The organism is Vibrio sp. TAP-3B (assembly GCF_057784735.1).
Genome location: NZ_CM173496.1, coordinates 230408 through 691780 on the forward strand (window position 1 = coordinate 230408; position 461373 = coordinate 691780).

The 461373-nt window shown below is 44.0% G+C and carries 385 protein-coding genes, 2 tRNA genes and 28 pseudogenes (2 of these 415 only partly in view); 205 read left to right on the top strand and 210 right to left on the bottom strand.

Annotation, left to right across the window (positions count from 1 at the left end):
• A protein-coding gene (locus AC3D28_RS15490; protein ID WP_488536607.1) for a hypothetical protein crosses the window boundary here: on the bottom strand, positions 1 to 200 show its 5' portion. Its footprint begins 19 nt before the window's first position; only the first 200 of its 219 coding nucleotides appear in the window; it begins with the start codon at positions 198 to 200; its stop codon lies beyond the left edge, outside the window.
• A gap of 342 nt (positions 201 to 542) precedes the next feature.
• Between AC3D28_RS15490 and AC3D28_RS15495 the strand changes: the two are divergent.
• Positions 543 to 1198: pseudogene (locus AC3D28_RS15495) on the top strand (IS5 family transposase); the annotation flags it as partial.
• A gap of 197 nt (positions 1199 to 1395) precedes the next feature.
• On the opposite strand, the gene AC3D28_RS15500 reads toward AC3D28_RS15495, so the two are convergent.
• Entirely contained in the window at positions 1396 to 1941 is a 546-nt protein-coding gene (locus tag AC3D28_RS15500; protein WP_488536608.1) for a hypothetical protein, read from the bottom strand.
• A 1318-nt stretch (positions 1942 to 3259) separates the two neighbouring features.
• Between AC3D28_RS15500 and AC3D28_RS15505 the strand changes: the two genes are divergently transcribed.
• Entirely contained in the window at positions 3260 to 4804 is a 1545-nt protein-coding gene (locus AC3D28_RS15505; protein WP_488536609.1) for a helix-turn-helix transcriptional regulator, read from the top strand.
• A 147-nt stretch (positions 4805 to 4951) separates the two neighbouring features.
• Here the strand turns inward: AC3D28_RS15505 and tnpC are convergent, their stop codons facing one another.
• From tnpC to AC3D28_RS15545, 8 genes and pseudogenes are all read right to left on the bottom strand, one after another.
• A complete protein-coding gene (tnpC, locus tag AC3D28_RS15510; RefSeq protein ID WP_488536818.1) occupies positions 4952 to 6475 on the bottom strand; it encodes an IS66 family transposase in 1524 nt (507 codons plus the stop codon).
• A gap of 84 nt (positions 6476 to 6559) precedes the next feature.
• Positions 6560 to 6904 carry an IS66 family insertion sequence element accessory protein TnpB gene (tnpB, locus tag AC3D28_RS15515; RefSeq protein WP_488536610.1) on the bottom strand — a complete coding sequence of 115 codons (345 nt, stop codon included), beginning with the start codon at positions 6902 to 6904 and terminating at the stop codon, positions 6560 to 6562.
• Positions 6901 to 7200 (bottom strand): IS66 family insertion sequence element accessory protein TnpA, encoded by a 300-nt coding sequence (gene tnpA / locus AC3D28_RS15520; RefSeq protein ID WP_488536611.1) that lies wholly within the window; start codon positions 7198 to 7200, stop codon positions 6901 to 6903. Before tnpA (AC3D28_RS15520) ends, tnpB (AC3D28_RS15515) begins: the two co-directional genes overlap by 4 nt.
• Before the next feature lie 452 nt (positions 7201 to 7652).
• Positions 7653 to 7825: pseudogene (locus AC3D28_RS15525) on the bottom strand (transposase family protein); the annotation flags it as partial.
• Positions 7826 to 7939: 114 nt separating this feature from the next.
• A complete protein-coding gene (locus AC3D28_RS15530) occupies positions 7940 to 8170 on the bottom strand; it encodes a hypothetical protein (RefSeq protein WP_143699713.1) in 231 nt (76 codons plus the stop codon).
• 5 nt (positions 8171 to 8175) lie between these two features.
• Positions 8176 to 8853 (bottom strand): DeoR family transcriptional regulator, encoded by a 678-nt coding sequence (locus tag AC3D28_RS15535; RefSeq protein ID WP_488536612.1) that lies wholly within the window; start codon positions 8851 to 8853, stop codon positions 8176 to 8178.
• Between the two features lie 119 nt (positions 8854 to 8972).
• Positions 8973 to 10358 carry a carbohydrate porin gene (locus tag AC3D28_RS15540; protein WP_098416330.1) on the bottom strand — a complete coding sequence of 462 codons (1386 nt, stop codon included), beginning with the start codon at positions 10356 to 10358 and terminating at the stop codon, positions 8973 to 8975.
• 483 nt (positions 10359 to 10841) lie between these two features.
• Positions 10842 to 11336 (bottom strand): YgjV family protein, encoded by a 495-nt coding sequence (locus tag AC3D28_RS15545; RefSeq protein ID WP_306471569.1) that lies wholly within the window; start codon positions 11334 to 11336, stop codon positions 10842 to 10844.
• A gap of 200 nt (positions 11337 to 11536) precedes the next feature.
• Between AC3D28_RS15545 and AC3D28_RS15550 the strand changes: the two genes are divergently transcribed.
• Positions 11537 to 12397 carry a LysR family transcriptional regulator gene (locus AC3D28_RS15550; RefSeq protein WP_098416331.1) on the top strand — a complete coding sequence of 287 codons (861 nt, stop codon included), beginning with the start codon at positions 11537 to 11539 and terminating at the stop codon, positions 12395 to 12397.
• A 215-nt stretch (positions 12398 to 12612) separates the two neighbouring features.
• Here the strand turns inward: AC3D28_RS15550 and AC3D28_RS15555 are convergent.
• The 5 genes and pseudogenes from AC3D28_RS15555 to AC3D28_RS15575 form a co-directional block, all read right to left on the bottom strand.
• A pseudogene (locus tag AC3D28_RS15555) lies at positions 12613 to 12768 on the bottom strand (IS3 family transposase); the annotation flags it as partial.
• 41 nt (positions 12769 to 12809) lie between these two features.
• Positions 12810 to 13166: an IS66 family insertion sequence element accessory protein TnpB gene (tnpB, locus tag AC3D28_RS15560; RefSeq protein ID WP_143699714.1), complete on the bottom strand. Its 357-nt coding sequence runs from the start codon at positions 13164 to 13166 to the stop codon at positions 12810 to 12812.
• Positions 13163 to 13444 carry an IS66 family insertion sequence element accessory protein TnpA gene (gene tnpA, locus AC3D28_RS15565; RefSeq protein ID WP_098416332.1) on the bottom strand — a complete coding sequence of 94 codons (282 nt, stop codon included), beginning with the start codon at positions 13442 to 13444 and terminating at the stop codon, positions 13163 to 13165. Before tnpA (AC3D28_RS15565) ends, tnpB (AC3D28_RS15560) begins: the two co-directional genes overlap by 4 nt.
• A gap of 9 nt (positions 13445 to 13453) precedes the next feature.
• Positions 13454 to 13755 (bottom strand): annotated as a pseudogene (locus AC3D28_RS15570) (transposase); the annotation flags it as partial.
• A 71-nt stretch (positions 13756 to 13826) separates the two neighbouring features.
• A pseudogene (locus AC3D28_RS15575) lies at positions 13827 to 14869 on the bottom strand (IS481 family transposase).
• A gap of 250 nt (positions 14870 to 15119) precedes the next feature.
• Here AC3D28_RS15575 and AC3D28_RS15580 point away from each other — a divergent pair.
• Positions 15120 to 16646 (top strand): annotated as a pseudogene (locus AC3D28_RS15580) (ISNCY family transposase).
• 302 nt (positions 16647 to 16948) lie between these two features.
• Here AC3D28_RS15580 and AC3D28_RS15585 read toward each other — a convergent pair.
• From AC3D28_RS15585 to yihU, 10 genes and pseudogenes are all read right to left on the bottom strand, one after another.
• Entirely contained in the window at positions 16949 to 18442 is a 1494-nt protein-coding gene (locus tag AC3D28_RS15585; protein ID WP_098416333.1) for a methyl-accepting chemotaxis protein, read from the bottom strand.
• A 28-nt stretch (positions 18443 to 18470) separates the two neighbouring features.
• Positions 18471 to 19343: a transporter substrate-binding domain-containing protein gene (locus AC3D28_RS15590; protein WP_218925183.1), complete on the bottom strand. Its 873-nt coding sequence runs from the start codon at positions 19341 to 19343 to the stop codon at positions 18471 to 18473.
• 215 nt (positions 19344 to 19558) lie between these two features.
• Positions 19559 to 19919: pseudogene (locus tag AC3D28_RS15595) on the bottom strand (IS30 family transposase); the annotation flags it as partial.
• A 270-nt stretch (positions 19920 to 20189) separates the two neighbouring features.
• The gene (locus AC3D28_RS15600) at positions 20190 to 20276 is read right to left on the bottom strand and encodes a helix-turn-helix domain-containing protein (RefSeq protein WP_488536819.1); all 87 of its coding nucleotides are present in this window, start codon (positions 20274 to 20276) and stop codon (positions 20190 to 20192) included.
• A gap of 174 nt (positions 20277 to 20450) precedes the next feature.
• Positions 20451 to 21701 carry an AGE family epimerase/isomerase gene (locus AC3D28_RS15605; RefSeq protein ID WP_098416335.1) on the bottom strand — a complete coding sequence of 417 codons (1251 nt, stop codon included), beginning with the start codon at positions 21699 to 21701 and terminating at the stop codon, positions 20451 to 20453.
• A gap of 61 nt (positions 21702 to 21762) precedes the next feature.
• Complete coding sequence (locus AC3D28_RS15610) at positions 21763 to 22029, bottom strand: PTS sugar transporter subunit IIB (RefSeq protein ID WP_098416336.1); 267 nt, start codon at positions 22027 to 22029, stop codon at positions 21763 to 21765.
• A gap of 78 nt (positions 22030 to 22107) precedes the next feature.
• Positions 22108 to 23397: a TRAP transporter large permease gene (locus tag AC3D28_RS15615; RefSeq protein ID WP_098416337.1), complete on the bottom strand. Its 1290-nt coding sequence runs from the start codon at positions 23395 to 23397 to the stop codon at positions 22108 to 22110.
• Between the two features lie 12 nt (positions 23398 to 23409).
• Entirely contained in the window at positions 23410 to 24030 is a 621-nt protein-coding gene (locus AC3D28_RS15620) for a TRAP transporter small permease (RefSeq protein ID WP_098416338.1), read from the bottom strand.
• A gap of 74 nt (positions 24031 to 24104) precedes the next feature.
• On the bottom strand, positions 24105 to 24968 hold the full coding sequence (locus tag AC3D28_RS15625; protein ID WP_488536613.1) for a class II fructose-bisphosphate aldolase: 864 nt from the start codon (positions 24966 to 24968) through the stop codon (positions 24105 to 24107).
• A 514-nt stretch (positions 24969 to 25482) separates the two neighbouring features.
• Positions 25483 to 26376: a sulfolactaldehyde 3-reductase gene (gene yihU, locus AC3D28_RS15630; protein ID WP_098416340.1), complete on the bottom strand. Its 894-nt coding sequence runs from the start codon at positions 26374 to 26376 to the stop codon at positions 25483 to 25485.
• Between the two features lie 214 nt (positions 26377 to 26590).
• Between yihU and AC3D28_RS15635 the strand changes: the two genes are divergently transcribed.
• Positions 26591 to 27472 carry a PfkB family carbohydrate kinase gene (locus AC3D28_RS15635; protein WP_098416341.1) on the top strand — a complete coding sequence of 294 codons (882 nt, stop codon included), beginning with the start codon at positions 26591 to 26593 and terminating at the stop codon, positions 27470 to 27472.
• A 24-nt stretch (positions 27473 to 27496) separates the two neighbouring features.
• Entirely contained in the window at positions 27497 to 28255 is a 759-nt protein-coding gene (locus AC3D28_RS15640) for a DeoR/GlpR family DNA-binding transcription regulator (RefSeq protein WP_098416342.1), read from the top strand.
• An 82-nt stretch (positions 28256 to 28337) separates the two neighbouring features.
• On the opposite strand, the gene AC3D28_RS15645 is transcribed toward AC3D28_RS15640, so the two are convergent.
• From AC3D28_RS15645 to hpfG, 3 genes are all read right to left on the bottom strand, one after another.
• Positions 28338 to 29399: an aldose epimerase family protein gene (locus AC3D28_RS15645; protein WP_098416343.1), complete on the bottom strand. Its 1062-nt coding sequence runs from the start codon at positions 29397 to 29399 to the stop codon at positions 28338 to 28340.
• Positions 29396 to 30391: a (2S)-3-sulfopropanediol dehydratase activating enzyme gene (hpfH, locus tag AC3D28_RS15650; protein WP_257145764.1), complete on the bottom strand. Its 996-nt coding sequence runs from the start codon at positions 30389 to 30391 to the stop codon at positions 29396 to 29398. The genes AC3D28_RS15645 and hpfH overlap by 4 nt, the downstream gene beginning before the upstream one ends.
• Before the next feature lie 70 nt (positions 30392 to 30461).
• Complete coding sequence (gene hpfG, locus AC3D28_RS15655) at positions 30462 to 32993, bottom strand: (2S)-3-sulfopropanediol dehydratase (RefSeq protein WP_488536614.1); 2532 nt, start codon at positions 32991 to 32993, stop codon at positions 30462 to 30464.
• Positions 32994 to 33243: 250 nt separating this feature from the next.
• Here hpfG and AC3D28_RS15660 point away from each other — a divergent pair, with 250 nt between their 5' ends.
• Complete coding sequence (locus tag AC3D28_RS15660) at positions 33244 to 33984, top strand: sulfite exporter TauE/SafE family protein (RefSeq protein WP_488536615.1); 741 nt, start codon at positions 33244 to 33246, stop codon at positions 33982 to 33984.
• Between the two features lie 300 nt (positions 33985 to 34284).
• Complete coding sequence (locus AC3D28_RS15665) at positions 34285 to 35037, top strand: hypothetical protein (protein WP_488536616.1); 753 nt, start codon at positions 34285 to 34287, stop codon at positions 35035 to 35037.
• Between the two features lie 64 nt (positions 35038 to 35101).
• Here the strand turns inward: AC3D28_RS15665 and AC3D28_RS15670 are convergent, their stop codons facing one another.
• The 5 genes from AC3D28_RS15670 to AC3D28_RS15690 form a co-directional block, all read right to left on the bottom strand.
• Positions 35102 to 36187 (bottom strand): glycerol dehydrogenase, encoded by a 1086-nt coding sequence (locus AC3D28_RS15670; protein ID WP_098416348.1) that lies wholly within the window; start codon positions 36185 to 36187, stop codon positions 35102 to 35104.
• A 70-nt stretch (positions 36188 to 36257) separates the two neighbouring features.
• The gene (locus AC3D28_RS15675; protein ID WP_098416349.1) at positions 36258 to 37880 is read right to left on the bottom strand and encodes a dihydroxyacetone kinase subunit DhaK; all 1623 of its coding nucleotides are present in this window, start codon (positions 37878 to 37880) and stop codon (positions 36258 to 36260) included.
• Between the two features lie 93 nt (positions 37881 to 37973).
• Complete coding sequence (locus AC3D28_RS15680; RefSeq protein WP_488536617.1) at positions 37974 to 38432, bottom strand: hypothetical protein; 459 nt, start codon at positions 38430 to 38432, stop codon at positions 37974 to 37976.
• Complete coding sequence (locus tag AC3D28_RS15685; protein ID WP_488536618.1) at positions 38404 to 39981, bottom strand: alpha-glucosidase; 1578 nt, start codon at positions 39979 to 39981, stop codon at positions 38404 to 38406. The genes AC3D28_RS15680 and AC3D28_RS15685 overlap by 29 nt, the downstream gene beginning before the upstream one ends.
• A gap of 222 nt (positions 39982 to 40203) precedes the next feature.
• The gene (locus AC3D28_RS15690; protein WP_098416351.1) at positions 40204 to 41253 is read right to left on the bottom strand and encodes a TRAP transporter substrate-binding protein; all 1050 of its coding nucleotides are present in this window, start codon (positions 41251 to 41253) and stop codon (positions 40204 to 40206) included.
• A 566-nt stretch (positions 41254 to 41819) separates the two neighbouring features.
• Between AC3D28_RS15690 and AC3D28_RS15695 the strand changes: the two genes are divergently transcribed.
• On the top strand, positions 41820 to 42434 hold the full coding sequence (locus tag AC3D28_RS15695; RefSeq protein ID WP_488536619.1) for a LysR family substrate-binding domain-containing protein: 615 nt from the start codon (positions 41820 to 41822) through the stop codon (positions 42432 to 42434).
• 366 nt (positions 42435 to 42800) lie between these two features.
• Positions 42801 to 43930 (top strand): annotated as a pseudogene (locus AC3D28_RS15700) (IS3 family transposase).
• A 264-nt stretch (positions 43931 to 44194) separates the two neighbouring features.
• Here the strand turns inward: AC3D28_RS15700 and AC3D28_RS15705 are convergent.
• The 3 genes from AC3D28_RS15705 to AC3D28_RS15715 form a co-directional block, all read right to left on the bottom strand.
• Positions 44195 to 45223: an IS110 family RNA-guided transposase gene (locus tag AC3D28_RS15705; RefSeq protein ID WP_488536620.1), complete on the bottom strand. Its 1029-nt coding sequence runs from the start codon at positions 45221 to 45223 to the stop codon at positions 44195 to 44197.
• Between the two features lie 372 nt (positions 45224 to 45595).
• Positions 45596 to 45811 carry a hypothetical protein gene (locus tag AC3D28_RS15710; protein ID WP_098416354.1) on the bottom strand — a complete coding sequence of 72 codons (216 nt, stop codon included), beginning with the start codon at positions 45809 to 45811 and terminating at the stop codon, positions 45596 to 45598.
• A 144-nt stretch (positions 45812 to 45955) separates the two neighbouring features.
• Positions 45956 to 46132, bottom strand: a complete 177-nt coding sequence (locus tag AC3D28_RS15715) for an AlpA family transcriptional regulator (RefSeq protein ID WP_098416355.1) — start codon at positions 46130 to 46132, stop codon at positions 45956 to 45958.
• Positions 46133 to 46265: 133 nt separating this feature from the next.
• On the opposite strand from AC3D28_RS15715, the gene radC reads away from it, so the two are divergent.
• From radC to AC3D28_RS15740, 5 genes are all read left to right on the top strand, one after another.
• Positions 46266 to 46739: a RadC family protein gene (gene radC, locus AC3D28_RS15720; protein WP_098416356.1), complete on the top strand. Its 474-nt coding sequence runs from the start codon at positions 46266 to 46268 to the stop codon at positions 46737 to 46739.
• Positions 46736 to 47167 carry a DUF2787 family protein gene (locus AC3D28_RS15725; protein ID WP_488536621.1) on the top strand — a complete coding sequence of 144 codons (432 nt, stop codon included), beginning with the start codon at positions 46736 to 46738 and terminating at the stop codon, positions 47165 to 47167. The genes radC and AC3D28_RS15725 overlap by 4 nt, the downstream gene beginning before the upstream one ends.
• Positions 47168 to 47278: 111 nt before the next feature.
• Positions 47279 to 47548, top strand: coding sequence for a hypothetical protein (locus tag AC3D28_RS15730; protein ID WP_488536622.1), 270 nt, complete (start codon positions 47279 to 47281; stop codon positions 47546 to 47548).
• A gap of 2 nt (positions 47549 to 47550) precedes the next feature.
• The gene (locus tag AC3D28_RS15735) at positions 47551 to 48102 is read left to right on the top strand and encodes a WYL domain-containing transcriptional factor (protein ID WP_488536623.1); all 552 of its coding nucleotides are present in this window, start codon (positions 47551 to 47553) and stop codon (positions 48100 to 48102) included.
• Positions 48099 to 49262, top strand: a complete 1164-nt coding sequence (locus tag AC3D28_RS15740) for a hypothetical protein (protein WP_488536624.1) — start codon at positions 48099 to 48101, stop codon at positions 49260 to 49262. Before AC3D28_RS15735 ends, AC3D28_RS15740 begins: the two co-directional genes overlap by 4 nt.
• Before the next feature lie 377 nt (positions 49263 to 49639).
• Here the strand turns inward: AC3D28_RS15740 and AC3D28_RS15745 are convergent, their stop codons facing one another.
• Positions 49640 to 50296: an inovirus Gp2 family protein gene (locus tag AC3D28_RS15745; protein WP_488536625.1), complete on the bottom strand. Its 657-nt coding sequence runs from the start codon at positions 50294 to 50296 to the stop codon at positions 49640 to 49642.
• A 425-nt stretch (positions 50297 to 50721) separates the two neighbouring features.
• On the opposite strand from AC3D28_RS15745, the gene AC3D28_RS15750 reads away from it, so the two are divergent.
• Positions 50722 to 51705 (top strand): hypothetical protein, encoded by a 984-nt coding sequence (locus AC3D28_RS15750; RefSeq protein WP_488536626.1) that lies wholly within the window; start codon positions 50722 to 50724, stop codon positions 51703 to 51705.
• Between the two features lie 360 nt (positions 51706 to 52065).
• Here AC3D28_RS15750 and AC3D28_RS15755 read toward each other — a convergent pair.
• From AC3D28_RS15755 to AC3D28_RS15770, 4 genes and pseudogenes are all read right to left on the bottom strand, one after another.
• Positions 52066 to 52253, bottom strand: a pseudogene (locus AC3D28_RS15755) (IS3 family transposase); the annotation flags it as partial.
• 12 nt (positions 52254 to 52265) lie between these two features.
• Positions 52266 to 52757 carry a transposase gene (locus AC3D28_RS15760; RefSeq protein WP_488536627.1) on the bottom strand — a complete coding sequence of 164 codons (492 nt, stop codon included), beginning with the start codon at positions 52755 to 52757 and terminating at the stop codon, positions 52266 to 52268.
• Positions 52649 to 53308 (bottom strand): IS110 family transposase, encoded by a 660-nt coding sequence (locus tag AC3D28_RS15765; RefSeq protein ID WP_488536628.1) that lies wholly within the window; start codon positions 53306 to 53308, stop codon positions 52649 to 52651. Before AC3D28_RS15765 ends, AC3D28_RS15760 begins: the two co-directional genes overlap by 109 nt.
• A 190-nt stretch (positions 53309 to 53498) precedes the next feature.
• Positions 53499 to 54435 (bottom strand): annotated as a pseudogene (locus tag AC3D28_RS15770) (IS3 family transposase); the annotation flags it as partial.
• 278 nt (positions 54436 to 54713) lie between these two features.
• Here AC3D28_RS15770 and ylqF point away from each other — a divergent pair.
• Together ylqF and cqsA are read left to right on the top strand one after the other, a co-directional pair.
• Entirely contained in the window at positions 54714 to 55658 is a 945-nt protein-coding gene (gene ylqF, locus AC3D28_RS15775; protein ID WP_488536629.1) for a ribosome biogenesis GTPase YlqF, read from the top strand.
• 383 nt (positions 55659 to 56041) lie between these two features.
• Positions 56042 to 57223 carry an alpha-hydroxyketone-type quorum-sensing autoinducer synthase gene (gene cqsA, locus AC3D28_RS15780; protein WP_098414099.1) on the top strand — a complete coding sequence of 394 codons (1182 nt, stop codon included), beginning with the start codon at positions 56042 to 56044 and terminating at the stop codon, positions 57221 to 57223.
• A gap of 101 nt (positions 57224 to 57324) precedes the next feature.
• On the opposite strand, the gene AC3D28_RS15785 is transcribed toward cqsA, so the two are convergent.
• Positions 57325 to 59370: a response regulator gene (locus tag AC3D28_RS15785; RefSeq protein WP_098414100.1), complete on the bottom strand. Its 2046-nt coding sequence runs from the start codon at positions 59368 to 59370 to the stop codon at positions 57325 to 57327.
• Between the two features lie 406 nt (positions 59371 to 59776).
• Positions 59777 to 60325, bottom strand: a complete 549-nt coding sequence (locus AC3D28_RS15790; protein WP_488536630.1) for a GNAT family N-acetyltransferase — start codon at positions 60323 to 60325, stop codon at positions 59777 to 59779.
• A 270-nt stretch (positions 60326 to 60595) separates the two neighbouring features.
• On the opposite strand from AC3D28_RS15790, the gene AC3D28_RS15795 reads away from it, so the two are divergent.
• Positions 60596 to 61720, top strand: coding sequence for an acyl-CoA desaturase (locus AC3D28_RS15795; RefSeq protein WP_098414102.1), 1125 nt, complete (start codon positions 60596 to 60598; stop codon positions 61718 to 61720).
• Between the two features lie 354 nt (positions 61721 to 62074).
• Positions 62075 to 63442, top strand: a complete 1368-nt coding sequence (gene dcuC, locus AC3D28_RS15800) for an anaerobic C4-dicarboxylate transporter DcuC (protein WP_488536631.1) — start codon at positions 62075 to 62077, stop codon at positions 63440 to 63442.
• 132 nt (positions 63443 to 63574) lie between these two features.
• Here dcuC and AC3D28_RS15805 read toward each other — a convergent pair whose 3' ends face one another.
• Positions 63575 to 63931 (bottom strand): NADH:ubiquinone oxidoreductase, encoded by a 357-nt coding sequence (locus tag AC3D28_RS15805; protein WP_488536632.1) that lies wholly within the window; start codon positions 63929 to 63931, stop codon positions 63575 to 63577.
• Between the two features lie 571 nt (positions 63932 to 64502).
• On the opposite strand from AC3D28_RS15805, the gene AC3D28_RS15810 reads away from it, so the two are divergent.
• A complete protein-coding gene (locus AC3D28_RS15810; RefSeq protein WP_098414105.1) occupies positions 64503 to 65735 on the top strand; it encodes an L-lactate MFS transporter in 1233 nt (410 codons plus the stop codon).
• Between the two features lie 207 nt (positions 65736 to 65942).
• Here AC3D28_RS15810 and yegS read toward each other — a convergent pair whose 3' ends face one another.
• The 3 genes from yegS to fdhF form a co-directional block, all read right to left on the bottom strand.
• Entirely contained in the window at positions 65943 to 66842 is a 900-nt protein-coding gene (yegS, locus tag AC3D28_RS15815; protein ID WP_488536820.1) for a lipid kinase YegS, read from the bottom strand.
• A gap of 307 nt (positions 66843 to 67149) precedes the next feature.
• On the bottom strand, positions 67150 to 67521 hold the full coding sequence (locus AC3D28_RS15820; RefSeq protein WP_098414106.1) for a hypothetical protein: 372 nt from the start codon (positions 67519 to 67521) through the stop codon (positions 67150 to 67152).
• A 429-nt stretch (positions 67522 to 67950) separates the two neighbouring features.
• The gene (gene fdhF / locus AC3D28_RS15825) at positions 67951 to 72189 is read right to left on the bottom strand and encodes a formate dehydrogenase subunit alpha (protein ID WP_488536633.1); all 4239 of its coding nucleotides are present in this window, start codon (positions 72187 to 72189) and stop codon (positions 67951 to 67953) included.
• 938 nt (positions 72190 to 73127) lie between these two features.
• On the opposite strand from fdhF, the gene AC3D28_RS15830 reads away from it, so the two are divergent.
• From AC3D28_RS15830 to copI, 4 genes are all read left to right on the top strand, one after another.
• Positions 73128 to 74462, top strand: coding sequence for a TolC family protein (locus AC3D28_RS15830; RefSeq protein WP_488536821.1), 1335 nt, complete (start codon positions 73128 to 73130; stop codon positions 74460 to 74462).
• A 107-nt stretch (positions 74463 to 74569) separates the two neighbouring features.
• Positions 74570 to 76285: an efflux RND transporter periplasmic adaptor subunit gene (locus tag AC3D28_RS15835; protein ID WP_488536634.1), complete on the top strand. Its 1716-nt coding sequence runs from the start codon at positions 74570 to 74572 to the stop codon at positions 76283 to 76285.
• A 2-nt stretch (positions 76286 to 76287) separates the two neighbouring features.
• Positions 76288 to 79428, top strand: a complete 3141-nt coding sequence (locus tag AC3D28_RS15840; RefSeq protein ID WP_488536635.1) for an efflux RND transporter permease subunit — start codon at positions 76288 to 76290, stop codon at positions 79426 to 79428.
• Between the two features lie 64 nt (positions 79429 to 79492).
• Positions 79493 to 80179 carry a copper-resistant cuproprotein CopI gene (gene copI, locus AC3D28_RS15845; protein WP_488536636.1) on the top strand — a complete coding sequence of 229 codons (687 nt, stop codon included), beginning with the start codon at positions 79493 to 79495 and terminating at the stop codon, positions 80177 to 80179.
• Positions 80180 to 80270: 91 nt separating this feature from the next.
• On the opposite strand, the gene AC3D28_RS15850 is transcribed toward copI, so the two are convergent.
• Positions 80271 to 81605, bottom strand: a complete 1335-nt coding sequence (locus AC3D28_RS15850; protein ID WP_488536637.1) for a ferredoxin reductase family protein — start codon at positions 81603 to 81605, stop codon at positions 80271 to 80273.
• A 477-nt stretch (positions 81606 to 82082) separates the two neighbouring features.
• Positions 82083 to 82235 (bottom strand): hypothetical protein, encoded by a 153-nt coding sequence (locus tag AC3D28_RS15855; protein WP_098414113.1) that lies wholly within the window; start codon positions 82233 to 82235, stop codon positions 82083 to 82085.
• 249 nt (positions 82236 to 82484) lie between these two features.
• Between AC3D28_RS15855 and speG the strand changes: the two genes are divergently transcribed.
• Positions 82485 to 83024 carry a spermidine N1-acetyltransferase gene (gene speG, locus AC3D28_RS15860; protein WP_098414115.1) on the top strand — a complete coding sequence of 180 codons (540 nt, stop codon included), beginning with the start codon at positions 82485 to 82487 and terminating at the stop codon, positions 83022 to 83024.
• A 151-nt stretch (positions 83025 to 83175) separates the two neighbouring features.
• On the opposite strand, the gene AC3D28_RS15865 is transcribed toward speG, so the two are convergent.
• Both AC3D28_RS15865 and AC3D28_RS15870 read right to left on the bottom strand, forming a co-directional pair.
• A complete protein-coding gene (locus tag AC3D28_RS15865; protein ID WP_488536638.1) occupies positions 83176 to 84468 on the bottom strand; it encodes a DEAD/DEAH box helicase in 1293 nt (430 codons plus the stop codon).
• 192 nt (positions 84469 to 84660) lie between these two features.
• Positions 84661 to 85647, bottom strand: a complete 987-nt coding sequence (locus tag AC3D28_RS15870; protein WP_488536639.1) for a CobW family GTP-binding protein — start codon at positions 85645 to 85647, stop codon at positions 84661 to 84663.
• A gap of 288 nt (positions 85648 to 85935) precedes the next feature.
• On the opposite strand from AC3D28_RS15870, the gene AC3D28_RS15875 reads away from it, so the two are divergent.
• The 4 genes and pseudogenes from AC3D28_RS15875 to trpB all read left to right on the top strand — a co-directional run bounded on the left by AC3D28_RS15875 (position 85936) and on the right by trpB (position 90792).
• Complete coding sequence (locus tag AC3D28_RS15875; protein WP_098414118.1) at positions 85936 to 86184, top strand: hypothetical protein; 249 nt, start codon at positions 85936 to 85938, stop codon at positions 86182 to 86184.
• 306 nt (positions 86185 to 86490) lie between these two features.
• Positions 86491 to 86703 carry a cold-shock protein gene (locus AC3D28_RS15880; protein ID WP_488536640.1) on the top strand — a complete coding sequence of 71 codons (213 nt, stop codon included), beginning with the start codon at positions 86491 to 86493 and terminating at the stop codon, positions 86701 to 86703.
• 325 nt (positions 86704 to 87028) lie between these two features.
• A complete protein-coding gene (gene rnr / locus AC3D28_RS15885) occupies positions 87029 to 89275 on the top strand; it encodes a ribonuclease R (RefSeq protein WP_488536641.1) in 2247 nt (748 codons plus the stop codon).
• A 293-nt stretch (positions 89276 to 89568) separates the two neighbouring features.
• Positions 89569 to 90792: pseudogene (gene trpB, locus AC3D28_RS15890) on the top strand (tryptophan synthase subunit beta).
• A gap of 76 nt (positions 90793 to 90868) precedes the next feature.
• Here the strand turns inward: trpB and AC3D28_RS15895 are convergent.
• The 8 genes and pseudogenes from AC3D28_RS15895 to AC3D28_RS15930 form a co-directional block, all read right to left on the bottom strand.
• Positions 90869 to 90981, bottom strand: a pseudogene (locus AC3D28_RS15895) (putative quorum-sensing-regulated virulence factor); the annotation flags it as partial.
• A gap of 193 nt (positions 90982 to 91174) precedes the next feature.
• The gene (locus AC3D28_RS15900) at positions 91175 to 91837 is read right to left on the bottom strand and encodes an HAD family hydrolase (RefSeq protein WP_488536642.1); all 663 of its coding nucleotides are present in this window, start codon (positions 91835 to 91837) and stop codon (positions 91175 to 91177) included.
• Between the two features lie 30 nt (positions 91838 to 91867).
• Positions 91868 to 92072: pseudogene (locus tag AC3D28_RS15905) on the bottom strand (multidrug transporter); the annotation flags it as partial.
• Between the two features lie 67 nt (positions 92073 to 92139).
• Positions 92140 to 92844 carry a phosphonate utilization transcriptional regulator PhnR gene (phnR, locus tag AC3D28_RS15910; protein ID WP_098414123.1) on the bottom strand — a complete coding sequence of 235 codons (705 nt, stop codon included), beginning with the start codon at positions 92842 to 92844 and terminating at the stop codon, positions 92140 to 92142.
• A 9-nt stretch (positions 92845 to 92853) separates the two neighbouring features.
• On the bottom strand, positions 92854 to 94578 hold the full coding sequence (locus AC3D28_RS15915) for a putative 2-aminoethylphosphonate ABC transporter permease subunit (RefSeq protein ID WP_488536643.1): 1725 nt from the start codon (positions 94576 to 94578) through the stop codon (positions 92854 to 92856).
• A gap of 7 nt (positions 94579 to 94585) precedes the next feature.
• Positions 94586 to 95692 (bottom strand): putative 2-aminoethylphosphonate ABC transporter ATP-binding protein, encoded by a 1107-nt coding sequence (locus tag AC3D28_RS15920; RefSeq protein ID WP_488536644.1) that lies wholly within the window; start codon positions 95690 to 95692, stop codon positions 94586 to 94588.
• A 144-nt stretch (positions 95693 to 95836) separates the two neighbouring features.
• Positions 95837 to 97249, bottom strand: coding sequence for an FAD-dependent oxidoreductase (locus AC3D28_RS15925; RefSeq protein WP_488536645.1), 1413 nt, complete (start codon positions 97247 to 97249; stop codon positions 95837 to 95839).
• A 101-nt stretch (positions 97250 to 97350) separates the two neighbouring features.
• On the bottom strand, positions 97351 to 98361 hold the full coding sequence (locus AC3D28_RS15930) for a putative 2-aminoethylphosphonate ABC transporter substrate-binding protein (RefSeq protein WP_488536646.1): 1011 nt from the start codon (positions 98359 to 98361) through the stop codon (positions 97351 to 97353).
• Between the two features lie 265 nt (positions 98362 to 98626).
• On the opposite strand from AC3D28_RS15930, the gene phnW reads away from it, so the two are divergent.
• The 4 genes from phnW to AC3D28_RS15950 all read left to right on the top strand — a co-directional run bounded on the left by phnW (position 98627) and on the right by AC3D28_RS15950 (position 102655).
• Complete coding sequence (phnW, locus tag AC3D28_RS15935) at positions 98627 to 99751, top strand: 2-aminoethylphosphonate--pyruvate transaminase (RefSeq protein WP_488536647.1); 1125 nt, start codon at positions 98627 to 98629, stop codon at positions 99749 to 99751.
• An 11-nt stretch (positions 99752 to 99762) separates the two neighbouring features.
• Complete coding sequence (locus AC3D28_RS15940; protein WP_488536648.1) at positions 99763 to 101142, top strand: aspartate aminotransferase family protein; 1380 nt, start codon at positions 99763 to 99765, stop codon at positions 101140 to 101142.
• 66 nt (positions 101143 to 101208) lie between these two features.
• Complete coding sequence (phnX, locus tag AC3D28_RS15945) at positions 101209 to 102024, top strand: phosphonoacetaldehyde hydrolase (protein WP_488536649.1); 816 nt, start codon at positions 101209 to 101211, stop codon at positions 102022 to 102024.
• A gap of 292 nt (positions 102025 to 102316) precedes the next feature.
• The gene (locus AC3D28_RS15950) at positions 102317 to 102655 is read left to right on the top strand and encodes a cytosolic protein (RefSeq protein WP_488536650.1); all 339 of its coding nucleotides are present in this window, start codon (positions 102317 to 102319) and stop codon (positions 102653 to 102655) included.
• Between the two features lie 272 nt (positions 102656 to 102927).
• Here AC3D28_RS15950 and AC3D28_RS15955 read toward each other — a convergent pair whose 3' ends face one another.
• Positions 102928 to 103143 (bottom strand): DUF3820 family protein, encoded by a 216-nt coding sequence (locus tag AC3D28_RS15955; protein WP_098414145.1) that lies wholly within the window; start codon positions 103141 to 103143, stop codon positions 102928 to 102930.
• Between the two features lie 130 nt (positions 103144 to 103273).
• Here AC3D28_RS15955 and AC3D28_RS15960 point away from each other — a divergent pair, with 130 nt between their 5' ends.
• Positions 103274 to 103582, top strand: coding sequence for a cysteine-rich CWC family protein (locus AC3D28_RS15960; RefSeq protein ID WP_098414516.1), 309 nt, complete (start codon positions 103274 to 103276; stop codon positions 103580 to 103582).
• Between the two features lie 87 nt (positions 103583 to 103669).
• On the opposite strand, the gene AC3D28_RS15965 is transcribed toward AC3D28_RS15960, so the two are convergent.
• Both AC3D28_RS15965 and phhA read right to left on the bottom strand, forming a co-directional pair.
• The gene (locus AC3D28_RS15965; RefSeq protein WP_488536651.1) at positions 103670 to 103993 is read right to left on the bottom strand and encodes a 4a-hydroxytetrahydrobiopterin dehydratase; all 324 of its coding nucleotides are present in this window, start codon (positions 103991 to 103993) and stop codon (positions 103670 to 103672) included.
• Positions 103983 to 104777, bottom strand: coding sequence for a phenylalanine 4-monooxygenase (phhA, locus tag AC3D28_RS15970; protein WP_488536652.1), 795 nt, complete (start codon positions 104775 to 104777; stop codon positions 103983 to 103985). The genes AC3D28_RS15965 and phhA overlap by 11 nt, the downstream gene beginning before the upstream one ends.
• 220 nt (positions 104778 to 104997) lie before the next feature.
• On the opposite strand from phhA, the gene AC3D28_RS15975 reads away from it, so the two are divergent.
• Positions 104998 to 106977 carry an acetoacetate--CoA ligase gene (locus tag AC3D28_RS15975; RefSeq protein WP_488536653.1) on the top strand — a complete coding sequence of 660 codons (1980 nt, stop codon included), beginning with the start codon at positions 104998 to 105000 and terminating at the stop codon, positions 106975 to 106977.
• Here the strand turns inward: AC3D28_RS15975 and cyoE are convergent.
• The 4 genes and pseudogenes from cyoE to AC3D28_RS15995 form a co-directional block, all read right to left on the bottom strand.
• Complete coding sequence (gene cyoE, locus AC3D28_RS15980; RefSeq protein WP_488536654.1) at positions 106966 to 107874, bottom strand: heme o synthase; 909 nt, start codon at positions 107872 to 107874, stop codon at positions 106966 to 106968. The genes AC3D28_RS15975 and cyoE overlap by 12 nt on opposite strands.
• Positions 107867 to 108886 carry a COX15/CtaA family protein gene (locus AC3D28_RS15985; protein WP_488536655.1) on the bottom strand — a complete coding sequence of 340 codons (1020 nt, stop codon included), beginning with the start codon at positions 108884 to 108886 and terminating at the stop codon, positions 107867 to 107869. Before AC3D28_RS15985 ends, cyoE begins: the two co-directional genes overlap by 8 nt.
• 12 nt (positions 108887 to 108898) lie before the next feature.
• Positions 108899 to 109435 carry a cytochrome oxidase biogenesis cluster protein gene (locus AC3D28_RS15990; RefSeq protein ID WP_098414151.1) on the bottom strand — a complete coding sequence of 179 codons (537 nt, stop codon included), beginning with the start codon at positions 109433 to 109435 and terminating at the stop codon, positions 108899 to 108901.
• A pseudogene (locus AC3D28_RS15995) lies at positions 109432 to 110267 on the bottom strand (SURF1 family protein). The gene AC3D28_RS15990 and the pseudogene AC3D28_RS15995 overlap by 4 nt, the downstream one beginning before the upstream one ends.
• Between AC3D28_RS15995 and AC3D28_RS16000 the strand changes: the two are divergent.
• The gene (locus AC3D28_RS16000; RefSeq protein WP_179885589.1) at positions 110215 to 110451 is read left to right on the top strand and encodes a DUF2909 family protein; all 237 of its coding nucleotides are present in this window, start codon (positions 110215 to 110217) and stop codon (positions 110449 to 110451) included. The pseudogene AC3D28_RS15995 and the gene AC3D28_RS16000 sit on opposite strands and share 53 nt — an antisense overlap.
• A gap of 24 nt (positions 110452 to 110475) precedes the next feature.
• On the opposite strand, the gene AC3D28_RS16005 is transcribed toward AC3D28_RS16000, so the two are convergent.
• From AC3D28_RS16005 to coxB, 4 genes are read right to left on the bottom strand one after another with little or no spacing between them, the layout of a single operon-like run.
• Entirely contained in the window at positions 110476 to 111360 is an 885-nt protein-coding gene (locus tag AC3D28_RS16005; RefSeq protein WP_488536656.1) for a cytochrome c oxidase subunit 3, read from the bottom strand.
• A gap of 46 nt (positions 111361 to 111406) precedes the next feature.
• Positions 111407 to 111946: a cytochrome c oxidase assembly protein gene (locus tag AC3D28_RS16010; RefSeq protein WP_488536657.1), complete on the bottom strand. Its 540-nt coding sequence runs from the start codon at positions 111944 to 111946 to the stop codon at positions 111407 to 111409.
• Between the two features lie 20 nt (positions 111947 to 111966).
• Positions 111967 to 113604, bottom strand: a complete 1638-nt coding sequence (ctaD, locus tag AC3D28_RS16015; RefSeq protein WP_488536658.1) for a cytochrome c oxidase subunit I — start codon at positions 113602 to 113604, stop codon at positions 111967 to 111969.
• A complete protein-coding gene (coxB, locus tag AC3D28_RS16020) occupies positions 113601 to 114764 on the bottom strand; it encodes a cytochrome c oxidase subunit II (protein WP_488536659.1) in 1164 nt (387 codons plus the stop codon). Before coxB ends, ctaD begins: the two co-directional genes overlap by 4 nt.
• A gap of 328 nt (positions 114765 to 115092) precedes the next feature.
• Between coxB and AC3D28_RS16025 the strand changes: the two genes are divergently transcribed.
• Complete coding sequence (locus AC3D28_RS16025) at positions 115093 to 116787, top strand: phospho-sugar mutase (protein WP_488536660.1); 1695 nt, start codon at positions 115093 to 115095, stop codon at positions 116785 to 116787.
• A gap of 97 nt (positions 116788 to 116884) precedes the next feature.
• On the opposite strand, the gene AC3D28_RS16030 is transcribed toward AC3D28_RS16025, so the two are convergent.
• Both AC3D28_RS16030 and AC3D28_RS16035 read right to left on the bottom strand, forming a co-directional pair.
• Positions 116885 to 117307, bottom strand: coding sequence for a GNAT family N-acetyltransferase (locus AC3D28_RS16030; RefSeq protein WP_488536661.1), 423 nt, complete (start codon positions 117305 to 117307; stop codon positions 116885 to 116887).
• Between the two features lie 79 nt (positions 117308 to 117386).
• Positions 117387 to 118019: a LysE family translocator gene (locus tag AC3D28_RS16035; RefSeq protein WP_098414157.1), complete on the bottom strand. Its 633-nt coding sequence runs from the start codon at positions 118017 to 118019 to the stop codon at positions 117387 to 117389.
• Between the two features lie 229 nt (positions 118020 to 118248).
• On the opposite strand from AC3D28_RS16035, the gene AC3D28_RS16040 reads away from it, so the two are divergent.
• From AC3D28_RS16040 to AC3D28_RS16050, 3 genes are all read left to right on the top strand, one after another.
• Complete coding sequence (locus AC3D28_RS16040) at positions 118249 to 119076, top strand: AraC family transcriptional regulator (RefSeq protein WP_488536662.1); 828 nt, start codon at positions 118249 to 118251, stop codon at positions 119074 to 119076.
• Between the two features lie 78 nt (positions 119077 to 119154).
• A complete protein-coding gene (locus tag AC3D28_RS16045) occupies positions 119155 to 119865 on the top strand; it encodes an AzlC family ABC transporter permease (protein ID WP_488536663.1) in 711 nt (236 codons plus the stop codon).
• The gene (locus AC3D28_RS16050) at positions 119865 to 120176 is read left to right on the top strand and encodes an AzlD domain-containing protein (RefSeq protein ID WP_488536664.1); all 312 of its coding nucleotides are present in this window, start codon (positions 119865 to 119867) and stop codon (positions 120174 to 120176) included. Before AC3D28_RS16045 ends, AC3D28_RS16050 begins: the two co-directional genes overlap by 1 nt.
• Here AC3D28_RS16050 and AC3D28_RS16055 read toward each other — a convergent pair.
• The gene (locus tag AC3D28_RS16055) at positions 120173 to 120787 is read right to left on the bottom strand and encodes a fumarylacetoacetate hydrolase family protein (protein ID WP_488536665.1); all 615 of its coding nucleotides are present in this window, start codon (positions 120785 to 120787) and stop codon (positions 120173 to 120175) included. The two genes, AC3D28_RS16050 and AC3D28_RS16055, sit on opposite strands and share 4 nt — an antisense overlap.
• A 334-nt stretch (positions 120788 to 121121) precedes the next feature.
• Between AC3D28_RS16055 and AC3D28_RS16060 the strand changes: the two genes are divergently transcribed.
• Positions 121122 to 122093 (top strand): porin, encoded by a 972-nt coding sequence (locus AC3D28_RS16060; protein ID WP_488536666.1) that lies wholly within the window; start codon positions 121122 to 121124, stop codon positions 122091 to 122093.
• A gap of 401 nt (positions 122094 to 122494) precedes the next feature.
• On the opposite strand, the gene AC3D28_RS16065 is transcribed toward AC3D28_RS16060, so the two are convergent.
• Entirely contained in the window at positions 122495 to 124351 is a 1857-nt protein-coding gene (locus AC3D28_RS16065) for a DEAD/DEAH box helicase (RefSeq protein ID WP_488536667.1), read from the bottom strand.
• A 410-nt stretch (positions 124352 to 124761) separates the two neighbouring features.
• Between AC3D28_RS16065 and rnb the strand changes: the two genes are divergently transcribed.
• On the top strand, positions 124762 to 126741 hold the full coding sequence (gene rnb / locus AC3D28_RS16070; protein WP_488536668.1) for an exoribonuclease II: 1980 nt from the start codon (positions 124762 to 124764) through the stop codon (positions 126739 to 126741).
• Between the two features lie 94 nt (positions 126742 to 126835).
• On the top strand, positions 126836 to 127645 hold the full coding sequence (locus AC3D28_RS16075) for an AraC family transcriptional regulator (RefSeq protein ID WP_488536669.1): 810 nt from the start codon (positions 126836 to 126838) through the stop codon (positions 127643 to 127645).
• Between the two features lie 44 nt (positions 127646 to 127689).
• On the opposite strand, the gene AC3D28_RS16080 is transcribed toward AC3D28_RS16075, so the two are convergent.
• On the bottom strand, positions 127690 to 128043 hold the full coding sequence (locus tag AC3D28_RS16080) for a DUF3024 domain-containing protein (RefSeq protein WP_488536670.1): 354 nt from the start codon (positions 128041 to 128043) through the stop codon (positions 127690 to 127692).
• A 241-nt stretch (positions 128044 to 128284) separates the two neighbouring features.
• Here AC3D28_RS16080 and AC3D28_RS16085 point away from each other — a divergent pair, with 241 nt between their 5' ends.
• Complete coding sequence (locus tag AC3D28_RS16085) at positions 128285 to 129112, top strand: phosphate ABC transporter substrate-binding protein (RefSeq protein WP_488536671.1); 828 nt, start codon at positions 128285 to 128287, stop codon at positions 129110 to 129112.
• A gap of 62 nt (positions 129113 to 129174) precedes the next feature.
• Here AC3D28_RS16085 and AC3D28_RS16090 read toward each other — a convergent pair whose 3' ends face one another.
• Positions 129175 to 129855 (bottom strand): MaoC family dehydratase, encoded by a 681-nt coding sequence (locus tag AC3D28_RS16090; protein ID WP_098414167.1) that lies wholly within the window; start codon positions 129853 to 129855, stop codon positions 129175 to 129177.
• Positions 129856 to 130185: 330 nt separating this feature from the next.
• Here AC3D28_RS16090 and AC3D28_RS16095 point away from each other — a divergent pair.
• A tRNA-Ser gene (locus AC3D28_RS16095) sits at positions 130186 to 130276 on the top strand.
• A gap of 564 nt (positions 130277 to 130840) precedes the next feature.
• Here the strand turns inward: AC3D28_RS16095 and AC3D28_RS16100 are convergent.
• From AC3D28_RS16100 to AC3D28_RS16125, 6 genes are all read right to left on the bottom strand, one after another.
• Entirely contained in the window at positions 130841 to 131458 is a 618-nt protein-coding gene (locus AC3D28_RS16100) for a hypothetical protein (RefSeq protein ID WP_488536672.1), read from the bottom strand.
• A gap of 706 nt (positions 131459 to 132164) precedes the next feature.
• Complete coding sequence (locus AC3D28_RS16105; protein WP_098414169.1) at positions 132165 to 133208, bottom strand: GMP reductase; 1044 nt, start codon at positions 133206 to 133208, stop codon at positions 132165 to 132167.
• Positions 133209 to 133642: 434 nt separating this feature from the next.
• Positions 133643 to 135184 carry an NAD(P)H-hydrate dehydratase gene (locus AC3D28_RS16110; RefSeq protein WP_488536673.1) on the bottom strand — a complete coding sequence of 514 codons (1542 nt, stop codon included), beginning with the start codon at positions 135182 to 135184 and terminating at the stop codon, positions 133643 to 133645.
• 89 nt (positions 135185 to 135273) lie between these two features.
• Positions 135274 to 135711 carry a PAS domain-containing protein gene (locus tag AC3D28_RS16115; protein WP_098414171.1) on the bottom strand — a complete coding sequence of 146 codons (438 nt, stop codon included), beginning with the start codon at positions 135709 to 135711 and terminating at the stop codon, positions 135274 to 135276.
• Complete coding sequence (locus AC3D28_RS16120) at positions 135711 to 136715, bottom strand: response regulator (RefSeq protein WP_488536674.1); 1005 nt, start codon at positions 136713 to 136715, stop codon at positions 135711 to 135713. The genes AC3D28_RS16115 and AC3D28_RS16120 overlap by 1 nt, the downstream gene beginning before the upstream one ends.
• 176 nt (positions 136716 to 136891) lie before the next feature.
• Positions 136892 to 137800 carry an aldo/keto reductase gene (locus AC3D28_RS16125; RefSeq protein ID WP_488536675.1) on the bottom strand — a complete coding sequence of 303 codons (909 nt, stop codon included), beginning with the start codon at positions 137798 to 137800 and terminating at the stop codon, positions 136892 to 136894.
• A 94-nt stretch (positions 137801 to 137894) separates the two neighbouring features.
• On the opposite strand from AC3D28_RS16125, the gene AC3D28_RS16130 reads away from it, so the two are divergent.
• Positions 137895 to 138302, top strand: a complete 408-nt coding sequence (locus tag AC3D28_RS16130) for a helix-turn-helix transcriptional regulator (RefSeq protein WP_098414174.1) — start codon at positions 137895 to 137897, stop codon at positions 138300 to 138302.
• Here AC3D28_RS16130 and AC3D28_RS16135 read toward each other — a convergent pair.
• Positions 138289 to 138873, bottom strand: coding sequence for a hypothetical protein (locus AC3D28_RS16135; RefSeq protein WP_098414175.1), 585 nt, complete (start codon positions 138871 to 138873; stop codon positions 138289 to 138291). The genes AC3D28_RS16130 and AC3D28_RS16135 overlap by 14 nt on opposite strands.
• A gap of 492 nt (positions 138874 to 139365) precedes the next feature.
• Between AC3D28_RS16135 and clcA the strand changes: the two are divergent.
• Together clcA and AC3D28_RS16145 are read left to right on the top strand one after the other, a co-directional pair.
• A pseudogene (clcA, locus tag AC3D28_RS16140) lies at positions 139366 to 140769 on the top strand (H(+)/Cl(-) exchange transporter ClcA).
• Between the two features lie 251 nt (positions 140770 to 141020).
• Positions 141021 to 141986 (top strand): TDT family transporter, encoded by a 966-nt coding sequence (locus AC3D28_RS16145; protein WP_488536676.1) that lies wholly within the window; start codon positions 141021 to 141023, stop codon positions 141984 to 141986.
• A 48-nt stretch (positions 141987 to 142034) separates the two neighbouring features.
• Here AC3D28_RS16145 and AC3D28_RS16150 read toward each other — a convergent pair whose 3' ends face one another.
• On the bottom strand, positions 142035 to 143273 hold the full coding sequence (locus AC3D28_RS16150; protein ID WP_488536677.1) for an NRAMP family divalent metal transporter: 1239 nt from the start codon (positions 143271 to 143273) through the stop codon (positions 142035 to 142037).
• 267 nt (positions 143274 to 143540) lie between these two features.
• Positions 143541 to 144194 carry a GTP cyclohydrolase I FolE gene (gene folE, locus AC3D28_RS16155; RefSeq protein ID WP_098414179.1) on the bottom strand — a complete coding sequence of 218 codons (654 nt, stop codon included), beginning with the start codon at positions 144192 to 144194 and terminating at the stop codon, positions 143541 to 143543.
• A gap of 290 nt (positions 144195 to 144484) precedes the next feature.
• Here folE and moeA point away from each other — a divergent pair, with 290 nt between their 5' ends.
• The 10 genes from moeA (at position 144485) to AC3D28_RS16205 (ending at position 151002) form a co-directional block, all read left to right on the top strand.
• Positions 144485 to 145720 carry a molybdopterin molybdotransferase MoeA gene (gene moeA, locus AC3D28_RS16160; protein ID WP_488536678.1) on the top strand — a complete coding sequence of 412 codons (1236 nt, stop codon included), beginning with the start codon at positions 144485 to 144487 and terminating at the stop codon, positions 145718 to 145720.
• A gap of 9 nt (positions 145721 to 145729) precedes the next feature.
• Positions 145730 to 146479, top strand: coding sequence for a molybdopterin-synthase adenylyltransferase MoeB (gene moeB, locus AC3D28_RS16165; protein WP_488536679.1), 750 nt, complete (start codon positions 145730 to 145732; stop codon positions 146477 to 146479).
• Between the two features lie 292 nt (positions 146480 to 146771).
• A complete protein-coding gene (locus AC3D28_RS16170; RefSeq protein WP_488536680.1) occupies positions 146772 to 147386 on the top strand; it encodes a glutaredoxin in 615 nt (204 codons plus the stop codon).
• An 88-nt stretch (positions 147387 to 147474) separates the two neighbouring features.
• On the top strand, positions 147475 to 147981 hold the full coding sequence (locus AC3D28_RS16175; RefSeq protein ID WP_098414183.1) for a helix-turn-helix domain-containing protein: 507 nt from the start codon (positions 147475 to 147477) through the stop codon (positions 147979 to 147981).
• The gene (locus tag AC3D28_RS16180; RefSeq protein ID WP_488536822.1) at positions 147978 to 148577 is read left to right on the top strand and encodes an IS3 family transposase; all 600 of its coding nucleotides are present in this window, start codon (positions 147978 to 147980) and stop codon (positions 148575 to 148577) included. The genes AC3D28_RS16175 and AC3D28_RS16180 overlap by 4 nt, the downstream gene beginning before the upstream one ends.
• Positions 148541 to 148819, top strand: a complete 279-nt coding sequence (locus AC3D28_RS16185) for a transposase (protein ID WP_488536681.1) — start codon at positions 148541 to 148543, stop codon at positions 148817 to 148819. Before AC3D28_RS16180 ends, AC3D28_RS16185 begins: the two co-directional genes overlap by 37 nt.
• A 350-nt stretch (positions 148820 to 149169) precedes the next feature.
• Positions 149170 to 149379 (top strand): cold-shock protein, encoded by a 210-nt coding sequence (locus tag AC3D28_RS16190; protein ID WP_005375625.1) that lies wholly within the window; start codon positions 149170 to 149172, stop codon positions 149377 to 149379.
• Positions 149380 to 149457: 78 nt separating this feature from the next.
• A complete protein-coding gene (locus AC3D28_RS16195) occupies positions 149458 to 150003 on the top strand; it encodes a YaeQ family protein (protein WP_488536682.1) in 546 nt (181 codons plus the stop codon).
• A complete protein-coding gene (locus tag AC3D28_RS16200) occupies positions 149990 to 150532 on the top strand; it encodes a hypothetical protein (RefSeq protein ID WP_488536683.1) in 543 nt (180 codons plus the stop codon). The genes AC3D28_RS16195 and AC3D28_RS16200 overlap by 14 nt, the downstream gene beginning before the upstream one ends.
• A 110-nt stretch (positions 150533 to 150642) precedes the next feature.
• Positions 150643 to 151002 (top strand): glutaredoxin family protein, encoded by a 360-nt coding sequence (locus AC3D28_RS16205; RefSeq protein ID WP_488536684.1) that lies wholly within the window; start codon positions 150643 to 150645, stop codon positions 151000 to 151002.
• A gap of 75 nt (positions 151003 to 151077) precedes the next feature.
• Here the strand turns inward: AC3D28_RS16205 and AC3D28_RS16210 are convergent, their stop codons facing one another.
• Positions 151078 to 151704: an OmpA family protein gene (locus tag AC3D28_RS16210; protein ID WP_098414521.1), complete on the bottom strand. Its 627-nt coding sequence runs from the start codon at positions 151702 to 151704 to the stop codon at positions 151078 to 151080.
• Positions 151705 to 151981: 277 nt separating this feature from the next.
• Here AC3D28_RS16210 and AC3D28_RS16215 point away from each other — a divergent pair, with 277 nt between their 5' ends.
• Complete coding sequence (locus AC3D28_RS16215) at positions 151982 to 152614, top strand: thiol:disulfide interchange protein DsbA/DsbL (protein ID WP_488536685.1); 633 nt, start codon at positions 151982 to 151984, stop codon at positions 152612 to 152614.
• 13 nt (positions 152615 to 152627) lie between these two features.
• Entirely contained in the window at positions 152628 to 153101 is a 474-nt protein-coding gene (gene bamJ / locus AC3D28_RS16220) for a BamJ family beta-barrel-assembly machinery protein (protein ID WP_488536686.1), read from the top strand.
• A 311-nt stretch (positions 153102 to 153412) separates the two neighbouring features.
• On the opposite strand, the gene AC3D28_RS16225 is transcribed toward bamJ, so the two are convergent.
• Positions 153413 to 153988, bottom strand: a complete 576-nt coding sequence (locus AC3D28_RS16225; protein ID WP_488536687.1) for a class I SAM-dependent DNA methyltransferase — start codon at positions 153986 to 153988, stop codon at positions 153413 to 153415.
• Positions 153989 to 154159: 171 nt separating this feature from the next.
• Between AC3D28_RS16225 and AC3D28_RS16230 the strand changes: the two genes are divergently transcribed.
• Positions 154160 to 155038: a LysR family transcriptional regulator gene (locus AC3D28_RS16230; RefSeq protein ID WP_488536688.1), complete on the top strand. Its 879-nt coding sequence runs from the start codon at positions 154160 to 154162 to the stop codon at positions 155036 to 155038.
• A gap of 176 nt (positions 155039 to 155214) precedes the next feature.
• The gene (locus AC3D28_RS16235; RefSeq protein WP_488536689.1) at positions 155215 to 156111 is read left to right on the top strand and encodes a cation diffusion facilitator family transporter; all 897 of its coding nucleotides are present in this window, start codon (positions 155215 to 155217) and stop codon (positions 156109 to 156111) included.
• Positions 156112 to 156187: 76 nt separating this feature from the next.
• Here the strand turns inward: AC3D28_RS16235 and yddG are convergent, their stop codons facing one another.
• Positions 156188 to 157090: an aromatic amino acid DMT transporter YddG gene (yddG, locus tag AC3D28_RS16240; protein WP_488536690.1), complete on the bottom strand. Its 903-nt coding sequence runs from the start codon at positions 157088 to 157090 to the stop codon at positions 156188 to 156190.
• A gap of 283 nt (positions 157091 to 157373) precedes the next feature.
• Between yddG and elbB the strand changes: the two genes are divergently transcribed.
• The 3 genes from elbB to AC3D28_RS16255 all read left to right on the top strand — a co-directional run bounded on the left by elbB (position 157374) and on the right by AC3D28_RS16255 (position 160024).
• Positions 157374 to 158024 (top strand): isoprenoid biosynthesis glyoxalase ElbB, encoded by a 651-nt coding sequence (gene elbB / locus AC3D28_RS16245; protein WP_488536691.1) that lies wholly within the window; start codon positions 157374 to 157376, stop codon positions 158022 to 158024.
• A gap of 153 nt (positions 158025 to 158177) precedes the next feature.
• Positions 158178 to 159254 (top strand): PQQ-dependent sugar dehydrogenase, encoded by a 1077-nt coding sequence (locus AC3D28_RS16250; RefSeq protein WP_488536692.1) that lies wholly within the window; start codon positions 158178 to 158180, stop codon positions 159252 to 159254.
• Between the two features lie 149 nt (positions 159255 to 159403).
• Entirely contained in the window at positions 159404 to 160024 is a 621-nt protein-coding gene (locus tag AC3D28_RS16255) for an HAD family hydrolase (protein ID WP_488536693.1), read from the top strand.
• Positions 160025 to 160105: 81 nt separating this feature from the next.
• Here the strand turns inward: AC3D28_RS16255 and AC3D28_RS16260 are convergent, their stop codons facing one another.
• The 8 genes from AC3D28_RS16260 to aroG form a co-directional block, all read right to left on the bottom strand.
• Complete coding sequence (locus AC3D28_RS16260; protein WP_098414210.1) at positions 160106 to 160585, bottom strand: Dps family protein; 480 nt, start codon at positions 160583 to 160585, stop codon at positions 160106 to 160108.
• 312 nt (positions 160586 to 160897) lie between these two features.
• On the bottom strand, positions 160898 to 162106 hold the full coding sequence (locus AC3D28_RS16265; RefSeq protein ID WP_488536694.1) for a hypothetical protein: 1209 nt from the start codon (positions 162104 to 162106) through the stop codon (positions 160898 to 160900).
• Positions 162096 to 162812: an ABC transporter ATP-binding protein gene (locus AC3D28_RS16270; protein ID WP_488536695.1), complete on the bottom strand. Its 717-nt coding sequence runs from the start codon at positions 162810 to 162812 to the stop codon at positions 162096 to 162098. The genes AC3D28_RS16265 and AC3D28_RS16270 overlap by 11 nt, the downstream gene beginning before the upstream one ends.
• Complete coding sequence (locus AC3D28_RS16275; RefSeq protein ID WP_488536696.1) at positions 162812 to 164047, bottom strand: ABC transporter permease; 1236 nt, start codon at positions 164045 to 164047, stop codon at positions 162812 to 162814. Before AC3D28_RS16275 ends, AC3D28_RS16270 begins: the two co-directional genes overlap by 1 nt.
• Positions 164041 to 165267 carry an ABC transporter permease gene (locus tag AC3D28_RS16280; protein ID WP_488536697.1) on the bottom strand — a complete coding sequence of 409 codons (1227 nt, stop codon included), beginning with the start codon at positions 165265 to 165267 and terminating at the stop codon, positions 164041 to 164043. Before AC3D28_RS16280 ends, AC3D28_RS16275 begins: the two co-directional genes overlap by 7 nt.
• A 34-nt stretch (positions 165268 to 165301) precedes the next feature.
• Positions 165302 to 166048, bottom strand: coding sequence for an outer membrane lipoprotein-sorting protein (locus AC3D28_RS16285; protein WP_488536698.1), 747 nt, complete (start codon positions 166046 to 166048; stop codon positions 165302 to 165304).
• Between the two features lie 384 nt (positions 166049 to 166432).
• Positions 166433 to 168001, bottom strand: a complete 1569-nt coding sequence (locus AC3D28_RS16290; RefSeq protein ID WP_488536699.1) for a methyl-accepting chemotaxis protein — start codon at positions 167999 to 168001, stop codon at positions 166433 to 166435.
• 225 nt (positions 168002 to 168226) lie between these two features.
• Positions 168227 to 169279 (bottom strand): 3-deoxy-7-phosphoheptulonate synthase AroG, encoded by a 1053-nt coding sequence (gene aroG / locus AC3D28_RS16295; protein WP_488536700.1) that lies wholly within the window; start codon positions 169277 to 169279, stop codon positions 168227 to 168229.
• A gap of 454 nt (positions 169280 to 169733) precedes the next feature.
• Between aroG and AC3D28_RS16300 the strand changes: the two genes are divergently transcribed.
• On the top strand, positions 169734 to 170717 hold the full coding sequence (locus AC3D28_RS16300; protein WP_488536701.1) for an OmpA family protein: 984 nt from the start codon (positions 169734 to 169736) through the stop codon (positions 170715 to 170717).
• A gap of 194 nt (positions 170718 to 170911) precedes the next feature.
• On the opposite strand, the gene AC3D28_RS16305 is transcribed toward AC3D28_RS16300, so the two are convergent.
• On the bottom strand, positions 170912 to 171514 hold the full coding sequence (locus tag AC3D28_RS16305; RefSeq protein WP_488536702.1) for a beta-phosphoglucomutase family hydrolase: 603 nt from the start codon (positions 171512 to 171514) through the stop codon (positions 170912 to 170914).
• Positions 171515 to 171590: 76 nt separating this feature from the next.
• On the opposite strand from AC3D28_RS16305, the gene arfB reads away from it, so the two are divergent.
• The 4 genes from arfB to AC3D28_RS16325 all read left to right on the top strand — a co-directional run bounded on the left by arfB (position 171591) and on the right by AC3D28_RS16325 (position 175308).
• Complete coding sequence (arfB, locus tag AC3D28_RS16310) at positions 171591 to 172004, top strand: alternative ribosome rescue aminoacyl-tRNA hydrolase ArfB (protein ID WP_098414220.1); 414 nt, start codon at positions 171591 to 171593, stop codon at positions 172002 to 172004.
• Between the two features lie 102 nt (positions 172005 to 172106).
• Positions 172107 to 173876: a methyl-accepting chemotaxis protein gene (locus tag AC3D28_RS16315; protein ID WP_488536703.1), complete on the top strand. Its 1770-nt coding sequence runs from the start codon at positions 172107 to 172109 to the stop codon at positions 173874 to 173876.
• Positions 173877 to 173962: 86 nt separating this feature from the next.
• Complete coding sequence (locus AC3D28_RS16320; protein WP_098414183.1) at positions 173963 to 174469, top strand: helix-turn-helix domain-containing protein; 507 nt, start codon at positions 173963 to 173965, stop codon at positions 174467 to 174469.
• The gene (locus tag AC3D28_RS16325; RefSeq protein ID WP_488536032.1) at positions 174466 to 175308 is read left to right on the top strand and encodes an IS3 family transposase; all 843 of its coding nucleotides are present in this window, start codon (positions 174466 to 174468) and stop codon (positions 175306 to 175308) included. The genes AC3D28_RS16320 and AC3D28_RS16325 overlap by 4 nt, the downstream gene beginning before the upstream one ends.
• A 97-nt stretch (positions 175309 to 175405) precedes the next feature.
• Here AC3D28_RS16325 and vmeZ read toward each other — a convergent pair.
• Positions 175406 to 178558: pseudogene (gene vmeZ, locus AC3D28_RS16330) on the bottom strand (multidrug efflux RND transporter permease subunit VmeZ).
• Positions 178559 to 178566: 8 nt separating this feature from the next.
• Entirely contained in the window at positions 178567 to 179694 is a 1128-nt protein-coding gene (gene vmeY, locus AC3D28_RS16335) for a multidrug efflux RND transporter periplasmic adaptor subunit VmeY (protein WP_098414223.1), read from the bottom strand.
• 378 nt (positions 179695 to 180072) lie between these two features.
• On the opposite strand from vmeY, the gene AC3D28_RS16340 reads away from it, so the two are divergent.
• Positions 180073 to 180537, top strand: coding sequence for a dCMP deaminase family protein (locus AC3D28_RS16340; RefSeq protein ID WP_098414224.1), 465 nt, complete (start codon positions 180073 to 180075; stop codon positions 180535 to 180537).
• A gap of 394 nt (positions 180538 to 180931) precedes the next feature.
• Here AC3D28_RS16340 and AC3D28_RS16345 read toward each other — a convergent pair whose 3' ends face one another.
• Positions 180932 to 181792 (bottom strand): DUF6279 family lipoprotein, encoded by an 861-nt coding sequence (locus AC3D28_RS16345; protein ID WP_488536823.1) that lies wholly within the window; start codon positions 181790 to 181792, stop codon positions 180932 to 180934.
• Between the two features lie 261 nt (positions 181793 to 182053).
• Here AC3D28_RS16345 and AC3D28_RS16350 point away from each other — a divergent pair, with 261 nt between their 5' ends.
• Positions 182054 to 182227 carry an RNA helicase gene (locus tag AC3D28_RS16350; protein ID WP_098414226.1) on the top strand — a complete coding sequence of 58 codons (174 nt, stop codon included), beginning with the start codon at positions 182054 to 182056 and terminating at the stop codon, positions 182225 to 182227.
• 88 nt (positions 182228 to 182315) lie between these two features.
• On the opposite strand, the gene AC3D28_RS16355 is transcribed toward AC3D28_RS16350, so the two are convergent.
• Positions 182316 to 182948: a response regulator gene (locus AC3D28_RS16355; protein ID WP_488536704.1), complete on the bottom strand. Its 633-nt coding sequence runs from the start codon at positions 182946 to 182948 to the stop codon at positions 182316 to 182318.
• Complete coding sequence (narQ, locus tag AC3D28_RS16360; protein ID WP_488536705.1) at positions 182935 to 184671, bottom strand: nitrate/nitrite two-component system sensor histidine kinase NarQ; 1737 nt, start codon at positions 184669 to 184671, stop codon at positions 182935 to 182937. The genes AC3D28_RS16355 and narQ overlap by 14 nt, the downstream gene beginning before the upstream one ends.
• A gap of 245 nt (positions 184672 to 184916) precedes the next feature.
• Here narQ and napF point away from each other — a divergent pair, with 245 nt between their 5' ends.
• From napF to AC3D28_RS16390, 6 genes are all read left to right on the top strand, one after another.
• Positions 184917 to 185402, top strand: a complete 486-nt coding sequence (gene napF / locus AC3D28_RS16365) for a ferredoxin-type protein NapF (RefSeq protein ID WP_098414228.1) — start codon at positions 184917 to 184919, stop codon at positions 185400 to 185402.
• A gap of 41 nt (positions 185403 to 185443) precedes the next feature.
• On the top strand, positions 185444 to 185752 hold the full coding sequence (locus AC3D28_RS16370; RefSeq protein ID WP_098414229.1) for a chaperone NapD: 309 nt from the start codon (positions 185444 to 185446) through the stop codon (positions 185750 to 185752).
• Positions 185749 to 188238: a periplasmic nitrate reductase subunit alpha gene (gene napA, locus AC3D28_RS16375; protein WP_488536706.1), complete on the top strand. Its 2490-nt coding sequence runs from the start codon at positions 185749 to 185751 to the stop codon at positions 188236 to 188238. Before AC3D28_RS16370 ends, napA begins: the two co-directional genes overlap by 4 nt.
• An 82-nt stretch (positions 188239 to 188320) precedes the next feature.
• Positions 188321 to 188776 carry a nitrate reductase cytochrome c-type subunit gene (locus AC3D28_RS16380; protein WP_488536824.1) on the top strand — a complete coding sequence of 152 codons (456 nt, stop codon included), beginning with the start codon at positions 188321 to 188323 and terminating at the stop codon, positions 188774 to 188776.
• Positions 188777 to 188804: 28 nt separating this feature from the next.
• Positions 188805 to 189383 (top strand): NapC/NirT family cytochrome c, encoded by a 579-nt coding sequence (locus tag AC3D28_RS16385; RefSeq protein WP_488536707.1) that lies wholly within the window; start codon positions 188805 to 188807, stop codon positions 189381 to 189383.
• A gap of 14 nt (positions 189384 to 189397) precedes the next feature.
• Positions 189398 to 189532, top strand: a complete 135-nt coding sequence (locus AC3D28_RS16390) for a TIGR02808 family protein (protein WP_098414232.1) — start codon at positions 189398 to 189400, stop codon at positions 189530 to 189532.
• A gap of 245 nt (positions 189533 to 189777) precedes the next feature.
• On the opposite strand, the gene phaC is transcribed toward AC3D28_RS16390, so the two are convergent.
• The 9 genes from phaC to AC3D28_RS16435 form a co-directional block, all read right to left on the bottom strand.
• Positions 189778 to 191553, bottom strand: a complete 1776-nt coding sequence (phaC, locus tag AC3D28_RS16395) for a class I poly(R)-hydroxyalkanoic acid synthase (RefSeq protein ID WP_488536708.1) — start codon at positions 191551 to 191553, stop codon at positions 189778 to 189780.
• A gap of 65 nt (positions 191554 to 191618) precedes the next feature.
• Entirely contained in the window at positions 191619 to 191966 is a 348-nt protein-coding gene (locus AC3D28_RS16400; RefSeq protein ID WP_098414234.1) for a phasin family protein, read from the bottom strand.
• Positions 191967 to 192008: 42 nt separating this feature from the next.
• Complete coding sequence (locus AC3D28_RS16405) at positions 192009 to 193217, bottom strand: acetyl-CoA C-acetyltransferase (RefSeq protein WP_488536709.1); 1209 nt, start codon at positions 193215 to 193217, stop codon at positions 192009 to 192011.
• Between the two features lie 11 nt (positions 193218 to 193228).
• Complete coding sequence (locus AC3D28_RS16410; protein WP_098414236.1) at positions 193229 to 193969, bottom strand: SDR family oxidoreductase; 741 nt, start codon at positions 193967 to 193969, stop codon at positions 193229 to 193231.
• Positions 193970 to 195038: 1069 nt separating this feature from the next.
• Positions 195039 to 196070 carry an L-threonine 3-dehydrogenase gene (gene tdh, locus AC3D28_RS16415; protein ID WP_488536710.1) on the bottom strand — a complete coding sequence of 344 codons (1032 nt, stop codon included), beginning with the start codon at positions 196068 to 196070 and terminating at the stop codon, positions 195039 to 195041.
• Between the two features lie 44 nt (positions 196071 to 196114).
• Positions 196115 to 197308, bottom strand: coding sequence for a glycine C-acetyltransferase (locus tag AC3D28_RS16420; protein ID WP_488536711.1), 1194 nt, complete (start codon positions 197306 to 197308; stop codon positions 196115 to 196117).
• A gap of 212 nt (positions 197309 to 197520) precedes the next feature.
• Positions 197521 to 199845 (bottom strand): putative bifunctional diguanylate cyclase/phosphodiesterase, encoded by a 2325-nt coding sequence (locus AC3D28_RS16425; RefSeq protein WP_488536712.1) that lies wholly within the window; start codon positions 199843 to 199845, stop codon positions 197521 to 197523.
• Positions 199846 to 199863: 18 nt separating this feature from the next.
• Complete coding sequence (locus AC3D28_RS16430; protein ID WP_488536713.1) at positions 199864 to 200775, bottom strand: transporter substrate-binding domain-containing protein; 912 nt, start codon at positions 200773 to 200775, stop codon at positions 199864 to 199866.
• Positions 200776 to 200844: 69 nt separating this feature from the next.
• Positions 200845 to 202251, bottom strand: a complete 1407-nt coding sequence (locus AC3D28_RS16435; RefSeq protein ID WP_488536714.1) for an aminotransferase class V-fold PLP-dependent enzyme — start codon at positions 202249 to 202251, stop codon at positions 200845 to 200847.
• A gap of 504 nt (positions 202252 to 202755) precedes the next feature.
• On the opposite strand from AC3D28_RS16435, the gene AC3D28_RS16440 reads away from it, so the two are divergent.
• Together AC3D28_RS16440 and gloA2 are read left to right on the top strand one after the other, a co-directional pair.
• Positions 202756 to 203685: a LysR family transcriptional regulator gene (locus AC3D28_RS16440; RefSeq protein ID WP_098414242.1), complete on the top strand. Its 930-nt coding sequence runs from the start codon at positions 202756 to 202758 to the stop codon at positions 203683 to 203685.
• Positions 203678 to 204061 (top strand): SMU1112c/YaeR family gloxylase I-like metalloprotein, encoded by a 384-nt coding sequence (gloA2, locus tag AC3D28_RS16445; RefSeq protein ID WP_488536715.1) that lies wholly within the window; start codon positions 203678 to 203680, stop codon positions 204059 to 204061. Before AC3D28_RS16440 ends, gloA2 begins: the two co-directional genes overlap by 8 nt.
• A 113-nt stretch (positions 204062 to 204174) precedes the next feature.
• Here the strand turns inward: gloA2 and AC3D28_RS16450 are convergent, their stop codons facing one another.
• The gene (locus tag AC3D28_RS16450) at positions 204175 to 204564 is read right to left on the bottom strand and encodes a cytochrome b562 (RefSeq protein WP_488536716.1); all 390 of its coding nucleotides are present in this window, start codon (positions 204562 to 204564) and stop codon (positions 204175 to 204177) included.
• 154 nt (positions 204565 to 204718) lie between these two features.
• Positions 204719 to 205471: a PHP domain-containing protein gene (locus tag AC3D28_RS16455; protein WP_488536825.1), complete on the bottom strand. Its 753-nt coding sequence runs from the start codon at positions 205469 to 205471 to the stop codon at positions 204719 to 204721.
• Between the two features lie 301 nt (positions 205472 to 205772).
• Here AC3D28_RS16455 and AC3D28_RS16460 point away from each other — a divergent pair, with 301 nt between their 5' ends.
• Positions 205773 to 206816 carry a S1 family peptidase gene (locus AC3D28_RS16460; RefSeq protein WP_488536717.1) on the top strand — a complete coding sequence of 348 codons (1044 nt, stop codon included), beginning with the start codon at positions 205773 to 205775 and terminating at the stop codon, positions 206814 to 206816.
• Between the two features lie 26 nt (positions 206817 to 206842).
• Here AC3D28_RS16460 and fliJ read toward each other — a convergent pair whose 3' ends face one another.
• From fliJ to AC3D28_RS16500, 8 genes are read right to left on the bottom strand one after another with little or no spacing between them, the layout of a single operon-like run.
• On the bottom strand, positions 206843 to 207283 hold the full coding sequence (gene fliJ / locus AC3D28_RS16465; RefSeq protein ID WP_098414246.1) for a flagellar export protein FliJ: 441 nt from the start codon (positions 207281 to 207283) through the stop codon (positions 206843 to 206845).
• Positions 207284 to 207307: 24 nt separating this feature from the next.
• Positions 207308 to 208654, bottom strand: a complete 1347-nt coding sequence (gene fliI, locus AC3D28_RS16470) for a flagellar protein export ATPase FliI (protein ID WP_488536718.1) — start codon at positions 208652 to 208654, stop codon at positions 207308 to 207310.
• The gene (gene fliH, locus AC3D28_RS16475) at positions 208647 to 209402 is read right to left on the bottom strand and encodes a flagellar assembly protein FliH (RefSeq protein WP_488536719.1); all 756 of its coding nucleotides are present in this window, start codon (positions 209400 to 209402) and stop codon (positions 208647 to 208649) included. Before fliH ends, fliI begins: the two co-directional genes overlap by 8 nt.
• A gap of 4 nt (positions 209403 to 209406) precedes the next feature.
• Entirely contained in the window at positions 209407 to 210420 is a 1014-nt protein-coding gene (locus AC3D28_RS16480; RefSeq protein ID WP_488536720.1) for a flagellar motor switch protein FliG, read from the bottom strand.
• The gene (fliF, locus tag AC3D28_RS16485; RefSeq protein WP_488536721.1) at positions 210389 to 212134 is read right to left on the bottom strand and encodes a flagellar basal-body MS-ring/collar protein FliF; all 1746 of its coding nucleotides are present in this window, start codon (positions 212132 to 212134) and stop codon (positions 210389 to 210391) included. The genes AC3D28_RS16480 and fliF overlap by 32 nt, the downstream gene beginning before the upstream one ends.
• 3 nt (positions 212135 to 212137) lie before the next feature.
• The gene (gene fliE, locus AC3D28_RS16490) at positions 212138 to 212494 is read right to left on the bottom strand and encodes a flagellar hook-basal body complex protein FliE (RefSeq protein WP_488536722.1); all 357 of its coding nucleotides are present in this window, start codon (positions 212492 to 212494) and stop codon (positions 212138 to 212140) included.
• A gap of 15 nt (positions 212495 to 212509) precedes the next feature.
• Complete coding sequence (locus tag AC3D28_RS16495; protein ID WP_488536723.1) at positions 212510 to 213841, bottom strand: sigma 54-interacting transcriptional regulator; 1332 nt, start codon at positions 213839 to 213841, stop codon at positions 212510 to 212512.
• Positions 213841 to 214860 carry a MotY family protein gene (locus AC3D28_RS16500; protein ID WP_488536724.1) on the bottom strand — a complete coding sequence of 340 codons (1020 nt, stop codon included), beginning with the start codon at positions 214858 to 214860 and terminating at the stop codon, positions 213841 to 213843. Before AC3D28_RS16500 ends, AC3D28_RS16495 begins: the two co-directional genes overlap by 1 nt.
• 383 nt (positions 214861 to 215243) lie before the next feature.
• On the opposite strand from AC3D28_RS16500, the gene AC3D28_RS16505 reads away from it, so the two are divergent.
• The 20 genes from AC3D28_RS16505 (at position 215244) to AC3D28_RS16600 (ending at position 231987) form a co-directional block, all read left to right on the top strand.
• Complete coding sequence (locus tag AC3D28_RS16505) at positions 215244 to 216059, top strand: FliM/FliN family flagellar motor switch protein (protein ID WP_098414254.1); 816 nt, start codon at positions 215244 to 215246, stop codon at positions 216057 to 216059.
• On the top strand, positions 216059 to 216430 hold the full coding sequence (gene fliN / locus AC3D28_RS16510; protein WP_488536725.1) for a flagellar motor switch protein FliN: 372 nt from the start codon (positions 216059 to 216061) through the stop codon (positions 216428 to 216430). The genes AC3D28_RS16505 and fliN overlap by 1 nt, the downstream gene beginning before the upstream one ends.
• Before the next feature lie 18 nt (positions 216431 to 216448).
• Positions 216449 to 217207 carry a flagellar type III secretion system pore protein FliP gene (gene fliP / locus AC3D28_RS16515; protein WP_098414256.1) on the top strand — a complete coding sequence of 253 codons (759 nt, stop codon included), beginning with the start codon at positions 216449 to 216451 and terminating at the stop codon, positions 217205 to 217207.
• Positions 217208 to 217220: 13 nt separating this feature from the next.
• Entirely contained in the window at positions 217221 to 217490 is a 270-nt protein-coding gene (gene fliQ, locus AC3D28_RS16520; RefSeq protein ID WP_098414257.1) for a flagellar biosynthesis protein FliQ, read from the top strand.
• The gene (gene fliR / locus AC3D28_RS16525) at positions 217490 to 218266 is read left to right on the top strand and encodes a flagellar biosynthetic protein FliR (RefSeq protein ID WP_488536726.1); all 777 of its coding nucleotides are present in this window, start codon (positions 217490 to 217492) and stop codon (positions 218264 to 218266) included. Before fliQ ends, fliR begins: the two co-directional genes overlap by 1 nt.
• Positions 218263 to 219390, top strand: coding sequence for a flagellar biosynthesis protein FlhB (gene flhB, locus AC3D28_RS16530; protein ID WP_098414259.1), 1128 nt, complete (start codon positions 218263 to 218265; stop codon positions 219388 to 219390). The genes fliR and flhB overlap by 4 nt, the downstream gene beginning before the upstream one ends.
• Positions 219391 to 219421: 31 nt before the next feature.
• Positions 219422 to 221512, top strand: a complete 2091-nt coding sequence (gene flhA, locus AC3D28_RS16535; RefSeq protein WP_488536727.1) for a flagellar biosynthesis protein FlhA — start codon at positions 219422 to 219424, stop codon at positions 221510 to 221512.
• Complete coding sequence (locus tag AC3D28_RS16540; protein WP_488536728.1) at positions 221505 to 222302, top strand: diguanylate phosphodiesterase; 798 nt, start codon at positions 221505 to 221507, stop codon at positions 222300 to 222302. Before flhA ends, AC3D28_RS16540 begins: the two co-directional genes overlap by 8 nt.
• Positions 222303 to 222507: 205 nt before the next feature.
• Positions 222508 to 223353 (top strand): lateral flagellin LafA, encoded by an 846-nt coding sequence (lafA, locus tag AC3D28_RS16545; RefSeq protein ID WP_488536729.1) that lies wholly within the window; start codon positions 222508 to 222510, stop codon positions 223351 to 223353.
• A 57-nt stretch (positions 223354 to 223410) separates the two neighbouring features.
• On the top strand, positions 223411 to 224733 hold the full coding sequence (locus tag AC3D28_RS16550) for a 6-hydroxymethylpterin diphosphokinase MptE-like protein (RefSeq protein ID WP_488536730.1): 1323 nt from the start codon (positions 223411 to 223413) through the stop codon (positions 224731 to 224733).
• The gene (locus AC3D28_RS16555; RefSeq protein WP_488536731.1) at positions 224717 to 224983 is read left to right on the top strand and encodes a hypothetical protein; all 267 of its coding nucleotides are present in this window, start codon (positions 224717 to 224719) and stop codon (positions 224981 to 224983) included. The genes AC3D28_RS16550 and AC3D28_RS16555 overlap by 17 nt, the downstream gene beginning before the upstream one ends.
• Before the next feature lie 363 nt (positions 224984 to 225346).
• The gene (fliD, locus tag AC3D28_RS16560; RefSeq protein ID WP_488536732.1) at positions 225347 to 226684 is read left to right on the top strand and encodes a flagellar filament capping protein FliD; all 1338 of its coding nucleotides are present in this window, start codon (positions 225347 to 225349) and stop codon (positions 226682 to 226684) included.
• Between the two features lie 19 nt (positions 226685 to 226703).
• The gene (gene fliS, locus AC3D28_RS16565; RefSeq protein WP_098414266.1) at positions 226704 to 227090 is read left to right on the top strand and encodes a flagellar export chaperone FliS; all 387 of its coding nucleotides are present in this window, start codon (positions 226704 to 226706) and stop codon (positions 227088 to 227090) included.
• Positions 227074 to 227394 carry a LafD gene (locus AC3D28_RS16570; RefSeq protein ID WP_098414267.1) on the top strand — a complete coding sequence of 107 codons (321 nt, stop codon included), beginning with the start codon at positions 227074 to 227076 and terminating at the stop codon, positions 227392 to 227394. The genes fliS and AC3D28_RS16570 overlap by 17 nt, the downstream gene beginning before the upstream one ends.
• The gene (locus tag AC3D28_RS16575) at positions 227391 to 228494 is read left to right on the top strand and encodes a flagellar hook-length control protein FliK (RefSeq protein WP_488536733.1); all 1104 of its coding nucleotides are present in this window, start codon (positions 227391 to 227393) and stop codon (positions 228492 to 228494) included. The genes AC3D28_RS16570 and AC3D28_RS16575 overlap by 4 nt, the downstream gene beginning before the upstream one ends.
• Before the next feature lie 22 nt (positions 228495 to 228516).
• A complete protein-coding gene (locus AC3D28_RS16580) occupies positions 228517 to 229017 on the top strand; it encodes a flagellar basal body-associated FliL family protein (protein WP_488536734.1) in 501 nt (166 codons plus the stop codon).
• 12 nt (positions 229018 to 229029) lie between these two features.
• Positions 229030 to 229758 (top strand): FliA/WhiG family RNA polymerase sigma factor, encoded by a 729-nt coding sequence (locus AC3D28_RS16585; RefSeq protein WP_098414270.1) that lies wholly within the window; start codon positions 229030 to 229032, stop codon positions 229756 to 229758.
• Positions 229759 to 229768: 10 nt separating this feature from the next.
• Positions 229769 to 230626: a flagellar motor stator protein MotA gene (gene motA, locus AC3D28_RS16590; protein WP_098414271.1), complete on the top strand. Its 858-nt coding sequence runs from the start codon at positions 229769 to 229771 to the stop codon at positions 230624 to 230626.
• The gene (locus tag AC3D28_RS16595; protein ID WP_098414272.1) at positions 230626 to 231618 is read left to right on the top strand and encodes a flagellar motor protein MotB; all 993 of its coding nucleotides are present in this window, start codon (positions 230626 to 230628) and stop codon (positions 231616 to 231618) included. The genes motA and AC3D28_RS16595 overlap by 1 nt, the downstream gene beginning before the upstream one ends.
• An 81-nt stretch (positions 231619 to 231699) precedes the next feature.
• A complete protein-coding gene (locus tag AC3D28_RS16600) occupies positions 231700 to 231987 on the top strand; it encodes a hypothetical protein (protein ID WP_098414273.1) in 288 nt (95 codons plus the stop codon).
• A 193-nt stretch (positions 231988 to 232180) separates the two neighbouring features.
• Here AC3D28_RS16600 and AC3D28_RS16605 read toward each other — a convergent pair whose 3' ends face one another.
• Both AC3D28_RS16605 and AC3D28_RS16610 read right to left on the bottom strand, forming a co-directional pair.
• Positions 232181 to 232558 carry a PH domain-containing protein gene (locus AC3D28_RS16605; protein ID WP_098414274.1) on the bottom strand — a complete coding sequence of 126 codons (378 nt, stop codon included), beginning with the start codon at positions 232556 to 232558 and terminating at the stop codon, positions 232181 to 232183.
• Between the two features lie 118 nt (positions 232559 to 232676).
• Positions 232677 to 232892, bottom strand: a complete 216-nt coding sequence (locus tag AC3D28_RS16610) for a TIGR02450 family Trp-rich protein (protein WP_098414275.1) — start codon at positions 232890 to 232892, stop codon at positions 232677 to 232679.
• Positions 232893 to 233452: 560 nt separating this feature from the next.
• Here AC3D28_RS16610 and AC3D28_RS16615 point away from each other — a divergent pair.
• From AC3D28_RS16615 to AC3D28_RS16655, 9 genes are all read left to right on the top strand, one after another.
• Positions 233453 to 234643: an MdtL family multidrug efflux MFS transporter gene (locus tag AC3D28_RS16615; protein WP_488536735.1), complete on the top strand. Its 1191-nt coding sequence runs from the start codon at positions 233453 to 233455 to the stop codon at positions 234641 to 234643.
• Positions 234618 to 235586, top strand: coding sequence for an HTH-type transcriptional regulator YidZ (yidZ, locus tag AC3D28_RS16620; RefSeq protein WP_488536736.1), 969 nt, complete (start codon positions 234618 to 234620; stop codon positions 235584 to 235586). The genes AC3D28_RS16615 and yidZ overlap by 26 nt, the downstream gene beginning before the upstream one ends.
• A 359-nt stretch (positions 235587 to 235945) precedes the next feature.
• Complete coding sequence (locus tag AC3D28_RS16625) at positions 235946 to 238108, top strand: FUSC family protein (protein WP_488536737.1); 2163 nt, start codon at positions 235946 to 235948, stop codon at positions 238106 to 238108.
• Between the two features lie 10 nt (positions 238109 to 238118).
• Positions 238119 to 239762, top strand: coding sequence for a TolC family protein (locus AC3D28_RS16630; protein WP_488536738.1), 1644 nt, complete (start codon positions 238119 to 238121; stop codon positions 239760 to 239762).
• The gene (locus AC3D28_RS16635) at positions 239762 to 239965 is read left to right on the top strand and encodes a DUF1656 domain-containing protein (protein ID WP_098414280.1); all 204 of its coding nucleotides are present in this window, start codon (positions 239762 to 239764) and stop codon (positions 239963 to 239965) included. The genes AC3D28_RS16630 and AC3D28_RS16635 overlap by 1 nt, the downstream gene beginning before the upstream one ends.
• Before the next feature lie 12 nt (positions 239966 to 239977).
• Positions 239978 to 240865, top strand: coding sequence for an efflux RND transporter periplasmic adaptor subunit (locus AC3D28_RS16640; protein ID WP_488536739.1), 888 nt, complete (start codon positions 239978 to 239980; stop codon positions 240863 to 240865).
• Between the two features lie 19 nt (positions 240866 to 240884).
• Positions 240885 to 241571, top strand: coding sequence for a potassium channel family protein (locus AC3D28_RS16645; RefSeq protein WP_179885594.1), 687 nt, complete (start codon positions 240885 to 240887; stop codon positions 241569 to 241571).
• Positions 241564 to 242712 carry an AI-2E family transporter gene (locus AC3D28_RS16650; protein ID WP_488536740.1) on the top strand — a complete coding sequence of 383 codons (1149 nt, stop codon included), beginning with the start codon at positions 241564 to 241566 and terminating at the stop codon, positions 242710 to 242712. Before AC3D28_RS16645 ends, AC3D28_RS16650 begins: the two co-directional genes overlap by 8 nt.
• Positions 242713 to 242928: 216 nt before the next feature.
• On the top strand, positions 242929 to 243585 hold the full coding sequence (locus AC3D28_RS16655) for a DUF2057 domain-containing protein (RefSeq protein WP_488536741.1): 657 nt from the start codon (positions 242929 to 242931) through the stop codon (positions 243583 to 243585).
• Between the two features lie 73 nt (positions 243586 to 243658).
• On the opposite strand, the gene AC3D28_RS16660 is transcribed toward AC3D28_RS16655, so the two are convergent.
• Positions 243659 to 244423, bottom strand: coding sequence for a ferredoxin--NADP reductase (locus tag AC3D28_RS16660; RefSeq protein ID WP_488536742.1), 765 nt, complete (start codon positions 244421 to 244423; stop codon positions 243659 to 243661).
• Positions 244424 to 244627: 204 nt separating this feature from the next.
• Here AC3D28_RS16660 and AC3D28_RS16665 point away from each other — a divergent pair, with 204 nt between their 5' ends.
• From AC3D28_RS16665 to AC3D28_RS16685, 5 genes and pseudogenes are all read left to right on the top strand, one after another.
• Positions 244628 to 245080 carry an acyl-CoA thioesterase gene (locus tag AC3D28_RS16665; protein ID WP_488536743.1) on the top strand — a complete coding sequence of 151 codons (453 nt, stop codon included), beginning with the start codon at positions 244628 to 244630 and terminating at the stop codon, positions 245078 to 245080.
• Positions 245081 to 245321: 241 nt separating this feature from the next.
• On the top strand, positions 245322 to 246221 hold the full coding sequence (locus AC3D28_RS16670; RefSeq protein WP_488536744.1) for a GGDEF domain-containing protein: 900 nt from the start codon (positions 245322 to 245324) through the stop codon (positions 246219 to 246221).
• A 105-nt stretch (positions 246222 to 246326) separates the two neighbouring features.
• Positions 246327 to 246554 (top strand): annotated as a pseudogene (locus tag AC3D28_RS16675) (alkyl sulfatase C-terminal domain-containing protein); the annotation flags it as partial.
• Positions 246555 to 246999: 445 nt separating this feature from the next.
• Positions 247000 to 247083: transfer RNA gene (locus tag AC3D28_RS16680), tRNA-Leu, on the top strand.
• A gap of 32 nt (positions 247084 to 247115) precedes the next feature.
• The gene (locus AC3D28_RS16685; protein WP_098414289.1) at positions 247116 to 247748 is read left to right on the top strand and encodes a DUF2913 family protein; all 633 of its coding nucleotides are present in this window, start codon (positions 247116 to 247118) and stop codon (positions 247746 to 247748) included.
• Positions 247749 to 247776: 28 nt separating this feature from the next.
• On the opposite strand, the gene AC3D28_RS16690 is transcribed toward AC3D28_RS16685, so the two are convergent.
• Positions 247777 to 249021 carry an NADH:ubiquinone reductase (Na(+)-transporting) subunit B gene (locus tag AC3D28_RS16690; protein ID WP_488536745.1) on the bottom strand — a complete coding sequence of 415 codons (1245 nt, stop codon included), beginning with the start codon at positions 249019 to 249021 and terminating at the stop codon, positions 247777 to 247779.
• Between the two features lie 164 nt (positions 249022 to 249185).
• On the opposite strand from AC3D28_RS16690, the gene AC3D28_RS16695 reads away from it, so the two are divergent.
• The 4 genes from AC3D28_RS16695 to AC3D28_RS16710 all read left to right on the top strand — a co-directional run bounded on the left by AC3D28_RS16695 (position 249186) and on the right by AC3D28_RS16710 (position 252267).
• Positions 249186 to 250574 (top strand): cytochrome ubiquinol oxidase subunit I, encoded by a 1389-nt coding sequence (locus AC3D28_RS16695; protein ID WP_098414291.1) that lies wholly within the window; start codon positions 249186 to 249188, stop codon positions 250572 to 250574.
• A gap of 11 nt (positions 250575 to 250585) precedes the next feature.
• Complete coding sequence (gene cydB, locus AC3D28_RS16700) at positions 250586 to 251584, top strand: cytochrome d ubiquinol oxidase subunit II (RefSeq protein WP_488536746.1); 999 nt, start codon at positions 250586 to 250588, stop codon at positions 251582 to 251584.
• A 14-nt stretch (positions 251585 to 251598) separates the two neighbouring features.
• Positions 251599 to 251682, top strand: coding sequence for a hypothetical protein (locus AC3D28_RS16705; protein ID WP_373560824.1), 84 nt, complete (start codon positions 251599 to 251601; stop codon positions 251680 to 251682).
• A 177-nt stretch (positions 251683 to 251859) separates the two neighbouring features.
• Positions 251860 to 252267, top strand: coding sequence for a cystatin (locus AC3D28_RS16710; RefSeq protein WP_488536747.1), 408 nt, complete (start codon positions 251860 to 251862; stop codon positions 252265 to 252267).
• A gap of 46 nt (positions 252268 to 252313) precedes the next feature.
• Here AC3D28_RS16710 and lhgO read toward each other — a convergent pair whose 3' ends face one another.
• From lhgO to AC3D28_RS16725, 3 genes are all read right to left on the bottom strand, one after another.
• Positions 252314 to 253534, bottom strand: a complete 1221-nt coding sequence (gene lhgO, locus AC3D28_RS16715; RefSeq protein WP_488536748.1) for an L-2-hydroxyglutarate oxidase — start codon at positions 253532 to 253534, stop codon at positions 252314 to 252316.
• A gap of 8 nt (positions 253535 to 253542) precedes the next feature.
• Positions 253543 to 255666, bottom strand: a complete 2124-nt coding sequence (locus AC3D28_RS16720; RefSeq protein ID WP_488536749.1) for a TRAP transporter permease — start codon at positions 255664 to 255666, stop codon at positions 253543 to 253545.
• Between the two features lie 88 nt (positions 255667 to 255754).
• Positions 255755 to 256765 carry a TAXI family TRAP transporter solute-binding subunit gene (locus tag AC3D28_RS16725; RefSeq protein WP_488536750.1) on the bottom strand — a complete coding sequence of 337 codons (1011 nt, stop codon included), beginning with the start codon at positions 256763 to 256765 and terminating at the stop codon, positions 255755 to 255757.
• 633 nt (positions 256766 to 257398) lie between these two features.
• On the opposite strand from AC3D28_RS16725, the gene AC3D28_RS16730 reads away from it, so the two are divergent.
• Positions 257399 to 258607: a GGDEF domain-containing protein gene (locus tag AC3D28_RS16730; protein WP_488536751.1), complete on the top strand. Its 1209-nt coding sequence runs from the start codon at positions 257399 to 257401 to the stop codon at positions 258605 to 258607.
• 17 nt (positions 258608 to 258624) lie between these two features.
• Here AC3D28_RS16730 and AC3D28_RS16735 read toward each other — a convergent pair whose 3' ends face one another.
• Positions 258625 to 259974, bottom strand: coding sequence for a sigma-54-dependent transcriptional regulator (locus tag AC3D28_RS16735; protein WP_488536752.1), 1350 nt, complete (start codon positions 259972 to 259974; stop codon positions 258625 to 258627).
• A 169-nt stretch (positions 259975 to 260143) separates the two neighbouring features.
• On the opposite strand from AC3D28_RS16735, the gene AC3D28_RS16740 reads away from it, so the two are divergent.
• From AC3D28_RS16740 to AC3D28_RS16750, 3 genes are all read left to right on the top strand, one after another.
• Positions 260144 to 262219, top strand: coding sequence for an ATP-binding protein (locus AC3D28_RS16740; RefSeq protein WP_488536753.1), 2076 nt, complete (start codon positions 260144 to 260146; stop codon positions 262217 to 262219).
• A 185-nt stretch (positions 262220 to 262404) separates the two neighbouring features.
• Positions 262405 to 263532: a conjugal transfer protein TraF gene (locus tag AC3D28_RS16745; RefSeq protein ID WP_488536754.1), complete on the top strand. Its 1128-nt coding sequence runs from the start codon at positions 262405 to 262407 to the stop codon at positions 263530 to 263532.
• A gap of 181 nt (positions 263533 to 263713) precedes the next feature.
• On the top strand, positions 263714 to 265105 hold the full coding sequence (locus AC3D28_RS16750) for a glycoside hydrolase family 1 protein (protein WP_488536755.1): 1392 nt from the start codon (positions 263714 to 263716) through the stop codon (positions 265103 to 265105).
• Positions 265106 to 265189: 84 nt separating this feature from the next.
• On the opposite strand, the gene AC3D28_RS16755 is transcribed toward AC3D28_RS16750, so the two are convergent.
• Positions 265190 to 267226: a PhoX family protein gene (locus tag AC3D28_RS16755; RefSeq protein WP_488536756.1), complete on the bottom strand. Its 2037-nt coding sequence runs from the start codon at positions 267224 to 267226 to the stop codon at positions 265190 to 265192.
• Positions 267227 to 267501: 275 nt separating this feature from the next.
• On the opposite strand from AC3D28_RS16755, the gene AC3D28_RS16760 reads away from it, so the two are divergent.
• The 4 genes from AC3D28_RS16760 (at position 267502) to AC3D28_RS16775 (ending at position 271957) form a co-directional block, all read left to right on the top strand.
• Positions 267502 to 267840: a YggL 50S ribosome-binding family protein gene (locus AC3D28_RS16760; protein ID WP_488536757.1), complete on the top strand. Its 339-nt coding sequence runs from the start codon at positions 267502 to 267504 to the stop codon at positions 267838 to 267840.
• Positions 267841 to 269160: 1320 nt separating this feature from the next.
• Entirely contained in the window at positions 269161 to 270063 is a 903-nt protein-coding gene (locus tag AC3D28_RS16765) for a LysR family transcriptional regulator (RefSeq protein WP_488536758.1), read from the top strand.
• Positions 270064 to 270565: 502 nt separating this feature from the next.
• Complete coding sequence (gene rimK, locus AC3D28_RS16770) at positions 270566 to 271471, top strand: 30S ribosomal protein S6--L-glutamate ligase (RefSeq protein ID WP_488536759.1); 906 nt, start codon at positions 270566 to 270568, stop codon at positions 271469 to 271471.
• A 57-nt stretch (positions 271472 to 271528) separates the two neighbouring features.
• Positions 271529 to 271957 carry an ATP-dependent zinc protease family protein gene (locus tag AC3D28_RS16775; protein ID WP_098414308.1) on the top strand — a complete coding sequence of 143 codons (429 nt, stop codon included), beginning with the start codon at positions 271529 to 271531 and terminating at the stop codon, positions 271955 to 271957.
• A 57-nt stretch (positions 271958 to 272014) separates the two neighbouring features.
• Here the strand turns inward: AC3D28_RS16775 and AC3D28_RS16780 are convergent, their stop codons facing one another.
• Positions 272015 to 272764 carry an MBL fold metallo-hydrolase gene (locus AC3D28_RS16780; protein WP_488536826.1) on the bottom strand — a complete coding sequence of 250 codons (750 nt, stop codon included), beginning with the start codon at positions 272762 to 272764 and terminating at the stop codon, positions 272015 to 272017.
• A 324-nt stretch (positions 272765 to 273088) separates the two neighbouring features.
• Here AC3D28_RS16780 and speA point away from each other — a divergent pair, with 324 nt between their 5' ends.
• The 4 genes from speA to AC3D28_RS16800 all read left to right on the top strand — a co-directional run bounded on the left by speA (position 273089) and on the right by AC3D28_RS16800 (position 279948).
• Positions 273089 to 274999 (top strand): arginine decarboxylase, encoded by a 1911-nt coding sequence (speA, locus tag AC3D28_RS16785; protein WP_488536760.1) that lies wholly within the window; start codon positions 273089 to 273091, stop codon positions 274997 to 274999.
• 1 nt (position 275000) lies between these two features.
• Complete coding sequence (speB, locus tag AC3D28_RS16790) at positions 275001 to 275921, top strand: agmatinase (RefSeq protein ID WP_488536761.1); 921 nt, start codon at positions 275001 to 275003, stop codon at positions 275919 to 275921.
• 420 nt (positions 275922 to 276341) lie between these two features.
• Positions 276342 to 277547, top strand: a complete 1206-nt coding sequence (emrD, locus tag AC3D28_RS16795; RefSeq protein WP_488536762.1) for a multidrug efflux MFS transporter EmrD — start codon at positions 276342 to 276344, stop codon at positions 277545 to 277547.
• 235 nt (positions 277548 to 277782) lie between these two features.
• Positions 277783 to 279948, top strand: a complete 2166-nt coding sequence (locus tag AC3D28_RS16800; protein WP_488536763.1) for a S9 family peptidase — start codon at positions 277783 to 277785, stop codon at positions 279946 to 279948.
• A gap of 156 nt (positions 279949 to 280104) precedes the next feature.
• On the opposite strand, the pseudogene AC3D28_RS16805 reads toward AC3D28_RS16800, so the two are convergent.
• The 7 genes and pseudogenes from AC3D28_RS16805 to AC3D28_RS16835 all read right to left on the bottom strand — a co-directional run.
• A pseudogene (locus tag AC3D28_RS16805) lies at positions 280105 to 280410 on the bottom strand (UTRA domain-containing protein); the annotation flags it as partial.
• Between the two features lie 135 nt (positions 280411 to 280545).
• Entirely contained in the window at positions 280546 to 281220 is a 675-nt protein-coding gene (yjjG, locus tag AC3D28_RS16810) for a pyrimidine 5'-nucleotidase (protein ID WP_098414527.1), read from the bottom strand.
• 229 nt (positions 281221 to 281449) lie between these two features.
• Positions 281450 to 282004 (bottom strand): sugar O-acetyltransferase, encoded by a 555-nt coding sequence (locus AC3D28_RS16815; RefSeq protein ID WP_098414315.1) that lies wholly within the window; start codon positions 282002 to 282004, stop codon positions 281450 to 281452.
• Positions 282005 to 282120: 116 nt separating this feature from the next.
• On the bottom strand, positions 282121 to 282516 hold the full coding sequence (locus AC3D28_RS16820; protein WP_488536764.1) for an OsmC family protein: 396 nt from the start codon (positions 282514 to 282516) through the stop codon (positions 282121 to 282123).
• A gap of 494 nt (positions 282517 to 283010) precedes the next feature.
• Positions 283011 to 284270, bottom strand: coding sequence for a Y-family DNA polymerase (locus AC3D28_RS16825; protein ID WP_488536765.1), 1260 nt, complete (start codon positions 284268 to 284270; stop codon positions 283011 to 283013).
• A 3-nt stretch (positions 284271 to 284273) separates the two neighbouring features.
• The gene (locus AC3D28_RS16830) at positions 284274 to 284678 is read right to left on the bottom strand and encodes a LexA family protein (protein ID WP_029803474.1); all 405 of its coding nucleotides are present in this window, start codon (positions 284676 to 284678) and stop codon (positions 284274 to 284276) included.
• A gap of 146 nt (positions 284679 to 284824) precedes the next feature.
• Positions 284825 to 286540 carry an LA2681 family HEPN domain-containing protein gene (locus tag AC3D28_RS16835; RefSeq protein ID WP_488536766.1) on the bottom strand — a complete coding sequence of 572 codons (1716 nt, stop codon included), beginning with the start codon at positions 286538 to 286540 and terminating at the stop codon, positions 284825 to 284827.
• Positions 286541 to 286783: 243 nt separating this feature from the next.
• On the opposite strand from AC3D28_RS16835, the gene AC3D28_RS16840 reads away from it, so the two are divergent.
• Genes AC3D28_RS16840 through AC3D28_RS16850 form a run of 3 tightly spaced genes read left to right on the top strand, consistent with a single transcriptional unit; the run spans position 286784 to position 292283 of the window.
• Positions 286784 to 288733, top strand: coding sequence for a DNA methyltransferase (locus AC3D28_RS16840; protein ID WP_488536767.1), 1950 nt, complete (start codon positions 286784 to 286786; stop codon positions 288731 to 288733).
• A 1-nt stretch (position 288734) separates the two neighbouring features.
• Positions 288735 to 291647: a type III restriction-modification system endonuclease gene (locus AC3D28_RS16845; RefSeq protein WP_488536768.1), complete on the top strand. Its 2913-nt coding sequence runs from the start codon at positions 288735 to 288737 to the stop codon at positions 291645 to 291647.
• 60 nt (positions 291648 to 291707) lie between these two features.
• Complete coding sequence (locus AC3D28_RS16850; protein ID WP_488536769.1) at positions 291708 to 292283, top strand: DUF2913 family protein; 576 nt, start codon at positions 291708 to 291710, stop codon at positions 292281 to 292283.
• 245 nt (positions 292284 to 292528) lie between these two features.
• Here the strand turns inward: AC3D28_RS16850 and AC3D28_RS16855 are convergent, their stop codons facing one another.
• The 3 genes from AC3D28_RS16855 to AC3D28_RS16865 form a co-directional block, all read right to left on the bottom strand.
• A complete protein-coding gene (locus AC3D28_RS16855) occupies positions 292529 to 292936 on the bottom strand; it encodes a hypothetical protein (RefSeq protein WP_488536770.1) in 408 nt (135 codons plus the stop codon).
• A complete protein-coding gene (locus AC3D28_RS16860) occupies positions 292923 to 293684 on the bottom strand; it encodes a hypothetical protein (protein WP_276427402.1) in 762 nt (253 codons plus the stop codon). The genes AC3D28_RS16855 and AC3D28_RS16860 overlap by 14 nt, the downstream gene beginning before the upstream one ends.
• A gap of 643 nt (positions 293685 to 294327) precedes the next feature.
• Positions 294328 to 294585, bottom strand: coding sequence for a helix-turn-helix domain-containing protein (locus AC3D28_RS16865; RefSeq protein WP_488536771.1), 258 nt, complete (start codon positions 294583 to 294585; stop codon positions 294328 to 294330).
• A 578-nt stretch (positions 294586 to 295163) separates the two neighbouring features.
• Here AC3D28_RS16865 and AC3D28_RS16870 point away from each other — a divergent pair.
• Both AC3D28_RS16870 and AC3D28_RS16875 read left to right on the top strand, forming a co-directional pair.
• On the top strand, positions 295164 to 296132 hold the full coding sequence (locus tag AC3D28_RS16870; protein ID WP_238794130.1) for a hypothetical protein: 969 nt from the start codon (positions 295164 to 295166) through the stop codon (positions 296130 to 296132).
• Between the two features lie 20 nt (positions 296133 to 296152).
• Positions 296153 to 298294 carry a hypothetical protein gene (locus tag AC3D28_RS16875; protein ID WP_488536772.1) on the top strand — a complete coding sequence of 714 codons (2142 nt, stop codon included), beginning with the start codon at positions 296153 to 296155 and terminating at the stop codon, positions 298292 to 298294.
• Between the two features lie 84 nt (positions 298295 to 298378).
• On the opposite strand, the gene AC3D28_RS16880 is transcribed toward AC3D28_RS16875, so the two are convergent.
• The gene (locus AC3D28_RS16880; RefSeq protein WP_193295739.1) at positions 298379 to 299416 is read right to left on the bottom strand and encodes a hypothetical protein; all 1038 of its coding nucleotides are present in this window, start codon (positions 299414 to 299416) and stop codon (positions 298379 to 298381) included.
• 110 nt (positions 299417 to 299526) lie between these two features.
• Between AC3D28_RS16880 and AC3D28_RS16885 the strand changes: the two genes are divergently transcribed.
• The gene (locus tag AC3D28_RS16885; protein WP_104975195.1) at positions 299527 to 299898 is read left to right on the top strand and encodes a hypothetical protein; all 372 of its coding nucleotides are present in this window, start codon (positions 299527 to 299529) and stop codon (positions 299896 to 299898) included.
• Positions 299895 to 300617, top strand: a complete 723-nt coding sequence (locus AC3D28_RS16890; protein ID WP_140279564.1) for a hypothetical protein — start codon at positions 299895 to 299897, stop codon at positions 300615 to 300617. Before AC3D28_RS16885 ends, AC3D28_RS16890 begins: the two co-directional genes overlap by 4 nt.
• On the opposite strand, the gene AC3D28_RS16895 is transcribed toward AC3D28_RS16890, so the two are convergent.
• Positions 300614 to 301057, bottom strand: coding sequence for a hypothetical protein (locus tag AC3D28_RS16895; protein WP_104975193.1), 444 nt, complete (start codon positions 301055 to 301057; stop codon positions 300614 to 300616). The genes AC3D28_RS16890 and AC3D28_RS16895 overlap by 4 nt on opposite strands.
• Positions 301054 to 302232, bottom strand: a complete 1179-nt coding sequence (locus tag AC3D28_RS16900) for a hypothetical protein (protein ID WP_488536773.1) — start codon at positions 302230 to 302232, stop codon at positions 301054 to 301056. The genes AC3D28_RS16895 and AC3D28_RS16900 overlap by 4 nt, the downstream gene beginning before the upstream one ends.
• Before the next feature lie 196 nt (positions 302233 to 302428).
• Between AC3D28_RS16900 and AC3D28_RS16905 the strand changes: the two genes are divergently transcribed.
• Complete coding sequence (locus AC3D28_RS16905) at positions 302429 to 303811, top strand: zincin-like metallopeptidase domain-containing protein (RefSeq protein ID WP_140279568.1); 1383 nt, start codon at positions 302429 to 302431, stop codon at positions 303809 to 303811.
• Between the two features lie 82 nt (positions 303812 to 303893).
• On the opposite strand, the gene AC3D28_RS16910 is transcribed toward AC3D28_RS16905, so the two are convergent.
• From AC3D28_RS16910 to AC3D28_RS16940, 7 genes and pseudogenes are all read right to left on the bottom strand, one after another.
• Positions 303894 to 304622, bottom strand: coding sequence for a hypothetical protein (locus tag AC3D28_RS16910; protein WP_228084350.1), 729 nt, complete (start codon positions 304620 to 304622; stop codon positions 303894 to 303896).
• On the bottom strand, positions 304619 to 304969 hold the full coding sequence (locus AC3D28_RS16915; protein WP_140279572.1) for a hypothetical protein: 351 nt from the start codon (positions 304967 to 304969) through the stop codon (positions 304619 to 304621). The genes AC3D28_RS16910 and AC3D28_RS16915 overlap by 4 nt, the downstream gene beginning before the upstream one ends.
• A gap of 9 nt (positions 304970 to 304978) precedes the next feature.
• Complete coding sequence (locus AC3D28_RS16920; RefSeq protein ID WP_140279574.1) at positions 304979 to 305185, bottom strand: hypothetical protein; 207 nt, start codon at positions 305183 to 305185, stop codon at positions 304979 to 304981.
• A gap of 11 nt (positions 305186 to 305196) precedes the next feature.
• The gene (locus AC3D28_RS16925) at positions 305197 to 305895 is read right to left on the bottom strand and encodes a pentapeptide repeat-containing protein (protein ID WP_140279576.1); all 699 of its coding nucleotides are present in this window, start codon (positions 305893 to 305895) and stop codon (positions 305197 to 305199) included.
• Positions 305896 to 305977: 82 nt separating this feature from the next.
• Positions 305978 to 306901 carry a hypothetical protein gene (locus AC3D28_RS16930; protein ID WP_488536774.1) on the bottom strand — a complete coding sequence of 308 codons (924 nt, stop codon included), beginning with the start codon at positions 306899 to 306901 and terminating at the stop codon, positions 305978 to 305980.
• A 553-nt stretch (positions 306902 to 307454) separates the two neighbouring features.
• Entirely contained in the window at positions 307455 to 309422 is a 1968-nt protein-coding gene (locus AC3D28_RS16935) for a recombinase family protein (RefSeq protein ID WP_238777931.1), read from the bottom strand.
• 58 nt (positions 309423 to 309480) lie between these two features.
• Positions 309481 to 309600, bottom strand: a pseudogene (locus tag AC3D28_RS16940) (OsmC family protein); the annotation flags it as partial.
• Between the two features lie 193 nt (positions 309601 to 309793).
• On the opposite strand from AC3D28_RS16940, the gene msrB reads away from it, so the two are divergent.
• The gene (msrB, locus tag AC3D28_RS16945) at positions 309794 to 310936 is read left to right on the top strand and encodes a peptide-methionine (R)-S-oxide reductase MsrB (protein ID WP_488536775.1); all 1143 of its coding nucleotides are present in this window, start codon (positions 309794 to 309796) and stop codon (positions 310934 to 310936) included.
• 2 nt (positions 310937 to 310938) lie between these two features.
• On the top strand, positions 310939 to 311085 hold the full coding sequence (locus tag AC3D28_RS16950; RefSeq protein ID WP_098414318.1) for a DUF2256 domain-containing protein: 147 nt from the start codon (positions 310939 to 310941) through the stop codon (positions 311083 to 311085).
• Between the two features lie 17 nt (positions 311086 to 311102).
• Here the strand turns inward: AC3D28_RS16950 and AC3D28_RS16955 are convergent, their stop codons facing one another.
• From AC3D28_RS16955 to AC3D28_RS16965, 3 genes are read right to left on the bottom strand one after another with little or no spacing between them, the layout of a single operon-like run.
• On the bottom strand, positions 311103 to 311810 hold the full coding sequence (locus AC3D28_RS16955; RefSeq protein ID WP_098414319.1) for an SDR family oxidoreductase: 708 nt from the start codon (positions 311808 to 311810) through the stop codon (positions 311103 to 311105).
• Positions 311810 to 313354 (bottom strand): cryptochrome/photolyase family protein, encoded by a 1545-nt coding sequence (locus tag AC3D28_RS16960; protein WP_488536776.1) that lies wholly within the window; start codon positions 313352 to 313354, stop codon positions 311810 to 311812. Before AC3D28_RS16960 ends, AC3D28_RS16955 begins: the two co-directional genes overlap by 1 nt.
• On the bottom strand, positions 313354 to 314691 hold the full coding sequence (locus AC3D28_RS16965) for a DASH family cryptochrome (RefSeq protein ID WP_488536777.1): 1338 nt from the start codon (positions 314689 to 314691) through the stop codon (positions 313354 to 313356). The genes AC3D28_RS16960 and AC3D28_RS16965 overlap by 1 nt, the downstream gene beginning before the upstream one ends.
• Before the next feature lie 364 nt (positions 314692 to 315055).
• Here AC3D28_RS16965 and gefA point away from each other — a divergent pair.
• Positions 315056 to 316070, top strand: a pseudogene (gene gefA / locus AC3D28_RS16970) (diguanylate cyclase GefA).
• A gap of 95 nt (positions 316071 to 316165) precedes the next feature.
• Here gefA and AC3D28_RS16975 read toward each other — a convergent pair.
• Complete coding sequence (locus AC3D28_RS16975) at positions 316166 to 316741, bottom strand: aldolase/citrate lyase/malate synthase family protein (RefSeq protein WP_488536778.1); 576 nt, start codon at positions 316739 to 316741, stop codon at positions 316166 to 316168.
• A gap of 175 nt (positions 316742 to 316916) precedes the next feature.
• Between AC3D28_RS16975 and AC3D28_RS16980 the strand changes: the two genes are divergently transcribed.
• Positions 316917 to 318473 (top strand): DUF3612 domain-containing protein, encoded by a 1557-nt coding sequence (locus AC3D28_RS16980; protein ID WP_488536779.1) that lies wholly within the window; start codon positions 316917 to 316919, stop codon positions 318471 to 318473.
• Positions 318474 to 318878: 405 nt separating this feature from the next.
• Here the strand turns inward: AC3D28_RS16980 and AC3D28_RS16985 are convergent, their stop codons facing one another.
• Positions 318879 to 320237, bottom strand: coding sequence for a diguanylate cyclase (locus tag AC3D28_RS16985; RefSeq protein WP_488536780.1), 1359 nt, complete (start codon positions 320235 to 320237; stop codon positions 318879 to 318881).
• A 132-nt stretch (positions 320238 to 320369) separates the two neighbouring features.
• Here AC3D28_RS16985 and AC3D28_RS16990 point away from each other — a divergent pair, with 132 nt between their 5' ends.
• Entirely contained in the window at positions 320370 to 320978 is a 609-nt protein-coding gene (locus AC3D28_RS16990) for an alpha-ketoglutarate-dependent dioxygenase AlkB family protein (protein WP_488536827.1), read from the top strand.
• A gap of 15 nt (positions 320979 to 320993) precedes the next feature.
• Here AC3D28_RS16990 and AC3D28_RS16995 read toward each other — a convergent pair whose 3' ends face one another.
• From AC3D28_RS16995 to AC3D28_RS17005, 3 genes are all read right to left on the bottom strand, one after another.
• Positions 320994 to 321212 (bottom strand): VF530 family protein, encoded by a 219-nt coding sequence (locus tag AC3D28_RS16995; protein WP_098414327.1) that lies wholly within the window; start codon positions 321210 to 321212, stop codon positions 320994 to 320996.
• 80 nt (positions 321213 to 321292) lie between these two features.
• Positions 321293 to 321946 carry an oxygen-insensitive NAD(P)H nitroreductase gene (gene nfsB / locus AC3D28_RS17000; RefSeq protein WP_488536781.1) on the bottom strand — a complete coding sequence of 218 codons (654 nt, stop codon included), beginning with the start codon at positions 321944 to 321946 and terminating at the stop codon, positions 321293 to 321295.
• A 70-nt stretch (positions 321947 to 322016) separates the two neighbouring features.
• Positions 322017 to 323174 (bottom strand): D-alanyl-D-alanine carboxypeptidase family protein, encoded by a 1158-nt coding sequence (locus tag AC3D28_RS17005; RefSeq protein WP_488536782.1) that lies wholly within the window; start codon positions 323172 to 323174, stop codon positions 322017 to 322019.
• Positions 323175 to 323397: 223 nt separating this feature from the next.
• Here AC3D28_RS17005 and AC3D28_RS17010 point away from each other — a divergent pair, with 223 nt between their 5' ends.
• The 4 genes from AC3D28_RS17010 to AC3D28_RS17025 all read left to right on the top strand — a co-directional run bounded on the left by AC3D28_RS17010 (position 323398) and on the right by AC3D28_RS17025 (position 327585).
• Positions 323398 to 324693 (top strand): alpha/beta fold hydrolase, encoded by a 1296-nt coding sequence (locus tag AC3D28_RS17010; RefSeq protein WP_488536783.1) that lies wholly within the window; start codon positions 323398 to 323400, stop codon positions 324691 to 324693.
• Positions 324694 to 324986: 293 nt separating this feature from the next.
• A complete protein-coding gene (trhO, locus tag AC3D28_RS17015) occupies positions 324987 to 325967 on the top strand; it encodes an oxygen-dependent tRNA uridine(34) hydroxylase TrhO (RefSeq protein WP_488536784.1) in 981 nt (326 codons plus the stop codon).
• 368 nt (positions 325968 to 326335) lie between these two features.
• A complete protein-coding gene (locus AC3D28_RS17020; RefSeq protein WP_098414332.1) occupies positions 326336 to 326836 on the top strand; it encodes a fasciclin domain-containing protein in 501 nt (166 codons plus the stop codon).
• 59 nt (positions 326837 to 326895) lie between these two features.
• Positions 326896 to 327585: a flavin reductase family protein gene (locus AC3D28_RS17025; protein WP_488536785.1), complete on the top strand. Its 690-nt coding sequence runs from the start codon at positions 326896 to 326898 to the stop codon at positions 327583 to 327585.
• 24 nt (positions 327586 to 327609) lie between these two features.
• On the opposite strand, the gene AC3D28_RS17030 is transcribed toward AC3D28_RS17025, so the two are convergent.
• Together AC3D28_RS17030 and AC3D28_RS17035 are read right to left on the bottom strand one after the other, a co-directional pair.
• A complete protein-coding gene (locus tag AC3D28_RS17030) occupies positions 327610 to 328482 on the bottom strand; it encodes a patatin-like phospholipase family protein (RefSeq protein WP_098414334.1) in 873 nt (290 codons plus the stop codon).
• A gap of 182 nt (positions 328483 to 328664) precedes the next feature.
• Entirely contained in the window at positions 328665 to 329306 is a 642-nt protein-coding gene (locus AC3D28_RS17035) for a MarC family protein (protein ID WP_098414335.1), read from the bottom strand.
• 195 nt (positions 329307 to 329501) lie between these two features.
• Between AC3D28_RS17035 and nfsA the strand changes: the two genes are divergently transcribed.
• On the top strand, positions 329502 to 330224 hold the full coding sequence (nfsA, locus tag AC3D28_RS17040; protein ID WP_488536786.1) for an oxygen-insensitive NADPH nitroreductase: 723 nt from the start codon (positions 329502 to 329504) through the stop codon (positions 330222 to 330224).
• 288 nt (positions 330225 to 330512) lie between these two features.
• Here nfsA and AC3D28_RS17045 read toward each other — a convergent pair whose 3' ends face one another.
• Positions 330513 to 330818, bottom strand: coding sequence for a monooxygenase (locus tag AC3D28_RS17045; protein WP_488536787.1), 306 nt, complete (start codon positions 330816 to 330818; stop codon positions 330513 to 330515).
• Between the two features lie 109 nt (positions 330819 to 330927).
• Here AC3D28_RS17045 and AC3D28_RS17050 point away from each other — a divergent pair, with 109 nt between their 5' ends.
• The 4 genes from AC3D28_RS17050 (at position 330928) to AC3D28_RS17065 (ending at position 334992) form a co-directional block, all read left to right on the top strand.
• Complete coding sequence (locus AC3D28_RS17050; RefSeq protein ID WP_488536788.1) at positions 330928 to 331818, top strand: LysR family transcriptional regulator; 891 nt, start codon at positions 330928 to 330930, stop codon at positions 331816 to 331818.
• A 358-nt stretch (positions 331819 to 332176) separates the two neighbouring features.
• Positions 332177 to 333481 carry a dicarboxylate/amino acid:cation symporter gene (locus AC3D28_RS17055; RefSeq protein WP_098414339.1) on the top strand — a complete coding sequence of 435 codons (1305 nt, stop codon included), beginning with the start codon at positions 332177 to 332179 and terminating at the stop codon, positions 333479 to 333481.
• A gap of 399 nt (positions 333482 to 333880) precedes the next feature.
• On the top strand, positions 333881 to 334168 hold the full coding sequence (locus tag AC3D28_RS17060; RefSeq protein WP_488536828.1) for a hypothetical protein: 288 nt from the start codon (positions 333881 to 333883) through the stop codon (positions 334166 to 334168).
• A 107-nt stretch (positions 334169 to 334275) separates the two neighbouring features.
• Positions 334276 to 334992, top strand: coding sequence for a DsbA family protein (locus tag AC3D28_RS17065; RefSeq protein ID WP_098414341.1), 717 nt, complete (start codon positions 334276 to 334278; stop codon positions 334990 to 334992).
• A gap of 114 nt (positions 334993 to 335106) precedes the next feature.
• On the opposite strand, the gene glgB is transcribed toward AC3D28_RS17065, so the two are convergent.
• From glgB to AC3D28_RS17080, 3 genes are all read right to left on the bottom strand, one after another.
• Entirely contained in the window at positions 335107 to 337302 is a 2196-nt protein-coding gene (gene glgB, locus AC3D28_RS17070; protein ID WP_488536829.1) for a 1,4-alpha-glucan branching protein GlgB, read from the bottom strand.
• A gap of 275 nt (positions 337303 to 337577) precedes the next feature.
• Positions 337578 to 339758, bottom strand: a complete 2181-nt coding sequence (malQ, locus tag AC3D28_RS17075; protein ID WP_488536789.1) for a 4-alpha-glucanotransferase — start codon at positions 339756 to 339758, stop codon at positions 337578 to 337580.
• A 106-nt stretch (positions 339759 to 339864) separates the two neighbouring features.
• Positions 339865 to 342318 carry a glycogen/starch/alpha-glucan phosphorylase gene (locus tag AC3D28_RS17080; RefSeq protein WP_488536790.1) on the bottom strand — a complete coding sequence of 818 codons (2454 nt, stop codon included), beginning with the start codon at positions 342316 to 342318 and terminating at the stop codon, positions 339865 to 339867.
• Positions 342319 to 343044: 726 nt separating this feature from the next.
• Between AC3D28_RS17080 and malT the strand changes: the two genes are divergently transcribed.
• The 6 genes from malT to sstT all read left to right on the top strand — a co-directional run bounded on the left by malT (position 343045) and on the right by sstT (position 350485).
• Complete coding sequence (malT, locus tag AC3D28_RS17085; protein WP_488536791.1) at positions 343045 to 345753, top strand: HTH-type transcriptional regulator MalT; 2709 nt, start codon at positions 343045 to 343047, stop codon at positions 345751 to 345753.
• Between the two features lie 627 nt (positions 345754 to 346380).
• Positions 346381 to 347298, top strand: a complete 918-nt coding sequence (locus tag AC3D28_RS17090; protein ID WP_098414346.1) for a polyprenyl-phosphate transporter — start codon at positions 346381 to 346383, stop codon at positions 347296 to 347298.
• Between the two features lie 235 nt (positions 347299 to 347533).
• Positions 347534 to 347959, top strand: a complete 426-nt coding sequence (locus AC3D28_RS17095; protein ID WP_098414347.1) for a hypothetical protein — start codon at positions 347534 to 347536, stop codon at positions 347957 to 347959.
• Positions 347960 to 347968: 9 nt separating this feature from the next.
• Positions 347969 to 348583, top strand: coding sequence for an SCO family protein (locus tag AC3D28_RS17100; RefSeq protein WP_488536792.1), 615 nt, complete (start codon positions 347969 to 347971; stop codon positions 348581 to 348583).
• Positions 348573 to 348875 carry a PTS sugar transporter subunit IIB gene (locus AC3D28_RS17105; protein ID WP_098414349.1) on the top strand — a complete coding sequence of 101 codons (303 nt, stop codon included), beginning with the start codon at positions 348573 to 348575 and terminating at the stop codon, positions 348873 to 348875. Before AC3D28_RS17100 ends, AC3D28_RS17105 begins: the two co-directional genes overlap by 11 nt.
• Before the next feature lie 395 nt (positions 348876 to 349270).
• Positions 349271 to 350485 (top strand): serine/threonine transporter SstT, encoded by a 1215-nt coding sequence (sstT, locus tag AC3D28_RS17110; protein WP_098414350.1) that lies wholly within the window; start codon positions 349271 to 349273, stop codon positions 350483 to 350485.
• A gap of 62 nt (positions 350486 to 350547) precedes the next feature.
• On the opposite strand, the gene pdxY is transcribed toward sstT, so the two are convergent.
• From pdxY to AC3D28_RS17140, 6 genes are all read right to left on the bottom strand, one after another.
• Positions 350548 to 351417 carry a pyridoxal kinase PdxY gene (pdxY, locus tag AC3D28_RS17115; RefSeq protein ID WP_488536793.1) on the bottom strand — a complete coding sequence of 290 codons (870 nt, stop codon included), beginning with the start codon at positions 351415 to 351417 and terminating at the stop codon, positions 350548 to 350550.
• A gap of 101 nt (positions 351418 to 351518) precedes the next feature.
• Complete coding sequence (locus tag AC3D28_RS17120; protein WP_488536794.1) at positions 351519 to 351707, bottom strand: AbrB/MazE/SpoVT family DNA-binding domain-containing protein; 189 nt, start codon at positions 351705 to 351707, stop codon at positions 351519 to 351521.
• A 146-nt stretch (positions 351708 to 351853) separates the two neighbouring features.
• Positions 351854 to 353164 carry a putrescine-ornithine antiporter gene (gene potE, locus AC3D28_RS17125; RefSeq protein WP_488536795.1) on the bottom strand — a complete coding sequence of 437 codons (1311 nt, stop codon included), beginning with the start codon at positions 353162 to 353164 and terminating at the stop codon, positions 351854 to 351856.
• Positions 353165 to 353224: 60 nt separating this feature from the next.
• Positions 353225 to 355405 (bottom strand): ornithine decarboxylase SpeF, encoded by a 2181-nt coding sequence (gene speF / locus AC3D28_RS17130; protein WP_488536796.1) that lies wholly within the window; start codon positions 355403 to 355405, stop codon positions 353225 to 353227.
• Positions 355406 to 355814: 409 nt separating this feature from the next.
• Positions 355815 to 356261 carry a helix-turn-helix domain-containing protein gene (locus AC3D28_RS17135; RefSeq protein WP_031780583.1) on the bottom strand — a complete coding sequence of 149 codons (447 nt, stop codon included), beginning with the start codon at positions 356259 to 356261 and terminating at the stop codon, positions 355815 to 355817.
• 548 nt (positions 356262 to 356809) lie between these two features.
• The gene (locus AC3D28_RS17140) at positions 356810 to 358006 is read right to left on the bottom strand and encodes a tetratricopeptide repeat protein (protein ID WP_488536797.1); all 1197 of its coding nucleotides are present in this window, start codon (positions 358004 to 358006) and stop codon (positions 356810 to 356812) included.
• 546 nt (positions 358007 to 358552) lie between these two features.
• Here AC3D28_RS17140 and pulA point away from each other — a divergent pair.
• Positions 358553 to 362542 carry a pullulanase-type alpha-1,6-glucosidase gene (gene pulA, locus AC3D28_RS17145; RefSeq protein WP_488536798.1) on the top strand — a complete coding sequence of 1330 codons (3990 nt, stop codon included), beginning with the start codon at positions 358553 to 358555 and terminating at the stop codon, positions 362540 to 362542.
• Positions 362543 to 362992: 450 nt separating this feature from the next.
• Here pulA and AC3D28_RS17150 read toward each other — a convergent pair whose 3' ends face one another.
• From AC3D28_RS17150 to AC3D28_RS17165, 4 genes are all read right to left on the bottom strand, one after another.
• On the bottom strand, positions 362993 to 364600 hold the full coding sequence (locus AC3D28_RS17150; protein ID WP_488536799.1) for an alpha-amylase family glycosyl hydrolase: 1608 nt from the start codon (positions 364598 to 364600) through the stop codon (positions 362993 to 362995).
• A 117-nt stretch (positions 364601 to 364717) separates the two neighbouring features.
• The gene (locus AC3D28_RS17155; RefSeq protein ID WP_488536800.1) at positions 364718 to 365224 is read right to left on the bottom strand and encodes a glycosidase; all 507 of its coding nucleotides are present in this window, start codon (positions 365222 to 365224) and stop codon (positions 364718 to 364720) included.
• A gap of 318 nt (positions 365225 to 365542) precedes the next feature.
• On the bottom strand, positions 365543 to 366352 hold the full coding sequence (locus AC3D28_RS17160) for a MalM family protein (RefSeq protein ID WP_488536801.1): 810 nt from the start codon (positions 366350 to 366352) through the stop codon (positions 365543 to 365545).
• Positions 366353 to 366452: 100 nt separating this feature from the next.
• On the bottom strand, positions 366453 to 367724 hold the full coding sequence (locus AC3D28_RS17165; protein ID WP_488536802.1) for a maltoporin: 1272 nt from the start codon (positions 367722 to 367724) through the stop codon (positions 366453 to 366455).
• 447 nt (positions 367725 to 368171) lie between these two features.
• On the opposite strand from AC3D28_RS17165, the pseudogene glgX reads away from it, so the two are divergent.
• From glgX to AC3D28_RS17180, 3 genes and pseudogenes are all read left to right on the top strand, one after another.
• Positions 368172 to 370138 (top strand): annotated as a pseudogene (gene glgX / locus AC3D28_RS17170) (glycogen debranching protein GlgX).
• A gap of 305 nt (positions 370139 to 370443) precedes the next feature.
• Positions 370444 to 371088, top strand: coding sequence for a recombinase family protein (locus AC3D28_RS17175; RefSeq protein ID WP_488536103.1), 645 nt, complete (start codon positions 370444 to 370446; stop codon positions 371086 to 371088).
• On the top strand, positions 371085 to 372269 hold the full coding sequence (locus tag AC3D28_RS17180; protein ID WP_098414360.1) for a multidrug effflux MFS transporter: 1185 nt from the start codon (positions 371085 to 371087) through the stop codon (positions 372267 to 372269). Before AC3D28_RS17175 ends, AC3D28_RS17180 begins: the two co-directional genes overlap by 4 nt.
• 253 nt (positions 372270 to 372522) lie before the next feature.
• On the opposite strand, the gene AC3D28_RS17185 is transcribed toward AC3D28_RS17180, so the two are convergent.
• The 3 genes from AC3D28_RS17185 to AC3D28_RS17195 form a co-directional block, all read right to left on the bottom strand.
• Positions 372523 to 372732, bottom strand: coding sequence for a hypothetical protein (locus AC3D28_RS17185; protein ID WP_098414361.1), 210 nt, complete (start codon positions 372730 to 372732; stop codon positions 372523 to 372525).
• Between the two features lie 481 nt (positions 372733 to 373213).
• A complete protein-coding gene (gene cspE, locus AC3D28_RS17190; protein WP_098414362.1) occupies positions 373214 to 373426 on the bottom strand; it encodes a transcription antiterminator/RNA stability regulator CspE in 213 nt (70 codons plus the stop codon).
• 488 nt (positions 373427 to 373914) lie between these two features.
• Complete coding sequence (locus tag AC3D28_RS17195; protein ID WP_488536104.1) at positions 373915 to 374364, bottom strand: DUF302 domain-containing protein; 450 nt, start codon at positions 374362 to 374364, stop codon at positions 373915 to 373917.
• Positions 374365 to 374880: 516 nt separating this feature from the next.
• On the opposite strand from AC3D28_RS17195, the gene AC3D28_RS17200 reads away from it, so the two are divergent.
• The 8 genes from AC3D28_RS17200 (at position 374881) to AC3D28_RS17235 (ending at position 384526) form a co-directional block, all read left to right on the top strand.
• The gene (locus tag AC3D28_RS17200; RefSeq protein WP_098414364.1) at positions 374881 to 375126 is read left to right on the top strand and encodes a DUF3297 family protein; all 246 of its coding nucleotides are present in this window, start codon (positions 374881 to 374883) and stop codon (positions 375124 to 375126) included.
• Between the two features lie 211 nt (positions 375127 to 375337).
• A complete protein-coding gene (locus AC3D28_RS17205; protein ID WP_488536105.1) occupies positions 375338 to 376048 on the top strand; it encodes an ABC transporter ATP-binding protein in 711 nt (236 codons plus the stop codon).
• Positions 376035 to 378518: an ABC transporter permease gene (locus AC3D28_RS17210; RefSeq protein ID WP_488536106.1), complete on the top strand. Its 2484-nt coding sequence runs from the start codon at positions 376035 to 376037 to the stop codon at positions 378516 to 378518. Before AC3D28_RS17205 ends, AC3D28_RS17210 begins: the two co-directional genes overlap by 14 nt.
• A complete protein-coding gene (locus AC3D28_RS17215) occupies positions 378518 to 379633 on the top strand; it encodes a lipocalin-like domain-containing protein (RefSeq protein ID WP_488536107.1) in 1116 nt (371 codons plus the stop codon). Before AC3D28_RS17210 ends, AC3D28_RS17215 begins: the two co-directional genes overlap by 1 nt.
• Positions 379634 to 379802: 169 nt before the next feature.
• Positions 379803 to 380360, top strand: coding sequence for an alkyl hydroperoxide reductase subunit C (gene ahpC / locus AC3D28_RS17220; protein ID WP_488536108.1), 558 nt, complete (start codon positions 379803 to 379805; stop codon positions 380358 to 380360).
• Positions 380361 to 380508: 148 nt separating this feature from the next.
• Positions 380509 to 382077: an alkyl hydroperoxide reductase subunit F gene (gene ahpF, locus AC3D28_RS17225; protein ID WP_488536109.1), complete on the top strand. Its 1569-nt coding sequence runs from the start codon at positions 380509 to 380511 to the stop codon at positions 382075 to 382077.
• Positions 382078 to 382371: 294 nt separating this feature from the next.
• A complete protein-coding gene (locus AC3D28_RS17230; RefSeq protein ID WP_488536110.1) occupies positions 382372 to 382773 on the top strand; it encodes a hypothetical protein in 402 nt (133 codons plus the stop codon).
• Between the two features lie 73 nt (positions 382774 to 382846).
• Positions 382847 to 384526 (top strand): RluA family pseudouridine synthase, encoded by a 1680-nt coding sequence (locus AC3D28_RS17235; RefSeq protein ID WP_488536111.1) that lies wholly within the window; start codon positions 382847 to 382849, stop codon positions 384524 to 384526.
• Between the two features lie 85 nt (positions 384527 to 384611).
• Here the strand turns inward: AC3D28_RS17235 and AC3D28_RS17240 are convergent, their stop codons facing one another.
• The 4 genes and pseudogenes from AC3D28_RS17240 to AC3D28_RS17255 all read right to left on the bottom strand — a co-directional run bounded on the left by AC3D28_RS17240 (position 384612) and on the right by AC3D28_RS17255 (position 388832).
• Positions 384612 to 385952, bottom strand: coding sequence for an MATE family efflux transporter (locus AC3D28_RS17240; protein ID WP_488536112.1), 1341 nt, complete (start codon positions 385950 to 385952; stop codon positions 384612 to 384614).
• Between the two features lie 194 nt (positions 385953 to 386146).
• A pseudogene (locus AC3D28_RS17245) lies at positions 386147 to 387502 on the bottom strand (glycoside hydrolase family 3 protein); the annotation flags it as partial.
• 3 nt (positions 387503 to 387505) lie between these two features.
• Positions 387506 to 388313 (bottom strand): annotated as a pseudogene (locus AC3D28_RS17250) (DDE-type integrase/transposase/recombinase); the annotation flags it as partial.
• Between the two features lie 237 nt (positions 388314 to 388550).
• Positions 388551 to 388832: a hypothetical protein gene (locus tag AC3D28_RS17255; RefSeq protein ID WP_488536113.1), complete on the bottom strand. Its 282-nt coding sequence runs from the start codon at positions 388830 to 388832 to the stop codon at positions 388551 to 388553.
• A gap of 363 nt (positions 388833 to 389195) precedes the next feature.
• On the opposite strand from AC3D28_RS17255, the gene AC3D28_RS17260 reads away from it, so the two are divergent.
• Together AC3D28_RS17260 and AC3D28_RS17265 are read left to right on the top strand one after the other, a co-directional pair.
• Positions 389196 to 389699, top strand: coding sequence for a DUF2850 domain-containing protein (locus AC3D28_RS17260; protein ID WP_488536114.1), 504 nt, complete (start codon positions 389196 to 389198; stop codon positions 389697 to 389699).
• A gap of 512 nt (positions 389700 to 390211) precedes the next feature.
• Positions 390212 to 392761, top strand: coding sequence for a glycosyl hydrolase family 18 protein (locus AC3D28_RS17265; protein WP_488536115.1), 2550 nt, complete (start codon positions 390212 to 390214; stop codon positions 392759 to 392761).
• 90 nt (positions 392762 to 392851) lie between these two features.
• On the opposite strand, the gene AC3D28_RS17270 is transcribed toward AC3D28_RS17265, so the two are convergent.
• Positions 392852 to 393709, bottom strand: a complete 858-nt coding sequence (locus AC3D28_RS17270; RefSeq protein ID WP_488536116.1) for an alpha/beta hydrolase — start codon at positions 393707 to 393709, stop codon at positions 392852 to 392854.
• 105 nt (positions 393710 to 393814) lie between these two features.
• Positions 393815 to 394405 carry a TetR/AcrR family transcriptional regulator gene (locus AC3D28_RS17275; RefSeq protein ID WP_488536830.1) on the bottom strand — a complete coding sequence of 197 codons (591 nt, stop codon included), beginning with the start codon at positions 394403 to 394405 and terminating at the stop codon, positions 393815 to 393817.
• 250 nt (positions 394406 to 394655) lie between these two features.
• Between AC3D28_RS17275 and AC3D28_RS17280 the strand changes: the two genes are divergently transcribed.
• Both AC3D28_RS17280 and nhaD read left to right on the top strand, forming a co-directional pair.
• A complete protein-coding gene (locus AC3D28_RS17280) occupies positions 394656 to 395681 on the top strand; it encodes an acyltransferase (RefSeq protein ID WP_488536117.1) in 1026 nt (341 codons plus the stop codon).
• A 416-nt stretch (positions 395682 to 396097) separates the two neighbouring features.
• Positions 396098 to 397525: a sodium:proton antiporter NhaD gene (gene nhaD, locus AC3D28_RS17285; RefSeq protein ID WP_098414396.1), complete on the top strand. Its 1428-nt coding sequence runs from the start codon at positions 396098 to 396100 to the stop codon at positions 397523 to 397525.
• 97 nt (positions 397526 to 397622) lie between these two features.
• Here the strand turns inward: nhaD and AC3D28_RS17290 are convergent, their stop codons facing one another.
• Positions 397623 to 398105, bottom strand: coding sequence for a methylated-DNA--[protein]-cysteine S-methyltransferase (locus tag AC3D28_RS17290; RefSeq protein ID WP_488536118.1), 483 nt, complete (start codon positions 398103 to 398105; stop codon positions 397623 to 397625).
• Entirely contained in the window at positions 398102 to 399469 is a 1368-nt protein-coding gene (locus tag AC3D28_RS17295; RefSeq protein WP_488536119.1) for a DNA-3-methyladenine glycosylase 2 family protein, read from the bottom strand. Before AC3D28_RS17295 ends, AC3D28_RS17290 begins: the two co-directional genes overlap by 4 nt.
• A 241-nt stretch (positions 399470 to 399710) precedes the next feature.
• Here AC3D28_RS17295 and AC3D28_RS17300 point away from each other — a divergent pair, with 241 nt between their 5' ends.
• On the top strand, positions 399711 to 399914 hold the full coding sequence (locus tag AC3D28_RS17300) for a hypothetical protein (protein WP_488536120.1): 204 nt from the start codon (positions 399711 to 399713) through the stop codon (positions 399912 to 399914).
• A gap of 327 nt (positions 399915 to 400241) precedes the next feature.
• A complete protein-coding gene (locus AC3D28_RS17305; protein WP_488536121.1) occupies positions 400242 to 400685 on the top strand; it encodes a DoxX family protein in 444 nt (147 codons plus the stop codon).
• A gap of 124 nt (positions 400686 to 400809) precedes the next feature.
• Here the strand turns inward: AC3D28_RS17305 and AC3D28_RS17310 are convergent, their stop codons facing one another.
• Positions 400810 to 401703, bottom strand: coding sequence for a LysR family transcriptional regulator (locus AC3D28_RS17310; RefSeq protein ID WP_488536122.1), 894 nt, complete (start codon positions 401701 to 401703; stop codon positions 400810 to 400812).
• A 148-nt stretch (positions 401704 to 401851) separates the two neighbouring features.
• Here AC3D28_RS17310 and AC3D28_RS17315 point away from each other — a divergent pair, with 148 nt between their 5' ends.
• Positions 401852 to 402205, top strand: coding sequence for a MaoP family protein (locus AC3D28_RS17315; protein ID WP_488536123.1), 354 nt, complete (start codon positions 401852 to 401854; stop codon positions 402203 to 402205).
• A gap of 137 nt (positions 402206 to 402342) precedes the next feature.
• On the opposite strand, the gene AC3D28_RS17320 is transcribed toward AC3D28_RS17315, so the two are convergent.
• Positions 402343 to 402594 (bottom strand): DUF3081 domain-containing protein, encoded by a 252-nt coding sequence (locus AC3D28_RS17320; protein WP_098414533.1) that lies wholly within the window; start codon positions 402592 to 402594, stop codon positions 402343 to 402345.
• Positions 402595 to 402975: 381 nt separating this feature from the next.
• On the opposite strand from AC3D28_RS17320, the gene nagB reads away from it, so the two are divergent.
• Positions 402976 to 403776 carry a glucosamine-6-phosphate deaminase gene (gene nagB / locus AC3D28_RS17325; protein ID WP_098414402.1) on the top strand — a complete coding sequence of 267 codons (801 nt, stop codon included), beginning with the start codon at positions 402976 to 402978 and terminating at the stop codon, positions 403774 to 403776.
• Between the two features lie 101 nt (positions 403777 to 403877).
• Here nagB and AC3D28_RS17330 read toward each other — a convergent pair whose 3' ends face one another.
• On the bottom strand, positions 403878 to 404744 hold the full coding sequence (locus AC3D28_RS17330; protein ID WP_488536124.1) for a glycerol kinase: 867 nt from the start codon (positions 404742 to 404744) through the stop codon (positions 403878 to 403880).
• A gap of 129 nt (positions 404745 to 404873) precedes the next feature.
• Here AC3D28_RS17330 and AC3D28_RS17335 point away from each other — a divergent pair, with 129 nt between their 5' ends.
• Genes AC3D28_RS17335 through AC3D28_RS17345 form a run of 3 tightly spaced genes read left to right on the top strand, consistent with a single transcriptional unit; the run spans position 404874 to position 406929 of the window.
• A complete protein-coding gene (locus AC3D28_RS17335) occupies positions 404874 to 405245 on the top strand; it encodes a GntR family transcriptional regulator (protein ID WP_098414404.1) in 372 nt (123 codons plus the stop codon).
• A complete protein-coding gene (locus tag AC3D28_RS17340) occupies positions 405242 to 406099 on the top strand; it encodes an ABC transporter ATP-binding protein (protein WP_488536125.1) in 858 nt (285 codons plus the stop codon). Before AC3D28_RS17335 ends, AC3D28_RS17340 begins: the two co-directional genes overlap by 4 nt.
• Positions 406099 to 406929, top strand: a complete 831-nt coding sequence (locus AC3D28_RS17345; protein WP_488536126.1) for a hypothetical protein — start codon at positions 406099 to 406101, stop codon at positions 406927 to 406929. Before AC3D28_RS17340 ends, AC3D28_RS17345 begins: the two co-directional genes overlap by 1 nt.
• Positions 406930 to 407115: 186 nt before the next feature.
• On the opposite strand, the gene AC3D28_RS17350 is transcribed toward AC3D28_RS17345, so the two are convergent.
• From AC3D28_RS17350 to AC3D28_RS17360, 3 genes are all read right to left on the bottom strand, one after another.
• A complete protein-coding gene (locus tag AC3D28_RS17350) occupies positions 407116 to 407832 on the bottom strand; it encodes a YebC/PmpR family DNA-binding transcriptional regulator (RefSeq protein ID WP_098414406.1) in 717 nt (238 codons plus the stop codon).
• Between the two features lie 142 nt (positions 407833 to 407974).
• On the bottom strand, positions 407975 to 408184 hold the full coding sequence (locus AC3D28_RS17355) for a DUF3283 family protein (protein WP_098414407.1): 210 nt from the start codon (positions 408182 to 408184) through the stop codon (positions 407975 to 407977).
• 289 nt (positions 408185 to 408473) lie between these two features.
• On the bottom strand, positions 408474 to 408671 hold the full coding sequence (locus tag AC3D28_RS17360) for a PA3496 family putative envelope integrity protein (RefSeq protein WP_098414408.1): 198 nt from the start codon (positions 408669 to 408671) through the stop codon (positions 408474 to 408476).
• Between the two features lie 560 nt (positions 408672 to 409231).
• Here AC3D28_RS17360 and AC3D28_RS17365 point away from each other — a divergent pair.
• Positions 409232 to 409699: a transcriptional regulator gene (locus AC3D28_RS17365; protein ID WP_488536127.1), complete on the top strand. Its 468-nt coding sequence runs from the start codon at positions 409232 to 409234 to the stop codon at positions 409697 to 409699.
• 293 nt (positions 409700 to 409992) lie between these two features.
• Here the strand turns inward: AC3D28_RS17365 and AC3D28_RS17370 are convergent, their stop codons facing one another.
• Positions 409993 to 411963, bottom strand: a complete 1971-nt coding sequence (locus AC3D28_RS17370; RefSeq protein ID WP_098414411.1) for a replication initiator protein RctB domain-containing protein — start codon at positions 411961 to 411963, stop codon at positions 409993 to 409995.
• Positions 411964 to 413203: 1240 nt separating this feature from the next.
• On the opposite strand from AC3D28_RS17370, the gene AC3D28_RS17375 reads away from it, so the two are divergent.
• The 4 genes from AC3D28_RS17375 to AC3D28_RS17390 all read left to right on the top strand — a co-directional run bounded on the left by AC3D28_RS17375 (position 413204) and on the right by AC3D28_RS17390 (position 419585).
• Positions 413204 to 414421 (top strand): ParA family protein, encoded by a 1218-nt coding sequence (locus AC3D28_RS17375; protein ID WP_098414412.1) that lies wholly within the window; start codon positions 413204 to 413206, stop codon positions 414419 to 414421.
• Positions 414422 to 414428: 7 nt separating this feature from the next.
• Complete coding sequence (locus AC3D28_RS17380) at positions 414429 to 415403, top strand: ParB/RepB/Spo0J family partition protein (RefSeq protein WP_488536128.1); 975 nt, start codon at positions 414429 to 414431, stop codon at positions 415401 to 415403.
• Between the two features lie 120 nt (positions 415404 to 415523).
• Positions 415524 to 417533 carry a tRNA(Met) cytidine acetyltransferase TmcA gene (locus AC3D28_RS17385; protein ID WP_488536129.1) on the top strand — a complete coding sequence of 670 codons (2010 nt, stop codon included), beginning with the start codon at positions 415524 to 415526 and terminating at the stop codon, positions 417531 to 417533.
• A 378-nt stretch (positions 417534 to 417911) separates the two neighbouring features.
• Positions 417912 to 419585 (top strand): flagellar assembly protein A, encoded by a 1674-nt coding sequence (locus tag AC3D28_RS17390; RefSeq protein ID WP_488536831.1) that lies wholly within the window; start codon positions 417912 to 417914, stop codon positions 419583 to 419585.
• A 753-nt stretch (positions 419586 to 420338) separates the two neighbouring features.
• Here AC3D28_RS17390 and mpaA read toward each other — a convergent pair.
• Positions 420339 to 421052 carry a murein tripeptide amidase MpaA gene (gene mpaA, locus AC3D28_RS17395; RefSeq protein WP_488536130.1) on the bottom strand — a complete coding sequence of 238 codons (714 nt, stop codon included), beginning with the start codon at positions 421050 to 421052 and terminating at the stop codon, positions 420339 to 420341.
• Positions 421053 to 421177: 125 nt separating this feature from the next.
• Here mpaA and AC3D28_RS17400 point away from each other — a divergent pair, with 125 nt between their 5' ends.
• Positions 421178 to 422794 carry an ABC transporter substrate-binding protein gene (locus tag AC3D28_RS17400; protein WP_488536131.1) on the top strand — a complete coding sequence of 539 codons (1617 nt, stop codon included), beginning with the start codon at positions 421178 to 421180 and terminating at the stop codon, positions 422792 to 422794.
• 56 nt (positions 422795 to 422850) lie between these two features.
• On the opposite strand, the gene AC3D28_RS17405 is transcribed toward AC3D28_RS17400, so the two are convergent.
• From AC3D28_RS17405 to AC3D28_RS17435, 7 genes and pseudogenes are all read right to left on the bottom strand, one after another.
• Complete coding sequence (locus tag AC3D28_RS17405) at positions 422851 to 423444, bottom strand: mechanosensitive ion channel family protein (RefSeq protein ID WP_488536132.1); 594 nt, start codon at positions 423442 to 423444, stop codon at positions 422851 to 422853.
• Between the two features lie 280 nt (positions 423445 to 423724).
• Positions 423725 to 425842, bottom strand: coding sequence for a type I secretion system permease/ATPase (locus AC3D28_RS17410; protein WP_488536133.1), 2118 nt, complete (start codon positions 425840 to 425842; stop codon positions 423725 to 423727).
• 15 nt (positions 425843 to 425857) lie between these two features.
• Positions 425858 to 427771, bottom strand: a complete 1914-nt coding sequence (locus tag AC3D28_RS17415; protein ID WP_488536134.1) for a bifunctional diguanylate cyclase/phosphodiesterase — start codon at positions 427769 to 427771, stop codon at positions 425858 to 425860.
• Positions 427772 to 427776: 5 nt separating this feature from the next.
• Positions 427777 to 428460: a transglutaminase-like cysteine peptidase gene (locus AC3D28_RS17420; protein ID WP_488536135.1), complete on the bottom strand. Its 684-nt coding sequence runs from the start codon at positions 428458 to 428460 to the stop codon at positions 427777 to 427779.
• Positions 428461 to 428574: 114 nt separating this feature from the next.
• Positions 428575 to 429965 (bottom strand): annotated as a pseudogene (locus AC3D28_RS17425) (HlyD family type I secretion periplasmic adaptor subunit).
• Positions 429966 to 430116: 151 nt separating this feature from the next.
• The gene (locus tag AC3D28_RS17430; protein ID WP_488536136.1) at positions 430117 to 431343 is read right to left on the bottom strand and encodes a sigma-54-dependent transcriptional regulator; all 1227 of its coding nucleotides are present in this window, start codon (positions 431341 to 431343) and stop codon (positions 430117 to 430119) included.
• A complete protein-coding gene (locus AC3D28_RS17435) occupies positions 431336 to 433216 on the bottom strand; it encodes a sensor histidine kinase (RefSeq protein WP_488536137.1) in 1881 nt (626 codons plus the stop codon). The genes AC3D28_RS17430 and AC3D28_RS17435 overlap by 8 nt, the downstream gene beginning before the upstream one ends.
• A gap of 115 nt (positions 433217 to 433331) precedes the next feature.
• Here AC3D28_RS17435 and pdxH point away from each other — a divergent pair, with 115 nt between their 5' ends.
• Positions 433332 to 433967 carry a pyridoxamine 5'-phosphate oxidase gene (pdxH, locus tag AC3D28_RS17440; RefSeq protein WP_488536138.1) on the top strand — a complete coding sequence of 212 codons (636 nt, stop codon included), beginning with the start codon at positions 433332 to 433334 and terminating at the stop codon, positions 433965 to 433967.
• Positions 433968 to 434084: 117 nt separating this feature from the next.
• On the opposite strand, the gene AC3D28_RS17445 is transcribed toward pdxH, so the two are convergent.
• Positions 434085 to 434471: a thiol-disulfide oxidoreductase DCC family protein gene (locus AC3D28_RS17445; RefSeq protein ID WP_488536139.1), complete on the bottom strand. Its 387-nt coding sequence runs from the start codon at positions 434469 to 434471 to the stop codon at positions 434085 to 434087.
• A 716-nt stretch (positions 434472 to 435187) separates the two neighbouring features.
• On the opposite strand from AC3D28_RS17445, the gene gltS reads away from it, so the two are divergent.
• Positions 435188 to 436423 (top strand): sodium/glutamate symporter, encoded by a 1236-nt coding sequence (gene gltS, locus AC3D28_RS17450; RefSeq protein ID WP_488536140.1) that lies wholly within the window; start codon positions 435188 to 435190, stop codon positions 436421 to 436423.
• Positions 436424 to 436501: 78 nt separating this feature from the next.
• Here gltS and AC3D28_RS17455 read toward each other — a convergent pair whose 3' ends face one another.
• A complete protein-coding gene (locus tag AC3D28_RS17455; RefSeq protein WP_488536141.1) occupies positions 436502 to 437221 on the bottom strand; it encodes a helix-turn-helix transcriptional regulator in 720 nt (239 codons plus the stop codon).
• A 935-nt stretch (positions 437222 to 438156) separates the two neighbouring features.
• Here AC3D28_RS17455 and AC3D28_RS17460 point away from each other — a divergent pair.
• From AC3D28_RS17460 to putP, 4 genes are all read left to right on the top strand, one after another.
• Positions 438157 to 438969: a helix-turn-helix domain-containing protein gene (locus AC3D28_RS17460; protein WP_488536142.1), complete on the top strand. Its 813-nt coding sequence runs from the start codon at positions 438157 to 438159 to the stop codon at positions 438967 to 438969.
• 384 nt (positions 438970 to 439353) lie between these two features.
• Positions 439354 to 442485, top strand: coding sequence for a bifunctional proline dehydrogenase/L-glutamate gamma-semialdehyde dehydrogenase PutA (gene putA, locus AC3D28_RS17465; RefSeq protein WP_488536143.1), 3132 nt, complete (start codon positions 439354 to 439356; stop codon positions 442483 to 442485).
• An 11-nt stretch (positions 442486 to 442496) separates the two neighbouring features.
• On the top strand, positions 442497 to 443204 hold the full coding sequence (locus AC3D28_RS17470) for a 1-pyrroline-5-carboxylate dehydrogenase (protein ID WP_488536144.1): 708 nt from the start codon (positions 442497 to 442499) through the stop codon (positions 443202 to 443204).
• Positions 443205 to 443331: 127 nt separating this feature from the next.
• A complete protein-coding gene (gene putP, locus AC3D28_RS17475; RefSeq protein ID WP_098414430.1) occupies positions 443332 to 444825 on the top strand; it encodes a sodium/proline symporter PutP in 1494 nt (497 codons plus the stop codon).
• A 63-nt stretch (positions 444826 to 444888) separates the two neighbouring features.
• Here the strand turns inward: putP and AC3D28_RS17480 are convergent.
• Positions 444889 to 445025 (bottom strand): annotated as a pseudogene (locus AC3D28_RS17480) (GNAT family N-acetyltransferase); the annotation flags it as partial.
• Positions 445026 to 445172: 147 nt separating this feature from the next.
• Between AC3D28_RS17480 and AC3D28_RS17485 the strand changes: the two are divergent.
• From AC3D28_RS17485 to AC3D28_RS17495, 3 genes and pseudogenes are all read left to right on the top strand, one after another.
• Positions 445173 to 445412 carry an RNA recognition motif domain-containing protein gene (locus tag AC3D28_RS17485; protein ID WP_098414431.1) on the top strand — a complete coding sequence of 80 codons (240 nt, stop codon included), beginning with the start codon at positions 445173 to 445175 and terminating at the stop codon, positions 445410 to 445412.
• A gap of 448 nt (positions 445413 to 445860) precedes the next feature.
• On the top strand, positions 445861 to 446109 hold the full coding sequence (locus tag AC3D28_RS17490) for a hypothetical protein (RefSeq protein ID WP_488536145.1): 249 nt from the start codon (positions 445861 to 445863) through the stop codon (positions 446107 to 446109).
• A 314-nt stretch (positions 446110 to 446423) separates the two neighbouring features.
• Positions 446424 to 446703, top strand: a pseudogene (locus tag AC3D28_RS17495) (Lrp/AsnC family transcriptional regulator); the annotation flags it as partial.
• Positions 446704 to 446788: 85 nt separating this feature from the next.
• On the opposite strand, the gene AC3D28_RS17500 reads toward AC3D28_RS17495, so the two are convergent.
• Entirely contained in the window at positions 446789 to 447496 is a 708-nt protein-coding gene (locus tag AC3D28_RS17500) for a DUF445 domain-containing protein (RefSeq protein ID WP_488536146.1), read from the bottom strand.
• A 637-nt stretch (positions 447497 to 448133) separates the two neighbouring features.
• Entirely contained in the window at positions 448134 to 449984 is a 1851-nt protein-coding gene (locus AC3D28_RS17505) for an ABC transporter ATP-binding protein (protein ID WP_488536147.1), read from the bottom strand.
• A gap of 370 nt (positions 449985 to 450354) precedes the next feature.
• Between AC3D28_RS17505 and AC3D28_RS17510 the strand changes: the two genes are divergently transcribed.
• From AC3D28_RS17510 to AC3D28_RS17520, 3 genes and pseudogenes are all read left to right on the top strand, one after another.
• Complete coding sequence (locus tag AC3D28_RS17510; protein ID WP_488536148.1) at positions 450355 to 450543, top strand: hypothetical protein; 189 nt, start codon at positions 450355 to 450357, stop codon at positions 450541 to 450543.
• Between the two features lie 122 nt (positions 450544 to 450665).
• The gene (locus AC3D28_RS17515) at positions 450666 to 451361 is read left to right on the top strand and encodes a VC0807 family protein (RefSeq protein WP_488536832.1); all 696 of its coding nucleotides are present in this window, start codon (positions 450666 to 450668) and stop codon (positions 451359 to 451361) included.
• A 333-nt stretch (positions 451362 to 451694) separates the two neighbouring features.
• Positions 451695 to 452008 (top strand): annotated as a pseudogene (locus AC3D28_RS17520) (MOSC domain-containing protein); the annotation flags it as partial.
• Between the two features lie 87 nt (positions 452009 to 452095).
• On the opposite strand, the gene AC3D28_RS17525 reads toward AC3D28_RS17520, so the two are convergent.
• The 4 genes from AC3D28_RS17525 to AC3D28_RS17540 all read right to left on the bottom strand — a co-directional run bounded on the left by AC3D28_RS17525 (position 452096) and on the right by AC3D28_RS17540 (position 456739).
• The gene (locus tag AC3D28_RS17525) at positions 452096 to 453334 is read right to left on the bottom strand and encodes a DEAD/DEAH box helicase (RefSeq protein ID WP_488536149.1); all 1239 of its coding nucleotides are present in this window, start codon (positions 453332 to 453334) and stop codon (positions 452096 to 452098) included.
• Positions 453335 to 453541: 207 nt separating this feature from the next.
• A complete protein-coding gene (gene uxuA, locus AC3D28_RS17530) occupies positions 453542 to 454729 on the bottom strand; it encodes a mannonate dehydratase (RefSeq protein ID WP_098414437.1) in 1188 nt (395 codons plus the stop codon).
• 127 nt (positions 454730 to 454856) lie between these two features.
• On the bottom strand, positions 454857 to 455648 hold the full coding sequence (locus AC3D28_RS17535; protein ID WP_488536150.1) for an FCD domain-containing protein: 792 nt from the start codon (positions 455646 to 455648) through the stop codon (positions 454857 to 454859).
• A 107-nt stretch (positions 455649 to 455755) separates the two neighbouring features.
• On the bottom strand, positions 455756 to 456739 hold the full coding sequence (locus AC3D28_RS17540; protein ID WP_488536151.1) for a TRAP transporter substrate-binding protein: 984 nt from the start codon (positions 456737 to 456739) through the stop codon (positions 455756 to 455758).
• 323 nt (positions 456740 to 457062) lie between these two features.
• Between AC3D28_RS17540 and AC3D28_RS17545 the strand changes: the two genes are divergently transcribed.
• The 4 genes and pseudogenes from AC3D28_RS17545 to uxaC all read left to right on the top strand — a co-directional run.
• Positions 457063 to 457575, top strand: a complete 513-nt coding sequence (locus AC3D28_RS17545) for a TRAP transporter small permease (protein WP_488536152.1) — start codon at positions 457063 to 457065, stop codon at positions 457573 to 457575.
• Positions 457576 to 457589: 14 nt separating this feature from the next.
• Positions 457590 to 458890 (top strand): annotated as a pseudogene (locus AC3D28_RS17550) (TRAP transporter large permease).
• 51 nt (positions 458891 to 458941) lie between these two features.
• Entirely contained in the window at positions 458942 to 460405 is a 1464-nt protein-coding gene (locus AC3D28_RS17555) for a mannitol dehydrogenase family protein (RefSeq protein WP_098414442.1), read from the top strand.
• A gap of 12 nt (positions 460406 to 460417) precedes the next feature.
• Positions 460418 to 461373, top strand: the 5' portion of a protein-coding gene (gene uxaC / locus AC3D28_RS17560; protein ID WP_488536153.1) for a glucuronate isomerase. Its footprint extends 457 nt past the window's final position; the window shows 956 of its 1413 coding nt (coding positions 1-956); it begins with the start codon at positions 460418 to 460420; the stop codon falls past the right edge of the window.

Here is a 461373-nt window from a genome sequence, read left to right on the forward strand (position 1 = left end):
TGGTGAGGTTCACTTAAATCCTGAGAAAGAAGCTGCTTAATATGTAAGCGAATGATGACAGCTATCTTGAGAAACGCCGCTACTTTACGAATCCCCTCATAATTATTCGTAAAAAAATGAGGTAGACACACATCGCCGTCTTTGATCTCATGAATATCGCTAAACACATTTCGAGTAGGTAGACTAACGATGTGCGACATTCAGATTCTACAGCAAACCATACCGAACCAATGCCCCTTCATTCGCAAAAAACGATTAATTCTCTGATACTTGCTATGAAAAGTGCATTTCACAGCTCAGACTTAACGCTGACTAAACTAGGTCGGAAACTGGAAACCAATACCACGGTAAAGCATGCAATTAAACGCGTTGATAGACTGCTTGGAAATCATCAACTGCACCGTGAAAAAAGATCTTATTTATAAATGGCATGCCTACTTAATAACGGGCGCCAACACATGCCCTATAATCTTTGTTGATTGGTCTGATGTTCGTGAACAACTTCGTTATATAACGTTAAGAACATTCGTTGCACTTCATGGCCAAGCCATTTTGAAGGAATACTCTACCGAATGCGAACGGGCCATGGAGAAATTTGCCTCCAGAGTTTGGTGAATGGAGCTCTGTCTACAGGCGTTTTAATCTTTGGTCAAAGAAAGGTATTTTATCTAAACTTTTTAATGAGTTATCAAGCCTTGCTGATTTTGAGTGGATCTTCTTAGATGGTTCTATTGTTCGAGCATATCAACATAGCACAGGTGCCGCTACTGAAATCTCAGAGCAAATAGGAAAAGCAGTGGAGGTAACCCATTTGGCAGTAGATAGTGGTGGTTTACCAGTTTGCTTTGATTAATCAGAAGGCCAACGACACGACATAGTACATGCTGAAAGCTTAGTAGAGCAGCTAAATGAAGCTAATACCATTGTTTGTGATAAAGAGTATGACAGCAGATCTTTCCGTTGTTTTGTTTGGGCGCATAGTGGAGAAACTGTCATTACTAAACGCAATTACGGACAAGATATAGACAAAGAAAGTATGGATTGGTGCTTATATAAGTACCGTCACTTAGTCGAAAATGCTTTCGCTAGGGTTAAGCATTATCGATCTATTTGAAGCAGATATGAAAAGCTAGAAAGGAATTATGCCAGCAGGTTATCACTGGCATTCATGTTAATGTGGCTGCCGATGTATTGCTGAACATGAAACGTACAGCAAAGATCAACACGACCTAGACACGCCTATAGTTTAAATGAATTGTGATAAGTTGCCATGCTACCAGCACCAAGTAAAACTTTACTTCGGTGACACCTCGATGTCTCGATGAGTGAGTCAAATTTAAACTGGCGTTAATAGTGTCTTCTATTAGATTGAGAAATACAATTTTTGTTTGCAATTTAAAAATTAAATCTTGTCCCTATAGATGTAATCACTTCACTTCCAAATTCAAGATTACAACACGACGCAATACTTAGTTCGTTGGATGAGTACTCATAACCGAATTTACCATAAACATCCCAAGATTGATTAACAGGAATAGCCGATATCAAACCTATCTCATACCCTAAATCATGTCCACTATCTTCTATTAAATCAATAGTATTTAACTCATGTTCGTAATGTTTATAGGTAATACCTGCATACAAAGATGTGTCGATCGATAAGAAACTTTGCATTGACTTAATACCAAATGAATAGCCTGTCTGCTCAATATCAAAGCTATCATTTGAACTTTGGTGTTCATAATTAAATATAGAATACCCCCAACCTATATAGTACCTAAATGCCTTATAAAGAGTATTTTCGTATTGTACTTGAAAGCCTCGACTTATATTTATATTAGTATCGATCGCATTCCCCACTTTAGCCTCAAAGGAAATTCCGTGATCAGCTAAGACTGGATTACACACTAAACTGAAAAGTAATGTTAATATAACTCTCATATCACCTTCATAAATTATTTTAGTTCTTTAACGTAGACCAATCCTACATTCCTCCTTCAAAAGTGAAATAGTACAATTGTACCATTGTGAGATTCATTTTTATCAACATAAAGCTTGAGAATAGATCCTTTTTTTTTGATCAAGTGTAGATTTTTCGTAACCGTTCACCAACAGTTTCTTGACTAGGCGTTTGCGTAAAAACTAGTGTTGTTGAGATCGAACACATTGGGGTATGGTTGCTGTATGGTCATGGCAGTCACAATGGAGTAAGCGCCTCCAGCGAAGATATCTTCCTCTTTTTGCATGTTTCTATCAGCGAGCCATAAGCCACGTGAAGTTTGTCTATAACTAAGGAAAATCATCCAAGGTCACATAAATTATTATGGTGTATCAACGAACGCAAGATCACTCAATATGTTCGTTAAAGAAACCACCGATGCGTGGCTAAGCAACTTCGAAGACGAAGTCAAAGGCACACAATGACGTGGCAGAAATTCCAACGTTTGATAAAGTATTGGCTCCCTAAAATTCAAATTATGCATCCTTATCCCGAGCAACGTTTTGACGTTCGACCTAAGTTAGGAACCGTATGCGTTATTAGCGCACGTACGGATCTGTGCGGGGGCAGCGGGAAACCGTTATTCCTACCGTGACCACGGTACTTATCAACCATCTACCCTGGTACCTGCCAATTGGAGCGCCTCCCTAGCAGATGTGCACCTCGACAGGTTAATGTTCGATGCTCGCTGCACAAAACTGAAAGTGGAATCGAAGCGAAAAACTTAAGCCAAATTAGCTCCGCGGGATCAGTTATGTTAAAATTATTCTCTCATCCAATGTGATTGTAGAAGGTATTCCCCTATGAATGAAACCAGAATCACTACTCCCGCTCACAGGTATACGCAATCTCGTCAAACTTAAAAGTACTAAACACAATCTAGCCAGCATTAGTAAACGCCGGAAACTAATCTATTCGCCAGAAATATCAGGGATTATGAACGCTTTAAGGCTAAAATGAGCAATAATACAGACTTGGAACGGAGGGAAACATCCTAACTTAGTACCAAAGTACCATTGTAACGTTTGTTAGATAAGGTAACTTTCACAAACTTTGGATCAAAGGCACTTTGGTAGAAAATTGAAGGCTTAAACTACTGTCACACGCATAAAACAATACAAGCAGCGAAGTTAACAATTCATATACACCGTACTTTGTATCGACAATTTAAAATATGCAGCTAAATACACTACATATTTTAAATTGACAGGCATAGTTATTTTTTTCACCTATAACTATTGGACTTTTAAGGTTATTTCTTTGTCTATTAATATTTTTGAAGATGATTTAGTACTGTTTGTTAGACTTAATGGCAGTATTTCTTATTGTGAACTAAAGCACTTCGTTGCACAATATAAGACTTTTCCTGTTGACGTAAATTTGTTTACAGACCGTTGCTCTAAATTCATTAAGTCTGGAGGTTTTTTAACACTTTCAAATGTCCTTCCTATTGAAAAATACTCATCTACAGTAGACTCCTTGTTCACTAATAGGTTTTCTGTTCTAGAACACATTATCTCAATTCTGAACTCTAGCGGCTTTGAAGAACTATATAAATTATTGGTCAACAGCATTAATCTGCGCCATCATCTTGAGAAATTACTGCAACTATCGTTAGACATTAACGGAGGTTATGTTTCCTTACCAATTTTAGAGGACCTAGTTAAAAGACTACCGAAAATTAACACATCAACAACAATTGTTTTGATTAAGATATTCCTTGTTCTGGGTAAATTTGAACATGCTAAAATTTGTTATAATATATCCATCGGAGAGAAAGGTATTAATTATAACAGTTCTTATGGTGAAATATTTGTACACAATGCAATAGCAAGATTGGAAAAAAACATTACTCTTAATATAGAGAATGTCTATCCTTTATACATGGAACAAAAAATTGACTTCTCGAAAGATGGTTCAACTGACTTGGTTATGGGCTTGGCACATGAACTGTTTCTTGTTAGTAAATTTGATGATTGCTTACATGTGGTTAAAGATTTAGTCTCTATATGCCAAAAGAAAAGGTGTTGGGTCTCATTGTATTATGGGTATTTTTTGGAAATTCTTTGCTTAGGTATGAAAAATCGCTTTGAGTCGGCTTATGGAAGATATAGACTCTACTCAATGTTATCTTATACAACAAAAAATATGCAGCATATACTTGATGTGGCTATTGTTGTTGTTTCTATTTGGTGTTGTGCTCAAGATAGGATAGATCGCGAAGTTGTACAAAGAGTAGAAAATTTTAATTTTGATAATAATGATAATATTTTTCAGAGAGTATATACGATATATAGTAAAATGTTATTAGAAGCTAATAAAGAAGTTTTTTCCGTAAGAAAATTTATTAAACTTGAAAGAAAACTTATTTACGTTTACCAACACAATCAAGTTAGCGAGTCATGGAACATTCCTGATTTTTCTTCTGTTTACGAACTCGCTAACCTAAGAAGTAAAAACCTAAAAGTTCCTAGTCTTATTCAAGAAAGTTTTGTCAAGAGCTTTTATCAAGAATCAATTAGAAATTACATACATAATATTAATTCATTCACAACACTACCCATTTTTTTTGTCGGATTAAATAAAACAATAAATAATCACACGTCAAATGGCCTAACAAGTATCTATTTTTCAAAATTAACTAAAAAGGAATTAGAAGTTCTTGATTTATTAAGAAGAGGATACTCATACTCTGATGTTTGTACATTCTTAAGTATATCAATAAATACCGTTAAATCGCATGCTTATAGCATATATAAGAAACTAAAAATATCTGGAAGAAATGATTTAATAAGGTATTTTTAAATCACTTATACTAAACAGGCTTTGTTGCGTAATTAAGAGAGAAGACATGTCTGCCCAATTGTGCTTAATTCTTAATCGATACACTGAGTTTCAGGCATACCTAGCCCTGTAAGCTTATTCGTAAGCGGTTAATGAACCAGTGAAGCCTTACTCCGCTCCACTAATTTTTACGTTCCATGGCATAAGATCCGACACTTCATCTGTCGGGCTACGCTTTGGTAGCTCAGTAAACAGGTGCTGGAAGTAATAATACGGATTCATATCGTTAGCACGACAAGTCATCACCAGGCTATACAAGTTTGCACTGGCGTTTGCTCCGCCGACCGAAGTTGAGAACATCCAATTTTTTCGACCCGTTGTGAACGGTCTGATATCTCGCTCAGTCACGTTGTTGTCGATACTAATATCACCATCTTCTAGGTAAGTGAGTAGTTTAGGCCACTGGTTTTTAGTGTAGGTAATGGCTTTTCCGAGTAATCCTTTTGGTAGAACGTTTTGAGCTTCAAGCCACTGCTTGAACTCATCTAAAATGGGCTTGGCTTCTTCTTGTCGTAGTTTGTTACGAGACTCCGCATTGAGTCCTTTTGCCTTCTTTTCTATACCATATAATTTGCTAATAAAGTTAAGCGCCTTCTCGGGCTTACCCGCTTTTTTCGATGGTGAAGCTGTTTGGGCATCGGTAAACTTTCTGCGCACATGCGCCATACAAGCAGCTTGAGTAACGTTTTCGAGCTTGTCGTATGCGCTGTAGCCATCCGAGAGTAAATAACCAGAGTAATCGGCTAAAAAGTTTTGGACGCACTTCGCTTTGCGGCTTGGTTGGTAATCATAGATGACCATAGGGTTATCGACATATTCTCCACTGCGGTAGACCCACATGTACGATTTGGATTGTGCTTTTTTGTCTTCTTCACGCAGTACTTGAACCGTGGTTTCATCGGCGCAGATAAGCTTCTCCTTTAGAAGCTCTGTTTGCATCGCATCAATGATGATTTGCACTTTATTGCCCAGTTGAACGCACCAGTTGGCAAGTGTTGCACGGCTAATATCGATGCCTGAGCGGTTAAGGATATCAACTTGGCGGTATAGAGGAAGTGCATCGACATATTTGGCGGTCACTACAGCGGCAAACGCGTCAGCACTTCCTAGGCTTTTCGGGATCATACTTGCTGGTTTTGGTGCTGTGACGATCTTCGACTCAGTATGAGTTTTCTCACACTGTCGACAAGCGTACTTAGTTCGCTCATGGCGGATAACGTTCACTTTTTGAGGAATGATTTTCAGTTCTTCAGAGGTTTCAACGCCGCACTGGTGCAGTGGCTCGTTGCAGCACTCACAATATGGCGCGTTAAGCTCGTGTTTGTGTACTTCGCGCTCCAGCTCTTCTGGAAGTGGTTTTCGTCCTCGTTTTTTCTTTTGGCTTTCAGACTTTGAAACAGTGTTTTGTTGCTCTGCTTCGTTGAATGTACCTTTGGGTGTTTTTTCACTCTGAGAAGCAAAGCGTTTGGATTTGCTAAGATTAAGCTGCTCGACTAGAAGTTGAACTTTGGTTTTGAGCTCAGCGACCTCTTCTTGTTTTGCTTCCAGCAGCTTGTCTTTTGCTTTATTCTGTTGCTGAAGCTCAAGCAGCATCGCTTTTAGCTGGTCAATGTCATCAGGAAGGTCGGTCATATCTAGGCTCAAGTCATTTCAATGCCTTAAGTGTGACAGCGAAAAAGGATCGTTCAAGTCCAAGATAACGATCAGTATCAGCGGTCACACTTCTAGATTATAAAGTGGACGATGAGCTTTAGCATGGTCAAGAGTTAACCCAAAGAGAAGCCAACTCAGTTGTTGCTTACTAATATGGATAGCACCATCAGCGTTCGGCTTGGGCCACTTAAAGGTGCCTTTTTCCAAACGCCGATAGTAAAGCCAAAAGCCATTGGTATCCCAAAATAGAATTTTCAGTTTATCTCGGGCTCGGTTGCAGAAGATAAACCAGGACTCACTGAATGGATCCATCTCAAGTGTTTCAGCAACGATAAGCGAGAGTCCATCAATAGACTTACGCATGTCGGTGACGCCAGAGATTAAATAGACTTTACCTGACGGTGTCATTGCAGAGCTTCAACCCAATGCTTAATTTGTAGCGAATTTAGGTTTGTTGGCAGCTCAGCACGAACACCATTGTTGAACGTGAGCACTACGCAACTTGCACAGCTCTCTGCTAACTCTGTGACCACTATCGGTTGAACTTGGTTTTCAGGCTCTGGTTGATTGAGCTTTTTCGACCAGTAGTAAAATGTTTGATAGCTAATGTTGTTATTGATGCAAAACTGTTTGATGCTTAAACCACTTTGCTGCTGTTGCTCAAGAATATTAGCCCAATGTTCACGTTTATTTTGTTGATTCATAGTACCTCCAATGAAAAAGGTACTATGGCAAACGACGAGCTCGTTTAGTATGTGTGGTTGATTAACCGTTTACGATATATCGAGAACAAAATTACCGAAAACCAATATTATCGTCGACTCAGACGATTAAGAAAGAGCAGGCTTCATTGGCTCAAACTGGGCAGTTATCAATGTTCAAAACGATATCGAGGTCGGTGCCGTAATCTCATCACAGATGATGTTATGGTCTGGCACTTTATGAATGACTCCGAATGTCCGTTAACGAACAACGCAGCGGAACGAGTCGTAATTACATATTGATGAGAAAGTGCTGTTACGTAACTCGTTCATATCGAGGAGACCTGTTCCGTGAACGGATGTTTCACTTATCGAGACTGCGAAACTTCAACAGCACTCAGCTTATAACTAGCTGCGTGAAATCGTCGAACATCATATGCTCAAAACTGACTACCAAACCATTCGTAATGACCTAGAATGTACTCACGAATATCAAACCAACCTTTAGCTCCCGCGATAACAGCGCACAATGAGCCAAACAGGACTTCGAATAAGCAATACGTTACCTTTGCTGATTGACGCTGTCTGTAACGGCTTGGAAGTGTTCTTTGAACTGAACGATATGCATTATGGTTAGTCTCTCTCGCTCAAAGAGAGTATATGATCACAGCTAATTTCGATCGTCAAATCGATCAATCTAAACGGTCAAAAAACATTCGCGATCTCGCCCTGAAGTGAACGGTTACTCACCTCTTATATTTATATCTTTTAACTTGTTTATATATGCAGAAAGTTTTATTGCGAAATTTCCTGAAAAAATTAGTGCAAGAACATACGTACCACTGATAGCATCAAATTCCAACAACATGATTTTATTTATAATAAGAGATAGAAAAACTCCACAAATTACTGTCAATATCCAGTAATTTGCTCTAGCATGTTCTAACTCATGCTTTACTTTCTCATTTTCCAAAACCATTACTCCCCATCAAAGACATTATCGAAACTTTTTATTGAACAGGTTTTATATATACAATTCGTCGAATTACACTTTTTTTTGCTTTTAATAAGATAGCTGTATTCTGCTTTATCAATAGCAAGTCGATTTAATGTCGCTCTAGATAAATTTTCACTTAACATAAATCCGTCACTATCAATATACTCAGATTCGATAATGGCGATATCGATAGATTCAAAGATATCTTTATTAATGAATTCTGAAAAATTAATTCCTAAATCATCTCTTGAAGAGTGATTTCCAAAGAAAAACATCCGTATTCTATCTTTGTGTTTTATTACTTTATATACATTAATATCATTTGTAAGAACTTTGATATTTATATTGGGTAACAAGTCCGCTAAATACTCAGAAACACTAGAAGTTTCCATATAGATATTACATCCTTCAAATATAATAGAGATAATATCATCAACAAATTTTATTCCATCTTCAATTTTGTTTTTTTTAACTTTCTTTGCCCCTCCATGATAAATTTTTAAATTATTTTCAATTGAAATAGCATTAAGGTCACGTCTGATAGTGTGCGTACTGACATTAAAATATATTGCGATATCCTTTGTCCTTATATCCTCCGACTTTTCATACATTGCTAATATTTTTTTTCTTCGATTTAATTTTATATACTTTTTTATCATACTGCCCTTCATATAAACTACGTAGAATAGTTAAACTAATTAAAGGGGAAAAACCTTTCCCCTTTTTTATATCAATTAATATCGTGAAACTATATTTAAATTCTACCTAGAGGACGTATTTAGAACCAAATCTCAGCCTGTGCACCAAACGTAAAGCTATCATCCTCATTAGAACTGTACCCGTCTAAACTGCCCGCATTGTAATCACCAGTGTATTTCGCATATGTAGCATAAAAACGGATTTCAGGACGACTAAAGAATGCTTTTTTAAGCTTTAACGTTGGTGCGATAGTAAATGTAGCTAACCCTCCCTCTTCTTCTTCCGTATCACTTGAATAACTACTACCGTTGTAACCAGCTTCAAACTGCAACGCTAAATTTTGATTGAAGTAATAAGAAGTTCGCCCACCAATCGTCCACCATGTGTTGTCGTTACCCTCAAAATCTACGTCGTTCTTCTGCTGAAACAAGGCAATAGTATTAATGTCCCAGTTACCAAACGATGCCAAACCATCGACAAACACACGGTAGTTCTGGCCACCATCATTCGATTGGTTAGTATCACCATGACGACCTAAAAATGCAGCTGAAGTTCCAGTAGAATATTGCGCGACGTACTTCACTCGACCATCTGTCAATCCAAAATAGGTTGGCTGAGCGTAATTGACCATGATATGTGCACCGGTTTTGGCAGTTTCACCGACATAAGTATCTTCCACACCGTTGATTGTTTTTGTCACAGAGTAACTACTGTTCTCACTATTTGTTTGTACGCTACCAGTTAACCACCATGGACCAGTGCGATATTCTACACCAAGTGTATGTGTTCTTGGTCTTGCGTCATCTTCATAGATCACAGTTGTACCATTCTCATCAGTGTAGGTTTTATCTCCATCACTATCGTGGGAGGTTAAGAAAAGATCCAATTTCCCGTTACTTAATTCAACCCCTTTGATACCAATACCCGGAGAACGAATTTCATAATATTTTCGGTCCAAAATATGAATATCATCAGACCAGTTTACACGTCCAGCCCAAAATAAAGCCTCAGGAGAAAAATCTAAATTACCCATTTCTACGTAAGCCTTATCCATAAAAATGGTTTTATTCTGAGTATCAAAAACCCAACGTCTTGCATCACGATCTTCATATACTAGGCCAAAATAAGCTTTTGCCCATGCTCCACTGTCAGTATTGAATTTTCGACTAAAATTAGTAGCAGCGTAGTTACTCTCACCACCACCAAGACGATAGAAAGCTCCGGCATTTGGTGCTTGTATAGTTGAATTTCCGGCTCCCGATCCATTTTCGTTGGAAGTAAATCCAGCACGAAAATAACCGTGCCATTGCACTGCTTCTTCTTTTTGTTTATTGAGTTCAATTTTCATATCTTCAATCGCTTGAGAATTTTTTTGACTTATGTCTTCTGCGTTCGCATTTATAGAAGCTGCTGCTAAGCTAGCACAGATTAGATGTGGAATAGAAAAAGGAGTTATCTGTTTCATTTATATTATCCTGAATGTAAAGTTTAACATATGTTTGTTATATTTTAGATATGTAAACCTCTCCCTATTAAATAGAGAAAGGAAGAATTTAGTCCTAGATTTTTTAGGAAAGACTAGCTTGTATACCCGCGATATATTTTTTTGTAGAGGAGCATAAATGACCGGAAGGGTAGATATCTACTACTATCTGGCCATTCAATCGAGCGTTACTCTACATAGTTATTAAGTACGAGTAGCTACTGTTAGTAATAGCCGTCCGTTGTTGTCACATGAGGCACTGTTAACATGTACTCTGCTGCATTTGCAGTAGATGCGATGGTAAGATAGGCCGAAGTGAGGTTCAGTAGTGTTTTCTTCATATTTTTTCCTTCTGTATTATTGATTATTGGTTATTGGTTACGACTCTTCTTATTACTGTTTTATTAAAACGAAGAGAAGTTATTTTTAAATATAAGTAACTGGAAAGTAATTAATTGATTTTATCTAGAATTTTTTATTATTCAGTCTAAAAAAAGTATTGCGAATTATTATAAAATTGAATAAATTTTTAAAAAGTCCACTATATGAACTAACAAAAAAACAATTAGTTTCCCGGATAAGAGTAAAATTAAAGAAAGCTACTCTCATACGCATAACATGCGCACTGAATAAAGCGTAACAACTTATAACTGACGCTATAGTCGGAAGTGAATATCGAGGCCCAGAGTAATAATAACTACTAATTAAAACTTGGATTACAAAGAAAATGAAAAAGACTTTAATCCCCTTGAATTTAACAGAAGCTGATACACGAGAAAAATTCACAAACAGGTTAAAGCCAGTAACAACAGCACGAAGTAAGATGAACTGGATTGAGGAAATGAAACAAGACACACATATCAATGCTCTCATTCGGTTACCGTTAACCGATGAAGCGGCTAGTATATTAACGCCTAAAGCCACAAATCCTATTGATTGAATCAAAACTTCATTCATCATTTCATTTCCAAGAAGTAAACAAAGAGTAAAACTGTAACAAGGAGTTCCACATCACTATCAGTTAACCTATACAGATTGATCGTTTAGCTCAGTTATTGATTTATGTTAAACTATATTTCAGCCTTATCATGCTGATGACTATAAAAGATACATTCAATGATTTATAATGAATAAAATTCAGCTTTCGATTCCAAAACAGAATGGATATAGATTTACTTCGCACTTTTTGCCAGTTGGCTGACGATATGAACTTTCGTGTCGCTTCTGAACACCTTTACATAACTCAGTCAGCACTCACAAAAAAAGTAAAGCGTCTCGAAGAGCAGCTCAATGTAGTGCTATTTGATCGTGGTAGACATGGCGCAGAGTTAACCCCAATGGGTAAGGTCTTGTTACCAGAAGCAAAACGTGTTTTGAAAGGATTTGACTCGTTCAAAGCTTTATCAAAGTTTGTAGCAGAAGGAACATCAGGACATTTGAATATCGGATTTGGTATATCATCGTTTCACGAAGCCCCAAACTACATTGGCCGATTTAAACAAGATTTCCCTAATGTACATGTTACTTTAAACGATTACCCATCTCATAAACTAGTCGAAGAACTTCTGTTGGGTAATCTTCAATTGGGATTTGACCGACTTCCTATAGAATCACCATTAACAGCAATATCTTTATTCTCAGATCGTCTGGCAATAGCCGTCCATGAAAAAGAGATGATAGACATTAAAAATTTGTGGAGATCATTGAGTCACCTCAATTACCTTGCCTTAAGCCGTGATAAAAACCCGACAATGAACAAGCACATCACCACCTACCTGTGGGAAGCACAGCAGCAACCAACAATTGTTGAAGAAGCAGATGACATAATTACTGTATTAGCATTAGTCTCTGCTCGTTTGGGTTATACTATCATTCCAGCAAGTGTGGCACGTATCAGTCAACCTCATATACGCTTCATTCCATTAACCGGAGAACATGCTCTGTGGTCAGTAGGCTTATTGTGGAACTCTAATTTTTCAGACCCTGTGCGACATGCATTTATACAGAAAGTGAAAATCTAAAAAAGTCTCTTCACTTTTCTAGCCCTTAATATTTCATAAAGTTTGGTATTAGCTTCAAGGAGACACTCAACGTAAAGATTAGATCATATCGAATGATCTCCTGTATGATCAGTGTGAGCTCGTGAACGTTTTATAGTCAAAACAACGTTCGATTTGACGGTCACATTCAGCTGTGATCTGCTCCAGCCAGACTGGACACTGCATTAAGCGACATTTTACTGTTCAAAGTTAACTGAGCTTAGATACCCAAGAGCACTGTGCCTTCTCGCCCGGTTATAATCAACTTCAATGTACTCGAAGTCCGTTTGACGCATATCGTCTCTGGTCATGAACGGCTCATATTGGATCGCTTCAACTTTCATTATACTAAAATCGTGCTGTTAACGCTTGGTGAATAAGGCTTTATTCTCGATTAACTCATTGTAAAATCGTTTATTTCAACGGGTTCATGGCCGATAATTGTGAAGCCAGAAAGCAGTCTTTCAAGCTCAAATTTAGTGAGGGTAAACACCTCATTTTTCTCTTTTGAAAGCCACTTGTACTTGGCTTTTTCGAGGCGTTTATACCACAGGGCAGAGCCTGTTTTATCCCAATACAACACTTTGACTTTATCGCGTTGTTTATTGGTAAACAGGAACAATGCACCGCTGCCAAGAGGCAAGTTCGTATCATTTTCCTCGATAATCGCCGCAAGCCCGTTGATGGACTTTCTAAAATCAACGCTTTCACGATAGAGGTAAATCTTTGGAGCACTGAGCATACGTTTCATGACAACGCTCCAATGAGTTCAACAAGATAGGTCGCTGGCGTGCCTTGAGGGATACTCCGCTCTACATCATTGATGAGAAGTATCATATTCGCCGTTGCTATCTGGGCCTGATACTTTGTTGTATTTTCGACGATTTCGGCTCTAACAAATCCGATAGACTCAGATTGGTCTGTCGTTTGGAGTTGACGTCGCTTTGAAAAGAACGTGGATAAACTCAGTCTATGTTGTTCGCAAAAAGCGCGCTGAGTAATATTGCTGCTTTCATATTGTTCAAACAGTGCTTACCCTTTACCTCTTGCGACCGTTCCTTTAAATACTTTGTGCCTTCGGATGCGCAAATTATGGCAAACCTTAATACTGGTAGAGTCAATAAACTCAATACCTGTTAGATCTCCTTTTACATGAGTAAAAAAGGAGCTGAGGGGAACAAGCACAGAAGGCATTACTTCAAGAAAGCGTGTAACTAAGTAATGTCGGGACTTCATTTTTTTTGGTATCGGTGGATGATACCAAGATAGAAATTCTTGAAATCACGTTGATGTGACATATGAAAAGTAATAATGATGGTCATTATTTCACTTTCAGACATATAAAGCATGAGATGTACTAATTCAGACCTGAACTGACAGTTACCCACTTTTGGACTCGGTGTCTGTCAGATTATATCTGGGTTAGATTCTTTTCTGCCCAGATTGATTTCCCATCCTCTATTGTTTCTATTGGCGTTCTGCCGCAACACATTTTTCCTTGATGAGTATGATGATTGTTGTAGTAGTCTATCCATTCGTCCAGATCTTTCTGCAATTCGTCCATCGAACCATGCAGTTTCTTTCTGAATGTCACTTGGTAGAACTCATTCAATATGGTCTTGTGGAAGCGTTCACAGATACCATTTGTCTGCGGTGACATGACTTTTGTTTTCGTATGATCGATATCATTAATGGCTAGGTAAAGCTGGTAGTCATGCTGTTCAACTCGACCACAGTGTATTCGGTGCCACGATCGGTCAAGATTCAGAGCATCGGTAGCTTATGAGCCTCGAATAACGGTAAAACCTTGTCATTCAACATATCAGCTGCTGTGATCGGTGTTTCTGTTGTGTAGAGCTTAGCGAATGCGACTTTGCTATACGTATCAACGAAGGTTTGTTGATAGATCCGCCCAACGCCTTTCAAGTTACCAACATAAAACGTATCTTGAGAGCCGAGATAACCTGGGTGTGCAGTTTCAATCTCGCCACAGGCCTCATCGTCATGTTTCTTACGCTCAAGCGCAGCGACTTGCTCATCGGTTAAAATAATACCGTTCTCATTAACCTTTTTTTCTAAAGCAATGAGCCGTTTCTTGAAGTTTTCCAGATCATTGCGAAGCCAGATTGAACGGACGCCACTTGGTGAAATAAACACGCCAAGTTTACGCAGTTCATTGCTTGTTCTGACTTGTCCATGAGCAGGGAAATCGATGGCATACTTGAGAACGGCTTGCTCAATTTCACTATCGACACGATTCTTCAGGTTTGGTGTTCTGCGATTTTGATTAATCATCGCATCGATACCGCCAGTTTCAACCAGCTCTTGATAACGATAGAAAGTGTCTCTTGATACGCCCATAACCTTACAGACTCTAGAGACATTACCGAATTCTTATGCAAGACTGAGAAGGCCTGCTTTGTGTTTGATGATTGGATTGCTAGTATGAAGCATGAGAGTTACCTCTTTTGTCTTTGATTACAGATTCAGCACCTTTAATCAAAGCGGTAACTCTCTTCTTTTCAAATTGAAGTGTCAGATCTAGTCTGAACTAATACACATGAGAGTGTGAACACCAAACGACTTTGTCGTATCTTAATTACCAAGCGATTCTGTCGTAGTCGCTAATTACCAAGGGAAATTGACGGTGGTCTTTAACCGTGCTTTTTAAATGTTTACTTTGAACATTTGAGAGGTGCTAAAGATGACCACTATGAACTCCAAAGCTCAGTTGACCGTCGATGTCATTGCTAAAGTAGCCGAAGGTAAGTTAACCATTACCAATGCTACTAACTTCTCAGTAAATCCAGACGGACTGTTGAGCGTTACCTTCAACGGTATCGCAAGGTCAGTATTCAGTTCATCATTCACGGTAACACTGGTAAGGCTCCTGCTAATAAAACCCCTGATAAGCTTAAACAAGAGGTTCGGCGGCTTATCCGTGAAAAGTACTATGACTTAAACCTGCTTAATCTGGCTGACATGCTCGAAGCAAATGAGAACATCGTTGTTAAGCGTGAAACGCTGAGAAGGTGGGCGCATGATATCCACCATGTAAAACGGGCTAAACGCCGAAGAAGTCGAGTTCATAAGCATCGAGAACGGATGGGTGCCTCTGGCCTGATGCTGCAAATGGATGGCAGTCCACACCGTTGGTTTGGCAATAAAAAATCCTGTCTCATTGCCGCTATCGATGATGCCACCAGTGAGTTATTTGCCGAGTTCTTCCCCTCAGAAACAACTGCGGGCTGTTTCAAAGTATTGCGGACGATCATTGAAAAGCGTGGCCTTTTTAAAACGCTGTATGTTGACCGCGCAGGTATCTTTGGTGGCTCTAAGCGAAATAACTTCTCTCAAATGCAGCGGGCGTGCTAAGAGCTGGGTATTGAGATCATCTTCGCTAGCTCTCCTCAGGGCAAAGGTCGAATAAAACGCGCATTCGATACATTGCAAGACAGGCTGATACCTGAATTAAGGTTAAACAATATCAAGGATATGGCTGGTGCAAACAGCTATTTGCAGCATGTGTTTATCCCTCAGTACTGGCACAAGAAACTCACCGTTAAGTCAAAGGCATTGGCCTCGGAATATAAGCCTCTGCCAGCTCACATAAATCTAGATGATATCTGTGTGGCCAAAGTGCATCGTAAAATCCGTAATGATCATACCTTTAGTTATGGCAACAAACTTTACTTCATTGAGTCTCCAATCAAGCACTCGATTGCCCATCAAAAGATAGAAATACGGAATGTCTCCAACGGCAAATTTGACGCTTACTTCGCTGGGCGTCACTTACAAATTAGCGAAGTGGTTGAGCCTACAAAAGCCGCAATAGAAGACATCGAGATACAGAAAAAGCTGGACGTATTAGCGTTAGCGGACAAGCTGGGTAACGTTACCGAAGCCTCTCGCCTTACAGGCGTGTCCAGAGATACCATCTATCGTCATAGGCGATTCGATTGCTCAAAGAAGGAGGCATCGACGCACTAGACGTCAAGAAACACCTAACCTGCGACATAAAAACAGGCCAGACGCAGAGCTAGAAAGCCTTGTCATAGAGTTTAGCTTGCAAAATCCTCACTTGGGTCAGGTCCAAGTCTCACGGCAGTTAAAAGCCAAATACGATGTGGAAATCAGCCCGAATGGCGTCAGGTTGATCTGGTTGAGAGAAAACATGAATACAGCAGCATTGAGGCTGGCGAAATTAGAGCTACTTCCCAAGTCGGCTTGAGTTGCCAACTTGGGAAATCATTGCTAGTGTGACTACGACAAAATCGGTTGGTAGTTATACCGTCAGTCTCCCTTGGTAATCACACTAATACACATGAGAGTTACCCCTTGTTGTCTTTGATTACGGATTAAGCACCTTTAATCAAAGCGGATAACTCTCTTTTTCTCAAATTGAAGTATCAGATCTAGTCCGAACGAATACAAATAATACGTTTTCTTGCTTGTCATGGTTCACCTCGTTAATTATTGTACTCACTTAACTCGGTGTCCAAAATTGCTGGTGCGGAACTGGTTTAATCAACATTAATCGGTTTTAAACTTATTTAAGCCCAGCTTAATCTCTCCACTAAGCTTGTCTAGTTTCTCAGCCACCTCCCCCACGTGAAGCGCGTTCTGAGTGACTTCCTGCGTTGTTGTGTTAATGTTCTCTACTTTCTCGCTAACATCCGCTGCCACTGCGTTTTGCTCTTCAGTTGCCGTAGCCACTTGCGTATTCATGTCAGTGATTACTGAGATATGTTCTAAAATATCAGCTAACGCTTCTAAGGCTCTATCTGACTCTTCTAACGTATATGACAAACGCTCACTCGTTTTGCTCATCTGCTCACCCGCTTGAGTTGATGCAGTCTGTAACTCTCGAATGATTTCCTCTATTTCCTCTGTCGAGTTTTGAGTACGTTGTGCGAGTCCTCTAACTTCATCTGCAACAACCGCAAAGCCACGCCCTTGATCACCTGCTCTCGCGGCCTCGATTGCTGCGTTTAACGCCAGTAAGTTGGTTTGCTCTGCTATTTCTTTAATCACTTCTAATACGGTATTAATATCAGAGCTTTTCTCTCTTAAAGCACCTATCGTAAGTGATGTTTGCTCTATTTGTACACCGAGTTCTTTAACTTCCGACACTGTTTTACTTACTACTGCACTCCCTGAATTAGCCAACTCACTGCACTGTACTGTTTTTTCTGAGGTTTGTACCGCATTACCAGACACCTCTTCAGTCGCACTACTCATCTCATTCAACGCCGTCGCTACTTGTTCTACATCAGCGGACTGACTTTTCATGGATTGGGCATTGATGTGCGCACTTCGCTTTATATCACTTGAGCACACTCCTAAAGAGTTTGCAGAATGCACAATACTTTGAACTAAAGACTGTAGGTGTTCAACAAAACTGTCAAAACTCGTGGCTAAACGCCCAAACTCATCATTTGTTATGATATTGAGTCGCTTAGTCAGATCTCCCCCTCCCTCCGCAATTTCATGAAGCGCCTGTGCAACCTTCTCGACAGGCTTCACAACAAACAGTGAAAGAACTATCCAATTAGTCGCTAGAAGTGCTACTAATAGCGCTCCACCTAGCATTATCAACACGAACTTGAGAGCCTGCAGCAAGCTGTCATTGGCATCCAGACGATATTCTATGGATAGAGCTCCTACCTTTTTATCTTCTCCCCAAAAAACATCCACAATTTGAGAGTTAAGGACATGCTTTGCCGCTGCCTCGTCAGCATTAGCTGTTGCCAAGATTTTACCGCGATGATCGGCTACTTGAATACTTTCAATATGTGGATACACCACAAAAGAATCGATAATATTCGTAATGAGCGCTTGGTCATATGCAAAAACTGGCTCTTGAAGAACGATACTTAGTGTTTGGTTAGTGTCTATGATGTCACTTTGCAAAGATTTATCTAGATAGCCCTTCGCTACATAATATGTCGCCATAAATGCAACTATCATGACCACAAGCGTCACTAATGACAATAGTGCCATCGACTTCTGTTTAATAGAGTTCATTATTCTTTCCTGTTCTTGTTACGCATGCTTACAATTTAGAAACATCAAGCCAAAATTCCTTGCGTTCAAAAGGCGTTTTATCGTGCATGTATGGATTGGGAATACGAAAGACGGTTCTATCTTTTAAGTTAGCTTTCTCTAAGACTTCTTTAATCATTGGATGGTTAAAGAAAAGCTCATCGAAACTACCATCTTGAATTGCCATTTCGAAACCGTTATAAATATCATCATGCAGCGTCTGATTGTCAGGACTAACAAAAAAGTACATTGCGAATGGGTAGACCAACATCACATTCTTATCGATGGTAAGATTCAACTCTGGACGAGAGTCAACTTCACTCCATGGTTCATGGACTGCTCGAGGAAAATAGTCGAACCGCCCGCCTTCCAGCATAGGGAAGAGATTAGAATATTTAATAGTAGTGATGGTGGGGATTTGTGCGGCTTTTAACACTTTCGTATCCCCCCAGAATGTACCTTGACCTGCATCAAAAGCTTTGAGCTGACTCAACGTTTGAATAGATGCAAATTTTCCCTTATCTTCTTGATGGATAATAAATATTCGATGACCTAGAAGCCCTTTTAATATTGGAATGCGCACCGAGAGCATTTGTTCTTCTTTTTCAAGTGTGGCACCAGCCCACATTACGTCAATATTCCCAGCTATAACCTCTCCCATTAAGCGTGCTTCATTATAATATTGACTTGAAGTAATGAACTTCGAATCAGGGCGAGTTTTACTCAATGCCAATTTGAGGATATCGAAGACCATTTCCTCTTTTAACCCCTCCACTTTACGCACGTTTATTGTTTCGGCGTAAGCCAACGGACTAAATGGAACTGTTAATATCGGCAAGACGGAAATTAACATTATCCTTACAACACTAATCTTCAATTTCATACGTTATATTCCAAATAACATTATATTTTTTAACATGCTCTAGTACCTCATTAAACGACATTACCCTCCCATAGAAAATTAAACTTGTTTTCAATTGGAGTTACAACACTGTAAAGAAAACCAAAAATTCCCGAATTCAACTACGAAGTGCGACTTTCGCCAATATCAAGCAGCTAATGCCATTTCTTTAAAGGCAATCGCTGTTTACTTGAAGTCTAAACACTTTTCGGTCGATAATTTTTCCGCGATAAAGCGAATTTAATATCGCTGTCTGTTACCGTTGTTAGATCGGTTACTTTCTTCACATATTGCCTTAAAAGGCCGTTCGTATTCTCATTAAGTACACATAAACCTCCTGCTCCTTTGCGATTATTTCATAACCTGAAAATTCTCTCCCGCTATCTGCTGTGATGGTATGGACATGCTCCTTATGAGGCATGAGTACCTCTATTGTTGCTTTGGTGACATAATCCACTGACTTGAATGAGACTTTCTTTACCACGTAAATCGTGTTTTACGCTCTAAAATCGTCACCATAACGCTAGTGCCGTGCTTGCTTAATGCAGTGTCGATTTCTCAATCACAAGATCGCTTCTTGCCTCAGGTGGCGATATAACTTACCACCAAAGCGTCTATCCTACCCAATAAGTCGCTAGTTCCACTCATGGTTGACTGGCGCACCGACCTACGTTAATACATTGGGTATCTGCTCAGGATTCCATCCATTTCCAAAGGAGACGGATAAAGTCAACATGTTCCTGTGGGTGCGGTACTTACATGTAGATTTGCGATTTTGATTGATAACATCTGAGCTTCGTCTGGGCAGTAATGGCTCCATTTAAGCTCTCAATACACCGTAGAGCGATGGCAATGAACTGTTTTAGCTATTTCAGAAACCGAAATCCCCCGTTCCAGAAGATAAAAACCTAGCACCTTCTGCCCTCAGTCAACTGCTGATAATTAATGGTAGTACTGCTTGTTTCTTTTGCGAGAAGAGCATACAACTTTCAGTATTTGGCTTCCTCTCCTATACCGCCCCATGAATGTCGCATTTATTATCTGAAACCGAGGGCCAGCCTATAACACTATAAGTGACCCTATAAAAAACTATTTACATTGTGAATCCAACAATCCACTTGATAATGCAGGTGCTAAACCTGGAGTCAATGGCAATCGAGGAATCAATAAACAATGCATGAGGTGGTAGATATCTTGCTTTCCGTCCCAAACTACGCTTGTTCCCGCTTGGTTGTTGACATCGAGCTCTTGCCACCATGAACAGCCTTCGTAGTCGATTAGATAAGTACGACAGTAATCCCACCAAGTACGGTACCAATCCTCATATTTCTTGTCACCGGTGACGGTATAAAGTGCGTAAGCCGTACCAATAGCTTCAACAGGTGCCCAGCGAATACGTTCACGGACAACTGGGTTACCTTCCCAGCCAACAGAGTAAACAAAGCCTGGCGCTCCGTCCACATACCAAGCATCTCGCACTGTCGCATCAAATAACCCAATAGCGTCCTCTAGCAGCCAATCTGGGCAGTAATCACCTATCTCTTGCAACGTTGCGCGCAAATGACAGATCAGACGTCCCCACTCGATCCAGTGCCCAGGAGTACCACCGTATGCTCGAAAATGACTCGCCGGAGTTTCTTTATTGTAATCAGGCAGTGGGTTCCAATCCGAGTCAAAGTGCTCGTTTACTCTATAGTTCAGACTTTTCGCAGTTTTGTTGATCATAAACTCGGTGATATTCAATGCACGATCTAGCCACTTTTTGTCTTTGGTTACATCATAAACAATCAGAAACGCTTCAACCGAGTGCATCGCCATGTTGCCGCCACGATAGTCTTCGGTTTCAGTCCAAGCTTGATCCCAAGACTCGAAACACATCTGTTTTTCTTCTACCCAAAAATGGTTTTCGTAAACATTGATGGCTTCATCCAATAGAGCCTGTGCACGTGGGTGTCCTGTAGTGACCGCGCTTGCAGCACCCAACAGGACAAAAGCGTGTTGGTAGCCTTGCTTTGACGAGTCCATGATGCCACCTCCTTCGTTCTCGATAGTCGCGAACCAACCTCCGTGAGTTTTATCTTTCAAAGGCCCTTCAAGTGCAGCGATGCCATGTTCAACCAGATCGTAAGCACCTGGGCGTCCCATATGAGCGGCTAGCGCGTAGCAGTGAAGCATACGAGCCGTAATCCAAAGACGAGTCCCCATCTCTTCGCGAACATTACCGTTGTTGCCAATCCAGCCAAAGCCATTTGGTACAACCGAATTGCGTCCAAACTCAAAAATACGGTCGGTTTCAGTCTCTAACCAGAAAGCGTGAGAACGAGTGTTTATCCATTTCATTTCAACGTTACCTTTTGTCAATCTAATTTTATAATTTGAAGCTAGCGTGAAGCGTTGCTTCTCAACATTCCGCTTGATTTCTTAATTCATCAGCCAAGTTATGAACATCAAAGAATACCACTTGGATTTGGTTTTCAGGAAGGCGAATAAAACCTAGAGCTCCTTGGCGAAGAAGCATCTTTTCGTCTACCGCACCCATGTCTTTTACTTGAATTCGCAGACGTGTTGCACAGTTATCAATATTCCCTTCAGCGATGTTTGCGATGCCACCAAGCGCTCCCAATATCTTTTGTGCTTTCACTTGTAAATTACCTTTGTCATTAATCACTTAATTTCTCCTGATTCTTGAGTCGCGACACTTAAGTAGAAGTCAAGTACCACGCATAAAGGCTTGCTGTAAAACTAACTACATAATGCCCACTAGCTGCGGTAATCCGATAACCAGTTGTGGAAAACACGACACGATGAAAATCAACGCGATTTCGACCATTAGGAAAGGAATGATCTTGCGAGAGATTTCCGATACCGAAACTTTAGATACACCTGACGCTACAAACAGCACGAGTCCCATTGGAGGCGTTGCTAGACCAATAGATAGGTTTGCACACATCACCACACCAAAGTGAACCGGGTCGATACCAGCGTTAATCATGATTGGAGCGAAGATTGGAGCGAAAATAAGAATCGCGGGACCTGCATCCAAGAACATACCGATGATGAACAACAATACGTTGATAATCGCGAACAGAAGGTACGGGTTATCGGTGATTCCGTTCATGAAATCCGCAACCATATTCGAAACGCCAGACAGACTGATCAGTGATGCGAAGCCACTTGCTGCTGCAACAATGATAAGAATCGAAGCAGCATTCACTGCAACTTTGGCAAATAGCGCATAGGTCGCTTTAACATTCGTTACTTTGATAATGAACAGTGAAACTGCAATCGCATACGCTACCGCAACTGCTGCGGCTTCAGTTGGCGTAAAGATACCACCGTAAATACCGCCAAGAATAATAACTGGGGTAAGCAATGGAAGCATAGCAAGACGGAAAGCTTGCTTACGTTCCATAGCAGGCGCACGTTCCATCGGTTTTACATTTGGGTATTTACGAATCTGGTATCGGTTCATAATCATCAGACCGATACAAAAAATGATACCTGGAGTAACACCAGCCAAGAACATTGCCGCTACAGAGGTGTTCATAACAAATGCGTACAGCAGCATTATCCCTGATGGCGGAATGATGTTACCTAGCACTGTAGCTGCTGCAGTCAACGCCGCCGAGTAGCCAGTATCGTACTTATACTTCTTCATTTCAGGGATCAACATACCGCCAATCGCTGAGGTCGCTGCTACCGCCGAGCCAGTTAACGCTCCAAAAATGGTTGCAGCAAGGATAACTACGTGACCAAGACCGCCACGAAAGTGTTGTACCATAGTTTGCGCGAAAGCGATGATGCGCGGTGTGATACCACCAGCAGTCATACACTCACCTGCCAGCATAAAAAACGGCAGAGCTAGTAATAGGAAGCTGTCTAATCCCGAGTACAAACGCTGATAAAGCATGTTGGCAAACAGCATCTGATCACTTTGAAACAGAGTGATCATAGGTGATAGGCCCAGCGTAAACAAAACTGGAACACCAATGATCAATAGAATCATAAAGTAGAGTAAGAAAATTGGAGAAACCATTATAACACCCTCTTAAGCCGCAGTTTCTGGTTCAAATGACTGCTTTTGCTCTTGCGCTTGCTCCGGTGCTTCTTCAGCAGCAGGCGCTTCAAATAGTTCAGCTGTCTTAGCTGTATGAGACACGTCTTCGAAATCGCCCAATATACCTCGAATCGATGCGAGAGATTTTTGAAGAGCGTAAAGGATGGTCAACCCCATCATTACAGGTGGGATGATGTACACATAAAACATAGGAATAGGCAGACTATCCGCCATTACTGAACCTGTTTGGAAGAAATTCCAACCAAACTTGATCCACACAGCGAACACCAAAATTGCAGAAATATGCGCCAGTAAAGTGAGGAAGGAAAAGCACCTAGGCGCTTTTTTCTCTAAGATCTCGGTGACAAAAGTCATGGCGATATTTTTGTCTGTTAGATAAACAAACGGCAAACATAGATAAGTCATATAAATCATCAAAAATCTTGATGATTCATCAGTCCAGCTTAGTGGGATATTGAGTATGTAACGGAATAAGACTTGCGTCACGACTATTACTGTCATGACAAGCAGCAAAATACCGGCTACATGACGTAATACCTTAGATAACGGCGTTGTTATCGCGTTCAGTACATTTTCGATGGCTCTTAACATAGAATCACCATTATTGGATTAGAAAATAATTGGGTGCCGCTTATGCAGCACCAAAATCTGTGACTTTATTATGATTATTTTGCTTTACCGTTAGAGCCGAATAAACGGATCTTGTGTTGCACCACTTCTTTCATTGAATCAATACCTGTGTTCATAACATCTGCAAGAATGTAATCTGTTGCGTTTTCCTTCCAGTGAGCTTGAACACCGTTGAGAAAACCTTGGCGAAGTTCAGTATCTACATTGATCTTTGCTACTCCACGCTTAACCGCTTCAACAACTTGATCATCAGGCACGCCTGAACCACCATGAAGAACAATAGGCTTCTTCACCGCAGCTTTAATTTCAGATAAACGATCAAACTTCAGTTCAGGCGTTGTTTTGTATACACCATGGGCAGTACCAATAGATACAGCTAAGTAATCTACACCTGTGCGTTCAGAGAAATCGAGAGCCTCTTTAACAGTTGTGATCATGGCATCTTTCTCGTCTACAGTAATATCGTCTTCTGTGCCACCTATCTTACCAATCTCACCCTCTGCACCTAAACCAAGCGCATTTGCAACCTCTACCACAGCTTTAGTAATACGGATGTTGTCTTCAAATGACAGTGCTGAACCATCAAACATTAGTGACTGAAAATCACGAGTTGCAGCTTCCATACACTGCTCAAACTTACGGCTGTGATCCAGATGGATACAGATAGGTACCGTAATTTGGTGATGTTGAATCAACGAATCCACAGCATCACGCAGTGGCTTCATTCCCATCTCATTAATCGCTTTTTGACCAATCTGTATCATGATTGGAGACTGCTCTTCTTCCGCAGCCAATAGAACTGCTTTGATAGTTTCTAGGTTATGTGCTGTAAAAGCGCCAATAGCGTAACCGCTATTCCACGCTTCTTGAATCATTGTTTTACCTGATACGTAAGGCATTGTGCTTATCCCCTAAGGTTAAATGTGTCTAATCGACTATTGTTTCGTTTAATATAAAGTACCAATCTAACTTGTCTGTTTCTGTTAGCTAGATAACACTTAATGTCCACAAAACTACATAAATTACCATTAATGTACACGAGATCACAAAACACATAAAAAGTGTGGTTTATGCGTACTAGATTAATCGAGTGAATAAGATTCCACTGCTGTAAGTAGACACGAAAACCCTACTCAGCACTGATACAACCAACAGAGAGAATATGCAATAAGAATAAAAATCAGATACATAGAAAGAAACCACTATTACAATCCCAATACATTTATATAAGTAACCCTTTCCTATGACGTTTTCATTGGCGCATAAAAAAGACCCTACTTCAAAGAAAATGAAGTAGGGTTAACATAGAGTTTTGTAAAATCACTCCCTTCATAAGGTTAGGAGTGAAAAACGAAGTCCTGAATGTCAATTGTTGTTGAATAATCTCCATTCAAATGGCTGTGACATGGTGAATTACTTAATTTTTGACTCTAAACCAGACGTAACACGCAGTTGTTCCAGAACGGATGTCCAGTCTTGACGCCCACGACCAGCGGCACGCGTAATACTGTACAACTCACGTGAAGCTGCTCCACATGGCATTGGAACATTAACTTGGTTTGCGAGCTCAAGAGCAATGCCTAAATCTTTGTGCGCAAGGTCCACCATGAACACCGGAGACAAGTCACCAGCAAGAACTTTACCCGGCCAAGTTGTGGTGAAATGACCTTTGCCAGCTGGTGTTCCGCTCATGACTTTCATCGCCGTTTCCCATTCAAGACCAACCGCCTCAGCAAGGGTTGCAGCTTCTGCCGACAACGCATTAAGAGCAATGCTCATGTAGTTGTTGATGATTTTGACACGGATGCCTTTACCCGCTCCACCACAGTCAACCGTTTCATTCCCCATGCAATCAAATAACGGCTGTGATCGTTCAATTTGTTCTGGAGAACCACCCGCCATGATAAGTAACTCGCCTTTTACTGCGTGTTCGGAGGTGCGGCCCACTGGCGCCTCCATCATAGAAAAGCCTTTATCACTCACTTCCTTGATTAACGTATCCGTTTCAAGAGGGTGAATGGTCGACATATCGATTAATAGTGCATTTTTGTCTAGTGTAGAAAGGACACCTTCGTCATCGAGAATAACCTTCTTCACTAAAGCACCGTTCGGTAGCATAGTAACGACAAACTCTGAATCGATAGCTGCGTCCGCCGGTGATTTGCAAGCTGTCGCACCGTTCTCCACAAGCTGTTCAACTGCAGCTTTGTTGATGTCAAACACCTTCAAAGAATGACCACCTTTGATCAAATTTAGTACCATTGGTGTACCCATCTGACCTAAACCAATAAACCCAATCGTCGACATTTCAAATTCCTTCACATTAATGGTTAATTGGCGCCTAATATAAACACTAATCTCATCGACAACCGATACAAATGTCACATTTTGTTGTTTTATGTCCATTTTGTTTTTTTTGTGATTACAGTCCCAATCAAAAGTTCAAATTATCAATATACTGACCTGCATACTTTGCAGCTAAGCAGAATAACAACCTAGATTACAAACAAAGAGAAGAATCATGACAATCGCATGTGTAGGCATTACAGTACTCGACAGAATTCAACGTGTAGATAACTTACCCACAACAGGTGGTAAATATGTCGCTAAAGATTATTTCGAAGTTGGTGGAGGCCCTGCTGCTACAGCTGCGGTAGCCGTCGCTCGACTTGGTCATAGCGTCGACTTCATCGGCCGAGTTGGTCAAGATAGCGTTGCTGATACCTTACTCTCTGAGCTCAGTAGTTACGGCGTTAATGTCGATAAAATGGTACACATTCCTAACGCATCATCTGCGTTTTCAGCCGTTTTAGTTGATGACGAAGGTGAACGGATGATCATTAACTACCAAGACAAATCTCTCAGTCGTGACCCAAAATCGCTTCAGCATATCGACTTTTCTCAATACGAAACCATTTTAACCGACGTTCGCTGGCCTGAAGGTGCCAAATACGCACTAGAGCAATCAAAAAAATACAATATTTCTTCTGTCTTAGATGCAGACATTGCCCCCGACACGATTGACGACCTGGTTAAACTTGCTGATCATGTCGCTTTTTCAGCGCCAGGTTTAGAGAAATTCACGGGAACTAATGACCCAATTGAAGGTTTAAAACTTGCTCAAAAACAAACAGATGGTAAAATTTATGTTACTGTAGGCTCAAAAGGTTGCTATTGGTTAGAGGGCGATAAAATTTGCCACGAGCCAGTGATTAAGGTAAATGTCGTAGATACAACAGGTGCTGGTGATGTTTTCCATGGCGCTTTAGCGGTCGCGGTAGCAGAATCTAAACAAAGTCGTGACTCTATTGTTTTCTCCAATATGGTTGCCGCGTTAAAATGTACCAAAAGAGGTGGTCGAGAAGGAATCCCGACTAGGTTAGAAGTCGATCAAAAACTATAAAAATAAACAAAGCGAAAGATTGAAGTGACTAATCCCAGACAAGATAAGCTAATTAAGCTCGTTAACGACAAAGGCTATTACAGTGTAGAAGAACTTGCAGAACTGCTTGATGTTTCTACGCAGACCATTCGGCGCGATATCAAGAAACTCAACAATGACAGGCTGGTGATTCGTCATCATGGAGGCGCAAGTTCTCCTGCGACTAAGAACAACCTTGATTACGAAGTTCGCAAGGTATCTGACACCGAGCAAAAGCACGCTATTGGTAAAGCAATAGCTGACTTGATCCCCGATAATTCAACCGTGTTTATTACGATAGGTACAACCGCTGAAGTTATCGCAAGTCATTTGGCAAAAAAAAGTAATTTGCAAGTCATCACTAATAGCCTTCGTGTTGCCAGCGTTTTGCATACCAATAAGTCTATTGATGTTTTGATTCCAAGCGGAAAAATTAAAGCGTTCAACGGTGGCATTGTTAGCACTGAAGCAATGGACTTTATCTCGAACTTCCGCTTTGATTATCTAGTCACCAGCGCAGCTTCTGTTGATGTTGATGGTACTCTACTCGAATACGACCTTAATGAGACAATGATTACCCAAACGGTGATGAAGTCAGCACGCAACGTATTAGTCGCAATGGACTCTAGCAAGTTTATTCCGAAAGGTTCGATCACTTTGGCCAATATCAAAGATGTCACTTACTTCCTAACCGATAAAAAGCCAAGCCCTTCTATTGAAGCAGCGGCTAAACAAGGTGACACCAAGTTAGTCATTTGCACTTAACAATCCGAATACTCTATACTCTGATGTTTAAACGGCTTGTTATACAAGCCGTTTTTATTTTGCGTAAAACAAGCGGCACCGCTCACTTCACTGAAAATCGGTGTATAGTCTTCTCTTGGTACACATCGCCCGGATTCAAACGCGTCGAAGGAAAATGGCCTTTATTCGGGCTATCAGGAAAATGTTGGGTCTCTAGACACATGCCATGACAAGATTCATAGCGCTCACCGTGGCGACCAACCCAGTGCTTATTGGATAGCTTAAATCCATTGTAAAACTGGACACCAGGCTGGGTGGTTAATACCGTCATCATACGACCGCTATTAGGTTCATACAATTCAGCAGCATACTTGTACTCCCCTTCAACCTTAGAGCCATCGAGTACTAGATTGTGGTCAAAACCACCATTGGGCATGCTCGTTTTGTTGTCAGCTATGCGCCTCGTCTCGGTAAAGTCGAGGCCTGATCCAAGAACGCTACGTATTTCACCTGTAGGAATAGAGTTCTCATCAACAGGTGTGTAGAAGTTGGCATAGAGTCTTAAGTCATGACCATCGACGCTTCCTGAATCGTGCCCGCCTAAGTTGTAATAGCTGTGGTTACACAGGTTGACGACTGTAGGCGTATCAGTGGTCGCTTTGAAGTTGAAGTGAACTCGGTTGCTTTCATCCAAACCTACGGAATGCGTGACGACCAAATTGCCACCGTAACCAGATTCACCATCGGTCGACACTCGGCTAAAGTGGATGAAAATCGCGTCTTGTCGCTCTTCAATAGCGAAATCCCAAACGTACTTATCGAATCCATTGCTACCCCCGTGCAGGTGTTGCCCTGTTGGCAGCTCATTGGTTTCCAACTCAAATGACTCACCATCTAGCTTATAACATCCATTCTCAATGCGGTTCGCATAGCGACCGGCGACGGCACCAAAAAACGGATGGCCTTGCAGATATTTGTCTAGACTTTCATAACCAAGCACTACATCCGCTCTCTGGCCTTGCCGATCAGGAACCTCAAGAGAAGTTACAATACAACCATAGTTTGTGACTGCTAAGCTGAGTCCTTGACTGTTTTCGAGGGTAAAGAGTTGTACAGGTGTCGACTGCCCTGCGACCTCGCCCCAGTTCTGTTGTTTTAGTTTCACGTTATTGCCTCATAGTTATTATCTTTTTCCGTCTGTCGGGCTTCTTCTTGCTCCTTTGTCCCAACGACACAGCGAATTCCGCGTTGATTAAAATAGTCGGCAATGTTGCCAACTCGCTGTTGAAATTCATGGCGGTCGAAACTGAGATCGCGCATCTTGTACTCAAGTCCTAACGACTGGTATTTCTCCTCGCCTAAACGCATAAAGCTCAAGAGCTGTACTACCTTTACTCGACCATTCAGCTCACGCTCAATAAAGTCCGCGGTGGCTGATATGTTGGCGTCATCTTCGTTGATAGTCGGGATAACAGGGATTCTAAGTATTAGATCCTTATCGGCAGCCACGAGCAGTTTTAAGTTACGTAGTATTTTGCGGTTTTCGACGCCAGTGTGGCGTTTATGAGCTTGACCATCCATCAGCTTAATATCTGAAATAACTAAATCCGTGTAGGGAAGCACTTGTTCAATACGATTCCAGTTAGCATAGAAACTGGATTCCAAACAGGTATGAATATCCTCCTGCTTACAAGCCTTAAATAGTTCTCGCACAAAGCAGCTTTGTAGCAGAGGTTCTCCACCGGACATAGTTACGCCACCGCCAGAGCGGTCATAGAAGCCGCGATCTTTTCTAATCAGCGCCATGCAATCATCAACCGACATTAGCTGACCCCACTGCTTAATCGCCTCTGAAGGGCACTCTTCTACACAGTTCAAACACCCGTTACACAAATTGCGATCAACCTGAGATAAAGTAGCATCTGAGTAGATCAACATGTCACTGTTTGGGCAGACATCTTGGCAAGACCCACAGTGCTCGGTGGATATACATTTGTTTTGAAACACCCCAACCTCAATACGACGATTGAAGCTTTCGGGGTTTCCACACCAATCACAACGTAGCGGACAACCTTTTAGAAATATTTCGGTACGAATACCGGGGCCATCATGCAGCGTAAATCGTTGTATATTGAGAACCTTGGCTAGATCTGACACGTTTACCTCTAACTTGTTAAACATCCCTTCATGGCTTCAACACCCTGTGTGGAAGCCATGAAAAGCCTCATTAAAACCTAAGTTCGGTACGTTGAATCAAGTCATCCTGTAGTGGCTTACCCAGCTCGACGAAATAGGCACTATAGCCGGCCACACGTACTAGCATATCTTTGTAGAGCTCTGGGTTCTTTTGCGCCGCTCGCATCTTCTCTGAGCTCATGATGTTGAACTGGACATGCATCCCTTGTTTATTGATGTACTCATCGACAAAATTGACCAAGATATCGCGCCCCTCAACCCCAGATACCACATCTTCCGGGAAACGAAGGTTGAGCAGTGTTCCGTTAGTCGCCAAGCTGTGATCAACTTTTGTCACTGAGTTAATTACTGCTGTTGGACCTTGAGTATCATGCGATCCCCCCGCTGTATGCACTGGTCCCATGTTGTCTGAAATCGGCTCACCATTTTTACGACCATCGAGTGATGCGTTGGTGTATAACCCCATCCCCACATTGGCATTAACGGTATACACGCCAGGGCTAAATTTACCCCCACGCGGGTTTTTGCGCCCTTTGATGTGGCGGCAGTAGCACTCAAACATAAACGCAAACAGTTCATCTACTTCATCAATATCATTACCATAATGAGGAATTTTAGAACTATTCACCAATGCGTAAAGCTTTTGGTGACCATCCCAGTTATCTCTTATTGCGTCTAGCAATTGCTTACCCGTATACTTTCGGTCATCAAACATCAACTTCTTGATGGTTGCAAGTGAATCGGCACACGTTGCAATACCCGCAGCCTGTGGTGCAGTACCATTGTATTTCGCACCGCCAAACGTCATATCTTTACCTGACTCAATGCAGCCTTCGAAGAAGGCAGAAATGTAAGGTGTGGGCTTAATCATTCTATGCATTTTGTCCGTCACGTTTAGGCAACTACACAATTGATCGCACCAATAGGCAAACTGTTTATCAACGCTCTCTAGTACCTCTTCAAATGTTCGATAAGTTTCTAAACTACCGGTATCAGGACCCAACTGCATTCCCGCATTAGGACCGGATAAAACTCGCCCGCCGTTGATCACCATCTCCATCATCTTGGCAGTGTTTACATAACCAGCATCTAACCATCCATGTTCTTTTCCAGGGATGGTCGGCTCAACACAACCGACTACGGCATAATTGCGCGCTTCTTCAAGAGATACTCCTTTACTGAACATTGCCTTAATTGCTGGACCGTCATTAAACAGCTTAGGATGCCCATAGCCTGCACGAACACATTCGATGGTCTTTATTTTCAGTTCGTACGGGGTGTTTTCGTGCATGCGCAAGCACACCCAAGGGTTCATCATGCGGGTGTGAACAGACGCCTCCAACATCAGCATGGTGAGATCGTTAGTCGCATCGTTGCCCTGCTCATCAACACCACCGATAGTTAAACTCTCCCCTCCAAAGCCACGACCATTTCGGACTTTGACTGTGCCCTTATCTTTTAACTTAGTTGGGTTGTTCATCTTGACGTAAAGCACTTCGAGCACTTCTAGAACAAAGGCTTTAGAGACATTATTTTCGACTACATCTCGGGTATAAAATGGCAACATCCATTGATCCATACGCCCGTAGGAGATCGAGTGACCATTGCCTTCTATTTGGGTCATAGTTACAGCGAAGTTGAACAACTGAGCCGCTTGCCAGAAACTTTGAGGAGCTCCGCCTGCAATTTGATAACAGTTGGCAGAAATGGCTTGGAGTTCTTTTTTACGCATTTCATTTGTTTCAGAAAATGCCATATCTTCCGCAAGCAGTGCGTAACGTGTGATGTACTTGACCGCGGCTTCAAGGGTTATGATTGTCGCTTTGTAGTAATCACGTTTATCACTATAGTCAGGATCTTGTTTAGACAGTTGAGCGAACGCCTCTGTCGTTTGTTGTAACACTCCGTTATAACCAAGAGTCATTAGTTTTTCGAAGTCCATCGCAAAGTGACCAATGCCAGCAAAGTGATAGTTGTTAGTTTGAAAAACCTTTTCCCCAACATGTGACCCTTTCTTTTGGTCATCATTAAGGTGAGCAGTAATAAACTCATTGGCACTTTTTCCCTTCCAATATTTACACAACTCAAGAATTTCGGCTCGGTCTTGCTCACTACGAATGTAAAACTGGTCGTTAGCACGCTCTTCAAATGGTGAATTTAATATCTCATCAATAATCCAATCGACTGAAAACTCTGGGTAGATCGGTGACGCTTTAGCAGGAGCGGCTATCTCCCCCAAAATTAAGTCATCTGAGTAGACGTGCAAGGTGCTGTTGAGCAGGATGTTTTCAAATGCATAAGCACATTGTAGAATTTTCGGCATCGACTCACTATGCTTGTACGACTCAGTAACCAAGCGTAGCCTTTCAACATCAATTTCATACGGTCTATCAAGAAACGTTTGACGCAATCTATTCACGCGCGGGAATGGTGACCAGTCTTCATGACCAACTTCGTAACCAAGCCCATACACTTTATCGAACTCTTCGATTCCCCTTGCGTCTGTATGCAGCCTTGCGTTTAACCCATACAAGTTCTCTTTTTGTGCTTGGAAATTATCCATCACTAACCTCATCAAAATTTGAAATCAAAATGCCGATACGCAATCCATAAATTGACGCATTGGCATTCTGACCCGTCAACAAGCCTATTCATGAGTAGTTATTATACGAAAGAGATAAAACTCAACCGAGATGACGGTCACGAACCGAAACTAAAAATACAAAAAACAACAAAATGTGACACGCACAATGGCAATTAATTTCAATAAGTCTATAGTGAGCCTTCATTTAATTAGATCAGAAAATAGACGCATGGACACTACGATAATATTTATTTCGATGATCATAGCTTTAGCCGGGTTTACTCAAGGTTTGACTGGCTTTGGCTCTGCACTCGTCTCCGTACCACTGCTATCAATGATAGTGGAAGCTCAAACTGCGGTTCCTATTGCGGGGATTTTTGGTTGGCTAGTGACGTTGCCTGTAGTGTGGAAAATGCGACACTCTATCCAACGTCAAACAGGTTTGATCTTGTTTGCAGGTTCAATTCCAGCCTCTTTTGTCGGTGCAAAACTGCTTGCAACCATGCCGTCACAATACATTCTGTTGACAATGGGTATTGTACTTGTGCTATCGAGCCTACATTCGATGATATCTACTAAGCCTCTGTTTAAAAAGACCTCTGTACCTATCACGGTTGGAGCAGGTTTTACCTCAGGCGTGCTAGGAGCAAGTGTTGGCGAGTCGGGACCACCAGTAATTGCCTATACCTCAATGCAACCATGGACAGCGGATCAAACTAAATCAACACTCGCCTTCTTTTTTATGCTGCAAATGATCGGAGCGAACATCAGCTTCTGGAATGAAGGTTTGATCACCGACGCGGTCGTCTCGCATGTTATCTCCGCCCTACCTGCGTTTGCTGTAGGTTTAGCTGGCGGCATGATCGGCTACCACTACTTGCAGAAGTATAAAATTGACTATCACAAAATCGTCCACATCTTCTTGCTGTTCCTCGGCTGTATGCTGGCGTTCAAAAATGTCAGTTTTTAGACATTTAGAATAACATACGTACCTATAACTCTACCTCATAGCAGTTTATCCAACATAGTCACCGTCGCTCTGGAGCTTAATCTAAGGTCTATGCGCCAAAAAGGCAGTGTGAATCGACACTGCCTTTTTAAATCCTCACATATACCTTGGAAATTAAGTTAAGACTTAAATTGACTTCCTCAGCACAGTTGCACCTAATTCGTATTAACTATACATTCCAGTCAACTAAGTGAATGTTTTTAAGCAATTGATAAACATAACAATTAAACTATGAGAATTGAATTTGGAGAGTCAAAGTAAATGCAGGAGCTAATAAAAAAAGGGAAGAAAGCCATTGGCGTAATTGATCGCTATTGGAATATAATAACTGCTAAGTTTTGGAGATCGCCCCTCGGCTCAATCATTGCTTTCTTACCCTTTGTATGCGGCTTAGGACTTACCTCTATCGGCCTGTTCCGACTTTGGCAGGGCTTCGAAGTCATTGTCATTATCTGGTATTTGTCATTTACCTCTTTCTGTATCGCCTGGAAGTTAAGAAAGGTCACTGGTTTTATCCTAAAGCGACCGACTATAAAAGGTAAAATGATGAAGAAGGTCGTTGCCTGGATAATCAAGTTGCTTCCTGATTATCAACAACCGATAGCTGATAATGCAGTAAAGAAACACAACAAAATCAAGCGCAATTTAGGAGCGATCTCACTAATTACCGCCTTACTCTCAACTTTCTTTTGTCTTTTCGAAGCTCTCTACAACACTGATCCGAACGCCGCCATCAGAAAGTTCTTCTCACTCCCCTTTGTCCTCAACCTAGGGTCAGTACTCTATATTACCTTCATCGATGATATTGCTTTTTCATTCCTTATTGATGATTACTCTATCGACGCGACAATAAATAAAGATAGTTCCAACCTTGTACTAAAGGATGAAGACACGAGTATTAAGTTTTCTACAACCGAGTCAAAAACTTCAGGAACAGTATCTAACAGTGATGGAAGTAAAATCGAAATGACTGCAGATGAAGAAAAATTGAGGTCGACATTGAGGAATAGATAAAAAATAAAGCCCTACATAATCGTAGGGCTTTATTTTAGTTATGATTCCAGGTTGTTACTTACTTCTATTCAGAACCAAGCTTATGCGCGGTTAGGATAGCCGCGTAAACTGACTGAGCAGTTACCGGGAAAGGCATGTTATGAATGGTTTCGCCTTCAGCGCAAGAGGCTTCGGCCACTTCCATCAATTTCTCGTTGTTAAGCTCTTTAACACCCATTTGATGAAGGTTGGTTGGCAAGCCTACTGATCGACAGAAGTTAAGCACTTCGTCAATTTCTGCTTGAGGAGCATTTTCTAACACTAGCTGAGTTAACGTACCAAACGCCACTTTCTCGCCGTGTAATAGATGGTGACACTCTTCTAGCTTAGTAAGGCCATTGTGGATAGCATGTGCGGCTGCAAGACCTGAGCTTTCAAAGCCGATACCCGATAGATACGTGTTCGCTTCAATGATGTTATCAACCGCTTTGGTTGCGACACCATTTTCTGCTGCTGCTTTCGCTTTTACGCCATCAGCAATTAGAGTCTCGTAACACAGTTTTGCGAGTGCCTGCGCTGAACGCGTTGGCGCTCCACCAGCCATAGTCGCCTTACCTGATAAACCATTTGCGCGTGCTTCAAAGTAAGTTGATAGAGCGTCACCCATACCTGCAACAAGCGTGCGTACAGGTGCAGCTGCAATAATACCTGTATCCATGATGACCATGTTCGGGTTTGATGGGAACAGTAGGTACTCACTGAACTCACCTTCTGGTGTATAAATTACCGCAAGCGCAGAAGTGGGAGCATCAGTAGAAGCGATAGTTGGTACGATAACCACAGGCACTTTTGAGTAATAAGCGACAGCTTTTGCTGTATCAAGCGTCTTACCACCGCCAATACCAATAATGACATCATTACCCTGCTGCTTACTCACCTCGATTAGGCGGTCAATTTCAATGTGAGAACATTCGCCACCGAAAGTGTCAAAACTTGCTTGAAGACCTTCACCGACAATACTGGTCTCTGCTCGATCACGAACTAAGCCCATAACGAAATCATCAGCGATGGCTAACGGCTTTTTACCAAACACAGACACATATTTGCCAATGTTGTCTAGCGAACCTTCACCTTGAATGTATTTGCTTGGGGAAATAATAATGTTGTCCATAATGGAGTCCTTTTCTAACTCTGTTTCACGTAATGAGCCGGGCCACTACTAGGGTGACCCGTTAATTGGATTAAAATTGGCTAAACACGGTTTCTACAGCAAATGCACCTGGATCTTTGGTGCCTGTTAAGCTGTCACTGTTTAGGTAAGAAGAGCGCCCCGCCTTAGCACTGGTCATAGCGACGGTTGATTCCGCACCAGCCTTAGCCGCTTCGATAGCCGAGTTAAAGCCGTTGTCAGCCCAAGCCTGTAGCGCAGGATAGAGCGCATCGATCATGGTGCGATCACCTGGCTTAGCACCACCGTAAGCCATCATCTGACCTAAGCCAGTCTGCAGTGCTTTAGGCAGTGAACCATTCAGTTCAAAATCACGACCAGAGGCAGTGAACATAATCGACAGTAATACGCCTGATGAGCCACCCATAACCGACGTTAAACAGTCAGCAATGGTGGTCAGTAGCTTAGCTTTGTCTTGCAGAGGAAGTTGTTTCGCCTCTAGTTGAACCAAAATTTTACGAGCACCAGCAGCAAACGTAGAGCCAGTATCGCCATCACCTACAATCGAATCTAGGTGGTTTAGTTCAGCTTCAATATCGATGATTGACTGGCACACTTTGGTTAACACAAGTGCGGTTTCATCATCGTGCGAAGGTGTGAATGCTCTCTTAGCGATCTGGTTTTGGCACTGTGTGACTGGAACTTCGCGGCGAGCAACAACACCAGGCCAAGCCGCCGTTTCAACTGGAGAAACTAAAGCGTCACTAATGCTGTCTGTCAGTTGGATACTAGAGATTGAGAAGCCCTTCATATCAATCGCAGTCATCAGTGCGCCACTAACGATGAATTTCGCCTTTTTACCGAGCAATGATTCCATTACCTCTTTGGCGACAATATTCATCTCGATCGGTGACAAGCCCCCTAAGTTGTTGAGTAAAATAGCGTTATCATATGTTGGCTTGGCTTCTACTAGTTTACTAACCATGGTTGAGACGAGCTCTTTTGCCTTAGGCAAATCGATGGTCTCGATACCAGCTTCACCGTGAATGCCCAAGCCTAGCTCTGCTTTTCCTTGCGCGATACGGTCATTGCTTTCACCTGGAAGTGAGCAGCTAGTTAACGCGACACCAATTGACGCCGTCTTGTCATGAGCTTCAATCGCAGCTTGCTTCACTTCCTCCAGCGAACCACCGTTTTCAGCGACGAAACCCGCGACTTTTTGTACCAACAATGTACCCGCAATACCACGTGGCTGAGGGTTGCCGGGAATAGATATGTCATCACCAACAACAATAAGGTCTACCTTTTGACCCATCTCTTTGGCTTTCTCTACCGCTAAACCAAAGTTCAAACGATCGCCTGTGTAGTTCTTGATAATGACCAAACAGCCCGCATCACCAGTGACATGCAAAATAGCATTAAGCACAGCATCGACACTTGGTGCTGCAAACAGGTCACCACATACCGCAGCCGTTAACATACCCTTACCCACAAAGCCCGCATGAGCAGGTTCATGACCAGAACCGCCGCCACAGACAAGAGCGACTTTGTCCTTATTCCAGTCGCTTCGCGCCACCACTTTGATGTCATTATCAAAGTCGAGGAAGGTTAAGTTTTCACGCGTACTGGTGTAAAGCGTGCCTTCAATTGAGTCTATTACAAATGACTCTTTACTGTTTAGGATTAGATCAGACATAGTTATTCCAGATTTTGTTCAAACGAATTTGGGGAGTACCTCCATTTCTGGAGGCATTAAGTTATTGTTTTATTGGTAAGTTAGTTAAGTGGACTAGATGCTCTTAATCGCGGCCAATAGCTGTGCATCTTTTGACTGCTTGCGGTAGAACACCGGAGGCTGACCAATAGGCGCGTCGACTTTGATCCAACCGCCATTGAAGGTTTCACCACTCCATACGTGCACCCATTCATCTTCAGGCAGGTACAGCTCTTTAACCTGCTCATCTTGGTTGTATACCGGAGCTACCAATAGGTCGCGACCAAATAAGTATTGGTATTGAATTTGGTACGCTTCAGAGTCCTGCTCGTAGTGCATGAACAGCGGGCGCTGCACTGGGATACCTTTAGCTGCGTTCTCTTCCACTGCCGACTTGATATATGGCTTAAGGTGTTTGTAAATCTTCGTCATACGAGCAAGATGAGTCAGAGTCTCAATATCGGTATCAAACTGATGGTTATCATCAGGTCGGTTACCTTCATGACTACGCATAATAGGAGTAAATGCAGCCATTTCGAGCCCAGCGCTGGAACAACTCTTTCGATCGCGTATTACCGTGTAGTGTGGTGTATCCACCAATATCACTATGGCTGATACCGTTGCCCATTAAGCCTGCTGACAAAGCTGCTGGAATGACTGACGCTAGACCATCGTCCTTCTCCCAAATAACCGACTGGTCGCCAGCCCATAGTGCGTGACAGTATCGTTGCATACCCGTAGCACCTGCACGCATGAAGAACAAAATATCATCAGTTTTACCCGCCTCTGCAATCGCTTCATGTTGCACTTTCGCCCAACGATAAGGCCATTTGTTGTGCTCAATTTCAGCGCTGACGCCGTTGTGTAACGAGCAGTCTGTTGGCAGATACTCACCAAAGTCACCCATCCAGCCATCGAGGCCAAAGTCGATCATGTTGGTTTGAATTACGCCTTTGTACCATTCGCAGGCTTCAGGATTAGTGAAATCAACCACGCCACAGTAAAACTCACCAAAGTCGACCACGTATTTTGAGCCGTCTTCTTTTGTCGCTAGATAACCTTTTTCAAATGCTTCTTCATATAGAGGGAAGTCTTCTAAAACATACGGATTGATGTAACCGAGAAAACGGACACCATCCTCTTTCATTTGATGGATTTTCGTATCTAGCTCAGGGTAAAGATCAGCGCTCCAGTTCCAATCCCACTGCAAACGCTTACCGAACGAAGTCATCTTGATGCCTTGCCAGTCTTGACACCAAACACCTGAAACTTCTACACCCGCTTTACGCGCTGCAGCAACTTTGTCTAAGGTGATTTCAGTACCACCCTGAATGCCTAAAATAACGCCATTGTAGACCCACTCAGGCAATGCTGGCTGACGACCAAACACATCGGTTATGTTGGTCATTAATGCAGGGAATGATTCTTCGGCATCAAGCAGTAGGTACTCGGGAATGTTCCAACATTGCAACTCATGGTATTCAGAGTGTGTGAAATCGAAATCAGCGTACGCCGTTGTCTCTAGATGACAGAAATACTTCTTGTCTGACACAAACGTCGGCTGAGGGTAGTTAGTCGTGTAGTAATCACCACCAGCTTTATCTTTTACGTCTGCCTGCCAAGTAGTGTATGTGTTTTTGTTACGGCCAACGCCAGGTTCTGAACTCCATAGAGGGAAGTTCTTACCACGAAGGTTTAAGTAACTTAGCTGCTCACCACATCCGTAAACAGCTTCGCTTTCTGTCGCCGCTACACGGATCCAGAAACGGTTAAACTTATCATCAAGGGCTGTAAACTCGGCTTTTAGACGAGTTTCAGCGGTCTCAATCAGACGCATTTCTAATGCAGCATCGCCATCAACAGAAAAGATGACGACTACATCGTCTGAGTTTTCAGAAATTGAGAATTTCTTTAGCGGTAAACGCTCTGAAACATAATCGGTAATATCAAAGTTGCCGCGGTACATATCAAAGGTGCCTTGACCAATGCCTAGATACAACGCAGGGCTTTTTTCAGAGTGTTCAAATACTGTTCTGTTTTTATGGCTGATCGTAAAGCCATTTGGGGTTTGGACGAGTTTCATTAGGGCGACTTCCAAAATTTGGGCAAAAAGATACCAATCACATCGACGATGTGAGTCGCATTTAGGCAGAATCACGAAGAACTATGTTGAGGATTATGTTGCTTTGCCTTGTTTGATTAGACTTTTTGCTCAACGTTGGTCATGACGCCAAAGTGATTGGCTTGGGCGCACCTTAGGGAAGTGCGCCCTGATTTACTGCATATCAAAAAATGCGCTGGCAAATTAGTTAAGCTGAATATCGTAGTCAGCTTGAATGCTCGCTTCACACGTTTTGATTTCATTCTCAAAACGCTCAAGCCATTTCTGACCTTCAGCTCCAGCTGACTTCAAGAACGAATCTTTAACTGGTGCAGCTGCTGCCTTAAACGCTTCTTTTTCAGCTGCACTTGGGTTGTAGATTACGCCGTCTGCTTTCTTGAACTCTTCATAAGCAGAATATTCTTTATGCTTTGGATATGAACGTAGGTATTGGTTTTGCGCTGCGATACCATCAATAACGACTTTCTTTAGATCATCTGGGAATGATTTAAATTTACGGTCATTGAATACCCAAGCGCCCCCCATGTAACCATGACCATCGAGGAGCATGTAACCAAGGCTTTCGTGGAACTTGTTCATGATGATGTCTACAACACCGTTCTTAGTACCATCCACCATACCTGTAGAAAGCGCTGTATATACTTCAGGCCAAGCAATAGGCGTTGGTGCACCACCGAGCTCTGTCACTAGCTCTTGTTGCACTTTTGCAGGTACTGTACGCAATTTAAGACCTTTCACGTCTTTAGGGCTCTTAACCTGCTTGCTTGTCGTCGCAATGTTTCTCCAACCACCAGAGTTAGACACCGCCATCAAGCGAACATTTGGTGCTTTTTTCAGTAGTTCTCCACGAACATCGCCAATAAATTTCTCGTTGTCGTAAACACACTCTGCGACACGGTCATTTGGTAGCATATAAGGAAGGTCAAAGGCACCCACTGATTTCCAGAAGTTACCTAGTTCAGGAATGGTAGTTTGGAAGTAGTCAAACATGCCTGCTTGTACGCCCGCAATACACTCTTTCGCGTTCGAACAAAGCTGCCCTGATGGGTAGATATCTACCTCAATTTGGCCATTCGAGCGTGATTCAACAAAATTTTTGAACACTAGCAATGACTGGTGGTTGTAGCCATCAGTACTCGTAACATGAGGGACTGTTAACTTGTAATCAGCAGCATTGACCGCACCGGCAGCAAAAATAGACACGGTTGCTAGGCTCATTAGTGTTTTTTTCATAGTATTTCCTTCCACATTATTGGTTCCGACCTTCTTATAAAAGTATTGTTAGAGCAAAGATTCGAGGGGTTAGTCAGAGAACTCATCGTGAGTTATCTTGTTTAAATCTGTTTGTTAGATTTTATGTCGAACCTTTAATCGGTTTAACTTGGGGGACTCCATTTCTGCTAATGCTAACTCTCGAGTTCACAATCTAAAAAGCAACAAACACATATTGAGAGAGTTACCGAAGCTAAATCATGCTGCGTAGGTCTACTTGCCTATAATTTAGCCACCTTGCGGTATCTCACCCTTTGAGTGTCCGTATTTGCAATTGAATATAAAAGAGACAAATGATTAATTATAATGAAACAAATTCAATTTTTGATTCCAAACTGGAATGGATACAGATTTACTTCGCACTTTTTGCCAACTTGTCGATGACAAGAATTTCCGCGTAGCCTCGGAACACCCATACATCACGCAGTCTGCGCTAACGAAAAGATAAAACGCCTCGAAGAACCGCTAAATGTTGAATTATTTGATCGCGGTCGACATGGCGCAGAATTAACCCTATGGGGAAAATTTTGCTAAATGAAGCAAAGCGCATATTGAAAGGATTTGAGTCGTTTTTAACTTTGGCGGCGTTTGTTGCGGAAGGGACCTCCGGGCACCTAAATATCGGCTTTGGAATCTCGTCATTTCACGAAGCACCCAACTACATTGCTCAGTTCAAGCAAGACCACCCAAACGTACATGTGAGTTTGAACGATTACCCATCGCATAAATTGGTGGAAGAGCTCACTGTCGGTAATCTACAACTAGGATTTGATCGACTACCTGTCACGCCGCCGCTAACCGCAATCCCGCTGTTTGCTGATCGACTAGTAATCGCCATTCACGAAAAGGAAAACATCGATGAAGATAATTTGTGGGCATCACTAAGCCACCACAGCTACCTCGCATTGAGCCAAGGTAAGAATCCAACAATGAATAAGCACATCAGCGCTTACTTGTGGGAAGCCCAGCAGCGCCCAGTTGTGATTGAAGAGGCAGATGAGATTATCACTGTGCTTGCACTAGTATCTGCCCGTTTGGGTTACACCATCATTCCGGCGAGTGTTGCTCGTATCAGCCAGCCAGAGATCCGTTTTATCCCACTCTCTGGTGAAGACGCAGAGTGGTCTGTAGGATTATTGTAGAATTCTGAGTTTACAGATCCCGTTCGCCGAGCATTTATCGAAAAAGTCATCAGCGAGCTCAGCTAACTCAAATGCTCCCTCCATTCACCACGTCAGAATGTCATGCACTAAGTTCTTCAAACATTATGATTAAGCTGGTGTTGACTAGTGCGTTTAGTAAAAGCCGACAAAATGGATATCCTTAACAAACTCCTACTTTCACTAAGAAAGTTAAAACCATCAATGTTGCCATCGCCAATGTAAAAGTTACCCACTAACGCCGATTAAAGTTACCCAGCTATCCATACGTAATCTTGTAGTGGTACGGTGAATTTGGTCACTTAGTTAGAGGTGATATCATCACCTCATAAGTTAACAGGTGACACTATGACAAAACGTACAAGACGACTATTTAGCGCAGAATTTAAGTTAGAAGCAGCGCAGTTAGTCCTAGACCAGAACTACTCAGTGACTGAAGCAGCCCAAGCCATGAATGTGGGCAAGTCCACGATGGATAAGTGGGTTCGCCAGCTCAGAGAAGAGCGCCAAGGAAAAACACCCAAAGCTGCACCTATGACCCCTGAGCAAATAGAAATTCGGGAATTGAAAAAGAAGTTGGCTCGCCTTGAAGAGCATAATGAAATACTAAAAAAAGCCACGGCTCTGTTGATGTCGGACTCACTGAACAATTCTTGATAATCAAGAAACTCAAGCAGAGCTACAGCGTAAAAACATTGTGCGAAGTCTTCAATGTTCACCGAAGTAGTTATAACTATTGGTTTAAACGCCCAACGGTAATTAATGCTGAAACAGTAAAACTTCGCAGCTTGGTTAGCGAGGCTCACGCCGCAAGCAATGGCTCAGCGGGAGCGAGAACCATTGCAGATATAGTCACAAATCAGGGCGTAAAGCTGAGCCGATACCAAGCAAAAAAGCTTATGAAAACTCTTGGTTTAGTGAGTTGCCAAGAACCAAAGCATCGTTACAGAAAGGCTTCACAAGAACATATTGAAATTCCAAATCACTTAGGTCGTCAGTTTGCTGTTACCGCCCCAAATGAAGTCTGGGTTGGCGATGTTACGTATATTTGGACAGGTAATCGGTGGATGTATTTAGCGGTTGTTATCGATCTTTTTGCTCGCAAAGTGATTGGTTGGTCGATGTCTTTATCACCGGATACTCGGTTAACAGGTAAAGCTCTTTCGATGGCTTATGAGTAACGTGGTAAGCCTAAAGGTGTCATGTTCCATAGCGATCAAGGTCGTCACTATACAAGTCGTAAATACCGCCAATTACTGTGTCGTTTTCAAATAAAACAGAGTTTATCTCGCAGAGGAAATTGCTGGGATAATGCGCCAATGGAGCGCTTCTTTAGAAGTCTGAAGACGGAATGGGTGCCAACTGTGGGTTATCGTAGCTTCGCTGAGGCTCAACAAGAGATCAACCGCTACATTATCGGATATTACTGCCAACTCAGGCCACATCAGTATAACGGTGGCCTAACGCCCAATGAATGAGAACGATTATATTGGGAAAACTCTAAAACCGTGGCCAATTTTAGTTGACCATATATGGACGCCTCAGCTTTTACAACACTTTTGAATGATTGGTTCACTACCATATATTCGGCGTCGTTACAGGCTCTTTCGCCTGCGCCTTGATGTAAATCCGAAACCTATTGCCTAATCACTACATCGGCATTTAATGCCTTGGTCAACTCAGGTTACAATAGGTACGGTTAACCGTTTATTCATCAGTGTATGTAAACTTTCTTGAGGTTATTATGCAAAGGCTTTGTTTACGTCAAAGTCATGGCTTCCTGTTAATATTTTCCATGCTATACGAGCTAGTTTATTCGCAAGTGCGACCACAGCTTTATGTTTACCTTGTCTGACAGCTAAAGCGTTGAACCATTGCCCAAGTTTATCTTGCCGTTTGTTGGCAAAACGCCCTACAGCTCTCGCGCCATGAATAAGTAACACACGCAGATCGGCGCTGCCATTTTTTGTGATGCTCCCTAAGCGGATTTTACTACCAGAACTAGATTGAGTTGGTACTAATCCGCACCATGCAGATAACTGCCTGCCATTTTTGAATTGTAGACCTGAACCTATCTCACTAATAAAACTCGCTGTTACTAATGGCCCAAATCCAGGAATTGAAAGCAGTGCTTCGTAGCGAGGTTGATTTTGACAAAGAGCTTTAATATCACGCTCGATTTGCTCTATTCGATAATTTAAAGCGCATAAATCATCATATAGAGATTTAAGAAGGCTACGGAGAGTATACGAAAGATCGTTGCTTCCATCTTCTAAAGCATCTATCAGGGACGCTTGCAGTTTTATTCTTCCGACACTAAAAATAACGCCAGATTCACCTGCTAAACTGCGAATTTGGTTTACTGTCGCCGTTCTGTTTTGGACTAAGCGGGCCCGAACACAGCGTAATGATTTAATATCTTGTTGATCTACCGTTTTTATAGGCACTTTATGGATATTAGGTCGAAAAGCTGCTTCACATATAGCAAGAGCATCATTCGCATCGTTCTTTTGGCTTGAGACAAATGGCTTAACATGTTGGGCTGGAATTAGCTGAACATCGAAGCCTAACTCTTTGAACTTCCTCCCCCAATAGTGAGAGGTCCCACATGCTTCCATTGCAATTAAAGTTCCTTGAGGAAATTGCCTTACTTTATCGAGTAGCTTATTGCGTCTAACTTTTTGATTACTCTTAATTGAATGATCTACAAGACAAACACAAACCTGAAATACATTTTTGGCTAAATCAATTCCAACAACTTTTATATCCATAATGGCAGCCCTTTAGGTTTACTATCAGCATCAAGTTTGGCAGATACCGCGAAACTTGAGTGCTGAGGCGTCCATCACATCACTACAGTCAAACCACCTGTAAGTGATTCATGAGATTGAGCATCACTGGCATGGAAAGGGGCAAAATTTAGTTAACCAAAGACTCATTCACACAGAGACACATTAATATGACACAGCTAGTCTTTTCTTTAATGTATACGTTCAATATTGGACAAAAAATAAAGTGGTATTGAATAGTGAAAATATGCCAATCTCATGCTGTTTCAGCAGTAAGCTTTTTACTTCATAAGCATAAAAACCGTTACCTAAAAGATAACGGTATATTTTTAATAATGATGAGATGACTATTTCCTATTTTTGGGCTTTAGATGAAACCAAAGGCGTTTCTGACTTCGCTGGGTTTACAGCTTTATCTATTAAGGCTGCTGAAGCACCTACAATTGCTGACACGACGAAGCCTCCCGTCGTTATCGTACCTATTGAACCAAAAACCGGTGCGGCTTTAATTACAGTCACCATACTTACCGTTCCTGCAACGACTTTGCCCGTAGTTTGATACCATGACATCGCTTGTTTCCTCTTATGATAAAAGAATAAAGAAGACTGCCATTTAGCAGCCCCGAAAACACTACATGAGCTTCGCTCAGCCAAATCTGCTGAACTCAGTCACATTACGATGAAATATATTTGTAATCTTTTTAATTCATACCGTTAACGGGCTTGGAGCATTGACTCCATCCAGTCGTCAACTTCACTCTCTAACCATGCAACCGCTCTATCACCTAAGCTGATCGTTTGAGGAAAGTCACCATCGTTCATTTTTCGATAGATAGCAGAGCGACTAAGTGCAGTTTTATCCATTACTTCTTTCAGTTTCAAAAATCTCATGGGTTTATCCTCATTATTTATCCATGAGATTCATTCGTGAGTTAAAAAATACGTGCTCTCACCTTCGAAATGAGCAACTTTCAGATATATGTCTTCTTCTTGAAATACATCAACCATTTCAATTGGAGGACTTATGTCAACCCCACATACTGATTACCAAAAAGGTTTGAAATACAGAGAAAACAAGATTTTGGATCGCGCAGCTGCAATCCTCGCTAACCGCTACGTTCGAGGTAATGCCCTTTGTAACCCGGATGCAACCAAAGAGTATGTTAGATTCAAACTAGCCAGCGCGGAGCACGAGGTTTTCGCTCTGCTACTGCTTGATAACCAACACCGTGTCATTGAGTTTAAATCACTCTTTAAAGGCACCATTGATTCCGCCAGCATTTATCCGCGCGAGGTCATCAAAAGCGTCTTGGAAGTAAATGCAGCAGCGGTCATTCTGGCGCATAACCACCCTTCCGGTGACCCTTCTCCATCTCAAGCGGATAGGCGTATCACACGCAAGCTCATCGACGCTTTAGCGTTAGTGGATGTCAGGGTGCTTGACCATATCGTTGTAGGAGACAGCAGTGTCTCGTTCGCAGAAAGGGGGTGGCTATGATCAGTACGATTTGTGGTGACGTTTCTTTAGCGCCACAATTGCATCAACAATTGGAGAAGCTATTGAAAGGGCACTCTTTACCTGACAATGCCAAACAGTTACTCCTGACTTGCCGCCAATTAAGCTACTACCGTCATGGCCGAGGCATTCATCCTGTTGAAGTGCAGTTCAAACGCACTGCAAACTCCGAGCTCTGGCAGATTGTCTTCTTTGCCAGCTTTTCTTACCCATTTGAGAGCGCGCTCAACGTTCAGCCTGAACTGTACTTCCACCTTGTCAAGGGATGGTGTTATCAGTCCGATACAGGGGCGGTAAACCTTGAACATCCAGAAGTACTAGACCTTCTTCAGGTATGGATGAAAACGTTCGCTCGACATCTTTCAAGCATGGATTTTGACGAGATCGATTTATCCATCGTAGGAAAGTAAGCCTCTCCCCCCATCACGACACTTCATGACGCAGGTGTGACAAATTACGTCGTATCATTTTCTCTTAAGACATTGATACGACAAGCTTTGTCGCACCTTTTTGATATTGTCATGCCCAACAGAACGAACCTTGTTGAACTGACCATGACGCAACCTAACCAAACTCAGTATCACCTTGAGCTTATCTTGGCGATTTACAACCTTATTCCATACAATAAGAAAGTCACCGCTAGGCAAATTCAAGCTCAACTGTCCCCGCTTGGTTTAGAGCGTTCTCTACGCACTATCCAACGTAATCTGTCCGCTATCTGTGCCATGTTTCCCAATGTCATGGTGGATGATAGAGACAAACCCTTTGGCTACCAAAAAACGAAACTCTGAAGATGAGCACGACAGCTCACGAAGCGGTATTGCTCTACTGGCTTGTCGAGTCAACCAAGCATCACTTGCCTAGCAGCCTTGCTCCACTATTAGATGACTTCCTCTCGAACATTACCCCTGAAGACATCAATCACATTCGAAATCATTGGTCATCCAAAGTGCATGTTATTGGCGCTGTGATGAGAGAAAGTTCCCTACACACCAACGTTGGTGTATTCCAAATTGTTTGTTTGGCTGCTCTCCGGCAACGCCTTATCTCATTAAAGATAAGCGTAGGTGACGACACTCTACGCCTAACTAACGTTCAACCAATAAGTCTCGTACTCCATCACGGAAACCCTCATCTCGTTTGGCGTACACACACGCATACCAAGTTGAACATCTTACCTCTTAGCAACATCCAGGAGGCCGCCATGTCGAGCTTTCGCTTTGAACTTCAAACAGATGCAACTCTGCTCTCGTCTGAAGTTCAAGGATTGTTTGATATCGCTGGCTCTCATCTTGAATTCAACACAAGAGCACCCTCTAAAACTTACTATGGAGAAATAGAATGAACCTATCTAAAACCCTACTTACCATTGCTCTCTTTACAGCCCCTTTCGCCTTAATCGGGTGTGGCGGCTCTTCTGGCGGGAGCGACCATAACGACTACAGTCAGCCGTATCAATTTGGTGGTGCTGTACAGAAAGGTCCTCTACAACCTGGCTCAGTCGTCACCGCCTATGAACTTAACCAAGACTTAGAAAAGACCGATACCTCGTACACCACTCAAATCGAGGACTATGAAGGTAATTACAACATGAATGAGCGGTTCAATACGCCTTATGTCGAGCTCGTTGCACAGGGAGATTACTTTAATGAGCTCACAGGAAAAAGTGATGAGCAGATACGAATGAGCGTTTTTGTCGATATGAACGCGACGACACAAGTGAACTTCAATGTTGCTACAGCGGCCATGAAAGCAAGTATCATGGCAAAGGTACAAGCCGGACAGACCTTTGATGAGGCGGTGCATGAAACCACCTCTGAGCTGCTAAGCCTTTACAGTTATGACCCTGCGCAATGGGCAGATGGTATTAACTTCTATAACGTCAACCTTTCTAACGCTGGCGATACCAGCACTGTGCTGCTCGTTACCTCTGCAAGTACTTTAACCATGGCGACCGAAAACGGACTCACGTTAGAGCAACAAATCGAGAAAATTGGTCAGGTATTGTTAGATCCTAAGTCAGTTCAGTTTGAAGAGATGAAACAAGCACTAACCAAGTACAGCCTCGCGCTATACAAAACTGCAGCGTACGAAAACACTCAGAAGTACTACGCAGACAACGGTCTAGGCTTTGATATTCCACACGTGGATTACTTCATCGACATCGACGGTGACGGCGTGCTACCTAACAAAGACTTACCTGTATTTGCTTATACTTCAGGTGTATCAATTGCTGTAACTGAAGAGTCTGTCGGTCAGGTAGTACCTGTTGGCGCATGGGCTATCGACTACCAAGGTCGTCCTATGACATTCGAAGTGATTGGTGAATTCAAACACGGTGAAATTGCATCGATTGAATACACTGACACTGGCGTTAGTATTTGGTACCGTCTCACAGACGTGAACATCGACGCAACTATCGATGACTGCGTTACCATCAACACGGTAAAACCTGCACCTGCTAACGTCACATACGATGCATGTGTTACTCTAACCAAACCGTAATCTTCAGCAGTTCGTAAAAATAGGAAGCCTAGCTTCCTATTTTTGTCAGACTCACAATGTCATTGTGGAGCAGAACGAAGCGTATTCAGAAAGAATACATCAATAACTAAAAACGTGAGATGGCGTTTACATTTACACTGACACAGACGTAGGGTACTGAGGCCGAGTATCATTAACACTACTGATGTTATCGAAGTCAGTAAACCAGCAGTGTATGACCGTGCTACCGAATGCTGTGTTCTTATCTAGTATACTCCGAATGGCAGATTGAACCTAAGAGGCCATAACGCTCTTCCAGTTATCTCTACACTTATAATCAATCTACAGAGCAATCACATTTCGAAATACTAAACAGATGTGCACATTAATATTCGCTATCATCCCTGGCTAGTTCCAAAGCAACGTTTTCCTTCGCCATAATGCTTCGTTCTGTTTTTGGCAAAATAACTGAGTCTTGTAAAGAGGACCTGGTATTTATTCTCGAAGTCATATTTATTTTGGTCTAAGTAATGCGTACCTTTATAAACAAGTTGAACCAGCCTGTCTATATTATCAACATACTCTCCTAGTGCACTATTCCATGCATCCATAATGAGTCTTGCCAAACTCTCTTCATTATCTTTATAACCGCACTGCCAATATCTATCTTTATTAAAAAATAGGATAAGATGATAGTGGTCATTTGTAGATTTATTCCTTTCCTTACACCACACATATCGTAGTTGACATGGATATACCCTTTTCCCACTCACTTTCATTCTCTTTTCTTGCGCTTTTATTTTTGCCTTCAAGGATTCAAAGAATCGTTTAATGATATTTTTTTGATTAAATGTATTGTTCAAAAACTCATCTCTGCGAAGTATGTCTTTTTCACTATCAGAAACAGGAAGTCTCAAATCCAGTCTTAACGCATAAACTCTCTTATAGTCTTTTAATACTTTAGACATGGTCAATATAATCCGATCTAGATAGTGTGTATTGAGTTCACTGACCGGATAGATAACCTCTAAACCTTTGTAAGTATAAGTCATCATTCATTCTCTTCGGTATTCATCCAAAGATATGAATCACTGTGTTATTTAATACATGATATTTAAGGAGAACATACTAATTCTACTAAGGTAGTAGTGTATAGGATATGAGTACTTCGTTAAGTATGTATATTAACCATACCAACATCCTCTTATCTCTATATTCATTCGACAACGTCCCTATGCGTAGCAATGCCGAATGATTCTCCCGTAGAAGTTTACTCCGAAGTTAGAGAACATCTATTCTGGAAAAGTCGATTTCCTAACGTCACAGGAAACCTATATATTAAAGAAAACGCGCCATTTATATTGGTAGCATATTGATAAAAAAATGTGGTAAAACATAGGCAAAGATTGCTATAAAACAGCAACAACTCACCAAAATACCGCATGCGATATTTTTCATAGTTAACAATAGAGGATAAGTTATGCTACGAGGTGCAGAAAAAATAAAAGCCGAACACATAAGTTCATTCATCGACACCTTAAACATTAGTAAAATACGATATTTTGTTTTGTATTCAAAAGAAAGTAATGCTCTGAATCTAAATGGAGGAGTCTATAATGCGGTAAGGGAGATATTAGGAGAGGATTCATACCTTCCAGTAGACACAGATGGATGTAAGCTTGACAACTTATTAGATGAGGAAAATATAAGAGATTACAAATCAAAAATATTCGATGCATTGTTTGAAAGTTCAAACTTTAGTAAAATCACTGGTGATTTTAACGCATTCTATGAAAATCAAAAATTATCTTCAAAGTTTATCCATAAGTTTTCAATAAAAAAACCTCATTTAGAAGATGAAGCTAGACTGATCTATTGGCTTTGGGGTTACATAAAAAAAGAAAACCAAGAATTCTTTCACTCTTCCCCAACATTATTAGACAAATATAATGACATCATAAGTTACTTATCAGTAATAGATCACTCTCCAGGTTTTGCAATAAAGGAAGTAGAGAAAATCTATTTAATGTATAAAAATAATTTAAATGAAAAAACTGAGGCAATAAAATTTTTAAACAAAGAAAGAAAAAACACTGAGTTCTTGGAATTTAAGAGTGATTTTGTTATAAATGAACTATTTAAAATGGAATTAGAACAAATATCCGACATATTACATGTATTCTCAAATGAAATAAATAATAGATATTATATATGCATAGCTATATTTGATCTAATACACGATGATTTTTTAAGAGAAAATTTAATTTATAGATTAAGTCGTAAATGGTCAGATAAAAAACATAGAGAAAAAATGAAAGAGAAAAACATCATAAAAAAGCAAATCTCTCTAAATAAGGAAATATCTGAAAAGTTATTGAAAATTGAAGACAAATATAGATGTAACAGTAGTGAGACGATAGCTAGACTTATTGAAAATGAATATCATCATTTATTTGATCACTAAGTAAAAAATCAGCAACTGGAAACAATACCATAAAGCATTAGTCAACCGAGGCTAGGTAACCTTTTGAGTTTATGAGGCCGTAACACAAAGTTGGAACTGTAAACAGCACCATGGGAAACTAGAAAGATTCTTTACGTTTATCTGTGGTGCCATAGCGGCGGTACCAATGATTAAAGTTATTTCAAATGCAGCCTTCAAAGCTTCCCTGAGTCGATATTTGCCCTCTTGGATTCAAGTACGAAGTGCGACACCTCTGAACATAAAAACAGTAAGGTGCGATAATCATGAAGTATGCTCCCGCCAAGAAGTAAAAACATGAAATATTCGCACTGATCTGCTCCAGCTAGACTAGACACTTCATTAAGCGACATTTTGTTGTTCAAAGTTAACTGGGCTTAGATACTAAGAGCACTGTGCCTTCTCGTCCGATTATAATCAACCTCTATGTACTCGAAGACTGTTTGGCGCATCTCATCTCTGGTCATGATCGGTTCGTATTGAATGGCTTCCACTTTCATCGAATGGAAGAAGCTCTCAACACAAGCATTGACGCTCCTATGTCAAGCCAGTTTAGCTAAATCTTTTAGGATTAGCGGAAATAGCTCTCTCGCTATATAGCGCTTTAAGTTGCGAGTTATTTCTTTGGTTGATAATCCTTCAGCCGTTCTCCGTATAACATAGTCTTTCGTTCTGGGATCACTACGCATTCTTACCATCGCTACCGTCCAGAGAGCGTTATTTGCACTCCGACAGCCTCCTCGATTCAATCTATGACGAGTTGTTTTACCCGAAGATGCAGGAATCGGATTAACTCCACATAATGCAGCAAACGATGACTCCTTCCTTAATCGATTTGCGTTGTCTCCAGCTGCAACCAGAAGTGTAGCTGCTACATTTGCACCAACACCAAACCTTGATACAAGGCTTTGAGCTGTGTTTAAGGTTAGCTTTTTAACACCTTTTCGAGCGCTTTTATTTGTTCGTTTAGGAAGCTCCACCGCTGTGCCAGTAATACAAGAGAGATCATTAACGGTTCGCTGCTGTTTGAACATCGAGTTAAGCATGCCGTTGCGCACGATCCTGGTTTTGGAAGATAAAGGGATTGTTTTAGCTCGTCTGGGCCTGATACAAGAAGTGCTCGAATTTGATTCATTGCCTGAGTTCTTGCTTTGACAGCACTGTTGCGAGTCACGAGTAGGCTTCGCAGTGATTCAACGGGCCCTGTATGGCTTTTAGGAATAACTTTAGCCTCACCAGATAATACGCTTCTAGCCGCATTCTCTGAATCCAAACCGTCTGTTGTTTTGCCTTTTAGGCGTCTCTCCATCCGATTTGGCCGCATAACTTCATATACGTCAATACCGTTTTTGATCAGAAACTTTGTCAGTTCAGCGCCATAGCTGCCCGTACCTTCTATTCCTGATTTTTGAAGGAACCCATAAGATTTACACCATGCCAAGAGTTCACGATAACCTGAAAGATTAGCACTAAATGCTTTACTCTTAACAACTTGACCAAGCTCATTGATAAGTGTTGCAACATGAAGCTCTAGATGAGTATCTACGCCGAGATACAATTTATAGCGGGGATCGTCACTGTTCATCTAAACACTCTCCTGTGTGAATCGCCCAGCAGGACGGGACACTGGAGGTGCAGTACAAAGCTCCTATTAGGTCACAACTGAGTCGATAGAATTAAACAGACTCTTTGAACGACAGGTCAACACAAAGACATTTCAGTCAATCCCAGCACGGGTCAGTACAAACAGTCTGTATTTATATTCTAATCCCAGTGTCCCAGCAGTTGACTTTCCTACTCATACTTTGTTTTAGATTATAAGCTGTTATGCGGTCTCGATAATCTTTCGAGCAATACTGGCTACCACGATCACTATGAACAATAACTTCCTCTGAAAACCCCGACGGAACAGAGCCATTGATAATTCATCGCAGACCAGTGTTGCCGTCATCCTCGTATCCACCGATTACTTGTCGGAGTAAAGGTCAATGATCACTGCCAAATTCAGCCAGCCTTCGTTTGTGGCAAGATATGTGATATCTCCCGCCCATTTCTGATTCGGGGCCGTTGCATTAAAGTTCTGAGCTACAGGCATCTTATGCTTGCTGTCCGTTGTACACTTAAACTTGCGTGCCGCTTTCGGCGTTAAATCCTGACGCTTCATACTAGCTGCAATGGTTTTAACATTATGGCAATCACCGTTCTCAGCCAGTTCTTTCTGGATGCGTCTTGAACCATCTCGACCTTTACTGTTGTCAAAAGCGTCTTTGACCTTTGTATCAAGCTCTTGCCGAGTTATCTCGCACTGGATGCCCTTGTGGCGATGCTGAATCCAATAATAAAACCCACTTCGAGAAACCCTGAACACCTTAGCCATGCGGACAACACTGAAGCACAGCAAGTGTTCGAGCATAAATTCATAGCCATCTACTTTAGATTTTTCGCGAAGTAGGTGGCGGCCTTTTTTACGATATCTAGCTCTTCTGCTTGTTCTGCCAACTGCCTTTTGAGCTTGGCTACTTCAGCGGCTAGCTCTTGTTCTCGCTGACTGGTTGTGGTGTCTTTCTTTACAGCCTTACGCCAACCGTAGATCTGAGACTCATGTAAGGAGAGCTGTCTTGCTGCCGCGGCGACTCCCACTTTCTCAGCTAGCTTCAGAGCTTCGGCTTTAAATTCAGGAGAATGGATAATACGTTTCTTGTTGTTTGTCATGGTTCACCTCGTTAGTGATTGTACTCACTTAACTCAGTGTCCAAAACTGCTGGTGCGGATTAGTTCTCTGAAAAGCTATTTTCATTAGTTCAAATTTGACGAAAGTTACTTCGTATATATCCAGCACTTTTTAAGTGTTAAAATGATGAGATCAATGCTGCTGTGGCTACAGGTTGCCGGTGTTTTACCTTTGGGCCCCCCAAATCTAATTTAATCACTTGGTACCCCACCTGATACCCCACCAGCTTAACCATAAAACTAAAAGGTATATTTTTCATATGGTTAACAATAATATTCAATGGTTTCCGGGCCACATGCACAAAGCACGTAAAGAGATCGAAGAAGCGATTCCACAAGTGGATGTGATCATCGAAGTACTGGATGCTCGTATTCCTTTCAGTAGTGAAAACCCTTTGATTTCTCAAATTCGTGGCGATAAGCCTGTCGTTAAAGTGTTGAATAAGCGAGACTTAGCCGACCCAGAATTAACCCAACTCTGGATTGAACACTTAGAGCAAGAGCAAAACGTGAAAGCGATGGCGATCACCACTTCCGAGCCTCAAGAAGTTCATCGCATTATGGAACTTTGCCGAAAGCTCGCCCCACACCGTGAAGAAGTTGGTAAAAACATTCGCACCATGATCATGGGTATACCAAATGTGGGTAAATCCACGATCATCAATACGCTAGCGGGCCGAACCATTGCCGTAACCGGCAACCAGCCTGCTGTAACGCGTCGCCAGCAACGCATCAACCTACAAAACGGCATTGTACTGTCTGATACTCCAGGGATTTTGTGGCCAAAAGTGGAAAATCCACATAGTGGTTTCCGTCTCGCGGCGACCGGCGCAGTAAAAGATACTGCGATGGAGTATGACGAGGTTGCGTTCTACACCATTGAGTATCTCGCCGCTCACTATGCTGACAAACTCAAAGAACGTTACCAAATCGAAGAGCTACCAGAATCCGATATAGAGATCATGGAAGAAATTGGTCGCCGCCGCGGCGCATTGCGCTCAGGTGGACGTGTTGACCTACACAAAGTATCGGAGATTTTGTTACACGAGCTTCGACAAGGCACTCTGGGGCAAATCACACTAGAACGCCCAGAAATGATTACTCAAGAGTTGATTGAAGTTGAAATTGAAGCCGCTCGTAAAGAAGAAGAAAAAGCAAAACGCAAAGAAGACCGCCGCAAGCGATACCTTCGTAACAAGCGATAAACTAACGCTGTTACATTAAAATCGAACCACGGCAATGTATACTGGCTTCATCTTTGTGGTAATTTTGAATACTAAGGCGCGATTTTCGCGTCTTTTTTTCGCTCTCTCAAACTCAAATCTCCCCCCTTTTCAAACCGAATACTACTCATGACTCCATTGTGCATAAAACAAAGAAAGCACCTGAAACTCAACGTTGTTATTTAAATAACAACGCGTGTAGAGCCCGGCCCCTTAAGGAATTACAGCCCACATCCAACCCTCAAATTCTGAGTTTGCAAGGCCTCGCAAACTTGTGCAACTAGGTTAGTGCAACTCTCCTCAAAATCCGCAATATGAATATTCGTCAGCGCTGGCGTTTTTTCCATATGACGAAGAGATTTATTATGAGTGAAGCAACACAAACAAAACCACTTCCTTCCTTTATCGAAGAACGCCTAGATTTTCATATTCAAGATCTAATCGAACCAAATGAGAACCAAAAGCACCTTGTTCTTGGCAAACGTCCGCCCTGTAATGCCGTTGTAATGCAGAGCAACGACTACCTTGCACTATCACACAATAAAGAGATTCAAAATGCACATCGCAATGCCATTATTCAGCACGATGATAACGTAGTAATGTCTGCGATTTTCTTGCAAGATGATGAGTCAAAGCCGGAGTTTGAAACTCAACTTGCACGCTTCGTTGGCATGCCAAGCTGCTTACTTTCACAATCCGGCTGGGCAGCTAATGTCGGCTTGCTACAGACCATTTGTGCACCAAACATCCCGGTATACATTGACTTCTTCGCGCATATGTCTTTGTGGGAAGGTGCACGTATTGCGGGGGCGCAAATTCATCCTTTCATGCACAACAATACAAACCATTTACGAAAACAGATTAAGCGCCATGGCGCTGGTGTGATTGTCGTGGATTCGGTTTACAGCACCATCGGAACACTGGCTCCTTTACGTGATATTTGCGAAATAGCACAAGAGCTTGACTGCGGTTTAGTCGTGGATGAATCGCACTCTTTAGGTACGCACGGCCCACAAGGTGCAGGGCTGCTGAAATCACTCAACTTAACCCACATGGTGGACTTTGTTACCGTCAGTCTCGCGAAGACTTTTGCTTATCGTGCAGGTGCGATTTTAGGTCCAGAAAAATTAGCCAAGACACTTCCATTTATCGCGTATCCAGCGATTTTCAGCTCAACGGTACTACCTCAAGAAATCGTTCGTTTAGAAAAAACTCTAGACGTTATTAAAAAAGCCGATGATAAACGAAAGGTTCTGTTTAAACGTGCTAAAGCGCTGACCATTGGGTTAAAACGAATTGGATTCACCATCCGTAGTGAGTCTCAAATTGTCGCGCTGGAATGCGGGAATGAAAGAAATACTGAGCGAGTTCGTGACTTTCTAGAAGAAAAAGACGTGTTTGGCGCCGTTTTCTGTCGCCCAGCCACAGGCAAAAACAAAAATATCATTCGCTTTTCGATAAATGCCGATATGACCGAAGCGGATGTCGAACACGTACTGACCGTATGCCAACAAGCGTTTGTTCATCCTGACCTTGAGTTTGTTTGATTCATAGTCGGTGTTAACACGTAAATAAATAAGAGCTCAGGTATTTGCTGAGCTCTTATACCGCGCTAAATAACGGCAGGATAAATATGATGTAGCAACACTTAAATCCAGTTTGCAATCTTATCAAATAAACGATTTTTATCCGCAGGTTTAACAATAAAATCAGACATGCCAGAAGTCCCTATTTTATCTAATGTTACCTGTGAACTATCCCCGGTATGAGCGATAATTGGTATCGACGCATAATGCTTGCCTGAACTTCGGATCCGTTTTGATGCTTCAACACCATCCATAATTGGCATTTCTATATCCATCAGAATTAAGTCAATATTCTCTTGTTCTAATGTATCAAGCGCCTGCTGTCCATCTTCTCTCTGAACAACCTCAAAACCCTGCTTTTCGAGTAACAACGCGGTAAACTTACGAAGAGATTCATTATCATCCACAACCATAATGGTACGTTTGTTTGATGCGTCTAATGGCACTAACAACGTTGGCGTCGAGACATAATTTGAATTATACAGCAGGCGATCAATGGCAAGCTTAGTATTGAGCAGCCAAGCTTGAGTCTCCATCCAAATTGGTTCATAAGCCGCTTTACGAGCCCTTTGAACCGGGTGCTGTTGAAAGAGGTAGACAATACGAGCTTCAGTAAAAGATAAGAGAGACTCGATACGGTCCAAATGGTTTGCTCTCGCGTCTAAACTCTCTAAATCTATAAAAATCAGATCAAATTCGAACTCATACTCTTTCTTTTTGAGCATCTGGTTCAGATCTAAAATTGTCAGTTCAAATCCCATAAACCGGCTGGTATCTGTCATTTTTGACACGATAACATTTTGATTTGTAACAGTAAGAATGGTCTTGAATTTAGTCAGTTCATTTTTTATTTCCGTCACCACTTCTGAATGAATTGAAGGAAACGTCAAAGTAAACTGAGACCATTCGCCCTGCTGAGATTGGCATTCAATATTACCACCAAAAGAGCGCATTACTTTTTTACAAAATGGCAAACCGAGCCCATAGCTGCCTGATTTTCCGGTGGTGTAAAAGTCATGGAAAATACTACGCAATACAGCTGGCTCAATGCCCGCACCATTATCTGTCACAACAATTTGATTCGAACGTTTGTTACCGTTCATGGATACATGAATGTGAAACTCTTCAGAAGTACGATGATGAAAAGCGTTCTTGAAAAGGTTGTACATGACGTATTTCAACAGTGTATCGCTACCGAAGAAATCAAACTCATTTCTCGCATCAAGAGAGATGGAGGAACGATCTGTCGCGCGTTTGTAGCTAAAACTCTCTATCGCCTTTTCAACCACGGCTTGCGCCGAGTGTTTTTTAAAAGTCGAGCGAGATACGCGGTTTTCATCAATGGAAGTTAGCAGTAAATCTATGGTCTCATTTCCGGACTGGATGATTTTCATGGCATCTTCGCTGACTTCACGCAACAACGTAACGTCTTCCCAACTCATTTGGTACGGTTCTTTCTCTAACGCTTTCTTATTCGGCAAAATAGACTGGATGACATCAATCGAGGTGCAAAGACCACTCAGGGGGTTACGCATCTCATGGGCAATGCCGGCACCAAATGATTTAGCGAGTGAAACTTTCGCTTCATGCTCCACTTGGTTTCTAAAATAGAATAAATTGCCAAACACATAGATGAAAAAAAAGATGGGGACATGCGTCCAATCCATGGTTAAGTCAAGGTAAAACCCTTTCGAAACCCAAGCGAAAAACGTCGCCAGCCCAACCCCTACAAAAGTCTGAGCAAACATAACTCTAGTGACATGAACCAAAAGAATATGAAGAAAAATAGCAGACATGAATGACATCACCCAAACATTGGACCAATCATTCATCAGAAGCATATAGAAGAAAAAAAACGGTAAACAAGCCGTAATAGCAACTTGGTAATAAAGGTGGATATACTGTCGCCATCTTGCCGACAGACGGTTTCTCACAATGATCCCAAAGAACAATAACGAGCAAAACAATCTTAACGGCAAATTTTCATAAGCCTGTGGGAAGATAAACTCCCAAACAACATAGTAAAATGGAAAGCCAAGAAATCCCATCCAACCGACGAGCGTCAGGTTTGGTTCGGCATACTGGTAAACCTTACGTATCGCATCCATATTATTTATCTTGCCTACTCCACCTTAATGCTACAACCGTGTGATTTGCATTCATTCTTAGCATTTTATTATCTAGTAATGATGTCTTACTTACCCTCATGATCAGCGCGAAACTCATCAAATAATTCACGGTGCTTACCTTTTATTTCAACTATTTATGATTGATTAAATCGTTTAGGACTTACAATAATCTAGCATAGTTGCATATGCTTAGTGTCATTTTGCGAGTATCGCGTCGCATAAGAAAGCAGCGATGGGAGGTTACTCTCATTTGGCTTTGGAAGTGCTTACCTTCTAGCAGATTTAAAAATCTTTAGCTATAAGTTCAACTTGGCAAATGTATTCATTTGGCACAAAAAAGAGCAACGTTTACGCTGCTCTTGTCGTATTCACTCAATTCGATTGTCTACGAGTAAATAACGTTTTCTTCTATACCACTCACGAGCGATTGCGCATTTTTCCAGCGAAACACTTTTTCCAAGACTTCTGTTCCGCCAGGCGCGAGCCAAGTACGCTCTTGACACTCTTGGCCACCGATGCGTCGATAGAATTCGACAGCAGACATATTTTTCGACACGACTTCTAAGTATAGGCCGGTGTCCTGAAAGTACTGTTGTTGCCACTCTGCCACAGCAAGTAACAGTTGCTTTCCGATACCACGGCTACGATAGCTATCATCGACATGCAGCGCATCAATAAACGTCCCACGCTCAAAATCATGATTGCCAAACACACAAACCACCCCAATTAAAAGGTCGCCTTCTTCTGCAAGAACAATATGTTGATTGAACGGTGGATTGGTTAGGCGGGTTTGCCAAATCAGTAACTTATCACCAACCGCCTCGGTATCTAGATAGTTATCACTTAGGATACCTCGATAATGACGTTTCCAACTATCCGCATGTAGATGCGCAATACGCTCATAATCCTTATATTCCGCTAATCGTAAATCCATTACGTATTCCTATTTTCTTACATTTTTGCTGGTTTATAGATTCTCGGCATATTTCACTCTTATAAACCTTATTTATTGGCAGACTTTATACGCTTTACGCCAGAGATCATTTTTTAATACTACTCATTATTCAATTAAAAGCAAAATCTCCCATTAAGATTACCGATTCACTTCAATAAGAATTATCACATTTGTCTAACTTTAATTTGACTTACAACTGTACGCTGATATTCTAGCGTACAGTTGTAAGCCCAAAGTTAGGAACACATTGTGACTCCAAATAAACCACCTCTTATCTGGCTGAATGTATTGGTTTTTTCTGCCAGCTTCATTCTTGCACTCATCGTAACCCCTTGGTATGCCTATCATTACAGCTTGGGTTGGGAACACTTAGTCTGGGGCGTTATCGCCTTTAGTTTCACCAATCTATCGATTACTGCGGGGTATCATCGTCTCTGGAGTCACAAAACTTACGAAGCTCATCCAATGCTTCGTTATCTATTCGCGATTGGTGGGGCATTTTCACTGCAAAATAGTGCCTTACACTGGTCTTCGGATCATCGAGTACACCATAAGCATGTCGATAACAATCAGAAAGATCCCTATTCGGCTAAACGAGGCTTTTGGTATTCACATATAGGCTGGATGTTGCGTGACCACAACAACTCAAAAGAAAACGAATACACTAACTGCCGTGATCTTAAACGTGACAAAGTCGTAATGTGGCAACATAAATACTATGTGCCGCTCGCACTCGTAACGAACATCGGCTTTCCCGTCGCTCTTGGCTTTATATATGGTGATATCTGGGGAATGCTGTTAGTGGTTGGGGCCGCTCGCTTGTTTTTGAGTCACCATACAACTTTCTTCATAAACTCTCTGGCACATGTTTGGGGTAAACAGACTTTCACAGATAAGAACACGGCGCGAGACAACGGAATTTTAGCGTTTTTTACTTTTGGTGAGGGCTACCATAATTTCCACCACATTTTTGAGAATGATTATCGCAACGGCGTGTATTGGTGGCATTATGATCCTACAAAATGGTTAATCAAACTGTGCTCTTGGTTAGGGCTGGCCTGTAATCTCCGAACAACTCCTACGTTTAGAATCGAAAAAGCGCGTGCAGCGCAGCTGTTGAAAAAAGCAAAAGAGAAACTGGAGCGAAAACCAAATACTCAAACGATCCTCGATCAGCTTCAGCAAGAGTTTGATGCCTTGGTACATCACATGCAGGAGTATTATGAAGTGCGCAAAGAAGTATTAGGAGAAAAAACCGCAAGTGTGGTTAAAAGGTACGAATGTTCGATAACAAAATTGAAGTATCAACAGATAAAAACAGAGTTTGAACGACAACAACGCAGTTGGAACCTCATGATCCGCCGATACGCCTAGAACCAGATATTACCCAAAGATCCCGCTCCGCTTCGGTGGAGCTTTTTGTTTGACAAAGCGGTTCCTCCTCTTTCTTAACCGAATGAACACTTTTCCTTATTTTGAATAAATCTGCTTATTATTTACTCAAAATCGACTCGTATTTTCCTTCCATTAAACTGAATAAAACCAGCACATAACACTTACAAAACCAAATTCCAACAATACAATCTAACGAATTTTATTATTAAATCATTATTTGTCTTAGATCATGCTTGCCCTATATTTACCTCGTGCCACAGATGATAATTCTGTAAATTCCATGTCATAAACTGAAATCGTTTCTTTCTTTTTTTCATAACATCTGGAGCCCCTATGTTAGAACTCTTAATTGGCTTAGTAGTCACCATTGCGGTTGGTTATTTCATTGTCAAAGGCTATAAAGCGACTGGCGTGCTTTTGACTGCTGGTATTGGTTTGCTGCTTATGACGGGAGTGTTGGGACACGATATTCTGCCATCGAAAGTGGCCTCTACTGGTAATATGGTGACGGACTCGTTGGAATATGTGAAATATATGCTTCAATACCGAGGCGGCGGCTTGGGTATGCAGATCATGTTATTGTGTGGCTTCGCTTCTTACATGACTCATATTGGCGCCAACAATGTCGTGGTCAAACAGTTCTCTAAACCGCTGTCTGTTATCAAGTCTCCTTATGTCCTTTTGGTAGCGGCTTACATTGTGGCCTGTTTGATGTCTCTCGCAGTAAGTTCTGCGACGGGTCTTGGCGTTCTATTGATGGCGACGCTATTTCCAATGATGGTCGCGATGGGCATTTCTCGCCCAGCAGCAGTGGCAGTATGTGCATCTCCAGCAGCGATAATTCTCTCTCCAACATCCGGTGACGTGGTCATTGCGGCAGAAAAGTCTGGGCTTGCTCTTGACGTTTTTGCAGTACAAACCGTTTTACCCGTTTCTATTTCTGCGATCATAGTGATGGCGGTCGCAGCTTTCTTCTGGAACAAATACCTCGATAAAAAAGAAAATACACCAATGGAAAAAATCGACGTGTCAGAAATAAAAGCAGATGCCCCTGCGTTTTATGCCGCACTGCCATTTTTACCGATCATCGGTGTGTTCTTATTCAATGGCCGCACCATTCCTGGCCTAAGCCTAGATATCTATACGATCGTTGTAGGCTCAATATTTATTGGGGCGCTTATCCACTATGTGGTGAATAAATTTGATGGTAGAAAATCACTGGAAGACTTAGATTCATGCTATGCGGGTATGGCAGAAGCCTTTAAAGGCGTGGTCATGCTGTTGGTTGCAGCAGGCGTTTTCGCACAAGGTTTGATGTCAATCGGCGCTATTGATAACCTGCTTCACTTGGCAGACAATGCAGGCGCTGGCGGTATTGCATTGATGCTAATTCTTACAGCGTTAACCGTAGCAGCGGCTATCGCTACGGGCTCTGGTAATGCGCCATTCTACGCATTTGTTGAACTTGCGCCTTCTTTGGCCGCTAAAATGGGCCTTAACCCAGCGTTCTTAATCATTCCAATGCTTCAAGCATCCAACCTAGGCCGTACCATATCTCCTGTATCTGGTGTAATCGTGGCGACTTCTGGTATGGCAAAAATCAGCCCGTTTGAAGTCGTTAAGCGTACATCCGTTCCTGTGCTAGCCGGTCTTATCACTGTGATCATTGGTACTGTGATTCTTGTTCCGATGAGCGCATAGTCACCTCATTGTTAACTTCAAGCATCTGACTTCCTTGAAAGTTTCATGAGTATCTAAACGCCTGAACTTAGTGGCTATAAAGAAAAACGCCAGCATGAATGCTGGCGTTTTTTCTTTTGGGTTTTATTTGGCTTATGCCGACTTGAATTGCTCTGGAATCGATGTAATACGATCACGGTAGCTAAACCACAAATAAGTTACCACTAAGGAAAAAAACAAGTAAGAAAGCGCAAAAATGATTGGCGAAGTGATCAACTCAGCTGACATGCCCCACATCACACCAACGATGGTAATCGATAATTTAGATAACATGCCGCACATTAACAAGAACAAAGCAAGTTGAGGAAAACGCGAGCTACGAAACGTAAAGAAGTAACAGCTACCTACTGCTAACGAAGCAATAAATAGACCTAACATAAAGGAATGGATGTGCTCTGCAGATGCAACACCAGCAGAAACAGAAGCCATGAGTAATAGGAACAATTTCATCAGTCACCTCATAACAAATTTTGAAAGTATCCATTCATAAATGAAAACTCATTTTTCACTTCATTTTGCTCATCTGATTGACAATTACAAGCACATTCACCACTCACTTTGCGTACAAACCATTCACTTTAGACTAGCCATTACAAAAAGGTAACAAATCTAATTTTCTTGTCCCTTCACATCCGGCACTTACATGCAAGTTCAACTACCCAACTCATTTTGCTACAAAAAATTAACACCTCAATATTTTAAAACTTTTTATATAAAATGTGAGCATGCATCTAACTGCACTGACTTCGCTGTTTGTATTTCGTTTTTTAGGATCAGAAATAAAGAACATTACTTTGAGTTAGCATCTTATCTACATTTTAAACCATACCGTTACAACCACTTTAAATATTTCAAATTATTTTTATCCGTCGCGGTAAAAAGAGATTCCAATCACATATTTATTGGTTATAATCCGCGCCAATTACGTTATGCGTTGAAAAGTGCAAACTAATTTTGAGAAAACGTATCTTTAAACCAAACCTCTTTGCCTTTGAGCCAAGAGGCAACACTGAGAATAAAAATGAGCAAGATTGATAAAGCAATGCGCATCCTGCTTGCAGGGTTCTGCATCAACCTTTGTCTTGGCATCCTGTATGCTTGGAGTGTATTCAATAAGGCATTGGTAACTGAATCAGGCTGGAGTGCTGCAGAAGCTTCTGCACCTTACGCAACTGCAACCATCACTTTCTCTGTCTGTCTTCTTGTTGCAGGTATTCTTCAAGACCGTATGGGTCCACGTTTGATTCTTATCCTAGGCACGGTTTTAACAGGCTTAGGCATGATCGCGTCAGGCTTTGTTAACACACCAATGATGCTAAACATCACGTTTGGTGTAATGACGGGAGCAGGTATCGGTTTTGGTTACGCATGTCTATCACCTTCTGCAATGAAGTGGTTCCATACATCTAAGAAAGGCATGGTTAACGGCATCATCGCGGCTGGTTTTGGCCTAGCCGCTATCTATCTAGCCCCCGTGACGTCTTCGCTAATCGATAGCATGGGCATCCAGTCCAGTTTTATGGTTCTTGGTGTAGGTATCCTTGCGATTGCCGTACCTTTAGCAGCAACCATCAATAACCCACCAGCCGATTACACGCCAGCAGAACCTAAAGTAAAAGAAGGTCAAGCACCTAAAGCGTTGAAAAAATCTGACGATCTCACTTGGAAAGCAATGCTGAAAACGCCTCAGTTCTACTCGTTGTGGATCATGTACGCGTTTGCTGCCTCTGTAGGCCTAATGATCATCGGTAACATCACAACAATCGCTAGCGTTCAAGCTAATTTGCCAAACGCGGTTTACTTAGCGTCTATCCTTGCTGTATTCAACTCAGGCGGCCGTGTGGCGGCAGGTATGCTTGCAGACAAGATCGGCGGTGTTCGTACACTGCTCCTCGCTTTTGTTCTACAAGGCGTAAACATGGTGCTGTTCGCAACATTCGATTCGGAGTTCACGTTGATCATCGGTACAGCAATCGCAGCCGTTGGTTATGGCACACTTCTCGCGGTATTCCCGACTCTGACGGCTGAGTTCTACGGTCTGAAAAACTATGGAACTAACTATGGCGTGCTTTATACGGCATGGGGTATCGGTGGCGCAATCGGCGCCGCAGTGGTTGGTTTTTCAATGACGAGCGGCGAGGGTTATACCCTAGCTTACACTGTTTCAGCAGTTATGATGGCAGTATGTATCGTACTGGCTTTCGTCACTAAACCACTGACCGAAACGAAACTCGCACAGCTGAAAAACGCATAATTGCGAATTGATTTGACAACAAAAAGGCTTAATCTACGGGTTAAGCCTTTTTTGTTACGTCGTTTATGAAAAGCTCTATCGAACTCGCCCCAGATGACTATTTAAAGAACTTCTTCAAATTGCCCTGCCACGCAAATGCCGTGGTATCGCGTTCTGCTTACAGAAGAAGAGCATATTCTCTGGCTATAGTGGAAAACTCCCCTCGCTTTAGTGCGCGACGCATGGACAGTTTTCAGGCAGCACTAACCTCAAGCTCTTTGACTGTATTTCAAATCGTATTTTTCTTGAGTGATATGGTTCACCATCCAAGTTAAGAGGTAATGGACTCGGGAAATCAATCTCTAACCTGCTTGCACGGGTATGTTTTACAAATTCGCCCTTTTCGCTAGGGTTGTTGACCTCTTCAATAACTTTAGGTAATTCATGTGGCAAAAAAGGACGCACTAAAGTTACATCCATCATACCATCATCAATCATCGCTTGAGAGGCGAGCTCTTGCCCTCCCCCAGCTAAACGCCCGTTACAAAAAGCCCCAAGTAACATTTCACCCTGATAGGTTTCACCTTCAATCGTAATGGTTCCATCATAGGGTTTAAATCCGAGTGCTTTTACCACACCAGTAAGTGTATAAGCCCCGCCACCTAAAAAGTTTTTAAGTTCGACTGGCGTTTCTGCTGTAACTTCAGCCCCAAAACCTGCAGTCGCCACATTAATGAAATAACGATCATTCGCTTTGACACAATCCACTAAGACCGATTGTCCATTTACGGCTAGCGCTAAAGATTCCCCGATAGCAACAGGCACTCGATTCGCTGTTGCAAAGTCATTTGCCGTCCCAAGCGGAATAATGGCTAACTCTGGACGCTGATCTTCATCAACCCACATCAGTGCCGAAACCGCCTCATTGACCGTTCCATCCCCACCTGCAATCACGATACGCGTAATGCCTTCATTGACGGCTTCTTTTACCAAACGCGGCATGTCTTGAGGCTCCCAAGTCACTCGAACTTGCATGTCGACGCCTTGTTCTCTCATTTTCATGATTGCGTTTCTTAACTCCGGATTACCCGCTTTTTTACCGTTAAGAATTGCACGTATTGTCTTCACCATTGAGCTCCCTATTTGTTGGTGGCTTGTCTTGCTTAATTTTAGCTCGCGACTGCTAGGCGCTGTCGTTTGTAAAACTAAAATGACATATCGCTCAGAGTTGATATATTTTTCGACAAATGACATCAATAAAGATTTAACATGATAGAGGTTGCTGAACAAGTTGGTCATCGGATCAGGTTTAAGAAATCGCTCGATTAAACCAGCGATATTGGCCGATCAGAAACCCAAATAACCTCAAGGATGGACTATGTGGGTTTGGCAATTCAGATCTATTATTCACAGAGCTCTCTTGTTCAACCGCAACTTAATAATATTCACCATATGAACAATCGTGCAAATCGGAAATGCTGTAGTTTTTCAGTGAATTGATCTTAAAGTTAAACACCACTTCTTTGCATACCACCCCTTCACGGTTGGTATAGGTGATAAAACCTTCACTATAAGCGCGCTTTCCATCAGACGACTTAACGTCAGCAACAAGCTCCAAGTAGCCCTGGTGAGCCTCTACGCGATTCATCATCTCAAACACATCAACCCACTCTTCGCGATTTGCCATTTGTATCAACATGGATTTGGCTTGTGTTTCCAACTGCTTCGGGTAAACGTGATAACGGTTGTAAGCAAAATATGCGCACACCACTACTAACACCAGTACAAATGAGGTTGTTCTTGTCATGCAAGCGGCCTCTTCTTGTTATACAAAACTCTGCTTCGTTAATTTATTATAGGAAGCGGGCAAAGTTTAGGTTATGGGACTTACCCAAATAACAGAGGATCGTCAGAGAGCGTCAATTCTATGAAAAGCTCATCACAAATTTTAACCATGTAACAACATCGACCATACGCATGAGTTTAATCAGTACGGACCGCTACCTGTGTTGACCATTCGATGATCAGATCTGCCCCGCAAAGCGACGATTCACTATTCAGTCCGTTTTTTCTGAGAAGGGGTCAACCATGAGATAAAAATGTGGCGATGGCAAAACGATGACACTCATAACCCATTGGCAAACAATATAAAAGCCGAGTGAGTGCAAGATAGGGTAAACACAATAAGGGCGGAAATCGAAGTCAGATTTCCGCCCTTCAAATACAATCAAATTATCTAGCCAGCCGCCGTCGTCTCATTGATTTCAACTTTCACCGCTGCGACTTTGAACTCAGGAATTTTCGCATGAGGGTCCGTCGCTGTGGTCGTCAAGCGGTTTACTGGAGACTCTACAAAATGGAATGGGATGAACACCACCCCTTTTTGCATTCGTTTGGTCACAAACGCATCGATGTCGATACTGCCACGTCGGGTCGACACTTTCAGACGTTGACCATTACGGATACCAATCGCTTCCGCATCTTCAACACTGATCATCGCTCTTGGTCCTGCAAGGTTATCCAGCCCTTTTGTTTTACGCGTCATCGTGCCAGTGTGGAATTGCTCTAACACACGCCCGGTTGTGAGTACTAGCGGATATTCTTCATCTGGTAGCTCAGCCGCATAACGGAACGGAATGCCCACCATTTGCCCTTTGCCACGGGTAAATTGGGTTTGGTGCATGATACGCGTACCATTCGGATTATTCTTATTACTTGGCCACTGAACACCGTTTGGCGTAATCGCCCCCCAACGTAAACCAGCGTACTGAGGTGTTAAACGGGCAATCTCACTAGTGATGTCCGACACACCTTGGTAGCGCCAATCACTGCCCATTGCATTGGCGATTTCTTGGATGATCCACCAATCTTCCTTCGCCTCGCCCGGCGCAATAACCGCAGCATTGACACGTTGTACACGACGTTCAGTATTGGTGAAATGCCCTGATTTTTCTGCGAACGAACAAGAAGGTAGAACTACATCCGCATACTGAGCGGTCTCGGTAAGAAAGATATCTTGAACCACAAGGAAGTCCAATGCTTCTAACCCTTCGATGACATGCGCTTGGTTCGGATCGCTCAACACTGGGTTTTCCCCCATGATGTACATAGTGCGAACTTCGCGCTTGCACGCCGCATCTATGATCTCTGTCAGGGTAAGCCCTTGCTCAGAAGACAAATTCGGTGCATTCCACTCAATAGCAAACTTCTGACGAACCATCGGGTTATACACTTTTTGATAGCCCGGATAACAGTTTGGCAACGCGCCCATATCACACGCACCTTGTACGTTTGATTGGCCGCGTAACGGATTAATCCCGCCCCCTTCAATACCGATGTTGCCACACAGCAACTGAAGGTTCGCTATCGAACGCACGTTGTCGTGACCAGTGATATGCTGGGTAATCCCCATCGAGTAATACACCGCGGTCCGTTTCGCCGTGCCAATCATGCGCGCCATGGCGAAAATATCGTCCGCCTTAACCCCTGTGACGAGCTCGACTTTATCCAAGCTATATGCTGGCGACATGACCTCTTGAAGTAAGGTGTCAAAGCCGTCTACACGCTCTTCTATGTACTCTTGGTCATACCAACCGTTTTTGATGATCTGCTGCATTACACCGTTGAGCAACATGACATCCGTACCAGGGCGATGCGCTAAGTACAGTTCCGCATGCTCAGCCATATCGACACGTTTCGGATCAGCGACAATCAAGCGCGCGCCGTGGTGACGAATCGCTTGTTTGATATGAGAGGCGATGATCGGGTGCGCAGAAGTGGTGTCCGAGCCAATAATAAAGATCACATCCGAATGCTTGATGCTCGGAATGTCGTTGGTCATGGCGCCGCTACCCAGTGATGCCTCCAGCCCAGTGACACTTGAAGCGTGACACAAGCGTGCACAGTGGTCGACGTTGTTAGTGCCTAGCTCGCGACGTATAAATTTCTGGAACACGTAGTTATCTTCGTTGGTCGTTTTCGCTGAGGAGAACCCCGCCAACGCATTACTGCCAAAATCTTGTTTGGTAGCAATAAACTTCGAAGCGATCAATTGAATCGCTTCTTTCCAACTGGCAGGTTGTAGCCATCCGTCTTTGCGAATGAGTGGCGTGGTCAAACGCTCTTGACTGCCGACAAAATCAAAGCCAAAGCGGCCTTTCACACATAGCATGCCTTGGTTCACGGGCGAATCCGCACCTTTCACGTAACGGATTTCGTTCTCTTGTTCGTCGACAAACATGGTCAACTTACAGCCCACGCCACAGTACGTACAAATGGTGTCCACGGCTTTCAAATGCTCGATTCGACCTTGAGAACGGTCGCGGCTATCCACCATCGCACCAGTCGGACACGCTTGAACGCACGCCCCACACTGCACGCATTTTGAGTCACCCATCAAGGTTAAACCACGGTAGCTAGCGCCTTTCTCATCGGAGCGAAATCGAGGGCGATCATCGGGCCTTAACGCGGGACGGCCCTGTTTATCCGAGACAAAGCTCAACACCCCATGTACGGCTTGCTCGCGGCACGCTTGAATACACTGACCACAGCTGATGCAGCGGTTGGCATCAAACTCAATAAACTCGGAGCTGCGGTCTACTTCGTACTTATGGCGAAGATCTTTCGCTCGCCGATCAACCCAATCTTGATGGCCAATCACACTGGCTGAGGAGACTTCTAATGAAGAATCAAAATGTTGCTCTGCATGGTACTCCGTTGAGTAATCGCGCAAGGCGCAGTCCGTATTCGCTTGGCAGCCACACTCAAGGCAGCGCGCCGCCTCTTGCATCGCTTCTTCATTATCGAAGCCAAGTTCGACTTCGGCAAAGCTCTGCTCACGCTGCTCTGGCGTTAATTCTGGCATGATTGAACGAGCCACTTTCTGAATATTTTCAAAATGAAGTGGATCAACCTGAGCTAACTTCTTTTCTTTACGTGAATTGAACGCTGGTGTAGGCATATCCGCCATGTCGCCATTAAGGAACAAGTCGATCGCTTTTGCCGCCACTCGTCCATCACCCACCGCTTCTACCGCAGTCGCAGGGCCACGGCGAAAATCGCCAATACTGAAGATATTTCCCGTACCAGTATGCATGGTTTGAATATCGGATTCAGAGGTATTCCAACGTGTCAAAGGAATCGACAACTCATCACTTGCTAAAAAGCTCAAATCCGGCTTTTGTGATACCGCAGCTATCACGGTATCGAACGCTTGAGTAAAGAACTCACCCGTCGGTTGTGGGCGGCGGCGACCTGAAGCATCCGGTTCACCGAGAACCATACGTTCTAAACGAATCGCACTCACACGGCCGTTTTCATCGGCAATGTTTTCTGCCGGATTGGTTAAGAAATGGAATTTCACCCCTTCATGTTCAGCTTCGACGATTTCGTAATCTTCTGCTGGCATTTCATCTCTGGTTCGACGGTAAATCAGTGTGGTATCGGCTCCTGCACGGCGTGCGGTACGAGCACAGTCTATCGCGGTGTTGCCTCCCCCGATCACCGCCACTTTTTCACCTGTCACGTAGCTTTGTTCCGTGACGTAATCCTTTAAATAATCAACGCCAAGGTAGCAACGGGCTAAATCACTGCCCGGATAATTCATCTCCACCGCTTGCGAAGCACCGACAGCCAAACACACCGCATCGAAATCTTCACTAAGTTGAGAAAGCGTGAAATCAACCCCAAGCTTTTTGTTGGTTTCGATCTGCATGCCGTTGCGACACATCAATTCGATTTCTTTATCTAAAATGGCTTTTGGTAGGCGATACTCCGGAATGCCATAGCGCAACCAACCACCCGCTTTTGGCATCGACTCAAATACGCTAACCTCGTACCCTTCGTTCGATAAATAATAACCTGCCGTTAAGCCGCCAGGGCCACTACCAACGACGGCGACCTTACGATGCTTGGCCGGCTTTTGCTCTGGGACATACGCTTCATGCGCGGCTAAATCAGCGTCCGCAGCATGGCGTTTGAGTTGACGAATCGCAATCGGCTCATCCACCAAAGCACGGCGACACTCACTTTCACAAAATGCCGGACACACGCGCCCAATAGACAACGGCATTGGCAGCGTGCGCTTGATCACTTCAATGGCTTGTTGATGATCGTTTTGCGAGATATGGTAAAGATAGGATTGGATGTCCACCCCTGCAGGGCAAGCGATTTTGCACGGCGCTTCACAATCGGCGTAATGGTCTGTCATGATGCGGTTCAGCGCTTTTCGGCGGTGTTCGCTCAGTTGTTCTGATTGCGTCACCACGTTTAAACCGCGGTAAACTTTAAGTTCACAGGCCCGCTTTGTTACGCCGCTTTCGACTTCGACAGCGCACAAATCACACGGAATTTTCTCGTTACTTTTATTCATTCCGCACAGTGATGGGATTTCGACCCCACACACTTTGGCTGCTTCCAAAAGGGTCAGCCCCTCTTCTACAATTCTATATTTCCCATCGATGACAATTTCAATCATACAAACCCCGGAGCAGGCACACTATTCCTTACATTCTATAAGGATACCTCCTAGCATGGAAAGTTCGTGTGACAAAAAACTCAATAACGAAATTTTTATTGGCTAATATGCTTAAATACTTTGAGGTTACTTGGGTATATTAACCCTTGACTCTCCCCTAAGGGTAACCTTTATTATTAAAGGGTTACTTGACCTCTACACTCATTATTTAATGGAAACCGTATGCGCCTGAAACCATTGCATACAATTTGGCTAACGTTATGTACAACGCTGATACTGCTGGTATCTAGCGTGGTAAATAGCGCGCCTTTAATGAGCCTAAAAATGATGTCAGGCAACAACATAATGTCCAAACAGATGACCAGAATGACGAGCGGAAGCGAACACTGCGGCTCCCCTAGCATAAAGGTGGAGGTGCCTGTATCTTCAGAGTCACACTCCGCTGAAATGAGTATGGCTTGTTCCGATGGTTCTGGCATAGCCCACAATTGCTGCACGGCTTCTTGTTCATTCGTTTTTGTTCCATTACCCGCTCCTGTAAACCAACTCTCTCCGATGGCTCATCGTGCCTCTGTCTTGCCAGAAATCATGACGCCAATAGTACAAATTAGCCTCGATTTGTATCGACCTCCTATCGTTTAGTTTATTCAAAGCATTCGACCCTGCACAATTTTGCAGGCAGTTTCTTTGCGCCTAACCGATGATGTACTTACCTTAGTTATGTGTTAGTGAACGTGATTCGTCGCAGATACCTTAACCATCTCAAAGTGCTTCATCCGTTTGGCAAATACCAACTTCTTCCTTCTCGCGCGTAAATACGAGCCTGACGAGTAGCGAGTTTGGTATCAATTTGGATGTAAACTATGGAATTCACCCCAAATCGTTTAGTGGCACCAATTTGCTCACTGGCTATGGTTGCCCTACCTGCCTTTAATGTCATGGCACACTCGCCATCGGACACCAAGGCTCAACAAGAAGAAGCCTACGCTCAATCAACCCAAGAGCTAGCACAACTTATTAACGTTGCTTTAAGTAACGATGGAAATCGTAAGCAATTCTTTGCCCAATCCGAAGCCATGCGCGAAACGGGTGTCGCGAGCGCGACGTTAATGGATCCGAAACTGAAAGTGGGTTTTGGTGGTCTGCCTGTCGACAGCTTTAAATTCGACGAAGATCCAATGACGAATCTTTCTGTCGGTTTGATGCAACAATTCGAACGAGGCTCCACACTCGACCTTCAGCAAAAGAAAGCCAACCAACAAGCGGACGGATTGTCGTTAAAAATCGACGCACGAGAACTCGAAGTAGCCAACAGCATGACTCAACTCTGGCTTGAGCTCGGCTATCAACAAAAGGCCGAGCAGATTATGCTCGAAAACCGCCGTCTCATGGCAGAAATGGAAAACTTCGTTCAAACCAATTACTCAATCGGAAAAAGTGAAGCGCAAGATCTGCTTAATGCACAACTTCAAGTCAGTAAATTGGATGAAAAATTGCTAGCTAACACTCAAATGCAGCGTCGTTTGGTTTCGCAGTTATCTGAATGGTTAGGTTCTGACTGGCTTAATACCCATACACCAAATGGACGTTTGTCACTTCAAGCAAGTAACCAACTAACTTGGGGAGTGTTAAAGCAAAAACTATCCGCGAATACCGAGACGACCAAACATTACCAACAGCTGAGTCAGCACCCAATGGTAAAAATGGTGGACGCCAGCATTTCTACCAAAGAAACCCAAGTGGAAATTACCGAACAAGCTTATACACCACAATTCGGTGTGGAAGTGATGTATGCCTATCGTCAAGCCGACAATATGAAAGGTGAACCCGCATCCGATTTAGTCAGTGCGTATTTGACGATGGATATCCCGCTCTTCACCGGTAATCGCCAAGACCGAAACCTCGCCGCAGCTCAGTATCAAGTCGGTGCCGCTCGCTCACAGAAAGACACTTTACTGACGCAAATGAATGCGAAAGTAAACACATTGTTGGTTGATCGTGCCAATTTGAGTCAGCGCTTAGAGCGTTATCAATCCACCTTACTTCCCCAAGTTAAAGCTCGTATTCGTGCGGTAGAACGGGGCTATCAGAATAACACCGCTCAATTTAACGATGTGATCTTGGCAAGTACCGATGAACTCGCGCTAAAGCTCGAACAACAACGCTTAATCACTGATTTAAGCATTGTAAACAGCAATTTATCGGCATTACTTGGCGGCTTTGAATATCAGGTATCCAAGCCAGACATAACGCCAGAAGCCAAGACGAACTAGACCAACATAACATCAAGAATCCAAACATTGGGCGCACCGCTTTATGCTCGCTGGCAACGTAAAAACCAGCCTCGCAAGTCGCCCACTGGGGAAATAAGGAATTAGAAATGAATTCAAACTCGATAAAAGTCGCAACCATTGCTCTGCTCGTTGGGGGAGCATTAGGGTTTAGCGTCAATAAATTTATCACCGATAGTAATCACGAGATGAGTAGCGCTGACAATAACGCCTCAAGCAGTGTCAATGAGCCACTTTATTGGGTCGCACCAATGGATCCAAACTACAAACGTGATAAACCAGGTCAGTCACCAATGGGAATGGATTTAATCCCAGTGTATGCCGAAGATGTCGCCGGTGAAAAAGCGAAACCTGGCACCGTAACGATAGACCCGTCGGTCGAAAACAACTTAGGTGTAAAAACGACGACCGTGTCAGTGGAGCAGTTATCACCACGGATTGAAACCGTCGGTTATATCGCTTTTGATGAGAGTCATTTATGGCAAACCAACGTTCGCGTCGCGGGCTGGGTCGAAAAACTCTACATTAATGCTGTGGGTGAAAAAGTCGAAAAAGGCGATGTGTTGTTTACACTCTACTCCCCTGATCTTGTCAAAGCACAAGAGGAACTGCTGAATGCTTACCGAACGGGGCGCAGTGGCTTGGTAAAAGGGGCGACAGAACGCTTGGTCACACTGGGTGTCGATCGTTCACAAATCCAAACCATCACTCAACGTGGTAAAGCATCCCAAACGATTGAAATTAAAGCGCCTGCTGGTGGCATCATCGCAAGTTTGAATGTCCGCGAAGGCGGTTATTTATCTCCAGCTCAAGCCGTTATCAGTGCAGGCCCACTCGATAACGTTTGGGTAGATGCAGAAGTGTTTGAACGTCAAGCGCAATGGATGAAAGCAGGAAGCAGCGCGACCATGACGCTTGATGCGATTCCAGGTAGTGAGTGGCAAGGCGTTGTTGACTATGTATACCCGATCCTCGACCCCAAAACGCGGACTTTACGTGTACGCCTTAAGTTCCCTAACCCAAACGGCGAACTTAAACCCAACATGTTCGCCAACATCGCATTGCAACCGGTGACTGATAAGGCAGTCATGACGATCCCTAAATCTTCCGTTATTCGTTCAGGCGGCATGACTCGGGTCGTCCTTGCGGAAGGTGAAGGCAAATATCGCTCGAGCCGAATTAAAGTAGGACGCGAAGCAGACGACAGAATTGAGGTGTTACAAGGGTTAACCAAAGATGACCGAATTGTCACTTCAGCACACTTCATGCTCGATTCTGAATCAAGCCAAACAGCAGATCTTGCCCGTATTTCTTCATCCAAGTCAGCAGCTGCAGCCACTGTATGGGCTAAGGGAGAAGTGACTGATGTCATGAAAGATCATCGCATGCTAACGATTAATCACCAACCCGTTCCTGAGTGGGAATGGCCTGGCATGGTGATGAACTTTACATTTTCAGATGACATTGAAATTGGCGAGCTTAAAAAAGGCCAAGCCATTGAGTTCGAAATCAAAAAAACAGAGTCTGGTCAATACCAGATCGTGGACTACAAAGCAGATGACCGCGTCATTGCCACCAACGTGTGGGTGACAGGCGATATCAGCATGCTCATGGCCGACTTCGGTATGATCACCCTGCGCCACCAGCCCGTTTCTGAATGGCGTTGGGATGCAGGAGAAATGAATTTTTCTGTGGGTGATAACGTGGATCTATCCGGATTCAAAGAGGGCCAAAAAGTTCGGTTTTTAGTTGAAAAACAAGGTGCCGACTACGTATTGAAGCAACTTGAAGCGGTCGAGGGCTAACTATGATTGGAGCAATTATCCGTTGGTCGATCAATAATCGCTTTATGGTTTTGATCGCAACTTTAGTTCTTGTTTTGGCAGGACTTTATAGTGTAAAGAACACGCCCGTCGACGCCATTCCAGATCTTTCTGATGTTCAGGTGATCATTAAGACCAGCTATCCGGGCCAAGCACCGCAAGTGGTTGAAGATCAGGTTACTTATCCATTAACAACTGCGATGTTGGCGGTGCCTGGAGCGGAAACCGTTCGCGGTTACTCTTTCTTTGGCGACTCGTACGTTTACATTATTTTTAATGATGATACCGACATGTACTGGGCACGTTCACGTGTTTTGGAATACTTAAGTCAGGTTGCATCTAAATTACCGCCAAGCGCAAAACCGACCTTAGGGCCAGATGCTACTGGTGTGGGTTGGGTGTACAGCTATGTATTGCAAGATAAGACCGGAAACCATGATCTCGCGGAGCTACGCAGTATCCAAGATTGGTTCTTAAAGTATGAATTGCAAACCGTAGATGGCGTCTCCGAGGTGGCAACGGTCGGCGGCATGGTCAAACAGTATCAAGTTCAGATCGACCCAGCTAAATTGCGCGCTTATAACCTGACGCTGCAGCAAGTGAATCTAGCTATCCAAAACGGCAACCAAGAAATTGGCGCATCCGTTGTCGAAATTGCGGAAGCAGAACACATGGTCCGCACTACGGGCTACCTCACGAATATAGAAGACATTAAGTCACTGCCACTTAAAGTAACAGAGAAAGGGACACCACTTCTTTTGGGTGACATTGCCGATATCAACCTAGGGCCACAAATGCGTCGTGGTATCTCGGAATTGAATGGTGAAGGTGAAGCCGTTGGCGGCGTGATCGTGATGCGCTTTGGCGAAAACGCCAGTGAGGTTATTAGCAAAGTAAAAAGTAAGCTGGAGGATTTACAACGTAGTCTCCCTGATGGTGTCGACATCGTTCCAACTTACGACCGTTCAACACTGATCGACGCTGCTGTTGCAAATTTATGGAAGAAACTGGCAGAAGAATTCATCGTTGTCGCCGTTGTTTGCGCGCTGTTCTTATTCCACATTCGCTCGTCTTTGGTGATTGCACTGAGCTTACCTGTTGGTATTTTAGCGGCTTTTATCGTGATGCACTCGCAAGGGATTAATGCCAACATTATGTCACTCGGAGGGATAGCGATTGCCATCGGGGCGATGGTGGACGGTGCCATTGTGATGATAGAAAACGTCCACAAACACATCGAGCGAACCCCCTTAACCGATAAAAACCGCTGGCAGGTGATAGGTAAAGCGGCCGAAGAAGTTGGGGCTCCCCTATTCTTCTCACTGCTTATTATTACGCTGAGTTTTGTTCCCGTGTTCGCCTTGGAAGGTCAAGAAGGCAAGATGTTTTCGCCATTGGCGTTTACCAAAACTTATGCGATGGCGGCAGCGGCTGGTTTGGCGATTACGCTTGTGCCTGTGCTCATGGGTTACTTTATTCGCGGTAAGGTTCTTCCGGAGCATAAAAATCCGGTAAACCGTGGCTTAGTCGCGCTATATCGTCCGCTACTTAATATCAGCCTCAAGTATCCTAAGAGCATGATTATCATCGCTTTAGGTTTAATGGCTTCGGCTTATTACCCTACCAGCAAACTTGGCAGCGAGTTCATTCCACCATTGGATGAAGGCGATTTGATGTACATGCCAACGACCTATCCGGGTATTTCGATTGGTAAAGCGCGAGAGCTGGTTCAGCAAACCAACAAGCTGATCAAAACCGTACCGGAAGTGAAAACGGTATGGGGCAAAATTGGCCGTGCAGAAACCGCAACCGATCCTGCCCCACTGACCATGATCGAAACGGTCATTCAGTTCAAACCCCGCGATGAGTGGCGTGAAGGTGTGACAACAGAGTCTTTACGTAAAGAGTTCGATGAACTGGTCCAGTTCCCAGGTCTGACTAACGCTTGGGTGATGCCGATTAAGACACGTATCGACATGCTGGCTACCGGTATTAAAACGCCTATCGGGATCAAGATCGCCGGCCCCGACCTAAAAGAGATCGAAAAAATTGGGGCGCAGCTTGAACCCATTCTTGGTGGCGTTCGTGGTACCTCATCGGTTTACGCAGAGCGCGTCGCAGGTGGTCGCTATGTCACCATCGATATTAAACGCCGTGTTGCAGCTCGTTACGGGTTGAGCATTAAAGATGTGCAACAAGTCATTTCCACTGCGGTCGGTGGTATGAACGTAGGCGAAACCATTGAAGGATTAGAACGCTATCCGATTAATGTTCGTTATCCACAGGACTACCGTGATTCAGTGGTAAAACTGCAAAACTTGCCGCTCGTCACGCCAAATGGTGCTCGTATCGCCCTCGCAGATGTGGCAGACATCCGTTATGAAGATGGCCCACCGATGATCAAAACCGAAAACGCTCGTCCGAATGGTTGGGTATTCGTTGACATCGAAGGACGAGACCTTGGTTCATACGTAGTGGAAGCACAACAGGTAGTAGCGGACCAACTTGAATTACCCGCAGGTTATTCACTGGCGTGGTCAGGTCAGTACGAATATATGGAGCGTGCAAAAGACCGCTTAAGCGTAGTAGTACCGATCACCATCGCCATCATCATGATGTTGCTTTATTTCAGCTTCCGTCGAGTTGGCGAGGTGCTGATCATTATGTTGACGTTACCTTTGTCGATGGTCGGTGGTTTGTGGCTGATGCACTATCTCGGCTACAACTTCTCGATCGCAGTCGGCGTGGGATTTATCGCCCTCGCTGGTGTGGCCGTGGAAATTGGGGTCATCATGTTGGTGTACCTCAACCAAGCATGGCATTACAAAAAGCTCAACGCGGAAGAGAAACAACAATCACTTCACGCTCGGGATCTCACTGACGCAATACGTGAAGGTGCTGGATTACGCGTACGCCCAGTCATGATGACGGTACTAACCGTGATCATCGGCCTTATCCCTATCATGTATGGTGAAGGTACTGGCTCTCAAGTAATGCAACGCATTGCCGCTCCGATGATTGGGGGGATGGCCTCTGCCCTACTACTCACACTGCTGGTGTTACCAGCTATTTTCAAACTTTGGAAACAACGCGAAGTTAAACCCAACAACCCATTAGAGAAATAATCATTAAGCGCCACTGGATACCGTACAGTGGCGCATAACCTTGTTGACGTAAAAGGAAAACACTATGAAAAAGACATTTATCGCTCTTGCTCTAACTATCGCATCCGGCAGCGTTTTCGCTCACACGGACAACTCAGCGACGAACCACAACATGGAACATGGTCAAATGGATCATGGCTCTATGTCGATGGATAACATGCCTATGGATCACGACTCAATGCCGATGGATAACATGCCTATGGATCACGACTCAATGCCGATGGATAACATGCCAATGGACCACGACTCAATGCCGATGGATAACATGCCGATGGACCACGGCGAAATGGATCATTCGAAAATGGATCACTCTGGAATGCAGGGGATGACCGGAATGTCGGCTGTCGGCATGCCAGCAAATGGCGCAAAACCGGATAAAGTGGTTCACGTTCTCTTAACCGATGATATGAAAATCACGTTCAAAAAAGACGTCAATATTGAACCGGACGACGTGGTTCAATTCGTGGTAATGAATACAGGCAAAATTAACCACGAGTTTACGATTGGTTCCGCAACAGAACAGCTCAAACATCGTGAAATGATGAAGAATATGTCTGGCAATCATATGCATGATTCAGGTAACGCCGTTACGGTTGAACCGGGTAAAGCCAAACAGCTCCTTTGGCACTTCCATGGTGACAACAAAGTTGAGTTCGCTTGTAATATTCCAGGTCACGCTGAATCCGGTATGGTGAAGAAGATAGAGTTATAATCATCTTTCATATCGCGAGTCTAGGACCTAGGCATTAATGAAATAGGAGCCGTGATCGGCTCCTATATTTATATTATCTAACAGTGTCTTGCTATCTCATCACAAACAATTCTTCATGATAATGATGGTCAATATCGATTCGATAAGCCTTTAATTCTTGCTTCAATGTTTGAGAAAATACCTCTGGTCCACAGAAATAAAACTCGTATTGTGACAAGTCACCACACTGCTTAGCAATACGTTCGACATTAAGTCGCGGAGACGTCGCCGTATCAATCACGCTTAACTCAACCCCGGCTTTGTGCGCCGCACTCCACAACTCATCCACTAAATGGCTGTCGAGACCACGTGTACAATAAAACAAATGCACGGGTTGATGCGTCTTTCTCTCTCTTAGAAAATCCATAACTGCAAAAAATGACGCCACACCCACTCCACCCGCGATCCAGATTTGCGGTTGGTTTAAATTGAATGTTAAGCCGCCATAAGGGCCTTCTACTATTACTTCATCGCCCGCTTTCACCCGGTTGTATAGGTTTGTTGTGAAATCGCCCAGCTCCTTGATCAAAAATCGTAACTCAGGCTCACCTTCACCAGAAACAATCGTGAACGGATGCGGATCTTCATCGCCAAAACGCACATACGCGAATTGCCCTGATTTGTGCCCTTGCCAAGTATCACTAATGGTCAATACCAGCTCCATGACATGCGCTTGAGGAAAATATCGTGTAGACCTCACTTGCGCTAAGTGTCGATTTGCATGACCAACTCGCCCCAACAAACTGTAAACGGCAGCGACGGAACCGACGACAGCAAAACCGATAGCGACAAAGTAAATCGGAGTTCCCCAGTAAGCATGCTTGATAAGCAGTACAGAGTGTATTGCAATCATCAGATAAGCCACCGCCATCAAGCGATGCGACAACTTAAAGGGTTTGTATTTCACTGCCGTCCAAAGGGAAAGACAAACCAATATCAGCAATAAGTAAAATCCCCACTCCCCAATACTCAAGCCAAAATCACGTAAGTTTATTAGCCATAACTCCCAACCTGAGAAATTGTTAGCGACCGGACCTGCCCCTGTATGTTTGACGGGTTTGTCTAATGCACCATAAGCAACTAGCCATTTGGGAACGTTATAAAATAGCCAGTGAGTCACACCTAAACTGACGCCGGAAATTCCAAGCCATTTATGGACTCGATACGCTTTATCCATACCATGGACCCACTGCTCAACTACGGGCAAACGTAAAGCCAAAACCATTCCCATCAATATCAAGGTTAACGAAACCACACCAGAATATTGAATAAGGGCTGAACGCCAATGGAAAAATTGAGACGAAGACAAAAGCTGTGGTTCGCTGATCCACCATAACGCAGACACCACAACAATGATTATCCATATGCAATTTCGTAATGTTTTCATGGGTAACACTCTTACCTTGACGATACTCTTATTCTAGTTTCCCTAGCGTAAAGCAGCGTCAATCCTCGTAAAATTGTGTAAGGTCAGTCTAGGTGATGTCGATGCATATTACCCACTGAGGGATATCTTGGTGAATGCAATACCGTTTATGCCCACGCAGCACTTAGAAACTTGATGAATCTCAGCATATGACGCTCATTACAAGGATTGAGTACTCCAAAATTTTCGCTTAAACGACACTATTAAGTACTCGTTAAAAGAGCCGATTGAATACTGTTTAACGCGAAAGGAAGGGAAAACCGTGTTGATAGGCATCACAGTGAAAATATTACACCTGAGTCATAAGATATTAATAAAAAAGGTAGTAACCAAATGTGCTACCTTTTACGATACCTTGCGGTGAGTAAAACACTGCCTTATTCAAAATAAATAGGTATTATCTTAAGCTCACTAAGCAATGCAAATCAGCAAGTTAAATTATACTTTCTTAAGATCTTGAGCTGGATAAGTTAACGTTTTTTCACCTGCCTTTACGTGAGTGTAAAAACCGCCACTGCTTAAACCTGTAACAATCATTTCACCCAGATCGATACCTTTAGTCGCTACTACTACGTCACCGATTAAAAACATATTGAATACCTTATTATTTTAATTAAGACACTAACTCATTGTTGTGAAGTATTTAATATGAAATTAGATAAAGTGCCTAATCAGATTTTTTATCGTGATGATTAATTTTTATTGGCGACCTTGTGTGCTACATCGGTATTGATAAAGGCATGATGTGCCCCAAAAATAGATGCGCTACTCTTTTAGAATATGTTTAAATTTTCTAGCATCTGTTGCGGAGTTGCTCTCCGCCCTCATTGGAGATATATGATGAAGAAAGGCCTAAAAATGCGTGCATTAGAACGCTCTGATCTGCGTTTTATTCACGAATTAAATAACAACCGTAATATCATGGCCTATTGGTTTGAAGAGCCTTACGAGTCGTATGATGAACTCGAAGAACTTTATCGTAAACACATTCACGATGACGCTGAAAGACGCTTTGTTGTTGAAGACGAACAAGGCATTGTGGTCGGCTTAGTTGAGCTTATCGAAATTAACTATATTCACCGAAGTGCTGAGTTTCAAATAATTATCGCGCCAGAGTATCAAGGCCGCGGTTATGCGACCGAAATGATTAACCGTGCGCTAGATTACTCTTTTTCTATTCTCAATCTACGTAAAATTTATTTACTTGTTGCGGTCGATAATGAAATCGCAATTCATTTATACAAAAAATGTGGTTTTATTGAAGAGGGTCATTTAGTTGAAGAATATTATATCGATGGTGCTTATCGTGATGTGAAACGTATGTATATTTTAAAGCATCAATACCAGAAAAGTATGGATGAGGAAAAATCGATTCATTAACTTTTCTCACTATCGAAGAGAATAAAACGCAGCTTTATCGCTGCGTTTTATTTACCCGATTGATAGATATAAGAAAACCTACTTTTAGTTTTCTTATATTTTCATCCAAACGCTCAGGTGAATCAGTTAGCCAGTTTGGTCAGCGCAGCACCTATTTAGCCCCACGACGCGCCTTTAAACGTTTCACCATCGCAAGACGGCGCTCTGCTGAGCCTTGGTCTGTTGCTGACTGGTTTGGATTATTACGGCGACCTTGGCGATTCTTAAACGCTGGTTTTGAATTCAGTTTTTCGATGTAAGACTCACGTTGTTTTGGCTCATAACCCGCCAGTTCTATACGACGAATACGTTGCTGGATTAAGTTTTCAACCTGAACTACTGTCAGCTCTTCGTCACGGTTTACGAACGAAACCGCATGGCCTTGCTTACCTGCGCGGCCAGTACGGCCAATGCGATGGACATAGTCTTCCGCTAAGAAAGGCATGTCGTAGTTAACTACATGAGGCAGATCTGCAATATCTAACCCACGAGCCGCAACATCCGTTGCTACCATCACACGCGCTTTACCCGTTTTAAACTCTTCAAGCGCACGACGGCGAGCACTTTGTGCGCGGTCACCATGGCAAATTACGGCTTTGATACCATCGAGCTTAAGCTCTTTGACAACTTCATTTGCGGTTTCTTTGTAGTTCACAAAAACCAATACTTGTTGCCAGTTTTTACGACCTATCAATTCAGAAAGAAGCTCTGTCTTACGCTCTTGATCGACTGGGTAGAGCACGTGAGCAACCGTTTGTGCTGTTGTATTTGCACGCTCTACTTCAATACGCTTTGGTTTACGCAGAATATCATTCGCTAGCAGATTGAGTTGGCTAGACGTCGTTGCTGAGAACATCATGATTTGAGGATTTGTGTCCACATCTAACATGATCTTACGAACGGCATTAATAAAACCCATATCTAAAATACGGTCAGCTTCATCAAATACGAGAAATTCGAGATGGGCTACAGACACGTTGCCTTGCTCAAGATGCTCTTCCAAACGGCCAGGGGTCGCGACAAGGATATCAACGCCATTCTCTAATGCCGTGACCTGAGAGGACATTTTACGGCCACCAAAAACCGCCGCCACCGAGAGGCTGGTGTACTTCGTGTATGCTTTGATGTTGTCCGCTATTTGCTCTGCAAGTTCTCGAGTAGGAGCCAGGATAAGCGCTCGCGCTGTCTTACGAGAGGCACTGCGGCCACTGTCTAGCAATTGCTGAATCATAGGCAACGAAAATGCCGCCGTTTTACCGGTACCTGTTTGTGCTGTAGCGAAAATATCATGGCCTTTACGAGCCATTGGAATCGCCTTCTGCTGAATTGGTGTTAACTTTTCATAACCGCATTCTGCCAGTGCTTTAACCACTTCTGGCGCAAAACCTTGAGATGAAAATGACATTGAGCGTATTCCTTAAACAAATCGCTTAAATAGCTTAAATAGCTTAAAAATTTTAGCCGTGCATTATACCCGAATTTTAGTGATATATCTCACTTTTCTCACTAATAGCGTTAGCTTTACATGACGTCCTGAAATGGACAGTGAATGGTTCTGTTTAATCCGTTCACCGCTGAAGTTGCACCTAGAGAAACCTTACAACTCAATACCTGATAATTTTAGTAGTATTCGTTCCAGCTCGTCCCACGGCAACAACTGTGAGTCAATCACTTCTATGCGTGACTCAAAACCTTCAAGACTCATTTCATTCACACTTACAACGCTATTTGCCACATTAAATGCATAACAACCTTGATTGGTGTTCACGACTGCTTTTACGCGCTCTGCTGTAAGATCAGAAATCATCGAGAAGAATTGGTCAAAGTCGAACTTATATTCTTGGCCAAACAACCAGCCACAGCTGAAATAATCCTGCCCTTCATTCTCTTTACGTACAAATGCGGCACCCGGAGGTAACTGAAACTGTGGTTCTTGATCTGCATGTTCGTGATGATGTAATTCGATACAAAAAGACGCGCTACCATGTACACGTTCAATATCTAATACTTCTAAAGGTAACTCGCCATTATGAATGAGCTTACTGAATACCTTTGCAGGGGATTGGTCCGTCACCCAGTCGTTAAATACATCGATATCATGACTAGAACAAAGGTCCACTTTGTTACCAATCACTACATCTGCACTGTCTAATTGATCGATAAAGTTCTGATTGGAGAGGTATTTCTCATCGCTCAAATTACGCGGATCCACCAAAGCAATGGTCGCTTTGAGGTCGACATATGGCTGATATTGTTCCGAAGTAAGTGTCGCGATCACTTGTTTCGGATGGCCAAGCCCTGTAGGTTCAATCAATAAACGATCTGGTTTTTGACGCAATAACGCCGTGATACCTACAGACATAGGGACCCCTGCCGTACAACACATACAGCCGCCCGGTACTTCCTTAATCAACGCACCTTGATCTGTCATTAACGCGCCATCAATGCCAATCTCACCGAATTCATTAACCAATACTGCCCAGTTTTCCTTCGCTGGTTTGTTCTTTAACAAACTTAGAATTGTCGTCGTTTTACCGACGCCTAAAAAACCAGTCAGTATGTTAGTAGGTACTCGATTTGACATGTTTTTCTCCGACACGTTTGTGCATTAATGCTGTCGCAAAGTATACGGAGAATGTGATTCGCTTCAACGCTTTTATTGTGGCATTTAGTGCCTTAACTGGATTGATTTGATCTCCACTTTTTGGGAACAATCAGAATGGCTTATCGCTTCTGTTCGCTTAACGTCAGAAAGGCTGGCTGGCGTCAATAACAATAACTCTATCGTCCAACGTCGAAGCTTGGTTTCCCACCACAACTTAGGTAAAGTACCCGCCCACACAGTATCTACAATTCGAAGAGATTGAATACAATGAACATTGATAACCAAGTAATCGAAACCATTGAAGAGCTAGAGGCGTTTCTGCACTTAGTAGAAAGCGGAGCACTTGGTCTTGAAGGCGTGACTGGTGTTGCACTGGCGACGACAAACACTGACGGTCGTCCGTTTGTTGCCGTTTTAGGAGAAAAACACCACCTACTGCTAGGTCGTTGGGTTTCACAACACGTATACGACAATGGTAAAGATATCATTCGTAACGGTCCTACGCGTAAGCACTAAGGTCGCCAACCTTTCTTTCATAGTTGGCTGCTTTATACCCCAAGAGTATGGTTTGAAACTTATACTCTTGGGTCTCAAAGAAAAATTAAAAAGAAAAGGGTAGCCTTTATTAATTTTATAGGTATACTGCTCATCAGCTCTTAAGGAAAGAGCTATTATAAATGCAATTTAAGATCAAAGTTTCTCTCAGTTCCACATCGATTTCCTCGTTTACGTTCCTGCGACAAAATAGTTATCTCTAAATCATATAGTAGCACTTGATATTAGCTAAAAAATCAATATTTAAAAATCAATATAGAGGTATCTATGTCTAATAAATTAACTGGTTCAGTAAAATGGTTCAACGAAACTAAAGGTTTTGGTTTTATTTCTCAAGACAATGGCGGTGATGACGTATTTGTTCATTTCAAATCTATTGTTTCTGACGGTTTTAAAACGCTTACTGACGGCCAAAAAGTAACGTTCGTTGTTGAACAAGGTAATAAAGGTTTACAAGCAGCTCAAGTAACTGCAATGTAAATTTTTAAGTGGCATCAACCCAGTTGGTGCCACAATGTCCTCTCCCTCTATAGTTCGTTACTCACGTAACAATCCTATCACTCAAGTTTATATACCCAAATCACTTAAACATTAAAGTGCCAGTCTTAAGCTTTAATGACGTTAATTAATAACACTCATCAAAGTCATTTCGGTATATAGTCTTTAGGCTACTAAATCGCCTATCTTACAATTCCAGTTCGGAATTAATTTATTCTGATCCATTTTTGGATCAACTTCGCCTCGTGCTTTGCTCATATAAACAGATTTATATATTGAAAGCGATTGGCGAATATAAGAGAACTACATGAAATTAGATATATCTGCCCAATCAATACAAAGTACTAACTACGAACATATTATTCCTAGCCGAGATTTTATTCTAAGTCTATTCGACAAAGTCAAAAACTACTTGAGTCATGAGCAGATTTCCCGCTCCGCAGGTTTGGATGCAAAACCCCAAAAAGACGCACTAAAAAAACGTTTAAGAGCAATGGAACGCGACGGTCAACTCATTTTTACTCATCGTAGAGGCTATAAAAAAGTGGATCAAACTGCTTTGGTTTCCGGCAAGGTCAGCCTCCACACCGACGGTTTCGGCTTTGTAACCTATGACCGCAATGAAAAAGACCTTTTCTTACCTAAACATCAGCTGGCTCATGTGTTTGATGGCGATATCGTACAGGTTTTAAAAGGAAGCGCTCAGCAGCAAGGTCGCTCAAATCATCGCTTAATTAAGATAATAGAACGTAAAACAACCCACATTGTCGGCTTGCTGAAGAAGAAAGGCGCAAACTTCTATTTGTCGCCAGAGAGTTCGAAACTCTCTCAAGCAATTCAGGTCAACCCGAATGAACTTACTGCCAAAAGCGTGGGTAAACTCGTCCACTCCAAAGTCACGGCTTATCCGGATCACAGACAATCAACCACTGTTGAGATAACTGAAGTGTTAGGCCGTGCTGGTGAAGCTGGTATTGAGATAAAATTAGCGTTACGCCGTCACGACATCAATGACAAGTGGGATGATGAAGTACTTCATGCAGCCTCAGCTTTTGGCTCTCACGTTGAAGAAAAAGACAAAACATCACGAGTGGATTATCGAGACTTACCTTTCGTTACCATCGATGGTGACGATGCAAAAGACTTTGATGATGCGGTGTACGGCTACCAAATGGATGATGGTCAATGGAAACTGTTCGTGGCGATTGCAGACGTCTCTCATTACGTTCAGCCAAACGACGACTTAGATCTTGAAGCGCAGTCTCGTGCAACATCGGTTTATTTCCCTGGGTACGTGGTACCAATGCTACCTGAGTCATTGTCTAACGGTTTATGCTCTCTCAATCCTCATGAAGATAGATTAGTCATGGTCTGCGAGATGACCTTTGACGATGAAGGCAACATGTTGGATTCGGAATTTTCTGAAGGGATCATCCACTCACACGCTCGATTAACTTACGATGAAGCTCACCGTATTGTTTTGCAATCGACTGGAACAACACACTATTCTGGTCAAAATCCAAAACAAAATATTGATCAGCATTTAGTGAATCTTTATCACTTATATTTGAATTTATCCAGTCAGCGTAAAGTTCGAGGTGCCATTGACTTTGACACGCAAGAACTCGCTTTTACGTTGAACAATAAAAAGAAAATCGATTCAATTGTTCCTGTTATTCGGAATGACGCTCACCGTATGGTCGAAGAATTTATGTTGTGTGCCAACGTTGCCACCGCGCAATTCTTGCAACAACATAAAATACCAAGCTTATACCGCGTGCACTCAGGTCCTCAAATGAAGAAGTTGTCTTCATTGAGAGTCATGCTTGCAGATAGAGGGCTCACTTTAACTGGCGGCGATGAACCAACCCCTCATGATTACAACTCACTATTAGCGCAAGTAAAAGGTTTGGATGAATGTGATGTCATACGTACCTTGCTATTGCGCTCTCAAAGCCAAGCTGAATACTCACCGAAAAATATGGGTCACTTTGGTTTAGCGTATGACGCCTATTCACACTTTACGTCTCCCATTCGTCGCTATCCGGATTTACTCGTTCACCGTGCTATTCGCGCCAAACTTCGCGAACAAAAAACAGGTAGGTTACGCAGTTTGCTGTTGAAGCTTAAACCGATCCGTCAACTAACGGGAGCGGCAAATAATTATCCTTATGACGCGAAAGACGTTGAGCAGTTAAGTTTATACTGCTCACAACAATCTCGTCAGGCTGATGAAGTGAGCCGTGAGGTAGAGAGTGCCCTAAAGTGCCACTACATGAAGCCATTTATTGGACAAAACTTCACGGGGACAGTTTCTGGTGTGACACACTTCGGCGTATTTGTTGAGCTAGACCAAAACCGAATTGAAGGTCTCGTACCATTATCAAGCTTTCAGAATGGAGGAGAGTTTGAATTTGATGGCGTTAAGCAGAAAATTTTCAGTCAAACTGCGACTTTCACGCTTGGCACCAAAGTAAACATTAACGTTAAAGACGTCGACTCTAAACAAAGAAGAATCATGTTTACCTTATCAGATCAAATAGAAGCAAACTAATAACCTTACACGGCATGCTTGGTAAGCCATTGTAAAAAAACTTTATAACAACGTGCTCTTTCTTGCACGCTGTTTGCCCCGAAAGATCCCGCATCTTTCGGGGCTTTTTGTCACTTTTCCTCGCACAACTCCCCCTCTTACGCCTAACTATATAAGTACTCATTAGCTCAAACAGAATGCACTTCCTTACTAGTTCGCGAGCTCAGCATCACAATTTAAGCAACTGGTCACACAATAAGTTTAAAATTTTGGGTATAAAAGTATCAGTACTTTCGTTAACTAGGATGTAAATAATGAAGAACTCTTTCGACCTCACCATGCCCAACGAAGATGGATACTTTGGTGAATATGGTGGCAGCTTTGTACCTCCAGAGCTTGAACAAATCATGCACGATATCAATGCGGCCTATGAGGCGTGCAGCAAAGACCCTGAATTTAAAGCTGAGTAGACTCGCCTCTATAAGCACTTTGTTGGTCGGCCTAGCCCAATCTTTCATGCGGAAAACTTGTCTAAAAAATACGGCACAGATATCTATCTGAAACGCGAAGACCTCAACCACACAGGCGCACACAAAATTAACCACTGTTTAGGAGAAGCAATTCTCGCTAAAAAGATGGGCAAGAAGAAGTTAATTGCCGAAACTGGCGCAGGTCAACATGGCGTTGCTCTCGCTACCGCTGCCGCACTGGTTGGTTTAGAGTGCGATATTTACATGGGTGAAGTCGACATCGCGAAAGAGCATCCCAATGTTGTTCGTATGAGAATTCTTGGCGCCAATGTCATTCCGGCTACGCATGGACGCAAAACGTTGAAAGAAGCGGTCGATGCAGCATTTGAGGCTTACTTAAAAGATCCAGACACGCAGCTTTACGCCATTGGCTCAGTAGTTGGCCCTCATCCATTCCCAAAAATGGTTCGAGACTTCCAATCTATCATCGGTAACGAAGCGCGAGTGCAATTTAAAGACATGACCGGAACGTTACCCCACAACCTCGTGGCTTGTGTCGGGGGTGGCTCGAATGCTATGGGATTGTTCAGCGCATTCCTAGAAGATGACAACGTCGATATTCACGGTGTCGAACCTGCTGGCCGTTCTTTACAACAAGTCGGTGAACACGCTGCGACTCTAACACTGGGCGAGCCTGGCATCATGCACGGGTTTAAATCCTACATGCTGAAAGATGAGCAAGGCGAACCGCAACAAGTTTATTCAGTGGCAAGTGGGCTGGATTACCCTTCAGTTGGCCCTCAACACAGTTATCTGAAAGACATCGGTCGTGTTAATTATGGCTCAATCGCCGATGATGAAGCCATTGATGCATTCTTTGAGTTGTCACGTGAAGAAGGGATCATTCCAGCGATTGAATCCGCTCATGCTGTCGCATACGCCATCAAACTCGCGAAACAAGGAGTGACTGGTTCGATTCTGCTTAATTTATCTGGCCGTGGCGATAAAGACATCGACTTTGTGGTTGAAAACTACGGCGCAAAATACGGCATTGAATCACTCATCTAAACCTTATCATCCTTTTTACTTATTAGAACAAAGCCACCTATTGTAAGGTGGCTTTGTTCTTTGTGTTTAAGCGTACTCACATCCGTTTCAGTGGTTTCACCACACTATCTAAACCTTCAATTTTGAGAGCCAAACACAACTTGAGCTCCCCTAACTCACCACTGGCCTGCCTTTCTTATCGATCAATAAAAAAACAAATTCCTAGGGGAGTTTCATTTATTGCTGTCACTCACTTTTGGACAAAACCTTGTTTGATCTCTTACATAAATTAGCATTTCTTCAGGCAAGGTGGTCTAACCAGATAGATCTCGTATCTAGCGGAATGGTGACTTTTCACCGACTCAACGCTGGAAAACAGTAATGTTAATAGGCGAGGAACACTTTACGCTCCCCAACTCAGTATGGGCCAATTGCGATCAACCCCAATGGTTCTTAATCTAAGAGATGGATTAACAAGGTAGGTATAGTCAGCATACTCACACAATGGTAAATCGTTAATGGAATCCGTAAAAAAGTGAATCTCCGAAAAGGACTGTGCCGTTTCATTCAGCCACTGCTCTAGTCGAGTAACCTTACCTTCACGATAAGTCGCTATTCCGTTTATTTCAGAACTGTAGCAAGCTTGCTGTTCGATCAGGTCGATTCCCAATGCAGTTTTAATACCTAAATGACGAGCGACAACTTCAACTAAAAAAGTGACGCTAGCTGAAACAATAATGATATCAACTTCATCCTGTATTAACCTCTCAATCAGGGACTTAGACTGAGTAAACTGCTTAGGTAGAATATAACGCTTCACACACTCTTCAACCAGCTCACTTATCTGTTTTTTTGGGATGGTAGCAAGAGGTTCCAGAGAAAAATCTAAGTAGCACTGAATGTCCATTTCCCCTTCTGCGTAGAGGTTCATCAGACGCCTATCTTCTTCAATAAAATTACGATCAGTTACGATGCCTTTTTCGACTAAAAATTCGTTCCAAATCATAGAACAATCCGCTTTAATCAGTGTTTCATCCAAATCAAATACGTACAAAGGTTTAGACATTATTTTTTCCAATTAATCATATCAGAGCGTTAATCGAACCAGAGACACCATTTGTGAAATGTCGCTAATGAACAGTAGTCCCCAAAACTCACTCGATAAGGACGGCACATGCAGGAAAGCAGGCTGCCATGGTAAAAGCGAGCCCAGCAAAGTCTGAGTTGCTTTTACCAAGGATGTTCCAGCCTGCATGGAGAACAGCAGAAAATACGACGAGACTAATCGCCAACAAATTCATTTCAATGTTCCTGCCTGAATAAAATAAAGGGCTCCGAGATGGAGCCTTAGATAATGAGAAAATCCACTTAACGATTGAGTTCCGCAAGAGATTCAATGCTGATGGCATCATGTCGCCAATACTCAATATCGCAATCAATCAACTCACCGTGTTGGTTGTAGTTGATACGTTCAACCACCATTGCAGGCGTACCAGACGTCGCGCGTAATGCCTGTGCCACCTCACCCAACAAAGTACTCGTCGAAATTCGGTAGCGAATTTTTTGATACGTCACCCCGTAGTGCTCACGATAAATGTCGGTTAACGAGTTTGATAAATCATAAGACAACAAGTTGGGAAAAATCTCTGGGCGAATATAGTTCGTGACATAAACCACTGGACGCTCTTCTAGGTAACGAACGCGGTCGACACGAAATACATCGGAAAACGGCTGAAGATCCAACAAACGAGCGGCCAATTTATTAGCCAACGTCCCTTTTGCTGCCACTAACTCCGTTTTTGGCACACGATTTTGCGCTTTCGCCATGTTCGGGAAATTCAGCGTTTGGGTTGGGTCGTAACGCAATGGCTCGGGAGAGATAAACCAACCTCGGCGATCTTCGCGATAGATTCGACCTTCCGCTTCCAGCAATGATAAGGCTTCACGCAGAGTGACACGCGTAGTATCGAATGACTCCGCCAATTTACGCTCTGCTGGCAGTTTTTGACGCGGCGATAGCATGCCCGCTTCAATCTGTTCAACAATCGAATCTTTAATTTTTACGTATTGCACGAAGTGTCCTTATCTTTTGCGCCAAGCTTGTGTGCGATTCTCTAACAATTTACCCAAAGTCATCTGAACAATCTTCGCAATTGCGGCAGCAATCATGATCATCACAGCCATTGCCGCTGCAGCGCCAGTTTGACCTGCATCGTCCATATTCAGAATCGAGACCGAAGCCGGAATCGTATCGGTTGAGTAAAGGAATACTACCGCAGAAGTGGTGGTCAATGCATTAACAAACAAGTAAGACGCAATGTCCAAAATCGCGGGTAAACACACGGGTAATGTTACTTTAAAGAACAACTTGTATTGAGGAAGCTTCACCGATGCCGCCATAGCTTCAATCTCTGATGGCAACTGTTTTAGCGCTGTCAGCGCTGTCATATGACCCACTGTGTAGTAATGCACTACGGTGTTAATCACCAAGAATGCCATGGTCCCATAAAGCACGTTCAAAGGATTATTCGCATCGTTGAAGTAAAAGATGTAGCCCAAACCAAGCACCATACCCGGAACTGTCATTGGCACTACGCTGAGCATTTGCATCGCTTGACGAATTGGACCAAACGCGCGCCCTTTCTCAATGCAGTAAGCACCGACAAAGATGATGGCTGTACCCATAACAGCAGTCCAACCTGCCAGCGTTAGCGAGTTGAAGAAAGGGCTCCAACCGTAAGTGCTCACCTCGGCAAAGTTGTAGTTGTTCAGCGTTAGTGCCTTGTTCCATGGCCAGAATGTTACGAGTGAACCATATACAGCCATGCCCAACACCGCCAGCACTGCGATAGAAATAATGGTGCAGTATATCAAGCAAATACTGTCACGCGCTTTATTGGGTTCTGGTTGATAAGGCACTGAACGTGTATCGAATAAGCTCTTTTGTTTTTTCTGTACCCAACGGTCTGCGCCAAATGCAATTACTGCAGGAAATAAAAGCATAATGCTGGTCACTGCCCCCATAGCAAAGTTTTGCTGTCCCACCACTTGCTTGAAGATGTCGGTCGCCAAAACGTTGTAGCTGCCACCGATCACTTTCGGCACACCAAAATCAGTGATAACCAGCGTGAAGACCACGATAAGCGTACTGATCAAACCGAATTTCGCCGCAGGTAATGTCACCATAAAAAAGGTTTTCATTGGTGAGGTTTTAAGTGCATGGGCTGCTTCATACAATCGAGCATCCGAGGTGCGCAGAGAAGTAGTCAAAATCATCAATGCATGTGGGAATGTCCAAAAAATCAACCCAATCGCGATACCAATCACGCCGTAAACCGAGTTTCCTAGCAACATCTCTTTGGCAATGCCTTGATTACCGAAAAGGAAGATCAAACTGATTGCAGGCAACAGCGAGGGCGCAAGGATCGGCGCAGTACCTAGGACTTGAAACAAGCCTTTAAACGGCATGCATGAGCGAGTTAACGCGTAGGCATAGCCAAACGCAAGCACACCCACTACCGAGGTAACAATCACGCCCAAAGTGAAGGTGTTGCTGACTGAAACCCACAAGCTTGAAGAAGAAAAGTAAGTCGCAAAGTTGGCTAAACCAACAAACTCACCATCGCTGTTTTGTACACTCTTAGTCAACATTGCCCAAAGCGGCATTAAGATGAACAGCACCATCATGGTCGACAAGCCAGCGAGTAAACCAAACAACACAAGTTTGTCACGGCTGACACGTCCGAGTAAGGGTTTTGCTTTGTCTTGACTGGTGAAGCTATTCATCGTCATTGTCTTCGCATCCATATTACACCTACGCTGCTAGCGATTTATCAACCGAGGGCACGGCGTAACCATGCAGCTCTTCTTCAGCAAACTGGATGTAACGTACATCGCCCGCCTTGATATTGAGTTTTTGAACCGTTTCCACAGGCACATCCACCACGATGGTTTTCGTTGAACTGTCGTTTTGCAATACACAGTCAATGCGGAAAAACGCCCCCAGAAACTCAGTTGCCGTAACACGTGCTGGTAAAGAGTTGCTGTAGTGTTCAACAAACTTGATGCTTTCAGGACGCACAGCAAGATCGAAGCGGTCGCCCCGTTGGATCTTACGATTGGTCAAGCTTGGCGCTGGCATCAAGGTTTCAGCAATACGTACTTGGGAATCCGTTGCGACTGACGTTTCTATAAAGTTCATGCTGCCGACAAACTCAGCAACAAAGCGTGTGGCTGGTTGTTGATAGATTTCTTGAGGAGTGCCGACTTGCTCAATCACGCCATGATTCATCACCACGATGCGATCGGCCATCGACAGCGCTTCATCCTGATCGTGCGTGACCATAATGGTCGTGATACCGAGCTTGCGTTGCAGCTTACAAATTTCATTACGCAAGTGTACGCGCACTTTTGCATCCAGCGCTGACAGCGGCTCATCAAGTAATAGTAGACCCGGAGACAACGCCAATGCACGAGCTAAAGCCACACGCTGTTGTTGACCACCAGAAAGTTGGTTAGGAAATTTCTCACCAGATGTAGGAAGACCAATGGTTTCTAACCAGTAATCCACTTTCTCTAGCGCTTCTTTGGTCGACATGCCTTGGTTCTTCAAACCCACCGCAATGTTCTCTTGCACGGTTAGGTTTGGAAACAGCGCGTAAGATTGGAATACGATGCCGAAATCGCGCTTCTCTGGTGGTAGGAATGTGGTCTCTTGATCGTTTTGAAAAATCGCACCAGACGTTGGTAGGTCTAAACCTGCAATGGCACGTAGTAGAGTGGTTTTACCGCAACCAGAAGGGCCAAGAAAACAAACAAACTCGCCCTTTTCAATCGCTAGCGAGATTTTCTTTAATGCAGTGAACTGTCCGAATTGCTTCACTACATTTTCAATATTTAGGTAATGTTGGTTAGTTGACATAGTACATGCTCCAAGTGGTATACACCAAATTTAGCTTTGGATTGTTACGTTCGAATGACAAATTTATAGAAAAAACACGAAAGTGACGGAATAACAAAAGAACAAGCGGCGCCTCTAGGAGTGCAGCTTCAAAAACGGAAAATGTTAACTGATTTTATCTGCTTTTCCTGCTGGGCCTGCTAACTTGGCTAACTGTTTATCTATCCAAAGTGGCGCTTTCTCGTTATCTTCTGCATTCTCTTTTCTTCGGACAGCATCCCGCACCAACATCGCACCGATCCAACGAAACGGCTCTGGCGGAAAATGACCTAATGGGCCATTTGTCATACCGCATCGTGTCCATGAACTATCAAGACCTAAAACCAATGACGATAGTATTTTTCCGCCAATACGTGTTTGAGCAACACCGTTACCTGAATAACCTAAGCCATAAAATATGTTTGATTGATTATTGAGCCTACCGAAAAATGGCAGACCGGAAACCGATCTATCTGAGCCGCCAGACCAATGATAGGCAAAAGACGATTGCTGCAACTTAGGAAATAGCTTTTGAAATGCTCGATTCAACAGAGGTAAATAATTGCTAGGCTGATTACACATTGGATCAACCTTGTTTGCGAACGAGAATTTATTTCCACCTTTTCCAAGCATTAAGCGTCCATCACGAGTGTCTCGATAGTAGTGCACGAATATCCTTGAATCGACAACTGCAACCCCCTTTTCTGGGCCGTCTTTTTCAAGGCGTTTTGCGATTGGGTTGGTGATCACCATATCGGAAGACACAACCACGATGCTTCGTTTAAACTCTCTGAAATGTTCAACCATCCAAGCATTTAGTGCAATTACCACCTTATCGGCCACCAGCGCACCGTTGGGAGTCGTTAATTTGGCTGGTTGGCCATATTCAAGTTTGGTCATGGGGCTATTCTCAAAAACTTGGATCCCCATTTTTAATGCAACCTTACGCAGCCCTCGAGCTAAAAGAGCGGGTTGAACACTGCCTGCTGCTGGTGAGTAATAGCCCTCGATATGTCGATCAGAGCCGGCTTTCTTAGTAACCGCCTCCCCACACTTTTGCCAACTGTTGATCCCTAACCTCTTTAATTCATCAACAACAGGTTGCATCCCTCCTCTTTGTGCCTGATTGGTTGCTGTATAGTATGTGCCACTTCTGTTCAGATGTGCATCAATACCATGATGCTCACAAAATTCTTCAATTTCATAAATTACCTTTTCTGACTCCTCAACTAACCACTTGGCTTGCTGTTCACCATACAATTTTTTTAGAGTCGGGTACTTGGTCGACCACGTTAACATACAGCCACCATTTGCCCCCGAAGCACCACTCCCACAGAGTGATTTTTCAATAATTGCGATATCTTTATCGGGTTGTTGTTGCTTTAATAGTATCGCGGTCCATAACCCTGTATACCCGCCACCAACAATAGCGATATCACAAGACCGCTCCTCTCTGAGCTGGGTGTAAGTGACTTGCTCGAAAGAGCCAAATTCTTGTTCAATGGCTTGTTTGAACCAATAAGAGTGGTGTTGTTTCATTGTATATTTCCTGGAGAGGTACTGAGTAATTGGTGACCCAATGACAAACAAAGGAAGACAATGTCTTCCTTTATCGGTAAAGGAGTTAAAGAGATCAATAACTACGATTTTGGCTCTGATTTCGCGTCGAACTTCTCAGACCATGCCGCTAGGATCTCTGCACGCTTGCTACCCATTTGCGCAAAATCCATCTTCGCCATATTCTCTTGAACGTTCGGGAAGTTAGAAACTTCAGCTTTCACTTCTTTATGTGCCACCACTGGGTACATTTCTATGTAAAGCTCATTTGCCGCTTTAGATATTGACCAGTCGACAACGCGTTTCGCTGCATCTGACTCTTTAATTAGACCAACCGCTTCTGATTCCCAGCCGATGCCTTTTGGTGTGATAACCGCTAGCGGTGCCCCTTGCGTTTTCAGCTTCGCGCCGCGGCTTGCCATCGAAATACCGATAGCCACTTCGCCCATACCTGCTTGAACGCATGGCTTAGAGCCAGAGTGCGTATAGTGTGCAATGTTCTTGTCTAGGTCACGCATGTAGTTCCATGCCTGCTCTTCCCCCATGTTTTGTAGCCAAGCTGAAACCTGCATGTAGCCAGTACCAGAAGAAGCTGGGTTGGGCATTGCAATGTGCCCTTTGTAAACTGGCTTCGTTAGGTCTTCCCAAGACGTTGGTTTAGGCAGGTTAAGTTGTTTCGCTACCGCTTCGTTGAAACAGACGGCGTTAAAGAACGCATCATTACCGAACCAAGCTTGGTTTGATTGAGGGTCATTTAGGTTCGCGTGCAGCTCTTCCAAACCTTTTGGTGTGTAAGGCTTAAGAAGACCTTCATTTTTAAGCAGTGCCATTGACGAGCCCGCAAGACCCCAAACCACTTCCGCTTGAGGGTTGTTCTTTTCTGCCAGCAATTTCGCCGTCATGATACCGGTTGAATCGCGAACCCACTTAATCTTGATGTCTGGGTTGTCTTTCTCAAACGCAGACTTGTATTTGGCAAGAATGTCAGTTTCGAAAGCGGTGTAAACCGTGACTTCCTGTGCGGCCATTGCATTCGTTGCTAGCAGAGAGACAAGTACAGCCAGCGATCCTTTCATCAAACGGTTTTTCATCATTTTCTCCAGTTAATTTGGCTAGTGTTACCTTGGTATGTACCAGTTGACGATAACCACCCTACTGAGCCTTTGTGACGAAATCATGACCGTTAAATGGCAGTTTTACGAAAATTGGCGATCATTACTCGTTCAATTGATCCACCATTTTCTGGATATTAAAGTTTTATGAAATTGAATAGTTGCCTATTTACTGCCCTTTCCTTCCTCGCTAGAGTGAACTTGAAACTTGGTATACACCAAATGACCTATTCTGATGGAAATCGAGATGAAAAACGAATATCTACTACTGACTCCAGGTCCTCTATCTACTTCTGAAACGGTACGTGAAGCCATGCTAAAAGACTGGTGTACTTGGGATGATGACTACAACAAAGACATTGTAGAAGTGATCCGCACTAAGCTCGTAAACTTAGCGACTGAACAAGGCGGTTACACCAGCGTGTTAATGCAAGGTAGCGGCACAGCATCAGTAGAAGCGACGATTGGCAGCGCCATTGGCAAAGATGGAAAGTTGTTGGTTGTCGACAACGGTGCCTACGGTGCACGTATCGCTCAGATCGCTGATTATCTAAATATTCCATGCCATGTAGTTTCCCCAGGCGAAACATCACAACCACACTTGAACGAAGTGGAAACTGCATTGGCATCGGATCCTGCTATCACACACGTGGCAATTGTTCACTGTGAGACAACCACTGGCATGCTTAACCCAATTGAGGCGTTTGCTTCTGCGGCAAAAGCGCACGGTAAAGTGGTGATTCTCAATGCCATGTCGAGCTTTGGTGGCATCCCTATCGATATCGCGGAACTAGGCATCGACTTTATGATCAGCTCTGCAAACAAATGTATTCAAGGCGTACCGGGTTTTGGCTTTGTGATTGCGAAACAAACTGAACTCGAAAAGTGCCAAGGTCAGACACGTTCTTTGAGCCTTGACCTTTACGACCAATGGCACTGCATGGAAGTGAACCACGGCAAATGGCGTTTCACGTCTCCGACGCACACGGTTCGCGCTTTCTACCAAGCATTATTAGAGCTGGAACAAGAAGGCGGGATCGAATCCCGTCACAACCGTTACCAGACTAACCAGAAAACACTGGTTGCAGGTATGCGTTCTTTAGGTTTCGAACCACTACTGAGTGATGACCTTCACTCGCCAATCATCACTTCTTTCTACTCTCCGACGCACAGTGATTACCAATTCAAAACGTTCTACACGCGTTTGAAAGAGCAAGGTTTCGTGATTTATCCGGGTAAAGTATCGAACGCAGACTGTTTCCGCATCGGCAACATTGGTGAAGTTTACCCAGCAGATATCGAGCGTTTAATCGGTGCGATTGAAAAAGCAATGTACTGGCAACACGAACCAGAGCAAGAGTTGACGAACTGAGATAAGTCACGATGAGCCAGAATATCAACCCGACTCATTTCCGCAGCGAAGGCGATGTCAACACGACGCCGGCTCGCCAAGCTTGGAATGCATCAATGGACGACGAACGCACACAAGCATTGTTGAAGCGTGATTCGGAGGTCTTTCTTCATCAAGCCATGTCGACGCCTTGCTTAGATACCTTGGAAGCAGCAGAAGGCATCTATCTCCAAGATGCCACGGGCAAAAAGTACATGGATTTCCATGGCAATAACGTCCACCAGTTGGGCTACGGTCACCCACATGTGATTCAACGAGTGCAAGAGCAAATTGCCAAACTGCCGTTTTCACCACGTCGTTTTACCAACGAGACCGCGATTGAATGTGCCGAAAAGATCACACAAATCTGTGGCGGCGAGTTGAACCGCGTGTTGTTCGCTCCGGGTGGCACATCTGCGGTTGGCATGGCACTTAAACTAGCGCGCCACATCACGGGCAACTACAAGGTGGTGTCTCTGTGGGATTCCTTCCACGGCGCATCGTTAGATGCCATTTCAGTGGGTGGCGAAGCGTGTTTCCGCCAAAGCATGGGACCATTAATGGCAGGCGTTGAGCGCATTCCACCAGCAGTGTCTTATCGTGGCGCTTTCCCAGTCGCAGACGGTAGCGATGTGCATTACGCCGACTACCTTGAGTACGTGATTGAGAAAGAAGGCGGCGTGGGCGCGTTTATCGCAGAAGCAGTTCGCAACACGGATGTTCAAGTGCCAAGTAAAGCCTACTGGAAACGCATCCGAGAAATCTGTGACAAACACAATGTCATGCTGATCATCGACGACATCCCCAACGCCATGGGTCGCAGCGGCGAATGGTTTACCTACCAAGCCTACGACATCGAGCCAGATATGCTCTGCATCGGTAAAGGCTTGGGCGGTGGCTTAGTGCCTATCGCAGCCATGGTGACCAAAGACAAATACAACACTGCCGAGCAAATCTCCATGGGTCATTACACTCATGAGAAAAGCCCTATCGGTTGTGCTGCAGCACTGGCAACCATGGAAGCCATTGAGCAAGAAGGCTTGTTAGATAAGGCTAAAGCCGACAACCAGTTCATGCGTGAAAAGCTGCTAGAGATGAAAGCCAAGTACCCAGTGATTGGTGATGTACGTGGCATCGGCATGTTGTGGGGCATTGAGCTGGTCAGTGACCACGAGACCAAAGCGCGTGCGTATGACGAAGCAGAAGCCGTGTTGTACCAATGCTTCAACAATGGCGTGAGCTTCAAGGTATCGCAAGGCAATGTGATTCAACTCAGCCCACCGCTGATCATCACTCGCGAACAACTGACAGAAGCGCTGGCAATCTTCGAAGAAGCCATCGCCAAAGTGTGCAAAGACTTTAACTACTTCTAACCTCAAATCCAGAGCGCAGTTCAAACGTTTAGACAGCGCTCTGGCAAACAAGAAAAAGGATTGAACATGAGCAACTCACCAATTCAAGCAGTGATCTTTGACTGGGCTGGCACTATCGTCGATTTCGGCTCTTTTGCACCCACCAGCATCTTTGTGGAAGCGTTTAAGCAAGGCTTTGATTTCGACATTGACCTTGAAGAAGCGCGCGAGCCAATGGGGCTTGGTAAATGGGATCACATCCAAGCTGTTGGTCGCATCCCTGCGGTTGATAAGCGTTGGAATGAGAAGTTTGGTCGCTCAATGACTAGCGAAGACATCGACGCTATCTATGCGGCGTTTATGCCTCTGCAAAAAGCCAAAGTTGCAGACCACGCCGAGCCCATTCTAAATGCCATTGAAGTCGTGAACGGTCTGAAAGACAAAGGCATCAAGATCGGTTCTTGCTCTGGTTACCCTCGCGAAGTGATGGATGTACTGATTCCAGTTGCGGCGGATTACGGCTACAAACCAGATTATGTAGTAGCAACGGATGACCTGCCTCAAGGTGGTCGCCCTGCACCATTTATGGCACTGAAGAACTTGATTGAGCTGAACGTGACCAGCGTTAACGCGTGTATCAAAGTGGATGACGCAGCACCGGGCATCGATGAAGGTCATAACGCCAGTATGTGGACTGTTGGTTTGCTGCTTTCTGGTAACGAAGCGGGTCTAACATTTGAAGAATACCAAGCAGCGGATGAAGCAACGCTTAATGCCGCTCGTGAAAAAGCACGTGCAAAATTGATCAAGAGCTCACCGCATTACCTAATCGATACTATCGCTGACTTCCCAGAAGTAGTTGCAGATATCGAACGTCGCCTTGCGGCAGGTGAGCGTCCATAGGATTCATGTACAAAACCTCTAGCTCAACTGAATTCTCAATTGAGTTAGAGGCAATTGTAGTGGCATAGTGAATTTGGCCATATAGTTAGATAAGGAAAAGTAAATAAAAGATCGCTTTGGTGAAGTTTGTGTCGAATCGGTTGAAACAAAAAAAGGGGCAAAGATGAGTTTCAAGTTGGCCTAGTGAATGTCCAGAAATGACACAGAATTACCGCCTTAGCAACTAAATCTCTCCTACGTTCTGCCCCCTGATAGTGATAGAATCCCCGCATCAGAATTACCGAGAAACTCTATGTTTATACATCATGTTAACGGCATCGACTGGCTGGTGATTACAGCTTTTGAAGAACTGAAACCTCTATTTATTGAAGAAGCTGGGTCTATTCCCACTTACTTCTCTAGCGCTAGCGAATTGAGCCTGATTGATCAAGCCAAGCGCGCTTATGGATATTTGCCTACACTCCGCGGCGTCATCACCGATACTGGCACTTTTCAACGCCAGGATAACGAAGAAGATTTACCCCCAATGCTTGCCTGTCTAGTGGAAGGGCGCGGCCGAGTATTTATCTATAATGCCGGTTATGTAGCTTTTGTGGATGACGAACAAACCTTTATAACTCGGATGGACTGAAAATTATTCAGTAAGTTGAAATCGGCGAATTGGCATCCCTAGCCGTTCATCCGCAAGCGTTTCGCTTGTTAACAGGGCGTGAATTGAATGGAGCCGGATCCTAGCTTCAATAAGAAAAGCAATGTACATGTTCTGCGCATTAGCTAATTCTATTACCACAATTATGTGTTCTAAAACGCTAGCGGGCAAAAAAGAGTCAGCCTGACGGTCTGACTCTTTTGAATGAAAACACATGGTATCGTGGAAAAGTTTAGGGGGAAGGTTGTGGCTGGTTACATCCGCTTCAAAGGCTTCACGACACTATCTAAACCTTCAATCTTTAGGGCTAAGCAAAGCTTAAGTAAATCGCCCAGTTCACCGCCCGGCCATCCTTTTTTATCGAACCACAAGAGATATTCCTCAGGGAGGTCGATCAACACTCGCCCTGCGTATTTACCAAAAGGCATTTGTATTCTAGCGAGCTTAATGAGGTTTTCTTTTTCTAGCATAAATAAGTGAATTTCATTTCAGATGTCTGGCCCAAGAGTACCACTCCAGATGTTTCCTCACCAGTTTAATACTGCTTCAGCCCGCTCTATGCTAGAGTACGCGACATTCAAAAATCACTATGAGAATACTATGAAATCACCTTGCTTGGCCGCGTGTAAAAACAGTGGCGGAATATGTTCAGGTTGTCATCGAACCATGGATGAAATTATCCAATGGAAAGATAAAACCGATGAGCAACGGGAGAACATCATAGACCAGATCACAGGTATAAATGCAACGCATCACTGCCCCGAGTGTAGAACTCAAGCATATTGTGATATTGCAGCGGGTAAAGAGACCTGCTGGTGCTTTACTATCGAAACTCGTGACTTGCCCAAACCCAACTCTACTCAGCTGTGTTTATGTCGTAAATGCTTGGAAAAAAAGCCAATATTATAGACAGCCATCATACATTTGTTCAGAGGCTTACCAAATTACACGTCCATCCACATTCAATCATTGACCGATCATTGCTATATATAAAAATCATGCATCACACTTAGAGGCGCAGATAAAGTCGTTTTTATGTAGACCTTTGAGCGAGTGGCTCCACCACGTTACAGTAACTTTGCCCCACTCTAGTAAAATAGCAGGATGATGAAACTCATCTTCTGCGAGTTCAGCAATCTTGTTACTGAACGCCCACGCTTGTTTGAAGTTCTTAAACTGGTAAGCCTTTTCTAGTTGAGGAATTCCGTCCCTTTCAATAATCTGCCAATCAGACAATTGCAGCAGCAGAGCTTGTTGCTCCTCTTTGCTAAGTGCAATGGCATCAATACTACAAGCTTCACATTTTTGTTCATTCAACATGGGCAGACTCCTTGAGTTCGAAAAGCGGCGGAAGCAGTCCAGCTTCAATCGCTAGATCGACTTGTTTCAATAAATTCAGCTGACTGATTGTGAAAAGTTGGGAAAAACTCTCAATCACGAAATACTTAGGTTGCATGATGTCAATTCGATACGGCGTTCTCAATACCGTATGTAAGTCAAAGGAGTCACGAATCGCGATATCACTCTCCAGCGCATAAATGGTTTCCGCCGGAGAAGAGAGGATACCGCCGCCATAAATTTTGGGTTTATGCCCTTGTTTCACCAAACCAAACTCAACCGTAAACCAATAGAGTCGTGCCAAATAGGCTCTTTGCTTCGGTGTGGCAGCTTGTCCAAGTTGACCGTAGAACTCAGTAAAAGCGGCGAAATCGTGGTTGGTTAACATCGCGCAATGACCAAATATCTCATGGAAGAAATCCGGTTCCTGTAAATAATTGAATTCTTCTCGAGTGCGTAAGAACGTGGCGACAGGGAAGCGTTTATTCCCTAATAGTTTGAAAAATCTATCAAAGTCGATAAGCGCTGGCACAGGTTCAACTTGCCAACCCGTTGCTTTCAGCAATACACGGTTAATTTCCGGTAACTGAGGGACGCGGTCTTGTGGTAAATCGAGCAGCGTTAAGCCATGCAGATAAGCGTCACAAGCTCGGTCTTGAATAACGCTCATTTGTCGTGTCATTAAGTCTCGCCAAATGGCATCTTCTTCATGGCTCCATTCAACCTTGCCATCTTGATCAATGGGTCTAGAACGATACTGAGTCATGGCATATCTCAATCAACAATTCATTTACATTAAGCCTATCCGCAGTCTTAAAAGCTTCCAGTTCTGACACAACTTTACCAAACAGCTTCTGATGTAAGACATTATTTACAATAAATTTCAAGATATTGATTTGTAAAGGTTAATATATAATTCAAAGGTTTGACTTTATTGCATATCCCTCTCAAACTTAACATGTTACCACCTTGTTATAGAGGGCCCCATGCGTGAGAGCAGTAAAATATGGCAACCGAGCGCAAGTCGCATCGAAGCCGCCAACGTTACACAGTTTATAGAACACATCAATCGCCAAGGAAACGACTTAAAAAGCTTTGCCGAGTTGCATCAATGGTCACTCGATAATGTAGAGTCATTTTGGCAAGAGGTGTGGCTATTCTGCGACGTAATTGGCACTCAAGGAGAAGTGATAAAAGAGCAAACTGACAGCCGTTGGCAACAACCCGTTGTTAATCGCGATACACTTTGGTTTCCACAAGCGCTTATTAACTATGCAGAAAATTTATTAACCTTTGCTTGCCACCAACCTGATGACATCGCAATTTGGTTTGAAAATGAGAACGCACAAAGACAAACCTATACATGGCAACAACTGTGTGAAGAAGTTTCGAGTGTCCAGCAATGGCTAAAAGAGTGCGGGGTCAAGCAAGGTGATGTGGTCGCAGGCTTTTTGCCTCACCTCCCTCAAACCGTTATCGCCATGCTAGCAACCACCAGCTTAGGGGCCATATGGACATCCACGTCTCCTGATTTTGGGATCGAAAGCGTTTTGGAACGTTTTGGCCAAGTAAAACCTAAAATTCTATTTACTTGTGATGGTTATACCTTCAATGGCAAAAGCTTCGATATATCAGAAAATAATCAGCATATTGCCGATCACCTCGATGGGCTCAAACAGGTTTGTCAAATTAGCTATCTTAAGCCGCAGGTTGTTGAGTGCGACGTATGTACCCAAGACTGGCAAAACATTCTTAATCAATACACTCCTGAAGCGCTGTCTTTCACGCGTGTCAATTTTAACGACCCGTTATTTGTCCTCTACTCGTCAGGTACTACTGGTAAACCAAAGTGCATTGTACATTCTGTCGGGGGAACAATTCTGAACCATGTCAAAGAACACCAGCTGCATTGTGATATTCAACCGAATGAACGAATCTTTTATTACACTACCTGCGGTTGGATGATGTGGAACTGGCATGTATCTGCTTTAGCCAGCGGTGCATGCTTAGTCATTTTTGACGGTAGCCCTGTTTACCCAGCTCATAATGTTCTCTGGGACCTAGCCCAACGAGCCGAAGTCACCCTTTTTGGCACTTCTGCTAAATATCTGGAAGCGCTAGAAAAAGCCAGCTTTTCACCGCAGCAAAGTGATCCACTTCCGAACCTGAAAACCATCTGTTCAACGGGGTCTGTTCTTTATCCTGAGCAATTCGATTATGTTTATCAGCATATCAAAGAGGATGTGCATTTGGCGTCCATCTCTGGCGGAACGGATATCTGCGGTTGTTTTGTATTAGGCAACCCGATTTCTCCTGTTTACCGAGGAGAATGCCAGTCCGCGGGATTAGGTGTCGATGTAAGAGTGTTTAGCCCACAGGGAAAAAGCGTGGTTGGAGAGCGCGGAGAATTGGTTTGTGCTAACGCATTACCTAATTTCCCTTGCGGCTTTTGGAATGATACCGGAGAACGTTATCACCGTGCCTATTGGGATAAGTTCGACAATGTTTGGCACCATGGTGACGATATCGAAAAGAGTGAAGTGGGTGGTTACGTTTTTTATGGCCGAAGTGATACCACGCTCAACCCTAGTGGCGTCAGAATTGGTACTGCTGAAATCTATCAGCAAGTGAATGCTATTGATGGCATTGTGGACTCCATTGCAGTCGGGAAAGAAGTCGACCGAAACGAACAAATATGGTTATTTGTTCAGTTAGTGAACGGGATAAAATTAAACGATGATCTTATCGCATCCATCAAAGCACAGCTTAAATCTGCGTGTTCCCCTCGACATGTCCCCAGTGCAATCTATGCCATCAGTGACATTCCTAAAACGCGTTCAGGCAAGTTAGTAGAATTAGCGGTAAAACAAATGGTAAACCACCGCGACGTTGAAAATATCGGCGCGATAGCTAACCCTGAAGCGTTAGAAGAAATACGTGCTGTTCTACCCAAGTTATGTGGGTAGAACACCAATATAGTAGTCAGCGAGTAGTGCGATAAACAAAGCAAAAAGGTGATAAATAGAGAATTTAAACGTTTCCATCGCGCTGTTTGCCTCTGGCGCGTATTTAAGCTTCCAAGCGTGGTACATAAAACCGGCATTGAGCAACAGAGACGCAAACAGATAAACCAAGCCGGCCATCCCGACCAACACGGGCATGACGCAAACTAACGTCAGTAACACTGTATACAACAAAATAGAGGTTTTGGTGTACTCAATACCATGAGTGACCGGCAACATTGGAATATCAACCTTACGATAATCCTCCACGCGATGAATCGCGAGCGCCCAAAAGTGTGGCGGTGTCCAAATAAAGATGATCATCACTAGCAGCCAAGCATTAGCATGCAGTTCACCTGTCACGGCCGTCCACCCCAAAAGGGGCGGCATAGCACCGGCAATCCCAGCAATAACGATATTTTGCGGTGTTGCACGCTTTAGGTACATGGTGTACACCATCGCGTAACCTAGTAAACTCATAAAAGTCAGCCACGCCGTGAGCGAGTTAACCCAAGTATACAAAAGAATAAAACCGAGCAAACCCAACACAGTTGCGAAAACCATTACCGAGAATGGATTGGTGTCGCCTGACGGCAGTGGACGTCTATGCGTACGTGCCATTTTTGCGTCAACACGCCTATCAATCAGATGATTAAATGCGGCCGCAGAACCTGCCATCAAGCCGATGCCAATTAAACCTACCATCGCTTGTAACCAAGGAAAGTCCACCACAGGCGCTAAACTCATCCCCACCAGTGCAGTAACCAGCATTAACGCCACCACTTTAGGTTTCGTCAGCTTAAAATAAACGGAACTCAGTCGCTTTTGACTGCTCAACGATAGCGCGATTTCTTTACTCATAGCGAACTCCTTTCGCGGTGTAACTCCAATCCATTTTCCCCTGCCACAAATAAAACTGGCTTACACAAACGAGACTCAACATAATCGCAGCGCCGAGGTTATGCGCGACAGCCACATAAATAGGGAGTTGAAATACGACATTACTTACTCCCAACATAAGTTGGCAAGCAAGTACAAACATTAACCACCCTCCAATTCTTTGAGAATAATGTGAGTCCTGCTTCATTAACATAACGCAATAAATCAATACCAACGCAGCAGTAACGATAGCACCGATGCGATGCGTGACATGTATGGTCATTCTTGCCGGGTACTCCAACACTCCAAACTCATAATTGTCGAACCCGCTTTGCCAGAAAGAAAACGCCTCTTTCCATGAGAGATAACTCATCCAATCTCCCTCACAAATCGGCAACGTGGTACACATCAACGCGGCATAGTTTGACGAAGTCCATCCTCCAAGGAGTACCTGCATAAATACGACCAGAAAAACCAGTAATGAGAAGCCTCGCAGCGAGCGGGAAGATGGAGAAAAGTAGAGCGTATTTTGCGCTTTTAACTGACAATAAAAGACCGCTTGCAAAGCAAGCAAAGTAAAACCACCCAGCAAGTGAAGCATTACGATGACTGGCATTAATTTGAGCGTGACGGTCCACATCCCCAACAACGCCTGCCCGACCACCAATACACTGAGCAATATTGGCATCGTGGGATTCACTCGCTCAGATCTCATTGATATCACGGCCATTGCAAAAATAACTAAACCTAGCGTTCCTGCAAAATAGCGATGAATCATTTCAAGCCATGCTTTCTCATGCTCTACCGCGCGCTCTGGAAAATTGCTGTTGGCGCGTATTACGTCTTCCTCTTGATGAGGTACGGTTAAATGTCCGTAACAACCCGGCCAATCCGGGCAACCTAAGCCAGCGTCAGCAAGACGAGTGTAGGCCCCTAGCATGATCACCACTAAGGTAAGGAGTAAACTGAATCTAACTAAGTGAGTTAAGTTCATATGTGCGCCTCCCTAACCGACTCGTGACAGTTTTAAGAGTTTGCGTAAATCCGCCAGCATACCTTTGTTGAACGAAACTAAATCTTCATTCGGTTTCGGCGTATAAGACATCACCAATTGCCCCAAAGGGTCAACGATTAACATTTGTCCGGGTTTCACTTTGGCGGTAACCGATTCATTCATTTGCATTGCCGTCATCGATATATCTACGGTATCTGACAGCTCCGTCTGCCAAAGTACCGGCACCACTCGTTCTTGATATTTTCCTAAAGCAACATGGCTTTGCTGAAGCAGGTAAAGCTGCTGCCTACATTGTTCTGTGCACTCATTAGGTAAAACATAAGCGAGTTGCCACCCGTGTTCCCTAAGTGGCGAGTCTTGGCCAAGCTGGTCGAGTGTCGTATATGGCTCAACTAACACGCCTCGATTGGTCACACCGCTTTGGTACCATCCTTGGGAGAGAATAACTTTAGCGATGACGGCAGGAAGCGCAAACATACACACCAACGCAATCAACATTAGCCGCCCTTTGGTTACTTTAGATGTCATGCTTCACCTCCATGTGACGCAACTTTCTTTGCCAACGAACAAAAACAATTAAGGTCAATAATAAGAAAACGCCCGCCATCGAAAACCATTGAATCGAATAGCCGAAATGTTTGGCGCTGTTGAGCGGCAATGGGTTCCAAGGAAAGTCGTAAGGCCAATTTTTCAGATTGTCTGGCTGCAAGACTGCGGGCATAAGTTCAATATTCAGTAGCTGATTCAATTGCGCGATGTTCAGGTTCTGCACGCGAATGGCATCGCCAACTTCCGGCATTAATTCTGAGCTCAGCGGGTTGGCAGATTTTCGGTACAGGCGTCCCGTGATAAAGGTCGGCGCATCGAGTTTTGTGACTTTTGGTAACAAAGAGCGGTCCGACGTTCCTTCAACGAACCCCAGCTCCAATAACGCATACGTGCTGGGCTCTTCAACAATCGATACCACCTGAAACGCCAAATACCCTACGCTCCCTTGGTACGTTTGGTTATCTAGCAAAATCACTGGCAACGGCTCGGGAATAACGTCTGCTTTCACTTTTGTTCCGATAATACTGCCTTCGCGCCAGTCGTTTTCTTCAAGAACCATGCCTAACCTTTGATAGGCATTATCTGCTCGCGCGAGAATGGCTTGTTCCAACGCCTGCTTTTCTTCTCCTCTCTCGAGTTGCCAAAAACCCAATTTGACCAATAGAGAAAACACAACCACAGTTAAGCAAGTCGCGATCCACAACCACTTCGATAACCATAACCGTTTCGAACACAACCACGATGAAACCGGAGATGTTATGTCCACCGTCTTTCTGTTCAAACTGACGCTCGTCCTTTTGCTACTTTTCATTATCTTCAACCTCGCCAAAGCGCTTATCGAAATGGTTCGTGAAGACCCAGATCACCCAGAAAAAAGAAACAAACCGATGAGTCATTATTTAGGTCGACGCGTCATGTTTTCCGCTTTGGTTGTTATCCTTCTGCTTATTGCGCTCAGTTCTGGCTGGTTGGCTCCTAATCCCCGCCCTTACTAGTTTTATGAGTCTAAAAACAACGCACTACAGCACATAAACAAACACAAACAGACACAGCCAAACCACATCCACAAAGTGCCAATACCAACTGCCCGCTTGGAAGGCGAAATGGTTATTCGGCGAAAAGTGATCTTTGGCGACTCTCAGCAACAAAACGATTAAGAAAATGGTTCCCAGACACACATGCAAACCATGAAAGCCAGTCAACATAAAGAAAGTATTGCCATAAATCCCTGACTGTAACGTTAACCCTATCTCTTGGTAAGCATGGGCATACTCAACCGCTTGGTAGTAGAGGAAAAAGCCTGCTAGCACGATGGTGATTTCTAACCAAACTATCAATGCTGTTCTTTTGTCTTTTTCAAGGCTAATGTGCGCCATATGTAGCGTAATCGACGATAATAACAACAAAATGGTATTGGTAAGAGGAATGCCCTGCCATGGCATCGCCTGCGTCGTTTCACCACTTGGCGTGGACGTGAGCGGCCAAATCGCTTCGAATGTTGGCCACAACACCTCGTTAGTCATAAGGTTGTTGTCTGCCCCTCCCAGCCAAGGCACAGAGATCATTCTGGCGTAAAACAGAGCGCCAAAAAATGCACCAAAGAACATCACTTCAGAGAAGATGAACCAGCTCATCCCTTGGCGAAAAGAGCGGGTAATCTGCGAGCTGTACTTTCCACTCAGTGACTCGGTGATCACGTTGCTAAACCACCCCGCTAGCATGTATAGCAAAAACAAAAAACCAACAGCGAGGACAATTGCACCAATGGTTCCCACAGCCCCTTCACTTTGTGTGCCCTGTACGGTCATACCAGCCCCGACCGCGACTAAAAATAGAGCAAACGCACCGATGATTGGCCAACTACTTTGAGCGGGAACGTAATAGGTTCCTGGCTTGTTACTCATGATTTCTCTCCTTAGAGACGCTCTTTGGTCTGCTCTCCCTGAGTGACTAAGTACCCGTAGGAGGAGGAAGTTTATAGAGTGTATAAGACAGCGTTAACGTGTGTATCGACTCCGGCACGTCTGGTTCGATGTAGAAAATCAACGGCATTTGCGCTTGCTGTTTGCCGTCTAAAGGCTGTTGGTTAAAACAAAAGCACTCAATCTTATTGAAATAGGCAGCCCCATTTCCCGGAGATACAGAGGGCACCGCCTGCCCCACCAGCTTTTGCCCACTCTGATTAAAAGCAAGGTATTCGGTTTGCATCACTTCACCGGGGTGAACATCCATCGAGATAACTTTGGGTTTAAACTCCCAAGGCATATCAGGGCTCACATGAGCCATAAATTCAACGCGAATGGTTCGGCTCATATCTGGCTGCATACCGGTTGGTTGAATTGCAGCCACTTCACTTGTTTTTCCGTTGATCCCCAGTGCGTCGCACATCACGTCATACAATGGGACAAGTGCGTAGCCAAAGCCAAACATCAATAGGGTCGCCAAAAGCAACTTCAGTGTGAGTTTTTTGTTTGATGGATTCGGTTTCATCTCACTCATCCCGTTCGCTTCTAATCAACTTTAGGCGGTGTAGTAAACGTATGATGTGGCGCTGGGCTTGGCACTGTCCATTCTAGGCCTTCGGCGCGCTCCCACGGTTTTGCTGACGCTTTTTCACCACCACGTATACACTTGACCACCAGCCATAAAAAGATTAATTGAGATAAGCCAAATGCAAACCCACCAATCGAAACGATTTGATTCACATCAGCAAATTGAATGGCGTAATCCGGGATTCGCCTTGGCATCCCCGCAAGACCTAGGAAGTGCATGGGGAAGAACAGGACATTGACGGAAATAATCGAGCACCAGAAATGCCACAAACTCAGCTTGTGGTCGTACATATTGCCTGTCCACTTAGGTAGCCAGTAGTAGGCCGCCGCCATGATGGAGAACACCGCACCAGACACTAAAACATAGTGGAAATGCGCCACAACAAAATAGGTATCGTGATATTGGAAATCCGCAGGCACAATCGCCAACATTAATCCCGAGAATCCCCCAATCGTAAAGAGCACAATAAAGGCAATGGCAAACAACATTGGCGTTTCAAAGGTTAGCGCCCCTCGCCACATGGTGGCGACCCAGTTAAAGACCTTCACCCCTGTCGGCACTGCAATCAGCATGGTGCAATACATAAAGAAGAGCTCAGCAAAAACCGGCATGCCGGTGGTAAACATATGGTGCGCCCAAACCAGAAAAGACAACAACGCAATGCTGCACGTCGCGTAAACCATCGAATGATAACCAAACAGCTTTTTACCACTGAATGCTGGGAGGATGGCAGAGATGATGCCAAACGACGGTAAAATCATGATGTACACTTCTGGATGACCAAAGAACCAGAAGATGTGTTGGAACATTACCGGATCGCCACCACCAGCGGCATCAAAGAAGCTAGTTCCAAAATATTTATCGGTCAGAACCATGGTCACCGCACCCGCTAATACCGGCATAACCGCGATCAACAAGAAAGCGGTAATTAACCACGTCCAAACAAACATTGGTAACTTGAACCACGTCATTCCCGGAGCTCGCATATTTACGATCGTCACGATAACGTTGATCGCCCCCATGATGGAGCTGATCCCCATGATATGCACAGAGAATACAAACAACGCCGTGCTATCAGGACCATACGTCGTGGACAGCGGAGCATAGAACGTCCAGCCAAAATCAGGGCCGCCGCCAGGTAAAAACAACGAGCTCAACAAAATAAGAAATGCAAAAGGTAGAATCCAGAAGCTCAAGTTGTTCATGCGAGGTAACGCCATATCAGGAGCACCGATCATCATTGGGATCATCCAGTTAGCAAGGCCCGTAAATGCTGGCATCACAGCACCAAACACCATCACCAAACCGTGTACCGTGGTCATTTGATTAAAAAACTGTGGATCAACCAGTTGTAGTCCTGGCTGGAACAATTCGGCACGAATGACCATCGCCATTGCACCACCGGTCAGAAACATCGCAAAGCTAAACCAAAGGTACAGAGTACCGATGTCTTTGTGGTTGGTGGAATACAACCAACGAGTGATGCCTTTTGGAGCGTGATGATCATGGGCATCATCAATTACAATGGTACTGTTCGCACTGGCTTGTGCTTCGGCTGGCGCAGACTTCACCGCCTTCTCTATTGGCTTACTCATATTTCCTCCTTGGCACTGCCTTGTGCCTTAAAGGCATTCACGTCGGAGGCTTGCACGGTCTCGCCCGTGTCATTGCCCCACGCGTTTCGTTGATACGTAATCACCGCGGCGATTTCTTTATCACTCAACTGATTAGCAAAAGCCTGCATCGCTGTCCCAGCTTTACCATTCACGATCACATCAATGTGTTCGGAAACCTCGCCCGTCGCGACAGGGCTACCTTTGATAGCCGGAAATGCGCCCGGAATCCCCTCACCATTTGCCTGATGACACACAGCGCAACGCGCCGTATAAACCGCTTCACCTTGCGACATTAACTCATCCATCGACAAGTCTTGAGACAGTGCCTCTTGTGCCGCGGCTTTTTGAAATGCGATGGCTTCTTTCTTCGTCGCGAGCCATTGATCGAACTTCTCTTCTTCCATCGCATGCACCACCACTGGCATAAACCCGTGAGCACGACCGCATAACTCCGCACATTGACCGCGATATACCCCTGGCTCATCAATTCTGGTCCATGCTTCATTAATAAAACCTGGGATGGTGTCTTTCTTGACGGCGAAATCCGGCACCCACCAAGAATGGATCACATCGTCTGAGGTCATCAAAAAACGCACTTTGCGGTTAACAGGTAGGACCAACGGATTATCTACTTCCAGTAAGTAATGCGCGCCTTTTGCCTCAATACCATCGATTTGCTTCTGACTGGTGGCAAGTAAACTGAAGAACTCAACATCTTCACCAAAGTAACTGTAATGCCATTTCCATTGCGACCCTGTGATCTTAACCGTGATATCCGATTGGCTTGTATCTTCCATTGCGACTAAAGTTTTCGTTGCGGGGATCGCCATGGCAACAAGAATGATGATGGGTATGACCGTCCAAATAATCTCCACTTTTGTACTTTCGTGGAAATGTGCGGCAACAGATCCTTTTGATTTGCGGTGGCGAATGATCGAATAGAACATGACACCAAATACAATCAAGGCAATAGCACAGCAGATATAGAAAATCAGCATATGTAATTCATACACTTGCCCGCTTATCGCAGTGACCCCTTTGGTCATGTTGTAATCATTGTCTTTTGACCAACCGTAAGTAGAAAACGTGATAAATATCACGTTCAGTAATAAGGCTAGAGTAGTCGTTAATCTTCTCAAAAGATCTCTCCTCTGCTCAGCCGCTACGCTTGAGCGAGCTTCCTTGCTGTCCGATGCAAATATCGAACAAACTTACGAAAAATCACATAAACTACGATTTCAATACGATTTGTTATATTTATGTTAAAGGCTAGTTATAGTTCAAAGGTTCTTCAAGAAATTAAATGTGATTAAATTTTGTGCACACAACAAAGAATAAATTCGTTTTATCGATTGCCCTCTTTGCAACGTAATTGAGAACCATTTACATTAATTAAATGAAAACATTGAGATACTTTTAGACAAAGTGTCCTAACCAGTAGGCTTCCCCTACTAAGGAATGACTGATATGACCGCTCTAATTACGCAATGGTTAACTCGAGATCCTGACCCTAAAACTCGTGAAGAACTACAACACCTCGTCGATACTAACAACGAACAAGAACTCTCTAATCGCTTTGGGTCTCGTCTCGCTTTTGGTACCGCAGGACTTCGCGGAAAAGTAGGGGCGGGTCCAAACCGAATGAATCGTTTGGTAATTCAAGAAACTGCCACTGGCCTAGGTCACTACTTGCTTGAGCAAGTGAAAGACACTGCAAGTCGTGGTGTTGTGATTGGTTATGACGGTCGTCCTGATTCGAAACAATTCGCGCATGACACCGCCTCCGTACTGACTGCGCTGGGTATCAAGGTGTACTTAACGTACGACGTTGCAGCGACCCCAATTGTTGCGTTTGGTGTCCGTACATTGAATGCTGCGGCCGCAGTTGTCGTTACCGCCAGCCACAACCCACCAGAATACAATGGCTTTAAAGTATATTGGGAGAACGGCGCACAAATCATTCCTCCACACGATTCTGGAATCGCAGCAAAAATTGATGACGCAACAACGAAGCCATTACCTTTAATGTCTCTTGATGATGCAAAACAACAGGGTTTATTCGTTTGGTTAGAAGACGACTACTACCAAACTTACCGTAAGGCAATGAACGAAAACGCGCTGCTTACTCCTGATAACAATACCGATATCTCTATTGCGTACACTGCGATGCATGGCGTTGGCGCGAATATGGCGGAAACGCTACTTGCCGACGCTGGCTTTAAAAAAGTGGCAAGTGTTAAGGAACAGCGCGAACCTGATGGCAGCTTCCCAACCGTCAACTTCCCAAACCCTGAAGAAGCGGGTGCGATGGATATGGTGATGGCATTGGGGAAATCTGTCGATGCTGACATCGCTTGTGCCAACGACCCAGACGCAGACCGTTTCGCTGCTGCCGCTAAAAAGACCAACGGAGAATACCAAATGTTGACGGGCGACCAAGTCGGCTCACTGTTTGGCGATTACTTGCTAGAGCAGCAGCCTAACTCTCTGGTTGGCAACACCATCGTGTCGTCACGAATGCTGAGTAGCATCGCCAAAGCGCATGGTGCCCAATACTACCAAACACTCACCGGCTTTAAATGGCTCACTAACGTTGCTATGGAGCAAGAGACAGAAGCCAATCCATTCTTGTTTGCTTATGAAGAAGCGCTCGGTTATACCGTGGGTAACAAGGTGTGGGATAAAGATGGTTTGTCCGCAATCGTCGCGTTTGCCCAGTTAACCGGCAAACTTAAAACTCAAGGCAAAACATTGTGGGACAAACTGGAAGAGCTGTACCGCGAGCACGGTTTCTACTTTAACGCGCAACGCAGCATCGCCTTAGCTCCAAACTCCCCATCAATCGGCGACAAACTCCGTGCTCACCCACCAACAGAGATTGCTGGTAAAAAAGTCGCAATCACAGAAGACTTAAAAGCATCGGTCCGCACGTTTGATGACGGCTTACAAGAATCTATTGATTTACCAGCCAGTGATGTGTTGATTTATCACCTAGAAGATCAATCTCGTGTGATCGTTCGCCCATCGGGTACTGAGCCGAAGCTAAAGTGTTACTACGAAGTCATCAACGACTTTCCTGCTGACATGAACTACGAACAAGCACAGCAAGCAGCCGAAGCGAAGATGAACGAGCTTATCGACGCACATCAGAAAAGCTTGTAAGTCAAAGAAAACATAAATATTTGATACAGCAAGAGGCGCGAGTACGCGCCTCTTTTTGATCTTCACTAAAGCAATACAAGCGAAATGGTATTTACCTCTAGCCTACAATTTCTTTTTGCAGAAAATACTTGTGGATGCCCTCAGCAGGATAGCCTGAGTACTGCCCCACTTTTTCAAAACCCAATTTGAGATAAAATTCGAGAGCTTGGAAGCTGTAGGTATCCAAATAAACATGGGTAACCCCGTGAGACTTTGCTTGTTGTTCTAGCATCGACATTAACTTGCTTCCGAGACCAGAGGTTCGACTTTCCGCATCTACCCACAAAAACTCAACGAACACCGTATTTTTAAACATTTCGCCGGTCAGACCACCCTGGATCTTGCCATTCTCATCTTTGGCGAAACAACCCACAGCAGTCACTTCCCCTTCAGGCAAGTGCATTTGGTTGTAAGTTCGAATACCTTCGCGCACAGAATCAAGGTCTTTTTGATCTGGATTTAAACAAAATTCAAGCTTCATATATCCTCTCCTTAGGAAACACCAATATCCTAAAACAAAAAGCCAGCAATTGCTGGCTTTCTGATGGAATAGGATAACTTTATAAGGCGAAACTGCTCAGCATCCACAACGCGAGAATAACAAACACTAAACCCATTAGTTTATGTTGGTACGTGCGAAACTTTTCGTTCTCAAGCAACCCTTTGCCTAACGTACCTGCCAGCGCAACAAGCAATAGATTGAATGACAAGCCAAGGACGTTCAACAGTAACCCTAGTGCCAGCATCTGCTCACCAGAAGACGCCGTGATATTGCTTGAGACAAACTGCGGCAAAAACATAACAAAAAATACCAACGCTTTAGGGTTAAGCAAATTACTCATCAAAGCACGTTGATAATAAGTCGATGCCATTTTGTTTTGATTATCAAGTTCTGGAGCCGCTGATGCCTCAGCTCTTAAGCAGTCCCACCCCATTTTTAGCAAGTATGCACCACCTAATAGATGAAGGACTTTAAGGGCGATTGGGCTCATTGCTATCAAGGTTGATACCCCCATCGCAGCAAGCAAAGTAAGAATAACACCAGACGTCGCATTGCCTAAGCTAGCAAACAGACCGACCTTCTTACCGTAACTCATACTAGAGCTCGCGATCAGCAACATATCGGGCCCTGGTAACAGCAACAAAGCCACTACTGCGGTGAGATAAACAGGAAGTACAGATAAATCAATCATGATGGAACCGCTTTTCTACAACAAAGCGGCGAATGTTATACCAACAAAATGACAACGGCCAGCCCAAAATCACCAAGATAATTTAAAAAATAAAAATCATAGTTTGCTAGGACAGCAAATAACAATCAATTCACCTATTTATCAAAATCGGATAGCAATTTTGTACAAAAATAAGCACGATGGATCCGTTACACTTCTAAGATGATTTTCTTGAGCTGACCGGATAAAGATGAAAGAAAAGAATAAGGAAATCGCCACCTTCAAGATAGCTCAAGAGCTCGGCGGTTTAGAGCTTCTCGATGCAAAGTACGAGAAGCAGAATTTCTCACGCCATAGCCACGAGGGTTACACCATTGGCGTCATCGAGAAGGGAGCACAGCAGTTCTTTCGAACAGGCGGAAATCATATCGCGCCACAGGACAGCATTATTCTCGTTAATGCCGATGAAGTACACAACGGGCATTCGGCCTCAGAAGGCGGTTGGGAATACAAAGCAATGTACCCCGTACCACAGCAGTTTCAGACCTTAGGGCAAGAGCTTGGTTCACCAAATGTAGCGCTGCCCTATTTCCCTCAACCTGTGGTTTATGAGCCTGAACTGGCAAATCAGTTGCGATTGGTGTTTGAAACGCTAGAAAAATCAGACAATCGACTACTACGAGAAACTTTGATTTACGGTACGTTGATCAAACTAGCCAGCAAACACAGCACCCACCGTGCACCGCTCAAAGAGTCAACCAGAGCTCAGCGACAAATACAGCTGGTCAAAGAGTTTTTGGAAGACTTCCCGCAAACGGACGTCTCGCTAGAAGAGCTCGCAAAACTGGCTGGGTTAAGCCCTTTTCATTTGCTAAGAGAGTTTCAAAAACAGTTTGGCTTCCCTCCCCATGCTTATCAAATTCAACAACGTTTACGAATGGCGAAGAAGTTGCTCAAACTCGGACAAAAAATTTCAGATGTAGCGCAAGAATGTGGCTTCCATGATCAAAGCCACCTGCATCGACACTTTAAAAAAGCCATGGGCGTCACGCCCGGTCAATACATTCGTCACAGCTAAAGAGCAATTTTGTACAAGGCGTTATGCCGCTAGCACGTTACCTTGATAGCCTGATTTTGGAACAACTAAGAATAAACTATGGACCACACTTTGCCGCTAAAAGAAGAATCAAAAGCTGCGTTATTTTGGCAAGGCACACTTGCGATGATGCCACTGAGTATCGCGGTGTTACCTTGGGGTTTGCTCGCAGGCTCATTCGCGATTGATACTGGGCTTCACCCTTTGGAAGGACAAGCACTATCCGCCATTCTGTTCGCAGGTTCTGCGCAGCTCGTCGCGATGGGGATGATTAAATCGGGGGCAGGCTTGGTGACCATGTTACTAACAACGTTTTTTATCACCTCTCGACACTTCCTCTACAGTGTATCGATGCGCAGTAAAATTGCGCCGCTTCCTCTTAAATGGCGACTGTCACTCGGATTCTTACTCACTGACGAGCTGTTTGCGATTATAGGTCATCATTCCGATAAACAATTTAATCGCTGGTATGCGCTTGGGGCTGGTTTGAGTTTTTACCTGTTTTGGAATATCGCGACACTGACGGGCATTGTTGCGGGGAGCCTGCTCCCTGAACTTAACGAAATGGGTTTGGAGTTTGCTGTGGCCGCGACTTTTATCGCAATTGTAGTTCCGACTATTAAAAATATGGCGGTGCTCGCGAGTGTTGTCGTGGCGTTAGTGAGCTCGGTCGCCCTCACCTATTACCAAGTGGAAGGAAGTTTGATGATTTCGAGCATTTTAGCCATGCTTACAGGCTACTTTGTGGAACAAGTGCAGGAGAAACGTTAATGACCATGTTGTCTATTTTGCTGATGACTGCACTTGTTTTCACCAGCCGCTACTTGTTTTTAGAACCTAAGCTACCTCTGCGATTAGGGACACGTACACAAAAAGTACTCAACTACGCCAGCCCTGCGGTACTCACTGCGATCTGGGCACCTATCGTTTTCATTCCCGATGGGGCACTCAGCGTGAATGTGCAAAACCCATTTTTATTGGCTGCTTTGCTGGCTGCGTTAATCGCGTACTTTACTAAAAATGTTCTTTTAACGACGGTGATCAGCATGGTGGTATTTCTCGTTCTGCGAATTTGGCTTTAATCCGCCACCCACTCAATCTCCAACAGGGTGACATCACCACACTTTAATCGTCCAAGGAAGATGTCACCTTGATGCACCTCACCAACACCTTTTGGTGTGCCAGTCATTACCACATCGCCATCTTGAAGTGTTGTGTAACTCGTTAATTCATCCAAGATGGTTAGCGGCGGATAGAGCATCTGGCTAACATGACCTTTTTGTACACGAACGCAGTTAATCAAGAGCTCGAGATTGAGATCATTAATATCAATATTGTCCAAAGAGATAAACCGACTAAACACAGCAGAGCCATCAAACGCTTTAGCGCGCTCCCAAGGCAACCCTTGTTTTTTAAGCGAAGACTGCAAACCACGCTTGGTCAGATCCAATCCCAAACCGACCGCTGAATAACGTCCACCTTTAATCAAAAAACAGATTTCAGCCTCGTAATGAAGGGGCTCTTGATGAAATGAACGCAGAGTTGTTGATACAGAGGTCGCGGGTTTATTAAATACTACCATTTGCTCTGGTATGGCATTATCAAGCTCATGAATATGTTCAACGTAATTTCGCCCAACACAAAGCACTTTACCCACTGCTATTTTCTTTTCTTCAACTTGAATAACGCTCATCGCTCTTCCCTGCAAAACAAAAGCCTCATCATAATCTAACCTATTGACTTGACGACACTAAATCCCGCCATCCAGTGTGAAAAATAAGACACTCACCCCGTTTTGAGTTTTGTATCATCTAATTGAAGCATCAAGCTATTTAACGATGTCATGCACTCAAAAAGCTAACACTTTTCTTGTCATCATAACCTTAAAGGACTCTTTTACTCCCATAAATAAAAATGCAATAAAATCATAACGCAATAGACATCTATCTTTCATTTTCACTGTTTATCTTAACGTCATCAACACATCGGGCAGAGCGCCTATCGATTACAACTAGGGTAATAAAAAAATGAAAAAAGCAGCACTAACTACTGCAATTTTAACAGCATTGGTATCAACACCATCTTTCTCAGCGACAGTATATACAGATGACGATACAGAATTAAAAGTTGGTGGCCGCGTTGAGTTTCGTGGTGATTTTATGGGGTCAGGCGGTGCAGAAGTTGAAGGTTCTATGGAAGACAAAAGCCGCGCTCGTCTTAACCTCAAAGGTAACACTGATATCGGCAACGGCCTTTCAGCATTCGGGGTTTACGAAGCAGAACAAAAAACGGGTAAGAGTGAATTCAAAAATCGCTACATGTACGCAGGTGTTGACTCTGATGTCGGGGCTTTCTCTGTAGGTCGTCAAGACATGGCGGCAGTCATCATCTCTGACATGACGGATATCACGGAATTTTCAGGCGTTCAACAAGTTATCGATTCATCTTCAGATAAGCAAGACAGTATATTTGCCTACCGTGGTGAGTTTGATGCATTACAACTTCAAGCCACTTACCAAGCAAATTCTAATGATAACCAAGACAAATACGGCATCTCTGGTATGTACTCTCTACCCATGGGCCTAGACTTAGGTCTTGCTTACTCTGGTGGTGATGTCGATAAAGACAATTCTGAAGACCAAATTCTAGGTGGTATCGCTTATTCAATGGATAACCTATACCTAGCAGGTACATATTCTCAAGGCTCACTTACTGATGCTGAAGACTTTACGGCTTACGAGTTAGTGGCAAGCTACAAAGTGGCAAGCAAGTTTACACTTGCTGCGCTATATACAGCTCAAGAGAACGATCCAAACAACGGAACAAAATACGACACTACTGAAGGTATCGAACTGGTTGGTTACTACAAACTAAACAGTAACTTCCGTACTTATCTGTCTTACTACATTAATCAACTTGATGAAGAGAAAGACCCAGCAACGAATTTGATTACTGAAGGCGAAGATACATTGCGCTTAGGTGTTCGCTACGATTTCTAGTTCACTCTATCCGAAGAACGAGTCAACATGGTCGACACCTATGTCGGCCATTTTTCCACTAAGCTTTCCCTCATAATCTGCCCTCTTTTGATGCACAGTATCTCTGAGTTAGTGCGTTTCCTTTAACTCTTAAATACTATAAAAAGGAAAATCATTATTAATCAACTGCTTATTTTGTTGGCATGTTAGCTGCAATACTATATATGCAAATGCATGGCAGCGTTTGTACTTCTCGTTCTTTGTTCCTGTTATGTCAGGTACATCCTTTTAATTGGTAATGTCGCCTCCTTCTGGGAGGCATTTTTTGTTCATCACCTTGATATTTTAACCCGTAATAAACAAAAAAAGCCGAGCATTTCGCTCGGCTTTTCAGATATCAAATATTATTACAACACGCTAGATTATGCGTCTGGTGTGCGACGACCACGACCACCATGGCCACGTTCACCACGGTAATTACCACGATGATCACCACCACGGTTACGATCGAAACGACGTTCACCACCTTCACGGCGAGCACCATCACGATTACCGTCGCGGTTGCCACGGAAGCCACCATCACGACGACCACCGCCACCATCACGGCGACCACCACGAGACTCGCGGAAATCATCAAAGTCACATACAACAGCACCGACATCTTGTTGACGGATACGTAGCTTACTTAGCTTGTTGGCTGCGTCAGACGTCATTGCTTTTGGCAGCTGAACAAATGTATGACCTTGAGCTAGCTTAATCGCACCGATAGAGCCTTTGCCGAGACCAAGTTCGTTTGCTAGAGCGCCAACGATGTCTTTAACTTGAACACCTTGCTCACGACCAACTTGTAGCTGGTAAGTATCCCAATCTTGATTGTTAGTGCTACGACCGCTACCGCCACCTTCGCGACGATCTTTACGACGCTGTTTATCACGCTCAATCGCTTCAACCATCGGATCTTCGCCAATGTAGAACAGAGGACGTTTTCCTTGTTGACGCTTAAGAAGCATTGCAGCAAGCATTGTAGGGTCGATATCTAAAGACGTTTGTAGCTTCTCTACAAGGTCAGTAAATTTGTCTAGCGCTTTGTGCTCTTTCTCAGCTTCAAGTTCAGCACCTAATTTTGCAAGACGAGCTTCCGCGACTTGGTCACGTAAAGGAAGCTGGAGTTCTTCCATTGATGACTTAGTGACACGCTCGATAGTGCGAAGCATGCGAATTTGGTTAGTGCGAACTAGAAGGATTGCTTTACCTTTACGTCCAGCACGACCAGTACGACCGATACGGTGAATGTATGATTCAACATCAAACGGGATATCGTAGTTAAATACGTGAGTAATACGCGAAACGTCAAGACCACGTGCAACAACATCAGTTGCTACTAAGATGTCAATAACACCTTGTTTAAGGTGATCAACAGTACGTTCACGTAGAGACTGAGGAATATCACCATGCAATGCCGCCGCTTTAAAGCCACGTGCAGATAACCAGTCAGCTAGGCGCTCGGTATCTTGACGAGTACGTACGAATACGATTGACGCATCCGTTTCTTCAGTTTCAAGAAGACGAGACATTGCTTCATCTTTCTCTACACCTTTCACTACCCAGAACTGCTGTTGAACTTTATCTACTGTGTGGTTTTTACCAGCAACATCAACCATGACAGGATCACGGAGGAAACGCTCAACAATCTTTTTAAGCATCGGAGGCATAGTTGCAGAGAACAAAACACGTTGTGCAGAAGAAGGAGCATGCTCCATGATCGCGGTGACGTCTTCAACGAAACCCATGTTAAGCATTTCATCCGCTTCATCGAGTACGAATGTGTGTACTTCATCTAGGTGTAGACGTTCACGATTGATTAGATCTTGAACTCGGCCAGGTGTACCAACAATAACTTGTGCACCACTCTTGAGCGCACGCATTTGATCAACGATAGAAGCACCACCGTAAATCTCTAAAACTTTAAGACCTTTGATATTTTTACCAAGGTTCTTCATTTCTGCTGCAACTTGAATCGCTAGCTCACGAGTTGGAGCAAGTACGATTGCTTGCGGTTTACGTTGGTTGAAATCGATCTTGTTTAGCAGAGGCAGAGAGAACGCTGCCGTTTTACCTGTACCTGTTTGTGCTTTGCCCAGCGCGTCAGCACCTTCCAATAGGTGTGGAATTGCCGCAGCCTGAATTGGAGTTGGAGACACGAAACCCATTCCGTCTAGAGCAGAAAGGATAGAATCATTCAGAGATAAATCACTGAATTGAATAACAGAATCTTGCATTGGGATCCTACTTAATTAAACTAAAAAACAGCCCCATATGCTCTTCCAATTCGATACTGATCCATCCAGTGACTGATTCCATTCAGACGGGAAACAGCACAGTACACAACCGCGATAAGCCATTAGGGACGACTAAGGGTGCGGATTATTCCCTAAAAGCACAAAAAAAGCCAGAAAAAATTGAATTGCATCACAATTTATTCTCAATATTGACATTTTTAGCATGTTTTTCCGCCACCCCACCACTTCCTGCAGAAAATATAACCAACCGCTAAGCCATTTATCAAAAAAACCATCTTCGTTGAGCGGCTAAGTTAGGCAAAATTCATAGCGAAATTGAACTCCACAGGTAGTAATAATAGCTCGCAATGATTATAGTGTGTGCAATTCCATTGGTAAGTTAAGAAAAGATGTTTCAAGATAACCCACTACTAGCTCAGCTTAAGCAGCAAATCCAAGAACACCTACCTAAAAAAGAAGGTTCAATCAAAGCAACAGATAGAGGCTTTGGCTTTTTAGAAGTGGACAGTAAGACCAGCTTCTTCATCCCACCAACGTACATGAAAAAGTGCATCCACGGTGACAAAGTTGTCGCTATTATCCGTACTGAAAACGAACGTGAAGTTGCAGAACCGCAAGAACTGTTAGAACAGTCACTCACGCGCTTTATCGGTCGAGTGAAAATGTTTAAAGGCAAACTAAACGTTGCACCTGATCACCCTCAGCTCAAAAAGTTGTCTTTAAAAGCGAAACTTAGAAAAGGCTTGAAACCTGACGAGTTCGCCGAAGGTGACTGGGTTGTTGCTCATTTGATTCGTCACCCACTAAAAGGTGATAACACTTTTTTCGTTGAAATATCTGAAAAAATTACCGATGCAAATGACAAAATCGCACCTTGGTGGGTAACACTTGCACAAAATGACCTACCGAATTCCGAGCCAGCAGGCATCGAACACTGGGAGCTAAAAGACGACGCCGCATTAGAACGGGTTGACATGACCCATGTTCCTTTTGTAACTGTCGATGGCGAATCAACCAAGGATATGGATGATGCGCTGTATGCGAAAAAAACAGAATCTGGTGACTTCGAACTGACGATCGCGATTGCTGACCCAACTGCTTATATCACACCTGAAGATGAGATGGATAAAGTAGCGCGCGAGCGTGGTTACACTATTTACTTACCGGGTCGTAACATCCCGATGCTACCGCGAGATCTCGCTGATGACCTTTGTTCTTTGATTGAAGGCGAAGTTCGCCCTGCCCTTTGCTGTACAGTTACTGTAAGTAAAGACGGCGTGGTTGGTGACGACATCAATTTCTTTGCTGCAAACATCAAGTCTCACGCTCGTCTTACCTACGATCACGTCTCTGATTGGCTAGAGAACGGTAGCTCAAACGTATGGCAACCATCAGAAGAAATCGCCGCTATCGTGCGCGACCTGTACGACTTCTCCCTAGCTCGGGCTAACTGGCGTGAGAAGAATGCTGTTGTGTTCCCAGATCGCCCAGACTACCGATTTGAACTGAGTGAAGACAACGACGTGATCGCAATTCATGCAGACATGCGCCGCAGTGCAAACCGTCTTGTTGAAGAATCGATGATCACAGCAAACATCTGTGCAGGCCGTATACTACGCGACAAGTTCAAAACCGGTGTATTCAATACTCATGCTGGCCTAAAAACTGAAAAGATTGAAGAAGTTGTGCAGTTAGTTAACCCTGAAGGTACTCTAGAATTCACTGCAGAGTCGCTCGCTACATTAGAAGGCTTTGCAGCGCTACGTCGTTGGTTGGCGCTACAAGAAACGTCTTACCTTGATAACCGTATTCGCAAGTTCCAAACATACAGTGAAGTTGGTAACCAGCCACTTCCTCATTACGCTATGGGTCTGGATATTTATGCGACTTGGACATCACCGATTCGTAAGTACGGCGATATGATCAACCACCGCATGTTAAAAGCAGTTGTTTTGGACAAAGAGCCAGTACAAAAACCGGACGATCAAGTTGGTGAAGAGCTTGCTTTGCATCGTAAGCACCACAAAATTGCAGAACGAAATGTTTCTGATTGGCTATATGCGCGTACACTTGCAGATGAGCCGAGCAAGCAAACTTGTTTCACAGGTGAGATTTTCGATATTAATCGTGCAGGTGCACGTGTCCGACTTCTCGAAAATGGCGCTGCAGCCTTTATTCCTGGTGCACTAATTCTTGATAATAAAGAAAGGATCGAGTGCAATGGCGACAACGGTACCATCTCCATCGATAAAGAGGTGATATACAAACTCGGTGACACCTTGGAAATCGTCTTAGCAGACGTAAACCAAGAGAACCGTAGTTTAGTTGCAAAGCCAACCCAGGTATTTGCTGAACAACCAGCGACATAAGCAGAACAAACTGTAAGTGAATAATACCGAATGAAGTGAAAGGCGCTCTTATGAGCGCCTTTTTTATTTGTCATATAACAACGAAAGAACGACTATGCCGAACATTGAGATCATTCGCTTTAATCACTTTACTGCGCGTAAAAGTGAACGTTATCCAGCAACACATAATGGCATATATGCCGTAGAAGCAGGCACCTTATTAGTTCAGCAACCTAGTGGAGAGCTATTCGAACTAAAAGCAGGGTACTTCACTCTTTATAATTCAGAAGACTTACGCAGTGCCGAAGCGATTTCCGGTAACCATGGTTTTAAAGCAGTGGCATTGGTATTTGACCCAAGCCTATTCTGTGACTTCAAGAAAGCGCATCCGCTACTGCGTTCTGAAACGGAACAAAGACGCTTTTATCCGTTTTCACTCCAATCTAATCGTGAAATGGCGCAGCTCAAGAGTACACTGATAGAACTTGCGAGTCGTAATGCACCTGACTACACGCAAAAACACGTTGCAATGGCGTTGATATCTTTAATGGTTGAGGTTGAGCCGAATATCCTCTCGATCATTGATGATGCAAGCAGTCTTAGTGACTCTCAAAAAGCCATTAAGTACATCGAGAACAATATCGATAAAGATGTCACTCTGGAAGGGTTAGCGGCTCACATGAATATGTCTATCGCTACTTTAAAACGTCGACTCGCAGCGGAAAACCTGTCGTTTTCTCAAATATTAAAAGTAAAACGGATCAACCATGCTGCAACGCTGTTACGCCTGTCACAGAGGTCTATTACAGATATAGCGTTTGAATCTGGCTTTAAGAGTGCTGCTCATTTTAGTACCGCTTTTAAATCGATTTACGAGATCACACCAAAAGGCTTTAGAAACCAGATAGTTAAACCAAAAACCTAACATTAACTAGAGAATCAAAATGGTGTCGTTCGAGTCAGGTCTCACTATTCCCAAAAACACGCTTGGGGATCATTCTCAAGTTCGGTAAAAAAGTCTTCTAGCTTTTTACTATATGGTAACGGCTTATAGGGAATCCATCTCAGCAGATCATAACGGTAAGTCGGCACATAGAAATACCAACGTTGGGTGCTAGCATCAAATAAGATCTTAGCAATAGGAGAAGTATATTCACTATGTTGAGAGTCCAAGAGGAAATGTGCTCGATAAAGTTCAGCGCCGTTTTCAACAAGCTCATAAAGACACTTTCCCTGTTCGACTGGCAAATTAACATTACGCGTGGAACAGAACGACTGAACTAATTTGTATAAACGGCTAGTCGCCATTTGAGACACTGACATCAACGCTCTCCTGATCGTTAGTTGTTAGTATACACCCTAGCTCCGATAAAAGCGGAGCACTTACTCGCATTCTCACCTCTAGGCAGGTTATCATCTCATCCATATCGGAAACGCTACACACATCACCCATTTGCCTTGCCATTAATTAATGCAATGTCTGAAATGACGCCCCTATATTCACAAAAGTGTAACTTCAACACCATATCATAAACGCTGTTTTATACTGTATATGGAGTTCAATATGTTACGTTTTATTGTGGCAACCTTACTGACCATTGTTGTTTCCCTTTCTTCTGTTGTTGCAAAAGAAATTAACATTTCGGGCTCAACCTCAGTTGCCCACGTAATGGATATACTCGCAGAGGAATACAATAAAACACACCCAGATGATTACATTGCAGTTCAAGGTATCGGCTCTAGTGCTGGTATTACACTGGTAAACAAAGGTGTGGCGGAGATAGGGATGAGCTCTCGTTACCTTACAGAAAGTGAAAAAGGTGAAGACCTTAACGTTTTGCCTATCGCGTATGATGGCTTAGCTATTGTTGTAAACCGTACAAACTTTGTAGAAAACCTATCCCAACAACAACTGTTCGATATCTATAAAGGCAACATCAAAAACTGGAAAGAAGTTGGCGGTGCAGATCAACCCATCGCAGTAGTCACTCGTGAAACGTCTTCTGGCTCACGTTACAGTTTCGAAAGCTTAATGGGACTCACTAAAATCGTAAACAATCGTTTAGTGTCTGATATCAGCCCCAACAATTTAGTCGTGAATAGCAATAGCATGGTGAAAACCATCGTAAATCATAATACCCGCGCTATCGGGTTTATTTCGGTCGGTTCGGTTGATCACTCAGTAAAAGCGATTCATTTTGATGATATTGAGCCAACCTCAGCCAACATCGCAAATCATAAGTATAAATTGGCTCGTCCGTTCTTAGTTTTTTACAAAGTGAATAAGATTGGTAAAGCAGGTAAAAGCTTCCTCGCTTTCCTAAGATCAGAGCAAGGCCAAAAAGCAATTGCTGATTACGGCTACACTCCCGTCAAGAGCTTTAATCAATAGACACAAAAAAGAGAGCACTTTGATGCTCTCTTTTCGACCCATTCGGTTACGTCATAGCATGTTTAGAAATGCAGTTGAATTACGGATATCACAACGGCCCCCGGTCGACGTATACCTTCAATTTCCACTTTAATTTCACGCTCAATTTCTAAACCTTTCTTAATGGGCGTTACTTTTGTCAGCGTGCTCACTGCGCGAACGTTATTACCCGCCTTCACTGGGTAAGGAAATCGAACTTGATTCAACCCCAAGTTCACAACGAGCTTCGCTGTCGGGAACATTGGCTTGTCAGGATCAACCGAGTCGGTCAACTTAGGCAATAACGCTAACGTTAAAAAGCCATGGGCAATTGTCGTTTTAAATGGAGATTCTACCGAAGCGCGCTCAGGGTCAGTATGAATCCATTGCATATCTTCTGTCACAGCACCAAACTGGTTTATACGCTCTTGAGACACATGAACCCATTCACCTGTATGAATGACTTCGCCGATCTTTTCACTTAATTCTGCATAAAGTTTTTGAGCTTCTGGTGCCATTACGATCGGTGCAGGTTGAGGTCCAACTTCCTCGTTAACCGCTGGTAGTTGATAATCACGAATCTTTGAGAAAAGAAAGCTACTTTGAGCCTTTCCCAAAAAGTCACTCCAATAATCACGTAGCGTTGGAGACATCCAATTCATAAACTCTGATTGATGAGCAGAAATCGCATCAACTTTGTTTTTAAATAGATTTGTGACCTTCATAAGTACCCTTAAAAATTTAAGCACAACTGGCTATACCAGTTAATTTTGAATTAGTTCACAAACTGTTGCAAATACTTTCGGGCGAACACATGTATTCTCAAAGGTGATATTTACTTAAATTTCAAAAACATAGGAATAAAACACCATTTTATTGATTAACCTCATGATAAAGTAAAAGCTCTACCTATTTATATTTATATCGTTGGCTGTATTTTTCTCTATCTCCACACTGTTCAGCGCCTCCCCGATTACAAAATAAGCAAACAACACTTCTATTCTTAATCAGTACTTTACATGATCGGTAACAGTCACTATTATATTTTCCACAATGGAGAGATGGCTGAGTGGTTGAAAGCACCGGTCTTGAAAACCGGCGTACGTTAATAGCGTACCTAGGGTTCAAATCCCTATCTCTCCGCCAATTTTAAGCCCTTGATTTATCAAGGGTTTTCTCATTTTAGAACCAGCCAAATGTCACCTCACACAAGTAAGTGATATATATATTTAATAAGACTAGATTCTGGCGTGTTTTATACACGTATTCCTACACCAATTTCATTACAAAAGTCTCTTGGTTATCCGCAAGAAGTTCGCTACTCATTGTGAATTAAATATTTAGTCATCAGTAACTTTGATACTTCACTATCTTGGTCAATAACGGCAGTGCTACGAAGTAATTTCTTGATGACCTCTTTCTCAACATCTCCAGCTTCTTCATATTTCTGCAAAGCCACTTGCTGAAGCTGTTAGTAGTAAACTCTGTATTGTTATAGGTACCATCTACAAATGGATATAATTCAAAAATCATCTTTTATATACTTCTTTGAAATCCCATTAAATGAGTTTTATTCGCACCGTTCCTTTGATAATTGATAAACACGCCGTTCACGTAAAATATTTTCACTTTATCTACGTTTTCCTCACAGGATGCTGCGTAAGAAGAGCGAATAAAAAAGTGTGATAAATATTGATGCTAATCCTTTATTCATTTTGAAACCCCTTCTAAGAACTTATCACAATCAATTTCAGTCACTACTGGGTCATTCCCTTGTAACGATTTATAGAGCTTGGTAGAAGCTTCTCTTTTCGCAATCGCACGATCTAAAGTGTCAAAGTACAAATCAATTGGATTTAAAAACTCTGGGTTTTCCATCTTATAGACATCAATACAGTACTGTAGAACAATACCATTCGTTGCCATTAGTTGTGCATCTTCAACGGTGATTTCAATGTCATTTTCACTAAACTCAAGTAATTTTCCAAACTCCCTACCTGCTTGAGTTGCTAATGCAATTTCTTTCGATTCCGTGTAGCTTTCCTCAATAGTAACGGCATAATCATCTCGTAGGCCATCCCCATCAGTGTCTTCCCCAATAATGTTTGTATCATCTGGGTCAGGGGTTGGCGTTGGCTTTACTATCGTATTGATATCTAAGCGCTGCCACTCTGAAGAGGTGTTAGGAATTGCATTAGTATTCCACCATTTAGCAATATCACCAGATTCATAAACTGCATTCTTATCCCACTCATCTGCAGAGTAAGCAAGCGTGGGCATGAGAACAATCGCAATGAACGATATGATTGCTATTAATTTTGTTTTCATAAGTTCCCTTTGAAAGTATATTTCTACGTTTTCTTTTGAAGATGAATCACTGACCTCATCAATTTTGACCTCATATTTATTGAGTATTCGAACGGTATCCCTGAATTGTTTAAAGTTACCTCTGAATTGATTGTATGTAAGAAGGTTTGATTGGCTTCGAGCGTTATGTGAACTACTTTATTTTTCATAGAGGCGTCTTAGGTAATCATTTTTCCATCAAAGTGTTGACCCATATTTTTGATCTTGATGGTTTCATTACCTGAATCGATTCCAATAGGATTAGGTAGCAACGATTCAATTCTTAAATTAGGGGTACCACATTTAACCGGAGAGTTAGGAACATAAGTGTGACGCTTCCCGTTGATAAAATATCAAAATCGAATCGGTTGAGCACAAAATCAAACAATACTTGGCTCAAAATCAACATGATAGCAAGCATCACACTCTAGAGTAGACTCTACCGTGATCCTCTTTCCCATCTTTGCACTTGCAAAGCGATGAATATTCTTTCCACGAGATTTCGTTAGATTGCGAGTGGGCGTATCAAATGCATGCTCTAAAGCAAAAATAGTCATTGCCGAGAGCGTTAGTAGGATGGACATAAAATTGCCTCTTCACGGAAGAGTCGTAAACTTACAGAAGTCTAAACCATGCAGAGGCAATATAAATTTATTTTTGTATCAAAAAGTTACAAAATTCAATTGATTTATTCTTTACCGAAAACGTTGTTCTCTTGCTCTTGTACACGAATGAACGTGGTGCGCTTAGTGAGCTCTTTAAGCTTTGCAGCGCCTACGTACGTGCAGGTTGAGCGAACGCCGCCAAGGATGTCTTGAATCGTGGCGTGAACACTACCTCGGTATGGCAATAGCACGGTTTTACCTTCCGCGGCGCGATAGCCTGCAACACCACCAGAGTGTTTGTTCATCGCATTCTTAGAAGACATGCCGTAGAACTTCATGAATCTTTCACCGTCTTTCTCGACGACTTCACCACCAGACTCTTCGTGACCAGCCAGCATACCGCCAAGCATGACGAAATCTGCACCACCACCGAACGCTTTAGACACATCACCCGCACATGAACAACCGCCATCACCAATAATCATACCACCAAGGCCGTGAGCTGCATCGCCACACTCGATGATTGCAGAGAGCTGAGGGTAACCAACGCCGGTTTTCACACGGGTTGTACAAACCGAGCCAGGGCCAATACCTACTTTAACGATATCTGCACCAGCAAGAATGAGCTCTTCACACATGTCACCAGTGACAACATTACCCGCAGCGATAACTTTATCTGGGAACTCTGTACGGACACGCTCTACATACTCGACCAGATGCTCCGAATAACCGTTCGCGATGTCTACACAAATGAAAATAAACTCCTCCGAAAGTGCCATGATGTCTTTCGTTTTTTGAAAGTCTGCGTCAGACGTACCAGTCGATACCATTACGTTGTTTAGGGTTGCCTTATCCGCTGTTTTTGCAAACTCTGCCCAATCCTCTACTGTGTAGTGTTTGTGCACTGCCGTCATTACACCGTGCTCTGCCAGCGCTTTTGCCATTGCAAAGCTACCAACCGAATCCATGTTTGCTGCGATTACTGGCACACCAGACCATTGACGGCCACTATGCTTGAATGTAAACTCGCGGGTTAAATTTACTTGAGAACGGCTTTTCAGGGTAGAACGTTTCGGGCGAAACAGTACATCTTTAAAACCTAACTTAAGTTCTTGTTCGATACGCATTGTGTAATTCCTTGATTCATATGTACATGTGTTAACTCAAAGTGCGTAGTGAAACCGTTGGCAGACGAGTTCACTGTTCTTCGGACACAAAAAAACCGGAGCGTTGGCAGACGCTCCGGTTTTCAGCATTATAGGCTGTGATTTCTTTCCTACAAGTCTGATATTTGATTTTTTTTTGTGTTACCATTTTGACAATCGCATATCAAAAACACCTTCCAAACTGTTAATTTGTCTTATTAACTATAATTTTCAATTACTTATCAGACTAATCGAATAGTCCTATCGCGCAAACCTTTGCGTGATAATAAAAGATCCTAAACGTACCACCTCTCAAATATATTGAAAAGTTCCTCATTTAAGCTCAAAACACGCTGATTATTCACGGAAAAATATAAAAAAATCGACTTACTTTCGCCAAAATTTCCACATTCTACCTAAATTTTATCACGGCTCGGGTTTAACACAGTACGGAGCGTGTTAACAACATCGCTTGCCAACAACCCTATTTGACCGTATTGCTTCGCGTTAAGATCTGCTGAGTGACTTTGAATCGTCACTCCCAATCGCGCAGCAATAGAAATCGGTAATCCTTTTGCTAGCAATGCTCCGATCACCCCAGACAATACATCTCCCATTCCGCCAGAGGCCATTCCGGGGTTGCCAGCAAGGCATACGTACATTCTCGTTCCGTCGTAAATGAGAGTTCCTGCGCCTTTTAAAACAACAACGCCGCCATAACGCTCCTGTAGTTGTCTAGCCGCAAAGTACCGGTCACTTTCTATTTCTTGAGTGGTGACATTAAGTAATCTCGCTGCCTCTCCTGGATGTGGCGTAATGACGCGCTGATGGTCACATACCAAAGTGCCATCACACCGTTGATTCAACATCGCCAGAATATTGAGCCCATCAGCATCCAGAACTTTCGGCTTTGGCTCCTGAGTGAGGTATTGGTACGCTTGATAGCCCCATGCATCGTCACCCAAGCCGGGGCCAAATACCAACACATCCGCCCAGCGAATGCGCTTGGTTAAATCGTTTTCCGTCTCTCTAAGTAAGTCTGAAGTAATGCTGTGACTCATCACTTCTGGGCACGCTACCTGCAGAGGGACCAGGCTGCTTGAATGGGTAATACATGCGATGAGACCGGCCCCAGAACGAGCTGCCGCTGAGGCACACAATCGAATGGCCCCCGACATCCCTTGGTTACCCCCAACACAAAGTAACTTACCATTATCGCCTTTATGTGCGGTCGGTTTTTGCTTAGGCATTAACCTTGAAATGATTTGATGGTTAATGCCTAACGCGCTCTCTTCTTCAATCGCGTCAAATTCGGCCTCTACGCCCAAGCCATCAAAATGTAATTCACCGACTCTATCCCTTGCCTGCCCAGTACATAATCCTTGCTTAGCTCCGATAAAAGTAACCGTATGAGCAGCGTGGACTGCATCACCTAATACCATGCCGGTATTGGCACACAAACCAGAGGGGATGTCGACCGCTATCACTGGGGTATGGATTTGGTTAATTTTTTCAATGCAGCGACGATATTCTTGCCGCACCTCACCACTCAACCCCGTTCCCAGCATCGCATCAATGATCACATTGGCTTCAAGTAGTGCTGTATTCCACTCATCCCAATCACTATTTTGACCATTGATAGATTGCCAGTCTTGATACGCGCGCAATGCGTCACCTTTAAGCGAATTAACGTCACCAAGCTGAAAAACCTGCACATTAAGTTGAGCTTGCTTCGCGAGAGAGGCAAATACATATCCATCTCCACCATTATTGCCTTTGCCGCAAATGATTAAGACATTTCTCGATTTTGGATATAAATTCAGAAAGCGCTCATATACGGCCATACCAGCTCGCTGCATTAAGCTATACATGGAAACGCCAGCCATTTGAGCGGCCGTCGCTTCAGCGTTTTTTACTTGCTCTGCGGTATAGAGTTTCAAGGCGAGATTAAAGTCCATATTTACGTTCTGCACATTGGAAAACACAACTATCAGTATACAAAAAAGCCAGAGTGACCCCTGGCTTTTCTTGATTGTTTTTTGGACCGTTAATTTTTTTGCGACATCAGCGCTTCGTTGGTTGCGTCTTGTATCGACAAGAATAGCGAGTTGATCTTCCCGGTTGGCGTACGCATCGGGTTTAGCGTGACATTCTGATACATGAACTCGGCTTGTTGCGTAACCGGACGTACATTTCGACAACGGAATAAGTAAGAACGCTGGCGCCAAGTAATAAAGCTACGACAACCAAGGTCATACACGGGCTTTGTTTTTAACTTGAACCATTCCTGCGGAATTTCAGGGAAGATATCGAAGATCGAACGGCCAATAGCCTGATGTGATTGAAGACCACTATGGTGAGTCATAAAGCCATTCCACACTTGAACATTATAATCTCTATCTATCACCACCAGCCCCATGTCGACGTTTTGTACCATGTCGACCATCCAATGGAACTGTTCAAACTCTGCTGGCAAATTCAACATTAGAACTCCTCCATTAAGTAAGACAGCTTATTGTCGAGTAACGGTAAGGACTCATCCACAAACATAAACAAAAGATCACAACGAATTGAGGTTCCTTCAATGTTATAGCTGACTTCGAATGTCATTGTACGACTGAAAGCACCAGTATTGGATTCAATGAGGGAATCAATAGAAATATGCTGACCAAGCAGCACTGGTGGACTTTGGAAAAAACGAACTTCCGATTGCTCTCCTAAACCATTTAAGAAAGATCCAACTAAAATATTGGAAATATCCATGAGTAGCTCAAGCTCTTCAAGCTCTTCACTATCAGCGGGGATATTCATCAATTTTTTCAGATCAGAAACACTGGAGTCACTCAAAATCACCAATGCTTCACCAGCAATTCCCTCGCCACAGAAGCCTTGACACACCCCAGAAACGTTATTTTGGGATGCTAAATCACGAAGCGCCATATGAAGCTCACTCACTTCAAATATATTGACGTTAGGCAGAGGCAACTGAACAAACACATCAAAATGTCGTGCCAGTGCATCCGCTGCACGCCCCATCGATACATTGGCGACTTCCATGTAAATATCACGACGACGCAAAATCGGCAACTCGACAGACGTTGGGGTGACTCTCTGCGGGCGAGGTGCAGGTTCGATCAACGCTTTTAACGCGTTCTTCAACTCATCTTTATCGATCGGTTTTTGAATAAATACTTTCGCACCTAGTGCGAACACACGCTCTTTGGCTTTAGGTTGGATATCCCCCGAGACCACAACCACAGGCGTTTTATTCCCTAAACGCTGCATATTTTCTAATGCTTCAAAACCATCCATTTCTGGCATAGTCAAATCCAGAAACATCAATTTGAATTCTTTTTGCGCGAGTTCTTCTAGTGCATTTTTTCCGTGGATAGCAAACGTAATATCGGCATTCAATACTGCTGACAGTGATCTCGCCATCTGTTTGCGTGCTAACGCTGAATCATCACAGATGAGTACAGGAAAAGACATTAAAGCACCTTTTTATGTTCCACTATTTCGCCGGAGTCTAACAGATGGTTACAGCATGTAACACGAGAAATCTGACGAGTTTTTTGTATTTTTTGCTCCAAATATGAAAGCATAAAATGAAACAAGGCTCCCCATAGGAAGCCTTGAAAAAAATCATTCGTCAAGTGATGCGCTTTCTATGGCACACCGTGGCCTTTAGAAGCCACCCAAACGCGGTACCATTGCTCACGAGTTAACTCAATGTTTAGTGCATTCACTGCTGCTTGAACACGTTCAATCTTACCTGAACCAATGATTGGAAGTGGTTTAGACGGCAAGCGGCGTACCCACGCATAAATTACTTGGTCAATGCTAGTTGCTCCTACTTCCTCTCGAATGGCTTCCAATTCGTTACGAACGCGAATAGCTTGTTCACTGTCACCATTGAAGATGGCACCACCACCGAGACAAGACCACGCCATTGGACGTGTGCGTAACATTTGCATTTGATCAAGCGTACCATCATGCACTACTTCGAAGTTAAGCGGATTGATTTCCACTTGGTTAGTGACAAGCGGCTTACCTAAGCGCGATTGCAGCAATTCAAACTGGCTTGGCGTGAAATTAGACACACCAAAATGTTTTACTTTACCGACTTTGTGCAACTCTGAGAACGCTGCTGCGACTTCATCTGCATCCATAAGTACGTCAGGACGGTGAATCAATAGCACATCGATCTCATTTACGTTGAGACGTTCAAGTGAGTTATTCACCGACTGATAAATATGCGCAGAGCTAGTATCGTAATGATTGATTTTTCGCTCTGGTGTTTTATCTCCGCATAGATTGATATCACACTTAGTGACGATTTGAATTTGCTCACGGACGCTCTTATCCAGAGCCAACGCTTCACCAAACAATTTTTCACATTCGTAGTTACCGTAAATATCAGCGTGATCTACTGTAGTAATGCCTAACTCAATATGTTGCTTTAGGAACGACAAACGCTCTTGAGCTGTCATGTTCCAATCTACTGCACGCCAATATCCTTGAACCAGCTCTGAGAACTCAGGGCCTTTTGGTGCAGTCACAACTTTTGCAACCATGGGTTTCTCCTTCAATTGATCTTTATCCATCGTAGTCTTGTTTTCACCTTGGCTCAACGGGTAAACTTTCGCAATTCGAACTGGAGTACGAAATATGTCTTTTGCCCACCGTTTAGCGACTTTAATTGGTGAAGAAAGCATCAGCGGGTTTGCGCGACGCGTCGATGTATCGGAAGCCTTAGTCCGAAAATATTTAAAAGGTAGTGAACCGAGCTTAACCAAAGCGAACCAGATCGCGATGCGAGCCAACTGCTCTCTTGAATGGCTCGCGACGGGCTGTGGCTACCTATATCGTCGCGCTGAGGTTGTTGACATGGAAGCTTATAAACTTTCATTTCAACACGTCATGAATCAAAGCATTACAAAAGATGACGAGGAGTCACATCGTAAGCTTATCGCTGGTTACCAGTATCTGCGAGCTCATAAAAAGTCAGATGGATTTCTCGACGAATCTGCAATGGTAACGTTTCTCTCTCTACATCATGAAGCTAAAAGCGAATAACTTGTAACTCAATCATTTCGCCGTCACTGCGCAAGACAACTTCCAAGTTCGGTGATGGCATTTCAAACTCATTAGCCCTAACCCAAAACATGGTTTGTGTCGCTTCTGGTGGGTAACGATTCATTAGTAAGATAACGTCTTTGTCCACCTCTTCGGTTGTTTTCTTTTCTAGCGCGGCCACCACATCGTAACGCTCTTCCTCCATGACTACGCTGCGTAACACTAACCCATCTTTCCTTAAATTGAGGATCAAGTCGTTGAGTTTATGCCATTGGTATTCCGTCAAGAAAGAGAAGCGCGCCCTTTCGGTATGCAGAGAAAGCTCACCATAGAGGTGCTGATGATAATATTGAAAGTCATCCAGGCAATAACTCCTCACCCGTTCGGTGTTCGCCATAACATTTTGCCCTGTATCGCATTGATACCAAGTTCCTTCAGTATGTATAACGTTTTTCAGTTTGTTGAAAGGCAGTTCTGATAGCGTACTTTGCCACCAAGCGTCCATCGCGAGCGAAGGATTTATAATTAAAAAACAGAAAACGGAGAGAAAAACTGCGCAATGACGAGACATATGACTTTAACCTTAGCCAGCCTGAGTAAAGTCGAAACCTTACCTTGAGATAAGGATATATCAAGAAAAATGGGGTAACTTCGATTTACGTCGCCGCAAATTAAGAAGGCGCACAGTGCGTGCGCCTCTACCTCGTTACTCAATCGTGAGTTTGCGTATCGGGAAGTCTATTGATGCATCCCAAACTTAAAACGAGGACTTACTGTAGGGTTTGAATCCATCCAAATTGTATGTAAAACCTCATATCCCTCCTTCTGAAGCAGTCATGTTGCTTTACATTTAAAGTATTGTTCATTTCGCTCAGAACACAAGCCTGACCAAGAAAAAAAACGCTAAATACGAGAGCAATAGCACAGTTGCCAATAATGAATAATATTGTGATGTCGAGCATTCAATAGTGAAAAGCTAAATTGCATCTTTATCGATTAGGTCTAAGCTCTTCGAAGCGTATACTTCTCCTGTTCCTTCCACGAGTAACCGGAGAGTTTGTTAATGACCAAACGAGAGAGAATTGTGAAATCTGTGTTAGCGCATGTACCAAAAGATGCGATTAACCAGTTTGTCTCTTGAGGGTCAACACCATTTTCTGTTCTATTAATGGCCGCTATTGTCGGTACATTAGCCGGTTTGGTCGGTACCTATTTCGAGCTTGCTGTCCACTTTGTCTCAGAGACCCGCACCGAATGGTTGAGAAGTGAGATCGGTAATGTTCTTCCACTTTGGTTGGCGGCCGTGCTCATTAGTGCGCTGTTAGCTTTTATTGGCTACTTCCTCGTACACCGTTTCGCTCCCGAGGCTGCAGGTTCGGGCATTCCTGAGATCGAAGGCGCGATGGACAATATCCGCCCTGTGCGATGGTGGCGTGTGCTTCCGGTCAAGTTTTTTGGTGGTATGGGGGCGTTAGGCTCCGGCATGGTGCTCGGTCGTGAAGGTCCAACGGTGCAAATGGGGGGGGCGGTTGGTCGTCTGGTCACCGACATTTTCCGCGTAAAAGATGATGACACTCGTCACTCTTTGCTTGCCGCTGGTGCCGCTGGCGGTTTGGCTGCCGCATTTAACGCACCGCTAGCGGGAATAATGTTTGTGGTTGAGGAAATGCGGCCTCAGTTTCGCTATTCTCTCATTTCTATTCGTGCAGTGATCATTTCTGCCATTATGGCCAATATTGTGTTTCGCGCTATTAATGGACAAGACGCGGTGATCACCATGCCGCAATACCAATCACCAGAACTGCAATCTCTGTGGCTATTCTTACTGCTTGGTGCCTTGTTTGGTTTATTTGGCGCTATCTTCAATAAACTTATCACTGTTGCACAAGACAGTTTTGTCGTGATTCACAAGAACGACCGTAAACGCTATTTAATCATGGGTTCACTGCTTGGCGGTGTATTTGGCTTGCTTCTCTTGTATGTACCGCAACTTACTGGTGGTGGCATTGGTCTCATTCCTGATATTACCAACGGCAATTACTCGGTTTCGGTTTTAGTGCTGCTGTTTTTTGGCCGTGTAGTGACCACTCTGCTTTGTTTTGGCTCTGGTGCTCCGGGTGGTATCTTTGCTCCGATGCTTGCTCTAGGTACTCTTTTTGGCTATGCATTTGGGGCAAGTGCAGATGTATTACTTCCTTCGTTCGAAATTGAACCAGGGGTATTTGCAATCGCGGGGATGGGTGCGTTATTCGCCGCGACGGTACGTGCACCAATCACGGGGATTTTGCTGGTGATTGAAATGACCAACAACTACTACTTGATCCTACCGCTCATCATCACATGTTTAGGTGCCGTGATCATCGCTCAATTGCTTGGTGGCCAGCCCATTTACAGCCAGCTACTTCGTCGCACAATCAAAAATGACAAATTGCGCCAACAAGATCTGCCAGAGAACCTACCCACTTAAGCATATTAGGCTCGTCGAGTATCACTCCCAAACATATTAATCACCGTTATTTGGGGCTATAAATCCTACATTTTTGCATCTTTCCTAAAATCTGCGCTACCAAAATCACAAAATCATTATTCTCTACTCTTTGCTTACCGCCTTTATGAGTAACGCCTCGTTAAACTTGCTAATATTTTTCTAAGAAAAACAGAGTATTTCATCTACATCATCACCTTTAGTGAATTCAGGCAAAATCAAACGGAGTAAATTTGAACTGGAGAAGATTTGTGCAGTTTTCTAATGTGCCACCATCTCAAGCAGGCTTGGCACTAGGAATGATCGGATTAGGCCAAGCATGGGCACTGTATGCCCCCGAAATTGGCGAGCAGATACGTCCATTTCTAGCATCATTTGGCGCACTTTTACTCGCCCCTGTTCTCATAAAATATGCCACCAATCCACGCCTGTTTATGCTAGACATTCGTCATCCATTAAGTGGCAGTCTAATGGCTCCGATGAGTATGGCATTGTTAATCCTTGCAGATTACCTCGCGTCTGTTGCTCCAATTATCGCTTATCCACTTTGGTTTATGGCGATTTTGCTGCATTTTTCAATGATGGTGTTATTTTTTGGCTTTCAGCTGATGAACTTCAAAATGTCGAATATTGTACCCAGCTGGTTTCTTTATCCAGTAGGACTGATCAGCAGCTCATTAGCGGGCTCCCAATTTGGGCATAACCTGTTTTCAGAAACCTTGGCGATGATGTGTATCGGTATCTATTTTTTCATGTTGCCGTTGGTACTTTACCGCTTAGTATTCTTTGGCTCACTGCCAAAACAAGCAAGACCCACACTCGCGATCATGGCAGCTCCAGTTAACCTATCATTAGCAGCGTATTTGGTGAATTTCCCTCAGCCAGATCCAATCTTAACAGGCGCACTTGCAGGAATCGCCATTACAATGACGTTACTGATCTATCTCTGCTATTTCCGCTTGCTTCGCTTGAAATTCCAACCATCTATTGCGGCTGTCACCTTTCCATCTGTCATTAGTGCCATTGCGATGCATCGATTAACTTCGTTTTTTGCAGAGTCACATCCGCATTGGCATTGGCTACATGACTTTGGTTTCTTAGAGCTCAGTATTGCGACAATATTAGTCGTTTGGGTCTCCGCTGGTTACGTGAAAATGTACTGGCCGGAAATCATGAGAACCCCACCGAAACAAACATAAAAAAACGGCCTCAGATGAGGCCATGGCTTTATTACGCTCAAGAAAGCATCAAACCGCAAACTTCGTCATGAAGTTACCGATGTTCGTCAGGCTGGAAGCGACCATCACGATAACAATCGCAGCACCGGTTAAGGTTAGATACATCGGATGTTGGTAGTCACCCACGATATCTTTACGCTTCGTTGCAACCAATACCGTACCCAGAACGATAGGAAGGATGATGCTGTTCACGAGGCCTGCTAACATCAGCAGAAGAATTGGCATGTTCATTGTGACTGTACCTAGCGAGGTTAGGATAATAAAACCGACACACCACGTTTTTTCGTTTCGAGCCACAACGGGGAAAAGCGTCTTAATTAATGAGATAGCCATGTAAGAGTTGCCGACTACTGACGTAATTGATGCAACAAACAATACCAAACCAAAAATGAAGTAACCTAATTGCCCCGCTCCTTGACGGAAAGCATCAGCAGCTGGGTTCGCCGTATCCAACGTGGTACCTGCCGCGATAACGCCAAACACTGCCAAGAACATTAAGATTCGGATAATCACCGCAATAGAAATGCCTGCCCACGCCGTTGAGGTGATGGAAGAGACGTTTTCTTTACCGTTTAAGCCAATATCAACCAAACGTTGGGCGCCTGTGTAATAGCCGCCGACTGCACCACCCACGATGGTCAGCGTAGGAAGCAGCAAGCTGTCAATGTCCGAAGGCATGACCGCAGCACTCAGTGTTTCACCCATCGGAGGTAAACTCGTCATTGCGACGTATGCAATCAGCACAATCATGAATAAGCCAAGGTAGCGGGCCATTTGGTCCATTCGCTTCGACGCGTTATGAACCACAAACAACAAACAGCCAACCACACCGGTAAACAGTGCGCCCCATGTTGTGTCCACGCCCGTTAGCACATTGATGCCTAACGCTGCGCCACTTACGTTGCCAAAGTTAAACGCCACCGCACCAAGTGCAAGGAGAATACCGACACCATAACCCATGCCTGGAGCCACTTTATTTGCAATGTCTTGGATACGCATGCCAGAGACGCCGACGATGCGCCACAAATTCATCACAATACCAAAAGTGATAAATATGGATGCCAAAACAGGAAATGCCATGTCGACTTTGTAGATATTCGTGAAGACTGCGGTTTGAGTTAGAAAGCCAGGACCAACTGAGGTCGTCGCCATTAAAAACGCGACACTTAACATGGCTTTCTTTTGCCAACGGTTTTCTGTAACTGGAGCGGAAATGGAGGAAGTGCTGATGGTGCTTTGTGTAGTCATGCCGAGTCTCAAATTTGTTGTCTTTCTATTAATAAAAATAGAAAGACAACTGACCGAGATCAGCTGAACTTAGAGAGACATCTCTTTTTAAAACAAACGATTACAAGTTGTAGCCGTTCACTGGGCGCACATGATAAGAGTATCGATTGTGGCTGTCAATACACAATTGTATAAATACTTTTTATTGCGACGCACTGACCTATCAAACGGACACAAAAAAGAGGATGGCAACTTGCCAGCCTCTCTCAATTTTATTTGTCGATTTGATTAACGCAGGCCATGCAGAAATTCAGCACGGGTCGCTGGATTGCTCTTAAAAATGCCACCTAATGCTGTGGTCGTCGTTTCGCTGGTGGCATCCATTACACCGCGTGATTTTACGCAGTAGTGCGTCGCATCGATGGTTACCGCTACATCGTCAGACTCAAGCAATGTTTGCAAAGCAACAAGGATTTGCTGGGTCATGCGCTCTTGAACTTGAGGGCGTTGCGCGAAGAAACGAACAATTCGGTTGATCTTAGACAGGCCAATGATCTTACCGCGAGGAATATAAGCAACAGCGGCTTTACCGTCGATTGTCACAAGATGATGTTCACACGTGCTAGTTACGGTGATGTCTTTCACGCGAACCATTTCGCTCACGTTCATCTTGTTTTCGATAACTGTGATTTTTGGGAAGTTGGCGTAATCCAAACCAGAGAAAATCTCGTCCACGTACATTTTTGCAATGCGGTGTGGCGTTTCCTCTAGGCTATCATCCGTAAGGTCGAGCTGAAGCAGACCAAGAATCTCACGCATGTGGTATTCAATCTTTTCCTTCTTCTCTTCACGGCTAACGGCATTAGGGCGCATTGGTGTTTCTAATCCGCGTTGCTCTAGCGCTTCTTTTACTAACTTCGCTGACTCGCTAAGACCTGACATTCCACTTCCTCTTTTGTCACTACTACTCTCGGCGTGAAATACAATCATCGTGTTTTCATACCGTTAGCGTAAAAGTCGCTCAGTTCGATGTTTATAACGCCAAGGCAGATAACAAGAATACACTGAGCTATTTTTTTCATGTTCCGTTAGAACTTTACCCCTTTCGGATGGGTGACAAGGATACTCGGGTTTTTGAATAATTACATCCATATTTTATTGATGGTCATTCTTACTCGGTCCCCTTTTTATGGTAAAGTTGCCACAAAACAAAAGAACATAGGATTATCTCAATGGGCTGCTGCGACGCTCCTGGCTTGATGCCAATTGAAGAGGCGATGGACAAAATGCTATCGCGAATCAAACCTATCCAAACAACCCTTTCCCTTCCTCTTTCCGACGCTTTAGGTTGGGTATTGGCGGAAGACGTTTTATCACCGATCCATGTGCCACCTTTCGATAACTCAGCGATGGACGGTTATGCAATTCGAATTCAAGATCTAGAAACGTCAACAGTATTACCGTTGGTCGGTAAATCCTTTGCAGGTCAGCCTTTTGAAGGTGAATGGCCTCAAGGTTCTTGCATTCGGATCATGACGGGTGCAAAAGTCCCACAAGGCTGTGACGCAGTTATCATGCAAGAAAACACCGAAGTGACCGATGCGGGTATCCAGTTCAATCAAACCGAAGTGAAGCCGCAAAACAACATCCGCCCGACTGGTGATGACATCAAACAAGGCGATATTGTGTTAGCAAAAGGGGCACGCTTGACCCCTCGTGATATTCCAATGATTGCGACTCTTGGCATAAGCCATGTCACCGTCGTACGTAAACCTAAAGTGGCATTTTTCTCAACGGGTGACGAACTTAAACCATTAGGTGAGCCACTAAAAGCAGGTCAAATCTACGACAGTAACCGTTACGGCATTAAGCCTCTCATCGAAAACTTTGGTTGTGAAGCGATTGATCTTGGCATTATCCCCGACTGCCCAGAAACACTAAAAGCGACATTTGAAAAAGCACAAACTTTGGCAGACGTGGTTGTCACTTCTGGCGGTGTGAGCGTTGGTGAAGCGGATTACACCAAAGACATTCTTGAAGAGCTTGGTGAAATTGGCTTTTGGAAGCTGGCGATTAAACCAGGCAAACCCTTTGCGTTTGGTAAGTTGAGTACAGCGTGGTTCTGTGGTCTACCAGGCAATCCGGTTTCTGCCGTATTGACCATGTATGTGCTTGTGCAGCCGATGCTGGCGAAACTGGCAGGACATACTGACTGGAAAGCACCAGAATCTATCCCTGCTATCACTAAAACCGCATTTAAGAAAGCGCCTGGTCGTACGGATTACCAGCGCGGTATCACCACCTTAAAAGACGGTAAGTTTGTCGTTGAAACCACTGGCAACCAAAGCTCTGGCGCGTTCCGCTCAATGAGCTTGGCCAACTGTTTTGTTGTGTTAGAACGTGAACGTGGCCGTGTAGAAGTTGGCGAAACGGTTCAAATCCAGCTGTTTAACCCAACGTTATACTAGGAACGCACCGTGGATATTCTTTCCGATCAAGAGATGCTGCGCTACAACCGCCAGATCATTCTTCGCCAATTCGATTTTGAAGGGCAAGAAGCCCTCAAACAAGCCTCTGTACTTATTTTGGGGGCAGGTGGTTTAGGCTGTACTTCTAGCCAATACCTTGCAACCGCAGGTGTCGGTACTATCACGCTGATTGATGATGACATCGTAGAGCTGTCTAATTTACAGCGCCAAGTGTTGCACCACGATGCGGATATTGGCCGTAAAAAAGTGGACTCAGCCGCCGAAGCTTTGCGGGAACTGAATCCTCATATCGAGGTAAACACCATTGCTAAACGCCTCGACGATGCTCAGCTTCAAGCCTTAATCGCGCAACATACTGTGGTGGTCGATGCTTCTGATAATGTCGATGCGCGCAACCAGTTGAATCGACTTTGTTTCGCGACAAAAACGCCACTCGTGTCTGGCGCAGCCATTCGCATGGAAGGCCAAGTCAGTGTGTTTACCTACGATGATCCAGCCCAGCCTTGTTACCAATGTTTGAGCGCCCTATTTGGCAGTGGTACATTAAGCTGTGTTGAAGCTGGCGTGATGGCCCCAGTGATAGGCATTATCGGCGCGATGCAAGCGATGGAAACCATCAAAGTGATCGCGCATTATGGTGAGCCTAAGAAAGGCAAGATTCTCATGCTAGACGCGCTTAGCATGTCTTGGCGAGAAATGAATTTGATGAAAATTCCTGCCTGCCCTGTGTGTAGTTGAACTGCATTTTCATTTAATAAGTAAATGATTTACAACAAGCTCAACGTAACGTTGGGCTTTTTCTTAACTCATTCTCGCCGCTCACCATTGACCTAGCATGTGCTATAATCGAAACCCTCACCCAAATTGCCAACATCAACTTTGGCGTATCTTCTTCCACCACATTATTTATGTTTATACTAACAAGCACTCGCGTTTATCACGCTTTGGGAAGCAAAAAGACTAAGTTAGTTGAAAGAAAAGTCTAACTTCTGAGTTCTATATTTTCAGAAGAGATAATAAGGAACACCGTATGACACAACCGATCAAAATTACGCTTTACCGCTGGGCTGGTAGCTGGGGTCCATTTAAAGTAAGTATCCCATGTGGTGAATGTACATTAACCAAAGATATTTTGACTGATACTTTTAAAAACGAACTCGCTGACGTACCAGTAGAGCTTGAAGTTAAAGATTGGTTGTCATGTTGGTGGGAGCCACTAAAAGCAGGCGCATGGCATGCTCCGATTCTTCTTGTAGAAGGAAAGGTGATCAGTCAAGGCGAAGCGCTGAATCGAGGCGTGCTAGTACAGTCTGTCATCACAGAGTGGGTGAAACGTGACAAAGTAAAAGGTAGTGTGGTCTATGGTAAAGCCACCTGTCCGTACTGTGTAAAAGCCAAACAATTACTTGATGATGCTGGTGTTCAGTACGAATATCACGATGTTGTCAAAAACAGTGCAGCTTTATACCGAATGATCCCAGAAGTAAAAGCCATCATCGGAGAGAAGACACCAGTGACGGTTCCGCAAGTGTGGTTGGATGGACAATACATTGGCGGTGCTGAAAATTTGGAAAAGTGGCTAACAGCAAAGGGGTTAGATAAAGTACCGAATAATGTGGTAGAGATACCGAACCAATCGGCGTAGCGATATATGCTCAACAAACAGTAAAAAGCCCTGATTTGTAATTGAACTGACCCCCAATAGTTGGACACCAATTATTGGGGGTCTTTTTATGTCCAAATATAGCCGCGAGCTAAAATGTATCATTGCTAAACAATGCTTAGATGGTGCGTCATCTCGCTATTTAGCAAAACAATATTCAATGTCTTCAAGACAGATACGGTATTGGGTTCAAGTCTTTGTCATCCATGGTGCTGATTCATTTTTACCAACTAAGCATGCTACTGCTCAGGAAAAACGAAAAGCATTGAATTTAATGTGGACGAATGATTGGTCTCTCACGCACACTAGCGCAGTATTAAACCTCTCATCCCCGGGGATACTCTCTGTCTGGCTCAAAAGATTTAATGAGCTCGGTATCAAAGGGCTCAAAATGCGCCAGAAAGGAAGACCCTCAATGAAACAGCAACCTCAACGTACCACTAAACCTGATAATGAAATGACACTTGAGGAGCTAAAAGAGGAGTTGGTCTACTTACGAACTGAGAATGCCGTTCTAAAAAAGTTGGAAGAGTTGGAGCAGGAAAAAAACCGTCGAACAAAGAAAAAGCGGTCATAGCTCTAACTCTTAAAGGCAAGTACCCGTTGAAGCACTTACTGCACACTCTACAGTTGGCAAAAAGTGTCTTCTATTATCAGGCTCAAACGAGTAAGCGCCCAAATAGCTACGAACGTGAGCTGCGTTTGATAAAGTCAATTTATCATGAACATAAGGGTCGATACGGCTACCGCCGTATTCACTTGGAACTAAAAAATCAGGGGGTTATGCTTAATCACAAAACGGTTCAAAGACTTATGGCTCAGCTCAACCTTAAATCGACGGTCAGGGTTAAAAAGTATCGTTCATACCGAGGAGAATCTGGAACAGCAGCTCCTAACGTGCTTGAAAGAGATTTTAGTGCGACTCAACCCGATGAAAAATGGGTAACAGATGTCACGGAGTTCAAAATCAAAGAGCAGAAAGTATACTTGTCTCCCGTTGTCGACTTGTTTACTCAGGAAGTGGTTGCTTATAGAGTGGCCAAAAATGCCTGCTTGCCGCTTGTCACGGATATGCTGACGGAAGCTATATCAACGCTTAAACCCAACTCAAAACCAATTATACATAGCGATCAAGGTTGGCAATATCGCCATCGACAGTATCAAAAAAGGTAGCGGAGAATGGGTTAACGCAAAGCATGTCGAGAAAAGGTAACTGCTTGGATAATGCTGTTGCTGAAAACTTTTTTGCTTTACTCAAAACAGAGATGTATCACAACCAAAGCTTTGAAGATGCAGATGCTCTGATAGAACAAATTAAAGAATACATTGAGTACTACAATACCAAGCGTATAAAAGTGAAACTAAAAGGCCTGACTCCGATAGAATATCGAACTCAGGTCTTGAAAGCCGCTTAACAGAAATGTCCAACTTTACGGGGTCACTTCACATTTATGGCGGGGCTTTTTTAGGTCTACACATACTTAAAACTTCACCCCTGAGTCATTTATTTGAAATATAACCAAAAGCATGCTGTTCAAATAGTGACTAGATACAAATAATTGCCTATAAATCGCTAATATTTGTTGACTCTTTTTGTATTTAACTTAGACTCGAACGCAGCTAGAAAGAAAGTTCTTTGTTTTCACATTTCGTTGGATTACTTGTAACCCGCCGTCCTGTGGTACGCAATAGCAATTTATTTTTTCACGCTATAAGCGCCGTTGAGGCGAAAGATTACACAAATTTAGATATTTAGGAAATAAACATGTCTAACACAGCTACTGGCACAGTTAAGTGGTTCAACGAAACTAAAGGCTTCGGTTTCATTCAACAAGAAAACGGTCCTGACGTATTTGCTCACTTCTCTGCAATCACTGGCGACGGCTTCCGTACTCTAGTTGAAGGTCAGAAAGTAGAATTTGTTATCTCTCAAGGCCAGAAAGGTCCTCAAGCAGAGCAAATCAAAGTACTTTAATTCTTAAAGAATTTGATACGATAGCCAGCTTTTAGCTGGCTATTTTTTTGCCTAAACTTACCACATCGATAAAAATCCATGGCTCTAAAACCCACTATCTATAAACTTCGTATCGCTATTTCCGATATGAATAATGACCATTACGCCTCAAAAAACCTGACGATTGCCCTTCACCCTTCTGAAAAGCCACAGCGAATGCTGGCACGAATTTTAGCCTACTGTCTAAATGCACAAAGTGACTTAGCGTTTACTAAAGGGCTTTCTACCACTGAAGAGCCTGATTTGTGGCATGTCAGTGATGATCAGAGCATCACTCACTGGATTGAGATTGGTGAACCAGACCCCGATAGAGTCAAGAAGGCGTCTCGCTTAGCAAAACAAGTCAAAGTCTATACTTATAATACAAAATCTTCAGTATGGTGGGAGAAGATGGCGGGTAAGTTTTCAATGCTTCCTGTCTGTGTAGAGAGCTTTGACTACGAAGCTATCGACTCAATTTGTCAGCATCTTGACCGCAGTACTCGCCTATCTGTTATGATTATTGGCAGCTCTATATTTGTTGATATTGATGATCAACACGTCGAAGTAACGGTGAAGGAACTACAAACCCATGACGTCTCTTAATGAACTAGTTCAAGACATGGAATTCAAAGCAATTCCCTTCGTTAAAGAACATAAAGCGTCAAAACGACGTTGGTTAAAAGAACAGTCTCCACTTTTCACTAAAGTTTGTAAAAACAAGCCGACTACAGCTCCCGCTCTTCATCTGTTGGGCCTTTTAACTAAATCACATATTGAAGCGAGTGCATTGTATGAGCAACACGCTCATTCGGCCCAGAAAATGCAGCAAGTTCTAACAGACTCTTTGGGTGATGAGCATGCAGGTAAGTTTACCAACCAGTCTGCAGAAGACCTGATATTGATTACTCATCTTTGGCTATATACTCAAGGTTACTTGAACATGGACTTTAGCTTAGCGCATGATCATGCAGAGCAAACTCAAAACACATTGCAATATGAACTTGTGATAAAGCACATTGATGTCGACCTATTTCGAACGGAGCTCATGCAAAGTTTTTATTTGGGGAGAGAAGCTAACCCAACATCAAATAGCGGATTCTTAGGGTGGTTAAAACGCCTATTCACCTTATAAATCTCATGGTTTAATCTACACTAAACAACTGATAGACTCCGAATTTCCTGCAAAAAACAGCATGATTGTATCCGTAAAGGCACTTATCCATTGAACATCAAGAGATCATTATGAAATTTATCCGTTGGATTTTAGGCAAGGTTATATTGTTACTGAATGCCATATTTTCACCTCGTGGTGTTACACGTAATGCAGAAGAACAACGAAGTGTTGACGAGAAAGCAAAACAGTACGCACTTTATCAATTTGAAGCTTGTCCTTTTTGCGTAAAAGTCCGTCGTGCAATGAAACGACAATCTGTAAATATTGAATTACGTGACGCGAAGAACAGCCCGATTCATCGTGCTGAGTTTGAACAAGGTGGTGGCCGAGTCAAAGTCCCTTGTCTTCGTATCGAAAAAGATGGTGAACCGAAGTGGCTATATGAGTCATCTGACATCATCGCTTATATTGAAAAAGAATTTGCCTAAGCTCCCCCTATGAGCATTGCCGTGATGTAAAAGAGGCACCAAAACGATGCCTCTTTTACTATTTCTATCGACGGACTATTCTTCAACAATCAATGTCAGCTCTACACGTCTATTGCAGGCTTTCCCTTTAGATGTCGTATTACTGCATCGAGGAACAGACTCACCAAACCCACGAGAAAAAATGCGTTGACGCGGTATCCCCGTCATCAATAGTTGCTTCTCTACTTCACGGGCTCGTTTTTCCGATAACGCATCGTTAAAGGTAGCAGCCCCCGTGTTATCAGCATGTCCATTGATGACCACATCCACATCTATTACCCCCGAAAGGTAGTCACCGATATTTCGAATCCAACTTTGAGATAGTGACGATAACTGCGCTGATCCGGTTTGAAAGTAAACTTGATCTTTCAAACGTATCATCACATGATTCCCCCTGAGCGTTTCATGAGGGATGTTATGCTTAGTCAAGAACCTTTCCAAAGAGGTCACATTTTGCGATTTTTTTGCCGAATCTCTCTTCGAATTATAAACGTGAGAAGAAGCAGCCACTCGGGATGAACTCGCATAACCCCATTCAGGATGTCTTAGCTCGGTGTTTGTTCTTGGAGCCGTATCCAATATGTTCCCACCGGGAATCATATCTTGATTGATGCTGCTACATCCTGTCAGAATGCCGCAAACAATTAAAAACCACTGCTTCATACCGTTACCAACGTAGTAAACTCTGCCCATTATATCGACAAGGCGTGCCTGTTCTTTAGCGCTTTTTGCTCGCTCATTGTGGTTCAATCCACACCTTTCATGCGCTGGGTTAAATATGGGCCGCTCCAAAAGACAAACACCTACGATTGTACATGTGGTTACTTCAAGGCTCAGGAACCAATCTGTTACTGGTTGTCTCACTTTATTGTTATTTAATGGTTTTAGTCACTATCGTTAACCGATAAAATAACGCAAATTTCTTATTTAGAGCGTTATTATGTTCAAAACCATATCGAAAAGCTTTGCTTTAGTTGCCGTCGTCGCCATTCTGTCGGCATGTGATAACGGCAATACTCAGCCCCAGCAAGGCAAACAATATGAAGTTCTGCCTGTATCACTGCAAGAATACGATTTAGCTCCTCTTACCGAAGCATTCTCTTTAACATGTGGCCACTGTCGCTCCATGGAAGAATTCGTCCCTCAGATCGAATCCTTAACAGAACAGAACGTTGAGAAGATGCATGTTACGTTCAATGAAAATGCGCGAGTGAGCGCGATCATCTTCTACACTGCAGCCATGCAGCTAGAAGCAACACCTGACAAAGCGTTTATGGCTGACCTTTTTTCCGCGGTGCAAATGGGCGCTGAAGCGACTGCTGACGAGCGCCAAATCGCGGTAGAGAAAACGTTTGAATCTCGCAACCTCATCAGCCCTTATCATCTGGATGAAGCGCAACAGAAACAACTTTTCGACTACATCACAAAAGCGGAAGCTATCACTACACGTGGTCAGATTAACTCCGTACCGGCTTTTATCGTAAACGGAAAATACCAAGTAATTACAGGTGGTCATGAAAGCATCGAGGCCATTGCAGAGACCATTAACTATTTACTAAAACAACCTAAATAGACAGGAGTTCAACGTGTCTAAATTTTTATTCCCTCTTATTATTTTTATTTTGGCGGGCTTTTTTATTTACCGTACATGGACGAACCATAAAGTTGCAGATGAAAACTTCGCCAAAGGCCAAGCGTTTTTGTTAGAAAACGGTAAAAAAGAAGGTGTCATCACAACAGAAAGCGGCCTTCAATACATGATTCTTGAAAAAGGGGAAGGCGATGCTCATCCAACCGCAGCCAGTAAAGTAAAGGTGCATTACCATGGCACGCTGATCGATGGCACTGTATTCGACAGTTCAGTGAACCGTGGTGAACCGATTTCTTTTGGTCTTAACCAAGTAATCAAAGGTTGGCAAGAAGGTCTTCAATACATGGTAGAAGGCGAAAAGATACGCCTATTCGTACCAAGCACATTAGGTTACGGTAAAAGCGGCTCTGGGCCAATTCCACCCGCCAGTGTGTTGATCTTCGATATTGAGCTTTTAGAAATTCAATAGGCTCATACCAGACAACCTAAATTCAGGTTATAAATAACCCCACTTTACGAGTGGGGTTAACTTTTATTGAGTGAGCATTCAGGCTCGAATGTGATTTCCTGTCTTTCCTCGTTTTAAGCTTAGATAAACCGTCAATTCAATTGCCTTCTTTTTTAATGAATGCTCTCCCGTGCTTCTCAAATAGAACCGTCAAAGCTAGTTCATTGATATTTTTAAGCCACGATTGTTGACTATCATTATATTTGGACTTTCGTTAAGCCTAAAGTCGAACGAGCAAGCTTGCTTGTATCATTTTATTTCTTCGTTTAGCTTTAGCGACGACCAACGCCCATTAATACTGACATCGTCTTCCCTTCCGAGGTAATCTCAAAAACTTTTCTCGATTCCACTTGAACGAAACCTGCTTGATGCAATGCATTTTCAGATTTTGCGATCGTAAAACCATCTTTTTCCGATTCAGAAATCCAATCAAAATGAACAAAATAACCGCTTGGGTTAAGTAAAGAATGTGAGATCTTTAACGAGGCGTCGAGATCTTCTACAAACGTCAAAACTGACGATGCAACAACAAGGTCAAATTGTCCACGAAATGCAGGATGCTGAGCCACCAAACCACGTGACAATGCATCGACTACAGGTTCTACGTTGGCAAGTTCTTTCTTATCAAGTTCTTCAATCATGGCTTCCGATGCGTCTAATGCCACAATATCTTTCACTGTTGGTGATAATAACTGACTTAACTGCCCTGTTCCGCATCCAAAATCTAATACTTTAATGCCATCAAGCTGAGTTAGTTGTTGTAACTGCTCAAACACCGACTGCGCAAATTGCTCTGTTGCTGGATTTGATTCCCAGTTTTTTGCTAAGCCGTCCCACTCTTGTGCCATCGTGGCCTCCATGTTCACTTTTTGTAACCCACATAGATTACCGTAAAACCATTAAAAGACCATAGACTTATCTGGCGGATTCGTGCTTTTTTCGATAATCTTTCACCGCTTTGGGAGCATATCTGCAATATACCCATATTATTCAAATTCATTTATTGGTTGTGTCAAATCATGAATTTATCTCAAGTAGAAGCGTTCTGTACCATTGCGGAGTGTGGTTCAGTTTCTGAAGCCGCTAGGCAGTTGGACTGTAACCGAACCAAACTCAGTATGGCGATAAAAGCGCTGGAAAAAGATCTCGATGTTGAGTTGTTTACTCGCACGGGTAACCAGCTGACGATGTCTGAAGCGGGTAAAGCCATTTATAAAGATTGTGAATATCTACTCATCACTGCTCAACGTATCCGGAAAACCTGTGCCCAAATTTCAGAAGGATTTAACGCCGAAGTATGGGTGGCTAGGGATGACTCCTTACCTGACGATTTATGGCAGGAACTCTCTCATACCCTCAACAACCTTTTTCCTTCAACCATGTTCAACTTGATTCTTGCCTCAAGCGGTGACTTAGCGAACTTAGTCAGCACACACCAAGTAGACTTTGCTTTTGGCGTCGATTACGAACGCGTTGACGACCCGCGAATCGTGTACAACCCGCTGGGTAAAATACGGATGATGTCGGTATGCAGTGCTGACCATCGATTAAGTAAGATGCGCCGAGTCTCTGACGAGGACTTGCGCAGCCAAATGCAAGCACTGATGGTTTACTTAAACGAGAAAGACAATCCCGAACTAGAACCATTTTCGACACGATATATTGGTTTTTCTAGTTTTGACTACATGCTCAACACCATCTTGGAAGAAGATGCTTGGGGTGTATTGCCAGAGCCATTGATTCGTCATTATCTTCGTCAGCAAAAATTAGCCGTGATCAAACACACTTACGGATTAACTCAAGAAGACTACTGTATGTTTTCGCCTAACGGTCAAACAGAACACCCAGCGATGACATGGTTAGCGGATAAATTAAGCGAGTATTTATTTGACTTCTAAACATTCTTTCAGTGAGTGTCAATTTTAATGACACCAAAGTTAATCTTCAAGTCATTGTTTTTAAAGTAAATGATATAAAAAACAATTCCCATGACCAAATCCTGTTCAGTTTGCAGTTGCCTAAATCACCTTATGAGAGAAGAATAGCGAAGTATTAAAATTTAAAGGCATCAATTATGTGCGACAGGACAAGCAAAAACGAAAACCATATTTTAATCGTTTCAGCCCTTTTGGCATCTGGGTTTGCAGCTGTTGGTATGGTACTTGGCTTGCTTGTGGGATCGATTGTCATCGTTTTTGACGGTGTTTACTCTTTGGTCAGCTTACTGTTAACTTTATTGTCACTGGCCGCTTCTTATTATATTAGCAAGCCCTCAAAATCCATATTTCCATTTGGTAAAGCCGTCCTAGAACCCATTGTTATCACGATAAAGGCGGCGGTTATCTTAGTGGTGGTGATATTGTCTCTTTATTCTGCTATCTCAGCGTTGATGTCTGGAGGTCGTGAGGTCGATACTTCTATTGCGACCCTCTTTGGTGTCGTGAACGTTATCGGTTGTGGCTACGCTTGGTGGTTTATGACAAAACGTAGCCGTCGCTTCTCATCAGGTTTAATTGAAGCGGAGAAAAAACAGTGGCAGATGGACACATTATTAAGTGTGGCTGTAACAATCGGCTTTGTAACAGCTTGGTTGATATCACTGACCCCATTTGCTCACTACGCGGTCTACGCAGACCCAATGATGATGGTTCTGATGGGGTTTTACTTCTTGAAAGTGCCTTTTGATATGTTGGTTGGTGCACTACGTGAACTATTAATGATGACGCCAAGTAAAGAACTTTGCCAAGTCGTCGGTAATGACGTCCTTGAAATCGAAAAGGTATCTGATCAGCGACTCAAATTGACAGGCATCACTAAAGTCGGTCAAGAACTGCGCGTAAATATCGATTTTCACGTTGACGACGACAGCATCGCACTGGATAAACTAGAACAAACTCGAACTCAATTAACCACTCGTTTGTCGAAGCACAGATTCAAACTTCAACTCCATTTAAACGTTGCAAATTGTTAGAACACGAAAGAAAAGCTCCCATCGAGGAGCTTTTTTTACATTTTCTATAAGCTAGGCATCCTACAGTAACGCCTATCTAACCTGCTGCTTCGCGCTTCTCTTTGGTGACGACCCAACAAAGCAGCGAGCCCACCGTGACCATTACAACTCCCTGCCAAAAGCTTTGACTTAATGTGACCCCTAGGATAATGGACGAGAACAAAGCAGAAAAAATTGGCGTAAAGTAAGAAAGCGTCGCCAGAAAGACCATGTTTCCTCCAACAATAGCAATATTCCACAAACCATAACCGCACGCCATCAACGCCGCAGAAGCAAATAAATAGCCCATCGCTGCCCAAGAAAAGGTCATGGTAGGTTCATCAGTAAATGCGAACTTCACCCAAAGCGAAACAGCGGTTGCAATGAAAAACAACGTAATCGCATTATGTTTAGACTGTTGTCGCTGAGTCAAATTGCAATAAACAGCCCAAATCACCGCGCCCGTAAACGCCATAAAGTACACCAACGGATTACCACTCACATTAGATATAATTTGTGTCACCGATAGGCCGTTATCACCACTTACCGTCCAAGCTACCCCGACAAACGCCAGCGTGATAGCAGGATAAAGTAACCAGTTCGGTTTTTTATTGCTGCCTAACACAGCAAATAGCACGGTCAGAGCAGGCCAAAGATAGTTAACAATAGAGACTTCGATAGCTTGCGCGCGCGAATTCGAGTACCCCAACGCCAAAGCGAGGAATATCTCATAGCAGACGAACATCGCTCCACCAATGACGAGATACTTTGGAGAGAAGTAAGACAGCTTCGGAATACCAACAACGATAAGAAGAAATGCAGAGCTAAGAGAATACAACATAGCCGCCCCACCTACAGGCCCTAGACTTTCAGTGACCAACCTCGCGATGCCTAACAAGCAGCTCCAAGAGAGGATGGCAATACAACCATAAAGAGTGAAACGAAATTGCACTGATTTCATGTGACCTACTACCATAAATGCCAAAGGAAACGTCAGCTTAACTCAAAAATGTTAAGCTTCAACATCGTGTTGTATAAAAATCGGTATAAAAATCACTCCATAAAACGTTCGGAATCGACATGAAACATTTTCTGCCTCAAGTGTTATGCTGACACCCTTTGTTGTGCGCTACTATGATGAAGAAGAAGACGACGATGGTGGAATCATCGAAACTAATACCAGTTCTCAATTTCTAAATGCAACAGAGCAACAAACGGAAACCTCAGACTAAAGGAGTCCTCAAATGAAAAAAGTCGCAGTGATCTTCAGTGGTTCAGGTGTTTACGATGGCACAGAGCTACATGAAGCCGTATTAGCACTTCATGCTATTGAAAAAGCAGGCGCATCTTGGCAGTGCTTTGCTCCTAACATCGAACAGTTACACGTGATAAACCACCTAACGGGTAAAGAGATGGATGAAACACGAAATGTGTTAGTGGAATCTGCCCGCCTTGCTCGTGGAAATATTGACGATGTCGCTAGGCTTAATCCTGAAGAGTTTGATGCACTATTGTTACCTGGGGGCTTCGGTGCGGCCAAAAATCTCACCGATTTTGCAGTATCGGGCGCTGAATGCTCGATCAATACTCATGTTGCTCAAGCTTGCCGCGCATTCGCCCGTGTCAAAAAACCTGCGGGTTACCTATGTATCTCTCCCATCATTATCCCAATGATTTATGGGCAAGGCGTAAAAGGAACAATCGGAAATGATGAGACAGTCTCAGTGGCATTTAATCAGATGGGGGGTGAACACATCGCCTGCTCCGTCGAAGAAGTTGTGTTTGATGAAAAACACAACGTTCTTTCAACGCCCGCTTACATGTTAGCCGAGAATGTTTCTCAAGCCGCTTCAGGTATCGAAAAGTTAGTGTCTAAGCTCATCGAAATAGCCTAATTACAGGTAGTTAACTTATAAACTATCTTCTCATCCCCATTGATAATTAAATTATTAGTGGGGATTTTTACATTCATACACAACTCCCCCCTGCCAAGTACATCGTTTCGTGTTAAATTTTAAACATAAACACATTTCAAATTGGAAGGAACCATGAGAATTGTTGCTGCTACCCTACTCGTTTGTCTATCCCTTTCTGTCCACGCTGCCAAATACCGTGCCAATGAAATCGCCAATGGGTTTCAGATCCCTTGGGGGATTGAGTTCATAGATGAACAACGGGTCATCGTGAATGAAAAAAACGGCACGGTGTTACTACTCACTATCACCTCTGGAAAACGCCAAACTCTTTTTAAAGCACCGGACGTGAACACCAGAGGCCAAGCAGGATTACTCGATGTTGCGGTTGCTCCGAACACCAATAAGCAGAACCCACAACTGTTCTTCACTTACAGTAAACGCACCAACCAAGGAAACACGGTCGCTTTAGCCACCGCCAAGCTCAAAAACAGTGACTTGGTCAGTTGGAAAGATCTGTTTGTGGCAGATGCGATTTCGGACACTGGTAGACACTTTGGCAGTCGTATTGCGTTTGCTAATGGCAAAGTTTACTTCTCCATTGGTGACCGTGGTGAGCGCGATAACGGACAAAATACTCACACTCATGCAGGCAGCATTCTACGCTTAAATCTCGATGGCTCTGTGCCGCAAGATAACCCTTTTAAATCCTCTACGGCAAAGCCGGAGATCTGGAGCTACGGCCATAGAAACCCACAAGGTTTGTTTTACGACGAAAAAACTAAACGGCTATGGTCAACTGAGCACGGTCCACGAGGTGGTGACGAGATCAACCTCATCAAGAAGGGAGAAAATTACGGTTGGGCCAAAGTCTCTCAAGGTAAAGAATACTGGGGGCCATTGGATGTGGGTGATGCCAAATCGCTGCCAGGAATGGAAGATCCTAAGCTGGTTTACATTCCATCCATCGCGCCAAGTAATATGATTTTGTATCGCGGTAACAAGTACCCAGAATTGAACGGAAAAATATTGGTCGGTGCACTGAAATTAACCCATATTAATGTCGTGTCGTTTGATAACGGTAAACTGATAGAATCGGATCGTTTGATGGAGAGTCTTGGTGAGCGAGTAAGAGATATCACCACCAGCCCAGAGGGCGACATCTACTTTTCTACCGATAGTGGCAAGATTTTCCGCCTCGAACAAAGGTAACCAATAACCAAACCAACAAGTTATTAAATCTATCCAACTTGTGACGCACCTGTGATTTATTTCGTGCAAGTAAATCAGCAGAATCTAAGATTAGTAATAACCCTTTTGTTTTTAATAAGATAGTTTGGCTTAAGTTGTATGAGGTCACCATGGTTCCTTTTCCATTAAAACTTGAAAGAGTCAAAGCCGTTATTTTCGACTTAGACAATACCTTAGTCAGTTCGGAGATGAACTTTAGAGATCTTCGCCGGCAACTTGGCTGTCCGCAAACGGAGGACTTATTGGATTTTGTGGAGAGAATTGACCACCCACACCATAAAGAACATGCGCACAACGTGATTTCCAACCATGAAATATCCGATGCAGAGCAATCTTCGCCAATGATTGGTTGTCACGAATTACTGGCTTACCTGAACGAACATCAGGTTAGGACGGCCATTGTGACACGCAATTGCCTCATTGCGACCCAACAAAAGTTAAAACACAACCAAATTAACATTGAGCGAGTGTTGACCCGCGAATGCTACCCTCCAAAACCTGACCCATTATCACTACAAATGCTAGCCAAAGAGTGGCGATTGATGTCAGATGAGATGTTATATGTAGGTGATTATCTCTACGATTTACAAGCCGCCTATAACGCTCATATGCCCTCCTGCCTTATTCATCATGATACCACCAAGCAGTTTCACCACTCAGCCTCTCTCGCCGTAAAAGAATTGAGCGATTTATTAGTCCATTTTCAATCTATGCAACACACTTCCAACTGAATCGGTAAAGAACATCAACAAAAAAGGAGCACCTGAGTGCTCCTTTGGCTTATTTCCCGAAGGTTTTATCTGTGCTCGTCATTAACCTTGAAGGTAAGCGTTAAGCATCCACATTAGTTTCTCTTGTTCACGGATGTAATCACCCATCAATGCTGACGTACCTTCATCACCTGCATCACCTGCGTTTTGTAAAATTTCTCGTTGTTTAAGCAGCAAAACGCTAAAGCCGTCGACTAGGCCTCTGACACATTCCCCACCGGAAGTTGCGTTTTGATGCTCTTTAATTTCGCTTGATTCCAAGTAGTGACTGAACGCGTGCGATGGGGTGTAACCCAAAGTGAGAATACGCTCAGCAAGCTCATCAATTTTGGTTTGTAGGTCTGTATAAATTTCTTCAAATTTGACATGTAATTCGAAGAATTGATGACCTTTGATGTTCCAATGATAACCGCGAGTATTCATATACAATACTTGGTAATGCGCTAGTAGCTGATTCAGTTGTTGAGCGAGTTGTTCGGATTGTTGACGATCAAGACCGATTAGGCTGACTTGTTTACTCATAATCTGGCTCCTAGTTAAATAACATTTAAAAATCATTTTGCAGTATCTGCTGCTGATGGGATCATAATAGATCTGAGCACGAAGAAAGGAAATTCGGTTTTAACTATAACGTTGATAACTAAACTCTATGAGCAATTAGATTAGACAGGAAGTATAATAAGTAAGCCCTCACGCATTTAAATGACCCTTTCACATAACGACGCTTATGCATATTAACTCCATGAATTATATGGATAAAGAAGCAACGTCAAACGAAACATTGTTTGTTATTAATAACACACCTTAAAAATAACTGCTCAATGAGTCGCGCATTTAAAAGCTATACCGAACATTGGCAAACACCAAGATTGCCGGCGTTTCACCAAACAAGCTGTTACTAGCACCGTTAAAGCTTTGAGCTACCGTTAACAGCTGCCAGTTATTAGCAAGCGAATAATTACTGGATAACCCCGCAAAGTAAGATCCATCATCGTAATAGCTTGTTGATAGTGTGATGCGGTTAAGCGCGGTTAAATCGAAACTGACATCGGCATACACAGTATGCTCGGTAAAGCTCAACGTTTTTGCAGTAAGGGGTAAGCTCAGATAAGAAAGTGCATTGTTTGCTTGCTGGGGCTCCGAAATAAACAACCAAGCACCTCTTGTCATCCAACTGCGTGCGCCACCAAAGCTATAATCGAGGTCTAAGCTGGCGACGGTGGCTTGCTTAGTTGGTTGACCTTGATATAACACCTCAATAGGATCAAACCAGCTCAGCTCACCACGAAAGCCCGCTTGATAGACATCTGTCGCGAATCCAACGCCCAGCACATAATCTTGCCGAGCGCGCCCCGCAATGACTTGATAGTCCCAACCAGAGGCATTAGCGAAATAACGCAGCGCCACAGTGTTTTGTCGATCTCGCTTTGAGGGAGAGAAGGTCAAATCTAACCCCTCGGCGAATCCAAGCTTTTTGCTGAGCATCACCGCGTCTGTGCCCGCTCGCTCTTCATAGTCAAAATCATAAATAGAGTAGGCGTTGTAAATGTCGTTAGGATTCCAAATCGTATTCATCGACCAATTAACCCGAAACCGTCCTAGCTTTACACTTCTATCTTGGTTACCCCAAGAAACATACAATCTATCTAATTGAGAGTTCAGGATTACATTACCCTCTCGCCAATTTTTACTTAGGTCAAAATAACCATTATCCAGCGCCACCAAATCAGCGTATAGTGGGATGTCAAGCGCGTCGCCCCATAATGCTCTGTTTCTCATGCCGAGGTTGATACGCCAATCTGGCGAAAAACGATATTCAACATTAATACGATTGTGGACTAAGTGATCGAGTGTATTCACCTGCTCTTCCAGAAGACTGTACGTGGCCATATACTTTACATACCCATCGATATCCCAAGCCCTTTTAGGCTCTAACCCAGGAACGTTAGCACGAGATTGAAAACTCCATGCGGCAAGGGATAACGCTGACATAAACAGCCAAAGCTGAAATGACGTGACGATGCTCTCTCCCTTACCACGCATGGCTCTTCTCTGCTCTGTTATCGATATTGGTAAAATCTCTGGCAAGGCGCCCGTCTTCAAACACAATGATCCGATGTGCACGCTTAATCACTCTGGGATCATGAGTAGAGAAGATAAATGTCGTGCCCTCCTGCTCACTGAGTTGCTCCATGATATTGAGAAGCTCTGCGGTGCTTTTAGCATCTAAGTTTGCCGTTGGCTCATCCGCCATCACAAACCGAGGTTTGGGAGCCAGCGCTCTCGCGACCGCTACTCGTTGTTGTTGACCACCTGACATTTTACTTGGACGTTTATGCATCTGCGCCGATAACCCAACCTGTTGCAGTAAAGCGGTAGCTCGTTCACGACACTCTCTTTCCGTTTTACCTTGTAACTGCATCACAAATTCGACATTTTCGATCGCGGTCAGTACTGGTAGCAGACTGTAATCTTGAAAGATAAAGCCGATATTATCTCGCCGATAAGCTATCAACTCCTTTTCCGACATACTTGAAATTAAACAACCATCGATTTCAACTCGACCTGATGTTGGTGCATCAATACCACCCAGCATGTTTAACAGCGTCGTTTTTCCTGACCCAGATGGCCCCATAATTGCCACAAACTCGCCTTGTTTGATCTCCAAGTCTACGTTTTGAACCGCGTGCACTGGGAAATCACTGTTTGGGTTGTAAGTCTTGGTTAAGCGCTCCAATTTGATCGTCATTACGTTTTCTCCGCCATGGCATCCACCGGTCGGTGCTTTAGAATTTGTCTTGCTGGGTACAACGCTGCGAATAAGCTTGCAACAAAAATGGCCACAATAATCATTTGATACTCATAAAACGAAACCCTCGGATAAAGTAATGTATCAACGCCATACGCTCCCAAGCCATCCGCTAATCCACTAAGAGATAAACCAGTTATACTCAATATTTTCAACATGGCGGCGCTTCCTACCAGCCCCAACGTACAGCCACTCAAACCAAGAAACAGAGTCTCTAAAATAATCAGTATGCGGATTTTGTGCTGCTGCATCCCAACGGCCATTAACACACCAAACTCTCTGGTTCTTTCAAATACCGACATCAACATAATATTGATAATCCCCAGCGTCATGGCCAACACAAAGACAACGAGCATGACTTGATTGGAGATATCCATTGAACTCATCATAGTGGCAAGTAGAGGCTGTATTTCTAACCATTTTCTCACCGCCAATCGTGCCTGATTATTTTCTGTCAATATTGATAACGTAAACGCTTCAGTCAGCTCTAGCACTGCGCTGTCATTGGAATCCAATAAAATTGCAATCTCATGCGCCCCCATTAAACCCGCGACTTTTTCAAGATCCATCTTGCGAACATAGACATTGCCATCATCAAAGGTCGTGGATGGCGTTTTGAAGATACCTCGAATACGGAAAGCCGCGCCCGCGACATCACCATTGATATCAGATAACGTCAGAATAACTTTCGATCCAACGCGTAGTTTCAATCGGTTTGCGGTTTTTTGGGAAACAAGAATGGGATTTTTACCCTCTTTATCCAACCATTGCCCTACTACAATATGTTCTTTCAGTGGCGTGATTTTTTGTTCTTGCTCAATACTGATACCGTTGATCCGGATCCCCCGCGTACTACGAGCAGAAGCAATCATCCCCTCGACAAGAAAACGTGCCGACACCGCTTTTACACCTTGCTGAGCAGTCAAAGCCGCTACTATGGCTTGATACCCAGTTATCGTATCGTTGAGATCAGGGTTGATAAGATAGGATTGCTGATGAATTTGTAAGTGGCTGGTTTGCCAAGCAATGGCATTTTTGGTCATGCTGTCTACCAAACCGTTCATAAAACCAATCATGGCGACAACTCCCATTAAGCCAAATACCATTGCGCCTAACATGATGGATGTCCTGAGTTTATTTCGCCACAGATTACGCCAAGCCAATTTAATCAACATGCGCGCCCCCCTTTCAGCCCACTTGCAATAGGCAAACGAAGAAGGCGAACCACTGGATATACAAGGCACAACGACAAAATAATCAGCACTACTATAATTTGATCTATCAACAGATACGGCTCAACTGAAACAGGGACGACCGACTCAAAACCACTCTCCAACATCACCTGAGCAGCTTCTCCAGTAATCTCAATAGGGTTGAAGTAGAAATACGCAAGCACTGGCGCACTGATAAAGATACCAAGTATCAGACCTATCACAGATATAAACAGCGACTCAATCGTTACCAACCCTATCAATTTACTGCGCAACATACCGGTGGCGAGCATCACGGCAAATTCCCGCTGCCGCTCCAATGTTGTCATCACAAACGTTGCAAACAAGCCAAACCCGACAATACCGTACAAGATATAGATTAAAAAAATTCCACCGGCCTTATCTAAGGCGATTTGTTGTGAAAGCTCTGGCGACAACTCTTGCCAACTCTTGACCGCGACATCACTGCTATATTCGCGCTTCAACTCTTCGACAACCTCAGGTAATTCACGCAAACTGCGAGAATGAAGCACCCAAGCAGTGACTTGCTTCTCAAGAGAATAAAGAGTTTGTGCCGAATCGAGAGGCATGTAGACGAGTTGAGAATCTAACTGTTGCAACGGAAAGTGCAGAATACCTGAAATCTGGTACAGTCCGGCGGCCGTTTGACCACGATAGCCAGAACCATACAACACCAGTTCATCGCCAACCTTCAAATGAAGATAGTTTGCCAGCCCCTCACCAACAAGTACTGAATTTTGCCCTGATGAAATAAACTGCCCTTGCACAATTTTGTCGCTGATACTGGAATAATCATCCTCAGCTGCAGGCTCAACCCCTAAAACCATAACGCCTTTGGAGCGCTCATCCTTGGCAGCAAGTGCAAAGGACTCAATTCGTGGCAGTACAAGGTTAATGTTCGGATTTTGTATTGCGGCTGAAATAAATGTTTTCGTGTACGGCAAGACATCATCAATGCTCGAAGAATCACTAAATTCTGGATGTTGCAACTGGATCAACCCAGTGTAGAACTTCGCGGCATTTTTAATATTTGAGGAATAGCTTCCTTCTTGGAAAGCACGAGTAAGTAAAGAAAGAAACAGCACAAGCGCTAGCGCAGAAGCGGTAAGTAGCGTCCGCCGTTTTTGCCGCCATAAATTTCGCCATGCAAGTTTGATGAGCATCCGATTCTCACCTCTTATTTAAACTGAAATAACCCTAATCTCGCAACGACTTCATTTGTTGCTGAGAGAAAAAGTCAGCGCCGATATCAAAGTCAAATTGCGCCTGATGTGTGGTCAAAACCGTTTTATTACCCGGCTCATCCAGCGGCTGCATTTCCATTCGAGTCGCCACTTTTCTACCGCCCAACTCTTTAACCTCGTAAGTGGTCAAAACATTCACTAACTCGTCAAATTCATCGTAAAATTCCACTTTACGTTGCAAATAGTTCGACTGAGAGATCCACAACCTGACTTTACTCCAAACCACGGGAGCCTCAGGCTTAGCAAACGCATCAATTATCCAGACCTTATCGTTATCGAAGGTATCGCTATCAATTAGCTGATGTTGATAGTCGACAACAATAGAGGACTGATTAATCAGATCATCATTAGTAAAGTCAGAGCCCATCCACGATTGGCTGAGCATGGATGGGGCAATTTTAATCACTCGCTCGATGCTCGGCACCCAGTTCCACATTTCTCTATGACGCTTCAAAGAGGCACTGCCTTTGTCTTTTGCTGGCGCGGTAACGAGTACCAATGATAACTCCGTGCCTTTGGTCCAACTCTTCATTGTCATGGAGCGCGTCCAATCAGGACGAACAATATCCATCGTAGCTTCACTATAACTGGAGTTTCCGCGCATCGCTTGATCAGATTTTTGCACAATTTCGAACGCATTCTCGGCGTAAGAGAGTGAGGAGCAAAACAAACAAAGTAGAACAACTGACCTTTTATACATAACTTCCCTCAGGATCATGCCAAGAATGATGTGAGTTAGAATCGCTTGAAATTCAAATAAGTATAGCAAGAGAGAAGTTTAGGATAGCGATTAAGGACGAAAAACGTTAAGGCATGCATGAGAGTAGATTTGGTCTGCAGTTTAGGATAACTGACATACCTCGTGATTTTTCTCTGTTGATTTCCCCCTTTACATGAGTGGCACCGTATACACACTTAAAAAAGTAAGTAACAAGATCAATCTAATAAAACAAGATGAGTATGGTGAGGCGTTTTTTTTTGAAGATAAAGCGGTTTTCTCCCCGAAAAACCGCCCTGAAACTTTTTAGTGTTTTTATATGAATGTGAGTAAATTCAACCAACACTCAGAAAATCAACGTTGCTGTTACGATTGCTTATCTTCAAATCGAATCGCCAGTTGATAGAAGTCCTGTACCTGCTCTTTCAACTGGTGGCTAGTTTGCTCAACAGAGTGAGTCGCTGCTAAGTTTTGCTCCGCTGTAGAAGCAATCGAATGAATGTGCTGGTTCACGTCACTCGATAGCGTAAGCTGATTATTCGCCGCTTCTGCAACATCGCCCATCAAACCACTCATGGTTTGCATCATCTGCTCGACTTCAGACAAACGCTGTGCACTTCGCTCTGCAACTTGAGAGCATGAGTCGGTCTGCTCCTTGTTAGCTAGAATGTCTTTTTGCCAACCTACAATCGTCGATAACATGGCAGAAATAGACGTTTGAATTTGTTCCGTCGCATTCGAGGTACGCCCGGAAAGTGCTCTTACTTCATCAGCAACAACGGCAAAACCACGTCCTTGCTCACCTGCCCGTGCAGCTTCAATTGCTGCATTAAGTGCCAGTAAGTTTGTTTGTTCAGCAATCCCACCAATCTCTTCCATCAGTTGATTTACTCTTTGAGCCTGATCGCTGAGTTGATATGTCGTTTCCGTCGCTTTTTCTGCTTGAAGGCTGAGTTGTGACAGATTGGCATGCGTTTGATCAATACTCTCTTTCGCCATTAAGCATGACTGCAAAGTGTCATCAATCAACAAATTCGCATCATTGGTACTGGAAGAAACCGAATTTGCTGAGAGTTCTACTGCTTGAGTCGCGTCACGCACATGATGAATATCAGTATTTTGTTGATTCAGTGCCGCCGAGACTTCTTTCGTGGTTTGATTCAATTCTTCTGCGCAATGTTGTAGCGGCAACGCAGAATCAGTCATGCGCCCTAATACGGTTCGAATTCTTGCCGACAGCATTTTGACATGAAAATCGGCAATCGAAAAAGCGGTATTCCCTGAATAGATCAAACGGCTCACACTATCATATTGCTTTTGCAGTTTTTTAAGTTGTTGAGGTGTATCAATAAGCTCTTGACGGAAAAGCAATGCTAACACACCAGCAGGCAGGGCACTTGCAAGCCAAGCAAGTGGTCCTTCAACAGACAACACGTACGCAAGCGCAGGTGCGGTTAATGCGCCAAGAAGAATCGCGTAACGAACCGTTTCGTTAATTTTCAGCGACCAAGTACGACCTGACTTCTCTGCTACTTGCATACTCTTGTACGCATTGGTTGCGATATCAACCCATTCGCGCTTAGGCTTCACACGCACAGATTGATAGCCAACGACCTGCTTATTTTCATAAATTGGCGTTACATAGGCATCCACCCAATAATAACCGCCTGACTTAGTCGCATTTTTTACTATCCCACGCCACGGTTTACCTTCTTTGAGGCGAGCCCACATATCACCAAAGGCGGCTTTAGGCATGTCGCTATGGCGAACAATGTTGTGATTCTGACCAACGAGTTCTTGGTGTGTATACTCCGCAATACGACAAAACGCGTCATTACAGTATATGATCACACCTTTTAAGTTGGTGGTTGAAACAAGTTCTTCAGTATCTCCTACGAGAGTTTCTTGAGCTGTATGAGAAAGATTGGCGGACATAAACAAAACTTCTATATTCTTATTAATTTTGGCACGATATATACATTATTATCGGAGTTATTACAAAATGTTAGATAAAAAGTCTTATTCAGTCGACATTTTTAAATTTGAAAACCAGACAATGAGAAATGAGCAAAAGAAGTACGATACTCATCATTATTGAGCTAATAAAAAAGAGCCAGAGACGTACGCCTCTGGCTCCTTAAATTTCAGCCTTCAGAAAACTTATTTATGTCGGCGTGCTTTTACCGCTGCAGAAAGTTGACGTAATACCGTTTCAGTCTCTTCCCAACCGAGACAAGCATCAGTAATAGATTGACCATAAGTAGCGGCCTTGCCATCAACAAGATCTTGACGACCTTCCACAAGATGAGACTCAATCATGACACCGAAAATAGCGTCTTCCCCACCAGTGATCTGCTCAGAAACATCGTCAGACACCAACATCTGACGCTTAAATTGCTTTGAACTGTTCGCGTGGCTAAAGTCGATCATCACTTTCTTCGGTAAACCAGCTGCATCCAACTCATCTTTGATTTGAGCAACATGCGCTGCACTGTAGTTTGGTTCTGTACCACCACGAAGGATGATATGGCAGTCAGGATTTCCCGCCGTTTCTACAATAGCAGAGTGTCCGTATTTGGTGACTGATAAAAAGTGGTGAGAAGCACTGGCAGAACGAATAGCATCACTCGCGATCTTAATATTACCGTCGGTGCCATTTTTAAACCCAACAGGACAAGATAAACCGGAGGCTAATTCACGGTGAACCTGTGATTCTGTGGTGCGTGCTCCAATGGCTCCCCAACTGATGAGATCCGCCACATACTGAGGCGTAATCATATCAAGGAACTCACTGGCGGTAGGCAGGCCCATGTCTGTTAAATCAAGCAGGAGCTTGCGCCCGATGCGTAGACCATCGTTGAGCTTGTAAGTATCGTCTAAATACGGATCGTTAATCAGACCTTTCCATCCAACCGTCGTGCGTGGTTTCTCGAAATAAACTCGCATCACAACTTCTAGCTGCTCACCGAGTTCATCGCGTAATACTTTTAATTTTTGACCATACTTAACCGCCGCTTCAGGATCATGTATTGAGCAAGGACCCACAATAACAAGCAGTCGGTCATCCTTCCCTTGTAAAATGTTGTGAATAGCGTTACGGCAATCAAAAGTCGTTGAAGAAGCAGTTTCTGTCGCTGGAAACTTCTCTAAGACTGCAACGGGTGGCAATAACTCTTTTACTCTATTTATTCTTACATCATCAGTTTGAAACATTACTTCTACTTCCTAATTGTTATTTCGGACCCAGTTTTACCGACTATACTCATACAACATTGTTCATAAAGAGACTAGCAACAAGGGATCCAGTCATTTCTTGTTTGCCGTTTCAGTAACTTATCGGCTCGACCATGGAGTTGCAATCAGTTTTTTAAAAAAAATGCAAACCAAAGCCACCTGTTAACTTACACACACATCGTAAAAAAAAAATTACACTTACCACTCAAAATAATCATCAACTTTCTTATAACCTTAAAAACATTTACTACAATGTAATAAATATCAGAAGTTTGTGGGGGTGTTTAGTTAAAAAAATGTATCGAAATATCATTTTTTGTTGCTTGATGTCAAACGAAACCAATATTAAACTAGTTTCTTATAAACGCTAGGTTGTCTCGTTTGTGGATAAAACCAAATAGAAGTTAATATGCAATCAATACAAGGAAATATTATGAACAAAGTAGCAATTGCAGTAGCAGCAGTGGTGGCCGGTAGTAGCGCTCTTTTGAACTCTGCTCAAGCCGAAATGTATATCGGGGGCAAAGTAGGCATGACGACACTTGACGATGCTTGTTATCTGAATAGCCCTTGTGATGATGAAGCTTTTGGTGCTGGACTGCACATCGGTTATGATTTCACCGACATCATCGGACTAGAGTACGGTGTTGATTTCTTAGGCGATTACAAAGCTAACTTTAAGTCAGGGGCTAATACTGTTAATACAATCGACGGCAATTTAACGGCTTTCACTCTTGCACCTAAATTCAACTGGCACTTAAACGATTCTTGGAACTTATTCGCTAAGATCGGTGGTGCTTACATGATGTCTGATAACGAAAAAGATTTCGTTCCAACTGGCTCACTAGGTGCTGAATACACTCTCGACAGAAATTGGAGTGTTCGCGCAGAATACCAACGTTACCAAGACCTGTCAGATGACGTCTGGGACGATATGGACGCAAACTTCTTTGGTGTCGGTTTTAACTACAAGTTCGCTGCTGCACCAGTAGTTGCCGCAGTGGTTACAGAAGAAGTTGTAGAGCCAGAACCAATGATGATGAGCAAAGTACATAAAGAAGAGTACGGTACAGGTACGTTTGAATTCGATAGCGCGAAATTGACTGATGCTGTTTCCGAACGCCTAGATAACTTTGTTTCATTCCTTAATGAATACCCTCAAGCTCAAGTAAAGATCACCGGTTACACTGATAGCACTGGGCCTGCGGCTTATAACCAAAAACTATCTGAACGTCGTGCTCAATCTGTTGCAGATTACCTAACTAATGCAGGTATTGATGCTGATCGTTTGACTGTGAAAGGGATGGGTGAAGAAAACCCTGTTGCAGACAACAGCACTCGTGAAGGTCGCGAGAAGAACCGTCGCGTAGAGGTTGTGGTTCCTTCATTCGAATACGAAGAATTGGTTCAACCTTAATCTTTAATTTGCTTGCGTAAATTCAATCAAAGTAAAGGGGTGCATTGGTACCCCTTTGTTTTAGATTTAGTATTCAAACACCACTTCGTGAATCTGTAAACTACAGAAATAGCTCTCCTAAAGCTCAACGAATGAAGTGAGAATTTACGCTCAGAGCCAACGTGACAAGTACGTTTTGATGTTCAGGTTGAGAGTTATGGCTTTGGACAGAAAACAAGCTCATTATCTTGTACCATGACACAATCCATGCCTGCTGCATGCGCCGCTCGTTTACCGAGATCTGTATCTTCAAAAACAAGACAATCAGATGCATCCAAGCCTAACAGTTCAGCAGCCATTAAAAACGTATCAGGGAAAGGTTTGTGGTTTTGTACATCACTAGCGGTCACAACCGCATCCAGTTTGTCTAACAGCTCTGAGTGACTCAGTAGACGCATCGCGCTCTCTCTTTGACTGCCAGTACCCACTGCTATTTTTTTATGACCTAAATACTCTTTTAACACGATGTTTGTGCAAGGAATGACATCACCATGTAATTCCATCGCAGCAAACGTCTCCATTTTAAACTCTGCGACTGTTTTAGGATCCAGAGACAGTTCATGTAAGCAATTCAACTTTTCAACAATTTTAAAGCTCGGCATGCCTCCTAAACTGTGGAACCACTCCTGAGAAAACGGAAAGTCGAATCGATCAGCAGTCGCCTGCCAGGCTGCTAAGTGAGCAGGCATGGTATCAATCAAGGTGCCATCCATATCGAATATGAATCCCTCATACGGCCTAAAATCAATCGTGCTCATGTCTTTTCTTCTATTTGTACATCTGTAATGGTAATTTATCAGCTCTTTCAATCGTCCTTACTGGCATTTAGTTATCATGCTCAAAATTTCGAACTCCGTCACACTTCAAGAATGGGAAATTCAATTATTCCCTATTCGAGCTCAAGGAAATGGGGGGCAGAACGTTAACAAGGTAGCGTCTGCCATACATTTGCGCTTTGACATTCGACATTCCAGTTTACCGGACTTCTATAAAGAGCAACTTCTCGCGCTTTCTGATACTCGTATAACTAAAGATGGCGTGATCATTATCAAAGCGCAACAATTTAGAACGCAAGAAAAAAATAAAGAGGACGCGCTTAATCGTCTACAAGTATTGATTAAAGCTGCCGCCTCACAAGAAAGAAAGCGCATTAAAACCAAACCAACGCGCGCTTCACAACGTCGCCGACTTGATAATAAAAACAAGCAGGGGACAAAAAAGCAACAACGTAAGAAAGTGCACTATTAAACTGTACCGCATTTCAAAAGAATGTTGCATTAACAACGTTTGCTAGGCCCTTGGAAATCCATTCGATCTCCCTTTTCAGTCACTTATTCAGGAAATAACAATATGACCATTAGGCAAAAACTCTACTTTCTCGGAGTTATCGCCATTTTAGGCATGGCGACCCTTTTGGGCACCTCGTCTCATTTCGCCAAACAAAGCAATCAACTTAATCATGCCATCAAACTCGTCGGTGATTTAGAAATACGCTTACTCAACCTACGCAGAAATGAAAAAGATTTCTTGCTACGTAGCAACGTCAAATACTTAGATAAGTTTAATACAAATGTTGATAAGTTTTTAACCACTGAAAAAGAGCTTGCTAACATACTAAGCATTAATGACCTTCCTTCAAGCCAACCGCTCAAGCAAGATTTGCTTGCTTACCAAAAAGGTTTTCAGTCTCTCGTTAGTGCTTACCAACGATATGGTCTTGATAGTCAAAGTGGCCTTTTGGCTGGTTATGAGCAAGTGCTTTTAGAAGTAAAGCAGAGTGCTGATCATCAACAAGTACTCTCGCTGATCCGTTTTGATTCAGCGGTCAAGTCTGGGCAGTTCGACAAAAACTTACTCGTTGGGTTTGAGGATTCAAAATTACTGAATATTGCTAAGCAACTTGCTGCTCAAAAACAGGTGGTTGGTATCGCCTACAATAAAGGGTTACTCGGTGAGACTCGTGCCCTATCCCACACGGTAGAAGAACAGTTTAAAACTTTTTCGACGGCAATAAGCTCTGTAGCAGCACAACGCAACGATCAAGTATCACTGATTAAGCAAGCTATTACCGCGTTAATATTGATTATAATCTTTGCACTGATTTGGCAAATTTCACGCTCAATCAATACTCGTGTTAGTAGCCTACTGGAGACAATCAAAAATATTAGTGAGACCAACAATATGGGGCTTCGCTCGGAATTAAAAGGTCAAGACGAGCTATTTGACATCAGCCACCATCTTAATGACCTACTCGATAAGCTAGAACACTTGATTCATAGCACGCAAGAAAAGTCGACTCAACTCACATCAAGCACCGATAATATGCATCGTGAGCTGGAAAGTGTTATGGAGCAATTCCATACCCAAACTGATCATACCGCGTCAATGGCAACCGCTGTTCAGCAGATGGTTGCCACAATCGGTGAGATATCGGAAAGTACGTCAGTTGCCGTGGAAGGTGTACACCAAGCGGCGAATAACGCTGAACAAGGTCGTCATGTTGTAGAAGCGACGGTCACCAATATTAGTCAGTTAACCAGTACTTTGTCTAACAGCCAACAATCGATCGGTTCCTTAAACCAACATGTTGAAAAAATTGGTGGCGCAGTCAATATCATTCAAGGTATTGCAGAGCAAACTAACTTACTTGCGCTTAATGCCGCAATTGAAGCCGCACGGGCTGGAGAACAAGGCCGAGGCTTCGCTGTGGTTGCGGATGAAGTGCGTGCACTTGCAAGCCGCACGCATCAATCGACCGAAGAAATCACTCGCGTCGTTACCGATATTCAGTCTCAAATGTCGACGGTAGTTTCCGACATAGACCAATGTAATGATCAAGGCCAACAAACCCTTAACGCCTCTGAGCAACTGGATACCAGCTTGCAGCAGATCATTACCGACATGCAGGCAATCCAGGGTAACTCGGAGCGCATTGCCTCTGCCATTGAAGAGCAAGGTATTGTGATGAATCAAGTCAACGGCTCCATTACGGATCTGAACGTCATTTCTGAAAACAATATGCAATCCGCTCAAGAATGTTTACATGAAGTGAATTCTGTTTCCGCGCAAGCTCATGACATGGACAAAGCCGTGGCCGAGTTTAAAACTCGTTTAAAGTAACCCATAGGCTTCCTGTTCATTAAAAAGCCCGAAGCGTTCATGAACTGACCCCCAATAGTTGGACACCAATTATTGGGGGTCTTTTTATGTCCAAATATAGCCGCGAGCTAAAATGTATCATTGCTAAACAATGCTTAGATGGTGCGTCATCTCGCTATTTAGCAAAACAATATTCAATGTCTTCAAGACAGATACGGTATTGGGTTCAAGTCTTTGTCATCCATGGTGCTGATTCATTTTTACCAACTAAGCATGCTACTGCTCAGGAAAAACGAAAAGCATTGAATTTAATGTGGACGAATGATTGGTCTCTCACGCACACTAGCGCAGTATTAAACCTCTCATCCCCGGGGATACTCTCTGTCTGGCTCAAAAGATTTAATGAGCTCGGTATCAAAGGGCTCAAAATGCGCCAGAAAGGAAGACCCTCAATGAAACAGCAACCTCAACGTACCACTAAACCTGATAATGAAATGACACTTGAGGAGCTAAAAGAGGAGTTGGTCTACTTACGAACTGAGAATGCCGTTCTAAAAAAGTTGGAAGAGTTGGAGCAGGAAAAAAACCGTCGAACAAAGAAAAAGCGGTCATAGCTCTAACTCTTAAAGGCAAGTACCCGTTGAAGCACTTACTGCACACTCTACAGTTGGCAAAAAGTGTCTTCTATTATCAGGCTCAAACGAGTAAGCGCCCAAATAGCTACGAACGTGAGCTGCGTTTGATAAAGTCAATTTATCATGAACATAAGGGTCGATACGGCTACCGCCGTATTCACTTGGAACTAAAAAATCAGGGGGTTATGCTTAATCACAAAACGGTTCAAAGACTTATGGCTCAGCTCAACCTTAAATCGACGGTCAGGGTTAAAAAGTATCGTTCATACCGAGGAGAATCTGGAACAGCAGCTCCTAACGTGCTTGAAAGAGATTTTAGTGCGACTCAACCCGATGAAAAATGGGTAACAGATGTCACGGAGTTCAAAATCAAAGAGCAGAAAGTATACTTGTCTCCCGTTGTCGACTTGTTTACTCAGGAAGTGGTTGCTTATAGAGTGGCCAAAAATGCCTGCTTGCCGCTTGTCACGGATATGCTGACGGAAGCTATATCAACGCTTAAACCCAACTCAAAACCAATTATACATAGCGATCAAGGTTGGCAATATCGCCATCGACAGTATCAGAAAAAGGTAGCGGAGAATGGGTTAACGCAAAGCATGTCGAGAAAAGGTAACTGCTTGGATAATGCTGTTGCTGAAAACTTTTTTGCTTTACTCAAAACAGAGATGTATCACAACCAAAGCTTTGAAGATGCAGATGCTCTGATAGAACAAATTAAAGAATACATCGAGTACTACAATACCAAGCGTATAAAAGTGAAACTAAAAGGCCTGACTCCGATAGAATATCGAACTCAGGTCTTGAAAGCCGCTTAACAGAAATGTCCAACTTTACGGGGTCACTTCATCATCGCTTCGGGCTTTTCGTTTCTCTTTAGTTTAATTTCACTCGGCAATGAGGCGGTCGAAGAAACTACTCATCATCAAGAGGGACAAGCTTGGTATTTCCTCCGTGGATTTTCTCGCGTTGCCTTTGAACCAGCGCATAGAAACCAGGGATCAAGAAAGTACCCGCTAGCAACACACAGAGCAAACCACCAATGAGTGAAATACCCAGCGAGTTTTGACTGACGTGCCCCGCACCCGCAGCAAAAATAAGCGGGAAAATACCGAGAATGAATGACCAAGATGTCATGTTAACTGCACGGAAACGCAGAGTCCCCCCTTCACCGCTGCACTGTCGATACCCACCTCTTTTTCTTCACGCTCTTGCTTGGCGAACTCCACAATCAGGATGGCGTTCTTCGCCGCTAAGGCGATAAGCAAGACAAGACCGATTTGCGCATACAAGTTCAGTGGAGTGCCGGTCAGGTTCAACGCAAGGAAAGATCCTAACGTCGCGACTGGCACCACCAAAATAATGGCCAACGGAATACTCCAACTCTCGTACTGCGCCACCATGAACAAGTAGATAAAGATCAGAGCAAGCGCAAACGCGTAGATGGCTTGGTTACCTGCAAGGACTTCTTGGTACGCCATGCCTGTCCACTCATAGGTATAACCTTGTGGTAGAACATCAGCAGCGACGCGTTCCATCGCTGCAATCGCATCACCACTAGAATAGCCCGGTGCAGGTTGGCCTTGAATGATTGCACTTCGGTACATGTTGTATCGCCATGCTACATCAGGCTCAAACACTTGTTCATGACTGACGAGTGTACTTAGCGGCACCATATCACCATTTGAAGAACGAACGTGGAAACGCTTGAAGATCTTCCATACTACTGCGGTGCTGGCTGTCCGCTTGCATCGTTACGCGGAAGTTCTTACCAAACATGGAGAAATCATTCACGTAAAGAGAACCTAAATTACCCTGTAGCGTTTCAAAGATAGACGATAATGGAATACCCAACTGCTGAGCTTTTTCACGATTGATATCCACGTAGTAATGCGGAACGTTAGCTCGGAATGTACTAAAGGTATATGCGATTTCTGGCGCTTGGTTGGCGGCCTCAATCATCTCACCCATGACCATCGACAAGTCGGTACGACTACGGCCTAGCGTGTCTTCTAATACAAACTCAAAACCAGAAGCGGCACCCATACCTGGAACGGCAGGAGGGCCCATCGCAAAGACAATCGCCTGTGGTAACTGTCTTGCCGCTCGGCCATTAATACGTGCGGCAATCGCGTTCGCTGAGTGATCCCCGCTTAACGCATTACGCATTTCCCAGTCATTCAATTTAATAAATACTGACGCGCCGTTAGACGCCGCAGCACCAGTCATAAAAGAATAACCGTTCGCAACCGTTACGCCGTCAACGCCCGGCTCTTCTTGGATCATCTTCGTTAAATCACTGGTCACTTCTTCAGTACGAGATAAAGAAGCTGAATCTGGTAGCTGAACGTTAACCAGCAAAATGCCTTTATCTTCTTGAGGAACAAACGCTGTTGAGGTGGTTTTCGCAAAGAAAGTGACCGCCGCGATAGCGACAATAAAGAACGTCACGAGCAGCAAAGACTTCTTCACTAAGAAACCAGCGACCTGACCATAACGCGTTGTGATGCGCTCTAAGCCTCGATTGAAAGCTTGGAACCAGTTAGCGGTGTTGCCCCCACCCTGCTTCAATACCAAAGAACAAAGTGCTGGAGACAGAGTCAATGCGTTAATGGATGAGATCACAACCGAAATACAGATAGTCAAAGCGAACTGGCGATACATGATACCGGTGATACCCGGCAACATCGCGACGGGTATGAATACTGCAAGTAGGACCAAGGTCGACGTGATGATTGGCCCTGTCACCTCTTTCATTGCGAGCAGAGTGGCTTTACGCGGTGAAATGGTTGGGTCTTTTGCCATGGTGGTATCGACGTTTTCGATAACCAGAATCGCATCGTCCACCACAATACCAATCGCAAGGATCAAGCCAAATAAAGTGACCGTATTAATGGTGAAGCCCGTCGCCTGCATAATGGCAAACGTACCAATCAGAGAAACGGGGATCGCGACAACAGGAATCAACGTAGCACGCGCACTACCCAAGAATAAGTAAGTCACGGCAATCACCAGAAGAATCGCTTCAATCAGTGTTTTTAACACTCCTTTGATCGATTCTGATACAAATAAGGTTGTATCGTAACTGGTCTCGTAACTCATGCCGTCTGGAAAATCTTCACTCAACCGCTCAAGGAGCTCCATCACCGCTTGACCACTTTCTAATGCATTCGCGTCAGATTGAAGTGACAGCGCAACGATAGAAGCATCTTGACCACGGAACTTACCATTACCATTGTAGAATTTTTTACCCAACTCTATGCGAGCAACATCTTTCAGGTAGAGCGTTGAGCCATCTGAATTTGCGCGGAGTACCACATTTTCAAATTCACTGACGCTTTCTAAACGACCTTTGGTCACAAGGTTGAACTGAACTTCTTGCGGATTGTTGTATGGCGCGGCGCCAACTCGACCCGCCGCAACCTGAACGTTTTGTTCAGCCAAAGCTGCGTAAATATCGGAAGTCGTCAGCTTGAGGTTGGCCATTTTTTCAGGATCTAACCAAACACGCATGGCATACTCACCGCCACCAATCACATTAACTTCACTGATGCCTTGCGCGCGAGCAAGTTGGTCTTTCACATTCAAGTTAATATAGTTAACCAAGAACTGATCATCGTATTTCCCATCAGGTGAGAAAAAGTTCAGAACCATCAGCAAGTCAGGTGAACGTTTTTTCACCGTCACGCCGACCATGCGCACTTCTTGAGGTAACTTTGACTCGATCTGTGACACACGGTTTTGTACGTTCACTTGCGCCATGTCTGGATCGGTGCCGACATCAAACGTGACGTTTAGGCTGTAAGAGCCATCGTTCGCGCTCTTTGAAGACATGTAGATCATATCCTCAACGCCATTGACCGAGGTCTCTATGGGGTCAGCGATTGCTTGCTCGACAACTTCAGCACTCGCGCCGGTGTAGTAAGCGGAAACATTTACCGACGGTGGGCTAATCTGTGGGTATTCTGCAACTGGCAGGAGTGCAAGTGAAATGGCACCTGCCAACGTTAATATAATCGAAATAACCAATGCAAATTTTGGTCTCTGAATAAAGAAACGACTTAACATAATGGCTCCTACTGCTTATCTTCAGCAGGTGTTTGAAGGCTGACTTCTATGCCATTACGCACACGCTGTAGACCCTGTGTAATAACCGTATCACCTTGACTTAGACCTTCTCTGATAATAATTCCTTGCGCGACTTGTGGCCCAAGCTCTACATTTCGACGCTCAGCGATATCACCCTCTACCAACACCATAATAAAATCACCTTCAAGGTCGGTTTGTACGGCACGTCGAGGAACAACAATCACATCTTTTGTTTTCTTATCCCGTAAGTTCACCTTGATATGCTGACCAGGAAGAAGTTTCTGATCAGGGTTTGGCACAAGTGCTCGCATCGCGATCGTTCCAGTCTTGGTATCAATCCGATTACCTAAAAAATCAAGTTTGCCTAAGTGCTCAAAGAACTGGCCATTTTCAAGCTCAAGCTGGACTTCGACCCGATTCGATTCAGCAGAGCCGTCACCTTTTACTCGGTCCATCCCCATTGCTAGGCGTTCACGCTCACTAACACTAAACGAAGTATGTACAGGGTCTAAGCTCACCAATGTAGTGAGCACGCCAAACGATGGCGAAACAAGATCACCAGTGCTCACTTTTGTCTCACTAATACGGCCACTAAAAGGCGCGCGGATTTGAGTGTAAGAAAGGTTAACTTCCGCAAGCTTAAGCTGAGCTTTGCCCGCTTCTAATTCCGCTTTAGCACCAAGAAGTGCCGCGGTTAAAGCGTCGAATTCTGATTGAGAAATACTACCGCGAGGGAGTAGGTTCTTACCACGAGCATGGTCCAACTCCGCTTTTTTTAACGCTGCTTTCGCTTGTGCAAGTGCCGCTTTAGCGCTCGCGACTTGAGCTTCAAATGAAGAAGGTTCAATAGAGTAAAGGAGTTGACCTTTCTCTACCATTTGTCCCTCTTCAAAATGACGAGCTTTTAAGTAACCAGAAATCTGCGCGGTGATATTGGTATCTTCTACGGCTTCAATGCGGCCGATATAAGACTTACTCGGTTGGTAGTCGATAATCGAGACATCCTGAGTCACAACGAGAGGAGCTTCACTTTCCTTTGCTGCATTACTAGCTTCCCCGCATCCAGCAAGGATAACTGTAGCCGCCATTAATGCGACAAGTGGTTTCTTCTGCATATATTTACCGTCTTTATAGAACAGGATATTGTTGAATTCGCGTCAACCATACCCCCTGTAAGACCTGAAAACTTCACTCAAAAATGGGGAAAGTGTTTCTAAACGTAAATAGATGAAACAAATAGAAAATAAAGTAATTTATTTAACAATGTTATTTGACGGGAAAAACAAACCCCTCTTAATCATAAACTTTAGATATAGATTAAATTGACAAGCACTATAACGACTGGACAATACGGTTAGGCGCAAGTTAAGTGTGTTTTGTCCTTACACAAACAAAATATGACGCCGTCATACTCAAGACCCAGATTTTGACTATTTTTTAAAAAAATGGGTTATCATTCAATAAATTCAAAGCCTTCGACCGAGAGGATGACAATGATTTCTAAATGGGCGAAACGTTTTTACCAAATGGCAGAGCTAGTAGCGTCTTGGAGTAAAGACCCGTCAACACAGGTAGGTGCGGTAATCACTAAACAGAATCGTATTGTATCTGTTGGCTTTAATGGCTATCCGCACGGTGTCTCAGACAGCGTGGACACCGATGAACGCGAGCTGAAATACCTCAAAACACTGCATGCAGAAGAGAACGCGATTCTTTTCTCTAAACGCGATTTAGATGGCAGTGATATTTGGGTTACCCACTTCCCATGCCCTAACTGCGCAGCAAAGATAATCCAAACGGGTATTTCACATGTGCACTGCCCTGTGCAATCTGAGGATTTTTTATCCCGATGGGGAGATAAAATCCAAGTCAGTCAAGATATGTTCGATCAAGCAGGTGTCAAGGTAGATTGGTTACCGTTAGAAGATATAGAGATCGAAGACAAAGACGTTCGCTAATTTTATTTTGATCCGAAAAGCCCAGATTATATCTGGGCTTTTCTTTGGGGAGGGTTGCCTAAGGCTCTCTGGTTAGCCATGACTCTTCGCGGTCGGTTCGGCGATTTTAACCATCACAAGCACGGTTTTTTCCATCCTTTCACCTAGAATGTCGCAGCCCAGTCCATCGGTTAACTATTTTGGCCTTGTGCAATACCTAGATGATGGCGTGACACTAAACTACATGCTTCATATTTATTCTCATTGTTTTTATCAATGGGCACGACAAACCGTAAACTAAATGGTGTAGTGGCCTCATCTAACTTCAACCATGTCACGCTCTTAATTCAATACCAATTAGCTTTGAATCATTTATTACTAACAGGCCTACATTAAATGACTTATAACGACGTGTTTAATCTCGTAACTCCTCAACCAACACACGCCATTCTTTAACCTTTTCATGAAAATGATTCCATTGCTTTCCAGTCATAGAATCCGCGATATCTAAAGTAAGTTGATCAATAAGCGCAACATTATAATCAATGTTTTCAGAGAGCTGCTGACCATAATAACTTTCCGGCTCGAACAGCAATCGCATAAATACGCCTTGATAAATAACCGGGTTCGCCTTACTTTCGAACAAGTATTCAAGCTCTTGATATATTGAAGCTCGATAACCTCGCCACAACGAGCGATTAAGAATAACTTGCTGAGAAAACTCCTGAGCATATTCATATTGCTTATTATTTAAATGCCCAATCCACTCTTCTATCCATTCTTCAGCGTTATCCAGAATAACCTCTCGCATTTCATCCTCTGATTTATCCGCGTATTTAGCATCTCTTTCTTGGTAATGCTCTTGCACATTGCTCAAAAATTCGCGCTCTTGCTCTTTAGTTAGCTGTAAACTTAATGAGAAAAGGTCAGGCGCAACCTTACTTACCATTCTATTGTAATGCGCTCGTAGTCTGCCTCTGTTTTGCTGAAAATACGCTAAAGTAATATCATTCGCCTGTAATGCTTCGAGATCTTTTAAATGATCGATATATAAAGGTAATTCTTCTTTTTTATGCCATTCAGTCAACAGTAATAACCGCTCTTTTATTAAGGTTTCCTGTTCCCCCTCTAGCGATACATAATCCTCTATGTAATCGACGATGAACCAATCGATATTGCTATATAAGAACTTCTTCGCACAACCCGCCAACAGAAATACGAAAAAAAATATAAGGCAATACTGACGTACCTTATTAGATAAACTATGTAATTTAATCACTTATTCGTATTCCCTTTTCTATTGATTAAGTTCTATACTCAATTTGTATCACTTGATATTGCGGCAAACTTACGTCAGAGTGACATACGTTGATTGCCACCCTAATAGTATATACAGTTTGAAATTAACTTTTTGATCACAACTATCCGCAAAAAAGTGAGTTAGAGCACATTTGTTGGCCAATAGAAACACCAAACGGTGCTTCTTATAACGGCATGTAATTTGCATTTATTTTTGGATAGTTTATGGAGGCGAAGTATGGTAGCCGCAGAGCAACTTGATACCAGTATAGAATATGAAATTCGATATTTTGAACAGGGGCAAATGCACTGCATGATGGTCGTCGCTGAAAGCAAAAAAGTAGCTTATCAGTACTATTTAGAATGCGGTAAGCACAGCAGTGACTTGTACTCTATTCGCCCAGACAAATAAAAAAACCGCCTTTCTAAAGGCGGTTTTTTTATTTACACAACTAGTTTAACCTTTTGATAAAATTAATTTTTATCCTATTATAAGTATATCACCTAATATCACCAAAACGCTCTAGATAAAGAATAGTTGCTGCTGTTCGTGACGGGACTTGGAGCTTTTTGAGTAAGCTCTTCATGTGTACTTTAACCGTCGACTCTGAAATAAATAGGCGATCAGCAATCTGCTTATTGCGGAAGCCTCTTGCCACTTCTTGTAAGATCTGTGTTTCACGATCAGTCAGCGCATCAAAAATGTCCTCGTGATCAGAACGTTCACTCAAGTACTTTCTCACTTCTTGACTGTAGGCTTTGTCGCCTTGATGAGCCTGTTTTAGCAACGCCACCAGCTCCTCTGGCTCTGTGTCTTTTAATAAATAGCCATCGGCACCGCTACGCACTATGGTTTCAATATCCACGGGACTGTCTGAAACGGTTAGGATCACAATACGAGCTTCGCAACCATCGGCACGTAGCGCTTGTAGTGTGTCTAAGCCAGACATGCCCTTCATATTAAGATCAAGAAGTACCAAATCCAGTTCCAGTTCGTGTGCGTTAGCTACCGCATCTGCGCCATTACTGACTTCTGCGACAACTTCAAACTCTGGCTCGAAGCTTAAGAGTTGATGAATACCTCGTCGCATGAGTGGATGGTCGTCCACCAGCATTACTTTACACACTGTCACTGTTTATTTCCTTACTATGTTGGAATTCGAGTTTGACGGTACAACCTTTATTTATCGATGCTTCAATGTGAAGATCGGCGTGCAGCCTCGCCGCACGCTCTTGCATGATACTCATACCGTAATGATTAAGTTTTTCGTCTTGATGTTCAAAACCTATTCCATCGTCTGTGACGCTGACTGTTATTTTTCCATTATTATCAATACATTGAATATGAATATTATCCGCTTTCGCGTGTTTGATGGCATTAATTGCGGCCTCTCTTATCAACTGTAGTAAATGCACCTGTTGATGTGCGTTCAATTCGGTTGATGAGATACCATTTTTCAAAGAGATCTCTGCCGAGGTTTGTTCGTTCAGGCTTTCAACCATGTCTTGTAGTGCCTGACCAAAACCGGCCTCTTTTATTGTCAGACGAAATGTCGTCAGAAGCTCTCGCAGTTGAGTGTAAGCAGCAGACAAACCAGTATCTAACTCGGCTATGACTTGGTTGGCCTGTGTAATCGCACTTTCATCGGGTAAGTTTTTCACGCTTCTCTTAAGCAAAGCTACCTGGATTTTTAGGTAAGAAAGCGCCTGAGCTAGAGAGTCATGGAGCTCTCTTGCAATCGTCGCACGCTCTTCCATCAACAAAATCTGTTCTGCTTGTCGCTGGGCACGATTATAATATACGGCTCGTGAAAGAATCTGCACAAAGTTGTCAATGAGCGCTTCATTGGGACAAGGTAGCCCGGCTTTCCAGTATAAGTACCCGAGATGCTCGCCATCTAAAGTCATCGCTTTGGTGTGACACTCATTATCGCAGTCATGACAACATTCTTCCCCTTCCATCAATATCCAACTTGGCTCGCCCAGTTGCTCGATTTCAAGTTTGACGGCCTTAATGCCTTCTAAGCTCGCAATATGCTGTAAAATGGCCTGAAAATTATCTTGATTAATACGCGATGCCGTTAGCTCTTTAGAAGAGTCATACAACACCTCAAGCGATTGATTCGCATGTTGCAACTTCCGAGTTTTCTCATCAACAGCTTGTTCTAACCCGCGGTACAGCTTGCCAAGATCCGCCGCCATTCGGTTAAAAGTTCGGGTAAGGATTCCCATTTCATTATCACTGGATACGGCAAGTGATACATCAAAAGAACGGTTTTTGATCTGTTCACTAGCAAAGACTAACGCCCGTAAAGGCCTCACCACTTCAAGCCGAACAAAGTAAACAACAAACATACTGACGCAAAGGATGCCACCAAGCCCTAACCCACCAATCCAAGCTAAGTTCATCAGCTTCTGTTCTGAAAAATTTTGCAGTTTGAAAACAAACTCATCTATCTGTTGTACAAATCCTGCGACGAGTTGTTGATACTCCTCCGGATCATCGCCTTGTAAAACCGATTTAAGATCGTGCCATCTCATGATTAACCGGTAGTAATCTTGCGTTATGTCTTTTGGCACAGACCAATGCTGCAGTGCCTTCATTGAAGGTGAATAAATCGAATATTCGAATGTGTCAATATGTGAAGAGTAATCAACCGATTTTATCTGTATATCGTGTGCCAGGCGGTAGCTTTGCATCCGCATTGAGCCGGCCACATTAACCGCCTCGGCATCGTTCAAACTGGATGCTAAAGTAAAAATTGCAAAACCAGTGGTTGCAACCGACAACAACAAGATAACGAGCATTGCGGACGCAATCGTACGCGTCACTGACTTTTTCACATTTTTAAACAATCTGAATCCTCGCCTATTCATTGCCAACTCATGTGAGCAACGAACCCATTAGTTTGCAACTTTATCAATATGTGATCACCTACGCCGGAATTTATTGATCCAAAACAATATTGCCCCCTATTTACCCCCTAAGAGGTATTTATACAAATATGTCAAAAACTACAATTTCATTAACTTTAATGACAGTTTATTAATGAAAGTTGTGGGCTATGCTTAGCTCAGGTTCCAAGTTTCGAGGTGACTAAGTGGTAGATCTTTCCAGAAGAAGGTTCTTTGCAAGAAAAACACTCACCGATAACACCGCGCGTCTGCCTTGGTTAGCCCAACCAGAACGCTTTACGGATGATTGTACACGTTGCGGAAAGTGCATTGATGCCTGTGAAACGAAAATTATAACCAAAAGTGATGGCGGATTCCCGTCAGTCGATTTTTCTATCGATGAGTGCACATTTTGCTATCAGTGTGCCGATGCGTGTCCAGAGCCGCTTTTCTTACCTAAGACAGAGCAACCTTGGCAAGCAAAGGCCAATATTAAAGACTCTTGCTTAGCCAAACAGAATGTCGAATGTCGAAGTTGTGGGGATATGTGCGACCCAATGGCAATCCAGTTCAAGTTAGAGCTAGGAAAAGTAGCACAACCCAATTTAGACCTTGATGAGTGTAACGGCTGCGGCGCCTGTGTTTCTGTGTGCCCGACTTCATCCATCAATGTGAGCAATATAACAGCCTAAGTCGTATGTCGTCGATCAAAGGCAATAAATGAGAGAGCTATATGTCGCTAAACGAAGTGCATATTTCAAGTCTGGTCGTACACGTACTGCCAGAGCACCTAGATGACATCAAAAAACAGATTGAAGCACATGAAAATGCAGAAATCTACGGTGACAGTCCAGAAGGCAAAATCGTGGTGGTACTTGAAACCAAGAATCAAGGATTCATCACTGACACTATCGATGCCATTAATAATTTACCGAATGTCTTGAGCACAGTATTGGTCTATCACCAAATCGAAACTGCGCTTGAAGAAACAGATGAAGAAGACACTAGAACACCACATTCCCAAATCGAGGGTGAAGTATGAAAATGACAAGACGTGCGTTTGTGAAAGCAAACGCAGCTGCATCAGCGGCTGCTGTCGCAGGTGTGACACTACCAGCATCCGCTACCAACTTGATTGCAAGCTCTGATCAAACCAAGATCACATGGGACAAAGCACCTTGTCGTTTCTGCGGTACTGGTTGCTCTGTTCTTGTTGGGACTCAAAACGGCAAAGTAGTAGCAACACAAGGTGATCCAGAAGCCCCAGTAAACAAAGGCTTAAACTGCATTAAAGGTTATTTCCTTTCTAAGATCATGTACGGTCAAGACCGTTTAACTCAACCTTTACTGCGCATGAAAAATGGCAAATATCATAAAGAAGGGGATTTCACTCCCGTCTCTTGGGATGACGCTTTTGATATCATGGCCGAAAAATGGAAAGCCTCCCTCGAGAAAAAAGGCCCGACGAGCGTTGGTATGTTTGGTTCTGGTCAATGGACCGTGATGGAAGGTTACGCCGCCTCTAAAATGATGAAAGCGGGCTTTCGCTCTAACAATATCGACCCAAACGCACGTCACTGTATGGCGTCAGCAGTAGTGGGCTTTATGCGGGCTTTTGGTATTGATGAACCAATGGGCTGTTATGACGACTTCGAGAACGCAGATACATTCGTTCTTTGGGGATCAAATATGGCAGAAATGCACCCCGTTTTGTGGACTCGTATTACTGACCGTCGATTAAGCTACCCTCATGTGAAAGTAAACGTACTTTCTACTTACTACCATCGTTCATTTGAGTTAGCAGATCACGGCTACATTTTTAACCCACAGTCTGACCTCGCGATTGCTAACTACATCGCAAACTACATCATTGAAAACGATGCTGTGAATTGGGACTTTGTGAATAAACACACGAACTTTACCCAAGCAGACACCGATATCGGTTACGGCCTGCGTGACGATGACCCGCTTCAAACAGTTGCGAAGAACCCGAACTCTGGCAAATTGACATCAACCTCTTTCGAAGAGTACAAACAATCAGTCGCGCCATACACGGTAGAAAAAGCGTCTGAGATCTCTGGTGTTGAAAAAGAAAAGCTGATCGAGCTTGCAAAACAATACGCGGATCCAAACACCAAAGTGATGTCGCTGTGGACTATGGGTATGAACCAACATACTCGCGGTGTGTGGATGAACAACTTGGTGTACAACCTTCACCTACTAACAGGTAAGATTTCGACTCCAGGCAACAGCCCATTCTCACTAACGGGTCAGCCTTCCGCTTGTGGTACGGCACGTGAAGTTGGTACTTTTGCGCACCGTTTACCAGCAGATATGGTGGTAGCAAACCCTAAACACCGTCAGATTGCAGAGAAGATCTGGAAACTACCTGAAGGTACTATTCCACCAAAACCCGGCTTCCACGCCGTACTACAAGACCGTATGTTGAATGACGGCGTTCTGAACTGTTACTGGGTGCAATGTAATAACAACATGCAAGCAGGCCCGAACATCAATGCCGAACGCATACCTGGTTACCGTAACCCAGAGAACTTCATTGTGGTTTCTGACCCTTATCCTACCGTAACAGCGCAAGCGGCTGACCTTATCCTGCCAACGGCAATGTGGATTGAGAAAGAAGGCGCTTACGGTAACGCAGAGCGTCGTACTCAAGCTTGGTACCAACAAGTTGATACGGTTGGCGAAGCCAAATCTGACTTATGGCAAGTCATGGAATTCTCTAAACGCTTCAAGATGGAAGAAGTATGGCCCGAAGATCTCTTAAACAAAGCGCCTGAACTGCGCGGTAAAACCATGTTCGACGTACTCTACCAAAATGGTAACGTTGACAAATTCCCTGTTGAAGAAGCACGCACGTTGAATGATGAATCTCACCATTTCGGCTTCTACGTACAGAAAGGCCTGTTCGAAGAATACGCAACGTTTGGCCGCGGTCACGGTCACGACTTAGCACCTTACGATGTCTACCATACTGTCCGTGGTCTGCGTTGGCCTGTTGTTGATGGTAAAGAAACACTATGGCGCTTTAAAGAAGGGTCAGATCCATACGCAAAAGCAGGTTCAGGTTGGGATTTCTACGGTAATGCAGATGGTAGAGCAAAGATTATCTCAGCGCCATACGAAGCGCCACCAGAGGTGCCAGATGCCGAGCACGATTTATGGCTATGTACCGGACGGGTTCTTGAGCACTGGCACACAGGCACCATGACACGCCGTGTCCCTGAACTGTACAAAGCAGTACCAGATGCGGTGTGTTATATGCACCCAGAGGATGCAAACGCACGTAACGTTCGCCGCGGTGAAGAGGTGTTGATTGCCAACAAGCGTGGTGAGGTTCGCGTTCGTGTTGAAACCCGCGGTCGTAATCGTCCGCCAAAAGGTTTGGTCTTCGTACCGTTCTTTGATGCTCGTATTTTGATTAATAAGCTTATCCTTGATGCAACTGACCCACTGTCCAAACAGACAGACTTTAAGAAGTGTCCGGTCAAAATCACTAAGGTTGCTTAACCTTCAAATATCGACTGCTAAGGCCGTCATTACACGGCGGCCTGATAAAGAATTTAAGCCATAAAGGCGGAGAGATGAAATGATGAAAAAATTACTTGTCGCACTTTTATCTGTAGGTGCTTTAGTGACAGGCATTGCGCAAGCTAAGTTGGATAACCCTGGCGGCATTGGTGGACTAAAGTCTCTACGTGGAATGTCCCAACTTGAAGAAACACGCCCAGCAGATGAGTTCAAAGACTTCCCGAAAGATCAAATTGTTGAAGATAGCTTTGTTTATCAACCACCATTGATTCCACACAGTATTCGTCACTACGAAGTGTCTTTGAATGCGAATAAATGTCTTGCGTGTCATAGCTGGAAAAATGCCAAAGAATCAGGCGCCACAAAAATCAGCGTAACTCACTACGTTAACCGAGAAGATGCAGTATTGGCAGATATGTCTCCCCGCCGATACTTCTGTTTACAATGCCACGTTCCACAAACTAATGCTCAGCCATTAGTGGAAAACAAGTTTGAGGCAGTTGATTCGCTTCAGTAATTGAAACGCGAGTACTAAGAGGTTATTTATGAAAATACTTAAAGCGTTTTGGAAAAGACTGAAAAGCCCGAGTAAAGCCGCTGCAGGCGTGGTTTTATTCCTTGGTTTTACCGGCGGTCTGCTGTTCTGGGGCGCATTCAACACGGGTATGGAAGCGACCAATACCGAAGAGTTCTGCTCGGGGTGTCACGCACCAATCGTTGCAGAAATCAAAGAAACAATTCATTACTCTAACCGCTCAGGGGTTCGAGCCATTTGTTCAGATTGTCACGTTCCTCATGAATGGACCGATAAAATTGTACGTAAAGTTCAGGCGTCTAAAGAGCTGTTTGCTCATTACGTTCTGCGTACTATCGATACACCAGAGAAGTTCCAAGAACGTCGTGGTTATCTTGCTGAGCGAGAGTGGGCACGGATGAAGAAGAACGATTCTCTTGAATGTCGAAACTGTCACGAGTTCGATTACATGGACTACTCCCAGCAGGGTTCTCGTGCCGCAGAACAACACTCAACGGCACTGGCTTCTGGTGAGAAAACCTGTGTGGACTGTCACAAAGGTATCGCGCACAAATTACCAGACATGAGCGGCGTTGAAGGCTGGCATTAAGAAGGAGACTAACCATGAGTACATTCGAATCTGTGATTTGGCATATCCTTGGATACAGTGCCATGCCAGTCATTATTCTTTCCGGTTTTGTGGCAGTAGCAGCAATCTCTCTCTGGCTATTGTCATTCGGTAAGGATAAAGAGGTGTAACTTAGCCGTTAATACACCTCTCCCCCGTCAACTTTGCCTATTTGTTGACAAAAAAGCGCTGAGTATTCACTCGGCGCTTTTCTTTTTATATTTAGAGGCCACGAGAGTCGTCTGGTTCATATGTGCGACAGTGGTCATTAATCTGAAGTTGGGATAATTAAAGCGTATTGCCTCGTCTCACAACTGGTTAGCTATAAAAAAAGCGGCCATGTCGACCGCTAACGTTTACTACTATAGGGAGTTGTTTAAGACTCTTTTATTGGCAGAACCTGCTTAACATATTGTCCAGGTGCCTCATCAATTACTGGGTGGCTTTCCGACCCTGTAGAGAACGGTTCTAACTGCTCTTTGGGATTAAATTGTAGTAACCATTCGTCCCAATGAGTCCACCAAGAACCTTCTTTATGCTCAGCATTATTTAACCACTCCTCAGCAGAATCATCTAGGGTATCATTCAGCCAGTAACCATATTTATTTTTCGCCGGAGGGTTCACAATACCCGCAATGTGACCTGATTCACCAAGAACAAATGTCTTGTTACCGCCAGTGTTAAGTGCACCACGATAAGTCCCTTGCCATAACGCAATATGGTCTTCTTTAGTGGATACAAAATAGCTAGGAATTTTGATCTTGTTGAGATCAATCCATACACCACCAATTTTCACCCCTTTGTCTTGCACCAACTTATTCTCAAGATAGAGCTCACGAAGCAAGAAGTTATGGCTGGCAGCGCTTACGTTCGTGCTATCACTGTTCCAGTACAACAAGTCAAAATCTACGGGGCTATTGCCTTTAAGGTAATTGTCCACATAGTAGTTCCAGTACAAGCTGTTTTCGCGCAGTAGGCTGAACGTCACACTTAAGGAACGACCATCCATATACCCTTTTGCGTTGTTTTGCGCCTCTATAGCACCAACAATAGTGTCATTAATGTATGCTCCGACTTCTCCTGGCTGAGAGAAATCTAATAGCGTCGTAAAGAATGTGGCCGACTTAATACGCTTTTTCATTCGTTTCGCGGCGTAGTACGCAACCGTACTCGCGAGAACGGTACCACCAATACAATAACCCGCAGCGTTGATCTGTTCTTGTCCAGTGATATCTTCAATTGCAGCAACAGCCTTCACCACTCCTTCTGTAACATAATCGCCAAACTCCACATGCGCTTGTGCCTTTCCAGGGTTGCGCCATGAGATCATGAATACGCTGTGACCTTGTTCTAGCAGCCATCGAACCATCGAGTTTTTTGCGGTTAGATCGAGAATGTAATACTTATTGATGAAAGGCGGGACGATAAGCAGTGGTGTGGCATTCACCTTTTCCGTTAAAGGACGATATTGGATCAGCTCAAAAAGCTCATTCTTAAACACTACGTCACCAGCGGTGGTAGCCACATCCTCACCCACACGGAAAGCGTTATTGTTAGTCATTCGCACTTTCAAAATATCCGCACTTGACTCAACGTCCTCTTTCAACTGCTCTAAGCCAGCAAGTAGATTTTGGCCATTCTGCTCAAGTGTCAACTTTAAAAGTTCAGGGTTCGTTGCGATGAAATTCGAAGGGGACAGTGCATTGATGGCTTGACGAGAAAAGAAAAGAATACGTTCCTTTGATTTTTCATCCAAGCCCTCTAGCGACTCGATGGTGTCTAGATAAGTCTTACTGAATAACAGGTAGGATTGCTTGATAAAGCTGTACATCGCTTCATTTTGCCACGCTTCGTTTGAAAAACGCTTATCGCCTTTTTCGGCTTCAATGACTTGAGTTTGGTTACCAGCTAACGCCACATTCTGCCAAATTTGTAACTGTTGTTCCCACCACTCTGCTTGTAGTTTCAAAATCGAAGCAGGTTGATTCGCAGTTTGTTCGAACAGCTTAGCAGCGTCCTCAAAGTTCACTTCTTGCATGGCCTTGTTTAAAGGAGAATTCACGACTGCCTTGTTGACTTCGAAATCATGCCACCATTGTTGATTGGTTTGTTGAAGCTTCACAAGATAGTCCGAAAAGAAGTGCTGAAACATAGTCTTACTCCTATATTCGGAAAAAACAACGCCGCCCAAGCTTAGGGCGGCGAGAATCGGACAAATTACACTGGAGTAACAGTCTTTAGATTTTCCGAAGTCATTTTCTCAACGTCTTCTTTGAATTCTTTTGCAATAGATTGCAGCTTATTGCTGTCATCCATCATTTGTTGAGAAAGTTTAGTAAGTACGCTTAGTTGCTGGCTATTGAAAGCCGTAAGAGAAGCCACATCTTTGATTTCTGACGCTGCCTTCATTTGGTTCATACCTAATTCACTGTAAGTGCGAATTGCGTTCAGTTGAAGTTCGGTAAGCACTTCTACGTTTTTCGTTACTAGCTTATTGAACTTCAAGTATGGTTCTAGATTCTTTTCAGTTTGATCGCTAAATGTTTTGAAGAAATCAGTGTACATTGTGTATCTCCTAGATAAATTTGAAAATGTCCGTTTAAATAATTACTTAACTGCTTTTATAACCACAGCCGTCCCCATGCCGCCGCCTACACAGAGTGATGCGACACCATATTGACCATTTTGCTTTTGAAGTTCATGAACAAGCGTAACCAGAATTCGGTTACCAGAAGCCCCGAGTGGATGACCCAGTGAAATCGCCCCGCCATTAACGTTCGCTTTGTCTTTAATTTCGTTCACCGGAACTTGATTCGTCTCAGCTAACTTGTGAATTACCCCAAGTGCTTGCGCAGCGAACGCCTCATTCAGTTCATAAACATCAACATCGTTGGTAGTGAGATCTACTTTTTGTAACGCCTTATTCACCGACTCAACAGGCCCAAGCCCCATAACTTGTGGGTCAATGCCAGACTGCGCATAGCTCACAACCTCTGCGAACGGTGTTAGTCCATGAGTTTGAACCGCACTTTCAGAAGCCACAATAATCGCACTCGCCCCATCATTAATGCCTGACGCGTTCCCTGCCGTGACTGTACCCTCACGGTCAAATGCAGGGCGCAACTTACTCAAGTTTTCTAACGTTGCATTAGGTTTCGGGTATTCGTCCGTCTCGAACAGAACGGTTTCGCGACGCTGTTTTACTTCTACTGGCACAATTTCATTTTTGAACTTGCCCGCTTCAATAGCTGCTACCGCTTTTTGTTGGCTCGCGAGCGCATATTCATCTTGCTGTTCACGCGTAAGGCCAACTTCTTTCGCTACGTTTTCTGCTGTTACGCCCATGTGATATTGATTAAAAACGTCGGTTAACCCATCAGCAACAAGTAGGTCTTTAAGTTCCATATTGCCCATTTTATTGCCATCACGAATGCTACTTGGCGCAGCGAATGGGATTTGTGACATCACTTCTACACCTGCCGCGACAACGATCTGTGCATCGCCACTGCGGATATGCGTCACCGCATCCATCACGGCTTTCATGCCACTGCCACACACCATATTCACGCCGTAAGCAGGAACGGACTCTGGAATCCCAGCGAACAAAGCAGCCTGACGTCCAACGCCCATACCTTGTCCTGCACTGACGACATTACCGACAATCACTTCATCAATGTTGTCACCAAGTAATTTGGCCGCTTCTAGTGCGCCTTTAATTGCGACCGCTGCGAGGTTGCCAGCAGACGTATTCTTTAAGCTTCCACCAAATGCACCAATCGGAGTACGTTTTGCGGCAACGATATATACTTTTTCCATCTTATCTCTCCTTACTGCATATATAAGCCGCCGTTCACCGACAATGTCTCACCAGTGATATAAGCTCCCGCATCACTCACCAAGAAACTGACAGATGATGCAATTTCTTCTGGCGTCGCAAGACGCTTCATTGGGATTTGGTTTGTGATCGACTCAAGGACTTCTGGTTTCATTTGCTCGACCATTGGCGTACCGGTATAACCCGGAGCAATGACATTGACGGTTACACCAGATCGAGCACCTTCGTAAGCTAATGCTTTAGAAAAACCAATCATCCCAGCTTTAGCTGCTGAATAGTTAGCTTGCCCAAACTGCCCTTTAAGACCATTAACGGAGGAGATATTGATGACACGACCACCGCCCTTTTCGCACATTGCGGCAAATAGTGGTTGCGTGACATTGAATAAACTATTGAGGTTGGTATTAATGACGTCATTCCAAGCTTGCGCTGTCATCTTTTTAAACACGCCATCACGAGTGATACCTGCATTGTTAATAACTACATCAATGGTTCCCTCTTCCTCAAGCAATTGCGCTAGCTTTTCAGCACACTCATCAGTGTTAGTGATGTCCAAGCCAAAAAGGCGAACCTGATCTTTAGTAAATTCTTTACTGTTGAACCACTCCAACGCGCAGTCATAACTCCCTGTAGAATAAGTAGCAATTACACGGTAACCGTCATTCACTAATTGAGAGGAAATAGCAGAACCAATTCCGCCTTTTGATCCAGTGATCAAAGCGACTTTATTCATTAAAGACTCCATTCTTTACGGCATTTAAAGCAAACTGAATACATGGTAAATACATTCACCAATTAATAACGTATTTATTTGTTTTTTAGCAACAAGTCCTAAGATGCTTATTATTTAAGTTAACTCACAAATCTTACATTTCAAATAAAACGCGAATACATTTACATAAGGTTGATTGAGATCTCGTTACGCATGAAATGTTATAAAATAGTTAACGCTTCATAAGCTATTGTTTTTAAATAACTCACTTAAAAACAATCTTGTCAAAAAAATCACTTATCTACTTTATATCAGAGACTTAATCTCAATCCTCTCCCGTTACATCATCTCATGACTTACGGTACACTCCCTCACTTAAGGTATACCCTTAGAGAAGGGCTAGAATAATGATTCAAACTGAATAAAAACCATTATCATCGGTATGATTTCATTACTACCTTAATAACTAGAAAGTTATTAAAATAAATAATTTAATTCGTGAAAAACGAAAAATATATAAATTTTAAGATATTTAATTTATATAACGACAACGTATGACGTATCTTGCTGGCTTAAAGCGCACGACTATGAAAAATGAATTAAAGTATCATTTAATTTTATTTAATTATCCGAATGCTTTTAGTTAAAAACCTTATTGAATAAATAAAGACACAGGCCGTTCTCTTACTATCCAATCTCTCATTCAACTTCTAATTGGCGTGCCTCACTCGCTGAACATTGCTACGGCTCAAATATTTTTCGTGGAGGGCGTAGGAGTGGGCCCACTGATTTTGTGTCAGCACGGTGTACGTTATGTGGCTTTTAGAGGTGTCTATTTATGGAGAATTTGGTGTGAATGGTAACGCAACTGAAAGGTTAAATCAGCGTGATGATTTGCGTAGTCATAAAATAGATACGTCATTGAACTACTGCTTTCGCCTCCCATCTTAAAGACTCCAAATCGCTTTTAAGATGAGGAAAGGCAGTCGTTTCGGGGGACATCATCGTGCCTAAGAAATAATGAAGGTGCTTCATTCTTGAGAATTAAGCACCTTCAACGGTTGCAGTTAGTAACACACTTTATTAATGGTTATTCCCAGTCTAGGATAACTTTGCCAGACTGACCGCTACGCATAACGTCAAAGCCTTGTTGGAAGTCATCAATCTTGTAATGGTGCGTGATGATTGGCGTCAGATCCAGACCCGATTGAATCAATGAGGCCATCTTGTACCAAGTTTCAAACATTTCACGGCCATAGATACCTTTAATCACCAGACCTTTGAAAATCACTTGGTTCCAGTCGATACCCATGTCTGATGGCGGAATACCAAGTAAGGCGATACGACCGCCGTGGTTCATCGTCGCGAGCATTGAGTTAAACGCTGATGGGTTACCAGACATTTCTAGACCTACGTCAAAGCCTTCTGTCATGCCTAGCTCTGCCATTACGTCTTCTAGTTTCTCTTCCGCTACGTTAACTGCGCGCGTAACGCCCATTTCACGTGCAAGACCTAAGCGATACTCGTTGACGTCGGTGATCACTACGTGGCGAGCACCGACGTGCTTCGCAACTGCTGCCGCCATGATGCCGATTGGCCCAGCACCAGTAATAAGCACGTCTTCACCGACAAGATCAAAAGAAAGCGCGGTATGTACTGCGTTACCAAACGGGTCAAAAATAGACGCGAGATCATCAGAAATCTCACCGGGGATCTTAAACGCGTTAAACGCAGGGATCACAAGGTACTCTGCGAACGCACCTTCACGGTTTACACCCACACCGATCGTGTTGCGACATAGGTGAGTACGGCCGCCACGACAGTTACGGCAGTGACCACAAGTGATGTGACCTTCACCAGATACACGGTCACCGATTTCAAAGCCACGAACTTCCTGACCAATCGCAACTACTTCACCCACGTATTCGTGACCAACAACCATAGGTACTGGAATGGTTTTTTGTGACCATTCGTCCCAATTATAAATGTGTACGTCGGTGCCACAGATTGCGGTTTTCTTAATTTTGATCAAAATGTCATTGTGACCAATTTCTGGCTTCTCAACCTCGGTCATCCAAATGCCTTCTTCAGGCTTTAGCTTTGATAACGCTTTAATTTTCATAATGTAACCTTAACTAAAGGCCCTAGTTCCTAGGACCTGAAACCTTAAATAAGACCCATGTCCTTACCAACTTCGATGAACACATCAATTGCACGGTCTAACTGTTCACGTGAGTGTGCCGCTGACATTTGAGTGCGGATACGCGCTTGACCTTTTGGTACGACAGGGAACGAGAAGCCGATTACGTAAATACCTTTTGCTAACGCACGCTCAGCAAACTCTGCTGCGACTTTTGCATCACCTAGCATGATTGGGATGATTGCATGGTCAGCGCCACCCATGGTGAAACCTGCCGCTTCCATACGAGTGCGGAAGTGCGCGGCATTTTCCCAAAGACGATCACGTAGATCGCCGCTCTCTTCTAATAGATCTAGAACGCGGATAGACGCACTGACAATTGCAGGCGCGACAGAGTTAGAAAATAGGTATGGACGAGAACGCTGACGTAGCCAGTCAATCACTTCTTTCTTGCCAGACGTATAACCGCCGGATGCACCCCCCATCGCTTTTCCAAGCGTACCGGTAATGAGGTCAATACGGTCGACCACATTGTGGTATTCATGTGTCCCTGCACCCGTTTTGCCCATGAAGCCAACCGCGTGAGAGTCATCAACCATGGTCAGTGCGCCGTATTTTTCAGCTAGGTCACAAATAGCCGGAAGGTTCGCAACTACGCCGTCCATTGAGAACACGCCGTCAGTAACAATAAGAATGTGGCGTGCGCCCGCTTCTTTAGCTGCGACCAATTGTTGCTCAAGCTCTTGCATATTGTTATTTGAGTAGCGGAAACGCATTGCTTTACAGAGGCGTACACCATCGATGATTGACGCATGGTTTAATGCATCAGAAATAATAGCGTCTTCTTTCCCTAGTATCGTTTCAAATAAACCAGTGTTTGCATCAAAACATGAGGTGTAAAGAATCGTGTCTTCTTTACCCAGGAACTTAGACAACTTCTGCTCGAGCTCTTTGTGGATGTTTTGAGTACCACAAATAAAACGAACTGATGCCATACCAAAACCGTGCTCGTCCATTCCAGCTTTACCTGCTTCAATAAGCGCAGGATGGTTAGCAAGGCCCAGATAATTATTTGCACAAAAGTTAAGGACTTCTTCACCGCTAGCGATTTTCACAGCGGCTTGTTGTTGAGATGTGATAACACGCTCGGCTTTATAAAGACCTTCAGCCTTCACTTCTTCAATTTGCTGCTGAATCTGTTGGTAAAATGCAGAAGACATTTGAAATTCCTTCCTGGTTGTTGTGGCGAGTGTTTACTCGTTCCGAATTTGATTGAGCCTTTATGTGACGGGCATCACAGGCTATCGTTTATCAATTAAGTGTAGTGTAATTCAAGGGGAGGAAAACGATTATACCTCAAAGTGGAAAAGCATTAGTGAATCTGAAGCACGAATCTAAATAATGCTTTTCTATGAGATTGTAACAAAAGGATTTATCGCCAAGTTGGTTGCTTGAGTAAAGCTTCAAACTCCTTCGCTGGCACTGGTCGACTATAATAGAAACCTTGGCCGAACTCACAATTTAGCTCATTGAGGTAATCCACATGGCTAGACTCTTCAATGCCTTCTGCAATGATTTTTAAATTCAACGCCTTTGCCATCGCAATAATCACGTTAACCAACTCGCGGTCTGAATCATTCTCAAAAACATTCTGCAAAAAACTACGATCTATTTTAAGACGGTCGAATGGAAACTTCTGCAAATAACTGAGCGCCGAGTAGCCTGTGCCAAAGTCATCAATCGTCAACTTGGTTCCCAGTGCGCGTAAGTTATTTAACATGTCTAACAGCTCTAAATCATGGTTAAACAGCAAACTCTCCGTGACCTCAACATCGAACTTATCGGCAGAAAGACCCGACTCCGTTAGACTTTGTTTAATGAACGCAAGCAAACGTTCACAGTAACGGAACTGGACACTAGAAAAGTTCACCGATACAAAAAGAGGCGTGATCGTCTGCCATTGTGCCACTTGATAACACGCTTGCTGAATCGCAAATTCACCGACCTGGTGAATGAGACCGTTTTTCTCTGCAATAGAGATAAACTCTTCAGGGTTCACGAACCCATACTTCTCATCATTCCAGCGCATGAGGGCCTCTGCCCCAACAATCTTACCGCTGTTTAACTCAATGATCGGCTGATAATACAATTCGAGTAACTGGCTGGAAATAGCGTTGCGCAGTCGACTTTCTAAATCCAAATAACGCTGTAGGTTTTGGTTCATGTTGTAATTGTAAAAGCAGAACGCATCACGTCCATCTTGTTTCACTCGATACATAGCCATATCAGCGCAAGCAAGTAACTGCTCCGCATTATCGCCGTCATCAGGGAAAACAGACATTCCAATGCTGCTACTTAGGAAAAACTCATGATTATTCCACACAAACGGGTGGTTAAATGCTGACAACACGCTTGAAGCGGCACGTTTAGCCGTATCATTATCATGTAAGTCTGGGATAACCAATAGGAACTCATCACCGCCAATTCGAGCCAGTAAATCTGTTTTTCTCGCCACTTGGTGCAGTCGCTGTGCGCTCAGTTTAAGGATCTCGTCGCCGACCAAGTGACCCATGGAGTCATTAATCTGTTTAAAGTGATCCAAGTCGATGAACATCACCAGCACTTTAGAACCGCTGCGAGCGGCGCGAATAAGCTCTAACGTCAATCGCTCTGAACCATGGCTACGATTCGGTAAATTCGTAAGAGTGTCGTATTTTGCTTGGAAGGCGAGTTCTTTTTCGGAAGCTTTTCGACGTTCGATTTCGTTAGTTAATTTTTTATTCTGTTGAGAAAGAATATCTTTTCTTTTTTTCGCTTCTTCAAGTTTAATTTTTAATTCAATACGATTATTATTTGCAATAAATGCATAGCACAAAGCAATAACAATCATAATGGCAAGAATACTTAATCCGAGGATGAAAAGGCGAGAAGTAAAAACATCTCTTTCACTTAAGGGCTCGAACCAAGCCATTAGTTTTAAATGATGTCGCTCGACTGGAACTTCAAAGTATATTTTACCTTCCAGCTCATACGATGATAAATGATTCTCACCTTGATTCATCGTAGCGCTTTTATTGAAAGAATCCCACACCACCATATTGACATCATGTATCTTTAGCATCATGCGACTATAGCTGTCTTCGTGCTCTTGCTTGGTCAATTGTTCAATAACGACACTCTTATTAATATCGGCGATTAAAAAGGCAACCGGCTCGTCAGAGAAATTAACTTGCTTAATGACTTGAATACTCACTTCGTCATTGTCACGAGTAGCACAGACCTCTTGTGGCTGACCATCGTCTGTCATGAAGTTATTAATATTAACGTTCTGAGGAGTGTCAGAACCCGTAGTGGCAATGATCGCGCCATCATTACCCACTAGTGTTAACTTATTGTAAATATAGCGATTATTAATTAGCTTTTTATCAATTTTCTCATCAAAACGACGCTGCAAGTTGATCAGGCTCGCACCTAACCCATACTCCATTGACATTCCAGAAGCTAAATTAGCGAAAAAGGTTTGCACTGTTTTATCGGTTGATAAGTTATCGATATCTTCACTGGCGATAGTAAAGAGATTATCTAGTGTGCTTGCATAACTCTTTACTTTTAAATCCAACTCTCTATATTGAGAATCTTTTAACTTATTTTGTCCAAGACTCGTTACCACAATAAGCATGGCCAAATAAATGGAAACCAATATTGCGCTTATTGTTATAATCTTCCTACTCGATATTTTCTTAACAACCTTTCTCATCAATTCTTCTTACTATTTCTATATAAAATAATCGTTATAAAAGTAATAAATGGATGGGTAGTGTTTTTTTACTAAACTTTCATACGTCCCATCTTTTTTAATCGCATCTAAATACCGATCAAATGCGTTGCGTAATTTTGGAGAGCTTTTACGAAATGCAACAGCCATTCTTTGATTTTTAGATACCGGGCCAATGACTTTTATTTCACCAGGCCACTTCTCTAATGCGATCAAAGTATCAGCGACGTCCAACAGCGTACTTTCTGCATCATTCTTCATGATCGCGGGCACCATCTCATTCAGAAGACGAGCGCCATCCGGCAATATGACTTCTGCGCCAGTGTCATATAGATCATAAAGGTTAGGGTCAAGGCAAGAATGTTCCAGTGCTAAGACTTCTCGCCCATCAATGAGCTGCTTAACGGCTTTAATATCTTCATCCACTGAACCACTCGGAGCGATGGGGCTCAACGTTGAATCGGTTCTGGACACTAGCCAAACGCCTGACGGGAAATAATCTTGTGAGAAGTCTACAACCTCAGCTCGCCAATCAAGAATAGTAACCCCGTTTGCAATTAAGTCGCCTTCTATGGGGACGCGTTTTCCTAACACTGCTCGTTTATTTTGGTATCGAACATCTTGGCCAGTCAGCTTGCTTACCATATTGCTCCACTGTGCTGGGACGTATTCGTACCTCACACCTAACGACTGAGCAAAGCCTTTAACTATGTCGACATCTAAACCCGTCAGTGTTTGAACCTGACCTTGTTCAATATAAGAAACAAAATTGGCATAAGGTACACCGATATGGCGTAACACTCCGTTCTCGCGGATCTGTTGTAAGTCACCTGACCAAGCTGCAAAAGACATAACAGAGACCGTCATTATTGACATTGCTGCTAGGGCTCGCTTGAGTGTTTTGACTGACATAGTAAATATCCTTACCTTTCACAAAACGCCCATAACCATAAATGGGCGCTTTAGTGATAAACAACGCTCTTAGAACGAATAGTACAAGTTTGTAATGGCCTCAACTAGCCCTTCAACTTCTCGTTCGTCATGGAACAAGTGGGTTGAGATACGCAAAGCGTATGTATCATAGCTATCATCTTTATGTAGCTTAAAACTTGTCGTGCGGATGATGTAACCATACTCTTCTCGTAGGCGGTCTCGAAACTCGGTCAAAATCTCTTCATTGGTCACGTCATAAAATGGGTTAAACGTAGTTAATCCACTGGCTAGACCGTCCACATTGGGGGAAAATCGTTGAGCATGTGGTAGAGACTCTTGAAGCAACGTTTTACATTGACTTCCTAAACTAAGGATGCGTTCTTGAATACGGTCGCGCCCAATTTCGTCCCACATTTTGCAGCTATCAACCAGCGCTTGTTTGGCAGGGTAATTGTCATTACCGACATACTGCATTTGTAACTGTTTACCTAAATAATCTGCGTGTGAAAGTGAAGAGTTAATCAACCATAGCGGGTTCTGTCGGTCACTCCAGTATTCATTCAAGCGGTTAGCATTATCACGCACGTATAAAATACCAGTGGCACCAGGCCCACATTGCCACTTGTGACCAGAACCTGCATAGAAGTCACAGTCGAGATCGTGGAAGTCGAGATCCAACATACCTATGGTATGCGCACCATCAACCAAAGTAGGAATGTTGTGCTCTCTTGCTAGAGAACAAATCGCCTTCGCTGGTAAAGTCGTACCTGTCTTATAAGTGATGTGAGAGAACATGATCAAACGTACATTTTGATACGCTTCAATCACTTCTCTAAACGCTTGAATGTAGTCTTCTTCTGAAACATCTTCTGTTCCGGTGAAGATGGGAAGCTGAATTTCAACCACGTTCACACCAAAACGGTGTTTGGCGATGTGCATAGGAGAAGTCGCGGCGATGTGTTCATGATGAGTGGTTAAAATGACATCGCCCGGCTCGAAGTGCAGACCATTGATGATGGAACATAGCCCATCGGTTGTGTTGCGACTCAATACAATTTCTTCTGGGTTAGCGCCAAAGCCCGGAGCCACTTCTTTGACCATTTCTGAAACATGTGGCCAAGCGCCAAATTTACCTTTCATGTCCCAAGGGTATTTTGCCACCAACTTATTGTTATACTCATATTCCTCAAGCACTTGCTTTGGCATTGAGCCAGTAGTACCAATATTCATGTAAGTCGTGCGTTTGTCCAAAACGAACTGTTTTTGCACTTTACGCCAAAAGTGCTTATCGTGTTGTTTACCTAGCCTGCGGCTGCTCCAGTCAATTTTCTGTTCTCGTGCTTGAGCCACGCCAGAGAAAGCGGAAGCACTCACACCAGCAACAACTGCACCGGTTGCGCTTTTCAGAAAATGACGGCGGCTGTGATTAGTTTGAATAGATTCCTTATTGTTCATCTTTTTTCAATCCTTGTTGAAGTTAGCCATATTATTAGTTTTTAAGTGCGTAACTACCTGTTACTAAAACAGTATTAACCATTACAATTAGAAATGAACTCTTCCCACACCATTTAGTGATTTTAATTCCAGATTTCATTTGTCTTGATGATACTAGCAACACTTCATATGCTATCATGTGCTTATTAGTGTCTGCATTAAAGTACTTATACGATGATTATACCAATCGTCGTTAATAACGGCTGAGCTTGCCTTGTTAATACACTCGATCACGGTGTGGTGATTTTTGATTGTGGGGTAACTACTTACCGAAGAATTCCATCTTGCTCCCAAGCACTTTCCCAACACTATATCTGCTCATGAAACCGTTAAAGAGATACCACTCAGGCGAGTCTGTTATGGATGAGTTCTCACAAAATATCGCTAAAGCGAGACAAGCACACTTGAACTCGGCGAAGTCGTGCCAGACAATACCCTCCTTCTGCTTCGTAGAACTAAGTATTTATGGTTAATCCAAAACTCATCGCGCTGCTTCCCGATCTCGCGTCATTTATCTTAGTGGTGAATGAAGGCAGTTTTACCGCTGCCGCAAAAAAGCTTAGGGTGACGCCATCGGCATTGAGTAAGCTGATCACCCGCTTAGAGAAAGCACTCTCAGTCAAGTTGTTTGAGCGAACCACACGCAAACTGCTTATCACTCAAGCAGGACAAAAGGTGTATGACCAAAGCATTGCCATGGTGAACGCAGCTCAGCAAGCCGTGGAACTGTCGGCAGAGGATCACACCGAGCCAACTGGCGCACTGACAGTGGCCGCTCCAGAGGCATTCTTAAACTCGGTTCTTCAGCCGTTTGTGTTGCCATTTCTGGAGTGTTATCCAAATATTCAGCTCAAACTGCGTGCGGCTGATGGCGAAATCGACTTATTTCGTGAAGGCATTGATGTGGCATTCAAGCTGACCGACAAGCCAGACGAAAATTTAGTCTTAAAAGAGATCAGCAAGACCAATCTCGTGTTATGTGCCTCACCGGATTATCTCACTAAACACGGCACGCCAAAGCATCCGACTCAGCTTGAACAGCATGATTGTATCTACCTAGCAGAAAACGACAAAGACAACATCTGGTCGTTCTTTAAGGAAGAAGTCTTTCACTCAATTCCAGTCAGTGGTCGCTATGCCGTCAACCACTCTCAAATGCGTTTACATGGCGTAAAAGCAAGCTTGGGGATCGGCATCTTCCACGACTTTGTCATTAAAGAAGCGCTAGAACGTGGTGAAGTGGTTGAAGTATTGTCTGACTGGATGATCAAGAGCAATTATCACGGCGCTATCGCGATGCAATACGCACAAACCAAGTATATGCCAGCACGCTTACGGGTATTTATCGATTTTGTTAATCAGCATTTAGTCTCAAAGGAAAGCCACCATGTTTAACGCTATTCATCACGTCGCGATCATTTGTAGCGACTACCCAACGTCTAAACGCTTTTATACCGAAGTGCTAGGGCTGAAAATTATTGCAGAAAACTACCGCACAGCACGAGACTCTTACAAACTTGATCTTGCCTTACCGGATGGTAGCCAAATAGAACTATTCAGTTTCCCTAACGCACCAGAAAGACCAAGCTTTCCAGAAGCGCAAGGCTTACGCCATCTTGCTTTCCAAGTTGAAGATGTCGAGCAGGTGAAGCGCTATTTGGAAGTTGAAGGGGTGGTTGTAGAGCCGATTCGCATGGATGAGTTTACTGGCAAAGCCTTCACCTTCTTTCAAGATCCAGACGGCTTGCCATTGGAGTTATACCAAAAATAGTGAATCGTGATGGAGAGTCGAAAGACGCATTGCCAGACAAGCAAAAGCCCGCAGAGCTGCAGGCTGATGATGTATTTTATACTGCTCTTTAAGCAATCGAGTTTGCGTGGTGGTTAACCAAACAACTTACTCCAGATGCTTGGATTACGCTTATCGTGGTACTCTTCACGCAGGCTGTCAATTTCACGTAATTGCGCTTTGGCCTCCGGCAGATGTCCTGCATCCAAGTCAGCTTCAATTTTTTCAAGCTTCACTGACAGTTTGTTAAATCCTTCTAGGTAAATATCAAACTTTTCTGGTGGGTAGTGACCTCGCTTTGATTGCTCAACAATCGCTTGCAAGCTTTCAATGGCAGATTTCATGGTTGCCACATCCGACGCTTCCGCCGCTTGTTTGAATTCCATTTTCATCTGCTTCATGTTCTGTTTTAAATCTACCGCTTCCGCCATCGCATATGTTGAGCCAAATGCAATCGCACACCCTAGAACGAAAGGACGTAACATTTTTACTTCTCCAATTTTAGTACCGAATTCTGTGTCGGCTTTGTTTACCCAAATCACCCACAATGTAAAGCCTTACAAGTGGGTGATCGGTCTATTTCCGGGTCGCAGTGTAATGTAATCTCACGCTGGGTGCATACCTAAAATATCATCCCGTTTATGCGCTACGAATACCTTCATACTCGGCAATAGGCTTGCGGCCTCGGAGTGCTAAGAAAGACAAAAACTGCTGAGCGGTGTGAGTAATGACTTTCTCACTATTAATTCCGATGCTGTCCATCAATTCACCAACCAAGTCAAGGTTACCCACATCGTGACAAAAATGGGCATCACTGCCCGTCGTAAAGAACACATCGAGTTCTTTGCCAATACGTGCAATGTCATAACAACGATCGACACTGCCTACTCGACTGTTACCTTTGAGCGTGGTGTTATTGATTTCAATCGCAACGTTATGTTCTTTTGCGCATTCTAAAACCGCTTGAAAATCGAAGTCGAAGTTTGGATTCCCCAAATGCCCGAGCGCATCAACACGACCATCTTTAATCACATTGAGCAATGCTTCAGTATGGGTTTCTTTGTTCGCAGGCCGAAAAACGGGCTCATGAAAACTGGCGATCACCCAATCTAGATTGCGATCAACGCTTAACGGAAGGTCAATATCGCCTTCCGTACTGAGGATGTTCGATTCCACACCACGAATAACCGCGATCCCATCCAGAAAACGAGGCAGAATTTTTTGGTTAGAGAAAAACCAATAGTGAGGCGCGCCCGGCATCGACTCCGCATGGTCGGTCGTACAGAACATATCTAAACCGTTCTCTTTGGCCAATTTCGCGTTTTCAATCAAAGTACTATACGCATGCCCACTGGCGTACGTGTGTGTATGGGTATCAACCTTAAATTCCATCATCCATTCTCTTAGTGCGCTGTTTGAGTGTTATTGTATACCCTCACACCACCACCCGTCAGCCCAGTATTCGCCTAAAAATCTAACCTGGTTCTTTACTGAGGGGAGTCGCTACTCGCCGCCTAGGTGCACTGTTCACCCACCACACAAGATCAGCTTGAGGCGTTGTCTTTGTTAGGTTCTTGTTTTCAGGCAGCATTCCGTTAATAGCTTCACCTCAACAAAGAAATCATTTTGTTGAACACATTCAGTGGAAAATGAGTATAAAATAGAGGAATTATTTTTTACTCAAGGACGATATATGACGTTGCATCAAACTTTAATCAGTGCGTTTTGTTTGGTAGCTCCAATATCGGGTATCGCTGCAGACCAAGCAACGGGCTCTGAACCAGAACTCTCAGCTGCCATCATTGGCGGCCAACCCACCGCTACGAATCAATTGCCTTTTTTCGCGCGGGTCATCCTGCATAAAACTGGGGTCAATCAATTTGCCAACATCTGTGGTGGTAGCATTGTCAACGACCGTTTCATTTTAACCGCGGCTCACTGTGTTGAACCGAGTGTTTTTACTGAAGAATGGACAACCAATGACCTGCGAATATTAGTCAAAAACCCGACAATGAACGATGTGTTTGTGGAAGAATTTAAAGACGTTCGCACCATCACGATTCACCCAGATTATGTGCCTAGCAATTTATGGATTAATGACATCGCCATCCTTGAATTGACTCGCCCTATCACCGATAACGTGCAATCTATTACTTTACCGCAAGACTTTGGTGACTACAGCAGCGCGGCGGTTTACCAGATATTCGGGTTAGGACAAACCTCAACGAGCGATAAAACAGGGCCGGACTATTTGCGCTGGGCTGAAGTAAAGCCACTCACCGATCCCCAGTGTGACTCGCTTGTGGATGGGTTTAACGCTCAAGAAAGCTTATGTGCCAATGGTTTCCCCGACCGCAGCTATACTGGGGTATGTAGTGGCGACTCCGGTGGTCCTCTCACCTACCAAGATAATAATGGGGTGTATCAACAAATCGGTATTGTCAGTTATGGCTCATCCATGTGCGAATCCCCCTCTCTCCCGAGTGTATTTACGGAGATTTTGAACTACACATCTTGGATTACAGCGCAGACGAGTTCCGGGGTTAAGACCAGCTATAACGCGCTCTTAGCACGTTCGGAAGATTACCATAGCGAAGGTGACTCTGGCTTTGAACCTGTAGATACCGACACATCTGGCTTTGGTAACAACGGTAACAGTGGCGGTGGTGCCCTCGGCGCAGGGTTGATTATGCTTGGGGGCTGGTTTGGTTGGTTAAGACACCGCCGAGGTCGGTAGCGTTACAAGGTGTATGAGGCGCGCCATTATAATGTTTTGCGTTTAACGCGAGAATTGATGATGTCTTCTATCAGCTTTTGTTCTTTTTTTGCTTTTTCGTAACTCTGTTTTTTACGCCATCGTTCAAGCACTTTTTCTAGACCTTGAACACGAGCATGCTTGTGTTCTAACTTTTTTTGTACAGACGCGCACTCTGCTTGCATCACCGCTTGTTCATGTTCATGGTGATGGAGCATTTTTTGTAGCATTTGATCGACGCGATTGACGTTCATCAACGTAGCGCTGGTGAGCGTTGGTACGGAACGTGCCGATTGTCCAGCGTGACCTTTCAAGGCAGACAACTGCTCTAGCTGCATCGATAGGTGGGAGTGACGCTGACGCATCGCATCGAGTTGCTGACCCACTCTATCACGCTGTTTTTCTTCCATTAATCGCAGCTTACCGACGGCTTGTATTTTGGCTTTCATTTCAGCGTCATCACACCCATTTGATTATGCACTTTTAAATAGCTGCGCCAACTCAGTTAAACTGGTTGGGTAATCCACCGATTCATTCGCTGCTTGTTGCAGGTACGCACGCAAGTTCGGATACATTGCAACCGCTTGGTCTAACTCAGGATCTTGTCCTGGCTGATAGCCTCCTAGAGGCAGCAATTCTTTTACCTGCAGATAGTTGGAATATATCTGGCGAAAGTTATTCGCAATCGTGCTGTGTGCTTCCTCCGCACACGTACTCATACAACGACTTATCGACGCGTTAATGTCAATCGCTGGGTAATGCCCTTGCTCGGCTAATTGACGAGATAAAACGACATGCCCATCCAAAATCGCACGCGCCGAATCGACAACCGGATCTTGTTGATCATCGCCTTCAGCCAAAACCGTGTAAATTGCCGTTAAGCTGCCGTGTTCATTTTCACTATTACCTGCACGCTCTAAAAGCTGAGGGAGCACACTGAATACGGATGGCGGATAACCACGAGAAGCAGGAGGCTCACCCATGGAGAGAGCAATTTCGCGTTGTGCTATTGCATACCGTGTTAATGAGTCCATCAGTAACAAGACATCTTTTCCTTGATCGCGAAAATACTCTGACACTCGGTGGCAAAGCAATGTTGCTCTTAAGCGCATCAGTGGCGATTCGTCTGCGGGGGCTGCGATAATGATGGCTTTTTGGCGTGCTTCGGGGGTTAGGTTACGCTCAACAAATTCACGCACTTCTCGACCCCGCTCACCAATAAGACCAACCACAATCACGTCTGCTTCGGTGTTCTTAGTGATCATGCCCATCAGGACACTTTTACCGACACCACTGCCTGCCATTAAACCAATCCGCTGACCTTTACCAACCGTAAGTAACCCATTAATTGCGCGTACGCCTACGTTGAGTGGTGTATCGACGGGACGACGCCTCAGAGGGTTAATCGGTTTGGGTTCCAGTGAAACACGGTCTCCCCCTTTTAGCGGCGCACCATCATCCAAGGGTTCACCTAAACCATTCAGTACACGGCCTAACCACTGAGTACTCAGCTGCACGGTGCTGTCGCCATCCAGAGGAATCACCTTTGCACCAGCAAATAACCCGCCTAAACGGCGAATAGGCATAAGGTACGCAATGGTATGATCAAAGCCCACAACTTGGGCCTCGATCATATCGCCTTCTGCCGTTTCCACTAAGCACCGTTGTTCGAGCTTAAAACGGCAGCCGACAGCTTGCAGCATCAAGCCGTTCACTTTTATCAAGCGCCCCGTCACTCGAGCGATGGGGATGGAATCAAGCGACGCCAGTGCATCGCTTAATCGCTCATTTAATAGATCATGGCTAAGGGTGTTACTCATACTCTGGCTCAACCTGCGCAATACTCACTTCATCCAAAAGATGCTGTTTGACGTTATCCATGCACGCCTCTAAGCGTGAATCACAACTGGCGTCCGCCTCTGCATCATCCGTTACCAATTGGCAGCCGCCAATCGGCAACTGCGCATTCGCAACCAGTTTCCATGACTGCGGCAGATCCGCATTGACTTGAGTGATCCGCTCTAAATCTTGCGGATTCAAATGCACCGTGACCGTTTCTGCTTTACCTGGCATCGCGGACAAGGTTTCATCGACCAAAGCGAGGATCTGTTGCGGCATCAAGGTTAACTCAGCACGAACCACCTGCTGGGCCACCTTTTGTACCAATTCGCAAATCATATGACGTTGCTGTTGCTCTTTTTCATCTTGCCAACGAGACAGTGCATGAAAAAGCTCGTTCACAGGTTTCGCCGCTTCTAAGAAGTTTTGCTTTCCTGACTGCTCACCAGACACAAAGCCTTTCTGGAAGCCTTCTTTCTGACCATCTAACAAGCCTTGCTGCTTGCCCTGCTCGATACCTTGGCGTAAGCCTTCTTCATGGCCTTGTTGTAACCCTTGTTGAAAGCCCGCCTCAAGTTGCTGTTGAATATCAACTTGAGGCTCTTGTCTGCCCTGATTATCCGAACCAAACTCGTTATCTATTTCCGTCGGTTTCGCCAGCGGTGGAAATCGATGTAATCGATACCCACTCGGCGGCAGCCGCATGATGCTTGATTTTGTCTCTGACATGACGTTACTCCACCGTTGGCTCTTCGTAGAGCAGCAACTGAATATCACCGGACTCATCCAATTCACGAACCATTTGCATGGTCTCTTGACGCGCTTTTTGCACACGGCTTAGAGCAATACCGCCTCGAGCTTCCATATCGTCTTCCAATGCTTTCACCATACGTTGTGGCATTGAACGCTTAACCGCTTGCTGCAACGTAATATCCGAACCTTTGAGCGCGATAGCCCAAAGCTCAAGCGGAACTTGTTGCACGAGTATGTCCATGGTTTCTTCACGCTGGCGGCCAAGCACCATGAAGTCGAACATGTTTTCTTCAATCGCGTTGACAATATCTTCATCATGCAATTTCAGCATTTCCATTAACGCGCCACGATCGCCTTCAAAGCAGTTAATAATGTCAGCGGCTTGTTTAACCCCCGACAGTGGCGTGCTTTGACTTGCAGAGACTTTCTCAATACAACGCTCTACTAGGTCATGTAGATCCGTGGCGACTTGATGGTCAATATCTTGTAACTGCGCAATACGGAACAAGATTTCGTCATGGTAATCTTGCGGAAGGTTCTTTAAGACCGCCGAAGAACTATCCGCTGGCAAGTATGCGAGGAAAATAGCTTGCATTTGCGGGTGTTCATTGACGATGAAACGGGCCAGTATTTCAGCATCCACCCACTGTAAACGCTGCATGTTGTTGCGAATTTCATCACCATATAGGGTATTTAGCAGCCCTTTTGCTAAGTCATTACCCAATGCTTTACGTAACGTATTAGACAAGTACTCTTTCGATGCACCACGAATGCCACTGTGCTCTCGGAAATCTTCAAAGAAAGTTTGAATAACGCCACGAGCAGAGTCACTCTTAATGCCATTCATCTTGGCCATTGCTCGAGTCACCCGCTGGGTTTCATCACGGCTAAAGTGCTGTAAAACCTTTGCGGCGGCATCTTCGCCCATGCCTAATAGCACGAGCGCAGTTTGTTCTACATAACTAAGCGTCTGCTTTGACGGAACTGTGTTCATTGATGTTTACCCATTGTTTCAGTATTTCGGCTACGCGCTCTGGCTCTTCGTTGGCAATAAGCTGTAGATGTTTCAATTGAATCTCTAATGGCGAGCCCGCTGGTGGCAACATATCGCTGTTAACATCTAAACCAGAAGAAGCTGCAATGCCTTTTTCTGATAAACGACGGTCAAGACCTTCTTCGTGCTCACGTTCTTCGCGAGTTTGTAGATTTTCGTAATCTGTCTCGTCTTGTGGCTCTGAAAAATCGAGCTCTGGTTTTGGTTTGTCGGCGCCAGTGAGATGCATGATTAATGGACGAAGGACGAAGAAAATCATCGCCAAGCCCAACATGCCACCAATCACGTAACGTAATGGCTGCTGTACGGTTGGGTCTTGCCACCAAGGCAGTGCCGGCGGCGCATCAATCTCAATCGGGGTGAAGTTGAAGCTCAATAAGCTCAAACTATCACCACGTTCTGCTGAAATCCCGACTGCGTCCATAATCATGGTTGAGATCTGAGCTTTATCTGCTTCACTCCAAACCTCACCATCAGGAGATGCTTTCGAGTTCAACAATACCGACACGCTCATTTTCTTAATTTGACCTTGTTGATATTGAGTACGACGAACACTGCTGCCTACCGCGTATTGACGATTCACTTCTGAACGCGCATTGGTATTTTGGCTGTCCTCTGTCTCCGCTTCTCCTGTCACCGGAGGTTGGTTACTTAATGAACCAGGCACACCGAGAGCAATTTGATCGACCGAGTTGTTATGAATCGTATGTTCGTTACGAACAACCGGCGCGTTATCGACAATCTCTTGAGTTTCTTCAACTTGGCTGAAATCCATATCGGCCGCGACTTGAACTCGAAAGTTACTCGGGCCCACGATGGGTGTCAGCATGTCCGATGCGCGCTGAATGATCTGCTTCTCAACGTTCTTCTGATACTCCAAATATTTAGCGTTCACTTTGCCGGTTTCTGCAGAGGCTATATCAGCACTTAGCAAACGACCATATTGGTCGATAACGGAAACAAATTCTGGCTTCATCGCCGTGACACTACCAACCACCAAGTTGATGATGGCTTCGGCTTGCTCTGGTTTCAGATCCTCGCCAGGTTTTATTTCTAACATGACAGAAGCTGATGGGTTTTCACTATTTTGGCGCACAAATAAAGTTTGACGAGGTATCGCTAAGTGAACACGCGCATTCACTACTGCGTTTAAAGACATGATCGTGCGTACTAACTCACCCTCTAGACCATGACGATAGCGCGCCGTTTCCATGAATTGGCTCGTACCTAGAGAACTGTCTTCTTTTAGTGAATCCAACCCCGTTGGTAGCTTGGCTTTGACTCCCTTAGACGCCAACAACATGCGCAATTTAGCAACTTCGCCTTCAGGCACGAGGACTTGCCCGTTTTGCTCCTGCATGCGGTAATTCACACCTTCACTTTCCAATACCGACACGATTTCGCCAATATCAAAACGTTCTTGTTGACTGTATAACGGGCGAAAGCTCTGTGAAGAACTCCAGAGTGCAACAACAATAATCGCCGCAACGATGGCGGCTAATACTGCGGATAAGACCAGATTTCGCTGACTACTAGACCAGACTTGTTTCAGCTTATTAGTAACATCATCCATGCCATTCGATTTAGAAAATGCCGGGGTTGAGCCGGTGGCCATGGCCGTATTTCTAGCAACTTGAGGGGTTAGTTCTGACATCAATTACACCGGCATTTTCATAATATCTTCAAAAGAACTCACTACTTTGTTGCGCACTTGCATCAAAGCACTAAAAGACAAACTGGCTTTTTGGCTTGCGACCATTGCACCAACGAGATCATCACTTTTCCCTGTTTCTACCGCCGTTACTTTTTGGCTAGCAACCGATTGATGTTGATTCACCGAGTCCAGTACATTTGTCATCGCTTGAGAAAATGATAGCGGTGCGTTTAGTGATTGTTGATCTAAAGGGTTTGCACTCACGATAAAATCCGGCGACTGTACTTGCGTCTGCATCGCCTGCATTTTTGACAACATGAGTTGCTCTGCCGAGACCCCATGAGTAGGTTGACTTGCCATCTATTCTTTCTCCTATTAGGCAGCCGAGCCTAGTGCCGACTGTAAATCAATACCATGTTCTCGCATTGCAGCGAGCTTATAACGTAACGCTCGAGTTGAGACTCCTAACGCATTCGCTGTTTTTGTTCGGTTTCCACCAAACTGACGTAACTTGTCCAAAATAAATTGGTATTCAGCCTGCTTCTTCGCTTCCACATGGCCAAAACTTGATGTTGGCTCTGCGGATGAAACAGGCGTCACAACATCAATAGGGAGCATCAGATCTTGCGCCGTGATGTAATCACCATGACGCATGACCAAAGCACGTTGAATGACATTTTCCAATTCGCGAATATTGCCCGGCCAATGATATTGGCTCAACGCACTGATCGCATCTTGAGATAATTGACAACGACTGCCCTCTTGATACTTTTCAATAAAAAATTGACTGATCGGTAAAATGTCTTCTTGTCTCTCACGAAGTGGGGCCCAATGCAGCGGTAGCACATCTAATCGGTAGTAAAGATCCTCACGGAATGTCCCTTTACGAACCTCTTCACGAAGATCTTTATTCGTCGCGGCGATCACACGAATATCCAGTTGAATGGTTTTGTGACTGCCTACGCGCTCGACTTCTCGCTCTTGCAGCACTCGCAACAACTTCGCTTGAACTGCGGGTGACATTTCTCCAATTTCATCCAGCAGAATGGTCCCGCCATTCGCCTCTTCAAACTTACCACTTTGTGAGTTCATCGCTCCTGTAAAGGCACCTTTGACATGACCAAACAAGACCGCTTCTAACATCGACTCTGGGATAGCAGCGCAGTTAACCGCTACAAATGGCCCATTTAAACGAGGAGAGTGCTCATGCACATATCGCGCCAGTACTTCTTTACCTGTCCCCGACTCACCGGTAATTAAAACGCTGGCATTCGTACAAGCCGCGCGATGTGCCAATTGCAGCAACTGTTTGCTGCGCCAAGAGTTAGCAACGATATTGGCCATTGGCTTACTCAACGCTTCAACGCGCATCAGTAAATTGACCAGCTGATTGGCTTCAAATGGGCGCAAAAGGTAATCCGTCGCTCCAGACTTCATCGTCTCGGCCGCCAAAATTCCTTGCTCTTGATCGACGATCGCGATAACCACACCAGAATGGCGCTGCTTTTGATGACAAGCAACAAACTCACGGACACACATGTCAGGCAAGGTGGAACTGACTAAGGTGATCTCGGCGCACTCTTGAAGTAATGCACCTCGGCCAGTACGAGTGTGTGTCACTGTATAGCCTGCATGTTGCAACACATCTAATACTGGTTGAGCTAGGGCCTCATTTGGCTCAATCAACAAAATATTCGTTTTCATCATTATTGAACCTTAACTTTCATTTGTTGGGTTTGCTGTTGTACATACATGGCGTTTTTCGTCTTAGTGCGCTCGTTATCTCTAACAAGACGTAACGTCACACGTCGATTTTTTGCTTGGCCTCTCGCTGATTCATTGCTTGTGATGGGATAACGCGAACCATGAGCTCTCACTTCAAGCATCGATTTATCAACCCCAAGCTCTTCCAATGCTTGTGCAACTTTTTCTGCTCGCAGCCGTGATACGGAAAGGTTCGCTAAACTAGCGCCTACATTATCAGTGTGACTATCGATGAGGATTTTGGTGATACGTTCATCAACCGAAACATAACTATGAAGTGCGGCGAGCGTTTCCTGTTGTGTGTGGCTCAATTCTTTCTGCCCAAACCCAAACAAAAGCACAAGGTCTCTTGCTTGCGCAAACGTCAGCTCAGGTAAACGCTGTCGACAAGCGTTAAATGACTTTAGCGCGCCTTCTATTTGCAGAGTGGGGATGACGATCTCCGATAAAATGGAAGCGCTACCTTCACCAAGTGACAATGTCACCCATTTACCTGTAGAAACAGACTCGAACAAAGCTTCAGCGCCTTTACTAAAGACAAACCGATGAGATGGCTTGGTAACGTTCAGAGACGTTAGGAGTTGTTTAGAAGCCTCACGATGCCAAGGCGCATTTTGGCTTAGTAAAATAATAGTGTGCCATTTGTTACTTTCATACTGAATATCGGAAATAAAACGAATTTCCCCTCTCACTTCCGATCGGAAATAAAACTTCCCATAAGAAGAGTTCATCTGCAATAAGTTGCACTCTAATTTTGTTCCTTTGTATTTCCATTGTGAAATATCCATAGGGATGGTTACAATTTCACCAGAAAATCCAAAATTAGGAAAAAGTAAACTGACGAAGAAGAATATTTTATAAATGATTAAACCTTTCCAAGGAGTGTATAACTTACATTTCCATGACTTACTCAGTTTAATTAAATATGCCAATAAACCCTGACGCCTGGCACAGCTAATCATACTAATTACCTATTCTGAAATATTAAAATTGGTTAAAAAGCGCCCGAAAAAGTGGACCATAGGTCTAAATGGCAACTTTTTAACAGCAAAGCAACAATATTTATATTTTTTATATGAAAATGACCACTATGCCTTGAAAGGAGTTCCAATCGGCGAATAACGGCAGAAAGCGCTAGTGTTATTTTATATTTGTTCAGCAAATTTTAAGCAAAATTAACTCTTTTTAATTTTTATTAAAAGCTTCGTATGTAATCACATTGGCAACATATGAACTAAAGTCACAATCTGAAAGCTTTAAACTAAAATATCATTAAATATTCCGTGTAGACTACGCAGCTATTAAGTTCAAACAGTTTCGATTGTTAACGCACGGTAAAATATAAATGGAAAGTAGAGTTAGTGAGCCTATTTCTGATCTTCAACTACTTGACGTTGAATTATTAGGAAAGCCTATTCATATCATTCGCGAAAAACTAGAGAGTTTGATTGCGGAGTCTTGTTCTAGCCTTACGATAGAATTACAAAATTGGTTCAAAACAAGTAAAGTGGAAGCTAACTTAACCTCTGTAGATTTGCACCGCTTTAATCCGACACAGCTCGATAGAGACCTAACGTCTACCCATCAACACCAAGAAGGTGGGATGGTCTTTATTCATGGTGAGCCTCACATGCTAATAAAGCTCGCTGATCGCTTTTACGCAGCCAGCACAGAGCGCTCTGTGACGACGCTGACCGCGAGTGATCTGCGCTTACAAGAGCGAATCAGCCGCATCATCATTGGCTGGCTTGCGCCTGATCGCATGTGGCAAATGGGTGAATATGAAGCACCTCGAGGTATCGGCCTTAACGTGAAGCTAAACATCACGTGTGATGATCATCAAGGCACTATCCAACTCAAGCTTGATAGCCGCCTCATTCAAACGCTGATCGAGCAGCTTGAACTGCAACCCGATACTGATTTGTATCAACCATTCTGTCGCTCTTTAGAGTCGACTCCAGTTCGACTGAATATAGTTCTCAGCAAAAAGAAAATGGCCTTGAGCGACGTTATGGGTTTAAAACCCGACGACATTTTGCCTATTGAGCTTCTTAATACGGTTCCAGTAAGCATTGGTAACCAGTCTCTATTTACTGGCCGAATTGCAGAGCAAGATGGCCAACTTGTAATGATATTTAACCCGGATAAGGAATCGCAGTAATGAGCGAAGCGCCAGAAACTAAAGCATTTGACGCAGATGAGTTGAACTTTGACGACTTTCAACTGGAAGACTTTGAGGCCGAAAACACGTTTCAACCAGAACCTGTTGCTGCAGAGCGTGATTTGAGTTTTTTCAAAAGCATTCCTGTGACCGTCACACTGGAAGTGGCCAGTAAAGAAATTCCTCTCGGTGATTTAATGAAAGCGGGCGAAGGCACGGTTATCGAACTCGATAAGCTCAATGGTGAACCTTTAGATGTAAAAGTGAACGGCTCACTGATGGGCCACGCTGAGGTCGTGGTCATCAATGACAAATATGGACTTCGCTTGATTGATGTGAATGATTCCGCATTAAGCGGCGTTGGTCGATAATCTTTGGTAGGCATTACAATGAAAAACCTGAGCGCTTGGTATCGCTGGTTACCTCTTTTAGTATTGGTGTCGCTTTTGTTTGCTTTTCCGACGATGGCAGCAGACAACGGCTTAACGATCTTGTCCGTTTCTGATGGCGACACACAGCAAGAATACAGCGTTAAACTGCAAATTCTGTTGCTGATGACCGCGCTCAGTTTTCTTCCGGCATTCATTTTAATGGCGACGAGCTTTACTCGGATTATCATTGTCCTCGCGATTCTGCGCCAGGCGCTTGGTCTACAGCAAAGTCCACCCAACCGAATATTGGTAGGCATTGCGCTGGCATTGACCTTGCTGATCATGCGACCGGTTTGGAGCGACATCCATGAGAATGCGTTTCAGCCTTATGACAGTGGTGAAATTACGTTAGTGCAGGCATTTTCTGTTGCAGAGAAACCAGTAAGAGAATTCATGCTGGCACAAACTCATCAAAGCTCACTGGAGCAGATGCTGCGCATCGCTAATGAGCCGCTCGATCAAAACGTCGAAGACATTTCATTTGCGGTGGTTCTGCCTGCGTTTGTGATCAGTGAGCTTAAAACAGCGTTTCAGATCGGCTTTATGTTATTCATCCCATTCTTAGTCATCGATTTAGTCGTTGCGAGTGTTTTGATGGCAATGGGTATGATGATGCTCTCGCCTCTGATTGTCTCCCTGCCCTTTAAATTAGTGATATTTGTACTCGTAGATGGCTGGGCAATGACGGTTGGCACCCTATCTGCCAGTTTCGGTTAAATAGGAGCATGCTATGACACCTGAATTAACCGTCTCATTATTTTCCGATGCGGTATGGCTGATCATTTTAATGGTCGCGGTACTGGTCGTGCCCGGCTTAATCGTTGGCTTGTGTATCGCCGTCTTTCAGGCGGCCACACAAATCAACGAGCAAACACTCAGCTTCTTACCGCGCTTACTCGTGACGCTGTTAATGGTGATTTTTGCCGGTCACTGGATGATCCGCAAAATGATGGACTTGTTTGACTTCTTATTCCATAACATACCGGGGATGATCGGCTAATGGCCATCACATTTGCAGAACTCTCGGTGATACTCGGTCAACTATGGTGGCCGTTTTTTCGTGTCGGCGCGGTCTTTCTTTCGATGCCGTTCTTTGGTGATGCGATAATTCCCGTTTGGATTCGTACCTTGCTGGCACTCTCTATCGTCGTGATAACGGCGCCACTCATGCCGTCAATGCCGCAAGTCGAACTGTTCTCTATGACTTCTCTATACCTTGCCTTTGAACAAGCGATTTGGGGGGTAATGTTTGGCCTGATTTTACACATGCTGTTTAACGTATTCACCATGCTTGGCCAGATCGTTTCTCTCCAAATGGGACTGGGCATGGCGATGATGAACGATCCTATTAACGGACTTTCGGTGGCTATTTTAGGGCGTATCTTTCTTATCTTTTCCACCTTACTGTTCCTCGCACTTGAAGGGCATTTACTGGTGATCGATATCTTGATTCAAAGCTTTGTCGTTTGGCCAGTAGGTTCAGGCATCACATCACTTTCTCTGCAAGGGGTCGTCAATATTTTTGGTTGGATGTTTGCCTCTGCGTTAGCACTTGCATTACCCGCTATCGTTTCGATGTTACTTGCTAATATCAGCTTCGGCGTAATGAACCGCGCCGCGCCGTCACTTAACGTGTATGCGTTAGGTTTCCCGATGACGATGCTGCTCGGCCTATTCAGCGTATTAATTTCGGTGTCTGGTGTTCCGAGTCGTTACACGGCACTTGTTCACGACACAATCAGGCACTTAAACAACTTCATGTTGGGGGGCGCATGAGCGATCAATCCTCGCAGGAAAAAACCGAAGACGCCTCGTCCCAGAAAGTCAAAAAAGCCCGTCAGGAAGGCCAAATACCTCGTGCAAAAGAGTTTACGACTGCGGTTATATTTCTCGCCGTCGCGGTCTATTTTTATACTCAGCTGAGTAGCCTTTGGGAAAGCATGTCCGGCATTTTTCGTTACAACATGATGCTCACTAGGGCGGACTTAGATAACCCAATAAAAATGATAGAGCAGCTCGGACAGAGTTTAGCGATGATCATCGACATGCTCTTGCCATTATTTACGGTGATCATCATCACGACGGTTGGCAGCAGCCTATTATTGGGTGGTTGGATGTTCCGCCCAGCCAATGTCATGCCAAAACTCAGCAAAATCGACCCTATGAGTGGCATCAAACGCATTTTTTCCACTCGTTCGGTGGTCGAATTATTAAAATCCACACTCAAGGTTGCCGTAATCTTTGGCATTTTATACGGCTATCTCAATAGTAACCTACAGCATTTGCTTGGCATGCAAAAACTGCCACTAAGCCAAGGCTTCTCTATCGTGATGTCGATTTTGTTTGAAGGACTTTTATTAATGGGCTTCGCACTGTTGCTATTTGGTGTGATTGATATTCCTTACCAACGCTGGGAGCACCTCAAAGAGCTTCGCATGACAAAGCAAGAGTTAAAGGAAGAATTCAAGAACAACGAAGGCCGCCCAGAAGTAAAACAACGCATTCGCCAAATACAACAACAGTTTTCACGTCGTAAAATCGACAAGATGGTGCCAACGGCTGACGTGATTATTACTAACCCAACGCACTACGCTGTGGCATTAAAGTACGAACCCTCGCTGTCTGATGCACCATTTGTGGTAGCGAAAGGCGTAGACGAAACCGCCATGCACATTCAGCGTATCGCCCGCGAAAATAAAGTTGAGATCATCAATTCGCCACCACTGACGCGATCGATTTATCACACTACGGCGATTGAGCAAGCGATCCCAAGCCAACTTTACATCGCCGTAGCACATATTCTTACTTACGTTTTGCAATTAAAAGCCTTCCGTAAAGGGGATGGAAAAGAACCAACATCGTTGCCTCATTTTTCAATTCCAACACATTTACAGCACTGATTAACCCGCGTTTATCCAAGGACACGAAAGTATGCTTAACCGGTTAAAACAACTTCGAACCTCATCCAAAGGCTACATTGGCATTCCAATTGTCTTGCTAATGATTTTGGCGATGGTGATTCTGCCCTTGCCTCCTCTGCTATTGGATGCGTTGTTTACCTTTAATATCGTATTGGCGATTTTGGTATTGCTGGTCAGTACGACCGCAAAACGACCACTCGACTTTTCTGTTTTCCCGACCATTTTATTAGTGGCGACCTTACTGCGCTTAACGCTGAACGTCGCATCAACACGAATTGTATTACTGGAAGGTCACAACGGCAGTGACGCCGCGGGTAAAGTGATTCAAGCCTTTGGTGAGGTCGTGATCGGCGGCAACTACGTTGTCGGTATGGTGGTGTTTATCATCTTAATGATCATTAACTTTGTGGTGATCACCAAAGGTGGTGAGCGTATCTCTGAAGTGTCTGCTCGCTTCACCTTGGATGCACTGCCTGGGAAACAGATGGCAATCGACGCCGACTTAAATGCGGGTCTTATCGATCAAGAGACGTCTAGATTACGTCGTAAAGAAGTCGCCAACGAAGCCGATTTCCATGGGTCTATGGATGGTGCTTCAAAGTTTGTTCGTGGTGATGCTATCGCAGGCTTGTTGATTCTGTTTATCAACATCATTGGTGGTATCAGCATTGGTGTCTTCGAACATGGTCTCGCCGCTTCTGAAGCATTTAAAACCTATGCGCTACTCACTATCGGTGATGGCTTGGTTGCTCAGATTCCATCACTACTCTTAGCCACAGCTGCTGCTATTATTGTCACGCGCATTAATGACAGCGAAAATGGCATGTCAGAGACCATACAGAAGCAATTACTGGCCACACCAGCGACGCTATTTACGGTTGCAGGAATTATGGCGGTGATTGGCATGGTGCCAGGCATGCCACATTTGGCCTTTTTCGCGTTTGCCAGTGCGTTAGCCTTCGCGGGTTGGCGTCAAACCAAGCAACCGGTACAAGATTCTCAAATCGAGGAAGTGGAAGCGCTGTCGCAAGCCATGCAGGATGACGACGCACCACTGACATGGGATGACATTCCTCACGTTCAAACCTTGTCTCTTGCTCTTGGCTATCGCCTCGTGCATCTAGTCAATAAAGAACAAGGCGCCCCCCTATCACAACGCATTCGTGGTGTACGCCGTAATTTGTCTGAGCAAGTTGGTTTTTTGCTGCCAGAAGTGCGCATTCGCGACAACCTAAGCCTAAAGCCAAATCAGTATACGATTTCTCTCAATGGCGAAGTGACCGAACAAGGCTTTATTGAACCAGAGCGGTTAATGGCTATTGCCGTCGGTGAAACCTACGGCGAGATCGATGGTATTCTTGGTAGTGATCCTGCTTATCATTTACCCGCCGTTTGGATTGAACACCAAGATAAAGCCAAAGCCTTAAACATGGGCTATCAAGTGGTTGACGATGGTACGGTGATCGCAACCCATATTAGTAAGATCATGAAAACCAATCTTGCCGAACTGTTCACTCATGACGACGTTGAAGCCATGACGCAGCGTTTAACACAGCAAGCACCAAAACTTGCCGAAGCCTTAGCAGCAGCCCTAAACCCTGCACAGCAGCTCAAAGTATATCGCCAGCTTTTACTAGACCAAGTGCCGCTCAAAGATATCCGTACTATCGCCAATACAATGCTGGAATCCGCGGAGCATACCAAAGATCCCATTCTGTTGGCGGCGGATGTTCGCTGCGCACTCAAACGTACTCTCGTTAACTTAATTGCCGGACAAAAGAATGAGCTGAATGTTTACGCTCTCTCTGATGAACTAGAGCAAATGCTACTAACATCACTGCAACAAGCGCAAACTTCAGGTACGGTTGTGCTGGATAGCTTCCCAATCGAACCAAACATTCTTGGCCAGTTCCAACAAAACTTGCCATTGATTAGGCAACAACTTAAGCAGCAAGGCCTACCACCAATTTTGTTAGTGATGCCGCAACTGCGTCCACTACTGGCACGTTACGCTCGCACATTTACGCAAGGGTTGGCGGTATTGTCTTACAATGAAATCCCAGAAAATAAACAAATCAATGTGGTAGGAAACCTTGGCTAATCTAATCTCAACGCATGCAATGCATACATATATCGTTGAACTCGCAGAGCAGCATATCGTCATGGATGACGATCAATTAGTGTTTGACGCTTTAAAACACAACGATATTCAACACGCTTGCCAAGCCATCCGTGATGCTCAGTCAGGTGAGGTGGAATTCCAACACCTCACTTTACGCTTTGGCCTACGTGGTGAACAAAGCCTTTATCAATTCGAACTGTCTGAACAAATGCAATACTGCTTGGACTTGTTCAGTATGTATCTTTCATTACGACAAACGCAGTTTCAGTTAGAAATTTTCCATCCGGATTTGATCAGCAATGTCGTTGTACCGATACAGATTAATACGCTACTTTGGGAGCCAGGCGCTTACTTTCTTGAGCAAATCATTCAGTTTCATTCGGCTGCTTTTCAACATGTGATTCCCTCTTTGCAAGCAGACGAAACCCTATGCTTGCATGACAAAGTGGCCACGTTGGTAGAAAAACTGAAAGAAAATGCGTACTCACTTTGGTTCGAAGTCGCTACCGCTCAAGTGCATTTCGAACGCATTGCTGAGTTTGCCCCTAATATGATCAAGTTGTCGGTCACACTAGAAAACAAAGAAGATCGACAGACCTTTCTCCCCATTGCCAAATTTTTACGCAAGTATAAGTACCCTTGGGTCGCAGGACGAGTAGCCAGCCAAACAGAACTCAATAGTTACCGTTTGCTGGGCGCCAGTTATTACTTCGGCTACTTCAGTGATATCCCGACCTCTCTCTCTTTTCAATCTTTTGACGAGGAATAGCGCCACCTCAATATCCAAACCAATGTAAGCACGAATTATTCGTGCTTTTTTTTGGAATGCACATCACCAAACCATAATGCTTTTTAATTTTTTTAGGAATTTTTTCAGTTTCAAATTAATCCTTGCTCCCGACCGACCGCCTGTAGTTAGTGACTGGGGAATATCCCTCGAACTGACAGAATAATGACTACTTAAGGAGATTAAGATGGCTTTATCAATGCACACTAACTACGCATCGCTTGTAACGCAAAACACACTAAACGGTACAAGCAACCTTCTAAACACGGCGATGGAGCGTCTAAGCACGGGTTACCGCATCAACTCAGCAGCAGACGATGCTGCGGGTCTACAAATTGCGACTCGTCTTGAGTCTCAAACGCGTGGTATGAACGTTGCAATGCGTAACGCACAAGACGGCATCTCAATGATGCAAACCGCTGAAGGCGCGATGGACGAGATGACCAACATCACCCACCGCATGAGTGACCTCGCGACGCAATCGTTGAACGGTTCTAACGGTGCAGACGAGCGTGCAGCAATGGACGCAGAATTTCAGCAGCTAAGTGCAGAACTAACCAATATCATGGACAACACCTCTTTCGGTGGTCAGAAATTACTAGAAGCAAGTGGTGCATTCGGTGCAGGATCTGTTGTATACCAGATTGGCGCGACTGGCGCAGAAAAACTGGACGTTGATGCATCAGCTGATCTTGCTGCTATTACTACTAAGATTGCAGCTCTAGGTAGCGTTAGTACTGCTGCGGCGGCATCAACTGCACTCGGTAACCTAACCAGTACTGGCGGTGTGCTAGAAACGCTGGGCACGGCTCGTGCCGAATTTGGTGCGAACATTAACCGCCTAGAACACACCATGACCAACCTAGGTAACATGGTAGAAAACACCTCTGCTGCGAAAGGTCGTATCATGGATGCGGACTTCGCGGTTGAATCATCAAACATGACGAAAAACCAAATGCTGATGCAAGCTGGTACAACGGTTCTTTCTCAAACGAACCAACTACCTGGTATGGCAATGTCTCTATTGCGTTAATCACCCACTTAATACTAACCCCGCCTTTATGGTGGGGTTTTTTTGCTTTAATTGATTATGACACCTATATACCAACAACATATCGAACTGATTGAAGCCCGTTGGCCCGACGTTGCTCAAGCATTAAATCAGGCTGACGTTGATGCCCTACACTTCGACATAATAGAAAAAACAGCGATGACGCTGAAAGTCAACGGTGTGCAACTCTGCAGTGCTTACGACCCGACCGAAGAAGCATTCCGGTATCGCAGTGTCACCGCAAGCGACCACTACCATGTTTGGGGCATCGGCATGGGCAATGTGCCTGCTTTGCTCTCCCAAGATAACAATGCTCAATCGGTCACTCTGTATCTTTATAATCTATCGCTAGCCAAACTCGTTCTTTCTTTGGTGCCGCAACCTTGGCTTTCCGACCCTCGTTTCTCTCTGGTAGTAGTTAAAGAAGATGCCCCTAAAGTAGGCGTACACTTAGCGAGCTTAGGCTTACCTGGTGCCATTATTATTAATGCCGATCGTGCGATCAGCCGCCTGTCGCATCAGTGGCTCTACTTCCGTATGGAAAACCGCGTCATGATTGCCATGGCAAACTCTAACTTCCGCCATAGCGATGATAAGCTGAAAACAGTTGAGCAAGAAAACACGCCACTGTTAAAACGCCTTCCCTCTTCGGACGAATATTTACGTTACGATGTAAATGATGCAATTTGTATCGGAGCTGGTCCGTCATTGCAACAACACATTGATGAGCTGAAGTCCGTATATCATCAGCCAAATCGGCCGAAACTTATCGCCGCGTCGACAGCGTGCAAATGCTTAATCGAAAATGGCATTAAGCCCGATGTGGTATTTGCAGTAGATATTGCCCTTGGTGATGAATACATTCCTTATGAATTAGCCAAAAACACCATACTCGTGTTTGGTGCACATATGCCAAAACGTGTATTCCAAAACTGGCACGGGGAAAAATACTACCTGCATTTGGGCGACTATACGTATGACCGCTTTGCGCAGATCTTACCAGTCAAATACCGTCCATATGCTTTTGGTTCAGTCATTCACCCATTGATTCACTGCACTCTGCTGCAAGGCGCGACACGTATTGCTTTGATTGGTTGTGACTTTGGCTTTCCGGGGGAAATTATCCACTCTGGCCGTGAAAATCGAGCCGACGATCATAATGTCACCATGACCGCCCAGGTTCAAAATGGTTATGGTGAAATGATCAAAACCTCACCGACCTATCGAATGTTTGCCAGTGGGGTAGAAAACCTGATTGCGGCCGCGCCACAAACACAATTCTATAATTGGAGTCGCATCGGCGCAAAAATCGTCGGAGCAGAGTATTTTAATGTGGAGGCACTGTATGGAAACGGAAACTAATGCTACCCATAACATTTTTATCAAAACTTCAGATGTGTACTATTACGGCGACCATCTAACCGGTGATTTGATGTTAGGACGATGTCTTAAATTACTCACTAAGTTATTTGCCGTTCCGACTGAGCGAGCCTTACTGCTGGATATCGTATCTAAAATTAACCAAGCGCGAGAATTGCACGACTTTACCGCACTTGCCGATATCCTCAGATATGAAGTTGCGCCCCATATCAAAGCTATCAGTGAGCGTTAATCACGCATTGTAAACCTTATCTGGTCGCTATCCCTGAGCCCAAGTTCAGGGATTTTTTATCACTCTTTTCTATCCATCACCGTCGATACCCCGCCCTCAATCAACCAAACTAGGCTGAAATCCGATTAAATATGTTTCGCTTTTCAGTCGCCTTTCATAATTGGAAAACACGACTTGGTTTTAGGGGAAGGCGGAACCCACAGGGTGGAATCACCGCTTCCTTCCTCCTTAGATAAAACCAACCTAAGTTACTGTTTTTTAAATCAAATAAACAAACGGCATGCATCTTGCGATGTACTGTTCAATCATGGCATAGCACCTAAGCTATTTAGACCGAATAGAGATGAGAGAGGGAACAACCTCATGAGTTCTTTAGATCCAATTCAAATGGCGACCCAGTTCGCTACGTTCGATGTACAACCATTTCAACAACGCAACGAATGGCAAGCCAATAAATATCAGACGCAACTCTCGGCGCTAGGTAAAGTCGAAAGCGCTTTACGCGATTTCCGTACCACGTTAGACGAGATGAACAGCAGTACAAGCAGCATCATCAAAAACAGCGCGACCCTTTCTCAAGACGGGTACTTAACCGCGGATGCTGACGCCAAAGCCATCACCGGCAACTACCAAATTTTTGTCGAGCAAGTAGCAACGGCACACCAAGTATCTACCGGCATGCCTGCTGATCTCAATGCAACAACTGAGATCCCAACCACGGGGTCACTTGAGTTCACTATTAACGGTGAGGCCATGACTCTGGATCTCTCTACGGTAGATAAAGACGGCGATGGCAAAGCCACAATGAGCGACCTCGCAAGCGCCATCAATAACGACCCCAGTAATCCCGGAGTAAATGCCACCTTAGTGCGTTCCAATGGTCAAACTCACTTCATGCTCTCGAGCACGGAAACCGGGGTTGATAATGCCATTAATGTCAGCGCTACAGGTACAGGCCAGACATGGTTTGAAGACGCATTTGTAAACGTCACTGATATTACCGCACCGCAAGATGCGGTGATGTGGATGGGCGCTGAAGGATCTGGGTTAAAACTCACTAACGCCAGCAACACCTTCCAAGGGGTGATTGACGGTGTCGATGTTACCGTGAGCAAGGCTCAGACCTCTGGGGAAGCGCCTATCAGCTTGAACATTGGTGCCGACAATGAAGCTACCCAAGAACAGATGGATAAGTTCGTCGATGCATACAACAGCCTCGTTTCCACCATCGATAAATACACCAAGATTGGCGGTGAAGATGAGACCCGGGGGGTACTAGCCAGTGACCCGACTCTGCGCAGCATTGAAAGCCAACTTACCAACCTGATTCGTGGCGAGCACGGTGGGATGCGCCTCAGTGAAGTCGGCGTAACCTTAGATCGCAACGGCAAAATGAAAGTTGACCAAGAAAAATTCAATGAAGCGCAAAAGAACAATAGTACAGGCTTAGAAGCGATGTTTAATGGTGATGGCGGCTTACTCGATTCGCTTGATGCAATGGCCGAACCCTTTTTGAAATTCTCGTCGGGTGCATTTAATTCTCGTAAAGACGCTCTGCAATCAAATTTAGACCGCATCGATGACAAACAAGCAACGTTAGAGCGTAAGTACGAGATGTCTTACGATCGCTATCTCAAGCAATTTACGCAAATGAACCAAATTATGACTCAAATGAAACAAACCATGTCAATGTTTGACTAAAGCTTTAGGAGAAACACTCATGCTTATGGACTCAGGTTACGACTCGTATCAGCAAGTCGATCTCGATGCTCAAGCAGCAGCAGCAAACCCTCACCAACTGGTCATTATGTTGATCGATGGCTTACTCGACGAAGTCGAACGTATTCGCGGCCATCTGGCAGCGACTCGTTTGGCCGAGAAAGGCCATGGGATCAACAAATGCATGAACATCTTAATTGGACTAACCAGTGCGCTAGATGATGAAAACGGTGGCGAAATCGCAGAAAACTTGCGCCAGCTTTACGACTTCTGTCAAGTCGAACTTTATTACGCCAGTGTGCAAAATGACGCAGACCGTTTGGTCAATGTTGAGCGTGTAATGGGTAACATTCGTGAAGGTTGGATGAGTTTTGGACAACAAGCATAAAGTATCGCCAGAGCGATTCCGTCATTTATCTCAGCTTATCCAATTCGCAGCAAAAACAGCGGATTGGCATGCTCTTAAACGCTATGACTTGCAGTTGCGAGAACTTTTGATCAGCCATAAACCTTTTTTGCAAGATCCAAAGCTCGCCCCTGAAATTCAACGTGCAAAGGCCGTTCATGCTGATGCATTTGCCGCATTGGAAAAGTCAACTAACGAGTTAAAAAGTGAGATGGACATGGTGAACGATCATCAAGAGCGCGCAATGGCTTACCAACTGGCAATGACTATGGATCTGACCCAATGATGGTATCTTATTCAACGCAACTGTCTGGCAATCCGTCTTCTACCAGCGAAGGTAAAGTCACGCAAGCCAGAACCGTGCATGGCTTTTCACAGCGTCATTCTTCAGAACACAACCAGCAAGCTGGCTCTAAGTTAACGTCTGTTGAAACTGCGCCCAGTTTTCGTCTTACCGCGGCAGCATTATCCGCATCCGACGTAAAAACGACGCAAGAGACAGCAAAAACAGAAAAGAATGACATTGATACAGATGAACATTCAAGCTCTGAATCCATGGCTGCGTTAACGAGCACGTTGGGAGTCCAAGAAGAACCTAGTCTCGCGGCGCAAGCTCAGGATCTGCTCAAAGGTATACTTCCCCTAATGGGAAAACAGGCCGAACAACCCGGCAAAACACCGTCTTCAACCGTGAGTAGCGAAGCCAGACCTATCAGGCAAGAACAAAACAGCGTCTTGCTCAACACTTCGTCAAAGCAACAAGAAGTCCAACAAGGTCTTGCGGCGGCTTCGCCAAGCTCACGCTTGTCGATATCTAGTGCTGATTTTCAAGCCTTACTGAGTCAACCCACTCAAAATCAACCGATGGCGTCACCACTCCAAGTACAGGCTCCAAGTGCACACGCACCTACTCCCGCTTCCGCTGCGAGTCATATCCAAACTCAAGGTTCTGAGTGGGCCGCTGTGCGTGTGGATACCAGTGCTGGAAAGTGGGGGGAGCAAATGATGCAGGTCTTGCACGACCGAGTCACTCTCCAAGCTCAACAAAACGTACAAGAAGCAAAAATCCGTCTCGACCCACCTGACTTAGGTAAGTTGGATTTGCATGTACGCATGGAGGGTGACCGACTCAGCGTGCAGATCAATGCCAATACTGCCGCAACGCGAGAAGCCTTAATGCAAGTATCTGAACGCTTACGCACTGAATTACAAGAGCAAAACTTCATCCACGTCGATGTGAATGTTGGCTCAGATCAAGGTCAGGAACGTCATCAACCCCATACAAACGAAGAAGATACCACTATTTTCGCTGCACGAGAGTCCAGCGCGTTTTCATCCAATAAAACAACAAACTATTCAGAACACTGGCTGAGCACTCAAGCCTAGCAAATTGTCGAGGAAAAAGGTTATGACCAAAAAACAAATGATCGTCCTGTTTATCGCCATGATCATCACCAGCGCCCTCGTTTCGGCCGCCACGGTTATGGGCGGTATTTGGTACCTAAACAAACACTCTCAAGAGTCATCTGACTCTGTTTCACTGTTAGAAGGTTCTCCATTGTCATTTTTGGTCGCAGACGAACCAACGGAGAAAGGACCAAGCTTCCATCCTTTAGACCGAGTCGTTTTGACCATTAAAGGTAAAAAGCAGACGCACTTTGTCATGCTAGAGCTGGCCGTTGAAACACGCCGTCCAGAGCGCATTAAAGACATCGACAACTACATGCCGATCGTACAAAACTCGTTGTTAAAACTGTTTAGTGACAAAACATTCGGCGAATTGCAGCAAGACGGTTCTATCGAGATTCTGCAAAACGAAGTGAAACAAACGTTACTGAAAGCCTTCGATAAAACAGACATCGTGCGTGACATCGATGATGTTATTTTGACTAAATACGTTGTGCAGTAGCGGAGCACAACCATGTTAGACATGAACCCACAAGATACTTACACCACGGAAGAGGAAGTGACGGCACCGTCGCGACCAATTGATGAAAATGCCCTGCTGCAGCGTCATCAAATTATGGTAAAACGCGTCGTTAACCAACTTCGCGTCCATGCCACTTCCCATTGTAGTATTGAAGACATGCAGCAAATTGGACTCATCGCTCTCGTCGAATCTGGACGCCGATACGGCGACGTTGACGACCCGCACTTTCCCGCTTTTGCCGTGTGCCGCGTGAGAGGAGCCATTTTGGATGAATTACGCCGACTAGACTGGCGTTCTCGTAAAACACGCCAAGAAGCTCATGAGCTCAATGACGTCACCCGTGATCTCACCCGCTCTTTAGGGCGAGTGCCAACGGATTCCGAAATCGTCCAAGCCTTAGGCACTAACGAGCAAGATTATTATGCCCGCCAAAATGCTGCGCTTGCGGGGGAAATGCAAAGCCTTGATCAACTGATGGAAAGCAGTGGTGATAGCCATATCGGCGGACAATATGATGGCATGGAACATGAACATATTCGCCGCAGTTTAGACAGTGCTATCGGCAAGTTGCCCAAGCGTGATCAACTGTTACTCACTCTGTTCTATCAGCACGAACTCAACTTACACGAGATAGCCCTCGTCTTGGATCTGACGCCTCCTCGAATTTGTCAGCTTCATAAACAAGCGCTGAAACAACTCAACCAATTAATGTCCTCTTAGGAGTCATAAGATGCAAAAGTTTTTTGGAGTCCTCACTATTCTAGTGTGTGTCTTCGGTGGATACATGTGGGCTGGCGGTAATCTAGGCGCTATCTGGCAACCAGCCGAATTCCTTATCATTATTGGCGCAGCAGCTGGTTCATTGATCATCGGTAACCCGCCGCATGTACTCAAGGAAATGCGCCGACAGGTGCCTGCCACGATCAAAGGCCCTAAAGATGAGTATGAGTACTATATGGAATTAATGTCTCTGCTCAACAATTTACTTGAAACAGCACGCAACCGCGGTTACAAATTTCTCGATTCTCATATCGAGTCGCCAGACCAAAGCTCAATTTTTCTCGCATATCCGACAGTTTCTCAGGATCATCGGGTAATTTCTTTCATCACTGACAATTTACGTTTAATGGCAATGGGACAAATGTCGCCTCATGAATTAGAGGGACTGCTAGAACAAGAAATCGAAGCGATACAGAACGAAATGCTTTTACCTTCACGCTCACTACAGCGTACAGCAGAAGCACTGCCTGGTTTCGGTATCCTAGCAGCGGTGGGTGGCATCATCATCACCATGCAAGCTATTGATGGCTCAATCGCCTTGATTGGTTATCACGTAGCGGCCGCCCTTGTTGGTACATTTATTGGTATTTTTGGTTGTTACTGTGGCTTAGACCCATTAAGTAACGCTATGGCTCAGCGAGTGAGACGTGATATGACCGCTTTTGAATGCATACGTGCAACCTTGGTTGCCTATGTCGCGAAAAAGCCAACATTGCTCGCCATCGACGCTGGCCGTAAACATATTCAGCTAGACATCAAACCAACTTTCAACCAAATGGAGAAGTGGTTAGCTGAACAGGAGGGATAATGCAAAAACAAGAGCATGTAGTGTTCAAACGTGCCAAAGCTCACAGCCATGATGAATCTCATGGCGGCGCGTGGAAAGTCGCGTTTGCTGACTTCATGATCGCCCTAATGGCGCTGTTTCTTGTGCTTTGGGTTATGCAAGTGGTAGATAAAGAAGAGCGTAAAGCAATTGTCGCCCATTTACATAGTTCGAGCGTGTTTGATAAGAGTTACGGCAATCCATTCGATACTTCACAAAGTATCTCTCCTATTGACTTGGCACAGGACTCTTCTGTGCCAAGCAAACATAACTCCAACCACGTTGTGAGCTCTTACTTTCGTGGTGATGGTGATGGCCCTGAAATTGACTCGCTTATCCCCGGTAGCTTCGACACCCAAGAGCAACTTGCTGCGCTAGCCAAAGTTATTGAAAAAATGGCAGCCCAAATCAATGCTCAAGGCAACGTGAATGTCACTGTAACGCCGCAAGGCTTACGCGTCGTTTTGCAAGATGATTACAAACAACATATGTTCAGTCGTGGTGGTCATAAACTCACGCCTTTTTTTGAAGACTTACTGCTCGCATTCGCGCCTGTTTTTCAGCGTGTTAATAACCCACTGATCATCAGCGGACACACCGATGCTATTCCCTTTAAAAAGCGTTTTGGCCGTCAATCAAACTGGGCATTGTCGGCTTCTCGCGCTGATGTAGCACGAAACACGCTGGTTGAAGGTGGTATGCCAGATGAGCGAGTCATGCAAGTCACTGGCATGTCTGATCGCGCCCTGCTCAACCCTGATGAACCAGAATCAAGTGAAAACCGACGCATCGAGCTGTTTGTTTTAACCACTCCTGCGGCTAAAGTCCTTGAAACTCTTTTTGGTAACCACGAAGAAAGTGAATTAGAAAAGGCGAAGCAGCAGGCCGAATTTAACCAACCAGTCATCCGACAAGAAGTCATTCGCTACTCCGAAGATGCCACCGCCAAAGAAGCGACAATCCAAGAACTATAATCAAGAAAGGTTACCTTGCTTTGTAGGTGACCTTTTCTAACCGATAACTTCTGTTACTGTGACTTTTTAGTTGAGTTCTATATGCACATAACAACGCCTAAAAACAAAAAACGCGACCTGTTGAAGAAGGCCTTTCTATGGTTAATTGTCTTCGACTACCTCTTGCTTACGCTTTTTCTAACTCAACTGTCTAGTTTAACGCTTAACAGCGGCACCATGATAAGCCTGCTGCTCGTTGTTTATAATATCTTGCTCGTTTCACTGTGCTTTCAGAGAACGGAGAAGCAGGATTCTTACATCATCTATCCTATTTTATCCGCCACTTTGCTTGCGTTTATCTGCTTTCTCTATTTCTTTTTTCTAATTTAAATAACAGATTCCACCATTGATTTTATCTTTATTGCTTTGGCAACCTGATCGTTTTGATGAGTCTGACTTCACCCACTCGTCGCTTTCATCAATCGCACTGGCTCATCTTTTTTATTAGCAAAAAACAGAAAGTGACGGATTGATATTCTCACCGCCACACTCCATCTTTTTCGTACACTTCGCACTCTTATCTCTAGGCGAGTACATACTCACTGACCATTCGATTAAATGTAATAAGGTCAAACGATCCTCTAATCTCAAAACGAACTCGCCCCACCTCGCTCATAAAAAATTCGATTTCACAATCTAAATCGAACGTTCCGGAAGTCTCAATAGAAAAGGCATTGATTTTGCTGTAGGGAAGAGAGGTATAATCTACTTTTGAGCCAGTAATGCCTTGCACATTAGCAGCAATGACACGCTTGTTGGTGAATATCAATTGGTCACGAACAGTTTTAAACCCTGCAAACACTGACTCACCATCAATCAGAAACTTATGAAAATCTTCCCTAACCTTTGAGATCTCTATCGGTTTAAGCTTAAACACAGAGGAATTTTCGAAGTCGATCATAGTCATTCCTTTTATTTTATAATGAACAAACTCAACGTAGCAGATACTTAGACCATTGCCTATCGGTAGAACACCCGCTTTTCATCATCAAGTAAAAGGAAGCTCTCAATAAAACCACTCACTTCCAACCTTGTCGCCATTGTGTCGGATCTTTCAGCTCTTGCCAGTCCATCTCCTGCTCTCGCCTACTCATGATCGCTTCGATCACACACCTTACCACGTAGCCCTCTTCATCAAGTTCCATTTCCGTGACCACAAAATGCTTCTCTTTATGCCTAGGAGAAGTCGCAGTCCATTTGCTGTTTAATAATTTTTTGGGGTGAATTCTGTTCATGTTGCAACACCGATTTTTATGACCTTTTTGATGTATACGGCTGGATACAAACAGAGAGTCACATTTTTCTTATTTTTGAACTTTCCCACAACAGAAATCACAGCAAAAGAGATACGTCCCATTTGCTGCTTTACCGACCAAAACAATCACAACAACTCCAACTAATACTGGCGTCGCCATCACCGATAGGGCTACGGCCATGACGTGAATGCTTTGTTTGTCTTCTTCGCTTACCGCAGGGCGATCGGCCAGTTCGTCGTTCCCTGCTTCAATCCAACGCAGCGCGTATTCGGGGAAGATTGGTAAAACGTGTTTAGTGACAAGCTTTCATTTGAAAGTTAATGATCAGATTATCGAATGCTCCGCCCTTCCTATCTCGAGGGCATTCGATATAGAAACCTCACTGCTGAGATGGTAATGGTAATGGTCATCTTCTCCTGCTGCCTTTATGCTCAGTTTATACAGGGTATGTCGTAAATAGAAATACCTAGTGTCGTATTTCCCACTCGCAGGCAAACGTTTAGCACTCTATTATCTTCGCATTCAATAGAGAGGTTTCCATGTCCCGTTTTTTACTTTGTAGTTTTGCTCTTGTTTTACTCTACCCTACTGCCATTGATTTATATCTTGTAGGTTTACCTCAAATTGCGGCAGATCTTAATGCAAGTGAATCGCAATTGCATATCGCGTTTTCAATCTATTTGGCAGGCATGGCAACCACGATGTTGTTTGCGGGAAAAATTGCCGACTCCGTTGGCCGAAAACCTGTGGCGGTCGTTGGTGCTGTGATTTTTGTTTTGGCCTCTTTGCTTGGAGGGATGGCAGAACAACCCAATACTTTTTTAATCGCGCGTTTCATCCAAGGGATTGGCGCGGGTTCTTGTTACGTTGTCGCTTTCGCAATTTTACGCGACACATTGGATGACCAGCGCCGTGCAAAAGTGTTGTCGATGCTAAATGGTATCACCTGCATCATTCCTGTGATTGCACCTGTGGTTGGGCACTTGATCATGCTGAAATTTCCTTGGCCGAGCCTGTTTACTACCATGGCAGGAATGGGCATCCTCGTGAGTTTGCTTTCAATTTTTGTCCTGAAAGAATCTTTACAGGTTCAGGTTTCAGAAGAGAATACGGGCTCGGAGAACCATCAAGAGATCTTCTTCGAACGCTTCTTTATGAGCCGACTCGTTATTACCGCAATTGGGGTGACAACCATTCTTACCTTTGTGAACACGTCACCTATCTTAATAATGAATATGCTTGGTTTTGATCGCGGCGGCTACTCCTCTGTAATGGCAGGCACGGCAACCATTAGTATGCTCATTTCGTTCTCGGCACCCTTGGCGCTCTCCATTTTTAAACAACAAACATTGATGGTCACGTCCCAAATACTGCTTGCTTGCGCTGCTATCGTGCTTAGCGTTGCACATTTCTACAACGGGCCATCAATTTACTATTTAATTGGACTTGGGTTGATTTGCGCGGGCTTTGCGACTGGCTTTGGCGTGGTCATGAGTCAAGCGCTCAGCCCATTCTCTCAACAAGCAGGCATGGCAAGTTCATTGCTCGGTATTGCTCAAGTTTGTAGCTCGGCCTTTTATATTTGGTTTATGGGGTTCATTGGCGTTAGTGCTCTGAATATGTTGGTATTTATTTTGGTGTTAGGTAGCGTAATCAGCCTTGCTCTAATACTATTGATTCCAAATCCAGTTCACGAAAGCCATTATGAAGAAGTCACTAGCGCGTCTTGATTTAAACCTACTGTTTACTCTACAACTGCTACTGCAAGAGCAAAGTGTCTCAAAAACGTCAAGAAAGCTAAATGTGACGCCCTCCACGGTGAGTAAGTCGTTAAATAAACTGCGCCATTGGTTCGACGATCCTTTGTTTATCAAAACCCCCAAAGGACTCGCGCCAACGCCTTTGGCGCAGAGTATGGAGCAAGATCTTGCAGAATGGCTACAAATTGGCAGTCAAATCGCGGAGAAGCGCAGCGATATCATTTCCAAAGGTGTGCGTTTTGATCTGACAATTGAGTCACCTTTGGTTCTCACCGTATTGGATAGGCTCATTGTGGCCATCCACCAGCGGTATCCTGAAGCGAAAATAAAAACTAGCAATTGGGACTACGATTCCCTCGACGCTATTATTCGTGGCGAGACAGATATTGGCTTTACAGGAAGAGAAAGCCATCCTCGCTCGAAGGAGTCTTTGGGGCTGCTGCCGTACTTCTTGGATTTCGAGATTCTGTTTTACGATCTGCCCATGGTGTACTTACATAAAGATCACCCAGCCTTGCAGCAAGCGTGGACTCTCGACACATTTTTAAGTTATCAGCACATCAATATTGTGTGGGAGAAAAGTGAGACTTGGGCATTAGATGAAGTATTGACTGAACAAGGTTTACAACGCTGTATCGGCCTGACCATGTCCAACTTTGAGCAGTCACTCTTCATGGCAGCGCAACCAACTCACAACATGATCACCACCGCCCCCCACTATTGCAAAAGCTATACGGAGAAGTTGCATCTCGATTTGGTTTGTTTACCCATTCCGCTGGATAAACCTCAGCAAGACAAGTTACTGATTCCATTTACGATGATCTGGCATAAGCGCAATGCGTACAATCCCAAATTGTTGTGGCTAAAAAACACCATCAAATCTTTGTACGAGACACCATGCCAGCCATTGTAACTCTCTGGCTAATACCTCGTTTTCTCACACTATTTCAAGTTATTAGTAAATTTGATGGTTCTCATTCATCACTTTATTAATAAATGAAAAGGTCGTTTGACGCTACAGTGACCCCATACTTCTGTGGCTGTCGACCTTTTTACCAGTGCCATCATTGTTGATGGCATCTCTTTGGTTCTTTATCTCGGTCCAAAAAAACGAGCAAAGAGTCAGCAAGCCGATAAAAAGCAATAACTTTCCTCTCAAATATCCATTCATCACCTATGCTTTTTAAACGAGCAAAACTCAGAGCAATGCTCTGATTATTAATTTAAAAAATTCATCGACTTATAATGATAAGCCTGAGCACACTTTGACCTATGAACGACAAAATAAAATTCGCTATAAAAGTATCGCTTAGCCTCACTCTGGCTTATCTGATCCCGTTTTCCATGGGTTGGCCGCAAGCATCGACGGCCGCAACCACAGTAATGCTGATAGCATCCACTGGCAGTCGTCGTGAATCGCTCGCCAAAGGGACCTTGCGTGTGTGCGGTACGTTGGTTGGCGCAGTCGTTGGCTTGTTACTGGTGGGGTTGTTTGCTCAAGACCGCTTGCTATACATGCTGAGCGTGTCAGTTGTGGTTTCTTTCATTTTTTATTTCCGTAACGCCTATCAAAAAGATCCAACGCTACTCATGTTGACGGGCGTCATGACACTGATGATGTCCAATGGCGGTGATGCAGAAGGCGCGTTTCTCTATGGCGTTGACCGCGCTTACATGACGGTGTTTGGGGTGGTGGTTTACACGCTCGTGGGAACGTTCTTATTCCCGACTAAAACAGAACAAAATCTAAGACAGCTCATCGAACAACTCAACCAAGCACAACGCGCGTTGTTCACGGCTATCTTGCAAAATTTCGAGCAAAAATCATCACCTCAAGAGAGCACGGAAGAGAATCCAGAAGCGAGTGCAACGCAACTCAGTGTGGACGACCTTATTGAGCAGATGTTTGCCGCCCAAAATGCGCTCGAACAGCGTTTTGCCACGGTCAGTGTGGAATGCAGCGATGTATCGGCCTACATCAAAGAGTGGCGATTGGCGGTTCATTTGAACAAGCAGGTAACACAACAATTGACCGTCGCGGCGCACAGTCATTTTAGCCACCAGCAGGACCGCGAAAGCATCAGCAACTTTGATCAAGCCATTGCGGAAATTTATGCTCTGTTTGATACCTGCCAACAAGTCTGGGACGAAAAAGAGCCCGCTTTTCGTGCTCAAAAGTTCAAAGTCGAATACAGCCAAACATTGCTTGAAGAGGCACCACATCTCGCTAAAGGTTCTGCGCTTACTTTGGGATATCTCTTGGGACTATTGCATCAAAATTTGTCGCGTTTGGCAGAGAGTATTAGTTGCATAGATTCCGTGACGAACAATGTCTCCTTTGACGTGCCGCTTCCGAAACCGAAAAGTCAGTTTCTGTGGTGGGATGCAGAAAACTTTAAGACTGCAGTCAAAACCTTTGTCACCTATTGGATCGCTGGATTGATTTGGATTTATTTCAATCCGCCGAGTGGCTATTCATTTGTGGTCTTCTCGACCATGTTTATGTCTCTGCTGTCGTTCGTGCCTGTGCATCCCATTTTACTGCTTGTGCTGTTCACGTTTGGCTTCTTATTCGCCGTTCCTTCTTATGTGTTCATTCTCCCGCAGTTGGATCTCGGGTTAGAACTTGGCCTGTTCATCTTTATCTACACCTTTATCGGCTTTTATCTGTTTAATGGGCCAGTGACGATTTTCTACATGGTGGGCTTGTTTGTTCTCGGTTTGGGCAACAACATGCTCTATCACTTCGAAGTTCTAATGACGATCATGCTGCTGTTCTACATGGTGGTATTCATGATCATTTTCGCGCACTACTTCCCGTTTAGCTCACGACCAGAACACCTCTTTTTAACCATCAAAGAGCGCTACTTTCGGCATATTCGAGAGCTGTTTGCCACCTATCAGCAGCAATCTAGTCCGGTTCTCACATCAATCAAACGTGCATTGCACTTGGTGACGCTCAACGTCTCATCGAAAAAGCTCAAAGTGTGGGGGTCGAAAATCAACCACAAACACTTTGATCAAACCACGCCAGAAGCCATTAGCGCTTTCAGTAAAGCGTGTGATGTGCTGAGCAATCACATCAACATCTTAATGGCGGCAGAGAAAAAGTTGCTGTCCAATCCGCTGATTACTCAGCTTCGCCAGCAACACCGCGATGCCATCATTCCTTTGATGGCGGGCGCTTTGACCAGTCATCAAGCAACACAAGCGCTCAACTCCGTATTCGATCAATACAGTCAGGATTACCAATCATTCGAAGATAAACTGGAAAGTTTTTTTAGTGACTTGGATTTATCTGACTACGCTTATTCAGAGATAGCCGGTTTTTATATCTTGCTGAATTTAAAACGGAACGTGTTCGAAGCGATCAAGCATTGCAAACAAACTTATGAGGATATCGACTGGGTGAACTTACAACAGAAGCGGTTTTAAAGCTGAGGATATGATGCTTCCAAAACTAACGAAACCAAGCCTTGTCATATTTTCTCTGCTCGGGCTCACTGCGTGTACCACTGTGGGGCCAGATTATGCCCATCCACAGCCAGCGCCATTGCCAAGTGATTGGTCGGTGCAAAAATCAGCCAAAAACACACAACAATCCGAGCAACAATTACAACAGTGGTGGCAACAATTTAACGACGCGACGCTGAATCAATTGGTTGAGTTGGCGAGCAAGCAAAATCTGGATTTAGAAGCCGCTGGGCTGCGTATTGTCCAAGCGCGTTCATTGCTTGGCATTTCGACGGGCTTGCAATACCCGCAGGTTCAAACCGTGTCAGGAAATCTAGCGCGTGCCTACGTAAATGATCAAGGCGTGAACAACGCCGCTTTATCGTTTGATGCCGCGTGGGAAATGGATGTTTGGGGCAAGTACGCTCGTGGTATTGAGTCGGCAGAAGCGGGTTATTACGCATCCATCGCGTCGTATCACGACATCATGGTCACCATCACCGCTGAAGTGGCGCGTAACTACATCAACTATCGCACGTTCCAAGAGCGCATTTTGCTGTCTCGTCGCAACATCGAAATTCAAGCGCGTGTCGTCCGCATTACACAGGTGCAGTTTGATTCCGGTAACGTGACGGAACTGGACGTCCAACAAGCGAAAAACCAGCTCTACACCACCAAAGCGGCATTACCGAGTCTTGAAATCGCGATGAAACAATCACGTACCGCGTTGGCGTTGTTACTAGGTGTATTACCGGAAGAAGTAGACGAGCAGCTGCAATCAGATGGAATGCACAAGCAAATTGCCGAGTACGAAGCACAGTTCAAATCGACAGGTAGAAAATCGGCGCTATCGGGCAGCGACGAGCGCTCTATTGTGCCGCGCCCACCACCGCTAAATGCCCAAGTGGATGCGAACTTAGTCATGCGCCGCCCGGATTTACAAGTCTCTGAAATGCAAGCTCGCGCGCAGAGTGCACAGATTGGCGTCGCAGAAACCGCGCTATACCCAAGCTTTTCATTGTTCGGTTCCATCGGTATCGACAGTACGGTTCCCGACGGCAACAGTTTCAGTTTTAGCAATTCACTCACCATGGTGGTTGGTCCAACATTCAGTTGGAATATTTTCCAATACGGACGCGTGAAAAATAACATTCGTTTCGAAGATGCTCGCTTTCAAGAAACGCTGACCAACTACAACAAAAAAGTGCTTCAAGCCGTTAATGAAGTCACTAATGCCATTGAAGCGTATGACCTGTATTTACAGCAAAAAGATTTACGTTTGCAATCAGTCAACGCTTCCATTCGTGCGTTCAACATCTCCATGACGCAATACGAAAACGGCCAAATCTCTTTCGAACGTCTGCTGAATTCCGTCGAGAAAATGACCCGCGCAGAAGACAGCTACGCAACGATCAAAGGGAACGTCGCGAACCAAGTTGTCGCACTCTACAAAGCCCTCAGTGGTGGCTGGCAAACCCAAACCGGTAAGCCATTCCTTAATGAAACCATCGCACAGCAAATGACAGAGCGTACTGATTGGGATGGTTATTTACATGAAGAAAACCGCGTATTGCCGCTTTTACGTCTCGAAACACCGGCCGAGACCAGTGATAAGAAAAAAATGGAGGATCGCTAATGCCTCATGAACTCTCTTGGGGAGACATTTACTTTTCTCCGATGCTATTGGTGCTTTTTCTCGCCGTCACGGCAACGTGGATAACAGTAATGATATTAAACAAGACCCGTTTGTCTCGCTTCATCGCTTTCCCGTCTCTGACGTTTATTGCCATCATGGTCGGTTATGTGGTGGCCATTGACAGCTTTTATATTCAATTTTAGGTGCCAAACAAGATGAAGAAACTATTCGTAATCGCACTCAATCTTGTCATTCTTGGTGGCGCAGCTTGGCTCGGCTATCAAAAGTTTGAAGAGTATTTTAATAACCCATGGACACGTGATGGCCAAGTGCGCGCCAACGTTATCAAAGTGGCGCCTCGTGTATCAGGCCCAATTGTGAATGTCGCGGTGCAAGACAACCAAGCAGTGAAAACGGGCGATTTACTGTTTGAAATCGACCCAGCCACTTACCAAATTGCTTTGTCTCAAGCCGAAGTGGCACTAGAACGCGCCATTGTTAGCTCTCGCGGTAAAAAAATCGAATACGACCGCCTTAAAGACATTCGCGCCAAAGACCGCGGAGCGGTTTCTCACAAGGATCTGATTCGTCGTGAAATCGCTTACGAAGAATCACTGCTGCAAATCAAATCCGCAAAAGAGCAATTGAAGTCAGCGCGTCTCAATCTCAGCTTCACCAACGTCTACGCAGCCGTCGATGGTTTTGTCTCTAACCTTGACATTCGAAACGGTACACAAGCGGTGGCGAACCAACCGCTACTCGCGCTGATCGACAAAAACAGTTTCTGGGTATTTGGTTTCTTCCGTGAAAACCAATTAGCGCACATTGAATCAGGTAGCCAAGCACGTGTGACGCTGATGTCTCACCCCGACACACCAATTAACGCAACGGTGGACTCTATCGGTTGGGGAATTGCGCCTAAAGACGGCACGGTTGGCTACAACCTTCTTCCCAACGTGAATCCTGTATTTCAATGGATTCGCTTAGCGCAGCGCATTCCAGTGCGAATTGCCATCCAAGCGCTTCCTGAAGGTGTCGAGCTTCGATTCGGGCTTTCTGCCTCCATCATGGTAATGAAAGATTCATCCGAAAAAAATGAATGACAACGAAGTGAGAAACAGCATGCGCATTGGTAAAAAACTCAAAAATATTAATCAAGAAAACAACTTCTTCTATCTCACTTTGTCGTTGGTCATTTTGTTGCTAGGGAGCGCCATGACACAAGTGGTTGGCGAAGGAACAATAGAACATCTCTTGCAAGCCTTTACGGTTCTTACCTTCATTGTCTGCTTTGTCAGCCTTCGATTAGATAAAGCCTGGTCTCATTTTCTCTACACCCTTTTCGTCATATGGGTGTTAGTTATTGGGATTAAGACCATGTTCAACATCAAAGAGATGAATGTGGTAATGCTTGCGCTCACTTTTGCCTTCTTCTTTGGCACCTTTAAATCCATTACAAGACAAATCCTCTTCACTGGCCACGTCAATAGCAACAAAGTGATTGGCTCGGTCGCGCTTTTCTTACTGCTAGGTTTGATGTGGGCGATTGCCTATCTCATTCTTCTAGAGTTCTCACCAAACTCCTTCACAGGAATGGAAGCCATCTCTTGGGGACAGAATTTCTCCAATGCCGCATATTTTAGTTTCGTCACCTTAACTACGCTTGGTTATGGTGATATCAGCCCACTCACGCCTCTGGCTCAGGTTGTGGTGTATTTAGAAGCCATTACAGGTGTGTTTTATATGGCGATTGTTGTTTCAAGTCTCGTCAGTTCCAACATTGAACATCAGGTAAACAAAAATGGATAAACAATCGGAAAGAAATGAAAGTAAACTTTTCATTAGTAACATGCTGGAATCAGCTATACGTATTGGCTTGATCTTTGTGTTGCTGATGTTTACATACGACATCATCAAGCCTTTCATCCTGCCAGTGATTTGGGGGGCAATTATAGCGGTCGCTTTAATGCCATTAACCCAAAAGCTACAACGTGTTTATGGTGGTCGTAGGGGATTGGCAGCCACGACGATTGCTTTACTTGGTATTGCACTCTTAGTCACACCATTGGTTATGGTGTCTGGCTCTATTGTGGATGGCGCAACACATGCTCTGAATGTACTGCAAAATGGCGAGGTGAACATCCCTGCTCCAAAACCTTCGGTTGCGGACTGGCCCGTCATCGGTGATAAACTCTATGAGGCTTGGATGCTCTTTGCGACGAACCTTGAACAAGCAATCGACACCTTTATGCCGCAGATAAAAACCGCATTAACCTCGTTGCTAGAAACACTTGGCGGTGTATTGGGTAGCTTGTTGCTTTCGATTTTGTCGCTTGCGATTGCCGCAGGTTTTATGACGTACTCTGAATCAGCAGCGTCGGGTCTTAGAACCATCGCTATTCGTATCGCGGGTGACAATGCCAAAAGCTGGACCACGCTCATTGCGGCAACGATTAAAAGCGTACTGCTTGGCGTGGTTGGGGTTGCGGCGATTCAAGCACTATTGATCGGTGCTGGTTTCTTCGTATTTGGCGTGCCTGCAGCTGGTTTGCTCACTCTGATTCTGATGATCTTGTGTATCGCTCAGCTACCGGCGCTGCTTGCCGTACTACCAGTGATTGGCTTCATGTACATGACTCAAGACACAAGCACGGCAACTATGTTTACCGTCTGGGTCGTGGTGGCAGCACTTTCAGAGAACCTGTTCAAACCAATGTTCATGGGGCGTGGGGTAGACGTGCCGATGCCTGTTATCCTGCTTGGTGCTATTGGTGGTATGCTGTTCTATGGCATTGTGGGTTTATTTCTGGGGGCGGTGATCCTTGCGATTTGGTATGAGTTGTTCGTTTGGTGGTTGAGCATCGAGAAAGCGCAACAGAGAGAAGAAATGGCAGTACAACAAGACGCTTCTAACGACCAATCGGAGCCTGGACACGGCGCAGGCATATAATAAATCAATAAGTTAGAAAGAAATCAAGCTCATAAGTTATGATGTCAACCCGCTTTATTGCAGCGGTTTGATTCTATTTGGATCACAGTTTCGCCGTAATAAATACGATAAAAATGACGTTCTTGTTAAATTTTCATACTTCTTACCCTTGAGAGTTGCAATCGGGCAGTTAACGATGCACTCTCAATGACCACTAATTTGCTTAGGATAAAAACAATGAAATTGATCAAGCCTTTAACTTGTGCGCTTGCTCTCGCAATGAGTGGCATGGCATTCGCAGATGTAACCGTGAGTGTTCCTGACGACGTTTCAGTATTAGCCGCTAATGGTGAAAAAGCCGAGCTTTCTGGTGGGTTCTTCGCCTCAGAAAGAATACTCACCTTACCAGATGGCGTTAACCAAATCGTATTTCGCTTTACGCCGTACTTTAACCAAGGTAATGACCGCCTAAGTGTCGAAAGTGATGCTATTGTCACAAGATTTGACGCTGCCAATGCAGAATTAACCCTACAGCTTCCTAAATACCGCAACCTTCGCGATGCGGAAGAAAAGATCAAACAATTAGATTGGACACTGGTTGATGCCTCAGGTCAAACCATCGCTGTTAAGCAAGACAAACTCATTAAGCCCGGCATGCAAATCGGGCGCGACTACATTCGTGAAGTCGAAGACTACAATAAAACGGGTGGCGTTGCTGCAATCGCGGTTGCTGGTGCTGTAGTCGCTCAACCAGTAACACTTCCAGCAAACAGTCCTGAAGAGATGAAGCACACTCAAACTGATTCAACGGCAGAAGAGATGTTGCACTTCTGGTATCAAAAAGCGGATGCCGATACCAAAGCTCGCTTTAAAACGTACGTTAACCAACAATAATGATTATTGACTGCCTCGATATTTAAAGCCACGTTATGTGGCTTTTTTGATCGCATCATACCCAATTTAAACGCTACCAATAGCGCTCATAAATGATATTGCCCCCCGTTTTAGGGCGATACTTCTCCAAACCAAGATCTTGTAAGACCGGTAAGGTATCTTTGATCATTTGTGGATTCCCACACATCATGACAAAACTCCGTTGAGCAGAGAATGGGGCATCAGCCGTATTGGACAGGACACCAGACTCGATCAATTCAGGAATCCGCCCTCGCAACTTACCATCTACCATTTCCCTACTGACTATTGGGATGTACTTCAGCCTCCCCTCGTATCGTTGTTGCAATTGTTCAATGAGGTATTTGTAGACCAAGTCTTTTTCATATCGAACCGCATGGACCAGCACAATCCGCTCGTTATGAGGAAGTAGATTTATGTCGTCAAGCAATGAGAGAAACGGTCCAATCCCGGTACCAGTGGATAATAACCAAAGATCATGAGTTTGCTTAGGTATTGAGTCATGAATTAAGTCCCCGTGTGCAGTTTCCCCTATATAGATGCTGTCACCGGAGTTAAGGTTTTGTAGTCTCGGAGAAAGTTGCCCTTGCAGATCGGATACGATCAGGAATTCCAGCCAATCAAATTGTTCACTAGGCGCATTCACGACCGAATAAGCGCGACTGATCGGCTTGCCTTCACTATTGAGTAAAGCAAGCTTTGTAAATTGGCCCGCTTTAAAGGAAAGTGGCGCCTCAGATACTCTCAGGCTGAACAGTTCTCCTGTCCAATCGATTCGTTTATCAACTTTCGCAAGATTGAAGCCTTTCACCTCTGTCATCAGGCACCTCCTTTGGCAGCTCTGAGTTAAACTTACGCTTTCAAATTGATTATGTAAAGTTTTTAGTTTACATACAAACTCACCATTCCATTTCACACTTTAAAAACAACTTTATTACATACCAAGTAATTACATTTAGAATAAATACCCAAAATGACAAGCCACTCCGCATTTGTGGCTAAGTGAATGAAAAGGAAAACAAGTATGGACACATTGTTAAAAGACTTTCCCGTCATAACGGAAATTAAAGTCGCTTGGGGCGAGATGGATGCACTACAACACGTCAACAACGTCGTCTACTTCCGCTACTTCGAGACGGCGCGTTTAGATTATTTCAATAACACCGACCTTCTGGTCGATCTACAAACGACACAAATTGGGCCTGTTCTTAGCGAAACTCAATGCCGTTACAAACTTCCGGTTACCTACCCAGACACGTTGCTGGTTGGTTCTCGTGTCGTCGATATGCAAGAAGACCGAATTACCATGGAGTACCAAGCATTAAGTAAAAAGTGGGGCAAAATTGTTACCGTTGCGACGGCAACGGGCGTTATGTTCGATTTTAAAAACAATAAGAAGACAGCCATTCCTGAGCACGTACGCCAATCTATTCTTGAGCTGGAAAGTACCGTAGGCAGTACACACCATTTGGAGTAGCCTAATAGAGCCAAAAAAAAGACCACAGTGAGTTACACTCTCAATTACCATTCTCGAAGTAACTACCAAACCATCACCGATTCTAAGTACTATTATTAAAGCAATGAATTGTTTACGCGCCTCACCCCCATCAGAAGGGACTCGACACGAGTAAATATTCTCAAATGTGATAAAATAACCAAAAAGCATAGACAATAATTATTATATAAGTGAAGCATTTTTCTGCATTCTGGAGGCCGCAATGCATCTTGAACTAGGGGGATTGGGGGTTAATCTAGATGATCTAATACAGTCTCTTGATCATCTGGAAACTTACGTATTTATTAAAGATAGAAATTCGAGATATCTTTACGCCAACCACTTAGCTTTGCAGTTAATGGGGATTAAGAAGGAAGATTTCGGTAATGTACAAGATTCTGACTTTTTCCCGACAGAAGCCGTTGAGCTTTTGACAAGCGTCGATGCCAGAGTGATTGAAGGCGAAACCACCAGAGAAGAGATTTTCATTAAAGATGCCGATGGCACGCAAAGAATTTATTTAGAGATGAAGTCCCCAATTTATAGCTCTGAAAAAACCAACGAAGTGGTAGCAATCCTAGGAATATCCACAGATATCACCAAACAAAAAGAACTTGAGAAAAGAGCGCATCGCCAAGCTCGTATGGACGAATTAACTGAGCTTTTAAATAGACGAGGACTGATTGAAAGCATACAGCATGACTTAAAGAAAAAGATCAACGAAAATTCTTTTTCATCTTTGCTTTTTATTGATTTAAACGATTTTAAGCAAATAAATGACGACCATGGCCATACAACGGGCGATCATATCTTACGTGAAGTGGGCAACCGCATAAAAAATAGTGTGCGCACCACTGATCTCGTCTCTAGGTATGGTGGCGATGAATTTGTCGTGTTCTTGGGGAGTGTTGGTGACAATAAACAAGAGGCAGAGCACTACACTTCTGAAGTGATTACAAGAATTGAGAATGCATTAAACGATCAAGTATATACCGGAAGTAAAAAGATTCGTATCGGCACATCGATAGGTAAATATATCATCGATGGACCAGAGTTTTCTCTCGACTCCGCGATATCCAAAGCAGACAAAAACATGTATGACGAAAAAAAAGCATCAAAGTAAACTCAAAATGCACCAGCTATTTTTTCAACAAAATAATCAACACAATACAGTAAAGTTAATTAATACCTACTTCATAACGAGCATGACTACGAAGAGGTATCCAACGCCAATATGTCTAGTATTCAAGTAGAGGAAGTACCAAACGTTGATGTTAGTGTCATACTGGATAAGGTAGATCTCACCTCGATAGTATTAGGTGAAAACACATTAGAGCAGCTCGTCGAGCAAGGTAAAGTCACTTTAAAAGGTAATACTACGCTGCTCGATGATTTGAACGACTCTTTGGATAAGTTCGACGGCATGTTTGAGATATTACCAATGCCAACCAATTAACCTCGGTGATGCTCCTTAGAAAATCATTATAAGTTAGGGGCCAGAAACAACGGAGCTGGCCCTTTTACTTTTTAGTGATAAATGAAAAGCCGGAAAATATCATCAACACTCGCTTTGAAAGACAAAAACACACGTTATTTTAATTGCTACTTAAACAGGACGCACTGATGGGAAATAAAATATAAAGAAACATTCATGATATTCATGACCCAGAATTAAAGAGGGTCAAATTCATGGAGGTGTCGAACCTTATGCCAATATCAACACCAACAGAAAGGGTATTGAGACGATTATTGTTGATAAAAAAAACAAAACGACCAATAAATACGCAGTCGAATTCAAAAAACTAAAAATACGCAATTTTACGCTCGCCAACAGATGGATTTTGGTTATACAATCTGTGGTGCTTCTTTTTGAGGCCTCTGTGAATACAGAGCATCATGATGCCGAGATGGTGAAATTGGTAGACACGCTAGCATGAGGTGCTAGTGCCTTTGGTGTGAGGGTTCGAGTCCCTCTCTCGGCACCATTATCCTTCTTCTCAAATTTTATTCGAGTGTAATGCAAAGTTCTAAGCAGGCAAGACAATCTACAGATGCTAACCAACTTCTGAGTGAGCTTGCAGTTCACGCTTTATTGCACCTGCATTTTAAAATTCACTCGTCACCACGCACGATCCCCTTAAAAGAACGTAACGATCTACTACAAAAGTGGCTTAAGCCTAAGCTGAAAAGTAATCGCTATAAACTGATAAAAAAACCATTAAAGTCGTTGACTCAACAGGCAAAAGGCGAGAATGGTAACCTTGAAGCCTTACTTGAACGCTGTGTTGATGCCGATAAACCAAGTAATCCTCAACCTGATTTAGATAGCTACCTGCTGTTGCTCAACGAAATCGAGAAAAAACTGGGTACAACGGTATTATTATCACGACCAGAAGATGTCGACTTATCGCACGATCAACTCGGCTGCTTACTATGCGTACTCTCCGAAAACTTAAATCAACATTTCGACGATAATAACGCCCTAACCACCCCGATTTCGATGCTTTTCCGTGGCCCAATGAGCCAACGAGCTTTATTCCTTGGCAGCATTTACGCCAGCGGCACGTTCAATTACGACGTGCAGTACCAAGATGAACAATTCGTACGAATCACACTGAATTTAGTATCAACAAATAATTCGGTACATTAAAGTTCATCGGCTTAACCTTAACGCTCATTTAAGCCGATCTGGTACGTTTCATTCGGCGTTTAATATTGCTCTCTTTCACCAAGTAGTCGAACAGAGGCGCAAACAAATTAGCGAACAAAATGGCCAGCATAATGCCCTCTGGGTAGGCCGGATTTAAAACCCGAATAAAAATCGTCATCACACCGATTAAAATACCGTAAGCCCATTTCCCACCATTAGTGAATGCGGCAGAGACCGGGTCGGTCGCCATAAAGAAAGTACCAAACGCAACGCCACCAATAACAAAGTGCCAATAGAAAGGCATCGAGAACATAGGGTTGGACTCCGACCCAATCGCGTTAAGTAACAGTGAAGCGACTGCTAAACCAGTCAATACTCCCGCCACGATCCGCCACGACGCTATTTTCATGAAAATAAGAACTAAGCCCGTTAGCACAATAAACAATGTCGATACCTCCCCCATTGACCCGGGTAAATAACCAACAAATGCATCCAGCCACGAAATGGACTGGCCTGTCATGTTATTCATCAGCGCACTTTGGCCACCTTCATACCATTGACTGAGTGGTGTTGCCCCAGAATAACCATCCGCTGCAACCCAAACGGCCCCACCAGACATATTGGCCGGATAAGCAAAATACAAAAAGGCACGCCCAGCCAGTGCTGGATTTAAAAAGTTACGTCCCGTACCACCAAAAATTTCTTTCGCCACAACAATGCCAAAAGTAATACCCAGTGCGGCTTGCCATAAGGGGATAGTAGGAGGAAGGATTAAAGAAAAAAGAATGGAACTAACGAAAAAGCCTTCATTAACTTCGTGCTTACGCACAATCGCAAACAACACTTCCCAAAAACCACCAACAATGAACACCGTCGCGTACACGGGCAGAAAATACGTCGCACCGAGCAACATTTTACTCGCCCAGCTCGCTTGTGAAACCGCCTCTAACGACCCCCACACCCAATTAAGCTGCCACGAAGCAGCCAACGCTTGTTGTGCTGCCGCTTGATCCAAGCCATATAAGAGTGCATCACTGGATTGCTGACCTATATTGTACATCCCCCAAAACATCGCGGGGAAAACCGCCAACCACACCATGATCATGATGCGTTTTAAATCAATGCTATCTCGCACGTGGGTCCTACCCTGATTCACTTTTCCGGGCGTATAAAAAATGGTTTCGACAGCTTCGAAAAGTGGGTAGAGCTTGTGGTACTTCCCACCAGGTTCAAATTTGGGTGTCGCTTTCTCAAAGTAGTGTTTAAGGCTCATGGTAACCCCTCCTTTATTTAAGAGTTGTTACGCACTCACGCAAAAAGCGATCGTTTTTTTAATCCATTTGTTGCCATCCTCCGTACTGAATAATGTTCGTCGATCTTGTGCCAAATAGTTATCCCTCGGCGAACAGACGATTCGACCTCAACAAGGGAATACCCATGGATACACTAGCTATCGATTTAGCACGATTCCAATTTGCCTTCACCGTTTCTTTCCACATCATTTTTCCAGCTTTCACGATAGGCCTTGCGAGCTACCTCGCAGTACTAGAAGGTTTGTATCTCAAAACTGGCAACAAGCACTACATGCAAATCTACAAATACTGGCTCAAAATTTTCGCCATCAGTTTCGGTATGGGTGTCGTCAGTGGCATCGTGTTGAGCTACCAGTTCGGGACGAATTGGAGCGTATTTGCAGATAAGACTGGCCCTATCCTTGGCCCTCTTATGGGCTATGAAGTCTTTACTGCCTTCTTCCTCGAAGCGGGATTCTTAGGTGTCATGTTGTTTGGCATGGATAAAGTGGGTAAGAAGCTCCACTTCGCGGCAACTTGTATTGTTGCATTTGGGACGTTTCTTTCCGCCTTTTGGATACTGTCGGTCAACAGTTGGATGCAAACACCAGCCGGATACAGTATCAACGAGGTTGGGCAATTTATTCCTGAAGATTGGTGGGCTATCGTCTTCAACCCGTCTTTCCCTTATCGCCTCGTTCATATGCTTTTGGCGGCTTACCTCACAACAGCCTTTGTCGTCGCCGGCGTAGCCGCATACCACTTGCTCAAAGCTAAGCATAATCCTTTAGCACGCATTATGTTCTCAATGGCGATGTGGATGGCTGCAATCGTCACGCCAATTCAAATATTCGCGGGGGATATGCACGGGCTGAATACGCTGGAGCATCAACCAGCTAAAGTTGCCGCAATGGAGGGACACTATGAATCACATCAAGGTGCGCCATTGATTCTATTTGGGATTCCCAATGACGAAGAAAAACGCATGGAATATGCGTTAGAAATTCCGAAACTCGGCAGTTTGATTTTGACCCATGATTTAAACGGCGAAGTTAAAGGTTTAGATGCGTTCCCAGAAGAACAACACCCACCCGTCTCCATCGTCTTCTGGTCATTTCGTGTCATGGTCGCACTTGGATTTTTCATGTTAGCGATTGGTTTATGGAGCCTGTGGCTAAGGAAACGCCGCAAACTTTATGAATCTCGAGCGTTGCATCGTATCTGTGTGCTGTTTGCGCCCGCTGGATTTATCGCGGTTTTAGCGGGTTGGATTACAACAGAAGTCGGCCGTCAACCCTATACCGTGTACGGGCTCTTAACCACCGCCAATTCAGCGTCACCTATTGACGCCGCCGCGGTGAGTGTCTCTTTGACGGCGTTCATCGTCGTTTACTTTGTGGTTTTCGGGGCTGGCTTTTTCTATCTACTGCGTTTAATGCGTAAATCACCGACTCGCTATGAGGAAGGGTTAAATAGCCGACTTCCTGATGGTAGCGACACCGATGTCATTACTCATTCTAATCATCTTACCTAGGAGAGAGACTCATGGATTATGCATTAATTTGGTACGCCTTAATTGGGCTCGCGGTCCTCATTTATGTGGTGTTAGATGGGTTTGACCTCGGCATTGGCGTTCTTTTCCTTAACGCTAACGACGATAACGAACGCGACATGATGATGAACAGCATCGCTCCTGTGTGGGATGGCAACGAAACTTGGTTGGTACTTGGCGGTGGCGGGCTTTTTGCCGTATTTCCTCTCGCCTATGCAGTCATTATGCCAGCACTGTACGCCCCACTGATTCTGATGCTGCTTGGATTAATTTTACGAGGCGTCTCTTTTGAATACCGCTTCAGAACCCAACGCGGCAAGTTTCTTTGGGACAGTGCTTTCTTCATTGGTTCACTGACCGCAGCGCTAATGCAAGGCATTATGCTTGGGACACTGCTGCAAGGTATTGAAGTCAGTGGCAGATCTTATGCAGGAGGATGGTTCGATTGGCTGACACCATTTAGTCTGTTCTGTGGTATCGCCCTCGTATGTGCTTATATCTTACTCGGCTCATGCTGGTTGCTAATCAAACTGCCTGAAGAGCTGATGGGACGCTATTACGTTATCGCCAGACGTTGGGGGCTTGCGATGGTCGCCTGTATATTCATCGCCAGCCTTTGGTTACCGCTCAGCCATGAGATCATCTTTGAGCGCTGGTTCTCATTGCCAAACTCGTTGCTTTTTTTGATCATCCCCGTTACCGCCGCGATTATCATTTGGCAACTGTTTAAATCCTTACTCGATCATAAAGCCGTTCGAGCTTATATATTGGGCATTGGTTTATTTCTTGTTTCAGCCATGGGATTTGGTGTGAGTACTTTTCCTTATTTGGTTCCGTTCGCCCTCACTTATCAGGAAGTTGCAGCGCCAGATAAAAGCTTAACTTTCTTGCTGGCAGGTACTGTGGTTTTACTGCCACTGATTATTGCCTACACGGCTTATTCTTACTGGGTTTTCCGCGGCAAAATGAAACAAGGAGAGGGGTATCACTGATGAAGTTAAAACCGATGTTATGGTTCATTGCTATTTGGTTCGCAAGCGTGATGGCCTTGTTTGTCATTAGTGCTCTAATACGAAGTGCCATCATGTAAACCAAACAGCCCTGCTCATCCCGACATAACGGCGGGATGACAATGTGAAGGCGAGATCGTTATAACGCAAAAATCGTTAATAAAGTGTACAAATCAGTGACAGCGTTCTAATACATGCATGTTGGAGGCTTTAGGGTCTATACTCAATCAAGAATAATAAAGCAATGGAGTGGTTTTATGACTTTAAAGCGGTCTTGGGCAATCATGATTTCTCTGGCAAGTCTCACGTTGGCACACAACGCATTCGCCGTGAGTAACCAAATGTCATCTGCCATGAAAAATAAGATGCAATCAATTTGTTATCCAACCAAAGAACTCTCTGGCGGCTGGCAGATGGCTAAAGCAACTCCCGCTGCTGAACGCTCTCTCAGCATGGTGCTTTATCAAATGAATGCGACCGATAAATTAAAAGCCATCAATGAGGTCAGAACTCAAATGGCCGCTGGTACCCATTATGCGTTTGAGTTCGAGCTACAAGACGGTCAAGTATGGAACGCGATGGTCTTTCACAGCGCCAGAGGCGATTACATGATTGAAAGACATGCCAAAAAAGGGGCGCTCTGCCCGAAAGAGACCGAAGAATAATACGAAAAACTGCCTAAAAAGGCGATTGACTGATCGCCTTGCGGATTTATACCGTCCCAACCTTCTCATTCACCTTATCGCAAATGTACTCCCCAATTGGCATGGCCGATGTCGCCGCTGGGGATGGTGCATTGCACACGTGTAGGCTTCTTGCGCTTTCTGCGAATAAGAAGTCATGAACCAAGGTCCCGTCTGATAGCACCGCTTGTGCGCGAACCCCCGCAGGATACGGCTTTAAATCTTCTACTTGGATAGTGGGGCAATATTTATTGACCAACTTGAGGTAGCTTGGCTTCCACCACGAATTTTTAAACTCTTCCAACCCCGTTTTTAAATGCTTCTGTGTCACCTTCCAAAACCCTGGAAAAGTGAGCATTTGAACTGTATCTTGCCAGTTAAAATTGACTTTGCCGTAACCCTCTCGCTTCCAACCTTGTACAGCGTTTGGCCCAGCGGTTACTGAGCCATCAATCATGCGTGTTAAGTGAACGCCTAAGAAAGGTAAGTCCGGATTAGGGATGGGATAAATAAGGTGATTCACCACCTGATCATGCTTGCTGTCTAAGCGGTAGTATTCACCACGATATGGAATGATTTGAAAATCGGTTGGAATACCCATCATCTTAGTCATACGGTCAGCCATCAGACCGCTACAAGTGATCAAAAACTTTGCGCTGATCTGAAGAGTGTGGCCGTCAGAAAGGCAAGTCAGTTCGACTTCTTTCTGTTTTTCTTCCACCGCGATAACCTTGGTTCTCAGGCTGATTTGTCCGCCGAGCTTTTGAAACTCTGTCGCCATTTGTTCGGTCACTAAACGGTAATCAACAATACTGGTGGATTTAACATATATTGCGCCTAACCCCGTAATATTTGGCTCGGCCAACTTCAACTGAGCCTCATCAAACAGTTCTACGTCAATTCCATTGACATGACAGCGTTCATAGAGCGCTTTCATGCGCTCGACTTCTTGCTTATTGGTGGCGACCAGTAACTTGCCACAGTTCTCAACCGGGATATTGTGCTCGGCACAAAACGAGACGGTTCGCTCAACGCCGCGCTTACAAAAGTTGGCTTTTAGGCTGCCCGGCGCGTAATAAACCCCCGCGTGAATTACTCCACTGTTGTGTCCTGTCTGGTGCTGAGCAAAGCCAGATTCTTTCTCCACCAATAAAATAGAACGGTTTGGGTGACGCTGCTGCAACTGCCAAGCAGTGGAAACCCCCACGATACCGCCGCCAACAATAATGTAGTCATAGACTGATTTCATACGACCTCTTATAACACCGATGATTGAGACTGTTGCCATTTGAATGTGCGATCACTGTGAACAAAGATTGCGATAAACACTGCGCAGCTTACCACACGCAGTAATATTGGAATGTCGTGCCACACCAATAATGCCCCTATCGCCAAAAGCACCAGTCGCAGCAGAATGTTCAGCGGCCCTTCTAGGTAGCCTTCAATCGCACCAATGAGCGAGTAAGTACCGATGATGGCGAAAAAGCCAACGGTCAGCACCGAGGTTACATCCCAACTGACCAAGCCAGAGTAGGCAATAAGTAGTGGAACAAGGTACAAACCTTTCGCTATTTTCCATGCCATTAAACCGGTGCGCATTGGTGGTGTTTTGGCGATAGTCGCCGCAGCAAAGGCGGTCAAACACACTGGTGGGGTTACGTTGCTGTCTTGCGATAACCAGAAGATAATGAGGTGCGCAGCCAACAATGCCAAACCTACTGCTTCAATACCTAAGCTTTGCTCTAATAAGGTCTCCATAAAATCAGCAGGCACGAGCGCTAGCATTTCTTTCGCGGTTTCTAATCCCATTGGTGCATTAAGCAGCTCAAGTTTATCTGGCGCAGCAAGCATAAAAATAGCTTTGGCTTGCTCTGGCAGTTGTCCCGAGACCATCAGTTCTAACAGTTGGCTTTCGGCGATCAGCTGGTAAAGCGCAGGAGCCGATAACGTACCCAGCACGATATAAGCCGCCGTCACTGGCAGCCCCATCCCCAACACTAAAGAAGCAAGTGCAATCAGGACGATCATAATAAATAGGTCTCCGCTCGCCCAGCCATCAATCATCAAGGAGAACGTATTGCCGATGCCCGTTGTGCTGATCACGTTGATCACCAAGCCAATCCCCACCAAAAGCACGGCGGTGGTCGCCATGTTTTTCGCCCCTTGAGACAACGCTTCGATGACCGCTTTAGGTCCCATTTTGTGGTCTTTGGAAAACCAAGAGGCCACCACAACAGAAATGATTGAAAGGCCCGCGGCATAAGTGGGTGTAAAACCTTGTACTAACAAAGTCACCAGCACTGCCAAAGGAATCAGGTTGTGCCAACCGCTAACCAGTACTTTAAGCAGCGACTGATCACTGGTGGTAATTTTTTGTACGCCACTGCGTTTTGCTTCGATGCGTACAAAAAAGCCAACCGATAGGAAATAAATCAACGCAGGGACAAATGACACCGCAATGATGTCGACATACGGGATTTGGGTGTAAGACGCCATAATGAAAGCCCCCGCGCCCATCACGGGTGGCATGAGCTGTCCACCTGTCGACGCCGCCGCCTCTACCCCTGCAGCAAAGCGCGAAGGAAAGCCGGCTTTCTGCATAAGCGGAATACTGATCACCCCCGTAGAGACCGTATTGGCTACGCTTGACCCCGACACTGAGCCCATCAACCCCGATCCAATCACAGCGATAAAACCGGGACCGCCAATGACTTTTCCTGCCGCCGCACGCGCAACATTAATGATGTAATCCCCTACGCCGGAGCGCACTAAAAACGCCCCAAACAGAATGAACATGAACACGAATGTCCAACTGATGCGGGAGATAGAGCCGAACATGCCTTCCGATGAGTAGAAGCTGCGGTAGAGCAAGGTTTCCATGCTCAACCCCGGAAAGTGGAAAATGCCCGTTGCCCACTTACCCCACAGTACAACGTAACTCAAACACACCACGATCAGCACCGGAATAAACCAGCCCATGGTGCGTCGAATCAATTCAATAACAATCAAAATTGCCATGATGGCGAAGACCCAATCGCTGGTGACGAACTTAACTCCACGTTCATATAACGCGTCTTCGGCATAAGGAATATAGAGTAAACACGCAACCGCGCCCATGGCAATCAAGACGTCGATGCCAAGCGCAATCTTGCTCTGCTTGAGAGAGAGATGAGCCGGATACCAGAGTGCACAAATCACCGCAAACCCCGCAAAGTGGGTCGCGGAAATCCATAACTCCGGTAACGTCGATAAGGTATTAAACCAAATGTGCAAAGCAGACAGTACTACGCCAAACACCGTGATTGTGGTGGTTACCCACGGAAAATCAGTGCGCGTAGGCAGCTCAAACTTCTGCAATTCCTTTTCTATTGAGTCGCTCATCTCATACTCCAAGCTCTGGCGGCTTTTTCCATCTTAGAAATCGGTGGGGATAAAATGCCCCAAGCCGAAACTCGGGGCGAAGTTGGCGTTATTTCGCCATTAGGTCAGATGGGATTTCGATGCCCATTTCTTTGTAGTAACGCGCCGCACCTGGGTGAAGAGGCACTGGCAAGCCAGCAATCGCTTTCTCAATTGCCATTGCTTTGGTGGCTTTGTGGATACCTTGCAGGAATGGCAGGTTCTCGTAGATCGCTTTAGTTAGCTGGTAAACGTCTTCTTCTGAGATGTCTTCACGAACCGCCAAGAAGTTTGGCTGTGCAATGGTTGTAACAGCTTTATCCAAACCTGGATAGGTGTTCGCAGGGATCTCGTACTTGGTCCATAGGCTGTAGTTGCCGTTGGCTTCTTTGATTTGTTCATCGCTAAACGAAAGGATCGAGATATCGTTACCCAATGCGGCAAAAGCTTGGGTTACCGCACCAACTGGCACACCTGCTGGGGTGTTCATGCCATCGATGGTGCCGTTTTGAAGTGCGCTCGCACTACCACCGTAGCCCATGAATGCAAGGTTGAACTTATCTGGGTCTACCTTCAGACCTTTCATAATCTGGCGGCCAGAGTTCTCGGTCCCAGAGTTCTTTTTACCAATCGAGAATTTTTTACCGTCTAGGCTGTTTAGGTCACTGACTGTGCCTGTTTTCGCGAGGTCAGTACGAACAATGAAGTGCTCAACGTTTTGCCACAGCATAGAGACCGAACGCAGTTGATCTTGGCGACCACTCTTGGCATAAGGACCTTCACCAGACCATGCCCAAGCGCCGTAAAGACCTTGCAGAATGGCGAATTGTGCTTCGTTCTCGTTTAAAAGCTTTACGTTTTCACCAGAGCCCGCAGAGCTGATTGCGGAAAGTGAGAAGTGGTGCTTTGGTGCCAGTTTCACTTTACTCAAGGTTGCAAGTGCAACACCGACTGGGTAGTAAGTACCGCCTGTCGATGCGGTTGAAAGAATGTAACTACGCTCTTCTGCCACAGCGTTCGCAGCAATACCAAAAGACGTCACAGCGACAGCTAACGCTTTAACCAACTTATTCATTTTCATTATTACTCTCCGTGTATAGTCGTTTCACGATCAAGGTTTACATTGCGTCAAACATTTATTAACAACAAATCATCAATAGCAATTCGAGTGCCAAATCATAAGCCATTGTATTTAATAATCTAATTTTGGATGACACATAGAAACAAGCCAAATCCTGCTTATTTGATAAGAAGATACTAAGCAAAAACTTGCTTATTTAATGTATGAGTATTTTCGACTTCAGAGAGCAAAAGGTTAATAGAATGTGATCAAACTAAAATAAATACTCAATCTGCAATGAGCAATTTTTTGCCGATGTTTATTCAGAATCAAAACGGACAAGTGGAAATCGCGGTACTGTAAGATATCAAAAATGACGCCAAGTCAGATGGTGAGTAGCGAGCGCTGTGACTGATATGAACTACGACTTGATGCCCATCAAGTGGACAATCTAATCGGGTGAACGAGCAACCGCTTACCATCAAACAGCAATTATCAAGAAAATTAATGATATGTAACGCTGTAGTGGGTATCATGTTAATATTTGGTGCGTTTAACATAAGACGCTAATCGATAAGTAAACTATTATATAGAATGCATATTGATGGCAGAAAAAGAAGTGTTTGAGTAAGTAAAGGTTAATGTGGGGCTAATATGGATAACCAGTTTTTAGATATAAGAACGCTCAACTTTATCGTTATTTTGTTCTCTTGTATCTATTCTATTAGTCTACTTTGCTACCAATATACGCAGGAAAAAATCGAAGGCTTAAAAACCTTTTCCATCTCACTGCTATTAATTGGTTTGGGACCATTTCTACTCGGGTTTAGAGGAGTAGCTCCAGACTGGCTGACTATCGTTATAGCCAACACCATCATATTGTTCGGCTTCTTGCTTACACTTTACGGCGTAAGTATTTTCCGTCACTTCCCTTTAAAATTAGCTCACTCTGTTGCTTTTTTAACACCAATTTTATGTGGTTTGTTTTACTATTTCACCTTTCATGATCCTTCAATTACAAGCCGCATTATTTACATTAGCGTTTATCTTTGCATCGTCACCTTGTGCAGTGGGATTGCGATGCTAAAAGGGGACAAACAAGATCTAAAGTTACCAGTCAAAGCCATGGCTTACTCATTCTTTTTTTTCGGTATTTTTATGGGCTTCAGAGCGATTTGGAGTACTTTCTCGGCGGAAGAACCAAGCTTTATGACTGCAGGTCTAATCCATCAACTGACTTTCTTATTTAGCATCTGTCTTATTGTGACCTTAAGCTTTAGCATGCTATGGCTGATCAATGGGCGCTTGGTGCAGTCGATTAACGACCTATCGCATTTAGACGCGCTCACAGGACTGCATAACCGTCGAGCAATGGAAAAAATCGTCCCAAAACTTGTTCATCAGGCGCACAAACAGAAGCAAGCGATAAGCATCATTATGACCGATGTCGACCAATTTAAAGTGATTAATGATCGCTATGGGCATACGGTTGGAGATTCGGTGATGGCAACGATCGCCAATATCTTCAAACAACACCTTCCAGAATCGGCGTGTACGTTACGATTTGGGGGGGATGAGTTCATGATTATTGTGCTTGAAAAAGCACAGCGAGCCAAAATTCTTGCCGAGCAGATTCGCCTCGCGGTCGAAAGTGAAGCCTCGCTGCAATCATTCGAAGATAAGATAACCATGAGTTTTGGTGTCAGTGAGTTGTCTGAAAGCAAAGCCCTGCAAGCCGTACTTGCTGAAGCTGATGAAGCCCTATACTGCTCTAAATATACGGGCAGAAATCAAGTCACCTTATTTGGTACAGACGAATCGGTAAGCTATAAGTTTGTACCTGTGTCATCAAAAAGTGCCTAGCTGCACTCAACGCCGCTTTAAGTATAATCAGACCGATTTAAACCAAACTTTTGCATCTTTTGATTTAAGGTTCGACGAGGCAAATCAAGCTCTTGCATTACCTCACTGATCCGCCCATGGTGCCTCACCAATGAGCTATGCAAGATCTTACGCTCAAAGTTGTGCAATTGAATCACTAATGGGACGCCCGCCTGAGTCTCTTCCGTGGTAGTAGAAGGACGGCTAGAGAGGATTTCCATCACTGATACGGTGTCATCCAATGCAAAGCGCATCGCTACATTTCGCAGTTCACGCACGTTGCCCGGCCACGCATAGGACAAAATCGCATTTCTATCTGCTTCACTGGGCACTCGGCTCGCTGGGTTCGTTTGTTGTGCAAAATGATCAAAAAGAATTAATGCATCGTCTTCTCTTTCTCGCAGTGGTGGTAAGTAAATCTGTGCAACATTGAGGCGATAATACAAATCTTGGCGGAATGCTTCATGTTCATGCAGATCTTCTTTTGCCGCGGCGATCACTCGCAAATCAACCGTAATCTGTTGATTGCCCCCCACTCGCTCTACCGTATGCTCTTGAAGAGAACGCAGTACCTTAACTTGCATCGACAACGGCATGCTCTCTATCTCGTCAAAAAACAGGGTGCCTTTATCGGCGTATTCCAACTTACCAATGCGCCGCTTAATGGCGCCAGTAAACGCTCCGGCTTCATGACCAAATAATTCACTTTCAAATAGATTGTCAGGGATCGCGCCACAATTAATCGGCACAAAATGACGTGGTTTTCTCCGGCTTTCATTATGTAAACTGGTGGCCACCAGTTCTTTACCCACCCCCGTTTCGCCATAAATAATCACATTGGTATCCATTTTCGCAAGCTTAACCACTTGCTCTCGTAGCTGCTGCATGACTCGACTTTGGCCAATCAATACTCTCTCCAAACCACTCACACTGGCTAAATACTCTTGACGATGTAGGGTTGAAGTTTGAGCACGATAGCTCTCTACCGCATCCATCACCCGTTGAGATAATCGCTCCGGCTGAAAAGGTTTTTCAATAAAATCAAACGCGCCTTTTTGTAGCGCTCGGACCGCCATATCGACATCCCCATGGCCGGTGATAAGTATCACCGGTGTTTGAATATGGTTCGCTATCAAGCTTTCTAGTATTGAGATTCCGTCAGTGTCGGGCAAACGCACATCACTGATGATGGCATCAAACTCTTTGCGAAAAATGGCAGATTGACCCTCTTCTCCTGAACTAAAATCTGTCACGTCAAACCCCGCCAATTGCAGCCATTGGCTAACGGCTTGACGAACAATGTCATCATCTTCGATTAGCGCGATATGGGGGGTGTCATTAAAAGCCATGAATTTACTACCTGAACCGTGGTATGAGTGTTCACTAACGTTAGCAAAAACCATGCTAGAGAAAAGGAGCTAGATCTCACTTCTCACTTACAAATCTTTAACATCCAACCAGTTAAGCGCACTCTTCTCATATTCTCGATGAGTTACGCCCCCAAAAAGCGGAGTCGGTATGCAGCGTAATACAAATAGGAAAACGTGGCTAACAGCCGTGTGCGTTAGTGCGCTGGTGCTATTTTGTTACGGGGTAAGTCGAGAGGTCGCTCACCAATGGTTGAGTGTACAAACTCAACAAGAAGCACAACAAAAGCTCCTCGACTATATCGGTGAAGTGCGCCGTGCATTAAAACGTTTCTACCACCTCCCTTACCTTGTGACCAACAACCCAGAAACCATTGCGTTGGTTAAAGGTCATTTGAACGACTACGAACCGCTCCAAGCACAGTTGACCCAACTTGATAAAGCCGCCAATACAGAGGGCTGGTTAATTCTTTCCACATCCGGCGAGGTCTTGGTATCAAGTTTAATCGACAGGCGCTTCAGTCGTTCTGACCGCCTTGCCATTGTTGAGCAAATTCAACGTCAGGGGGAAGGTGTATCGCTGGTGAATAAAACCAAAGGTTCTAGCCCACTTTACTATTTGTCTGCACCGATTTTTGATGGGCTTGAAATTGCCGGCATTGTTGTCGTTCAAATAAACTTGAGCTTGCTGACTGAACAGACCATCACCAGCACCGACATCATCACGTTACAAAACCGCCACCAACGCTTTTTTCTTTCTAGCAGCGCAAGCTTCAACGCCGACTGGTTTAATGAATCAAGTAACCATGTAAAAGTGGACACTCAAAGGTTTTATGATAATACGGAGATTCATTTCTGGACCCTTGACCAACAACGTTATTTCGCTCACACGGTGACACTGGACGATTTAAACTGGTTTGTGAGTTACCTTATTCCCACCAAGCCTGTCCAACAAACCATAAATATTATTGGATGGAGTATCGCGGCCCTGCTTTTACTCATCATTCTACTGGTCATTATCGGCTTACAACGCCGCCAAAAGCATCTCAACCAGCAACGTATTCAAGCCCTACTGCAAGAGTCACAACGCCGACTTAAACAGATGATCGACAAAACTCACGTTGGGTTACTGTTGATTGATGAACAGGGGCTGCTGTTCGATCTCAACCCAATGGCAAAACGGCTTTTTTGTTTACCCGAGAGCGTGAATCACCACACTTTCGCATGGGAGTTGTTTGATGCAGGTAACTCAAATTCAACCACACTTACTTTGCTTAAAGATCTGCCCAAACATAAAGAGCTTGCTGAAATTAGCACGGCAGAAACCATGGCGAGACGCAGCGATGGCAGCGTATTTCCTGTTTTATTTTCACTCACTAGCTTCCCATGGCATGAAAAACAGTATTTCCTAGCCACCGTCATTGATATCAGTAAACGTAAAAAGGCTGAGTATTCATTACAACTGATTAACCAAGAGTTAGCCCAACGGGTAGAAGAGCGTACCCAAGCATTAAGACAGACTCAAAAGCAGTTGATTGAATCAAGTAAAATGGCAGCATTGGGCAGAATGTCGAGTGCAATAACCCACGAACTGAATCAACCTTTAACAGGCTTACGTACTCTACTTACCACCAATGAGTTACTGGCGGAACGTGGACAAACCGACATGATGAAAGCAAATAACAAGCTAGTTCAAAAGTTGATTGATCGTATGGCAAGCATGACGAGCCAGCTTAAAACCTTTGCCTACAACAAACCGGAAACACTGCACGGATTATCGCTGACCAACGCTTTGGAAGAAACGTTGCGAATCTATCAATCTCAATTAACGGATGTGGATGTTAGAGTACGCATTCCAGATCAATTACCCAACATCATTGGTGAAGAACAAAGATTGCTTCAAGTGTTAGGAAACCTAATTTCTAACGCACTGGATGCAATGAAAAAAACCGAAAATCCACAACTTACCTTCATCGTAAATCCGACCGAACATCAGGTCGAGCTGATCGTTAGCGATAATGGCAGCGGCGTACCAGAAGCGTTGTTGGAGTCCATATTCGAGCCCTTCCAAACCTCAAAGAAAATCGGTGAAGGGCTCGGACTTGGTTTAGCCATCACCGCCAACAATATACGTGATATGGGCGGTAGTATCTCGGCGCATAAAAATAACCCTGATGGTCTCTCATTCAAACTCATCTTCACTTCTGATAAAAAATCCTATCAATAGTCATATCTTCTTAATGAAATACCTTCATAAGATAATTGATAAGGCAGTCCAAACAATGAGACAATTTACATATATTGCATATGTAAACCTGCGTATTCCGCCTAATACAAATAAAAATGCAATGGTAAAAAGGCTCTATTCAGTTGCTTCGGCAACAAAAAATATAAAATAACAATGGAAACGTTATGAAAAAAATCGCTTTTGCAGTGGCCAATCTACTAACCGTACTTTCAACCCCATCAATTGCAGCACCCTACGTCGCTGATGCTCGTAGCCATGCTATGGGCAATACTGGCGTGGTGTCGGCAGACTACCTGACCGCACCACTTCACAACCCAGCCCTTGGTGCGCTGTACCGTGAGGAAGATGATGTCGGGCTCCTTTTGCCGTCCTTTGGTGTGAACGCCAATGATAAAGACGAGGCGCTTACCACAGTCGAAGACGCCCAAGACCTTTATGATCGCTTCAACGGCATGCCTAATGCCACCGATGAGGCGGAAATGTCCCGTTTACTGGATGAACTCAATGGCAGCGCCCCCGTAGCCATCAATGGCGGTTTGGGGTTAGCCATCGCCATTCCAACTCGCCATGTATCGGTAAACGTCTTCGGCACGGGTTATGTGGAAGTGATTGCTGCACCGGACATTGCTGATTCAGGAACAGTAGAACAACGCTACCTAAATTCAAACGTTGAACTGGTTGCATTTGGTTCGGCTGAGTATGGCATTTCATTTGCGCGTAACGTTGAGCTAGGTGGTCAAAACTTTGCTTTTGGTCTTTCTCCTAAGTACCAACAACTTATGACCTATTCTCAGCGTACGTCTCTTGATGATTTTGATATCGATGATTACGACCAAAGTGAAGTATCGAAGAGTGCTTTCAATATGGATTTGGGCATGGCTTGGCACAAAAATGCCTTCCGTGCAGGCTTAACTATTAAAGACGTATTTAAACAAGAGATCGATACAGAACTTGGCGGATACACATACGAACTCTCCCCGCAAGCCACTGTCGGTTTTGGTTATGTCGGTGACTATATTTCATTCAGTCTTGATGCTGACCTAACGAAACAAAAACGCTTCAAGGCATTGGCGGATGATACTCAATTTGTCCGAGTTGGTATCGAGGGCAATGCTTGGGGGTGGGCTCAGCTCCGTGCAGGCTATGAAATGGATCTAGAAGATACTCTCGATAACTCAATTACAGCGGGCATCGGTATCAGCCCATTTGATGTTATCAGCCTAGACATCGCTGGTTCTTACGCTGGCGAAAACCAACTAGGCGCAGCGGCAAACCTCGCGTTTACTTTCTAAAGACCTTATCCAGTCCTGTTTTTTGCAGGGCTGGATATTTTTCTGCCCTGCTTAAAGCCACACCAGTTACATTGCCTATTTCCACCGTTTCAGAAAAATACGATCTCGCTACAAGCATCAAGTTCTCACCTACACTATTCTCACACTAGCAAATCCAACATAACGACAAAGAGTGAGAAACATGATTAAGTTTCCCGATAACTTCCTTTGGGGTGGTGCTATTGCTGCCAACCAAGTAGAAGGGTCATACAACCTTGGGGGTAAAGGCCTATCGACATCCGACATGCTGCCAAACGGTATTCTGAGCCCTCATCAAACTCGTGGAGAACGCACCCCGGGCATTAAAGATCTTGCGATTGATTTCTATCATCGTTATCCAGAAGACATCGCGTTATTTAAAGAGATGGGGTTTACCTGTTTGCGTCTTTCTATCGCTTGGACAAGAATTTTTCCAAACGGTGATGAACTGGAGCCCAACGAAGAAGGGCTCGCCTTTTACGACAAGATCTTTGATGAGCTTACCAAACACAACATGCAACCGTTTGTGACACTGTCTCATTACGAAATGCCTTATGCATTGGTAGAAAACTACGGCGGTTGGGGCGATCGACGTGTGATCGAGTGCTTTGAGCGTTATGCGCAAACGGTTCTAGAGCGCTACAAACACAAAGTAAAACTGTGGCTAACGTTTAACGAAATCAACATGTCACTGCACGCACCCTTTACCGGCGTGGGATTACAAGAAGATGCCAGTGAACAAGAGATTTACCAAGCAATTCACCACCAACTCGTCGCCAACGCAAAAGCGGTAAAATTGTGCCAACAAATCGTACCAAACGGAAAAGTGGGCAACATGCTACTTGGTGCCATTAACTACCCATACACCTGTAAGCCAGATGACGTACTCGCGGCGATGCACGAAAACAACAAATGGCTTTTCTTTGGTGATGTGCAAACTCGCGGACAATACCCTGGTTATATGAAGCGTTACTTCCGCGAGAACGGCATTGAGATCCACATGGAAAAAGGTGATTTAGAAGAGATCGCTTCGGCCAGTGTCGATTTTATTTCCTTCAGTTATTACGCCAGTGGCTGTGCAAGCGCCGATCCGCAACAAAAAGAAGTGGGCAACATCATCGCTAGCGTACCCAATCCCTACCTTGAGAAGAGCCAGTGGGGTTGGTTGATTGATCCTAAAGGTCTGCGCGTTTTATTAAACTTTCTACACGATCGTTACCAAAAGCCATTATTTATTGTCGAGAATGGCTTAGGCGCTCGTGATGAATTCGATGAAAACGGGGAAATCCAAGACGATTATCGAATCTCATACCTCAATGATCATTTGGTTCAAGCGCACGAGGCGATACTTGATGGCGTGGAATTGATGGGCTTTACCAGCTGGGGCCCCATTGACTTGGTCGCTAACTCAACGGCAGAAATGAGTAAACGCTACGGTTATATTTATGTCGATCGTCATGATGATGGGCAAGGAACGCTAGAGCGTAAGCGCAAGAAGAGCTTCTACTGGTATCAAGATGTCATCCGTACTGCTGGTGGTTCCCTAAAAAGCTAGGCTACATCGAACGCACTTAAACGATCACTAAAAAAGCCCTGCGCACGCAAGGCTTTTTTCTTTCCGAGTAACTTTAGCGCGTAGCTATACCGCGATCTCTCCACCGTCTTCACGGCGAATGACTACCGTTGAAGCTCGTGGGCGCACGATTATACCTGCTGGCGTTTCTTCTGCGGCGTCTTCGCTATATGGCCAGTTACCTGGGTGCTGAATATTCACAAACAATGATTTGTAATCAGGGCTGATAGTAAAGCCTGTGACCTCACAACCATTTGGTCCGACAAAGAAACGTTTAAGCTCAGCTTGGTTATCCACACCAATCACTGCTTGGTCACCATTCTCATCTGTTAGCTTAGAGGGAACAACGGCCAACATTTGATCATTAGTGTAAGACGTGACTTCATCTGCGCCGTTATCGGTCTGAATCCACAAAATGCCACGACCATCAAACGCTAATCCGTCAGGACTCGCAAACTGGTTAAGCGCCGTTAAGCCAGAACGGTTCGTCTTTGCATCACCATTTTCTGGCGAGCCAAAGACAAAGATATCCCAACTAAAGTCGGTTGCCGCCTTCCCTTCATCCCAGCGAATAACATGACCAAACTTGTTGTTCAAACGAGGGTTTGCTGAGTTGGTTGAATCCGTACGACGTGTGTTATTCGTCAGTGTGAGATAAACTGAACCCGTAAACGGATCAACGGTACACCACTCAGGACGATCCATTGGCGTTGCGCCCACTAAGTCGGCAGCGCCCGCTGTATTGATAATAATTTCAGCTAATGAGTTAAAGTGGTCCGCCAATGTACCACCAGACGTCGTGGCACTATCAAGCGTTAATGGTAACCAAGTGCCGGTGCTGTCTTCATTAAAACGAGCAACGTACAACGTGCCTTCATCCATGTACTTATCGCCTGTCGCTAGGCGGTTTTCCGAGTTTGCATCTGCAGGATCCCAAGCTGCCGCAGATTCAAACTTGTATAAATACTCGAAGCGAGAGTCATGACCTGAGTAAAACACCACTGGCTTCCCTTCTTCCAACTGACCGAAAGTACAGCCTTCGTGGCGGAAACGACCAAGCGCGGTACGCTTCTTCGCGCGCGAGTTTTGCGTGTATGGGTCAATTTCTACAATATAGCCATGACCATTTGCTTCATTACGGTAATCATCCATTGCACTTGCGCCTGTTGGAGCCACATTAAAGCGAGAGAACTCATCGAGACGTTCTTCTGCATTTCCTGCAAGCGTTTCCCACAAGTAGCGCGTACTTTGGTCATCGACACCAATGCGATCTTGCTCTTTGGTACGAGCCCCGGCGTTAACAAAGTAGCCCGGCCAATTTTCTTCACAGGTCAGATAAGTTCCCCACGGCGTATGGCCATTCCCACAATTGTTCAATGTACCGCGTGTTTGGCTGCCATCTGGTGAAAAACGAGTGACAGTGAGTGCGGTATGCGCGACCGGACCAGACAAGTCCATCACGGTCGTGCCCGTGTAACGACGGTTCAATGGGTCACTGTCCACCAGCGTCCACAGGTTATCCGCTAGTTGGATCCGCACGACTGAAATACCATGAGCGTTAATCTCTTTACGTACCTCATCGACGACTGTGCGCACGCCATTTTCCACTGTTGGGCCATTTGGATGCAGCGCCGAAGTATCAATGTACTCGTGGTTGATACATAACAAACCATCTGTCGCACTATCGTTTAATGGAAAAAAGTGCATACCGTCATGGTGCATGCCTAGGGCGTTTAGCTGATCAATACTGGTGTTGGTCCCATCGTTTTTCCATGCGTTGCCTTGCGCGTTCAGTGGTGTCCCCCAAGGAACTAATACTTGTGCGGTATAACCTTGCGGAACAGAAACGGCGTCAGTCAATGAGCCTGGGATCGCGTCGAAGTTAAGAACCGCTTTAGATACACCCGAACCATTACTTACTGCACGACCTGAGTTTGACGAGTTACAACCAGCCAACCCGAAAGCACCAAATGCCGTCATAGCACTGATACCTACCCCACCTTTGAGAATACTGCGGCGAGATAAACTCGCTTCTAATACGTATTCAAACGGTTTGTTGTTGCTCGGGTTATAACGCGTTGCGTCAAAGGTTTCCTTGCTCATTTTACTTTCCCAATCTTGAAGTTAATTATTAAATATGTGGTTTATGAACAGTTGAACAACAAGAAGTGTGGAGACGAAAGGTGACAAAAATGCTTAAAAATGATGAACATTGTGTGTCAATCACCTTATATATTTAAGGCGTACTCAAAAAACTCTGTGACAAAACGTTTGATTACATAATAGCCAACTGTATCGCTCTATTCTGATTTTACTTGGGCTAAAGTGTGATAGAAGGTATAAGGTGTACGAAATCAAATCATCTACGAGAGATAATCATGAAATTAGACAAAATCGGTAACAAGAGCCGTCGTATCCGTAAAAAGCTGTTCTTAGGTGAATTCGCAATCCTAGGTTTCGAAATCAGCTGTGAAACAGACATTAAAGACTTCGACCGTTACGATACATTCGTTGATGACTTTATCGATTACATTGACGGTCTTGGCCTATGCTTCGGCGGCGGTGGTCTTGAACTGTTTGAAGGCTTCCTATGCTCAACTGATCGCTACGGCAGCGCAACTGAAGAGCAAAAAGCACAAGTTATCAATTGGTTAGAAGCTCGACCAGAAGTGAAAAGCGCAAAAGCGGGCGATTTGGTTGACGCAAACTACCTGTAATAGCAGTATCATGCTAATGATTGAAAAGGCTGGTCTTCGGACTGGCTTTTTTTATTGGTGGGTTTTGAACAACTTTAAGGATAAATAACAGTTTGAACAACTTTAAGGATAAATAACAGATGGACAAGAGTGGTGTTTTTGAGCTGGCGATTAATGGAATATATATTCCATTGCCAGCTCTGTGCTTTTAAGCGTGGTTAACTATGATTTTTTAGCTGATGCGTCTTTTGTGTCTTTCCAGTATTGGATACGAACACGATGCAACTGAGCTCTTCTAGTCTTTTTCATAGTAAAGTCCCTCATTTTATATAAGTAACGCTCATCTTGGAGCTTATTGTCTAAGGTTGTTTTCCCCTGTAATCTATAAGGGAATTGATTGTTTAACCGTGATTATTTTCACAATATAATGATAAATATCGTTTCATTGCATTCAATTTTTGATCATAAAACCGGATATTATCTTCCTGACACGGTTAACTTACTCACCAGATATGACAGAAAAATGGCAATCAAGTTCCATTGCCTATTTGTCATCGAATCTTAATAAGGATTAACGAGGTGGAATCTAAAGTCTTACCACATTTAACAGACATGTCGCAAGATTTTTTTTCTTGTTAAGACGACTATCTATACGCTATACGAAATAAAATCTTCTCTACGACGGTAGAACCAAACCGAACATCGAAAATATTGTGATCTCACTCAAGAGGCAATATTCTGAGAAAAGTACGAAACTTAATACATCCACCCGCGACTTTGTGCGATATCTCTTACTCAAAATGTAAGCCAATCGAGTGTCTCTCACTGAGAGCAAGACCTAAAAAAATCATAACCATATGAATAAAAACAACTATTCAACGTTGATAAAAAGAAAAATTAAAAATAATCATCAAAATACAATTGAGTCAAATCAACAAAACATCAATACTGAATTTGTCGACAGGATGTTGGCGGGAACAGGGAAAAGCCTAATGGACTAGGTATCTTCAGGAAGAAGATTTGGTAGCTTAGGATGAGTTATCAGCAAGGATGTAATTAAGCTCTAGGATAGAGTTCGCCCATCAGGATGATAGGTAAGCAGGGACACCGCTAGGAAGGCGATGAACAAGGAACTCGGTTAAAGGACTTAACCATAATCAAGGATTGATGCAGGGAGCACCTTTAGTAGCCGGATTGCTGCGAAAGAGAATAAACCCCGTCTGGGCAGCCAGGCGGGGTTTTATTTTTTACTTTGGACACAATTCTTTTTATTCATCAATCTTGGGCGCTTAGATGCTGTGCTATCATTTATGATCTCAACTGCCTAAGTGCTAACGTCTTATGCTTAATCCCGTTTGGTTACATACATTTAAAACACTGATCGAAGTCGGCCATTTCACACAGACGGCAGAAAAACTCTTTATGACCCAGCCGGGCGTCAGCCAGCACATAAAAAAGTTAGAGCAAAGTTGTCAGCACCCGCTTATAAAACGTGAAAATAAAAGTTTTGAACTCACCGAGCAAGGGCGTATCGTCTATGCTTACGCGCTAGAATTAGAAGAACGAGAAAAGAATCTTCTCCAAGAACTGAGTTTTGATGACCCCTTTACTGGCCATTGCAAATTGGCGTGTTCAGGGGCGCTGGCGTTGATGCTATACAGCCCCCTTTTAGAAAAGCAAAAACAGCACCGAGGGTTGTCACTGCACTTAGAAGCCGCGCCAAACCAATCCATTCTCAATGCGATTGCGCAAGGACGTATTGATATTGGCATCGTTACAGACATACCAAACAAGAGCTTGTTTTATAGTGAAAAAATAGGACAAGAGACGCTGTGCTTAGTGCTGCCTCAAAACGATAGAGAGCAACCTATAACGCCAGAACGATTAAAAAGCCGCGGGGTAATCGGACACCCAGATGCTGAACACTACATGACGCTTTTTTTTGACCAATGTGCCGAGCCACAACTGCAAGAAATCAAGATGAGCGATATACCTCTGACTGGCTACGTAAATCAATTAAGCCAGATATTGCTCCCCGTGAGTAAAGGCCTCGGTTTTACGGTGCTGCCTCAGAGTGCGGTTGACAACTTTCCCCAACGAGAGGCGCTGCATGTGGTAGAGCTTAAACAATCCGTGACAGAAGAGTTATTTTTAGTCCGAAAGCGCAGCCGTACTTTGCCCCGCCGCTATCAAACCATCAAAGAAGTATTATTGAACGTGATCACACAAGACAAACACGCCTAGCTATCATCTAAGTCACTGCATCAAGGTTGTCTGTAGTCACTCTGCCTCGCTTTCAGAATGTTCAATGACTCAATATGCCGAACCTAGGACGTTTTCACCCATTTAAATTAAAAAAGTAATCCGCTATTTTTAGGTAGTGTGAGACAGAAATCGGGGGTAATGGCTCACTCCCATAAGAAGTATCGGAGCCTCACCCAGAGGTCCTTTCTACACAAGCGCAACCGTCATGGATTTTTATCTCTCCTTTATCTACCGACTCTGACGATCTCCGCCTATCCGGCGCAATCAATCGACAAACTTTTTTTGTCGTAACGACGAGTTTTTTTCGTTTTCATCTCATAAGAAAAAAACCTAAGGTGCGCACCTCTGGCGAAGTGGTTGTCCAACCACACTTCTAATTCGTTGAAGTAAGTAGGTAATATCACATAAAAATCACTCACCTACTGTATTCTATACTCTATACTTGTACTTTAATTTGGTACTCACTGACTAAGGAATTTCCATGCGCATTGCTATTCTCTCTCGTAATGAGAATTTATATTCAACCATGCGTCTCAAGCAGGCGGGTGAAGAACGAGGACATCAAGTCGATGTCATCGACACTCTGCACTGTTACATGGACATTACGAGTAACAACCCTAAGATCCGCTACAAGGGTAAAGAGTTACCACAATACGACGCAGTGATTCCTCGTATTGGCGCGTCCATTACTTTCTACGGTGCCGCGGTTGTGCGCCAGTTTGAAATGATGGGCACGTTTTGCGTCAATGAATCTGTCGCGATCAGTCGCTCTCGTGATAAATTGCGCTCACTGCAGTTGTTGTCACGTAAAGGCGTTGGACTACCTCGCACGGGCTTTGCTCGTCATCCTGATAACATCCAAGACGTGATCAAAAACGTTGGTGGAGCTCCGCTGGTTATTAAGTTGCTAGAAGGCACCCAAGGCATCGGTGTGGTGCTTGCAGAAACGAACAAAGCCGCAGAAAGCGTTATTGAGGCATTTATGGGCTTAAAAGCCAACATCATGGTGCAAGAGTTTATCGAAGAAGCCAAAGGCGCTGATATTCGCTGTTTCGTGGTTGGTAGTAAAGTCATCGCAGCAATGAAACGTCAAGCAAGAGAAGGCGAGTTTCGCTCTAACCTTCATCGCGGCGGCTCTGCACAATTAGTGAGACTCAGCAAAGATGAGCGCGCAACGGCGGTTAATGCAGCAAAAGTCATGGGGTTAAACCTGTGTGGTGTCGACATCCTACAATCTAAAAACGGCCCCGTGGTAATGGAAGTGAATTCATCACCAGGCCTTGAAGGCATTGAAATAGCAACAAAAAGAGATGTCGCTGGAATGATTTTCGACTTTATCGAGAAGAACGCGAAACCAAATGCAAACCGTACCCGTGGTAAAGGTTAATAATTAGTGATGGCTACTTCTATAGGTTCTCTTATCACTCGTCGCTAGGATGACACTATGAATCTGAAAATGATCATTGGGAACGCCGAGGCTATTTGCTTGCCAGAGTTAGGGATTACTCATCTAGAAGCGCGTATTGATACTGGTGCACAAACATCTTCTCTGCACGTAGATAACTTGGAGTGCTTTGAGAAAGACGGTCAATCATATGTAGAGTTTGATCTACACCCAGACGTTTATCATTTAGAGCAAGTCGTTCGCTGCACTGCAAAATTAAAAGCAAACCGTAAGGTGAAGTCTTCAAATGGTACTTTTGAGCACCGCTGTGTGATCACAACAACACTGCGCATGGGCACTCAAGAATGGCCCATTGATATTACCCTAACTAACCGCGAAAAAATGACTTACATGATGTTGTTAGGTCGTCAGGCTATGGCGGACAAAGTGTTGGTTGACCCAAGTCAGTCTCACTTATTGGCTTCCTAAGCTTCATAACCTCAGATGAGCGAACTTCATGTGCGCTCATCTGGCTTTCTCATTACTTTATTTATTCACTTCTGCGCCGCTTTCTTTTTTGTTCCTCAGTGAACTTATTAGTCCCTTGAGTTTTATCTTTATCACTCGCCAATGCGTAATAGGTCTTATAGGTGCCGTATCAAGAAGGTGCTGATAAGCCGCTTCGTCTAATTTCACTTCTCCCCCATGTGCAGCCAACAAGCAAATGGGGCTCATTTCAAAAACTCGCTTGATTGAGTTGCGATATTGGTTGGGATGGAAAATCGGAAATGGGGCAATTAAGTGTTTTTTCACTTGCACCACTAAATCGGCGATATACAACACATCTTGCTCGGGATGATAAATCGATAAATCTCTATCGGTGTGTCCCGGCGTTTCCAGCACTAACCAATCGTTGAAACCGGGGATCGGCTCTCCATCCATCAACTCAACATCAGGCTGGAGTTTACGTGAATACCACAAGTTACGAGTCGGTTTTCGCATCCTATTCGCCATCCAACGTGCCAACATCAAATCGGTCAGATGCATTAACCAACCATCAATACCACAGTACCAATGTTCGTCTCTTTTCGCTGCCAACACTTTACAGCCTGTTAGATCACGTAACTTATGTGCCGCTCCTGCATGATCAGGATGCATATGAGTGACCACGACCATTTTGAGGTCAGTAAAAGGGCGATTAAGCTGATGCTCGATAAAGTCTTTGAGGTGGGGGATGTCCGCTCGACTCGCGCCATCAAGCAACATCAATTTATCTGGATACTCAGCGAGATACATGGTTTGTATGTATCCCTGAAGTCGGTGCAGCTGCAAAATATTCCCTTTTCTAAAATGCTGTTGTCAATGACCACTCCCTTACTGGCCAGACCAACTATAACAGTAGAATGGACACAGTGTTAAATAAATGTGTACACCGCACCTCAATAACTATTCTTAGTCGAAACCACAAATCTTAATCATTAGACTCGTGTAATATTTTAGCGGTTAATGCGCGCACACGGAGTCCGTGTCAGGGCATGAGGTTTACACCTCATTATTTGCTTTTTTGTACTTTTCCTCCTATTTAATTAAGGACTTAAGTACATTTTTGTGAGAATCGAGTTGGAAAAAGCAACCAAATTAGACCGCATTCGCGCGGACTACAACGTTCACTACTGGAGTCAAGGCTTCTACGGAATTGATGACCAAGGCGAGGTGTATGTTTCTCCTCGTAGTGATCGTTCACACCAAATCCCGTTCAGTGCCATTGTTAATGAGCTAGAAGCGAAACAGTTAAACCTGCCAGTGTTAGTTCGCTTTCCGCAGATCGTGCATCAACGTGTGCATGGAATTTGCCAAGCGTTCAATCAAGCCATTGAAGAATACCAATATCCAAACCAGTACCTGTTGGTGTACCCAATTAAAGTCAACCAACAGCGTGAAGTGGTGGATGAAATACTCGCAAGCCAAGGGCAGCTAGAAACCAAACAACTTGGTCTTGAAGCGGGCAGTAAACCAGAGTTATTGGCCGTCTTAGCGCTGGCTCAACAAGGCAGTTCTGTCATTGTATGCAACGGTTATAAAGACCGTGAATATGTTCGTCTCGCCCTAATTGGTGAAAAGCTAGGCCATACCGTGTTTATCGTACTAGAAAAGCTCACTGAACTTGATCTGGTATTGGAAGAGGCAAAAAGCTTAGGTGTCACTCCACGTCTTGGTTTGCGTATTCGCCTCGCCTCTCAAGGCTCTGGAAAATGGCAAGCAAGTGGCGGTGAGAAGTCGAAATTTGGTTTGTCAGCATCGCAAGTGTTAAGCGTGATTGAACGCCTAAAACATGAAGGCAACTTAGACTCGATGCAATTGGTGCACTTTCACCTCGGTTCACAGATGGCAAACATCCGTGACGTTCGCAATGGTGTCAACGAATCGGCGCGTTTCTACTGTGAACTTCGGGCTCTGGGCGCAAGCATCGACTACTTCGATGTAGGGGGCGGTTTAGCGGTGGACTACGATGGTACTCGCAGCCAATCTTCGAATTCAATGAATTACGGCCTTGTTGAATACGCACACAATATCGTTAACACGGTAGGCGACGTGTGTCAGCAATACGAACAACCAATGCCTGTGATTATTTCTGAGTCCGGCCGTTCTTTGACAGCCCATCACGCAGTGTTAATTTCTAACGTGATTGGTATTGAAACGTACCAGCCAGAAGAAGTGCATGCGCTCGCTGAAGATTCTCCACTGTTGCTACAAAACATGTGGCGGAATTGGGAGAACTTGCAAAATGGTACCGATGCTCGTGCGTTAATTGAAATCTACAACGACACTCAAAGTGATTTGGCAGAGGTACACTCACAGTTTGCAACTGGCGTACTTAACTTAGTGCAACGTGCGTGGGCAGAACAGCTGTCACTGCGTATTTACTTCGATCTAAGCCGCAAGATGAGCACCAAAAATCGTTTCCATCGCCCTATTCTGGACGAATTGAGCGAACGTCTGGCCGACAAGTTCTTTGTAAACTTCTCTCTCTTCCAGTCGCTGCCAGATGCTTGGGGGATTGACCAAGTATTTCCGGTTCTACCACTTTCTGGGCTTGGTGATACAGAAGAGCGTCGTGCGGTGATGTTGGACATCACATGTGACTCAGACGGTGCGATCGACCATTACGTTGATGGTCAAGGCATTGAGAGCACGCTACCTGTCCCGGCTTGGAGCAAAGACAAGCCATACCTAATGGGCTTTTTCCTCGTAGGCGCCTATCAAGAGATCCTAGGCGACATGCACAATCTATTTGGTGATACCCACAGTGCTGTGGTCAATGTGGACGAAGACGGTCAATTTGAGATCAGCTACATCAATGAAGGGGATAGTGTCGAAGACATGATGCGCTACGTTCATATCGACGTGGACGCGATTCGTGATAATTACAAAGAGTTGGTTCTTGAACGAGTGGAAGCCAGCGAACAAGCGCAAATCCTAGCAGAATTAGAACAAGGCCTAGCCGGTTACACCTATTTAGAGGGCTTCTGATATGAATGATCTGTTTACTAAAACCGATTCTTCACTTTACTCCAACTCAATGTCGTTTTTACGTCTACCGTACATCAAGAATCCTGTATTGGCAGACGCAGACGTTGTGGTGCTCGGTGTTCCTCTGGATATGGCAACATCCGGTCGTCCAGGCGCGCGTATGGGTCCAGATGCTATTCGCCGTGCTTCCGTTAACTTGGCTTGGGAAGGTAAAAAGTTCCCTTGGGACTTCAATGTCTTTGACAGATTGAACGTGATCGATGCGGGTGACTTGGTCTTCGATTGTGGTGATGCGGAAGACTTTACTTATCGCCTAGAAGCGGCAACCAGTGAAATTCTAAAGAGCGGTAAAATTCTGCTAGGCTTGGGTGGTGACCATTTCATCACACTGCCTATTCTGCGAGCATACGCTAAGCACCACGGTCAAATGGCACTGATTCACTTCGATGCTCACACCGATACTTATGCGAATGGCAGCTCATACGATCACGGTACGATGTTCTACCATGCCCCCAAAGAAGGTTTGATTTCAGCAAAGCATTCGATTCAAATCGGTATTCGTACCGAATATAAACAGCAAGACCACGGCTTCAATGTGATTAATGCCATGCAAGCCAACGACATGTCGGTGAACGAAATTTTGCAAGAGATCCGTCACACTGTCGCGGATAAACCAGTATATGTCACTTTTGACATCGACTGCTTAGACCCAGCATTCGCACCGGGAACCGGTACGCCAGTCTGTGGTGGCTTGAACTCAGATAAAGCGCTGAAGATCATCCGTGGCTTAACTGGTATGAATATCGTGGGAATGGATGTTGTCGAAGTATCACCTCCCTACGACCACAGCGATGTCACCGCACTGGCTGGCGCAACCATCGCGTTAGAGATGCTGTACGCATACGCATCCGGCCGTGAATAACATCCTTATTGCTCATCCTCATTGCTAAGGGAGCGTCGGCTCCCTTTTCCTTTTTTACTTCTGTTTCAGCCTTTTCTTTATCAAAACCGCCTCGTTATCACGCTAGTAACAAACCGTTTCAAGCATTAATTTTTATCATTAGAATTCATTCACTAGAGGGAAACTACCCTCGTCTAATACGATAACTTCTACTGAATTTGAAGCATAAAACCCTCCATATGCCAGCCCTAAATTTGGATTAGTTTTTCTAATTAAAATCATAGATTTTTATCTTGCTCAACTTCACACTTTTCGATTGCTAATTGTACACGCAAACACTACTATCTCGCGCAAACGACCCCGTAAAATCAGAACTCATCTGGCATTCAACATAGAGCGCCACGGTTTTTTACGTCTTATATTTTTTGGAGAGATACGCTAATGTCTGCTTCACTTCCATTAGTCAAATTTACCTTTTTAATCGCAATATTGACCGCCGTGGGTCAAATGACCCAAACCATGTACGTGCCTTCAATCGGTCATATGGCGGGTGAGTTTTTGGTATCTGCGTCATCACTTCAAGCCGTGATGGCATGCTATCTGATCCCATACGGCTTATCGCAATTCGCCTACGGCACGTTGTCGGATCGTTTTGGTCGTAAACCGATCATCATTGCGGGCCTGCTTATCTACATCGTAGGTACGTTGGTGGCGCTGTTTGCACATCAATTTGAGTGGTTCTTGATCGGTAGCTTTATTCAAGGTCTCGGTATTGGCTGTGGTGGGGCGATGTCACGTACCTTAACTCGCGATTGCTTTGAAGGTGCTGAGTTACACCGTGCAAACAGCTTGATCAGCATGTGTGTGATTTTTTCACCACTGATGGCTCCAGTCCTTGGTGGGTATTTAACCGAAGCGTTCGGCTGGCGCTCTAGCTATCTATTCTTAGCGCTATTTGGTATTGCGGTTGTGATTACAATGATGACAAGCATGATGGAGACACTGCCGAAAGAGAAACGCAAGTTTGAACCAGTCGCAAAAAGCTACAAACACGTCTTGTCTGATCGCCGCTTCCAAGGCTTTTTGATTTGCCTCGTCGCAACCTTCGCTGGCGTAGGCGTATTCGAGGCTGCGGCGGGGGTGCTACTAGGTGGCGTATTGGCGCTGCCAGCAACGACGGTTAGCTTGCTGTTTATTTTGCCAATTCCGGGATACTTAATCGGTGCGGGTTTATCAAGTTACCTCGCGCAACGTCGTTCTGAACGCCGCGCATTAAATGTCGGCTTAGTGTCGATTTTTGTCGGCTCGGCGATTGTACTGATCCCTGGCTTATTTGGTTTAACAACCGCACTAACATTAGTCGGTGGAGCAACAATTTACTTCTTAGGGGCAGGCATTCTGTTCCCTGCGGCAACCACAGGTGCCATCGCACCATTCCCTTACCATGCAGGTACCGCTGGTGCGACGCTTGGCGGCATGCAGAACTTAGGGGCAGGCATTGTGACGTTACTTGCGTCGTTATTTCCGGCGCAGAACCAAATGCCACTTGGTGTTCTGATGATGGTCATGTCGATTATTGCGATGCTCGGCCTAATGTGGGTGAACCGCGCACACGATCACTCCAACGAAGTACCGCAAGTTATTTAATTCATACCAAAGGGACGCGCGGCAAGTGTGTCCCTTTTCTATACCATGTGGAAACGCAAAGCTATTTAGCAACACTTTAACCCTGCATCTTGAGATTATTTGGCTATACACAACCATCATCCGATATAAACTACGTGACAGAAAGCATACTTACGTACCTTCACTTACAATAATCAATGGACGATGGTACTTAGATGGCACTTAAATGAGAAAGGTACAAAATAAGGATATATAGATGCGTTTTATTCTCACTACGTTGGTCGTATCGGTCGCACTTATCGCCGGATGCAGCAATCAAGGAATTCCAACCATGAATCAATACTCCAAATCACAGCTTGTTGCTCAAAAAACTCAAGCGCCTGTTGCAAAAAAAGTCCCACACGCAATGACCATTCATGGTGACACCCGTGTTGACAACTATTACTGGATGCGCGATGACAAACGACAAGACCCAGAAGTCTTGCAACACCTAGAACAAGAAAATCAGTATGCAGAAACCGTTCTTAAACATACTGAAACACTTCAGCAGCAACTATTTGAAGAGATTAAAGGGCGTATCGCAAAAGACGATAACTCCGTTCCGGTTCGCAAAGGCAATTACTTCTACTCAAGTGAAGTCTCTGGAGACAATGAGTATGAAGTCCACCTGCGAGCGAAGGATTTTTCAGGGACGGATAAAACGGTGATTTTGGATGTCAATAAACTGGCTAAAGAACATGAGTTCTTCAGCATTGGCGGTTTATACGTGAGTCCAAATGAAAACTTGCTCGCTTACGGAGAAGACACGCTAAGCCGCCGTGTCTACACCATTAAGATCAAAGATTTGCTCACCGGTGATTATCTAGACGACGAAATTGAAGGCGCATCCAGTGCCATCGCATGGCAAAACGATAACCAAGCTTTCTACTACATCAAAAAAGATCCGCAAACCTTGTTGGGTTACCAAGTTTATCGCCATGTGTTAGGAACAGCGCAAACCAGCGATGAACTGATTTATGAAGAACCCAACAGTGCGTACTACACCTCTCTGAGTACCAGCAAAGATGGAAAAGAGATTTACATTTGGCACTCCAGCACAGAAACCAGCGGCGTTTCTATCATTGATGCCAATAACCCAAAAGCCACAGCTCAACCCTTTTACCCGCGTGAAGAAGGCATCGAGTACAGCGTCGACAAATTGGGGGATTGGTACTACGTGTATACCAATTACCAAGCGGTGAACTTTCGCCTGATGAAAGTACATAAAAATGAGATGCATGATCGTACTAAATGGCAAGATGTCATTGCCGCAGACGATAACTCTCAACTTGTCGACTTTGAACTGTTCACCGATCACCTCGTTTACGAACAACGCACTCACGGTTTGTCTACGATGACGGTTCGCCAACTTTCAACGGGCAAAGAGTTCCCTCTAGTATTTAACGACAACGCATTTGCGGCTTATCTGACTGGCAACTTGGAACTGGATAATACTCACGTTCGCATTTACTACAGCAGCTTAACCACGCCTGGTACTTACTATGATTTCGATTTAAACACAGGCGAATCAGAAATCATGAAGCAAACACCAGTACTCGGTGATTTTAATCCTGACAATTACCAATCAGAACGCATTATGATCACAGCCCGTGACGGTAAAGAAGTGCCCGTTTCTTTGGTGTATCGTAAAGACTTGTTTAAGAAAGACGGCACAAACCCAATCTATCAATATGGTTATGGATCTTACGGGGCTACCATAGAACCGACTTTCCACTCCACCCGCTTGAGCCTGTTAGATCGCGGCTTTGTTTATGCGATCGCTCATATTCGTGGTTCTGAAATGTTGGGGCGCCCTTGGTATGACGATGGTAAAAAACTCACCAAACAAAATACCTTCAACGACTTTATTGACGTAACCAAAGGTCTCGTAGAGCAAGGATATGGGGCGAAAGATAAAGTGTTTGCCGTCGGTGGTTCCGCAGGTGGTTTATTAATGGGTGCCGTCATTAACCAAGCGCCAGAGTTGTACCGCGGTGTGGCTGCGCATGTTCCGTTTGTTGATGTGATCACGACGATGTTGGATGAGTCCATTCCACTGACCACCAATGAGTACGACGAATGGGGAAATCCAAATAATAAAACATATTATGACTATATGTTGAGTTACTCGCCTTACGACAACGTTAAAGCGCAAGACTATCCAAACATGCTGGTCACCACTGGCTTGCATGATTCTCAGGTACAATACTTTGAGCCGATGAAGTGGATCGCGAAGCTACGTGAAATGAAAACAGATAGTAATGTGCTGCTCTTTAAGACCGATATGGAAGCGGGACACGGCGGCGCGTCAGGTCGCTTCAAACGCTTAAAAGAAGATGCGCTTGAATACGCTTTCTTCTTAGACTTGTTAGAAACCGAGTAAACGTCACCTCGAACTAGCGTGACTTTTGCCTAGGTTATTAGAGCCTAGAGACAAACCGCAGAAAGAGCATTAACACAGTGGTTAACACTCCCATGTCGTTTTTCTGTATGGATAAAAAAGGCTTCGAAATGAAGCCTTTGAAACTTAGAAAAAACGTTAATTATCCAGCTCTGCCACCGATTCAATGCTAATCGTGTCATGTCGCCAGTATTCGATATCGCAACCGAACAACTCACCATGTTGGTTGTAATTGATACGCTCGACAACCGTTGCCGGAGTGCCAGAGGTCACACGCAATGCCTAAGCCATCTCCCCCAACAAAATGCTGGTTAAAATACGATAGTGAATTTTCTTATACACCACTCCGTAACGATCACGGTAGATGTCCTTAAGCGAGCTCGATAAATCGTGAGACAATAGCTTTGGAAAAATATCAGAACGAATATAGCTCATCACATAAACCGGTCACGTCACTTTTTGGAGGCGGCGTGAATATCACCCATACGTACTAGGCGTATGGGCAATGGTAGCAACCGAAAGAATCCGTGCGAAAAAGCCAGAAATGAATAAGTCAATCAGGCGTTACCTGCTCAGCCGTTACGCCACCAAAATGCTCTTAAGCTCGGTTAAAGATTCGACGGTGTAACTTGGCGCAATACGTTCATCCGTGCTGGCACCAGTGGTATTTAACCAGCAAGTTTCGATACCAAAGTTATTACCACCAAGAATATCAGAATGCAGATTGTCGCCGACTATCAATACGCGGCTTTTGCAGGGATGCCCCATTTGCTGCATCGCGTATTCAAAAATGCCCAAGTCAGGTTTTGCTACGCCCACCTGCTCAGAAATCACCACATGGTCGAAGTACTCTGTCATCCCGGTGCGCTCAAGACGAATCGCTTGTAGCTCTGTAAAACCGTTGGTGATAATGCCCATTTTCGCTTTGCCTTGCAGCGCGTCCATCAGCTCTTTTGCACCAGGCAACAAACTACAAATATCGGCCATTGCTTCTAAAAATGCACTATTGAGTTCAACGGTGGTCGTATTCAGTTTTTCCGCCCACTCGGTAAAACGATGATGTTTTAACTCATCTGCGGTGACTTTGCCATCTTGATAGTCCACCCAAAGAGGTTTGTTTACGGTTTGGTAGTGTGCAAAATCTTGTTCTGTAAACTCGACACCTTTGCGAGAAAACATAAGCTGCAAACCTTTGAAAGCATCAAAGTGGAATAAGGTTTCATCAGCGTCAAATAGGATCCAATCGTATTTCATTTTCTTTTTCCAAAAATCAAGGTCATCATACTGGTGCATAGTCTAAAGTGTTTTCTTCTTGAAGGTAATCTCTATCATTGGAAATTAATTGTCGCTTTAAATTCAATAATAACTGGTTCGCCACTTCAGAATAATCGCCATATTATTACCCATCCAAAATTAAAAATGAGCCCTATCTAAAGCGCTCATTTCTGTGGTTCAGCATACCGAATTGAGAAAACCCTGCCTTTTATTCTTCCTCATTTAAACGTCGAATCAGCTTCGCAGGCGTACCGCCGTAAATGCAGTCTGGTGGAACATCATGGTTTACGACAGAATTGGCCGCAATGACAGAGCGGGCACCAATGGTCACACCTTGGTTGATAACAGAATTACCGCCAATCCACACATCATCTTCGATGGTAATTGGTTTGCAAAATGTTTCCCACCGACGGCGGCTTTGGTAGTCCAATGAGTGAGACGCAGTGTACAGCTGAACACTGGGTCCGATGAGCACATGGTTTCCAATCGTTATCTTGGCACCATCGAGCATCACCACGTTCATATTAATAAACGTCTCTTCCCCGATTTCAATCGTCTTGCCAAACTCACAATGAAATGGTGCCTGCACAATACATAAACCTGCTTTGCCAAATAACTGCTTTTGCAATGCGTCTCGCTTGCTTTCATCGGTATTGTTATTCAGTGCTCGAAGGGTTTGAAGGGCATCCGTTCGAATGGCATCGATTTCTTTATCCATACCATCAAATACTTGGCCAGACATCATTTTTTCTAGTTCTGTCACTGGAAAACTCCTACAACTTTCAGACCAATCACACGGTACGCGAATTAAGGAATAAAAAAAGAGAAAAGCGTGCACTTTTCTCTTTCCTATTTTGCTGTTCTGTCGCAAGTATCGACTTATACAATTTCCCAGCTGTGGGTCATTTCTACACCTTGGCCAAGCATCAAACAAACCGAGCAATATTTTTCCAAAGAATCTGCAGCGACTTGCGCCACAACTTCAGGGTCAAGATCATCACCAGAGACGTCGAAGTGAATATTCACTTGTGTAAAAATCCGTGGCGCCGTTTCTCGGCGCTCAGTGGTTAACTTCGCGTTCACCGACGCCACTTTTTGGCCTGCGGTTTTCAAGCCATCCACAACGTCGACAGAGCTACAGCCACCAGCGGCCATCAATACCATTTCCATTGGTGAAACAATTGTACTGTCGCCACTTCCAAAGATAATCTCTTGATTTTTATCGGTTTTACCGACAAATTTTAAATCTTCAATCCACGTTACTTCTGCTTTCATAACTCAATAATCCCGATAAAATGCACTTTTTAACAATCTGATTATATCTGTATATGACAGATAAGAAAAAGCCACTCAACAGAGTGGCTTCAGTGTTCTTGGTGTTTTATGGACATTTTAAGCTGCCTTGTTGTTAACAATGTAATCATTAACAATTTGACTGTCTTTCAGTCCTAATGCTCGCAATTCCACGTATCTATCGTAGTCAATCAGATAGCAAATTTTTTTGCTGTTGATTGTCATAAACACAGGAATCTTGAAGCTCACCTTGCTCATAAGTTTTACCTTTTTTTGAGAATGGTGACTTCGAACGTCCTTCCTTTTGATTCCTTTGAAAAATGGCGGTTATATTCCTTTAACCTGCTTCCTGCATTCGTTCGAGCTGATTTACATCAAGACAAAACTTGCCATGAACACAACATACTGTTTTAACCCACAGCTAAGGGTTTTTACCAAGAACGAAATGATTGTTTCACAAAACACTTTGTAGGTCATTAGCTGCAACTGATTTTCGGTAAATCAGACCATTTTGTTGTGTATTGTTTTGAAAGAAATTGCCGCTTCATGCTCCATTGTTGCTTGATGCCTTGTGCCGCGATGAACACTGCATCAGTGCCATATTTACGATTGAGACTGTCAAAAACAGCGTTTAATTTTTCGTTGGATGGATTCTCATTAAGCATATCCAATTGCTGCATTGTCCCATCAGATAAATCTAAAAGCCCTACTCCAATTTTGTAAAAACGAACACCATCCTTAAACAATTCATCAGCAGCGTTAGATGCGACTTGTGAGAGATGAGTAACGTCAGACGTTGGAAAGCTAAATCTATGTATAGTCTTGAATGAAGCTGGCTTTTCATCGAACGGTGAAGAAGCGGCAAAGCACAACATCACTTTTGTCAGTGAATTTTGTTCTCTTAATTTCCGTGAAGCGATTCCTGCGTGTTTAACCAAAGCTTGACGCAAGCTTTCAACGTCTGTGATTCTCTCTCCCACAGATCTTGTAGAATAAATTTGTTGTTTATTAGCTTTGACCAGATCCCACCCTTTACAGACTTGTCCGTTCAATTCTCTTGCAGTCCGTTCTACTTCAACGTTGAAATCTTTCCGCAACAAACCCACAGGGTATTTCGCTAAGTCATAAGCTGTGTTTATTCCCATGAACTGCATACGCTTTGAGAGTTTTCTACCGATACCCCACACATCACCAACTTCCACTTTTTTCAGAAGTTCTAAGGTTTTGTCTTGATCATCCAAAACACAAACGCCATTGAAGCTTCTAACCTTTTTCGCTAAATGATTTGCCATTTTTGCAAGTGTCAGTGTTGAGCCAAACCCTACGCACACTGGAAGTCGTGTTTCTTTCCAGACAGCCTCTCTCAGAGCTTCACCATGTTTTTTCAAATATGGAATGGCTGGATAAGTTCGTTGAAATGAGAGGAATGATTCATCGATACTGTAAACGAATTGCTCAGGCGCAAAACGCCCTATGACGTTCATCATTTTTGCACTCAGATCGCTATACAACTCATAGTTAGAGCTAAACGCGATCACACCCTTAGCTTCACATTCAGCCTTTATTTTGAAAAATGGAGAAAATTTAGGCACACCAAGTTCTTTTGCCCTACGATTAGCCGCAACGATACACCCATCGTTATTTGACAAAACGATGATCGGCTTGTCTCTCAAATCTGGACGAAAGACAGTTTCCGCACTGCAATAGAATGAATTGGCATCGACTAATGCAAACATGATTTATGCGCTCAACAGAAAGCTTTTTTTGAACAATCTGACAGAACTCACTACTACCCCTTCTATCGTGAATGTATCGTTCTCTGTAATCGTTACAGTGCCGTATTTTGGATTAGCTGAAAGAAGCTGGCGGTTGTGCATATCTATGATTTTGCAGATAAATTCACCGTTCAAATTAGCTACTATCACATCGTTATGCTTTGCTACTGGAAACCTATCAACAATCAACAAGTCACCGTCAAAAATCCCCACATCAATCATTGATTCGCCTTGTGCGAATCCAAGGAACGTACTTGAAGGACGTTCGACCAACAACTCATCGAGAGATAGGTCTAACTGGTTATACTCTGCCGCTGGCGACTCAAAGCCCGTGATGCCAGCAGAGGCAAAAAGTGGGATTACTTTCATATAAAATCACATAACTGTATAGATATACAGTAGTATGATTCGGAGAAACCAATAGATCAAGATGACGGTGAACTGATCGGTCATTTGACACACAAAAAAGAGAAGCGATGCTTCCCTTCTCTAAAACTCCTGATTCACAAAAATACTTAATCTTTAAGCGGTATTTCACGAGGCATTGCAAACCCCTTTTGATTTTCCTTTTTGAAGTTTGTATCTAAGTTGATAGCTAATGACAGGTACATAATTGAAGTTCTAACAAGCTTAATGAGTGTGAATAACCGCTTCTCGAATTCTTCTATCGATACATGGAGAGTGTGAGTTGACAGCTTTTGCTTTTCGTATTTTTTCTGCTCAATTTTATTACACTTTGATTCAAGCTCTTTTCTCTTGTCTATCAGTTCAGAAAGTTGTTTAGTATCTTGTGCTTTTTTTGCAGCCCTAATCGATTGATAAACAGATTCTAACTCGCTCCCAAAGTCAGATAGCTCTTTATCCAACTCTTCCGATTTCATCTGGGCATAAGCATTATAATTCACTGATAAATCGTAGATTTCACCGTCAACTATGACAAGCGACCTATGTTCAATCGCATTGCGTATCTCAGAAAATGCTTTTGTGTCTGGATCTACCCACTGAGAAACTGATTCATGACCTTCCACGTCACGCAAATCTTGCAGTATGAAAAAAAGCGCATTGATGAAGAAGTTTCTACCATCTTCAAGCTTGTCATTTGGCTTCCACTTGTTGCCGTTTAGCTTCCTGAACAACTTATCGATATAGATTTTATTGTCCTTTGAAATATCATTCAGGTCGAAGAATCGATGCAGAAAATACGCGATTTTGTCGAATAGCGAATACAGAGTTTTAAACGATGATTTCAAATGACTGACTTTGAGATTGTCCAAATTTCCACAATAACCATCTACGTGCTTATAAGTGTTGTTGAAGTAGTGCTTTTCTTCATCTTCAATCATAAATGCTTGATGCATTAGGTATTGAGCATAGCAATAGTCGTTTTTGATTTCGTCGTAGTTTACGTGATACGCCAGTTTTTCTGATTCGATAATTATTGGATTGATGTCTGACACGAATGAAGAAAGAGCTAATACATCTTGATAGACAATTTCATCTTTGCAAACGTCATTTAGATCATTGAGAAACAAACGATTCTCACCACACCATTTCAAATACTCAGCTTGTTCTTCGGACTCAAACTCTTCTTTGAAAGTTTTAAACGAGTCAAAATCATCAAAACTGAAATTACCGTGGAACCACTCGTTAAAATCGTGCAGCATTCCTCCTTGTTCTATCGGTGTTCGTTGTTCTGGTTCGAGTTGATCTTTATATGGTTCTAACTGATTCAATAGCTTTGCAGCAGTGTAGTAATGATATTGTGAGTGACTCAAGTCATAAAGTGAGCCAGCTACAAACAGTTCATTTCGAGCCTTTGCTACATACGCAACTGGATTATTGTCTAACCTAATCGCTTCATCATAAAGCTCAATACAACAAAACGCCCTGCCCTGAGAAGATAGATGGTTCGCAAGATTTGTGCAGATCATAGACTTCAAAGAGTCTGTTTCGGGTTTTGAATCAAGCAAGTTAATCTTTGCTAACGCTTTCCGATAACAAACCGCAACTTTAGTCGATTCAGGTGCATACCATTTGGAGGTTTGTGGATGGAACAAAGCAGAGTAGCAGTTGCCGAGAGCGTAATAATACTGAGCTTCGAGGAAAGGTGAATTAAACTCGTATTGCTGTGATGTATAGTGCTCTACGTGCTGATTAAGACCTTGTATGTCGCCTGAAAGCAACAACTCATCTGATTTTGTAGAAAATTCGATTAACTCACTCTGATTCACACGCTAAGCCACTCATTGCATAATGGAGCGGTTATTGTACCGTAAATTATGGATTGACAAAAAACCTGTATTGATTGGAAAACATCCAATGCTGATCATCGTGGAGAATCATTAAAACGAATCTTATCTGACAGTCGTAGGAGCGGATATTATTATGCATTCCGTCAAGATTTTTCTAACTGTTTAGTGTATCATGTGGCAAATTTTTGACCAATAAATCATCTACTTATATCAGGTTATTATATGAACAAAGAAACGCTTTTCTCAAACACAGAAACTGCGAATAGCAAGCAGTTAGAGATCTTGCAAAAGCATTTCCCACAATGCTTTGATAAGCAAGGGAACTTTATTCAAGAAAAGTTGCTTGAAGTAGTGAAGTCGTCTGATGTTGAGCTTTCGAAAGAATCATATTCCCTAAATTGGTTGGGTAAGTCTTACGCTCGACTGTTAACCAACCTGCCCCCAAAAACGCTTTTGCACGAAGATAAGCAACACAACCATCTTGAATCTAACAAAGATAGCCAAAACCTGTTGATCAAAGGCGATAACCTTGAAGTGTTGAAGCACATGGTTAACGCCTACTCTGAAAAGGTGAAAATGATCTACATCGACCCACCATATAACACGGGTTCTGATGGTTTTGTTTATAACGATGATCGCAAGTTTACACCGCAACAACTTAGTGAATTGGCTGGTATCGACCTCGATGAAGCTACTCGCATTCTTGATTTCACGGCAAAAGGTTCAAGCAGTCATAGTGCTTGGTTAACCTTTATGTATCCACGTTTGTATATTGCAAGAGAATTTCTGTGTGATGATGGATTAATTTATATCTCTATTGATGATAACGAATCTGCACAATTAAAAATTCTTTGTGATGAAATCTTCGGCGAACAAAACCTATTAAGTCAGTTTACTTGGAGAACGGATGGAAACTTTGATAATCAAGCTAAAATCAAAATAAACCACGAATATATTTTATGTTATGCAAAACGTGCTGATTTGTTTAGTTTCCCAAATTTGGTTGATCCAAACGTAGATGAATCCAGCAAATTATTTAACAATAAAATAATAAATACTATTGTTAAAAATGGTTCAAAAAACCCAATTAGCAAAGTGGTACTTCCTATTGGATTTAAAGCCAATTTTGATAATGGAGTTATTAAAGCCCGTAATGACTCGTATCCATATTTTCATAATGATGCAATTATAAGAAATGGAAAACTGGTTAATGAAGTAACAGTAGAGAGTGGGTGGAGTTCAAAAAGAAACCTTGAGTTGTACATTGGTAATAATCTGAAACCAACACTTGATACAAAAGGTCAATTTACAGATTACTGGTTAACAGAAAATGGTGCTATTGAGAGCGTAAAAGAGCGTTCTATACAAAGTCATGTTGTTAGTGTTCTTATGAACATGGGCAATACACAGAGTATGGGGTCACAACTTAGCAAAGAATTTGATATTCCATTTTCATACCCTAAACCACTTTCTTTAGTAAAATATCTAATATCAGTAGCGTGTGATAAAGCTGACTGTATTATTATGGATTTCTTTTCTGGTTCAGGCACAACCGCTCACTCTGCAATGGAGCTGAATTGCACTGAAAATTTATCAAGAAAAACCATATCAATTCAGTTACCTGAATTGATAACAGAAAGTAGCGATGCATATCAGGCTGGCTATAAGACGGTATTTGACATAACTAAGCAACGACTTATTAAAGCGGCTAACCAGTTATCTGAACGCTACCCTGATTACAAAGGTGATCTTGGTTTTAAGATTTTCGAAACAGTTGAAGACTTCCGAGTAAAAGATGATGGTGAACTAACCCTTGAAAACCTATCATTTTTTGATGATGTTGTTCTAAATGATCAGCAATACAACACGTTACTTACAACGTGGTGTGTTTATGACGGTAGCTTATTAACAACACCAATCCAAGATGTAGATTTGAATGGCTACACTGCGCATCTGTGCGACAAACGCTTGTATCTGATCGCACCTAACTTCAACAGCGAGACAATCAAAGCTTTGCTTCACGAACTCGACAACAACAAAGATTTTGAGCCAAACAAAGTCGTGTTCTTCGGAAACAATTTCGATAGTGCAAAGCAAATGGAACTAAACGAAGCCCTGAAAGGCTACGCGAATAAAAAGTCTCTCGAAATTGATTTGGTGGTAAGAAACTGATATGTCAAAAGGTTTTACTTTCGAAAAAAACTTGCCTCACCAGCAAACAGGCGTTGATGCTGTTACAACTGTTTTCTTAGGTGCTGAACCTAAGCAATCAGACGACGCAACCATGCGAATATTAGCAAACCCTGAATTAGAGCTTTCAGATGCTCAATACTACTCAAACATCAAAATGGTTCACGAGTATAACCGCATCGACCATATACCAGAGCATTATAATGCCAAGAGCAACATCATTGATGTTTCAATGGAAACTGGTACTGGTAAGACTTACACATATACCAAAACAATGTACGATTTGAATAAATCTTTTGGTATTAACAAGTTCATCGTGGTTGTCCCTACCCTTTCAATCAAAGCTGGCACAGTCAACTTCTTGAAAAGTGATGCGTTAAAGGAGCATTTCAGAGATGACTACGAGCGTGAGATCAAAACGTATGTAGTGGAAAGTCAAAAGAGTTCTGGTAAAAACACTAAAACTTATATGCCACAAGCCATACATGATTTTGTTGAAGCAAGTAACTTCAATAAGAGCTACATACACGTTCTCATCATCAACTCAGGAATGATTAACTCCAAGTCATTAACAGAGACTTATGATGTCGGTCTATTAGACAATCAATTCGATACACCTTTTACGGCAATCAGTGCGGTAAAACCATTCATCATCATTGATGAGCCGCACAAGTTCCCCACAGCACGTAAAACGTGGGAAAACATCGAGAAATTTAATGCTCAGTACATCATTCGTTATGGTGCAACATTTAACAATGACTATAAAAATCTGGTCTATCGCTTAACGGCCGTTGATGCATTCAACGACGACTTGGTTAAAGGCATTGATGCGTATATTGAAGATGTTGTTGGTGATGACAACGCAAGCCTAAAATTCATCAAGTCTGATGGTAAAGAAGCTACATTTGAGCTGAACGAGAATGGTGCTAAGAGCGTGTTTAAACTTGCAAAGGGCGAATCTCTTTCAAAAACACACTCAGCAATCCATGATCTTGTTATTGATGCATTGAACAAAACCACAGTTGCTTTGAGTAATGGTATTGAGCTGAAAACTGGCGGTTCAATTAACCCATATTCATACTCGCAAACGCTTGAAGACAATATGATGCGCAAAGCGATCAAAGAACACTTCAAGTTAGAAAGGCACTATTTAACGCTCACGCCACGCATCAAACCACTAACATTATTCTTCATAGACGATATCGAAGGCTATCGTGATGGAAATGATATTTCTGGTAGTTTAAAAACTAAGTTTGAAGAGTGGGTTGTTGCAGAAGCAAAAGAACTGCTTAAAACAGAGAAGGACGCTTTTTATAAAACGTATTTAGAGCAAACCATCGCTGATGTATCAGTCGTTCACGGTGGTTACTTCTCAAAGGATAACAGCGATAAAGATGAAAAGATCGAGCAAGAGATTAACGAAATCCTGCACGACAAAGAAAAACTGCTTTCGCTCGACAATCCAAGACGATTCATTTTCTCAAAGTGGACACTACGTGAAGGTTGGGATAACCCTAACGTGTTCCAGATCTGTAAACTCCGTTCAAGCGGTGGCATCACATCAAAGCTACAAGAAGTCGGTCGTGGATTACGTTTACCAGTAAATGAGTTTATGGCTCGTGATAAACGCGGTCCTTTTACTCTTAACTACTATGTTGACTTTACAGAGAAAGACTTCGTTGATCAGCTTATCCAAGATGTAAATAACAGCTCGTTTAAAGAGACACCACCGAGTAAGTTGACGCAGGATATCAAAGAGAAGATATTTGCCAAATACCCTGATATATCATCTTTTGATCTGATGGTAGATCTTGTTGGGAAGAACATTATCGACAAAAACGAGAATTTCATTGGCTCTGATGCTTACTCAAAATTGAAGTCTGAGTATCCGCAAGCCTTCCCTACTGGCGTTAAGAAAGACAAGATCAAGAAAGCAAATGGCAGTCAAAAACGCACCAAAATGCGCGTGGGTAAGTTCGATGAGCTTAGAGAACTGTGGAATCTAATCAATCAAAAAGCCGTATTAGAATACCAAATTGCTGATGAGAGTGAGTTCAAATCTCTGTTCAAGAGTTACCTACTCGATGAAGCAAGTAAATTTAAGAAAACTGGCGTTCAAACTCGTATCGAAAAGGTTTATATCCACAACGATATCGCTATGTCGAAAAGCATCCTTGGGACTGATGATGACTTTTCCAAGTTCAGTACGATGAGCTATTCAGAGTTTTTGCCTAAACTTTCTCAGGAAATGTTCATCAAGCTATCAACACTACACCAAGTATTCTGTGAAGTTCGTGAAACGATAGACATTACTGAATATATGAACATTCAGACTATTCGTAAGATTAAGTCGGGGTTCAGCAAATACTTGCTTAATAACTCATTTACGAAGTTTGCGTTGGGATACAACGTTATCTCCAACACGATGCACCCTACCAAATTCACTAATGCTGATGGTGAACCGCTGAAAGATGTATTGTCGAGTGATCTTGGTGTTCTACATAACAATGAAAAACCACCAGTAGATTCATACTTGTTCGAAGAAGTTTTTTACGATTCTGAATTGGAACGATTGAACATTACAGAAGGTGAAATTCAATGTGTCGTCGTGTTTACCAAAATACCTAAAAACTCAATCAAGATACCTGTTGCTGGCGGTTACTCATATTCACCAGACTTTGCTTATGTTGTAAAAACAGACTCAGGTGATTACCTGAACTTCATCATTGAGACTAAAAATGTTGATGGTCAAGATAGTCTAAGGCTTGAAGAACAACGTAAGATTGAACATGCGCAAGCACTGTTCAATAAGATAAAAGACGTAAAAGTTGAGTTTAGGACTCAGTTCAAAGATGACGCGATACTCAATATCATTCGTGAACACGCAACAGCTTAACTAAATCACTTTAAAGGCTACTGCGGTAGCCTTTTCTTTTATTCGATGCAGAACCTACCAATGCAAGAAAAATCTTATCACCAACTGATCAAGTCAACGTTTGAAAACACACTTTTGCACCTTTACTTTAAAGTCGAAAATTCAAAGGGTTTTGTTAAGGAAGAGCAACGCAACAAAATCATCATCGACTTTTTAAAGCCAAAGGTAAAACAAGTGAAATACTCGCTCATCAAGAAAAAACTGAAAACTATATGTTTGATGAAGAACAAGTTTGGTTCGATTGAGAGGCACTTAAACGGGATTTTAAGCAGCTATGCAGCCATAGACACAAAGAATGACGTTGAGAAGTTATACAGCTTGTTTGAGCGCTTTGAGCAGTCTGGTTTAGAAACTAAGTTAATCGAAGAGACTCCAAACCAAGAACCTGACGTTGTATATCTGGATAGAGCACACATTGATAATTGCTTCTCTGATGAAAATAACTCACAGATCGCACCGATATCACTATTTATCCATACTTATGATCTGAGTGATTTTCTGAAATGCTTAAAAGAACAGCTTTACTTTGATTATGAACAGGTCCAAGCGAATGAAGACTTATATAACTACCATTACCAGCTTCATCCAGTTCAATAATCAACATTGAAAAAGACAAATACTTATCATTTCAAGCAAATGAGACTGATTAAAGTGACTGACATTTGAATTATGGAAAAGCAGCTCAATTAATATTCTTAATAATGGTTTTTTACGCAATATCCCGCAAAAACCCCGCAACCTCTTTTCCTAAAACACAAGAATGCCCCATATAGGGCAATTTTCAGAGATAGGAGCACAATACTACCTATATTGTGGTTGCAAATTAGCCCCTTAAATCGGACCTAATGACGGTGTGATTTAAGTCGAGAGAGTTGAGCGCTAATGTAGTCATTTCGTAGTTGTTGCGCTGTTCGATACCGACTGTCAGATCCAATGGAGACGGTGCGGAGCTTTAATTGATTGATCACGTACTCTGTGAAAAGTGCTCGATCGGTCAGGCGCTTTTCTATCTCAGCAAAGAAGCTCTGGCTATCGGCAACGATGAGTCTTTCATAAGCCAGAAGTTGATAGAGACACTGTTCGATAGGTTGATCCTGATTCGCTGTAACGTGTGTTTCAACGCCAGGTAAACCAACAACTTCAATTGACCAATGTCCTTGATACACTCGTAGCGATACGCATACCACGCAAGGATGTGATAGTTGCCACTGCGCCAAAGATTCTTCATAGGAATATTTAGAACTGACCATAATACTCCTCATCATAAGGGCTTAGATTGTATTCCTGCTCTGACTCAGCATTAAGCTGTGAAAGTTGAACAGCGTAATCATCTTCTACTGTCTGTTTCTTCATCGGTTTCGCCAGAACAAAGGAATAATTCTGATAAGTATAGCCATGAGATTTTGATGCTCGTTTGATGCTTCTTACGGCATTTTTACGGTCTTTTTCTGTCTCACTGGCATAGCCGAATAAGTCAAAAAGAAACGTTCGTTTAAGCTTTACTTGCTGACCATAATAGCTTTTGAAATTGCTCATCATCCAACCAATGATTGAACGATGCGGTTTCATTTCATCTATGTCTATGAAGTAGCTTTGATTTGTTTTATCGCCATGATGGTTATCAATCTTGATAACTTTTCTTGAACTAAATGAAGCAGTATCAACAGAGTAAGTGATGTGAAAATTATCAATAGAATCAATCTGAATTAAAGGATGTTTTAGCTCATACAGTATCTCCAACATAGGCTTTCTGCTGGATTGAAAATAACTGCATAATTCCGACAGAGAGATACGACAAGTCACAATCTCATTGCTTTGGTTATAGTAGTTGATTAGTTGATTATGATGTAGCAGATAAAACGCCACTTTTAGCGCTTTAAAGCTCAAACCTGATGGTAAAAGCAGACGTTGATACTCGTTGAAATGAGTATGAATGAACTGACGTTCTACGATTAGAACTTTATGTTTTGGGTTGTTTTTCGTCGTTTTAACAGACATTAGCTTCTCCTTTGATGTTTGTCGTTAAAGAGCAAAAATCAAAGCATAAAAGCCTATCCCAGCGTGTTTGAGTGCGGTGATGGAAGTGATTTAGCGTTAGTTTATTCTGTAAATTATCTCAATTTGATTTTTATCTCTTATATCGTTGTTACATATTGAAAAGATTTGTCAAGACCGTTCATCAAAATAATTTACAAATTGTCCACCCTATGCCATTCGTCAATGAGAGAAAGGTCAAAAACGAACAAGTTGGTGAGCAGTCCATTCGACCTTGATAAACCGTCTACGTTTTTCTGATGAAACGTCCGATAATCCTGATAGAGTGCCCACCTCTTTTAATATCTTTAATAATCTTAATATAATTTCTTTTTTTAATATAAAGTCGCTGACCAGCCAGCCGACTCGTCACACTTTAAAAAAACAGCCCTTTTCATTTTCCTTTTGTCTTGAAGCCCAGTGCAAGCGTTGACCGTTCATCATCATCCAAACTCTGCGAACAAGTTCGCCTTTTCTGATAAAGCCAAAACAAGAATTGCAATGAGATACATGAAAACCATGCCTGATACTTCAGAACGTGCCCCCAACGGGGCGGATTTGCTCTGGAGATTAGAGCGATTGACAAGACATGAGAAAGAGAAGAGTGTTAATCGTTCCAACCGTTGCGCTCACGAATAGCGTTTATTTTTGAGCGGTAAGTGCCTCGGTTCACTCCCAATAGTCTTGATGCTTTTGCTTGATTTCCACGAGTATGAAGAAGGGTTTGCTCAAACAACTCATCCTTAACCATCGGCACTATCCAAGACATATCAGGCGTTGCGAAACGATCATGACGAGTTGGTTCAAGTTCTGCCTTGATGGACTCAATAATCGATTTCTTATCAAAAATGGTAGGGGTAGACATAATTTTTTCTCTGGCTGGTAAAAAGGGGGACGGATTATCATAAATCGATAATCAATTGTCCAATCTTCTCCCCAAGACAACTCAACTGAATATCATCTTAACTGTCCACCTGTAGACCATCGACCAACAACACGTTATGAAACTGGTGAGCTGGCAAAACTCCCTACCATCTAAAAAGGGAGTATCTGAAACCGCTTAAATCACAGAACATTCAAATCAAAAGACCAAAAGCCATTGCAAGACAAGGGTTTACACTCCTACCCACTGCGTGGGCGTATCGTATAAAACCTAATCAACGGTCACCGTTGACTCCTTAACAGTCGTTTAATGAAGTGCTATTGCAATATCTGAAAAGTGCGATACAACATAGAGATAAGCACAGGAAAAGGAGACGCTATGACGCCACAAATCAAACACACAAATACACTGTTAAACCGTCCAATCAGACGCTCAAATACAGAAGTCACTCTTCAAACCACAACCCCACTGTGGACAAAAAAAACAATCACCTTCAAACCTCATTCAAAAGAATCGTTATCAAAACCGATAACTTTTCATAACTCGATTGAGGAGAATTAATGAGCAAAAAATTCTTCCACTACTCAACCAATCAGGAGGTCGAAAAGTATCTATCTGAATTGACGCAGCTATGCGGATTCAAACACAAAACTCAACTCATCAATGCGATGTTTATGGGTGAAACATTAACGTTACAGGACCATGATTTACCGCTTCACAACAACCAATCAGCACTGTTCACACCAAACGCACAACAATTGCTGGATTTAGATGCAAAGCTAAGAGCAGACCTTCCTGATACAAGTCCTGTTAAGTTTGACATAAGCCAGTATCAAACCATTGAAGAGATAATTGCAGCGGCAGAACAACTCACTGTTAAGAATCGCCAGTTTTTACCTACGTATCTGCATATTTTGCAAGAATTGCTACTGGTGTTTGATTTCGAGACAGCACAGCCAAAGATCGAACAATTAGGTGAAGATGATCAGTTTATTAAAGCGCATAAGGCGAAGCTAAAGACATTGGCTCAATCAAGCAGTACTAAATCGAAAAGACGCATCGCCGTTAGCAATCCCGTTCGATTTGAAAAGATGATGGCTCAATTCACTACCAAGCCATTGAGTAAAGCACAAGAAGAAGCATTATTGGTCATTAACATCGCCAATTTACAGTTAAAAGACATAGATCTCTCAACACCAGTCAAAACAGCTTTACTGCGAGATCTTGACCGAGCAAAGCAAAAATTAACTGCTATCCAAAAGCCACTTACTCAACTTGATAAGCTGTTATATCAGTTAAGCAAAGCAAAGTTTCAGCGACTGACCATCACTGAGCAGAACAAGCAAATGATTGAGACCGTGACAAAAGAATTAGCTGAGTTAAACCAGTACATCAAGGCTTGTCATCAAGAACAAAGTAATTCGAGTTTAACGATAAAGCAGAAGATGAAGGCCGTGATCCAACTACTTCATAAAGTTAAAGCAAGCATGACGTCACTTGAACAGTCAATAAAATATGGTACGACATAAGTAAACAAGGACGTTTACTTATGATCGTAAAAATGAAGAAAGTCGCTTTCTCTTGCGACAATAAACGAAAAGGGAAAAACACAGGCTCGCTAACCAACCACATCCTTTATCTCATCACTCATAAGAAGACCAAGCGCTACTCCGACAAGCGCAGCCATCTCTCTTTTGCTCTAAACCCAAATCAGCCCGATTTAGGTGCATTACTCACGCACAAAGGCACTTCATTAAGCCAACCTGAACTGTCAGATTCAGTGAATACTTACTGTTTGGAGCAGCATCGCTACATAACTCAGCATTACGTGAAAAACAGCCGTAAAGCCAAGCAACTGGACGATTACCAAGAATGTTTAAATCCTCAGAAACTGTTCAACTATCAAGGCTCATTGAGCTTTACCCAAGCGGAATACCAAAGGTTATTAAAAGCATCTGGTGGTAACGAAGCACAAGCCAAAGCGATGATGGAAAACATCACTCGCCACTATCTTGCAAGCTACTACAACCAGATAAAAAAAGAGCAGAAAATTAAAGGGAAAAAGACTAAGCCAGAAGAGATTGAGCTTGTCTCGAATTTTCATATTGAAGGGGAAGCGAATCCGCACATCCATTTTTATACCCATGCTTTTTGTCCAACAACTCAACGCTACATGAACCCACGTTATTTCTCTGAAACAAAGCAAAAGGCTCATAAGCAAATTGAAAAGCAATTCGCCCAGTATTTAGAGCAAGGCGTTGCGACAGGTCAGCAAAAGAACCAAGCAAGAACCGCTCGTAGGGACTATCTGACATACCTTTTAGATCATTGCCAAAACTGGCTTGAAGTTAGAAAAATGTTCAGGGATTTAGAGGGGTTACTCAGTGAAGTGTTAAACAGCGATGATCCGTTACATGCAAAAATCGCTGAATTACAGAAGGAGGGGTTATCAATCAAGGTTAAACCCAATCAACAAATTGAAATACAGCAACAAGACGTACCAATCACACTGAGCATTGAGACGTTCATCAACAGAAAGTTGAAACGATCGTTAAAGCGCTTCGTTAAACAACACCAGTTTGAGCAGCAAAGCCAACGCTACGGCAATACAACGCCAGTCGAAAAGATGGAAACGGTACTGTTAAACAACCTTAACGCTGTGAATAAGGCACTTTCTCAAGAGTTAGGTCAAATACCACCAAGCGAACATAAGGAAGCCAGAAACAAGGCATTTAAGACGTTCTATGAGCGATGCCTTGCCACTGGCGTGTTAGTGAATCTAAACAAGCAACATCATTTGTCGTTTCATAAATTGGATGAGAATAAGCAAGTGAGCAGCCAAAACAACCTTAAAGCGACAAAATACAACGCTTCACTATTCAACTCTCCAGAATTGTCTGGCAAAGCGATAGCGCAGCACTTTGGTTTAGATTTGGACGACATTCGCCAGCACCAGAGCGAACTAATGGAGTTCATGCCACGCACTATCAACTATCGCAAGGTGGTGTTTTTCTCGATGGACAACCAACAGCACAACCACGTCTATCAGGAGTACTTTCACCTTAATCGTCACCAGTCGCTTTTTGATTATTACGGCTTGGAGGTCTTTGAGAATGATGATGAAACCACGGTCTTCAACCGCAAAGGCGAGTCGTTAATTCAGATAAGGCAGATTGATGAAAATTATTCTCGCATTACGATGAATACGCTGCATGCCCCAAGTGCTGCTAAAGTCTTACACTCGATGTTGGTTCGTGAAGCCAAGTCATTACCCGATGATCAAGCAATCTTTATCAGACCAGCGAAATATTCTTTTGGGAGACAACATTTAAGGTATCTACACCTTGAAATCATGTTCTCAACGGACAGGCACAGCCAGAAGATTGTGGTTGAGTATAACAATATGAGCAGTGACAAAAAGTTGCAAAGAATGATTGATGAGAAGCTTGAGCAAGAGTTGGCAAGGTTTGAGAAGAACTTTGTCAAATACAGCAAGAAAAATCCTGACCAGTATCAGTTTGGTGAAGCGGTAGGGACGCATTTACTTGAAAGTGAGTACCTTTCGCCAGATCAGAGAGAGCGAGTGAAGAAACAGATTGATAGCCAGAAGCAGCGCATAGAGCAGTGCACCGCTAAGGCAAATAAGAACAAAACTGAACCCGCTCCTAAGACCAAAAAGTTAAAACTATGAGGTCGGTCATACACATAAACAGACTGGTTCTATTTTGTGGTGCGCAAATTTTCTAATTCAAATGACAAGGTGAGCACAAATGGCTCACCTTTTTTTGGGCTTGGCTGTCGAATACTCTGCCAACTCAAACATCGAATTTTTTAGGCATTCCGTATGATAATACCACAAGTAATGACTGAGCATTCTGGTTATTAAATCCACCCATTCCTTAAACAAAGACAACGCTTCCAAGCGGTCTTCTGCCAGCATGATCTGATCCCAACCAATCGCATCAAGCGCATCTGAAACGGCACGTAAGGCAACATCCTTGTTCTTATCAACACTAAGGTCATCAAGCAAATGGTTGTAAGTGTGAATATGCTGAATCGCTTCAATCAGAGCTTTACAGAATTGCTTTAAACTCACTTCAAAATCACAGCGATAAAACAAGCGCTTAACTTGTGGGTCAGTATCAAGAGATGAAACAATTTCCCTGAGATCTCGTTTCGCTCCTTGCTCCAGTGCCCAGCGCATTTCTTGCGGCATTTCCATTTTCAACCAATAACGAGTATCACAGTGGTGGTTGATGATGAGCATGAGCCCTGAGAGTGTTTGAGGGTGTAATTTAATCTCTTTCCCTTTTTCATTTAGGCACTTTGTCAGATTTCCTTGCTGAGATTCGAGGAGTAGTGTTTGTCCTTCAAAGCGCAGCAAATCATCAGAAAATTCTGCTCTCCAATCGGTATGGAGATAGTCACGACAACCTTTCAAAAACGACTTAGTGACAGCGAAGGTACAACGGCTCGGAAACGGTGTCGCAGAGTTAAAATCAAACAACCTGTCTTTGTTTGATAATACTCTTGAACGTAGGCGATCGACCTCTTTCTGATTCGCTCTGATTTCAACACCAATATCGTGTTTTTCTATGTATTTTTCAGCCAGTTTCTCAAGCTGAAACAGCGTAATTTTTACACGTTGCTGAACTGACGACAACGACTGTGCTTCTTCCAATTTTTCAGGATATTTCTCAACCAAAATCGACCAGTTTTTCGGCTCACTCTCTTCAATTTTTACGATAAGACCACTGTAATCTTCTCGCTGCTTTAACTCTTCAATTTCGTCTAAAAACGCTTTTTTATCCATACAAACTCCTTATGTTTTGGGTACATAACCGTCTTATCACGCCAGCGAAATATTGCAAATAACCCTGTCTGTGGTAAGCCAATAAGTAACCGTTAAAACAAGGAGAGTTTATGAATTGGAGCATTGAGCAGATCGAAGATCAGCTAAACAGGAGTGAGTTAAAAGGCGTGATCGATTTGATTGCGAACCAAAGCGATTTTGAAGTGTTATTTGAGCAAGAACTGTGCAAACAAGGCATCTCCAAACAGAGCTTCAATCGCCAGTTTTTCAGAGCCAAACAGCAAATGGATATTGTGCGTTTGCCAGCCTATCAACAGGCGTTGGTCGAGGCAGAACAGGTCAGCGAAGCCGATCGTCTCTTCTTAGTCGATTTTTTCAAACCGTTGGTTAAAAAATACCAGTGTTTACTGGGGTATCATGACAAAACCGAACAGAAGAAAATTGCGGGTTTCATAAAGAGAAAAACTCAGGGTGGTCAATGATGAAATCCATAATTAATCAACTGAATAATTACACTTCCAACCTGACGATTGAGGATATTTGCCTACTATCAAACTATGACTATGAAGCGTTTATGCAGCAATACAAAAAATTAGTCTATATCACTGGCATGAGGCAATACTGGTTGATTACAGCGAAACAACAGCGCAACCACAGCAACATCAAACAGTTTAAGACTTATCACAAAGCACAGCAGCACTTCTATCGACAGTTAACGCAAGAGTTTCACCTTATAACGGGTATTAATCCAAGTCAGTCATACAGTATTACTGAGCTGTATGACGCATTGGTAGAAAAACATTCGCGCTTCCACATAGCGACAACCGTCTATGCGGATAATCTACTCACTGCTATTCAATATGCACGATGTAATACTCAACTATGGCAAAGATTTAAGCAAGAGCTGGCTGCTGTCGGTATCGCTTTTAAAGATGTATCGCAGCTACTTACAGCGTTGCACTATGCTGATGAAACGGATTATCAAGAAGCCACTGACAGAATGGCGAAAGGATTTCGAGATTTTTACCAATATCAGGTAGATCGAGATTTTGAGACTCTGGTGATGGAAGCCATGAGTTTTGGTCAAATATTTCAACACTGCACACCGTGCTTCAAGATCTACAACCTTCGCATCACCTTTCCAGAGATTTACGTTATTAAAGCGTGTCTATCACAAGCGATAGCCAGACAGAACGATTAACCAAGCCTCAAGCGAGGCTTTGTTTGACTTCGCTTTGGTTGCTCAAAGAAGAACAAATCGTCTATTGCCTTTTCGCACACAACATAGAGTTGTGCTACCGACGGATGCGCCAAAATCGACTCTAATTTTTCATTACAATCTGTCACCCCAAAACCATACCAGAAAGTATAAGGCTCATTCTGGCATTGAAACTGACAAGCCATAAACGCTTGTTTAACTGTTTGCAGTGCTCCTTCTACTTTGCCTTCTCTCTGCTCTTGAACCGCTTCAACCAGAACCAGATTCAAGCGATTGAACATCATTGAGACAAACGGCTCATTCAAATCAAGATAGGCATTTTCAAATGCGGAATAGTCGTCTTGTGCTGACGGTATTGTTTCAAAATCACTATCAAACAAATGACCGAAAAAGCTCAGTGTTAATAACTCTTTTTTGGTCATAGTCGCAATCCCTTAGAGCGTTTAACTTTACGCTTCGCGCTCGCTGGCTCTTCAAATAACCCCTCTTGGACTTCCCTTCTTAATTCAGCGATGATCTGTTCTTCATAATCTGGCTCATCACTTGGCACTGGTTGAGCAACGTCTAATTCAACACCTTCAAATGGATTATCTTGTTCTTGTCCCAATACCTTATCAGGGAAGCAAACTTGCTGCACCGCCAGTTTGATACGCTGATCGACCTTTTCACCTACCGTGATCTTTTCCAAATCAAACAACGCATCTTGGTTGATTATTTCCAAGGCCATACGCAGATTTTCAACATTCTGACCTTTGTACGGAAAGGCATGAATGTGTTTGTCTTTAACGACCAGCAAAGCGTTAATCAACTCATCCACAATGGGACTTTTGCCCAATAGCACGCCATTTTCCGTAAGACTTGAAGCAAGAGGTTTAGGCTTACCGTTGTGGTAATAAACACTCTCACGCAATGTTGTATCATTATGTAGTTCAAGGTAGTCAGTTAACCACTCTTTTTGCTGCTTTAACTCATTATATTCCTTGATCATCGTTCCGTTATCAGCAGTGGAAATGGTAGAGCTACACTGCAACTTACGAAGGGCATCCAGAGAGAGAATTTTATTTGTTCCTTTCGGCTCATCTAACACATCAAAAGCCACAACAGGCAAAGCTTCACCATTAAAACTCGCCAGAATCTTGCCTGAAAAATAGAACCCTTCTGGGACATCAACACTTGAACCAATCACAACTTGGTTTGCTGGGTAATTCTGCTTAATCTCAGCCATTCTCTGTGGGTTTAAAGGCATTGACTGATTAAACGAGTCAAACACCCAGTCAGGCAAGTCAAAGTCATTGTCAGCCAAATACAAACCAATCTGCTCGTGATCTTGATACTCCATCAGCATCGCTTTAAACAAATCATACTGCTCATAGCTAAAGAGCATTTGAGCTGCAAACGGGCTACGCTCTTCCAGAATGAGCTCTGGTCTTAACAAGTCCTGTTCATAGAAATACTGCAACAATCCAGCCACAATATTCTTATCACCAGAACCTTCCAGCTCTTTAGCAAAAGCAACGTATTGCTCAAACAATTCAGGTCGGCTTTCATACAACAATTTGCTCTTTTGTATCATCAATTGGGTATACGCATTTCTCATCCTTTGTCTCCTTTCGTTTACTTAATGGCATACCACAAATCGAACTTTAAACAAGAGTCTGATCATTTTCACAAGCACCAAATAAGCAAAAACCCAATACCTAAAAGAAAATCCAACCGTCAATAATTTCAGTAACTTGGATATATTAAAAAGCGTGATACGACATAAGTAGGCTCATCAACAAAGGAGTGTATTTATGAGTAAAAACAGATCGAGTGCCACTGGCAGCACTAAGAACAAAAAAAGCCAGCAAGACCAAGTGTTAGATAGACTGTTCGACTTTTTCTCTAAACCAAAAAGCGAGAAGCCAAGCTCTGACAGTGATGTTGAAGTGAGTTTCTATCGCTCAACGTTAAATGCTTTACCGCTTAATTTTTTCGGTAATGAATACAACGGAATCAACATCATCATGTTGTTAGAAGCGCAGCAAAATAGCGCTACTAAAGTACCGATCTACAGCACGTTCAAACAAGCGTCTGAAATACTTGAAAAGCATAAAGAGCAACTACCCGAAAAGTCGGATGATTTTGACCCTGACAAGCCACTCAAAGGCATAAAGCTTGAAAATGTCGTAGTGAAATATTTAGAGAACTACGCAAAGGATGGGGAGAAAATCAGCAAGGCACAGTTCGAAAAACTGACTAAGGGTATGAACTTCAAGGAAATGAAAGACAAGGGCTTTGAGGCAAAGCGTGGGCTGCGTGCTTATCGTGTTTTTCCGATAGAGAAAATCAAACACTTATTGCCTCAGTCATACATTGACGAACAGCCATATTTCGCCAAACAAGAAGTGTTAGCCAATCAGACAATGAGCGAAGCAGAGCAGGATTCCGCTTTTGTTCAAAAAGCGGAGATCATCATCGATGCAATGAGCGTTCCTGTAATAGAAAAAGACGAGGATAGAGCTTATTACAACGTCAAAGAAGACCATATCGTGATACCGCCAAGAGACAAGTTCAAAAGTGATAAAGCACGTTTTGCCGTTATTTTGCATGAACTGAGCCACAGCACTGGTCATCCATCCAGATTGGACAGAAAGTTAGGCAACCCATTCGGCTCTCAAGGTTATGCAAAAGAAGAACTGATCGCGGAGACAGCGACTCTATTTATGTGTCTTGACCAAGATTTAGAAACGTTCAACTCCCATGCAGCTTATCTTGAAAGCTGGGCGCAGCAGTTTGCGGATCAAAAGAAAGCGTTACTATCTGTCTGCAAACAAGCAAAAGAAGCGCAGAACTACATCACTGAAAAAGTGCAATGCCACACGCTGAAATTAGAGCAAGAGACACAACGAATTGATTTAACAGATCAATCTCAATTTTTTCTACAATGCTATATTGCTGAAGAAGCAGAGTTTGACGACCAATTTACATCTCTAATTGGGAAGTACATCACTGGTTTGCGTGAGGTTGAGAATGGCCTGGAACTTGTTACCGATGAAAACTTGCGTTATAAGCTCGACAGCACCGCTTCTAAGCCACTTTCTCGCAAGGTCGATGAATTGATACAGGCAGATAAAAAGAATGTCGAAATGGCGCGTTTAAAGACGGAACCGCCTAAAAGACGATTGACGATATAACAAAAAGACCGCATCAAGCGGTCTTTTATGGAATTAAATAACTGATAAGATACATATAAATACCTCTATCTTTAAACTCTAATTAAGGCAGTAGTCCATTCAATCCGTCAGTAAGAATACTATTAGCCAAAGATGAGTAGTTCTTGTTCATTACAAATTGCTCTAAATCTTCATATTCATACAGTTCGATATAAAGATAAGAGTCTGGAAGCTGATCTAACGGTCGTAATTTTTCTGCAATATCATCAAACATCAGTCGACTAACTTCCAGATCAATAAGATTATCCAACGGTGCTAAATAATCATCATCACCTGTCTGTAACCAACTTGTATAAGCATCGCTCCACCCAAGTGCATACCTTCTCATTAATGCTTTTAGATCGAGCTGCGTACAAGCAACAACACTCAGTGCATCATTTAAATCTGCATCAATACAATATGTTTTACCATCAGAAGCTTTTACAGAATAAACCACTTCATTGTACCAATTCTCAACGAGATCGATAACGACAGGACGTACACCATCTTCCTTATGTATTTCTACATAGACTTTTTGATCGTGCATGACAAAATCATCAGCATAACCATCTACTCTTTCAAAAAGATTGACCATTTTTTCACAGTCAAAGTTAAATGTTGGTAAGTGGCATAAAGTTACTGACAGCTTTTCTACTGAAATAACCTCAACCTCGCCATAATCTTGCAGCATTTCAGCATCGCCTGATAAGATGTAGATAGGCTGATCCGCTGCATAGTGAATGCATTCATCTGCAATTTGTTCAAACTGTGACTCAACGATATATAGGTTCATTTCGCCCCCTTACAACAAGAGCTGAGAGAAGCCATTACATCACGGTGATAGGTACACAAATCCATGTCATCAACTACACACCCATCACTGGTGTTTTGTAACTCATGCTCAACTATTCTTATATGATCGAAAGTTAAAGCGTCATGGAATATCAAACTCTCAATCACCTTCACTCTTGTGTATTTTGGTAGCATGGAGAACATCAGCGTTTTATGCGTGACACTTAAATCGTTAGCGACACGCTCAACCACCCACGTATCACATTGGCTATGCTCTTCGATTTTGCTCAAATACTTCTTCTCAAGAATCGCTTGAGCTTTTTGCTCAATACTTGTCATTAATTCCATATCATCCTCCTATTGTTGTGGAACATAAACTTTTTTAATTTCATAGACTAACTGCCATATTGAGTAACAGTCATTACACTCAACATCTTGGTTTAGATAATCGCCATGACACTCTGTTTTACCAGCACTGTAATCACTTGAACCGCAGCGCCAGCAATTTGGATCACTTGTTACATCGACTAACTCATCGAAAGGTAATTTGTTGTAATTACACATCTCTCACCCTCCTATTGGTTTGTTTGTTGTTGGGTAACATAGCCATAAGACGTTTCAAAAAGCGGCAGATACGCTGCTTCTGAGATCACGCCATTTACCTTTGGCTTGATGAACAGCTCACAAAGTCTGATTAACTGAGATTTGTTTTTAAAACCTTGGCGCATCAGGTAAGAGACCAGCTTCAACATAGCTTTTGACGCAATATCTGCATCGATAGTGTTATCAACATTGATTGCGATTGCTCTCTGAGGGAAGCCTACATTCACATTGAGATTTTTATCTTCAAATCCATCAGATCGCTCCCTTGCATATAGAAGGTTTACACCTTCAAAATCACACTGCTTGAACGTTGCTGAATACATAAACGTTTCAACGAATAACGCATCGGTAAAATCGCAATCTTTGATTTCCGTATACTCAAAACTGGCGTTAGACAAATCAGCACCACTAAAATCACAGTTCTTAATCACTGAACCGCAGAAGTTCACGCCACGCAGATCTAAATCAGTTAAATCCAAGCGCTCTAAACGCAAACATTCAAAATCCGTTACACTAAGTAAAATCATTGCTACGACCACTGAACGAGTCATTGGTCTATCAGTCTTGAAGAACAGAACCGTTTGCTCAAACAGATACTGTGAATCTTGTCGCTTCAATGCTTCTAATTCTTGCTGTGTCATTGTTGAAATATCAATATTTTCTCTTTTCATAATCAATCCTCTCTTAATTTTTGAGTTTATTTAGGGTGTAAAAAGCCCCACCCAGTGGGCGTAAACACTTAATAATATGCCTTTAGTTAATTAATGTTTGGAGGTTATTTGTTAAATCTATTTCTTTTACCAATACCCATCGACTTCCTTGCTGGAGGTCTTTATATTCACCTTGATAATATCTTTTTGCTCTGAGGTTTCGATAAAAAGGAACTCGATACTTTATCTTTCTTGTTGAATTATTATTTTGATGATTTTTATTATTCCCAAATAAAGTCGAACCTTTATATCTGAGTTTTGATGAACCTTTTGGTAATTTAAGTGCCGATTTAGGGAAGCCAGCAACCAGCTTTTTACCTTCTGTTGCTGAGTTATAGATGCAAAGTGATATAACAATCTTTACCATCTGCTTTGCCAATCTATCCCAATGACTGAGTTCCTGCTCATCAAAGTCTATTTCTTCAATATCAGAAAGAAGTAACCGTTGCTCCATAATATTACCTCCATCAATGGAATATGAGATTTTAAGTATCTGGTCATCTTCATCATTAGATTCTGCTTTCCGATCTTTGACATAAGTTGTATGTGCTTCACCTCCACTAAAAACATCGAACCACTCTCGTTTACTTCGAATTGATACTAAGCAGTTTTTAACTTCTTGACCTTCTATGCATGTTCCTTCAGGGAAAGAAATAGAAAAGGTTTCAAATGGTCTTTGTATGCTGTCACTTTTAAATAAAAACTTTGCGTTTTTCAACGTGTGCAACACTTCGAAATTATCAATAAAAATAGTAGGAAAACCTTTTTTTGACCACTCACTCTCTTCTTTCAAAAGAAATAAAGAACTTACCGTATCTATATTGAAATCAATAGTACTATCGAGACACAACTCGTAAAAGTCTTCATGTGTTATTTGTTTTTTACCAAAATACTCCTTTAAAAATCTTTTACCTTTTGCTGATGATTTAAAATTGTCCAAACATGTTTTGTAAATTGAATGTTTCATTAATTCCTCTCTTATTTATCAATTAATTTAGGGTGCAAAAAGCCCCACCCAGTGGGCGTAAATATTAAGTTTGTGCTTTATGTGTGGTGAGAACCGCTATCACTGACGAGAAATGCACAGCGATACTGGTTTTCAGCAAGCAATAAGAGGACGGTATGACAACAACTAAAAGGTAGTTCTGATTCAGCAGATAGATCTATCCCTGCACTTTGAATTAACAAAGCGAACAATGATCCTTGCGGAAAAGAGTAATACTTAGATTGTTGAACATTAATCTGCACATTGCAGACAAGCCGTTCTTGCTTAATATTTTGGCGGTAGAAGTGGCGCACCACGACTATCAATTTTGAGAGGAGGAAAAAGTGATTAGCTCTTTCAACGGTGGGAATAGTAACATTAATCAGAATGAAGTGTCAACATTTATTTTTATTAAATGTCAAGATTTATTTTTGTATTTTTAAAGCAATTTTATGATTTCCTTTTCTATCAGATAGATACAAAGGTTTGAAGGAGTATTGCTCCAACAATCCCTTTGCCTCACGCAGTTAAAATTTTACTCATAGATCTCTTGCGACTGGTCGATTTGGTGTTTTAGTTTCAGATATTTAGCTGGGTTTTCTTGGTAGTACTTCGCCATTCCATCCAATTGAGGATACTTACCGCTTTCAAGACCCTCAAGATAGTCTGTTGGTAAGATAACAGTTTCGGAGAAATCAACGGAGTCTACTTTGACAGCATCCTGATAAGGCAAAATGTTATGTATTTTGTCAGTCATTTTTTCATGCACAGGGATCAGTCTATGAACACCGTCTAAAAACTGAATTGAAATCATGTGATAACCAAAAGGATTATCATCAGTATCTGCATAAAGTACAGTCATACTCTTAACGACTTTCTTCAATTCAACGTTAAAACGTTGTCTAATCTCATCATTAGCATTTTCATCAAGAGTTAAATCAATTAAATCTTGGAGCGAACTATCACCATCCGACATTGCTATTTGATGTTGAAGTTTCATAATAGATGTTTCAAGCAAATCAAGATCTTGAACAACTTTCTTCAACTCATTTTCTTTTTTCAGATAATCATCTTGAACTTTTTCAAGCAAAGACGGTATTTTAATACTACTAATGTTTTTAACAATTTGTTCAATATCATCTTCAAGTTGAGATTTTTTTACCTTCAAAGGCAGCATTTTTTGTTCAAGCTCTTTTAGTGAGCTATCAAGAACTTGATCACTCGATTGATTAGAGATGATTTTGTTGATGTTCAAACCCTTGCAGAATTGAAGTAGATTATGCTCAAACACACCGTGTTTAATCACTTTTGCTTTGCACAAGCCTTCTCGCGCCAAGTTACAGCGCAAGTATACGTTTCGCCTGTCTTTGCTCTTAATGTAAGTGCTATTGCAGAGTGGACAACGCAGAATGCCTTGCGCCAGATTCTTAATGCTCTTATTCGGTTTTGTCCCAGAAGATCGTCGCTCATCCATCATTTTACGAATGTATGCGGCTTGGCTTTCAGTCATGAGCGCAGGATAGTAATTTTTTAATACAGCAACTTCTTTACGAACACGCTTACCAAGGTGTTTTTCAGGATACTTCCCTTGCTCTATATCATCTTCTGTCGGGTAGTAAGATTCTGTTAAGAGATAATCACCTTTAACAGTTGAGATCTCAGAATTGAATAAACCACTGTATGCAGCAGCTCTAAAATGTCGAGTTTTACGGTTTGCCTTTTTAAGCTTTGGTTTGAGGTTGCCAGCGTCTATTTCATCGTTGAGAAGACGTACCGCTCTTGTCATCCCATTTCCATCCAATAGCTTTTCAATCAGAAAATCCATTACTTTCTTGTTTTCTGGGATGAACTCATAGCCACGACCATCTTTCTTTGCTGTTAACCAGAATGGACACATTGCAGTTGCATTTTTAGGACGTTCAAGCCCAACTCTTCCTTCTTCTGGCAAAGTGAAGTAGTTAAGCAAATCTTCTCGCTTCTTTTCCCACGATTTGCGAGAACGATACTCTTTCATCAGTGATTCAGTATGCGAACGCTGCAAACTGATTAGAGCCATAAAAAGATCCATCATACCGTGTGTCGAGTCGATAGATTTTTTTGAATAGATTTTCTTTTCACCATCAGCAAGAACTACGATGTTTGTGTATTCAAGCAGCTCAGTAAAAATTTGGGTAGATTTGAAGGGTCCAGTTCGAGTTATCCGGTCTAAGCTTTCAACGATAAGGTAGGTATTAATCTCACCATCTTCGTTAAACCTTTTCTTGATCTCACCAGACTTAAATTTCTTGATAGTTTGACTGAACGAGCCAAGTGTTAAGTTCAATCCACGGTAAGCACTTACACCTAAATCTTTGAGTGAAATGACTTCATTCAAATCAACATCATGTTCTGCACAAAACTTCTCAACGAACTTTCTGTTTATCTCACTTTGGCGAAATTCTGATAAACCATCGGCTTGTTGCTTACTCGAATATCGCAGATACGTAATGATAGTTGGCTTCATGAAATGACTCGCTAAATGTCTGTATTTACGTCATTTTATCCTACTGCACAAATAGATCAACCATCTCCATCGGACTTGGGGCGGTTGCACCGCTGTTCCCATCCATCACCACCGAGTGGCCTGACTGAGACTGTCCTAGGAATTTAAAATCTTCAACCCATTTAACTTCTGCTTGCATGGTTTACCTCTTTTGCATCGCGCATTGGGGACATCGTTATCCCGCTGGACGGGGTGTTTCGTGTCGATACTGTAGCTTTCTCACAACAAAGGGCAAAGTAATTTTCAACCTTGTTGTAATTTTTTCGCTCTGCGGCCGTTCTATTTACGTAACACTTTCTAACTCGTAACAATGAAAACAACTTGAGGTTGCTATGAAAAAAATATCTAAGTTATTGGTCGGGCTCTCTCTCACTCTTCCTGTTTCGCTCATCTTACTAAGTAGAACAGGGACCGCCGATACAATGGATAAAATAAATGCATCAGAAAAAGTGAGCATCGCGACATTAGCCGGTGGCTGTTTCTGGTGTACTGAGTCGGACTTGGAACAATTCCCTGGCGTATTAGACGTCGTGTCTGGTTATTCTGGCGGACAAATTGAAAACCCGACTTACCGTCAAGTGTCATCAGGCAAATCTGGTCACATTGAGGTGGTAAAAGTGAAATACTCCCCTGATGAGGTGAGCTACGAGCAAGTATTGGACTACTTTTTCCGCCACATCGACCCAACCGATGACAAAGGTTCGTTTGTTGACCGTGGTCCACAGTACCGACCTGCGATTTTTTATCACAACGACCAGCAAAAACAGATTGCTAAACAGTTTATGATGGAAATTGACAAGGCAATGATTTATCCAAAACCACTCAAAACTGAGCTGATTGAGTTTGAGAAGTTTTATCCTGCAGAAGATTACCATCAAGATTACTACAAAAAGAGTAGCTTAAAGTACAAGTACTACCGCTACGCATCGGGTCGAGATCAGTACTTAGATGAAGTATTCGGCGAAGATCGTAAACAAAACCCGAAGACGCTTCGCCAGTTAATCGAAGAAAAAAAGCGATTATCGAATAAAAAAGAGTATAACAAACCGGCTCAATCGAAAATTAAATCAACGTTAACTGAGCAGCAGTACTACGTGACGCAGGAAGATGGAACGGAGCGCCCTTTTGATAATGAGTACTGGGATAACAAAGAAGCCGGAATTTACGTCGATATCGTGACTGGTGAACCGCTGTTCTCTTCGACCGACAAGTATAAATCCGGCACAGGTTGGCCAAGTTTTACCAAACCAATTGATTCTGTTTATGTCGTGGAAAAAACCGATTACAAACTGCTCTACCCACGCACTGAGGTGCGCAGTAAGTTCGGTGACTCCCACTTAGGACATGTGTTTAAGGATGGACCGAAACCAACCGGGTTACGCTACTGCATGAACTCCGCAGCCATGAAGTTTATTCCTGTCAGCGAGATGGAAAAACAGGGTTACGAAGCGTATCTTTACTTGTTTGATAAATAGTAATGAAAGGCTTTAAAGCAAAGCTAGCAATGAAGATCTGCCCAGTTTGTCAGCGCCCATTTTCTTGGAGAAAGAAGTGGGCGCGCAACTGGAATGACATCGTTTATTGCTCCGAACGGTGCAGAAGAAGCAAACCCGCACAAAGGTAAAAAGTGATTTAGCCCAATTACCAAGGTAAAAGCTCACCATCATAAGCCCAAAATGCCCCGCTATCTTGCGGGGTTGCTTTTTCTATTAAACCTATCAAATCTTTCGCGACACGCTCTGGGGAGAACAACTTCCCCTCAGGCACATTGGTTTGGAAGGGCTCAGACAAGTCAGTATCGGTCGTACCAGGGTGCAGAGCTAACACCGTTCCATGTTTAACCATTCTCTGCCATTCAATAGACATGGTTTTGAGAAACATGTTCAGCGCCGCTTTAGAAGCGCGATAACTGTACCAACCGCCAAGTTGGTTATCACTGATGCTGCCGACTTTGGCTGAAATAGTGGCAAACTTAGGCGCGTTACTGCGCTTGAGTTTGGGGGTGAAATATTTCGCCAGCAGCAAACTTGGCAAGGTGTTTACCGTTATGGTGTGTTGAAAGAAATCGGCATCGAGTGCATTGAGGGTCTTCTCTGGCCCTTTGCTTGACGTATGCAACATGCCGACACAGTTGATCACCCAATCGACCTGCTCAATGTCCTCACTGAGCGCATTAACATGCGCTTGTTGGGTGACATCCGCCTGATACCAAAAAACGCTAGGGTGCAACCAATCCGGCTTGTGGCGGTGGAACGTAGCGTGGATTCTCGCCTGAGGAAACCGAATTACCGCCTCTTGCACCATTGCAAAACCGATACCGCCATTGCCTCCTACAATTAAAATGTTCATTACAAACTCTCCAAATTTTTCATGTAGTGTTCGGCGGTATCCAATATTGCTTGGCGCTGAGATTTTTCCATATTATCCCAGGAGCGAAAAATCATCCCAATACGAGGATTGGTCGCCAAGCGTTTTTCGTGCTTGTGCATGAATCGCCAATAAAGACTATTAAACGGACATGCTGCCTCACCGCTGCGAACTTTGTTGTCGTAATAACAATCTTTGCAGTAGTCGCTCATTTTATTAATGTACGAACCACTGGCAGCATAAGGTTTGGTCCCAACAATACCGCCATCGGCAAATAACGCCATCCCTCGTGTATTGGGCATTTCTACCCACTCAATCGCATCAATATAAATGCCGAGATACCACTCGTCCACTTGGTCTGGGTCGATTTCAGTCAGCAAGCAAAAATTACCCGTCACCATCAAACGTTGAATATGGTGTGCGTAGGCATAATCGAGAGATTGACCAATGGCGTGACGCATGCACGCCATTTTCGTTTCACCGGTCCAAAAGTAACTCGGTAATGTGCGTGACGCATCAAGTTCATTCTTTTGCGGATAGTGTGGCATGTTCGCCCAATAAACACCTCGGATGTATTCTCGCCAGCCTAATATTTGACGAATAAAGCCTTCTACCTGAGCAATATCGATGTTCGGATTAGAGCGAAATGCATGTAACGCAGCCTCTATGACCTCTTTAGGATGCAATAGTTTTGTGTTCATCGAGAACGATAAACGGCTATGATACAGGCTCCATTTCGACTCATGCTTTGAAGTCATTGCGTCTTGGAACCTGCCAAATTGAGGCAGACAAATTTGGCAAAAATGAGCGAGTAGCGACAAACTTTGAGAACGATTGACAGGCCATAGCAAATCTCCCTTAAGCCGCCCAATGGTTTGGATATTATGCCTCTGCAAGCGCTCTAAAATATCACTAACATCGATGCTGAACATTAATGGTTGAGGTAACTGTTCAACGTCTTTTACTTTGAGTTTATTGCGATTATTGGCGTCATAATTCCATTTACCTCCGACAGGTTTGCCGTCTTGCATCAAAATATCGAAACGCTTGCGCATCCGGCGATAAAAGTGCTCCATCATGATATGTTTGCCCTGCGGGAACTGCGGCTCTATCTCTTCAAAAGGCAACAGAAAATGCTCGGTATCAACACAACGTTTGACGACACCATCCAACGTTATGTTTGCAAGCTGCTCCAGAAGCCGATATTCATCCGGTCGTTGATATTCAAACTTTGTTGCGCCAACCTCACTCACATAATGCTGTAGTACTTGGGCCAAATCATCAAAAGATTGAGTGTCATCTAGAGTTAAATGTAAAACATGGTGTCCTTCACTCTGTTTTTCTTTAGTAAAGTGCGCCATCGCAGAGAAAAACGCACACACCTTTTGAATGTGGTGTGTGACATAAGTGCTTTCTTGATGCACTTCTGCAATGACATAAAGCACCTTGTCGTCGACGTGGTGAAACCATGAATGCTCACTATTGAGCTGATCACCCAAAATAAGTCTGACGGTCTCATAGTGCATCAGTTATCTCCGCTTTCTTTCTCTGACATGATCGGCCAGTCCACCATGTCGACACTGTCAAGGCGTGCTCTTGTGCACCAACCCTGCCATTTATCGATGAATGAAAAATCTGGATCATACTGTTGTGTCTGCTTCTCTAAGTTGAACTGGCGTGACCCACGCGGATCCGCTCCAACCCCTGCTAGGTATTGCCAATTACCCCAGTTAGAGGCAACGTCGTAATCAATGAGCTGAGTTTCAAAATAAGCCGCACCGTAGCGCCAATCTAATCCCAGTTCATGCACTAAACAGCTTGCCACCAATTGACGGCCTCGATTAGACATATAACCGGTTATATTGAGTTGATGCATGCACGCATTCACGATAGGAAATGGCGTCTCGCCTTTCTTCCACTGCTTAAAGCGCTGCGCATAAAAGCTTGTCAATGGCGGGCGGTTATGGATACCCGCAAAACGAAACAGTTTTTGCTGGTATTTCCTCGCGTACCAATAAAAATATTCACGCCACAACAGTTCGAAATAGATCCAATAGGTGGAGTCATTTGCGCCATTCACCTGCTCATACCGCTTGAGCATGGCATAAATTGTTTTGGGTGAGACACTGCCACTCGCCAGCCAAGGTGAAAACTTGGTCGAGTACTCCATCCCATCGAGGCCGTTGCGTGTTTGCTTGTATTGGCTCGCGAGGAAAGAGGCGAAATAGCCTCGACAATGTTCAAGGCCACTTTGTTCTCCTCCAAGAAATGTTGGCTTGGTATCGAAGTACAAGGTTGTTGTCGTAGGAAAGTTGACCCCATTCGGCATCGGAGGCAAACCACTAACATTAGCTTGGGGCTGCGATACTGATAGGCTTTCTACTTGTTTTCTAAATTGGGTGAAGGTTTCAGGTAAGCGGTGCAACTCAAACGGCAGTTGGTTCTCACTAAATAGAGTGCGTATCGCTTGTTGATTTATTGTGACGTACGGACAATCGTGTTGAATGTTTTTAAGCACCATTTGTTCATCCGTGCCAGCAAATACCTCGGCGTAAATATTAGTCACGCCAAAGCGATTAACCGCATATTTGATGGCTTGATATGGGTGAAGTTCTACCGACCATAAACGCTGATTAAATTTGCCGAGCGATCGATTCAAATCACTCAACGAGGCATCAAGAAATTGTTGCTTCTTACTCCCAAGCGAGGTTTCTTGCGCGAAATGACGCAGGTAAGGGGTCACCAAAGGGTGACAATATAAGCAAATCAACTCATCTACTTCAGCGCAAGCGCTTAATAGCAACGCATTATCGTGCAAACGCAAATCATTGCTGAACCAATAAAGCCCTATTTTCTTTTCCAAGTTACACCTTCTCCCTATAACCGAAATCCTTGTGTCGCGGCATTCAGGTATCCAAATCACCTCAATGAGCGAGTTAAGCACCTTGTTTTAACTTGCATTTATACGCACAAGATATTTTCGAGATCATCGTTTCTACAAGCTTCGACTCAATCCCCCCCAATATCGGTACAGACTCCTTGCCCGATACAAATCACCAGCTCAAGTTTCATACAAGTGCTTTTGAAACCAACCAGTGACTTTATCGCTGGCTCTCTTAATCACTCATTTTTTATATAAATCATGGAAAATCTGTAAAAATTAAGGCGATATTGGTTAATATCCGTTAGTCTAAGTCTAATTCTATTTTGCTACTACCATCGCAGAAATGACTGACGAATTTAAAAAATCAACCGCTAACTTAAAGAAAGCGGTGCCACTAATGATCAAAAATCATGTTGCTGCAACGCCAGCCAACTACGCGCTTTGGTATACCTATGTCGACAAAACCATTCCGGCACTTAACTTTGAGTTGGATGCGATTTTGGAAAACTACGGTATTTGCCCACCCGCCACCAATAAGCAGCTATATAACAGCTATGTGGCCGGAAAAGCAGAAACCAGTCTGGAAGATCTGCGTACTAATGTAGAAGTTTTGCTAAACCAAGTATCCCGCTCGATGAACGATACACTTTTAGATACCTCCACTTTTTCCGACATGGTGGACAAAAGCTTCAATAAGCTCGAAAAAGTGGAAGACAGCAGTTTAAGTATTGAAGAGGTCATGGTCGTGATACGTCAGCTGGTGGCTGAATCACACGAAATTCGTCATTCAACTAAGTTTCTGAATAACCAACTGACTAACGCCAGTGAAGAGATTTCCCGCCTCAAAAACCAACTGGCGGATGTGCAAAAAGACGCTTTATTCGATGGTTTAACCAACCTTTACAATCGTCGCGCATTTGACAGTGACTTAGCTTCGTTGGTTGAAGCAAACCAAGCAATGACATTAATAATGCTCGAATATCGACCATTTCAAATTACTTAATGACAATTATGGTCACCTTTTCGGAGATACGGTGCTAAAAGCCATCGCTCGCAGGCTACTGCAAAGTTGCCGGGATGGGATATGTGCGTATCGCTTTGGCGGCGAAGAATTCGCATTCATTATCCCCAATAAGTCACTGCGGATTGCTCGCCAATATGCGGACACACAGCGTCGGATGATAGAGAAGCTACGCATCAGAGATAAACGTTCTGGCACTCAAGTTTACAATATTACTGCGTCTTTTGGTGTGGCGGAATTTGAAGTGGGTGACACACCAGAATCACTGGTGAATAAAGCAGATAAACAACTCTACGAAGCTAAGCAACTCGGCCGAAACCGCGTCATGCCTATCTAACTAAGCTTAAATCCATTTGGCTGCGCATTTTATTTTTCAGAAGCCAAATAACGAAACCCCGTATCTATACGAGGTTGCGTATTAATCGGCGAGTTTTAATCGACGCTATAGCAGTAGCTTAAGACGTAGTCATCCCCGTTTTTTGCTGTGTATTCTTTGTCTTCACTACACGCCATTGGTTTGCCTTTTTTGTCACCTTTCACCAGGCTGATCCAGTGGCGCATTGCGGTCGGTGCGTTCCCTGTCAGTTCCGGACTAAACGTAGTGCGCGTTTCTAATTGAATATCATCTATATCCATCAACTCCACACATCCCGTGCCTTTGTGACAACCAAACATCACTTCTACATGGTTACCTGACTCATCCTTAAACAAAATTGACTTAGGATCTTCTTTTTCACTTGTATACGCGACAAAATGTTTTGGGCTTTGCAGGCCGCTGTGCGTGCCGTCTTTGAAGTAGGCCAACACATGACGGTAATCGATGACGTAACTTGACACATCTTGGTGCGACCCGTTCTCCAATGGGAACATGCGGTCTAGCAGTTGCTTCGCTTTAATTTGCTTCTCACTTTGCTGCTCAGCATTTACCGCTTCGACGGCAAATACAGCTTCAGCGATAAATGGGCGTTGTTGTTGTATCTCTTTTTTATCGAAATTCAGCATATTCATCGTCATATCCTCGCACTTAAAAAACTCGTCCTAGAGTAAAAACTTAATTCCTTTGTTTAAGTTTCAAGCAATTCTGTGAAGTTGATGGTTAATTTCCTTGCCTGCTCAGTATGTAGAATAGCGAAAAATTGACTACAATTTCACAACAAAAATTTTACAATGTGAATTTTACAAAATGTCTGTGTCAAAAAGCCTTATTCGTCAGTCGCACTTTCTTGGTACAAAAATAAGAAACCTAAGAAAGAACAACCATTTAACTATGGAGGATTTATCTACACGTTGTGTAAGGATAAATCCTGAGTACGCGCCTTCGGTTTCCTACCTTTCTATGATTGAACGTGGAAAACGCGTTCCAAGCATCAATATGCTCGAAGTGATCGCGGAAGTTTTTCAAAAAAATCCCGCTTGGTTTTTAGATGATGAGCCCGAATTAGACGCGATAACGCCCAACAAAGGCAATCGCGGTGGGATCAATGGAATGGCGCTGGAGCCTAGTTTTTTGTTTTCTAATGATATTCTCCAAATCGCGATTCCAGAAATGCTGTCTCAAACTGGTATTACGGGACGTCAATTTGCACATTTGTTGATTCGCGCTCATCAGGAAAATCACCAAAACCACTTTCCCGATTTAGAACGAGCCGCAGAAGAAGTCGGTTTAAAGCGTTTGAATTTGTCGGTAGAAGATCTGATCGATATTGCTAAAAGCTTGGGATTGGGTATTCGTTGGATAGACCGCGCTCCACAGGACGTGATTGACGAACTAGGCGTTAATGCTAAGCAGCTGATCACTTCGTTTATGGAACCTCCGGGAACCATATACTTAAACAAACGAATGCGCGATTACCCAACAAGACTAAAGTACGATTTAGCGGTGTATATTGGTCATCGTGTACTACACAGCAGCGATGCAATGAATAATGTTCTGTCTGTTGGCCATCAAAATAACTGGGAACAAATGGACAATTCGGTTTCTAACTCAGAATTAAACTCACAAGATATCTTGCAAGCATGGCGTGATTTTGAGTCCAGCTTCTTTGCGGGCGCATTACTGTGTCCAAAGGTGCCATTCCGCCAACTTTTAGACCGTTCAGGATACGAGATAGACGTCCACAAGAAAGCCGGGGTTTCACCCTCTGTCGCGATGCGTCGTATGACGGTGGTATCACCTTATCCACACTGGCACTACTTTGATGCATATGGACCGGGAAAACTGAAAGCAGTCTATCGTGGCAACGGTATCCCACTTCCTTGGGGCAACATGCGGAAGGTTAACGACCCTTGCCAGCACTGGGCTGTATTTCGACGCTTAGCAGAGCCTCTCGACACCAGCTCTGCGCAAATTTCAATTTTGAATGTGGGCGATGAACCTCGTATTTACTGTTGTGAGTCGGTCAATGTGTTTGATCCTGCCGGAAACAATCGCGTGCTATGTGCAGGAATTGATTTGAACCCGGCCATCTCTGCTCAAGGTGGCGACGCGGTTTCTATCGCGGAAGAGCTCAAATCCCTGTGCGTCGCCTCCGGCGGAAGTAGTGTCATCCCAACACACATCAAAAAAGATTTAACGGTTATCGCTAAAATATTAAATATCAACTGGATAGAACGAGGTATTCAAAGCCAAGCAAGACTCATTTGTTCAAGAGGCGCCGTCTGCCCGAGACAGCCAAGTTGTTATAGTCAGTGCGGTGATGCCGATGAGACGCGAGATGAAGTAAAAATTATTGGTCTCTAAAAAGAAAAAACGCCAATCACAATGATCGTGATTGGCGGTATATAATTGTGAACAATGTGTATTCACTAACAACGTCAGTTGGCTAGGTGACCCTCGGCTTAATAAGGGTCAACATTAGTAAAGCACAATGCGTGCCAACTTTTAAAAGGCTATTTTCACCCGATCTTGATGCATATCGATGCTTTATCGACCAACAATTTCGCAAAATGCTTTTGCAAAATGCAATTTTGCGCAAATATGCTATCTGTCACATTGCTACTAATTAATTTCTCAAGAAAGAACGTCTTTCTCTTTTTCTCTACAACTTAACGCATTAGTGCTCACTCGCGTGTCAATGGCGGCGAAAAGGCTTACATTGATGTAATCCTCTCTTTAAAAGACTGCTTTTATCCCCTAAGTAAGGTCTTATTCGCCACCGTGTTTTTGTTGGTACATTCTCTCATCAGCTATTTTCATCATTTGTTCTGGAGACAACATCTCCGGATCAAATAGCGCGTATCCAATACTGCTGCGCAAATAAATGAAGGTTTCATCATAAATCACTGGCGTCGAACACAACGCCAACCTGATCTTCTGCAATAAGAATTGAACATTGTCTTTCGTTCCTGGATTATGGACCATCACCAAAAACTCATCCCCCCCCATCCGAGCAACAATATCAGACTTACGCAACGTGCTTTGAATCCTTTCTGCTGTTGCAATCAAAACCTTATCGCCAGCATCATGACCGTAGGTATCGTTAATGTATTTAAACCTATCGAGGTCAATATTGATTAACGCAAAACTGTAACGCTTTTTATAACGTTTCGCGATTTCGAATTGCAGTTTGTAGTATTTCATAAAATAGCGACGGTTCGGTAGCTGCGTCAGTTCATCGTGCAGTGCACGATCATCGGCAATACTATATAAGCGGTAGATGACGATAAGTGCCACGCTCAATATAAACACCACGGGATAACCGATTGTTCTTGCCAAATAAAGTTGATGCCAAGGTGCTTGAGTACCTAATTCAGTACCAGAAGAAACCGTCATCAGCCACCCTCCATAAGGAAGTTGGACGATGGCTTTTGCGTAGGTAGCTTCAGCTTGATGTTTTGTTCCAAAGAAAATGTCGCCAAATGTACCACGGCTATCATAACTACGAATCATCAATGGGTAGCGATAAGCGAAGTCCATGACACCGGTTTCTCGCATCAGCGCATCAAAGTCTATAACCGCATTAATGACTCCCCAGTAGTCGTTATTCAAAGGGGGGTCAAGGAAAACAGGCACATGTGCAATCAGTCCCTCGCCGCCTTGGACCAAAGTGATAGGCCCAGCAATTAAGATGCCTTGTATCTCTTTGGCTTTTTGCACCTGTCCCCACTGCTGTGGCACAGTGCGGTAGTCTAGTCCTTTTACCCGTTCATTCCCCTCAAACGGAAAAACATGATTGACGACATCATTTTCTGCAATACCAATAACCGAAATATGTTCGCTTTCTCCTAAAATACGATTAGCGGCAATCGTTAACTCGCTTTCTTGACTGTCTGGCAACAAGGTGATCAATGTGGCTAGCGTGCTTATTTTATACATATCTGCCATAAGTGCCGCTTCCAAATTGGCACGGAGGGTAAAGAGCTGTTCCTTAGCTTCAACGTGAGTTCGCTCTTGGTAAAGCGCCTGCTGGTTTCGATGAAGCAGTTCAATAACCCCGACACACAAAGCGAAAAAAGTGAGAAAAAACAATGCAAAATAGTATTTTTTCCTGGGTGGATAATGCATATATTCTCCACTGCTCGTATAACATTACGAAAATTTTTATGTATTGTTAAAATTGTTATTATTATAAGAATAACCAATCATTATAAAAAAGTAATACTGCTTGGTTATTTTTAGACATTAAATAGAGGGATGATGAAACAACAAGGCGACTTATTTACAGGCACTCAATGGCAGGAAGTTAACAGAGGTAAACTCTACTACGACCCTAATTTTCTTAGTCACTTAGAAGCCAACCAGTACTTTGAACAGCTTCGAGAAACACTCCCTTGGCAGCAGGAACGCATCACTATGTTTGGGAGGTCAGTTCTTCAACCACGCTTACAAGCGTGGCACGGCGACGCCACCTATACTTATTCCGGCCTGACAATGCAGCCTCATCCTTGGACACCAGAGTTATACCAACTTAAAGCGCGCTGTGAATCTATTGCAGACGCCCACTTTAATTCAGTACTCGCGAATTTATATCGGAACGGACAAGACTCAATGGGCTGGCATCAAGATAATGAGCCAGAACTTGGGCGAAACCCGGTGATCGCCTCTTTGAACTTAGGCGATACACGTCGATTTCTACTGAGAGATTTACATTGTAAAACCGAGATAGAGTTCGAGCTTTCTCACGGGTCGTTATTAATTATGGCAGGAGAACTCCAACACCATTGGAAACACAGCGTACCTAAAACGGCAAAACAGAAAGACGAGCGCATCAATTTGACTTTCAGACAAATTAATACGCTCGATTAATTTCAAATTCTTCGCTTAACAAAAAGTCTCGACATACAAGGCTTCCACCTTGTCTCTCGCCCACTGGGTCTTACGCAAAAACTTAAGCGACGACTTGATGGACGGATCTTTCTTAAAGCAGTTGACTCGAATGCGTTCATACAGACCATTCCAACCAAAGTGCTCGACTAGACGGGTGACGATTTTTTCTAAACTCAACCCATGCAGTGGGTTATTAGGCTGTTCGTTGTTCATGATGTTAATCCGATAATGGTACCAAATTGCGGGCTAATCTAACTCAAACCGATACAGCCGCCTAATCTTTTTGAAGAGCATTAGATCTCGGTGAATACCGTTTCTGCGTCCCAGCGAGATTTTGGTGTTTTCGCATTAAAGTCATCTTCTGCATGGTAACCCAACGGTACGACCACAACACTGGTGTAACCCTTTTCGCGCAAACCAAACTCTTCATCAAGAACCTTAGGATCAAACCCCTCAATCGGCACAGCGTCGAACCCTAATGCTGAAGCACCCAGCAACACCGTGCCCAAATTGAGATAAACCTGTTTCTCCATCCAGTGATTGGCATCTTTTAAGTCAAAGCGGTGCAGATTGACGAAGTAGCGACGGCCACCGCGTACGGCTGCTTTTGCGTCTTCTGTGGGGAACCGACCATCTTGCTCTTCTTGAGCCAATAGCGCTTCCATATAATCGTTGTCGATACCAGTTTTTGCGCAAAAAACTAAAACGTGTGAAGCATTAAGAATTTTCGCAGCGTTGAAAGCGTAGTTCTCTTGTGCCGCTTTCGCGATACGTTGCTTTCCTTCTTCTGTACTTGCCAGAATGCAATGCCAAGGTTGGGAGTTGACACTCGATGGACTAAAACGAATCAGCTCTTTGACAGCATCGATTTTTTCTTGTGCCAGCTTGCGGGTTGGGTCAAACACTTTCGTTGAGTAACGAGATTTTGCAGCTTGTACGATATCCATGAGGTTCTCCAGTTAATGAGTTTAAGCTAATTAACAGGATAACCTCATAAGACAAATGGAAAAACCGATTTCAGTTAAAAAACGACGTCACCCATAACACCAGACTATCCCAAATCTGGCCAAACCAAGCGCCTTCCTCAACCACTTGGTTACTAACCAGTGGGTAACTGGCTACGGTATTGCCGTCGTCTTTCCATAATACTTTACCAATCTCATCACCTTGCGCGATGGGCGCGAACAGCGGCTCATTCAAAACCACGCTCTTGTCGAGCCTTGCTGTCATTGCACGAGGTAATGTTAAGTAGACATCGCTGGCAAATATCGCTTCGACCTCTTTGGTATCACCTTTCCAAACACGGACTTTTGACTCTACCTGTCCCTGTTTTGCCACCAGCTTGGTATCGTAAAAACGAAAACCATAACTCAATAAGTTCTTCGACTGGCTTGCACGTGACTGTTTACTTGGCGTTCCCATCACAACAGAGATTAAGCGCATCTTGCCTTCTTTCGCTGAACTCACCAAACTGTATCCGGCATTGCTGGTATAGCCAGTTTTTCCGCCATCCACATCGATTGAGTTGTCCCACAGCAGCTTGTTGCGGTTATATTGAGTAATGTCGTTCCACTTGAACACTTTTTCACTGTAAAGCGCGTAAACGTCCGGTACATCGTTGATGATCGCTTGCATGAGCTTCGCCATGTCGTTCGGTGAGGTTTGAATACCTTCACTATCTAAACCGTGTGAGTTGACAAAGTATGTGTCTTGCAATCCAAGCTTTTCTGCCCAGCCATTCATCAGCGCCACAAAGCCACGCTCACTCCCTGCGACGTGCTCAGCAAGAGCAACACACGCATCGTTACCGGATTGAATGATCACTCCGCGCATTAAATTCGCGACGTTGATTTCATCTTTCGGTTTGATAAACATTTTGGAAGAACCGGGGAACTTCGCTGACCACGCATTTTCACTAATGGTTACAATATCCTCCCAAGTTAGCCGACCTGCTTTGATTTCTTGCCCTACCACATAGGCTGTCATCAACTTAGTCAAACTCGCCGGAGCTAATGCTGCTCGCCCGTTCTGTTCTGCGATAATAGCACCAGACTGAAAGTCCATCAGCACATAGCCCTGTGCATTTAATTGAGGTGGGTTCGGCGTAACGACAGCAAAGGTGGGCACGCTTACGAGACAAGTTACGATTATCCATCGAGCCAGTGACACTTCCATCTAACTTCCTCCATGATTGGCACTGCACTTTTTAACAACTCTATATTGAGCATAGCGCACTCAATCAGTTGCACCAGTCGCTAATCGTTTCATTTTCTTGAACTTACGTAGAGTCTACGCGAATGTCATCACCATAAAATGGGGCATAAATAACATTGGTTATAACCCTCAACAGCAGTAAAGTAACGGGTTAAAGGTCCCCAATAAGGAAATAAAGATAATAATGAACGCTCAATCATTTATCGATGCTGGATTGCACTACACCCCGCATACGTTTACCGTCCCTCTGGATCACCAAAACCCCCACAAAGGCAGCATTGAAGTTTTTGCTCGCGCCATTTGCTTAGTTGGCGATGAAAAGTCAGAAAAGCCTTGGCTCGTCTACTTTCAAGGTGGACCTGGCTTTCCTGCACCACGCCAAAACGGCAATAACGGCTGGGTAAAGCGTGCGCTACAAGATCACCGAGTTCTGCTACTCGATCAACGCGGCACAGGCAACAGCTCGGCGATTAATCATCAAACGTTAGCACATTTAACACCACACCAGCAGGCCGAATATTTGAGCCACTTTAGAGCGGATAATATCGTTCGTGATGCCGAGTTTATCCGTCAGCAGTTTGGGGTCGAAAAGTGGGCAATTTTAGGTCAGAGTTTTGGTGGTTTTTGTTCACTCACCTATTTATCCATGTTCCCTGACCGTTTGCTACAAAGCTATATTACGGGCGGCGTGCCATCTGTCTCGCGTCATCCTGACGATGTGTATCAGGCAACGTTTAAACGTACAATGGAGAAGAACCAAGCATTCTTTAAGCAATTTCCGAAAGCTCAACAGCTTTGCCAAAGCATCGCTGATCACTTGTTGGAAAATGAAGAATCTCTACCAAATGGTCAGCGCTTCACGGTAGAGCAGTTCCAACAAATTGGGATTAATTTTGGCGTCAGTGACTCTTTCCTCCCAACGTATTACTGGCTCGAAAGCGCACTTATCGAAGTAAATGGCAAACCTCAATTGCGTTATGACTTCCTCAACGACATGTTGACGCAGCAAAGCGTCCAAACCAACCCAATTTACGCCATTTTGCATGAGTCGATTTATTGCCAGAGCTTTGCCTCCAACTGGAGCGCACATCGTATTCGTCAAGCACACCCTGAGTTTAACTATGAACCAGGCAAGCCGTTCTACTTTACAGGCGAAATGGTCTTCCCGTGGATGTTCGAGCAATACCTCAACCTTAAACCACTGAAGGAAGCGGCAGAAATTCTGGCAAGAAAGGAAGACTGGCCTGCGTTGTACGACCAATCGCAATTGGCACAGAATAAAGTGCCCGTGAGCTGCGCCGTTTACGCGGACGACATGTTTGTGGAAATGGACATTAGTCGAGAAACATTAACCCTTATGCCAAATTCAACAGCGTGGATCACCAACGAGTACGAACATAATGGTTTACGGGTTGATGGTGAGCGAGTCCTCGATAAGCTCATCACGATGGGCAAGCAAACCGCAGCAACATTAAAATAGCATTCACCCCTTTGTAATAAAAATGCCTCTTTATGATGAATGGGAGGTTTTTTTATTCGCTCGAATACGGCGTACTCACTCAGGAAGCACGTCTTTTTTCATCGGTTTTTGGTTAAAATTTGAAGACATACCATTATCGCGACCGATACTATCTGTTGCCTTGAGTACGCAAGGCGGGAACTCACGATAATATCCGCAAAATTTGTCGGTATTTCCGACTAGTCTAGTCAGGTATACTCCGAGCCGCTAAAATTTCAAGGTCATCGACCACCTGTTTTAATAAAGGAAATCTCATGAGTCAGTATGTAGTTTGTGCGCTGTACAAGTTTGTAGAACTGAACAACTATCAAGAACTACGCGAGCCATTACTTGCATTGATGGAAGAGCATCATATTCGTGGCACTTTACTTCTGGCCAGCGAAGGCATTAACGGCACTGTCGCGTCTGACCGTGCGGGTATCGATATCTTAATAGGATGGTTAAATGCAGAGCCTCGCCTAGCAGGCACGGTTTATAAAGAGTCATTAGCGGACACTCAGCCATTTAACCGTACCAAAGTAAAACTCAAGAAAGAGATCGTCACCTTAGGCGTCGAAGGCATCGATCCTCGCCACGTTGTTGGCACTTATGTGAAGCCGAAAGACTGGAACGATCTGATTGCCGATCCTGAAGTATTTGTTGTGGATACTCGTAATGATTACGAAATAGAAATCGGCACATTCAAACGCGCGGTAAATCCAAATACTGAAACATTCCGCGAGTTCCCAGACTACGTCAAAGAAAACATGGATCCGGAAAAACACAAAAAAGTGGCGATGTTCTGCACTGGCGGCATCCGCTGCGAAAAGTCAACCGCTTACATGAAAGAGCAAGGTTTTGACGAAGTGTATCACTTAGAGGGCGGTATCCTTAAATATCTTGAGGAAGTGCCACAAGAAGAAAGCTTATGGAAAGGTGATTGCTACGTCTTTGATGGCCGTGTTGCGGTCAACCACCAGCTTGAAAAAGCAGACTATGACTTGTGTAACGCTTGCCGGTTGCCAATCACAGAAGCAGATAAGCAGTCTGAACTTTACGAACAAGGCGTCAGCTGCCCGAAATGTCATGGAACCCATTCTGAAGAACAAATCACTCGTTTCCGTGAGCGCGAAAAGCAAATTGCTTTAGCAGAGCAGCGAGGCGAGCAGCACGTCGGTGGTGAAAGCGCGAAGCAGCGTGAATCACGACGTATCGCCAAACTGGCACAAAAAGCCGCGCAGCGTCAACAAGACTAAGCCCAATGTCACTTCAAGGCGAGCTGCGCAGGTCGCTCGCCTCTCCTCCAGTCTTTGCTCAATGTCGTTGAGTATCTCGCAGCAATACCCGAATAAAAACTCGAACGCGATGACCGTTTTTTTTCCGGAGATGCTTGAGAGCACTTCCGATCCCATTCCATCTCAATATTGAATAAGCCTAATATTTCCTCATCGGAAGTTGGGCTCAACGGTTCATTGACACGCCACCAACAAACCAAATGGTAAAGTTACGCACACAACCACTAAAAAAAACCAACCCCGTTGATCATCTTTCACTTACAACGCGTATAACCCAAGACATTTTACAGGGATCAAGCCGTACCCATAACACTCAAAGGGAACACATTATGTTGAAACGAATCTTGATTATCACTGCAACTTTAGCTGCAACCTTATCTTTCCTGCTTCCAGTTAAAGCGTACGAGAATGGAATGATGAAAGCTGATATTGTTGATGTCGCCGTAGAAAATGGCTCATTCAATACGCTCGTCGCTGCCGTCAAAGCGGCTGATTTGGTTGAAACACTCAAAGGTGAAGGTCCCTTTACCCTCTTTGCTCCTACAGATGATGCCTTCGCGAAGCTCCCTGAAGGGACTTTAGAGATGCTCCTACTGCCTGAAAATAAAGACAAGTTGGTGTCTATTTTGACCTATCACGTGGTACCCGGAAAAGTCATGGCAGCGGACGTTGTCAAACTTAACAAAGCAACCACAGTGCAAGGGCAAGATGTGATGATCAAAACCATGGGTGAAAACGTGATGGTTAACAATGCCACGGTAACGGCAACCGATGTAAAAGCTAAAAATGGTGTGATTCATGTGATTGATGAAGTGATGATGCCAAAATAATACAAGCGACAATCAAGGCGGCGAAAGCCGCCCTTTTTAAGTTTAAGGATTTTATGGCTATGGAAAGCGTCACCCTTTCAAAGCGCGATATCCAAGCGATGGAACAGCGACACCGGACTCGGCTTATTAATTCTTTGGCGGGGTATAAAAGCGCCAATCTTATCGGGACGCGTGACCAACAAGGGCAAGAGAATCTCTCAGTAGTGAGTTCCGTGGTTCACTTAGGCTCTAACCCACCTCTATTCGGCTTTATTGTCCGTCCACGCAAGAGTCGTAGACACACGCTAGATAACATCCTCGAAACCAAACATTTCACCATCAATGCCATAAGTGCAGACTTTGTGCAACAAGCACATCAAACTTCAGCGCGCTATCCAAAACAAATTTCTGAATTTGACTCAGTAGGTCTCACACCTTATTACGACAATATCTTTCCCGCTCCCTTTGTATTCGAAAGTACCTTGAAAATGGGATTAGTTTTGACAGAACACATCAAAATAGAAAGCAACCAGACTGAAATGATCATCGGTGAAGTTCTGACGGTGCACGCGCCTGAACGCGCTATCATGCCAGATGGCTACCTTGATTTAGAAGTTTTGGATTTAGTTACCATTTCCGGACTCGATAGTTATCATCAAACGCAACGATTGTATCGCTTGAGTTACGCAAAACCGAATACGCGCCTATTCCCCTTAACTCACCAGGGAGAGCCATCGACATGGGCTGATTTTGAAGTCGTACAGGATTAATTCACTCCATCAACCGCCAAGTGATTAAATGCACAAGTGAGCGTTTTCTGGCTCTAAGCTATGTCTCTCCGTAAGGCTGGCAAGATGTGCTCGCCCTGCAATCAACCCCATCTCATAACCTTCAAGTAACACAGGCATTCTCATGGTTAAGCGCTGTACGTGGAAGTTTTCCGGCGGCGCAATCACCCGGATGTGCGTTTCTGGTGGTGGGTTACGAATAAACTCTAACGACTCATTATAGTTATCAGCACGTTGTAGCATTGCTTCTGCCATTTTTGGGTGTTCTGCAAATAGCTTTTTCATCAACCATGTGGTCTTAACTGGCTTTTTAGCATAACTCAGCGGTTGTGAAAGTACGACGGTGATGTCACGAGCGCCTCGACGATAGGCTTCACGAACCGGAATAGAGTCGGCAACACCACCATCGGTATAGCAACCACCCGAGAAACAAGGAGTACGTTTATACGCTATCGGTAACGCGGTTGTCGCTTCAATCGCATGGTGGAAATTATCACGCGTAACCCGATAATAATCCGCCTTCCCTGTCTCTACATTCGTCGTAGTGGCAAAAAAGGGAATACCATCAAACAGTTTGTTTTCATCAACCGGATACAAACGATTAGACTCTTCAAACAGCCACTTTACGTCAATCAAATCGCCTCCTTTGACGAAGCGCGCTGGGTCAAAAAAGCGTTTACTGGTAGCAAGTTTGGTGATGATATTGATGCTGCGATGTGGGTAGTCGGTCAGATAACCAATTAAATTCGAGGCACCAGCCGATACGCCAATAGCAAAATCAAACGGTTTATAGCTCTGCTCTAAAAACGCATCTAAAACCCCACTGGCGAAGACACCTCGCATCGCGCCACCTTCCACTACAATTGCTTTTGTTGCCATACTCCCCTCCCCCCATTATCAGTGCAAAAAAGAATAATGAAATTCGTGCAATCACAACAATGGATTATTCTTATTATTTGAATAGGTAACGTCTATTTATTTCTGATTTCTCAAATGCAAACTAACGCTCACGACGTTCAAGCAATGAGACTACATAAGTGTGCATTTTTAGGAAGTGAAATTTAAGCGAAAACGGTTTTGTAGGCTTCGCCCGCGCCATCAATGAACATTTGCGTACCAATCACCGCTAAGATCAATCCCATCATTTTTGTCACAACGTTCAAAGCACTTGGTCCAATCGCTTTGACCAGTTTGTCTCCAAACAAAAACAGTATATAGGTAATAACGCAGAGCACTGCAAATGAAACAATGGTTATAATGGTTGGATAAAACCCGCCCGTTGTCGCGAAGTTCATCGCTGTCGCTATCGTCCCAGGGCCTGCTAATATTGGCATCGCAAGTGGCGAGACCGCAATACTCAATGCCGCTTTCTGCTGAGCGGGAGAATAAGCCTTCTCTTTGGTTTTTTGGTGAGTCGAGTCTCCTTGAAGCATATTAAAGCCGATCAGAAACACCAAAATACCACCCGTTATTCGCAAGGCGTATAAAGTGATGCCGAATAAGTCAAAAATTAATTTGCCAGCGATTGCAAAGACCGCAACGATGATGAAGGCAATAAAGACAGATCGAAGCGCAATAGAACGCACCGTTTCTCTATCCTCATCGGCAGTTAAACTCAAAAAGATAGGAATATTCGCTATTGGGTTCATGATAGCAAAAAAACCCATAAACACCGTAACGGTATGGAGGATAAGTTCTTTCATATTTAATACTGCTGTAAATGATTGATTCTAAAAATAGTATATACCTCTCAACGGGAATCAACGCGACTTCTTCTGTCTCTTATTCAAACTTATGCTCTCAAGCACAGTTTTTCTTGTGAGATAGTTTACCCACCCATTAAATATCGCTAAGGTAAGTTCCAGCCTTCAAAACATAACAAGGGATGTTAAGTCATCATGAACAGTACGATTCAAACGATGCTCAACCACCGTTCTATTCGACAATTTACCTCTCAATCTATCGACAAAACACAACTGGAAACCATTATTCAAGCTGGTCTTGCTGCGTCATCGTCAAGTATGCTGCAAGTCGTCTCAATTATCCGGGTCACCGATAAAGAAAAACGAACACGATTAGCCCAATATGCAGGCAATCAGGGCTACGTTGAAAGTGCCGCCGAATTTCTAGTGTTCTGCATTGATTATCAACGCCACACCACCATTAACCCTGATGTTCAAGCGGATTTCACAGAGTTAACTCTGATTGGTGCGGTAGACGCCGGTATCATGGCACAAAACTGTTTGCTGGCTGCAGAATCAATGGGGTTAGGTGGAGTGTACATCGGCGGGTTAAGAAACCGTGCTCAAGAAGTGGACGAGTTATTAGGCTTGCCTAAAAATACCGCTATCTTATTTGGCATGTGTCTTGGTCACCCAGACCAAAGTCCTGAAGTAAAACCACGCTTACCTGCACATACAGTCGTACATGATAATCAATATCAGGCCCTAAATTTGGATGATATTCAAAATTACGACCAAACGATGCACCGCTACTATGCACACCGTTCGAGTAATCAAAAACAAAGTACATGGTCGCAGGAGGTGACAACTAAGCTTTCTGGCGAATCTCGGCCGCACATTCTGCCGTACTTAAATAGTAAAGGCTTAGCAAAAAGATAAATCTCTCATAAACGCAGAATCAACAGGCCTCTGAAAGCTAATACCGCTCGGCTAAAAGCAAATTGCTCAGTTGAACACGGCATACATCGTTCGAACTCCGAGTGTTTAAACACTCGGATTTCTTTATAAACATTTCAACAACTCTCAATATCGTCAGTGACTAGAACTCTCGTCAAATCAATACTCTGTCAGACTGACTTATACTAAAGTATCTACCCTAACCAATGATAACCGAGCCGATGTCAAAGCAGTATCCGTATTAAGCCCGCTCCGCTTAAGTGAACAGTATTACTTAATAGGAGCGTGATTAATGGTGCTTAATGGCAGATTGATATCAAATAACTGACTACGAACCTCTTCTATCCCCATGCTTTTTAATCTTGCTGTGTGCATGTCCAAATAGGCTTGCGCTGTTGTGTCATCTTCAAAAAGATAGATGCCTCCAGCTAATTGATCTTTTTCATTCTCTGTCCAAAACTTCCAAATCATTCCCGGCTCTTGGTTAATAGATTGAGCAAGCTCAGCCAACGCATTCGACATTTCTTCCCCAAATGGGCCATGAAATTTAAAATCTACTTGCAATAACTTAGCCATCTTGAATCTCCTCTTGTTCATTGACTCGCTTTTGATGAGCGATTATTACCTTTATAAAACTGACAATAAAGTTCATAATCTTGCCATTATTTGTCTAAAATACTGACACATGAGACTTAAAACGACCTTAGAGCAGTGGCAAACATTACGAGCGATTGAGCAGGAAGGCAGCATTCAATCGGCGGCAATTTTGCTCAATAAAAGCCATACCACGCTGATCTATTCTGTGAGAAAGCTAGAAGACCAACTGGGCATTCAGTTGATTGAAGTAAAAGGCCGGAAGGCGGGTTTAACCGAACACGGCAAAACCATATTGCGCCGAGCTCAATCCATGCTTGAGCAAGCCCGCGAGTTGGAAATGATCAGCGAGCAGTTAAGTAGTGGAGTGGAATCTCAAATCACGGTCGCGATGGATCACTTATGCAATCCTAATTGGCTTTACACACCACTCAGCCAGTTTCTAAAACAAAACAGTACCACTTCGGTTCAAGTGGTTGAAACTTCATTGAGTAAGACTACCGAGATGGTTGTCAATGAACGTGCCGATATTGCAATCATTAACCTACCAATCACCAACTATCCCGCTGAAGCCTTTGGGACAACGACGATGGTTCCCGTGATTGCCGGACATCATCCATTAGCTAAGCACGCACACCTCTCCATCGATGACTTTTCCACCACCAGCCAAATCGTCGTACGTGACTTGGGAGGCTCAGATGAGACGAAAAGAGACGTGGGTTGGCTGCGCGCTCGTCAACGTATTACGGTCGATAATTTCGATCACGCTTTTCGCGCCGTCGAACAAGGGGTGGGATTTTGTCGTCTACCACAACATTTACTCGCACATCGCCAAAACGACAACATCCAAGTACTGAAATTAGAATACTCTAATCAATATCAAGTAGCATTACATCTGACTTTGCCAAAAGGAGCAAAAACTGGGCCGGCGGCTTTGGCGCTTTATCACACGTTACTAAAAAGTGCAGACACACGACTCTAGTTTGAACATCGTCAAGCCACACCCTATAGAAAGAGAACCAACTATTTAAAGATCGCATAAACTTTAACTAATTATGCAAAAATCGACGCTCTCACCAACGGTATGCACTCCATCTCTTATTCAGTTGCACTGTAATTAATTATATTCCATTAGTTGTATGTTCGATAAAAATGTTAAATTACAAACTTTTTAACCAAGCAATTGGTTAAAATTTAGTTAAAATTCCACTTTCTATAGTGACAGGGTTCACATCTATTAACCATTCAGAGGATTATTCTTTCGTATTTTTCCACTCCGCTGCTAATCTGCAGCCCGCCTTGAAGTGAGCTCAGGGTGCATAACTATAAGGAGTGTTCTCATGAATACCAAGAAACCGATGTCGCTTACCAGCCGTGTCATTTTGGGTATGGTAGCGGGTGTCTTAACAGGGTTTGCAATTCGCACACTTTTTGCCGACAACGGATTTGTCGACGCATACATTGTTAATGGATTATTTGAAGTTGGTGGCCAAATATTCGTAGCCAGCTTAAAAATGCTAGTCGTTCCCCTAGTATTTGTTTCACTGGTTTGTGGTACTAGCTCTCTAAAAGACCTTTCAACATTAGGTCGTATGGGTGGCAAAACCCTAGCTTTCTATATAACAACCACCGCCATCGCGATTACACTTGCGCTTACGATGGGGACGTTATTCCAGCCCGGCGCTGGCGCAGACCTAACGGCTGCAAGTTCATTCAAATCAGCAGAAGCGCCATCTTTGGGTCAAGTGATCATCGATATGTTCCCAACTAACCCAATCAGCGCTATGGCAGAAGGTAAAACACTGCAAGTTATCGTGTTTGCCGTATTATTCGGTATCGCAATCAGTGCTGCAGGAAAGCCGGGCGAACGTATTGCTGGATTCTTCTCTGATCTGAATGAAGTGATCATGAAACTAGTCGCGATCCTGATGAACCTAGCACCTTACGGTGTGTTCTTCTTAATGGCGAAACTATTTAGTGGTCTTGGCCTAGGCGCGATCGTAAATCTAGCGGAGTACTTCTTAGTCCTTGCTGGTACACTCGTTCTACATGGTCTTGTGACGTACAGCTTAATGTTAAAGGGCCTTACTGGTTTAAACCCAATTACGTTCCTACGTAAAATGGAAGATGCGATCATGTTTGCTTTTTCAACGGCATCATCCAACGCAACCATTCCAGTAACCATGGAAACCGCAAAACATCGTATGGGGGTTGAAAACCGCGTATCGTCGTTCACTGTGCCTCTTGGGGCAACCGTGAACATGGACGGCACTGCAATCATGCAAGGTGTGGCGACCGCGTTTATTGCTCAAGCATTCAACATCGACCTTACGATGGGCGATTACTTAATGGTTATCATGACAGCAACCTTAGCATCTATCGGTACTGCCGGTGTTCCTGGTGTTGGCTTAGTTATGCTAGCAATGGTACTAAACCAAGTAGGCCTACCGCTTGAAGGCATCGCTCTTATTATGGGTGTTGACCGTCTTCTCGATATGATTCGTACCGCCGTCAACATTACTGGTGACAGTGCGGTAACGGTAATCATAGCGAAGTCAGAAGGCGCATTGGATGAAGCTCGCTTCAACGACCCACAGGCAGGCGCAACCGAGGAAGAAGTGCACCTGAAACGCGCTAACGTCTAAATCGCTACCCGATTAGATTACCCTGTCTCAAAAAGCCCCGATAAAGCGTCGGGGCTTTTTTGAGCAATAAGCTTCATTACTCCGCAACAGAACCTAACTTCTCTCGAGCTTGAGCCTCATGTTCTTTGGTAATGGCACGACCTACTGCGTTCCAGTTGATGTTAATTGATAGCTCACATACTGCTTAGTCCACTCTCGGCAACGTCTAGGACCAGTTTCATGCTTTGTAATGATTGAACTCTATTAACCTAAAAGTGACACTAAAACAGTGCAATATAGGTTAAGATTGTCCGGTCATATAAAATCGGCTTAACTTGCTATCAGTATTAGGAAAACCCGTTGTTACGATCACCGCCAAAACTAGCCAAATGGACACTCGCACTTGTGCTGTGGGTGACGATGGTTTGTTTAAGCCAAAATTCAGGTTTTTCTCAGACTTGTTCCACACCAAATCACACGGTTAGCCAACAGGAAGCCGGAAAACAGATATCTCCGCAATGTGATCTCTCTGAAAAGTTAGTTCAAGCGCATCAGAACCACTTCGATCATGTTATTGTTCCGTTATTGCTATTCACCGTATTCTTAACTTTAGCGATTAGCTCAAGGGCGCTCGCCTATCTCGATAATACAGAGCCAATACCTGAGAAATATCGGGTACACCTAAAACTGTGCGTGTTTAGAGAATAAACCCGTCACAGTCGGATTGTAATATCCGACTAAGTTTGCATGAATCTGTTCGCTCATATCGATTCACTAACAGGAATCAATTCATACTTAAAGTTTTAGGAAATACTATGAAATTTACACGTGCACTTTTAACTGTCGCTCTTACTGTTGTGCCAATGTTCTCATTCGCTGCTGAAACAACATCGGCAAAAAAACTGGAAGAAATCAATCAGCTGCTTAAAGAAAACCCTCAGATCCTAGACGCACTACACCAAAACCTGCAGGAATACATTGCCTACCAACAATCGTTTGGTGACACCTTGGTAGAGGTTCACAACTATTTAAATGACGGTAAGCACTCTTCATTTGGGGCAGAGAATCCAGAATTGACCATTATTAACGTCACAGACTACAGCTGCCCATTTTGTAAGCGTTTAGAGGGGGAGTTGGTTAAGGTTGAAAAGAAATATCCACAGATAAAAGTACTAAACCTTTACGTGCCGTTCAAAGAAACGTACGAAAAAAATGGGTATAACTCGGCAAGTTACGCACTGAATGTTTGGCAAAATCAGCGCGAGAAGTATGACCAAGTTCATGATCTCTTGATTAAAAAACCTAGTGCACACGACGCCCTTTCTTTACAGAAAATCGCGAAGAAAACCAATACAGAAGCACTGCTTGTCGATGATAAAGACACCAAAGCGCTATTGGATAAAAACTACGAATACTTCACCCGATTAGGCTTGCGTGGCACCCCTGCTCTGATCATTAATGATCAAGTCATTCCAGGTTATGTACCCTTCGAAGAGCTTGAGAAAGTTCTTGACCAAGAATTAGCGAATTAACTCACCCAAGCCCTTCTCTGACGCATCAAGGAACGATAAGTCTTCAAGATAAATACTTGGTCAAAAAAAGCCCGATTTACAATGTAAAGCGGGCTTTTCCCTCATTAGTATTAACTATTTCATTAACTTGTAGAACACGGTCGAAAGTGGTGGTAAGCGAAGCTGAAGCGATTGAGGTAATGATTCACTTTCAACATCTTCTGTTTCTACACTCGCTAGTACTTCAAACCCGCTACCGTAATATTTGCCATCATCGGTGTTAAGCAGCAGCTCGTATTTGCCTTCGATCGGTACGCCTAAGCGAAAGTGCTCGTGAGGGACTGGGGTAAAGTTACTGATAACTAAAATGCGTTCACCATTTTGGCTAATACGTTCGTGAGCAAGGATACTTGCATCCGCTTCATCTTGCAGTCGCCACTCAAAACCTGCAGGTACACAATCTTGATCGTGCATTGCGGCTTCGTTACGGTACAGACCGTTTAAATCACGACTCAGCTTTTGGACCCCTTGATGACGCTCATAGTCTAGTAAGAACCATTGCAATTGATCATCGTGGTTCCACTCCGCTGTTTGACCAATTTCTGCACCCATGAAGTTCAGCTTTTTACCCGGCTGACCATACATATAACCATAGTAAGCACGCAAGTTAGCCGTTTGCTGCCACTCATCACCTGGCATCTTATTATGGATAGATCCTTTACCATACACGACTTCATCGTGAGACAGAGGGAGTACGTAGTTCTCACTATGTGCATAAACAAGCGGGAACGTGATGGTATTGTGATGGTACTTGCGGTGAACAGGGTCTTCTTGGATGTAAGCAAGACTGTCATGCATCCAACCCATATTCCACTTAAAGCCAAAGCCTAAACCGCCCATAAAGGTAGGCGCGGATACACCGGGGAATGCTGTAGACTCCTCCGCAATCGTCATTGCGTTAGGGAAGTGCTTATACACTTCTTCGTTCATCCACTTCAGCGTTGCAATGGCATCATAATTTTCGTTACCACCATCAACGTTTGGTATCCATTGGTCATGACTACGCGAGTAATTGAGGTAAAGCATTGAAGCCACGGCATCCACGCGGATCCCATCGATATGAAATTGCTCAAACCAATACAAGGCATTCGACACAAGGAAGCGACGTACATGCTCACGGCCCAAATCATAAATATAGGAGTCCCAGTCTTGGTGCCAACCGCGACGCGGATCGGGATCGTGGAATAGTGGGGTTCCGTCAAAATTGGCAAGGCCGTGATCATCCGATGGGAAGTGCGCAGGCACCCAATCGAGCACAACCCCAAGACCCGCTTGGTGACACGCATCCACGAAGAATTTAAAATCATCAGGAGAACCAAAGCGGCTAGTTGGAGCGAACAAACCCACGGGTTGATAACCCCAAGAGCCATAAAATGGATGCTCAGAAACCGGCATCAACTCAACATGGGTATACCCCATGTCCACTAAGTATGGAATCAACTGCTCTGCTAATTCACGATAGTTTAGAAAGTCTCCATTCTCGTTTCGCTTCCAAGACCCAGCATGCAATTCATAAAACGACAACGCTTCATCACGTTTCTGCGTTACTGGACGGTTTTGCCATTTAGCATCTTGCCATTGGTAACGTTTGTGGTCATACGTGATTGAGGCAAAGGAAGGGTATTGCTCTGAATAGAACCCCCAAGGGTCTTGTTTATGAGGAAGCCCTTCCCCATTTGGTCCCTTGAGCTCAAATTTATACTGTACGCCTTCTTCTAACCCTGGAATAAACAACCCCCAAACACCATAATCAAGGCGCTGCATCGGGTGACGGCGGCCGTCCCACTGGTTAAAACAACCGATTAAACTCACGGCAGAGGCATGTGGTGCATAAACAAGGAATCGAACCCCAGAGATATTCTCGCCACCACGTTCAAGCGTCACAAAATGTGCGCCCATGTAATGGTACATCTCTTTCGGCGTATGTAGGTGTTCATATTCTTGATAAATATTATGGTACTGGTATGGATCATCGATGATCTGTTCAACACCATTCCAGTCAATAGCCAAGCGATAATGCGTCAGATGTAAATCGTGCTTTTCTTTTAAGATGAAGCCGCTATCACCATCACGCTCAAGCGTCATACGAGGCAGGCCATCAACCATTAGCTCAACCTTATCTGCACCAGGCATCCAAACACGTAACGCATCTTCGCCATCATCAATGAATGGACCCAGTGTTGCAAACGGGTCTGAGTAAGCCGCCTCAGCAAGTAGTTCGTATGCGCGTTCGTGTTTTTGATTGATTTTCTTTGTTTTGGTGGTTTTCAAATCTTTCTCCCTAGAACCAATATCCTTTTCAAGACCATCGGTCTTAATCAAACATTGTTTTTCCACAGCCAACGTTGTGCACTCACAACAGACGCCGCTTAAACGTTTTTCAAGCGAGTCAAAAAACAAAAATGCCCGCTATTGTTGCGGGCATAATAACGGTACTTCATCCTAACGGATTGTGCTTGTTCAATGAGTGACCTATACGGTACTTTCGTACCTCTGAGCTGAGAAAACTATTTCTTCATTCAATCACCTAAGTCACATCACCCATTTTACTTACTTGCTTGTGTACGTACATCAGTTAGGCGTTTAGCGATACGATTTACATCTTCACGACTGAAAATTTCATCAAGATTCATCGACAGTTTACGACGCCAGTTTGGGTACTCATCAACCGTGCCCGGAATATTGACCGGCTGGTCCATTTCTAGCCAGTCTTCAAGCTGAACACTAAGTAGCGCAGAATTACCCGCCGCCACATGCAGCTGAAGAGCTTCACTCAAGTGCGAATCCATTGGTACGTACTGTGCGTCATGACCAATGCCTTCTGGTAAGTAACCGTGCCAGCGAACGCTGTCTAAAATACCTTGCTTACATTTCAGACGGTCGGCAAACAAGCTTTCTAACTGCTCTTCATCAGGGTATAAGCCGATTTCACGTCCCATCTTTAAATCATCACAATGCCAAAAACCACGCAGCGTTGGCATGTCGTGTGTACATAATGCTGCCATTGACTGTTCTGCATAATGCTTAGGTGAAATAAAGCCGCCATCATTTTTTGATGTTTCGAAAAAGAACACTTTATAAGAATGAACCCCAGCATCACGAAGAATATCCACGATTTCATCTGGCACTGTGCCCAAATCTTCACCGATAACCGAGCACTGGTAACGATGTGACTCAAGCGCTAGAATCGCTAGCATGTCTTTGACTGGGTAGTAAAGATACGCGCCTTCTGTCGCCTTCTTGCCTTTGGGAACCCACCACAGGCGCAATAGACCAAGTACATGATCAATACGCAACGCGCCACAATGCTTCATATTGGCACGGAGTAGTTTGATGTACGCATCGTAACCCGACGCTTCTAACATATGTGGATTAAGCGGTGGTAAGCCCCAGTTTTGACCAAGCGGGCCAAGCACATCCGGCGGCGCACCGATGCTAGCGTCGAGAACTAAGTTACCCTCGTCAGCCCAAGTTTCGCTACCAGAATCTGCCACACCGACGGCAAGATCTCGATAGATACCAACCGACATGCCTTTTTCTTCAGCGAGCGCTTGTGCTTCTTTGATTTGGGCGTCTGCAATCCACTGTAAGTACATGTACAAGTGCACACGATCTTTCTTGTCGCGAATGTATTTCTGAGTCCCCGCAGCATCAAAAGTACGGTACTTTTCTGGGAAGACTGGCCAACCCCACATATTTGAGTCTTCTGCATGCAAATCTGCATGCAGTGCGTCAAATGCCGCTTGATGTAATAAACTGTCACCGCCCTTCTCGACAAAATCTAAAAATGCGCGCGCGCGATCTGTATTTTTGTCTAGATGGCGAGCTTTGAATTCGCTAAATAAGCGTGGCAGAACACTCATTTTGAGCTCGGAGACTTCGGTGTAATTTACCCAATGGGCATCACGTACTTTTTGTAATCGTTGTTGGAACTCTGCACTACCAACCTGTTGTTGCGCTTCTGCACTGAGCGCGAACTCAGGTACAGAGCTCACATCGATATACATGATGTTTAACCAACGTCGAGAAGATGGGCTGTATGGGCTCGCACCTTCTGGATTAGCAGGAAACAGGGAGTGAATCGGGTTTAAACCAATGAAGTCACCGCCACGAGAGGCGATGTCACTCACCAATTGCTTAAGGTCGCCAAAATCACCGATACCCCAATTATGCTGAGTACGCAGTGTGTAAAGCTGAATGCTAGGACCCCAAAGCTTTTTGTGTTGGCTAAGAGCGGCTTGTTTAAAACAAGCTTTCGGTGTGATAATCAGCGACATTTCGTAAGGTGTTTTACGGCGCTTACGGCTGACTATTAATTTATGATAACCCCATGCCAAGTTTTTTGGCAATGCAAACACTAGAGGGCCACCCTCAGCACGCTCATCACGAACAATTTGGGATTGAAGATAGCCTTCAAGTACCTCTCCTTGTTCTGTCTCTAAACGCCAGCTGAATTCACTCTCACGAGCACTCGTACCTAGGTTTAGTTCCACTTCAACTGGTTCGCCGTCGCGTAAAACAAGAACAGGGGCTAGTACGTCTTTTTTATGTTTTTTTTCAGCAGAAGCCAATAGTTTTTCATCGCTGCTAGTATCGTAGCCGAGTGAAGTAAGCAAGTAGCGTAGCGTCTCTTCAGAAACTTTTGCCTCGTCTCCCCAAGCACTGACATAGCTATCAGCCAATCTCGCTATTTCCGCGACTTTCTTTAATGCTGTTTGTTCTTTCATCGCTTTCTCCGAAGGTAATACCAACACCTTCCATGTAGGGTTTTATTATTATCAATCACTTATTGTTTAAATGACCAAAAGGTAGCGCGTGGCTACCTTGGTTGTCTTAACGGTGAACCGCTTCTAGCTTCCAGATATTATTCACATAGTCTCGAATGGAACGGTCTGATGTGAACTTACCCACGAGGGCGGTATTAAGAATGGCTTTCTTCGCCCAGCCAGCTTGGTCTTTGTATTGTTTACTCATGTCTTCGTGCGCTTTCACATAAGATGCAAAGTCAGCCAGACATAGATACGGATCACCGCCATCTAATAGGCTATCGTACGTTGCACGCAACAGACCTGGCTGACCTGGTGTGAACTCTTCACCTAATAACAAGTCCATTGATGCTTTGAGTAGGTGATCCGCATTGTAGTAATCGAATGGGTTGTAACCTTGAGCTTTGAGTGCTTTGACACCTTCCGTATCGAGACCAAAGATGTAGATATTCTCATCGCCCACTTCTTCACGGATCTCGACGTTAGCACCATCCATCGTACCGATAGTGAGGGCACCGTTAAGCGCCATCTTCATGTTACCAGTACCCGATGCTTCTTTACCCGCTAGCGAAATTTGTTGTGATACATCCGCCGCAGGAATGATGATTTCTGCCATGCTCACACGGTAATCTGGAATGAAAACCACTTTCAGTTTGTGACCGATGCGCGGGTCGCTGTTCACTTTTTCTGCGATCTTGTTGATTGCGAAGATGATCTCTTTCGCTAGATGATAGCCCGGTGCCGCCTTCGCCGCGAAGAACACAACGCGTGGCACGCATTCGAAATCTGGTTCGTTAATGATACGGTGGTACAGAGACAGCACGTGTAGTAGATCTAGGTGCTGACGCTTGTACTCGTGCAGACGCTTAATTTGAACATCAAAGATGGCATTGGTATCTAGCTCGATACCCATGTTCTCTTTCACCCAATTCGCTAGGCGCTCTTTGTTCTCTTTCTTCACTGCCATGAATTCTTTTTGGAATTTTTCGTCAATGGCGTACTGTGCGATGCCTTCCAGTTGCTCTAATTTCACTGGCCAGTTTGAGCCCACTTTCTCAGTAACTAGCTTAGAAAGGCCAGGGTTACAGAACTTCAACCAACGACGCGGCGTAATCCCGTTCGTGACGTTGTGGAGACGTGTTGGGTACATTTCATGGAACTCTGGGAACAGGTCTTTCTTAACCAATTCCGAGTGAAGTGCTGCTACACCGTTTACTGCGTAAGAGCCGATTACACATAGGTTAGCCATGCGAACCATGCGGTGGAAACCTTCTTCGATGATAGAAAGCTTCTGTTGTTTCGCAACATCACCCGGCCACATTGCACGTACATCTTGTAGGAAGCGATGGTTGATCTCGTAAATGATCTCCATATGGCGGGGAAGTAGGTGCTGAATGAGCGACTCTGGCCATGTCTCTAGTGCTTCTGGAAGTAGCGTGTGATTGGTGTACGCAAACGTGTGAGAGCTGATTTCCCAAGCCGCTTCCCAAGTTAGACCTTTTTCGTCCATCAGGATGCGCATAAGTTCCGGAATCGCAATCGTTGGGTGCGTATCGTTAAGCTGGATGGTCTCCTGCTTAGGCAGTTCTTCGATAGAGTAACCTGCGGCTTCATGACGACGTAGGATGTCGCGTACAGACGCTGCTGAGTGGAAGTACTGTTGCATGAGACGCAGTGTTTTACCTTTCTCGTGGTTATCGTTCGGGTAAAGCACTTTAGTGATGTTACCTGCGTCGATCAGCGCGTGTTGCGCTTCGAAGTAATCACCGTTGTTAAAACTTGCTAGCGAGAATGGAGCAATTGCCTGACATTCCCAAAGACGTAGCGGGTAAACCGTGTCTGATTCGTAACCCACGATAGGCAAGTCCCAAGGCATGGCTCTTACACTCATACTTGGTGTCCATTTGCGAACTTCTTTCCCGTTTTCATTCACGACTTCAACGTGACCGTAAAAACCAATTTCTTGCGCAAGGTCTGGACGAGCGATTTCCCAAGGATAACCTTCAACGCCACGCCATGCGTCTGGTGCTTCTTGTTGTCGACCATCTTTAAACGACTGCTTAAACAAGCCGTACTCGTAGTGTAGCCCGTAACCGACGGTTGGGAATTCTTGCGTCGCACATGAATCCATGAAACATGCGGCTAGACGACCTAAGCCACCGTTACCTAGTGATGGGTCGCGCTCTTCTTCTAGCAAGTCAGTTAAGTTGTAACCCAGTTCAGCCATTGCTTCTGTTACTTGCTCGTACAGACCCATGCTGATTAAATTGTTGCCCGTTAAACGACCAATTAAAAACTCTAATGAAAGGTAGTTAACACTCTTCGCACCTTGGATGCGCGGGTCTTCTTCCGTTGCAAGCAAATCTAAAGTCGTAAACTCAGCCAGTGCGTGGCCCATTGCTAAGTACCACGCGCGACTGTCTGCATTTTCAACGGTATGAGCGTAAGTAACAGATAAATGTTTCTTTACGCTTTCTTGGAACAACTTCTTGTTAAACTGTTTTTGTTGAGTCGGTTTCATTACGAAATTCTCACGTCTTTTAGTAATTCATCTGCTTTATATCGTGCATTTAGCGCGGTGAGTAAACATCATCCTAATTCTCCTCCTTTAAAGGAGGAGAGATGAGGGCGTAGAGGCGTATTATTGCGAAGTTAGTGATCCAAATCTCAACAAAGGGTTCTTCGTTCTAATTCTTAGTGATTCCGATCACAATGACACATGAGAGAGGTTAAATTTTGTTCATGGGATTTTTATAACCCACTCGATTCATGATGTGAAAATTGTCTTATCGATCACACTCGCTTGGTTAATATTGAAAGATTTTTCTTAACCTATGCGCAATGTGATATTAATATCACCGGCACCAACCCGTATTTGAGTGATGAAAATCACAAATAAAAGGCGTAGATGACGCCAAACCCATCAACTCTTGAGAATTAGGAAGTGGATCAAAGTAACAGACATTTCTGATGTCGTACCATCCACATGGCTCACGGGTTGTACGCTTTTCATACAAACTAAAATTGGTCGGTATGAGTCATTTCTCGTTTCGCTCACTTTTGTCTCTCCGTGACTTCGTGATATGCCTTTTGGCGTAATTTTGCCAAGCGAGGATAACGTAAGCGGAAAGTAACACGCATAGATGGTGTTATAAGTGAGAGAGCAACTTTTAGTGGGGGAAGCTCTTGCTAAAACCAGTGCGTTAAAGTCACTCAGGTATAGATAAATAAGGACATAATTACTAAAATGTGGATTCCATCTAAGCTCACTCGTCCAGGCCGACTACACAATGCGATTGTGCGACCAAGAGTACTAGACTTACTTCAACAAGCGCCTTACTACAAATTGGTTTTGTTCCGTTCTCCTGCGGGCTATGGCAAGACAACGATGGCTGCTCAGTGGTTGTCCGACAAGCCAAATGTCGGTTGGTATAGCATTGATGACAGCGATAATGATGACTTCCGTTTTGTCAATTACCTACTTCAGGCGCTCAACAAGGCGACCAATTTCAGTTGTTCTAACGCACAAAAACTGGCAGAGAAACGCCAGATTTCTTCCCTACGTTCGCTGTTTAGCGAAGTGTTTGCCGAAATGGCGGACTTTCATCAAGAGTGTTACGTCGTATTAGATGATTATCACTTGATCACGAATGATGACATTCACGAATCCTTGCGTTTCTTCTTAAAACACATGCCAGATAACCTCACCATTGTGGTGACCAGTCGAGCCGCACCACCACTGGGCACCGCGAATCTGCGCGTGCGTGATTTAATGATTGAAATCGGTAACGAAATGCTGGCGTTTGATACCGAAGAGACCACTCGCTTTTTTAATCAGCGTATCGCGGACGGCATTGATGAAAATATGGCTAACAGCCTAAGAAGTTATGTTGAAGGCTGGCCTTCAGCCATGCAGTTGATCGCTCTACAAGCCCAACATCAAAACCGAACCTTGGCACAAACCGTTGAATCCGTCTCTCAATTCAACCACGCCCACTTATGGGATTACCTGGTCGAAGAAGTGTTTGACTTGCTTGACCACGACACTCGTCACTTTTTAATGCAGGTCTCAGTACTGGATCATTTCAACGATGAGTTGGTCTTTTCTTTAACCAAACGTGAAGACGCGCTTGGCCTCATAGAGTCATTAAATCGCTACGGTTTATTTATCTACCCGCTGGAAGGCGAACAAAACTGGTTCCGCTTCCACAACCTCTTTGGGGAGTTTTTGTCGCACGAGCGCCAAGCTCGCATTCCACAACAAGAAAAAGATTTGCATAAAAATGCCGCCGTTGCTTGGTTACAACAAAAAGCGCCACACCAAGCGATTCACCACGCCCAAAAATCGAATGATAAACAACTCGTGGTTGAGATCCTCAATGAGTTTGGCTGGAAAATGTTTAACCAAGGTGAACTTAGCACACTTGAAAGTTCAATGAATAAGTTGGATGCAGAACTGCTCTTTAGCCACCCAAAACTGACAATGCTGCGTGCTTGGCTAGCACAAAGCCAGCATCGCTATAATCAAGTCGGTCATCTACTTGAAGAAGCAGAAGAAGAGCATAAAAAGCGTAATATTACATTAGATACCCACTATCAGGGTCAAGCCAATGCCTTGCTGGCTCAGGTTGCCATTAACAGTAACCAACCGGAAAAGGCGTTAGAGCTGGCAGAGCTGGCACTGAGCCAATTAGATAACACGATATATCGCAGTCGAATCGTGGCCACTTCGGTTGTGGGGGAAGTAAACCACGTACTTGGAAAGCTTGACCGTGCGTTACCAATGATGCAACAAACAGAAAAGTTAGCACGTCAATATCAAGTTTATCATCAAGCTCTTTGGGCTATTTTACAACAAAGTGAAATTTTGATTGCTCAAGGCTACGTGCAAGCAGCGTTTGAACTGCAAGATTCGGCTTTCCGTCTGATTGAAGATCAGCAGCTCCAGCACGTGCCATTGCACGAGTTCCTGTTGCGCATCCGTGCTCAAGTACTATGGTGTTGGAACCGCCTCGATGAAGCCGAAGAGTGTGCGTATAAAGGCCTACAAATTCTAGAGAACCACTCTCCAAGTAAGCACTTACACAGCTACTCTATGTTAGCGCGTATCGCGATTGGTCGCGGTGAGCTTGATAAAGCAAGTAAATTTATCGAACATATTCAACACTTGTTAAAACAATCAACTTACCATGTTGACTGGACGGCGAACGCCTCACTTTCACTCCTCCTGCTCTGGCAAGCCCGCAACAATACCGAAGCGATGCAAGAATGGTTGAACACCGCCGTTCGCCCCGCGCACGCTTGCAACCACTTCTCACAGCTGCAATGGCGCAATATCGTTCGGGCTCATATCAACTTGGAGCAATATGAAGAAGCGCGCCAAGCATTGGACTTCTTACAAAGTGAAGCTCATCGTACCAACCTCGTGACCGATACCAACCGCAACTTAGTCGTAGAGGCAGTGCTTGCCGCTCGTCAAAAAGACGAAGAGCAAGCAAAAGCACTGCTAAAACAAGCATTAGTGATGACGAACCAAACGGGTATGGTGGGTAACTTCCTGATTGATGGCGCAACCATCGGTGGCCTGTTGGAGAAACTCAGCTTGCGTTATGAGCTGGGTGATTTAGAACGTCACCGTGCACAGCAATTGATGAAAGACATTTCATCCAATCAGCGTAGCCGTTCTATTCACTTTGATGAAAACTTCATTGAGAAATTAGTGAACCACCCTAATGTCCCTGAGCTTGTGCGCACAAGCCCGCTGACTCAACGAGAATGGCAGGTACTTGGTCTAATTTACTCTGGTTTCAGCAACGAGCAGATCGCGCAAGAATTGGATGTAGCTGGCACCACAATCAAAACACATATTCGCAACTTGTACCAAAAGCTAAACATCGCTAATCGCAAAGAAGCGATTGTGACTGCAGAAAATTTACTGCAATTAATGGGTTACTAATTTCGCTTACCGCAGCCAATAAGCTGACGGTTTATTAAAAACGGAAAAATAAAAGTGGGTTGGCATTATACACCCACCCTTTTTATTGATTAGAAATGAGGAATAAGGTGAACTTGCCAAACACGTGAATGATGTGGTTGATATATCAAAGACAAAAAAATAGCCAACCACAATAATCGCGATTGGCTTATATTTTGTGTGAACAAATTGCATTCACTAACAACGTCAGTTGGCTAGGTGACCCTCGGCTTAAGAAGGGTCACTTAGTAATAAGCAGTAACCATGCCAAAAACAAAAGCTTGATTTTTGAGCGCAAGACCTCATAAAAATTGAAACTGATCACACAAAAACAGCAAAACGCAAAACCGCCTTGCATTGTGCTATTGCAAAATGCAAATCAACTCGTAATTGATAATCGACTTAATCAGCTCAACACGTACTCCCATAATAAAAAGTCAATTCACGCTTTCATTCAACAGCTATCTCTATTTAGGTTAGAAAACTCATTAACTTACCTTCAAAGACCACTTGCCTAAGTAAGCAACCGTTTAGATATCACTATTTCATACTTTTTTAGTCGCAATGTTTGTATACTCTGTGCCATCTACACGACTTAGTACTAGAGAAATGAACTATCTAATTACTTTCTTCAAAGGAATGGCCATGGGCGCAGCTGATGTTGTCCCAGGTGTATCTGGTGGTACCATCGCATTTATCACTGGCATTTATGACACGTTGCTTGAAAGCATCCGACGTATCAACCCATCTCTTTTCTCTATTTGGCGAAAAGAAGGGATTAAAGGTGCGTTTAATCACGTCAACGGTTTTTTTCTTATCGCTCTATTCGCCGGAATTTTCACTAGCATTGCGACCTTGGCAAAACTGATCACTTGGCTACTTGATACGCACCCAATTCCACTGTGGTCATTCTTCTTCGGCCTGATTTTAGTGTCGGTTTACCACATCCTTCGTCAAGTACAACAACGTGATATCATTCGCTTAATCGCGTTACTGGTGGGGATCGGGCTTGCGTACAGCATTACCGTACTTAAACCACTTCACTTAGAGCCGACCGCCATCAACACTCTGATTGCAGGCGCTATCGCGATTTGTGCAATGATCTTACCGGGGATCTCTGGCAGCTTTATCCTGCTGCTAATTGGGATGTATGCGCCAGTACTGGCCGCGGTGAAAGGATTCCAAGTGGATATGCTGGCGCTATTTTTATCAGGTTGTGTGATTGGTTTATTATCCTTTTCACACCTATTATCTTGGCTACTCCACAAGTTCCGCGATGTCACCCTGATGTTTTTGACGGGCTTAATGATTGGTACGTTACCAAAGATTTGGCCTTGGAAAGAAACCATCACTTGGCGCACCAATTCAAAAGGTGAGCAAGTGCCATTACTACAGCACAACCTATCGCCATTTGAGTTTGAACACGTAACGTCACAACCTTCTCAATTGGTTCTGGCCATTGTCATGATGTTGGCTGCCATTGCGCTGGTTTTAAGCCTCGAAAAATTCGTAGATTCAGATAAGTAAATACTGAATGGAGTAATAAGAACGGAGCCAATGGCTTCGTTCTTATTTTTTTGGCTAAGCGAAAATCATCGCAAGTGAACACCTCTATGGACTTGATTTAATTAAACTCTGCCTTTGAGATCATGTTGGTGTAGGTCATCGAGGTATAACGCACAATTTATTGAGGTCGCGAGTTGGCAAGTGACGCTTCTATGCTACGATGCTGGTAATGTTAAGTGATAAATGCTGAACCTTAATGAAAGTGTTACCAATCGCGGCTGTTACAGCTGCACTGGTTGCGGGTTTTTATGCCCCAACTTTACTAAAAAGCTTTTCTTCATCGGCCTCCATCAAACCGATAGATGAATACTGCTTTCTCTCCACCACCTCTTGCGTCCAAGAGAACGTCACGATGACACTCAACGCAGATAGTGCTCAACCGCTGGTTCCTACCACTTTGAATGTTGAGTGGGATAAAAACGATGCAGAGCAACTCGTCCTAACGCTTTCGGGGCGAGAAATGGAGATGGGCGAACCTAAGTTTTTACTAAAGCAAGTCGCTCCCGGTCAATATCAAGGTGACATCGTTCTTCCTGTCTGTACTCAAGATGCGATGACTTGGGTCGGCGAGCTCACCGATGGAAAAAACACCATTTATCCCGCTATAAAAATGCAAAGATAAGGAATCATTATGAGCCGCAACTGGTCCCTCTTTCTCGTGGTCGCTTTCGTACTTGGTTTTGGTGCGAAGAGCTATTTGGACAATCAAAGCGAACAAACTGAAAAGACGAATAGCGCTTCTTCTCAATCAACGGTGTTGTTTGGGGAAAGTAACCAAGCCGTTAAAATTTTCGACGTTGACGACCCACGTATTCGCATCGTTTACTTTGGTTTTACTCGTTGCCCAGATGTCTGTCCTACCTCGCTCGCGATGTTGGCAGGCGCACTTAATCAAATTGATGACGCCCAGAAAGCGAAACTGCGTCCAATGTTTATCTCTCTTGATCCAGAGCGTGACGAAGCTGATGCATCCGCCCAATACGCGCACTACTTCCACCCTATGATTGAAGGCTTATCAGCCCCCCTTGATGTAACCACACCACTGGCGCATAAGTACGGTGTAATTTTCCGCAAAACCGATTTAGAAGGCTCAGAGCTGAAATACACTCTCGATCACAGCTCTTACTTCTACTTCTTAAAGCCAGACGGCACGCTGATCACAAAAGTTCCGCATACATTAACACCAGCACCAATTGTCGAAGCTATCTCTAAATTAACGGTTGAAGGAAATCCAAATGAAGGTTAAATCAACCCTCAAACACCTTTTTAGCGTTCTTACTCAAACGAATCCAAATATTGAGCAAGATGTCGACGCCGTGATTGCCGCTATTGGTGGTATGAAAAATATTTTAGAAACCGGTGCATGCGCCACTAGGCTGCGCCTCACACTTCAGTCGACGTCCATGGTTAATAAAGAGGCGCTCAAAAAACAGGGTGCTCATGGAGTGGTGATATTAGATGATAGCCACGCCCAAATCATATATGGGCTTAAAGCCAATACTTATTCACAGATCATCGAAGAGCGAATGCAGTCGTAATGCCACGGTCCACGTTGACAACACCAACAACCTTACTCCGCTGTTAAATAAAAACGTGAATAAAATGAAAGGAGACATTTGTCTCCTTTTTTAACAAAGTTATTAAAAAGCATCACTCATAATCGCCTACCTTTTGCAACACAAAAAACTTATTTTATTAACATTGACCAAACATTTAATCCAAGAACAAACTAAAACTAGACACAAAATATTACCAAGCTAAGATAGGTGACATTCAGCCATTTTATCGCTGAATATATAAAAACAGGATAATTTATAATCATGTGTCTTAGTGACCAGAAGCAATGCTCGTCCCTTGTTAGGCAAGGGCATTATCGCCGTGTAATGATAGGTTATTGCCCTGCCGCTTTGGCATAAAATTGCAGGAATGATGTATGCAACACAACAGCCTCGTTGCCCGATATGCTCGCGGTAACCTCGTCGTCCAGATCCTCGTCGGCATTGTCTTCGGTATCTTGCTCGCGACAATTTCACCAAGTCACGCCGAAAGTGCAGGACTCATTGGTAGCCTATTTGTAGGTGCCCTTAAAGCGATTGCTCCAATTCTAGTATTTATTTTGGTCGCCGCTTCAATTGCGAACCAAAAGAAAAATCAACACACTTACATGCGCCCAATCGTATTGCTGTACCTAATGGGCACTTTCTTTGCCGCGCTATCTGCGGTGGTTCTAAGCTTCCTTTTCCCGACCAATTTAACGCTTGTAACCGGTGCTGAAGGCGCAACGCCTCCTCAAGGTATTGCAGAGATCCTACGTACTCTGTTGTTTAAACTGGTAGATAACCCAGTAAATGCTCTGGTAGAAGCAAACTACATTGGTATTCTTGCTTGGGGTGTCGGTCTTGGCCTAGCATTGCATCACGCATCAGCAACCACCAAAGCCGTGTTTGAAGATCTAAGCCACAGTGTTTCTCACATTGTTCGCTTTATTATTCGTCTTGCGCCATTTGGTATCTTTGGCCTTGTCGCGTCAACATTTGCGACAACAGGTTTCAGCGCACTAGCAAGCTACGCTCACCTTCTTGCAGTTCTGCTTGGTGCAATGATGATCATCGCTTTAGTCGTGAATCCAACGATCGTATTCTTCAAAACCAAACAAAACCCGTACCCTTTGGTGTTCCGTTGTCTACGTGAAAGTGGTGTAACCGCATTCTTCACTCGTTCAAGTGCGGCAAACATTCCAGTGAACATGGCACTGTGTGAGAAGCTAAAACTGGACGAAGATACGTACTCAGTATCTATCCCACTAGGTGCGACCATTAACATGGCTGGTGCTGCAATCACTATCACAACGCTTACGCTTGCAGCTGTGCACACTATGGGTATTGAAGTTGATCTACTGACTGCGCTACTGCTAAGTATTGTGGCTGCGGTTTCTGCATGTGGCGCATCCGGTGTTGCTGGTGGCTCTTTACTCCTTATCCCTCTTGCGTGTGGCCTGTTTGGTATTTCAAACGACGTCGCAATGCAGGTTGTCGCCGTCGGCTTTATTATCGGTGTGATTCAAGACTCTGCTGAGACGGCACTAAACAGCTCAACCGATGTTGTCTTTACGGCCGCCGTTTGCCGTTCAGAACAGCAAAAAGTATAGTAAACATGACTAGAAAGGGGAGCCAATTGGCTCCCCTTTTTTGTTTAACTGTACTAATCAGTTTACGCAGCCGCTCGAGCAACTTCTTCTATTGGAAAGTGTTTGCTTGGCTCAACAAACTCTTGCTGAGCAGCGATGGTTTGCAGTTCCCACTCACCCGCATGGTACGTTACACTCAGAACCCCGTAGCACGCGTCATGACAGTGTTGGAAAGCTTGTTTAGGAGACCAGCCTTTCAATAATCCAGTGGTGAAGATCGCCGAGATAAGGTCACCCACACCGACGGGTTGTTTGGCAAACTCAAACTGAGGACGCTTCGCAAGGTAAATGCCTTCTTGGGTTGCCAGCAGCATGTTGAAGCTGCCGTTTTCTAGGCAGTAAAGGTGTTTCACAAGTACAATTTTTGGACCTTTCGCCAACGCACGTTGGCATGCCGTGATCGCATCGTCTAGCGAGTGGATTTCCATCTCAGCAAATTGACTTAGCTCGAATTGGTTCGGAACGATCACGTCTGCCATTGGCATCAAACGAGTCAGTAGGTTCTCAGCAATACCCGGAGCCACGATGCAGCCTTTATCTGGCGCGCCCATCACAGGATCGCAAACGTAAAGTGCTTTTGGATTGGCCTTTTTCACTTTCGTCACGGTTTCTTCGATAGCAAGACATTGTCCTGCACTACCTTGGTAGCCCGTTAACACCGCTTGGCATTTTTCCAAGGCCCCGATGTTGCCCAGACCACGAACCAACTCGCTGATGTCTTCAGCCGCAAACGCTCGCCCAGTCCAACCTTCTTGATACTGCGTGTGGTTAGAAAATTGCACGGTATGAATCGGCCATACTTCGAAACCCATGCGCTGCATTGGGAAAACGGCACTGCTGTTACCAGCATGACCAAAAGAAACATGAGATTGTATAGAGAGGATACCTTGCATAGTACCTTACCTCTTATTGTTGTTATCGATAGTTCAAACACAGCGGCAAGCGCCAGTTTTGCCAAACCAGTAGTGTATCCGACAAACTATGATTCTCTAACTCAATTCTCGTTAACTTCTTCAGAGTAAGTTGGAGCGTAGGTTTTCAACACCATCTTCTTGATTTCCATTTTGTCTTTATTCAGTGCGATTTCTAGGGTATCTCCTTCCCTTATCCCGAGCTGAGTCAGGATTACGCTTGGAATGACTACGGCGGTATCGTCACCGATTTTAACAGGTTGACTTATCATCTTTCGTCCTTCAAATGTCGAAAATGAGTTTTTACATCATTGGATATTTATTCCCAGAGCCTTGATCTGACGTGGGCTTGGCATAAACGCCTAAAAACAAAGAGCCTTCCACACCACGTTTAGGAAGGCTCTTTCATTATTATTTTTTAATTTGCTAAAGGCTCATGCTTCGCAGCAATCAGACCGTAAGCACTCCAGCCTAGGAAGGTTACGATTGACCCCCACATCATCGCTTCGTAGCCAGAACCATATAGCGCGTAGAAGCTGTATAAGGAACCAATCAGAGCGATAATGTTGGTGGTTTTCATCTCGCGCTCTGGCACGTCTGCCACTTGCTGCATGATGAAGATTGCGCCCATACATAGAATGTAAGGGATAACGTTTGTTACTACCGCTAGGTTAACCAGCGCTTCGAACTGCTCATTCAGCGTTGGAGAAATCGTCATTAGAGACAATACCGATTGGATGATAGTAATCGCGAGCATACCTTTAATTGGCGTACCACGTTTGTCCACCTGAGAGAACAATTTAGGGAAGAAGCCCGCATCAGAAGACGACTTGAACACTGACGCGATAGTGAATTGCCAACCTAATAGAGAACCCGCACACGCCAATACCGCCATACCAGCAACCGCTTTACCTGCTGTAGAGCCAAGCATCACAGACCATACGGTTGAGAATGGTGCGGTAGACGCGGCAAGCTCAGAGTTTGCAACGATACCAGAACAGATGTTTGTCGATACGATGTAAACTACAGCAGCAATCAACGTACCGCCTAGCACTGCGATTGGTACGTTCTTCTCTGGGTTTTCTACCGCTTCTGAGTTCGCACAGGCCGATTCAAGACCAAGAAACGCCCATAGTGTCATGGCAATAGAAGCACTCACAGCTTCACCAAATGGCAAGCTGTGTGGGTTCCAAGCTTCGATGTACATGGTTGGGTTAAACCAGAACCAACCAACAATACCTAGCGAACATACCGGCAGGATCACACCCCATACGGTGAAGATACCGATTTGGCCTGTAATTTTCGCGCCACCGAAGTTAGCGAAAGTACAAATCCAAAGAATGGCGATGGTGTACAAACAGGTTTCGACCGGAGATAAGGTCACTTCAAAAAATGCGGAGCCGTAACCCACACAGGTAATCGCGATCGCAATGTTCGCAATAAGGAGCGACAAACCGTAAGTCCAGCCCGCCATAAACGCACCAGATTTACCGAATGCGTAAGACGCGTAACCGTTCATACCACCGTCACGTTTACTAAAGCGACCACATTTTGCAAACACATAAGCCAACGCCAAAGAGCCCGCCGCCGTGATCAGCCAAGACAACACAGAAATGGTGCCCACTTGCGCCAGTTTACTTGGCAGCATGATGATACCGGAGCCGGCCATGTTGATGAATGTCAGAATGGTTAACTGCACCACCGACATTTTTTTAGTTTCAGTACTCATAAATTATTCTCCACGAATAAGCGGTTCGCACGACGCCGGAGCGTGGTGCGAACGGGTAGATTAATCTTTTAGGACATAGCAATGTGCGGTAGTGCGACCGTCGACATCTTCAAGGTACACACCTTGAATTTCTGGCGCGAAGCCTGGGAAGCGGTTGATGCCTTCTTCTAGAGATAAGAAGTAATCCACCACCTGTTGAGTCCAAATTTCACCAGTGATCACACAGATGATGCCTGGAGGGTAAGGTAGTGCACCTTCGGCGGCTACTCGGCCGACGGCCTCTTTAAGTGGTAGGTAATCGCATTCACCACGGAAGTATTTGCGTGTTGCCACGTCTGGTTTATGAACCATTTGTGGGAAGTATTCACTGCGGAACATCGCTTTTTGTAGCTGCTTCACGTTCAGCTCTTTGTACATGTCATGCATTTCCTGACATAGCTGACGGATGGTGTAACCACGGTAGCGCTCTTTGTTCGCTTCGTAGACGCCTGGTAGCACGATACTGAGAGGTGCATCATCACGAATGAATTTTTCAAATCGGTTGATTTGCGCGACAAGGTGACGGATCTTACCCATGTCTTCAGCAGGAGTGAGTAGGAACAAGATGGAGTTCAAGTCACACTTCTCAGGGATGATGCCGTTTTCGCGAAGGAAATTCGCCAATAGCGTTGCCGGAATACCGAAATCTGCGTAGCTGCCGTCTTCGGCAATACCTGCCGTGGTTAGCAACAATTTACATGGGTCAACAAAGTATTGACCTTCACCATAACCTTCAAACTTGTGCCAGTTTGCATCCGGCTCGAACATGAAGAACTTCTTATTGGTCGCGATCACATCAGTGTCGTAGCTGCCCCAAGGTTGATCTTCAATTTCACTTGGAATGAACGGACGAATTAACTCACAACTTTTGAGAATTTCTTTACGCGCTTCGATACCTGTCTTAACCGCGTCGCTCCATAAACGTAAGCCTGCTTCACCATCGTGGATCTTCGCGTTCACATCCAATGCAGCAAACAACGCATAGAACGGAGATGTCGATGCGTGCATCATAAACGCGTTGTTAAAGCGTTTGTGATTGCAGTAACGAGCTTGGCCTTTAATATGGCGGTCTTTTTTGTGGATTTGCGATGTTTGAGAGAAGCCAGCTTGTTGCTTGTGAACAGACTGAGTCACGATCACACCCGCATCTTCTGGTTTCAGATCCAATAGCAGTGGCGAACAGTCTTTCATCATAGGGATGAACTGCTCGTAGCCTACCCATGCCGAGTCAAACAAGATGTAGTCACAAAGGTGGCCGATCTTATCCATGACGTAACGAGCGTTATAAATTGTACCGTCGTAAGTACCCAACTGGATGATGCCCAGGCGGAACGGACGTTTATCACGTGCACGCTCTGGAGATACTTTCGCGATTTGAGCACGAATGTACTCTTCATCGAAACAGTGCTCATCCATACCTCCAATGAAGCCCCAAGGGTTACGCGCCGTTTCTAGGTAAACTGGCATACCACCCGCTTGGATTAACGCGCCGTGGTGATTCGACTTGTGGTTGTTACGGTCGAACAATACCAAATCGCCTTCAGTTACTAGCGCGTTACACACCACTTTGTTTGAAGCAGAAGTACCGTTGAGTACGAAGTAAGTTTTGTCAGCGTTAAATACTTTTGCAGCGTGTGTTTGCGCTTGATGTGCAGAACCTTCGTGGATCAGTAAGTCACCTAAGTCTACGTCCGCGTTACACAAGTCACTACGGAATAAGTTTTCGCCAAAGAAATCGTAGAATTGTTTACCAGCAGGGTGTTTTTTGAAGAACTGACCACCTTGGTGTCCCGGACAGTCAAACGCCGAATTACCCATCTCAACGTAGTGCGTTAATTGCTTAAAGAAAGGAGGGAGCAGACGACACTCATATTTAGTCACGGCTTCATTAATTTGACGGCAGTAGTAATCGATAGATTGTCTTTCTAAATCAATAACACCCGTTAACCAAACGTAATCTTCTGCTGAAACTGGAGTTTCATCGGTCACTAAGAAAACAGGAATTCCGTACCCAGTTTCCGAAATCATTCTATGAAGACCCGCTTTAATGTCTGCTGACGTAATAATAGCAGCACCAACGTCGGTTAATTCAACTTGTTCTAAAGGCAGTAAGTGACGATTAAATTGTTCATCTAAAGATTCAGCTAATAAGCTAAAGTCTTCAGGCATGTAATTGCTAACACCTATAATTAAACGTTTCATTTGAAATATCTCTTTTTTGTTCTATAAAAATGACAAGGACAGATATTACAAACAAAATATTTATTTAAAATTCAAATTACAAATTTCGTGATTAAATTTTAATATTTAAAAGACTTATCTCATCGAATTAAAATTTAGAGACTTTCATCACTTTTCAATTTCTATCTCAATGATATTGAAGCGCACCTAAAAGGAAAGTTCCTTCAAAAATTATGTGACAACGCCCATTATTAAAAAGAAGGTTATTATAAGAAAATAAAGTTTTGAGATTACCATCACTATATAATAAGTTAAATTATATTATTGCAGTTTAAAACACTCCACTTTTAACCAAATTTAAACACATAATAAAAAAGCCATCAACACATGTATTGATGGCTCTTTACTTTGACTATAAAGAAAAAACAACTTAATTAAATAAATGACTATCTAGTTTGACTCCACCATTCGACCATTGCTGATAACGCTTTACAGACATGCCTGACGAGTACATGGTATGTTTACAATCCATACACTCAACAAAATACAACCCACTCATTCCTGCCATAACGTGCAGCCTTCGGCTATCGCAGCGCTTGCAGGACAAGCGCTTTACTTTGGTGTTGACGTCAATACGCCGAGCAAAGTTTAACGTTTCGTGAGAACATAAAGCGTCAACAGCACTATCTTTAAAAGGATGTTCACTAAGTAAATAATTAATGGCGTAATCGTACACCGGGGGGATTGAAGATTTTCCACTTTCAATATTACTTATCTTAGCAACGGAAACGCCTAATAAAGAAGCGAACTCAGCCTTACTGTACTCTAAGATAAATCTTGAAGAGATGAATTTATCTGCACTAATGATTCTCAACATACACAAATCTCTAATAGAAATAAAAACAGAGCAAACTAATTCGCTCCATTTCTGTTGAAACATGTAATGAAAAAGTTACTTCCTAGTGTAATTCTACATATTTTATATACTATTTTATTTTGTACGTCATCTTGCGCCTAATAAATTATAAAATCAACAATCCATTCCTAATTATAAAAACAAAATTTAAGATTTAAGATTTATAGTGCAATTTTTTAATTTACATTATTACATAAAATAATGAACAATATTCACCTATAACTCTGGGCATCAAGTATTGTTTTTCAATCATTATTACTATCAATTGAAGAGATTTGATTTGAGCCCAATAGCGGAAGTAGATCAAGAGGGAAGCCCCCCTATTTGAAGATAAACAGCTCCCGCCTTAGCGAAGTACTAAAAATGTGTTGAAAAATTGCATAAATAGTATGCAACTCAGTAAAATAGTCGCTTCGATAAGTTTACACTCTGTTGTCGTGATCGACAGAGATACTGAGACAGAAAGGCAAAAGAAAAGCCTCAATTGAGAGGCTTATGGATAAGATAAATTATGGCTCAAGAAAGTTCTGTGTGAAGTCGAGTGTTTCTTTGGATGGTTTTTGCTCAGCAGATTGCTTAGCGGCTGGTTTTTCTGTAGTTACCGCTGTCATCTCTGGTTTTAAGTTCAAGTCCTGTGTACTTTCCCAAACGTGAGTCTCTTGTTTATGCTCATCATTTGGTACTTCGGTTAATTCATCCTCATCTGGAAAGTAAGCTTCACGTTTATAAACTTTGTTCAGTGCACGAATAATTGAGTGCTTTTTCACTCTTCCCGACGTCAACTTTCTTTGTAATGGTTTCGAGATGGATTGCAGCCCAACCACCACATCGACCCCAATGTTCCCCGCCACTTCATCGCGAAGCACTCGAGCTGGCTCGTACCCCATATTCGCAGAAAGAAAAAGCCACACGTAAGCAATCGCGTTACCCGTCTTCCCCGTATCTTTCCAAGCTTTACCCGCATGGTACATGGCTTCTGCGCTACCACCTTCTGCCGCGTTTTCAAGCCAATAACAGCCTTTAACCATACTTTTCTCGACACCCACGCCATTTAAGTAACATAAACCTACTTGAATTTTTCCGTCTGCACTGCCCTTCTCTGCCGCCTTTATAAACCAGTAAAGCGCATCAGCACGATGCCCAGCAGTGTTCTCTGGGGAAAGTAGCCATTCCCCCATATAAAGCATCGCATCTATGCAGCCTTCTTCTGCTGCCGTTTCAATCAATTGATGGCCTTTAGGTATGTTTTTTTCTATACCTCGGCCAAATACTAATGCTTTACCTGTGGCAAATTTTGCGTTGATGTCCCCTTCTAATCCCGCAATCGCGGTCAGCCAGAAGTTGGCTTGCTCTTTTAGGATGACATCTTCACGCATACGTTCACTAAGACGAACAATCCCGTACATGCCTGTGACGTTGTCCAACTTGGCCGCTTTATCATACCAATACAGCGCTTGTTTGATATTGTCGCGCTCTGCTTCTTTCGCTAAAAACAAAATGGTCGAGATATGTCCCGTCTCAGCTTTAAACTCGCGCTCTTTACGCTCTTGCTCACGCGCTTTTTGCATTGCCTTTCGGTATGCAGCTTTGCGCGCTTTCCTCTCTGCCTCGAGGCGTTGCTTACGCATCGACAACGAGATCATCCACACAAATATCAGGACGAGTGAAAGGCCAGTTGCCACAACGGCAATGCCCATACTACTCATAAATAGCCTCTTTTTTATTTCAGGGCCCAATTCACCCCTTCAAAAAGGAGCTTAAGGTTCCAATGCCAACATTGTGTCGACCGCCTGTATTATATAACGACCACTTGACCAAAATCTGAAGCCACAGCTCAATGGATGCAGTGATTTTATTCAATATCACTCTGACTTGTTTTTTATTGAAAAATATCACCATGTTTTTTATAGAACCTAATCACTCTTTTGAGGCTGAGGCACCCTCAGCCCCTATCCTCCTCCCTTACTCCTCCCATAACAATTTACATTTCAAAAGTGTGTTAAACATCTTGTTATACAATTGATTTGCTGTTTGATTTGTGAACAAAATCGATTGCGACAGAAAATTTGCACTTGTAAATAACTTAACCGCTCACTCTCACATTTTGCTGATGATTCCGTGTATTAGCATCTAGTTGAACATTTCCTTTTCGGCACCTTGCCTTTCTCGCGTGTGCGCAACCTTCTCACTGATTAAGTCAAAGAAGGCAGCTCACGACTTAACATCAATGCAATAACAATGGATTTGTAAACGTGAACAATAAAACATTTAAATTATCAGCAATTGCCAAAACCGTACTGCCTTTGATTTCCGTCGCGGTAATCAGCGGTTGCGGCAGTGATAGCACGAACGAAGATACGACGAACCCAAGCTCAGGCTTGTACCCTGCGGGAGAGAACGAGGTCGTCATTTATTACAAACGTGACGTTGCCGCAGCGTCAACCGCCAGCGACTACGACGGCTGGGGTTTGCACTTATGGAATGGCGAAGGCTGTACCAGCACTGACTTAGAAGCAATGGGGATTGCAGACGGGGGCACCCAATGGTCTTCGCCTCATCCATTCGATGGTATCAACGATACTTACGGCGCTTATTACGTGCTTAAAGTGAACCCTGATGCCTCTGACCCGCACGAGTGTATGAACTTCATTTTACACAACGGCGACGCTAAGGCCTTTGGCAGCGCAAATTCTAAAGTCGAGTTAACCAAAGTTGGCGAATCAAAAGGCTTATTTGGTTTCCACGGTAGCAGTGAGCTTTACTACGCACCTATCGAAGAGCGCCCTGTCGATATTGATGGCCAAAAAGCCCATTGGCTCGATGCCACAACCATCGCTTGGGAAGCGGCGGCCAATGCGGATTCCATGAAGCTGTTCTACAGCCTCAGCAACGACATCAAAATGGATGAAAATAAACAAGTCACTGGCGGTACAACGGTTGAATTAACCAAAGCCGGCGGCTTATCGGATGCGCTTAAGTCTCGCTTCCGTCATCTCGCGGATATGCAAGCAGCCACCATCAATGTCGATGACAAAATACTGCGCAAGATCCTGAAATCACAAATAGTGATGGTGGCTTACAACACTGAAGGAAACGTTACTGCTGCAACAGAAGTACAAAAACCCGGCGTCTTAGATGCCGTATTCGCGGATAAAAGCGCAGGAAACGCGATGGGTCAAGAACTCGGCGCAATTATGGAAGGCAGCGCTGCGACCTTCAAACTTTGGGCACCAACTGCTCAAGATGTTGATCTTATTATCTACGATGAGAATTTAGCAGAAGAAGCGACTGTAACGATGACAGAAGATCCGGCAACCGGTGTCTGGGTCTCTGAAGCACAAAGCAACGTCTTAAACAAATACTACCGTTACCAAGTCAAGGTTTACCACCCAACCACTGGTGTAGTCGAAACCCGCTTGGTAACCGACCCTTATTCACTAAGCTTGTCTAAGAACTCGCGATACTCGCAAGTGGTAGACCTCGATGACCCAAGTTTGAAACCTCAAGGTTGGGACAATATCGTGCGACCAACGGTTATAAAAGACGAAGACCACGTCCTTTACGAATCACATCTTCGTGATTTCAGCTTTAATGACAGCAAAGGCACACCGAGCCTAGACGGTAAATACCTTGCCCTTACAGAACCTGAGCGTGAATCTGTCTCCCACTTACAAGCGTTAAAGGATGCCGGTCTCACGACACTGCATATTCTACCAGCGTTTGATATTGCGACTGTGGATGAAGACGCCGAGAAACGAGTCGACATCACCGACACCGTCGGTAAGCTTTGTGGCATTAAGCCAGAAGCGTCTATCTGTGAGACAGAAGACGATGGCAAAGTGATTGAAGAGGTATTAAACAGCTACGATCCTACAACAGACTCAGCGCAAGCGTTGATGAACGATCTTCGTATGCTAGACAGTTTCAACTGGGGTTACGACCCATACCACTACACGGTGCCGGAAGGCAGTTATGCAACCGATCCAAACGGTGCTAAGCGTATCCTTGAATTCCGTGAAATGGTTCAAGCGACGCATAAAATGGATCTGAAACTGGTCATGGACGTGGTGTATAACCACACCAATGCCTCCGGTGTGAACGAAAAATCGGTACTGGATAAAATTGTCCCTGGGTACTACCACCGCTTAAACGTCAACACTGGCGGCGTAGAAAACTCAACCTGTTGTGATAACACCGCAACCGAAAACTTAATGATGGGTAAACTAATGGTCGACTCATTAATGGTTTGGGCGGATGACTACAACGTTGATGGATTCCGTTTTGACCTTATGGGCCACCAGCCGAAAGATGTCATGGTCTACGCACTTGAAAAAGTCCGTGAGATCGACCCGAATACCTTGTTCTACGGCGAAGGTTGGGACTTCGGTGAAGTCGCGCAAAACGCTCGCTTCGATCAAGCAACACAAGTCAACATGGCGGGTACAGAAATCGGCACTTTCTCGGATCGTCTGCGTGACGCCGTTCGTGGCGGTAGCCCGTTTGATGGCGGTGTAGATTCTGAAGGTAAGCACCCACTTCGCTTCAATCAAGGCTTTGGTAACGCCGCTTATCCTAACGAAGAAACCAAAACTGACGCTGAATCTGTGAATGGTCGTCTACACAACCAAGATCTGGTTCGTCTAGGCATGGCTGGTAACTTAGCTGACTACGTTCTTCTGGATTATAAAGGTGACACAAAACTTGGTAAGAGCGTTGATTACAATGGTGCTCCAGCAGGCTACACAAAAGTACCATCAGAAAATATCTCTTATGTGTCTAAACATGATAACCAAACCCTGTGGGACAACAACGCCTACAAGATTGCGACAGGAATAAGTTCTGCTGAGCGCGCACGAATGCAGTCTGTATCCCTATCAACGGTGATGCTAGGTCAAGGTATTCCGTTCATTCACATGGGTTCTGAGCTATTGCGCTCTAAGTCAATGCAGCGTGACTCTTACGATTCTGGTGACTGGTTCAACCGTGTATTCTTCGATGGAAGCGACAATAACTGGAACGTTGGTCTGCCACGTGAAGACAAAGACGGTGCAAACTGGGCGTTGATCAAAACCATCGTGGGCGACACGACGGCGAAGCCTGACATGACCGACATTGAACTCACCAAGCAGCAATTTCTAGAATTGCTGAAAATCCGCAGCACAAGCGAACTGTTCCGCCTAGATACCGCGCAAGAAGTGATGAATCGTGTCGATTTCCGCAATGTAGGTCAAGATCAAACCGAAGGCTTGATTGTGATGTCTATTGATGATGGTACATCGGCTGGTACTGATCTCGACCCTAATTACGATGCTATCGTGGCCGTGGTGAACTCAACATCAACTGTGAAATCTTTTAACGTGGCTGGGGCGTCTGGTTTTGAACTTCATGCGGTTCAACAAAACTCGGCAGACCCTATCGTGAAAGACGCAAATTTCTCAGGCGAAACGTTCACCGTTCCGGCTCTAACGACGGCCGTATTTGTTCAGCCACAAAATGGCGCTCAAGGTACAGGTTTACCAGTAAACACGGATAACAAAGACGTATCGAGCATTCCTCCTTACGGCGATACAGCGGTTTACGTACAAGGCACCATGAATGATTGGTCAGACAGCAGCGACTGGGCGATGACCTTCATTGGTAACGGTATGTACTCTGTAACTGGCGTTCTTGAAGCAGGTGAACACGAGTTCAAATTTGCGGACTCAGGCTGGGCAAATCCAAACATCGGTTGTGATGCTGCGGATTTAGATTCTGGCTCACTAGACTTAGGCACAGCGGGTAACTGTAAGTTGTCTGTTGCTGAAACAGGTAAGTACAACTTCACTCTGAACGCGTTACATGTTCAAGATGAAAGCGTAGAAAAACCAGTGCTATCTGTAACAAAAGCAGCCGATGCGCCAACGTTCGGTGAAACAGCACTTTACCTACGTGGCACTATCACCACATGGGATACTCCGGCGCAAGACTCCGCTGCGAAATTCAGCTATGTAGCAAATGACGTTTACTCGCTAGACATTGATCTAGCGGCGGGCAACGACGAGATGAAAGTGGCGAGCGCAGACTGGGCAGCAGACACCAACTTCGGCGGCGAAGGCAGTGTTGAGCTTGGTAAAGCGCTGACGATGGAAGTCGGTAGCGATAGCGCAAACTTAAAAATTGCGATTGCTGAAGCAGGAAACTACCACTTCCACTTCAACGCAGCAGAGAAAGCAGCGCCGGTGATTACGGTGACCAAGAACTAAGTTCGTCTAAAAAGACGTCCATAATAAAACGGGGAAGCACTGCGCTTTCCCTTTTTATATCTTACGTAGACGGCTTAGTGCCTGCAAAAACTGGTTCAAACATACTTTTTCGAGCGTTGTAGAAGATTCATAACCTTGGTTAAAACGGCACTCGTGTTTGACCATTCTTCAATTCCCAACGGATTATCAAGCCATCACTGTTCATGCGAGTGTAAGTAACAACTCATGCTCGTTGCTGTTTTCCCGTTACAGGTTGTGAAGGTTGAATCAATAACTGACCACTACGTTGTCTCACCAATCGCCTTAAGGGTATTAAAGCTCAATGCAAAACAGGAAGCGTGAATAAAAAAACCAAGTGAGCGCTGATGGGGGGACAGCGACAACACTTGGTTTGTATATCTTAGAAGTGCCAGTTACTCAACGCAGTAATCAACTCTTGAGATGAGTAGGTTAAGGCGTTATAGCAAAAAATCGACCTTGTAGCGGCGACATGGGGATCTGATATTGGCCATTCGTTGGGACTATTTTCTCGTCCGTGAGCAAGTCTACCAACTCACTACCGATACGCTCTTCTGAAAGAGTCACCGTTCTCACACCTTTTAAGGTGTTGAGCGCAAACAATACTCGCTCATCATCCGACTTTTTAAGGTCCACATAAGTGCCATTGCTCGATAACAAGTTCGTACGTGAGCCTTGATATAGTGCCGGGTGCTTGTCCCGCATCGTCATCAAAGATTTCACGTAGGCTTTGAGATCGGCTTGGTTTGCATCAAGTGTCGCCGTCACGCCTTCAATTTTAGCACTGCTGCGCGCCACGTGATCATCACAAAAACCTTGAATGGCGCAGGTGCTGTTGTCTACTTTTGCAGCAAAACCATCCACTTGATCCCCGATTTCATCGCCGTAGTACAGCGTGATTGGCCCGGTATACGCAGCCTGGAAGGCAAACGCAGCTTTATGGCGCAGCCAATATTCGGCATCATTCACATCCGCCAAGCTTCCGCGCTGCAACAAGTCACCAAAGCGCACTAAATCATGGTTGCCGATCATCAAATTCGGCTGCGCATGCGTTGGATATTGGTTGTGTGTGCTGTAGCCGTTGTCCAGCCAATCCACACCGCGACCACCCACGCCGCTCTCATTCACGGCCAATGTTTCTACGATGCGATAGCGCATTGGGAAGTCAAATGCAGAGCATAATGCCGGATCGCTGTTCGAGCCATACGCCTCATTCGCGATCTCAAATTCTCCTTTCCAAACCTCTGCCACCATGTAACCCAACGGATTCACTTGAGCGCCTTCACGATTGGTGTACGTCACACTTTGCGAGGCTTCATCGACGGCTTTGCGAAGTTGCGTCCAAGCGTCTGTCGGAACTTGATAGGCTTGATCTAAACGCCAGCCGTCAATCTTGAGTTCTTTGACCCAATAGGTCGCCACTTCTTTGTAGAAATCGAGACTGGCCGGGTAATCAACGGGATTGTTCGATCCCGAAGGCAACAAGCCGGAAGGTGAGGGTTTGATCAAGCCATCTTTGTGATGACCAAATACGCCATCAAAGAAGACGTACAAACCGCGTTTGTGCGCTTCTTCGACTAAAGTTTTCGCAGTCGCTAAGTCACCAAATTTGGGGTCGATCTTAAAGTAATCTGTCGCAAAGTAACCGGTGGCATCCAAACGATCCGCCCAGTGATCTTGTCCATCTATCGCTTCTGATTCAAAAACTGGTGTCAGCCAAATCGCGTTCATCCCTAAATCTTGAATATAATCAAGTGAATCAATAATCCCTTGAAGGTCACCACTGTGATGACTGGTGCCATAGCCCGTACCGTGGCCGATAGACGAATCCCCATCGACAAAACTTTCTACCATGATTTGGTAAGTGCGAAGTTGGTTGCTTTGCTCCATGACATTGGCTTGGCAAGCATAACTGGTATCCGGTAGCGGAGTGCTGCTATTACTATCACCACCAGAAGAATTACACGCAGATAAAGCCCCAATCACACTTAACGCAAGCAGCGATCGATACAGGCGATGGTTACGTCGAACGTTACACATTTTATTCTCCCTAACTTACCCAAATTACGTACAAACATTTGAGTAATAAAATTAACCCCAACATGTATCCCATGTAGGGGTTAATAAATAAAAATTTTTAAATAACTGAATGGAATATTATTGGCACTTATTTACCATGACGTGAAGCGGTTTACCTTTTCCTTCAAATTGAAGGCTCCAGACATATTTTCCTTCTTCTTTAATATCAACCGAAGTATCAGTACCGTAACCACCAAATGTGAGTGGCGTTAATTCACCAACGTTCATTCGATTACCTTTTGCGGTAAATTGTGGGAACCACAATTCAGTCGCATATTGCATTTTATAAGAACCGGATTTTTCCTGCGTCACGACTTGATAAAAATTATTGCCTTTATATATATATTGACGTTGCGGCACATGCTTCCAATCAGAATCAGCAAATGTGCCCACAACAAACAGAGACTTAGAAATTGGTCCTTTCGCCGTACTATCTGGGTTGTCACACGCTTTCATGAAAGCAACCACTTCGTCTTGAGACATATTCACAACGGGCTCGGCGGCGGCTTCTGGTTCTGCCGTCGATTGACAACCCACTAAGGCAACAAGTAGGGCAGCAGCAAGAGAGGTTTTCATCATGTTCATTTCACGTAATTCCTTTTTAGTATATCCAAAGCAAAATAAACTCAACGATTGATAAAAATATCAATCGTGAACAACATGGAAACATCGAACACTAAATAAATATCTTCGACTTGCGAATTTAAATCACTTCGAGAGTTTTATTTATTTCCTAAGCATAAAAACATAAGTTAGGAAACGTCATTAATTATTGACCTAATAAATATAAAAAACAAAGCAATAAAAATAGTTATGTGAATAAGGTAACTCTATGTAGGGGTATTTTTTATTGGTTTATTTTTTATGAAAAAGGCCAACATTTTGCTGGCCTTTTATATTCAATTATTTTTTATTTACGGCTTTAACAAACACTTGTTGTGCGTCTTCAATACCTAGCTCTTTTGCTTCATCGAGCAAGGTGAGTGCTTTCGGTATATTATTTTCAGCAACGGCCGCTTTAATTGAGCTGTGGTAGTAGCTAGTGAGATCCGTACCTTGAGGAATGTTGTCGTTTTTCGCAACAATCTTGGTATTCACAATATCATTTGCGGATACCGACAAACGGAACTGACCCAATGGGCTGTGTTTCGCTAGTGGGTCTGCAATATCTGGTGGCTGGGTGTGGCGCGCCATGGCGAAGGCTTTTGCAGGATGCAAAACTTGCGTACTGCCTTTTAAATCAGAGGAAGTCGTGTAAATCAATACGTGCAGGTCATTACCTGTCATGTCTGGAATAACATTCAAATCAAGTACGAATTTATCGTTGTCCAACAGTTTAGCTGGCTCGTACTTAAACTTTGAAAAATCTGCTTGGTAAATAGTTTCTCCCGCCGAGTTCATCACTGCAACATTGGGAGCATAAAATTGAAGTTCTTTACTTACGAATGTCTCTAATTTGATATCGAGACTGCCACGATTGCCCGGAAGAGAAAACGCTGCAATAGCGCCAGCACTGTTGCCATCCAACAGCATTTGGCTTTTGTCAGTCAAAGCGAATTCAGTAACCACAGGTACATCAATTGGTACCCATTGAATATCACCCGATTGCGTGATCACTTGTTGCTGACCTTCTGGGCTCATCTCTACTTGTTCTACGGACGCACAACTAGTCGCCAACATGCCCAGCAATACGGGAGCAAGCCATTTTTTCATTACTGTCTACCTCGACTCTTTATTGTTTTTTAAATAAATACAGCCAGATAAGTTCTGGCTGTATTATTCTAGGACAATTTAGGACTTAGTGGTTAGATGATTACCACCAAGCTTCAGCTTGTACACCGAATTGGAACGTATCGTCTGAACGACCGCCGTTAAATACTTTTGAGCTGTTGTCATCATCAGCTGTTAGGTATGTAGCGTATAGACGGATCTCTGGACGAGCCCAGAAGCTAGAACCAGCAGACCATGCCTGCGCCACTGTGAACTTACCGTAGTCACTTTCGAAACCATCGTTATCGTCCATACCGTAACCTGCTTCGAAGATAGTCTTGTGGTTATCATCCCATTTGTACATAGGGCGAACTACTACAGATGCAGTTTTCCATTTTGATGACCAAGAACCCATGTCTTCGCCTACACCGTACACTAACTGGTGACCCATTTCCCAGTTTTCACCCATGCCGATTACACCCCAGTTGATTAGGCGGTAACCTGAAGCACCATCTTTAGTTTCTGCAGCGTACCAGCTACCGCCACCGTAGAATGCCATTGTCTGTGCATAACCTTCAGTACCATACTGAACTACTGTTTTGTTGAAGCCAGCGTCTAGACCTTGAGTCAATTCAGCAGTGAACATTACGCCGTCTTGTGCGTCTTTAGCACCAGTAGATGCATCATCAGATTCGTTTAGAAGAGCGTAATTAACACCAACTTCTAAAGAGCCATTTTCCCACACTGGAAGACCAGCATAACGTACGTCTAGAGTGTTTACGTTTAGAGAGCCACTCTTGTTGCCAGAATCTTCAAGAGAATCACGGTCGTTACGAATCCATGCAAAAGATAGCTTACCAGGACCAGCTTCGATGTTTTCTACACCAGCACCTGCACCAGATGTATCCCAGTAGTAGAAGTCAGAGATATGGATGTCGTGACGTTGGTAGTAACGCTTACCTGCCCATAGTGTCGCTTCAGGAGCAAAGTTTAATACGCCTTTAGCTTGAACATTGAACTGACGTAGAGCAAATTGTGCATCATCTTTACAAGTTAGGTCTGAACCACTAATGCTACAGTTAGTTGCAGTACCTTCCCAGTCGTTAGAACCATCAGATGTCATAGCGAACATAGAGTCTACGTAGAACGTTTTACCGTTGTTATTGTAAACTTCTTTACCTAGTTGGACTTCACCATAAACGTCACTTTCGTTACCTAGACGACCGATTTGACTCTTTTTGAAATCGATTTGTTGACCACCGTCAGCGTTCACGCCAACGCCAGCACGCATGTAACCGTGGAAATCCACTGCGAATGCAGAACCAGCAGCTAACGTTGCAGCCACAGCAGCAGCAATTGCACTTACTTTTTTCATTCTTAACTCCATTAAGGGTATTTATAATTCTGTCTTCCCTGCTCACTCTTTTAGGTGAATATAGGCAGTAAAAACACACCTAAAGAAAGAGAGGTAAGATGGGAACGAATCCCCGTTTGTTTCAACAGTTTTGAGATTACCCGAGACGCACAAGGATGACGTCCTCCGCCCCAAACTAATTTAGGGGGGATGAGAAAGGAGTAGAACGTTTACCGAATGGTGTTTTTTCGAGTCAGATCACCAATCTGGGGAGGAATTAGTAAGTTTATTCGGTTTTAGACCGCTACAAAGTGATAGCCATTTCATATTTTTGACGCTAAGCCGTCATATAAAGTAATTAAATTACATGACTATTTTTATATTTAAGGTGGTTGACCTTAGTAAGACAAAGTCTTTAACTTATAGTTTCCTAAGGTAGTAATAAATTATTAAATAAAAGTATCTCTAATGACACGATTTCTCTCTCACCCCTACCCTTTGGGTGCAAGCGTCAATAAAGAAGGCTGTAACTTCTCTATTCACGCACCGGGTAACAAAGATATAAAACTCGCCTTGTTTGCCGACGATGGCAGTTACACGCTTCATGATTTGCCTAGCGAATACGCAGGCATACGTCATACTTTTATTCCGAATATCCAATCTGGACAGAAATACGCGTACCTTGTTTCTCATCAAGGGGAGCCATTATTGATTTCCGATCCTTATGCAAAGTCGATCGATAAAGCTCTCCATTATCATCCTCCTTATTCTCCAGCAAAAAGCTTTGATATGCCGAAATGCATTGTCATCGAGGATAATTTTGACTGGCAAGATACGGTTCATCCCCGTATCCCAAGAGAAGAAATGGTGTTATTTGAGACTCATGTAAAAGGTCTCACTCAGTTACACCCGGAAGTCGAAGACAAACTAAAAGGTCGTTATTTAGGCTTGGTGTCACCTCAAATGCTGGCCTTTTATAAGCAGCAAAATATCAACACGTTGCAATTGCTACCTGTCGCAGCCTGTATGCATGAACCTCACTTATTAGAAATGAAGAAGGTCAATTACTGGGGATACAATCCTTACCTTTTCATGGTGCCAGATCCGCGTTACGCAGAAAAAGACGCCGTTACAGAGCTGAAAGCGACGATTCGAGAACTGCACAAACACTGTATCGAGGTGATTCTCGATGTTGTGTATAACCACACCGCGGAAGGGGGGAGGGACCAACAATTTTCAACCTCAAGGCGCTTGATTGTCGTTTTTATCTTAAACATGGTAATCACTTTGCCAATTACACTGGCTGCGGAAACACGGTGGATCTGACCTACCAACCCGCCTTAAACCTCGTAATGGACACGTTGCGTTATTGGGTCAGCGAATTCAACGTCGATGGTTTCCGTTTCGATTTAGCCGCCACTTTGGGCCGTCAGGGAGATGACTACAATTCTGAGGCGGCATTCTTCAAAGCCGTTGCTCAAGACCCTGTGCTGAGAGAAACCAAGCTGATTGCCGAACCGTGGGATATTGGGCCAAACGGCTATCAAGTCGGAAACTTTCCATTTGGTTGGAATGAATGTAACGACAAACTGCGTGATATTTCTCGCAGTTTCTGGCGTGGTGACCAAGGTTACTTAAAAGAATTTGCTACTCGTTTAATGGGCTCTCGCGATATTTATAGCGCTGCTAATTGGCCGTATAAATTGACAGTGAATTACATTACGTATCATGACGGTTTCACGTTGCAAGATTTGGTGTCTTACAAACACAAACACAACGAAGCCAATGGCGAAGAAAACCGTGATGGGCATGGCGATAACCGATCAGAGAACTACGGCGTAGAAGGCGAGACAGAAAACCTAATGATCATCGCCACGCGCGAAAAACAAAAACGTAACCTCATCGCCAGTTTGCTGTTTGCTTTTGGTATTCCTCATATTCTCACGGCGGATGTACTGTCTCACACCCAAGGTGGCAATAATAATGCCTACTGTCAGGATAACGAGACCAGTTGGCTAAACTGGGGGGAAACGGAGCGTAAAAAGCACTTTAAAACGTGGATGTCGCAAATGGTCACCAACCGAAATCAATACATGGTGCCATTTATTCGTGCTTTCAGCGGCGAGAACCGAAACAACAACCGTATTTTCTGGCGTCGTTCCGACGGGAGCCTCATGGAGCATGATGACTGGAACCGTTTAAGCTCTGTGGCGCTTCATCTTGGGATTGGCAAAAACGGGCAAGAATTGGTGTACCTCATCAACCAAACTAACGCGACCGCGCGCTTTAAATTACCAAATGAGCGCCATCAGGAGTGGGTAACGATCTGTGATACTAACGTGCGCAACTTAAACCCAGGTCATGCAGAGGGCGAAGTATTGCTCTCACCAACTTCGATGATGATTTTGCATTACCAGCCAAATCCCAACGAATGATGATTCTTTAAGGCCAAGAACCCGATGTAGATCCACTGCATCGGGTTTAACGCCTTGTCTACGTTACATCTCTCATCTGATGCTCGCTCTTAGGGCTCAAAAGCATCGAGCAACGAATAGTATGAGGATCCTACCACTCGCTTTATGTAGCAAGCCAGCAACTTTCTGACTGACTTTTTATTCCTCTCAATGTGAAGATAAGGCATGCATTGTTCTTTTTGGCGCATTTGGTGTTGTAAGCATGAATGAACCTCTGTATATTTATGAGCCATTACAGTATATGAACCAAGCCAAAGAGAAGCACGATGACCACCTATCTCTACACGCGCTATTCCCCGCATAATCGAGCTTATCAAGAACACCTTGCTGCTTTGCAAGCTTTCGTGCCTGACGCACAGCATTTCGAGGATCAAGTGCGTGGCTGTATCCCCCCATCTGAGCGAGAGGCCTTTCAACGATTGATGAATACCGTTGAAACTGGCGATACCATCGTGATGTGGTGGTTAACCGTGTTTAGTCGTGACTTTAGCCAAGCACGTAAGACGATTAAAAGCCTATTGGATAAGGGCGTAACACTCACAACCGTCTGCGAACCACTCACGTTTGAACCTAGTTCGATTCAAACCCAGACCCTACTTACTTTGCTATCTGGATACGGACAAATACAAACTCAACACCGTTTGTTTGCGGCCGAACAAGGGCGCAAAGCACTAAAGCAACAACCAGAAGTGTGGAAGAAAAAGTTTCGTGGCCGCCCAGCAAACAAGACCAAACATCAACATATTGCAACAATGCTACTGGAGGGCTACACGTTGCAAAGTGTCGCACAACAATGTGACGTTAGTCTCTCTACCGTGAAGCGAGTTAAAGCAAAGTTGCATGACGTAGATGATGAAGGCTGCCTCAGAACACGCAGACAAAAGGGGCATGCCGATGGTGACCCATCATGAGTCACCCGATTAACTTTCGTTCTATCTTACTCGCCTGTCTGATTATCAGCGTCGGTCAGTTGAGTATGGGCCTTGTCATGCCTTCTCTTCCCTGGATAGCGAAAGACTTTTCTATTTCATTGGATCAAGCTCAGTTGCTCGTCAGTATCTACTTACTTGGTTTTGGTCCTTCACAATTCATTTATGGGCCCGTATCTGACGCGTTAGGTCGTAAAAAAGTCCTATTAACAGGTTTACTTATCGCGATGTCTGGCTTGTTGATGATCATTTTCTGGAGTCAAACTTTCACAGCGATGGTTTGGGGACGCTTCTTACAAGGCTTAGGAACCGGTTGCTGTGCAGTACTTGCCAGAGCCTCAACTCGAGATCGGTTTAGTGGTAATGATCTACCGGTTGCCATGTCATACATCGCCATGGCTGCGTCAATTACGCCTCTCATCGCCCCAGTGATAGGTGGCTTTATTAACTTCCATTTCGGCTGGAGTATGGTGTTTATATCACTGCTCGGCTACGTGGCACTTGCCTGGTTGATCATCGCCTTTCGTTTTACAGAAACCATCTCACACCGTTCAGCGATTCCTTCCCCCCGCCGTATGCTCCGTCAATATCGTGATTTACTCACCTCACGTTACTTCATGAGCTTTGCTAGCATCAGTTGGTTAAATTTCAGCTTGATGATCACAACAGTGTCCGTTATGCCGTTCATTATGCAAGACCAAATCGGTATGACTTCTGACCAGTACGCGATGTGGGCGTTAATTCCTGCTCTTGGGATGTTAGGCGGCACAACAATTTGTAACCGAGTTAGACCGATTATCGGCAATAAGAGAATGCTACTCTGCACTCCGGTTTTACACATTAGCGCTGCGTTATGGTTATTTTTCTGCCCACTCGAACCGTTGTATTTAATGTTAGGGCAACTATTGATGATCCTAGGCAACGGCATTGCTCTCCCTTGTGCTCAAACCATGGTGATGCAGCCATACAAGAAGCGAGCTGGTGCGGCAGCGGCCATGTCTGGTGGTGGACAAATGGTGGTGTCATCACTGGTGAGTTTGACGCTGGTGCAATTGGGCTTGAGTCAAGCGTGGCATCTATCGATAGTAATTGTGGTATTTACGGCGGTTACGCTTAGCAATATCTTAGGCGGTTTTGATGCAGAGGAGCCTGCTGAGCAATAGTATTAATCACAACAAGTTAGTGATCAGAAACGGCGTAGGGAAAGACTTGATAGTAAAACAGAAAATTTTGATAAGCAGGGATGCTACATCAAAAAATCAATTAAGTTGAGGAGGGAATATCAAAGTGAAAGTAGAGGGAAGGTGAGGCTTACATCATAATAAAAGCAATGAGAAAGCTCACTTAGGGCTGAGTTATATATACGATTTATGCGACAACGTTAAGTTTTCTACTGATAATCAATAAATAGTAGATTTATTGGTTGTTGGTAAAGAAACGTTCGGCATTGGCAAACAAAGAGTCACAGTGTTTTTTTTGTTTAGTATACTCAGCAGTACCTTCTGGCATGGAAGCTAAGTTTTCTTTAGCATTATGATATTCTTTCACCATCTGTGCGAATCTTGCTTCACCGCCATTTTTCCACGCTTTTTGTCGAAGTTTTTCCTGTTTTTTATTCTTCTTCATTTTTGTTCCTCTTTTAACATCTTTTAAGATAAATAAACTATATCGCTATAACAACATTCTTAGACAGGCTATCTGCACCATCCAATTCGAAATCGAAAAATCACTGAATTCTAGGTTCGGCAACAGTAATGTCAGCACTATATCTTTACCGCTGAAATTTAATCACATCTCTATTTTTTGATTTATACTTATTTGTAGGTATTTATATTGTGAAAGTAATCGTTTCAATTCAGATAACGTGACATAACGTTGTCTAAATTACACCTCACCAGTATAAAAGCGAAAATAATACTTAACGTTTATATACAATGAGATTAAGTAGGTTTTATTTATAATGAAACGAATTAAATCAGAAACTTAACGACAAATACACAAGAGGCATTAGGAAATGTTGGAGATTTTCGAAGAGTGTTATAAATAGTTTTCACGCAGAAAGAAGTGGCGCAAGTGGTAAATATACCACTTGCGCCTACTTTAAATCTTATGCAGCTACAACATTTGAAGCTTGAAGACCTTTTTGACCTTGCTCTACTTCGAAAGTCACTTTTTGACCTTCTGTTAGAGTTTTAAAGCCTTCAGATGCAATAGCATTGAAATGAACGAATACGTCAGCACCGCCATTGTCTTGAGTAAGAAAACCGAAACCTTTAGTTTCGTTAAACCATTTTACAGAACCAGTTGTTTTGTTAGACATGTAGTGTCCCTTATAATTAATAAAATTAAATAGCTAAATTTTGCACTAGAAGCTTGAATTATTTAATGTATCTATGAAGTTAAGGGGAAACACTAAGGATTACAACGAGGAAATTCTGAGGGTTTTACTTTGACGACTTGATGTATCATTTAATAACTCTGAACAACAGAGCGGGTATTATAATCGTCTTTTAATAACCATAAGTAAAGGATTATTTTAATTTATTTTACTTTGGCGCTTTTCTGAGTACTTTCATCGCATTTGACCAAGCCCCAGTACGCACACAAACCACTTCCGCCGTTGGTTAGAGTTGTACGCCAGAACGAGCAACACATCGCAAGCATCGAGATTGATTGTGGTGTCTACATAGTTTTACCGTAAGCGTGGGCGCGCATGAGTGGAATAATCAAGACTTTTCCATGAGTCAGCGATATTCCACTATTTCTAAAAACGTCCTCGTTTAAGCCCAACTCATAAACTCATAGAGGTTACTTCGTCGCAGCGCTCGTTACCTTACCCAACACACCACGAACTTTGCTCAATACCTGATCACACCCTTTAATATGATGACGCTGCTTCAAGTACATCGGATCGTTGTATGTCAGCCAAGTTTTTCCATCAACATCTTCATACACCAACACCTTCTGCGGCAAATCGAGCGCTACTCCTTGCGCACAGAGCATCAGTGGCGTGCCCACTTTCGGATTACCAAACACAATGACTTCGGTTGGCCTTAACGTCATATCCACTTTCGCGGCATTCTCTTGATGGTTGATACGAGTAAATACGTTCAAACCTTTTTCTTGCGCGATGGCAACAAACTTATCCGCCGTGTCCTTTACTGTATGCATACTCGCTATCTTTATCACGCCCTCACCTGCAAGCGCGCTCACAGATACCAACGCTGTTATCAACCCCGTGATGATCACTTTTATCATTTGCCACTCCTTACTCTCTCTTTGATAGAAAACTATAGAAGCGAATTTCTGCTACCGCGAATTACATGACCGCAATCTAAATCAGAGTTAAACAATACGAATTAATTGGTTCAGATTAATAAAGCGTGAAATACGTAATATTTTCGACCCATTTGACTGGGAAAGAGAAAAGCAGTGACACGAAATCAATTTGAGTGATTAGCCCCAGTCGCCAATGATTATTCCAACAAACCGAAAAGGTGTTTAAAACGCCACGATAAACGCGCCTCCATCATCAGTTTAAAAAATAATCCGTGTGTGGTGAAAAACAGAAAGACAGCCACCACTTCATTTATAGCGAGTACAATGTCTTAAACCTGCAAGCACGTTCTGGCTAATCTTTTATTGTACAAGTTAAAATGCGTTTACTTTTTCCTAATCTCAAAATGCTTCCCCATTACGCCTTCTAAGATTCCTTGAACAGTAGTCGCGCACTGTCTACAATGGCGCACTTTTGTTACGGAATCAGGTTATAAAATGAACGACACTGTAAAGCCAACCCTACCAGATCGCCTAGCGGGTAACTCACGTAGCCCATTTTTTGTAAAAGAATGCTTTGAGCACCAAATCGGTATCCAATTAAACGGCAAAGAACGTACAGACGTAGAAGAGTACTGTATCAGTGAAGGTTGGGTAAAAATCGCGTCTCCTAAAGCTAAAGACCGTTTCGGTAACCCAATGCTTATCAAACTAAAAGGCGAAGTATCAGCGTACTACGTGTAAGTTGACCACACAGAATCCAACGCTACAAGCTCGAGTCTCGCTCGAGCTTTTTAATGCCTGCCCCTCTCAACCCACTAATCCATACCTTATTCCTCTGAGGAAAATTGTCAGGAAGTCGATGTAAATCGCTATCTTTTTCAATTTGTTGTCTAGAATCTTATAGATAGAAAACTGCCAAAAGACACACATCAATTAGATGCAAGGAGAGGAAATGGAAAGCTCACTTGTCGTACTCAAAAGTGCCAGCAAAAGCTTTATCGATGGCAAGGAGACACACCGTGTGCTGGACAATGTCGCCTTTACTCTTGCGAGCGGCGCAAGCGTGGCATTAACGGGAGCAAGTGGCAGCGGAAAAAGCACACTACTCAATGTCATTGCAGGCTTCGAACCTCTCTCAAGTGGTGAGTTATGGCTAGATGGAGAAAACACGGCGGCTTGGAAAGACCCGCAATGGAGTCGCTTTCGCCATCAAACGCTCGGTGTCATCTTCCAACAATTCAATCTGTTAACTCCGTTAAACGTCAAACAGAACATTGTCTTTCCACTTCATTTGAATCAGCAAAAGTGGAATGAATGGTGTGACTATTTGGTGGCAACGCTAGACATCAACGCTCTACTCGATAGACATGTCTCCACACTTTCTGGCGGTCAACAGCAGCGGGTTGCTATCGCTAGAGCATTAGCCCACCAACCCAAACTGTTGTTAGCCGATGAACCGACCGGCAACCTCGACCAAAAAGCCGGATTGGAGGTAATGAGATTACTGAGCGAAATCACGACCCAAGGAAAAACCGCGGTTCTGCTCGTCACTCACAGTCCAAAATGTGCCGGATTTATGCAAACTCAATTCCACCTTAAAAATGGTCATCTAGGTCGTGAGCAAGAAACACGCAACCACGAGCTGCGCCATGATTCAAACTAGATTCATCCACACCAAGCTAGCACTGAATTTGTTTGCCTCACATTATCGGCAAGCACCACTGCAAGCTGCAGCGATTTTGATTGGTATCGTGCTAGCAGTGACATTATTTGTCGCGGTGCAAGCCATCAACCTCAATGCTAAACGCAGTTATACCGAATCTACAGAGCAACTTAGCGTGCAAGCACAAAACCTCATTATTCCACCAGCAGGGCAGAGCTACTTACCTGAATCACTCTACTTCTCCTCAAGGCAGAATGGGTTAAGTGCCTCATTGCCAGTAATTGAAGGGCGAGTCAGGGATGAGCAAGGTCGCCGCTGGTCAGTACAAGGCAGTGAATTGATAGCGGCACTCACCTCCAGATCTCGCTACTCCACCGACAACCAACAAAATGTCTCTCTGTTTAATAACGCCTTGCCTCTGCCTCAACTATTGGCTGGTGAACCGATTGTGATGATGAGTCAGTCCCAACACCAAAACCTTGGTGCAGCGGAAACTCTGACTCTGGATGAAATCAAAACAAAAGTCGTGGTGCTGCCAGATGAGTGGCAACTGGGCAGTCGAATGTTGATGGACATTGGCTTCGCCCAGCAGCTCCTTAACAAACGTGGACAGCTGAGCTATATCGCCGTTTTTGAATCGGATTCCGCTTCAGCGAAAAAATGGAAAAAGTTGATTGGCAATCAAGGACAATGGATAACCAACAATCAAAGTGCAGACCTTGGCTCTTTGACCGAGAGCTTTCATCTCAACCTGACTGCTATGAGTTTGCTGGCGTTTTTGGTTGGCCTGTTCATCGCCTACAATGGCGTGAAGTACAGCTTGCTCAAACGTAATCGACTGTTAGTGCAAATCCAGCAAGCAGGTATGACGCCCAGAGTTATCTTCTCTGCATTGCTAGTTGAACTCGCCATTCTGGTGACGTTTGGTGCTTCACTTGGTTTCGTGTTAGGCATACAGCTCAGCCATTGGCTACACCCAACGGTTGCGCTTACGCTTGAGCAACTTTATGGTGCCACTCTGCTCCCGGGAACATGGCAGTGGCAATGGTGGGCACAAGCGCTATTGCTCACTTTAGCCGCGACTTTGCTCGCTTGTTGGCAGCACTTTAACCAGCGAGTCCGTCAGCCGCTCTCTTCTCATGGCGGCTTTTATCAAGCGCCAGAAACATCCAACGAAAATCAACTGTTTGTAATTGGCATTGTGCTCACCGTGCTAGCAATGGCAGGTTTGTGGTTGAGTGAGCATCATAGATTCACCATGGCATGGCTTGGTGCGTTGGTGGTCTCAATTCCTTTGTATCTACCGAAAACCCTCAGCGTATTAACCCATTGGAGCGAACAACACAGCACATCAGGGTTGGTGCAATACCTGTTTGCTGAGCTACGTGAACTGATTTCTCCACTCTCGCTCGCCATGATGGCATTGCTGCTTGCGGTCACCGCGAACATGGGCATGAACACTCTAGTCGGCAGTTTTGAATCGACCTTAAATCAATGGTTAGCACAAAGGCTGCATGCGGATATTTACGTCAGTCCTTCACAAGGTGACATCGCAAACGTTGAGCGCGCTCTGGAGCAGTTCGACAACGTTGAGACCGTTTACAAGCAGTATTATGTCGATGATAACTTGCAAGGTTTACCGGTCCAGCTTGGTACTAAAGATAAAGACACCCTAGAGCAAACTATGGTGTTTCAATCGCACCTTCCTCAATTCTGGCAACGCTTTTATCAAGGCGAATTCGTCGCGATTAGTGAACCCACGGCCGTGAAGCTTGATTTATCACTTGGCAGTGCATTAAAACTCGACGGACTACAAAACAACACGCTGATTGTTGGCGCTATTTTCCACGACTATGGCTCTCCTAATGGTGAAATATTGCTTGCTCCTAAACTGTGGCGAGAGAGCGGCTTTACCAACTTACCGACGAGCCTTGGGATTAAAGTCTCTGGCGATCAGGAGAAAGTGTACAACCAGCTACGTCAGCAATTGAACTTGCACCCAAGTCAGCTATACGACCAAGCGCAAATCAAATCCATCGCTTTAGACATCTTCTCACAAACTTTTGCCATCACCCGTGCACTCAATGGCGTGACTTTAATGGTGGCCGTGATTGGTTTGTTCAGCGCCTGTTTTATGTTGCTTGACGCGCGTAAAGCCGCGATTGCAAAGTTGTATGCACTTGGCGTGAGCCGCCAAAAATTAATGACCATGGTTGTTGTACAAATCGTGGCTTTGGTCAGCTTCACTTTGGTTGTCGCCCTCCCCCTTGGTGCCATGGTGGGTTATGTATTGACGGATATCGTCACCTTGCGCGCCTTTGGGTGGAGCTTGAATTACCTGTGGAACTGGAGTGACGCCTTAAGTATTGTCGCCATCACCATTTTGGTTGCGGTCATGGCTACCTTGCTTCCACTATGGCGCTTGGTGAGCAAACCCGTCGTTTCCAGCTTACAGAGTGAGGTATTGTGATGAATGTTCTAATTAGAATTTTCACTGTTATCTTCTGCGCTTTTTCCCTTTTTGCATGCGATGAACCACAACCGCAACCGCAAAACATGGGGACGTTATTAGGTGGCAGTAAAGCACACACCGAGCGCGAACAATTCACCCCCGTAATAAAGGGAGTTAAGCTCACCTTCCCAGCCGACCATCAAGCGCATCCCGATTTTCGCCATGAATGGTGGTATTTAACCGCTAACTTGACCGATGAAGTAGGCAATCCACTTGGTGTGCAATGGACACAATTCCGCTTCGCCGCCGCACCGAAAAACCGTGACAGCGAGGCCAAGAAAACCGTATGGCAAAGCCAGCAAATCTACATGGCACACAGCGCCGTAACCACTCCAGACAAACACTACGCCGATGAAAAATGGTCTCGGGCTCAAGCCGACCTTGCTGGTGTGGACGCCTCTCCATTTCGTGTTTATCTTGATGATTGGCAATGGACGTCTTCTACTGAGGATCTTTTCCCTGCCACGCTCAGCGTTAACTCCGACCAATTTGGCTACTCACTCACGCTAACCAGTGATGCGCCTTACCACAAACAAGGCGAGCAAGGCTACAGCGCCAAAAGTGCCGATGGTCAGGTCGCGTCGTATTACTACAGCCAGCCGTTTATTGATGTCACAGGCGAAGTCACTATGGATGGTAAAACTCATCGGGTATCGGGCCAAGGCTGGCTAGACAGAGAATGGAGCTCGCAGTTCTTGCTCGACTCACAACAAGGCTGGGATTGGTTTGCGTTAAGGCTAAGCGATGAAACCCGCTTAGTGGTCTTCCAGCTTCGTGATTCAAAAACCGGACAAGCAAGTTACTCACACGCAAGATTGATGCGTCAAGAGGGGACGGGAACCGCCATTCCACAAAGTGATATCAGCTTGCAGGCCACCACGCATACAAAAATTCAAGACCGTGATTACCCAACCGAATGGTACCTTTCAATTCCAAGCCAACAAGTTGAGCTCACTATCTCGGCGCTGAATCCAAAAGCCAAAATGCCATTGTCTGTCCTTTACTGGGAAGGGCCCGTGATCATTAAGGGGTCTCATTTCGGTACTGGCTATATCGAGCTGACTGGCTATTGAACAACACCTATCAACACCAGCTGCAAACCTCGGCATTCCCTATCCCAAAAGATAGGAATTAGCTATCAATAGGATAGCTACAAGTGATTTTATTTAAACTCAACTGGATGCGAATATACTTTCCGAAAGCAAAGAACTGCTCACCCAAACATTTTGAGGAAAGTAAAAAATGATTAATACACAAATCAAACCATTTACAGCAACTGCATTTAAAAACGGCGAATTCGTTGAAGTAACAGAACAAGATGTTCTCGGTAAATGGGCGGTATTCTTCTTCTACCCAGCAGACTTCACATTCGTATGTCCGACAGAACTAGGCGACCTAGCAGACCACTACGAAGAGCTACAAAAACGCGGCGTTGAAGTGTACTCAGTATCAACAGACACACACTTCACTCACAAAGCTTGGCACGATAGCTCAGACACCATCGGCAAAATCCAGTACTACATGCTTGGCGACCAAACAGGCAACATCACCAACAACTTCGGTGTGATGCGTGAAGGTCAAGGTCTTGCAGACCGTGCAACGTTCCTCATCGACCCAGAAGGTACTATCCAAGCAATGGAAATCACTGCTGAAGGTATCGGTCGTGACGCAGAAGACCTACTGCGTAAAGTGAAAGCCGCTCAGTACGTAGCCGCGCATCCAGGTGAAGTATGTCCAGCAAAATGGAAAGAAGGTGAAGAGACACTCGCGCCTTCTCTAGACCTAGTCGGCAAAATCTAATCCCGATTCGACAACGCTGATCCAATCTACAAATAGAAATTAATTAAGAGAGCACTCTGGGTAGATACCTTGACGACCTTCTGCCCGGATTGCTCTCCCTCTACTGATTTTATCCAGAGTAACCATTTAAATTAAGGCATTAACAACGATGTTAGACCAAGCTATCCAACAACAACTCAAACAATATCTGGCTAATGTAAAAGAAGACGTTCGTCTTGTGGTTAGTCTAGATGAAAGCAAAGCATCGAATGGCATTCTTGCTCTTGCGAACCAAATCGCAGAGATGAGCGACTTCATCACCGTTGAACGTGACGACAACGCAAGCGCACGTAAACCAGTAATGGCGGTCACCAACCCAGTTAAAGGCACAGCACTTCGCTTTGCAGGCTTGCCAATGGGGCATGAATTTACCTCACTGGTATTGGCACTGCTGCACTCTGGTGGTCACCCAATCAAACTAGAGCCGGAAGTGATTGAACAAATCGCCGCGCTAGATAAAGAGTTGGAAGTTGAAGTGTTCATTTCACTGTCGTGCCAAAACTGTCCAGACGTGGTTCAAGCATTCAACATGATGGCGGCGATCAACCCGAAAGTGAAAGCCACCATGATCGACGGTGCACTATTCCAAGATGAGGTGAAGCAACGCGACATCATGGCCGTACCAAGCGTATTCGTGAACGGCGAGCTATTCGGTCAAGGTCGTATGTCTCTGACTGAAATCCTCAACAAAGTCGATGACGGCGCGAGCGAGAAAGCAGCCAAAGCACTCAGCGAAAAAGCCCCATACGACGTACTGGTGGTCGGCGGTGGCCCTGGTGGTAGCGCGGCTGCATTGTACGCAGCGCGTAAAGGCATTCGCACGGGTGTCGTAGCAAAACGTTTCGGTGGTCAGGTGATGGACACCATGGCAATCGAGAACTTCATTTCGGTAAAACGTACTGAAGGTCCCAAGCTAACAACAGACCTAGCCGAGCATCTAAAAGAATACGACGTAGACGTGGTGACTGAGCAACAAGCTGAGAAACTAATGGGCGCAGCGCACACAGACGATGGCTTGATTCACATCCAACTTGAAAGCGGCGCAACGCTAAAGAGTAAGAGCGTCATCTTAAGCCCAGGAGCACGCTGGCGTGAAATGAACGTTCCGGGTGAGCAAGCGTACCGCAACAAAGGCGTGGCGTACTGCCCACACTGTGACGGACCGCTATTCAAAGGCAAGAAAACCGCCGTTATCGGTGGCGGTAATTCCGGCATCGAAGCGGCTATCGATTTAGCAGGTATTGTTGAGCATGTAACCGTGCTTGAATTTGCTGACGTACTGCGCGCAGACCAAGTATTGATTGATAAAGCAAACTCACTACCCAACATCGACATCATCACGATGGCGCAAACCACCGAAGTGGTCGGTGATGGCCAACGCGTGACAAGCTTGAAATACAAAGACCGCAACACAGATGAAATCAAAGAGATTGAACTGTCAGGTATCTTTGTCCAAATTGGTCTGGTGCCAAACACCGAATGGTTAAAAGATTCAGAAGTAGCCCTATCTGATCGCGGCGAGATTGAAGTCGGTAGCCGTGGTGAAACCAGCCTAGAAGGTGTCTTCGCAGCCGGTGACGCAACCACAGTACCATACAAGCAGATCATCATTGCGATGGGAGAAGGTGCAAAAGCAAGCTTAGGCGCATTTGATTACCTAATTCGCAAACAAGATTAACGCCAGATTTTTGTACACAAAGCGCACGGTGCGGTGTTTTCTTCCCTGAAAACACACCGAGACACCGCGCCTTCATACGTGACCGGAAATAGAGTGACAAGAAAGAAAACAAAACCCTAGAAGCCCAAAAACTTTGCCAGCAGATATTCTTTGCTGGCTTTTTTGGTTTTAAGGCTGAGTATTTGTGAATCACAGCTGGATAAAAACACGCGACAAAACCACTATCCGTATTGACTTTGTTATTCGCATAGCGGATAAGCACATGTGAAATTTCAACGTTAAACGGTATTTATCATGAGAAAGTTCGTTCAGGTACTGCTTCTACTGGCAGTTGTAGCCGCTGGTGTGTTGGCTTGGGTATTTATCCCATCACACGAAACCATAGGGCAGAAAACGCTTGAGCAAGCGCTCAGTGATCACTACACGTTGGTAGGGCATCGAATCTACTCAACCGACCCTGATGCAGGCAACCGATTCGGCTACTTCATCTTGGCGACAGGCCAAAGCATTGAAGAGCAAGCGCCGTTCTTAGTCACATCGGATCAATTTATTCGCATGGAAAAAACGGGTGACAATACCTTGTCTGCCACCATTAATGGCCGTATCTACCAATACCACAATGATTTGTGGGTACAAACGTCAGACGGGAAATTGCAGCACTTTTTAGTTAGCGCAACCGCCAACTACGTTCGCTAAAGCCAGCATGGCAATCCTGACTCAAACAGGTACAATCCTCGCTCTATTTTTTTACTCGCTCGGATAACGCCTCATGCACTCGCCTGAACATTGTTTTACTCGTTTTACTGCAGATACTTCTGGCTATGCATTGCCAATGTTGTTTACGTTTCCGTTCTACTACACGCCTCATCCCTTGTGTGTGTTGGCGGCAGAGCAACTGCAACAACATCTACTGACACAAACTGATTTCAACCATGATTTTGGTTTGCATCACGAGGAGGCAGGACGAGGCAAAATGTTTGGCGTCCTTGTGGTTGAAAACCCACAAGGACAACTCGGGTTTCTGAGTGCATTTTCAGGCAAAATAGCGGATCAAAATTTGCTGCCAGGTTTTGTTCCGCCTGTGTATGACATGTTGACTGATCAAGGATTTTTCCGCGCAGAAACCGACGCCATTAACGCCGCGAACATTCAATACAAAACCTGCGCAGCGAACCCTGAACTTGCCGATCTCAAAGCGCAAATTCACGCTGACCGAGCGACCTATCAGCAAAAAGAACTCGCGCAGCGCCAAATAATGATTGAAGGCCGAGCCAATCGCAAACAGCAACGCCAACAGGCGAAGCAAACGCTCACTCCCGATACGCTCAAAACCTTACTTGACGACTTGGCGAAACAAAGTGTCGCCGAGAAAAATACGCTTAAGTATTTAAAGCAAGTCTGGGATGAAAAACTCTCGATTAAAGAGACACGCTTGGCGGAGTTGGAACTGCAATTATCACAGTGTAAAGAGCAACGCAAAGCACTTTCTAACGCTTTGCAGCACAAACTGCACCGGCAATATTGCTTCCTCAATGGTCAAGGGGAAACACGTGACTTGGTCGATATTTTCGCCGACACAACTACCCCCGTGCCACCAGCTGGTGCAGGCGAGTGCGCAGCGCCGAAACTGCTCCAATACGCGTTTAAGCACCAGTTTAAACCCTTAGCTTTGGCGGAGTTTTGGTGGGGTGTCTCGCCAAAATCGGAAGTTCGCCAACACAAAAAGTTCTACCCATCATGCCACAGCAAGTGCCAGCCTATTCTAAGCCATATGTTGCAGGGACTGGACGTTGAACCGAACCCATTGGCAAAAAATTGGGCAGAAGATAAGACACTGGAAATTATCTTTCAAGACGAGGCTATGGTCGTGGTCAACAAGCCCTCTGGCTTGCTCTCGGTTCCGGGTAAAACCATTAAAGATTCTGCGTACACACGCCTGCAAGCGATGTTTACCGATGTGGAAGGGCCATTCGTCATCCACCGGCTCGACATGGCAACATCCGGTATTTTGGTGTTTGCCTTAACTAAGCGTGCGAACAAAAGCCTGCAAAAGCAATTCATCTCACGTGAGGTACAAAAACGTTATATAGCGTTGTTAGAAGGTGAATTAACCCAGCCCGAAGGGACAATTTCACTGCCAATGCGAGGCGACCCAGACGATCGCCCGCGTCAATTAGTCTGCTTTGAACACGGCAAACCTGCAGAAACTGACTGGCAACTCATCGACGTCCAAAATGGCCACAGTAAGGTGTACATGTACCCTAAAACAGGTCGTACTCATCAATTACGTGTACACAGTGCCCACCACATGGGCTTAAACCTGCCAATGGTTGGCGATGGTTTGTATGGCGAAAAAGCCGACCGCCTGCACTTACATGCCGAGAGGTTGGAACTGGATCACCCATACAGCAAAGAGCGTATGCGATTCCAAGCCCAGTGTGCGTTTTAAACTAACGTCATCCTGCCCCAAACCTCCGATAGCAAAAAGGCACCAGTTAGCGTGCCTTTTTAGTATCATCATTCAAACGCTAGGCTTAACTCACCTTAAATTGAGTCCACACCTGTGAGCGCCAACGTCTCGCCATGATGATACCGCGTACCCATTCATCCAGAGCAATCGCCATCCATGCCCCAAGCACACCGTAGCCCATATGAATACCGAAAACATAAGAGAACACCACACCTAACCCCCACATACTCAGAATGCCCATTTGTACGGGAAATTTGATATCACCTGCACCTTTTAGCGCCGAAATAAAGACCAAGTTAAACACGCGTCCCGCTTCTAGAAGGATAGACCCCATCATTAGCGCTCCCGCCAAAGCCAAGATCTCTGGTTGGTCGGTGAACACGCTGAGAATCTCTTCACGGAACAAATAAATCAAACACGTCGCCACGGTTGATGCGGCAAAACCGACCAAGAAGTAGATCTGCACGCGTTTTAGAATGCTACTGACCCAACCTTTTCCGACGTAGTAACTGGTCTGGATTTGCGCAGCCTGACCAATCGCCAATGCAAACGCGAACGACAAACGCGCAATGTTTTGAGCGTAGGTAAACGCCGCCAGAGACGAGGTACCCATTTGTACCACGAAGTAGACAATACATATCTGTGCCATATTGTAGGAAAGCACTTCGCCCGCGTTCATACCACCGATTTTAAGGATTCGTTTGTACACGTCTTTGGGTATTTGCTTGAGCGTCGACATGGGCAATTCAATGTTGCTTCGCGTCAAAATCACACCCAGTAAGAGTGCCCCAATCGCTTGGCTAATCACCGTCGCAACGGCGACGCCTTCAACGCCGTAAACTGGCAAACCAAATGGTTGATAAAGAGCAATATAGTTACCCACGATGTTGAACACACCAGAGATCAAGTTAACCACCATCGGTGAGCGCGAATAACCGTGACTGCGTAAAATCGTGGTGAACACTATACCGATGGTGACGTTGAACGTCATCGCACCGCTGATCAGTAAATACTCACGCGCGTACTGCTCAACTTGCGCTTCTAATCCATAATATGGCAAGAAGAACACCGCCCCACCCACCGCAAGCACACTCAAGAATATGCCGACAATAACGGACAATGCGATACTGGCGACACCAACATTGACGGAATCTTTCTCACGACCAGCACCGTTATATTGCGCAATCAGAATACCCGTACCGCTACTCACAAATGTCGATACGATGATCAAGAAAAAGGTTAACTGCGTAATTACCCCTACCGCAGACACCGCTTTGTCTGAGTAACTACTCAACATGAATACGTCACTGGTTCCCAAAGCCGTCCGTAGCAAAATTTCGACAAGTATCGGCCAAGCCAATGCCACGATGGACATACGTTGGTTGATATTTTGGCTTTTAGGCATGTGTTTTGACCTTTCCTAAACAGAAAGCTGCCCAACAGAATCCTGTGAGGCAGCTAACATTATTTACTTTACGCGCGGATTGTATATCTTTTGTACAAAATGTCACGCTGCTTTTCTAAGGGGGGAATGAACGCCCCCCCAACACCACAGCCCGCTGTTTTTTCGCACTGAACAATCAGCAGCTCAATTTATTTTCATTCGCTGATAATGATGATTTTTTCTAGCTCTAAACCCGGCTTCACAAAATTAATATCCAAGGTATAGAACCCCGGTTCCAGCTTTACTTTTAACCCTTCTACCGTGATCAGCTCACCATCAGTGCCATGCAATGGCAACGTCATGCTGAAATCCCCATTAAGGAACAAACTGCAAGAAGACTGAGCCAATGAATCACGCTGGTATTTCATCATACCGCTAAACTGGTAAACACCTTCTTCGGCCACTTCAAGCACCAACGAAGTATCCACTTTGGTATTAAGCACAATGTCTTGTTCCACCGAGTAGATATTCCCCAGCGGTCGCTGTGATTGCGCCACAAAAGTTTTAACTGGTTCGTACGCTTTGAGTGGACGGTTCATTACAGGCGCAGCCATGATAAAGCGGCAAATGTTCATCGCACTGCGTTGCAACTCACCAATCGTCAGTGTGCCATTGTCTAGCGCTGGCAAGGTGTCATCCCCCATTGCGTTCTTCTCTGCGCCATCGTTTTCCACTACCATGTAAAGATCGTTTTGCGCACGCACCATAAACGATGTGAAGGTTTTACTCTCTTCGCCCGCTTCAATGGGGTCATTCATTTTCGCCCACCAATCGGTCATCACAATGCCGGTAAAGCCCCACTCGTCACGTAAGATGGTCGTATTCAAATCATAATTAGAGGCCGCCCAATAACCATTAACAGGGTTATAAGAGGTCATAATAGTCGTGGCTTGACCGTATTTTACTGCCATTTCAAACGGCTTGATGTGAATTTCACGCAGCGCTCGTTCGGACATAACGCTGTCGACATCCACACGTGCGGTTTCCTGATCGTTCGCCGCGTAGTGCTTGATGGTGCCGGACACGCCTGCTTTGCTTAAACCACGAGTTTGCGCTGCCGCCATCATACCCGTCATCAATGCGTCTTCTGAAAAGTATTCGAAGTTGCGACCATTCAACGGATGGCGATGAATATTGATACCAGGACCAAGTAACGTATCAATCTGGTTTGCGCGCAGCTCCTGACCAATCAGAAAGAACAACTCTTCATTCAATACTGAGTTCCAAGTGCAGCCAAGTAAGGTACCAATGGGGACTTGGGTCGCTTTATGACCACTGTCCATACGAATACCGGACGGCCCATCTGCCGCGGCGGCGACAGGAATGCCCAACTCAAATAAGCTATCAGACACACCACCAAACGCCGCTGCCGTTCCCGGTGTGACCTTCGGACTACACATGCCCTCTCCGCGTACAATCGTCGCAAGTTGCTCAGGTGACATCTGTGCGACAAAATCCTCAAGGCTCGCTTTACCTTGTTTTACATCCATCAACTTGATGCCTTGATTACCGACCTCTCTCGAGCAATACTGGCTACCACGATCACTATGAACAATAACTTCCTCTAGGAACCCTCGACGGAACAGAGCTATTGATAATGCATCGCAGACCAGTGTTGCTGTCATCCTCGTATCCATCGACCAACCGATTACTTGTCGTGAGTAAAGGTCAATGATCACAGCCAAATACAATCAGCCTTCGCTTGTGGCAAGATACGTGATATCACCTGCCTATTTCTGATTTGGATCCGTTGCATTAAAGTCCTGAGCTAGCAAGTTCGGAGCTACAGGCATCTTATGCTTGCTGTCCGTTGTACACTTAAACTTGCGTGCTGGATTCATCGCGAACCATCTCGACCTTTACTGTTGTCAAAAGCGTCTTTGACCTTTGTATCAAGCTCTTGGCGAGTTATCTCGCGCTGGATGCCCTTGTGGCGATGCTTAATCCAATAATAAAACTCACTTCGAGAAACCCTGAACACCTTCCCCATGCGGAAAACATGAAGTACAGCAGGTGTTCGAGCATAAATTCATAGCAATCTACTTTAGATTTTTCGCGAAGTAGGGGCGGCCTTTTTTACGATATCTAGCTCTTCTGCTTGTTCTGCCAACTACCTTTGAGCTTGGCTACTTCAGCGGCTAGCTCTTGTTCTCGCTGACTGGTTGTGGTGTCTTTCTTTGCAGCCTTACGCCAACCGTAGGTCTGAGGTTCATGTAAGGAGAACGGTCTTGCTGCCGCAGCTACTCCCACTTTCTCTGCTAGCTTCAGAGCTTCGGCTTTAAATTCAGGAGAATGGATAATACGTTTCTTTTTGTTTGTCATGGTTCACCTCGTTAGTGATTGTACTCACTTAACTCAGTGTCCAAAACTGGTGGTGCGGATCAACTGTTTCATGAATGAACATTTATGTAGCGAGACATATAGAAAAAGGTTTGCGTATGTTCAGACCTGTACTCAACGTAACGAATTGCCCGCTAAACGCACTTTTCTGCCACATCGAGGTGGACTGAATAGCGCTACTCGATTCAGGCCCAGTTGACGTCATTAAAGGTGATCGGGTTAAGCAAACACATGCATTGCCCATAAGCTCAACACTAAAAAGACCAGTAGCCAGATTACTTGACGGGCACGGCTGGGTTTGCCTTGCTGCTGAGTGGTGATCGGTCTAAACGCGCGCTCCTTGATTTTTCCCATAAAACTTTTTGCTAAGGCTTGTTTATAAAGCTCACGTCTTTTATGGGCTGCGTTTGCGACTTTAGTAAAACGCTGTCGTTGCTCGTTGGTGAGATCTTCCGCCTCATAACGAGGAGAGAGATCTGAATGCTTACGTTGTACTGCCATCCCTTCCTCCTTGGTCGATGGGTGTACTTATGTTAAGTATATACACAGTTACGCATAAATAGCGCAAAGATACCGAGCCAGACGTTGTATCTCGTGCGCGGGTTCAAGGAAAATATTCATTATTGGTTTCCTTATCCAACATCCGCTTTTTTATCTGCTTATCGGCACACAAAGGTTTACCACTGCAATGTAAGATCGACTCTGTAAGACTCCGAGCACTTGATAAAAACAAAACCATCAATAAGCATACCTCCGGCGATAAAAATGGACATTAGATCATAGTTTCTATGTCTCAAAGACGGGATTATTTGTTTTTACCCTCGAAGGTTTTCACCATGATGAAAAAGGAGGAGAAATCAACACATGACTGACTCAGCTCGCCGAAAGCGGAAAAAACACCAGGCACCACGACTTTCATTTTGGGCTCGCCACCAGTTCAAGATCGTTAAGACCGCATTTAGCGTATTTGGATGCAGTCTGTTAGCGTTTCTCAGCTATCAAATCCACCTCTCTTATCAGGACTATTCCGATCCTGAAAAAGTGTACGGGGAATGGATCGAAATTGGGGCGCCACCTTATCAAACTGAACGCCTTACCTTCTCTGCTGACGGAGTATATCGAAATCACCGCCTTATCACGACAGAGTTTGAATTTGATGGTAAAGTCATCACGCTACACACAGGGCTGGGTAAAACCGCCTATCAAATTTCCGGTTCCCACCTTTCACCACAGCTCCGTCGTATTACACCCTTAGTGCCTGATCAGCGCTTTATTCGCAAAGGGTTTGAACATACGGTTCAAGGCTCAGAAACAGGCGTCGCCTCTCAGCGCCGATCAGCGCTGAGTGACCATTTCAACGACGATTAATAACCTATCGCGTTTATTAGCCTATCGCGCTCAAGCTGGAGAATTCGCGTGTGGTTGTGCCACCTAACCAAGTAACGCTTTCCATCCCATATATCTCAAGACTATTTGGCTAAATTCTCATAGGGAGTCAAAGGACTGACTTGTAGGGATTACCGGTCACCCAGACTCCAAGTCAGGCCATCCTGTAAATAAAACCTTAATAAACAATTAAATAGAACATTGATCGCATTTAATTCTCCCACTAGTCGGTATACAAAAATTCACTTCCTGCCGAAAATTTATAAATTATTGACTCAGTCTGACATTTTACGTGCAACAGCGTGTGAGTTTGATTGAACTTACCTCCGGTGACTCGAAAAGCGTTTTTATTTTTTTTGACGAAAAAAAACTCTCTGGGATGCTACGGGTGATGCTTTTGCTCATGAAGTACATCTAATCTTATTGTCTGGTGCAAGAGCAGCCTATGTTCGCGTTCGCGGTAGAACATAAATCCAAGGATTGAGAGAGAAGTTATGATTCGATTTAATCTATGTGCAGCCGGTGTTGCTTTAGCGCTATCTGGCGCTGCAGTGGCGGCTCCAACCGCACCAAGTATTGATATGTACGGTTCCAACAACCTTCAATTTTCTAAAATTGAACTCGCAATGGAAACCACATCTGGCTACTACGACATGGTGAAATATCATGATCAAGCCAAAATCAACGTTAAATTTAACCAGTGGAGCGGTACTTCTGGCGATACTTACAACGTCTATTTTGATGGCGCAAAAGTAGCGACAGGCCCGATCACTGGTAGCCAAACCACAGCAACATTCGAATACGGCCAAGGCGGCTTGTACCAAATGGAAATCGAAGCCTGTGATGCCACTGGTTGTGCGAAAAGTGCACCGGCGGCAATCACTATTGCCGATACCGATGGTTCTCACTTGAAGCCATTACCCATGAACGTTGATCCAAACAACAAAACATACAACACTGATCCGAGCGTTGTAATGGGCACCTATTTTGTTGAGTGGGGCATCTATGGTCGTGAATACACTGTCGATAATATGCCAGCCGACAACTTGACTCACATTCTTTACGGTTTTATCCCAGTTTGTGGTCCAAATGAGTCAGTGAAGTCTGTGGGTGGTAACAGTTTCAATGCACTGCAAACAGCGTGTAACGGTGTGCCTGATTATGAAGTCGTTATCCATGACCCTTGGGCCGCATTCCAAAAGAGTTTCCCTCAAGCTGGTCATGAGTACAGCACGCCTATCAAAGGTAACTATGCAATGCTGATGGCATTGAAACAACGTAACCCGGATCTAAAAATCATCCCTTCTATTGGTGGCTGGACATTATCTGACCCATTCTACGATTTCGTTGACAAAACCAAACGCGATACTTTTGTAGCGTCAGTTAAGAAGTTTCTAAAAACATGGAAGTTCTACGATGGCGTGGATATCGACTGGGAATACCCTGGTGGCGGCGGTGCGGCTGCGGATAAAGGCGATCCGGTAAACGATGGCCCGGCATACATCGCATTGATGCGTGAACTGCGCGTAATGCTTGATGAGTTAGAAGCAGAAACTGGTCGTACTTACGAGCTAACTTCAGCCATCGGTATCGGTTACGATAAACTTGAAGACGTCGATTACGCAGACGCGGTTCAGTACATGGACTACATCTTCGCGATGACTTACGACTTCTACGGCGGTTGGAATAACGTACCAGGCCATCAAACCGCACTTTATTGTGGTTCGTTCATGGCACCCGGTCAGTGTGACGGCAGCGGCGTTGATGAAAATGGCGAACCATACAAAGGCCCTGCTTACACTGCAGACAATGCGATCCAACTTCTTCTTGCACAAGGTGTTCCTGCGAACAAACTTGTTCTTGGTGCCGCGATGTATGGTCGTGGTTGGGAAGGTGTCACTCCTGATACACTCACCACGCCAAATGACCCAATGACAGGTACTGCAACAGGAAAACTAAAAGGCAGCACAGATCAAGGGGTTTGGGAAGATGGCGTTATTGACTACAAAGGCATTAAGTCATTCATGCTAGGAGCAAACAATACGGGTATCAACGGCTTTGAATATGGCTACGATGCGCAAGCTGAAGCACCATGGGTATGGAACCGTTCAACAGGTGAGCTGATCACGTTTGATGACCATCGCTCAATATTAGCGAAAGGTAGTTACGCGAAATCTCTCGGTCTGGCAGGGCTATTCTCTTGGGAAATTGATGCTGACAACGGCGATATTCTAAATGCAATGCACGAAGGTATGGCTGGTGGCGTAGTTCCTCAACCAAACCGTAAACCAACGGCAGCCGCGGGCGCAGACCAATCAGTTACGGGCCCTGCCAACGTGGTTCTAGATGGCAGCTTATCCAAAGACGCGGACGGGACGATCGCAAGTTACGCTTGGGAACAAGTCTCTGGCACTGCTGTTGCTATTACAGGTGTGGATACTGCTCAAGCAAGCTTTGACGTTGCGGAAGTCACCACACAAGAGCAGCTTACCTTCCAATTGACAGTCACTGACAACGAAGGGGAAACAGCATCTGACCTCGTCGTAGTAACGGTGCAGCCAACTGACGTCGTCGAACCACCACAAAACATCGCTCCAATCGCGAATGTCACCGCTCCAACAACGGCCAACGCAGGCGATGTCGTGATCGTCGACGCATCAACATCAAGCGATGCCGATAACGACGCGCTAACGTTCAACTGGGCGCTGCCTCAAGGTCTTAATGCAACGGTTCAAGGTTCTAAAGTCACTTTTACTGCGGCTGAATACCCGCAAGACACCAGCCTAAGCTTCACTGTAAGTGTTAGCGATGGCAAAGCCTCTTCGACTGCGAGTGCGACGGTGGTGGTTGCACAATACTCCACCGACCCAAACCCAGGCACATGTGACAACGCATGGGATGCAGGTACGGTATACACAGGTGGAAACCAAGTCACTCACGCAGGTCAAACCTGGGAAGCCAAATGGTGGACTAAGGGCGACGACCCAAGCAAGTCTGGCAAATGGGGAGTGTGGAAAGAAGTTGGCCTAGCTAACTGTAACTAAACCTCACTCAACCTTACAGATATTCTGCAAGGTTAAGCGACAAAGGGCAGCTTCGGCTGCCCTTTGCTTTTGTGCTCTGAAGCAAAGAGATTACCAAGAGCGATCGAGTAAGCGATCAAAGCTACTGAAGACTTGTGCACATTTCATTACGCGACCATGCCCTTGTCCTTGTGTTGTTACCAGTTCGACATTTTCAATGTCATTGGCGGCTTGAACAGAAATACTGTGCTTAGTGAACTTATCTTGCTCATCATGCACAATAACGGTCGGAGACTTTCGTTTAGAAAGACGCTTCAATGGGTCAATAGACTGTAATGGGTAGCCAAACTGTTCTTCGACTTCGGAGACCACTGCGTTAAAAAGCTTCATGGAATAACCAGAACGCGCGATACTGCCGAATAAGTTTTCAACATAGTTAAGGACCGGTGCAATCAGTAATAAAGGTTTGCCGTCTAGCTTACTATGTCGACATTCAAGCGCAGAAGCGGTTCCCATGCTATGCCCAACTAAGCCGATAATATCGTCAACCGAATCCAGTACATCCTCTAAGCCTCTAACAAAGCCAGGGATATGCCCATACCGTCCTTCACTCTCACCATGGGCTGGATGGTCGTACGCCAACGCCGTAAAACCTTTTGCTGCAATATGCTCCATTAAAGGATAAAACTGACTTGCCGTGCCAGACCAGCCATGAGTCAAAACCCAAACAGGGCCAGAGCCCAGAGCGTAGGTTTTAATAACCCCACCATGACCGTTGATTTCTCCCTTTACAAGGCCTTGTGGTTCCGCATTTTTAGGTTGGGTGCGTGCTGGCGTCAGCAGGAGTTTTCGGGCGGTATTTTTTGCATGCGATGGAGCAAGCGTGTGGTGTAAACGAGTACTGATATTAACCAAGCTACGTTTGAAACTAAAACGCTGCGAGGTATTAAAATAAATTTTCTCACTCATGATCTTTCCTTAATTATCAGCTTCAGCAAAAAATAGAACGGTCGTGCTTTTTATACTGATAAGAAAGAGCGAACGTTGTCGCTCTCCATAGTTATGTTTTACGTGTCAGCCTTTCCAGCGAGCAAACAGGTTATCAATACCTTGCCAAAATAAGCGCAAGCTCTCTTCCTCACCTTTAATTGAGTAAAAAACATGCGCACTTAAGTAGAGTCCATACAAGTCAAACGTTGCTTGACGTGTATCTAAACTGGCAACAAACTCTCGAGTGTCTCTACCTTTAGCAATTTGTATTTCTAAATAACTCAACCAAGTGTCGATCGATTTACGCAGCCCTGCCTGAAGCGGACAATCTTTCTCTGCGGTGTCATTCCAAGCATCAAGAAACATGCAGCTGCCTTGAAAGGCGTGATTCCACGTCATCCAACAATCCAACAACCCTCGAATTTTACACTCGATGTTGGCATCGCCTAATTCTCGAGCCGGTTCAATAACTCGAGCTGTAAACACTGTATTCGCGTGTTTGAGCACCGACAGCTGCAAATTCAGCTTGGAATTAAAGTGAGCAAATAAACCACTCTTTGACATCCCGCACTGTTTAGCTAATTCACCAATAGTAAGACTTTCTAACCCATCTTCGCTGGCGATCTCAAAAGCACGCTGTAGGATAAACTCTTTCGTTACTTTTCCTTTTTGCATGATTCTATTTTTTAGCACGATCGTTCTTTTTGCAATATAAAATTAACTGGTCGAGCCATTAATTGATGCGCATTCTACTCATCCATCTCTTATCTAGTGCGTGGATAGATTCGTACTTAAGAAGTTTGAAGTTAGTCTTAAATTTAAAAACTCCCCCTATTTAAATGCTGAACTGTTGATTTTTTCATACATGAAGACAGCAACAAACTGCTACGTTCGCTTGAGTTTTTATTTAGTAGGTCAGTCACGTATGGCAAAGAAACAAAAAATAGCCAGCTTAGAGTTTGCTCGTATCATCGCAATAGTCGCGATCATAGGGTTACACTGCCAAATGGCACTCACATATTGGCAATGGGATGAAACACCTTGGGTCGGCTATATACTCAATCAATTAGCCCGCTTTGCGGTACCACTTTTCTTCCTCATTTCCGGTTACCTCATTCAACCTAAATTGAGCCGTGACCCTGTCGAAACTTTTAAAAACTACGCCAAACCACTGATGAAGATTTGGGTGATTTGGAGCCTTATCTCTTTAGTCATGCCGTTTCAATGGCAGACGGTGGCAGAAGCTGGTTACCTCGCGGAGCGGCAAAACTATTGGGGATACTTAATGTCTACCCCGATAAACACGATCTTCGAAGGCGGTCTGGTGCATTTATGGTTTATTCCCGCATTGGTGATTGCCGTGGCCTTAGTGACATTGTTGATACGTATTAACATGGCTCAACTGCTCCTTCCAACCGCGGTATTACTCTACATTTATGGCGTATTTGCCGGCAGCTATTCCTCTCTTACCGACCTGCCAGCCCCTTTCTTTACTCGAAATGGTCCCTTTTTCAGCACCTTGCTAGTAGCATTCGGTTACCTAGCACGTGACAACCAATGGCAATGGTCGAGGAATAACACTATTCGACTCATACTGCTTGGTATGGCCCTGCATTTTGGCGAAGCATATTGGTTGATGCAGCACCATGTGCCCTTCAATTCCCATGATTTCCTATTTGGTACTGTAATTTGGGCACTGGGTGTGTTTATGTGGTTACTGGCTCACCCAAACTTTGGCAATATGCCTTGGGTATTTAAGTTATCCCCAAACGTGCTTGGGATTTATGCCAGTCACCTGCTTGTGGTTATTATCATGATGAATATTGCTGGATTGATGGGATTACAAGACTTCGCCAAAGATGCGTTTATTTATCCTGCGACCATTTTAGTCACCCTCTTCTTAGTAAAAGGGATGGAAGCCTCCCCACTGAAAAAAATGCTATTGCGCTAAATAGATTCAGCTGTCGACATAGCTTGCTCTAATCCCTTTGGGTGAGAGCAAGCTCGTAAAGATAAGTTTTCTCTCTGACCAAACTTTGACTTTCTAATCCTTCATAATTTGCCATTACTCACAAAAAACATTGTTCATTTCCTTTAGATTGGTTCGCCTATAACAACATTGCTCATTAAACGGAGGCTGTATGTGGGCAGGTCAAGGACTCGTTCCTTTTTTAGAAATTAGTCACTGGTTAACTTACGGTTTATACGCTGCTGCCATTTTATTTGGTGCAGCAAGCATTGCGTCACTCAGAAAGTAGTGGCGCGCGATGCGTTTTTCCTAACTCCTACTGTTAATTCGAACTCTCTCACAACTAACCCTCTAATTTATGGCTAATATTTCTCCAACCAGACAAGGGAGAAATGTCTATGCCAATCTATCCAGTAGTGGCTTTCTGCTGCTTGCTATTTTCTAGCTCTAGCTTTGCCGCCACTAGTGAACTGAATCTTGTTAATTCTGCCGTCGGTTACACCGCGCTAATAATATTTTCTATCGCGTATATCTTGGTTATGTTGGAAGAGTATCTGAAAATGAGAAAGTCCAAGCCAGTATTACTCGCGGCTGGGCTAATTTGGATTCTGATTGGCTACACCTTTGCGCATAACAACCAACCTGAAATAGCCAAAACCGCACTAGAACACAACTTACTGGAATACGCCGAACTGTTGCTGTTTCTTTTAGTCGCGATGACGTACATCAATGCGATGGAAGAACGGAAACTCTTTAATGCACTTCAAGCTTGGATGGTGGGAAAAGGCTTTGGCTTCAAGCAGTTATTTTGGCTCACTGGGTTTCTCGCCTTTGTTATTTCACCCATTGCAGATAACTTAACCACGGCCTTATTGATGTGCGCTGTGGTAATGAAAGTCTCTGGTGACAACCCAAGATTCGTCAACCTCGCCTGCATCAACATCGTCATTGCTGCCAATGCTGGCGGGGCATTCAGCCCTTTCGGTGATATCACAACCCTAATGGTATGGCAGGCCGGACACGTCAGTTTTGCAGAATTTATCCCTCTCTTTGTGCCGGCTTTAGTGAACTACTTGATTCCTGCATTTGTAATGTCACTGTTTGTACCAAACACCAAACCAAACACCATTCATCAGCATGTGGAGCTCAAACGTGGTGCAAGGCGTATCGTCGCTCTATTCATTCTAACGGTCGCGACGGCGGTCTCTTTTCATGCATTACTGCACTTCCCACCCGTCGTTGGCATGATGATGGGTTTGGCTTACTTGCAGTTTTTCGGTTATTTTTTGCGCCAAACGCTCAGAAACTCATTGGCGAAAAAGGCAGCGATGGCGATCGCCAATGGAGACGAGCATGCACTGAAGAGACTCGGGTCAGTGGTACCCTTCGATGTTTTCCATCGTATTTCGCGTGCCGAGTGGGACACGTTACTCTTTTTCTATGGCGTGGTGATGTGTGTCGGCGGGCTAAGTTTACTCGGTTACTTAGAGTTGGTTTCTAACATTATGTACACCGAATGGGATCCCGTGTGGGCAAACGTTGTGGTTGGGATACTTTCTGCCATTGTCGATAATATTCCTGTCATGTTTGCCGTGCTGACTATGGAGCCAAGCATGTCGATGGGAAACTGGCTACTCGTCACACTTACCGCTGGTGTCGGTGGCAGTTTGCTGTCAATAGGTTCGGCGGCAGGCGTGGCACTAATGGGAGCCGCGCGTGGTCAATACACCTTCTTTGGCCACTTAAAATGGGCGCCGGTCATCGCTTTAGGTTACGCCGCCAGTATTGCCGTACACTTATGGATTAACGGCGTTCTATTTACTTAATATTGAGCATCGTTAAATGCTGGTCATCCAAACAAATAACCTAACAGCGAGCAAGCGTTAAGAAAAACCAAAGGCTCCGTATCTCGGGGCTTTGGTTTTAAAGCGGTATGCCCTGTTCTAACGCTAACAAGCGTTGCTTGCATTCAAGCCCGCCCGCATATCCGGTAAGCTTGCCACTTTTGCCGATCACGCGATGGCATGGCACGACTATCGAGAGCGGATTTTTACCATTCGCTAAACCCACCGCACGCACCGCTTTTGGATTACCAATCGCGTTGGCAAGATCTTGGTAACTCCATGTTTCACCATAAGGAATGGTGGTCAACGCGAGCCAAACTTGATTCTGAAAATCGGTACCTGTCGCCGCAAGTGGTAAGTCGAACTCGTTACGTAAGCCACAAAAGTACTCATTTAATTGAATCACTGTTTGGCGCAAAATCGGATGCTGCTCATCTCGTTTCCCCAACTCATCTGGCTTGGTCGTGCAAGTCTCAAACCAAATACCGAGTAGGCCGTCAGCGTTGGTCTGAATCGTTACCGTACCTAATAGGCTCGGCATTTTGGTATAAACGGTCGTCATGATTGATTCCATAAGTGAAACGTCGCGTAGCTTCCCCAAGGGGCGGCGGTATGTGAATTCAATGATGGATAACGCTGCATCGCCTTTTTTACTACTAAGTCTTTATCTAAAAAACAATCAGGCTGAGATTGTCCGCGCAGTTGAGCATAACTGACCGTCCAAGGCCCAATGCCTTTTAGATCTGACCATTGCTGCGGATCAGTTTCGGGATTGAACTGCATAAACCGAGCAAAGCGAATCAGTGTTTCTTTACGGCTTTGCGGCATGCGCAAAAAGCTCACGTCAGCATTCGCGATGGTATTGGGTGTTGGAAAATAGCGAGTATCTTCATGTTCACTCAGCGTTGCCACCAGCAAGTTGAGCTGACCAATGGAGGCCTTGACCGACACTTGCTGTCCCAAAATCGCTCGCACTCCCGCCTCCCAAGCGCTCCATACACCAGGAATACGAACGCCTCTGCTCGCAACTAATCCCGGCGCGACATAATCCAAATGCTGCTCTACCGTGCAAATATCTGCGTCGAGGTCGAACATTCGCCGGACACCAAACACCAACAGTTGCAACTTTGTCACATCTTCAATTTCAAACTCTAGCTCTAAATGTCCGGCTCCTTTTGTCGTCTTAAACCACGCTTGGCTCTTATCCAGATAAACGGTGCGCTGGTAACTCTCTCCCGACACCTGTTCAATGCCTTCTATTGCTCTCAAACGATAAAAGTCCAACATGTACTGCCAATTTAACTCGCCCCGATAAGGCAATGCGATGCGATTGGTACTGACACCATCCCATTCTTTTCTTCTCACTTGAGAGGGCGTTAACTTAAGCAATTTCTGGAAAGCATCGTTAAAACGGCGTGTACTATTAAAACCCGCGGCAAAGCCCACCTCACTAACCGACATTGCGCTCGAATGGAGTAACTGCTTAGCAAACATTAATTGTTGGTATTGCGCATACTGTTTTGGTGACATGCCGAGGTACTGTTCAAATAGCATACGTAAGTAACGATCCGAGATCCCAACACGCTCAGCCAACTCAGACACCGAGTGGTGATGCAGCTCCCCGCGATCAATTAACGAAATTGCACGTTGAAAAGTCGTCTCTACCCCCTTCCACGCCCAAGAACCGGGGGCACTATCAGGACGACAACGCAAACAAGGACGGTAACCGGCTTTGAGTGCTTGCGCTTTATCAGTGAAATACTCTACGTTTTCTTCTTTCGGCAGATTTGCAGGACAGATCGGGCGACAAAAAATGCCGGTCGTTTTTACTGCAACGTAGAATCGCCCATCAAAACGACTATCCCGTGACACTCGTGCTTTATGGCACTGCTCGGATGTCAACGATGTTTGGGGATGAATGAACATAATCCTTTCCTAGCGAATACTTTGTTGCATTGGGTGTTGACTGGTTCTGTTTAATGTAATAATTCTACTCAAATGACTTAAAGATGCAGAACCAAGTCTATTTGGTATATATTATAGAATGCAAAAGTGCTCATGATTAGTCATTTTCGGAACTCAATATTGAGATTTATTGGCATTAGTGCTTTTGTACACTAAAGTTATATTCTGAATATCACAACAACGTCGGCTAAAGGGAATTGGCATGGACTTACACACTTGCATAATTGTACTAAGAAACCAAAAGGTGATTACTAGTAGATCGGTTGATCACTCTATTGGAATTATTGAACGTGACTCTGGCAACGAGATCTCAGAAATTCAAATTAATGCCACAGATGGGCGTAATATCCGAACCTATCACTACAACTGTGTAGAAGAGTCACTGGAAAGTCTGATGAACCTTTAATCATTCTCTTTCACACCTTTCCTTCCTCCTGGATACTAGTGAAAGCAATAGAGCACATCCCCTTGTGCTCTTTTTTTAACATAAAAACGCAAAGACCTTCGAAAATAATGATAGAGATGATTAAATAAACCTACAAATAGCTTAAATATCCCCAAAAAATAAAAATCAAACCACTGAAAATAAAAACAATTAAAGCGACGTTCGATTTTTTTGAACTAGCTTGTCAAATTCAACTCGTTATTTATCACAATACCTCAGCCTAAACTGTTCTCAACAGCACGGGGGCGCACGCTTCCCACTCATTAAAAAGAGTCAGAGGACAGAATCATGAAAGCAAGACTACAGAAAATCACTAACTCAAATGCAGGCTACAGCTCACTCGTCTTACGTATTCCTATCGGCATTATTTTTATGGCGCACGGTGCGCAAAAGCTATTTGGTTGGTTTGGTGGCTACGGGTTAGAAGGCACAGGTCAATGGATGGCATCGATAGGTTTAGGACCAGGCGTGTTAATGGCATTTTTAGCTGGTAGCGCAGAATTAGTTGGTGGCTTGTTTATTCTACTTGGTTTGCTCACTCGACCAGCCGCAGTCGCTTTAGCATTCACAATGGTTGTGGCGATATTCTCCGTTCATTTAGGGAACGGTTTATTCATGGCAAACAACGGTTATGAATTCGGCTTAGCACTACTCGCTGCAAGTGCGTCACTAGCCTTCTCTGGCGCGGGAAAAGTCGCGTTAGATAACATCTTAAACCACAAACTCTCTTAAGGATTACGGTAAGGCTCGGCGACACTATTCGACTTTCCGTCACTCTCAATTCAATAAAATAAAAGCCGCCTGGTTTCCCTAAGGCAGCTTTTTATTTTCTCTAAGTCGAGTGCCGAGTGCGATGCTACTCATCTACCATCGCCGATCCCATTTTCTGAAAACTGTAAGCCGTGAGAGGGTCGATCTCTTTGACAATGTCTTCCACCTGCTTAATTGCGTCTACAGACGAGCTAGCTTTACGATAGATCAAATAGATAGGTCGATACCAATCCTCCACACCAGACACCTTGTGGAGCTGCCCATTGGCAGTAAACGGCTCTACCAGTGATACGGGTAAGTAGGCTGCACCGCCCTTCTCTAAAATAAAGTCTAACGCGATCCGAGCGGTTGAAGTACGCAGGTACGGCGCTGGGATTTTCGGGTGTCGCTCAGTGTGCTCAGAGGAGAAGCGCGTGCCCCAGTCCACATAGACGTATTTATTTTCAAACACTGTCTCTAATGAATTTTTCTCGGTCGACACCAAGACCAGCACAACATCAGCGACTTTTTTACAATTCAGCTCGTCTGCTTTTATTTGGTCAAAGGCAAATGCCATGTCCAACGTACGTTCTAACAGGCTTCGGCTAAGCATTTCACGGCCCATGACCTCTGCCATAAAGCCATATCCACCAAAAGCGTCGGTCACAACACTTAAACCATTCTGTAAGTAAGCGTCCCAAATATTCGGTGTGCCACCTAAAGTCAGTTGCAAGGCTTTACCGTCCTCGAGTGACAACTCTAGCTTGGCTTGTTGTAAGGTGTTGACCATTACCTCCGCATAGCTCGTTAAACGCTCACCGGCTGAGGTCAACTTTATGTTATTGCGATCACGAATAAACAATTGCGTATCGAAATAACTTTCCAGTTGCTTAATGCGAGCGCTTACCGCCGCTTGGGTAATATAGAGGTTCTCAGCAGCGCGTCCGAAGTGACGAACCCTTGCCAGCTCTAAAAATGTTCGAAAGACCTTTACATCCATAAACCATCTCCTGGTTAATATAAAACCAGATTAACAACTAATTGATATCATGACGATAAAAATGTTTTGTTTTTCTTTTGTTAGATTTGCGCCTAATTTTCGACGTAGTTCATTACCTTCATCAATAACGGTTACAGAGGCTGTTGACATGTCTGACACTGAATTCCGTCATGGCAAAAAACGTTTTTACGACAACGTAAAATTCCCACGCGGCTTTGCAAAATCTGGCGATTTTACTCTTTCAGAAGAGGAAATCCTAACGATTTACGGGGATACGATACTTGGCTTAGAGTCTGGCGAATTAACACCAGAAAATAGCGAAGAGAAACACTTCGTCAAGGTGCTAAAAAACCCGAGCAAAGCGAAAACAAAACTTGAGCGTACTTGGTTGAAGTACACCAACCTCGCTCGTGGCCGCAAGCGCTTCTACACGCTAAACGGTCGCAGCAAAACGGAAGCGTCGGAAGACTTAATTGAAGAGAGTTTGGTTGAAGACGATTAATAACAGATAACCAGCCGCCAAACCTTTGACAAACGCTCATTCTCTTGTACTGAGTGAATGTCGTAATTGGCCTATATTCTTATCCTAAAGCCCAAGGGCGCTTTCCCCCATGGGCTTTTTAATCAGTATGATGCGGCTTACTTGGCAAGCGTTGCAATCTTTTTCAAAAAACTCTCTTTCAAGTGCTCTTGGTCGTACTCAAGGTGGTAAGTGTTGTGGAAGCCAACTTTGAGCTCAACACCGTTCCCTCTCAAAAAAACGTTGTAACCATCGTAATCTGAAAACGCTTCAACGCCTTCATAAATTTTACCGAACTCGGTTGGTGTCCCGTTGTTCATCACACATTCGTAAGCCTGTAATACTTTGCTCGCATCCAATTCATTTCTCATGGCGATTTCCCTACCCATTCACACGCCTTAATTATGGTTAAGGAATGCACGGTATGCCATATCCCCCTCTGATAGAGATCATAATATTTTAACTTTCTGCCGCTTACCATTCTGTCGAATCTTTAAAAACCGACGTTAGCGCACTTTACCGACTTAATTTCGGCCATGAATTTTATCGATTAAACGGTGAGAGTCATAAGGCAAATCTCTCTCTAATGCTGAATGCTTAGGCACACCTAGCCAGACGGTGTTGAAAAAAACCACACTAGTTAAAGAAAAAACAAATTTTTGACCTAAAACAATAGCAGTTCCCAATCACTTATTTTATAATGCGAATTAATGCATCAGAACATCTTAAATTCCAATGACTAGGGGCACAAAATGAGACTTATCCCGTTAACTCGAGCAGCACAAGTAGGTAAGTGGGCGGCTGCGCACATCACTAAGCGTATCAACGACTTTAAACCTACAGCTGAGCGTCCATTCGTTCTGGGTCTACCAACTGGTGGCACTCCTCTAGCGACTTACAAAGCATTGATCGAGCTATACCAAGCAGGCGAAATCAGCTTCAAACACGTTGTGACTTTCAATATGGATGAATATATTGGTATTCCTGCCGATCACCCTGAGTCCTACCGTTCATTTATGTACAGCAACTTCTTCAATCACATTGACGTTCAAGAAGAAAACATCAATTTGCTGAATGGCAACACCGATGACCACGATACAGAATGCAAACGCTACGAAGACAAAATTAAGTCTTACGGCAAGATCAATTTGTTCATGGGTGGTGTCGGTAATGACGGCCACATTGCGTTCAACGAACCTGCATCATCATTGTCTTCTCGTACTCGCATCAAGACACTGACAGAAGATACTCGTATTGCGAATTCTCGTTTCTTCGACGGCGATATCAATCAAGTACCTAAATACGCACTAACTATCGGTGTGGGTACATTGCTAGACGCAGAAGAAGTCATGATTCTAGTAACCGGCCATAACAAAGCTCAGGCGCTTGAAGCGGCAGTAGAAGGCTGTGTGAACCACCTTTGGACCGTATCTGCTCTTCAACTTCACCCTAAGGCTGTTATCGTTTGTGACGAGCAAGCTCAACAAGAGCTCAAAGTGAAAACCGTGAAATATTTCTCTGAGCTAGAAGCGGAAAACATTAAAGGTTTCTAATCCTTTGGGTGACAACCAAGATACACGCTGAAACATAAAACCCGTGATTCATCACGGGTTTTTTCATTGCTTTTTGCATGGCGCTGGGCTGAAAATTCCGTTTAATAAACTTGAATCTCAAACTGGCGCAAGCGTTTGGGTAGTAGCTCATCCAACTTATCTAGCTCACTCGGTTCTACTTCTATCAAGTTGAAGTTGTGCTGCGCATACACAGCGCGAATCGATTCACGCTCGGCTGACGCTATTGCTCCAGTATCACTTCCCCAAAATTGCAAATAGACTTTACCGCTTGGCAGATAGAAATCACTCGTCACATCTTGCTCGATAGGTAGCTGACGTTCATAAGCGTGCACCACACCAGCCAAATAGAGCCAGTTATCGATCAAGAGCTCCCCTTTGGAACGCACGTAATGCCCGTCCAAAGTACGATGTTTGGCTTCAAACTTTTGACGAAAACTAGCATACGATTTATCGGTTGAGTGAGATTCCGCATCTTGGCCTAAAAACTCCACAACAGATTGCTTCAAACGCTTGTTGCGTAAAACTACATCATGCCAAACCACAAAAGTATTCTGCATTTCTTTATCAACTCTCTGTTGCCCTCCGGCGCGGACGCCTGCTTCAGTGGCCTTCCAACCTTCTTCCGACTTGGCAATCCAACCTAGTTCACTGAGCAGTTGATTCACTCTTTTTGCATTCAGTTTAAGTTTGTCACCAAGCTGAGTTGCGCTCAGTGTTTTCCCTGAACTCGAAGTCAGCTCAATATGCAGATTGGTCGGCCACACAATAAATTGACCAAATTTTGGATGGTCCACATACTCGCCGCCAAACTTTGCGCCTTCTTCGGTCAGTATCCATTTGTCTTCTTGGCGAGTGATGTAGCCTGCACGCTTAAGATCGGCAAACAACAGCTTGGCTTCCATCTTGCGGGTTTTCGCTAATGCCGATGTCGATATTTTTTCAGACACACTCTATGCCTCCTGCTGTTGTAGAAATCAATACGCGGCTCCTTCCTTAATTCCCTAATTAATACTGTCCTTGTAACCTTTGTGGTGTTATACATATATATAACACCACTTCAGTCACGAGATAAGCTTATGACCAATTGGCATGATCGCCAACCGATTTTTCGTCAGTTGGCTGACCAGATCACCCAGCAAATACTACAAGGTATCTGGCACGATGGCGACGCTCTGCCCTCTGTGCGTAGTCTCTCTGCTGATATGAAAATCAACCACCTGACCGTTATGAAAGGATACCAGTTATTGGTTGACGAGGGGTTGGTAGAAAAAAAACGTGGTCAAGGTATGTTTGTCGCTCAAGGTGCCAAACTAAAACTGCTCGCCGACGAGAAAATGCGTTTTCTTAAGCAACAACTGCCGCAGATCGCCGACACATTACAACGTCTGGACATGTCGCTCGACGAATTCATCCAGCAACTCAAACCACATATGAAAGGTGACCAATGAGCGCATTAGTCAGTGTAAAACAAGTCTCCAAACAATATCGTCAACAAGGAGAAGCACTACACGAAGTCAGTTTTGACCTACATGCAGGTCAAGTGCTTGGTTTGCTCGGCCACAATGGTGCGGGTAAATCGACGCTGATTAACGCCCTACTCGGCGCACACGAATATAAAGGCACGATCCGTATCAACGGGTTTGAGCCTATCATGCAGCGCGATAAAATCATGCAGAGTTTATCATACATCTCTGATGTCAACGTTCTGCCCGATTGGATGACGGTAGCACAACTTCTTAACTATACCGAAGGGGTCCATCCAGAGTTTAACCGTAACAAAGCCGATGCTTTACTTCGTCAAACCGACATCAACGCCCGTGCACGCATCAAGTCCCTATCAAAAGGGATGAAAGTTCAATTGCATCTCGCCATTGTTATCGCGACCAACACGCAAATCCTGATCTTGGATGAACCCACCCTCGGATTGGATTTGGTCTATCGCGATACTTTTTATCGTCACTTATTGGAATGGTTCCACGATGGCGAGCGTGTGCTGATCATCGCCAGTCATGAAGTGTCTGAGATTGAACACCTACTGACGGATGTGCTGATTCTTAAGCATGGTCGCTCGGTGTTGCAGACCTCAATGGATACCATTCATGAAGACTATTTCATTCTTGATGCCAGTGATAGGCATCGCTTGAAAATTGAAACCATGCAGCCGCTCTCCTCTCAAATAGGATTAGGCACCACAAAATGGTTACTCTCCTCCGAATACGCTCAGCAAGCAGAGCCTCTCGGCGATATCCATGGCGTGAAACTAGCCGACCTATTTTTAGCATTGCAGAAGGAGACAGCATAATGCGTACAGTGGTAGCGATGTTGCGCAAAGAATGGTTAGAAAACCCTCTCGTTTTACGCATTCCTTTGTTTGTGTTTGCATGTGGGCTCATACTGTTTATCAGCTTAATGAGTAATGCTGGCCTGCAGCATAATATGTTGTTCCAAATGAGCGTTAGTGGGGATGTCGGTGATATTCACAAAGACCTCAGCGACAACGTCAGTATATTGATTATTGGCAGTGCTGGTCTGTTGTCTATGCTGTTAGGCATTCAATACTTCCCAAGAACCCTGAGAAAGGAACGCAGAGAAGGCAGTATTATGTTCTGGCGGAGTATGCCTGTCAGTGATGTTAAAACCCACTTGGTCAAATTAGGATTTGGCCTGTTGGTGATCCCACTCGTCTGCTCTGCCTTGGTATTGGCTGCGGACCTTATGTTGTGGTTGTTGGATATCTCGACCGACCACCAACTGACGTTATTGTACCGCCAAACTTCTTTAAGTTACGTGTTGCTGCATTGGAGTGAGTTCTTAGCAAGAATGGTCGTGACAGGTTTTCTACTATTGCCGCTGGCTTTAACTGCCATGGCGATGTCACAGAAAGTAAGTTCGCCATTAGTGATTCTATTTATTGCCATTTACGCGCTCCGTTGGATGCCAATCGCACTATTTGGATATTACGGGATTGACCAGTTCTTCAAAGCTGTACTCTATCTCCCTTTACACGCCGTTATCGCACCAAATCCATTGAGTGCCATTCCTGACGCTGGTTGGCTGAATGTTGGGGGATATGCATTCATTGGTGTTCTCGGTTGGACTGCAAGCCTTAAATTCAGTCGAACGATTCAATAAGTTGATCTCAAGATGGCGCGTTGACACTTATGACGTAAAGTGCGGCGCAGACAGACGTTGAGGGTAGTGAGTTCACGATTAGTTAAACGGCCTACGCCACCATGATGGTGTAAACAACCACTCAAATTGATGCGATCAAAAAAGGCTTCCCTTGGGAAGCCTTTTTATAACGTCAACAGCGAGAAATTATAGTTCTGCGTTGTGGTATACCTGTTGAACGTCATCGCAGTCATCTAGAAGATCTAAGAATTTTTGGAATTTCTCGGTATCTTCACCCGTTACTGGTGTGTGAGTTTGAGGAACGAAAGTAATTTCTTCCACATCAAGAGTGAGATCTGGAAATGCCGTATTCAAAGCCGTTTTTGTCTTGAAAAACTCGGTGTGAGGAGCAAATACTGTGATCACGCCATCTTCTAGCTCAACGTCAGTAACGTCGACATCTTCCATCATTAGTGTTTCTAAAATGATTTCATCATCATCACCTTTGAACTGGAATACCGCCTGGTGATCAAACATGTGAGAGACCGAACCTTCAACACCGATTTTGGCACCGACTTTAACAAAACACTGGCGTACATCTTGGAAAGTACGGTTGCCATTATCTGTTAGGCAGTCAACGATAACACTGACACCACCAGGGCCGAAGCCTTCATAGCGTGCTGGTTGATACTCTTCACCACCACCGCCGCTTGCTTTGTCTAGTGCTTTATCGATAACGTGTGCTGGTACCTGATCTTTTTTCGCTTTCGCGATCAAGTGGCGAAGAGACAAGTTCATGTCTGGGTCACTACCGCCGTTTTTCGCGCACATGTAAATTTCTTTACCGTATTTGGAATAAACCTTAATTTTCGCGCCTGCAGTTTTCGCCATAGAGGCTTTGCGCACTTCAAAACTTCTTCCCATCGGGATGTCTCTCTAAATTCTAATTCAAATTCAATGCGAGGAATTTTAGCAAAAAGCGAAACCTTTTCAATTTTCGCTCAGCAAAGGAATGGGGAGATGACCTCATTCGCCACACTGGATTATACCAATGACGCGATTCGTATTACGCGACACCCATTACTCGTTTGTACTTTTCGACCGATTGCTGGAAAAAAGCTTTTTCATCAGCATCGTGCATCTTGGATAACTGCTCTGCGATAACTTCTGGACCAGATTTGGCCTCTCTGAGTTTCCAAACCAAAAACGACGCTTGTTTATCCAGTTCGATTTGGTTTTTTTCATCAGGCGGCAACAGGGATAGATTAAACGACATTCACAGCCTCAAGGTACTTAAAATACTAGCCGCGCACTATAGCATACCGAGTCGCAATTGCAGAATATAAACGCACTCAACTTGATCAATTTCAAGTTAACGATTTGGCCCCAGAACTGAAACCAATCTTTTTGCCAAGCACTACTACTTGAATATTTACTGTAAGTGACTTTCTTGACTGGCTTCGCTACAAACTCATTCATACCTGTAGCTTGAAGAGATAGAGTGGTTGGAAATAAAAAGGGCAGTCTGTTGACTACCCTATGAACTGGTGTACCTAAATGAAAAATTAGTGAATCAAGCCAAGCTCCCTTGCTTCTTCTATGCTCAACCCGCTTTCACGGATTTCACGTAGCGCTTCAATACGTCTTCTGGCTTGTGCTGATTTTACTGTTTTCTCAGGCTTCACAACGCTTTCTTCTTCAGGTAATTCCCATTTGTGAGCAATGTTGGTCATCTCATCATGGTCGATAGAATTAATGGACATATTTCCTCCGAATAAACCATGTTTTCGATGCGTAATCTATAGCAAACCCAAGGGAAGGTGGTAAGAAAAACTGTAGGGAAATGTGACTCTTCCCGCCCTTTCATCAACTCTTTAATAGATCCATCATTTAAGCTTTGCCAAAGGGAATGTTTACGATTAGATTCGAGTAATTCCCCCGCCAAAAACACAAATGATCCAGCTCAATTTTTACTGCTTTTCTCTCTTTCAAATACAACGTTAGTGCCCTTTTATTCCCTTCTGCTTGCGAATAAATACTGCCCTTATTCGCGATTCTACCTTTCTGACATCCGTCACATTTAATCATGATAACGATTATCTATTGTTTTGGTCAGAAGTACTCGCTTACGCGAAATCCACCACTCATATGCATAGCATTATGGATCTCAGACATTAACACCTTGTTTTGGTAACTTCGTTAAAAGTGAGCCAAACTATTCAACAGGCACCAATGCGATACGAACCCGTAGCAACACTATCTTCGACAAATTCGATCACGTTGGATCAAATGACTTGGTAAAGCAACCGACTGAGGCAGCGTTATGGAATTGAGTCACTGGCAAGATCTGATCTCGATGTGGTATGAAAATCAGAACCATGATCAAATCGACGAACTGGAAACGATCTTGTATCAGGTGCCAGATAGTGTATTTGGTCCGGAACTGACAGAGCCGCAAAGTAAAGCAATTGCATGTTGGTTGGATGGCTGCTTGCGAGTGTTTCAACACACAAGATACCAAAATAAGCAAAAAGCCTATCAAAGCCTTCTTTACACGAGCGCTAAGTTAGAGCAAACCGCATGTCAGGTCACCACCGATATCGTCATTAAAGACTGGTGCTTGAAACGATTACAACACCTCACCGTTTTAGGGTTGGAATTTTGTAATCAACAGAGCGATCAGAAGGTATGGCAACAGCAAGCAAATAGCTTGATCGAAGCACACGTCGCTTTAATGCGGGCATTAAACTGGAATGAAACAAGGAAGCATGATCAAGGGTTATGTCATTAATTCGGCAAGATGATCATCGTGATAGTGAAATTTAGATAAAAAAATGCGAGTTTCCTGAGGAGAAACTCGCGAAATCTATTCAGAATGAATGTAACAATATGAGCCAATCTATTAATCATAAGAAAGGACAAAAGGTTGTCTATTCGGGATAAATATTAGCTCTCACCCCGACCATCAATGTCAGCACGTTGTTAGCGTTAGGTTAGGTTTGTTTTTCATCATAAAAAACATGGTCTCATTTCAAATCCATTGATCAGGTTTATTGATTGTTTAAGCATACTTACAATCCATCTTTAAATTGCCATTTCATCAAGTGCACGAAAAACCATCTCATTCATATGCCCATCAAAAATCTGGCGACAAACTTTTCGGCGAACCGCTAAACCCGCAATCAAGCGTTCAATCGTCAGGTGCTTAATGTCATTGTGCGTATTGAATAGCTCAACCGTTTTGCTTAATGTTTCGTATGGCACAGGGTGATCTTCTACTCTCAACCAATCTAGCTTCTCAATGTACTCTGAGCACTCTTCTTTGATTGAGGCATACGTATGCCCTGTCATTGCTGATAAAGCCGTTATACTGCGTTCTAAAGCCTCTGGGGAGGTATATTTAGATAGAGTAATGGTGATCTCATCAGCATTGATTTCCACTAAGTGTTTTCTTTGCTTCACTCGACGGCCTAAATTTCCTCTTGGGGACGGAGCTTTACGTTGAATAGGCTCAAATTCGCCGTCAATGATGCCTGAGAGCTCTTCTAATTGTTGTCGGGTAACCATCTCATTACGTAATGGGTTTGGCAGCGTAGGCGCCATATTACGCTTTCCTGCGTTCGTCGTTCGAGCACGTGAGTAACGTAGTACTTCTTCCACATCACATTTTATATCGATCTGATAATCCATCACCTTGTCATTCTCGATCATTGTTTCGATCGTTAAGTGATAACCCCACAAATTGACCACAAAAAAATCGTCCGTTCCTTTGCCATCGGATAAACGTTTGAGCTCACGGATCAAATCCATTGAGAACCGACGCCACTCGATGTTACGCGCTAATTTTTGGTTGAGTTCACTCAATAACATACTATCGGTGTGACGGCGTACCATCCGACTACGGAAAAAGGAGTACATCTGAAACACTAATGTGTGTTGTTTAAGGATTTCTGGTGGGAACAAGAAGAAATAATCGCGAGTAAGTAACTCTTCGTAGAACGACGGCTCCCAAACAAGGATATACAGATTGGGTTTAATTCGAATTTCACCATCGCTCCCCTCAACTGGTGCCTCTTCCGAGGCGGTGATCGTTCTCGCAAGAAAACGGAATCGATCACTTTTGAATCCTTCGGGCATGTTTTCACTTAACCAGCGCCCGGTTAATTCGTGCAGTTGAAAGTCGGTAAACTCAATACGATCGATACTATCCCTAATGGAATCACGAGCTGGGCCGCTGTCTTTTTTGCCACGTAACGACAAAATATCGGTGATATACAATGGCGTTTTATTGGGTACATGCGCGGCGTCAAGATGGTATTGATCTTTGTGGTGATCATGATACTGAACCGTCAGTGTGAACAAAGCAAACAACGTCATCAGATCATCTACGGTCATAATATTTTTCGATGAACGTGTTTCGATGACGGCTTTGGTACCGGAGATCGACACCATCGATTTTTGATAACTCTTTCGTGTACGTGGCGGAGCAAGTGCTTGGTCAATGATCCCTGCCCAGTTGGTTGGAGAGACAATAAATTGCTCAGCTTCATCTTTCATTGTGGGTGGTGTATTTAAACCATGTTCATTCAACAACCGTTTGTTCACTTGGGTTTGTGCTAACGCTTTTGAACGTTTTTGTTTCTCGTTTTGACGAACTTTGTCGGTAACAAGACTGGTTGCTCCCAAAACTGAAATAAGCTGATTAGGATTTACAAACTTATGTAACATACTTTTGCCCGCCAGCCCTTCTTCAAAGCGCACTGGTGTTTGGGTGAACAAGCCGATATTGACGGCTGCACGTAATCGTTGCTGAAGGGCAGCTCGCGTTAATTGACCATCAGTTGCCGCCACAATCTCCGTGGTTGACACCAATCCATCTTTGCTGCTGAAGCCTCGTAACGAGATCAAATTCAGCAGCTCTAGAATGCTTTTGGTCACTCCTTTGAAATACTGGTACTGCTCTACCCAATCTGCAGAAGATTCATGTACCTCAAAAAGGTGGCCATCCTTATGGCTTCTTGGTGCTTTAATCAGAATTTTTTCATCAGCCGTCATTTTAGATCCAGTTCACACTAGCCGTAGTTATGCTATGTTTCCGAAGAATAAAGAAAAACAGATCATAAAGAAAGAAAAATTATTGTTTTTTTAAATAACTGATCTTTTTGATTAATATGATCTTAAATGATTATATGATCTAATGATCTGGTTGTTTTTGTTGCTGTAAGTCATTGTTAAGTATTGACATTTCATAGATCCCTTTCGGAACTATGATCATCTTTTTACTGAAACCATGATCAAGATAGATAGGAAACGATGATCAAATATCTCTGCAAGCATGATCATTACGTTTCTGAAACCATGATCAAACAAGAAATGAAACGATGATCATGAACTCTTTACAGGTTATCCACAAATATCAGTCATGCTTGAGTTTATCGACTCTTTCATATGTATATAAAAAGATGCTTTTTTGCTTGGAACCATGATCAAGAGTAAACAATCTCACCGGTTCGAGTGCGGAAGTGATGAGAAATTATCCTTCTGATTGAAATGTCCTCAATTGTTATACATATCTCCTTCAATGCATTGAATCTGCTTAGTTTAGGAAGCATGATCATGATAATAACAGTTATCAGTGTTGATTATGGTTATTGTATTGTTCCACACACTTTATAGTCGGACTTCTTCTTAATCCCCCGTTCTATCTGCATCCTACCGTAAAATAGCGATACAAACTCATGCTTCCGAGAGATTTTCGGTCTTGATCATCTTTCCGCTTCGTGGATCTTGTCTAACTCACGTTTTCTCGTTGCACTTCCCCTCGTTTTTCCATGATCATGCTTTCGTAGCTTCCATAATACTCGGAAAGATGATCAAGTAATGCCCTTGATCATTCTTCCTGTTAAATTTGAACATAAACGGTTCCTTTTAGCTCGGATGCATGATCAAGAGCTATCGACCATTTCAATATGCAAGTAATTAAAGTTATCCGCATTTAGATTGGGTTGATCTAACATAATCCGTAGTTTAGCTTATCAATATAATCGTTCCGTAAAAAATTGATTTACATTGTAAATGCGTGACGCTGTAACTGTTAAAATCTTAAGGAGTAAGTTGTCTTATATACTGAGAATATTTGATTAAAATTGAGTATATTTTTTACTATAAATCATAAAATCGTCGATTTAAGTGTTTTTTTATGTGATGGGTGTTCAAAATGAACGTGCACCTTTTTGTTGTTTTTGTTATTTATTGCTGTACAATTGCAAGCATAAATCTTCCAACGGAATTTGGCATGAAAAGAGAAAAAACGATTGATAATCTTCTTGAGTTAGCTGAGCTCACGCAACAAGTTCAAGCTGATCGTATTGAGATTGTTTTAGAGGAGCGAAGTGACAACTACTTCCCTCCAATGTCTAAAGCAATGATGGAAACGCGATCAGGGTTAACTCGTCGCAAGTTAGATGATGCTATCGGTAAAATGGAATCGGCTGGTCATCAATTCACTAAGAATAACGCTAACCATTATTCTATTACGTTAGAAGAAGCGCATATGTTAATGGACGCGGCAGAAGTGCCTAAATTCCATGAGCGTAAAAAGAATGTTGCTAATAACCCCTGGGTTATTAACGTGCAAAACCAAAAGGGTGGCACAGGTAAGTCAATGACAGCCGTTCATTTAGCGGCATGTTTAGCGCTGAATTTGGATAAACGCTACCGTATTTGTTTGATTGACTTGGATCCACAAGGCTCTTTGCGTCTATTCCTCAATCCACAAATCAGCATGGCTGAACACAATAATATCTATTCCGCCGTCGATATTATGTTAGGTAACGTGCCGGATGGGGTAGAAATTGATAGCGAATTCTTGCGTAAGAATGTAATGCTGCCAACTCAATACCCAAACCTAAAGTCGATTTCGGCGTTTCCAGAAGATGCAATGTTCAATGCTGAAGCGTGGCAAACACTCTCGGAAGATCCTTCACTAGATATTGTACGTCTTCTTAAAGAACAATTGATTGAGAAAATTTCTGACGATTTTGACATCATCATGATTGATACTGGTCCACACGTTGATCCGTTAGTATGGAACGCCATGTATGCCTCTAATGCCCTGCTGATCCCTTGTGCGGCCAAGCGTCTTGACTGGGCTTCAACAGTAAACTTCTTCCAGCATTTACCGACGGTATATGAAATGTTCCCGAAAGATTGGAATGGTCTTGAGTTTGTTCGCTTAATGCCAACCATGTTTGAGGATGACAATAAAAAACAAGTCTCTGTTTTAACTGAAATGAACTATCTTCTCGGTGACCAAGTTATGATGGCTACCATTCCGCGTAGTCGTGCGTTTGAGACGTGTGCGGATACTTATAGTACCGTGTTTGACCTGACCATCAGCGATTTTGAAGGTGGTAAGAAAACACTCGCAACCGCACAGGATGCTGTGCATAAAAGTGCACTGGAGTTAGAGCGTGTATTGCACTCTAATTGGTCGTCATTGAATCAGGGGTAATGAGTAAATGGCTTTGAAAACGTCTGAACTAAACGCGAAATTATTTGGTAAAACCAATAAACGCCGTGTTGTAACTCCTCAGGAGGCGCAAACGGCGGCAAAAGACAAAGCTCAAACCATTGAGTTGGCCGTCGCTGGTGAAAACATCGTTCAATTTGAGCTAGTTCGTATTCCGGCAGATAGAGTTGCGACAGATACAACCGTATTTGTGGATAATGCTCGTGAGCAATCGTTCTTAAATGAACATGCCTTGTCCGATGTATTGGTTACATTAAAAGAACGTGGTCAACAATACCCAGCGGTAGGCCGGCGAACGAAAGACGGCCAGATTGAAGTCTTAGATGGTAGCCGTCGTCGTATGTCTTGTATTCTTGCTGAGCAAGATTTCTTGGTTTACGTTGGTGACGAGATCAATACAGACCATGCTCGGTTTCTATCGGACGTAGCGAACGCGCACAAACCTCTCTCTTTGTATGAGAAAGGTAAAGAGATGCAGGCAAAACTAGACAGTGGTGAAGCGGAAGATCAAAAAGCACTCGCGAACATTTTTCAATGCAGTGAAGCGTTGGTTAGTGGCGCTTTGAAGGCCGCAGCATTACCGTTAGAGTTATTGCAAGCTTACCCTAACGTTAGCGACCTCGGACGTCCGACGATTGTTAAGTTACATAAACAATTCTCGATGTTAACGCCACAACAACAGCAAGAGCTAATTAATAAATGCCGCTCTAGTGAGGGCTTTTTATGGCAGCGTAGTACGGCTCAGGGCGTCGCTCGTTTGACCAAAGAAGTGACCGAACACATCGAACATTGGATTGCAGAACTAGCACCAGCAAAACCTGACAAGAAAGCTGAAAAAGTTGACCTTGTAAAAGGTCGAGCAAGTTACAGTCGTAAAGGCAGCAACCTTGCTTTGAATTTGAAAAAAGTTGATGACAGTTTGATGGAAGAAATCCTCGCTTTTGTTCAAAGTAAAATGCAGTAACGCGTCGAACACTTTTGAACCGCCTTCGGGCGGTTTTTTTATGCCTGTAGGTTTGGTTGAACCACAGCGATAAAATGAAGATGTGATACCATTGTGTGAGTTCAACGTTAGGTAAACATAATGCACGCACAATCTGATTTCCTTTCATTAATTCAGCAGAAAGCCCACCAGTCTTGGCAACGCTTCGGTGTCGTACTTCAAGGTGAGTCTAAATGGCAGGATGACCTGGTCTCTGTGTTTCACAAAACGCAACATCACCAACGCTGGTTTTGTGTCGGTGACTGGTCATTGGAGAGCACTGACTGTGTGTCGGCCAAGCAGGGACATATGTTGTTGGGCAGAGAGTGTGATGTTTTATTGTTTGATGCTCGCCACTACTTTGATGCGAATAGTTTCACAGCGGCACTTGGGGCGCTTGTTGGTGGCGGTATTCTTATCGTTGTTGTTGATCAGCATCAACCCACTAACTATGCCCAACAATGGATACAGATGCAGTGGCAAAAGCTCACCGTGCTTGAACAACATAAACGCCTACCCGCGTTACCAGAAAGCACTACTTTAGAAAAACAGAGCCCATACTCAGAACAACAACATGTGGTCTGTTTGATTGAGAAAGTCGTCACCGGACATCGAAAACGTCCGTTAGTATTAACTGCCGACCGTGGCCGAGGAAAAACCAGTGCGCTTGGCATCGCTTGTGCGCATTTGTTACAACAAAAGCCGCTTAGAATTTTACTTACGGCCCCTTCAATGAAAGCCGTTGAGCCGGTTTATCAACATGCTCTGCGTTTGGTGCACAATGCTCAGCGTATTAAGAAAGACAGATTGGAAATCGGTCAGGGTTATATTCAATTTATCGCGCCGGATGAATTGTTATCAAGCTTACCTGAATGTGATTTATTGCTCGTCGATGAAGCTGCTGCCATTCCGGTTCCAATGTTGAAAAGTATGACTGAGCGTTATCATCGTCTGGTGTTTTCAAGTACGGTGCATGGTTATGAAGGGTGTGGACGCGGCTTCACGGTCAAATTTATCGAATGGTTACAGCGACAACGGCCGGGCATCAAAACGTGTCACATGACGCAGCCTATTCGTTGGAGTGAATCCGATAAGCTCGAATCTTGGCTATATGATGCCTTTTTATTGGATGCGGAGTTAACCTATAAAAGTATTGAAGGTATTGAGTCCGTTTGTTTAAGCAAAGTCGATAAACAAGCATTGCTTCTTAAACCTAATCTTTTGCGTGAGTGCTTCGCGCTGTTGGTCAACGCTCATTATCAAACATCTCCTAATGATTTAATTCATCTTCTACAAGATGACCGCAGTGAGGTTTATATTGCAACGCATAAAAACGATATCGTTGGAGTGCTATTGACGGTAGAGGAGGGAGGGCTTGACGCCGAGTTGATTAAAGATGTGCAGCTAGGTACACGTCGTCCGAAAGGACATTTAACCCCTATTACCATTGTCAATCAGCTTGGCTTTGCTAACGTTGGTGAGTTGTCGACTTTACGTGTGATGCGAATTGCAGTTCATCCCGAATTACAAGGTCAAGGTATCGGTCAAAAAATGCTGCAACAACTTGAGTTGTTTGTCGCGCCACACATTTCTTATCTGTCGACCAGCTTTGGTGCAACCGAAGAGTTGATTCATTTTTGGCAGAAGTCAGGGTTCCAATCCATTCGCTTAGGAACCATGCGCGATGCAGCCAGTGGCAGTTATTCATTATTAATGGTTCGTCAATGCGGATCAAAAGCTCAAGCATGGATAGCAGAATCGCAAACGTTATTTAAAGAAATGTTGTTTAGTCACGTCGCTTATGTGTATCCAAAATTAGAACCTTCCCTATTTCGTATTTTGTTGCAACACTCAGTCTTGTCGAAGCCACTTCATCCTGCCAAACAAGCTTTGATTGAGAGTTATGCACATGGAGGAAGTAGTTTTGAATCGGTTTCGTTGTGGCTTCAACAGCGATTACTTCAACGTGGTTTAGGTTCTGTGTCCGATTTGATGATCAGTAAACTCTTTCTAAATCGAGATTGGGCCGAGTGTGGAAACCAATTTGGTTTGTCTGGAAGAAAGCAAGTCGAGCAACAATTAAGAGAGGAAGTGAAAAAATATTTAGAGTAATTTACATTGTAAATTAAACAAGAGAAGAGGGTTAACTTTACACTGTAAATTTAGCCCTCTTTTTGCTTCTATCCTTTCGCTCAAGTTAATTTGAGCTTTAAAGTAAACTGTTCATCACTTAAAACTGTAAACCTTGTCTTTGGGGGCTCGGTGGATTCTAGTTGAATAACATCGCTACTCTAGCCAATAAATTGGTCTATCTCACCGTTTAAGATCAGCTTGGTCAATGAATTGCGCATCAATACATCCTGCTTACAACGTAACTCCTTTAGTCACGGTCTTTAGTGACGTGAGCCTTATAATAAGCAATGCGAGGTTTGTTCATGAAATGGTTTTGGGTAAACTGAGGAGGGAATAGGGAAGTAGATTGGTATGAGTATGTGGAAGCTGTGTCTAGCGCTGTCTGAAGACGAAACCAAGGTTGTTGCTCGCCTTCCGCGAGAAATCGAAGCAAAACTCAAGCATGAGGAATTAAGAGAGCAACTCGCTGAGATAGACGCTAACAAAATGTGGGTTGATGACGCTGAGGTCGTCCGATTTATTAACTGCGCAAAAGAGCGAAAAGCAGAAGCATACGACGGTATTGTCATCGCGCAAAAATGCAATGCCCAAGTAAATGTAGAGCTGTCTAACAATGATATGCTTGCGAGTATGACCGTGATTGGTGCGTATGGCGGAAGGGGACTCCTCGGCCCTGAAATTGTCCAAGCACTTGCTCAAGCTCGAGTATCCAAAGGAATTAACAAGCTGGCGCTGAAAAAAGTCATGGTAGTGAGTGCTCAACTGAAACCCGGTGAAACTTTTTCTCAACCTGTAGCGGTCGGTAAGCAACCCGTCAAAGGGAAAGACGCCATCTTCACACCGCTTGTTAAAGACATCACCAAACGCATTCTCAAACCTAAAGAGGGCCAATCCTCTAGCGATAAAATTGATTTACGCAACCTCGGTGAAACGATTGCTGTGGAAGTTGGCGATGAAGTGATGCGACGCACGCCTGCCACGAAAGGCACTCCTGGGTTTACCGTTCAAGGACGTGTTGTTCCTCCGCTCGCGGGAAAAGATAGCCCGATGAAATCAGCGAAAGGCACTGAAATCAGTAAACATGATCCTAATTTATTAGTGGCTTCTGTGTCAGGCACGCCACTAATTAAAGACAAAACTATTGAAGTGGATAATGCGCTCTGCCTCAATAGTGTTGGGATCAACACTGGGCACGTAAAGTTCAAAGGTAATGTCATCATCGGCGGTAACATCGAATCTGGTATGGTCGTCAAAGCTACGGGGTCAATCACTGTTGGCGGTTTTATCGAGTCTGCGGATGTCGAGGCGAGAGGGGATATCCAAGTTGGTAAAGGCATTATTGGTCATAACGTGAGTGATGGACAACCAAAGAGTTGTCACGTCAAAACGAAAGCCTCAATTCGCGCTAGCTACGCTCAGTATTGTGAGTTGACGTCAGGAGAAGATATCGAACTTGCGGTACATAGCATGAATAACGATATTCAATGTGGACGTAATCTTGTTGTGCTCGATGCAACAGGTAAAAATGGCACGCTCAGTGGCGGAGATGCCAAAGTTGCGGGTAAGGTGCTTTGTTCTCAACTTGGTGTCGAAGGAGATACGGCCACGAAAATTGAAGCGTTTGCACATTTTTCTGTGTATAAAGAACGCATTGCTAAATTGAAAGAAGATTACAAGCTAGCGCAAGAGGGGACGATGAATGTGATCCGGCAAGAGCTCGAATTTAAAAAACGCCCGAAAATAGAGCGAACGAATGAAGAGCAAGCGCAGATTGAAGCACTTAAAGCAAAAAATAACAGTCGTCTTGAAGAAGTACAGCACAAGCTTGAACAAAGCGAGAATGAGTTTGACGTTGCGTTAGAGGATAATGTCGTGGAAGCCAAGGAGCGTGTCTTTACACGTGTGACGGTGCAGTTTGGAGATGAAAAGGTGACGACCAAACGCACACATGGCGGAAGTATATTTTGTTTTAATCAATACGAAATTAAAGTTTCTGCGAATTTGGAAAAAGATTGCCTCGCAGCAGTTTAACTATCTAACTTAGCCCACGCTTTTAGTTATGCGGTTAAAAACGTGGGCTTTTACTTTCGACAATTTAGGAAGTTATCTCAGTTATAGCTTTTAATAGTTTTACATTGATACCCAATATGACTGTCATCGCTTGTTTGATGAATAAAGCTCAAATAGCCACGGTATTCGCCAACGATGGCATTGGGCGCTACATGGCCTTGGATTATTTAATCTTTTGACCACATGTAAAAACACAGAAAGATGATGTTCAAGGGTCGTATGCTGAGGGGCGAGGCTTTCAATGCTTCCCATTCAAATGGCGGTATGGAAATGAATGGTTCAATCAGTACTGCTTTACACTGTAAACTGCTCGCGCGCCGAGCATATTTAGCTGATCTTAATTTGATAAAGCTCGAGCAAAGACAAAAAAAAGAGCATATCGAATGTTTACTCTACACGTCGGTGGATGTGATTTTTCGTTATATCTTGTTTATCCAAAGCGTTAGCATTTACCAAAAAGTGAGCAAAAGAAATTAGAAACGGTGCGAGCCGTAAGCACGCAAAGATGCAGCTAACCAAATTTGTGTTGAAGCTCGTCGCGTCAACTTGTTATTTACACTGTAAACCACAGTTAGTGTCACTACGTCATCGATATTGGTTTGGGAGAGTTAACCATCCAATTCATCCTCAGAATAAAAAATACCAAGCATTAAATCAATTCAGGTAATAACATCTCCCCTCCACCTAGGAGGCATTATCGATAGCTCTAACTCTCTATTTTTGATTAAGATTGAACTGTAGTAGAGCGATAAATGCGGAGAGATGCTTTTCGATAGTGAGGTCGACCGAAATAGCGGGCAGTTCAACCGTGATACAAGGTAAGAGGCACTCACTACACCAAGTGCCAAACGAGCCTGGAGTCTCGTAGTCGACTTCAGTCACTATTGGTAAATTGAATTGTTCACTGAGCCACCGTGCAATATTCGAATATTCTGGGTCATCGACAAAGGCGAGTGGTTCGTGGAAGGAGACCACAAATTTCGGCCTACGCGCTTCAATTAATCTGATCAGTGCTTCGACTTCGGGCTCTAATTTCTCTTTACTGCCTGTTTTTACTTTAACATCTCGCACTGGCGTGTGAGAGCTCCAGCGATATACCGTATTATCTTTCGTCCAGTTTTGGGTTGGGAAGGCGCGGTTAAGGTCGACTTGATTGGCATTAGCCCGAGTACCGAGTTGATTTCCATCTGGGTTCATAGACAGGATCACATCATGTCTCAAACTGTCAGCAGGCACACTTCTCAGTGCGCAGGACAAACCTGCAATAGAAGATGTTTCATCACCGTGAGTGCCCGCGATAATTAGCCCTCGCGAGTCACTGTCCACTTGCGCAGGGAAGTAAAGTAAAGGTGCACCCAATACCGACTGTCCATATAATGTTGGCTGAATTAAAAAGGCCGCTCTTTCCGTTCTTGGAATTAGACTCACCGTAATCTCCTGATTGATGAAGTAGTATTGATCACTACATAAACCGAACTGTTTACGCTCGTCAACGGTTGTCATGTTAATTGTGGTGCTTGCTTCACAACACGAGTTAGGAGAAAGAAAACAATATGGTTTTAAAAACACATTTTACGGCGCTACTGATTTCCTCACTATTTATCTCTACTCCAGTTTTTGCTGGTTCTTTGCCAGAGGGTGTTCAACTTGCTGCTGAACAGCATTTGGTGCGCGCTAACGATGCGGAAGCTGCAACGTTGGATCCTGCAAAAGCGGAAGGTCTACCGGAAATGCACGTGATTCGTGACTTGTTTGAAGGTTTGGTCATTCAAGATCGTGAGGGTAATCTCATTCCAGGTGTTGCTGAATCTTGGGACACCAAAGATAACCAGACATTTATTTTCCACTTACGCAAAGATGCCAAATGGTCGAATGGCGATCCCGTCACGGCAGAAGACTTTGTTTATTCGCTAAGACGCGCGGTGGCTCCTCAAACCGCTTCGCCCAATGTGTGGTATCTCAAACTAACCAAGATCAAAAATATCGCAGATGTGGCAGAGGGGAAAAAGTCATTAGAAGCGCTCGGTATTACGGCTGTCGACAAACATACTCTGCGTTTCGAGTTAGATAGTAAGGTTCCTTACTTTGTCGCCATGACGGGACACACTTCCATGATGCCAGTGCACAGAGCCACGCTAAAAAAGAGTGATAAACCGTGGAGCGATCCCAAACAATTTGTTGGTAACGGTGCCTTTAAGCTGGATCAATGGGTCGTGAATGAGCGCATTGAGCTGGTGAAGAACCCCAACTATTGGGACAGTACGAATACTCACTTAAACAAAGTCACTTACATTCCGTTTGAAAACCAAAATGCATCGATTAATCGCTACGCAGTCGGGGAAGTGGATATTACGTCAGATATTCCAACCTACATGGCAAAAAAGCTCAAGCAAGATTATCAGCAAGCTTATACCGTGGTGCCATTGTTGTGTACTTATTACTACGCATTTAACACCACCCGTCCTCCGTTTGATGACGTGCGTGTACGTCAAGCCGTGTCCTACTCCATCATGCGAGATGTGATCACGAATGGTGTAACACAAGTGGGGCACCTTCCAGCTTACACTTTTGCTCATCAATACACGGCTGGATTTGATGCCACACAACCGGAATACAGTCACTGGACACAAAAACAACGTGATGAGAAGGCACGTCGATTACTAAAAGAAGCGGGATATGGTGAAGAAAATCCATTGAGGTTCAAACTGCTTTACAATACCAGTGAAGCGAATAAATCGATCGCTGTCGCCATTGCTTCAATGCTGAATCAAAATTTAGGGGCGAAGGTTGAATTAGAGAATCAGGAGTGGAAATCTTATTTAGTCGCGCGTAAACAAGGCAATTTTGATGTGATGCGTGCTTCTTGGTGCGGTGATTACAACGAAGCCTCAACCTTTTTGAGTTTATTGCGTTCTGGTTCTTCTGGTAACTTTGCTCGTTACACTAGTGCAGCGTACGACCAAGTCATGGAAAATGCGCTAACGGCAACCGATGAAAGCATCCGCCACGATTATTATGATCAAGCAGAACAATTGCTCGCGACAGATATGCCAATCGCACCGATCTACTATTACATGCAAGCGCGCTTGATTCGTCCAACGGTTGGTGGTTTCGCGAAGAACAATGTCGAAGGGCGTATTTACTCAAAAGACCTCTATATCAAGAAATAAAGAAGTCGTTTTAACTACATAAAAGCCGATGTTTGTACATCGGCTTTTTTGATGATTCATTTGTTTATACGGGTGTAAATCCGAGATTTCGTTTGCTTTGAATCGTGTTTGGTTTTAGCCAACTTTAATACCGCTTTTTGCAATATCTGGTTGTTTGGATAAGTGATCAAGTTACCATTAGCGTGTTTAATCAACACATGAAACATACTGATTTCTTGAATCTCGCCACTGATGTCTTCGTCTTTATCCACGACTTTGATGTGATCTCCCACTCGGTATGGGAAAAAAAAGAAGATAAGGAAGCTGGCGGTGACGTTACTCAGTATTGACCATTGCGCGATGAATGCGACACCTAATACGGCGAAAATAGACGATAGAAACAGTGATACGTCACCGTAGCCTATCCCCGTAACAATGGCAAAAACGGAGGCGGTTAGAAAGAGAAGCGCGACGTTAAAACAACGCTGAATGAAACTCAGACGGGCTTTTTTAACGCCTTTTGATGTGGCTAAGTTTAAGATGGCTCGATTGGCAATGCTTTTTAATATGCGATAAGCCACCAAGACAATAATACCCATCAACACTTTATAACCGAGAGAGCCAGCGTTGAAATGCTGACTCATGTGTTCTAATTGCACCCAATCATTCATGTTTTCCACTCGATGACATTAAGAAACTGCTTTATAGCCGATTTTTTGCTGTAAGTAATGCCAAATTTTTACTTTAGCGACAGATTCTGCAATGGGGTATTGTTGAGCTATCTCTCAGGTACGTTATCGCGGCAAGAGAAGCGTGTCATAACGTCACAAGTTCAGTCACTCCTGTTAATCAGGCTTGACGCTTGATATGGAATGGGGGCTCTCATTGTCATAGCGGCTCATTGAGCAGAGCTTTCTTTACTCACAACGTTCTCTTACGTTTTAAGTTATATCAGCTATTCACAGCATGCACTTTGCCATGTTTCAAATCACTTAATACCTGTGCTTTCGGTCCGTCAGCGATAATGCTGCCTTTTTCCATAACGATCACACGCTCGACGATATCGAGCATCGACGTTTTGTGCGTAATCAAGATCAGTGTCTCACTCGGTTTTAGTTGTGCTAATTGGTGCTTGATGTGCATCTCAGAGCGGTTATCCATTGCGCTGGTTGGTTCATCCATAAGTAACACCGGAGGACGGCCCAACAACGCACGAGCAATGGTTACCGCTTGACGTTGACCGCCAGAAAGCATCGCACCGCCTTCGCCAACTTGACGCTCCAAGCCCGCCGGATCGGACTGGGTAAACGCAGTCACCCCAGCACGGTTTGCGGCATCCAATACATCACGGTCATCGGTCAGCGGGCGGCCTAAAGTAATATTGTCGCGAATAGAGCCAAAGAATAGATTCGCATCTTGCGCGACACAACCAATGTTGCGTCGGATATCGACATGATGAAGCTGCGCGATGTCGGTATCGTCAATACGAACATGGCCTTCTGTTGGCTTGTATAAGCCCATAATCAAGCGTTCTAATGTCGTTTTACCCGAGCCAATTCGGCCTATAATGGCGACTTTCTCCCCTGGATTTATCGTTAAAGAAATCTCCCGAATAGATGCCACTGGGGAATCAGGGTAATGAAAGCTTACGCGGTCAATTTCAATCTTACCTTGTATGATTGGGCGGTGAATGTAGCGTTTTCCTTCTTCTTGCTCGTCTGGCATCTCCATCACTTGATTAATAATTGTCATGGAAGATTTCGCTTGATTATAGCGAGTTGAGAGCAAAGAGAGCTGAACTAACGGGCCAATCGCACGACCGCTCAGCATGGTTGCCGCGATCAAGCCGCCCATCGTGAGCTCACCTTCAGCAATCAGGTAAACACCCAAAATGATCATCCCGACATTACTGCTTTGTTGTACAAAGCCAGCGGAGTTTTGAATACTGTCGGTAATGCGGCGACTTTTAATGTTCCAATTTGCCATGTGTGCGACCGCCTCTTCCCAACGGTATTGGAATTGGCTTTGCGCGCTGAGCATTTTCACGGTTTCTAATCCGGCTAGGCTTTCTATCAAGTTAGCGTATTTTTGCGAGGCAAGACGAGAACCCTCTTCGATAGAGCGGCGAAGAGGTCCTTGAATCAGCAGTGAGTGAATGATCAAAATCACGACTCCTACCATTGGGATATACACCAGTTCGCCTGCCATTAACCAAATGATAATTAGAAACAAAATAGCAAAAGGTAAGTCGATGAGCGCGCTGACAGTCGCTGAGGTGAAAAACTCTCTAATGGACTCAAACTCTTGCAAGTGACGTGCAAATGCGCCGACCGAAGGCGGCTTAGACTCCATTCTTATCCCCATCACTTTACTGAACAATTTAGAGGAGATAAGAATATCGGATTTCTTACCAGCGATATCGATAAAGTAGTTTCGTAATGACTTGAGTATGAAGTCAAACAGGAAGACCACAAAGATGCCGCTTGCTAATACCCACAAGGTTTCAAATGCGAGATTTGGTACGACTTTGTCGTACACCAAGCGAGTGAATAATGGCGCGGCTACGGCAAAGAGGTTGATGAGAAGTGAGGCAATCAGAACATCACGGTAGATGCGTTTTGACTGCCAGAAGGTTGACCAGAACCAGTGACCTTGTTTGGTTTTGAGTACTTCAGGAGAGCGCTCATCGAAACGGAATAGCTTTTTCACTAAAAAGTAGCGTCCGCTGTATTGCTCGAGTAGGTCTTGTAAGGGAATGGAGACGGGGACCATTCCACTTTCTAAGGTCGTGACTTCGGCTTCTCGCGTTTCTGTATTGATACTATTCAAAACGCATGAGTCGCCCCCTTTAAGCACTAAGATTGCCGGCAGAATAAGGCTGGAGATTTTCCCCAGCTCTGAACGATTTTCTTTAGCAACCAATCCAGCCCTCTCTGCTGCTCGAGGAAGCAGAAACGGAGTTAACTTGCCATCAGACAGTGGAAGCCCGTTAACTAGGGCTTCTGGCGAGTTGGCTAACCCATGGTAACGGCTTACATAGATAAGCGAATTCAGCAAAGGGTCTTTCATCGTTGATAAACCTTTTTATTCCTTGTCGACGATGAATCCTTGGAATACCTCTACGAAATGTTCGGTGAGGAAGTCCAACTGGATTTGAGTTTCAATACGAGAAGCAATCGTCGTAATACCTAGATTGTGGGCAGTACGCGAGATTGACGTTAGCGTGAACTTCTGTTTTTCGTCGTGCAAATTGTGTGTGAATAAATAATCGAGCTTCACATAGTTTGGGCGGAACTCTTGGATATATTCCAAAGACTGGAAGTGACGACCGTAGTTATCAACACCGAATTCTGCTCCTGATTGACGAATGGCATTACACAATAGCGCCGCATGGTGAGGTTGTTCGATGAAACACTCTTCTGGAATTTCAAAGTGTAATTTAGACGCGGCTTTGGCGTGTTTTTCCAACATGTTGGTGATCCAGCGAATGAAAGATGGCTGAGACAAGCTGCTTTGTGCAATATTGATAGCGACAGGATCGATTAGCTCGCCACTTTCCAGCATCTTAATCATCGATTCAATGACGTATTGGTCGAAGATGTTGGTCGCGTCTAACTGCTCTAGTGCGAATAAATATTGGTTGGCACGGAACGTTTCGCCCTCTTTTTCGATGCTTGAGAATACTTCATTATGGAATACTTTGCCCCAAGTGCTCTTCGCTGCTTGGAAGCGGAATTTGACCCAATCGCTATGAATCGCTTCTTCAACCAGTGCTTTCCACTGCTGTTTTCCCATCAAGTTAGACGGCGTTTCACTGCCAATAAAGCCGTAAGCCTTATCTGGCTGAGCTTTGGCTTTAGACAGCGCGTTATCCACCATTGATAGGACTTCTGAACGTGTTATGTGGTCTTTGCTGTGCGCAACACCCAAGGCGGCTTTGGGTTTTGTCAGACCAGTAGGATCGGTATTTAAACCATTAACACAGTTCATAATACTGTCGGCGAGAATACGCAATTCGCTTTCATCCATGTGCGGAAAAAGTAAGCCGAATTCATCAATAGATAGGCGAGCGATAGTTGCCCCTGGTACATCGATGGTGTTTTTAAGGCGTAGAGATAACTCTTTTACGTGGGCATCAGCACGTTGGTAATCTTTCGTCTCGTAAATATCACCGATGTACTCAGCGTGGAGAAGCGCGATCCCCCCTTGTGTTTTTTCTGCCAACCATTGATCAATCTGGTTAATGTAGAACGAGCGATTACCCAGTTTGGAAATAGGATCGAGATAAGCCTGAGCTCGAAGACGTTGTGCTTCTTTCGCTTGTTCTCTAAATGACAATTCAATCTGAGCAGACATCATGTTGATGCCATCCACAACGGCGATGAGATCTTTGGTTTTAGGACGAGTTAATGGCTCACCAAACTGATTATTAGTAATTTGATACATCTTATTTACGATCGCAGACAATGGTTTTAGTGAACGACGCAAAATGTAAGAAATGGCCGCTAAACCCGCTAGGAAGATAATAGCGAATGCAGATAACAAGCCAACAAAGCCTTGCCAAAGCTGTTCATACGCGGCACCAGGGTGGCTGATGATTTCCACTTCTGCCAGTTGCATCCAACCACTGGTCACCACGCGTTTATTGTGAATTGCTTTGAAAAGGTTCATGTTGATAAACCACTCTGGCACCGCGGTTGGTTTTACAGGGTAAGTGCGCACAATCTGGTAGTCTGAATCCAATGCGGTGAGACGAACGACCGAGTAGGTGCTGCCGTCAAACAACGCATTGATCACCGATTCGACGGCTACCTTGTCTTTGTCTTTTAGGTAAGGAGCCAATGCCAGACCTACGGTGTTGATGGTGTTGTTGACCTCTGAACGTTGCTGTTGCTCTAAGCTGTCTCGAGTCGTATTGAATTGGATTACGAATACTGATGTCAACAAGAGCATAAAGACCGTCACCATTCCCACTACAAGTTTCTTATATAGGGTCATGTTTCTCACTCGTTATAGTTTATTTTAGGTTTATTTAACTGTAACTTACGTTCGCGCGAGCGTAAGTCATTCCAAAGGCTCAACCTTGATGCTTTCCCTGCTAGCTCTCCAGTGCCAGCAGAAGACTTCATCAACCACAAGTTGGTACCATTAAAACTGTATATCGGTAGCAAATCGCTACGCTTAGAGGCTCGGACAATATCAGGATTGATATTGTCAAGAATGAACGGCTCGGAACTTAAGGTAGGGTAGTAGGCGAGTACCATATGAAATTGATTCAATTGGATGGCTTTAACGTAAATTAAGCGCATTTTTGAATCTGGTATTCCTAGCTCGAGCAATGAGAAGTACTTAGCGATGGTGAAATCTTCACAATCTCCGGCATTACTTCCTAAAAACTCGAGTGGCGTCGCCCAATAATCTGTCTTTCCCCACATCTTTATGTCGTCAACGAAATACAGTTGGTTAAAAAAATCGTTAACGCCAGCGAGCTGTTCATGAGTCTCTAATGTTTTAAAAAGGTCGAGGTTTTCTCGCCATGTGTTTACGCGCAATCCAGCGCGTTCGCCATACACAGTGGTGACTGCCTCAACCCATTGTCGTTCTTCGGTGTTCAATGCGCCAAGTTGGAACGAAAAACAACTTAAACTGATTAATAATGTAACTTTACGCTTCAAATTGGATCGCATAATCGACTCACATCACAAGTGTACTCTTCTAATGGAAGCATCCGTGAGAAATAAGTGCTTTTTATTTAATTACTTATCATCCTCTTTTGCCCATTATGAGTGCCTTGGTGTTATTTACTCCTTCAAAGCGTTGGTTTTGGCACTTAAAATTGGTTTAAGCAGATATTCCAAAACGGTTCGTTTTCCTGTGATGATATCGACCGATGCCGTCATTCCGGGAATAATGGGTAAATCTGCACCTTGTCCAAAGTTGGTTTTATTAGTACGAACCCGTACGATATAGAAACTGTTACCCTCTTCATCTTGAGTGGTATCGGCACTGATGTGTTCCAGCTCGCCTTCTAAACTACCGTATTTCGTAAAGTCATAAGCTGTAAATTTCACGATAACATGCAAGTCTGGACGTAAAAAAGCGATGTCTTTTGGTGCAATTTTCGCCTCTACCAATAAAGAGTCTTCAGTCGGTACAATTTCGACGATATCCATACCTGGCTGAATCACCCCCCCACGGTATTGATATTCAATGTTTTGATTTTGCCAGTAACTGGTGAATTGACAACGGTTCGATTTACTTTGTCTTCTAATCCAACCGCAGATTCTACTAAGGCGGAGAGCTGATCTTGAGCGTTATTGAGCTTTTCTTGTTGTTCTGAACGAAACTTTAACGCGACATCAATACGATTCAGCATCGATTCTCTGATCGCTGATTTTAATACGGGGCGTTTGAGTTCGCTGGAGATCATTTCACGGCGAGTGTCATTCACTTGGCGTTGCAATTTGAGCAGTTCGATACGAGGAACCACGCCTTCATCAGCGAGTGGTTGGGTGATGTCTAGCTCTTTCTTCGCGTATTGATAACTCTGACGTAAGTTGCGTACTCTCGCTTCAATTTCGACCAAATCTTGTTGCTTTTGTTGTACTTGCTGATCAATGACTGAGAGTTGATTACGTAAGTTATCTAAATCTTCGCGGTATTCTGCTTTTTGACGCTGAGTCAGTTTGGGCCGATTTTCTTCTAAGATAGGAGGAAAGGTCAGTTTGCCGTAATCCAGAATCACACTTTGTCGCCAGTCTTTCGTTTCAAAATCACGATTGACTTGCACGCTAGTGATGGAAGCGGAAAGTTGTAACACTGATGCGGTTAAGTTGGCCACTTGTTGTTCACGCTCACGGAAGTCGGAGCGAAAGCGTGTGTCATCAATGAGAATGAGTTGCTGGCCTTTTTCGACCAATTGACCTTCTCTTACTAGGATTTCTTTAATCAAGCCGCCTTCTAAGTTTTGCACCACTTGGATTTGTGAAGAGGGAATGACCTTACCTTGACCTACCGTGACCTGGTCTATTTCTGCCCAAGAAGCCCAGCCTATAGCCGCAACAAAAAACAACACCATCACCCAAAGCATCAATCGCGCGCTGTTGGGGGTGTTGAGTAGCAATGCGGCCGTTTTGTCATCGACAAAATCTAACTCATCATTGCTGAGTTTGCTGTAGTTATCTCGGTTCATCACTGTTCCTGATTGTATAAAAACGAATTACCCTTTTGAGCGTATTATCTACCGATCATGCTCGGCGAATGCCAATGTAAGACGAGGTATTTCTGTCTCGCATAACGTCAGTCGCTTTTTGAGTTTGAGAAAAAGTGGTTGTGGAGCATGGTTATTGTGCCTTGAACTTAGCTTTATCCAACTGATGTTTTTTTAGTTTGTCGTACAAGGTCTTACGTGATACCTGTAATTCTAGTTGAACCTCTTTGAGTCTGCCTCTATGTCGTTGCAGTGCATCAAATAAAAGACAATATTCAAAGTATTCTGTGCGTTGAGTCATACTCTGAATCTCAATACTTTTTTCACTGCTCCAGTCTTCCATTCGAAAAGTATCCGGTTTAAGTGCTCGCAGTTCGGCAAATTGGCGTAACTGTTTAATGTTTTCTGGCCATTCTAAGGTTGTGAGGTGTTTGACTTCTTCTAAGCTGATGTGCGGAGGTTGAAGTTGGTAGCGACTCGCCGTGTGGCGCACAAAGTGTTTGTATAGCGGTCCAATGTCTTCTTTTCGTTCATCGAGGGTAGGTAAATGAATCAGCGTTGCCAGCGACGTTAGAGCTGGGCCAATGTGGGTGGTGGCACCAAATACGCGTTCGATGTTGGGATGGTTAAACAAGCACTGCCATTGTTCAAGTGATATCGATTCAGCGCTATGTAAGTATAAGCTGCAATGGCTTTTTCTTTCGGTTAAACGATGTATGGCTTTGTCGAGCGCTTCTAATGAGAGTTCATCGAAGTCTTCACCAGATACCGCGACTAATTCGCTGTCAGGTGTTGCATGTATATCGTGGGCAAATTGTGCAGCCAGCCGACGCCCTGTTCCATCTTGACCAACAAATATGAGTGGTTGACTCGTTGGAGCGCTGATCAAAGCACGGCGAATGTTCACCATGATTTTACTGTGGCCAATCATTTTAGGACCCACATGCGTTTGCATATCGAGCTCTTTCTTTAACCAAATATTCTCTTGTAAGAGCTCCAGTTTATCACTCGCGTTATTGAGCGATTTCATTAATTTCTCTGTTGAAAAAGGTTTTTCGAGAAAGTCATACGCGCCACCTTTCATTGCATCGACTGCGGTTTTGACATCACCGTGCCCTGTCAGCACGATAAATTGAAAGTGCCCGTTTTTGCTGAGCAATGTCCGCATGAATTCCAAGCCATCCATCACTGGCATGTGGATGTCGGTGATGATAATCGCTGGCGTGTTTGGGTCGATAAGGCGTAAGGCTTCGACCGCATTCGGCAAACTGATGACGTCTATCCCTTCGATAAGCAATGCTTGAGAGACGGCATCACGAATATGTGGTTCATCATCAACAAAGAATACGGGATTATTCATGGTTGTTTTCCGTTTCTTGGGTAAGGTTATACTGGTTTTCGATAGGTACCGTCACGATGAACGTCATGCCACCTGCTTGTTGTGATTCGGTACTCTGGTGATTATGCGCACTGAGTGAGCCGTGATAGCTTTCTAAAATACGTTTTGAGATGGTCAACCCTAATCCTAAGCCTTCCGGTTTGGTGGTAAAGAAAGGATCAAACACTTTGGCGAGTGCGTAGTCTGACATGCCTGGTCCATTATCAGAGATCAGAATGTCGCAACTGGCGTGGTGACATTGAATGGCAATGGAGATTTGCGGGTCGATACAGTAGCCTTCCATTGCTTGTGCCGCATTATGGAAGAGATTGATGAGCACTTGCTCTAACTCGACGTTGTGAATCGCCAGTTTTACATCGTAATCAATCGTTGGGACTTTTAATGTTACCCCCTGCTTAATGAGTTTGTTGCTCAAAATGCTGGTGGCATTGTGCACGGCGTCGTGAAGCAACGACACTTCATTATGTCGGTTGTGATGAGAGGTTTTTCGAGTGAATATTTTTAATCGTGCGATCACTTCCGAAATGGTGTCATTGAGCGTCAACATTTTTCCCAAGTTTTCTGCAACCATAGAGTAACGTTCCATTGCTAATAATCGTTGTGAGTTTTCGGTGTACGTTCTTAACGCAGCAAGAGGCTGATTAATCTCGTGGTTAATACTGGCGGAGAGCTCGCCCAATAAGGCTAACTTCGCCGCTTGGGTGAGTTCTTGTTGCGTTTGTTTCAGCTCTTGTTGGCTTTGTTCATATTGACGAACCGTTTGTTGCAGCTTGTGGTTGGCTTCACTTAATACCAGCGTTCGCTGCACGACTATTTCCTCTAAGCTCACATTTAGGTTTGCTAAGCGTGCTTTGTTTACCAGCGTTTGAAACCATGCCAGTGCAATGAGTGCGATGAGAGCGTATAAAATCAGATAAACGGCATCGGCTTGCAGTACCGCAGCAAGCACAGTGTCGTGATTGATTAGCGCGACAACGCGAAAGCCTTTATCCAGCAGGTGAGTAGCGTAAGCAAGGTAGTCTGGTGATAGAAGAAGTTGGTTATCCGCAAACTCAGAAGCATTGCTCTGCGCGGTCAGCTCGCCGTAATACTTGGGTAAGATGTCGCCGTATTGTCGAGTTTCAGTGAGTTCGTTGATGGCGGCGGGTGATAGTGGGAACAGTGCACGATAACGCCAATCAGGTAGATTACTCATAAAGACGATATTGTGTTGATCGGTGATCAGTATGTCCGTCGTGGTTTGAGAAAGACGTTGTTCTAATTGTTCCAAATTCACTTTGACGGTGATCACGCCAGCTACCTCTTCATTTACCCAGAGCGGTGAAGAAAAAAAGTAACCGCGTTTGTTCGAACGAACGCCTAGTCCCACGTACTGAGCAGATTCGCCGCGTCGCGCATTTTTAAAGTAGGGACGATAGCTAAAACTAGAACCCACAAACGTATCCGTTTGCTGAAAGTTGCTAGAGGCGATAACTAACCCTGTGCGGTCATGGACGTAAATCGTATCCGCCAGGCTTTGTTTCAACCAATCTGACAGTAAGAGGTTCAGCTCATTGGTTCGCGCGCCACGCTCTACTGCTTTGAGTAATCTTGGATCGTGACTTAAGAGGTTGGGGATTTGCTCAAACTTGGCCAGTTCGTAATCGACTTCTTGTGATACTTGAGCGGCTTGTCTCTCAAGCTTTTGTTGCCACTGATCGTGTTGGTATTGCGTTGCGTAATGGTGGGTAAGAGCAAGCCCTGTAATGCCAATAGCAAATAGAAGCAGTAGAAAATGACGTAGGGCTTTAGGATTAAGTAAGTTCACGATTGGCTCATTGATTTTTAGCGTCATGGTATCAAATCATACTCTGTAATGCTGTGAGCCGCCGCGATAACAAGACATAAGGATGCCCTTGTATTTCCTCATTATCGGGAGCACAATCGAAAAAAAGAGTAAAGGAATAAAGATGGAACTTGCTGATATTCGTCGTGAGTACACCAAAGGTGGGCTGCGTCGTAAAGATTTAAAATCTGATCCGATTGACCAATTCAATCTATGGCTAGCGCAAGCGGTTGAAGCGGGTTTAACCGATCCGACAGCAATGACAGTTGCCACGGTAGATGAAAATGGCATGCCGTTTCAGCGCATTGTGTTATTAAAAAACGTGGATAACAATGGCTTCGTATTTTATACCAACTTAGGCAGTCGCAAGGCACAACAGCTGGAACATAACAGTAACATTAGCTTGCATTTTCCTTGGCACCCGCTCGAACGTCAGGTTCACATTACGGGTGTGGCTGAAAAGCTCACGACAGTAGAGAACATGAAATATTTCACTTCTCGCCCGAAAGAGAGCCAGTTAGCAGCAATGGCGAGTAAGCAAAGTAGCCGAATTTCAGCACGAGGCATATTGGAAGGGAAGTTCCTTGAGCTAAAACAGAAGTTTGAAAAAGGGGAGATTCCTGTCCCAACGTTCTGGGGCGGTTTTCGCGTAAAACCACAGAGCATTGAATTTTGGCAAGGTGGTGCGCATCGTCTTCACGACCGCTTCCTCTTTTCTCAACACGATGGACATTGGGAGGTTGACCGCCTCGCACCATAAGTGTGTCGACTCTACAAACGAAGCTGCACCCAACCTAGTCACGTAAATTGAGCGGGTGGTTATCTTCTTCAAAGCGGAGCCACCTAACGGCTCTGCTTTCTTTAATCAAGACCACTGTTAACGAGAGCAGCGACCTGAGTCACATCGAGAAGTGCCTGTAAGCCAGTATGAGACTCGATACCTATTGTTAGCAAAGCGCAGATAAACCCAATCGGCGATTGGTTTGACCAGCGACCAACGTAGTGGCGCATATAGCCATCCTCTTCCTACCAACTGCCACGCTCGATATGTCACATCAAGACCGAGTATTAGCTCGTAATTGTCATCTAACCCATGCAAAATCGTATTTGCTTTTTCAGCATCGATTTGTGGGTAGGCAGAAAACGCTTCGCTGTAGATATCAATAATTTTAATGTCATGATTCGTATCTCGCTGTGTCAATGCGTTCATCTCTTTGGCGCACAGTGGACAAGTACCGTCGTAAAATATGGTGAGTTTGGTCATGGATCCGCTCTTGGTTGTAATGTGACTTGCTGTTTGTACGTGAAGATTTTTCTTTTAGTTCATTACTTTGCATCATGTGCACTTAATATGAGGCATTGTTTTTTTTAATCTGTGTTTTCTCCTTAAGCTAGTTAATAGCGTTGGTGTTTTGCGGTGAGAAAAGCGAATGCCACTGAAATGAAGAAAATTATCAGTGATATGTTATAATCCGGCTCCGTTGTGACGAAAACTTTTGTTGCAGCTTGAGGATTTCCTTGGATTCGGTTCGTATACCTCAGCATGAACCAGAGTTGAAAAACTACGACAGGAACAAGCAAACCCAATTGTTTGAGCGCGATCTCGGCGTTTAAAGGTTATAACGGGAAGGAACTTTGTTCGATATAGCAATCGACACATTCTGTTTTAGTAAGGGAGCCCATAGTGGCTCAGAAAGTGTCACCAGAACATACTCACAACAGCCCAGCGCATTAACTTGACAATTTTTGTTACTGCTAAGGGTATTAAGGAGCTTGATAGGCTCCTTTCACATTTAAGGGCTAGCCTAACAGCGAACACAGATACGTCGCTTAAGGAGCGCCCTTGAACTAGCCTAAGGCGCACTTCCAACACCTCTTGAGTATTTTCGAAAATGAAAGCGAGAAAATTTGCTAGCGAACGAAGGTTAAACTAACACTCGATCATTATGGAGGATGAAGAGAACAATAATAAGAGGCGATATGAATCATTTAATATCTGTAGGTGCACTGGAGTCCTTCTTGGTGGCCATCAGCGTGCTTTTTCTGGGGCATTTTATTAATGCTAAGCTACCGATTTTAAAGAAGTTCAACATACCTGAGCCAATTGTAGGTGGCCTTATTGTGGCCTGCATGATTACTGCTCTTCATTTCAACGGCATCGACTTGGAGTTCGACTTGCCGTTACAAAATACATTTATGTTAATGTTTTTTGCGACAGTTGGTTTAGCCGCAAACTACACTCAGTTGATGAAAGGAGGTGCAAAGGTTTTCATCTTCTTAGCTATCGCATCGGTCTATATCATCATCCAAAACGGTATTGGCGTATCACTTGCGACAGCGCTCGGTTTAGATCCTTTGATGGGGTTAGTCGCCGGTTCGATTACTCTATCGGGTGGGCATGGCACTGGGGCGGCATGGGCACAAACATTCCAAGACGTATATGGATTGGATAATGTTTTGGAAATTGCTATGGCGGCAGCTACTTTTGGTTTGATTATTGGTGGCATCATCGGTAGTCCAGTCGCGCAACGCCTAGTGGAAAAAAATCGGATTGAATCGGAATATGGTCGTGGTGGTCGTGATGCGAAAACTCACGAGAAATTCCCTGAGTTAGTCACCTACAACGAGTATGAAGAGGATAAAGTCACCGCTAAAAAAGTGGTTGAGAAACTCTTCTTCCTTTTGATTTGTGTGACGGGCGCGAAATATGTAGAGCAATGGGTAAGCACATATGAAATCTCATGGTTGATGATTCCGGATTTCGTTTATGCGTTATTCATTGGTGTGATCATTACTAACGTCTTAGAAGTGACGAAACTTCGCAAACTGGATACAGAAACCATCGATATGCTTGGTACGGTATCCTTATCACTGTTCTTAGCGATGGCATTAATGAGCTTAAAGCTATGGAATATCTTTGATTTGGCAATTCCGTTCTTGGTCATTTTGGCTGTGCAGTCAGTGGTTTTGGCTATCTTCACCTACTACGTTACGTTTAAGGTGATGGGAAGTAACTATGACGCTGCGGTTATTGCCGGCGGTCATTGTGGTTTTGGTTTAGGGGCGACGCCAACGGCTGTCATGAACATGGGCTCGATAGTGAACCGATTTGGTCCGTCGCCACAGGCATTTATGGTAGTCCCAATTGTTGGTGCTTTCTTTATCGACATTGTTAACTTAATCGTCCTGCAGGGTTATATCTCTTTCATCGGCTGAGCCGAGCAAAATGGAAAAAAAACGGTCACAACAGTTGTGTTGTGACCGTTTTTTTATCTCATCTCATCACTGTTGTAACTAACGCTCCCCATTCAAAACCACAGAGAGCTGATGTTTTAGCAGCGTTTTTGGCACCACAGAACCATACCCAGCTTCCATCGCTTTATCGACGAGCTCGTTTTTACTGTTCGCTTCAAATTTATTGCGCAAACGCGCAACATGGCCTTCGACGGTTTTGGTTGAGATCCCCATTACCATGGAGATGAATTGTGGTTTTTTACCGTACAGCAGAAGAAAAAGCGTTTCTTGCTCGCGACACGTTAACTTTTCTGGTTTGGGCTGTAAGTTTGAAAAGCGGAAGATAGATTCTTGATTAGGGTTGTTGCTGATTGCACGGCAAACCCAATAACCAACTTCTATCACGGCGGTGTCGGTCAGTTCTCGTCCATAGAAAATGGTGCCCATCATTTTACCGTTGTCATCTCGCCACGGGGTTTTTGTAAAGATATGTGCACGCCAACGACCATCTGGATAAGGGTGGATATCAAGGATTTTAAGGGACTCTCCCGTTGTTAGAACATGTTTATCCTGACGTTGAAATTCTTGCGCACATTCAGTGGTCGGACTCATCATCTCAAAATCCGTTTTACCGATGCATTCTTCAGGAGAGGCGTGCCCCAATAGCTCTGCGTATTCTTGATTAACGTACTGGAATACCGAGTTTTTATCTTTGCACCCCCAACAACCAGGTAGTTGTTTAAGAAGTGACTGTTCTATGGTATCAACTGAAATATTCACAAAAGGACTCACTACATACTGCTTACACCAATTCAGAGCAGCCAGTGTTTAACGGCATTGTTTCGTTTAGCATGAAGGTTAAACACGTTTTGCTAATTGGTATTCAATCCCAAAAAGCTCAAGCTAATCAGAGTTTTTAGGTAGCCATATTTGGCAAAAAACCATCTCATACTAGGAACTTAAGAGGGAGTATTGTTTGTTTCATTACAGTTATGCGCACTCACGAATGTCTGGCTGCAACTCGTATCGTCCTTGATCATGCTTTCTACAACTGAATTGTAATTTGGTTTACATCTACAGCAATCACTAAGTGACAAACATAGCGCCGAAATAATATGAGAGGGACTGCGAAACGACAGCGATAGTATCAGCTTATGCTATTGATTTCATTTTGAAATAAAAAAAAGCCAGCCTGAAGACGGGCTGGCAACACAAGATATAATCTTGTCGACATGCAGAAGAGGTTCTAAATTACCAGGCAGACCTGCCAAGTAAGTTAGAGGTATCAATAAGATACCGAGATATCAGGGTTCGTATGAACCTTGATATCTCGATCAATATATAAAATCTGAAGCATATAAGTAAGGAGGGAAATCCCTCTACGTTTATATCTAAGCGACCATTTTCCGTAACAACGTGATCATGATGTGTTTTGAATGCCATTGTTGTCTCGAATAATGGCTTGTTCGACGTTGATACAAATGCGTTATATCAGGGCAAGGTATTTTCTATCTCCCCGTTTTTGTTGGTAAAGTTGGTTGTTCATTGACCGTAAGTTAACCTCGCATGATCATCGTTCCGGAGCTATGATCATGTCAGATGGCTTGATCATATTGACTTGATCTTGTGCGATGAGCTCGGGAGAATTTGCAACCCAACAGAGAAGGTATATGATGCCAAGATGTAAGCTGACCGTGTAAAGACGACTGTTCAAAATGAGTGATTCAGATAACCCCAAAGCTTTGCCATATAAGGAGTTCATGCTGCCTAAACCTGCAGAGTTGATCACGCTTCCATCTTATATGGATTGCCATGATCATGCTTACACCCAGATCGTGATTGGGTTAAAAGGGCAAGCTGAATTTGAAGTGCGTGGACGTGGTAATCTCGTCGGCCCAGGCCAAGGTTGCGTGGTGACAGCGTGCTCTGATCATGCTTTCGGTGGCGTGATTAACCAGTCGGATATTTTGGTACTTAACATGCCAAAGCCGGCCAATGATGACCCTGAAATGCTCCATAAAATCAATAGCTTGGAGAGAAAGTATGTGTATTTTCAACTTGATGGTCAAATTCAAAAACTGATACAGATGTTGGTACAGGAAATGCGAAATCATCCGGATGATCTGTTATTGAGCCGCGCTTGCAACGATACGGTCATTGCTCTGATGCAACGCCATATCTCGGTATTTGAAACCAGTCGAAAAGAATCACGTTTTGATCTAGAAGTGATTGATCGTTATATCGAACAGCGACTTAGCCATAAGATCAGCGTTGCTCAATTGGCGGGGCGAGTTTTCCTCGGAGAAAGTCAGTTTCACAGCTTATTTAAGGAACAAATGGGTATTACGCCACATCAATATGTACTGGGTAAGCGTATTGACATGGCCCGTGAACTTATCGAGCAAGGGCACTTATCCTTGGGACAGATTGCTGAGTTTACCGGTTTTTCGAGTCAAAGTACTTTCACTCACACTTTTACTCGCCTACAAGGTATATCACCATCTAAATATAAGAAACAAATTGGTTAACAAAGCCATGAATGGAATAAACCTTCTGCTTTGTATGGTTTTGTTGCTTGTAATTCACGTGATATATCTCTCACTTTGTTTATTTTTACTTCACGTTGCGTGTCCATCCCGACTTCATCCCTAATTTATCTTCCCTTAGCCGTGAACTGACAAAAAATCTTATTGATATTTCTAATATTTTGTTGTGAATGAAATGAAAAGATTAAAAGATCCAACACAAAATATTGTCCATTTGAACGTGACTTTGTGGATGTTTTGTTATAAAAGCGAGTTTTTGGCAAAAATACCGTAGTTTTTGACAAGTATTCTTATCGGCCTCAAAATACACTCCAGCCATTGATAATCCTCGAAGCGGTTTTCGAGGAGTGAGATTGAGGAACACACATGTTTACAGCTACGCACGTGTTGACACCGGAATTTATCGGGCAGCCGCTTGATAAATTGTGGTCACTGATCTCGCCATTATATATGGTGGACGAGTCTCAATGGCTAGAGCAACTATTGCCACTAGCGACGCCGACAGAGGATGAAAAGTCGGCGATCACTACCCAAACAACCCAGCTTATCGAAGCCATTCGTGCCGATAAGAAGTCAATCCAGATGATTGATGCTTTACTGCTGGAATACAGCTTAGATACTCAAGAAGGTATCTTACTGATGTGTCTGGCAGAAGCATTAATGCGTATCCCTGATGCCGCGACGGCAGATTCTTTGATTAAAGATAAGTTGAGCGTTGCAGACTGGAAATCTCATCTGAAAAGTTCTGATTCAGTGTTTGTTAACGCATCAACATGGGGATTAATGCTGACAGGTAAAGTGGTTGGACTTGGTGAGCAAGGCACCCAGAGCCCAAGTCAGGCTGTAAACCGTCTGGTTAATAAATTTTCTGAACCTGTGATTCGTAAAGCCATGTATCAGGCAATGAAGATCATGGGTCACCAGTTTGTTCGTGGCCGTACGATTGAAGAAGCGCAAAAGAATGGTCGCCCAATGCGCGATAAAGGCTTCACCTACTCATTTGATATGTTAGGTGAGGCGGCGCTAACAACCGCTGACGCGAACAAGTACTTCAAAGATTATCTAATGGCCATCGAAGCCGTGGGCCGAGAGACTTACGGCAACGACACCAGCCCAGCGCCTTCAATTTCAATTAAGCTTTCAGCATTGCACCCGCGCTACGAAGTGGCAAACGAAGAACGTGTAATGACTGAGCTGCATGACACGTTAATGCAACTATTAAAGCGTGCGATAGAAGTGGATGTTGCCATTACGATTGATGCAGAGGAAGCCGATCGTCTTGAACTTTCTTTAAAACTATTTGAGAAAGTGTACCGCAGCGACCTCGTTAAAGGTTGGGGCAAGTTCGGCTTGGTTATTCAGGCGTATTCGAAACGCGCTCTTCCTGTGCTGGTATGGTTAAACGCGCTGGCAAAAGAGCAGGGCGACCTTATTCCACTGCGTTTAGTGAAAGGTGCCTATTGGGATAGCGAAATTAAGTGGTCTCAACAAGCGGGGTACGAGAACTACCCAGTTTACACTCGTAAAGAAGGGACGGACGTCGCGTTCCTAGCGTGTGCTCGCTTCCTATTGAGCGAAGGCGTGCGTGGCAATATCTATCCGCAGTTTGCGAGCCATAACGCTCACACAGTGACCGCGATTGCTGTTATGGCAGAACATAAGGAGTATGAGTTCCAACGTCTACATGGTATGGGAGATTCACTGTATAACCATGTTATGGAAATGTATGGTCAGCCAGTACGTATTTACGCTCCTGTCGGTAGCCATGCTGATCTTCTTCCTTATTTAGTTCGTCGTCTGCTTGAAAATGGCGCCAACAGCTCGTTTGTACATCGATTGGTTGATGCGCGTTGTCCGATTTACGAGTTGACGCATCACCCTGTTGATGTGTTAACGAGTTTTGACACGCTACACAACGATAAAATCCCATTACCGGCGGATATTTTCCCTGAACGTAAGAACTCATATGGCGTCAATATTGACATCGACAGTGAAGCGAAGCCATTTGACGCGCAGGTAGAAAGCTTCATGGACAATCAGTGGGTTGCAGGCCCGATGATCAATGGTGAACGTTTTGCCGAAAGCATGATCAAGGCGAACGCCGCAGAGATCATCACCGCACCATACGATCGTCGAATAGAAGTGGGTCAAGTGGCGTTTGCTACTCTTGATCATGTTTCCGCAGCCATTGAAGCAGCGCAAGCCGCTTTCCCTGATTGGAAAGGGTTTAGCGTTGAGCAAAAAGCAACATGCTTAGAAAAGCTTGCGGACTTGATGGAAGAAAACCTCGCTGAACTGGTGGCAATTTGCCATAAAGAAGCAGGTAAGACGATTCACGATGGTATTGATGAAGTTCGCGAAGCGGTCGATTTCTGTCGTTACTACGCGAAACAAGCACAAAATCTGCAACCATTTGAGCTGGAAGGCTTCGATGGCGTGAAACGTATTTCGAGCCGTGAAGGTCTGGGTGTGTTTGTGTGTATCAGTCCTTGGAACTTCCCGCTTGCGATCTTCCTTGGTCAGGTGACCGCAGCGCTGATTGCTGGTAACACTGTTGTTGCAAAACCCGCGGAGCAAACCAGCTTAATTGCCGCTCGTGCTATTGAGTTGATGCTTGAGGCCGGTTTCCCTGCCGGTGCTATTCAACTGATCACAGGTCGCGGTGGGGAAATTGGTCATGCACTGACTTCTCATGATGCGATTGCAGGTGTGGCGTTTACTGGATCTACTGCGACTGCACAGCGGATTAATGTCACGTTAGCGCAGCGCACGGCTAAACCGGTTCCGTTTATTGCCGAAACGGGTGGTCAAAACGCGATGATCGTGGACAGTACGGCACTGCCAGAGCAGGTTGTGCGTGATGTGATTCGCTCAGCGTTTGCTTCGGCAGGTCAGCGCTGTTCTGCTCTGCGTGTTTTGTTTGTGCAAGAAGATGTCGCAGATCGAATGATCAACCTGATTCAAGGTGCGATGAAAGAGCTGCATGTTGGTCTGCCTTACCTACATCAAACGGATGTAGGTCCGGTTATTGACAGCAACGCCAAACAAAAACTCCTTGCTCATCTAGAGCACATGAGTAAAACACAAACTAAAGTGGCTCAACTACAGCTTGACGAACTATGCCAGCATGGCGATTTTGTTTCGCCAAGTGCGTTTGAAATATCAGGTATAAATGTACTAAAAGAAGAGCAATTTGGTCCTATCTTACACATTGTTCGCTTTAAAGCTGCTGAGTTACCAAACGTAGTCGCGCAAATCAACCAAACTGGGTTTGGCTTGACGATGGGTATCCATAGCCGAAATGAAACCACTTACCGTTGGATTGAGAAGCACGCTCGCGTGGGTAACTGCTATATTAACCGAGATCAAGTCGGTGCCGTGGTTGGTGTTCAGCCATTTGGTGGGCAAGGCTTGTCAGGTACAGGTCCGAAAGCGGGTGGTCCACACTACCTGTTCCGTTTTACTCAGCATCTTCTTGCTCAAGCAGAGAACGCATAAGGAGTCGTATTATGGTTCATCAGATCACCTATTTTAAAGATGCATTTTCTGCGTGGGAGCAGTGGAATCTGACCGATTTTGATTACAAATGTGAGCATATGCTGGCATTTAAATCTGCACTAGAAGCGCAACAACCTGCTGTTGCTAAAGTGGTTTCGTATCACTTGCAGCAAGCGTCGGCTCTTCTTGCAGAAACTCACCAATTAGTGGGCCCTACGGGTGAAACTAACGAACTGTATACCGCAGGCCGTGGTGTGGCTTTGGTGATTTGTGAAAACAACATCGAACCCACGGAAAACGCATTATACAGTGCATTTGCAATGATCACCTGTGCCCTGATTGCAGGTAACAGTGTGATTGTGTGCAGTGACAATGCAAAGCTAAACCAATTGGTTAAGCACGCTGTATCGTCGATAAACTTCCCATCTAACTTAGTCCAAGTGGTTGCGTACGATGCGTCTGCCCCGTTGCTTGAGAGTGACGTACGTAGTGTGGGTTATGTTGGGTATTCACAGGTTGAGCATGCGCTCAATCTTCAACTGGCTAAGCGCGACGGCGCGATCGTCGGCTTAGCTTCTGAAACGGATTTAGAGTCATTGACATTGGCTCACGATCCTCATCTTTCGTTGCGCTTCATTACCGAGTGCACTAGAACGATAAATATTACCGCGGTGGGTGGTAACGCGACTCTACTCGAGTTGGGGAACGACACTCACTAACCTGACTTGTGATATCCATCTGGTTTGATAGCTGATCCTGATGGGTGTCTCTTACTTTGATGTGTTACTGAGCCGGTAAAATATTAGAGCAGGCAAGGAAGGAAATTATTATAACGAGGACTATCTAATGATAGAAAATAGCTTTGCTATCACGTCCACTTTTGTGGCGTATTTACTGATTATGGTTGCTATTGGCGTTTACGCGTATAAGAGGACTTCCAATTCATCTGATTACTTCCTAGGTGGCCGTAGCCTAGGTCCGTGGCCAGCGGCATTATCTGCAGGTGCATCAGACATGAGTGGTTGGTTGCTATTGGGTTTACCGGGTTATGCATATGCTGCGGGTATCGAAGCTTTTTGGCTCGCTGGTGGCCTGCTTCTTGGTACATGGGCAAACTGGTTGATCAGTGCTAAACGTTTGCGTACTTATAGTATCCAAACTGATTCGTTAACGTTGCCAGAGTTTCTGTCACGTCGATTCAATGATAAATCGAAACTGATCCAGACAATCTCTGCGTTTTTCATTCTTTTATTTTTCCTTTTCTACACCAGCTCAGGTTTGGTTGCAGGGGGCAAACTGTTTGAGACGGTATTCGGTCTAGATTACACCTATGCGGTAATCATCGGTACAGTATGTGTGGTTTCTTACACGCTATTCGGTGGTTTCCTCGCGGTATCTTGGACTGACTTAGTACAAGGTCTGTTGATGGCAGCGGCACTAATGATTGTTCCTGTTACGGTTATGGACGGTGGACTAGGGCAGCTAACTTCTGATCTACGTGACATCAACCCAGAGCTTGCAACGCTATGGAATGACGTAAAAGGTGAACCGCTATCGGCCATTGCGATTATCTCTTTAGCTGCATGGGGGCTGGGCTATTTTGGTCAGCCACATATCTTAGCGCGATTTAAAGCGACTCGTTCAAACAAAGACCTCACGACTGCACGCCGTATCGCTGTGATTTGGACTGCACTGTCTATGGTTGGCGCGATGCTGGTTGGCTTGGTGGGACTGGTTTGGGTTACGGGTCATCCGGGTACTCAGCTAGAAGATGGTGAGAAAGTCTTCATGTTATTAGTGAACGCGGTCTTTCATCCCGTGATTGCAGGCATGTTGCTTGCTGCAATTTTAGCAGCAGTCATGAGTACGGCTGACTCTCAGCTTCTTGTGTCTTCTTCCGCCCTTGCCGAAGACTTCTATAAGCAAGTATTCAAACCAAGCGCGTCTTCAGAAGAGATAGTTATGATTGGCCGTATCGGTGTTGTCGTGATTTCTTTTGTGGCGTTATTCTTGGCAATGAATCCAGACAGCTCTGTACTTGGCCTTGTTTCTTACGCATGGGCAGGTTTTGGTGCTGCATTTGGTCCAGCCGTTGTGCTGAGCCTTTACTGGAGTGGCATGAACCGCAATGGTGCCCTAGCAGGTATTCTTGTTGGTGGTATCACTATCGTAGTATGGAAGCAGCTAACAGGCGGTTGGTTTGATGTTTACGAAATCGTACCGGGTATCATTTTCTCTACGATTACTATCATAGCAGTCAGCAAGCTAACAGGTGGTGCAGGACAAGACGTGCTAGATCAGCATAAGTCATACCAGAAGAAATTGATTGACTTAGACTAAGTACTACAAGCGTCATCGTATCAACAAGGCCCGCTCATCCAGCGGGCTTTGTTTTATCTGCTCCATCGCTTCTAAAGTCAGCGCATGAGGGAGCCAAGGTAGGTAGACTTCGAGATTTTTTGTCTACGAACAACCGCTTGATGTGCTTCTTCCATTCGCTCTAAGCAAGTTGGGATGAGCTTAAGGCGTTTGGTTTCCATAGCGGGTCTCCTTGAGCATAATTATTACTAAAAATCATTTAAACAGAAACACTTAGTCACACCTAGTTATCTTAAGAACATTAATCGCTTGGTTTGCTGGAGAGAAGCTGCGAGAATTGGCGCGTTATAAACATAAAATGGTTTAATATGAAATTTCTAGTAAGAAACTTAGCTCGTGAGACAACAGAGCAAGATATCCGTACACTGTTCTCCAACTACGGTAAGGTTGAGTTGTGTACATTAGTGCTTGATCAAGAAACGGGTCTATCGAAAGGGTTTGGTTTTGTGAGCATGCCTGATGAAGCAGAGGCTTCAGCAGCACTGGAGGCTCTAAACTTGTCTTCGGTTCATAATAACAAGATTCGCGTGAAAGTGGCGCAAGACTAGTTTTACCTCCACAGCTGAGACTGAGGCGCTATCTGTCCGTCCACTACTCAAGTGGACTAAAAACCAACGGTGATGTTGGTTTAATTAGTATATGGCGATGCTCTTCAATCAGAGACGTCGCTATCACTTCAATTCACACTGTAAATTGCACTTATCAAGTGAAGTGGACGTCTGATTTGGTCAACGGTAAAGTGACTTCTTACCGAGTTAAGTTGTGAGTCACCACCATCGTCTATGTGTGATGTGTCGTAATATTGCACATATAAATACGTTTTTTATAATAACGGAATAAAAGTTGAGGTCTGACCAATGTCTCAATTTGTTTAGACGTTAGTTCAATTTTTTGAAGATAGTACACAAAAAGTTAAAGGGGCTTTTTTATTGTGGAATTATTTTGAACAAAATATGTCAATTGTCAGTAGTTCATAAAAAAGCAGGGAGAAAAGAAATGCCGGATATATATTGCTCAACTTGTAGAAAATCAACACAACACAAGGTGATCATGAAGCGTTGTGAGTCACAATCCGTTGAAACTTTAGCAGGTAAAGTGGTGAGTTTTACACAGTTGATGGCGAAATTTGTATCTGGTGAGCACTACTATGAAATGGAACCGCAATACTACTGCCGTTGCTGCAATAATCGAGCGATTGGTGAAGTGATTCCACACCCTGCAAGACACACCTCTGCAATACTCTAATTGAGCCGCTATGCTGCTAATGGTTGCAGGCTAGATACGGGCGAACCGTCGAGAATCATTGGGCGTTCATAAAAGCGTATCTATGTACTAAAAGTTTTACGATCTCGTGAGAAACCGTAGTGAATGTCGATTGGTCGACACCAACCGGTTTTATACGCGTGTTGTAACGTTAATATTGCTTTCCCTTCAGTCACTTTCCTTATTATTGTCTTACCTCTACCACATTGCCTCTGTTTGACGCTTACTTTTACTTTGTTGGCTGCAAAGATCATAAGTAAAGGCTTTTTACGAACACGCATTGAGCCGTATACCGTTTGCATCTGCCAGTATTTATCCATATGCGTCTTGATCAAACCTGTTTCTCGATCTTCGGAAAGTTTGCCAAAGCGATTGAATTAATGCCGGAAATTGAAGAGTGTTACTCACTTTCTGGTGGCTTCGATACCATGGTTAGGGTTAAGAGTATAAAAGCTTATCAGGAATTCATGTCGGGTAAGCTTGGAACACTGTTAGGAGTCATTCAAACGTGCAGTGAGGTCGTGATGGAAGAGCATAAAATTGAGTTTGGAGTTAAATCCCGAGTTAATAAGCTAACGTGTGGAGTCTCAACAGTAACGAATTATTTTGAGATCAAAAAAGGAGCTGTGAAGCTCCTTTTTATCGTTTTGACAAGCAAAGGTTATGCGCTGATCAGCGTGCTAATAACACCTATCAAACCACCAAACACGCCACCCCAGACAACGAGCCAGCCAAGGTGTTCTTTGATCATTTTTTGCACCATTTCTTTGACCAATGCGGGGGTTAATTCACTCAAGCGTTGATCGATAATCCCTTCAATATTTAGCTTAATTTCATCCATCATCGCTGGCGATTCAAACTGTTCTTTTAACGCTTCTTTGACGGCATCGCTTTGGCTAAGCTCGGTTAGAGACGTTTGCATCTTTTCAACGAAAGGTTGTTTCATTGGCTGCAGAGCTTCTACGCCACCAAACATCGCCAGCATGCCGCCAAATTGAGAGGCTTCAATTACTTCCACCAAAGAGTCGAATGCTGGGCTGAAATCGACTTTATCGATGACAGGTTGAAGATTAATACTTGCGCTGCCAGTCATCTCTTGATTTAAAAAACGATCGATATTTTCTTCGGTAAAAAACTGCTCCATCATCAGGTTTTTGATGGCAAGTTTGAACGCTTCAAAGCGCGCTGGAATGACACCAGATCCGTATAAGCCAGGCACTTTTTCAAACAGCATGTGTATTGCAAGCCAGTTGGTGATAGCACCAGAAAATGCAAACAGCCCCGCATACCAAAGATAATCGTGTTGTAGTTGATGACCTGCCCCCATTAAAGCGATAGCGAGGAGATTCGTTAGCAAACTTTTGTTCATAGTGATCAGTTATTCATGAATGAAAGAAGAAATAAGTAGGCATGATTCTATACCTAAGTTACACCGAGATGCTAGGTTGAGGGAACAAGGGGTAGGGAGTATTGGCAAAGATTCACGTTATTTATAACCGGCTAAAAAGAACAAAACCCGACAATAATTGTCGGGCCACTGCTTTTTCTTAGTAAAACTAAGATAATTTTTTAGAGACGGTAAATCTTATCGCAAAGCTGGCATTTCCATCTCTCTGAATAGCCAAAGAGTTTGTCAGCCCAACTTATTTTTACTTGAATGATCTGCATTGAACCACATTTACACATAAGCTAATTACCTTATTGTTAACCTAATAACCCATTAAGTATAGCTGCTTCTTAAAAAGTGAAATGACAAATGAAGCCAGTTTGATATTCAGCATGTATTCTATGCAATAGGTATACGCTATCAGGACAAAGTGTGATCGTTGTCATAGTGAACGATCCACATATGAGAAGCCATCCTCGCCATTTGAACATATTCATGTGGCTATAGGTCAAATAATCTTATGAGGTAACACTCAGTTCGTGGTCGCGTTTGCAACCTGAGTCATTTTGGATACACAAAAAACGGCGCATAAAGCGCCGTAGTTATTGATTACTGCCGTTTAGGAAACCTGTTGATTTTCCAACTCGTCAGCAATGAATCCCCCCGTTTGATGGGACCAAAGTTGAGCATAGATTCCATTATTTGCGATCAACTCTCGATGCGTTCCTTGCTCTACAATGTTGCCTTTATCTAGGACTATCAGGCGATCCATCTGCGCGATGGTCGAGAGTCGATGCGCGATAGCAATAACGGTTTTACCTTGCATCAGTTCATTCAAGCTTTCTTGAATGGCGGCTTCGACTTCCGAGTCTAATGCTGAGGTGGCTTCATCTAACACCAACAATGGTGCATCTTTTAATAGCACCCGAGAAATGGCAATACGTTGACGCTGACCGCCAGAAAGCTTCACGCCGCGCTCACCTACTTGAGCATCATAACCGACATTCCCAAATGGGTCGGTTAAGGTTTCGATAAACTCATGAGCGTGTGCTTGCTTAGTGGCTTTGAGTAAATCTTCTTCTGTTGCGTCTGGGTTACTATACAATATGTTATCGCGAATCGAGCGATGCAATAGCGAGGTATCTTGGGTAACCATGCCGATCTTTGCACGCAGAGAGTCTTGCGTCACTTCGGAGATATCTTGTCCATCGATTTTTATGCTGCCATCTTCGACATCGTGGAAACGCAGCAACAAGTTTACTAGCGTCGATTTCCCCGCGCCGGAACGGCCAACGAGGCCCACTTTTTCTCCTGGTTTAATATTGAGGTTAAGGTGACTGATTACCTCTTTATTTTCACCATAATGAAAACTCACGTCGTCAAAATGAATGCCACCCTCGGTGACGACTAACTCTTTTGCGTTCGGTTTGTCTTTAATATCAATTGGTTTAGAGAGTGTCTTCATTCCATCGACAACGGTGCCCATATTTTCAAAGAGGGCGCCAACCTCCCACATTATCCACATCGACATGCCATTGATACGTAGTGCGAGGCTGACCGCAATAGCAATCGCCCCGACACTGATCGCACTATCAAGCCACAGGTAGATCGATAGCGCTGCAACGGCAAATACGAGAACGTAATTAGAGATCTCGACGGCAATATCAAAACCCGTTACCAAGCGCATTTGACGATATACCGTATTCAAGAATCCTCTCATTCCTTGTTCAGCATATTGGGTTTCACGCTGGCTATGAGAAAAGAGTTTGACCGTTTGAATATTGGTATAGCTATCCACGATGCGCCCTGTCATGGTGGAACGAGCATCGGCTTGGTCGGTGGCGATAGCTTTGAGTTTAGGAACGAAATGAATCTGAATGGCGACATAGGCGAGTAACCAGACGATCATCGGAATCATTAAGCGCCAGTCTGCAGTTGCTAACATAATGATCATGCTGGTGAAGTAAACCGTGACGTACACAAAGACGTCCATGGTTTTCATCACGGTTTCACGGACTGCAAGCGACGTCTGCATGACCTTAGTCGCGACACGGCCTGCAAAGTCATCTTGATAGAAGTTCAGGCTTTGATTGAGTAAATAGCGATGCGCAAGCCAGCGGATCGACATCGGATAGTTACCCAATAGTGTTTGGTGAACGAGCAAAGAATATACGATGACCAAGATTGGCATTACTACGAGCAGTAAAGTGCCATAAAAAATCAGGTCCGCTTTATTGTCTTGCAAAAAAGTCTCAGGGTTACTGGTGGAAAGCCAGTCAACCAGTTGTCCCATTGCACCAAACAACATCACTTCTACCACCGCGACAATCGTTGCCATCAAGGACATGATGATCAGAGGTTTTTCATAGCCACGGGTATAGTAACGCAGAAAAGCAAGCATCCCTGAAGGGGGCTGGTCAGGCGTAGATTTGGGGAACGGCTCTGTAAAGCCTTCAAATCGTTTAAACATCACTTATCCTAAAGTTTAAAAGGCCATTTGGGGTGGCTGAATCCATCGATTAACGCTGCTTAGACAAAGCTGAGCGTGTAAGAGTGTTATTGTCTGCTAGATGAAAAGCAAACAAGTTTATGAGAGGAGGCGAAAAAACGAGTCTAACCGATTGAGGGGTAAATGTAACTAGTTGGTTATGGACGCTATTGTCTATTGGCCTGATAAGTATGCGAATTTTTTCTAATTTTCATGGCAATACACCACACCTTAAACCCGCAAGGTAACACGAAAAAATCGGACTCAATCAAATAATGGCAGTGAAAATAGCAAAACTTAAGATAACAATAAATTTACATGACACTCACATCTAGTGAGAAGGAATGTATTGATGTTATTACTCGACTCAGTGCCCCAACTCTGCGGCAATATTCTTCAACTGGAAACCGTGAATGATGGCAACGTGATGGCGATATCACCATCGGCGTACGATACTTCTACCATAGAATTCATTGGCGGTGGCTCGGTGCGCTGTATGCTGAGAGACGTGTTTCTACCAAGCTGTAAAGCGGTAATATAATTTAAACTTCATAAGTCGTTACATAACTCGGCGCTTTAACGCTTTACATCTGGCGCGACTAGATGAACACTCCTGCTCAGAGTACAATGGTAGTCGACACACAGTAGAGTCAGTAAAACATGATGAGCAACACGACGGCGAAAAAGCCGAATCCTTTATTCGAGATCCTCTTTAACGTATTCATTCCTTCATTCATCTTGATGAAATTCAGTGGTGATGAGCACTTAGGGACAGCAATGGCACTGGTTGTGGCTTTGTTATTTCCTATTGTTTACGGTGGTATGGACCTCATCCGTAACAAGAAATTCAACTTTATTGCTGCCCTCGGTTTTGTCAGTGTGTTACTGACGGGTGGCATTGGCTTACTTGAGCTCGATACACGCTGGCTGGCATTGAAAGAAGCATTGATTCCCGGTCTTATCGGTTTAGCGGTGTTGGGCTCAACCCTTACACGCTACCCGTTAATGCAAAAAATGCTGCTGAATGACACCGTGTTAAATCTTTCTTTGATCAAGGAGCGTTTAAAAGAAAACAACCAATCAGAAGCGTTTGAGCGTTGCCTAATGTCATCAAACTACCTTTTCGCGAGTACCTTTGCGTTTTCCTCTGCGATGAATTATTTCTTAGCAACGTGGATCGTCACCAGTCCTGCAGGGACGCCAGCATTTAATGAAGAGTTGGGTAAGATGACGCTATACAGTTACCCAATGATTGCGATTCCAAGTATGCTGATGATGTTCGGTATTTTTTATTATGTTTGGCGTCAAATTCGCTCTATGACCTCTCTTGAAACCGAGCAAATTTTCCACATAAAGTAAACCTCAACACTCTGAACACTAAGGGGAAGAGCTCTCTTCCCCTATCTTCTTCATACACTCTTCTATCTCATTGTTCTGCGCTTAAATTCTCTTATCCGTCGTTCAGTGTTGACCTCGCTCACCATGATAGGGGCGACTTTCGCTCTTTTTATGAGAGCCCACACAAAAAGTATGATAAAAATGAACAAGTATATTAAGTCATGGTGCATTGCTTATCTATCTGATTTAAAATGATTTTTTAAAACCTTGCTGCATTTATAAAAAACATGTTCGGATCAAAAAATTAAAAATGAGGCGCTAAAATAAGAATTCGCGAGACTTAAAGAAAAGTACCAAACCGACATGCCTTGTTGGAAGCTTAACGTACGATTTGACCAACACGACATGGCGAGAAGACTGCAAGATACGCTTCGAACAGGCTGGTATTTCCGAGTGTTGGAAGAAGGCGATATCGGTGCAGGTGACGAAATTATTCTGTGTGAAAGACCATTATCCAAAATGGCCACTGGTTCGTATTTTGGGCGCGGTTTTCACTGGCTGTTTAGATAGAGAAGAACTCACTAAACTGTCTGTGAACTGCCGTTAGTCGAGTCTTGGGGCCGCTCATCGAACGCCGCCTAGAAACCAGTCAAGTAGAAGACTGGTAAATGCGCTTGGTTGGCCCAACTGCGGGTTAATGCCCAACAGTGAAACACTCTGAGCTGGTTATGGCGTTAAGAGCGTGGCTTTTTTGTTTACTTCGTGCTCGGCGCTGAACGTTTCGGCTTACCTTGGAACTGCTTAATGCTCTTCTTCGCATTAGTCCGGCGGTTGGCTTTTTTATCGCGAGGCGCGCGGTTGCTTTCGCCTGTCGAAGGTTTGTCTGTCACAGGAAAACCTTCCAGATCTTGCACTGGCAGTGCACGTTGAGTGAGGTTACGAATCGCGCTCAGTGCGTCCATTTCACCATGGCATACCAGCGAAATGGCCACACCTTGCTCTCCTGCGCGAGCTGTACGCCCTACTCGGTGAACGTAAGTTTCTGCATGCATTGGCAATTCAAAATTGATCACCACAGGCAGTTGTTCAATGTGAACGCCGCGCGCTAATAGATCGGTGGCGATAAGTACCGTTGTCTGCCCAGATTTAAACTGCGCCAGTACTTCTTCTCGCTCATCTTGGCTCTTGTTACCATGCAGCGCATTGGTCGAAATACCTGCTTTGTTTAGCTTTTTCGCCAAACCATCGGCGTTCTCTTTCGCCCCGATAAAGACCAATACCTGCGTCCAAACATTTTGCTTGATAAGTTCAACCAACGCCTTGGTCTTACTGCCTTTATTGACCAAATACAGCGTTTCAGTGATGTCTTGGTTGGTGCTGTTTTCTTGATGCGCAGTCACCTGTTTTGGTGCGTACATCAACTGCTTGGCTTTTTCCTTCAACTCTTCAGAGAACGTCGCTGAGAACATCGCGGTTTGGCGCTGATTTGAGGTTTGCATCGCGATGTTTTGTACATCTGGCCAAAAGCCCATATCAAGCAAACGGTCAGCTTCATCCAACACTAGGTAATGAATATTGCTCAAATCCAAGCCGTTGTCTGCTAGGTCAACCAAACGACCTGTCGTCGCGACAAGGACATGAGGCTCGTTCGCCAGCGCCTGTTGTTGTTGCTCTTTATCAACGCCACCACACAAACACACTGCTTTAAGACCAATAGCTTGACCGACTTGGTTGATCGCTTCACTCACTTGCATTGCCAGCTCACGCGTTGGCACTAGAATCAGCGCTTTTTGCTGAGAATTTACGTTGAGTTTTTCTAACAAAGGCAAAGCATAAGCAAGCGTTTTGCCGCTGCCCGTATTCGCCAATGCCAACACGTCTTTGCCCGCTAACAGTTCAGGAATCGCTAACGCTTGAATATCGGTCGGCTTCTTGAAGTCTTTTGGCAGTGCGTGAATCAGCTCAGAACTCAATGAGAGAGTAGAAAATGGCATTAACTTAACCTTGTGCTTTTGGTTGAAGAGGCAATAAAAACAATGAAGATGCGGTAGAGCGCAGGCGCGGACTTTACCACAATCTGCTAGGTGAACCATCCTATTTTAGGCGCTTAAACCAAGCGTCGCCTGTGTAAATCGTCAGAAAACAAAAAAGCGCAGAGCCGAAACTCTGCGCTTTTTAAATGACTTTTACATTGTAAATTGTTACTTGGTGTAGAAAGCGCGTTTAAGTGCCATCTCTAGACCGCGAACTTCTGCCAACCCTTTCAAGCGCCCAATGGCCGAATAGCCAGGATTGGTCTGCTTGTTCAGGTCATCGAGCATTTGGTGGCCATGATCTGGGCGCATCGGGATCAAACGATGGTCGCCAACCTCTGCACGACGTCGCTCTTCGTCTAGAATCGCCATCACCACATTGTACATATCGACGTCGCCATCAAGGTGAGCCGCCTCGTGGAACGTCAGTGGGTTGCTTTCTTCACGCTGGGTGGAACGCAAGTGCGTGAAATAAATACGATCGCCATGCTTTTTGATCATCTTTACCAGATCGTTATCACCGCGCACGCCGTAAGAGCCTGTACACATGGTTAATCCGTTCATTTTGCTTGGTACTTTTTCGGTTAACCAATCAATATCTTCGATAGTAGACACCACACGTGGTAAACCAAGAATTGGGCGTGGTGGATCATCTGGATGTACCGCAAGTTTCAAGCCGTGCGCTTCACATATTGGCATCAATTCTGAGAGGAAGTAAGCCATGTGCTCGCGCAGTTGATCTTTGCTGGTGCTTGCGTAGCGATCAAGCTGAGCTTGGAACTCTTCAAGCGTATAACCTTCTTCGGCCCCCGGTAAGCCTGCAATAATGTTGCTGGTTAGCTGTTGGATTTGCGCAGCGGTCATGTTGTTGAAGTATTCTTGCGCTTGCGTTTGCTCAGCTTCGGTATAATCCGCTTGTGCCCCTGGACGCTTTAAAATATGCAGTTCAAATGCTGCGAATGCGATTTGGTCAAACCGCAATGCTTTTGAGCCATCTGGCATTTCATATTCTAGATCCGTACGCGTCCAATCTAATACTGGCATAAAGTTGTAGCAGACCGTATCAATGCCGGATTCTGCAAGGTTGCGTAGTGTCTGTTTGTAGTTGTCGATCCATTGTTGGAAGTCACCCGTTTGAGTTTTGATTTCTTCGTGAACAGGTACACTTTCAACCACTGACCACGTTAAGCCTTTCGCTTCGATGATGGCTTTACGCTTTAAAATCTCTTCTTTTGACCACACTTCACCATTTGGAATGTGGTGTAGGGCATTCACGATGCCTGTTGCGCCAGCTTGACGAATATCGTCTAGCGACACTGGGTCGTTCGGGCCGTACCAACGCCAAGTTTGTTCCATGACTCTCACCTTTTTTAAGACGCACTCAACCCGCTCGAATTGATCAAGCTAAGTGCAACGACTTCTTATAATGCAGCTACGGTAATGCAGCTGCGCTGACTATATCCGGCCAAAGCCGGCAATGTGGTTAACGGTTTTTAGCTCCCTGTAGAACAACAGGGTTGGAGCTAAACAGATAACCATCAAAATTGGGGTCATCGATGTCAGACAGCTCCAATAGGCGCTGCTTGACGTTTTCAAGGTGTTGCCACATGGCGTTCTTTGCAGCAATAGGGTCTTTGCGCTGCAAGGCGGCGAGGATTTTGGCGTGATCGTCCAACCACTCTTCGCGGTAGTCTTGACCTACAATACGAGAATGAAGTTTCTGCCACATCGGACTGTTCTCGCGTCGCTCCCAAGAGTGCTTCAACATGTCCACCAGAACAGAGTTTTGGGTTGCCTCTGCAATGCACATGTGAAACTTCTCATCACCGTTACAATCTGTCGTACCGCTCGCCAGTTCCTCTCGTTCTAACTCTAGGGCTGCACGCATTGTCACGATGTCACTAGGCGTGACTTGCATTGCTGCAAACTCGGCAATGTTGCTTTCAAGTAACTGACGAGCTTGAAGCATTTCGAACGGGCCTGCATCATCACTGAGCACGCTTTCGTGGGAGTTCGGTTGAGATGGGACATTGATAACGTATACCCCAGAACCTTTCTTTACTTCGACAAGGTTTTCCAGTTCAAGCATGATGATCGCTTCACGCACAACGGTACGACTAACGTCAAGGCGTTCTGCGATATCGCGCTCAGGTGGCAGTCTGTCTCCGACCTTGTAGTGGCCGTTGATTAACTCTTGTCTTAAAACTAAACCGATCTCTTGATACGGTCTTTTCGGTTCAAAAGGCATCATGATGATATTATCACTGTATTCCATTTAACTTCTCACGCCATCATAACGACCAATAAAAATTGGTCAACCTCTATGTACCAGAATGTGGTAACACCTTGTTTTCGATTATTTGTTACTGATTTTTTTATAAATTATTGAACGGCTTTGATCTTCTCAACCAGTTCATTTAATTCAGGGTTTGTCTTTACTAAATCCGCATACATAGGCTGAACGGCTTCTACGAACGCCGCTTTATTTGGTTCAACAAAAGTCACGCCCATTTTTTCTGCTTTTGCACGCTCTTTCGCTTCAGACTCCGCCCATAGTTGCTTCATGTATTCGGAAGAGTCTGTCGCGGCTTTCATCAGTGTTTTTTGTTGCTCTGGCGTAAGCTTGTCATAAGTTTTCGTTGAGATAACCAATACATCCGGCACCATAGTGTGCTCGTCTAGACTGAAGTATTTCGATACCTCACTGTGACGGCTCAAGCTAAATGATGGGATGTTGTTTTCTGCTGCATCTACGACACCTTGTTGCAATGCGGTGTATAGCTCTCCGTAAGCAAGCGGGGTCGGGTTGCCGCCAAGTGCTCTTACCATTGCGATCGCTGAGGGGCTTGGCTGTACACGTACTTTCAGGCCTTTTAGATCTTCAGGTGTGTTGATTGGTTTGTTGGTGTAGAAGCTACGCGCGCCGGCATCGTAGTAAGTCACGCCTATAAAGCCGCTGTCTGCCGAAGAGTTTAGGATTTCACGACCTACTTCACCATCTGTCACGGAGTAGTAATGGTTTTTATCACGGAATAAGTAAGGCAGGTTGAATGCTGCATAAGCTGGAGAAAAAGCTTCCAATTCTGCCGCGTTACTCTTCACCATGTCCAGTGCACCGTTTTGCATCAGTTCCATGGATTCACGCTGTGTGCCTAGCTGGGCATCAGGGTAAATACGGATACGTACTTCACCATCGGTCATTTCACGAACTTCTTTCGCCATAAAGTTCATTGCTTTATGTACTGCATGGTCACGAGGGTGATTGTGACTCAGCTTTATCGTCGTTGCAGCATAAGCAGAAGCCGTGGCGCCGAGGGTCATTGCAGCACCGACTATAGCGCTTAAAAGAGTTTTACGCGTCATCATTGTTCTATTCTCCTTGGATTGGTTGTCCAATATGTAGGGTGATTTTAATTTTTTTCACGGTATTGCTTGTTTCAAGCTCATTATTAGCGATAGGAAAACCGAGCGTCAAAGCAAAAAAACAAATTGGTTGACCTTAATCACAATAATAATCCTTGGTTTGGTTGACCAATGTGGTTGTGAGCCAGCTCACATGACAACCAAATCGGCTAACTTATAATCCCCTCAGTAAAATAGCGTATGTTACTGCCCTACACAGGAACACTTTCTATATTGGTAAACCAATTGTTATGAGATGCGCACATATTGATTGAAAGGAAAATAAAATGAATAAATTGGTTAAATGGATCAATCGGGGACTGGCCGCTTTTACCATCTCTCTCTCGACCTTCCTCGTCTTTTGCGTAGTTTGGCAAGTGATATCACGTTATGTGATTGGCAAACCAAGTACCGTAACAGATGAACTCGCTCGTTATCTCTTTATGTGGGTTGCCCTTATCGGTGCGGCTTACACCACAGGTCTAAAACGTCATCTTGCCATCGACTTACTCACGATGAAGCTGCAAGGTAAACGTAAACTCATCAATGAAATTATCATCCAAGTCGCCATTGCGCTGTTCTCTTATGTGGTTTTGGTCCATGGCGGCACTCAACTGGCCTTAAAAACGCTAGCGACCGGCCAGTTAACACCTGCACTTAGCTTAGAAATGGGCTACATCTACTTGTGTCTTCCACTTAGTGGCGCCCTGATGATCTTTTACTCGGTGGTATTTGCTTTCGATCGCATCAAACAATTGACGTCTGGTGAAGCCCTACTCACCAACACCCAACTTGATTAATAGAGGTTTCCACAATGGAATGGCAATTAATTCTTACCTTGTTCGGTAGCTTCGCGGTTTTGCTCGCGATTGGTGTGCCGGTTTCTTTCGCTATCGGCTTGTCGTCGCTAGCAACCATTTTGATGAGCTTACCGTTAGAGCCTGCAATCGCGGTAGTGGCGCAGCGTATGGCGGCTGGCCTCGATAACTTTGCTTTATTGGCAATCCCGTTCTTTATTTTGGCGGGCAACATCATGAACCAAGGCGGTATTGCCTTGCGCCTGATTAATTTGGCGAAAGTGTTGGGGGGCGTCTTCCTGGCTCACTAGCGCACGTTAACGTGATGGCGAACATGATGTTTGGTTCAATTTCAGGCTCAGCGGTAGCGTCAGCCGCTGCTGTGGGTGGGACGATGTCGCCATTGCAAAAGAAAGATGGTTACGATGAAAATTTCTCTGCGGCAGTCAACATCACTTCATGTCCAGCAGGCTTGTTGATACCGCCAAGCAATACGCTGATCGTGTTCTCACTCGTATCCGGTGGTACTTCTATTGCCGCGCTATTTTTAGCTGGTTACATTCCTGGCATCTTGATGGGGCTGAGCATCATGACCGTGGCGGGTGTTATTGCTAAGCGCCGTGGTTATTCAATTGCGGCTCGTCCTTCTTTGACAATGGTTTGGGATACGTTTTTAAAAGCCGCGCCTTCATTAGCCCTCATTGTTGTGATCATGGGCGGCATCATTGGCGGTATCTTCACGGCTACCGAAGCCTCTGCGATTGCGGTTGTCTATACTTTCGTGTTGGCGGTTCTGGTTTACCGAGAAGTAAAATGGCGTGATCTTCCAAAGATAATCCTAGAGTCTGCAGTAACGACGTCTATCGTATTACTGCTTGTGGGCGCTTCCATGGGGATGTCTTGGGCTATGGCTAATGCGGATATTCCTTACATGATTGCGGACGCGCTTCTCGCCATTTCAGACAACCCAATGATCATTCTACTTATCATTAATATCATCCTGCTGATTGTGGGTATCTTCATGGATATGACGCCAGCGGTGCTGATCTTTACACCTATCTTCTTGCCTATTGCATTAGATATGGGCATCGATCCTGTGCACTTCGGCATCATGATGACCTTCAATTTAGCTATCGGTATCTGCACCCCGCCAGTGGGTAGTGCATTATTCATCGGTTGTTCTGTGGCTAACATCGCGATTGATAAAGTCATTAAGCCACTATTGCCATTCTATGTTGCTCTGATTTTAGCGTTGATGGCAGTGACCTTTATTCCTGAGCTGAGCCTTTTCCTACCGAACCTAGTCCTTGGCTATTAATTATTAAGATAAACAATTCCGCGGGTTCGCCTGCGGAAAAGGGATACAACAATGAAGACTATTTCGAACTCCATCCTGAATGAAAACGTGTTAATGCCGAGCTACGACCGTTCGGCGCTTAAAAGCCGTATTGTTCACCTTGGTTTTGGTGCTTTTCACCGCGCTCATCAAGCGCTGTTGACCAATGAAACGCTGAGCAAGACAGGTTCTGATTGGGGCATTTGTGAAATCAACTTGTTTGGTGGTGAAGAACTGATTAAGTCACTGCGCACGCAGGATCACCTTTACACAGTGGCAGAAAAAGGCGCAGAGTCGACGGAGGTGAAAGTGATTGGGTCAGTGACTGAGTCGCTACACCCTCATCTCGATGGTATCCAAACCGTGCTGGAAAAAATGGCAGAACCGCAAGTCGCAATAGTGTCGATGACGATAACAGAGAAAGGCTACTGCGCTGACCCAGCAACCGGCACACTAGATAGAAACAATCCACTTGTCATTGCAGATCTTGCGCAACCAACAGAGCCGAAATCCGCCCTCGGGTACATTGTTCAAGCTCTGAAGATGCGTCGTGATCGCGGTCTTACACCGTTCACGGTGATGTCTTGCGATAACGTGCAAGAGAACGGTCACGTCGCAAAAACAGCAATTCTAGAATTCGCTCAATTGCGTGATCCTGAGTTGTGCGATTGGATTGAAACCCATGTTACTTTCCCGTGTACCATGGTTGACCGCATTGTACCGGCGGCAACCGAAGAGACATTGACAGAAATCGCTGAATTACTTGGCTGCGAAGATCCTTGCGGCATTGCGTGTGAGCCTTTCCGTCAATGGGTGATTGAAGACAACTTTGTTGCTGGTCGTCCAGATTGGAACGTTGCTGACGCTGAGTTTGTGGTAGACGTAGTGCCTTACGAAGAGATGAAGCTGCGCATGCTTAATGGCAGTCACTCATTCTTGGCTTACTTAGGCTATTTGGGGGGCTACGCGTGCATCTCCGATACCATGACGGACGAAGGCTACCGTAAAGCCGCGTTTGATATGATGATCAAAGCGCAAGCGCCATCACTGACGATGCCAGAAGGCACCGATTTAGAAGGGTACGCTAAGTTGTTGATCGAGCGTTTCACTAACCCAAGTTTGAAGCACAGAACATGGCAAATTGCGATGGACGGTAGCCAGAAGATCCCACAACGCATGGGGGGCAGTTTGCAATTCCATCTTGCACAAGGGTCTGATTTCTCATGGCTTGCGACGGCGATCGCTGGTTGGATGCGGTACGTTGCTGGCGTGGATGAGCAAGGTCATGAAATTGAGGTATGCGACCCCATGGCAGAGACTTTACGCAAAATTTGTGACCAACACGGTTTGAACGTTTCAGTCGTACCTGCGCTGCTCTCTGTCGAGGCGATTTTCCCTGCCGAACTGGGCCAAAACCCACAAGTGATCAAGGCGGTGAGCCGTGCTTACCAATCATTAATTGATCACGGTGCTCGTGCGACCGTGGCTGAGCTGTAAGAGGAATTAACGATGAAGAATTTTTTATGTGAAGACTTTTTGCTCTCCAATGAAACCGCGCGCCGCTTGTATCATGAGCATGCTGTCCACCAGCCAATTTACGATTATCATTGCCACCTTAATCCAGCAGAAGTGGCACAAAATCGTCAGTTCGACAACTTGGGGCAGATCTGGCTTGAAGGTGACCACTACAAATGGCGCGGTATGCGCTCTGCTGGCATCGAAGAACGTTTGATCACGGGTGATGCAAGCGATTACGATAAGTACATGGCGTGGGCTAAGACGGTTCCGCAAACACTAGGTAATCCACTGTACCACTGGACACACCTAGAGCTGCGACGTCCATTTGGCATCAGTAATACGCTGTTTAGTCCAGCCACCGCCAATCAAATTTGGCATCAATGTAATGAGCTATTGGCAACGCCAGAGTTCACCGCTCGTGGCATCATGCAGCAAATGAATGTTGTGATGGCGGGGACAACTGACGACCCCATTGACCCACTAGAACATCACAAAGCGATCGCGGACGACGATACCTTCAACATTCAAGTGCTACCGAGTTGGCGTCCAGACAAAGCCTTCAAGATCGAGCTGGAGGTGTTTACTGATTACATGCAAATACTCGGGGAAGTAGCGGATATCGAGATTCGTCGTTTCAGCGATTTATTAAGTGCGCTTGATCAACGCTTGATACATTTCGATGCACACGGCTGTCGTGCGGCAGACCATGGCATTGAGATCGTCCGTTATGCACCGATCCCAACGGAGGCTGCTCTAGATGCACTGCTGACTCGCCGTCTTGATGGTGAAGTGCTCTCTGAACTTGAATGTGCCCAGTTCTCCACCGCAGTTCAAGTCTGGCTTGGCAAGCGCTACGCGCAATTAGGGTGGGTCATGCAACTGCACATCGGTGCGCAGCGCAATAACAGTACTCGTATGTTCAAACTGTTAGGGGCCGATGCGGGTTT

What these genes read in the sequence shown, in the direction of transcription:
- AC3D28_RS15500 (WP_488536608.1), bottom strand. Translation starts at nt 1,941, where the DNA reads ATGAGAGTTATATTAACATTACTTTTCAGTTTAGTGTGTAATCCAGTC.
- tnpC (WP_488536818.1), bottom strand. Translation starts at nt 6,475, where the DNA reads ATGACCGACCTTCCTGATGACATTGACCAGCTAAAAGCGATGCTGCTT.
- tnpB (WP_488536610.1), bottom strand. Translation starts at nt 6,904, where the DNA reads ATGACACCGTCAGGTAAAGTCTATTTAATCTCTGGCGTCACCGACATG.
- tnpA (WP_488536611.1), bottom strand. Translation starts at nt 7,200, where the DNA reads ATGAATCAACAAAATAAACGTGAACATTGGGCTAATATTCTTGAGCAA.
- AC3D28_RS15535 (WP_488536612.1), bottom strand. Translation starts at nt 8,853, where the DNA reads ATGATAAAAAAGTATATAAAATTAAATCGAAGAAAAAAAATATTAGCA.
- AC3D28_RS15540 (WP_098416330.1), bottom strand. Translation starts at nt 10,358, where the DNA reads ATGAAACAGATAACTCCTTTTTCTATTCCACATCTAATCTGTGCTAGC.
- AC3D28_RS15545 (WP_306471569.1), bottom strand. Translation starts at nt 11,336, where the DNA reads ATGATGAATGAAGTTTTGATTCAATCAATAGGATTTGTGGCTTTAGGC.
- AC3D28_RS15550 (WP_098416331.1), top strand. Translation starts at nt 11,537, where the DNA reads ATGGATATAGATTTACTTCGCACTTTTTGCCAGTTGGCTGACGATATG.
- tnpB (WP_143699714.1), bottom strand. Translation starts at nt 13,166, where the DNA reads ATGAAACGTATGCTCAGTGCTCCAAAGATTTACCTCTATCGTGAAAGC.
- AC3D28_RS15585 (WP_098416333.1), bottom strand. Translation starts at nt 18,442, where the DNA reads ATGAACTCTATTAAACAGAAGTCGATGGCACTATTGTCATTAGTGACG.
- AC3D28_RS15590 (WP_218925183.1), bottom strand. Translation starts at nt 19,343, where the DNA reads ATGAAATTGAAGATTAGTGTTGTAAGGATAATGTTAATTTCCGTCTTG.
- AC3D28_RS15605 (WP_098416335.1), bottom strand. Translation starts at nt 21,701, where the DNA reads ATGAAATGGATAAACACTCGTTCTCACGCTTTCTGGTTAGAGACTGAA.
- AC3D28_RS15615 (WP_098416337.1), bottom strand. Translation starts at nt 23,397, where the DNA reads ATGGTTTCTCCAATTTTCTTACTCTACTTTATGATTCTATTGATCATT.
- AC3D28_RS15620 (WP_098416338.1), bottom strand. Translation starts at nt 24,030, where the DNA reads ATGTTAAGAGCCATCGAAAATGTACTGAACGCGATAACAACGCCGTTA.
- AC3D28_RS15625 (WP_488536613.1), bottom strand. Translation starts at nt 24,968, where the DNA reads ATGCCTTACGTATCAGGTAAAACAATGATTCAAGAAGCGTGGAATAGC.
- yihU (WP_098416340.1), bottom strand. Translation starts at nt 26,376, where the DNA reads ATGTCGACGATTGGGTTTATTGGTTTAGGTCAGATGGGTACACCAATG.
- AC3D28_RS15635 (WP_098416341.1), top strand. Translation starts at nt 26,591, where the DNA reads ATGACAATCGCATGTGTAGGCATTACAGTACTCGACAGAATTCAACGT.
- hpfG (WP_488536614.1), bottom strand. Translation starts at nt 32,993, where the DNA reads ATGGATAATTTCCAAGCACAAAAAGAGAACTTGTATGGGTTAAACGCA.
- AC3D28_RS15660 (WP_488536615.1), top strand. Translation starts at nt 33,244, where the DNA reads ATGGACACTACGATAATATTTATTTCGATGATCATAGCTTTAGCCGGG.
- AC3D28_RS15665 (WP_488536616.1), top strand. Translation starts at nt 34,285, where the DNA reads ATGCAGGAGCTAATAAAAAAAGGGAAGAAAGCCATTGGCGTAATTGAT.
- AC3D28_RS15670 (WP_098416348.1), bottom strand. Translation starts at nt 36,187, where the DNA reads ATGGACAACATTATTATTTCCCCAAGCAAATACATTCAAGGTGAAGGT.
- AC3D28_RS15675 (WP_098416349.1), bottom strand. Translation starts at nt 37,880, where the DNA reads ATGTCTGATCTAATCCTAAACAGTAAAGAGTCATTTGTAATAGACTCA.
- AC3D28_RS15680 (WP_488536617.1), bottom strand. Translation starts at nt 38,432, where the DNA reads ATGGCTGCATTTACTCCTATTATGCGTAGTCATGAAGGTAACCGACCT.
- AC3D28_RS15685 (WP_488536618.1), bottom strand. Translation starts at nt 39,981, where the DNA reads ATGAAACTCGTCCAAACCCCAAATGGCTTTACGATCAGCCATAAAAAC.
- AC3D28_RS15690 (WP_098416351.1), bottom strand. Translation starts at nt 41,253, where the DNA reads ATGAAAAAAACACTAATGAGCCTAGCAACCGTGTCTATTTTTGCTGCC.
- AC3D28_RS15705 (WP_488536620.1), bottom strand. Translation starts at nt 45,223, where the DNA reads ATGGATATAAAAGTTGTTGGAATTGATTTAGCCAAAAATGTATTTCAG.
- AC3D28_RS15710 (WP_098416354.1), bottom strand. Translation starts at nt 45,811, where the DNA reads ATGTCATGGTATCAAACTACGGGCAAAGTCGTTGCAGGAACGGTAAGT.
- AC3D28_RS15715 (WP_098416355.1), bottom strand. Translation starts at nt 46,132, where the DNA reads ATGAGATTTTTGAAACTGAAAGAAGTAATGGATAAAACTGCACTTAGT.
- radC (WP_098416356.1), top strand. Translation starts at nt 46,266, where the DNA reads ATGTCAACCCCACATACTGATTACCAAAAAGGTTTGAAATACAGAGAA.
- AC3D28_RS15725 (WP_488536621.1), top strand. Translation starts at nt 46,736, where the DNA reads ATGATCAGTACGATTTGTGGTGACGTTTCTTTAGCGCCACAATTGCAT.
- AC3D28_RS15730 (WP_488536622.1), top strand. Translation starts at nt 47,279, where the DNA reads ATGCCCAACAGAACGAACCTTGTTGAACTGACCATGACGCAACCTAAC.
- AC3D28_RS15735 (WP_488536623.1), top strand. Translation starts at nt 47,551, where the DNA reads ATGAGCACGACAGCTCACGAAGCGGTATTGCTCTACTGGCTTGTCGAG.
- AC3D28_RS15740 (WP_488536624.1), top strand. Translation starts at nt 48,099, where the DNA reads ATGAACCTATCTAAAACCCTACTTACCATTGCTCTCTTTACAGCCCCT.
- AC3D28_RS15745 (WP_488536625.1), bottom strand. Translation starts at nt 50,296, where the DNA reads ATGATGACTTATACTTACAAAGGTTTAGAGGTTATCTATCCGGTCAGT.
- AC3D28_RS15750 (WP_488536626.1), top strand. Translation starts at nt 50,722, where the DNA reads ATGCTACGAGGTGCAGAAAAAATAAAAGCCGAACACATAAGTTCATTC.
- AC3D28_RS15760 (WP_488536627.1), bottom strand. Translation starts at nt 52,757, where the DNA reads ATGTTCAAACAGCAGCGAACCGTTAATGATCTCTCTTGTATTACTGGC.
- AC3D28_RS15765 (WP_488536628.1), bottom strand. Translation starts at nt 53,308, where the DNA reads ATGAACAGTGACGATCCCCGCTATAAATTGTATCTCGGCGTAGATACT.
- ylqF (WP_488536629.1), top strand. Translation starts at nt 54,714, where the DNA reads ATGGTTAACAATAATATTCAATGGTTTCCGGGCCACATGCACAAAGCA.
- cqsA (WP_098414099.1), top strand. Translation starts at nt 56,042, where the DNA reads ATGAGTGAAGCAACACAAACAAAACCACTTCCTTCCTTTATCGAAGAA.
- AC3D28_RS15785 (WP_098414100.1), bottom strand. Translation starts at nt 59,370, where the DNA reads ATGGATGCGATACGTAAGGTTTACCAGTATGCCGAACCAAACCTGACG.
- AC3D28_RS15790 (WP_488536630.1), bottom strand. Translation starts at nt 60,325, where the DNA reads ATGGATTTACGATTAGCGGAATATAAGGATTATGAGCGTATTGCGCAT.
- dcuC (WP_488536631.1), top strand. Translation starts at nt 62,075, where the DNA reads ATGTTAGAACTCTTAATTGGCTTAGTAGTCACCATTGCGGTTGGTTAT.
- AC3D28_RS15805 (WP_488536632.1), bottom strand. Translation starts at nt 63,931, where the DNA reads ATGAAATTGTTCCTATTACTCATGGCTTCTGTTTCTGCTGGTGTTGCA.
- AC3D28_RS15810 (WP_098414105.1), top strand. Translation starts at nt 64,503, where the DNA reads ATGAGCAAGATTGATAAAGCAATGCGCATCCTGCTTGCAGGGTTCTGC.
- AC3D28_RS15820 (WP_098414106.1), bottom strand. Translation starts at nt 67,521, where the DNA reads ATGACAAGAACAACCTCATTTGTACTGGTGTTAGTAGTGGTGTGCGCA.
- fdhF (WP_488536633.1), bottom strand. Translation starts at nt 72,189, where the DNA reads ATGATTGAAATTGTCATCGATGGGAAATATAGAATTGTAGAAGAGGGG.
- AC3D28_RS15830 (WP_488536821.1), top strand. Translation starts at nt 73,128, where the DNA reads ATGGCACACTCGCCATCGGACACCAAGGCTCAACAAGAAGAAGCCTAC.
- AC3D28_RS15835 (WP_488536634.1), top strand. Translation starts at nt 74,570, where the DNA reads ATGAATTCAAACTCGATAAAAGTCGCAACCATTGCTCTGCTCGTTGGG.
- AC3D28_RS15840 (WP_488536635.1), top strand. Translation starts at nt 76,288, where the DNA reads ATGATTGGAGCAATTATCCGTTGGTCGATCAATAATCGCTTTATGGTT.
- copI (WP_488536636.1), top strand. Translation starts at nt 79,493, where the DNA reads ATGAAAAAGACATTTATCGCTCTTGCTCTAACTATCGCATCCGGCAGC.
- AC3D28_RS15850 (WP_488536637.1), bottom strand. Translation starts at nt 81,605, where the DNA reads ATGAAAACATTACGAAATTGCATATGGATAATCATTGTTGTGGTGTCT.
- AC3D28_RS15855 (WP_098414113.1), bottom strand. Translation starts at nt 82,235, where the DNA reads ATGTTTTTAATCGGTGACGTAGTAGTAGCGACTAAAGGTATCGATCTG.
- speG (WP_098414115.1), top strand. Translation starts at nt 82,485, where the DNA reads ATGAAGAAAGGCCTAAAAATGCGTGCATTAGAACGCTCTGATCTGCGT.
- AC3D28_RS15865 (WP_488536638.1), bottom strand. Translation starts at nt 84,468, where the DNA reads ATGTCATTTTCATCTCAAGGTTTTGCGCCAGAAGTGGTTAAAGCACTG.
- AC3D28_RS15870 (WP_488536639.1), bottom strand. Translation starts at nt 85,647, where the DNA reads ATGTCAAATCGAGTACCTACTAACATACTGACTGGTTTTTTAGGCGTC.
- AC3D28_RS15875 (WP_098414118.1), top strand. Translation starts at nt 85,936, where the DNA reads ATGAACATTGATAACCAAGTAATCGAAACCATTGAAGAGCTAGAGGCG.
- AC3D28_RS15880 (WP_488536640.1), top strand. Translation starts at nt 86,491, where the DNA reads ATGTCTAATAAATTAACTGGTTCAGTAAAATGGTTCAACGAAACTAAA.
- rnr (WP_488536641.1), top strand. Translation starts at nt 87,029, where the DNA reads ATGAAATTAGATATATCTGCCCAATCAATACAAAGTACTAACTACGAA.
- AC3D28_RS15900 (WP_488536642.1), bottom strand. Translation starts at nt 91,837, where the DNA reads ATGTCTAAACCTTTGTACGTATTTGATTTGGATGAAACACTGATTAAA.
- AC3D28_RS15915 (WP_488536643.1), bottom strand. Translation starts at nt 94,578, where the DNA reads ATGGATGCGAAGACAATGACGATGAATAGCTTCACCAGTCAAGACAAA.
- AC3D28_RS15920 (WP_488536644.1), bottom strand. Translation starts at nt 95,692, where the DNA reads ATGTCAACTAACCAACATTACCTAAATATTGAAAATGTAGTGAAGCAA.
- AC3D28_RS15925 (WP_488536645.1), bottom strand. Translation starts at nt 97,249, where the DNA reads ATGAAACAACACCACTCTTATTGGTTCAAACAAGCCATTGAACAAGAA.
- AC3D28_RS15930 (WP_488536646.1), bottom strand. Translation starts at nt 98,361, where the DNA reads ATGATGAAAAACCGTTTGATGAAAGGATCGCTGGCTGTACTTGTCTCT.
- phnW (WP_488536647.1), top strand. Translation starts at nt 98,627, where the DNA reads ATGAAAAACGAATATCTACTACTGACTCCAGGTCCTCTATCTACTTCT.
- AC3D28_RS15940 (WP_488536648.1), top strand. Translation starts at nt 99,763, where the DNA reads ATGAGCCAGAATATCAACCCGACTCATTTCCGCAGCGAAGGCGATGTC.
- phnX (WP_488536649.1), top strand. Translation starts at nt 101,209, where the DNA reads ATGAGCAACTCACCAATTCAAGCAGTGATCTTTGACTGGGCTGGCACT.
- AC3D28_RS15950 (WP_488536650.1), top strand. Translation starts at nt 102,317, where the DNA reads ATGTTTATACATCATGTTAACGGCATCGACTGGCTGGTGATTACAGCT.
- AC3D28_RS15955 (WP_098414145.1), bottom strand. Translation starts at nt 103,143, where the DNA reads ATGCTAGAAAAAGAAAACCTCATTAAGCTCGCTAGAATACAAATGCCT.
- AC3D28_RS15960 (WP_098414516.1), top strand. Translation starts at nt 103,274, where the DNA reads ATGAAATCACCTTGCTTGGCCGCGTGTAAAAACAGTGGCGGAATATGT.
- AC3D28_RS15965 (WP_488536651.1), bottom strand. Translation starts at nt 103,993, where the DNA reads ATGTTGAATGAACAAAAATGTGAAGCTTGTAGTATTGATGCCATTGCA.
- phhA (WP_488536652.1), bottom strand. Translation starts at nt 104,777, where the DNA reads ATGACTCAGTATCGTTCTAGACCCATTGATCAAGATGGCAAGGTTGAA.
- AC3D28_RS15975 (WP_488536653.1), top strand. Translation starts at nt 104,998, where the DNA reads ATGCGTGAGAGCAGTAAAATATGGCAACCGAGCGCAAGTCGCATCGAA.
- cyoE (WP_488536654.1), bottom strand. Translation starts at nt 107,874, where the DNA reads ATGAGTAAAGAAATCGCGCTATCGTTGAGCAGTCAAAAGCGACTGAGT.
- AC3D28_RS15985 (WP_488536655.1), bottom strand. Translation starts at nt 108,886, where the DNA reads ATGAACTTAACTCACTTAGTTAGATTCAGTTTACTCCTTACCTTAGTG.
- AC3D28_RS15990 (WP_098414151.1), bottom strand. Translation starts at nt 109,435, where the DNA reads ATGACATCTAAAGTAACCAAAGGGCGGCTAATGTTGATTGCGTTGGTG.
- AC3D28_RS16000 (WP_179885589.1), top strand. Translation starts at nt 110,215, where the DNA reads ATGTCCACCGTCTTTCTGTTCAAACTGACGCTCGTCCTTTTGCTACTT.
- AC3D28_RS16005 (WP_488536656.1), bottom strand. Translation starts at nt 111,360, where the DNA reads ATGAGTAACAAGCCAGGAACCTATTACGTTCCCGCTCAAAGTAGTTGG.
- AC3D28_RS16010 (WP_488536657.1), bottom strand. Translation starts at nt 111,946, where the DNA reads ATGAAACCGAATCCATCAAACAAAAAACTCACACTGAAGTTGCTTTTG.
- ctaD (WP_488536658.1), bottom strand. Translation starts at nt 113,604, where the DNA reads ATGAGTAAGCCAATAGAGAAGGCGGTGAAGTCTGCGCCAGCCGAAGCA.
- AC3D28_RS16025 (WP_488536660.1), top strand. Translation starts at nt 115,093, where the DNA reads ATGACCGCTCTAATTACGCAATGGTTAACTCGAGATCCTGACCCTAAA.
- AC3D28_RS16030 (WP_488536661.1), bottom strand. Translation starts at nt 117,307, where the DNA reads ATGAAGCTTGAATTTTGTTTAAATCCAGATCAAAAAGACCTTGATTCT.
- AC3D28_RS16035 (WP_098414157.1), bottom strand. Translation starts at nt 118,019, where the DNA reads ATGATTGATTTATCTGTACTTCCTGTTTATCTCACCGCAGTAGTGGCT.
- AC3D28_RS16040 (WP_488536662.1), top strand. Translation starts at nt 118,249, where the DNA reads ATGAAAGAAAAGAATAAGGAAATCGCCACCTTCAAGATAGCTCAAGAG.
- AC3D28_RS16045 (WP_488536663.1), top strand. Translation starts at nt 119,155, where the DNA reads ATGGACCACACTTTGCCGCTAAAAGAAGAATCAAAAGCTGCGTTATTT.
- AC3D28_RS16050 (WP_488536664.1), top strand. Translation starts at nt 119,865, where the DNA reads ATGACCATGTTGTCTATTTTGCTGATGACTGCACTTGTTTTCACCAGC.
- AC3D28_RS16055 (WP_488536665.1), bottom strand. Translation starts at nt 120,787, where the DNA reads ATGAGCGTTATTCAAGTTGAAGAAAAGAAAATAGCAGTGGGTAAAGTG.
- AC3D28_RS16060 (WP_488536666.1), top strand. Translation starts at nt 121,122, where the DNA reads ATGAAAAAAGCAGCACTAACTACTGCAATTTTAACAGCATTGGTATCA.
- AC3D28_RS16065 (WP_488536667.1), bottom strand. Translation starts at nt 124,351, where the DNA reads ATGCAAGATTCTGTTATTCAATTCAGTGATTTATCTCTGAATGATTCT.
- rnb (WP_488536668.1), top strand. Translation starts at nt 124,762, where the DNA reads ATGTTTCAAGATAACCCACTACTAGCTCAGCTTAAGCAGCAAATCCAA.
- AC3D28_RS16075 (WP_488536669.1), top strand. Translation starts at nt 126,836, where the DNA reads ATGCCGAACATTGAGATCATTCGCTTTAATCACTTTACTGCGCGTAAA.
- AC3D28_RS16080 (WP_488536670.1), bottom strand. Translation starts at nt 128,043, where the DNA reads ATGTCAGTGTCTCAAATGGCGACTAGCCGTTTATACAAATTAGTTCAG.
- AC3D28_RS16085 (WP_488536671.1), top strand. Translation starts at nt 128,285, where the DNA reads ATGTTACGTTTTATTGTGGCAACCTTACTGACCATTGTTGTTTCCCTT.
- AC3D28_RS16090 (WP_098414167.1), bottom strand. Translation starts at nt 129,855, where the DNA reads ATGAAGGTCACAAATCTATTTAAAAACAAAGTTGATGCGATTTCTGCT.
- AC3D28_RS16100 (WP_488536672.1), bottom strand. Translation starts at nt 131,458, where the DNA reads ATGAAAACAAAATTAATAGCAATCATATCGTTCATTGCGATTGTTCTC.
- AC3D28_RS16105 (WP_098414169.1), bottom strand. Translation starts at nt 133,208, where the DNA reads ATGCGTATCGAACAAGAACTTAAGTTAGGTTTTAAAGATGTACTGTTT.
- AC3D28_RS16110 (WP_488536673.1), bottom strand. Translation starts at nt 135,184, where the DNA reads ATGGACTTTAATCTCGCCTTGAAACTCTATACCGCAGAGCAAGTAAAA.
- AC3D28_RS16115 (WP_098414171.1), bottom strand. Translation starts at nt 135,711, where the DNA reads ATGTTGAATTTGCCAGCAGAGTTTGAACAGTTCCATTGGATGGTCGAC.
- AC3D28_RS16120 (WP_488536674.1), bottom strand. Translation starts at nt 136,715, where the DNA reads ATGTCTTTTCCTGTACTCATCTGTGATGATTCAGCGTTAGCACGCAAA.
- AC3D28_RS16125 (WP_488536675.1), bottom strand. Translation starts at nt 137,800, where the DNA reads ATGGTTGCAAAAGTTGTGACTGCACCAAAAGGCCCTGAGTTCTCAGAG.
- AC3D28_RS16130 (WP_098414174.1), top strand. Translation starts at nt 137,895, where the DNA reads ATGTCTTTTGCCCACCGTTTAGCGACTTTAATTGGTGAAGAAAGCATC.
- AC3D28_RS16135 (WP_098414175.1), bottom strand. Translation starts at nt 138,873, where the DNA reads ATGTCTCGTCATTGCGCAGTTTTTCTCTCCGTTTTCTGTTTTTTAATT.
- AC3D28_RS16150 (WP_488536677.1), bottom strand. Translation starts at nt 143,273, where the DNA reads ATGACTACACAAAGCACCATCAGCACTTCCTCCATTTCCGCTCCAGTT.
- folE (WP_098414179.1), bottom strand. Translation starts at nt 144,194, where the DNA reads ATGTCAGGTCTTAGCGAGTCAGCGAAGTTAGTAAAAGAAGCGCTAGAG.
- moeA (WP_488536678.1), top strand. Translation starts at nt 144,485, where the DNA reads ATGGGCTGCTGCGACGCTCCTGGCTTGATGCCAATTGAAGAGGCGATG.
- AC3D28_RS16170 (WP_488536680.1), top strand. Translation starts at nt 146,772, where the DNA reads ATGACACAACCGATCAAAATTACGCTTTACCGCTGGGCTGGTAGCTGG.
- AC3D28_RS16175 (WP_098414183.1), top strand. Translation starts at nt 147,475, where the DNA reads ATGTCCAAATATAGCCGCGAGCTAAAATGTATCATTGCTAAACAATGC.
- AC3D28_RS16190 (WP_005375625.1), top strand. Translation starts at nt 149,170, where the DNA reads ATGTCTAACACAGCTACTGGCACAGTTAAGTGGTTCAACGAAACTAAA.
- AC3D28_RS16195 (WP_488536682.1), top strand. Translation starts at nt 149,458, where the DNA reads ATGGCTCTAAAACCCACTATCTATAAACTTCGTATCGCTATTTCCGAT.
- AC3D28_RS16200 (WP_488536683.1), top strand. Translation starts at nt 149,990, where the DNA reads ATGACGTCTCTTAATGAACTAGTTCAAGACATGGAATTCAAAGCAATT.
- AC3D28_RS16205 (WP_488536684.1), top strand. Translation starts at nt 150,643, where the DNA reads ATGAAATTTATCCGTTGGATTTTAGGCAAGGTTATATTGTTACTGAAT.
- AC3D28_RS16210 (WP_098414521.1), bottom strand. Translation starts at nt 151,704, where the DNA reads ATGAAGCAGTGGTTTTTAATTGTTTGCGGCATTCTGACAGGATGTAGC.
- AC3D28_RS16215 (WP_488536685.1), top strand. Translation starts at nt 151,982, where the DNA reads ATGTTCAAAACCATATCGAAAAGCTTTGCTTTAGTTGCCGTCGTCGCC.
- AC3D28_RS16225 (WP_488536687.1), bottom strand. Translation starts at nt 153,988, where the DNA reads ATGGCACAAGAGTGGGACGGCTTAGCAAAAAACTGGGAATCAAATCCA.
- AC3D28_RS16230 (WP_488536688.1), top strand. Translation starts at nt 154,160, where the DNA reads ATGAATTTATCTCAAGTAGAAGCGTTCTGTACCATTGCGGAGTGTGGT.
- AC3D28_RS16235 (WP_488536689.1), top strand. Translation starts at nt 155,215, where the DNA reads ATGTGCGACAGGACAAGCAAAAACGAAAACCATATTTTAATCGTTTCA.
- yddG (WP_488536690.1), bottom strand. Translation starts at nt 157,090, where the DNA reads ATGAAATCAGTGCAATTTCGTTTCACTCTTTATGGTTGTATTGCCATC.
- elbB (WP_488536691.1), top strand. Translation starts at nt 157,374, where the DNA reads ATGAAAAAAGTCGCAGTGATCTTCAGTGGTTCAGGTGTTTACGATGGC.
- AC3D28_RS16250 (WP_488536692.1), top strand. Translation starts at nt 158,178, where the DNA reads ATGAGAATTGTTGCTGCTACCCTACTCGTTTGTCTATCCCTTTCTGTC.
- AC3D28_RS16255 (WP_488536693.1), top strand. Translation starts at nt 159,404, where the DNA reads ATGGTTCCTTTTCCATTAAAACTTGAAAGAGTCAAAGCCGTTATTTTC.
- AC3D28_RS16260 (WP_098414210.1), bottom strand. Translation starts at nt 160,585, where the DNA reads ATGAGTAAACAAGTCAGCCTAATCGGTCTTGATCGTCAACAATCCGAA.
- AC3D28_RS16265 (WP_488536694.1), bottom strand. Translation starts at nt 162,106, where the DNA reads ATGCGTGGTAAGGGAGAGAGCATCGTCACGTCATTTCAGCTTTGGCTG.
- AC3D28_RS16270 (WP_488536695.1), bottom strand. Translation starts at nt 162,812, where the DNA reads ATGACGATCAAATTGGAGCGCTTAACCAAGACTTACAACCCAAACAGT.
- AC3D28_RS16275 (WP_488536696.1), bottom strand. Translation starts at nt 164,047, where the DNA reads ATGTTGATTAAATTGGCTTGGCGTAATCTGTGGCGAAATAAACTCAGG.
- AC3D28_RS16280 (WP_488536697.1), bottom strand. Translation starts at nt 165,267, where the DNA reads ATGCTCATCAAACTTGCATGGCGAAATTTATGGCGGCAAAAACGGCGG.
- AC3D28_RS16285 (WP_488536698.1), bottom strand. Translation starts at nt 166,048, where the DNA reads ATGTATAAAAGGTCAGTTGTTCTACTTTGTTTGTTTTGCTCCTCACTC.
- AC3D28_RS16290 (WP_488536699.1), bottom strand. Translation starts at nt 168,001, where the DNA reads ATGTCCGCCAATCTTTCTCATACAGCTCAAGAAACTCTCGTAGGAGAT.
- aroG (WP_488536700.1), bottom strand. Translation starts at nt 169,279, where the DNA reads ATGTTTCAAACTGATGATGTAAGAATAAATAGAGTAAAAGAGTTATTG.
- AC3D28_RS16300 (WP_488536701.1), top strand. Translation starts at nt 169,734, where the DNA reads ATGAACAAAGTAGCAATTGCAGTAGCAGCAGTGGTGGCCGGTAGTAGC.
- AC3D28_RS16305 (WP_488536702.1), bottom strand. Translation starts at nt 171,514, where the DNA reads ATGAGCACGATTGATTTTAGGCCGTATGAGGGATTCATATTCGATATG.
- arfB (WP_098414220.1), top strand. Translation starts at nt 171,591, where the DNA reads ATGCTCAAAATTTCGAACTCCGTCACACTTCAAGAATGGGAAATTCAA.
- AC3D28_RS16315 (WP_488536703.1), top strand. Translation starts at nt 172,107, where the DNA reads ATGACCATTAGGCAAAAACTCTACTTTCTCGGAGTTATCGCCATTTTA.
- AC3D28_RS16320 (WP_098414183.1), top strand. Translation starts at nt 173,963, where the DNA reads ATGTCCAAATATAGCCGCGAGCTAAAATGTATCATTGCTAAACAATGC.
- vmeY (WP_098414223.1), bottom strand. Translation starts at nt 179,694, where the DNA reads ATGCAGAAGAAACCACTTGTCGCATTAATGGCGGCTACAGTTATCCTT.
- AC3D28_RS16340 (WP_098414224.1), top strand. Translation starts at nt 180,073, where the DNA reads ATGATTTCTAAATGGGCGAAACGTTTTTACCAAATGGCAGAGCTAGTA.
- AC3D28_RS16350 (WP_098414226.1), top strand. Translation starts at nt 182,054, where the DNA reads ATGGTAGCCGCAGAGCAACTTGATACCAGTATAGAATATGAAATTCGA.
- AC3D28_RS16370 (WP_098414229.1), top strand. Translation starts at nt 185,444, where the DNA reads ATGTCGCTAAACGAAGTGCATATTTCAAGTCTGGTCGTACACGTACTG.
- napA (WP_488536706.1), top strand. Translation starts at nt 185,749, where the DNA reads ATGAAAATGACAAGACGTGCGTTTGTGAAAGCAAACGCAGCTGCATCA.
- AC3D28_RS16380 (WP_488536824.1), top strand. Translation starts at nt 188,321, where the DNA reads ATGAAAAAATTACTTGTCGCACTTTTATCTGTAGGTGCTTTAGTGACA.
- AC3D28_RS16385 (WP_488536707.1), top strand. Translation starts at nt 188,805, where the DNA reads ATGAAAATACTTAAAGCGTTTTGGAAAAGACTGAAAAGCCCGAGTAAA.
- AC3D28_RS16390 (WP_098414232.1), top strand. Translation starts at nt 189,398, where the DNA reads ATGAGTACATTCGAATCTGTGATTTGGCATATCCTTGGATACAGTGCC.
- phaC (WP_488536708.1), bottom strand. Translation starts at nt 191,553, where the DNA reads ATGTTTCAGCACTTCTTTTCGGACTATCTTGTGAAGCTTCAACAAACC.
- AC3D28_RS16400 (WP_098414234.1), bottom strand. Translation starts at nt 191,966, where the DNA reads ATGTACACTGATTTCTTCAAAACATTTAGCGATCAAACTGAAAAGAAT.
- AC3D28_RS16405 (WP_488536709.1), bottom strand. Translation starts at nt 193,217, where the DNA reads ATGGAAAAAGTATATATCGTTGCCGCAAAACGTACTCCGATTGGTGCA.
- AC3D28_RS16410 (WP_098414236.1), bottom strand. Translation starts at nt 193,969, where the DNA reads ATGAATAAAGTCGCTTTGATCACTGGATCAAAAGGCGGAATTGGTTCT.
- tdh (WP_488536710.1), bottom strand. Translation starts at nt 196,070, where the DNA reads ATGAAAATTAAAGCGTTATCAAAGCTAAAGCCTGAAGAAGGCATTTGG.
- AC3D28_RS16420 (WP_488536711.1), bottom strand. Translation starts at nt 197,308, where the DNA reads ATGTCTTCTGCATTTTACCAACAGATTCAGCAGCAAATTGAAGAAGTG.
- AC3D28_RS16425 (WP_488536712.1), bottom strand. Translation starts at nt 199,845, where the DNA reads ATGAGAAAGGTTGTTAAGAAAATATCGAGTAGGAAGATTATAACAATA.
- AC3D28_RS16430 (WP_488536713.1), bottom strand. Translation starts at nt 200,775, where the DNA reads ATGTCAGTCAAAACACTCAAGCGAGCCCTAGCAGCAATGTCAATAATG.
- AC3D28_RS16435 (WP_488536714.1), bottom strand. Translation starts at nt 202,251, where the DNA reads ATGAACAATAAGGAATCTATTCAAACTAATCACAGCCGCCGTCATTTT.
- AC3D28_RS16440 (WP_098414242.1), top strand. Translation starts at nt 202,756, where the DNA reads ATGGTTAATCCAAAACTCATCGCGCTGCTTCCCGATCTCGCGTCATTT.
- gloA2 (WP_488536715.1), top strand. Translation starts at nt 203,678, where the DNA reads ATGTTTAACGCTATTCATCACGTCGCGATCATTTGTAGCGACTACCCA.
- AC3D28_RS16450 (WP_488536716.1), bottom strand. Translation starts at nt 204,564, where the DNA reads ATGTTACGTCCTTTCGTTCTAGGGTGTGCGATTGCATTTGGCTCAACA.
- AC3D28_RS16455 (WP_488536825.1), bottom strand. Translation starts at nt 205,471, where the DNA reads ATGGAATTTAAGGTTGATACCCATACACACACGTACGCCAGTGGGCAT.
- AC3D28_RS16460 (WP_488536717.1), top strand. Translation starts at nt 205,773, where the DNA reads ATGACGTTGCATCAAACTTTAATCAGTGCGTTTTGTTTGGTAGCTCCA.
- fliJ (WP_098414246.1), bottom strand. Translation starts at nt 207,283, where the DNA reads ATGAAAGCCAAAATACAAGCCGTCGGTAAGCTGCGATTAATGGAAGAA.
- fliI (WP_488536718.1), bottom strand. Translation starts at nt 208,654, where the DNA reads ATGAGTAACACCCTTAGCCATGATCTATTAAATGAGCGATTAAGCGAT.
- fliH (WP_488536719.1), bottom strand. Translation starts at nt 209,402, where the DNA reads ATGTCAGAGACAAAATCAAGCATCATGCGGCTGCCGCCGAGTGGGTAT.
- AC3D28_RS16480 (WP_488536720.1), bottom strand. Translation starts at nt 210,420, where the DNA reads ATGAACACAGTTCCGTCAAAGCAGACGCTTAGTTATGTAGAACAAACT.
- fliF (WP_488536721.1), bottom strand. Translation starts at nt 212,134, where the DNA reads ATGTCAGAACTAACCCCTCAAGTTGCTAGAAATACGGCCATGGCCACC.
- fliE (WP_488536722.1), bottom strand. Translation starts at nt 212,494, where the DNA reads ATGGCAAGTCAACCTACTCATGGGGTCTCGGCAGAGCAACTCATGTTG.
- AC3D28_RS16495 (WP_488536723.1), bottom strand. Translation starts at nt 213,841, where the DNA reads ATGATGAAAACGAATATTTTGTTGATTGAGCCAAATGAGGCCCTAGCT.
- AC3D28_RS16500 (WP_488536724.1), bottom strand. Translation starts at nt 214,860, where the DNA reads ATGATTAGCTGTGCCAGGCGTCAGGGTTTATTGGCATATTTAATTAAA.
- AC3D28_RS16505 (WP_098414254.1), top strand. Translation starts at nt 215,244, where the DNA reads ATGGAAAGTAGAGTTAGTGAGCCTATTTCTGATCTTCAACTACTTGAC.
- fliN (WP_488536725.1), top strand. Translation starts at nt 216,059, where the DNA reads ATGAGCGAAGCGCCAGAAACTAAAGCATTTGACGCAGATGAGTTGAAC.
- fliP (WP_098414256.1), top strand. Translation starts at nt 216,449, where the DNA reads ATGAAAAACCTGAGCGCTTGGTATCGCTGGTTACCTCTTTTAGTATTG.
- fliQ (WP_098414257.1), top strand. Translation starts at nt 217,221, where the DNA reads ATGACACCTGAATTAACCGTCTCATTATTTTCCGATGCGGTATGGCTG.
- fliR (WP_488536726.1), top strand. Translation starts at nt 217,490, where the DNA reads ATGGCCATCACATTTGCAGAACTCTCGGTGATACTCGGTCAACTATGG.
- flhB (WP_098414259.1), top strand. Translation starts at nt 218,263, where the DNA reads ATGAGCGATCAATCCTCGCAGGAAAAAACCGAAGACGCCTCGTCCCAG.
- flhA (WP_488536727.1), top strand. Translation starts at nt 219,422, where the DNA reads ATGCTTAACCGGTTAAAACAACTTCGAACCTCATCCAAAGGCTACATT.
- lafA (WP_488536729.1), top strand. Translation starts at nt 222,508, where the DNA reads ATGGCTTTATCAATGCACACTAACTACGCATCGCTTGTAACGCAAAAC.
- AC3D28_RS16550 (WP_488536730.1), top strand. Translation starts at nt 223,411, where the DNA reads ATGACACCTATATACCAACAACATATCGAACTGATTGAAGCCCGTTGG.
- AC3D28_RS16555 (WP_488536731.1), top strand. Translation starts at nt 224,717, where the DNA reads ATGGAAACGGAAACTAATGCTACCCATAACATTTTTATCAAAACTTCA.
- fliD (WP_488536732.1), top strand. Translation starts at nt 225,347, where the DNA reads ATGAGTTCTTTAGATCCAATTCAAATGGCGACCCAGTTCGCTACGTTC.
- fliS (WP_098414266.1), top strand. Translation starts at nt 226,704, where the DNA reads ATGCTTATGGACTCAGGTTACGACTCGTATCAGCAAGTCGATCTCGAT.
- AC3D28_RS16575 (WP_488536733.1), top strand. Translation starts at nt 227,391, where the DNA reads ATGATGGTATCTTATTCAACGCAACTGTCTGGCAATCCGTCTTCTACC.
- AC3D28_RS16580 (WP_488536734.1), top strand. Translation starts at nt 228,517, where the DNA reads ATGACCAAAAAACAAATGATCGTCCTGTTTATCGCCATGATCATCACC.
- AC3D28_RS16585 (WP_098414270.1), top strand. Translation starts at nt 229,030, where the DNA reads ATGTTAGACATGAACCCACAAGATACTTACACCACGGAAGAGGAAGTG.
- motA (WP_098414271.1), top strand. Translation starts at nt 229,769, where the DNA reads ATGCAAAAGTTTTTTGGAGTCCTCACTATTCTAGTGTGTGTCTTCGGT.
- AC3D28_RS16595 (WP_098414272.1), top strand. Translation starts at nt 230,626, where the DNA reads ATGCAAAAACAAGAGCATGTAGTGTTCAAACGTGCCAAAGCTCACAGC.
- AC3D28_RS16600 (WP_098414273.1), top strand. Translation starts at nt 231,700, where the DNA reads ATGCACATAACAACGCCTAAAAACAAAAAACGCGACCTGTTGAAGAAG.
- AC3D28_RS16605 (WP_098414274.1), bottom strand. Translation starts at nt 232,558, where the DNA reads ATGATCGACTTCGAAAATTCCTCTGTGTTTAAGCTTAAACCGATAGAG.
- AC3D28_RS16610 (WP_098414275.1), bottom strand. Translation starts at nt 232,892, where the DNA reads ATGAACAGAATTCACCCCAAAAAATTATTAAACAGCAAATGGACTGCG.
- AC3D28_RS16615 (WP_488536735.1), top strand. Translation starts at nt 233,453, where the DNA reads ATGTCCCGTTTTTTACTTTGTAGTTTTGCTCTTGTTTTACTCTACCCT.
- yidZ (WP_488536736.1), top strand. Translation starts at nt 234,618, where the DNA reads ATGAAGAAGTCACTAGCGCGTCTTGATTTAAACCTACTGTTTACTCTA.
- AC3D28_RS16625 (WP_488536737.1), top strand. Translation starts at nt 235,946, where the DNA reads ATGAACGACAAAATAAAATTCGCTATAAAAGTATCGCTTAGCCTCACT.
- AC3D28_RS16630 (WP_488536738.1), top strand. Translation starts at nt 238,119, where the DNA reads ATGATGCTTCCAAAACTAACGAAACCAAGCCTTGTCATATTTTCTCTG.
- AC3D28_RS16635 (WP_098414280.1), top strand. Translation starts at nt 239,762, where the DNA reads ATGCCTCATGAACTCTCTTGGGGAGACATTTACTTTTCTCCGATGCTA.
- AC3D28_RS16640 (WP_488536739.1), top strand. Translation starts at nt 239,978, where the DNA reads ATGAAGAAACTATTCGTAATCGCACTCAATCTTGTCATTCTTGGTGGC.
- AC3D28_RS16645 (WP_179885594.1), top strand. Translation starts at nt 240,885, where the DNA reads ATGCGCATTGGTAAAAAACTCAAAAATATTAATCAAGAAAACAACTTC.
- AC3D28_RS16650 (WP_488536740.1), top strand. Translation starts at nt 241,564, where the DNA reads ATGGATAAACAATCGGAAAGAAATGAAAGTAAACTTTTCATTAGTAAC.
- AC3D28_RS16655 (WP_488536741.1), top strand. Translation starts at nt 242,929, where the DNA reads ATGAAATTGATCAAGCCTTTAACTTGTGCGCTTGCTCTCGCAATGAGT.
- AC3D28_RS16660 (WP_488536742.1), bottom strand. Translation starts at nt 244,423, where the DNA reads ATGACAGAGGTGAAAGGCTTCAATCTTGCGAAAGTTGATAAACGAATC.
- AC3D28_RS16665 (WP_488536743.1), top strand. Translation starts at nt 244,628, where the DNA reads ATGGACACATTGTTAAAAGACTTTCCCGTCATAACGGAAATTAAAGTC.
- AC3D28_RS16670 (WP_488536744.1), top strand. Translation starts at nt 245,322, where the DNA reads ATGCATCTTGAACTAGGGGGATTGGGGGTTAATCTAGATGATCTAATA.
- AC3D28_RS16685 (WP_098414289.1), top strand. Translation starts at nt 247,116, where the DNA reads ATGCAAAGTTCTAAGCAGGCAAGACAATCTACAGATGCTAACCAACTT.
- AC3D28_RS16690 (WP_488536745.1), bottom strand. Translation starts at nt 249,021, where the DNA reads ATGAGCCTTAAACACTACTTTGAGAAAGCGACACCCAAATTTGAACCT.
- AC3D28_RS16695 (WP_098414291.1), top strand. Translation starts at nt 249,186, where the DNA reads ATGGATACACTAGCTATCGATTTAGCACGATTCCAATTTGCCTTCACC.
- cydB (WP_488536746.1), top strand. Translation starts at nt 250,586, where the DNA reads ATGGATTATGCATTAATTTGGTACGCCTTAATTGGGCTCGCGGTCCTC.
- AC3D28_RS16705 (WP_373560824.1), top strand. Translation starts at nt 251,599, where the DNA reads ATGTTATGGTTCATTGCTATTTGGTTCGCAAGCGTGATGGCCTTGTTT.
- AC3D28_RS16710 (WP_488536747.1), top strand. Translation starts at nt 251,860, where the DNA reads ATGACTTTAAAGCGGTCTTGGGCAATCATGATTTCTCTGGCAAGTCTC.
- lhgO (WP_488536748.1), bottom strand. Translation starts at nt 253,534, where the DNA reads ATGAAATCAGTCTATGACTACATTATTGTTGGCGGCGGTATCGTGGGG.
- AC3D28_RS16720 (WP_488536749.1), bottom strand. Translation starts at nt 255,666, where the DNA reads ATGAGCGACTCAATAGAAAAGGAATTGCAGAAGTTTGAGCTGCCTACG.
- AC3D28_RS16725 (WP_488536750.1), bottom strand. Translation starts at nt 256,765, where the DNA reads ATGAAAATGAATAAGTTGGTTAAAGCGTTAGCTGTCGCTGTGACGTCT.
- AC3D28_RS16730 (WP_488536751.1), top strand. Translation starts at nt 257,399, where the DNA reads ATGGATAACCAGTTTTTAGATATAAGAACGCTCAACTTTATCGTTATT.
- AC3D28_RS16735 (WP_488536752.1), bottom strand. Translation starts at nt 259,974, where the DNA reads ATGGCTTTTAATGACACCCCCCATATCGCGCTAATCGAAGATGATGAC.
- AC3D28_RS16740 (WP_488536753.1), top strand. Translation starts at nt 260,144, where the DNA reads ATGCAGCGTAATACAAATAGGAAAACGTGGCTAACAGCCGTGTGCGTT.
- AC3D28_RS16745 (WP_488536754.1), top strand. Translation starts at nt 262,405, where the DNA reads ATGAAAAAAATCGCTTTTGCAGTGGCCAATCTACTAACCGTACTTTCA.
- AC3D28_RS16750 (WP_488536755.1), top strand. Translation starts at nt 263,714, where the DNA reads ATGATTAAGTTTCCCGATAACTTCCTTTGGGGTGGTGCTATTGCTGCC.
- AC3D28_RS16755 (WP_488536756.1), bottom strand. Translation starts at nt 267,226, where the DNA reads ATGAGCAAGGAAACCTTTGACGCAACGCGTTATAACCCGAGCAACAAC.
- AC3D28_RS16760 (WP_488536757.1), top strand. Translation starts at nt 267,502, where the DNA reads ATGAAATTAGACAAAATCGGTAACAAGAGCCGTCGTATCCGTAAAAAG.
- AC3D28_RS16765 (WP_488536758.1), top strand. Translation starts at nt 269,161, where the DNA reads ATGCTTAATCCCGTTTGGTTACATACATTTAAAACACTGATCGAAGTC.
- rimK (WP_488536759.1), top strand. Translation starts at nt 270,566, where the DNA reads ATGCGCATTGCTATTCTCTCTCGTAATGAGAATTTATATTCAACCATG.
- AC3D28_RS16775 (WP_098414308.1), top strand. Translation starts at nt 271,529, where the DNA reads ATGAATCTGAAAATGATCATTGGGAACGCCGAGGCTATTTGCTTGCCA.
- AC3D28_RS16780 (WP_488536826.1), bottom strand. Translation starts at nt 272,764, where the DNA reads ATGTATCTCGCTGAGTATCCAGATAAATTGATGTTGCTTGATGGCGCG.
- speB (WP_488536761.1), top strand. Translation starts at nt 275,001, where the DNA reads ATGAATGATCTGTTTACTAAAACCGATTCTTCACTTTACTCCAACTCA.
- emrD (WP_488536762.1), top strand. Translation starts at nt 276,342, where the DNA reads ATGTCTGCTTCACTTCCATTAGTCAAATTTACCTTTTTAATCGCAATA.
- AC3D28_RS16800 (WP_488536763.1), top strand. Translation starts at nt 277,783, where the DNA reads ATGCGTTTTATTCTCACTACGTTGGTCGTATCGGTCGCACTTATCGCC.
- yjjG (WP_098414527.1), bottom strand. Translation starts at nt 281,220, where the DNA reads ATGAAATACGATTGGATCCTATTTGACGCTGATGAAACCTTATTCCAC.
- AC3D28_RS16820 (WP_488536764.1), bottom strand. Translation starts at nt 282,516, where the DNA reads ATGAAAGCAGAAGTAACGTGGATTGAAGATTTAAAATTTGTCGGTAAA.
- AC3D28_RS16825 (WP_488536765.1), bottom strand. Translation starts at nt 284,270, where the DNA reads ATGTTTGCATTAGTCGATGCCAATTCATTCTATTGCAGTGCGGAAACT.
- AC3D28_RS16830 (WP_029803474.1), bottom strand. Translation starts at nt 284,678, where the DNA reads ATGAAAGTAATCCCACTTTTTGCCTCTGCTGGCATCACGGGCTTTGAG.
- AC3D28_RS16840 (WP_488536767.1), top strand. Translation starts at nt 286,784, where the DNA reads ATGAACAAAGAAACGCTTTTCTCAAACACAGAAACTGCGAATAGCAAG.
- AC3D28_RS16845 (WP_488536768.1), top strand. Translation starts at nt 288,735, where the DNA reads ATGTCAAAAGGTTTTACTTTCGAAAAAAACTTGCCTCACCAGCAAACA.
- AC3D28_RS16850 (WP_488536769.1), top strand. Translation starts at nt 291,708, where the DNA reads ATGCAAGAAAAATCTTATCACCAACTGATCAAGTCAACGTTTGAAAAC.
- AC3D28_RS16855 (WP_488536770.1), bottom strand. Translation starts at nt 292,936, where the DNA reads ATGGTCAGTTCTAAATATTCCTATGAAGAATCTTTGGCGCAGTGGCAA.
- AC3D28_RS16860 (WP_276427402.1), bottom strand. Translation starts at nt 293,684, where the DNA reads ATGTCTGTTAAAACGACGAAAAACAACCCAAAACATAAAGTTCTAATC.
- AC3D28_RS16865 (WP_488536771.1), bottom strand. Translation starts at nt 294,585, where the DNA reads ATGTCTACCCCTACCATTTTTGATAAGAAATCGATTATTGAGTCCATC.
- AC3D28_RS16870 (WP_238794130.1), top strand. Translation starts at nt 295,164, where the DNA reads ATGAGCAAAAAATTCTTCCACTACTCAACCAATCAGGAGGTCGAAAAG.
- AC3D28_RS16875 (WP_488536772.1), top strand. Translation starts at nt 296,153, where the DNA reads ATGATCGTAAAAATGAAGAAAGTCGCTTTCTCTTGCGACAATAAACGA.
- AC3D28_RS16880 (WP_193295739.1), bottom strand. Translation starts at nt 299,416, where the DNA reads ATGGATAAAAAAGCGTTTTTAGACGAAATTGAAGAGTTAAAGCAGCGA.
- AC3D28_RS16885 (WP_104975195.1), top strand. Translation starts at nt 299,527, where the DNA reads ATGAATTGGAGCATTGAGCAGATCGAAGATCAGCTAAACAGGAGTGAG.
- AC3D28_RS16890 (WP_140279564.1), top strand. Translation starts at nt 299,895, where the DNA reads ATGATGAAATCCATAATTAATCAACTGAATAATTACACTTCCAACCTG.
- AC3D28_RS16895 (WP_104975193.1), bottom strand. Translation starts at nt 301,057, where the DNA reads ATGACCAAAAAAGAGTTATTAACACTGAGCTTTTTCGGTCATTTGTTT.
- AC3D28_RS16900 (WP_488536773.1), bottom strand. Translation starts at nt 302,232, where the DNA reads ATGAGAAATGCGTATACCCAATTGATGATACAAAAGAGCAAATTGTTG.
- AC3D28_RS16905 (WP_140279568.1), top strand. Translation starts at nt 302,429, where the DNA reads ATGAGTAAAAACAGATCGAGTGCCACTGGCAGCACTAAGAACAAAAAA.
- AC3D28_RS16910 (WP_228084350.1), bottom strand. Translation starts at nt 304,622, where the DNA reads ATGAACCTATATATCGTTGAGTCACAGTTTGAACAAATTGCAGATGAA.
- AC3D28_RS16915 (WP_140279572.1), bottom strand. Translation starts at nt 304,969, where the DNA reads ATGGAATTAATGACAAGTATTGAGCAAAAAGCTCAAGCGATTCTTGAG.
- AC3D28_RS16920 (WP_140279574.1), bottom strand. Translation starts at nt 305,185, where the DNA reads ATGTGTAATTACAACAAATTACCTTTCGATGAGTTAGTCGATGTAACA.
- AC3D28_RS16925 (WP_140279576.1), bottom strand. Translation starts at nt 305,895, where the DNA reads ATGAAAAGAGAAAATATTGATATTTCAACAATGACACAGCAAGAATTA.
- AC3D28_RS16930 (WP_488536774.1), bottom strand. Translation starts at nt 306,901, where the DNA reads ATGAAACATTCAATTTACAAAACATGTTTGGACAATTTTAAATCATCA.
- AC3D28_RS16935 (WP_238777931.1), bottom strand. Translation starts at nt 309,422, where the DNA reads ATGAAGCCAACTATCATTACGTATCTGCGATATTCGAGTAAGCAACAA.
- msrB (WP_488536775.1), top strand. Translation starts at nt 309,794, where the DNA reads ATGAAAAAAATATCTAAGTTATTGGTCGGGCTCTCTCTCACTCTTCCT.
- AC3D28_RS16950 (WP_098414318.1), top strand. Translation starts at nt 310,939, where the DNA reads ATGAAAGGCTTTAAAGCAAAGCTAGCAATGAAGATCTGCCCAGTTTGT.
- AC3D28_RS16955 (WP_098414319.1), bottom strand. Translation starts at nt 311,810, where the DNA reads ATGAACATTTTAATTGTAGGAGGCAATGGCGGTATCGGTTTTGCAATG.
- AC3D28_RS16960 (WP_488536776.1), bottom strand. Translation starts at nt 313,354, where the DNA reads ATGCACTATGAGACCGTCAGACTTATTTTGGGTGATCAGCTCAATAGT.
- AC3D28_RS16975 (WP_488536778.1), bottom strand. Translation starts at nt 316,741, where the DNA reads ATGAATATGCTGAATTTCGATAAAAAAGAGATACAACAACAACGCCCA.
- AC3D28_RS16980 (WP_488536779.1), top strand. Translation starts at nt 316,917, where the DNA reads ATGTCTGTGTCAAAAAGCCTTATTCGTCAGTCGCACTTTCTTGGTACA.
- AC3D28_RS16985 (WP_488536780.1), bottom strand. Translation starts at nt 320,237, where the DNA reads ATGCATTATCCACCCAGGAAAAAATACTATTTTGCATTGTTTTTTCTC.
- AC3D28_RS16990 (WP_488536827.1), top strand. Translation starts at nt 320,370, where the DNA reads ATGAAACAACAAGGCGACTTATTTACAGGCACTCAATGGCAGGAAGTT.
- AC3D28_RS16995 (WP_098414327.1), bottom strand. Translation starts at nt 321,212, where the DNA reads ATGAACAACGAACAGCCTAATAACCCACTGCATGGGTTGAGTTTAGAA.
- nfsB (WP_488536781.1), bottom strand. Translation starts at nt 321,946, where the DNA reads ATGGATATCGTACAAGCTGCAAAATCTCGTTACTCAACGAAAGTGTTT.
- AC3D28_RS17005 (WP_488536782.1), bottom strand. Translation starts at nt 323,174, where the DNA reads ATGGAAGTGTCACTGGCTCGATGGATAATCGTAACTTGTCTCGTAAGC.
- AC3D28_RS17010 (WP_488536783.1), top strand. Translation starts at nt 323,398, where the DNA reads ATGAACGCTCAATCATTTATCGATGCTGGATTGCACTACACCCCGCAT.
- trhO (WP_488536784.1), top strand. Translation starts at nt 324,987, where the DNA reads ATGAGTCAGTATGTAGTTTGTGCGCTGTACAAGTTTGTAGAACTGAAC.
- AC3D28_RS17020 (WP_098414332.1), top strand. Translation starts at nt 326,336, where the DNA reads ATGTTGAAACGAATCTTGATTATCACTGCAACTTTAGCTGCAACCTTA.
- AC3D28_RS17025 (WP_488536785.1), top strand. Translation starts at nt 326,896, where the DNA reads ATGGAAAGCGTCACCCTTTCAAAGCGCGATATCCAAGCGATGGAACAG.
- AC3D28_RS17030 (WP_098414334.1), bottom strand. Translation starts at nt 328,482, where the DNA reads ATGGCAACAAAAGCAATTGTAGTGGAAGGTGGCGCGATGCGAGGTGTC.
- AC3D28_RS17035 (WP_098414335.1), bottom strand. Translation starts at nt 329,306, where the DNA reads ATGAAAGAACTTATCCTCCATACCGTTACGGTGTTTATGGGTTTTTTT.
- nfsA (WP_488536786.1), top strand. Translation starts at nt 329,502, where the DNA reads ATGAACAGTACGATTCAAACGATGCTCAACCACCGTTCTATTCGACAA.
- AC3D28_RS17045 (WP_488536787.1), bottom strand. Translation starts at nt 330,818, where the DNA reads ATGGCTAAGTTATTGCAAGTAGATTTTAAATTTCATGGCCCATTTGGG.
- AC3D28_RS17050 (WP_488536788.1), top strand. Translation starts at nt 330,928, where the DNA reads ATGAGACTTAAAACGACCTTAGAGCAGTGGCAAACATTACGAGCGATT.
- AC3D28_RS17055 (WP_098414339.1), top strand. Translation starts at nt 332,177, where the DNA reads ATGAATACCAAGAAACCGATGTCGCTTACCAGCCGTGTCATTTTGGGT.
- AC3D28_RS17060 (WP_488536828.1), top strand. Translation starts at nt 333,881, where the DNA reads ATGGTTTGTTTAAGCCAAAATTCAGGTTTTTCTCAGACTTGTTCCACA.
- AC3D28_RS17065 (WP_098414341.1), top strand. Translation starts at nt 334,276, where the DNA reads ATGAAATTTACACGTGCACTTTTAACTGTCGCTCTTACTGTTGTGCCA.
- malQ (WP_488536789.1), bottom strand. Translation starts at nt 339,758, where the DNA reads ATGAAAGAACAAACAGCATTAAAGAAAGTCGCGGAAATAGCGAGATTG.
- AC3D28_RS17080 (WP_488536790.1), bottom strand. Translation starts at nt 342,318, where the DNA reads ATGAAACCGACTCAACAAAAACAGTTTAACAAGAAGTTGTTCCAAGAA.
- malT (WP_488536791.1), top strand. Translation starts at nt 343,045, where the DNA reads ATGTGGATTCCATCTAAGCTCACTCGTCCAGGCCGACTACACAATGCG.
- AC3D28_RS17090 (WP_098414346.1), top strand. Translation starts at nt 346,381, where the DNA reads ATGAACTATCTAATTACTTTCTTCAAAGGAATGGCCATGGGCGCAGCT.
- AC3D28_RS17095 (WP_098414347.1), top strand. Translation starts at nt 347,534, where the DNA reads ATGAAAGTGTTACCAATCGCGGCTGTTACAGCTGCACTGGTTGCGGGT.
- AC3D28_RS17100 (WP_488536792.1), top strand. Translation starts at nt 347,969, where the DNA reads ATGAGCCGCAACTGGTCCCTCTTTCTCGTGGTCGCTTTCGTACTTGGT.
- AC3D28_RS17105 (WP_098414349.1), top strand. Translation starts at nt 348,573, where the DNA reads ATGAAGGTTAAATCAACCCTCAAACACCTTTTTAGCGTTCTTACTCAA.
- sstT (WP_098414350.1), top strand. Translation starts at nt 349,271, where the DNA reads ATGCAACACAACAGCCTCGTTGCCCGATATGCTCGCGGTAACCTCGTC.
- pdxY (WP_488536793.1), bottom strand. Translation starts at nt 351,417, where the DNA reads ATGCAAGGTATCCTCTCTATACAATCTCATGTTTCTTTTGGTCATGCT.
- AC3D28_RS17120 (WP_488536794.1), bottom strand. Translation starts at nt 351,707, where the DNA reads ATGATAAGTCAACCTGTTAAAATCGGTGACGATACCGCCGTAGTCATT.
- potE (WP_488536795.1), bottom strand. Translation starts at nt 353,164, where the DNA reads ATGAGTACTGAAACTAAAAAAATGTCGGTGGTGCAGTTAACCATTCTG.
- speF (WP_488536796.1), bottom strand. Translation starts at nt 355,405, where the DNA reads ATGAAACGTTTAATTATAGGTGTTAGCAATTACATGCCTGAAGACTTT.
- AC3D28_RS17135 (WP_031780583.1), bottom strand. Translation starts at nt 356,261, where the DNA reads ATGTTGAGAATCATTAGTGCAGATAAATTCATCTCTTCAAGATTTATC.
- AC3D28_RS17140 (WP_488536797.1), bottom strand. Translation starts at nt 358,006, where the DNA reads ATGAGTAGTATGGGCATTGCCGTTGTGGCAACTGGCCTTTCACTCGTC.
- AC3D28_RS17150 (WP_488536799.1), bottom strand. Translation starts at nt 364,600, where the DNA reads ATGTGTAACGTTCGACGTAACCATCGCCTGTATCGATCGCTGCTTGCG.
- AC3D28_RS17155 (WP_488536800.1), bottom strand. Translation starts at nt 365,224, where the DNA reads ATGAACATGATGAAAACCTCTCTTGCTGCTGCCCTACTTGTTGCCTTA.
- AC3D28_RS17160 (WP_488536801.1), bottom strand. Translation starts at nt 366,352, where the DNA reads ATGAAAAAATGGCTTGCTCCCGTATTGCTGGGCATGTTGGCGACTAGT.
- AC3D28_RS17165 (WP_488536802.1), bottom strand. Translation starts at nt 367,724, where the DNA reads ATGAAAAAAGTAAGTGCAATTGCTGCTGCTGTGGCTGCAACGTTAGCT.
- AC3D28_RS17175 (WP_488536103.1), top strand. Translation starts at nt 370,444, where the DNA reads ATGACCACCTATCTCTACACGCGCTATTCCCCGCATAATCGAGCTTAT.
- AC3D28_RS17180 (WP_098414360.1), top strand. Translation starts at nt 371,085, where the DNA reads ATGAGTCACCCGATTAACTTTCGTTCTATCTTACTCGCCTGTCTGATT.
- AC3D28_RS17185 (WP_098414361.1), bottom strand. Translation starts at nt 372,732, where the DNA reads ATGAAGAAGAATAAAAAACAGGAAAAACTTCGACAAAAAGCGTGGAAA.
- cspE (WP_098414362.1), bottom strand. Translation starts at nt 373,426, where the DNA reads ATGTCTAACAAAACAACTGGTTCTGTAAAATGGTTTAACGAAACTAAA.
- AC3D28_RS17195 (WP_488536104.1), bottom strand. Translation starts at nt 374,364, where the DNA reads ATGATAAAAGTGATCATCACGGGGTTGATAACAGCGTTGGTATCTGTG.
- AC3D28_RS17200 (WP_098414364.1), top strand. Translation starts at nt 374,881, where the DNA reads ATGAACGACACTGTAAAGCCAACCCTACCAGATCGCCTAGCGGGTAAC.
- AC3D28_RS17205 (WP_488536105.1), top strand. Translation starts at nt 375,338, where the DNA reads ATGGAAAGCTCACTTGTCGTACTCAAAAGTGCCAGCAAAAGCTTTATC.
- AC3D28_RS17210 (WP_488536106.1), top strand. Translation starts at nt 376,035, where the DNA reads ATGATTCAAACTAGATTCATCCACACCAAGCTAGCACTGAATTTGTTT.
- AC3D28_RS17215 (WP_488536107.1), top strand. Translation starts at nt 378,518, where the DNA reads ATGAATGTTCTAATTAGAATTTTCACTGTTATCTTCTGCGCTTTTTCC.
- ahpC (WP_488536108.1), top strand. Translation starts at nt 379,803, where the DNA reads ATGATTAATACACAAATCAAACCATTTACAGCAACTGCATTTAAAAAC.
- ahpF (WP_488536109.1), top strand. Translation starts at nt 380,509, where the DNA reads ATGTTAGACCAAGCTATCCAACAACAACTCAAACAATATCTGGCTAAT.
- AC3D28_RS17230 (WP_488536110.1), top strand. Translation starts at nt 382,372, where the DNA reads ATGAGAAAGTTCGTTCAGGTACTGCTTCTACTGGCAGTTGTAGCCGCT.
- AC3D28_RS17235 (WP_488536111.1), top strand. Translation starts at nt 382,847, where the DNA reads ATGCACTCGCCTGAACATTGTTTTACTCGTTTTACTGCAGATACTTCT.
- AC3D28_RS17240 (WP_488536112.1), bottom strand. Translation starts at nt 385,952, where the DNA reads ATGCCTAAAAGCCAAAATATCAACCAACGTATGTCCATCGTGGCATTG.
- AC3D28_RS17255 (WP_488536113.1), bottom strand. Translation starts at nt 388,832, where the DNA reads ATGGCAGTACAACGTAAGCATTCAGATCTCTCTCCTCGTTATGAGGCG.
- AC3D28_RS17260 (WP_488536114.1), top strand. Translation starts at nt 389,196, where the DNA reads ATGACTGACTCAGCTCGCCGAAAGCGGAAAAAACACCAGGCACCACGA.
- AC3D28_RS17265 (WP_488536115.1), top strand. Translation starts at nt 390,212, where the DNA reads ATGATTCGATTTAATCTATGTGCAGCCGGTGTTGCTTTAGCGCTATCT.
- AC3D28_RS17270 (WP_488536116.1), bottom strand. Translation starts at nt 393,709, where the DNA reads ATGAGTGAGAAAATTTATTTTAATACCTCGCAGCGTTTTAGTTTCAAA.
- AC3D28_RS17275 (WP_488536830.1), bottom strand. Translation starts at nt 394,405, where the DNA reads ATGCAAAAAGGAAAAGTAACGAAAGAGTTTATCCTACAGCGTGCTTTT.
- AC3D28_RS17280 (WP_488536117.1), top strand. Translation starts at nt 394,656, where the DNA reads ATGGCAAAGAAACAAAAAATAGCCAGCTTAGAGTTTGCTCGTATCATC.
- nhaD (WP_098414396.1), top strand. Translation starts at nt 396,098, where the DNA reads ATGCCAATCTATCCAGTAGTGGCTTTCTGCTGCTTGCTATTTTCTAGC.
- AC3D28_RS17290 (WP_488536118.1), bottom strand. Translation starts at nt 398,105, where the DNA reads ATGACGACCGTTTATACCAAAATGCCGAGCCTATTAGGTACGGTAACG.
- AC3D28_RS17295 (WP_488536119.1), bottom strand. Translation starts at nt 399,469, where the DNA reads ATGTTCATTCATCCCCAAACATCGTTGACATCCGAGCAGTGCCATAAA.
- AC3D28_RS17300 (WP_488536120.1), top strand. Translation starts at nt 399,711, where the DNA reads ATGGACTTACACACTTGCATAATTGTACTAAGAAACCAAAAGGTGATT.
- AC3D28_RS17305 (WP_488536121.1), top strand. Translation starts at nt 400,242, where the DNA reads ATGAAAGCAAGACTACAGAAAATCACTAACTCAAATGCAGGCTACAGC.
- AC3D28_RS17310 (WP_488536122.1), bottom strand. Translation starts at nt 401,703, where the DNA reads ATGGATGTAAAGGTCTTTCGAACATTTTTAGAGCTGGCAAGGGTTCGT.
- AC3D28_RS17315 (WP_488536123.1), top strand. Translation starts at nt 401,852, where the DNA reads ATGTCTGACACTGAATTCCGTCATGGCAAAAAACGTTTTTACGACAAC.
- AC3D28_RS17320 (WP_098414533.1), bottom strand. Translation starts at nt 402,594, where the DNA reads ATGAGAAATGAATTGGATGCGAGCAAAGTATTACAGGCTTACGAATGT.
- nagB (WP_098414402.1), top strand. Translation starts at nt 402,976, where the DNA reads ATGAGACTTATCCCGTTAACTCGAGCAGCACAAGTAGGTAAGTGGGCG.
- AC3D28_RS17335 (WP_098414404.1), top strand. Translation starts at nt 404,874, where the DNA reads ATGACCAATTGGCATGATCGCCAACCGATTTTTCGTCAGTTGGCTGAC.
- AC3D28_RS17340 (WP_488536125.1), top strand. Translation starts at nt 405,242, where the DNA reads ATGAGCGCATTAGTCAGTGTAAAACAAGTCTCCAAACAATATCGTCAA.
- AC3D28_RS17345 (WP_488536126.1), top strand. Translation starts at nt 406,099, where the DNA reads ATGCGTACAGTGGTAGCGATGTTGCGCAAAGAATGGTTAGAAAACCCT.
- AC3D28_RS17350 (WP_098414406.1), bottom strand. Translation starts at nt 407,832, where the DNA reads ATGGGAAGAAGTTTTGAAGTGCGCAAAGCCTCTATGGCGAAAACTGCA.
- AC3D28_RS17355 (WP_098414407.1), bottom strand. Translation starts at nt 408,184, where the DNA reads ATGTCGTTTAATCTATCCCTGTTGCCGCCTGATGAAAAAAACCAAATC.
- AC3D28_RS17360 (WP_098414408.1), bottom strand. Translation starts at nt 408,671, where the DNA reads ATGTCCATTAATTCTATCGACCATGATGAGATGACCAACATTGCTCAC.
- AC3D28_RS17365 (WP_488536127.1), top strand. Translation starts at nt 409,232, where the DNA reads ATGGAATTGAGTCACTGGCAAGATCTGATCTCGATGTGGTATGAAAAT.
- AC3D28_RS17370 (WP_098414411.1), bottom strand. Translation starts at nt 411,963, where the DNA reads ATGACGGCTGATGAAAAAATTCTGATTAAAGCACCAAGAAGCCATAAG.
- AC3D28_RS17375 (WP_098414412.1), top strand. Translation starts at nt 413,204, where the DNA reads ATGAAAAGAGAAAAAACGATTGATAATCTTCTTGAGTTAGCTGAGCTC.
- AC3D28_RS17380 (WP_488536128.1), top strand. Translation starts at nt 414,429, where the DNA reads ATGGCTTTGAAAACGTCTGAACTAAACGCGAAATTATTTGGTAAAACC.
- AC3D28_RS17385 (WP_488536129.1), top strand. Translation starts at nt 415,524, where the DNA reads ATGCACGCACAATCTGATTTCCTTTCATTAATTCAGCAGAAAGCCCAC.
- AC3D28_RS17390 (WP_488536831.1), top strand. Translation starts at nt 417,912, where the DNA reads ATGTGGAAGCTGTGTCTAGCGCTGTCTGAAGACGAAACCAAGGTTGTT.
- AC3D28_RS17400 (WP_488536131.1), top strand. Translation starts at nt 421,178, where the DNA reads ATGGTTTTAAAAACACATTTTACGGCGCTACTGATTTCCTCACTATTT.
- AC3D28_RS17405 (WP_488536132.1), bottom strand. Translation starts at nt 423,444, where the DNA reads ATGAATGATTGGGTGCAATTAGAACACATGAGTCAGCATTTCAACGCT.
- AC3D28_RS17410 (WP_488536133.1), bottom strand. Translation starts at nt 425,842, where the DNA reads ATGAAAGACCCTTTGCTGAATTCGCTTATCTATGTAAGCCGTTACCAT.
- AC3D28_RS17415 (WP_488536134.1), bottom strand. Translation starts at nt 427,771, where the DNA reads ATGACCCTATATAAGAAACTTGTAGTGGGAATGGTGACGGTCTTTATG.
- AC3D28_RS17420 (WP_488536135.1), bottom strand. Translation starts at nt 428,460, where the DNA reads ATGCGATCCAATTTGAAGCGTAAAGTTACATTATTAATCAGTTTAAGT.
- AC3D28_RS17430 (WP_488536136.1), bottom strand. Translation starts at nt 431,343, where the DNA reads ATGAATAATCCCGTATTCTTTGTTGATGATGAACCACATATTCGTGAT.
- AC3D28_RS17435 (WP_488536137.1), bottom strand. Translation starts at nt 433,216, where the DNA reads ATGACGCTAAAAATCAATGAGCCAATCGTGAACTTACTTAATCCTAAA.
- pdxH (WP_488536138.1), top strand. Translation starts at nt 433,332, where the DNA reads ATGGAACTTGCTGATATTCGTCGTGAGTACACCAAAGGTGGGCTGCGT.
- AC3D28_RS17445 (WP_488536139.1), bottom strand. Translation starts at nt 434,471, where the DNA reads ATGACCAAACTCACCATATTTTACGACGGTACTTGTCCACTGTGCGCC.
- gltS (WP_488536140.1), top strand. Translation starts at nt 435,188, where the DNA reads ATGAATCATTTAATATCTGTAGGTGCACTGGAGTCCTTCTTGGTGGCC.
- AC3D28_RS17460 (WP_488536142.1), top strand. Translation starts at nt 438,157, where the DNA reads ATGAGTGATTCAGATAACCCCAAAGCTTTGCCATATAAGGAGTTCATG.
- putA (WP_488536143.1), top strand. Translation starts at nt 439,354, where the DNA reads ATGTTTACAGCTACGCACGTGTTGACACCGGAATTTATCGGGCAGCCG.
- AC3D28_RS17470 (WP_488536144.1), top strand. Translation starts at nt 442,497, where the DNA reads ATGGTTCATCAGATCACCTATTTTAAAGATGCATTTTCTGCGTGGGAG.
- putP (WP_098414430.1), top strand. Translation starts at nt 443,332, where the DNA reads ATGATAGAAAATAGCTTTGCTATCACGTCCACTTTTGTGGCGTATTTA.
- AC3D28_RS17485 (WP_098414431.1), top strand. Translation starts at nt 445,173, where the DNA reads ATGAAATTTCTAGTAAGAAACTTAGCTCGTGAGACAACAGAGCAAGAT.
- AC3D28_RS17490 (WP_488536145.1), top strand. Translation starts at nt 445,861, where the DNA reads ATGCCGGATATATATTGCTCAACTTGTAGAAAATCAACACAACACAAG.
- AC3D28_RS17500 (WP_488536146.1), bottom strand. Translation starts at nt 447,496, where the DNA reads ATGAACAAAAGTTTGCTAACGAATCTCCTCGCTATCGCTTTAATGGGG.
- AC3D28_RS17505 (WP_488536147.1), bottom strand. Translation starts at nt 449,984, where the DNA reads ATGTTTAAACGATTTGAAGGCTTTACAGAGCCGTTCCCCAAATCTACG.
- AC3D28_RS17510 (WP_488536148.1), top strand. Translation starts at nt 450,355, where the DNA reads ATGTTATTACTCGACTCAGTGCCCCAACTCTGCGGCAATATTCTTCAA.
- AC3D28_RS17515 (WP_488536832.1), top strand. Translation starts at nt 450,666, where the DNA reads ATGAGCAACACGACGGCGAAAAAGCCGAATCCTTTATTCGAGATCCTC.
- AC3D28_RS17525 (WP_488536149.1), bottom strand. Translation starts at nt 453,334, where the DNA reads ATGCCATTTTCTACTCTCTCATTGAGTTCTGAGCTGATTCACGCACTG.
- uxuA (WP_098414437.1), bottom strand. Translation starts at nt 454,729, where the DNA reads ATGGAACAAACTTGGCGTTGGTACGGCCCGAACGACCCAGTGTCGCTA.
- AC3D28_RS17535 (WP_488536150.1), bottom strand. Translation starts at nt 455,648, where the DNA reads ATGGAATACAGTGATAATATCATCATGATGCCTTTTGAACCGAAAAGA.
- AC3D28_RS17540 (WP_488536151.1), bottom strand. Translation starts at nt 456,739, where the DNA reads ATGATGACGCGTAAAACTCTTTTAAGCGCTATAGTCGGTGCTGCAATG.
- AC3D28_RS17545 (WP_488536152.1), top strand. Translation starts at nt 457,063, where the DNA reads ATGAATAAATTGGTTAAATGGATCAATCGGGGACTGGCCGCTTTTACC.
- AC3D28_RS17555 (WP_098414442.1), top strand. Translation starts at nt 458,942, where the DNA reads ATGAAGACTATTTCGAACTCCATCCTGAATGAAAACGTGTTAATGCCG.